The sequence below is a fragment of the Psychrobacter sp. APC 3281 genome (assembly GCF_030407815.1).
GTDB lineage: Bacteria > Pseudomonadota > Gammaproteobacteria > Pseudomonadales > Moraxellaceae > Psychrobacter.
The window spans coordinates 1-461,373 of sequence record NZ_JASDCS010000001.1; the positions used below are offsets into that span (position 1 = coordinate 1).

Sequence of the window (461,373 nt, forward strand, 5' to 3'; positions counted from 1 at the left end):
CTTGTATATTTATGACAAATTATCCAAAAACGTCTTTACATGTTATAAAGTTTGTTGATAATATAATCTAAGAATTGATGTCAAGGTATTGATAAATAATTTTATAAATTATCAAGTTACTTATCTTTTAATTTACCTATCTTCCAATAGATATCATTACTTTAGATCACGCTTACTTATACCGCCTAAGGAAAGTACAACAACAAACAATGGAGCACGTTATGTCAGATTACGAAAACCGCTGGACAACTGTCAAAGTAGAAGTAACAGACAGTATCGCTTGGGTGACTTTCAATCGTCCAGAGCAACGCAATTGCATGAGTCCAACACTCAATCGAGAAATGATAGAAGTGTTAGAGACATTAGAACAAGATGCAGATGCAGGTGTCGTTGTGCTTACTGGTGAGGGAAGTGCATGGACAGCAGGAATGGATCTAAAAGAGTATTTCCGTGAGACGGACGGTCAACCTGAAATTGCCCAAGAAAAGACCCGCCGCGATGCTTGTAGATGGCAATGGCAGCTCCTACGTATGTACAATAAGCCGACCATTGCGATGGTCAACGGCTGGTGTTTCGGTGGTGGCTTTTCACCACTAGTGGCTTGTGATCTTGCCTATTGTGCTGATGAAGCGACTTTTGGATTATCAGAGATTAATTGGGGTATACCGCCTGGCAATCTGGTAAGTAAAGCCATGGCTGATACCGTCGGGCATCGTGAGTCTTTGTATTACATTATGACTGGTGAGCCATTCAAAGGTAAAAAAGCGGAACAGATGGGCTTGGTCAATAAGAGCGTGCCACTTGATGAGTTAAAAGCTGAGGTGGAAAAGGTCGCAAAAGTACTCTTGGAGAAAAACCCAGTGGTACTACGTTATGCAAAAAATGGTTTCAAACGTTGCCGAGAGTTGACTTGGGATCAAAATGAAGATTACCTCTATGCCAAACTTGATCAGTGTCTCATGAGAGATCCAGAAAATGGACGTGCCGAGGGTATGCGTCAATTTCTTGATGAGAAAAGCATTAAACCAGGCTTGCAAACCTATAAGCGGTAAACGATTTACAGCGATAGCTTTATAAAACAAACTATAAAAACGATGATAATGCTCTGTTGTAAAGCCCTTCTAGGAAAGGGCTTTCAATATTTTACTAAATCAAAAACGCATGAAAATTTTAAACAGCCTCTACTCTTATCTGGAAAAGGAACTCCAATATGCATCAAGTCCAAATGATTATTAACGGCAAATCGTGTCCCGCAACCGATAACAGCACCTTTGACCATATTGGTCCCACCACTGGTGAAGTGGTCACCAAAGCCGCTGCTGGAACGGCGAATGATGCAAATAAAGCGATTGAAGCTGCTGCCGCCGCTTTTCCAATTTGGTCAGCACTGCCACCGAGTGAAAAAAGAATACGTCTATTAAAAGCTGCCGACTTACTTGCTTCAAGAGCAGACAAGTTTGTCGATATTGGTATGACTGAAATGGGCTCAAGTGGTGCATGGTATGGCTTTAATGTGCAGGTAGCGGCCAATATGCTACGCGACGCGGCAGGGATGGTCACTCAGATTCAAGGCGATATTATCCCAAGCGATGCAGAAGGCCGTATGGCAATGGCTTGGCGCGTGCCTTGCGGCGTAGTGGTAGGCATGGCACCGTGGAATGCTCCTATCATATTGGCGACGCGAGCGCTTGCCATGCCGTTGGCTTGTGGCAACACAGTGGTACTCAAAGCGTCTGAAAACTGTCCTGCCACTCATGAGCTATTGATCCAAACCCTGAACGATGCAGGATTGGGCGAAGGTGTCGTCAATCTGGTGACGCATAGTAGCGAAGATGCACCCAGTGTAGTAACGGCGCTAATCGCACATCCAGCTGTCAAACGTATCAACTTTACAGGCTCTACGCACGTCGGGAAAATCATTGCCAAACAATGTGCCGAATACTTGAAGCCTGTCATTTTAGAGTTGGGAGGAAAGGCACCCGTTATTGTCTGTGAAGACGCGGATCTCGAAGAAGCGGCCAATGCAATCGCTTTTGGTGCTTTTTTCAATCAAGGTCAAATCTGTATGAGTACAGAGCGAGTTCTGGTCAATGAAAAAGTTTCGGACAAACTGATTGAGTATCTTAAATCAAAGATTGATGGTTTTGTCACTGGTTTGCCAACGGATCAAGTACACATCGCTCATGTGATAAGTCAGCAAGCCGCTGATCGTATAAAAGCTTTGGTGAAAGATGCAGAAAATAAAGGAGCTAAGGCCGTTACTGATTATGCTTTTAATGGTACAGCTGTTAGCCCGATTCTGTTAGAGCATATCTCTCCTGAGATGCAGATTTATACAGAAGAGTCCTTTGGTCCTGTCTGTACTTTAGAACGAGTAGCAGATGATGATGAAGCCATTCTAAAAGCCAATGCCTCAGAGTTTGGGCTATCTGCTGCTATCTTTAGCCAAGATATTGGACGAGCGATGAATCTTGCTAAACGTATCGAAAGCGGCATATGCCACATCAATTCTGCCACTGTAGACGATGAAGCACCTATGCCATTTGGCGGTGTCAAATCTAGTGGTTATGGTCGTTTTGGTAGCAAAGCCTCTATCAGTGAGTTCACTGAACTTCGCTGGGTCACTATGCGTAGTACTCCAAAACACTATCCAATCTGATGTAAGGAACATCGAGGAAGAAAAAGGAAGGAAGCAATTAGAAATAAAGGAATATTTTATGACCCAATTTACCTACCATGATTATCCAGAACGAGCGGTTGCTATTGGTGGACACGATGTCTTAGTCCGTCACAGCAGTGACCAAAAAAATGATGCCATTTATATCACTGCAGTTGAAAAAATACAGGATTATCCAGAGCGCTTGTTTGATAAATTATATGAGTATGCAGAAAAATATCCAAACAGGCTGCTTATTGCACAACGCGAGTTAGATGAAATAACGGGTAAGCGTGGTGATTGGATAGAATTGACCTATGGTGAGGTGTTGCACAAGGCTCGCAATATTGCCCAAGCATTATTGAAATACGATCTGTCGGCCGATCGCCCATTGATGATATTGTCTGAAAACTCATTGGAAGTGTTTCTACTGATGTTCGGTGCCATGCTTGCAAATGCACCGTTTACATTAGTAGCACCTGCTTATTCATTGGTTGCAAACACGCCTGATAAGCTAAAATATGTTATTGAAAAGCTCACACCAGCGCTCTTTTACGCAGGCGATGGCAACGGGTTTTTGCGCCAGCTTGAGGCGTGCGGTCAGTTGGACAAACCTATCATCACGTCGACAGGAAATATCGATGGTCAGTCATGTCTGCACTTTGATGATTTTCTGATGACGGCGGCTACTGACGAGGTCGAGCAAGGACATTATAAAATCACTGCCGATAGTATTGTGAAGTTTCTATTTACTTCAGGATCCACAGGCGATCCTAAAGTGGTGCCTACGACTCATCGTATGCTCTGTAGTAATCAGCAAATGCTCAAGCAAACGCTATGCTTGGATGAAAATAATCCGCCTGTATTAGTCGACTGGCTCAGTTGGCATCATACTTTTGGCGGCAGTCATAATCTAGGCGTAGCTCTATATAACGGCGGTACTTTTTACATTGATGATGGGCGTCCTGTGGCAGGCAAGTTTGACGAAACCATCCGAAACCTGAAAGAGATCTCTCCCAGTCAATATTTTAACGTGCCGATAGGGTGGGCGATGCTGGCAACTGCTTTGAAAAAAGACGATGTATTACGTGATAATTTCTTTAAACATACCAACTTGTTTTTTTTCGGCGGAGCAAGTCTATCGCAAGAGTTATGGCAAGAGCTTGGTGATATCAGCTACCAACACTGCGGTGAAAAGATTCGCATTATGGCAGGATTGGGCATGACTGAAACGTCACCGTCTTGCACCTTTACCACAGGACCATCAAATGCAATGGCCAACTTTGTCGGTTTTCCTGCGCCTGGCGTAGAGGTCAAACTGGTTCGTCTACAGGACAAGTTGGAGTTACGTATTAGAGGGCCGCATGTTATGTCGGGTTACTGGCGACATAATGCTATCGACTCACAAGTTTCTGACAGTTTTGATGAAGAAGGTTTTTACTGTACAGGAGATGGCGTTAAACCATACGAGCCTGATAGCTACGATAAAGGCTTAGTATATGATGGACGCATCTCCGAAGATTTTAAACTGATGACAGGTACTTTTGTCAATGTCGGCGAGCTGCGTAACCGTATCGTATTACAAGGTGAGCTGATTGATGACGTGGTTTTGACCGGTGAAGGCAAGAGTGAAATAGGGGCTTTGATTTTCGTTAAAGAAAAAATAGCGCGTGAGATGACAGGTCTGAGTGATACTGAACTGACCAGAGTGTTAGAACATGATGCTGTACAAACCTATTTTAACGACTTTATAAACAAGATTAACGAGGGCTATGACGCGAGCTCAAAACGTATCGCTCGTATCTATTTGATGGAAAATCCAGCGAGCATCATTGAAGGTGAAAAAACGGATAAAGGAACACTCAATCAACGCAAGTTGCGTAATAATCGAGTACAAGAAGCTACAGCACTATACGGTCATGAAGCAGACAAATTGAGGTTTATAGCGAAATAGATTAAGATAATATCTTATAGCGCTATAATTATTAGTGCTGTCGAGTAAGGAAAACGCATTGAAAGACCTCCAATTAAATAAGCTCATCGACAATGCCACAACCGTCAGTTATAGCATAGGAAAGATAGATAAGCTTATCAGTCAACAGCTCAGCGAAGCACTGCTGGAGGTAGGCGTCAGCTTGCCTCAGTTCACCATGCTATCAAACCTACATTTACATGGAGAAATGGCGAACGCCAAGCTGGCTTCAAGATCTTTTATTAGTCCTCAGGCATCCAATCAAATTGTCAAAACTATGGAAGAGCGAGGGTGGATAAGTAAATCTGACGATCCCAATCATGGGCGTATCCTGCTGATTGCATTGACACCGGAAGGGCAAGAGGTTTACGAAAGATGCAAGATAAAATCCATGGGTTTTGAAAGCAAAATGTTAGCAGGGCTACCTGCCGAAAATGTTCTTATGCTAAAGGCTACCGTTCAACGGTTGATATCGAATTTGAAGTAACGTCCGAGAGAGGTGGGATATTATCCGTTTGAACGAGGGATTACTAATTTTATAAAGCCGTTACTGCCATGCCAAGTAATGAAGCAAAAATACTAAGCAGTAAGGGAAGTGTACTAAGGAAAGTAGCAAAGAAAAAATACGTCGTTATCTATATATTGACTGTGTGTCTTGTTGAGTTTGATGATTGTTATAGCGAATGAGTGATTTGATATGCGAGCATAAAGGTCGTTTATTGGCGTTACTCATTCGCTATTATTTAGTCGTTGTCTCGTGTAGTCATTTAGAATCTATATTGGGCCATGACCTCGACTTCTTGTCCTTGTACTCTCCATGGAAGGGTTGTCTCACTTCTATCTCGCCATTCAATACCGACATCGAGATCTGGTAGATACTTATAAATGAGGTTAGCGCTTTTTATATCGATAGAAGTATCTGCATCGTTATCGACCGTGACTTCACCATAGCGCATGTTACCGCGTAGCTTCGGCGTAAAGTTATGTCGATACCCCACACTAAAGCCAGTCTGGGAAACAAGCTCGCCGTCTTCGGCATCACAATTGACACTGAACCCTGTTAGCGCGCCTGTCGTACATACGCCTGAGTAGACACCCATGCCTTCACCAGTATAAACGCTTCCATGCAAGGATCCATTGCCTAGGGTCAACTTGCCAGCCAACGAAGCACCTATGCCTATGTCTGAGTCCGAACTGTTTTCTATGCCAGTGCCAGCTTCACGGCCAGTCACCGCAAATGTGTAACCCAAATTAGCAATATCATCACTATAGCTTACAACCATATCGGGTACATTGGCGTCATCATATACTGGGTCTTGAGCGGTGACCCGTAGCCCATTATTGGCATAGTGTACGGTTAAATCTGGACGAACATATAGTCCACTCCCAGCAATTGTGCCAAAACCTGTACCCCAAAAGTCAAGCTGCTCAGTCAAACGCGGAGCCACAGCAAAAAACTGGCCGTTCCAAGTCTTACCAACCGTAAATTTGTCATACTGCAAAAAAGCATGGCGCAATCTTAGGTTGGATCCACCAGTGGCATAGTCTCCATAGAAATCTCCTTCAATAAACCCAGTTAATTTCTTGTCATCTATGGTTTTGGTGGTTTTAACGTTGATGCGAGTTTCACGCATGTTTCCTTCAAACTCAGAATCTCCATTGTCTGGAGAAATGAATCTACCTTCTGCTTTGACATAACCACCAATACTTACAGTAGTGTCTCCCTCTGTGATCAGATCTATTGCTTGTACATTCGTACATACGACTAAAGTGGCTACAGCAAAAGACACTTTTTGTAGATTATGCATACCTTGTATACTCCGTGTTTTTTGAGACTAAAAACAACAGTGCTACCTCTAGGGCGCTGCTATGAATTTAGTCTATATAAAATAGTGTAGATAATCCTATCTAGCACTAACCAACTCCCTTTGGTGTTTAAAAGCACAACCTTCCTAGATAAAAAATTCAACATAGAGTGATAATGAGTCACTCTGATGATAGTTATTTGGAAGAAAATACAAGATAGCAATGTAAGCGAATTATTGTCAAGCTTATTGATTAAATTATTTGACATAACGGCAGTTAAGATTCTATTATATGTCTAGTTAATAGGTTTTTTATGATATTTTTCTATATACTGTAATAATTTAAAATAGATTTTTATATAAAGTAACTTTATATTTTATATTTATGATTGGGAAGATGCTTTCTCATTGAAAACAAGTATATGAGTCAGTAACTGTACGTTTTGGTTAACGTTGTCACCTTCAACTCTCAATATTCAATCAAAAGGATTTGATTATGTTTAGCAACTATTCTAGGGTCAAAGCTAGTCTCACTTTACGCAAGCTCCTGCCTACCATTGCCTTATCGTTTGCGCTTCCAATGACGCTAACAGCCTGTGATAGTGGTGCAAAAACGGAAAGTGCTAGCTCAGATGAAGTGGTTGTATTACGTATGTCGCATTTTTTGCCTGCGCCATCAGCGATGAACACCCAAGCACTGGAACCTTGGATCAAAAAAATAGAAGAAGAGTCAGATGGCCGTATTAAGATTGAAAACTTTCCTGGATCAACGCTAAGCGAAGCATCTGAGACTTACGATGCGGCAGTGAATGGAAAAATTGATATTGGTTTGCAGTTGCAGGGGTATAGCAGTGGTCGTTTCCCGCTATCTCAAATTGCAGAATTACCTGGAATGTCAAACTCAGCCTCGCAGATGAGCTGTATTATGCAGAGCTTATATGATGATGGCACTATTTCAAACGAGTATGAGGACTCCCACGTTTTGGCCTTGTACGGCTTAGGCCCTGGTGTCTTACATAGCTCTACAGTTATTGAAAAACCTGAAGATCTGAGAGGGATGCGTATTCGTCGACCATCTGCAGTGGCTGGTGATATCTTAGAGAGTATGGGAGCGGCACCGATAGGAATACCTGCCAACGATATCTACACCTCTTTACAACGCGGTGTTATCGATGGTTTGAGTTTGCAGTGGGACGCGGTTCCGGTGTTTCGTGTGAATGAATTGGTCAACAATCACACCAATATTCCATTGTACTCATCAGGCTTCGTGATGAATATGAACAAAGCCAAATATGACTCGCTTCCTGATGACCTAAAAAAAGTATTGGATGATAACTCTGGTATGGTGTTTGCCAAAATGGTTGGTGAAGTTATTAGTAAAATGGATGTGGAAGCACTGCAAGACGCCAAAGATGCGGGCAGTAATATTATTGATATTCCTGATCCATTGAATGACCCTGCATGGTCAGGCCCGATGGAAAAAGGCACACAAAAATATCTTGCTTCTGTAAGTCAGAGTGGTGTGGATGCCGAATCAATATATCAAAAGGTACGAGAGACCAGTGAAACTTGTAAGGTCTAACATTCAATTCATTATATGTTATATGCCTTGCAACTGAGTTGTTTGAACACTGATTGTTTTTAGATAATCGATTACCAAATAAGCCCAAAAAATGATGGTTTTTTGGACTTATTTTTATTCAGTACAGCTGCTTTTAAAATTCACCGAGAACGATTTCAACCATGCTGCTAGACATAACAGTAAGTAGCTCATCTTCTTTTACCGTTGTAGCTGCTTTAGATGATTATGAAATGAGATATCTTCATCGCCATTCTGTTGCATTCATCAGTCTCAAAGCGGTTAAAATTTTTTTGAGCAACAGACCATGCTAGCTAATATATAGATTACTCTCGATCATATTTTTCATATGTAGTAGGCGAGGGGCAATGTCTTCTTCTAATTTGGTGCGACTAAGGATAAAACTTGGCGCGCCGCAGTTAAAAGTGAGCAATCCTTCTGTCGGGTGCATCAGTGCAATGGCTACCGCATTGACATCCTTTTGCCATTCACTAATTGAAAAACAATAACCGTAGTCTTCATAGTCTTGAAAGGCTTTATCTAATCCTCGTCTAATCTTTAGCCAATCATCTTTATACTTACTACGAATGGCATTAAGGATAAACTCTTGCTCAGCAGGTGGCATACTTGCCAAGCAAGCTCTCCCCATCGAACTTAAATGAATAGGTAGATAAGAGCCGACATTGCGTTGCATAGTCGTCGTCCCTTGGCCTTGCACAACGTTGAGATACACCATCATTAGTCGATCACGAGTAGCCATGGCAACGGCACTATTGGCATAGTCTGCCAGCTCTTCCATATAAGGAGTCGCAAGGTTATTGATAGAGATATTAGTCATCATCGTATAACCAAAACTTAGTACCCCTGTCGAAAGCTGGTACTTACTACTATTGGTCGATTGTTTTAAATATCCCAATTTGACCAACGTATAGGTCAGACGAGTAATGGTGCCTTTAGGAAGTCCTGTCAGCTGACTTAGATCTTGGTTGCCTAGATAAGGCCGCTGCGGGGTAAAACAACGCAGCAGCTCTAACCCTCGAGCCAATGCTGTGACAAACTGTCTGTCGTTTTTATCTCTCATCTCTGCAATGGGTTCTAACAATTCAATATGCATCTCGTTGTTAGCGTCTTCATCGGCAAGGGTATCATTAGTCATATGTCGTCTATTATCCCCAATCAAATTCATACAAGCGTTATAAAATCACAAAACTTTATTATTCATAGCATTCTGTGAGCTAATATCAGCCCACAGTTACCCACTGTTTCTTTAACCGTATTATATCAATTTACTTTCACATTCTCAGCATAGCATAACGAGAAACTATTGTTTCGCTATGCGGTATGAACGGTAGCGTTATACGTTATAAGAGGTATGGTTAGGCTTGTTGTGGATCATATTGCTTTTCTTTAATGAACAAAGTAGGGATAAGACCACATAAGAAGTATGCACCTGCCATAAGTAATAAACCTGCGCCGATAGAGTTATGCATGGCCATATAACCAATGGCAACAGGAGCAATCACAGAGCCAAGCCGTCCGATATTAAATGCACCACCGATCGCAGTACCTCGGATAGCAGTAGGGAAACTTTCGGTTAGATAGGTGGCATTAATGGCATAGGGGATACCATATAAGAAACCAAAGGTGATCATTAACCAACCAATATTTTCTGGAGTGTGCATATATACTAGAATAGGAATAAACAATGCGGTGCCCATCGTACCAAAGGCAAATACTATCTTACGTCCGATTTTATCAGCCATAAATCCAGCCACAACTTTGGCAAACATCATAGTCAGGTACGTTCCCGCCATATACAGTGCCATTTCTTTGAACTTAATACCCAATTCAGTTTCTAGATAAGAAGGTAGCCAGTTACTGACACCAAAATAGCCGAATAACAAAAGTCCTGAGCTCATTGACCATAGGATAAACATGATACGGTGTTTCGGATTTTCCATTATCGCTTTGTATGGGTTCTCTGCTTTTTTGAGTGTGTCTAGTGCTCCGCTCAGTTTTAGTGCTCGAGCGTCTTTCCAAGACTGGGGTTCAGGGACTAAAAAGTACATTGATACTGCCAAAAGTATCGGCAAAAACGTCAGTAGATATAGTGTACGCCAACCATAGCTAGGGATGATCCAAGCGGATACACTGGTGATAACCAATGAGCCTAAAGTAAAACCAGTCATTAATGCAGCAAGTACAGTGGTTCGATGCTTGGTAGGTACCATCTCTGACATAAGCGTATTGGTAGCGATATAAAGACTACCAAGCCCCAAGCAGGCAATAACCCGTAGCGTGACAAACTGCTCATAGCTCTGCACCAATCCACTAAAACCAGACAATATAGAGAACATGCCAGTCGCAAGAACGATGACACGTACTCGGCCAAAGCGATCGCAAGCCCAGCCACCAAAAAACCCACCGATTGCCATCCCAAATAACGACCAACTGCCTAGAGCGCCAGCTTGTACATTGGTCAGTGCAAACTCTAGTTTTAGGCTGGATAAGGTAAAGGCAAGAATACCGATATCAGCCCCATCACATAATAAAACTAAAAAACAAAAAACAAAGGCCAGTTTCCAAGGTTGTTTTTGGGTGGAGCTCATACTTGGATCTGCAGTTATAGCGACACTTTTCACAATTTATATCCTTAACGTTGTGAGAATGAAAAACTAATTTGATGCGTAGTGGTAAAAATAGGGGGGGAACGGTATCAGCATCCTAGCAAATACCGCCGTGCATTTTGGTGGATGAAAAAGTGGTAGGGATTACTCGCTGGCTTCTTTAATCATATTGCGGGCAATGATGACTTGCTGAATTTGTGTGGTACCTTCGTACAAACGATATAGACGTACATCACGATAAAAACGTTCAATACCGTAATCTGCGATATAGCCGGCACCGCCATGGATTTGTACCGCTCTATCAGCAACACGGCCACACATCTCAGTGGCGAACATTTTGGCGCATGAGGATTCGGTAACGACGTCTTTGCCTTCGTCACGCAGACGTGCAGCGTCTAACACCATGGATTTGGCGGCATAGATTTCTGCTTTTGAGTCAGCGAGCATACCTTGGATAAGCTGAAAACTAGCAATCGGTTGACCAAATTGCTTACGCTCGACGGCATAGTTGAGTGCATCATTCAGCATGCGAGTAGCAGCTCCAGTACTGGCTGCTGCGATATGCAAGCGCCCTTTATCAAGAACTTTCATGGCCGTTTTAAAGCCAACCCCCTCAACACCGCCAATAAGCGCATCCGCTGGTACGACGCAATTATCAAAGATCACATCACAGGTATGCGCGCCTTTTTGGCCCATTTTTTTATCAATTTTGCCCAAAGTAATACCAGGCGTGTCGCTTTCAACAATAAATGCTGAAATACCGCCAGAGCGTTTGTTTTGTGGATCGGTGCGTGCCATGACAGTGAATACACCAGCCTGCGGGGCGTTGGTGATATAACGTTTGGTGCCATTGATGATATAAGTATCACCATCCTTAATAGCCGTTGTTTTCAATGAGGCGGCATCTGATCCTGACTCCGGCTCGGTCAAACAGAACGAACCGATGATTTCACCACTGGCCAACCGAGGTAGATATTTCTGTTTTTGTGCTTCAGTGCCATCAATCACTAGGCCAGATGAGCCAATACCATTATTTGTCCCTATTAATGAGCGAAACGCAGGGGAGGTACGTCCTAACTCAAATGCCAGCGTGACTTCTTCTTCCATAGTGACACCAAGTCCGCCGTACTCTTCGGGTATGGTCAGTCCAAAAAGCCCTAATTCTCGCATTTGCTCAATGATTTCTTCTGGAAGGCGGTCATTTTCGGCAACCCAATGTTCCATAGGGATAAGTTGATCGTTAACGAAGTTACGAATAGTTTGAGTGATGTGGTCGAGGGTCTCTTTATCTCTAATCATATGAATCTTCCTTGTTTGATTGATGCCTGATATCAATATCGGCTCTGTGACTGTAGTAAATAATCTGACGTCTTTGGATAAACAGCATAATCGATGAATTATTAAATTACAATAGTTTTGGTTTAAAAAACCGCATAGCGGTATTTATATAATTGAATATGGCTTTTTATTTTAAATTTATTCTAATTTATCAAATTTTTATGCTTCACAAACCAAAATAAACAGTATATATTGATATTAAATACCGCATAGCGATATTTAATATTCAAAATAAATGCTTTGTTAGGGTGTTTATACTTTATGCAGAAATGATGTTTAAGGAGTCGATCATGGAAGAGCCGCTCATTATTTGTGAGAAAAAAGGAGAAGGCGTGAGTGTCGTTAGACTTAATCGCCCCAAAGTGCGCAATGCACTAAACAGCGAGCTACGTCAACAAATGGCAGATCTGTTCATTCAACTAAATGATGACCCACAAACCAAAGCTATCGTTCTTACTGGTGGTGACAAGGTGTTTGCCGCTGGTGCGGATATCAATGATTTTTTGACTACTAGCACAGTGGATATGTACCTGCGTCATAGTGAACGCTATTGGAATGCCATTACTAACTGCCAAAAACCCATTATTGCTGCCGTCAATGGTTACGCTCTGGGCGGTGGCTGCGAGTTGGCCATGCATGCTGACATTATCATCGCAGGCAAGTCTGCCAAATTTGGTCAACCCGAAATCAAGATAGGACTCATGCCAGGTGCTGGCGGGACGCAGCGTTTGTTTCGCGCGATTGGCAAACATAAGGCCATGAAGATGGTACTAACGGGCGATATGATCAGCGCTGATGAGGCGGACACAATGGGGCTGGTATCTGAAGTCGTTGAAGACGAGGTTACTATCACACGTGCCATCGAGATTGCTGAGCAGCTATCACATTACTCTCCCATTGCCTTAGCGCAAATCAAGGAAGTCGCAAATCTAGGCATTGATATGCCTTTAGAAGGTGCGTTGGCTCTCGAGCGTAAGGCTTTCCAGATTTTGTTCAATACTCACGACCAAAAGGAAGGCGCTAAAGCCTTCTTGGAAAAGCGTCCTGCAGAATATAAAGGGCACTAATCCCTAGCCGCGTTAATTCATCAGCACGTGAATTCATAAGCACGTTAATTCAAAGCCACATTGTGATCGCTTTTGAAGCGAGTTATCACCTTTGAACCGAAATTTCATAGCAAACTATGTAGAGAGTTATTATGACTGTGAACACAATTGCCATTATAGGCACTGGTATTATGGGCATGGGTATTGCTCAAATTGCTGCTCAAGCTGGTATCCAAGTACTGTTATATGACGCCAAGTCAGGCGCTGCTGAACAAGGACGACAATCCTTGCAAGGTACCCTCGAAAAACTCACTGCTAAAGGTAAGTTTACCGATGAGCAGTTACAGGACACTTTAAGTAATTTGACCGTACTACAGGAGCTTAGCCAAATTGCGACTGCTGACATAGTAGTTGAAGCCATTATCGAAAATCTAGACATCAAAAAACAGCTTTTTGCCCAGTTAGAAGGTGTGGTCACTGCCGATACTATTTTGGCGACCAATACCTCTTCCTTATCAGTGACCGCAATTGCTGCTGACTGCGATCATCCGGAGCGCGTGGCAGGATTTCACTTCTTTAATCCAGTTCCTTTAATGAAAATTGTAGAGGTCATTCCAGGCCTGTCTACGCAGCAATCAGTGGTTGACGTTCTCTCCGACTTGGCCAAACGTATGGGTCATCTAGGTGTGGTAGCAAAAGACACACCGGGTTTTATCGTCAATCATGGCGGTAGAGCGTACGGTACAGAAGCGTTAAAAATATTGGGTGAAGGGGTAACAACGTTTGAGAATATTGATCAAATTTTGCGTGAAGGCGCAGGATTTCGCATGGGGCCGTTTGAGCTGTTAGACCTCACTGGTATCGATGTGTCGCACCCTGTAATGGAATCTATTTACAATCAGTTCTATCACGAGGCGCGTTACCGCCCGCATCCACTGACCCGTCAAATGCTAGTAGGTAAAAAGCTCGGCCGTAAGGTTGGTGAAGGGTTTTATCACTATGAAAACGGTCAAAAGTTGCCAACGGCCACTACTCAAGATCAGTCGTCCGAAGCACGATTATCTGATGTCACAATTACTTCAGTTTGGATTGGCGCTGATCTGGCAGAAGACAAAACTCAGCTGGTCGATTACCTAAAGTCTCAGGACATCACTATCGACGACAACGACAAGCCAAACCCTGATAGTTTGGTGCTGCTCGCACCCTATGGCGAAGATACGACCAATGCTGCCATTCGTTATCAAGTTAATCCTAAGCAAGCCGTTGCCATTGATATGCTCACTGGACTAGCAAAGCATCGTACTTTGATGCCAAGTCTCGTCACGCAGGAGACATTTATCGCACAAGCTTATGCGTTATTTGGTAAAGGCTTGGAGAGCAGTGAGGCAACCACACAGCCTATGGTCGGTGCCACGCTGATTTCCGAAAGTATCGGCTTTGTGGCGCAGCGTGTGGTCGCTATGGTGGTTAACCTTGGTTGTGACATTGCTATGCAAGGGATTGCTTCACCTGAGGACATCGATAATGCCGTCAAGCTTGGGCTAGGTTATCCATATGGTCCTATCTCTTGGGGCGACCATCTTGGAGCCTCGCGTGTATTGCTCATTTTAGAGCGTATCTACGGGCTGACAGGTGACCCACGTTATCGTCCAAGCCCTTGGTTGCAACGCCGTGCCAAGCTTGACATCTCACTGTTTACCCAGCAAAACACTTACTAATTTGAACGACAAGATATGGTTATTAAACCATAAAACCATTATTTAGAATCAAAAAATACGACAAGGAAACGTTATGTTAGATGCCTATATTTATGATGGATTAAGAAGTCCTTTCGGACGGTATGTTGGCGCATTAGCAACCGTACGTGCTGATGATTTGGTCGCCACCGTAATGAAAGCATTGGTCGAAAAGCACCAATTATCTGCTGATATCTTTGATGAAGTGTTGCTAGGCAGCGCTAACCAAGCAGGCGAGGACTCTCGCAATATCGCTCGCAACGCGGCTCTGTTAGCAGGGTTGGATGTAACTACCCCAGGTCAGACAGTAAACCGTCTATGTGCATCAGGTCTGTCTACTGTTGTCGATGCTGCTCGCAGTATTACGTGCAACGAAGGGGATATTATTTTAGCAGGTGGGGTCGAGTCGATGACGCGTGCGCCGTTTGTATTTGCCAAGACAGAACAGCCTTTTAGCCGTGACTTTAAAGTATTTGATACAACCATTGGTAGCCGTTTCCCCAACCCAAAAATTATTGAGCAGTTCGGCAGTGATACCATGCCACAGACGGGCGATAATGTCGCGCAGAAGTATGGTATTACGCGCGAGGAAGCCGACAAGTTTGCAGCCGCATCGCAAGCCAAGTACCAAGCTGCCAAGCAAGCAGGGTTTTTTGACGATGAAATAACACCTATCACTGTATCCCAAGGTAAGAAATTGCCTGCAAAAGCAGTAGTGGATGATGAGCATCCGCGTGCCAGCTCTAATATTGAAGCACTACAAAAGCTGAAGCCTTTAAACAAAGATGGAATCGTCACCGCAGGTAATGCGTCTGGCATCAATGATGGTGCTGCCGCGCTCATCATTGGCTCAAAGCAAGCAGAGGAAAAGCTAGGCTTTAAACCGATTGCCAAGATCCTATCATCAGGTGCAATGGGTGTTGAACCCAATATCATGGGCGTAGGTCCTGTTGAAGCGATTAAGATTGCACTAAAGCGTGCGGATCTGACCCTTGATGATATGTCTGTCATTGAGATCAATGAAGCTTTTGCCTCACAGGTACTGGGTTGTCTAAAAGGGTTGGACATTGATTTTGATGATAAGCGTGTCAATCCCAATGGTGGTGCCATCGCTGTCGGCCATCCGCTTGGCGCATCAGGTGCAAGAATCGCCTTGAGTACCGCTCGAGAGCTACAGCGTACGGGCGGAAAATATGCCGTGGTTAGCTTGTGTATTGGTATTGGGCAAGGGCTTGCCATGGTGATAGAACGCGTCTAAGACTCAAAAGCATGCTCGCCCCATTATTGATTATAGTTGATTCAGTTTAAAAGAGACACAAGGCAACCGAGCGCAGATGTACATGTGATACTTCAAGTGAAGGTAACGCTGTCACTCTTTTATAGAGGATTGACTATATCAAGGAAAATTTATTATCAAGGAAGATACCATGACAACCATACTCAACGAACACGATAACTACCATCAAGCCAAAGACGCGTATGGGTTCCCGTTAATTATTAAGCAGCTACTCAACCGTGCCAAAATTGCCTCTACCAACCAAACCATTAGCTACGCCGACAAAGTCACTTATACCTATGCTGAGTTTTTTAAGCGTATTAATCGCTTGGCCAATGTATTAAAAAATATGGGCTTGCAGGCAGGTGATGTGGTCGCGGTCATGGATTGGGACAGTCATCGTTACCTTGAGGCATACTTTGCAGTACCAATGTCGGGCATGATTTTGCAAACCGTTAATGTGCGTCTGTCTGAAGAAAAAGTGCTATATACCGTCAATCATGCTGCGCCAAAAGCCTTATTATTGAATGCTGAATTTGCGCCGATGATCAAAGACTATCGTGACGATGCGCCTTCTATTGAGCATGTAATGTGGGCTGATGATGCAGAGGATGACAAAGTAGGTGGTGAGAAAGCTGAGCTGCCAGACTATGTCGATGGCGAATATGAGGCACTATTAGCAGCTGCTAGTGACGAGTTTGACTTCCCAGATTTTGATGAAAACACTATTGCTACTACGTTCTACACCAGTGGTACGACAGGTGATCCAAAAGGGGTTTTCTTTACTCATCGACAGATTGTACTACAGACGATGGCAAGTACCTTGGCGTCAGCCCTCAATGCCGAAGGTCAAGGCGCGCGCTACAACGATGTCTATATGCCAATGACGCCTTTGTTTCATGTACATGCGTGGTGCTGGCCATATGGTGCAACCATGATAGGGCTGAAGCAAGTATATCCAGGAAGATATCTGGCACCAAAATTGGTCGACTTGATCGAGCAGCACAAAGTCACGCTATCACATGGTGTCCCAGCAATATTGCAGATGCTTCTCAAAGAAATGGCAGAACGCGGTCGCAAATTTGAAGATCTTAAACTGTTACTAGGTGGCTCAAAGCTCAATGAGGGCTTAGCCAAAGCAGCTATCGAGTGCGGTATCGAATTTATGTCAGGATTTGGTATGTCAGAGTCTTGCCCTGTATTATCTCGAGCAGTATTCGATGACAAAACAGAGTCGATGACGCTAGAGGATAACCTTAACTATCGTTGCCTATCAGGTTCGCCAATTATGTTAGTGTCGATGGAAATTTGGGATGAAAATGGTAAACCACAACCCATGGATGGCAAATCGACAGGCGAGCTTGTGATACGCGCGCCGTGGTTGACCCAAAGTTATTTCAAAAATCCTGACGCAGGTAATGAGTTATGGAAAGGCGGCTGGATGCATACTCAAGACATCGCCTGCATGACCGCTAATGGCACGCTAAGCATCACAGACAGGCTCAAAGATGTCATTAAATCTGGCGGCGAATGGGTGTCCTCGCTTGAGGTCGAAACCATTTTGTCCTTTCATCCTAGCGTGGCTGATATCGCGGTAATTGGTGTGCCAGATGAGCGATGGGGTGAGCGTCCCTTGGCATTGATCGTGCTAAAACCAGACCATGTCGACACAAAAATGGAAGATATTTTGGCATTGGGTCATCAAGCAGTAGAGAAAGGTCATCTGCCAAAATACGGTGTGCCAAGCGAAGTGAGGTTTTTGCCAGACATGCCAAAAACCAGCGTCGGTAAACTCGATAAAAAACGCATGCGTTCGATGTACTCAGAAAACCTCATCTAATCAAACAATCCGGTCACCATCAAATCGACTTTGACAACAGTGAAAACTTGCATAAACCCTAGTGTTTGACTAAATGCTAGGGATGGGGAAGGTGTGTGAGTCACAAGCACCCTAAGTCACACTCATCCTCTATATAACAAAACCTGTCTAATAAAAAGAGAGAAACTATGGAAGCTGCGCCTACGTTCCCAGAAATACAAGAGATTGTCGCAAGCGATGATAATCACCCATTGCATGACTTTACCGTTATTTATCCTCAGCAAGTGGAGTGGGGTGATATGGACTCCTTTGATCATGTCAATAATGTGGTTTATTACGAATATGCTCAAAACGCTCGTATCTACTACAACAGGCGGCTTGGTCTATTTAACGAACAGACGTCTTCTGTGATGGCAGCCTCATCATGTCGATATCTCAAATCGGTTGCTTATCCTGATGAGTTATGGATTGGCGTCAAGGTCAAAAAAATCGGTAATTCAAGTCTGATTCATGAATATACCTATTACAGTACGGTGCAGAAAACAGTCGTTGCGATAGGTGAGTCAGTATTGGTCTATCTTGATAAGTTGAGCGGACAAAAAAAACCGATCGATGAGACGCGAAAAGACGCGATTGCTGCGTTAGAGAATATTAATCAAGAAGCGTAACACCCAATATATCGGTCAAATTATGATTGGGGTTTTTAATTGAACAGTAGTTATTAAGTAGACGTTAATTTTCATCTAAAAGGATTATTTATTCTTATGGATTAAAGAAAACGTAGTAGCAATTGGATTGATAAGGATATCAACATAAAACAGGGAAGAAATGAATGATGCTTTATATAAAAAGGTTATCTGTAGGTTTCGCTACGGTTGTAACATGCGTATCTGCACAAGCAATCGATCTTGTGACGACAGATGACGCGACTTTGAGTATCGGTGGTTACATCAAAGCAGAAGGTGCTTTTAACTCTCCTGATGAAGGCGAGTCGGAATTTAAGAGTAATTTACGCCAGTCTCGTATCAATGTTAAAACGACCAAATCGGTAGATGATAAAAAAATCACGGGGTTCATTGAAGGTGATTTTTATGGTGACTACGCCAAGGGCGGCTCAAATCTGCGCTTGCGTCATGCTTATGTGCAGGTTGATGATTTAACAGTGGGTAAGACTTGGAACGGTCAGTTTTTGGCAGTGGCGCCTCTTTCTACGGAGCAGCTTGATTTCTGGGGTACTGGTTTGGGCACGGCCTCTGGTGGTGGCTCTTATATTCGTCCAGATTTGACGCTGCACTATACTTATAAGGGGCTGCGTTTTACGGCGCAAGACCCTGTTTATGATAATGCGAGCTTACCTGATATGGTGGTAAGCTATAAAGATAAGATATCTAACTTTGATTATAACGTGGCTGTCACAGCTCGTGATGCTGAGAACGGAGATGGTTCAGATGTGGGTATCGGTGTTTCTTTAGCTGGCAAGCTAACATTGGGTAAAGATTCGCTCCATGCCAGTATATACAATGGTAAAGGCATGGGCGCCTATTCTGCCATCTGTGTTGGAGGACCGCTAATTATGAATGGCGGCGTAGACTGTGATGCCGAGGATGGGAAGCTTATCTCGCAAACTGGCTATAGCGTAGGATATAAGCATCAATTTACCCAAAAGCTGCGCGGCAACTTGCGCTATGGTGAGGTGAATGTAGACGATGCGGCAGATACTTCTGCTAATGTAAAAAGCGCAAATCTTATCTATGAGTATCTACCAGATCTAGATTTGGGTATTGAGTGGAGAAATCAGGACGTAACGACATTCCCATGGATGCCAGCAGGTCAGCAAATTGAAATAATGGCAAAATATGATTTTTAAATTAGATAAGTATGAAGTAGTAGACTTTTATTAAGATAAGGCTTTATCCATGCATAATAGGGGTAAAGCTTTGTCTATAAAAATCGCTAATAATGCTAAAGTAGCAATCAAAAATTTAAATTAACTAAGGTTGCTATGTCTAATACAGAGTCCAATACAGAAAAACCAATATTCAAACAGAGTATCTCGCTATCAGAGAATAGTGAATATATATCTAATGATATAAGCACAGCGCGGTCTGCTTTCTTAACGCTACCAGTCGTTATACAGACTGCCTTGGATCAAGCCAAACGAGTCGTTCTGATTGCAAATAATCCTGCTGTGACCACGACGCAGCTTGAGATGCTATTACAGCCTGATGATGTCTTGGTGTTATTTAATCACTTTATTCACGCTGATTTTCTTGCCAACCATCAGTTAGCTAGTTCGTTACCTAAGCTGCTGTTTTTTAGGCAGATTGGTAACAGTAAGCTGCATTTTGGCCTACCACCTAGAAGCAATCATATATCAGTGATGGAGCAAATGTTAGAGACCGCCCCGCTAGGGATATTAACGAGCAACCAGCCTTATCAGTTTCCAACATTAGCTGATGATCCAAGCCCTAGTGATGATCCTATCACTATCACTGCTCATCGCATCTTAGATATTCCTTCGAGGATGAAAAAACTATTATCAAGCACCATTTATCACAGTGTGTTATCAGAGCATCACAAAGTCGTTGCTGACTATCCATGCTTTACCGATATTCATTCGTCAGCGCCTTCATCCGGTTTTTTATTGTATCGGCTGATGCTGGCAGCTCGAGCATACTTACACCATATTCAAAATACGAAACTACCGTTAGAGATAGTAATGATTGGTTTCAATGACAATGATAAAACTGCTCACTTTTGGCATGGTCATAATTGGGATTTTGAACGTCAGGAAATGAGTCGACCACCTACAGGAGTGACTATTCATCGGTACTAGAATATTGATTAGCTAAGTTTTCGTTAGCTAGAAATTGCTAGAAATAGTTAAACATAAGGAGCTTCGGGACAATGAGCGCGCTTTATCTCATTGTCGTCAGGCTCTCGTCGGACGGCTATCAATGATGACTGTTCTTCTTTCCAATCAATCAGATCCATATCGGAAAATTGGGACAGCCATCCTGTCATGGGCCAACAGTACCATTTTTGATAGAAGCGATTGGCATTGATAATGATACTGTCCAGATGATTAAGAGGTGGCCGGTAGACACTGTGCTGCTGATGATAAGCGATATCAGCAGTAAGGTAAAAATTAATACCTAATCGACGTGCTGTAAAGGCAAAATCGGTATCTTCTGCACCATAACCTGTATATTGGGTGTCAAAACCGCCAATTTTATCAAAAGTCTGTCGCTTGATAGCGAAGCATAGGCTCCAAAATGCACCGTAATCATCAGTTTGTTTGATAGCTGTTTGCTCTGTTTCAGTAGGATATGAGTCAGCTGCATCAAAATTATAACGATAAGGGTTATAGACAGACAGCTCATCTAAAACAGAGAAAGGTAGATGGTTAATTTTTAATAGTGCATTTTCTTGTACTGATAATGGTCGCGTTAGATAGCGCGGTTGACCCATCAAAAGCGCATTAGGATATTGCAGAAGCTTATTATACATTTGCTCAATAAACGTAGGCGCTACGATACAATCAACGTCCAAAAAAATCAGCATATCGTGAGTTGCCTGCAGTGCTCCAAGATTGCGATTATGTCCGATATCAAACTCTGTAGTTTTAATATCGCTACCATCATTCACAGCTGATTTAACCGTAGTCGGTAACTTCACGATATTCAATGAAAATTCAGCTAACCGATTGGGATCAGCGTCGTCGTTGACGATAATGACTTCGGCTGGCTTTACACTACTATTTTCTAAACTGCTCAGTAGGTTGTAGAGATGACGATTACGACCATAGCAAGTCGTAATGACTGTCATCGATACAGTATCAGAAGTCGTGCTCGCGTTACTCGTTGGCTGAAGGGTCATCGCTTGTCTTTACCTCGCTATCAGGTTGCCTGTTACTTTTAATAAGTCAGTATTTAATTGTTAATTCGGGTGTTAAGTCGAGTCGAGGAAGCAACCAGTTTTCAAACCAACGCTTAGTAGTAGGATAATCAGTGGTGCTATGCATAAAAGCTTGAGCAGCTGTTGGCGTAACTATGTTGGTTTCCTTGCTGTCATTTTCCTCACTGTTATTTTCTTCAATGCTATTTTTTTCAATACTATCAACCGAGGTAGTAGGGTGTTGTTTGCTTTGGCCATGAATTGTTTGAGCAATAAATTCAGGTTGACCATCATCGACGCTCATTAAGGTTTTAAACTGCTGCCAATTTAGCGCTTTGTTTTGAGCGACTAACGCTTCAGCCATGACGGCCTGTTCATTATGTGGCCTGTCATCAGGCACCACTATGAGCGGCGTATCGTAATGATACGCTTGCGCGACAGCATTTAGGCCACAGGCCATCATCAGATAATCGCTATGACAAATAAATGGTGTGACGTCATCTACCTCAGCTGAGATATCGACATAACATCGTTTGTCATCGTCTATAGGCCCGAGAGAGACAATCAATGCATTGGGTAGCAGTGAGCGCAACTCCGGTAGTTTTTCGTCAATCGCCTTGTGTCCACCGTAGCCTTTGATAATGGTAACAATAGGTATTGTAGCTTCGGACTTGTCTATTAATTGAGCCTTGATAGATGGTAGGTTTGTAGATTTAAGATCAGAAGTTTCGCCACCTACGCTTAATTTTTCCAAAATATCTATAAAGCTCTCATAAGTGTATGACTCGGTTTTTTGAGAGTAGATAAAGTCAAGATAGAGCGTTTTATCACAGACCCACTCAGATGTCTGGGTAGACTCTAATGCTTTAGGATAAGGTGCTAGTAAGGCAAGCGCGCCAGCAAAAGCACCTATATGTGGCGCATCGTCGCGAATGCCCGGAAGCCTAACGTAAAGGTAAGGAATACTTGCCGCACGGCAGAGCATGGCCACCTCAACGCTGACATCAATAATCATTAGATCAATATTACCTCGAAAGATAGTGTCTAGTATTTGGTGACTGCGTTTTTGAATGTCACCATTGCCTACGGGCGAGTAGTGTAAGCTGGCTGGTTGCCAATATTCTCCTGCACGACCTGCTAAGATATCATCGGGGCGTTCATCTTCTGCATTTAAACGCACGATTTGTTGTTCATCAATAGCGGTAAAACGATAGCTATCTATATCTAAGCTCGTAAATACCGTTAATTGCGCTCTTGCATCATTAGGTAGCAATGCAGCCAGTTTGTCTGCCTGTCGGCAATGTCCTGAGCCGTGATGATGCGCATAATATCCGATACGCATCATTACGACCCCTCGGAAAAGCTAACAAGATTATTATCAGTTTCAACTGGCGCTTGAATGGCTTGATTAAAAAATTGCAGGGAGTCTTTTGTTAACTCAGACAGCTCATAGCTGTTGATACTATTGATATAATTTTCTGAATTGTCTTCTATCAACACCGTTCTATTTTTTAACGCTGCTTTATACAATGCCATATAGCCGTCTACCATGGCTGATACTGAACAAAACTGTAAGGCGCGGTCACGGCAAGCTTGGCGTGATATATTTTTAATCGTAGCAAAGCCATTGATAAAGGCGGCTTTGTCTTTCTTAGGTACGATGACTCCTGTCTCTGGAGTAATAATTTCGGCACTGGCTCCTGCATCGAAACCAATGACTGGCGTGCCACATGCCAAACTCTCAGCCAAGGTCAATCCGTATGGCTCATCCCAAGTACTGGTAAATAGCATGGCAGTTGCTTGGCACAAATAACTATTAATCTCGTCCTTGGTGACATGACCTACGTAACTGAATAGTTTGTCATCGCCATTCTTACTGTCTTTAAATAATAAAGGGGCTACTTTTTGATTGAAGTAATCTTCGTTGCTTTTAGGTCCTGCAATGATAAGTTTCTTCCCAGCTTCCATACAGTACCGCATGGCTAAATGAGTGCCTTTCTCAGGGCAGATACGCCCATACCAAAAATATACCTCGTCATCGCTACCATCAGTATTGCCAAGCGATTCTGTATTGGCAATAAAGGATTCGACATCGATGCCGTTATACACCACTTGTGAAGGGACAAACTCAGCGAATAACTGCTGTTGGTGCTTACTAATTGCTGTAAATTGAGTGGTTGTACCAGCGCGCAGTGTTAAAAGCGCTAAACGTAACTGCGGAAAAATAGGCGTATGAAAAGTGGTAAAAAACCTTTCGCCAAACGCTTGGCCTGTCATCATCGGAATGTGATGCAAACTGTGGTTATGTACGATATCAATTTCACCACGATCATCACGTTCGATAATATCTCGTAAGGCTATCTGATAGGTGAGATATTGATACATCTCTTCACGGCCCATGGCGACCGTTTCATGCTCATTATCATAGACCATCTTGTTAAACTCATGACGAGTCAATAATGGCACCAACGTTGCTTTCGTCTCGCTATCTTTATGAGCGTAAAGCAATACCTCATGACCTTGCGCCACTAGTTCATCACAAATCAATTGGGTAATCATTTCTAGACCACCCGCGTAAGGTTGGGCGATGGGATACAGTGAATGCGCGATAATGGCAATACGTAGTGGTGAATTCGAAGACCTAATCATGTTTTTAAGACCTTTATAGTTATAAGCATCATGGCTATGAGCGTTATGGTTAGTAGAGTGGTGTATAGGGAGCCTAGTATAGAAACGATTAAAGACAATAGAATGACCTTGGTTCAAAACTGGCTTATATAAATCGCAAGTTTTTATGAATCGCTATCTTTATAAGTATTCTTTTTATAAGTACTGACTTTTACGAATCGATGGTTTTTTTATCTTTAAATAAAGACGTCGCATAAGATGTCGTGATAGTCGTCTTCTTTTCATGGGCTACTTTTAAAGTCTGCTTAAGAACCTTACTCATACTTGGCATATCTGCCCGAGCATCAGAGAAATTATCCATTGCGACCTTGGCTGCGCTTAGTTTTAGAATACAGACTGCCACTGCACAGATAAATAGTACTGGTGAGTAGAGCGGTGAAAATGGCGCTACAACTAGGACTGTAATGATATTTAGCACCAATAGCAGTTTTGGTAACGCTGCTATATTCTTAAGGAGTAATGACTGACGACTTTGGATATAGTTCTGTTTCGGCGTACAGACAAAAGGTTTCTCTCGTCCCCACAGCACCGGAAGCCATGACAAGGCACCAATTTCCCAAAAGTTCAAATGCATCAACCATGCACGTATTTTTCTGCTAAAACGTGGCTGATGGCTGTCATCTACTTGTTGATTGAGAGGCGATTGATCACGGCAATATGCCCACAAACGTCTAAAGATAAAAAACGCATAAACCGCATAAACCACATATAAAGGTGCAAGCATCGACATGTCAGCGTTATTTACCAAAAGCATGTCAACCATCACCAGTAATGAGCAGATATGCAAAAGGATAAAGAACCCTGTAAAATTGACCCAAGCACTCAATTGAGACAGATGAGCGCGTATATATGCTAGACGTTCACTCATACTTTTGGATTGCGATACATACTGAACTGGAGAGTGGTACGGGACTGACAGGTAATCCGTGAGTACTTGCATATTGCCGTAGATCCAGCGTCGGCGTTGACATATTAGGTCATCTAGCGTGTTAGGCAGTAAACCCGTGGCAATAACTTCTGGTACAAACTGACTGCGAAAACCTTGTCGATGCATAAGCACGCCCATCTGAGCATCTTCAGTGATAGAAGCGCCTGACCAGCCTCCTATGCTCAAAAGATCCGAGCGTCGAATGACTGCATAAGTACCCGTTGATAAGGCGCGATTGCGATTAAAAGAGCGGTACAGATGATGGTTAAAATAGTGATTCAACTCGCTACGCGCATCGAGCTGTCCTTCATTACGATAAAACTGCGGAAACTGCAGTAGGGTATGCTCAGGATACTGGGCAATAGCCTGTGTAATAGAGGCTCTAGCATGTGGTAATGCTTGGTAATCACTATCGACAACCACAATGTGACTACAGTCTGGACTCATTAACCCAAGTGCCAAGTTTAAAGCGCCCGCTTTGAATCCTTCGACACGATCAATGTGATAAAAATGGACGTTCAATTTAGCGTCTAAGCTTTGGCAAAATGCTGCCAACGGCTCATATAACGATGTCTCTTTATTATTATTATCGATAATCAATATCTCATCGTGTGCTTCTTTTACTGCTAATAACGACTTTATCGTAGCAATCACCAACTCTGGAGGCTCAGCTCGCGTCATTAATTGAAAACTGAGTGCTGCGCTAGTCAAAGCTTCTTGTGTGTTAGCAGTCATGTCTGGTCCTTAAGCAGGTACAACAAGTGAAATTTATATAAAAAGAATGGCTTATAGACAATGTAAGTACTTGTATCTTCAATCTTTTATTGAATACCAATGCATACTAATACAAAATTAAGTAATGATTTAGCCGATAATTGTTTATGATAAATTAACTGTGTAAGTTGTACGTAATGTGACATAAAAACTTAGTATTTTAATCGCGTAAAAATAGGGCGTTTTTTGATTGAGAAGGGGATAGGTAGCTGTACTTTACTTCTGAGTTAGGGTAGTTAGTAAAAAGATAAAACGAGGAAAAAAGATGAGGATAAGAAAGTAGGAAGGTCTGCATCATTATGTTGAAGCACGACTGTAGTAGGATAGAAAAGCACGACTGAAATCTTAGTTAGCTTTACAGGTTAAAAACGTTAATAAGTTTGAGATTAGATTATTTATATTGACGTTTAACTTAATGCTTAGCTAGCCCTGACTAAATCAAGCCAGTGCTAAATGAGTGACACACCAGTTCCAGACAGCGTCGACAGTTGGTGTTGATGACGAACTCTTTTTGCGAACAAGATAATAATCTGGATCGACTGTTAGCGTTGACTCGCTTATCTGTACCAATCTTCCTGCATTCAAATCCGCTTGTACAAACGCCTGACAAGCAATCGCAACGCCTTGACCCGCTAGCGCTGCATCTAAAGCCAATGCGGTCTGGTTAAATACAGCACCGGCTAGCTTACCTGTAGTACCAAAAAATCGTGGCCAATGATGATGTGAGTCATGGAGCAATGGCATCTCTTGTAGCGCTTCAAGTGATATAGGCAGTTCTCTATTGGCCATTAAGTGAGGGCTAGCCACGGCTACGAGCGTTTGTTTGAACAGCAGCTGAGTAACAAATACCGCAGGGAATGGTGGGCGCGTCAGGCGTACCGCGATATCTACCTGATCACGGTCAAAGTCTGCAACGGACTCGGTCGCTACAGTACGCAACTCGACATCAGGGACCGCAGCAGTCAATGCCGATAAGCGCGGCAGTAATAGCTTAGTGGCAAAAGTCGGCGTCACGCTAATAGTGACAGTTTTAGGTTCTCTGAGTAGCTGAGCTGTTGCTTTATCCAAAATCTTAAAAGCGCGAGTAACTTCTGCAAAGTAAACAGAACCTTGGCTGGTGAGCGCCACGCCTCTTGGTAGTCTTTGAAACAAAGCAAAGCCGATATGCTCCTCTAGCATTCTTACCTGCTGAGCGACCGCGCCCTGTGTCACAAACAGCTCATCCGCCGCTGCCCGAAAATTAAGATGACGCCCTGCAGCCTCAAATGCACGTAAGGCATTGAGCGGTGGCAATGTACGATGACTGTTTGTCACTTTATTTTCCTAGACTGTAGATTTTCTACAGTCTAGCATCTTTTATTATGATGTTAGGAATCTGATTTTATTGGTTATGATAAATGAAACGATAACTAATGGAGAAAGACATATGGATAATATTACAACGACAAAAAAAGTGGCGCTTATCACAGCAGGCGGGTCAGGCATGGGTGCTGCCGCTGCTCGTAAACTTGCAGCTGATGGTTATCATGTCGCTATTTTATCTTCCTCTGGTAAAGGTGAGGCTTTAGCAAAAGAGCTTGGCGGCATTGGTGTTACTGGATCCAACCTTATTAATGAAGATGTACAACGTTTGGTTGATTCGGCGATGCAACAGTGGGGACGTATTGATGCGCTTGTAAACTCTGCTGGTCACGGCCCGCGCGCAACTATTTTAGACATCACTGATGAGGATTGGCATAAAGGGCTAGAGGTTTACTTTCTTAGTGCGGTACGTGCAATTCGTTTGGTCACGCCAATCATGGTGGCACAGGGTAGCGGTGCTATCGTCAATATATCTACTTCTTGGGTAACGCAGCCGACTGCGCTTTTTCCTACGTCAACGGCTTTTCGTGCCAGCCTTGGCGCTTTTACCAAGATTTTCTCAGATGATTATGCAGCAAAAGGTGTGCGTATTAATAATGTCTTACCTGGCTGGATTGATAGCTTGCCTGAAGTCGATGAGCGACGCGAGAGTGTACCGATGGGGCGTTATGGCACTTCTGAAGAAATCGCCTCAACGATTGCCTTTTTATTATCCGAAGCTGCTGGATACATCACTGGGCAGAATATACGGGTTGATGGTGGCGTCATTCGCTCTGTGTAACGAGTTAGTCAGTACAAGCCTATTGATACAAGATAGTTAATACCAGACTGTTAATACAAGCAATAAAACACTGTCGACGCTAGCTGTTTGAAAAAAGCAGCTCATCTATTTGTTAAGGCCAATGTTATGTTTCGAGCATATGCTGCACTGGTGCTTCTCGGGGTCATCTGGGGGTCGAATTTTATTTTTATGAAATGGGCGACGGCTCTAATCAGCCCCTCACAAACCGTATTTTTACGCCTGCTATTTGGGTTCTTGCCATTGGTTGCAGTTGCTTGGCACAGCAAAGTAATTACTCGGGCGCAGTTACAGCATTTGCCACACTTTATAGTGATGTCGGTGCTTGCAACTTCATTTTATTATTATGGATTTGTCGCAGGTACGGCGCTATTGCCCAGTAGCATTGCAGGTCTATTAAGTGGCTCAATCCCTATATTTACCTTTTTAGGCGCGGCGCTGTTCTTACCTGAAGAGCGTCCGACCAAGCAAATGGCGATTGGACTTGCGCTAGGATTTGCTGGTATCGCATTAAGTGCGCGACCATGGCAAGGCGCTACTGGTGTCTCTCTCGTTGGCGTTTTGTGGATGTTGGCAGGGTCTTTGAGTGTGGGTGCGTCTTTTGTGTATGCGCGGCGTTATCTGTCTCCTCTGAGATTGCCACCACTGGCGTTAGCCACTTGGCAAGTGGGTTTAGCTGTCATAACGCTTTCGATACTCATCGATTTCGATGGTATAACCCAGCTGTCGACAGATACTAGGGCAATGTGGGGAACAATACTTGGTCTGGGTGCTTTGGGTACTGGCGCTGCTTTTTTGATTTATTATTTTATTATTGAGACGTTAGGTTCAGTGCGGGCTGCTGGTGCTACTTATATTGCTCCAGTCGTTGCTGTCATCATTGGCGCGATAATTGGCGAGGATATCACCAGCTTAGAAATTATAGCGTTGGTACTGATTCTAAGTGGGGTCCTACTGATACAAACGGGTAGACAGACTTCAGGGTAGCGGTAGGAAGGGTAGGCTGTTAAGAATACAATACGCATATTTATGACAAGCTAGTCGATGATTTCATTCAAGCCTGCAACTGCTACTGAATTTTTCGATACGCTTACAGCACTAGCTCCATGACCAGCAATATGCCGACCATCAAATAACATTCGATGGTCGGCATGATTAACTCAACGATCTAATTATCTTACATTTTTCTATGTTCGGATCAGCCTATGTCTAGGCAGTAGCAGTAAAATGTTGGCTTAATTCCTGAATATGCTCAGGGCCAATACCGCAGCAGCCACCGATTAATGAAGCGCCCTGTGCTTGCCACTTTTGTGCCCAGAGCAGATAGGCAGGCGGGGTCAAATCATCACGTACTTCATTAAGCGTATCATTTGCCGCGGCATTTTTTGGTTGCGGCGGAAAGGCATTGGCATAAGCGCCAAGTTCGATATGCTGCGCTTGTTTTGCTTGCAGGACAGTCTGTGCGACATCTAGTGCTTGTTCGATGACATCAGGTTGGCAGCAGTTAAAGAGTATTGCCTCGACATCGAGAGCAGCCATCGTTGCCACGGCTTCCTCGACGGTTTCTCCTGAACGCAGACGTGGTACATCGATATCCATACTGTCTTCTAAGGTAAAAGCGACCCATAGCGGTTTATTGTCCGTATCTAGCGTATTAAGTAGCTCACGAACAGCGATAGACTCGGCGATTAGACTCTGAGTCTCAGCGAGCCAAAAATCGACATACGGATTTAGACCTTTGATCAGTGGGGTGGCGATATCTTCTACGTGGTCAGCATCAAACAAGTCTGCACGGTAGGAGCCAAACAGTGGCGGGATAGAGCCAGCTACTTTGGTTGCTGCGCCTTCCAGCGTCACTGCTGCACGTGCCATTTCACCTGACGCTGCTGCCAAATCTTGTGCTTGCGCCACAAAACGCTCCTCGCCGATATGAAAGGGTACTAGCGCGTAACTGTTTGTCGTAATGACAGCCGCGCCGCTCTTGATATAGGCACGGTGTACATCACGAACGATCTCTGGCGCTTCTATCATTGCCAGTGCTGACCATTCAGGTTGACGAAACGGTGCACCACGCTTCGCCAGTTCTCGTCTCATGCCACCATCAATAATTGTGGTTGTATTTATTGGCATAACGAATCCTTCTTTATTGTGAGTAGACGAACCTGTAGAGGTGCTATTGTTAAAAATAGAATTATTTTAAGGAGCGAAATACTAGGCGTAATAAGCGTCAGATGCAACCACAGGTTGAATAATGTTAACAATTAATCGTGTGGCTGCTTGTCTGTTTAGAGGAGGTATACCTTAGATACTAAGGCTGGGTTCTTTTCTTTTCAATGACTTGAATCAGTTTGCTCTGCACTGACGATGCATCAGCAGGTGGTCTAGCAACGGCTGTGTTTTTTATAAGCAAGGTATATTCATAATCAGGCTCATAATCAAAACCCTCTATACCACTATATCGATACTGCCAATCTACTTGACTATCGACTTGGTCAGCTGGCTTTGTTAAAAGGCAGGATTGTGGCGCAACGCCTACGCAGTCTACTTGATGGTCAGCGACAATGATTTTGCGTAATACATATGGCATGGCATGTACAGTTAGCTGATGCTCACCATCTGGCTTTGATTGCTCGTCTGTTACTTCTATGTCACCTTCGACTTCTATATAGTCACCCATCGCCAATTTTTGCATTTGATAAGCATTCTGCTGACCAAAATTAGCTTTGCTAATAGACGCGGTATAGGACTTTCCATCTTGGGCTACGATAGTGACTTTTTGCTGATTTCTATCTTGCGAAGTAATACCTGTTACTTGACCGATTATCGCTTCAGCGCTGCTTGGTTTTAGGGTGCTTAGGAATGAGTTACTGTCTTCAATCTGGCTAATACTCGTTTTAGCATTCGAGTTGGCTTGGTTGTGACTGCTACACGCAGTTAGAGAGGATGTGGCAATGAGTGCCAAAGTGCAAAATTTAATAAACGACATGACATATCCTTATTATGGTTGATTTATATATTTATTTTTAATGCTCGATGAAACTGCCTAGAGCGATTTTTGTTACTGTTACTGTTACTGTTACTGTTACTGTTATTGTTTTGATGCTGAGGCTAGCAGTTTGTTGATACAAATAATGCCTCGCTGATTCATAGTGAGGCATTATTCATAAATTTAAGATAGAGCTACGTAACAGTCCTTAAGGTGTTTTTGTTTTAGGAACGGCTTTGAAGTGAGCCGTTTGATTGTCATTCTTAATGACTAGCACAGGGTTGTTATCGCTATTTTTACCAAAGCTGTATTTGCCTTGTACTGTTGTGGCAGCAGCACTATCAAACTGTGCTAAGTGTTCAGGGCAGGCCATTCTAGTGCTTCTGATTGCGCTCAGTTCTACCTCGCCATTCGTCACACTGTATCCTGCGCTCATATTGTTGCAGGTATTCATAAGGCTTACCATATTGCGGCCTTCAACAGTCATAAAGTCCAGCGTTAATGGTCTTGATGGATCAAAAAATAACGCTTCAACCAAGTCTCCATTATTAAGCTTGGCATCTATAAGGCGCCAATTGTTCGCCTCTAACGTCTCTACTGTGATTGGCTGTACGGTTGGTTTGGTAACACTAGTCGTTGTTTGGCAGCCAGTAGCAAGTGCACTCATAACAAGCGTGGAGGCCATCATTATTTTCATTGTATTTTTCATAGTCATCTCTCAAAAAGTAGATAGTTTAAAATGTCTAATATTTTTATTTAAAAGTTAGCGTGTCTGGATTTTAATTATCACAAAGAAGTCATATAACTACAAGGACGCTTTGATTTTCAGATAAGGAGTCTACAGAAAGGCGATACTCGAAAAGACAATGTTCACAGAGTCAGTATTTAAAAAGGCTAAGTTACCGCCTTTTACTTACATCATTCAATAACAATTAAGTACAAAAAAAGCAGATACCGTTATTAGTATCTGCTTTTTTTATCAAAAATCAGTCTATGAGGAAGTTGCTATATCTTAAGTTATAACAGCTTTCTAGACATTATTAAGCTTGAGGCTTGATCAAGTACTTCTCTCCAGTCGCCTGTTTGCCATAAGCGGCGATTGATTTTAATTGTAGCGCTTCTTCTAGGGTCACTTCATGCGTATAGCTGCTCGCAAAGGTAGTGGTGATTTCTTCTGCCACGCGTTTGCGCATGGACTGAACCGTTTCACTACCAAGCTTACCAAGTGCATTGAACAATAAGAAACCATTCACACCCCACGCAAAACCAAAGTTACGGTTTAAGGTGATCGGACCACGGTCTAAGGCACCATAAATATAAGCTTGTTTAAAGGTATTTGAGCCATAGACGCTGTATTCTTCTACGTCACGAGTAATAGCTGCCTCTATACAGTTTAGAATATCGCTGGTGAGCTTACCGCCACCGATAGGGTCAAACGAAATCGTAGCGCCTGTTTCAGTAATCGCGGCGGTCAAATCGGCAAGGAACGTCTCGCTGCTTGAGTTCACCACATATTTTGCGCCCATATCGCGCAATAGCTTTTCTTGCGAGTCTTTACGGACGATATTCACCAAATCAACACCGTCTGCCATACAGATACGGTTTAGCATTTGACCAAGGCTAGAAGCAGCTGCTGCATGTACGATGGCTTTGTGACCTTCAGCGCGCATGGTTTCGACCATTGCCAGTGAGGTGAGCGGGTTTACAAAAGACGATGCGGCCTCGGTAGCAGTCGTGCCATCTTGCATCTCTATGCAGCTTTTCACATTCACACAGTGATACTGACGATATGTACCGCCACCAATCACCGCAACCATTTTGCCCATGAGTGCTTGTGCGGCTTCTGATGAGCCTGCTGCGACGACTGTACCAGCGCCTTCGTTACCGACTGGCGTATCTTTATTTACCCGCGTTTTGAGTGATGGCATGAATTTCGCAGGCACATCAGCGGTAATGATCGGGCTGTCATCAGTGCCTGATTGTACAGCGGTTGACATATCAGCGGCGCTGAACATCACACCAAAATCAGAGGGGTTCAATGGCATGGCTTCCATGCGAACGACAACTTCGTCAGCACCGGGCTGTGGCATCTCGATGTCTTTTAAAGACAGGGTTAATTTGTTGTCATCACTGATGGTTGAAACCAGTTGTTTATTTTTATCGGTCATAAGATTTGCTCCTGCAAATAGTTGGATTTTTAGACCAATCCCTTTACGGCATTGGTCGTTCTTTAGATTATCGAGTTTTAGTAATTTTCTTAATGTGGCTCATTTTTAGTGGCCACACTGTCATATGTTATTTAGCGTTTGCGGCTTGGATTTGAGCTTTAACGTGTCGCATAAATTCAGGCATGTTTGCTTGACTGTCTGCCTGAACGCTTTTTGCAATGTCGGTTTCACTCATGGCTTTGTTCCATTCTTTCATGCCGTCCACCTCTGCCAGTACATCCCACTCAAGCTGAGTCGCTCCAAAAGCGTTGACAATAGTGTTGACGTAATGCACATAGATGTCAGCCATGGTGAATTGCTCACCTGCAATCCAAGGCGAAAACTTGCATAAGCGATTCATAGCAATAATACCGCGGCCCAATACTTGACGTACTTCCTCTTTGATTGCGTTAGGTGCTTGCACGCCAGAAAATACATAAGGAATCAGACGACGACTTGGTAGCTCAAAATACAGCTCTGCTATTTTCATAATCTGACGTACAGTCGCGCGTTCTGCTGCATCGGCAGGATATAGCGGCTTTTCTGGATAGGTTTCTTCCAAAAAGTCACAAATCACGTTGGATTCCGACAGATTAAAACCGTCAGGCATGGTGATCGCAGGTACTTTACCCACTGGACTGACGGTTAGTAGATCATCACTACCAGCGTACAAAAGGTCCTCTTGGAACGGAATGCCCTTATATAAAAGAGCGTGTTTTACTATGTTGTAATAGTTGCTTGCAGCAAAGCCGTGCAAAGTAATCATAAGTCATTCTTCCATTGTTGACGTAAAAGTTATTTTTAATCGTGTTTTCATTGCAACGTTTAGGGCGTGTTTGATATTCACAAATAGGCACTGCTGATTGCTAAAACGGTTCCAGACAAGGCGTAAAACGACGGTAATGCTCGTGCCTTAACTAGATTTACAACACAGTATGGGGCAGTTTTAGCATCAGCTCCAATATAAACAGAAGGAGACAGGACTATTTTTTGCCACTTCATTGTTAAAACATAGACGCTTAGAATGACTAAACTTACTATTTTTAACGTCGAACTGTCTAAAAAATAGTCTCTGTCAGTGCCATGGTCGAATATCAAGCACGCCCTAAGTTAAACACATTATTACTGGTTTTAATGTGGTTATATATAAGGAATAACGTGAATCACTATTGCTTTTAAGACAATAATAAAGCGAAAATACTTAAACATTCATCTAAATGGAGAGGTCAGTTGGATCAATTACGTGCCATTAAGTATTTCAGCAAAGTCGTAGAAACGGGCAGTTTTACTAAGGCGGCAAGTGCATTCAATGTACCGCCATCCTCACTATCGAGACGAGTATCTGATTTAGAAAAGAGCTTGGGCGCGACACTGTTAAAGCGCTCGACCCGAATCGTTAAATTGACCGAAGTAGGGCAGGTCTATTACGACGATATGCAGCAAGTATTGGATCAGATCGAGCAAAGTAAAGAAACGGTGCGCAGTTATCAAACCACGCCAATGGGGCGCTTACGCATCAGCTCGATGGTGGGCTTTGGTGAAAGGATACTACTGCCGTTGTTAGATGATCTTGGTAAGTTATACCCAGAGATTGTATTGGATGTCAGTCTCAGCGATGAGCTATCAGCACTAGGACGTGACGATGTCGATATTGCGATTCGCGATGGTTATGCACCAAATGAGCGAGTGCTTGCCATTAGGCTCATGGACAATGGGTTTATTCCGGTTGCGTCGCCCAATTATTTAGAGATGCATGGCGAACCTAGTCATGTGATGGAATTAAAAGAACATAAAGGCCTGTATTTCAAAGCGCCAAACGGGCCAACGCCTTGGCTCTGCTATGTCAACGATCAGTGGCATGATGTCTCAGGACCTGCAGTGGCAATTTCAAACAATGGACCATGGCTAGCCAAAAAAGCTTGTGATGGTGAAGGGATTTTGATGTCCACTCGATGGGCACTATCCTCATATCTTGAGTCAGGCGCATTGCAAGAGATTAAATTTGAGCATCCATTAGCAATCACGCAGCACGCTGATATGGCCGTATATCTGCTGTATCAAAAGCAGCGCTATCTAGTGCCTAAGGTAAAAGCTGCTGTCGATTTTTTGGTTGAGAAAATAAAAGTAGGGAGTGAGCGTTGATGTAAGGGAAGTGTGCTATCTACAACCTCATTACATTCATATTCGTATCAACACCTAAGAGGCTTAAGATACAATCGTTATAGGATATTATGACAGGCTACTCATTATATTCCTGATGGAAAATAACAGATAGCTCGTTGGCTGCCTCTTGCATGACAGGCACATAGCTCAGTAGCTCATCCAAAGATTTTCTGACAGTAGGACTATGAGTAAATACCGTAGCAAATGCAGGCTGGTCACCATTCGGAATCGGGACAGCACAGGCGACCATACCAGGAATAAACTCTTCATTATCTGTCCCTATCTGTGTCTTACGCACTTCAGCAATGGACGTCATGAGTTGTTTTTTGTCAGTCTGAGTATGGGTCGTGAGCGCCTGTAACGATAGTTTTTCTACAATACGCTCGCACTTATTATCTGCCAACTGCGTCAACAATAATTTGCCACTGGCACAGGCCCAGATAGGTATATTGGTTCCGGTAGGTAACTGTATTTGGACAGGCCAGTCAGATATCACACGATCGATATATACCACTTCTAAGTCTTGCAGCACCGCAATCCCTACCGACTCACCAATTTTGGCTGAAAGCTGTTGTAATATCGCCAACCTTTCTGCTTTAAAAGGACTGTTTTTCCACAGGTCTAAAGCTAAGTCATGCGTTCTTTTTCCGCAGGTTACTTTTCCATGCAAATCCAATTGGACAAATTGAAGCGGTTGTAGCTGATTTAACAATCGGTACATACTGGGTACAGGGATGTCCAATGTTTCTGCTAAATCAATAACGCCCATAGGCTTAGAAGATCTAGCCAATACTTCTACGATTTGCAAAACTCGCTCGACGCTTGAGCCCTTTTTTTTGACATTATTCATAGTTCAATTTGCATCCTTAACTGTGCGTTCAAGAAGATTACTCATCATATTCATCACATATTTCTGTATTCATATCTTGTCATATCGAAGGTGTTCTGATAAGTTACATAACGATAATCATAGTTCTCGGTATATGAAATAAAGTTATAAATAGCCATACCAATATAAAACAAATAATAAACTTTTATCTGCTAAAAATAATAAAGCGTAAGAGGTTGTAATCATGTTAGATTTAGCAAATATGACGCCGACAGAGGTCAGAGCGTTAATCAGTAAAAATGAACTTAACAAGCCGACTTCCGGCATGTGTAAAGGTCATATACAAGCAAACTTAGTCATAGTGCCCAAAAATTTGGCCTATGATTTTTTATTGTTTGCACAAAGAAACCCAAAGTCTTGTCCTATTTTAGATGTAACAGATGTCGGTAGCGCAGAGCCACGTCTCATGGCAAAAGGCGCAGACTTGAGATCTGATGTCCCAAAGTATCGGATATACAAATTTGGCGAATTAGTGGCTGAGGTGTCAGATCTAAAAGACTATTGGAGAGAGGATTTGGTCTGCTTTCTTTTAGGATGCAGTTTTTCCTTTGAGTCTGCCATGCTAAATGCGTCTATTCCTATCAGACATATCGAAGACAATCACAATGTGCCAATGTATATCACAAACATAGAGACTGAGCCTGCAGGACAGTTTCATGGGAAAATGGTGGTTAGCATGCGGCCAATACCTTATCCATTAATCACCAAAGCCGTCCAAGCCACCTCTCGATTTCCGCAAGTCCACGGCGCGCCTATTCATATCGGAGACCCTAGTGTCATCGGTATAACCGACATTCATGCGCCTAATTTTGGTGATGCATCCATCATAAAAGAAGGCGAAGTCCCTGTATTCTGGGCTTGCGGTGTGACGCCGCAAAGTATCGCTATGACTAGTAAGCCAGAGCTGATGATAACGCATTCACCAGGACATATGTTTATCTGCGACCCAAGAGATGAAGACTTGGCAGTTCTATAATTTTTGATGACAACAGCACTTTTAATACGCATAGAGATAATTAATTTCAAACTATTATTTTAATAAGCCAATCAATAAATTGTCACATATCGTTCAACAATCACACACTACATACATCACTAGGTACGAATTTTTTATAAAAAATAATTGTTCACTTTCACTCTAACGGAATAGCCAATCATATGAATATCAATTTCACGGATCTGGAAAAACTGATCAAACTTGCAGAATGCGCCGATATAAAATCTTTAGAAGTCACTGATGGTGATGCACGTATTTCTATCGTTTGCCAATCTGACGGCAACCAAAGTAGCGGCAATCATATCGCTAATACTCCCAACCCAACGGCGTCTCATTCAGAGTCTCAAACCGAAACCACTCAAAACAGTACGGATAATAATACCAATGTAGACAGTAATCATAGTGATGAAACTGTGACTACAGAGGTGGAGAAATCCCAAGTAATAGCGCCTATGCTAGGTACGTTTTATCTTCGCTCTGAGCCGACAGCAGAAGTGTTTTTTCAGGTAGGAGATAAGGTAGAAGTAGGGCAGACACTATGCATCATTGAAGCCATGAAAATGATGTACGAGGTCAAAGCAGAAACTGCGTGTACGCTTAAAGAGATTTTGGTCGATGAAGGTGATGTCGTAGAGTATGCCCAGCCCTTATTTATTATAGAGCCAAACAGTTAAAGCCACTCAATAGCCGCTCAATATTGTATAGACGCTGCACAAACACTGTATTTGACACTATATTTTTAAGGGAATAAACATGTTCACAAAAATCTTAATTGCCAATCGAGGCGAGATTGCTCTACGTATTATCCGAGCTTGCAAACAGCTAGGCATCCAATCAGTCATTGTCCATTCTGAATCAGACAAAGACTCGTTACCCGTGCGCCTAGCCGATGAAGCAGTATGCATCGGGCCTGCCAATGCCACACACAGTTATCTTAACCAACGAGCGATTGTGTCTGCTGCAAAGCTTACCAACGCACAAGCTATCCATCCAGGTTATGGCTTTTTGTCTGAAAACTCAGAATTTGCGGCCTTAGTTGAAGATTCGGGTCTCACGTTTATTGGTCCAACGGCTGACAATATCAGAAACATGGGCGACAAAGTTGAAGCCAAAAAGCAAATGACGATGGCTGGCGTGCCTTGTGTACCTGGATCGAATGGCGCATTGCCTGCTGATTCAGAGCAAGTTATCAAGATTGCCAGTGACGTTGGTTATCCAGTCATTATCAAAGCAGCAAGCGGTGGCGGCGGTCGTGGGATGCGCGTGGTCGAAAAAGAAGCCGACTTACTCTCTGCGATTTCTATGACGCAAACAGAAGCCAAAGCCAATTTTGGTAGCGCCATTGTCTATCTTGAAAAATACCTACAAGCACCGCGTCATATCGAAGTGCAAGTCATGTCCGATACCCACGGTAATGCTATTTATTTAGGCGAGCGTGATTGCTCTATGCAGCGTCGTCATCAAAAAGTTATTGAAGAAGCGCCAGCACCTGGTATTACTGAAGAGCAGCGCCAGAAAATCGGACAAGCATGTGTCACAGCTTGCGAGCAAATGCAGTATAGAGGCGCAGGCACGTTTGAGTTTCTATATGAAAATGGCGAATTCTTCTTTATCGAGATGAATACTCGTGTGCAAGTTGAGCACACCATCACTGAGATGGTGACGGGTGTTGATATTGTGCAAGAACAAATCAGAGTGGCTGCCGGACTCACGTTAGCATACAAGCAAAGTGATATCGCCATTACCGGACACGCTTTTGAGTGCCGTATTAATGCTGAAAACGCGCAGACATTTTTGCCAAATGCTGGACGCATAGACTACTGCCACATGCCAGCAGGGTTTGGTATCAGAGTGGATAGCCATGCTGAGTCGAACTACACCGTGCCGCCATCTTATGACAGTTTGATTGCCAAGATATGTGTACAAGATCGTTCAAGAGAAAAAGCGATAGAAAAAATGCGTGCGGCATTATCAGAAGCGCAAATCACCGGTATTGATACCAATATTGGTCTGCATCAGCGACTCTTTGAGGATAAGGTGTTTTGTGAAGGTCAAATGAGCATCCATTATCTAGAACAGTGGATACAAGACAATATATAAATCAGTTCTTGTCTGCAAAAATGAAAACCAAATCTGACATTAGCGTCAGAAGCGTCAGAATCAGAATATAGTCGGTTCAATATAATTTGGATACAAGGAAGGCGAGTGAAAGTACTACAAGTCGTAGACTAAGCGAGCCTGACACCGTATCCAATTTATAGATGATTTGACTGTAGTAGATAAAAATAATGGAGCACGTGCTAATGGAACTACAATGGCAACTATGCAGTGAAACCAATCTCGCGTTGTTTTTCCCTAAACCGATCACCTTAGAAAAACAACAAAAGTGCTGGGCTTTATCAGACAGCATCCAGAAAATGCCAGAAGTCATCGAAGTGGTGATTGGTATGAATACGCTCAGTGTATTCATCGTGCCATTAACTTGGGCTGAGCTTACTACCTTTAAAGATAAGCTGTCAGATTTGCTCAATGACATCCCTTCAAAAACCATCCATGGCAAGCACGTCGAGATACCAGTACATTACGGTGGAAAATATGGCCCTGATCTAGCGGCCATGGCGAATGAGCTAAATCTCTCGGTCGAAGCCGTTGTTGAGCTACATACTAAAGCCACTTATACCGTTTACTTTATCGGTTTTCAGCCAGGATTTCCTTATCTTGGCGGCTTGTCTGAGTCGCTGTATTTCCCAAGACACGCCATCCCTAGAACTCAAGTACCCGCAGGCTCAGTGGGTATAGGCGGCGAGCAGACAGGGGTATACCCTTTTGAGTCTCCAGGCGGTTGGCAGTTACTCGGCCAGACGGATACTGCTTTATTTGATTTAACCAAGTCTTCTCCGACGTTGCTTAACGCAGGCGATACTTTGACATTTAAAGCGATTGATATTCATCAATAAGCGATAAATAAAAAATGCATGAATCAAAAAGACAAAAAAACAGGTGGTATCAATGAAAATTTTAACCGCAAGTGCCCTTGCCAGTATTCAAGATTCGGGACGACTGGGTTACCGAAGCATGGGCGTGGGTAGAAATGGCGTGATGGACAACTGGGCGCTACAAGCTGGCAATGCTTTGATGAAAAACGAAGCCAACGAACCTGCTATTGAAATAGCGCTCGGTGAGCTAACCATAAAGTTTGAAGAAAACGTCAGCTTTTGCTTAACAGGCGCTTTATACGAGGCCTATCTAGACGACAAGCGTGTTCCTTGCTATTGGCGTATCAATGCAACAGTTGGGCAAACGCTCAAACTTTTGCGTCCGCTACAAGGTATGTATACCTATTTATGTGTGCACGGCGGCTTTGATATCGAGCCAGTATTGCAGTCAGCCAGCACCAATCTCAAAGCAGGGTTTGGCGGATTTAAAGGCAGATATTTAAAAGCCGATGACAGCTTAACGGTGAAAACTGAATCCAGCCTACCTGTGATTGGGGTGGCTCGACTTGCACCAACCGAGGTTATTCGAGTGATAAAAAGCAGTGAATATGATTGCTTCACTGAGTCGTCTAAGCAAGCGTTTGAGACCCAGCCATGGAAACTACAAAGCAGTAGCAACCGTATGGGTTACCGTTTGGAGGGAGCTACAGCGCTTGAATTTAGTAAGCCAGTAGAAATGAGCTCACATGGCGTTGATATTGGCATGATTCAGGTGCCACCACAAGGACAACCGATTGTGTTAATGGCAGATGGGCAGACGACGGGTGGCTATCCTAAAATCGCAACCGTGATTCAAGCAGACATAGGGCTGATGGCACAGATTAGATTTGGCAAAGCCTGTCAGTTCGTCATTGTGTCGTTAGAGCAGGCGCTGCGTGAACAACAGAAAAGACAACATTACATCGATCAAATAAAGGAGTATGCCAATGAAAATTGATTTAAATGCTGATGTGGCTGAAGGCTGCGGGCAAGACGATAAGTTATTGACGATAGTCAGCTCAGCGAATGTCTGCTGCGGCTTGCACGCTGGGTCTTATAGCGAAATGCTAGCAACTTTGCAATTGGCAAAAGCAAACAACGTGAGCGTAGGTGCACATCCTGGTCTAAACGATAGAGAAAACTTTGGCCGTATCCATCAGCCATTAAGCGAATCTGAGTATCGTGCTTTATTGGCATATCAGTTGGGCGCAACCAAAGCGCTTTGTGACTTGGTTGGTGTGTCATTAGACTATGTAAAACCGCATGGTGCGTTGTACAACCAAGCCGCTATTGATGAAGATTTATCAGACATTTTGGCCAGTGAAATCAAACGATTTGATCCAAATCTAAAAGTCATGGGTCTGTCTGGTGGTTATTTGGTTAAATCAGCTAAGAAACAGGGTCTAGAAGCAATATCAGAAGTGTTTGCCGATAGAAACTATGAAAAAGACGGCTCATTGGTCTCTCGTAGCAAAGACAATGCGCTAATAACCGATACGGATGATGCGATTAAGCATGTATTGCAGATGATAACTGAAGGGACTGTCACCAGTGTCTGCGGTCAAACCGTACCCGTAGAGGCACAAAGTATCTGCCTACATGGGGATGGTGAACACGCTATTTTGTTTGCGCAAGAAATAAAGAAACAACTAGAGCTCAAAGGTATCACTATCTCTGCCCACTAAATATCCGTTTCCTAATCATTTGATTAAATAATCCCATATAGAACAAGGATGTTTATGAGCACCATAAAAAAAGACAATACCGCCATTTTAGGCGCGGCCTTCCTGATGGCCACATCAGCAGTAGGGCCAGGGTTTTTGACCCAAACGGCCACATTTACCGAAAGCCTAATGGCAAGTTTCGGCTTTGTTATCTTAATCTCTATTGTTATGGACATCGGCGTCCAGCTTAACGTTTGGCGCGTAGTCGCAGTCTCCAAAAAACGCGCGCAGGAAATCGCCAATTTGGTATTTCCTGGTGTCGGTTACTTGCTCGCGTTCTTAATCATTGCGGGTGGCCTAGCTTTCAACATTGGTAATATTGGCGGTGCTGGACTTGGCATGCAGTCCATGTTCAACATGTCGCCTATCACAGGCGCCCTGATCAGTGGTGTGATTGCCGTCGCGATATTTTTAGGCCGAGAAACGGGTCCTATGATGGATAAATTCGCTCAGTTAATGGGCTTTATCCTGATTGTATTGGTCATTTATGTGGTCTTTAAATCTGATCCGCCATTAGCAGAAGCCGTCAGCAAAACCATCATGCCTGACAAAATTGATGCAGTGGCTATCGTGACGCTAGTTGGCGGTACGGTTGGCGGTTATATTACTTTCTCAGGTGCGCATCGCTTATTGGAAGCAGGCGTCAGCGGAGAAGAGAATTTAAAATCAGTAACCAGAAGCTCTGTCTCTGGTATTTTAATTGCCTCTGTGATTCGCGTATTTTTATTCCTTGCCGTATTAGGCGTGGTATCTCAAGGCTTCGCATTGGATCCTGCCAACCCAGCTATGTCGCCGTTTCAGTACATTCTAGGAAACGCAGGTAAAGTTATTTTTGGTATGGTGATTTGGGCGGCGTCTGTGACCTCGGTGATTGGTGCTGCTTATACCTCTGTGTCTTTTATGACCAACTTTCATCCGTTCATTGAGACTTATAAACGCTACTTCATTATTGGTTTCATCGTTATCTCAACGTTGGTGTTTGCCACTATCGGTAAACCGGCTCAAGTATTGGTATTGGTTGGTACGTTAAATGGCTTAGTGCTACCTATCGCCATGGTCATCGTTCTGATTGCCGCCTACAGAAAAAATATCGTTGGCAATTATAAGCATCCGATTTGGATTGCGGCATTTGGTTGGTTAATCGCCATCGTGATGAGTATCCTAAGTGTCATGACCATTGCTAAATATCTGGGCATGAGTTAAAAAATTAAGATAAGGAATGTATTATGGATATAGAGCAAATAACACGTGTGGTCAAACTGGTTGAAAGCAGTCAGCTGCACGAAGTCACGATTGCCGACAATGGGCAATCTATTAGGGTGGTTAATAATCTAGGTGCGCAGAATAATGTTAGCGCTAACCCTATAGAGGCCACGACTACTCATGAGCCTGAACAGCAGGGTAGTGATGTCTTGCAAGTAGGTGCCACCTATGTAGGGCAGGTATACTTAAGTGAAGACGATGCAACAGACAACTTGGTCAAAGAAGGCGACCATATTCAAAAAGGTCAGACCATTTGCTTCATTGATGAGTTAACCCGTTTGCAGCCAGTGATTAGTAATAAAGAAGGTGTGGTCACGGCAGTTTTGGTTGAAAGTGGCCAGAACGTTGAATACGGACAGCCTATTTTTGAGTTAGCTCGTAGTTAAAGACAGTTAACGTAGTTTTGGTTAAATCAAAATATAAACCCTTTAAGCATCATCTGTCGCTTAAAGGGTTTTTTATGTGCTGAGTATTATCATCGCTTAAGCAATTTTTTATCGCTAACTCTGTGAAAACTGAAGTTTTTATGGAAATCGTGGTTTAATAAGGTGTGAAACAAGGGCAAATAACAATTGGTTCTTTTACAAGGAAATGGCGCTTATTTTGGTAAAAAACAAAGAAAATATTTGGAACTTTGACGAAATTTAGCAGTAAGCGAAATAGGTATTGGAGTTGCGATTGCTATAGGTCTTTATTTCCAATGTTAAGTCTCAAGAAGGATGTTATTCTGAGTTAAAAGCTGTCTAGTAAAATCTGGGAAGCTCACAAATTTCAGCTAATTATGAGGTTAGTAACAAATGAGAGATGTCATTAGTGATGATAAGATAAGAGACTTCCGGAATTTAGTAAATTCTAACTCAAGCTTTGTATATCAAATCTATAAAAATAAAGGTGACAAGAACCTTTTTAACCTAGTCTGTTCTTGTTTAGACTGGATTACAGTGTCAGTTCGACATTTGGAGAACGTCACTAATTTTGATAAAAACATAGATACAAAATCTATGCAGGTCTATTCTTTAATATCTTCGATTGACCTTATATTCGAATCAATTAAGCAACTGCACAGAGTATTTATAAATGAAAAAAATATACCATTTTCAGGTGAAAAAAAGTGTTTTAATGAACGCTTGTTTCCTAGTGAAGATGATAACAACTATTTCAAGACTATAAGAGCTTGCTTTGGTGCTCACCCTGTGGATTTAAAGCAATCGAAATCAAAACGCTTTGCTAGTTGGCCTTTTGAGAGTCATGTCAATAGTGGCGATTTAAGTGTCCATTTATACAGTAGAGATGTAGATGCAGAAGATCTACTGTTAAACCTCAACATAAATGAGTTATTGGAATTTCTCATTACTCGATATGACTATCTAGATGTTATTGCAGACAGGATAGAAAGTTTATTCAGCGAGTATCAGAAAAACCTTTCAAACCAAGCGATTGAAACGAAACCTGATCCGCTTGAACAGCTCTATATTCTTAGGAATGAGTCTAAAAAACGCTTAGACAACGATTATTATGATAGTGAAATTAATGATCTAATTATGATTTTCGAAGCAGAAGTTACTGAACCCAAACTTGTGCAAATGGCCGATAATTACAAAGACTCTCTCTTACCTCTAATTGGAGAAATTAAGACTAATCTTCAAGTGATGAACCTCGTTGATTTAGAAAATGACTCTATGGTTAGAGTTCGCTCAGGCCTTGGCGTGCAGTTAAGTTATGAACTGTCAAAGTTCTATAGTTGGGTGTACGGTGATAGATACGATCCACTATTGAACTACTACTTTGAACGATTCAATGAAGTTACAAAAGGTAAGTTTAACTTCACTAGTTGTGATGAAATTAACCTGACATTTCTTAAAGTAAAGTTGATGTTAGCCGAATAAAATACAAATTCAGAAGGGTTTCTTCTTATAACCACAAACAGATCAAATTCATTAGTGAATCTATTGATTCTCTAAACCATAGATTGACTTGTTCTAGAGGTGTATTGGCATAGTAAGTTTGGTCAAACATTGATACTCAAGATTATTACGAGTAATGACTCCAAATAATAACGCGCTATAAATGAGCTAATGCTAGCGTCCGCTTCATTTAGCTTGCCCAAGATCATCCAGAATAGCGCACTCTGCATTATCATCGCCTGCACAATGATCAAAAGAGTTCTGTAGCGAGTCGACCATCTCCTGCAATTGCGCAATTTTTTGATTCAACGTTTCGATATGCTCTTGTGTCAGTTGCTTAACATCTGCACTCTGACGGTTAGCATTTTTGCGCAAATACAGTAACTCTTTCATTTGCTTAGATGAAAACCCCAAGTCACGAGAGTGTTTTAAAAAGCATAAGTCGTCTATATCGTCTTTAGAATACAAGCGATAACCTGAGTTCGACCGATTGACTGTTTCTAGCAAGCCAATCTGTTCATAGTAGCGAATCATTTTGGTAGAGATACCTGATTGCTTTGATGCTTGACCAATATTCATATTTCTCCTCCTAACTTAAAAAGGGACTTAAATGACAAAAGGGTTTAAATAATCTGTGTATTTAAACCCTATATGGATATTCTTTACGATTCTACATTCACTCTGTAGCGGTTTAGTAGTTCGCTGACTATACTTTAAAGTACTTGAGGCGTAACGCATTACCTAATACGAAAACAGAAGATAGCGCCATTGCGCCTGCCGCAAAAATGGGTGAGAGCAGGATACCAAAGGCGGGATACAAGACACCTGCGGCAATCGGAATCAAGGCGACATTATAAATAAATGCCCAAGCCAGATTTTGTCTGATATTACTGATGGTGGCTTTACTCAAGGCAATCGCAGTAGGCACGCCTTGCAGACTACCTGACATTAGCACCACTTCAGCCGCCTCAATCGCCACGTCTGTGCCTGTACCAATGGCCAATCCAACATCTGATTGAGCCAATGCAGGGGCATCATTGATACCGTCACCAACAAATGCCACTCGGCCATATTGTTCTTGCAATTGGCGTACTGCATCTACCTTGCCTTCGGGCAACACTTCTGCCACTACCTGATCAATACTTAATGTTGCAGCAATGGCTTGAGCTGTATGGCGATTATCACCTGTAATCATGGCCACTTTTAAGCCCAACTGATGTAGTGCAGCGATGGCGGCATGAGTCGTCTCTTTAATAGGATCTGCAACGGCGATGATAGCGGCTAACTGCTGGTCAATAGAGACATAGAGTGGGGTTTTACCTTCTTGCCCCAAACGTAGCGCATCTTGTGCAAAAGGCGCGACATCAAGCCCCAATTGTTGCATGTAACGATCAGCGCCAATGTGAATCACTTGTCCTGCCACGTTTGCTTGAATACCCAAACCCGTCATCGCCTCAAAGTCAGTGATAGGCAGCAGTTGAATATTCTGTTGCTCTGCGGCTTGTACAATGGCTAAGGCAATGGGATGCTCAGATTTTGCTTCAACCGATGCCACCACACGTAAGACCTGTTCTTTCTCAAACCCTTGTTGGACTTGGAAATCTGTCAACGTAGGTTTGCCTTCAGTCAATGTGCCTGTTTTATCAACGGCAACCACGCTCACATCCTGAAGCATTTGTAGCGCTTTACCTTTACGGAATAGCACACCCAATTCTGCACCGCGACCTGTACCGACCATAATAGAGGTGGGAGTGGCCAATCCCATTGCACAAGGGCAGGCTACAATGAGGACGGCAACCGCATTGATTAAACCAAAGGTTAAGGCAGGGTCAGGGCCAAAAATCAACCAAACTATAAAGGTCAATGCTGATAAAAACATCACCGCTGGTACAAACCACATGGTGACTTTATCCACCAATGCTTGAAGCGGTAATTTAGAACCTTGGGCTTGTTCTACCATACGAATGATTTGTGCTAATACAGAATCTTCACCGATGGCTGTTGCCCGAATATTCACGGTGCCGTTTTGATTGATAGTACCGCCGACTACTTGATCACCTGCTTGTTTTTTCACAGGAACAGGTTCACCAGTAATCATAGATTCATCAATATAACTGTGACCGTCAACCACCTCGCCATCGATAGGCACACGCTCACCTGGACGGATTTCAACTATCATTTTTGCGGTGACGTCTTCTACAGGGACTTCAATGACTTTGCCATCTTGCTTTACACGGGCGGTCTTTGCCTGCATGCCTACTAAATGCTGAATGGCTTGAGAAGTACGTCCTTTGGCCTTTGCTTCAAAATAACGACCTAATAATATCAAGCTCACAATCATGGCAGCGGCTTCGTAATAGACGTGCACCGTGCCTTCAGGTAGCGCTTGCGGGATAAAGGTCGCTATTAGAGAAAAGCCATATGCTGCGACGGTACCAATCGCCACTAGCGAATTCATATCTGGCGCAAAACGCAATAAGGCTGGCACGCCTTTTTGATAAAAGCGTCGGCCTGGAAAGAGTAGTACCAGTGTGGTCAAAACAAACTGTATCAGCCAACTTTGCTGAGTGCCGAGGTTATTCACTACCCACATATGAAAGGCTGGAATCATATGCGAGCCCATTGCTAGAATGAATACGGGCAGTGACAACAGCGCAGAAAATCCCAAATCTCGTTTAAGCTGATTTTGCTCCGTGGCTTTCTTATCTTGTCGATCACTTTGGTCTTGTTCTACCAGTTTGGCCTCGTAGCCCGCTTTTTTAACGGCCTCAATTAAATCACTCGTTTGTATTTGAGCGTCGCCTTTAATCCAAGCACGCTCAGTCGCAAGGTTTACTGTGGCTTGTTGCACGCCAGCGACTTTGGCCAAGGATTTTTCTACTCGTCCAACGCAAGAGGCACAGCTCATGCCTTCTATAGATAGCTCGATAGGCTTGGTTTCAGTCACCTTATAGCCTGCACGTTCTACCGCTTTGTTTAACTGGGCGACATCTACAGGCTGAGATGAGTAAACAGTCGCCTGTTCAGTGGCAAGATTTACCTCGGCATTTTCAACATGTTCAATATTTTTTAATTGTTTTTCGATACGCCCGACGCAAGAGGCGCAACTCATGCCTTCAATGCTCAGCACTTCATGATAAGTAGGGGCTTTAGTATTTTTTGTTTTCATAACAACCTCTGTCGTTTTTAATCTATAGTGACAGCATATAGGTTGACATCATGGTAAGGTCAAGCGTATTTCTATAATACTTTCAGGCGCATTTATAGTAGCGTCTTATATTCGTTGCTAAGTTCAAAATAGCTCGATTATGGTTTATTGTTGAAGGTATGGCGGCATTAATTCTAAAATAGGGCAGGATAAATGACTGATAATAAGATAAACTGCCCAGCGAGCGCTGATAGGGTTCGATAACTCTCGATAGCTTTCGATCAATTCACTGTATTTGGCTGCTAGCGAATAAAACAACAATAATAAGAAATGCTGCTAGCAATGACAGAGTACACCGTCAACAGCAGGTGACATCAGCACCGTTAACACAAAATATTTATACAAGACCATTGATATTAAGGCACATCACTATGGAAGAAGTACCAAATACGATAGAACAAAGACCCGTATTCATGCCCAAAGTCAACAGTGACAATTTGGTAAAAACGGATATGGTTATGTTTGAGCGGCATGTGGGATTTGCGACCAGACAAAAGAAAAAATCCATCAATGACTTACAGCAAGTCATTCGCAAAAAGTATGGATTTAAGCAAGTATTAGAGCTGTCCAGCAAATCTGGAAATAAGCTGAGTTTTCCATTAAGTCCGTTTAGCTTAAAAATTACCGATGAGCATGATGGTAATCCATATAGTGTCGAAAATGCTTTTCAAGCCAGTATGGTCTTTGAAGATGGTGGTCCTTATACAGATTTGCTAACAGTAGCGCCAAGACAAGCCAGAAAAGATGAGCGATTGATGACCTCGGGCGAGCTCATTGGTTACAACTACTTTGGTATGGAATGGGGCGTAGAGCCGTTAACGACATTTTATGACTGGCTGTACGTGAATGCGCTCAAGCAAAACCCTCAGCTGCATGAAGAAGTGATTCAATATCAAGGATTTACTGATATTACCTTTAATCCTAAAAAGTCTATCCATAGTGCAGCGTATGCGTTGGCGCTGTTTGTGGCACTGCATAAACGAGAGTTGCTCGATAATGTTGAAGACCCAATGGCGTTCTATGACTTATGCAATAATTTTAAAATCAGCAATACTGAGCACCTACTAGAAGAAGGTTGGATCTGATCGTCAAATCAGCTTGCTTAAGTTTGCTTGAGCCGAAAGCCACGATACATTATGTATCGTGGCTTTTTTATGTCTCTATATTTAGAGCTATTAGGGCGTGTCTTCGTTTCAAAAATGGTGATAAAAATGAGATAAATTGCCGTCAAACAAGAAAAATAGCGCAGATAATATCGGGATATTAGCTAGCTATTTGACGATGTTTGGCAAGATTTAGCCATTTTTAGCCCATTGAGATGACTATCGAGTGAATTGAAGACACGCCCTAGTAACTATACTTAAGCTTTACAGCCAGTAGTTCTCTTGGACATAGGCGATACAGAGATCATAAAATGCTTGAGCTGGGGGAGAGATAGATTTATCAGCAAGTTTGAAGATACCGATTTGCCGGTTTAAAGAAGGGTCAACTAAATCTATCCAAACGAGTTCCGGCTCATTCGCAGGGAAGGCAAGTTTGGGTAAAGTAGTGATACCTAGATCATTACGCAATAAAGAAAACAGCGATGTGATGTTTTCTACCGTGTACCTTGCCCTGCGATTGGTCGATTCGGCTGGCGTGTTCTCGAGCAATCTACAAGTACCATTATAAATAAACGGCTGCGCCATGAGTTGCTGCCATGTCACCCCTTGCGCCTGATTTAACTGGTTGTTTAGCTCATTACTTTTCAGACAGACCACGCCAATTGGGTCTGATATGAGTAAAGTGAAATCTATATTCGTTTGATCAATACTGGTGCAATTGCCCAGTGCCAAATCAATTTCTCCGGCTAACAATCGATTGGCCACACCGACAGAATTATCATCTATCAGTACAATATCAATATCAGGATATTTTTTTGAGTATTCGACCAATACGCTAGGTAACAATTTAGTCACTAGCGACGGTACGCTTGCAATCCTAATTTTACCTTTTTCGCCGGATGCAGAGGCTTTTAAGTCATCTTCTAGCGCTTGATAAACGCTAAGAAACTGCTCAATCTTTGGTAAGCAGGTTTCACCGAAAGGCGTGAGTAGAGCTTTGTTTCCTACTTCAAATAATCGCTGTCCTAAGGTTTTTTCTAATTCCTTTATCGAGGCTGACAAAGCAGCTTGCGAGCGATTGGCACGATCAGCCGCCGCACGAAATCCTCCTTCTTCCACGACAAATAAGAAATGACGCAATTGCTGTAGCTTCATATTCAGGCCATCCAAAACTATTCTCTAATAATCTATCTTAAATGATAGGTTAAATCTATCAAAATTCAAATTTAATTAGTTAGATTTATCGTTACTAATTGAGTAGGATAAGTCATGTAGCAATTGGCAGCGATTAAATAAATTTCAAATCACTTACTGCTGAAACCACTTATCAAAGGACATGACAATATGATGACTCACTTAAACAAACAGGCCGTTAAAACCTCGCTTTATGCGTCTAAAGCACCTTTGGAGTGGGCCATCACTAATAACGGAACCTTATACACTGCCCAAATTCCTATCGATGAAAATGGTGATGTGGTTGCAGGCGGTATAGAAGCGCAAACTCGCCAAACGCTAGACAATCTTAAGCACACGCTAGAATGTGCCAATGTTGGCATGGATGCAGTTCTACAAGTAATGATCTACGTAACCGACCGCGACTATCTAAAAACTGTCAATCAAGTTTATGCTGAATATTTTGAAGCACCTTATCCAAATCGGGCAGCACTGGTAATAGCTGGACTGGCTCGTAAAGAGATGCTGGTTGAGCTGGTCGTATATGCCGCTGTGCCTTAAATCTAATCTTAATATTCCATCTTTTAATACTTTATCAAGGAAGCTCTTATGTCAGCCCAAACGACCCAAAAGATATTGCAACAAGACCCAACCAAATCACTTTATATCAATGGTGAATGGCAGGCAGGCGTAAATACCGTTGCCAATATTAACCCATCTGATATCACTGACACTATCGGTGAGTTCGCACAAGCCAGTAGCGATCAAGTCAAAGATGCCATCGCGGCGGCACGCCATGCCCAGCCAAAGTGGGAAGCGACTCCTTTAGAAAAGAAGCAGTCTATCCTACAAGCCATTGGCGATGAAATGATTGCTCGCTGTGATGAGCTAGGTACGCTGTTGTCTCTTGAAGAAGGCAAGCCGTTCGCCGAAGGTCGCGGCGAGATTTATCGCGCAGGTCAATTCTTTCATTACTATGCCGCTGAGGTACTGCGTCAAATTGGTGATAATGCTGATTCAGTGCGTCCTGGTGTCAAGGTCGAAGTTACCCGCGAAGCAGTCGGTGTGGTCGCCATTATCTCACCTTGGAACTTTCCAACTGCCACTGCTGTATGGAAAATCGCGCCAGCTTTGGCCTTTGGTAACACGATCATTTGGAAGCCTGCAAATTTAACGCCAGCTAGCGCGGTCGCATTGGCTGAAATCATTCATCGTCAAGGTCTACCTGAAGGTACGTTTAACCTGCTATTGGGCGGCGGCTCGTCAGTCGGTGATGCGCTTATTAATTCTACAGATATTGATGCGGTGAGCTTTACCGGCTCTGTACCAACAGGTCGCAAAGTCGCTGCTGCTACTGCTCCAAACTTTATCCGTTGTCAGCTTGAGATGGGCAGCAAAAACGCCTTGGTTATCGCTGACGATGCTGATTTGCAAGTTGCTATCGATGCGGCAGTGGCTGGTGCGTTTGGCGGTTCGGGTCAGAAATGTACGGCTTCTTCACGTCTTATTGTGATGGACGGTATTCATGATGCGTTTGTAGACGGTGTGATTGCCAAAATGAAAACCCTAAAAGTTGGCCATGCACTTGAAGACGGCATATTTATGGGGCCTGTCGTCGATGATAAGCAGCTGGCATCAAATATGGACTGGATCGAAAAAGCCAAGCAATCTGGTGCCAATTTAGCCTTTGGCGGTGAGCGTTTAGAGATGCCGCATGACGGCTACTATATGTCGCCGACGTTGTTTACTGAGACGGACAACAGCTGGGATATCAATCAAGAAGAGGTGTTTGCACCGCTAGCGTGTGTCTTACGTGTCAAAAATCTAGAAGAAGCGATTGCGATGACCAATGATACGCGCTTTGGTCTGACGGGCGGCATCATCACTCAGAGCTTGCGTAGCAGTGCGATGTTCAAAGAGCAAGTACAAGCAGGCTGTGTCATGGTCAATCTAGCAACTGCGGGTACGGACTATCATGTACCGTTTGGTGGCCGTAAACAGTCAAGCTTTGGCCCGCGTGAGCAAGGTCAATATGCCAAAGAGTTCTATACCATCGTCAAGACCGCTTATCAAAAAGCGTATCAGAAACCTTATTGATAAGCATGTTAGCCGCTATCGAAGCGACAGGGTGTAAACACGCACTCAATAGCAAATGATAGCGGTCACTTATAAAAGTATTAAAGGGAATTGATATGTACCAAGACCATATCGTCATTGACGGATTACAGTATAGCCATTGGGATCGCGATTATTTTAAGATGCTGCAAGCCAGTGGTATCAATGCGGTACATGCCACCTTGGTCTATCACGAAGACGCTCGCCAAACCATGACTCGCTTTGCTGAATGGCATGCACGCTTTGAGCAAAACTCAGATCTTATCTTGCCCGTGTACTCAGTTGCTGATATCAAGATGGCAAAAGATCAGGGTAAAGTTGGCATCTTCTTTGGTGCGCAGAATTGCTCACCAATCGACGATGAAATTGGTCTGATTAGCGTGATGCGGCGTTTAGGTCTATTGATTATGCAGCTGACTTACAACAACCAGAGCTTACTGGCGACAGGGTGTTATGAGCAGAATGACAGCGGCATTACCCGATTTGGTCAACAGGCCATCGCTGAGATGAACCGTGTCGGTATGATTATTGACATGTCACACAGCGCAGAGCGTTCAACGCTTGAGGCGATAGAGGTATCATCGCGCCCAATATGTATCAGCCATGCCAATCCGACCACGGCTCATGATGCGCTGCGTAATAAGTCGGACACGGTCATCAGTGCCTTGACCCAAGCAGGCGGGTTGTTAGGGTTTAGTTTATATCCATTCCATTTGCCAAACGGTAGTGACTGTACGCTTGATGATTTCTGTACCATGATTGCTAATTGCGCTGATAAGTATGGCGTGGAGCATTTAGCGATTGGCAGTGATTTATGTCTTAATCAACCACAAGCTGTACTTGAGTGGATGCGTAATGGTCGCTGGTCAAAAGCGATGGACTATGGCGAAGGCAATGCCAGTAATTCAGGTTGGCCAGATACTTTGCCATGGTTTGCAGGTAAAGACGGTATGGAAAACATCTATAACGGTCTGCTCAAGCATGGTTTTAACGAAAGCGATGCTGGAAAAGTCATCGGTCAAAACTGGTTTGATTTTTTAGAGCAAGGATTAAAGCCTTTGGCTTAACTAGCTATTTAAAGAGTCATTTTAATCAATGGTTGCTCGAAATCGCTATAAGACGACAGTCGTGTTATAGCGCATATCCATTTGAAGTAGGTAATTTAAATTAGATAGGTATGTATAGTGAGGTCGTTTTATCACACCCTCATTGCTACCACTCTGATCTAAAACGCAACGTTAGCATAGTATATGGAGCCACATCATGGCCGACTTAAAGGGATTTAATCAAAATGAGCAAGGACGCTCAACTCCTGTTAATCAAGGAACAAGTGAGTCCGAAGCCGCCGCTATTTCTACCGACACATTAGGCCTTAAAAATCCTGCGTTTTGGTACAGTGGCGGATTCATTGTAGCCTTTGTTTTGATGGCAATTTTTGCAGAAGCGCGTTTGGCAAAAATAGTCGAAGTGGGCTTCTCGTGGTCCGTCAAAATATTTGGACCTTTTTGGCAAATATTGCTACTAGCGACCTTTGTCATTGCTTTGGCAGTCGGTGCTGGCCGTACAGGTCGCGTGATTTTAGGCAATCTACCCGTACCTGAGATAGACAGTTTCAAATGGATGGCTATTCTTTTCTGCACACTATTGGCTGGGGGCGGGGTTTTTTGGGCTGCCGCCGAGCCAATCGCGCATTTCGTTTCAGCACCTCCTTTATACGGTGAGTCAGCCGATCTACAGCAACGCGCTTTTAACGCATTGTCTCAATCATTTATGCATTGGGGGTTTTTGGCGTGGGCGATTGTAGGTAGTTTAACCGCGATTGTGATTATGCATCTGCATTATGACAAAGGCTTACCGTTGAAGCCTCGTACGCTTCTTTATCCTATGTTTGGTGAGCGTGTACTCACTGGCCAAACGGGCGCAATCATCGATGCTTGCTGTATCGTTGCCGTTGCCGCCGGTACTATCGGCCCCATTGGTTTTTTAGGCTTGCAGACCAGTTATGCGTTGAACACCCTGTTTGGTATCCCTGATACCTTCACTACCCAGCTTATTATCATTGTCTTTGCTATCGCGCTCTATACGTTGTCTGCGATCAGTGGCCTGACGCGCGGTATGCAGCTACTTAGCCGCTTTAACGTTATGTTGGCGTTTGCATTGATGGTCTTTATTTTACTCTTCGGACCGACCAATTTTATTGTCAATGGTTATATCCAAGGTGTGGGTACGATGATTGACAACTTCGTTCCAATGGCGACCTTTCGCGGTGATGAAGGATGGTTGAGCTGGTGGACGGTATTCTTTTGGGGTTGGTTCTTGGGTTATGGCCCTATGATGGCGATATTTATTGCTCGTATTTCACGTGGCCGCACTATTCGTCAATTGATTACCACCGTCTGTATTATTGCGCCGCTCGTGACTTGCTTTTGGTTCACCGTCGTTGGTGGCTCTGGTCTGGCTTTTGAGATTGCCAATCCAGGTAGTGTGAGTAGTGCCTTTGAGGGTTTTAATTTGCCAGGTGCGCTATTAGCCGTCACGCAGCAACTGCCGTTTCCTTTGATTACCTCGATATTGTTCTTAATTTTAACAACAGTATTTATCGTGACCACGGGTGATTCGATGACTTATACCATCAGCGTGGTCATCAGTGGAGAGCGTGAACCAAACGCCATGATTCGTACCTTTTGGGGCATCATGATGGGTGTAACGGCGATTGTTTTAATCTCGCTTGGTTCAGGTGGCGTGACAGCATTGCAGTCCTTTATCGTCATTACGGCAGTGCCAGTTTCTTTTGTCCTGCTGCCTTCGTTATGGAATGGACCACAAATCGCACAAAAAATGGCACGAGAGCAAGACTTGTATCGTCCTAACAAAGTAGAGGTAAGACACAAAATTAGTGAAGAGAAGCTCGCTAAAGTTGCTACAGAAAACAAAATCTCTGCAGAAAAAAGCTTATAAAAAAAGCATGACATAAAAAACTGTGTGCTGTTCTAGGGCGTGTCCTCATTTTAAAAATGGTGATAAAAATGAGATAAATTGCCGTCAAACAAGGAAAATAGTGCAGATAATATCGAGATATTGACCAACTATTTGACGATGTTTGGCAAAATTTAGCTGTTTTTAGCCCATTTAGAGGACACTCGTTTGAATTGAGGACACGCCCTAGATTATTAAACGGTAAATACTAAACTAGCCTCTATCTATACCGCTGATTTCTTATTTACCGATAGATATTGTTATTGACATTGTTAACGAAGCTGCTGGCTCGATATATTAGGTAAGGTAGTGAAATTATGAATATGGTTTATACAAATAATGCGAATAATAAAAGTATCGATGTCAAACCGCCTTCATTGGGTACAGGTTTTCGTACTCGTGATGTGATTATGGATGCCCAAAGATTGGGTGCGATGCATCAAACCCGTATTAGCTTTGTGCGTACATTACTACGCAAGATTGATAAAGAAAAATGGACGCTCAGTACTCATTTGTGGGATTTAGATGAGCACGGTTATGGCAAAGTTATCTATCGTCTACATACGCCAGAGCATCTATATCATCTGGTGGTGTTCTGCAACGAGCTGGCTGATGAAGAGCGTAACGATAGAGTCATTGCCCAAAAATGGGATGTAACATTTGGTCTAGTGTTTGGCGAGATAAGCGAAGAACTGCTGGATAACTTACAAGCCAATGTGCCGTTGCAAGAAGCAGGTCGTAACTCTAATATGTTGATGGTGCTGGCACGCGCAAACAAGAGCGTACGAGTCTTTGATCATATTGTGAGCTCGCTCGCTGCCGGTCAGCAACCAGATTTAGATGTGTTAGCGCAAGTGGGTTATATCTTGCGTACCACGGCGGTCTACGGCAATGGTAAATTTGGTATTTATGATTTTAAGCCGTTAGAACATAGTGAAGACTTTGACCAATCGTTTCGCGCGCAGATGTGTGCTGTGTATCTACTACGTGAGTTTAGCCTAGACTGGGTCGATTATTTGGCGCAGAAAAAGGGCGGTAGTAAAGCGGTTGCGCTGCATCCAGAGATTAAGCGTTATTTGGGGATTGGTAATGCCACTGGTTTGGGTATGGCGCCGTATTTGATTAACCACCCTTGTGTGGTTGATCAATGGCTGACCACCCGTGAGGAAGCACTGCAAGCGACATTAACCTGTCAGATTGAACCCAAAGAAACGGCGCATTTTGCCAGTTTAATCAAACGTGCTATTCAGCATTTTGGCGAGATTGTCACCATCAATGAGCAGCAAATAGAACGCAATGAAACGGTTGTCACAGAATTAATGGTACTACAAAACAATTTGATGACTACTATCAATCACTATGTGACATGGGCGGAGTTCTTGCAAGCGCACCATGATCTGAGTCTTGAGAGCCAAGAGGTCATCATTTCTTGCTTGATGGAGCTGTATCCTGAGCGTGTTGATGCGTTTCAAGAGAAAATAAATGCCGATGAAAGCTTGTCGTTACCGAAGGGCAAGGTGATTCAAGATTTGATTGATATACTGGAGCGACACTATCAGTGGGCGATTAATATTGATTTTAGCCAGCCTGATAATAGTCATTGGTTTTGGTATCGTTCGGTGGATAAAGAAGAGCCACGCCTAGGTGTGCGTGGGCAAGAGGTAGGCGCAGATCGTGAGCTTGCACTAGACATCGCAAGGCAAGCAAACAGACTGTATCTCGCGCTTAAACAAGCCAACGCTCAGCAACTGATATCTGAGTTTATTTTAAACCAACCAAAGTATCGCTCAATCGCGCGCCGTGTTTGGACAATGGGGCATAAACAGTTGGGTGATATTCAGATGAATGTCTTACACAAAGACGCGTTACCTATGCATCTGTTACGGTGTAAATTGTCTATGTTTGGTGCAACCAAGTTTGATCCGAGATCAGATCGCTGGGTCAGAATCACCTTGTTCCAAGGCGCACCTTTATTTGCAGAAGTGCATAATGATGAATGGCTGTTTCCTTTATTACCAGATTTGTCGACAGAGCAGGGAGGTTTGACTCATGATCGTATCGCATAATGAAATCGTAGCAATGGTGTATAAAGCCTTTACTGGGATGCATCGAGAAGTTGGGGAAGCTGATGTAATCGCTACGATGGTTGCTGAATTGCAGATGGCAGGCTTGGATGGCGTCAGACACTTTAACAATGCTAGCCCGTATATTTTAACCGAGAGCGATACGCCAATTGATATCGTCCATCAAGATGCTAAGGCGATGCGTTTAGATTTGCACGGTAGTAGCTTGGCGTGTCATTTGCCGACGATCATCGATTACGCTCTTGAAAAAATGGCTGATTCAGCACACTTTCATATTTACTTGCAGAATTGTCATAACCGCTGGCTGGCTTATAGCGAGCTGGTAGGGCTGGCGGCCAAAGGCTATGCCTGTTTGGCCAAATGGGACAATGGCTCGGTGCCTAAGCATACGTTATTTACATTGAATCAAGGGTTTGTCTATCCTGACCTTTACTTTTTTGACAAGGCACAGTCAAATTACAATACCAATGATATGGTCATCGAGATTGCGACTCAAAACTTCGATATCGAACATGATATCCAGCATTTCGATCGTAAAATATCGACAGACGAGCTCTTTGAAACTCATCAGCGCGCATGGAAAGAGGGTATCTATGTCGATGACGAACAGTGGGCGATACTCAAAAAAACGGCAGCGGCTATACTGGTTGAAAATAGCGAAGCATCTAGTCGCGGCGCGGGTGGAGTATAAAACCAAACCTGTTAATTACGTTAATTATGTCAGTTATGCTACGAAACAGATTTTTGTATGATGAGTAATTAGTCGTTTGGCGCGTGCGCTATATTCTCATCCCAGTACGGCGGCGTACCATAGTAGTTGTTCATAAAGTCGATAAAGCACCTAACTTTGTGAGGTAGTAGTTTTCTATGGGCATAGACAGCATACAACCCTAAAGAGTTAGGTTCATATTCTGGCAATACTACGACCAACTTGCCAGTACTTAACGCTTCGCTAGCAATGAAAGTCGGCTGTAATATCAATCCTCCGCCTGCAATAGCTGCTTCAACGAGTACATCGCCATTATTACTATGGAAAACGCTACGTTCTTTGAATTGTTTGGTCTTTAGGTATTTGTAGATTTGACCCTTAGTATCTACATTCATATAGCTATAATGCAAATAGCGATGCGACTCTAAATCCTCAAGTTGCTTAGGTGTGCCATGAGCTTTGAGGTACTCGGGCGAGGCGCATAATACCACGCGAATCGGAGCAATCTGCTTGGCGATAAGCGATGAACTTTGGAGCTGTCCGATACGCAGGGCAATATCAAACCCTTCTTCAACGATATCTACTTTTCGATCACTCAGCTGCAAATCAACGGTAACTGACGGATAGCGCTCCTGAAAATCAGTGATGAGTTTTGCCATATGCTTTAGGGCAAAGGAGACGGGTGCACTGATTCGCAGGACGCCTTTGGGATGCTGCTGTAAGCCGCCTAACTGCGATGCCATTTCATCAATACTCAATAAAACCTGCTGCGCATGCGTAAAGTATTGACTGCCAGCTTCTGTCAGACTGACTTTGCGCGTAGTGCGGTTGAGCAGGCGAGTATGTAGTTCCTCCTCTAGCTTTGCTACATACTTGCTTACTAGCTGCGGCGAGAGCTGCATCGTAATAGCCGCTTTGCTAAAGCTACCTTCTGTCACTACCGCGACGAAAGCGCGCATGGCATCGATTCTATCCATATCTGTCCCTATAATTCTCTCGATATCAAATCCATTATAAACAGTATGTTGATAATTATTCAATATAAATGAGCTTACTCTTTTATAGCGTTGATAGTAAAGTGTGCCTATATCATTTTCGACACTATTTATTCTAATCATACCTTATGGAGTAAGCATCAATGAAATCATCACTATTAGATACTATTTTGACATCAAAAGCTGGAGTGGCGGCTTTAGTGCTTCGGGTACCCGTTGGCTTAATTTTAGCAGCACATGGCGCTCAGAAGCTATTTGGTTGGTTCGGTGGTAATGGGCTAGCAGGTACGGCTCAATGGTTAAGCAGTATGGGTATGGAGCCTGGCTACTTAATGGCAATACTAGCAGGCGGTGCTGAATTCTTCGGTGGTCTAGCTCTGGTATTAGGTCTGCTAACCAGACCAGCCGCTTTAGCCGCAGCCTTTACCATGTTGGTGGCTATTTTCTCTGTTCATATCAGTAATGGGCTATTTGCTGATAATGGTGGTTATGAATACGCATTAACCTTGATGGTGGCTACACTTGCCCTAGCCATCCAAGGTGGCGGCTCCCTCAGTATGGATAAGGTATTATCAGAAAAATTAGGATAGGTTTTATAGTTGTAAATGGTTTTATTCAATTTTCGTGAATAAAGCTGTTTAATTAGAGCCATTTAATAAAAGCAACAAGGGGAAAGCCATGACCACACTTTTATCTAATGAGCCAGTCAGCCAGCCTGTACTGTTTATACCGCATGGTGCAGGGCCTTGTTTTTTTATGGATTGGCAACCAGCGGATACGTGGCATGAGATGGCAACTTTTTTAAAGGGCATTTCTGCTCGTTTGCCTGAGCGACCAAAGGCTATCTTAATCATTAGTGCCCATTGGCAGAAGACTGAGTTTAGTATCACCGCTGGCAAGCAACCTGATCTCATTTATGATTATTATGGCTTTCCTGAGCATACTTATAATTTGACTTATCCAGCCTCAGGCGCGCCAGCATTGGCGGAGCAAGTCAGTAGTCTACTGATAGAGGCCGGGGTAGGTAATAAACAAGATGCGGAGCGCGGTTTTGATCATGGGGTATTTATACCGCTTAAGCTAATGTTCCCTGAGGCAGATATTCCAGTGGTGCAGCTATCTTTACGTCATGATTTAGACCCACAAGCGCATTTGGCTGCTGGTCAGGCATTGGCGTCATTACGTACAGAGGGTGTGCTAATCGTCGGTAGCGGCATGAGCTTTCATAATATGCGCGGTTATGGCGATACCAGTTTTACTGAACCATCAGAGCGTTTTGATGAATGGCTAACGAATACTGTGGAATTAGCAGATTCGGATAAACGACTTGCGGCATTGGTCAACTGGAAAAATGCTCCTCACGCGCTTGACTCACATCCATTAGGGGCAGAGGAGCATTTGTTACCGCTTATGATAGCGGTGGGTGCAGCAGGATGTGACAAAGGGCACAAGATTTACTCCCAGCAAGTGCTAAAAACGCAAATATCAGCCTTTCAGTTTGGTTGAATATTACTTTTTAACTTCATCTCAAATCGTTAGTCTGATTTTTCTAGTCGTATATGAGCTCACCATAACGTTATAAAACCCTTACGTTTATCTTATAAAAATTTTGATCAGAGGACGGTATTATTCTAAGGAACAGTAAGCTTCAGGTTGGGTATCCAATTTTACCACTCTAATAAGAAAGACAAGTAAACAAAAAAAGGAATCATAATGATGGCTTTGAACCATATGATGAAAAGGTTTTGCAAAGCGACAGTCATAATTTTGAGCTTTAATATGGCGTCTTCATTTGCAGCGAATAACGATATAGAAGGACAACAGATGACGGTTTCTGTTCATCAAGGCGAAGTCCAAGGTAAAGTGAATGCCGACGTTACGTCATTTTATGGTATTCCTTATGCTTATGATCCTTTTACAAAAGCGCTTAGGTTTAAAGCTCCTCAGGCGTATGAAAAGTGGGAAGGAGTCTTGGACGCCACAAAAAAAACAGCGCCAGTTCCGCAGCCAGGCAGAGAGCAGACGGTTGAGCTTGTCGGTGCTGCAGGAGACCTTACCTTAAACATATGGGCGCCAACGGCTGCTCTACAATCAAATAAGCAGCTACCTGTGATGGTTTGGATACCTGGCGGCGCTTTTATTCGGGCAGATGCAGGAGAAGAGGCGTACAACGGTACTAGCTTTGCAAGAAATGACGCGATTGTTGTCACTGTGAATTATCGCGTTGGTGTGGATGGGTTTATGAATTTAGATGGTGCGCCAGATAATAGAGGTATTCTCGATCAAATTGCGGCATTACAATGGGTACAGAAAAACATTGCCAATTTTGGCGGTAATCCAGAGAATGTTACTTTATTCGGTCAATCAGCAGGTGCTGAAAGCGTTGCCATACTTTTGGGCACAGACAAAGCAAAAGGTCTGTTTCAACAAGCAATCATGCAAAGCCCACCAATGCAATTCATGACCATGGAGCAAGCAGATCGAGTTAGCCAAACTTTTGCCAAAGAGCTGGGTGTATCAGCAACGATAAGCGATATCTCTCAAATTCCTCTTGAAACGTTAGTCACTGAAGTTATTGATATTGGTAACACTATAAAGAATCGAGACCAGTGGGGCATGATGTCTTGGGGCGGCACAGCGTTTTTGCCTGTCGCTGATGGAGATGTCATCAAAGAGTCACCTATGAGAGATCTGGCGAACAATACAGATCCAGCCATTCCCGTTATCGTGGGTAGTACGGATCAAGAAGCCAGACTGTATTATGTTCCAGGCGGTGCTATCGACCAAATTCCTGCAACACAAAGATCGCAGTTGTTGAGTGATTTATCTTTGAGTGGTGCATCGCGTGATGTTTACGCGCCAATTAAGAATGAAAAATCTATTGGCGATAGCTTTGCTGACATTCAGTCTGATTATACCTTTCGGATGCCTGCAGTCCATATTGCTGAGCACTTGGTTAACAACGTCAATAAAGTCTGGCATTATAACTTTTCGTGGTTTTCACCAGCCTTTGATGGAAAATTAGGCGCCGCGCATTTTGTGGATGTGCCTTTTACCTTTAACGCTCTTGATAGTGAGCAAGCTAAAAGCTTTATTGGCGATCAACCATCGCAAAAGCTTGCCAATACTATGCATCAGAACTGGATCGAGTTTGCTCGTTCTGGACAAGCACCATGGGATAACTATCGACTAGCAGATCGAGCAACGATGGTATTTGATACTGACTCTAAAATTGTTAACGACCCTGAGCGAGATGTTAGAGTATTGTGGAAAGATTATTCGTTCTAGAACGATGATGCCAAGTATATAGCCTGAAGCATAACTCACGTGCATAAAGATCTATACGCGGCATGGGCTATCATAACAGCCACTTATGATAGCCGTGGGTGCATGAGGATTGACATAAGGCGTAAAGTTTACTTTTAACCAAACTAAAAACGAAGTTGGTCGCTTTTCAGTTTGGCTAAATGTTTTGAAAAGTACAATCCATAGTATTTCAGTGTAGTTGTCAAAAACAAAACATCCTTTGAATCTCAGAATCAAAGGATGTTTTAGGTTAATAGAGCAGTTATTAACAACTTATCAAAATAAGAGATAATGTCTCTTATGATTCATATTTTGCCACTACATTATTTCCGTCAAGTTCAAATTTATAGGTGTTGAGCACAATACACTCATCATCTAAACACTGACCAGTAGCTAGGTTAAAGCGTTGCTTATAGATGGGCGAGGCCACATAAAGCACTTCTTTTGCTGTCCCTGTATCATCTGTAATCGTGGTGCCACCAATCAAACCCCGAGACAATACATTGGCTTGACTGAATGGATCGTAGTTATCAAGAGCAAATAAATCGTTCTGTTTGGTACGAAAGATAGCAATTTGTTTGCCATCTATCAGGGCGCAGACACCGGTTTCAGGAATGATATCGTCAAGTGTACAAATAGTCTGTTGGTTCATGAGGCGGTATCCTTAGTGATGATAATATTGCTCTGTATGAGTGGTAAATCATGAGTGACAAGCTGCAAGTCACGAAAACATGAGTCCAGAAATATAATTCGAAAATCATGAGTCAAAAAACAGCACCTTGCTTGTTGTGATAACAAACAAGGCACTCATCATTGGCTAAGCCAGTTCAACCAGGTTGATGGTTGCTTTTTCCGCATCAGTCGCTGGGCGAATCTGTTCACGATCGGTCACGAAAACGACATTGTCATCGCCTTTCTCACTGTTTACAAAATGACGGAAACGCTTGAGTTTTTCGGTGTCGTTAATCGTTGCTGCCCACTCACACACGTAATTGTCGACCAACAATTGCATTTGTGCTTCGAGCTCATCTGCTATGCCCAAACTGTCTTCAATAATGACGGCTTTTAGATAATCCAGCCCGCCATCTAAACTTTCACGCCACTTTGAGGTACGCTGTAGCTTGTCCGCTGTTTTTATATAGAACATAATGATGCGGTCGATATATTTGACCATGGTTTCGGTATCGAGATCGGTGGCGAACAGCTCGCCATGACGTGGGGTAATACCACCATTACCGCAGACAAATAAATTCCAGCCGTTTTCAGTCGCAATCATGCCAAAGTCTTTACTTTGTGCCTCAGCACATTCGCGCATACAGCCTGACACACCCATCTTGATTTTGTGCGGTGAGCGCACGCCTTTATAACGATCTTCTAACCTCAAGGCGAGGCCAATGCTGTCGTCGACACCGTAGCGGCACCAGTTATTGCCAATACAAGATTTCACGGTACGTAATGATTTACCATAGGCATGGCCAGTCTCAAAGCCTGCTTGCACCAGTTGCGTCCAAATATCAGGCAATTGCTCCATGCGTGCGCCAAACAGATCGACCCGCATCCCACCAGTGATTTTGGTGTACAAATTAAACTGCTTCGCTACTTGACCCAGTACGATGAGCTTGTCTGCAGTAATTTCACCGCCCGGCACACGCGGTACGACGGAATAAGTGCCGTCTTTTTGGATATTACCTAAGTAGTAATCGTTACTGTCTTGTAGTGGTGCCAGTTCGGTTTTGAGTACGTAGTCATTCCAGCACGATGCCAAAATAGAGGCGACCGTTGGTTTACATATCTCACAACCATGACCGCTGCCATGTTCAGTCAATAATTCATCAAAGGTTTTGATACCGTGCACACGAATCAGGCTATATAAATCTTGACGAGAGTACGCAAAGTGCTCACACAAGTCATTGTTTACTTCAAAGCCCATGGCAGTGAGTTGATAGCTGACCGTATCTTTGACCATAGGGGCACAGCCACCACAGCCACTACCGGCACTGGTCATGGTTTTTACATCGCTGACGGAGTATGCGCCGTTTTCGACGGCTGAGCAGATAGCGCCTTTGGTCACGTTATAACAAGAGCAGATCGTGGCGGTGTCTGGTAGATTGTCGATGCCCATCACGGGTTTTTCGACATTGGGTAGTATCAGACTTTCGGGATGTGCAGGTAGGTCAATATCATTTAAATACAATTGCAATAGGTTGTTATAGTCTTCGGTGTCGCCGACCAATACAGCACCAAGCAAGCGCTTGTTATCCGGTGTAGTAACCAGTTTTTTATAGATGCCCTCAGCAGGGTTTTGATACAGATAGCTTAAGCTGCCTTCGCTTGTGCCATGTGCATCGCCAATACTGCCCACATCAACACCCATCAGTTTTAACTTGGTGCTCATGTCAGCACCCGTAAATATCTGCTTGCTATCACCAGCAATTTGCGCGGCACAGATACTGGCCATGTTATAACCGGGAGCCACCAGGCCAAATACTTTGTTGTCCCATACTGCGCATTCGCCTACGGCATAAACATGATCGGCATTGGTGCGACATTCCTCATTGATCAAGATACCACCACGCCCGCCCATTTCAATACCGCATTCGGGGTTGTTTTTAATGAGACCGTCTTGTGGTCTAATACCAGCGCTAAACACAATCATATCGGTCGTTAGAGAGGTGCCATCTGTAAACTGCATGGTTAAATGTTGAGCATCACTGCTGGTGTCATCAGAGTTGGGTGCAGTATTAGACAGAATCTCTTTGGTGTTTTTGCCTGTCAGTACTTTGACACCCAGTGCTTCTATTTTACGCTTTAAGATCTCACCACCAGCGGCATCAAGCTGAACGCCCATCAATTGCGGTGCGAACTCGACCACATAGGTATCCAGCCCTAGCGTCACGAGCGCTTTTGCGGCCTCAAGCCCCAGTAGACCGCCACCAACCACCACGCCTTTTTTGACAGTGGGCAGATCGGCAATGGCTAAAATCTCATCTAAATCTGCAATGGTACGGTATACGTGGCAATGCGGATGCTCGCGGCCTGGGATGGGCGGTACAAAAGGATATGAGCCTGTCGCCAGTACCAACTCAGAGTACTCAATAATATCGCCTGCCTCAGTAGTAATACGCTGACTGGCCGAATCGATATCTACAATGCACTGATTCAAATGCAAATTAACTTTTGATAATTCATAAGCCGTTAAATCTACTAGGTTCAGCTTACTGGCATCTTTATGTTCAAAGTAGCTCGACAAATAAACACGGTCATAAGCAGGGCGGTCTTCTTCAGCAAATACATGAATATCAAATTGCTGGTGCAGTCCTTGCTCAATTGCTCGTTCAATAAAGTGATGACCGACCATACCGTTGCCAATCACCACCAAATTGCCTTTGTTTTCTGTGTTCAATGCAGTGCTAATCATGCGTCTGTCCTTAGTAATGGGGCTGGTTGAATACGGACATCGTTTATTTTTTTATCACGCTATAAACGGCTCCGTCTCTCAACAACAGCTGATAAACAGCATTTAATACCTACTATTACAGAATATTCAATAATCATGCCAGAGCACTTCGATTAGCTAGGTTTTTGCGCGTTGCTATTAGGCATAAAGGTATGCCGTATCGAGACCAGTCGCTTATGTACTAAGGTTTTTATGTCAGCATGATCAGCGTTATGACTTACCAAAAACAGGATGGTCGCCGTTGTCACCGACTGAGATATCAGAAGTTAATGCACCAAAATAGTTACTGCTGTGCCCCAAGTTGGATGTTATTGCTGCTTATAAGGGAGGCTGATGGAGTATTTTAAATCTGCTGTATTAATGCTTTATTAGCATAAGCGTCAGGTGTGGTGATGGTTATAGACCCACCAGTAAAGGCGCTTAGAGCCTCAATAAGCGTTGGTCTTTATATGGATTTGGCAGCGTACACGGATAACTGGCATAACCATTGCACTGCTTGAAACATTGCTACTTATCATATTTGAATACTGCATTTTTTGAACACTTAGTACCTTTAGTACGTTGTCAGAACCCTGAAGTTAATCATTTGAGGAAGTTGCCTATGTCATCATCAGCCCCCGTTGCACCTAGTAAAGACAAGCTTAATGTTTTGTCATTTACGGGTAAAAATAAAATCCTTCATTTAGGTTGGATGGCATTTTTCCTTACCTTTTTTGTATGGTTTAACCATGCACCATTTTTATCAGCGATTGGAGAAACACTCAATCTGAGTAAAGATCAAGTCAAAACGCTACTCATTTTAAACGTGGCATTGACTATTCCTGCCCGCGTGATTATCGGGATGCTGACAGACCGTTTTGGCCCTCGTATTGTTTATACCGCCATTTTAGCCATTGGTGCTATTCCTTGTTTTACCTTTGCGTTCGCGCAGGATTACAACACCTTGGCACTGTCTCGATTTTTACTAGGTTTTGTGGGTGCAGGTTTTGTGGTGGGTATCCGTTTGATGAGTGATTGGTTTCCAACCAATGAATTGGGGACGGCTGAGGGTATTTATGGGGGGTGGGGTAATTTCGGCTCGGCAGCAGCGGCACTGTTATTGCCGACTATCGCGATTGGTGCCGCAGCAGTGTTCGGTGGTGATGAAGGTTGGCGTTATGCAACAGCCACGTCAGGGGTAGTGATGGCGATTTATAGCATCATTTTTTATAAGATGGCGCGTAATACACCCAAAGGAGCTACTTATTTTAAACCCAAAAAATCAGGTGCCATGATGGTGACATCATCAGGTGATTTTTGGTTAATGATGGTTTTTAAACTGCCTATGTATTTGGCATTGGCGCTATTGGCATGGAAACTATCACCTGATGGTGTGAGCTTGCTGAGCCAGTCTAGTGTCACCATGGTCTATATCGGCCTTGCGATACTGTATGTTTACGAGTTCATTAGTAGCTACCGTTTTAATAAAGAGGTTTTCACCACGCCTGTACCAGTGGCGCATCGTTATGATTTTAAGCAAGTAGGTATTTTAAATATTTTGTATTTTGCCACGTTCGGCTCAGAGCTTGCCGTCGTGTCGATGCTTCCTTTGTTTTATCAAGAAACTTTTAGTTTATCGATTGTGATGGCAGGGGTATTGGCATCGAGCTATGCCTTTATGAATCTCATGTCACGCCCAGGTGGCGGTTGGCTCAGTGATAAGTTTGGTCGCAAAATTACTTTGTTGATTTTGACAGCTGGTTTGGCCATCGGGTATCTATTAATGGGCTTCCTTGACTCAACATGGCCACTGGCATTGGCATTGTTAATTACAATGTTTTGCTCATTCTTTGTACAGGCAGGTGAGGGTGCTGTTTTTGCGGTAATTCCTCTGATCAAACGTAGTATGACAGGGCAGTTTGCAGGAATGACAGGTGCGTATGGCAATGTTGGATCAGTGGTGTATTTAACGGTGCTAAGCCTGGTGTCTTATCAAGTGTTTTTCTTTGTAATTGCCGCGACAGCAGTGGTTGGATTCTTTGCCTTGTTTCTCTTAAAAGAGCCAGAAGGCATCATTATTGAAGAGATGCCAGATGGCACATTTGCCGAAATACAAGTGAGTCATAGATAGTATGGGGTGACGACAGATGACGATAACACATGCAGCAAACGCCAATAGAAACAATAGTCAAAATGCGGATGAGATGGCTGCTCATTTCAATAAAGGTAATCCGTCATCTTTGATAGAGTCAAGTCAGTTTGTTGCTATTGATGAGACTAATGAAAGTAAGAGTATTGATGATGGCAGCACTGTATTATGGTGGCTTGATTTTTTTACTATGGCAGGTCGCAAGACTGAAAACCAAGACAGCTTACTTATCACCACCTGCTTGCCCTATCAATGTTCAGGAGAAGAATCATCTAATGCTAATCGCTCAATATCTCAAGCAAGATCTCACCCGTCCTCATCAGCCCCATTATTGGTGCTGATGGCAGATGGGGTCAGCGCTTGTCAGTTTCCAAAACAGGCAAGTCGACTGGTAGTGAATACCATTGCCCACAAAATCACATTAGGGTTGACTGCACTGACACAATCGCAAGATGAGACGTCATCCATCAGTTTTGATGATGATCAAGTCGCCACTATTATCAAAACAGCAGTCAACAAAGCCAACGATATTCTATATTTTCCTCAATCGTATCAACGGGTGCCGCCGTTGTTGTCTACGTTATCAGGCTTGCTCTGTATCGGTGACCGTATTCACCTGTTTCATACAGGCGACTCTCGAATATACCGCGTTGGGGTAGATTGTCTGACAGTATTGAGCAAAGATCACCGCGTGCACCGCGGTCAAGATAAAGGAGCGCTTGCTGCAGCTATCGGCGCAGATAGCCAGATGGAGCTACAACAATCGGTATTTACCCTCCATCAAAACGAGTGTTTGGTCATTATGACGGATGGGGTTTATGAGCATATAGAGCCCACAGAGTTGCAATTTGAGCTGTGCAGCAGTGCGACTGATATACTTCAGTTGATGACCACCACACACGAATTACCGCTAGGACTTAACACCAGTCAAGCCGTATGCGAGCAAGCCTTTAGTGCAGGTAGTCATGACAATCTAAGCATGGTTATGCTGAGTATGAACACACGCTCAGCCCGTTTTACTTCTATCAATGGCTCCAAGGGTATTAGTCATTTAAATGGCATTGACTTTGATAATCTGGATACGGTCATACATGATGTGAATCGCTACCAGCTGCCAACCGATTTACAGATAGGCGATCATATTGACGGCTTTACTGTGATTGGTATCATTGCTCGTACTGCTCGCAGTCACGTGTACTGGGTAAAAGATGAATACAACCATGACTTTGTTTTAAAATCACCCAGTTTAGACTCTGTTGCCGATGGTCACTATCTGCGTGATTTTCTAAAAGAACGTAAAATTGGTTTGAGCCTATCAAAACATCGCCGCGCAGGAGAGTCGGCTTACAATCAAGCTGATCCCAATCGATTGCCTGTCAATCCTGCATCCAACAATAGTGGTCATAACGTGGGCTCTGGGCTCAGTGAGTCGGGGCTGCTGCGTTACTATCCAGTACCAGCAAGTACCACATACTTATATCATTTGACTGAATATATCGCCGGTGAGAGTTTACGGAACTTTATGGATCGTCATGCGCCTTGTGATGTGTGGCAAACCTTTGATTTACTCACCAAAATTGGCATGGCGGTTCGGGTCATGCATCGCAACTATCTGCTGCATCAAGACATCAAACCCGAAAACATTCTTTTAACCAAATCAGGCGCGGTCAAACTGATTGATTTTGGTTCCGCCAGTTCCTCTATTTTAAAAGACAGCACCCGACCACCAAATGGTGATTTGCACTATGCTGCACCAGAATATTACACCGATGCACCAAAAGGCGTGCATTCTGACTTGTTCTCGATTGCAGTGATTGGCTATGAATTGCTGACGGGACAATTGCCATTTAATACCCAGACACTAATGATGCCAAACCAAACACTAATGATGCCCGCGCAGCCGCTACGGCAGCAGAATGTGCCTGACGCCAGCCAACAGGCACTCATGCGTGCGCTGCATGTCAATACTAACGCGCGCTATCAAGCCATTGGTGAGTTTTTACAAGATTTTAACCCTGATAATAAAGCGCACAGCCGTGACCCAGAACCTCTCATTAAGCGTAACCCTCTACTGGTATGGCATGGCATTTGCTTCATAGAGTTTGTCATCATTTTATTATTGTTGGCATACTTTTCATGACACGCTGTTTTGCATTCAATGCTGCTCCGCGCGGCTAAGGACTTTTCTGTTTATGTCACTATCTATGTCGCAAGCCGCAACTACGGTAGATACTCATACCAACACTCACGCCTTAGCAGCAGACCATCAAAAAAACGCTGGCATCGTTATTATCGGGGCGGGCATGGCAGGCAGTCGCTTTGCCATTGAGCTTGCTCGTACGCACTCAAATGATGACACCGCCCGTTTGCCAATTACGTTAATTAGTAAAGAGCCGCACGTGGGCTATAACCGCATTATGCTGTCACCAGTATTGGCTGGCGACACAGCGTTTGAAGATACTTATTTGTACGACGAAGCAGAGTATGAGCAGCTAGGTATCACAGTATTGTCTGGGGTTGCGGTAGAGACAATAGATACCAAGTGCCAGTGTATTGAGCTAGATGATGGGCAAACATTCAACTATGCCAAGTTAGTAATGGCCACAGGGTCAACTGCCCGAGTCATTCCGTTCCCCAATCACACGGCTAATGGCGTGCATGTGTTTCGAGACCTTGCCGATGTGACCGCTCTGATGGACTATGCCCGCCAAGGAAAAACGGGTTTGGTGATTGGCGGTGGCGTACTGGGATTAGAGGCTGCATGCGCGTTGGCGGCACAGGGTGCGAGCATGACGGTCATTCATATGGATGGTCATGTACTCAATCGTCAATTAGACCTGCCAGCTGCCGAGCTTTTGCAAACTGAGCTCGGTCGCCGCGGGGTTGGTCTCGCGGTTTCTGCACATACTGAGGCTATCGAAATGAATGATGTAGGAGAAGTGTGCGGATTGTCTTTAAAAGACGGGCGCACGCTAGTGGCCGATTTTATCGTGATGGCAGTGGGTGTGATACCCAATGCAGCGCTTGCCAAGCAAAGCGGACTCGAGGTTAATCGCGGTATTGTGGTCGATGATTTTATGCACACCAGTTGTCCTAATGTTTATGCGATTGGTGAGTGTATAGAGCGAGAAGGCGAGCTATTTGGAATGGTGGCGCCGGTCAATCAGCAAGTGGATACGTTGGTCACGGTTTTAAAAGAGGCTTTGATAGAAAACGATATAAATGTGATAGACAATAAAGCTGCCGTGCCAGATCACTGGGTTCCTTTTATCAGCAAACCGTTGTCATTAAAATTGAAAGTATCTGGCATGTCGGCATTTTCTGCAGGGCAAATCGCTTTTGATGACGAAGCTGCTAATGCTGTTGAAACCCTCGTATATCGTCAGCCTGACTTAAACCATTATCATTGTCTGTACCTCAAAGAAAACAAACTCATTGGTGCTGTGCTTTATGGGGACACCAGCGATGGCAGCTTTTATAGCCAGTTGATTATGGATAACGTTGATATTACGCCTATCAAAGACACACTCATATTTGGCGAGGCATATTGTCATTTGGATGAAATCACGCTTAACAATTCGCCAACTACGGAAGTAGATATAGAATTTAATGAGACAGACAGGAACGTCGATCATCATAAAGCGGCTGAACTGTTAGAGGATGCATTATGAATGACGCTATTGCCAATCAATCTGCTGCAAGCAAAGTGGTATCAGCTAATAAATCGAACGGCCTACCTAATAGCGTGCAAAAAGCAACAGACCGAGTCATTGAGACACATGACATAAGCGCCACCAAAAATATCAAAAAAGCACCGTTGTCATCTGATGGTGATTTGATTGATAGCTCTATCACTACTATCCGCACGACGTGCCCTTATTGCGGAGTGGGATGCGGTGTTTTAGCGAGCGTAAATGAGACAGAGGTGCTGAGTGTAAAAGGAGATCCTGATCATACTGCTAACTTTGGCAAATTGTGCTCCAAAGGGAGTGCATTGGCGCAAACACTGGGCACTGCGCGCCGCTTGACCGAGCCATATTATCAAAATAAGCAAGCAGTCATGCAACAGCATCAGCCTATGCAATTGGGTAATGATTTCAATGCCAAACGTAAATCTGACAAGCCACTTATAGAGCAGACAGACTGGGATACCGTACTAGAGGACGTTGCCAGTCGTTTAAATGACACTATCGCTAAGCATGGGCGAGACAGCATTATGTTTTATGTCTCAGGCCAGTTGCTGACTGAAGACTATTACGTCGCCAATAAATTTATAAAAGGATTTATTGGTAATAATAACATCGACTCCAACTCTCGGCTGTGTATGTCATCTGCAGTAGCTGGGCACAAACGTGCGTTTGGTGCAGACCTTGTGCCAGGTAATTACGAGGATTTGGAAGCTTGTGATTTATTGGTACTGGTAGGCTCCAATATGGCATGGTGCCATCCTATTTTGTTTGGTCGATTTTTAGCAGCCAAAAAAGCCAATCCCAATAAAAAACTGATTGTAATAGACCCGCGCCGTACGGACTCTTGTGAATTTGCCGATTTGCATTTACCAATTGCTGGGGGCACGGATACACATTTATATAATGGGTTGCTGCATTACCTAGATCAGCAGGGTTGCCATGATGATGAATATATTAACCAAAGCTTGGGCGTTGATGATGCGGTGAATGCGGCCAAAGCATGGAGCATTGATGAAGTCGCCAGTGCTTGTCAAGTGTCTGCGGAAAGTATCCGCCAGTTCTATGAATGCGTTGCCGCCACTGATAAAACAGTCACTGCTTTTAGCATGGGTGTCAATCAGTCAAAAAGTGGGACTGATAAGGTCAATGCCATTATTAATACCCATCTGTTCACAGGGCGTGTAGGCAAAGTAGGGGCCAGTCCGTTTTCACTCACTGGACAGCCTAATGCGATGGGCGGACGAGAAGTAGGCGCTCTTGCTAATCTGTTGGCGGCTCATTTAGAATTAGAAAATGCCGATCATCGTCAGCTTGTGGCAGACTTTTGGCAGTCGCCTCAACCTATCTTCCCAAACGTGGGTGTCAAAGCCTGCGATGCTGCCGCTGCCATATTAGATGGTCGTATCAAGGCCATTTGGATTATGGCCACCAACCCTGTGGTCAGTTTGCCAGATGCGGATAATTTTCGCCAAGCGCTTGCTGCATGTGATTTGGTGATTGTCTCTGATTGCTCGGTAGATAGTGACACGGTGAAGTGTGCTGACATTGTATTGCCTGCTCAAGGGTGGGGTGAAAAATCTGGAACGGTCACCAATTCTGAACGACGTATCTCTCGGCAGCGGACATTAACACCTGCGTTGGGGCTTGCCAAACCAGATTGGTGGATACTGTCTCAAATTGCCACACGCATGGGATTAACGGGATTTGATTACCAACATCCTAGCGAGATATTTAATGAGCATGTGGCATTGACCGCTTATGGTAATACGCATAACAATAACTACAGCACATCTCACTCTACTAAGATCTATCCTCGTTACCTAAATCTTAGCAAAGACTTGTCTGCTTTAATGACAGAAATGACAAATGAGGTACCAGTCAGTCAATCTATTCGCCAGCCTATGAACCAGAACGGCAATCAAATACATAGACCAATCGTACTCAGTCAGCAAGCATACGAAGAGATGTTACCGTTTCAATGGGGTGGCACGCGTATCTCCATGATTGGTACAGTAAAACCTTTAGCAAACGAGGTCATTAATCCCATAGCTACGTTTACTAAGTCACAGTTAATCGCTATTACACCCTCTAATGAAGCGAGCGTAGCCAATGTGCATCGATATCAAAGCAGGCAAAAACCTCAACTGATTGGTGAGCATCGAACACCCTATAAACACGAGTTTGAGCATGATACTCAACCTGAAAACCATGTGGTTCATGTACGCCTGATTACGGGCAGGCTGCGTGATCAATGGCATACCATGACTCGCACTGGCCTTGCACCGCAGTTGAACCAACATCAGCCAGTACCGACACTAACCATACATCCTAATGATGCACAGCAACTGGGTGTTCAAGATAATGACTTTGTGCAACTTCATCGTAGGTTTGAAAACCACGGAAAGTATGAAAGTTATGAGAACGGCGTGACCAGTAACGGCATAGTCAGTGATACCGCGATGAGTACGGCTAAGGATGGCAACGAGTCCACAAGTATCGTACTAGCTCAAGTTGCCATTAGCGATACGTTGCGCGTTGGTGATGCATTTATGCCCATGCATTGGAGCAATGCTTTTGCTAGCTTTGCTCGTGTAGGCCCCCTTATTCCAACAGTCGTCGATCCACATTCAGGGCAGCCAGAGCTCAAAAATTCGGCGATTAGTGTTACACCTGTTCCTATGCAATCGTTTGGCAAGATTTTGGTGCATCCTGAGTGGCAAGACGCCGTTATAGTGCAATTACGTACTATTTTGGCTAATTTTTCTGCCAAAGCGTCAGAGAGAGGATTGTCTGAAACAAAATGCGAGGAACTTTCAAATAATATTGTGCCAGAGGCATTACCTGCACTCACTTGGAGCTTGAGTCATCAAAATAACAGCGTCTTGATCAATCTCGCTAGCCCGATGGTGGAGGCTAGTAGTACCTTAGCGTGCCCCGAGTTTTGGCAGCAGTTTATAGCGTCTATGCAATCATTATCACAGCCAAACTCTCAAGAGGGTGTCACGCATACGGCGTTTACGGTCGATAATGTACAGAATCAATTGCGTTTTATTGTGACGCAATCTGCGCCTGAAACAGACTCAAATAACGCTGCCATAAATAGTGGGTTATCTGATGATGAAAGACCTAGCACACAACTGATTATGGCTATTTATATTGCTCCAACGCAAAAGCAATTACCGAGTGTGCGTTGGCTCGATAGCTGCTTTACGGATACCAGCCAAATACCTGTTAATCAACGATACAAATGGTTGCTAGCGGGGCGGCCTGCCAGTGGTTATGTCGATCCAGGACCCTTGGTATGCTCTTGTATGTCGGTTGGAAAAAACACTATTCTCAACGCTATCACACAGCATGGTTGTACTAGTGCGACGGCAGTGGGTAAGCAGTGCCGAGCAGGTACCAATTGTGGCTCTTGCGTGGGGCAAATTAACGCATTAATCGCAGAATGCGCCCCATTGGCACAAGCTTAAATCATGTTATGGCACGTCGCTTGCAACCTTTTATATGCAATTACTGGTTGAGTGGTGTGTTATGAACAATAAGCCATTTTAGAGTAGGGGTTTATTGACAACTTTGCTTTTGGTTGCCCATTTTGCTGTATTCACGCTGTTATCAGGAGTCACCACCATGACCAATATATCTGCCGTTACCTCAATGCATGAGACCTATCAGCTAATGGATCAACACTGCGCAGAAAACGTGCAAACTTGCACCAAAAGAGGAACTGTGCATCTGATTGGCGCAGGATCTGGTGACCCTGAGCTATTAACCTTAAAAGCGTGGCGAGTAATGCAGCGCGCAGAGGTAGTATTATACGACAGTCTGGTGTCTGAAGATATTTTGGATATGTGCGCGAGCACGGCTGAAAAAATATTCGTTGGTAAGCGCCGCGCCAATCATGCATTACCACAAGAGAGTATTAACGAGCTACTGGTCAAACACGCGCTGGCAGGTAAAATGGTGGTTCGCTTAAAAGGTGGCGACCCTTTTATTTTTGGGCGCGGCGGCGAAGAGCTGCAGGAAGTGGTGCGTCATGGCATTCATTTTGAGTCTATTCCAGGCATTACAGCTGCCAGTGCCGCTGCTAGCCGTGCAGGAATTCCACTAACGCACCGTGACCATGCCCAATCGGTCAAGTTTGTCACTGCTTGCAAAAAAAATGGGGCGCCTAATAATGATTATAGTGAGCTAATGGACAGCAGCCAGACAGTTGTGTTTTACATGGGTTTGCACCGTTTGCATGAGATGACACAAGGGTTGATAGCAGCGGGGCGCGACAGCGAAACTCCTTTTGCTATCATTAGTCATGCCAGTATGCCAACGCAGCAAGTACTTATCGGCACATTAAGTGATATCGCTGATCAGCAAGCTGAAGCAAAACTACCAACCCCTGCACTATTGATTATGGGTGATGTGGTCACTTTATATCATGAGTTTGCAGACTATAATCTTGGCGCCATGGGTAAAGGTGAGTTTATTGATGTTGATAAAGTGATAAGCAGTAATGAGTTAATACCCGATTTGGAGAGTATTGGGTAGGATAACTATGTTTAAAAGACTGTTATTTTAAGAAACTGTTACTAAGGTAATTATGTGAACCTGTCCAGAATTTTGTGTAGGACCATGTTTAGTCTAGATAATACTTACATCAAGTTTAAAAACTTCCGATGTCGTTTCAAAGTTGGCTATAGCTAAGTTAATTATTATAGATTTCGTAATTGCTCGATTAACCAACGATGTATGCCACTGTCAGCAGTACGTGGATGCCATGCTGCGATGACCTTAAAAGTAGGCGGCAATGCTTCAACCTTAAGCTCTTTGACCTTACTGCTCGGCAATAATCGCGAAGGATAAAACGCAATCATGTCAGTCGTGTGCAAAATATCTGGTACAGCCGAAAAGCTAGGAACCGACATCACAATATTTCGTTTTAGACCTTTTTCTGCAAACCATTGATCATGAGAGCCGCGTAAATTAGCACGCGAGGGTGACACTACTAGCTGCGCGTGTGCAGCCACTTGCGCCAGCGTTAATGGCTCTGTGGCAAAGGTGTTTTCACAACCTGTCACGCATAAATGCTGCTCTTCAAATAAAGTCACATACGATAAGTTATCAGGGATAAATTCAGGGAAGGTAATCAACAAATCAAGCTCGCCTGCTGCAATTAGCTGATTGATATTGTCTGAGGCAAAATCGCGTACGATTAACTTCAAATCTGGTGCGTTGCGTCGCGTAATATTAAACAATTGCGGTAATAATGCCTGCGTCGCATAGTCAGTCGCACTAATCGTAAATATGCCTTTATATGTGTGCGGCATAAAAATCTCTGGCTCTAACAAATCCTCCAACTGTTTTAATATCTGGTCAATAGGTTGCTGCATCGATAGCGCTTTTGGCGTTGCTACCATGCTATTGCCTTGACGAATAAACAAGCGATCATCAAATACCTCACGTAACTTGCGTAACTGCTCACTGATGGCTTGTTGGGTCAGCCCCATTTTGCGTGCGACTTGCGACAAGTTTTTTAGATCAAGTAACGCCTGTAATACTCTAAGTTGCTTAATATCGAGCCGATTCATTCCATTCATAATGCGTACCATTAATAGTTGTATCTTAAACAATAAGTGGTTGTTTCTAATTGTACCCTTAAAACGCTATGCTGACCAGCATTGCTTAAGTAGCCACTAAATGAGCTATTAAGCATAAAAACAGGTTCAATACCTTTAATAATAAGCCGTCAGCTGCTTTAAAAGAGACATCTATGACACAAGCCATTCTCAACACAAATACATTATTTTCTTCTGTAGCACTTGGGCCTTATACACTCAACAACCGTATCGTAATGCCACCGTTGACACGCTCTCGTAGCACGCAACCTGACAATATTCCTAATGACTTAATGGCCAGCTATTATGCACAGCGTGCGTCAGCAGGCTTTATGGTGACGGAAGGTACGCAGATTGAGCCAAGAGGTCAAGGTTATGCTTGGACGCCAGGTATCCATTCATCAGCCCAAGTTGAAGGTTGGAAAAAAGTCACGCAAGCAGTACATGACAAAGGCGGTATTATTTTTGCTCAGCTTTGGCATGTAGGCCGTGTGTCGCATACCAGTTTGCAGCCGCAAGGTGCTCAGCCTGTGGGCCCATCAGCGATTTCTGCTGACAATGTAAAAGTCTTTATTGAAACAGGCCCAGGTGCAGGCGCATTGGCTGATCCAAGTGAGCCACGAGCTCTTAGCACTGATGAAGTTGGTGAGTTGGTAACGATGTATGCGGCAGCCGCACGCAATGCATTGGAGGCAGGTTTTGATGGGGTAGAGTTGCATTGTGCTAATGGCTATTTGGTCAATCAGTTTATCTCTGAACATAGCAACACACGTGATGACCAATATGGTGGTTCGTTGACCAATCGTTTGCGCTTCTTAAAAGAAATCGTGGCTGCTGTCAGTGATGTGGTCGGTGCTGATCGTTTAGGTGTGCGTTTTGCGCCTTTGTTTGCGAGTACGGATGAGACACGCGTGTATTTAGGATTGGTAGAGTCAGATCCCCATCATACGTATATTGAAGCGATTAAAGTCCTTGAACAAGCGGGCATCGCCTATTTGTCAATTGCAGAAGCTGATTGGGATAATGCGCCTGATTTACCAGACACTTTTTATCAAGCGGTGAGGGAAGAATTTTCAGGACGTATTATTTATGCTGGCAAGTACACGGTACAAAAAGCCGTAAACATTTTAGAAAAAGGCTACGGTGATTTATTCGCGTTTGGTCGCCCCTTTATTGCCAATCCCGATCTGCCTGAGCGTATTGCTAATAACTGGCCATTGAATGAAGTAGATTCTGCCACGATGTATGGCGGCACTGACGTTGGTTATAGTGATTATCCTCGCTATCGAGAGTAGCGAAGCACTTAAACAATGAATAAGATAAGGCCATTAATGGCCTTATTTCTATTTACAAATTTAACGCTTTTATATAAGCAGAGGCTTAATTATCAGTTGGTATCATACAATGAGTAAAAATTCTAAAGATAGACTTATACGCATATTGATAGGATATGTCGGACTTTATCCAACGCTCCTAATCGTATTGACGTTATTGAAGCCTATAACTCAGGGTTTAAGCCTACCGGTGGTGGTGTTAATTGAAACCATCATACTCGTTCCATTGACACAGTTGGTATCTTTCCCACTAGCAAGCTGGGTCATTGAGCGTCTGAGCAGAAAAGAGTGATCACTTTTCGCAGCGTTCACTGGTACACCATTCTCTTATTCAAGCTCATCAATCAACTGCTTCATCTCAGCGATTTCACGTTTTTGTGCTTTTATAATATCATCAGCAAGTTGCTGCACACGCGGATCTTCAATATCAGCGCGGCTACTGGTGAGAATGGCAATCGAGTGATGCGGTATCATCGCCTGCATCCAATCGACTTGATCGACAGTCGCTTGAGATCTAACGCCCCAGATACCAACTGCAAACATCAATACACTTAGACCATAGATCATCAAATTGACCTTGGTCTTCTTATACATATTGGTCATAAATGCCAACATGACGACTGCCATACCGGCACCCATGTATAGCGCCATATAAGCTCGGGTTTCACTAAAGTAAATGTGATCCCACTGGTAGGTATTGAAGTACATCATGATATACATGATGACAGTCGATGTCAGAATCATTAAGGTAAATTTTACATAAGGGTTCATATTTTTTTGCTTAGCAGCTTCCATGATATGACCTCCATTGTTTTGTTAAATTAAAATGGGTAGACAGTTAAAACCAGAATTTAACCCCCGCAGTCAAACTACTGCTATCAACTGATTCATTTTCTTGACGTCGTTGGCCACGAGCCTTGCCAAGCGCTGTCTCATAACTAACCCCCACATAAGGGGCTAGCTGGCGACTGAATGTCTCGTATGTCAGCCTGACCTCGGTTTCCATCTCATTAAAGCCCTTGGTAATACCATTATCATGGTCATCTTTACTAAAGGCAGTCAGTCCAACCTCCGGTATGACTACCCAATGCTGATCCAAACGCCACTCGTACTCTGCGCCCAGATCAAGACGAAGTTGACCATCGGTATATAAGTAGGCTCTCGCATCCGTTTCTATAAAATAAGGCGCGGTACCGACAATACCTGCCATTACGGCAGCGTTGTCGTTTTCAGTATCGTAAGCGACACCAGCTTCACCGTTCCAGAAAATGCTCAGTGGTTTCCAATAAGCAAGGGAGCTTAAGCTATCGATTTCTTTATCATCTTTAGTCTGAGCACTACCTTCCGTGCGTAGTCTTAAACGATTGCTATCAGTACCATACCAACCCGTCGCTTCGAAGTTGATTTGATCTTCATCAAACTGATAGCCCAAGTCGTCTACTGAGACTCCCCATAATGGCATGCTGCCCATCATCATGGGCTTACCATACTGCCCGTATGGAACCCCATTTGAATAGTCTGGACTGCGAGCATCAGCTGGTGGCTGCCCACCTTGCATGCCCGACATATCCATACTGCCATGATCCATGCCGCTATGATCCATACCAGACATATCCATGCCGCTATGATCCATACCAGACATATCGCCCGACATATCCATGCCACTGTGGTCCATATCAGACATATCACCTGACATGTCCATGCCGCTATGGTCCATATCAGACATATCACCTGACATATCCATGCCACTATGATCCATATCAGACATATCGCCTGACATATCCATGCCGCTGTGATCCATACCAGACATATCGCCTGACATATCCATGCCGCTGTGGTCCATATTGGACATATCACCTGACATATCCATGCCACTATGATCCATATCAGACATCTCAGCAGCTGTTGCAAAAGGTGATGTGAGCAAGACTAGCGATGACAAACCAATGAATGACAGATTTTTCTTAGATGTTTTCATAATAAGCCTCATATTCGAAGGTTTGTTAAACGACGGCAACTTCTCGGAACATACCGGCTTCCATGTGATAAAGCAGATGGCAATGCCACGCCCATCGTCCAACTTCTCCCGTCACATCAAAGCTAATCTTTTGCGCAGGCTGCACCACAATCGTATGTTTACGTACCTGAAAGTCTCCAGATGGCGTGCGCAAGTCGCTCCACATACCATGCAGATGCATAGGATGGTTCATCATCGTGTCATTGACTAAGGTAATACGTACGCGTTCGTTTGGCTTAATATTGACAGGCGTTGCATCCTTAAACATGACACCATCTAAGGCCCAAATATAGCGCTCCATGTTACCAGTCAGATGTAACTCAATCTCTCGGGTAGGCTTGCGCTGCTCCGCAAATATAGCCTCATCCACGGAACGTAATTGGTCATAAGTCAAAACCTTTCTATCAATATCACGCAGGTTGATACCGGGATCATCTAGGTTCATACGTGGACTGTCGACACGCATATCAGATTTAAAGTCATACTCGGTCTTGGCGTGCTTTGCTTTGTAGCCCTTATCACCCATCGCACCCATCATATCTGCCATGGTTAGCCATTCGATCTTGTCCATAGCAGGTATTGCAGCTCGCGCACCTTTTTTAGTTGCAAGCGTGGTCGCGACATAGCCTGAACGATCGATGTTTTGGGCAAATATCGTATGTGCGTCTTGAGTAGGTGTGACGATGACATCATAGGTCTCAGCCACGCCAATGCGGAAATCATCAATCGCAACGGGTGCGACATCAATACCATCTGTTGCTACCACAGTCATCTTGAGACCCGGTATACGTACATCAAAAATGGTTTGCGCTGAAGCATTGATAAAGCGTAATTTAACGGGCTGTCCTGCTTTCACTAGCTGCGTCCAATTGGCTGCTGTGGTCTTACCATTCATAAGATAGGTAAAGGTCTTTTCGCCAGATAAATCAGTAAAATCCGTCGGCATCATACGCATCTGATTCCACATTTTGCGCTTGTCATAAGCGGCTTCTAAATCTGTTGCGGCAATATCAGACAATAGTTTTTTGAAGTCTGGCAAATGATAATTATCAAAGTCAGCGCGCTGTTTGAGCAACTTCAAGAGATTGTGCGGATCGCGGTGCGTCCAATCACTCAGTACGATCACATGGTCTTCTTCGACTGGATGACGCTCACGGCCTTTTGGTTCAATGACGATAGCGCCAAGCATTCCTGTTTGCTCTTGGAATCCACTATGAGAGTGATACCAATAGGTGCCTGATTGTTTAAGTTTGAATTTATAAGTAAAGGTGCTGTTCGCAGGAATGCCATCAAAACTGATACCTGGCACCCCATCCATCTCAAACGGTACGAGCAGACCATGCCAATGGATAGAGGTTGACTCATTCATCTGATTATGGACACGGATAGTTACGGTATCGCCTTCACGCATCTTTAGCGTTGGTGCTGGTAGCGAGTCATTAATCAGCGTCGCCATACTCGACTTGCCATTGACAGTGACGGGCTTGTTGCTGACATACAAATCAAACTCATTCCCAGTTAGGATAGGTACGATATGGTCAGATTTATCACTGTTGACAGCTACATTCTGCTGGCCTTTACCGAGCGCACTATTGGCAATAGACGGTAGGGTAGACAGCATCGATGCCCCTAACAAGGTAGAAGATCCTGTCAAAAAACGCCTGCGATTAAGCATAGTTTTGTTCATAATAATTCACCTGATTTATATCCATAAAGTGAGAGTTGAGTCTGTATTTATCAGCTAAGCCTATGCCGTTGGCCGCTTATTAATAGAGCTGGATAAGCTATTTAAACGACAACCAAGCTAGATTTGCTGCTGCGGTGTGTCAATAGTTGCATAAATAGCTGTTGAGCCATCTTTGTTAAGCTGCATCACTTTATATGGCATAAATTTATCTTGGTATTCCATACCTGGGCTACCGACTGGCATGCTCGGTACAGCAAGTCCGATCGCATCACTTGGCGGGTTTTTTAGGAACTGCGCCATATACTTAGCAGGGACATGACCTTCAAATACGTAGCCATCAGTAGTGACGGTGGTATGGCAAGAGCGCATTTGCTGCGGTACGCTGTATCGCTCTTTAAATAAGGACACGTCTTCGACATTCTGTGCAGTTGCGTTTAGACCATGACCTTCGGCATAACCAACCCATTCTTTGCAACAGCCACAATTGGCATCTTTATAGACGGTGGCTGAGATATTTTTTAGGATAGTTGATTGGGTATCTGAAGGAGCGCTGACTGGCATTATTTCAGCTGTTGGTTGCTCCGTGTGCGTAGTTTGCACGTTTTGCGTAGCAACAGTTGGCTCAGTCGCTGGTGTTGGGTCAGCAGCAGCGGAGTTAGGTTGACTACAAGCGGCAATCGTTAACGATAATGGCAATACCACGATCGCCGAGAGCACACGGCCAGATATCAGATGATGTTCATTAATAAATCTATTAGTATAGCGTCTCATAAAACCACTCCCGAGCGTCTGTCTGACGATTAAATATTATAAAAATTAGAGCCATATCACTGGATAAAATAGCACTGGACAAAATAGTGCTAGCAAAGCTTAAAACTCAAATCGCAAAAAGCAGCACTATTGAGCACTGCATTTTGTACAAAAAATCAATGTTGCATTTCGGATCCATTACCTGACATATCCATCTCACCATCAAATGACATATCCAACATACTATCGTCTAACCGAGTCGTTAGCATGGTGTACTGGTTTTCATTCAAGTCAGGTAACGATCTAATAAAAGCGACCATCGCCCACATCCTATCATCATCGTGAGTAGCGCCCCAAGCGGGCATGCCAGACGCCATAATGCCATGTTTAATCGCCCAAAAGCTTTGTCTGGCACCAGCCTCGTTTTGATAGCGCTTAACGATATCCGCCTGAGTAAAGTTAGGAGGCTTTGGGTACATACCGCTATTTAAATCTGTGCTGTTGACGCCGGGAGACAAATGGCAGCCTGCACACATATCTTTGTAATCTGCACCGCCCGAGCTGATCATTTCCGCCTTCTTTAAATTGGGAACCAAAATATTCTTACTGGCATGTTCAATTGAGCGTGTGCGAGCAGTTTCTAAAAAATCGTAAACCAGCGGACTATGAGCTCGATCAGCACCGATATTTATCATGCCACTAGTCACCGTAATAAAAATACCCGCAATAGCGACAAAGACAGTAAAAAGTATTCCTAACAAGAACTTCATAGGTTTGTCCTAAAAATCCATTTTCTTTAATATCCCATTACTGCTTGATCAGCTTCTCTGACAATATAGTCAAGTCTATATAAATCCGCTACAGCATCATCCTCGCTAAGCATACTAATGTATAACTTGCACTCGGTTTCCTTGTATCGAGATGATATTGAACTGACTATAGTATTGAACTTATAAATTGATATTTAAGAGTCGCTATCGCTGCTCACACAGTGCTTTTGGTACATCGCTTTCATTTTGCTCATGTTAGCCATCATGGCTTTCATAGCAGGATCATTCATATCCATTTTGCTATGATCCATTTTTTGCATCATCTGCATATGCTTTTCCATTTTCTCACAGTTCATTTGGTCTTTTTCAGCATGCATTTTTGGATCGTGTGCCAACGCAGAGGTTGAAACAACTAAAGCTATAGCAGTTGCTACGATTGATTTAGACAGTGGCATTGATTTGAGCAGTGGCATTGATTTGAATAATGACATGGTAAATCCTTATTTGATTTGGTATGTAGTCGAAAAGACTTTAAGATATTAAGTTACTTTAAAGCATACTTTAGTGATTCTGACAGAGAGATGACGGTAAGATTACAATTCTGTCATCTTACTATTTATGGTTTTTAATGTTGTCAGTAATCCTTTAGTATGACATCAGAGCTGATATCACTTATCGCTACCATATTTATTGATAAAGTATTTTTCAGACTGTAGATGTTGATCTTTGTGTTCAATCTCACAAGCCACTCTCGCATCGATATAGCTTTTCATTTGTGAATTTGAGAGCTGAGCATCGTTATGATTCAAGTTTTTTGCAAACTCAGTCACAGCGTCGCAGTTGTTGATGATTGAAGTGCTTAGATCAGTCGTATGCGCATTGGCAGTGGTAGTACCGATAAGTACAGATACCGACAGCAATACTACTTTTTTGAATGAACCATGAATTTTCATATAAAACCTCTTTTGTAAGTTGTTTACATTGATTACCGATAAAAATAATTCATCGTAGCTAAGTATTGAAACGAGCAGCTATGTACCGTTTATATAGATTAGCAAAATAAAACTGACAGTCTGATTACGAGCACATGACATCTTTGTCAGCTACCCATCAATGTTGTCACCTGTGCTGGTTAGAACGTTAAACAATCATGACCGTATTGAGGAATCACAATGAAAGTACTGCTGGTAGAAGATGAATTGAAGCTTGGCGAGTATATAAAAAAAGGCTTAACCGAAGCTGGGTTTATCGTGGATCATCAGCTAACAGGATTAGATGGCTATCATGCATTGATGACGGAAGAGTTTAGCGTGATATTGATGGATGTGATGCTACCTGATGTTAGTGGTTTTGAGCTGGTGCGTAATTACCGAGCGGCAGGCAAGCATACACCTGTGTTATTTCTAACCGCAAAAGATGACTTAAGCGACAAGATAAAAGGGATTGAGATTGGTGGTGATGATTATTTGACCAAACCTTTTGCCTTTGCAGAGTTGATCGTCAGAATGAAAAGCTTATTACGACGTGCCAATCAAGCCGACTATCAAAGTACGATTATGCAAATAGCGGATCTCAAGATGGACATTGGCAAGCGTACGGTGCATAGAGGAGATAAGCCTATTAAGCTCACGGCAAAAGAGTTTTCCTTACTACAGTTTTTATTAGAGCGCCGCGGTGAAGTGCTTCCACGCTCAATCATCGCTTCCCAAGTATGGGATATGAACTTTGAAAATGATACCAATGTGATTGATGTAGCGATAAGGCGTCTTCGTATAAAAATAGACGATGATCATGACGCAAAGCTGATTCATACGGTGCGCGGGATGGGCTATCGGTTAGAGGCTGTCGATACAGCGCTTGATAGCAAACCATCTCACGAAGCTGGCAATGTCTAATATGAAATATAGGTTTGATAATCGGCGCTTGCCACTATTATGGCGTACTGTGTTGCTGCTCACGATATTTGTTGTTATATCACAGGTTATCATTTATATATGGATACAGCGTTCTGTTAAAGGCCATTTCGAGCAAATGGACGCTGAAATTATGACTCATGCGGCTTTTAATCTACGTAAACGAGTGATAGAACCTAGTAGCCCTATAACTGCTCAAACCCTACCTAGCTCTCAAAATCCATTGAATAGTCAACAGCCGCTAAGAGCGGCACCTGACGTAATGCCTATTGGAGATACTTCTACCGCAGCGATATCAGATGAAACTGATCATCAGCATTCTTCTTGGCTAGATTACGATCTAAAAACCATTATCGCTAATAAAGAAGGGCAGATACTGTCTAGTACCCCCAATAACTTTGCTCAAGAGCTAGGAGAAGGGTTTAATCTGTCATCACTGAAACAAGATAATGACAAGCAACAGTTTGTGATGAATATCAACAGCCGATACTATCGAGCAATGGTCATCGAAGATGACAAAAGGCTCGCGCTTATCGCACTGCCTATAGATGTGCATCATCAGTATTTATTACAGTTCAATCGTCAGCTTAGTATGATTTTGTTCGCGATTACATTGTTGCTCGTCTCAGTAGCGGCGTTGGGTGTGTACTGGGGTTTTGCCCCTTTGGCGACCATCGTCCAAAAAATGAAAACAATGAATCCTGAAAGGTTGGATGACAGAGTCACGGTCAGCGATATGCCGTTAGAGCTGCGACCACTAGCAGAATCTTACAATTCGATGATGGCCAAGCTTGAAAGTAACTTTGAATCATTGTCACGGTTTTCGGACAATATTGCCCATGAGCTGCGCACTCCAATAGCGACACTCAGCACGCAAACGCAAGTCATGTTAAATAAACCAAGAGCGGGCGATGAATACATTGAGCAGCTACACCATCAACATGACACGTTAGAGCAGCTGTCGGCCATGATAAATAATATGTTGCTGCTGGCAAAAACTCAAAAAGGATTGAGTGACTCGCAAATCAGTCACGTGGATACGGACCGTTTAATCACCAAGCTCGTTGATTACTACGAAATGATTGCAGAAGACCGAGGTATCGCTATTGAAACCAAAGGTGAGTTTAGCGCTGTTTTAGGAGATAAAAGTTTATTACAAAGGCTCTTTGCTAATCTGATATCGAATGCGATTTATTATGCTGCTCAAGATAGCGTTATAACCATTACTGCAGATAGAATGAACTCAGATAAGATAGTGGGCACAACCATAACCAGTTTTCAGCAATCAAAACAGGCCGTTCTACGAATCACCATCACCAACCAATTAGATGAGCCGTTGACACAAAGTGAGGCAGATAAGTTGTTTGAGCGCTTTTATCGACATCACAAAACAATAGATCGCCATACAGGAACAGGTTTGGGTCTATCCATCGTACAGTCTATCGTTGGGGCGCATAACGGTAACGTCAGTATTACTATAAAGGACGATGATTACTTTCAAGTGAGTGTCGAGTTATTGGTAGACGTTTAATCTTTTAGTAGGGCGTGTCCTCATTTTAAAAATGAGATAAATCGCAGTCAAACAAGGAAAATAGCGCAGATAATATCGAGATATTAGTCAGCTATTTGACACCGTTTGGCAAGATTTAGCCATTTTTAACTCATTTAGATGACTATCGATTGAATTGAGGACACGCCCTAGTCAACGATATATATTCAATCTGAATAGATAGATTTGGCAAGTGATTGCCTTGAAAACGAGCTGGTAATGACCAAGTAAATGTACGTCTAGTGCCCCATATAAAGCTAGAAATTATTAAAAGGCAATAGGTAAAATAGTAAGTCGATAACGAACATAATACTTAAAACACAATCATAAAAACCAATTAGGGAATGACTATGCATATTACGGCTAATTTTGATGCAGGCAACATTGACATTATTAATGCAGATGACAAAAAAGACATTCAATTAGCGATTCGTCCAGATGTTGGTGGCGAGTTTTTTCAATGGTTTAACTTTCGTCTGTCAGGTCAAATAGGTGAGCAGTATGTTCTCAATATTCTGAATGCAGGAGAGGCGTCTTATCTAGAAGGTTGGGAGAACTACCAAGCGGTGGCTTCTTATGATCGTCAGCATTGGTTCCGTCTGCCAACGTCTTACAAAGATGGCAAATTGACCATCGTGGCAGAGTTAGAATGCGAAACCATTCAGATTGCGTACTTTGCGCCTTATAGCTATGAGCGTCATCAAGATTTATTGGCCGCTGTGCAAGTGCATCCGCTAGTGACGTTAGAGCATCTGGGTGAAACGCTTGATAAACGTGACCTTACTTTAGTCAAAATTGGTGATGGAGATGCTAGTAAGCGCAATATATGGATTACTGCTCGTCAGCACCCAGGTGAGACGATGGCTGAATGGCTCATTGAGGGTTTGTTGTATAGCTTGTTAGATAGCGATAATGCGACTGGCAAACAGTTGTTAGACAAGGCAAACTTTTATATTGTCCCTAACATGAACCCTGATGGCAGTGTACGTGGTCACTTGCGTACTAACGCTGCCGGAACCAACTTAAATCGTGAATGGCAAAGCCCAAGCTTAGACAAAAGCCCTGAAGTATTTCATGTGATTAATAAAATGGAAGCGACAGGCGTGGATCTATTTTATGATGTGCATGGTGATGAAGCATTGCCGTACGTATTCCTCGCTGGGTCACAAGGGACGCCAAGCTACGGTGACCGTCTTGCTGGACTACGTGATAAGTTTTCAGACGTATTAAAGTTAGCCAGTGCTGATTTTCAGTCTGAGATTGGCTATGAGATTGATGCACCAGGTGCTGCCAATATGACCGTTGCTACCAATTGGGTAGCAGAGCGTTTTGATTGCCTTGCTAATACGTTAGAGATGCCATTTAAAGACAATGATAATCTGCCTGACGAAGAGATAGGTTGGTCACCCGAGCGTTCTATCAAATTAGGCGAAGCATCACTGATAGCAATGCTAGCTGTCGTGGATGACTTACGATAACTATAGAAAAAAAGCTGAAGAAAATAAAAAGCTGCTAATGATGGCCGAGTGTTTTAGTGGTCATCGTTAGCAGCTTTTTTCATTTTTATCTTCACATTCGCTAATAACAGCCCTGATAAAATCAACATCATGGCCAGCATCTTCCACCACGTCACCACTTCTCCTGTGAGTAGTACTGAGGTCACCATACCGAATACGGGCACCAATAGTGCAAACGGCATAACCTTGGAGGCGGTATTTTGACTGAGTAAGTGTGCCCACAGGCCAAAGCCAATTAAGGTTGAGATATAGACGATAAATCCAAGTGAGAGCCAAGACCTGAGTGATGCTTCAGTAAACGTCGCCATCTGCCATGCATCAGTCTCAAATGTAAGAGAAGATATCGTCAACATCACGCAAGCAATGAGACCGCCCCAGACTACCAGCGCTAGCGCAGACAAAGCAGAGGCTTTATTTTTTCCAGTGCTAGATGTGGCAATAGATCCCCTTGTTCCTTTCGGCATCACTTTTAGAGCCATTTGCTCTGATGTTTTTTCTGAGGCCTGTTTTGATGCTTGCTTGGAGGCAATATTACCAAAGCTCCAACCGATGGCAGCTATCAGGATACAGATGAACCCTGCCAAAGGCATATCACCGCCAAGGTTTAGCGCAATCACGCTGAGTCCTAGTACACCGACCAACATACCAACGATTTGCATACGGCTGACTGCTTCGCCCAATATAAAGTACGCTAGCAAAACCGTGATAAAAATCTGAATTTGTAGCAGTAGTGCCGTCAGCCCTGGGGATGAACCCAAATGCATCGCTGTAAAGACAAAGGCATATTGCATGACAAATGTACCGATGGCATAAATAAACAAGGTACGGTTGAATTTAGGCGGCTTTAGAAACAAAACCAATGGCACAGCAGTAAAGAAAAAACGCAGGGCGGTAAGCATCAATGGTGGAAAGCTCTCAAGACCCCACGCAATAAAGGTAAAATTCACGCCCCAGATAAAGGTAACCAGTACAGCCAATGCAGTATATATAGGGGACATATGAGCTATCCTAGAGAAATAGTATCCGTTGTCGGAAGTGATTAGATTTGATTGTGTTTGGCTGATATTTAGGCTTAGAATTATAGTCGAAAGGTTACTATATAATAAGACGGTACTAGCACTATAAATTTTTGATTGATCAGTCTAACGATTGAGCCAATACCTCGAAAACTTTTGAAAGACTCATCTGTGCCACATTGAACCGCATAAAGTTTTCAGCATTGTCCGATTGGCTAAAAACATTGCCCGGCGCCAACACCACACCCTGTGATAAACAGCGATTGGCCAATTCGGTCGCATTATTATTCTTAGGTAATCGACACCATAGGAACATACCTGCTTGTGGGAGCAGCCATGGTACGATGCCTAATTTAGCCAACCGTGGTAGCGTATGAGTACGCGCGCTTGCCAGCCGAGTATGGATATCATTCATATGCTTACGGTAGCCGCTATCAGTCAACGCTGAGAACACAACGGCCGCTGCTAACTGACTGCCACCAAAGCCAGTCGCTATCTTTAAATCTACCAAACTCTCAACCCATTCTGTAGGCGCTGCAATATAACCACAGCGTAGGGATGCAGATAACGTTTTAGAAAAACTGCCGATATAGAATACGCGTGATAACCCATCCAAAGCCGCCAATCTCGCTGCAGGCTTGACTTCAAAATCTGCAAAAATATCGTCTTCGATAATGTACAAATCAGCCGCTTGAGCCAATTGTAATACACGGTATGCCGTAGCTGGTGATAACGTTGCGCCCGTAGGATTATGAATGGCAGCATTGGTGATGTACAGGCGCGGCTTATGCTCATCTAAAATCGCTGCAAAGGCATCTACATCTGGTCCATTTGGCGTATAAGGAACGCCAACTACTTTGACCCGATGGGCAAGCAGCTGTGCTCGAAAGTTAAAATAACAAGGATCATCGACGACAACCGTATCACCTGGTGTCAGCAAAAATCGAAAAATCAAATCTATCGCCTGAGTGCCTGAATCCGTCAATATAACCTGTGACGGTTCTGCATTGATACTCAATCCTGTCATACGCCGCGTGAGTAATTGGCGCAATGCTAACAGTCCTAGCGGCGTTGCATACTCACTGATAATGGACGCGTCAGCCTTGGCCACATTTCGCAGACCACGGCGAATACCTGCTTCAAACAGCCAGTCCGCTGGTAACCAACCGCAGCCTGGCTTTAGTGCACCATCAGGTGGCTCCAGCGACTGCCGCGATACCCACAATGGATCTACCACTCGATCAATTCTTGGTGCTATATCTGTCAATGATAGCGGCGCTGTCGTCTCTGCTACATAAAACCCTGCACCAGGACGGGAGTAGATGACTCCCTCAGTTTGCAGGCGTTCATAGGCTTCAACCACCGTAGAAGGTGAGAACCCATAATCTTTGGCAGCGGCACGGACGGAGGGTAGTCGCGACTCTGGCATGTAGATGACAGTCGCTATTTTCTCTTTTACGTCAGCCATGACAACTTCGATGCGTGTTAGCTTTTTATTCATATTTTTTACAGTTTTTGGTAAGGCGAATTTTGTGAAGGTTTTATCTCAAGGTTACAGCTATGACGATATATGGGTAGGATATCCGAACTGTATGGGTTTTATAGTCCAAACAGTTCTGTCTAATTGTACTGGATTGTATATAGATAACCTACTGTGCTTTTGTTTTAATCATTGAACGTAAACGATGTGAAGGTAGGCGTGATTTTATAGTGAACTGCACTTACCTCAGTCAATTCAACGATTACTCTTCAAAAAGCAGCGAGATATGACTACAAAAAAATATAATAAATATTTGGCCTTTGCCTTATGTGTGATAACGACAAGCGTCAATATCCAAGGGCCGCTTTATGCCGTTTATGCACACAATGATGGCTATGGCGTACTAGCAACCACGATAGCTTTTTCCTTTTATGTATTAGGCGTCATACCTGTATTGTTGGCTTTTGGTGGGTTGTCTGATCGTATCGGACGGCGCAAGGTGATTTTAATCTCTCTAGTACTATCGATAGCAGCGACGGCTCTTATGTTGTTTTATCCGTACACGCGAGCGCTAGCATTAGCGCGATTCGTACTGGGTGTGGGAACAGCTCTAATGGCTGCTACGGCGACAGCCTATATGATTGAGCTGCTCGGCTCAACAGATACGATGCGTGCGACAGCGTGGGTGACGGCCAGTACTACGATAGGTTTTGGTCTTGGTCCTGTATTGACGACAGTTTCTTTGATATTTTATGAAACCGATCAGCCAGCCAGTTTTTTCTTACTGCTAGCGAGCGGGATATTCGCTATGTTTTTGTTATATCAATTACCAGAGACAGTAACTAAACGCACTAATTTGCCCACCTCTATGCTACGGCTACCTTATTTTAACCGTGAGGTCATCTGGTATGGCAGCGGTATTTTGATTTGTTGGGCGACGACAGGTTTGGTACTGTCAGTTATTCCCTCAGTACTGGCCACGCATGGACTCGCTAAGTATGCAGGGATATCCTCTATGTTAGCCATCAGTTGTGGATTGATCGTTCAGCCAATCGCCCGAAAACTTGATCCTCAGGTTTCAAGCAAGCTTGGTCTTCTAATCTTACTACCAGCTTATGCTTTATTGGCTTGGGGGACGTTGAATGCCAATCTACCAGTGATTCTTTTGGCGGCATTTTTGGCCAGTACTAGTTGCTATGGTTTTGTCTATTTAGGCGGTATGTTAGGAGTCGCAAAATCTGCTGGAAATGAGCAGGCACGTGCAAGTGCAGGCTATTTTCTGATGGCATATATAGGGCTTAGTGTACCCGTCATCTTTACTGGTTTGATTGTGGATCGGTATGGGGCTGCTACTGCGTTCTACGCCTTTGGTGTGTTTTCATTAGTTGGTGTGATTGTCTTATTTTCTAGCCAGCCTATGTTGAGGACTGGACGTCGTTCGAACGCCAATTTGCATAGCGTGTCTTAAAATAAGATTGATAATGCAGTTTTCTATTCATTATTCTTTCACGATTAGATTATTTGTCCTTTTTATTATATGAATTGTTTTAGTTTATTTATTATAACTGGCAGGCATGAGTGGTTCTTTGATGTCATTCGTAAAGCTCATGTATCTGAATATCTACTACTGCCCAATCCATTCCTTCAAAATCTGGATCATCTTTATGTCTAGTACTATCGGTAGGTAGAGGAATGGCTTCGCCATCTTCTATTAATCCTTTTAGATGGAGCATAATCGCTTCTTTAGCATTATTAAAGATATCTGCACGTTCATCGCTGGCTGAATAGCAACCCACTATGTCTGGGATAAGTATGCCGTAAGCTGTTGTTTCATTACTTGGTGTAATTGCTATCGGATACTGCATTTAACATTCCTCATGAAGTTTGAACCTAAGTATAACTGGAAATTGCTTAGATAATGCTCTAAATAACCTCTTAAATATAACTCACTTTCAAAATTATATTGAAAGTGTTTTAGGTGATGGGTACTGTTTGAAGCACAACACTTTCATTACAATGGGCGCTATCACGATGGATAAAATAGAACAGGTATCCAAAACTGAAACAATAATTCAAACAATAAGGGCGGTTTATGACTCTGAATACAACTAAAACAATTTTAATCACTGGCAGCACAGATGGCATTGGCAAATTGGCAGCGCTAAAACTGGCAGAAGCTGGACACCAAGTGTACTTGCATGGCCGCGATGCTGACAAGCTTGCTAGCGTCATTGCAGAAGTTCAAGCAGTCGCGACAGGCGCAGCAGTAGATAATATTGATGGGTTTGTGGCTGATTTTTCTGATTTAACGGATGTGCTAAAGATGGCAGCAGACGTCAATGAAAAACTGCCAAAGCTCGATGTGCTCATAAATAACGCAGGGATTTATACCACGGCATCAGCATTGACTAAAGACGGTTTGGATGTACGTTTCGTAGTCAATTATCTAGCGCCTTATGAGCTGACCAATGCTTTGTTACCTTTGTTCAAGCAGTCTGATAAAACGCGTATCGTGAACTTAAGCTCAGCTGCGCAAGCGTCAATATCTTATCAAGCACTTGCAGGCCAGACCCGCCTCGATGATAAGGATGCTTATGCCCAAAGTAAGCTAGCACTCACGATGTGGAGTATGGCATTAGCTGACACCGTCGCTAGCAACGATATCAATGTCATCGCCGTCAACCCAGGTTCGCTACTGAACACAAAAATGGCTAACGAAGCGTATGGTCAGCATTGGTCATCAGCGGGCAAGGGCGCAAATATCCTAGCTGCATTGGCCATCTCGGATGAGTTCGCTGATGATACTGGTAAATACTTTGATAACGATATAAAAGATGGCGCACATGGCGATGCAAGAGGAGCGTTTGGTCGACCACATGCTGATGCTCTAAACCAAGCAGCCATTGCAGAGCTTGAGCAGCAGACTCAGACAGTATTGCAGTCAATTTTTGCATAAGACTTATATTTAGCAGCATTAATAAATTTCAAACAATTAAACCATTACTAGGGCGTGTCTTCATTTCAAAAATGGTGATAAAAATGAGATAAGCTGCCGTCAAACGAGGAAAATAGTGCAGATAATATCGGGATATTAACCAGCGATTTGACGATGTTTGGCAAAATTTAGCTGTTTTTAGCCCGTTTAGATAGCTATCGAGTGAATTGAAGACACGCCCTAACTACATTCTCAAATTTTATTATTAAAAACTTGCTCATTAAAAACAGGACACAATATTATGCAAACTATCAAAGCCATTGGTTATCAAAACAATCTACCTATCGATAACGAACAATCGCTACAAGATATTACCCTTAATAAACCAGTTGCTTCAGGCCGCGATATTCTCGTGGAAGTGAAAGCCATATCAGTCAATCCAGTAGATTATAAAATCCGTGAAGGGCGACCTGCCGCAGAGGGTGAGTATGCTGTTATTGGTTGGGATGCTGCTGGTACTGTGACGGCTGTCGGTAAAGACGTCAGTTTATTCTCAGTAGGCGACAACGTCTATTATGCTGGAGATTTGACCCGTTCAGGCAGCAATGCTGAATATCAGTTGGTCGATGAGCGTATCGTTGGACACATGCCAGCCTCTTTGTCTTTCGCTGAGGCAGCGGCATTACCACTCACGACGATTACAGCTTGGGAGATGTTATTTGACCGTTTACAAGTGCCTGTCTCTGATAGCAAAGCGAATGTCAGCGGTAGTAGTGAGAATGCTAATAACGTCTCAGTATTGGTCATTGGCGCAGCGGGCGGTGTTGGATCTATCTTAACTCAGTTATTAAAAACAAGAACGTCGGCCACGATTATTGGTACGGCTTCGAGAGATGAGAGCGTGCAGTGGCTCAAGGATTTGGGTGCTGATCATGTCATCAATCACCGCAACCCATTGTCTGATGAACTACAAAAAACAGGTATTGCTGAAGTAGACTACGTGGTAAGTCTCAATAACACTGAAGATCATTATGAAGAAATCATTAAATGCTTAAAGCCGCAGGGTAAGCTTGGACTGATTGATGATCCAAAATCATTAGATGCCAACCCGCTTAAAACCAAAAGCTTAAGTCTGCATTGGGAGTTTATGTTTGCACGCTCAATGTTCAATACGCCAGACATGATTGAACAGCATCATTTATTAAATGCGGTGGCAAAATTGATTGATGCAGGTGAGATCAAAACCACGGTCGCTCACAATCTTGGGGCTATCACCGCTGAACATCTACGTAGTGCGCATCAAATGCTAGAAAAACAGCAAGCGCATGGCAAGATTGTATTAGAAGGCTGGTCTACATAACGCATAACTCCATTTAGATTAATAGGTCCAATGTGACGCTTTTAGCAAACACGTTGGACCTATTTAAGTCAATGATAATAATAAACATAGGATAAATAGATGAGCACGCAAGCAAACAAACCACTTACCATCGTCGCCACTATCAAAGCCAAACCTGAGCACGTTGAACAAGTTAAAACTGAGCTGCTTAAACTGACAGCAGCATCACAAGATGATCAAGGTTGTATCCAATATGACTTGCATCAAGAAAATGCAAATAGTAACGGTTTCGTGGTTTATGAGATTTGGGAAAACAACGAGTGTCTTCAGCAACATGTACAAAGGCCGCATTTCCAAAACTATGTACAAGTAACAGATGGGATGGCCGATGAATTTGTCGTTACTGAAATGACAGTTATCTCATAGGTTTAATCTATATTCTGCTGCTAACAATAAAATGAATGGTTGAAAGTTATGACTGATAAGATTGACTTTTATACTTCAAAATAGTAGCTATTGATTTAGATATAAATGGCTTTGAATAAAATATTCAAAGCCATTTATACGTTATTTATTTGCTATTGAACGATGATTATTCTTGAGCAACGTTCAAAACGATTTTACCGACATGTTTCTTTTCTAAGAAAACCGCTTGAGCAGTATGTATCTCTTTTAATGGAAAGGTACACGCCACGATTGGATTTATTTTACGTTGTTCGATACAGTTAACAAGGTTTTGGAATACTTCAGGCTGTAGTACAGTACAACCGTAAAAGGTTAAGTCTTTTAAATAAAGTGTTCTGATATCTAGCTCAACCAACGCGCCTCCAATCGCCCCAGATACAGCGTATCTGCCTCTTGGTCTTAGCAATTGTAAAAACTCAGGCCACTGTTTTCCTGCGACCAAATCAATCACTACATCAAGGCTGTTGTCGCCTAATATACTGACTAAGTTGTCATCGCGCGATATTACCTGATCTGCTCCTAACTCTAGCAACTGTTGATTTTTACTGGGACTGGTAATGGCGATAACATAAGCGCCGCGCGCTTTCGCTAGTTGGACTGCTGCTGATCCGACCCCGCCTGAAGCACCTGATATTAGTACTTTATCACCTGACGAGACATTGGCTCGAGTAAGCATGTTCTCAGCGGTGGAATAGGAACATGGAAACGAAGCCAACTCGACATCAGAGAGCGTACTATTTACCGCATAGGCGTGTTTGACAGCGACTACCGTATATTCAGCAAATCCGCCATCACATTCTGAGCCATAGTAACCAGCTGAGCTCAGTGATTGACCATTGATTTCATTGATACAAGGTTCAATAAGCACCCGTTCTCCAATACGTTCACTACTAATATTATTACCGACTGCTACTATCGTGCCGCAAACATCCGCACCTTGGATACGAGGGAAGCTCATAGCAGTGCCGGACCAACTGGCATCATCGCTACTGCTATCGCCTTTCGAGTACCATGCCGTTCTGGTATTGATATCAGTGTTATTCACCGCAGCTGCAGCGACGCGGATTAGCACTTCATCTGATGTCGGGGTAGGAACAGCAATATCATCACGGTATTCGAGCATCTCTGGGCCACCATGACCGATAAGCTGGACACCTTTCATCATCTTTGGGATAGGTTGCATCATTTATCTTCCTCTAAAAGTGTTGATAGTGTGCTTTGGGCTGAGGTGATGGCATGTGTCCCTAGTACAGGCCATGAACTGGTAACGCCTTCATGTAACAAAAAGATGGCTGTGGCAAGATCTTCTCTCTGACTCTGTTGTCCCAAAAAGTCTTGAACTTCTTGCTTGTGCTTTTGTACGGAGCTGGCAATCACTGTATCGTCAGGAAAAGCTGCCACGGCATTCATAGACATACAGCCATGTGGCGCGAACGCTTTCATCCATTGTTCGAGTTTGTCAAAAATATGAAGAATAGATGCTATACCGGCGGGAGGGGAATCGTTAAGCAAAAAGTCGAGATATCTTTGATGGCGATAGTCCAAAGCAGCAACGACCATCATCTCTTTAGAGGGATAGTATTTGTAAAGTGTTCGCAGGCTCACGTTACACGCTGTCTTTAGCTGCGCCACACTTGGTTCAGCAAAACCGTATTGGCTAAATGCCTTTTCGAGCTTGATAGCAATGTCTTCTTTGATAACAAAATCCTCATAAGTAGAATGAATGTTCTACTTTAAGGGTAAAGCATTCGTTCTACCTTTGTCAAGGCAACCTGTTGGATGGTGGAAGGGTAGTGCTAGGTGTGGGTTGCTTCTGCTCTAAACCAGTAATGACTGACAGAGTCAGAAGCAAAAAAAGATCTCTAATATGGGTTTTTAAAAGACGTTAGCTGCCAAGTTGTTCTAAACAGCGGATACTACTTATAGCTCCAGTGATTAATAAACCGCTACTATATTAAATACTCACTCCATCATTACCGATCCATTTGGGTCCTATCTCAACCTCAATATCACGTGCAGTAATGGGCTCAGCGCATTTGGAGCATATTGTCACCGGGTGCATAATGTGACCACATGCCTTGTGTCTATGCAACAGCGGCGCCCCGCGTTCATCAGCCATGTATTTATCACCCCAACTGACCAATGCCAGTACGACAGAGTGTAAATCTAATCCACACTCTGTCAGTCTATATTCCTCACGTAGCGGCCGCTGCTGATAGGCGACTTTTTTTAAAATATCGTATTCAACTAGTTTGCGAAGACGGTTAGATAAGACATGGCGTGTAATACCTAAGCGTTGCTCAAATACGTCGAATCGTCTGACTCCCAAAAAACAATCACGTAAAATCATGAGCGTCCAACGATCACCAATGACTGCTAAAGTGCGAGCTACCGAGCAAGACTGTTGGTCCAGTTCATCCCAGCGCATAGGTTATCTCCTTTATCTTTAAGCTATAGGTTAGCTTGACAGGGTTCAAAAATAAAGCTATGTTTTTGTTAGTTCTAAAAAGGAACCTATAAGGAAATAGACATGAACAGAGCACCCGTAGCAGTTGTAATTGGCGCAGGCGATGCCACTGGCAGTGCTGTTGCCAAACGTTTTGCGCGAGAAGGTTTTACTTTGTGCGTGACCAGAAGGACTGTTGAGAAGCTAGAGACATTAGTCAGTGATATCGAAGCGGCTGGAGGAGTGGCCAAGCCATTTGGTTGTGATGCGCGTATCGAGCAAGAGATGGTTGAGCTGTTTGCTCATATTGAAAAAGACATTGGGCCGATTGAGGTAGTAGTGTTTAACATCGGGGCAAACGTTCATTTCTCCATCTTAGATACGACAGAAAGGGTCTATCGAAAAGTGTGGGAGATGGGCACCTTGGCTGGATTTTTGACAGGTAGAGAGGCAGCAAAAGTCATGATTCCACGTGAGAGGGGGACAATTATTTTTACGGGTGCAACAGCGTCTTTACGCGGTAGTAAAGGTTTTTCGGCTTTTGCTAGCGCTAAGTTTGCTCTTCGGGCATTGGCACAAAGCATGGCACGCGAGTTGGGGCCAAAGGGCATACATGTCGCACACCCTATCATTGACGGCGCCATTGATACTGATTTTATTCGTGACAACTTTCCCGAGCGTTATGAGCTAAAAGACCAAGACGGTATCTTAAATCCAGAACATATCGCTGAGCAGTATTGGCAGTTGCACTGTCAGCCAAGAGATAGCTGGACACATGAGCTGGATTTACGCCCATGGATGGAAACTTTTTAATCCTATCTGGTTAGTAATCGTCAAATTTTAATGGATTTTCAATATATTGCAAGGAATGCAAAGATGAGTAAACAAGTAGAGTTTTTCTTTGATGTGGGTAGCCCAGCCAGTTACTTGGCATGGACACAGTTAGCGAGTATCGCGCAGCGTCACAATGCCGAAATTGTTTGGCGACCTATGTTACTTGGCGCAGTGTTCCAAGCCGTTGGTAACACCTCACCAGCTGCCGTACCTGCTAAAGGCGCTTATATGCTCAAAGACCTTAAGCGTTTTTCAGCCATCTATGACGTACCTTTTTGCTTCAATCCATTTTTCCCAGTCAATACGATGCAGCTTATGCGCGGTGTTACCGCTTATTTGGGGACACCCAAATTTGAGAGTTATTTATCAGCTGTCTTTAATGGGCTATGGGCTGAAAAGTTAAATATGGAATCACCAGAAGTCGTGGCTGAAGTTCTGTCGAAAGTAGGCATTGAGGCGACTGATTTTATGGCGCGTATTAGTGAGCCTGAGGTCAAGGCGCGTTTAAAATCTAGTACCGAAGAAGCAGTAGCACGAGGCGTATTTGGGGCACCAAGTTTCTTCGTAAATGGTGAAATGTTCTTTGGTCAAGACCGGTTGAGCTTTGTTGAAGATGCTTTGAGAGACTGAGGTCATCAAAAGTACTGGCGTATGCTGATTGACTAAGCATTCATACGCCAGCACTTTGACACTCGTATTTTGCTAACGGATTTAGCAAAATATAATAATTTTTATCTAATAGTCCGTATTTACCACTTCATTTCACCTGTATTTACTTTACTGCCTATTTGTAAATTAGTATCCCCAGATAACGCAGGATAAGCTGCTTCCATGGTAGAAATGACTTTTTCTGACTGCTTAGAGTCTTGCTTTTTTGCCTCATCCAGTGCTTGCTCAAAGGTTTTTAGATAACTGAGAGTGAAATCAACAGCATAGTCTTTTTTGAGTAGGTTGCCTGAATAATGACCTGGTATCACAAGGTTTGGCTCTAATTGCTTCATTTGTTCCAATGATTGCATCCACTCGCTACGAGCTTCTTTAGTTTGGGTATCCGCAGTCCACACATGCATACCTGATGTTACTGACACACCGCCGAACACAGTTTTTGACTCTGGTACCCACATGTATGCTTGATGGGTTCCCATCTCCTTGATTTCAATTTTGTGACCTTCTAGGGTCAGTGTAGACTGATCAAGTGTTTGCGGTACTGTGATCTTGGTAGGCGCATGTTTACCAAGGATTGGACCCCAATGCTTTAATTTTGCATCTTTAGTCGCTTCAATGTGTTCAATAATAGAAGGGCTAGACATAACCTTCACATTAGGGAAGGCTTTAACTAAAGGCTGAAGACCGAAATAGTAATCTGGATCACCTGCCGTGATATAAATCATTTTTAGGTCTTTATTGCTTTTTTTGATCATATCAACCAATGCTTCACCATCTTTGACACTAAACTGTGCATCGAACAAAATAGCATCTTTCTCGCCACTTGCCAGCACAGAAACCACTGGGAAAATAGCATTTTGATCAGGTTTATATGCTTGTAGTTGTAGATCGGCTGCGTTTGTTTGGGTTGCAAGCAGTAGCACACTGGCCGCCATAGAAGCTGTCATTAATTTTTTCATAATCTACCTGTATTTTCATTTGAGTAAATAGACCGCGTTAATGGCGGTATTCGTTATTAGCAGCTATTATATTAGATTGTATTTCGTTTAAATACGCTATAATTCGGTATTTACTGTTTCAATTTTCGCGCAAATAAGGATGGAGAGATGGATAGACTGACCGCGTTACAGGTATTTGTCACGATCGTTGAACAAGGTAGCTTGAGCCGTGCCGCGGACAATTTAGACATGTCTAGAGCTAAGGTAACGCGCTATCTGACAGAGCTTGAGAGCTGGATGGATATGCGCTTATTACATCGCACGACTCGAAGTCTGAGCCTCACTGCACCTGGTGAGCAGACTCTTGAGGTGGCGTACCAGTTGCTTGGATTGACCGACTCGTTGGATCAGATACGCAATCAAAACACTTTGGAGCTAAAAGGTCAGCTGCGAATCACTGCCAGCTTTTCGCTGATTGATAGCCTTTTGATGGATGTGGTTGGTCGTTTTGTTTCTCACTGGCCGCAAACAGCAATTGATATTCTTACCACTGATGATTCGGTCAATTTAGTTGATGCTCGTATTGACTTGGCGATTCGTATCACCAATGACTTGGAGCCAAATGTCGTTGCCAGACGTATCGGTGAGTGCCACTCTATCGTATGCGCTGCACCTGAGTATGTACAAAGGCGTGGCAGACCTGCAGATGTACAGTCGCTTGTACATCACAACTGTCTATCATTTGCGTATTTTGGACGGTCGGCATGGGTGTTTGATGGGCCAAATGGTCCAGAGTCTGTTCCTATCTCTGGCAATATCAGCGCCAATATCTCTGAAGTCTTGCTCTCTGCCACGTTGCGTGGACACGGGATCAGCTTACAGCCATCTGGCGCAGTCAAGTCTTTGATTGCATCTGGACAACTTATTGAGTTATTGCCTGAATGGAAACCCAAAACTTTAGGTGTTTATGTAGTTTATGCCAATCGAAAGCAGGTGACACCACTACAAAGAAAGTTTATTGATTTTCTTGCCGAAGAAATAAAGCGTTCGCCTTATTGGTAGCAAGAAACTCATAAGCCAATAGGTATTTGTTACTACTATGATTAAGGATTAAAGGCGTAGATTATGCATAGTCTGATTACGCATAAAAGGGGTCATCGCTTCTATATATATGAACTAATACATGGTTTGATGATTAGCAGAATCTTTGGGTATTTGTTGGATAGAATCCCAATGCTCAACAATTTTCCCACTATCATCAAATCGAAAGAAATCCATCGTCACGAATTCATCGATGGTTTTATCTTCGTTATGCCAGACTTGATGGGTATGCAATGAGACTAAGTCATCTTCAGCGATACAACGTACAAACTCAATTGACTTGTTCGGATACTGTGCTTGCATCCGTTCAAAGTATTCAATAAATCCTGATTTACCATTGGCTACGGCGGGATTGTGTTGAATATAATCATCGCCCACATAATCAGCGACGGCTCTTTGTGGATTACCCTCGTAAGCGGTCTGATAGAACGCGATAGCATTCTTTTTATTGTTTGCCAAATTCATCGTCGGCTCCAGTTATTATTTATGTTTATTTTAAAAGCAATACAGTAAATTAATAAGAAATATTATTAAAAAACGTCAGAAAATCTATAGCAGAAACTCAAACGGCCAATAGCAACGCTAAAATTATGCTTATTGACCATTTGATAATGTTTAGACTTCGCTTAGTGATTGCTTAAGCCTTAATAAAAATAGTCTCTTCACTCAAGCGTGATTTAGGTATCTTGGCATTAAAGTCTTCATCGCTGCGGTAGCCAAACGATACCACTGCTACAGCAGAATATCCTTTGCTACGTAAGTCGAACTCTGTATCAAGCGCCTGTAAATCAACGCCTTCCATAGGGACGGTGTCAATACCCAAAAGCGCGCTGCCCAATAGTACCCCGCCCATGTTGAGATATACCTGTTTGGCAAGCCAATGTGGCTCATCTTTGGTATCGAATCGATGCATATCTAAGAACAATTGGCGACCTTGATGCATCTGTGCTTTGAATTCTGGCTGAGCGTAGCGACCATCTTGATCTTCTTTTTCTAACACCGCCTGCATGTATTCATCGTCGGCATGGATACGAGTACAGAAAACCACCACGTGTGAGGCATCTAGGACTTTAGGTGTATTAAAATGAAAGGCACCTTGCGTGCTTTTGGCAATGCGTGCTTTGCCTGCGTCATCATCTGCAATGACAAAGCTCCATGGTTGAATATTGGTGCTTGATGGACTCATTTGTAGCATGTCTTTGATCTGCTCAAAATCTTCAGCAGATATCTTTTTATTGGCATCAAATACTTTGGTGCTGTAACGCCAGTTTAGTGCTTCATTAATGGTTTTCATGATTGTCCTTAAGTAAAGTAAGTTTCAGTTTTTTAGTAAGCTGGTAATACAAACGGATTAACAAATGGTGCCACTCAACCCTTATTCGTGCATAGATAAGTTGAATGATTGGCCCGTCCTAGTGATGACCCATAATAGTAAAGTTCATACATTAGAACCACTAGCTACAAGAGAAAACACTTTCAATATTATTTTGAGAATATGGCGTTTCTAATCTGTCTAAAGGTCATTTATTAGCTATATTAGGACGTATAATGAAGGTGCTTTATCAATTGATAAATCCATTAAACGCATAAGCTCATCTTAAAACGGCGCGAAATTATCAGGCTGACTATGCGTAGCAGTCCAACGTTGAGTGGCATCAATACGACTATTAAGCCCAACTCCTCGTGGTACTTGCATATTATCGCCATATAGCCAAAGCACCATATTGGTACGTTTGCCACTGGTGATTGGATGTGCGGCGTGCGGCACCGAGCCTCTATGAATAATCGCCATGCCAGGTTTAAAGATGGCACGTTTGGTTTGCCCTAAATGGCGATCGACAAAGTCAACTTCTGATCCAGTAAAGTCTTCGCTTGGCAGATTTAGGTTAATATTCATAGTCACCGCTGAAGCATCAGTATGAAGTTGTAGCGACGTGTCGCCTGTAGGCTGGTATTGAATAGAGAACCCAAAAGTCTGAGTGTCATAGCCATAAACATTGGCAAATAATAGCCGAGCGATAGGGCGCATATATTGATTCATGACTCTATGATAAAACGCCTGAAAATTAGGGGTGGCCAGATAGCCTAGCGAGCGTGCATCTAGCATGGCCCCATTACTGTTCAATGCAATACCATAAGGAGGACGTATGGGAATGTTAGCGTCTGCGATTGCTTGCAAATAACGGCGCAGTGTTGATAGTTGTGCTGGGTCAAAGAGTTGCCCCTGATATACGTCAGGTAGTATCTCTTGCCATAAATTTTTAACAGCCGTCTCCGTAGAAGGAGTGCGCCATGCTTGCGTCACTGCATCACGTAGAGTTGGATCAAATAATGAGTCATCAAGTACAGGCAAGTCATGCTCAGTGGTTTCCCACTCTGCCCATGCTTGCTCTAGTAACTGGCTGTTTTGATGCCAGAAACGCTCTACCGATGGTGCACGTCTAAGCATGTCTGATTTTGAAGGTAGTGGTAAGTTGCGTGCTTGCTGTAGTGCGCTCTGTTGATTATCTCCATCATGGTGGCTATGGTGTTGAGTATCCTGTGTGCTCGTAGGCCGTATTATAGTATCCATCGTGTCTCTCCAAATGTGTGAGTAAACCTTATAGGTGCATGCTACTATAATTAATGATTTTGATAATCAGCAGGTTTAGAGAAACAGTTTCAATAATTTTTATATAATGATGAGGCTAGCAGCAGCAAGCGATGGTGGTTGCTAAGTTAGACGCTAATTGAACGAAGGCATGACGATGAAAAATTTGCAGGATCTACGTATTTTTATTGAGACCGCTCGCTTGGGTAGCCTATCTGCCTGTGCTCGGCACTTAGATCTATCGCCTGCCGTTGTGAGTGCAGCGGTCAAGCGATTAGAAGCGGAAATTGAGACGGTGTTGTTTGTTCGCTCTACTCGTAGGCTGCGTTTAACTAGCAAGGGTGAACAATATTTAAAGCATTGCCGAGATGCGGTGGCTATCTTAGACAATGCTTATGCAGGACTACATGACAATGATGCTGAGCTGACGGGTACAATTCGGCTGTCGGCATCATCAGATTTGGGTCGAAACCTAATTTTGCCTTGGTTGGACGATTTTATAGACATTCACCCAAAAGTGACGGTGCAGCTACATATGTCTGACAGCTATGTGGACTTGTACGGTCAGCAGATTGATTTGGCACTACGTTACGGCGCACCCAAAGATTCGTCACTGGTCGCATTACCCATAGTGTTGAATAATCGTCCTATATTGTGTGCGTCAAAGGAGTATTTGAGCAAAATTGATAAGGATATTGGTATCCCAAAAATGCCGGAAGATTTATCGCAGCATAATTGCTTACGTTTGGGTCATGATGAAAAGTATTTGAGCGAGTGGACTTTTGAGAAAGCGGGAAAGACTAAACGTGTGGCCGTGGATGGCAATCGCAGAAGTAAAGACGGTGACGTTGTACGCCGCTGGGCAGTGGCGGGTAAAGGCATCGCATTAAAGTCTCAGTTAGATATCGCCGGCGATTTAAAGGCAGGGAGACTGGTTGAGGTGGAGTTGGACGGCTGGCAAGTGGCCAACTATCCACTATATTTGATTTGTCCAGAACGGCGCTTAATCGATCCATTGTTTAATGCGGTCAAAGAATACTTGATTGAACGGGTAGAGCAGGTATTAAGGTAAAACGAAAACTAATGATGACCCTATTTAATCAGTTTTAAGATAGTTAACATTTAAATTCTCTACATGAGGTATGTTTAATCAGACGAGCAAGACAGTAGTCCCTAGACAGTAATTGCTTGATTATTATGATTATTGCCATACCTTATCAAGCACCGTAAACCAGTTTTTTGACGTCACCTTTTCAATAAGTTGGTTTGAGAAGTGACGTTGTTGCATTCGCTCAATCAGCATAGAGATTTGACTGATATCAGATAACTCATCAGGTAGTAGACAACCATCAAAATCAGATCCAAAACCAACGTGATCTTCGCCTAGATGGTCGATCAAATAATCAAGATGGTCGACAATCACATCAAGCGAGGTTTGCGTATTACGTTGTCCATCTGCACGAAGAAACGCCACATCGAAATTCATTCCAACCATACCATCGCTTTGTTTAATAGCAGCCAGCTGCTGATCAGTTAAGTTCCGTGCTTGCTGACATAAAGCGTGAGCATTTGAATGTGTCGCGACAATGGGCTGATTGGCAATCTCTAGCGTATCCCAAAAAGCACGCTCATTCATATGTGACACATCGATCAGCATCTGCTTGTCACGACATGCCAAAATAAGATCTTTGCCTTGCGTGGTCAAACCAGATCCTGTATCTGGAGAGTGCGGAAAGGATGCATTTAAGCCATCACCGAAGAGGCTCTTTCTATTCCACAGTGGTCCAATACTTCTGAGTCCTGCCTCATAAAATACATCCAGTAGGTCAGGCTGTATGGCTAAAAACTCAGCACCTTCCAAATGCAATACAATGCCCAGTTGCTTATTCTGCTGACAGGCCTGAATTTGTTCTAACGAGGTGCAAATCTGAATCTGACCGTCAGATCTTGCCTCTAGTTGCTGAGCCAGTTTCAATTGCTCACAGCAGATATCGACGATTTCTTGCGGAGTAAAATCTGAATGTGATGGGTCGGCTAATTTGTCAGGATGGTTGTTTTTCACATAAGCGTAGGGCGGCAAGAAAATAGAAAATAATCCGCCCATCCAATTCGCGTCTTTGCAGCGTTGTAAATCCAAATGTCCCGGTAACGTACCATAAATGAAATCATGTACCGGATCGGCAGCTGAACTTAGCCAAAGGCGAGTCAATAGATCGTTATGTCCATCAAATATCACAGGCTTAGTATTAGCATTCATATTTCACCTGTCACCATACGAGTAGGAATCAGTTTGTCTTTATTCAGCTGTTTATTGCTCAGTGACTTAGAATTTTTTGGATTGCGAAAGCGCAGTTCTTCAAAAGGTACAGGCGTCTCGCTGTTGATACGTGCCTCCTCAATCAGGTAGTGATAAGGCGATTTGCCACAGACAGGATCGGCGTTTTTGGCATCCCCAGTTAGCATAAACGCTTGGCAACGGCAGCCGCCATAATCGCGCTCTTTATCTGGGCAGCTTTGGCAGATATCGGGCATCCAATCGTCACCGCGAAACTGATTGAAGCTCGCAGATTCATACCAAATATCCGACAGTGGTGTATGTCGTACATTGGGAAACTGTATTGGCATCTGTCTGGCAGCATGGCAAGGCAGGGCTGTACCGTCTGGTGCCACTGTTAAGAAAATCTTGCCCCAGCCATCCATACAGGGCTTTGGACGTTCTTCATAATAATCAGGCACCACAAAAATAAGTTTGCATTTGATACCACGTTCTTCAATCTGCTTACGGTATTCATTGGTAATGCGTTCAGCTCGGACCACTTGCGCTTTGGTTGGTAGCAAACCCTCGATGTTCTCAAACGCCCAACCATAAAACTGACAAATAGCCAGCTCGACCGTGTCGGCTTCAAGCTCTAAGCAGAGGTCAATAATCTGGTCAATCTGATCGATGTTTTGCCGATGAATGACAAAGTTAAGTACCATCGGGTAATCGTACTGTTTGACCAGACGTGACATCTCATACTTTTGCTCAAAGGCATGTTTTGAACCTGCCAAGGCATTGTTGACCGTTGGATCACTGGCTTGAAAGCTAATTTGAATATGCTGAAGACCTGCTTCTTTTAAACGCGCAATCCGAGCTTCAGTCAATCCCATACCCGACGTGATTAAGTTAGTATAAAAACCTTGATTATGCGCATAAGCGACCAGTTCTTCTAGGTCTTGACGAACCAGTGGTTCACCGCCAGAAAAACCAAGCTGCACCGCGCCCATTTGCCGCGCCTGATCAAATACATCAAACCATTCTTGCGTCGTTAGCTCCTCTTTATACTGAGCATAATCAATGGGGTTTGAGCAATAAGGGCATTGTAAGGGGCAGCGATAGGTCAGCTCAGCAAGCAGCCATAGCGGTAGCCCGACTGGCGCAGTCATACTAAATCAATCCAATGTTCACGCTGGGCGACCAGCATATATTCAATGATGTCTTGTTCGATTTCGGGAATATCACCAAACATAGCTTGTACCTTTTGGATAATATCAGCAATGGACGCTTGACCATCAATATGTTGCCCAATGATGCTCGCACTGTCATTGAGCTTAATCATACCTTCAGGGTACAGTAAGACATAGGCGTTTTGTGCTGGCTCAAATTGAAAACGATAACCGTGACGCCATACCGGTACGATGGATTGATCCAGCTCAGGTAAACTAGCAGGTATACTCATTTAAACAATCCTTTATGCCAGACATTGTCAGTGGTAACGCTTTGATAAGGGGCTTGATTATGCACATAGGCCAAGCTCAAGGCATCCAAGATCGTCCACAAAATATCGAGTTTAAATTGTAATATCTCAAGCATGCGTTCTTGCTGCTCGGCTGTTTTGAACGAGTCTAAGGTGATGGTCAGACCATGCTCAACATCACGGCGAGCTTGACTCAAGCGCGAGCGGAAGTAAGTGTACCCTTCTTCCTTAATCCAAGGGTAATGCTTGGGCCACGACTCTAAACGTGACTGGTGAATTTGCGGGGCAAACAGCTCGGTCAGTGAGCTACTAGCGGCTTCTCGCCATGAGCTACGCCGCGCAAAGTTCACATAAGCATCCACGGCAAAACGCACACCCGGTAGCACCAGCTCTTCAGAAATCACCTGCTCACGGGTCAAACCAACTGCTTCTGCCAGACCTAACCATGCTTCACGACCACCGCCGTCAGGATATACGCCATCTTGATCAATCATGCGTTGAATCCATTCTTGACGTACGCGCTGATCAGGACAGTTTGCCATAATGGCCGCATCTTTTAGTGGAATGTTGATTTGATAATAAAAACGGTTGGCGACCCACGCTTGGATTTGCTGCTGGGTCGCTTTGCCTTCATGCATCATGATATGAAAAGGATGGTGGATATGATAATACTGACCTTTTGCCATAATCGCTTGTTCAAACGCTTCTGGGCTTAGCGCTGTGTTTTCTTCTTGCATTGTTCTCACCTTACGATTGCTATCTTTGCCTTACCGTTTGTCTTAAAGCTCAATCTGCATACCATCAAATGCTACTTCAACACCATGTTGTTTTAATGTCGCAGCATGTTCAGACTGTTCATTCAATATCGGATTGGTATTATTGATATGGATCAGCACCTTATGAGCGTTATCGAGCTGGTCTAGATAATGCAGCGAGCCATCTTCACCACTAATATGTAAATGCCCCATGTCTTGGCCGGTTTTCGTACCGACACCGCACTCTTGCATTTCATTGTCCGTCCATAGCGTACCGTCAATCATTACGCAATCAGAGCTTTTCATGATCTGCATCACTTGATCGTCAATTTTACCGAGACCTGGCGCATAAAAGAGTTGTTTTTGTGTTTTCAAGTCTTTTACAATCAGGGCAATATTGTCGCCATCATGAGGGTCATTGCGATGCGGAGAGTAGGGCGGTGCAGAGCTTCTAATCACTAAAGGCGTCAATTCTAAATTGTCAAATCCTTCAATCTTAAACGTCTTTTCTGGATCAATTTGATTATATTGCAAGCCGCCATTCCAGTGCTTCAACATGTTAAAGAGAGGAAATCCTGTCGTTAGATCTTGATAGACCATGTCAGTACACCAAACAGGAATTGGACAACCTTCACGCAGGGTCAATAGCCCCGTCGTATGGTCAAGCTGACTGTCCATCAAGACCACATTGGTGATGCCGGTATCTCTCAATTGACGTGCTGGCTGTGCTGCCTTGAACTCAAATAATTGTTGGCGGATATCAGGGGACGCGTTGAATAAGATCCAATCCACACCATTTTCTGATATGGCTATCGAAGATTGGGTACGGGTCTTTGCCTGAATCGTGCCTTGACGCACACCGTGGCAATTATCGCAGTTACAGTTCCACTGCGGGAAACCACCACCAGCAGCTGAGCCTAAAACGTGAATATACATAAATCAATATTTCCAAAAAAATAAAAGCCCTAATCATCTAGGGCTTTTAATGGATTGAGTGCTAATAAGTTTTAGCGTGCTTCGAAATACATAGTCACTTCGAAACCGATACGAATGTCTTGAAAAGCTGGTTTGGTCCACTGCATGGGATTACTCCGGAACGATCTTACTATTTAAGAAGTAAGATTAATAAAGTGAATGAGTGATAAAGGGTAGTATAAGCTGCCCCCCGCTGTCAATTTCTTAGATGTTAGTAAAGCGTTAACGAGCATCGATTAAGCAGTCTTTTATAGCACAAATGAAAGCCTATTTATCATACCGAAAAGACAGTATATCGAGCATAAGATTAAAAATATCTTTGAATAGTTTGAGTATAAATTATAACTATAAAAAATCTGCTCGAAGTGAGTTAAGCGTATTTCGAGAACTTATGAGTTATACAGATATATTGCAAAAACCGAATTTATCTATAAAGTAATAGATTAACTTGATAGATACTGGAGCCTGAAGATGATTGCTGAATTACAAGGCAGTGAGTTAACCAAAGCAATCTTGGAAAATGTCAGCAACTATGTATGGTGCGCTGTCAGCAACGTTAGCGATGATTATGCTATAGCAACCATAGATAATGGTTACTACGAATTATTGGTTCCTATTGTAGCCTTTAATAATGACCAGTTCGTTTGTGATAAAGGTGATCTATGGGAGTACGCTGTCTCAGTAAAGAGAGTGGCACTTACTCATGATGATGTAGGGCTATAACTCATTATCAATATAATGACTGTTACGTTCTACATACAGATTAGTTTTACAGCCTATGCATGAAAATCTACCATCTGTCTACAACTTCTGTACTATCTATTTATAAGCTCATCTGTCTAACCACCAATATTTTGCAACGATAGATAAAACAGGTTCGAAGATGCTCAAGCGATTGCTGTTACAAAACCGCTTGTTTAGCTTACTAATCATTGTCATTGAATAGGAGTAACAACATGGATACGGTAATTGTTGGAAGCGAACTAACTCGTTCAATGCTTGAGGATGGTCATCAAAGTATATGGTGTGCTGTCAGTGACGAGAGTGATGAGAACGCTATAGAAGATCAGGTAGGTAATGACTTCACATCTCGCATTGTGGCTTTTGAAGATGGCCAGTTCTATTGTACGGGCGGTATGCCTTGGAAATATGCAGTGCCAATTGGGATCGTTGCATTGACGCGATATGACTTTTCTTTTTAGTGAACAACATAACTTAGATAGGTTTGGATAGTTATCGCCGAAAGCAAACCCTAATATTAAGATATTTAGTTAGATAAAATGCGCGACTGACAAGGCCATTCAAGCGATGTAATATACAGCTTGAATGGCCTTTTGTGTTTTAGAGCCAGTTTGAAAGCTATTTATTATTTCAAAAAATCAGGCTGCATAAAGGCTGGGTTTGGATAAGTGTAGAAACCTTCACCAGTCGCGAATCCTAATTTGTTTTGATCGATTAATTGCTCTTTTAAATATTGAGCAGCCTTGAACCTCACAGGATTTTGAGTTTTTTCAGCAGATAGTTTTGTGATGTTGTAGGCAGTGTTGATACCGATAGTGTCCAATATGGCAAAGGGGCCTGACGGCGCGCCAGTTACTATCATCCACGTTTTATCTATCGTATGTGGATCGGCAACTTCTTTTGCAACCAATTGCAAAGCTGCATCTATAAAAGGCGCCAACAAACTGTTCATGATATAGCCGGGTTGCTCCTTATCCAGCGGCATTGCCACCATACCGATGGCAGTAGCAAAAGCAACAACCTCATCAAATACTTTAGGATCTGTCCCAGGATGTCCCATGATTTCGGCGACATTATGCATCCAAATTTTATTGGCAAAGTGTAGCGCTAAAAACTTCGCAGGTCGTCCCGTTGATTCTGCAAACTGGCTAGGAAGTAAGGTTGAGGTATTGGTCGCAAAGATGGTTTTCTCTGGCGCTAGTTTGGCAAGTTTTTCATAAAATTCGATTTTAATTTCAGGAATTTCGGGTATGGCCTCAATCATTAGGTCAGCATCTTTGACCGCTTCTGCTAAATCTGAGGTGTAGCTGAGATTATCAAAAGCCTTATCCAGCTGCTCTTGAGTTGCTCTCAAATCCTTTCTAAAGGCCTTGCACATCAATTGAAATTTTGACTTTGCTTTTTCTAAAACCTCATCATTGATGTCATAGACACTGACATTAAAACCATGAAATGCGGCTTGAAAAGCAATCTGATAGCCTAGGATGCCGCTTCCCGCGACAGTTACATTTTTATACGTCATTGTATTTATTTCCTAATAGTAGTGGATATAAGTTGCTAGATAAATGTCTAGAACTTATAGACCTATTATTAGATTGTTTTACCCTATTATTCAACCTTCATTTTTATAAAAACATTTAAGAGAACCTAAAAATATCGCTATGCAAGTATCAGATAAGTTTATACTACTTGACTTCTTATATTGTTAAATAATTCAATAACTTAATAATAATATTACTAGCTTCACACCTAATGATTTTACGATAACTGAAGGCTAGTTTAATATCATATTGACATTTTTAATGACTGTTGATGTCAAAATATTGTCGACGAGGTTGTAAAGGAGGACGTAAGCAGTGATGTACGATGAAAATCGCATTTAACGTATTCAACATATAATGAAGGCTATTATCACTATTATTATTCTTACGTATAAATCCGTTGCCACATTCGAAGGTTTACACCTGTATCACGCGCCATTTTCCAACTGTGCCATGCGCGTAAGGATTGCATTAGCGGAGAAGTAGCTAGAGTGGACAAGCCTATTGACCTGTCTAAAGGTTATTAGCAGTAGTAAGCCTGTTTTTGATGTAATGATTCTCGCAAATGCGATACAAGCAGTTTCAACTTTTGGTCCGGTTGCCGCGCCTTGGGGTAAACCGCATACATACCCATTTTCTTTCGTGTAAAGCGCTGCAAAATCTGAGTGAGCGTGTTTTGCTGCATTTCTTCATAAACAAGTGCTTGTGGTAAAAAGGCGATACCTAGGTCGCTGAGAGTCGCTTGTTTAATCGCATTAAGATGATTGCTATGAAACTGCCCCTGTACAGGAAGCAATTGCTCCGTGCCATCTATGTATAGCGGCCATATACCATTCGCCGTATGATCAAACCTATAGACCAAACACTCATGACTCCGTAATTGTTCAGGGGTTTGAGGTGTACCGTGTCGCTCTAAATAGTCTGGTGTCGCACATATGACCCACTGGCTATCTATAAGGCGTCTTGCAATGAGTGATGAGTCTTCAAGCTCTGCTGTCCTTATCGCCAGATCAAATCCTTCTTCTATCAAATCAACCAATCGATTGGTAATCTGTAAATCTACTGATATTTCTGGGTGTTGTTTACAGAATTCGGCAATAGATTTGCTTAATATTAGATTTGCAGAGACCGCTGGCATGGTTATACGTATGTTACCTTTCATGTCCTCACCATAGCCTGTAACGGCATTTTCAGCTTCCTGAAAGGCAAATTTAGCGATTTTAGCTTTGTTATAAAGCGTCCTTCCTGCATCGGTTAAGCTTAACTTTCTGGTTGTCCTATACAGTAGCTGTGCATTTAAGCTTTCTTCTAATCTTGCAATACGTTTGCTTACCACTGAATTCGTTAATGACAGCTTTTCAGCGACCCGAGAAAATGACCCTTCATCAACCACTTGGACGAATAAAACCATATCGTCAGCTTTGCCCATACTTGTTCCCCAATTGGTGTAATACGTTTTGGATTATAGCAAAAAGAGAAAATAACATTGTCCTTTGATGCAATATATAAATGTATCGACAAGGCGTAGAATATTTTAGGGAATTTTGAATATTTAATCGATACACTGATGAGCAATTACTGTGCATGGCGGCTTGAAAGGTTCTAATCACTATTTTACCTACCATCTATTATGTGTTGTTCTGCGGGATCATCGTCATGGCTGCCATTTATATCTTTGGTTTTCAAGGGCCTTTAGCGTCATGAGTGACACACAATCACCAAATAAAGAGCGTCATATGCCATCATCAAATAGAACCTCATCAAACCTTTTCTCATTAAATATAGCACATCAAGACCAAGACACACTTCATCCTGAGCAAGTGTTAGACAAGCTAACCCATTTACTGGGAGCCGGCAATGTACAGACCGATCCAGAAAAAAACGAACACTATAGAATGGGGTGGCGCTCTGGTGGCGGCAATGCTTTGGCTGTTTTGTTTCCGCAAACACTGCTGGAGATTTGGCGTAGCTTAGAGATATGTGTGGAAGGCGACTGTATTATTATCATGCAAGCAGCAAAAACGGGACTGACTGAAGGCTCAACCCCGAGCGGTAATGACTACGATAGACCAGTGGTTGTGATTAATACCCTTGCAATGAATCAGTTGTATTTGGTGAATGATAACGAGCAAGTGATTAGCTTACCTGGCGCCACGTTGCACCAGTTGCAAAGTCAGCTTAAAGCCGTAAATAGAGCACCTCACTCGGTCATCGGTTCATCGACGTTAGGTGCATCTATCATTGGCGGTGTCTCTAATAATTCAGGTGGGGCACTGGTTAAAAGAGGTCCTGCTTATACCGAGCTGGCATTGTTTGCCCAAATAGACAAGCACGGTCAGCTAGTATTGGTTAATCACCTAGATGTAGAGTTGGGAGATACTCCAGAAGAAATACTCACTAACTTACAAACAGGTAATTTTGATAAAAGAGCATTACCTGATACTGGTAAGATGGCATCTGACAAAGAATATATCGCCAGAGTCAAAGACGTTAATGCAAGTACGCCAAGTCGTTTCAATGCGGATAAGCGAAGACTGTATGAAGCAAGCGGCTGCGCTGGCAAGCTGGCGGTATTTGCAGTGCGTCTTGATACCTATCCAACCGCTGTAAAAGAGAAAACCTTTTATATAGGCACCAACAGTGTGAGTGAGCTTGCACAGCTCAGAAGGAAAATATTATCGAGCTTCGATAATATCCCTGAAGTGTGTGAGTACATGCATCGTGATATATTTGATGTATCTGCTAAATACGGAAAAGACACGTTCCTGAGTATTAAGCATCTCGGTACCAACGCCTTACCTAGATTGTTTTCTATCAAAGGCGCTATGGATGCAAAATTCCATAAATGGTCATGGATGCCAAAGCATTTCACTGACAAAGTCATGCAGTTCATCGCCAATATATTTCCAAAGCATTTACCGAAGCGAATGCTAGAGTATCGCGACCAATATGAGCATCATCTCATCTTAAAAATGAGTGATGACGGCATAGCAGAAGCACAGGATTTTCTGAAGGTGTTTTTCGACGCTTCAAATACGGGTAACTATTTTGAATGTAGTCAAGAAGAATCAGAAAGCGCCTTTTTACATCGCTTTGCCGCTGCAGGTGCTGCATTACGTTATGAAGTGATACATGAAAAAGACGTCGGCGATATATTGGCATTGGATATTGCTATACCACGTAACGAATTAGAATGGCTCGAAACGTTACCTGAAGACATTGAACAACACTTAGAAAAGAAGCTGTATTACGGACACTTCTTTTGTTATGTATTTCATCAAGACTATATTCTGAAGAAGGGTAGTGATGCACATCTTGTTAAAAAGATGATGTTAGAGCTACTGAGCGCACGCGGAGCCAAATATCCTGCTGAGCATAATGTCGGACATCTATACGAAGCAGAACCTGATTTGCAGAACTTTTATAAAAGCTTGGACCCAACCAATACCTTTAATCCGGGTATTGGTAAAATGTCGAAAACCAAACGCAATTGCTCGTGTTGTTTATAACTGAACTCTATAACTGATATTTAAAACTGGCCGTGGGCTGATTATTTATCAGTAGCTAAGTTGCTGAATAGTTCAGTGTTTGTCTATTATAAATTGTTCAATACATCCTCAGAAGCACTGCCGATTGGTAGTGCTTTTTTATTATTTCTCGGTAAATGTATCAGCAGCCTCGAGTTCAGAAGCACATTTATTCAAAATGATTTTGTTATCTATTGTTAAATACCAGTCGATGCTATGTATAATGCAGCACTAGCATAGCTTTCACTCAGTATGGCTTTCACTCATATGCCTTTAATAAGAAGATTACATTATGTCAAACAAGCGTCCTTTATATATTCCTGTTGCTGGACCCGCTCTCTTAGAGACACCTTTACTGAATAAAGGTAGTGCTTTTTCATCAGAAGAACGTAGTAGCTTTAATTTAACTGGATTATTACCTCACAATATTGAAACGATTGAGGAGCAATCATTACGTGCTTATCATCAACTAAGCTCATTCACTGATGCGATGGATAAGCATATTTACTTGCGTAACATCCAAGATACCAATGAAACCTTATTTCATCATCTAATTGAGCAGCATATCGAAGAAGTCATGCCGCTCATTTATACCCCAACCGTTGGTCAGGCGTGTGAAAAATTCTCGCAAATTTATCGTCGTAAACGTGGTTTGTTTATCTCATATCCTGAGCGTCACAAAATTGACGACATGCTACAAAATGCCACCAAACAAAACGTCAAAGTGATCGTTGTTACTGACGGTGAACGTATCTTGGGCCTAGGGGATCAGGGTATTGGCGGTATGGGTATTCCAATCGGTAAGTTGTCTTTATACACGGCTTGTGGTGGTATTAGCCCAGCTTACTGTCTACCTATTTTGCTGGATGTCGGCACCAATAACCAACAGTTGCTTGATGATCCTATGTATATGGGCTGGAGAAATCCGCGCATCTCTGGCGATGAATATAATGAATTTGTGGACTTATTTATTCAAGCCGTTAAGCGCCGTTGGCCAGAAGTGTTATTGCAATTTGAAGATTTTGCTCAGGAAAACGCGACCCCTTTATTGAATAAATATCGTGATCAGCTATGCTGCTTTAATGATGATATTCAAGGGACTGCTGCGGTATCGGTTGGTACTCTGATTGCAGCGTGTCTAAATAAAGGTCAAAAACTTAGCCAACAGAATATCGCATTTTTAGGCGCAGGGTCTGCAGGTTGCGGTATTGCTGAGCATATTATTCGCCAAATGCAGCGTGAAGGATTGACTGAAGAGCAAGCTCGTAGTCAAGTGTTCATGGTTGACCGTTATGGCTTGCTAACAGATGGCATGACAGAGCTGCAAAAATTCCAAGAACCGTTAGTACAAAAAGAATCAGCTATTGCCAGCTGGGATAAAAGTAAAAAACTCGGCTTAGCGCAAGTGGTTAAACAAGCAAAAATCACCGTATTATTTGGTGTTAGCGGACAAAAAGGTCTGTTCACCCAAGAAGTGATCGAATCGCTATGTGCTAATACTGAGCACCCAATTGTACTACCACTTTCAAATCCAACGTCTCGTGTGGAGGCAACACCGCAAGAAGTCATGAATTGGAGTAAAGGTAAGGCCATTGTTGCGACGGGTAGTCCGTTTCCTCATACCACTTATAACGGTCAGTCTTTTGAGGTTTCTCAGTGTAATAACAGCTATATTTTCCCTGGTATTGGTCTAGGTGTTTTAGCAGCACGTGCGACAGGTATCAGCGATAATATGCTAACGGCAGCAAGCCAAGCCCTTGCAGATATATCAATGGAATACGAAAAAGCACCTGGTGCCATCCTACCGCCGATCAAAGTTATCAGAGAGATCAGTGAAAAAATAGCATATGCAGTGGCATTGCAAGCGGCTCAAGATAAGCTAGCACTACCTATCACATCGGAAAATTTACAACGCCGATTAAAAGCGAACTTTTGGTTACCTGAATATCGTAACTATCGCCGGACTTCTTTCTAGGTTAGAGATTAGATAGTTAGCTATTATCAATATTGCAAACACCATAAAAAATCACCTTAACTTGAAAAGTTAGGGTGATTTTTTTATCTATGTAGTTATATAAAACTATAAGATCTGTATGGTCGCTTAGCTTGTTTTAGTTATGTGTAAGTCCATGATTTTGACGGTATCTTATTTGGCGGTATTGGTCGATACCGTCAAAAGTAACCAAGATATACCCTTGTTATTCCTTACTAGCCCTGCCTATTTCTTCTTAAACGTAAAAAAACCCTTGTAGCGTAAGGCTTACAAGGGTTTAATCGGTATTACTCATATCTTAATTGGTGCGCCCACCACGCAACGACTAAATTAGCGTAATCCTTTAATATTAAGGGATAATATTGTTAGGTATTTATTTTTAACAACAAATTTAACAACTTCTTAAGGTCTATTGATTTGCCATTCGATTGATATTGGCTTTCATATCATGAATGACCTGATTGGATAAATTTTCCTCAATAGTATAACTACTAATAGTCAAAAAATCTTCAGCCACTGATGCTACCTGATCAATAAAAGCTTGTGCCTTGTTTTGCTTAATATTAGCCAGTTTAGCTGGTTTGATTCTCTAGATTTTTCAGCATAGGTCAACTATCTTGCCAGTTATACCATCTATTTGATAGTTTTAATATCTCATGTGATAACTAAAATACAGAGCTAATTATCTACATCATCAAACCCCAATATTGACAATATGACCTAAGTAAGATGCCGAATTAAAAAAGGTTACCGAGGCTATATTTAGTATATCGTTGGAAACCTCTTTTTAAGCTTTTAATATTTACAGATAAGTATGTATATTCATTATAATCAGATTTACAGTATCTCGATGGCGGAGTCATCATCACCTAAGCAATAACAACTGAGAAAACTGGATTTCATGCCTCAGCCTTCTACGCTATACAGATAATAGCATGTATGGATTTTTTGACTCATCCCAGTAAAATAAATCCATGACATATGGGAATGTGACCTGATATTTGAGTGCCATAGCATCAGTCTGTGCTATCTAATAAGTTATAGCTTGATTTAAGGTAAGGTGTCAGAAAGTATGCTGAGGCAATAAAGGAGGGTAATAGACAAAGTAAGATAATATATTTGAGGTTATAAAAACACTAATAGACATTAATTGTACTAAGTGTCACAGTTGTAGTTTAAGGAAAAATAGCTCAAAAGCTATGGCAAACAGAAATATCAGCGTAAAGACTGTTGCAGATAATTTATTGGCGACCATTCTCTGAACTACTAAAAATAAACCTTTAAAACGCAAGCTAAATTCAAACTCTTACCCTCAAGCCAGTTTGTTCATTTTAGGCTTAGATCTGCTGGTTGAGGGCTTGCGTTTGGTATTTATCAATTACGATACTTCAGTATTTCAACAGTTAACCAGCTTTTCAACCGTTAAAGGTGAGGTGGGGCTGATTTTTTGTCGCATGCTGAGAAAATTTTTATACTATTTATATGGTGACATTTTCCACTATCTCTCTAAATTTATTTAGAGAGATAGATCAACGCCTTGTGGGTCTTTTTTAATCGTGTAAAGTGTGAATAGTGAAATTAATGAGACGATAGTAATGTACAAACCAATCATCCATGACTGTTGATAAGTTGCCATAATCCATTGCGCAATCATCGGAGCGAACGCACCACCAATAATGGAACCTAATGCATAGCTGATGGATACCCCTGAAAAACGTACTTTTGCAGGGAACATTTCAGCAAATAGGGCTGATAATGGACCATAAGTAAAACCTAGGGGAATAGCCCAAACCACTAATGCTAGCATAAATAAAATGGGAGATTTGGTATCAATCAAAAACCACATTGGAATCGACCATAACGACAATAAGATATAGCCTAATTTAAAAATCTTTAGACGACCAATCTTATCACCTAACATGCCGCCCCAAAGGGTTGATACTAACCAAGAGAAAGCAGCCGCAACTACGATTAGCATGGTTAAAGTAGGGCTAAGTCCTAAGGCTTTTTGACCGTAACCCACCATAAAAGCGATGAGAATATAACCACCTGCATTCACTCCCATAAAGATTAAAGCCGCTTTAAGAACTGTTGGCGTGTGATCTTTGAATAACAATGACAATGGTGCAGAGGCTTCTGCTTTACGACGATGCATGGCTTCAAACACTGGTGATTCTTTAACCGAACGACGGATAAAGGTGCCCACGATGATTAATGCAATCGATAATATAAATGGAATGCGCCAACCCCACTCGAGGTAGGCTTCTTTACCCAAAATTAAATTTAAGAGCAGCAGGACACCAGTCGCTAAAATCATACCGATGGGCACGCCAATCTGTGGGTAAGCCCCAAATAGTGAGCGTTTATCAAACCCCAATTTTGGCAAACTCACCTGAGTAAATTTCCGAATCCAAAAAGGGTGCTAACAATATGCCATATATAGCGTTAGCACCCTTTTTTTACTAGCTATATTTAATCATTGTCGATATTTATTCATCAAACTAATAATCTTAAACCCTCATTAATAAGGCTATAAGCATCTAAGAAATTATTACTTAATCCATAAAATAATTTTATTAAAAGTATAATTGTCAGTGAGCTTTAGCACTAGCCAGCTGTTTAAAGACTAATAAACAAGATGATAAATACTAAAAGGGCTGCTAATGCGCCGAAGCGACCTAGTGCAAGGTCATCATGATTAAACCCGTCAGTATGAATTTATATCTCAGATTATCGATTACGATAACAAGGATATAGAGAAGCTAAGTCTTTATGCTCGCTATTTGCAACCTATGCTACGTGAGAGGCTCGATGATGATAAGGTTTGTTTCAGTAATATTATCATGAGTCACTACCGCCTTTCTGAGCTACGTCAACAGGACTCAAAGCTGCAATAAGGTAGTTTCTATCCGCTGAATACTGGTAGCAGTGGAGCTGGCAATACTAAGGATAAATAAGAGAACTGGCTATCCAGAATAGTCGCAATGTTAAATGGGCAATTCGATACTGAAAATCTGACCGATAGATACTTAAATAATTACTCGCAAACTACCTGGGATAAAGTCAACTAAAACCAAATCGTCATGAATACGAATAGAGTTAGTGTTTTAAGTGAGAGGGGGTTGATTATGTCAGATAAAAACATCAGTTTTTTAGCTGAAAGTAGATTTGATTATTTATTTGCTAATAAAGTCACTTCTCCACATAGCATGCTCACATACTGCACAAAACCAATTCTCTTTTGCCCGCATATAGGCGATATCAGCAGGTACTTCAATTGGACAGGCACTACCACAATATTCACAGCAAACATCATCTAAGCAAGCATAGCATTGGCTTATAGTTTCAAATAATGTTTGCGAGCTAATATTGTATTTTTGACAGAGCATACGCACATAATCTACATAGCTAGTTTTATGATTATAGGCCCAGTAATCCTCACAGACCCGCTTATCCCAAGAATTTTGTATCATGCTCCATTCAACCTCTACCATGTCAAGGTAGCTCGACCAAAGTACATATTATGATAATATCTTACACATATTGATATTTATAGCCTGTAGGTATTATATGATCGAATAATCGCGATGTAAATTATAATATAATAAAATTTAACTCGTATTTGGGCACTGTATTTCTATAGTGTTTTTACCTCTACTCAAACTCTTCTTAGGATAGGAAACTATGTGTGTTCGTTGAGAATCTATTCTTATTACGTCTACTATTGTCGTTTTTGAACTTATACATATTGTTTCTATTGCTTATTCTCTGCATGATATAAGGAGATTAATGTTCTAATCTCTGCATATCTCTGGGGAACATACGAAGCGTATTACTTATATTGATTAGCATTCAAATTGAACTGAATGGCAATGGTCGGACAAAAGCTATCGTTGCCATTTATCAGTCGTGTGCGGATATTACAAAGAAGTTTACTAGGAAAGCTGCTAATACTAGGATTCGATCTGAAAGTTGAGGCACAGTTAGATGCGGTGACCTTAGAGATTATTAAAAATTCTGAGATAGAAGGTGAGACGCTAAATGGTGAACAAATGCGCTCCTTAGTTGCGCGGTATTTAGGGTTAGATAGTGCCAGCATGCCAACCACTACTCGTGAAATTGATGCGGTGGTAGAGATGATACTAAGTGCCACCTATTATTACCAACAGCCTGTTGTAAGATGATTTACTTGGATGGCATCGAGCATTATTTCCAGATGGATATAGTGGTCTCTATCGTATTCAAGCAGGTAGTATTCGTACGGCACTACGAGATATTAATGATTTAGTAGAAAAGGGTATGATACAAAAATCTGTAGCATCAGGGCGTAGTACAAGCTATGAGCTTGTTTGATAAAGGTAGCCCTTAATTACTTACTTTAATCGAGTTACAACGTTAAGATTTTGGTTTAAAAGGTTTTGAGAACTGTAGGATTAAAAAACCAACTATTGATAATATAATAGCAATCTCATAACGGCTATAAGCCACTGATATCCCAATTGCGGCTGTATTCCATAATCCAGCGGCTGTAGCCGTTCCTTTCGCGCCATTCTCATCTTTAAAGATTGCACCGCCGCCGATAAAACCCATACCAGTAATTATGCCATACATAATTCTAGCTTCTGCATCAGACCCTTGATAAATATCCATCCCTACTAGCATAAAAGCACATGAAGCAATGGTAACTAAGGGAAAGGTTCTGAGACCAGCTCCATTATCTTCAAGCTCGCGATTGAGAGCAATAGGTAGAGACAGTATAAAGGCAATACTGAGTTGAAGAGAGTGATATATAAAAATCTTTAAACTAATATCAAAGTTAAACATAATGGCTACTCAAAATATATTTAAGGCTAGAGCTATTCTCAGGATAAAACATAGTGTACCTAAAAAATTGTATTTAATATAATGTAATAAAATGTATATTTTTTTAAGAGAGTTAATTAAATATAAATTAAAGGTGATAGCTATATTTGTAGTAAAAATAAAATTGCTCACATTAATTAGACATAAGAATAAATTTAGTTAGAATATTAATAATATTATATAAACAAAAACACTCTTCATACAGAAAATATTGGATAATATGTATTATATTATTCTTATCGGTCAGGATAGCTATGGCTGATGCAAAGTCTCTAATAAAAGGATAATTGTAATGGATAATCCAAATACTAATGAGCAAAGTATGGATGCACAGTATAAAAACAACCAAAAAATGGAAGGTGAAGATATGAATAACCAAACTTTAAAAGGTGAGTGGAATCAGCTCAAAGGTACAGTAAAACAAAAATGGGCTGAGTTAACAGATGATGACCTAACTCATATCGAAGGTGATCGTGACAAACTAGTCGGCCGTGTCCAAGAACGTTATGGTCATTCAAGAGAAGATGCAGAGCGTGATGTAGATAATTGGCGTCGCGAAAACCAATATTAAATATTGCGTTAGTCTACTAACTTGGTAGTTGATACTAAAACTACAAAGAGGTCATATAATGTTTATGTGGCCTCTTTTTTTATAAGAAAAATCATAAGAATACGGAGCTACTCTTATTCTAATCATGAAAGGAGGGTGTTATGTCAGATAGTTGTGTCAAATTATTGGCGGATAAGAACTTAACGATCGTTTTTATTGAAAGTGCAACCGCTGGCTACCTTGCCCATCGTTTCTCTGTCAGTCCTTATTCAGGCGATGTACTGATGGGAGGATTGGTATGTTATGACGTAATGATTAAGAAGAATGTGTTAAACATATCGAGTCAGCTGATTGACAAATATACGCCCGAATCCTTGGAAGTGACCCAAGAGCTCGTCAAACAGTCTCCAGAAAAGTTCGAGGCAGATTTACACGTGGCATGTACTGGGCTATTAAAGCCTGGAGGCTCTGAGACTGAAGAGAAGCCAGTTGGGACGTTTTTTTATTGCATTGGCTATAAGGATGAGGTATATAGTTTTCGCAGCTTATGTAATGGGCCATCCCAGCAAAAATTACGGAGTATCTATAGTCTGATTTGTAAAGGGATTATTGATGTGGTGAGTAGGCATTGATGGTTAGTTCACAATCTTATTATTGAGGGCTTTTGCCCAGCCCACAGTATTATGATGACAACGTTCGCAGATTTTGTTTAGATCTGAGATATATTCGACTTGACCGCAATGCATACAAGCATAGGGTTGTCCCTGTTCTATAAATTGGGCTGGCTGAAACTCTTTAGGGAAAATGGGTAAGCCGTATTGAGTCTCATCATCTGGAAACAATAATACGCTAAATTCCCCATCGGTTTCTAATAGTCCCATATGTACTTGCCCTAAATGACGTACGCCTTGTTTACGCATTTCAGTAAAAAAATCATCATGAGACATCCTGCCTTTTTCGATATCTTCCAACACAAGCAATCCGTTTTCGACAATGTAAGTAGGCTTGCCCTCTAGTAGTAGCTCAAATGCTTTATGTTTGGAGGCAAACCAAGTACATAGTCTATAAAGCAACAGCACGATACTCATGATAAGTGCGGCTTGGATCAGCGGTAAGTCTTCAGTGAACATAGGGTCACCAGCGATAGAGCCGAGTGATAAGATAATAGTTAGCTCAAAAATAGTTAGTTGCCGAACACCGCGCTTACCTGTCAACCGCAGTAATAAAATCACTAGACTGAACATGATAACAGTACGTATGACTATTTCTACGGCAAAGGACCACGTCGTATCGTAAATAAAGATACTGAACCAGTTCATCTTATTCTCCTATTATTATTTTTTCACCGCTTATATTTATAGTAGTCATAATTTTACAGCACTGCAGATTAGGTTGGATAAAATCAATTTCATAAATACTCATAGTTTTGATAGGTTGCAAAAATATAAGCTATTAAATATATATTACTAATAATAAATATAAAGAATAATTATGATGTAGTTATATAAATCCTCATTGGTTACTAATATTTTTTTATAATTAAAAATAATATGTAATTATTATAGATAAGAAAGAAAATTAATAGTAATATTTTAATAGAGTATTCAAATTAATATCTTATATAATAATATTGGGACTGGTCTATTATGTTGATAAGCGCACTCGATTCAAACATAAAAAACTTGTGTGTTTTTTTACTTTTAGGTGTTTGCATCTTAATGTTGTTAGCGCCATTATTTTCATGGAAATACCAACCTTCTAAGTCACTAACTAAAAGATTATTAATAACACTCTTTCTTATTCCATTTTTTTTATATTTTTTATTTGATATGTTTCATACAAATGATATTCAAAAAAATAATATTTTGCTCTTAAACTTTGACAAGTCTACGGAGAGTATCTTGCTTAGCGATAGTGACAATACAGAAATATCGAATGAGTATCCATTTGCTTCTGATCTCATACATGACGAGAATAATAACAAGAGAAAGATAATAGAAGAGAGAGGCAACAGTAATACCTATAGTGCAATACCTGTTACAGAGAGTGTAGATAAGCCTGATGAAAGAGATGTTTTTTAATTTCAGCTTTTAATAGCTTTGAACTATGATGGGTTTAATATGACTATGACCAGCTGACTTTTTCAAGGTTTGCTAAAAATGCACCAAAACCTTCTTTTGCTCTTGCTTGTAAACGGCTACTAGTCGATACACGGACGCGATTGCTCCAAGTAATCGTATAGCATTGAGCTTCAAACCTATTTACTAGATCTACATCTTCATGACAAGCTAGTGCCGCAAAACCTCCAATAGCTAGGTATGCCTCTTTGCTAAAACTTAAATTTGCCCCATGAACATGACGATGCCCCATCTTGTCTTGATAATGTGTAATATAAGCTTGTTGTGTTTGTGATGACAAATGGCCCCAGTTATCGATAGACACCACGCCGCAAATCATATCGGTCTTCTGCTGGTCAAGATGTTCCATTTGCTGCACTAACCAATCCATAGGTACTGTTGAGTCAGCATCAGTACAGGCAAGCCATGTTGCACCATTAGCGATTGCGTAGCGAATGCCCATATCCCTAACTTGTCCCACGCACTGATAATAACAGCATAAATAATCGACCCCTGCCGCTTGGACAATTCTCAATGTGTCATCAGTACAGCTATCTAGTACTACCAGTACAGAAGCAGTGAAAGTTGAAGGTAACTGATCGATTGCAATCTGTACAGACGCCAGGCACTGGGCGATAGCCTCTGCTTCGTTATGTGCAGGAATTATAATACTAATTTTCATAATATCTACCAATCCCGATATAATTTACGATTATTTCTGGTTTTCTATATTAGGTTTTCTTGCATAGCAACTGACGTGGAAGAACGTTGCCAAATATCTAGTAAAAAATCGCTATCTATCATTTGGCTCTGACGATTGAAAGCGTGATGATTTTTTTCGTTTGCAACGCTAAAGGCTTGATGCAAACGTTGATGTACAACCTCACCTGTCATTGCAAAACCATCAATAGCATAGCGCCAGTGGCAGCACAGCAGAGTACCATTTAGGGCAAGATTGTGTAGTGCCCAGTTGATGACTGCATCGACATCTTTGGATGATAAATAGTATAAAATCTCACTAATAACGATTAAATCAAAGGGCGGTTGATTGATAGAATTATCTTCTGATGACAAACTTTTCTGTCCCACTAGTTCCTTTAAAGAAAATAGTTTCTCGGGAACAATGCCCTGTATGACTTTAGCATGAGGTAGCGCTGCTAAACGCTCTTTAGCAAGTTCTACTGCCCGATAGTTGCCATCAATACTGATTAAAGCCTGAGAGCGATGCGCCAATAACTCGCTTAATACGCCATTACCGCAGCCTAATTCAATCGCACATTTATAATGTGGTTGGGGTAGTAGAGCCAAGCAAGTATTACGTTTTCGTTCTTCGTACCAACGAGTTTGATATTGCCATGGGTCGGTATTGTCATTATATAATTCGTCAAAATATGAATCCGAATAGGCGCTATACTGACTTGAATTAGCCAAGCTGTCTTTAGAGGTATGGTTCATATATATAAACTTCCCAAGGTTGGCTGATTCGAGTAATCGTTTGCTTAGTTAGGATAGGCGAGTTGCCTGTACTTACATCTTCAGTGGTTTGGCTTTTAAAGCAATGGATAGCTTTGATTTTTTTCTCTAATTGCTCAGGCGTTAAATCCATTCTCACGGCATATTGCCAAGGGATACGACTGTCATCAGGCGTTGCCCAATGCCATGCCCATATCAGTACTTGATAGCAGGGCAGGCGATTTTGTTTGGCAAATGAGGTGACCACGCGCCCTGTGGCTTCGTGGTCAGGATGCCCGTCTCGTGCGAAGGTGGTGACTAAAATATCGTTAGGCTGGAGGATAGTCACTAATTTCTGACAAAAGAGAGCTTGTTGCGCGAATACATCCCCATCTGTTAAATCTAAAGCAAGTGTCGTAACCTGATGGCTCACATCCAACGTTTTTAGAGCTTCAACACTTTCTTTTGGACGGAGGGTGTTAAGCTGTTCTGGAGAATAAATCTTCGAGTCGGGATGACTTTGGGTACCATTAGTTACGTGGATGAGAACTATGGGATTGCCGTTATCTGCTAGTTGCTGCAATAATCCACCACAGCCTAATATCTCATCATCAGGATGCGGTGCAAAGATACAGACGCGTTGATGGGAGTTGAAGCTTGTCTGAATATTTAATTGAGGCAGTTTTTGTAATCCTGCCCAGTTTTGCCATGTGTCTGAGCTAGTACCAGCACCTTCAATAATACGGTCTCCTACGATTGGATGGGGATATCGAAGCAGGGTAGTAGACTTAGCGTTATTATCTTTGAAGATAAGCTGTATGTTCCTATTTAATTCTATAGTTGCCATACGTTTGCCTGTCCATGAGTCGAATTACTGTGTAAAAGGTTGGTCAACTCACCAATTTTTTGTAAGTCGAAAGCACCATGACTTTGGCGAATAAACACGGGAAGATCTGCTGATAGTCTTGCAAAATGAGCATTACGGCAAAATGGTGCGGCTCCCAATGCTTGACCCACTATCTCTACTGTGTGGCGCGCGACTTTTTCAATTTGGGCTCTCAATTGACGTATAGCAAGCTCATGGCAAAATGACGGCTCTGTGTCTATCAGATCGGCGGCGTAATAGAGATATTGTTGAGTAATTGCCAATGCAGTACCAATTTCACCTAAATACATGGCCTTGTAGTCATTCGGTTTTTGCTGATAAGCAGTGGTCAAATAGCTTGCTAGGTAAGCTGATGCGCCATACCAACACGCAGCAACCCCTGCAGCCCCGTGCCAAAACCCCGCACGATCTAGATAGGCATTCTCTTTTCCAACCAAACTCGCTGATACGCCACAAAACTTCACAGTAGCTGTATCTGTGGCTTGCATTCCTACTGCCTGCCATTCACTATTGTTAATTTCAATACCTGCCTGATGCATGTCTATAATCATTAGTTGTGATTGATTATTGCTATTGCGATAAGTAACAAGGGCGTAATCTACCATGCCAGCTCCTGAACACCATGCTTTGTGACCAATGGCCTTTCCTTGCTCATAACGTAGGGGGTCGGGATGGCCTTCTGCTGCCCAAACGGCCCATAAACCTTTGGCTACCTTACCATACCCAATTTCATTCAAAATACTTAAAGCGTCTAAATGCGACTCAAACCATTTAGCAATCGTTAAATCAATACTTGCAACATACGCCAAAACTTGCCAACGTATTAAAGTGTTTGAAAGTCTACTATGCTCAGTCATACCGCTTGCTGGATGAGGGATATCTTCGCTATAAGACACTAATATATTTAAAATTTTACGGCGTAATGCAGCGGTCAGATTAAGCGTACTCATTGCTTGATTGTCAGTAACTATTATTTTATTGACAGCGACTTTAATATCTTTTAATAAATCGTTTTTTATATTTGTCGATCGCATCAGAGTCTCCTAGTTATACTTATGAGTCAGACATTTGAACATTGGCGGGCTCCATGCTACTTATTTGACTGCTGCTTTCATTGTATAAATCATCCAAAAAACTCTGCTGCCAAATATGCAAATTGTCTTTCTGTAGTCCTTGCAATAATGACCGATAACGAGACTGACGCTCTTCCAACGGCATCGTTAAGGCCGTTTTTAAGCCCTCTATCATGCTTTGCGGCTGATGGGGATCTATGATGACGGCAGCCTGCATTTGTTCAGCGGCTCCAGCATAACGGGACAGTAATAAAACACCAGGATTATCAGGATTTTGGGCAGCGATATACTCTTTGGCCACCAGGTTCATACCGTCTTTAAGCGAGTTCACCCAACCGACGTTACTTTGCCAAAACATCGTCATCAATTTCTCATGGCTCAATGCGGTTTCGCTATAGTTAATGGCTTGCCAATTGCTATTCTCAGACAGATATTGCTGATTGATGTCATAAACCTCCTTTTTGACCTCATCGTAGAGACTTTGATACGTCGGCAAATCTAAACGACTAGGGCAGGCAACTTGTAATAGCTGCAGGTGGCTTTGATACGATGGGTTTTGCGCCAAAAAATCACGATATGCTGCAAAGCGTCTTAACAGTCCTTTTGAATAATCAATCCTATCGACTGCGATAACCTGTTGAAATGTATGCTCTCTATTTTGATTAGAGTTTGTAGAACCCAACGAGGACTCTAAAGGTAAGTGGCTAACTTGCTCCTGAATTTGTGTCACATTAACGCCTATTGGATAAGCATCAACCATTAAAGTATGCTGAGGTTTTAGCGCTAAATCGAGCGTCATTTTAGCTCTAGCATAAGTATAAGGCTGAGCAAAGTTTCGCTTCATGTCTAACACATTTATCGGTGCGCTTGCTACAAGCTGGTCGTGTATAAAATGGTCTTTTAAGTAATACTGCAAGACATTCAAGCAATGAGTCCTGTCTTGCTGAGTCTGCGTACCCAACAAATCATAATGGGCCAAATGATGAATAACCTCAGAACTTTGTGAAAGCGATTGCCAAAAACGTAATGAGGCAAATGGAATATGTAAGAAAAATCCGATACGATTGGTGATACCTAGCTGTCTACAATGATATGCCACGCTTAAAAAGTGATAATCATGAACCCAAATCACATCGTCAGGCTTAATGATTTTCTTTAATTGTTTGGCAAAAAGCTGGTTTACGTCTTGATAGCCTGCGTAATCTTGGGATTTTTGACTGATTAAGTCGATTCGTTCGTGCAATAGTGGCCATAAGACATTGTTAGCGAAACCACAGTAAAATTGATTATATTGCTCAGTGGTAAGAGCTGTGGTCATATAAGTAATACAAGTGCCTTCACCTGTCAAACTGGCTGGCTGGCTAGTAAATGAGCCAGTAGAACCGTTAGCATTATCACCGCTCTTTACGACTTTACCGTTCCAACCCATCCAAACCACTGAGTTCCCTATCAATACGTTTTGTAGAGCTATTGCCAGTCCGCCAGCCATCGGTTTGTTGTCGAGCACCTTAACCCGATTTGATAAGACAATTAAACGACTCATAAAATTGACCTCAACTTTTCCTTAATAGTGAGAATTGACTTTTATTACTCCAGATAGTGACCTATCACGTGTTTGGCAAAAACTTAGAAGGTTACGGAGTAAGTTTGTTACTTCCTTAATATCGTTGACATAATAATGAGCACAGGTCGACTCCCTTCCTACTTTAATGCCTAGCCCTTTTGGTGGTTGTTCTAAGCCTTCTACTATCTTTTTTGAATCTTGTATGGCTCTGAAACCGGCTTCATCAGTAATATCATCACCAATAAAAATTGCACAAGTATCATTGCTAGCTTTGTTCATTATTTTGCCTAGTAGGTATAGAATGGCAGTCCCTTTATTTACACCTTTTGGTACCGCTTCCCAAACATATTTTCCAGGTTTTAACACCCAATCAGGATAGGGTTTTAATACTTCCTTCATCAGGCGATAAGCCTCATCAGCCAAAACGGGATTCTTTCTGAAGTGTAAAGCGACGGAATAAGGTTTACTTTCTACGAAGAAGTCGTCATAGAGGGCACAAGAGCGGAGGATATCTTGCTTTATTTTATCTAGTTCTAAGGTATCAATAAAAAGCGTATTTACCTCATTCAGATCTTCGTCTTCGAATTTACTAAAACTACTATTTAATGCTATTTCTAGACCGTGAGTTGCTGCAATCGGTAACTCTATAGGTGCCAGTAAACTTCTAGCTTCAACAAGACTGCGACCCGTTACAATAGCGACTACAATGCCATGTTTTTGTAGTTCCCGTAATATACTTAAAGTTGAATATGGTACGATGCTATCTTTAGGGTTTAGTGTAAAATCTGAAAGCGTACCGTCTATATCTAAAAATAAATAGCAATTTTTCTGATGTTTTAGATAATCTACTAGTAAATTCGGTTGCATATATATAGGGTGACTTTCCATACTAAAAATAGTTCCTGAAGTAATACTTCCTTATATGTTTTTTAGCTTATAGATTCCAAACGCTTATAGATAAAAATTGATAATCAGTAAGTTTTTTAATAATATAGTCATAAAAAAAGCCAAACATTGTCAGCTTTTATAGTAAAATTACTAGACTTTTGTAATTAATTAAATTTATTACACAGTTTTATTTTTAAGTTAAGGCCTATTTAAAATACTGTAATAAATTTTATTTTAATAGCCTGATATAACTATATTACTTAAAAAAGCTATTAAAATTTAACAAAAACATCTTAGTCGGCATATGTATTAATATTGGAATTCATTTAAAGTAATAGTTAAGTAAAAATATTCAATACCATAATTAATGGTTTATCTTAACTTTATTAAGGATATTAAAATGAAGACAACAATCTCTAGCCATTCACTTCAAAGTAAACTATGGATGGCATTACTGGTCAGCGTTGTAGGACTTAGTGCTTGTAGTAATGAAGTGGAAGAGACGCCAGATAGTACGATGGACACGACTGAAGCTACTGCTGCTGAAGTAGGGACGGACTCTACTATGGGTGAAACAACCACGGATATGGACATGGCCGATACAAACAGTCCTATGGATCCAGCTGGTACAGCCACTACCGACACAATGATGGATAGTACCACTACCGATGAAATGATGGATGGCTCAGTCACTAGTGATACAACAATGGTAGACGAAGACAATACGAGTTTCAATCAAGACCCAGTAGAAAGTGCTCAATAAATCGTAGATGTCAGAGTAGAATCGACCTATATTTGGATTAAACTTAAAGTAGGGATAACAACTTATCTTAAGACCATAAAAATTAATAAGTTGTGTGCTGAATACTTAGCAATACCGACGGCTTTACTATAATAAGAAAAGTAATTTTCTTATTATAGTAAAGCTGTCTTTTTATTGAGAGTTAGGTTCAAATAGCTTTGATAATTGAAGAGCATGACTTACTCATTAACTTTTTATAGAGATATCAAAAAGTTCTGATGAGTATTAAAAAGTCTATCCGATAAAAAGCGTAATATATCAGGGTAAGCTCAATCTTTTACAATGTGCTAAAAGAAACTATCAAACTCAACTATAGCTATAGGCTATTGATAGAAAAAAGCATAGCGACTAGTCTCATAGTTCAAAAGTCTGTTATAGATGGTTCCATTATATCAGTCTGTTTTAAGTAGTCTGTTAATAGGTTTTTGGGGTGAAATAGCTGGTTCTGCTGGGGTATGACTTAATAAAAGTAAATAGCAGATCAGATTTTTTTAAAATGGTAATCTCCCAAGTTAATGTCTACGGGATTGATGGCAGGGGTCAAAGAGTTTCTTGACTATGATTCCAAAGCAATATACGGAGTTAAATAGTATGTCTGTTATGGGTATGATTGATACACATATAAACTCATCTGAAGAGAGGTTTTCTTTCCCGATATCCTTTGAGAGAGTTTATAGAGATTATTGGTATAAATTTGCTGAAGAGAAAGAGTTGTATTGGTTAAAATTTTTTTTATATGGTATAGAGTTGGAGATAAGTGATTTCGATGAAGTTAGATTAGAGTTGAAATTATTTAAGAATTTTTTATTAAAAGAAGATGATATCTATTATTTACCTGAAAGAAGTTATATTGTAAGCATCCGACCATCCCCTATTGCGATGGCATCCAGAGATGAGGTAACAACTCATCTAGATCATCTTGAATAGGCAGGCGTCTTAGCACGTCTGTCAAATAGGCAGACACATCCAAGCCGTTTAAGCGAGCCGACTGGATAATCGACATAATATTCGCAGCACGCTGCCCACTTCGTAGCGAACCGGCAAACAACCAGTTTTTACGCCCAAGCGCCCACGGGCGCATCTGATTCTCCGCCCAATTATTATCAATCGGCAACCTCCCATCATCCAAATAACAAGTCAGCGCCTGCCAACGTTTCAGGCAATAATCAATCGCCTTAGTAATACTGGCATTCTTAGTGGTTAACTGTCTTTTTTCTTGTAACCATTGGTGCAGCTTATCCGCAATCGGTTTGGCTTTTTCTTGCCTGATTTGCCGAACTACTTGGGGGTCTCTTGGTATTGGAGGTGTGTTTTTTTCAAATCGCGCATCAATCTCACGTTCAATAGCATACAACTGCCTAAATAACGCTAATGCGTCAAACCCCAATATCATTCAGGCTACCTAAGAATTTTGTAAAACTGACGAAACCCTGCTGAGCGTTTACTATTATAGCCTAGCAGGGTTTTTTTCTGCTAAATCGCACTAGGCGCATATCACTCTACTCTATGAATACTGATCATGCGATACCCTAAAAAAGAACAAGATCATCACCTGATGAGTAAGAGGAAATTAAACATCACCTTTATAAGTTGTCAGTCACTCGTGATCAATATCGACTCAAAATATCGCATAACCTAGAAAAACAATTACTAGGCAGTCTACTATACTTGTCTTAATGATAATAAATAATAAGCGAATGAATATGACAGCGACTTTGAGTGATGAGTATGAACCTCTTGCTGAAACAATAGCTCACGCCTGCGCCATTACTTTTCAAGGTAATGCCAGCAATAACCTCCAACAAGACGCATTTTTCTTTTTAGACCATTGGTATCAAGAGGATTTAGGGGTGATGGCAGTGACATCAGTACAAGCGCCATTTTGTCTTGCCGTATCGGATGGCGTTGCCAGCTCTAACCAGTCACAGCACTGCTCAAAGGCAGTGGTCAAAGCAATTAAAAAGCTATGGGATAGCAATCAAGAGAGTACTAGTGCTATCACCTCAGATCATATCTATACGCAACTGAGTCAAACCAAACACCCAAAAAAACGTTATGGTGCCGCAGCAACTCTCGCGATGATCACCGGCACGCTAAACGATGATAAGTCGATAAATATAGATATAACTCATGTCGGCGATAGCCGTGTATATTTGCTTGGCAAAGATATGAATGAATGGCAGTGCTTAACTCGTGATCATAATTTGCTAAACGAGCTGGTAGATGAGCAAGCGAAAGATGAAGATCGCCAAGTAGAGTTTACGGAGTACAATCGCACAGGTATGGCAGGCAGCTTATATAGCATTACTGAATGCTTTGCGCTAGCAGTAGATAGTGATGATCCGAGCAGCGAGCCACCTAAAAGTATAAGGCAAAACATCACGGTACAATCAGGCAATAGTCTCGTCATCTGTAGCGATGGTATTCATGATTTAGTACCCAGTAGTGAATGGGCTCTTATTAAGAGCCAAACAGATTTGCAGGGTTGGCTACAGATGCTTTGGCATCAAGTGTATGACTCAGATGGCAATGCTTATGACAATGGTACTGCGATTGTGGTACGGTTTGATTAACCTTTTTACGATAGTTCACTTTTAAAATGACAGTTTGATAGATTCGATAGCCTATAGAGCAGCCAACATGCCTACACACCCAATCGCAACCTACAACAAATCCACCCGTTTGTTTGCGCTCTATCAGCGCTTGCCACGTCATAAAGACAAGGCAATATCACTCACAGAGCTAATGAACGTTTATGGTGATAACCTTGACCATTACGCAAACGAGCGTAAAAATTTAGAAAACGACCTAACAAGTCTCAATCAAATATTCAATGACGTCTTTCACAGTGACGCTTTAATGCGTCTGCCAGCTTGGGGGCAGAATATCAGCGGACAAACGGCACGGTTTTATATTGAGCCAAGTTTTAGTATCGATGTCATTAATGAGCAAACGGTATTTTTTTGGCAGATGCTCGCTAACTATACGGCGAACTACTTGCCAGCACCTTTTAAACAAAGCATTAGTGAAAAGTTGACCCAATTAGGTCGCCAAGATAGACACAGCTTCAATCAAAGCAAGCTAGGACAGTGGCAAGATTATCTTATTACCCTGTCTAGTATCGTACAAGCACCAAAGCTTGATAGCGGCGTGCTGACTAGCATCCATCAGGCACTATTACACAACAAGCAGCTTCAAATCAGCTATCAAAACAAATGGCGTAACAATCCTACCGTCAGAGTGATCTACCCTAGAGGACTTATTTTTATCGACAACATGATCTATCTTACTGGGTTTAATCCAACGAATGATCATATCGATGATAATGTCTTATTAATGGCACATCGTAATTTTGCGGTTAATCGTATTGAAGCAGCTGAAGTAACAGAGCAGTCGGTACCGGACTGGGTAGAGCGCAATGCTTTCACTCTTGAGAATCTACGTAAGCTAGGAAAGCTTGAGTTGAATAATGGTTTAAAAATCGGACTGGTTCTAAAGGTGCAAAAATATGCCTGCCAGCATCTCTATGAGCGGCCGTTATCATCTACTCAAACGATTACGGTTATCGATGACACTTGGAACGAGGTGCGTGCAACAGTTGCCAATACGCAGCGCTTGCAAGATTGGCTGGTCAGTATGTCGCAGTTAGCAGTAGTGATTGAACCGGTAGAGTTAAAAGCGGCTATTTTAGAGCGCTTAGAAAGCGGGATAAAATTATATACAAAATAGTTGTTCAAGAATTTTACTAAAGTAATAAAAGACAAATACATTTTTTAAATGTCATCAAGGAGCTAGAATGACCACACCTAACTTATTTAAATTTGCCACCTCTGAGTTATCACAAGACGCTTTTATCTGTTGGCTTCTGTCGTGGGCAGACCAAGACTATCAGACAGGAAGCGATAAACATAAAGCGCTCAATAAGATAGCAACCAGTGTATTGACGTTATTCTTTAAAAAAGCGGGTAACTCGCTACCGAGTCGTATTGATAAAATAGTAGTGAAGCGTCAAGTGAATAACATTGATGTCCTTTGTATCATAAACGACACTTACTGTGTATTAATCGAAGATAAAGTAGGCAGTTTGCAGCACTCCGATCAGTTGGTTCGATACAAGCATTTTATGCTTAATGGACACGCTCAAACCTTTACAGAAGATAAAATTATTCCTATTTATTTACAAACGCATGATCAAAGCAACTACAAAGCTGTGCTAAAGGATGGCTTTTATCCAGTAACTAGACGAGATTTATTAGACCTCTTTAATAGTGAACAAAATGCGGCACTGCAAGAGAGTGATATATATGGCGATTATCTTAACCATCTGCAGTCTATTGAAGAAGCAGTGCAAAGCTTTAAATCAAAACCTGTTAACGAGTGGAAAAAACGGACTTGGATTGTCTTTTTTCAATATTTACAGTCTTACCTAGGAGAAGGTAACTGGGGTTATGTCGCTAATCCTTCGGGCGGCTTTATGGGCTTTTGGGGATTGGGTCATAAAGTAGAAAATAATATAGATATTTATTTACAAATCGAGCAAGAGAAAATCTGCTTTAAAGTATCTGTTCCTAATAAAGAAAGTCGTAGCAAGGTTAGGAATGAGCTTTATAAATTGTTTAAGACAGAAGCTGCTGATTTTGATTTAAAAGTGACTAAGCCAAAGCGCTTTGGTTCAGGTCGGCATATGACCTTTGCTATACTAGACACAGATATCTTTGAGAGTGAAAACTCAATAGATCTACGGCAAGTTGATAAGCTAATGGATGAAGTGCAAAAATTCATTAATCATGTAGTAAATCAGTATAAAAATAAAAACGATTGGTAATTGTAATGTCATAACACCTAGAGTAACAGAAGGTCTAATCATGAAATATCAGCTCGACAAATCGCAAATAAATGATTTACCTTGTGCAGCCTTATACCGACCAAACATAGACTATTTTCCGCCAGCGATTATTGCTTGTTTTATCATTAGTGATGGTTGGGATGTGCAGGCACTGCTAGAGCTAAAAGGGAAAGCAGGGGCTGATATTTTAGTAGGCTTACAAACAGATGACCATAAGTATGAACGCTTAGATATTATAGAGGGGATTGTTAGATGTCAGCCTGATGAAGTAAATGATGTCATTGCACTGCTAGATGTAAAGTCTGCAAGTACTATCATCGGTATAGATGTAGCAGACGTTATAAGCTTGTTTGAGTGTGGTTATTCATTTCAGTTTGTTCAAGCAAGTGCCACAGGCGAGCATGAATTCGATATGATAAAAACAGCCACATATAATCTGATCGGTCTACTTACTAACGCTCGTAATACTAAAGGGGTGCTTATTGGGACGCAGAGCGTGCAAAGTCTGCCACTGGAAGCCTTTGCTTATATATCAGATGCTATTGAGGGGTTATTGTCTAATGATAATGCATTTACTTATCTAAGCTCAAGTATGACTGATGAACCTGATTGCTTTCGTTTAAAGGCGGTTTATGCTGAAGAAAATTAAAGCCACATGTAATAAACATATGGCTTTGGCTGCTACTATCAATTGAAGCTAGTTATATTTGCTAATAGAGTATCCGCGCCACATAGCATGCTCACATACTACGCAAAACCAACTCTCTTTTGCCCGCATATAAGCGATATCAGCAGGTACTTCAATTGGACAGGCACTACCACAATATTCACAGCAAACATCATCTAAGCAAGCATAGCATTGGCTTACAGTTTCAAATAATGTTTGCGAGCTAATATCGTATTTTTGACAGAGCATACGCACATAATCTACATAGCTGATTTTATGATTATAGGCCCAATAATCTTCACAGACCCGTTTGTCCCAAGCATTTTGTGTCATACTCCATTCAATCCTGATGCCCACAATATACTCCTTTTTAATGGCAGAATGACTATGATTAGTGTCACATTTTTATAGTGACTATATCTATTTAACAAGTCGAGCTCATCATAGTTAGCCAGTTATTGAGCAGCAAGATGAGTCTATGACATAATAGAGCGTTAGTCAGCATAAAATAGTTTTTGACGGAAACTTAGTTATTGCCAACGAGTATTATTTTAACAGAAAAGTAGTCACTGGCAAGTATTTTTTACTTACCAATAAGGATTTTATTGTGATTTCATGTAATCTACCAGTGCTTTTAGCGGAAAGAAGATTGCGAGTTGCAGATTTAGTAAGGATGACGGATATCAGCAAGTCAACGCTTCATAGAATTTATAACGATGAGACAACTCGCATAGAATTCGATACCCTGAGTAAGTTGTGCCAAGTATTAAAAGTCACCCCAGGGGATATTTTGAAGTATGTTCCCGATGAGAATGAAGAAAACTAAGCTTGATAGGAAGGTCTACTGATATAGGACGTTAACCTCCTCACCTAACTAAAACTGAAATTTTAAAATACTCTTTAGCCTTTATTTGTCATGGGTTAGGGAGTATTTTTTTGTTTAAAAAATGGTTATGAATCAGTATTTGAGTTATCCGAAGATAAAAATATAGCAGCAATCTTAAAGGCTTTACAATGGATAGGTTATAACATATCATAATTAGTATAATTCACTATCAATGATAATAAAATGAATAATATTCATCTAAAACCTACTCAGAAATTTATAACTTTCAGTAAATATAATCTGGTTGTTCATCAAGATGCGCAAAAGGCATTGCTGATATGGCATCAATTTAGGCCAAGAATAGCTAGTATAAATATAGGTGGCTTGGATGATTATTACCGCCCACCGCTACGATTGGTGATTGGTAAAGATTCGACTTATTATTTTTTTAATGAGTTTAGAAGGTTTGATGAAATTCTAATAGAAGAGACTAGTTCACGTCAGCCTTGCTTAGTTGCTGCTGAAAGCCTGAGAGATATTAAGCGCTTAGCTTGGAGTGAGGTGATCGAGCTAGCCTTCTCAAGGGGAATTAATCATCCTGAGTTCCTAAAGGCTTTAAGCTCCAATGCACCAAAAAGTATTATTTGCGAGCTCATGAATATTGAGCGCTTGACGGTAGACAATTATTGTAGGTTCGCTGGTATCAGCCAAAGTGCTTATGAGTATCAGCAGTGTAAGGTAGCCAATGATGAGGCGATGCTGGGGTTGCCTAGAAACCTGAATTGGATGGACGCCTCTTATGGGTCACACTAAATTATTTAATGATGTGACCGACAGGCGAGTGTTTGATAAGCTTATCCCAATAGGTTCACCACATCACATACAAATGTCTCAGCTTATGATTGATGTGATAAGTTTAGTGCCAGATGATGATATTGGTTTGTTGTATTCAAAACCACGTGAGAATTTTGCAGATTTTACTGGGATAGACTGTAAAGATGTGATTAAACAAATTATTCGGCAAGGTAAAACAGTAGAGTGGGCGGTTACCTATATGCTGATTGTCTTTTATCAGGCCTATGGTGCGATAGACGTTAATAGTAATGCTTGGCGGTTTATGAGCGGCTACTTAAAAGTGATATTCATGATCACAGTACGCAACGACAAGCACTTTGCTAAAATTGATAAGCTTGGCGTGCGTATTCGTATGGCACTAAGACCTACTGATCCGCAGTGTGAGATTCTCGACCAGTTAATCAGTATTCACGATCAGTGCGATAGCTTGTCCTCATGCTTATCTTATATCAGACAATATGAAGCAAGCGTTAAACAGAAAGAGGCAACAGGTAAAACAGCGAACCAATATCTTGGTAGTAAAATAGGTCAAATCAGGCTGGCTTATGAGGTGGTAATTAATAATAAAACCTTTGTTGGCAAAACTTATACTGAGAGTACTAAACGCGTAAAGTCGGCTCAAACCGTCATCAAGACATTAGTGGATACTGACAATGAGCCACTACAAAGTATAGTGTTTGGTACGAAACAATCAAAAAAGCACAGTAACGTGGCAATCGCTGAAAATATTGCTGATGACAACGAAGTACCTTTGCTAGACAATAACTTTAAGCCCGTCACACAAATTGCTAAATCCTCTGAGCTGCAGCAATGGCGATTGAAAAATAACCATCAACATGCCCGCCGTAATCAATTTCATTTCCCAACCAATCATCGTCAGCTAAGCATTACCGGATACCAAATGTTATTTGCCACGCTTTGGCAGCGCTTTATGAGTGTTGATAAAGAAAGTGGCATTGGGTATGTCGTCTTACTACTGTCACTATTAAGTGGACTTAGTATCGATAACATCATTGCTGATTGGCAATGTAGTCACAGTCAACGGCAGTATTTGGTCTATGACCGTGTCCGTAAAGTTAGTAGCATTGCCATCATGATTGATGTGACGACCAATACTCGAAGTCATCTGCTTGCCCACAGACAAAGCTATGGCAGTACCTTTTATCGTGCAATTCCTGAAGCTTTACAGATTATGCTTGAGGATAAAATTACCGTTTCATCCGATACTGTTAAAGATGCTATCTCTTATGCTAAAGATCTGCTTAACCTGCCAACACTGAGTCCGCAATATATTGAAGCAGGCCTGTTTATATTGATCAAAAACGAGCTTAATAAGCCATTATATGCTGACCTGATCACAGGTGTTGATGTACGGCATAGCTCTGCGCTGTATTACCTTAGCACTAAAACGGTAGAGTTAGAGCAAACTTATATAAAAACGGTAGAGCTGATAACTGAATATTGTAATGATGAGCAAAAAGCACTTTTAATAGATGAGTGTAGCGTACCGATGAACGGGCATAGAAGCCACATTGGTAGTGATATGGCACTAAAGACCACAATGTGCCAGCAGTTCTTTAATCAACTGGCTGTCAGTGCCGAGAGCTTTAATGGCAAGCTAAAGTCCCACATGGATCGCTATATTGCGCAGTTTAATAGCTATAGTATTTGGTTGTGGCATATTGTCATGATCCAAACCGGTATTCGCCCAGTCAAGCATGCACCAGGCTTGCTACACCAGTTTGACCTTCAGCGGCGTATACTATGGGTATCTGACAAAGAAGAGCGTCATGCGCAGTCTGATGGTAGGCTCATTCCTCTTAGCAAATTTTTGATAACGGCTATTCAAAACTACATTATTTATATTAAGCAATTTGCCGCTATCTATAATTCATTATGTCCAACAGCACCTTATCCCATCAATGACATCTTGCAATCAGAACAACCCCTCATTCAAATTTACCAAAAAAATCCAAAAGGCTTTGCCAGTATTACGCCAAGCCGAGTCCGCTATCAGTTGCAGGACTTTTTTAGTCATCAGGATAATTGGCTACGTCATCAGCTGAGATCCATGCTCACAGGGCGCGTGCCTGACTATCTGATTTGCGCCCTTTATGGTCATGAGCATGCTGATCAAGAATTCATGCACCCGATGTCATCAAGCTTCATAAATCAACTGCATACGCTCAGTCCCCATTTAGATGCGATTGCTACAGACCTTCACTTAAAACAAATTGAGGTTCGTCTATATGGATAATATTAGCGCTCATAAACTGCGACAGCTTAATAGAGAAGAATCCAAAAAAAGTATTAAGCGTGATGCTAAAAAATTAATCGAAGAATATATCAATCAAAATTCTATGCAGCCGCCTTGTGAGCTGCAGCATCATTATGAAGCGATTAACCAGTTGCTAGAAGGGACGTTCGACACCGCTCAAAACTTCCAATTGGCTCGGCGTGGGTTTTTAGAGTTTGTTCGTGATTATAATAAAACTCATCAGATATATCTTAATGAGCCTGTAGTACCGATACTGGCAACTCGTGAGCGCTTGACCATTAACTATGATTGGTTTGTGAATGGACGTGCTGTGGCAGACAGTAGTGCGACAATGATAAAGGTTTGGCAACGAAAACGGCGTTTCTCAGTAAACGACTTGGTTGAAGGGGTGCTGTATTGCAGTATCATGTATGGCGGTATGAACGATATTGAGGTGTTGAAAGCATTGTATGACTGGCTATTTGGTGAACGTCAGATTTATCAAATTAGCATGCCAGCAACTGATGAAAAAAGTAGGGCAGAGTATTTGGCTGTGATATCGCTCAAAGTATGTGATGATAATTATGGCTGCGTGGCTGATGAGAGTGAAAGCTTGCACCGTTTTGTTGATTATGTTCCCGATGATATGAGTCTGTGTTTTTTATATGCTCTAAAGGATAAAGAGTTAAACACTACCAAGATAAAGTCATTTAATACCATAATCAACGATATCTCAAAAACGCTTAAACTTACCAATAAAGATATCGATCGCCCGCAGCACTCACTGCTCATCAAATATGCCAACTACCACTGGCGGCAAATAGAAGGTAGCCTGATTGATGGTGCGCTCACCGTGGTAAAACAAGGTGATCTCAAAACCACGGGGCTGCCGACTGAGAAGCTTATTCATTATAACCGAGAGCTCATAAAGCCAAGTCCTGAGCCACTTGAGTGGTCTGAGCTGTTTGATGCCAGTTATCAAACGGCAGGAAAGTCACAAGACAAGAGAAATGCCACAGCTTATCCAAGCTTTAGCAAAAATCTGATCAAAGAGCTGCAAGATGCGCTCAAACTGACCAGAGTTGCTGCTATCTCTACTATCACAACACTAAAGACAGACGCTAGCCAGCCTAATGCGCAGCGCTTGCTTAGTTGGACTTTGTCGTTGCTCGGTGATAATAGCATTCGGCTTAATACCATCAGTAAATATGCTGGCTGCATTGGTCGCGACTGGCTGATGCTGACGATGGATGAGGATATGGATCAATGGGAGGGTAATGACTTTGAGGAAGTTTATGAGCAAATTATTCAGAGTAAGGTAAAAGATGGCCGCAGGACATCTGTGCTGAGCAAGTCATCAGAGTTTGATGATACGTCTAGTGGTATAGATAATGATAACAATACTACTGGTCAAGCGCTGTCTCATCTTGACCGACTAAAAGACAGCCAGAAATTTACTTATGGGCGTCTGAAAGCATTTCACGATTATCAGCGTGCACACTTTGATGCTCCCTATGTTTATTTCCCATGGGGGAATAACCGTCAAGTGATTAAAGCAAACATAGTATCACCTCGTATCTATCATGCTATGAAAGATTATCTCAAGTCATCAACTTTAGATTCTGATCAGAAACGACTGTGCTTAGTCGTCTTGAGTTTGGCATATCGTACAGGTATGCGTATAAACGAATTAATTGGTATAAAAGTCTCAGATGTGACCGATATCTATACTGACAACCTCGATCAAAAAGTTGAATTTCCTCAAATATTACTGAGACCCAATCGTTATCGACGGCTAAAAAGCAGCAGTGCCAAGCGAATGATACCAATAGACTGTCTACTGAAACCAGAAGAATTAGAGCAGCTCCTTAGTTTATATCACTATCAGACCAGACTAAAACAAAGCTACTTGTTTTCGCAAGGATCAGGCGATCAGCCGTTGCCTCATATATTCTTTAGTAACCTGATGAAGGTTATGTGGGATCGATTGCTTGGTGATCATGATTTTACTTTTCATAGTCTGCGGCACACGGCAATTAGCCATTTAGCGGTTGTGCTCAATCAGTCACCATTGGCACAGTTATTAACAGATTACGATGCTATGCATTGCACGGCCATATCCAAAGGGGTTCTGGCATATAATCAAGATCAGGGAGTATGGTTTGGGCTGGCTAGCTTTGCTGGGCATCTAACACCTGATACGACATTTGAGCATTATATTCATACAGCGCACCTATTGGCGGGTTGGCAAATGAGTGAAGCAAAACTAACCCTACCATTAATGGTTCTAGAGGCAGTCACAAAGATAAACTACCAGGCAGTAAATAGAGAGGATGGTAGTGCCTACGACGCTAAAACTAAGCTAGTCGCCTTAAGTAAGCTACGTCCGTATCTTATAAAGAAGTTAGTTGGTCATAAAACATCTTTGTTTGTTGAAAGTGTAGAACAAAAGAAAGGTTCTGAATCTAGCCAGCAAGCAACTGAAAATGCTACAGACACAGAGAAACCAGAAGTAAAATCTATTTTAATTAATCCAAAGTATCATGATGTGATTGCATTTTTAGAAGAAATACAGGAACTAAAAGTTGAAAAAAGACAAGAAAATCTAGCAGAAGTTGCTATAAGGCATGGTATCAGTATAACGGAAGCAAAATGTATCTATCACAAGGCAGAGCAAGTATTTACAAATGATAAATTGCTGCTAGGTGCACCGAGAGGACGTAAGAATCAAGAGCTACTTATTAAAGCGCTTGATAGGGTTTACCAGATGTCTATTGAAGAGCCTGAACAGTTAACAGAATTCGTAGAAATATTCTCTAATAAACATAATATGAAGACATCCTCTCTGCATTTTGGGGTAAAAGAATCACAATTAATAATGCTAGAACAGTTCGTAAGTATAGGAACTAGACTTGTTGATAGCTTATATTGGCAGATTCGTTCTGATAGCGAAAAGGCGGTTAGTCATCTTAAAAAGGAGCTAAAGCTGGACAGCAATATACGTACTGGAACTCGTGAAAACTACAAAGGTTATGAAGTCAGAGTAGTACAGAGAAAACGTAGACATTCTGATAAAAACTTGACTAAGGCGGATAGCTACTATGCTTCTTCAGGACTTCTGAAATACGTAGGGTACTTACTTATGATATTAATTAAATATTAAGGCAAAGATTTATGCTGTAGTGGTATATAAAATCTGGTTTCAGTCTTTTTATACAGCGTTATGTTGTTATGCTTTAATAACGTGACTTGAGTAAGGCATGAAAATAATATAAGTTGAAAAGCTTTCACATAATTTGCTTCAATCTGTAGTATGAGCTGACCAATTGATGTAGGCTATGCTCGTCAATTAGTGCTCTGATAAAAGAAAGACACAAGCACTTATTTGGGACTTACCTACGTGAGTTTTTTTGTTATCTAAAAGTTGAAACTGTCAGGTTCGACTGTACTACCAATCGCGAGTAACTAGAATATGAATGTAAAAGATTACGTTGGTGATCTAATCGGAGCAAGTTTGCTGATTACTGAGTCGCGAATCATTGCAGGTTATCTATTAAAGGATTTATCTGATGATGAATGGAAATCACTTGTTATCGAGCAAAACATCCTTCAAAAGAGATCAGCACAGACAGCAAGCCGCTATACGAAAACGATTCGCCATCGTGTTGGAGGGCTTGGTGACGACTTTATAGCATCATTGCTTGAGTCTACTGAGCGTGCCTATATTCAGCTATTAATGGCAGCATTGCTGATTGACTCTCCGATAGTAGCTGACTTTATGCGATTAAGTCTTGCTGAAGCGCGCAGAACCTACAAGCCTACATTGGCGTCTGATGCTTGGACTGAGTTTTATGACACACAGATACGTGTATATCCAGAGCTAAATAAATTCTTTGAGTCCACTATTAATAAAATGGGCAATAATGCGATTAAGTCATTAGTAGATAGTGGCTATCTAAGTACTAGTCGTAAACGTCAGATCCAACCTGTTTACCTGCTACCAGAAGTAAAAGAATGTCTTATAAGCATCAATAGGGAAGACTTGATCGATGTTATGGAGTGCACGATATGAATGCGCTTAAGAGACGGCTGGATTTAATTCTTGAACGTATAGAGAGCCCAAAATTCTTAAAAAACGATGGTTTGGGTAACGAGATTGGTTTTTGGATCTTCGATTATCCAGCAAAGTATGAATTGGTGGTACGAGACCACCTTGAGCATATTACTGAAAAGTTAGATAAGCGTGATTATCGTTTTGTTCATCTAAATATATTTACAGTGCTTATTGATATGCTTGAAGATCGCGGCTTATTTGAACGTGCCTGCTTACGTGAACAGCAAGTGGGTGTTGATAGTTTACGTAAAACGCTAGCAGGGCCACTTAGCCAAGATAAGGTGGCTAAATTCATTGCCAATAAATATCAACCCTCTGAGCTGGATTTTGTATTGTTATCAGGCTTAGGAAGCGCATGGCCTTTGGTTAGAGGTCATGAGCTGCTTAGCGCATTACAAGATATCATGGGTAGTACCCCATTGGTTTTGTTTTATCCTGGTGAATACAGCGGAAGAGATTTATATCCTTTTGGCATGATTGAATCCAAAAACTACTATCGCGCTTTTAAATTAGTGTCTGAAAGTGGCAAATAAAATTTATCAATGATAAGAAATAAAATAGAGAGCCTACTAGATGAATATTGAACAGATTTTTTCAAAACAGCTGACTCGTGATATCAATGGCGTTGTCAAAGCTGAGCAAAAAGATAACGACAGTATCTATGTTGAGCTAGATGAGTACGTCATAACGCAAGAGCTTAATAGGCATTTTCGAGCGTTTTTTTCCGCTTATGCGCCTTCTGTAGATCATAGTGGTTCTGCTATGTCTGGAAAAGTTGGGGTTTGGATTTCTGGGTTCTTTGGCTCTGGTAAGTCACATTTTCTAAAAATATTGTCATACTTATTAGAAAATAAGTCAGTAGAGAAAGATGGTGAAGGCCGGCAAGCCTTTGATTTTTTTAAGGACAAGATTACAGATACTGCTTTATTAGCAGATATTAAAAAGTCTGTTAGCAAAGATACCGATGTTATCTTGTTCAATATTGATTCAAGAGCGAACACCGAAGATCGTGAGAATGCTATTCTTAAAGTATTCTTAAAAGTATTCAACGAGCGTGTGGGTTACTGTGCTGACTTTCCTCATATTGCACATCTAGAACGCGAGCTTGATAAGCGTGACCAATACGATTCATTTAAGGCCAAGTTCGCTGAGTTAACCTTATCTACGTGGGAAGAAGAGCGTGATGCTTATGACTTTTACCGCGATGAGCTATCAGAAGCTTTGGCTCATGCCAGCGATCAGTCCAAAGAGTCTGCTAAACACTGGGTACAGCAAATAGAGAATAACTTCCCACTCGATATCCAAAATTTTTGCAAATGGGTAAATGACTACCTAGATAGTAGTGGCGACCGCAATTTATTATTTATGGTCGATGAAGTGGGGCAGTTTATTGGTAAAAACACCCAAATGATGCTTAAGCTGCAGACTATTACTGAAGACTTAGGGACGTACTGTGGTGGTCGTGCTTGGGTAGTTGTTACATCACAGGCAGATATTGACGCTGCTATTGGCGGGATGAGCAAAGGTGATGGTCAAGACTTCTCTAAGATTCAAGGTCGCTTTAATACTCGTCTGCAGTTGTCTAGTTCGAACACCTCTGAGGTTATCCAAAAGCGTCTGTTATCTAAAACAGATAAGGCTCATGAGCAGCTCACAGATATATTCGCTGAAAAAGGCGATATCCTACGCAATCAGTTAACTTTCGATAAGACAACCACAGCTGATCTAAAAGGCTATACCGATAGCTTATCCTTTGTAGATAACTATCCCTTTGTCCCTTATCACTATAATTTGGTTCAAAAGGTCTTTGAATCTATTAGGGTTAAAGGGGCAAGTGGTAAGAATCTGGCCATGGGTGAACGCTCTTTACTAGATGCGTTTCAATCTGCAGCAAAGCAGATGAAGAATAATGAGCTTGATGTGCTCGTTCCTTTTCATAGTTTCTATGCACCTATTGAGAGCTTTTTAGAGCCAGCAATCAAGCGTACTATTGATCAAGCCTGTGAGTCAGAGTCACTGACTAAGTTTGATCAAAATATCTTAAAAACTTTATTTTTGATTCGTTATGTCGATGTGGTCAAAAGCACTTTAGATAACCTAGTGACCCTATCAATTGATCGTATCGATGCTGATAAAATTAAGTTACGTAAGCAAATTGAAGATAGCTTAAATCGGTTAGAAAAACAGCTGCTAATCGCACGCAATAATGATGTATTTATATTTTTGACTAATGAAGAAAAAGAGATTGAAAACGAGATCCGTCAAACAGATTTTGAGATGTCTGAGGTATCGAATAAACTTTCGACTATTGTATTTAATGACATTCTTAAGAATAACCGAACCTACCGTTATCCTATAAATAAACAAGACTTTATGGTTAGCCGATTTTGTAATGGTCATCCTAAAGATGGTACAACCCTTGAAGATTTAGTCATCAAAGTCGTATCGCCACTAGATAGCCATTACGACAGCTTCTCTCATGAGCAGGCATGTATTGAGCATAGTCTGAAAGATAATGGCTCTGTACTAATCAAGTTAGATGAAGACCAGCGTCTATGGGATGATCTGACGGTATTTATAAAGACGGATCGCTTCTTAAAACAAAATTCAGGACAGCGGCCAGAGCAAGAGCACCTACTGCGTGAAAAGCAAATGGAGAACATGGCACGTGAAAAACGCTTAAAGGTGGGTTTTGAAGCATTATTTGCAGAAGCTAGTGTCTATGCTATCGGTACTAAGATGCCAAAAAAATCAGTGACACCAAGCGTTATCGTTGAAGAGTCCTATAAGTACATCGTTGAAAACACCTTTGCTAAACTAAACTTACTAAATGTGACACCAGGTGAGGTGTTGCCTGAGCTACAGAAAGTATTAGTAGCAGATAATGTCGCCCAGCTAGGACTTGACCTTCAAGCAGATGAGTCCAACCCAGACGCCACTCGCGAAGTAGAGCAGTATGTTTCGTTCAGAATAGAGCGCAATGAGCCAGTTTATTTAAGTGATATCGTGACTCACTTTGGTAAACGTCCTTATGGCTGGCCTGTCAATGAGATACTACTGTTAGTCGCACGGCTTGGATTGGCAGGTAAGCTTGCGTTTAGTCTGCAAGGTAGCGATTTGGCACTTAATAGAGCATATGAGCCGTTTAATAGCGTACGTAAGCGTGGTGATATACGAGTTAATAAAATTCGTCAGGTTAATGATAGTCAGGTTAAAAAAGCCTCTAAATTGGTAAAAGATCTATTTTCCAAGACCTTTATTGGCTCTGGTGAAAAAGAGCTGTATGAACTTATAAAACAAGCATTGGAAAACTGGAATGAAGCGTTAAAATCTTTTCGCACAAAATCACAAACGGGACACTTTCCTGGTAAGCCACAGATTAATGATGGGTTGGTATTGGTAGCGGGTATACTAGAAAAAAAATCGAGCTTTGAATTCATTGAACGATTTTTGCAAGATGGCGATGCATTAGAATCATTTGTTGAAAAGTTTGAAGACCTCGATGATTTTTATAATAGTCAGTTTCAAATATGGCAGTCCCTCTCTACTGCATTGAATGAGCGCTTTAAGGCGAACTTGCACGCACTTGAAAAAGACCCGCAAGCATCAAAGGCTCTACAAGAGCTCAAGAGCATTTATGACATGCCAGCGCCTTATGGTCAAATGCGCCGTATCAGCCCACTCATTGAGCAGGTTAATAAGATTAACTTGGCTTTGGTAGAAGACAAGCGCGCTCACGCTCTTATTAGAGTGGATGAACGCATTGAGCGTATCAACCAAGCGCTAGCAGAAGCATCGGCACCTGCGGATATTAGTAATAAAGCGCTGCGTCCCCTGCAATTATGTCGAGAGCGCATAGAGAAGACTAACTCTATTCCGCAAATTTTCAGTGAACAGATGGAAGCTGGAGATCATGAGGAAAGCGCGAATGAGTTATTAAATGACTTTATCGAACAGCAGCGTAAGCAGGTCGAAAATGAGGAGCGTCAGCGTGCTCTTGAGTATGAAAGACAACAGGCAGAAGCCGCAAAAGCAGGTAAAGCTGTACCGCAGTCTGTACCTAAGCCCGTTATCCCTGTTCCAGTCGCTAAACGCACCGTTACGATTGATCCTAAAAATGTCATGAAGCACTCAATATCAGGCGACTTTATCGAAAGTACTGCCGAAGTAGATGATTATCTATACGCGTTAAGAGAGCAGCTAATAGCTGCGGTAAAAGCTGGTGATAGAGTGCGGATTAAATAATAGTTCATAATATAGATTGAGAATAGCTATGTATCAAGCTGGTGGAACGATAAGAAAGCTACTAGATAAAGTTGCTGACGGGGAGTATTTATTACCTGCCATTCAACGTGAGTTTGTATGGCAGCCTGAGCAGATTTGTATGCTTTTCGATAGCTTGTTGCAAGAGTACCCGTTTGGAACTTTCCTATTTTGGAAGATAAAGTCTGAGAATCGTGGTAAGTATCAGTTTTATAAGTTTATGCAGTACTATCATGAACGAGATAATCCGCATTGTGAAAGTATCACAAACTTACCAGAAAGAGAGTTTGTCGCTGTATTAGATGGGCAACAGCGAATCACTGCATTGAATATCGGGCTTCGAGGCTCTTATGCTTGGAAGCTTAATGGCAAGTGGTGGAGTAATGATGATGCTTTTCCAGTGCGCAAGCTGTATCTGAATCTACTAGCAGAGCCAAAAATTGAAACTGAATCCAAGTATGACTTTCAGTTTCTCACTGAGGATAAGGCTAGTCAAGAACAGCAAGAAGATTATTGGTTTAGGGTAGGTCGTATCATGGAGGAGGAAGAAGATTCGCTAATTGATGAAGTCGCGGATGATACTTCACTATCTCCTGAACAAAAGAAACAAGCTCGCTCAACACTGCGGCATCTATATCGGACTATTCATGATAAGGATAAAATTTCTTTTTATGAAGAAAGCGATCAAAGTCTGGAGCGCGTACTGAATATTTTTATCAGAATGAACAGCGGTGGTACTACACTGTCTTATTCTGACTTACTGCTTTCAATTGCTGTAGCACAGTGGGGCACTTTGAACGCTCGCGATGAAATCCATTTCTTAGTAGATGAGATGAAGCGTATAGGCGATGGCTTCAATGTATCTAAGGACTTAGTATTGAAAGCAGGGTTGATGCTATCAGATATAGGTAGTGTTGGATTCAAAGTTGAGAACTTTATCAAAGACAACATGGCTATCCTAGAGCAGAATTGGAAGTCAATACGTGAAGCTCTATTGCTAACAATGCAGCTACTGGCAAGTTTTGGCTTCAATGGACAAAATCTAAGAGCAACTAGTGCTATATTGCCGATAGCGTATTACTTGTATCATCGTAATTTAACGATGTCTTATCTTACGCGTTCTGAATATGCGGAAGATAGAGAGAATATTCGCAACTGGCTGATCCGCTCACTGCTTAAAGCTTCCGGCATTTGGGGAAGCGGATTAGACACATTGCTTACGGCAATTCGATCTGATATTAAACAATTTGGTAATGACGGATTCCCTTTAGAAAAAATTGAAGTAACTATGATGCAGAGGGGTAAGTCCCTACGGTTTGATCCTGAAGAGATCAGCGAGATTGCTCAGCTTGATTATGGCAATCCTAGAACCTTTGCCTTGCTAACTCTACTTTTCCCGGGCTTTGATTTTTCACGACATTTTCATGTCGATCACATCTATCCTAAGGGATTATTTACCAAAAACAAACTCAGTAAGGCAGGCGTGCCAGCTGAACTACAAGAAGAACTTATTGAGGCGTCCAATAAGCTACCAAATCTACAGCTGCTTGAAGGCTCAATGAATAATCAGAAACGACAGAAAATGCCACATGAGTGGTATGCCCAGCAATGGCCAGATACTCATGCTAGGACTGCTCATTTGCAATCTCAAGCAATCTCATCATTGCCGGAAGAGCTCATGGAGTTTATGACATTCTACAATGAGCGCCATCAAACGCTACTAGCACGTATCAAAATAGCACTAAGCTCGACTCAGAGCATGACAGATAGCACTATCAATATTGAAGTATAAGAAGCTGAGGCACAAGAGTCACTATGAATACCAGTAATATAAAGAAATATGCGCCAAAAGCCCGCCGTGAGTTTATGGAGGCAGTCGCCAAACGTCTAAATAGCTTTGGTATCTCGCAAACCGAAGCAAAAGGCAGTACAGCAGGCGAGCTAAACATCGCAGAAGCCATTGTGCAAGGCTCTGTGCTACAAATTAGTGGCAATAACTTCGACATTGCTTTAGCTGAGCCTAGACGACGCTTGGTGGCACTCAGCGAGCAGATGGGCTTTGAGCAACTGGTAGAGCAAGGCGCTTATACTTGGTTTAACCGCTTATGCGCGATTCGCTATATGGAGATTCATGATTATCTTGGTCATGGCTTTCGCGTATTGTCGCATCCAGACAATCCTACAGGCTTTGAGATTATTGATCATGCCGTGGATGCGGCTGACGAGTTAGCGTTAGACCGTGACTATATTATTGAGTTAAAGCTGGCAGGTAATAAAGACGAGACGTTATATCGGCGGCTTTTGCTAAAGCAGTGTCACAAGCTGCACGAAGCTATGCCGTTTTTGTTTGAAGCCTTAAATGATGCAACTGAGCTGCTATTACCAGATAATCTTACTCGTACCGATTCGATACTGCGAGGCTTGGTCGATGATATTCCTGAAGAGGACTGGGATCAGGTTGAGGTGATTGGTTGGCTGTATCAGTTCTATATCTCTGAGAAGAAAGACGAGGTCATGGGCAAGGTTGTCCAAAGCGAAGATATTCCAGCAGCTACTCAGCTATTCACGCCTAATTGGATTGTGAAGTACTTGGTACAAAACTCTGTCGGTCGTCAGTGGCTACAGACTTATCCTGAGTCAGCGATCAAAGCCCAGATGGAGTACTATATCGAGCCAGCCGAGCAATCGTCTGAGGTTAATGAGCAACTGCAAGCGATGACTCCTGATAGTATCGATCCTGAGAGTATCAAGGTACTCGATCCAGCGGTAGGGTCGGGCCATATATTGATCGAAGCTTATAACGTGTTAAAGGCAATCTATGAAGAGCGCGGCTTTCGCTCTCGTGAGATACCACAGAAGATACTAGAGAATAATCTATATGGCCTAGATATCGATGATCGTGCGGCTCAGCTGTCAGGCTTTGCACTGATGATGCTGGCACGTGCTGATGATAAACGTATCTTTACTCGTAATGTCAGTCTCAATGTGCTGGCACTACAAGAAGGCAATCATATCAACTTGCCAGCGCTGTGGCGTGAGCTGAATTTATCTGGTGGCTGGGATAATGGCACATCCCAAGACATGTTCGCGGATGAGACGCAAGATCTTAGCTCGTTTGAGGCGGATAATCGCTATCAGCTATTACAGCGTACGCTAGTGCGTTTTAGTCAGGCGAAGACTTTTGGTTCTCTGATTGAGGTGCCAGCGGATGAGTATGATGATTTAAAAGAGATGCATGAGACTTTAGTCGAGTTGGCGGAGTCTGGTGACTCATTTCAACGACCTGCCGCTAAGCAGTTGATTGATATGGTCCAGCAGGCGCTTATCTTGTCCATTCGTTATGATGCTGTGATTGCTAACCCACCGTATATGGGTAGTAAGTATCAAACAGTAGAAGTTAGAAAATACCTTAAAGATAACTTTAAGGATTATGAAAAAGACCTTTTCTCAGCCTATATAATTCGTAATTTGCAATTGGCAAAAGATAATGGGCAGCTTGGCTTTATGACACCATTTGTATGGATGTTTATATCAAGCTATGAACAGCTACGAAATAAACTAATTGATGAGGAAACCCTAAATACTCTCATTCAATTAGAGTATTCAGGGTTTGACGGCGCAACCGTTCCAATTTGCACCTTCACTTTGACAAAAGGTCATTTGTCAGGGTATACAGGTTCTTATATTAAGCTTTCTGATTTCCGTGGAGCAGCAAATCAAGCACCTAAAACTTTAGAGGCAATCAATGATACAGATTGCGGTTGGTTTTATGAGGCTAAACCAGATGATTTTAATAAAATACCTGGAAGCCCGATTGCTTATTGGGTCAGTAAAGCACTCGTTAGTATCTATGAAGACAATCCTAAAGCAGCGCAAAGCTCACAAGCTGCTGTTGGACTACAAACAGGCGACAACGATCAGTTTATGCGGTTTTGGTATGAAATAGACAGTTTGAAATTTTCAGATACTATTAAAAGTACGGATGAAACTGTAGGTAGTAAGATAAAATGGGTACCATACAACAAAGGTGGTTCCTATAGGAAGTGGTACGGAAATCGTGAGTATGTTGTGAATTGGGAAAATGATGGTAAAGAAATAAGAAACTTTAAAGATGATGATGGCAAACTTAGATCTCGACCACAAAATACACAGTTCTATTTTAAAGAAGGGATAACTTGGTCGGAAATAACTTCTGCTTGGAAGTCTTTTAGATATAACGAATACGGTTCTATATCTGATGTAAAAGGTCAGTCTGCATATTTTAGTTCGAAAAATGAGCTAGTATCTGCACTATGCTGGTTGAATTCGAATGTGGTTGAAAAATTGACGAAGATTCAGAACCCAACTCTTAGCTTCCAATCAGGAGATTATAAAAACCTTCCTTTACCAATATTGGAAAAGGAAATGATTCCGCTAGGGGAGGAAGCAATATCACTTTCTCAGAAAGATTGGGATGCCTTTGAGACCTCAAATAGGTTTAAGAAATCCCCTCTAGTGTCAAAGTTATTAAGAGTTCAAGATTCGTATGATAATTTTTGCGCTAGCTCCAAAAATGATACTTCTCGGCTCAAAGAATTAGAAGAGAAAATTAATAGTTATATAGTTTCTAATTTCAATTTACATGAAGATGTTGATGTTAACGTATTGAAAGAGCAAGTTACTTTAAAAGTAAATCCGATATATCGATATGATGCAATTGAAGAAGCAAATATACGCTTTCAATCAGATACGATTGGTGAGCTAATTAGTTACTCTTTAGGCTGCATGCTAGGTCGCTACTCACTAGATCGTGAAGGTTTAGTCTATGCAAGTTCGGGTAATGACGGTTTTGATGAGCTAGTCAGTGAAGGCGCGTACAAAAGCTTCTCAGCTGATGAAGATGGCATCATTCCATTGACTGATCAAGAGTGGTTTAAAGACGATGCCACTGACCGTTTGCGTGAGTTTGTACAAGTGGTATGGGGTAATGAGCATCTGCAAGAGAACTTAGACTTTATCGCGGAATCGCTATGCTTACACGCCATCAAACCGCTCACTAAAAAAGGGCAGTCAGAATCCGCGCTTGAGACCATACGCCGCTACCTATCGACCCAATTCTACAAAGACCACCTAAAGACTTATAAAAAGCGCCCGATATACTGGCTATTTAGCTCAGGTAAAAACAAAGCTTTTGAGTGTCTGGTATATTTGCACCGTTACAACGAAGGCACGTTATCACGTATGCGTACAGAGTATGTCACGCCGCTACTGGGTAAGTATGACGCCTATGCCGAACAGTTGGATAAGCAAATAGACAATGCCGACTCTACCAGTGATGCCAACCGCTTCAAAAAAGAGCTTGCTACTTTAGTAAAGCAACAGGTCGAATTACGTGAGTTCGATGACAAGCTCAAGCACTATGCAGACATGCGTATCTCCTTAGACTTAGATGATGGCGTAAAAGTAAACTATGGCAAGTTTGGTGATCTGCTCTCTGATGTGAAGTCCATCACTGGATCAGCACCGGAGGTCATCTGATGCAGGCAAGTGAACTCATTCAAGGTATCGTTGCCAAGTTCAAAGACAATAGAATCGTATTTTGGCACGATCCTGACCAAAGCTTTATAGAAGAGCTGGAGAGACTCGGTGAGCCTTTGACCGCTGCCATTAATGCTAATGCTGATAACGTTGATAGTGACGAGGGCTTCTCAACCGAGGTAACGGTTCTAAATATGGCTGATGAATCCGTATTGGCCACCAAAAAGCGTATTGAAATCGATGAGCCTAAAAGACGGTTTTTGCTTTATTTTCCAGAAGTGGAATCTGAGCCTGAGCGTGATTGGCTGCTTGATATACGCCTCTATAGTGAGCAGTTTTTTGCAGATCATAGCTCGATGTTACTCAATGAGCTTGGCATTACTAACATGGCGCTACGCTCATATATTCAAAACCGCCAAAAGTTCTTTGCCAATAAACAGCGCTTAGCAGGATTGAAAAAACGAGTAGCAGACGATGACGATACTCTGACTCTTGATCGTAAGATGATCGCTGTGGTCGTTAAGTCTGACTCAAGCCATCTGTCTGATATTTTATTTAGCTTGTTAAAAGAGTATGCAAGCCACTTAGAAAACGATGCAAATGGATTGTCCTTATGGGAGCAATTAACCAAGTTTGATTTGGTCGATGCATTCTGGATAGAACTCGATAAAAATTATGGCTACGTCACAGAACAGCCGTCATTTTCAGACTTTGTATTGAAGTTATTTTGCACGGATTTCTGGACTCAGACAGAAGGTATCGAGCGTGACTGGCTCTCTAATAATGTCTTAAAAGGCAATGCAGGTCGCGCCACAGCATTGGCATTTATGGTCAGCTGGCGTGATAGTCGTACGTATTGCCCGCATTATGAGGTTGTATCTCATCAATTGGGCCAGCAGCTTGATATCAGTGCTAAAAGCAGCCAGTATCGTCCTATTGAGCTGGTTCGATGCGAAACCTTTAAGACGGTTGAGCAAAATATCATTCGCGGCTTGGTAGAGACGCTACTAGACAGCAGCATAACACTCGATAGAGTTGAGTTTGACAGTATTGTCTCAGCTAGACTGGCAAGCCATTGGAGCCTCTCTAATTCTGCTTATACTAGCTCTTATCAAGCGTTACGTAGTGCAGAAATGCTAATTTATCTTCGTAACACGTATGTTGATGGTTTTCATTTTGATAGTGCCAAATCGATGTATGATGCCTATGTCAGTGATATTTACCAGTTTGATCAAGCCTATCGCTTATTCAATGAGCATGTGCTTATCTCGCTAAGCATTGGTTCCGATATGCTCAGACAGCTAGATGAGGAGATCGAGAGTATATATACCAACTGGTATCTCTATGAGTTAGGACTGGCTTGGGATTATCATTTAGGTCATGAGCAACTATTAGATAAATGGCAGATAACAGACGTCCCAAATCAGTACAACTTTTATAATAATGAAGTGCAAGCACGATTGAACACCACTCAGCTACAACGAGCCTTTGTCATCATCTCTGATGCTTTGCGTTATGAGGTGGCATCTGAATTATGGTCAATTATTAATAATGAAAAACGTTTCAAGGCCAGTATCTCAACACAGTTAGGTGTATTACCGAGCTATACTCAGCTAGGTATGGCGGCGCTATTGCCTCATGACTCTCTGAGCTATCAGCCCGAAAGGGGTAAATCTGTCTATGTTGATGGCGTCTTATCAGCAGGTTTAGATAATCGAAATAAAATCTTGAACAAAGTAGAGGGTATGGCAGTAAGTGCCAAAGAGCTTATGAGCTGGAGTAATCAAGAAGGTCGCGATAAAATCCGTGCTGCAAGAGTCGTTTATATTTATCACGACACGATTGATGCTATCGGCGATAGCGCGTCAACTGAAGAAAAGACCTTTGAAGCTTGCCGCAGTGCTATTGACGAGCTAAAAAACTTAGTAGGTCGCATTATCAATCGTCTGAATGGTAGCCACGTCGTAGTAACTGCTGACCATGGATTTCTCTTTCAACAAAAAGAGCTGGTTGCCGATAACAAGACCAAGCTAACCACAAAACCTAGTGGCGTCATGGAAGCCAAAAAGCGTTATGTGATTGGTGATGACTTGCCATCAGACGAGGCTTATTGGAAAGGATCTATCAGCAATACAGCCAACGGCTTAATTGATTCGTCGAACCAGACCGAGTTTTTAATACCCAAAGCCAGCCAGCGTTTCCATTTTGTTAGCGGTGCTAAGTTTGTTCATGGTGGCGCAATGCTGCAAGAGATATGTGTCCCTATTATCCATATTCGAGAGCTAGATAAAGAGCAGGCGACTAAGTTTGAGAATCAGCCAGTGGGTGTCGTTGTGGCAAACCAGCCAATTAAACTAGTCAGTAATATCGATAAAATTAAATTTATTCAAACGGATGCGGTAGGCGAGCAATTTATCTCTCGTCAGATTAATGTGTTCATTGTAGATAGTAACGGTAAAGAAATCTCTAGTAGAGAGACGATAAATTTTGACAGTAATAGCAAGATTATGGATGAGCGTACTCGCGAAGCTAGGCTTAGCTTAATCGGATCACAGTTTGACCGCAATGCGCAATATACCCTGATATTAGAAGATGCTAAAACACAGATTAACTATAGTCAGTATAGTGTGACAATTGACTTGGCTCATTTGGATGATTTTTTCTGAGGATGATTAGTCCTGAGTTAAATTGTTGTGTCCCATTCGTCCCAAGGGTTTTTGATAGTCGGGACAAGTATCAGCTCTTATGCTGTATAAGTTGTACTAATAGTCCCATCTGTCCCAAGGTTTGTATTGAGTTGTTTTTTTGTGGATGAATAAAGTTGTTTAAATTTATACTTTATTTATAAAATGCATCTTACGTATAATCACATAAAGGAGTTATGATGAAATTTTCAAGAGGATTGTTAACTTGCTTGGCAATAACAGCTGTATCTTTAAGTTCGGCAAACGCTAAAATTAATAATGGTAATGATTTTTTTAAGAACCAGCAGGTAGAGGTATTTAATCAACCTCTGGGTGATGGCGTTAAGTCAACGACTTGGTATGCTAAACCATTAAGAATACAATCACCTGAAAACAATGCTTTGAAGCCTGAAGTGATGTGGCTTCAGGTGTATTCAACCGGATATACAGGTGCCTTCAATCAGTATGTTGAAATAAACTGTAAGGAGCCAGTCAAGTCGCATATTATGACAGCTGATGGGGATAAGATTAGCTTTAAAGCGTCAATGGCTTATCCAGATGATCCTTGGGATGACAACTTTATCAATCATATAGACAGAGACGCGGTCGGAGGTATCTTCTCGTACTATTGTTCTTAAAGTATATAACTAAATATTCTATTTAAAAAGCTCTCTTATTCACTAAATAAGAGAGCTTTTATTTTCCCATTATCAAATTACTATGTGCAAATCATCCGAGCTTTTAGTCTAGCTACCTTTTTAGCAAGGGACGATTGGGACAGTGGGACAGTAGCTGTGTTTAAAGGGTTCGCAACTGTCCTAGTATTATTTAGAAGATGGGACATTAGGGACATCTTCATTAACACTTTTATTTATTTCGTAACTTAATACATTGCCTTTTATAGCATACATACGCAGTCGATTTTTTGTATTTGGCAAAGTGACCTTCAACATTTTTCTGTCTTGTTCGTTTTTATTGAGCAATCCCGCCTCATCCAATACCTTAATCACTTTTTTTAAGCTATAGGGTGAGCAAACCTCCTTTTCAAACATATTGGGGTAGAAGTAGTACTCATCAGTATCTTGCCTTCGAAAACCTACTCGGTTATTAGTTTTTTGCTCGATAGTAATTTGATCTTCATCATGCATAGGCTCACTCCATATTTGAAATCGACTAGCTCCATGCTGCTCAATAAACGCTTGAACATGCTTAATGATTTGACGTTCTTCATGCTCGCCATCACGGCCATAGTTATCAAGCCAGTTGTTAAAACACACCTTGACTGCTGCTGTAGCTTGCCCAGTTTGCCAACCAGTAATACCAGCCTGGGTTGCCATCTCCCCTGCGGCAGCTACAAGCGCAAATCTTTTAGCGACCCTGTGCGCCTGTGATGATAGATCATCGTATTGCAGCATAAAGCCTTTAATTAAACTTTTAGCTTTAGCTGTAGTTTCTGCTTTATCAATAGTAATATGTTCAAGCCAAGCAATTCCTGCTGTGCCGTGGTATTTAGAGGCGAGTTCTTTAATTTTATCTGCCTGCGCTGCACCAGAGTCTGCCATTACAAGGCTATCAAAAATTCCATTGCCTGTACTAGCATCAGCTTCGATATGAGCAATACGTACCTCGACTCCTGCAGTAACTCCTTTGGACTCATACGCAACATGTTGTTTGATTGATTGCTCACCATTAGATAGGATTATGAGGCGCCAAGTATGCGGTTTTTGATTGGTTCCAGAGACAGAACTTCGTGATTTGCTACTTCCATTAGCTAGCATGTAAGCAGTTTTGACAGCGATGCTAGGTTCGAGCTGTCCTATTTCATCTAATAGCAAAACACTATCGTTATGCTCTCTGGCTGTGCCCTCGAGTGCATTGTCCGTTTGTCTCCACGTTCTAACTATTACAGTAGGTTTTCCCCATACACTGGCGGCTAGGCACATTGTAATAGATTTACCTATACTTGATGAGCCTAGCATGTGAAATCCACCTCCATCATAGCCTAACGGCTCTAATAGTTGTCCTGCGAATGCACAGCATATTGAGAATACAAGACGGCTCTGTTCAGCAGTTAGTTTGCATATCTCATCACGCCATTGAACTAACGTACCTCTCTCAGATAGTACGTTACTAATTACATTATTAGATTGGTAGACAATAATTTCATCATCCTTGCCACCTAATGAGCGATTATGTAGTACGTATCGATCATTATGCCAGCCTAGTTTATCAACGCATAACCCCCTAATTTTAATAGGATGCTGCTGTAGATAAATATCCAAATACTGACGATGTTTAGTATTAGATGTGATAATTAAACCCTGACTGGCCAAATATTTACGATATTCGCGTGTATCGCCATGAAATGAATCCATAGCTATAGAGTGTTGATGCATTACTCCATCAGCGTCAAACCATCTAATTAATATACCCCATGCAGTGCTGTGAACATCTCGCGTTCTGGCAATAACCTCTATGGGTGAGCAAATAAAAACGGCATGCTGTCTAGGAGGTTTGGAAGAGTTTTTATCATTGAGGTGTACATAATACAAACCATCAGAACGTACTTCAAAGAATCCATTTTCGTAAATGAATCGTTCATTAAGTTCGGTTTCTGCTATAATTTCAGATGATGGCTCGTCAATGTCATCTGTATTAGTTTCTAAAAGCTGAGCATCTGGCAGGATGCTTGGCTTTTTTATTAAGTCAGCTGATTGCTCATCGACTAACTTATTAAGAGAAATCTGATCATTCTTACTCATGATTATCTCTCCCCATCATTAGAGGACGCAGAATGTTTCTCTATCCATGCGTTTATATCAGATAGACGCCAAAGGCTCGCTCGACCTATCTTTATAGGAGTTGGAAACTGACCGTTATTTATAAGGAAGTAAAGGTGTTTAGCAGAAAACCCAGTGATTCCGCGTGAGGCGGGTCTGGCCATAACTGTACGTTGCTGACCTGATTCAGTGGTGTAGGTGCGAGCTGGACGCTCAGGTTGGTTGGCAAGATCTGCCATTCTTAGATATTGATCGTTTAGCATCATTGTGGTTCACCTCGTAGCTGTTAAAGTAATGGGCGGTAATGCCCTGCTATGAAGTGAATATTAATGGGTATGGTTGTTTAGGTCATTGCAAATGCAATCTGTAATTTGCAAATGCAATTTTTTCAGTTGCAAATGTAATTTGCAATTAGTGCTACTAAAAATTTTATCTTTTGTTCGCATTTTTTAACATCTTATTAGCTTTAGCGAATAAGCCATCTATAGTTCTAGTTTTTAAGTCTTTAATACCGACGCTTTCAATGTGTTGTGTAAGTGCTGACTGTGTAGGTTCTTTCTTACCTTTATCGTTATCAGTTTGGAAGATAAAGCCAGTGATCTCTATATCTAATAATAAGTTTTTCATGACTGCTATCAAAAAGTAGGCACTGTTCCTTAGGTTCGTATCTTCGTCATCAGCTGGCTTGTCTGCTTGTTGCTTTAGCGTATTAAATTTAGAGTTCACTTGTTCTAGTTGCTTAATTTTAGCATTAGCGACTGCCAACTCTTCAATAAGCTGCTCATAGGTTATTAACAACTTTTGGTTTTCATCCAAATCGTTAATTAGATGACTTATCTTTGAAAGTTTTGAATTTTCAGTAGATAATTGCTCAGTAATCGGACTTATTTCACTTTTTTCTAAGTTTGAATTAATGAGATTTTCAACTTCTAAATATTCAAAGTAAAAATTCTTGAATAATTCGCGATCTGATGTTACCGTACCTGTTTGTTCGTCATCAAGAACACTGTAAAAGTGTCGTAGTAGGTCATCAGTATTTTTATATTTTAAGTTGTCAGTTTGGGAAACCAATGAGTAATTTAGGTTTTTTAATCTATATAGCTTAACTCTACTTAACGAAGTATTTTCAAATAGGTACTTAAGAGTAAACTTCAAAGGCTTTCCTGAGCCAATATTTTTATACAAATCATTTACATATTTAGCTACAGATATGTATTTTCTGTGCTCCTTTTCAATATAGCTTTCAATTGAATTCTCAGCATTCTTATCCGAAAAGTGCAGTATCTTACCCTCAAATGAAGAGGTGAGTATTTTTAACTCTGATTTCTTAAAGAACTGTTGTACAAACAGCCCCATATGAGATAATAACTTTTTCTTTGTGCCTTCTGATAGCTTATCTAAGCTTGAATAGTCGTGATACACCCAGTCTTCATCAACAAAAGATAGCAGAACCCTAATGACATTTAGAAACTCATATATGCACTTTTCATTTTCGAATTTATCTTCAGTAATCTTGTAATCCATGCTAATAGCATAAGAACTTACTTTTTGATGAAAGTCGTGATGCAGTAAGCAAGTGACAACGGCATATAGCGGCTCATTGTTAAGACCTGATAGATGAGCCATCAAGTCCGCAAAATTAATATAATCCTTTGTTGGCTCTAAAAGCTCATTGATTAAACTCATGACACAACCTCATACACACCTTTAAAACTAAAAAAATGCAAGGCGGTGCCAGCCTGAGGGTGTGTAAATGGCTGGCGTTTGGGTAATTAATCCTAGCCTTGCGATCCGTATCGATAACGATTAACGCTACAAATTTTGGTTTGTCAGTCCAGTACTGATAATAGTTGTTAAAGCTGCTCTGCAAGCTTCATTAGAACTTCTTGCGATACGCCCTGCGCTCGTAAACTTTTAATTAAAGTATCTTTATCATGCAAAGCTATATCAGTAGCTTGCTCATTACGGCTATCCATTTGTTTTTTGATTTCATCTGGTGTGAGTAAATCGAAGCTAACAGCCTTGCCAGCCCGCAAGTCATCTAGATGATTTGCCCATTGGTTCATCATCATCTGCCGTTCCGCTAAGTGAGCTGATAAATCATAACGCTTTTTAACGCTGGACTGTTCAAGATGAGCTAATTGTATTTCTATAAGATTTTGACTAAATTGCAACTCATATAGTCCTGTGCTTGCAAGTTGTCTGAATCCGTGACCAGTCATTTTAGGGTAGGGATCACCTGTATAGCCCATACGTTTTAATGCCTGATTGAACCAGACATCGCTATAAGGCTTACTACGCTCAAAGTTATAAAATACGTAACCCGTTTTTTCTGTCAAAGATCGCATACGCTCGATAATTGCTATCGCTTGTGGTGATAATGGAATAATATGATCTTGACGCATTTTCATCTTATGAGCGGGTATACGCCACACGTTTTTATGATAATCAATCTCCGACCATTCAAAAAACCTTAGCTCTTTCGTTCTAACAAAGCAAAGCGTCATCAGTTGCATGCCAGCAATAGTCTGTTGATGCGCATTTGGGTTGTCTGCACCGTATTGATCAATATTGCGTAGTAGCTCAGGGAATTGATGTTGCTCGATCGCTTTCATACGCTCAGGCTTATGAGGTCGTAATGCTTTGCTGCGACCATAAGCGATGTTAATAATATCGTAGCCTAATGTATTGATAGCATACTCAAAAACTGAGCTAATGAGGGCGACACATTTGTGCGACGTATCGGTCGTCCATTTGCCTCGTTCTTCAAAGTAAGTTTGGATTGCTAATCCAGTTTTTATAACGTCCTGTGCAGTTATAGAGGCAATAGGGTAGTCACCGATATGCGGTGTAATATGCTTATCTAGATAGTTGTGGAGTTTTTGAATATTCTTAGGCGTAGTGCTAGATCTTTCGTTAATATAACTCTTAGCGATAACTTTGAATAAATCTTTTTGCTCAAAGTTATTCTTTTCATGGTTTTTATGTTCAGTTGGATCAACGCCATCACTAAGAAGTGCCTGAGCCTTATCACGTGCCAGTCTTGCTTCTTTTAGCGACACCTCTGGTTTAAAGGTAGAATCAATAGCTTGTTTGGCTGGCTTATAGATTCCTATTTGATAAGTTTTTTGCTTTGGTTTAAGATCTTTGTCAGATTGATAGCGGTAGGTCATCTGCCAAAACAATGAGCCATTTGGATGTTGTATCAGATATAGGTTGTTGCCATCACCATGGCGCGTGACTTTAGTAGGTGTGGATTGTTTGGCGATTGCTTTCACGCCAGCGTCAGTTAATCGGTAGTCCGTTTTTCTCGTCATGGCTTATACCTCAAGGTGTCGAGAGGTTTAACAACAACCTCACTGCATAATTAACAACAAAAAATGGCGTTGTATATTATTTAACAACTCATTTAACAACATTGTAGAGGTGCTAGTAGGTAATGACAAGTGTTTAATAAAGACTAACAACTAGGTATGATAGGTGTTTAAAGGGCTTGAGGTAATGCAAGGTTATGTCTAAATACAATGATTGGTGCGCCCACCAAGACTCGAACTCGGATCGATCGCTTAGGAGGCAACTGCTCTATCCTGTTGAGCTATAGGCGCATTATGGAGTGACATTGTAGAAAAAAGCAGTCATAAAAGCAATCAACAAAAGATAAATAAAGACAATTTATCCTTACTCACCATTGCTAAGCGCGTCAGTGACATCTACAGCATGATCACCTGATGCATTTTTTGCCTGTGAGGTTGGTTTAAATAAGTCATTTACACTGTTCTTATAACCACTAATATTCTCATAATCATATTTTTTTAGTATATCTTGACCTGTGCTCGATAGTAAAAAATTACGGAAGCTAATAGCAGTTGTATCGTCTGTCAGGATGACGCCTTCAAGCGCTTGTTCATCTTTTAGCGCATAGTTAAAGGGGTTTAGAGTGCGTATCTTTTTATCTTTATCATGCGTACTATTATCGCTATTTTTATCAGAAGCGTCATTTATACCAGAACCCTCAGTACTCTTCTGACTTTGACCATTTCTATCTTGTGCCTGTTGCAATTCTGACTGTAGGAGTGATACCCGTTCTGTAGATAGGCTATCGTCATTGGTAATAATCATATCTGTATCAAAGACAAAGTCAGAGAGTTTGTCTTTGGTAGAACCACTACTTGGTACTGTGAGAAGGTCGTTAGAGGAGACATAGCTCGCTAGCACTTGCACATGCGGATAACGAGATTCAAAACTCACAATGATATCGTCCAAAGGTATCTGTAACTTTTCCTCTGCCCGAATGTATAAAACACTGTCAGCAATCTCTCTTGATTTATCATCTTTCATACTAGAATCTGCTTCACTTTCACTTGCCATGATTGGCAATGGGTCTGTGTTTTTGCGATTACTGGTCCACAACCAAATGAAGACCGCGATAAAGATTGTGAGCAGTAGCAAGATTAGCCCAGCCAGCAGTAGTTTGTAGTCTTTCATATATTACTGCTCTTTTATTATTAGTTGATTCATAGCAACGTTTATATACAGGGTGGTATCTAGCTTTTAAAGCTTTTGTTCTAGTACTTCATCGGTTAATTCAGCCAACATGTCTGCAAAGATGTCTGTATCTGCAGAAGGGGTGGATACTTGTTCTTCATTAACTTTACCACTTTCATCAGTATGACCACTGGTTTGGCGATTTATTAGAGAATCAGGTTGGTCGTTCAATACCTTGGCAACAGGTGTAGTATTTTGATGCGCTGCCAACGGCGATTCACCGGTTAACAATCTGTCTTTTAACCATCTAAACCCATGTGCCTCCCACCATGCTTCGAAACGTGGCAACGTGCTACCACGTACCGCTACAGGTAGATCTAACGTTCTCAATTTCTGCGCAAGTACAGGGTCGCTGATAGCTTGATGAATGCTCAAATACAGTGAGCGGCTATCATCTGTATAGGGTCGTCTGTTTTGCCATGATCTGTCATCGATTTTCATACGTGGCAGTTGCCACAACTCACCGCGATAATACACGACGTATAAGCGTTGTTTTGGATGGACAAAAATGGCATCAATGGGACGCAATGGCATAATATTAAGTAATCCCGTCAATAGAAAGTATTATTTAGATACAGGTTGTAAAGGCCAATTTAAAAACCTCAATGAAATTACTTCATAGTAAATATGAATGATAGTATAAAACGACACTAAATGTCGCAAGCTTATTATAATATCGGCATCTACACTAGTAAACGATAACCATCAATGGCACACTGATAGCAAATTTGGCAAGTCAACATTATCACTGGATATGTAGAATTTGCTACTATGATTGTTTTTATTTATGGCCCTCATGCTAGCAGAAATGCATCATAGTAACGACCATCAAACATGGATTGATGAGTATCGATTTTTGTTTTGTCTGAACGTTTTATAGCGTTTTTGACATTGGATACAGACATCTCATCTATAAGTGAAGCCTTTTTTATTAATCCTAATACCTCACCTTTATTGTAATCAGATTATTGTCTATGTTCACTATTATTCAGTCGCACCGTACCGAAAACCTCGTTGATCAATTGCTTGTACAATACCAGTCCAAGAATCAGCCGGTTTTTGAACCCTTTATTGTCATTGTGCCATCAATGGTATTGGGCGATTGGTTGGATAAAACTATTGCTAGCCGTGCTGGTATTAGTACCTTGGTGCGTACTAAATTTTGGGGTCAGTATCAATGGACGCTGATGCAAGATGTATTAACCCGCCATAATGCATACTTACTGGCGCAAAGCCCTGAAGCGACAACTCTAAATGTACCCGAAGTGGCGGTGTTATCACCGACAGTAATGCAGTGGCGATTGTTTGGATATTTGACTTATTATCAAGAGTCGATCGTTGCAGATGAAAAGCATCCAGTTCATCCGTTGTTAGCGTCTTTGATTGATGACCCACAGGCAAGCGCTCAACAAGACAGCTTACAACAGGATAAGGCGCAACAAGATGCTCGTATTTGGCAGCTGGCAAGCGATTTAGCTAGGGTGTTTAACCGTTATTTGACTCACCGTGAGGATTGGTTGGCATTATGGTCGCACAACGAGCCGTTGAACGTAAGTGAGTTGATAGCGGATAAAGACGCCTTATCCCTACGCTTTGATAAGTATGCGCGCGGCACGCCTGAGTGGTTGGTCGACCATTATGTTGAGTTAGAAATCGCCCAACGATTCTTGTGGTCGCATTTGTTTGCCGATGTCCATCTACACCGTGTAGCACTAGAGCGTGCGTTCTGGTCAGCTTTAAAAGGCAACAAGGCGAATGAGCGTGATCAGTTACCCAAAGTATTGCGTATATTTACTATTCAGCAACTGCCACAGACCGAGCTCGACTCTCTACAGAGTCTGTCGCAATACATGAATATCACGCTATTGCATTACAATCCATCAAAGCTGTTTTGGGCAGATATCGTTGATAAATCATGGTTACAACGCCAGCAGATTATCAACCCTGAGAGTGTGTTTTTGCGTGATTATGGTCACAGCTTGCTATCGCGTTTGGGCAAGCAGTCGCGCGATGCGTTTGCGATGCTTGCCAACTTGTCAGGTAATGAGCAATACGACGATGCGTTAGTCGAATGGCAAGATAACTTTGATAATGTGCTCGGTCATTACGATTATGAAAGTATAGATGCTGCTGATGACGCTGTCAGTACTCAAGATACGCAAGGTAACCTAAGCTTATTAAAACGTTTGCAAAATGACGTATTGATGCTTGATGAGCAATCTACTCAGCAAGCAACGGCTGCTACAGTCTCACAAGCAGTAAGCAAGCAACTAGAGCCGAGCTTTGATGAAGATAAGCCAGAAACGGCTTGGTATGAAGATGAAGCGTTAGAGAACAAGCGTTTTGAGAAAGACCGTTTTTGGGCAATCTCTTCCCAAGATAATAGCCTAAGCATTCATTCGTGTCATAGTTTGCAACGCCAGCTTGAAGTGTTGCGTATTATGATTGGCCGTTGGTTGAATGAACCTATCAAACTAGGTGAAAAGAAACGCCATATCTCCGACATTGTTGTGCTACTACCTGATGTTGAACGTCATCATGCACTGATTGGCTCTATCTTCGTCAATGGTAAGGGTCAAGACGGTTTGACTTTGCCTGCTAAAGTGACTGGTGTTGTTGACGCCGATATTCGCCAGTTGTGGGAAGCGATTATCGGTTTTTACAAACTATTGGGTAGCCATAGTGCCCGTTTTGAAGCAGCTGAAGTCTTAGACTGGTTGATGTTACCGCCCTTGTTTGAAAGCTTTGGACTGACTCATGAGCAAATGAGCCGTGGCTGTGATTTATTGGTAGAGGCGGGCTTTATTCGCGGTTTTGACGAGCTGCATCTTAAGCAAACTTTAGACAGTAATGACTACGACTATCGCTTCAGCTTTGCACAGGCACTAGACAGATTAACTTTAGGTCTGGTCATGCCAGAGGCTGAGTTGAGCGACTGCTTATATGATCTAAATGACGATGAATGGCCAAGTACAGCTTTACCAGAAATGACCTTGCCGTTACCACAAGTGAGCCTAAATGATGCGTTGATTGTTGAAGCGCTTTGCCGAATTTATACTGGTTTGGTTGCACGACGTGATGATCATACACAAAAAATGAAAGCGGAAGACTGGCTCGATCAGATTGAGACACAAGTTATCCATTGCTACTTTGGTGATGTGGATCAAACGCGTACCATGCGCGCCATCTACAACGCGATGAATGGCTTTAAATCAAGTCTGCGAGCCAATCGTCACTATAGGCAGTACGCTAGTGGTGATATCGATAACAGAGAAGTAGAGCAGAGGCTGGCAGGTGTGGAGCAATTGCCACTCAAGCTGAGCTTTATGCTAGACAGTATCGAAAACGAGCTTGAAAGTCAGCAAGTCAGTGCGGAGCCGACGGGGGTGATTACCTTTGGTCGATTCGGTGCACTAAGAAACGTGCCGTTTGAGCTGGTGGTGATGCTCAATATGGATCTCTCTGAGTTTCCGGGGCGTGACCGAGATAACCGCTATGATTTGATGAAAGCGACCAATGCACGCCGCGGTGACAGAGTTAGTGAAGATGATGACAACGGTGCATTTTTAGATGCGCTACTGTGCGCGCGCAGTGCATGCTGGATGTTCTACAACGGCCAAAGCTTGATGGATACCCATGAGCATTTGCCAGCCAACCCAGTGAGCGAGCTATTGCAGTTTTTGCAAGGCGAGGTGCAATGGCAGGTAAACTCGCTTGAGACATTACCTAAGGATATTGATCCCACCACCGAAAGCCTCAAGCGTTACTTACCTAAATTGATTAAGCAGTGGTTGGTGACTGAGCATCCTGCATTGCCTTTCCATGAGAGTCTATTTGAGACAGAAATTGAAGGCACTGATGTTTCTGAGCAAGCGTCTCCTGATATTGTTGACAATGCTAATGCCAACATTAATATCAATGCTCAAGATACCAGTCCTGTCGATATGATTGATGAGCTGGATACTTTATTAAATACAGCCATGCGCAAAACCAAGCTGGCTCAGAAAAAGCAATTTCCGCCTGCGCCGCTTTGGCAAGCGGTGTTTGACACATTAAAAGGTCGAGTATCTAGTGAGCATAAAGAGTTGGTGGGCTTACCCACGAAGGCGCAGTATGAGTCAATCGCTCAGGTGTTGGGTCAAGGCTTAGGTCAGCTAGGTCAAGTAGACAATCAAACCTTGTCTGCATTGGTCAAACTATTGGCGCTAGATACAGCTGTTGATGCTACTAGCGATGTCAGTAGCATGACAGAGGTGATCATCCAAAATTTATCTGATAGCGTATTTAACATCGGAGAGATAGATATTGAAGGGGCATTGGCTTACCAAGTGCGCCATCCTGCCAAAGCATTCTTACGGTCTCAAAAGGTGCATGTAGTACAAGGTGAAGAAGCATTGTCGCAACAAGAGCCGCTCTTCTTAGACAGTCTGACTACTTATCAAATCAAAGATCATTTGATTAAACAGTTGGTTACTGATGAGAATAAGAAGACTGATAATGATGCAGCGGCTGAAACTACCACTCCAATTCTGATGTATCAAAAAATTATGCCTGCTGGTGTCGCTCGCCAGACCACGCTACCCAATCAACAAAAGAAATTACAACAGCAATGTTTAGAGTTTAAAGAGCAGTTGACTGCTAATGGCTTTGACGAAAGCAGTATTCTCAACGAGAGTAAGGCAGATAGCAGCAGTGTATTACAGCTACTGACGCCAACTGCCGAGCATCCCGTTCAGATAGAGCTAAAAAATATACTGAATAACACTGATAATGATTCAAAAGACCAGACAGATATAGAGGGTATAGAAACACTGCTTAAGCTGCTGCCGAAAATCATTAAGATCAAAGGTTCAGTACCAATATTAGCACCCATATCAATTATTCAGGCGGGCGTGCCTTATGCTCAGCAATCACCCAAGCAGTGGTTAAACATATTGCCCAATTCTGCCAGTCCTAGGCATTTACTTAAGTTTTGGTTGTCACATTTGTATTGGCAAGTGGCTAGACGTACCACTGCCGAGCAAGTAGCCTCAAATAATGGCGTGAGTATTTGGCGTTTTAATAAGCCTAGCTCACAAGTCAAAAAGTATGACAAAGTGATCGCATTTAAATTAAGCCCGATCGTGTATGAAGATGCAGTCATTGAACTGATAAAATGGGCTGTTTTTGGCAAATTAACGGGTCAAGTGCCTATTACATTACTGCCAGAATATGCACTGAATTACCTTGATAAGTATCTAACCGCTGAAGAAGGTGACAGCAACCGCTACTGGCCAAAACGAGCCGACTTCTCAGACTGGTTAAGACCCAACTACAACTCAGACACGGTATACGATACTTGCTCGCAGCATGCTATTTGGCAGTACGTGCTACGTGACCAAGATGCGTTTAAGGCGTTATCATCAGCGTTGACTACATTAGCCCAGCCATTATACGCGCCGATGTTTAGTGCGTTAACTAACTTAGATGGCTAATCATTTAGAATAGTTTCTTTTTGCTATTTTGTTCTAATAAATAATAATTAAAAGTATGCGCCCATATGACAGACCTTAGCGATCCAACCAATACCATTGACTTGTCTACACAACCGAATTTATTTGATGAATATTCAGATGAGCTGCCTTCGTCTGCTGTGTCTGAACGTGAAAATGATGTCATACCGGCAGTTGATGTTGATCTAACGGGTAAACACCTGATTGAAGCCTCAGCGGGCACGGGTAAGACTTGGACGTTGACCGGTATTGTACTACGCCTACTGATCGAAGCGCGACGTGCGCCAGAGCAGATCATTGCCACGACTTTTACTCGAGCTGCCGCTGCCGAAATGCGTCAGCGTATCCATGATCGTTTGGTAGATTTTTATCAGTTATTACAATGGGTCAATAGCCTAAGTGCTGATACTAGCAATAAAGAGAGTCTCTATCCCAACATACTGCAAGTTATGCCTGAGGGTAATAAAGACGCACAAGCAGGCAGTAATTCAGACGTAGACGCAAACGTTGAGACAGGCATTGACGATTTAAATCAAGACCTTGCTGCTGATAAGCAAGTGGCGGCTGAGCAACGTAAACAAGCAAAGAAAGACCGCGAAGATTGGTTGGTTAATCAGGCCAAATATGTGCGTTTAGATGGCATCATGCAAGATCCTATTAACTTGCATCTTGTCGGTTATTTGCTCGATCACGTGTACAGTTACCCAATGGCAGAAGCTATTAGACGTACCGCATTGGTACTAACTACCCTAGACAAGCTATTTGTAGGTACGCTCGATAGCTTGGCGCAAAAATGGCTGACGGAGTACAGTAGCGAGACTGGTCACCAGCAGGGCATGGGCATTATTGAAGACAGCAGTATTGAACAAGTTACCGATAGCATTGTTCATGATGAGCTGCGTCAGTTTCAGAGCCGTTTGTATTATGAGCAGCCCAAACTTTACGCGCTAATGGATCAGCAAGGTAAGCTGACTGCAGTTGGCGATCATAAGAAATATGTGACTCGATCGCTTAATTTTATCTCTGCGCCAATTGATGAGATAAGGCATGAGAAAAGCTTTGATTTTGATGCATACGAAAAGCTAATCAATGAGTTTTCTCAGTTAGATTTAGCAGATATCCAGCCTTATTTAAATCCTGATTATAGAAAGTCTCAAGGGTTTCGTGGTGGTTCTAATTTAACCAAACAGTTTGATGCCATTATTGATGTGCATCAAAAGATATCAGAATATCAGCTGACATTTAATAGCTATTTAAATGAGAGCGAGAATAAGATTTTAACATCATTGCAAGACGCCAGATATCCAGATGAAGATGGCAAAATCAAGAACTTTAATAAGAATAAAGAAAAAGAGCATCAGACGCTTTTTGAGCTAGAGACCATTAGCAAGTTAATGGCTCTCTTAGACATGCTAGACAGTTTAAATCAGCATATTTTGTTGGTATTGGCCAATCTTAACCGTCATATTGTGCTAGCTGTGCGTAATAGACTACCAGTAATTTTAGAAGAGCGCGGCGAGACGACCTTTAGTTTGCAGATGGTACGCCTAAACCAAGCGCTAACTGGTCGCCAAGGAGATAAGCTGGCGCGTTATATTCGTCATCATTATCCAGTGGCATTGATTGACGAGTCGCAAGATATCAATGGAGAGCAAGCCATTATGATTGAAAGCATTTATTTACCAAAGAATAAGCGTAAACAGTCGGACAATGATAAGCAATCAACCAATAAGAAAACCAATCATGAGTTTCTGCTATTGGTTGGTGATCCCAAACAGGCTATTTATGGGTTTCGCGGTGGCGATGTGGCCAACTACAACTATATGAAAGCCCAGTTTGACAAGAGTACGCTTTGGACACTTGATATCAATCGCCGTTCAAATGCCGGTGTGATTAACGCATTGAACTGCTGGTTTGGCATGGCTGATGCAGCAACTGCTGAGAATAAGCTGTCGCAGTTAGGTACTGGGATTCATTACCAATATATCAAAGCAGCAAAACCGGAATATGAGCTGTCTTGGTTTAATGCGTCAGATAGTCTGGATGATGTGCTGGTGACAGAGGTGCTTTCTGCTCAGCCAGTGAGCTTATTGCACCTGCCTTATGACAAGGACAAAGAGTTTGATTATGATGAACATGAAATAACAGCTCGCCATATAGCCACTTTGCTTAATAGTGGTCAGACACTTAAAGGTAAGCCAATTCAGCCGGGTGATATTGGGGTGCTGGCACGTGCCAAAAAAGATCTGAAAAGGGTTGAAGATGAGTTAGTAAAACTTAATGTGCCGACCTTGACCACCAGTGATGTCAGTATCTTTGAGACTATCATGGCAGAAGATGTGGCAGCATTACTGAGTGCCATGCTATATCCATATCGTCATGACATGATTAATCGGGTATTGACCAGTCACCTATATGGGCTGAGTATTAAAAACATCAAAGCCATGATGACGGACCATGAGTCAGGCGTTACTGAGGGCAGCAGTACACCAAGCGCCCATTCAAATAAGTCTAATTCGAAAGACCACCCAGCCAATGAAGCTACTGATATTAAAAAGAGCTATCAAGACTTTATTACCTATCTAAAAGAAGGGGCACAGCGTTGGCAGCACTTTGGCATCTTATCGGCGCTACATTATTTATTAGATAAAAGCCCTGTGCAGCCGCAAGGCGTTTGGCAAGCCCTAGCTGCTCATCCAGAAGGCGATCGCCATATCATGGACTTGCGTCATGTGATGGATATCTTGGCGCAGTATGGTTTAGGAATGGGTGAGTATGAGTTGTTGGCGTGGTTCAGACAGCAGATAGATACAGCACCCAACAGTGATTGGGCTAAGCAATATCCGCTACCGACAGAATCTGGCGTGCAACTGATGACCATTCATAAGTCAAAAGGGCTTGAGTTCCCTATTGTCTATGTATTGGGAATGGGTGATGCCAGTAGGAAGTCTGGCAATAAGGAAGACTATGGGCTGTATTTATATAACGCACAACAAGCGCCTTCAGCGCTAGTGCGGCAGCCGATAGAAGTACAGCAGTCGACAGATAATCAATCGGGTAATCAGCGCCGCTTCTCACCATTGCAAGGCTCTGCCACGGATGAGGGTTACTATACGGATATCGAGACACAAGAAGGTTTTGATGAGATAAGACGGCTTGGCTATGTGGCATTTACTCGAGCCAGTGAGCAGCTTTATGTGGTGCTGCGAGATCCGAGTAACAAGACAGGATTTGAGCTAAAGCCAGTGTTCTATTGGTTTGAATCGCCAGAAGCAAAATTTGAGCTGCCGGATAGGCTCAAAGGTATCGTAGGCATGCTTAGAGGTCATAAGGTTAATGAGTTCTATGACAATAATTACGCAAGCAATGATGCTAACTCAGCAGGTATAAATGATAATGTTCAGATGACTGCTACCAAGTCAAATGCTCATAAGCCTACGACAGAGGCTATTGAATACGCACCCTTTGCCGAGGTTATGAAAACCAATTATTTTTATGGCTGGGCCAAGACCAGTTTTACCGCCTTAGCGCGTCAGCTAGATGAATCTACACAAGCAATGGCGATAGTGGATGAGCGTATTGATGATGCGATAGATATTGATATGACAGAGTCTTCTGTTTCAGACCTTTCTTCACTGAATAGCAAAGAGTCTCTCGAACAAGACAGTGAACTAAGCCTCAAGGTAGAAGATGATATCCGCTTTACCTTTGTAAAAGGTGCCAATGCCGGTACGTTTTTGCATGAGATATTTGAACAAATAGACTTTAACAATAAAGCCCAGTGGCCTCAGGTTATTGATAGAGCGATTAGTAGCTATCAGTTGCCGCTGATATATAGCAGTGCGGAACAGCAGAGCCGCAGATCACAAGGCAAAAAACAAAGAAATAGTGATGGGTTTGATCTTGAGTCAATAGATACAACCAAGCATGAGGCATTAGTTAATTGGATTGAAGAGGTGCTGCATGCGCCACTGTTGGCTTCCAATCAACCCTTGATTACTCTTGATAAAGGTAAGCGATTTGCCGAGTTAGAGTTCAACATGGGATTGTCAGAGAATTTTAAAGCACAGGATATTAGTAAGCTTTTTCAACGGTATTTACCTGACGAGACAGATAAACACGTTACTCTAGTGCCACAAAATAAAGCACATCTATATCGTTATTTGCGTGGTGAGATTGACTTGGTGTATGAGCATGCTGGCAAGTATTATGTGGTCGATTATAAGAGTAACTTTCTAGGAAATAGCCTAAGCGATTACAATGAAGATACCCTCAAGAAAGCAATGTCTAAAGCGGGGTACTGGCTACAAGCAGCAATCTATCAGGTAGCATTGCATCGGTTCCTTGCTATGAGAATCAGTGATTATACGGGTAACGAAGATAAGTACTTAGGCGCTGTAGAGTACGTGTTTTTACGCGGTGTGTATGATCCTAGTGCTCAGACAGTTACTACATCTGTGTCGCAAGATAAGGTTCAGTCTAAGCAAGATAGCTTGAGCGATAAAAGTTGCTATGGACTGGTTACTTGGGATATTCCCATCGACTTTATTAAAGGTTTAGATGCCTTGTTTGGCCTGCCGGATTAATAAACTTTGTATAGCAATTAGATAGATAAAAATTGTTATAGCAGTTAATCAGATTAATAAGAGATAAATATACGATGAGTAATAATAACAATAAAAGTAAGTCAGCTATCAGCTTACAAGAGAGCTGGGCCAGTAACATCAGCGATTATATTTTGCTGCGTCGTCAACAAACGCAGGTAGCGTATGACGCAATAGGTGCAAAAACAAACGATGAAAATAGAAGAATCGGTAAGTCAGAAGATAGCGATTTATTTACGGCTCTATTCGTTATTTTAGCGGCTCATTTGGAAGAAGGGCATACTGTATTAACCATTGATGCAGCCGATCATGAAACGCCGCTACAAGGGCAAATTAATGGTGAGTTGGTCAAACTATATTCATGGCAGCAGAACTTACTAGAGATACTGGCAACACCAATTTTTGCGCTGATTGATACTCAGATAAAAACGCAAATAGACACGCAATCAAACACGCAACTAGACGATGACACTACAACGGAGACATCGATATTTGTATTACTAGATACTTTGTTTGGTCAGCGAGATTACCTGTGGGCGCAACTAGCACTTAGTAATCATGAAAAAGAGACGTTGATCAAACGTTTTGATGCGATAACTACGTTATATCATCGCTTGAAAAATAGCGACTTAAATACTTTCGTTCATTCAATCCATGAGCATGCTTTATTTGCTAATGTTAATGTGAACACTGATTGTAATAACTATCAAAATAGCCTAAGTAAAGATAATCAACCAATTATCTATAACAACACTAAGAATAAAGAGACCCAAGGTTCAAAAATCACATTTTGGCTACACCGCACATGGCAAGCAGAATTTAACTTAGCGCAGCATATCAATCATATTTTGAATCAGCAGATAGTGCCTTTAGACATTACCATGCCTGAGAACTTAAATGACCAACAGATATCGGCTATCAATGTGGCGAACAATAATGCATTTAGTATCATTACTGGTGGCCCAGGGACAGGTAAAACCTACACCGTTGCTCAATTGGTTATCGCGTTACAACAGGCGACAGAGAGTAGGGGAGATGAGTCTGAACATATTAGGTTTAGTACAGACAGTGCTAGTCTAGCATTAGCAGCGCCGACGGGTAAGGCTGCCCAACGTATGCAAGAGTCTCTGCAGGCGGCCTTAGATGACGCAAATGTAGAACTACAGCTGCAAGAGGCAAAAACCATCCATCGTCTACTAGGCATCGGTCGAACGGGTAGACCGCGCTACGATGCCAACAACTCACTCGGTGAAGATATTATCATCGTTGATGAGGCATCTATGCTTGGGGTAGAGTTGGCCAATTATCTTGTGAGCGCGGTAAAGCCAGGTGCTAGGCTGATATTATTAGGCGATGCTAATCAGTTAGCAGCCGTCGATGCAGGAGCAGTATTGGCTGATCTCTGTCGCATTCCGCTATTGCAACCTATACATGCAGAGCTAACAGAGAGCCGCCGATTTAGCGCCGAGTCAGGTATCGGTAAACTGGCCACTCAAATCAATAAAGCAGAGACAGATCTTCAAGCTATTTGGCAATTATTAAGGCAAGACGCTGCTTTGAGTTTCAAATATGTTAATACGTTACAAGCAGAGTCCCTATCAAATAACAAGATAGAAAATAGCCTAAGCAAAGAAAAAATTATTTCAAAAATCTCCAGTAATTACCAATCATACGTAAATAAAGTTAGAAATTTACTGAAAAATCCAATAGAAAAATCCGTGCCAGAATCAGTTAAAAATACTACCACTTCGTTAATGGAAGTATTTAATCAATTTAGAATCCTCACTGCTGGCCATAATGGTGAATGGGGCGACCGCTATATCAATAACTACCTTACTCAATGGTATCTTGCTGAGTTAAAGTTACCATTGGGTCAAAATATATGGTTCCATGGACGTCCTGTTATGGTGCTACAAAATAATTATGAGCTTGGGCTATTTAATGGGGATATTGGTTTCTGCTTACAAACATCAGATGAAAGGAGTCAATTAGAGGTATTCTTTGAAAATAAGACACAAGGGATAGCTGTTAATTTGCTAAATGAAGAGGTGATAGCCACCGCGTATGCAATGACTATTCATAAGTCACAAGGATCCGAATTTGATCATGTTGCTATTACTTTTGATAATAGTCATGCACGATTACTGAGCAAAGAGCTTATCTATACAGCAGTGACTCGTGCTAAGAAGCAGGTAACGATATATAGTACCAAGCACGCCTTAGAAAAAGCAGTTCAAACACCAACTGAGCGGCATACTGGTTTGGCATTACAGTTTTAACGATTCATTCAAGTTGTTGTCGGCGCAATAAAAAAGCATCCAAATTGGATGCTTTTTTAGGACTTAACTATTTTAATCAATTAAGTCTAGAATTAAACTTTGTCTTCTTTGATTGCATAGATACCTGGCAGGTGACGCAAGTAACCATGGAAATCCATACCACAACCGTAAACATAGCGGTCTGCAACATCAATACCCACAAAATCCACATCAAAATCTGCAACTTTGCGATCATGTTGCTTGTTAAGCAAGACACAAGACTCAAGTGATAGAGGCTTTTCTTTACTTAGTTCTTCAACAACTGCTTTTAGGGTAATACCTTCGTCAAAGATGTCGTCAATTAACAATACGTGCTCACCTTCGATACTAACATCAGGCTTGAATTTCCAATCAAGCTCATTAGTACCTTCGTTGTCACGATAACGAGTCGCATGGATATAATGCATGCGATGGTAGAACGTAAGATGAGTCAGTAGTTGACCAGCTGGGATCAAGCCGCCGTTCATCACGACCATAACAATTGGATTTAGACCAGCATAATGTAGATTGAGCTGAGCGGCCAAACGCTCATAAGCAGCAGCTACTTCGATACTGCTAATAAGGCACTCTGAGTTGCGTAAGGTTTTTTCAATTTCTTGGTTACTGATTTGGGTCATCGGGTGCGCCTTTGGTAAAAAGTGCCGCTTATTTTAGCAAATTTTAGTGAATTTGCCCAACGTCATATGACTTTTGGGACAAAATTAATCCAACTTTTTGGGTTATTCTGGCTTTTCTATAATAAATGGACGGTAATAATTGGCCAATCTATTCAATGAGTCATTTGGTAGGTCAGGTAATAGCTTATTAAGTGCCATACTCATGCCTTTATCAATTGCCGATTTGGCAACTGGAACTGACTTACGTTTGATCATGCCTAGCTTTAATGTCTCGGCATAACGACTGATAAAATGGGTTAATGTTTCTTCGTTCATGGTTTCGAGTGCTGTTTTAAATTTGGCTCTATCTACATGCTCAGGCGTGATAGCAGCAAACCCTTCAGTGATGGTATTGGCATCTTTTTCTGATAGTTTAAAGCCGACACGTTTAACACCTTCATTATCAATAAAGGTTGCATGATCTCTTAGAAAATGAAAACTTGGTAACACGTCTTTGTTGTTTTCTTTACCCAGTAAGATATTGAGCAAAGTATCTGTCGCGCGTTCAATCGTTCCAACAATTTTACGCATAGAGGCTTGGCGCTCAGGGTTAGGAATAATATCTACCAAACCAACCAATAAATTATCAGTAAGATCACGCGCTGTCTGATGCGTAAGAGCATCGCGATAAGGGTAGTACTCTACATTCTCATTTGAAGCAACGACTTGTTCGGCCTCACTGATTAAAGCTTTTAGTTTATCTGAGGGTACGAATCCAAAATAATGTGCCATTGCACTTCCTTTATTTGTTGTTTTTTATGTCTTACTTGCGTTACATTGATCACCAAATCGGTTATTATTTAAACAAAGTTTTAGTCTCAGGCTCATCATACCAAATGCTGATTAGTGACATGCCCTAGTTATAAGATAAATGACTTTGTTGATTGGTAATAATTTTACAAATTGCTAGAATTTACCTAAACGATAGATGAGCTGAGTCACTCATCGCACACTAATTTAGCATATTTTTCATATTTTAATTCAAAAAGCTTGAACTTATAAGGCTATTGACTACTTGTCTAGGGAGAGATGAGATGAATAGTGCTATCGTACTACTATTCGCCGTTGCCGCTATGCTCTGCGGCTACGTGTTTTATTCAAAATTTATCGCCACCAAAATTTTAGCATTGGACAACAGCCGTCCTACACCCGCACATACGATGAAAGATGGGATCGATTATGTTCCCACCAATAAGTATGTATTGTGGGGACATCACTTTACGTCAGTGGCAGGGGCTGCACCAATTATCGGTCCTGCCATTGCAGTCATTTGGGGCTGGGTGCCTGCCATTATTTGGGTAGTAGTAGGTACTATCTTTATGGCTGGCGTACATGATATGTCTGCTATTTGGGCAAGTATGCGTAATAGAGGTCAGTCGATTGGCTCTATCGCTGGTACTGTCATGGGCACACGTGTCCGCAGCTTGATGATGGTTGTTATCTTCTTATTACTACTGATGGTCAATGCTGTATTTGGCGTAGCTATTGCCAATATGATGATCAAGACGCCATCTGCGGTATTGCCAGTTTGGGGTGCCTTGGTGGTTGCCTTTATCATCGGGCAGTGTATCTATCGCTACAATATGAATCTGGTCTGGGTGTCCATTATCGGGGTAACTGCGTTATACGGACTTATCTATCTTGGTCCTATGTTCCCGATTGTGTTACCTGAAACCGTCATGGGTTTGCCTGATAACGCAGTATGGATATTGATCTTGTTTGCCTATGCGGCGATTGCGTCGTTGTTGCCTGTATGGATGCTACTTCAACCTCGCGATTATATTAATGGCTTACAATTATTTGTCGGTTTGATTCTACTATATGCTGCTATTTTCATTGGCACGCCTAATATTGTCGCGCCAGCCGTTAACACTGCATTACCAGCCGATACACCGTCACTGCTGCCATTATTGTTTGTGACAATTGCTTGTGGTGCCATATCAGGATTCCATGGTTTGGTCGCCACAGGGACTACTTCTAAGCAAATTGATAAAGAAGAAGACGTTCGTTTCGTTGGTTACTTCGGTGCATTGGGTGAGGGTATGCTAGCGCTTGGGGCAATCCTTGCAGCAACCGCAGGTTTTGCGACTCTTGGTGATTGGCAAGCGGTCTACCAAAAGTTCGGTGATGGCTCTATCGGTGCGTTTATCGACGGCGGTGCGACCATCTTGAATGCCGGTGTTGGTATCGACATGGTGCTATCACAGACGATGCTTACGGTAATGGCCGCATTGTTTGCTGGTACGACGATGGATACTGGCGTACGTTTACAACGTTATATCTTCCAAGAATTTGGTGAATTTTATAATTTACCCGTATTGAATAAGAGTGTCGTTGCAACGTTACTTGCTGTCGGAAGCTGTTTGTTATTAGCGTTCGGTGCTGGTGGTATCGATGGCGCGGGTGGTATGATTATTTGGCCGCTATTTGGTACAACCAACCAGTTAATGGCTGCTTTAACCTTGATGATCGTTACCATTATCTTGTTACGTAAGGGCAAGCCAGTTTGGTACACCTTGGCACCATTGTCGTTCTTGTTGGTTATGACCGTCTTTGCACTATTGATTCAGCTCAAAACCTTCTTTACTGATGGTAATTGGCTACTTATTATTATGGATATTATTATCTTAATCGCGACCATTTTGGTAACGTTTGAGAGTTTGTCTGTACTACGAAAAGAATGGTCACTACATAAAGGTAAAAGCGGTGAAGTTTAAACATTAAACCATATTGAGTATCTGTTTAATAAAAAACGCTAGCAGCAATTGCTGGCGTTTTTTGTATCATATAGGCATGATAGGTCATAAGAATTAAGTAAAATACGAGTACATTATGGAAAATGAAAACACATCGAATGATATAGAAAACGTTCAACCATTAGAGGATACTCAACCATGGTGGCAACGGTTTAAGAGTGGATTAAATGAGTTTTATCATGCGCCTTATCGTCAGACGATGGCACGCGCCGCACGTGATGAAGAAGATTTTTTTATGTTGCTTATGTTTGCTGAGAGCTTGGGGATTGATAACCCCGCCAGCTTTTATACACTAGAGCTACAGCCATTATTTTTAGAAAACTTTCATGAATGGCATACACGTATGGGAATGGATAGATGTCCATTTGACCACGTTGGGTGCTGCTAACCGTAGTGGATTGACTATATAAAAAAGTAGCTAAACATTTATTAGATAATGAGTCAAAATACGAGATAACAATATGGCATTACACCCTTTACATGGATTGGTAGAGCAGTTAGAGACACAACCGATTATATTTATCGGCGGCAAAGGTGGTGTAGGGAAGACCACCACAGCAGCATCTCTAGCCAGCTACTATGCAAGCCAGCAGCAAAAGACCTTAATTGTCTCAACCGATCCGGCACATAGTTTGGGCGATGTATTGAATGTACGACTCAATAATGAGAAAACGGTGATATCACCTTATCTAGATGCGATTGAGTTAAATCCTGATGTGATTGTCGATGAACATTTTGCTCAAGTTGAACGTACAATTAAGGCTTATGCCAACCCAGATATGATGCCAAAAATTCGTGAGCATCTAAGGCTATCTAAGTCAGCACCTGGCGCCCAAGAAGCCGCGATGCTCGAATCTATGTGTCATCATTTAGTCGAAGCGGCAGATGCTGGGTATGAACACATAATCTTTGATACCGCACCGACAGGTCATACTTTGCGATTATTGGTATTACCAGAAATGATGGGAGCATGGACGGATGGGCTGCTTGCACAGCAGCGACGACAGGCCAAACTACGTTCGGTGGCGACGCATTTGGACAGTCACAATAAAAAAGACAGTCAAAAGAACGATGTAGCCAATCCCTTTGCCGCAAAGAAATCAGATCGCTGGGAACAAGCTGTCTCCGTATTAGAAAAGCGCAAGCAATTGTTCCGCCAAGCAGGGTTGCTACTACATGACCGTACACAAACAGCGATTGTGTTAGTAATGACCGCTGATGTTTTACCATTGGCTGAGACCAAGCGCGCTATCGAGCAATTAGAAGACAGTAAGCTCATGCCAGCAGCAATCGTCATTAATCAGCTAATATCAACCAACCAGTCGGATGAGTTTTGGCGCCGCCGCGCTGAGCGTCAGCAGCATCTGCTACAGGATATCGAACAAAGCTTTACCAAGTACCCGCTGTATCCGATTTACCTGCAACAGACAGATGTACGCGGCACAGATGCATTGAGTGCGTTGTTAAGTGTATAAAGTGCATAGATAGTTCGCTGGTAATTTATGACTCACGCTTGTACGACTGTAGTTTACCTGACAGAGACCATGCCATGTCTGTGCGTAGTAATTGTGCTTGTTCGGATTTACCGCTACTAAGCGACGACCATTGCGGTTTACCACGCGCTTTTTTGAGCTCACTTGGTAGTTTGTGTGCTGGCCATACAGTAATTGGATTATTGTCTTCATCTGCATGGTCACTATCGTCAGTTAACGACGTTCCAAGACTGCTATTTTCGCCTTTATATAATAACTGAGTGGCATCTGTAGCAGCATGACCACGATGGCGTAAGGCCGTAAGTAAGTCTAATGCTCGCGTTGCTAATAGCGTCAACGTAGCAGGATCGATATATAAGCGTTTTACCCCAGTAATCCTATCGGCAATACTGCTGGTATTCGATAGCAACCCGCCTGCGATCCCACCTATTGCGGCACCCAATCCCAGTGTCGTACCTAAGGCTGCTGCATCGATACCTAGTCCTAGAAGCGCGCCAGCTGCTGCACCAGAAGTGGTACGAATACCGTAGCTCTTGAGAAGTTCGGGGTCGAAAGGATCTTGTTGATAGGCTTGTAGTTCAAGCGGTGTTGCTGCAACCGCATTGTCATAAAACTTATAAAGGTTAAGTAAGTTATGCTGCATCGCACGCTCACTTTGCCTAACCGCTTCTTGCATTTGCTGTAACACAGGAAGTGGGTCGTCATCTTCGTTGATCTCGCGTACAAAGGCAGCAACATTCAATAAAAAATCAGCGATGATGATATTGGCCTCATCATACAGCTGCGCCCAATCCTCAGTCCGTCGTTGCATCAGCTGCTCAAGCATCTCAGAGTGGGTGAGCATAGTGGCTAGGTTTTTCCATAGACGCATCTCATCTTCAAACTCAAACGCGACCGAATCGAAACGCGTTGAAATATGCAGATTGCGTCTTGCCAGCATCGTCTGCCAGTCGTCGATATTGGCATTCTGGCTGTCTGTAAAATTAAAAATAGGCATCACGGGAATCGCAGCCCAAGACAAAATCGCTAGCTCATCTTTGTATTTACCCAATACAGGCTCACGAGCATCTACTACGTAGATGGCCATATCACTTGTCAGCAGCTGACGAATTACTTTGGCTTCTTGGCTATAATCATAGGGCAAGTCATAACTGTCTGAACCTTGAGCAATATCCGCCGCCAAAAACTGCTGCAATCGTTCGATACCATCACGGCGACTGGCGGTATTGTCCTCTAGCCAATCCATAAGCCCTGAAGCATCTTCCAGACCAGGTGTATCGTATAGTGCAACTAAGACTTCGCCAGTTTGGCTATCTGTCAATTGAGCCTGCTCGACATGCCGTGTGGTCGCAGCTTCGTTTTTGACTTCACCAAAATATACGTCACGCAGTAATGTGCGCAGTATAGAGGTTTTGCCCGTATTGGTATGACCGACGACCGCCAATTTAAGCGGTTCACCACTGGCAATCGTTTTCTTTGTTACCCTTGACGCTGGTGCTGTCGTTGCTGATGCTTCGGTTGATACAGGTTGATTATCCTGAGTAGCTATTGACTGAGCTACTGTGGATTTTGAGGTGTTGTCTGAAGGAGTGCTTGAGACATCAGGGGTTGGCTCATAAGCCTTGTCTGCAAAGAGACCTGCAGGCTTATTATTCTCATGATTATTGTTATTGTCATTATTCATAGTAACGTCTTATATTTATTGATGGCAAAAACACATAGTAGCCATTTATTGTAAAACAAATCTGACTGGGTATCGGTTATGAATGCGTATAATCCATATCATAAATCGTAGTCCACGCATTTATAATCATGCTCTAGTCGGTTCAATATAGTTTGAATACAAGGAAGACGAGTGAAAGCACTACAAGTAGTAGGCTAAGCGAGACTGACACCGTATCCAATTTATAGAGGATTGACTATATTAGACAGCACTAGGTGGACGCAGCAGTACCTTTAGCTTTTTCTTAAGCCCTTTGGCACGAAAGAACCGCTGCCACATACGGTAAAAGACCCCAAATATCAGGCTGACGATATTGTCATGACTGGTTTCACCAACGGCACCGTATTGGACGGGGTTGTTGGCGGTATCTTCTTCTACATAAGTGCCAAACCAACGATCAAAAATAATGAGTACGCCGCCATAATTTTGATCAATGTATTCGTCGTTGGTGCCATGATGGGCACGGTGATTGGATGGAGTGTCAAAGACATACTCCACCCATTTTGGAAACTTCCCCACGGTTTCGGTATGGATAAAGAATTGATAAATCAAATCTAACGCATAAAAGAAGAATACCCAGACAGGATGTACGCCCAACATCATCAGTGGGACAAAGAATAACCACCAGCCCGTCACCGAGTACAGCAAGCTTTGACGCATGGCGGTGGACAGATTCATATGGTCATCTGTATGGTGCACGACATGCGCTGACCAAAACCAGTTCATACGGTGTGACGCACGATGGAACCAGTAGTAGCTAAATTCAACCGCGACGAATATGGGTATGGCGGTGAGCCATGTCACCTCAATAGTAAATAAGCGATATTGATATAACCATAAGCAGATAGGTATGACGATAAGCGCTTGGACAATCAATTCAAACCCTAAATAAGAGCCGCCCAAGCTAAAATTGGTCATCGCACGTCGCCAGCTAAAGTTTTTACCATTGCCACGCTTGGACTGATACAGCCATTCTGCTAAAAATAATAAGAAAAACGGTCCACCTGCCAGCGGTAATAGCCACTCTTGCCAATACGCAGGTAGAATGCTTGCCAGCATTGGCTGCCATGACTCTGGCGCAGCCGTTAAGATACTTTGGTTTAACGCCTCTCGGTAACCATCCAATAGTTGACCATACTGACCTAGAGTCATAAGGGGGCTGTCTAAAGAGATATCTACTGCCATCTTGGGCTCCTAGCCACTATAAAACATCCTTGTCGTCTTGATATGACGTCACAGCTATTAAAACGTATCTTAACAACTGTTATATCAATAAGTCTTTAGACCTGCTTAAGGTGATAGACCTATAATATTTATTTATTGTATATCATGCGAGTCATAATGATAAGTTCATACTTGAGTAACAGGTTAAAAATTAGAATGTATTAAGCATCTATATCAACCAAGCCAATTTTTCGTGCAGAGAGCGCTGTTTGCCACTGCTGATAGCGAACGGCTTGTTTGTCTAATGGCTCATCATCCGTACGTGCATCAGTCAAGCCTGTAGAAACGCTGTTATCACCTAGCAGTTGTACGATAAGCCCATCTTTGGCGTGAGTAGCGATTTGATCGAGTTTGCGTAGCGTACCGCGGTCGGGCAGTGCTTTGCTATGAATGCCAAGCAAGACCTGTACAGGATGGTTATCTAGATAGTTTTTAAGCCGTGCCATATCATCACGGTCATCAACGATACCAAAATCCTCAACCTCACTTAATTTTTCAAGACTATGGCTACTGCCATCAAGCCCTGACTGCCACCATTTGTCCTGATCTGCAGGGTATTCAAGTAGAGCAACTAATTTCTTGCCCGCACTGACCGTCGCTTTTGGGGCGATAGGGGCTAGTGCTTCTGTAAAGTCATCAGCATCCACCACGTGCCGCTGCCAAAAGTTTAGGATTTTTTGATAATACGGCTGTTTGATATCCAAACGCATTTTTTTGCGGCGGAACATCATTGCACAAAACGCCCATGCTATCGCTCGCGGGACAATGCCGTACATCAGCAAGCTACCAACCAACAATCCTGCCCACTGGCGTGCAACAGACAGCGGCATCGCCTCGGTGACAAGCCTGCTCTGTGCGATTGCCGTACTGTCTGGTACACCAAATCCCACCATACTAGGTAGCCAGCCTAATACCTGAGTCAAGCTCACCAACGCTTGATCAGAGAGTAGGGTTGACTCCCAGCTAAAGCTATACTGACGTACAACCAGCAAAAATATAATCGCAAGCAGCATCCCCGTCAATGTCGCGAGCCACAACTGATGGCTAAATCTGCCCAAATACCAGCGCATGCCGCTATGCTGCAACTGGCGCTCATACAGATCGACGGCCGCCTTGGTCACATCATCCTTACCACGTATGAGATAACTCGGACTGACAAAGCTCGCAAACCAACTGGGCGATTGCTGATCTCGATTGATAAGGGTCATGACGAGCCACCCACCAAGCATAATGGTATGAAAACCAAGTAGGCAGACCAACACATAAAAGAAATTCACAACATTAGACTGCAATAGCGTGAACAGTCCCAAAAATCCGGAGATACACCACACCACGCTCATAACAATCATAATGCCCTTTATACGGCCGTCAATCTTACCCAGTACACGCGCAAGCGCCCCGTTGCTGTCTATACGTGACGCTCGTCGATGCAGCTTTTGGATAGGCGTACCGTCCTCGCCCTGTAGCTTTTCCGTGATTAATAACGGGTCAGTGGCAAAGACGTGCTGATCGGTCTCTAAGGCTCGTACCAGCTCGGTCAGTTGATCTTGGGGTGATAGCATAATGCGATAATATCCGTATGAAGGCGTCAATATAATAAATAGCAATCTAAAAACAGTCGCTTTAATCGTTATAGATTATTGTAGCGTATATAGAATGAGGATGACTTGTATTATTTTTATCATAGTAAACGCTTATAAAGTCAGCCAAAATGAATAAATGAGACCCAATCGTGTCAAAAAACGTATCAAAAAAAGGAAAATGCCATATGAATAACGAAATGAATAATAAAACCTATCTTATCATCGGTGGAACAGGCGGCATTGGTCAAGCCATGGTACAGCAGCTAATACAAAAAACGACTACTAATCAAACGGACAATCAATCTAATCAAAGCCATCGCACACAAGTATTTGCTACTTATCATCGAAATAAGCCGAATATTGAAACGGAAAACCTGCACTGGCTACCGATGAATGTCAGCGATGAGGATAGTATCAAAAAAGCTGCCGATACCATTAAGCAGACAGTCGGTCATGTGGATTGGGTAATCAACTGTGTGGGATTACTACATACGGAGACAGCGCAGCCGGAAAAGGCCTTGCGACAGATGGAAACGGAGTTCTTTTTACAAAATATGCAAATCAATGCGCTAGCCAGTTTGCTGATAGCCAAACACATCAAACCGTTGCTCGCAAAGGCTAATCGCAGCGCCAATCATCCTGCTATTTTTGCGACCGTATCAGCCCGCGTCGGTAGCATCACTGACAATCAGCTAGGCGGCTGGTATAGCTATAGAATGAGCAAGGCCGCTCTTAACATGGGGATGAAAAACCTGAGTATCGAATGGGGCAGATCACTTAAAGATGTATGCGTGGTGGTTATGCAACCAGGTACTGTCAACACTCAGCTGTCCGCACCATTCCAAGGCAATGTCGCTGAAGGGCATCTGTTCTCGCCAGCGTATAGCGCGGAGTGCTTATTGGAAGTGCTCTCAGGGATGACGGCAGCCCAATCAGGTAGTTTTGTCGATTGGGCTGGAGGGTCAATACCTTGGTAGCCGTTAAACTGACGCTAGCGTACTAGTAAGCCATAAATTTAATACGCTTCAAACAGCGCCATAAACTCATTAACGGGTGTTTGTTCTAGTCTTTCTTGATCGTCGCATAGCTCAATAATCTGCTGACAGCGACTTTCGATAAAACGCGTGGCCAGACTGGCGTGGAACTTGGCTTCCAGTACAGGGATGCCCTCAGCGCGGCGGCGTTTGTGGCCGATAGGATATTCAACAGCTACTTTTTCTGTACTGCTGCCATCGTTGAAAAATACTTGAATGGCATTAGCAATAGAGCGCTTACTGGGATCATGATAGTCTTTTGAATACTGCGCGTTTTCTTCTACGACCATCTTGCTGCGTAGCTCATCGATTGACAAATGCTGTTCGTGATAGTCATCCTCGTAGTTCTCTGCCATCAGATCGCCTGTCAACAACGGCACAGCCACCATATACTGCAAGCAGTGATCTCGATCTGCTGGATTGGCAAGCGCGCCTTCTTTTGAGATGATGCGAATCGCTGAGTCATGGGTAGTCAGGACGATTTTGTCGATATCGTCAATTCTGTCTTTTACGTGTGGGTGCAAAATGACCGCGGCTTCACAAGCGGTCTGAGCATGAAACTCAGCAGGAAAGCTTATTTTAAATAAGATATTTTCCATCACATAACTACCAAAATTTCGCTGGAATTTAAAGCGACGATCGCCTTCAGGCTTGGTGGCTAGATCCTTGTTGGTATGGCTGAATAGCACATCATAAAATCCCCACTGCGGTGCGGTTAATGCGCCAGGGATACCCATCTCGCCACGCGCTGTGATATCTACCAGACGTACCGCACGACTGGTTGCATCGCCTGCTGCCCATGATTTTCGGCTGCCAGCATTGGGTGCATGACGATAGATGCGCAGTGCCTGACCATCGACGATGGCTTGTGAGATCGCTGCCATGATGCGCTCACGTGGTAGCTGATAAAGTTTTGCAACGACGGCGGTTGATGCCAACTTGACCAAAAAAACATGATCGAGCCCCACACGGTTGAATGAGTTTTCGAGTGCCAATACGCCTTGAATCTCATGCGCCATGATCATAGCTTCAATCACTGCTCTCATGGTTAATGGTGCTTGTCCTTGGCTGATATTTTTCTGACTAATATAGTCGGCGACCGCCAAGATACCACCCAGATTATCAGAAGGATGGCCCCATTCGGCAGCAAGCCACGTATCGTTATAGTCAAGCCAGCGCACCATACAGCCAATATCAAAAGCGGCCTTGATGGGGTCTAGTCTATAGGAGGTGCCAGGGACGCGAGCGCCATGCGGCGTTATTTGATCGGGGCAATCAGGCCCCAAGTGCTTGGTACACTCGGGGAAGCGCAGCGCCAATAGACCGCAGCCAAGCGTATCCATCAGACAGTGGCGCGCGGTATTCCACGCGTCAATAGGGTTTGGGGACTGCTCGTCTATTGAATAGTTGAGAACGTAATCGGCAATTTTTTGAATTTCATCGTCGTATGCTGGACGGACATTACTCTCTACCGTCGCATCGTTTGTATTTGAATGGTTATCTAAGCGATTATTTGACATGGTTAGTTCCTCATCCTGAGTGTGCTACTTCCTTGACTGATTATCTCAGCCATCCTTTTAAAGGAATCATTATTTAAAAGTAGCACACTCAATATGGAACAACCAATTTGAATTATGTTAAGAATTAAGACGTTAGCAGCGGTCTAAATCATTAAGTACAACAGACCTAAAACAAACAAAGCGGCCATGATAAACAGCAGGAAACTTAACACTTTGGTTGTGGTTGACGCAGTGTCCGTGCTCTCCTTTTTGATTTTATTTTTCTTAGCAACGTATAGCACCATTTTTACATGCTCGATATTGTCCTCGAGGTAGTGCTCGCCTTCAGGCACAAAACCTAGCGACTCGTAAAAGCTAAGTAAGTAAACCTGTGCCGAGATGATAATCGGACGCTTTTTACCGTACTTTTTGCGGCACTGTGCAATAGCCTGATTCATCATCTGCCGTGCTAGACCATCACCTCTATGCTCTGATAGCACAAGTACTCTACCGATAGCAGGCATTGCAGTGTGGTTGGTCTTAATGGCAGGATCGGCTACTGATAAGTTGGATTTTAACTTGTTGAACTCAGGTGGGATAATACGGCAATAGCCCACCAATGCTGCATTTTGATGAGCGATTAGGTGCAAGCAATCAAAATCAACTTCATCCATATCTTGATAGGCACAGTTTTGTTCGACGACAAACACTTGCGAGCGCGCTTTTAAAATATGATAAAGATCAACTGAGGTCAGCTCGTCAAAGGTTTTTAAAGAAAATTCACAAGTCATAGTGGGCTAGCTTCTGGCAATAGGCAGTAAAAGATTGGCATTATAACGATTTAGGCAAGCATTAACCATTCCTAACCGTTTAGGGTCTGGCTGATTTTGTCTAAGTTTAGGCTATCAGACATAGCGCTAAAGATTTCAAAGTATTTGCCGCGTTGGGCATAAAGTACCTCGTGGGTACCTGTCTCGACGACTTCGCCATTTTCTATCACCACGAGATCGTCGGCATCGATGATTTGAGCGATATTGTGCGAGACCATAATGACGGTACGGTCTTTTTTAATCAGATCTAGGCTTTTTTTGACCTGCTGACTGGCGATGGCGTCTAGACTGGCTGTCGGCTCGTCCAAAAACACAATAGGTGGGTCTTTTAAAAACATCCTTGCCAGCGCGATACGCTGCTGTTGACCACCTGATAATGACTTAGCAGTGCTCTCATAGCCATCAGCTAACCCTATGATTTGCTCGTGGATAGAGGCTTTTTTTGCAGCCACGATAATGTCATCTTCGCTAGCATTCATATTACCATAGCGGATGTTTTCACTGATCGTACCCGAAAAAATATGATTACTCTGTAGGACTAGGCCGATGCGCTGACGCAACTCATGGGTATCACAGTCAGCCAAATCATGCCCATCTAGGCAAATCGTGCCAGCGTCTGGGGCATAGAACTTGACCAATAGATTGATAATCGTGCTCTTTCCTGCGCCAGAAAGGCCAACCAACGCAGTGATACGATTAGGCTTGATGGTAAAGCTGACGTTTTTTAGCGCTTGCGTGCCATTAGGATAGGTAAAATCAACGTTTTTAAGCTCGATATGACCTTTGAGGTTTTCGCTACTGATGCCATCGATGTTTTCGACTTGTTTATCGTCTTCTAAAATATCGAAAAAACCTTCGGCATAGGTCAATGCATTATTAATCTGGTCGTAGATGCGGTGTAATTGACGGATAGGGGCGGCGACGTTCTGAAACAACATGACATGAAATAAAATCATGCCAATGGTCATCTCACCTTGTAGGACAAAATAAGCGGTGAGAAGGATGATAACCACCACACCAATCTGCTCGATAAAGGTTTTGATGGCATCATAAATAAAGCCAATACTACGAATACGCAGTTGATTGTCCGTCATTTCCTTTTGAATGGCTAAGTGCTTTTCAGCCTCGATAGATTCACGGACAAAGGATTTCACCACGCTGATCGAATTAATCAAAGAGATCACCAAACCGCTTTTTGCTTCTCGAAACCCACGCATCTGCCGACGAAACCCTTGCAAACGGCGTGCTTGCTTTTGGCTGATAAAAAAGTAAATAGGTATGATAATAAGACCGACCATACCAACCCAAAAATTGGTCGAAAACATGATGATAAGTGCCACAATTGCATTGGCAAATAGCGGTAGCATATCGATAAAGAAGTTTTGCACGAGGCTGGTTAAACTGCTAACCCCATAATCGATACGGGTTTGCAATTTACCACTGTCATTTTCACTACTGGTATAAAACGCCATCCGGTAAGTAAGGATGCGCTCAATGATTTTTTGAGACAGGTCACGAGATAAGTTAATACGAATCTTTTCACCAAAAAAACGCTGACCAAAAGAGATAAATATCGACAGGATCTCTTTGGTCAGGAGGACCGCACTAATAATCCCTAGCATGCGCAGACCTGCCTGCCATGGCTCGGCAAGCGTGGCAATTTCGGTCAACGTATCAACGGTATAACGTAGTACAAATGCATTGACCTGTGCGGTAAAGGAGCCTAAGGCCGTCAGTGCTAAGGTGGCGATAATAAGCAAGCGATAAGGTTTAGCAAATACCGCCAGTTTTTTTAGAATACCCCACAGCAGTGCCCGCCGTTCTTTCTTTTCGACTGGAGCTTTCTTGTCTAACTGTACACGGCGGGGTTGGGGAGATGTTGGCATAAAACTCTATCGCAAATTGAAATAAGCCATGGCTACGCTTAAAATGCATCCGCTGGCACAAAAACTTCACCAACCATGATACGCCTTGCTGAGCGGCTCATCGACACTTTTTTGGCTTGCCAGCGACCGTCGACCAGTTCAGTCTTACCACCGACGAGCAATGTACCTGATGGATGGCCAAAACGCACCTCTGTCAGCTCGCCATCGCCAGCAGCCTTGTTGACAAGTGTGCCTTGTGTGGTTGCTGCGGCGGCAATAGCGACGGCTGCTGTACCCATCATGGCATGATGCAATTGACCCATACTCATGGCACGTACCACTAAATCAATCTCACCTGCATCGACCGACTTACCACTAGAGGCCGTATAGCTCTGCGCTGCACCTACCCAAGCGAGTTTGGGAATGTGTTGACTGGTCTGTGCCTCGCTCACGTCTTTAAATAACCCCATCGCAACACCGCCTGTAGCACGGATTTTCTCAAGTTTGGCAAGTAGCTCACCATCGCTATTGATTTCACCTTGTAGTTCAGTGCCAGTAAAGCCTAAATCTTCTGCTTTCATAAAGATGGTTGGGATGCCTGCGCTAATAAAGGTCGCTTTGACGCTATCGGCATTTAAACCGCAGCCAGTTACATCGAAGTCATCGACCAACTTGCCAGTAGGGAACATGTCGCTGGTCGCATCTACAGGATCGATAAACTCAATTTTGACTTCAGCCGCTGGGAAGGTGACACCATCTAATTCAAAGTCGCCCGTTTCTTGAACCTGTACTTTATCATTTACCTCTTTATAGACTGGCACATGGGCAATAATCGTTTTACCGATATTTTCTTGCCAGATACGCACTTCACAAATACCGCTTTCAGCATTGTCATCGATGCTGTTAGTAATCTTGTCAGCATCAACTAGACCCATATTAATGGCGCAGGCACCGACGGCGGCGGTTAAGTTGCCACAGTTACCTGCCCAATCAATCATAGGCTTGGCGATATTGACTTGTCCGAACAAGTAGTTTACATCATGGTCTGGTCTGTCAGAGGCCGATAAAATAACCGTTTTTGACGTGCTAGAGCTGCCATTGCCCAAGCCATCAATTTGCTTGCCGTAAGGATCTGGGCTGCCGATGACACGTAATAGGAAATTATCCCGCGCAGAGCCTGCGACTTGGCAACGCTCAGGTAAATCAGATAATTTAAAGAAAGTGCCTTTTGAGGTACCACCGCGCATATAGGTAGCAGGAACGGATAGTTGCGGGGCAAAAGAGGGTTTTGATTTAGGATTGATTTTAGAATTAGTTTGGGCCACTGTATTAAGTCCTTTTTATATTGTTATAAGATTGGGTATGCTGCCATCAGCAAGTAAACATGTACGACTAAGAACGCTCGTTAATAATGATAGCGACAAGAGATAATCGTCAGATAATTATCATCGACGGCATATACCAATCGATTGGCGTCATCGATGCGTCTTGACCAAAATCCAGATAGGTTTTCTTTTAGGGGTTCAGGCTTGCCAATGCCTTCAATCGGATTACGCTTACATTCGGTGATGAGTTTGTTAATACGTTTGAGTGTTTTTTTGTCTTGCGTTTGCCAGTACAAGTAGTCTTTCCACGCAGCGTCTGTCCATGCTAGTTGCTCACTCATTATTAGACCCTTTGGATGGATTACAGTCTTTGAGTTCAAGCACTTTCAATATCGCTATCCGTATGCTCATTATTATCGCTGCTACCATCACCTTTATCACTATCTTCTGCCGTATCAATTAGCTCACGTGTAACAGTCTTGCCAGCTTTATATTGGGCAATAGAGTCCGCTAAGTGCGCCGCATTGGCAGGAGATTTTAATAGATAAACGGTTTCCATCAGGCTATTGTAATAATCAAGTGACATCACAACAGCATCATCAGCGTCACGGCGGGTCACGATAGTGGCGTTGGCATCATCATTTACCGTATCTAGGACAGACTTTAAGTGCTTTCTGGCTTCTGAAAAACTAACGACTCTCATGGCTTACTCCCTTCATGATATTTTGCATAACTTGTACAATATATAGTACATATTACGCCATTAATTAAGTAAACTCAATATTTAGCTACTATCTAGTACTTAGGAGTAAGTAACAAAACTCAGTGTATAGAACGCAAAAGCAAATAAAAGCCGATGTCATATAAGGTTATACAACATCGGCAACTTTTATACTTAATTGCTTATCACGCTAAAACCTAAAGGATAGCCTTAGACGATATCAAGCGTACCTTCGATAAACTCTTTAGCAAAGCGTTGTAGCATACCACCTGCGTTGTACATTTTGACTTCATCAGCCGTATCTAAGCGGCAGATAATAGGCGTCTCAGTGGTACTACCATCGGCACGATGAATCACTAGAGTCATCAACCCGCCAGCAGAGACTTCACCTGTGACATCAAAGGTTTCTGTACCATCGATATCTAACGTATGGCGAGTCGTGCCTTCTTCAAACTGTAAAGGCAGCGCGCCCATACCAACTAAGTTTTGACGATGAATACGCTCAAAGTCTTCAGCAACGACGGCTTCTACACCAGCGAGACGCACGCCTTTGGCAGCCCAATCTCGGCTTGAGCCTTGACCATAGCCATCACCTGCGATGATGATAAGCGGCTGCTCACGGTTCATGTAGGTTTCAATCGCTTCCCACATGCGCATGACTTGACCTTCTGGTTCGACGCGCGCCAATGAGCCTTGGATAACTTCGCCATCTTTATCGCGTACCATTTCGTTTAATAGCTTAGGGTTGGCAAAGGTGGCACGTTGCGCGGTTAAATGGTCGCCGCGATGGGTTGCGTATGAGTTATAGTCCTCAGCAGGCAAGCCCATGGTATCGAGGTACTCGCCAGCTGCTGATGAGCCAAGAATGGCGTTTGATGGTGACATATGATCGGTCGTGATGTTATCACCAAGGACTGCAAGCGGACGTAGACCTGTCAGTTTATTTTTCTTGGCCATTTTGCCTTCCCAATACGGCGGACGGCGAATATAAGTAGTCATTTCACGCCAGTCATATAATGGACTTAATGCCTTACCTGTGTCTTTTTTGGCTTCATCAAACATTGGGATATATACGGCATTAAATTGTTCAGGCTTAACAGCCGCAGCAACAATGGCATCAACCTCTTCATCATCAAACCAGATGTCTTTTAGATAGACGTCATTGCCGTTTTGGTCTTTGCCCAATGAGTCTTTTTCGATATCAAAGCGGATGTTACCAGCGATGGCATACGCGATAACCAATGGCGGCGATGCCAAAAATGCTTGCTTGGCGTATGGGTGGATACGACCGTCGAAGTTACGATTACCAGATAGCACTGCTGTGGTAAATAAATCATTATCGATGATTTCTTTTTCGATATCAGGGTCTAGCGCACCGCTCATACCGTTACACGTCGTACAAGCGAAGCCGACTACATCAAAGCCAATTTCTTGCAATTCTGGCATCAGCCCTGCTTCTTCTAGATACATTTTAACGGTTTTTGAGCCTGGTGCTAATGATGACTTCACCCAAGGTTTACGTAATAAGCCTTTGGCATTGGCGTTACGAGCGACAAGGCCTGCGGCCACCATGTTGCGTGGGTTTGAAGTATTGGTACAGCTGGTAATAGCAGCGATAATCACCGCGCCATCTGGCATCAAACCATCTTTTGGTTCAGGCAGTTTTTCGTCAGCGCCATGAGCGATACCTTTGGCTACCAAATCCGTAGTTGATACACGGGCATGTGGACGCGACGGACCTGCCATATTACGTACCACTGATGACAAATCAAACTCAAGGACGCGTGCGTATTCGGCTTTTTCCATGCCGTCAGCCCATAGGCCCGTTTGCTTGGCGTATTGCTCAACCAGTTTAATCTGCTCTTCAGAGCGACCAGTCAAACGTAGATAGTCAGTGGTTTGCTCATCGATATAGAACATCGCGGCAGTGGCACCATATTCAGGCGTCATGTTGGAGATAGAAGCGCGGTCACCGACACTTAGCTGGCGTGCACCGTCACCAAAGAACTCGATATAGGTAGAGACCACACCTGCGTCGCGTAAGAACTCAGTCATTGCCAGTACGAGATCCGTACCAGTGATGCCTTTTTGCAATTTGCCCGTTAATTTGACACCCACGTAATCAGGCAGGCGCATATATGACGGGTTACCTAGCATGACGCTTTCAGCCTCAAGCCCGCCGACACCGATTGAGATAACGCCTAGTGCATCGACCATAGGTGTGTGGCTATCAGTACCGACTAATGTATCGGCAAATGCAACTTCTTCACCCGCTTTATTGTGCACAACCTGTACGACAGGCGACATTTTTTCTAGGTTGATCTGATGCATGATGCCGTTACCCGGTGGCACGACGTTCACATTGTCAAAAGCGTACTGACACCAGTTGATAAAGTGAAAACGGTCATCGTTGCGGCGCTCTTCAATCGCACGGTTTTTCTCAAACGCATCGTCTTCAAAGCCTGCGTGCTCAACGGCCAATGAATGGTCAACGATAAGCTGAGTGGGTACGATAGGGTTTACTTTGGACGGATCACCGCCTTGCTCAGCGATGGCATCACGCAATCCTGCCAAATCAACAAACGCGGTCTGACCCAAGATATCATGACAAACGACGCGGGCAGGGTACCAAGGAAAGTCTAGATCTTGCTTGCCTTCGATATGCTGCTTTAGCGCATCGGTTAGCTCTTCTGGTGGGCAACGGCGTACTAGGTTTTCACACAATACTTTTGAGCAGAACGGCAGCTTGTCGTACGCGCCAGCTTCGATACTCTCGACGGCTTCTCGAGTATCAAAATAATACAAATCAGTACCGGGAAGTGGCTTTTTGAATTCATCGTTCATTGGTTGTACTAGGGCGTTGTCCATAAGTCACCTTTGGCTGTTGGCTAATTATAATAAGTAGTTAAGCGTTGATACTGGGTAAAAATTCATTCCTTTAGCAAAATCATCGTTTGCTTTTGTAGGCTTTGCTAAAGAAGCGATATTGAAAATTAAAATGGCGTGGTCTATAAAAAAGATAGTGTATGACGATTAAACCTAAAAAACTCATAGCAAGGCTCAATCATCATACCTTTATCAGCTAGCACTGCCGCTAGCTGATAAGATTACTTAGCAAAAATCATCTTAATAATTGCTAAATAACAGCCGTTTAACGAGCACTCATATCTGGAACTGGACGCAGCTCTTCACCAGTATATTCTGCACTTGGGCGAATGATACGGTTGTTAGCACGTTGCTCAAACACGTGAGCGGCCCAACCTGTCAAGCGTGAACAGACAAAGATAGGTGTGAATAGCTTGGTTGGAATACCCATAAAGTGATAGGCAGAGGCGTGGAAAAAGTCAGCATTACAGAATAGCTTCTTCTCACGCCACATGACTTCTTCACAGCGTACTGATACTGGGTATAGCACTTCATCACCAACGTCCGCAGCGAGCTTTTCAGCCCAGCCCTTAATCACCACGTTACGCGGATCTGACTCGCTATAGATCGCATGACCAAAGCCCATGATTTTGTCCTTACGAGCCAGCATACCCATCATTTCTTCTTCGGCTTCATCAGGTGAGCTAAAGCCTTCAATCATATCCATCGCCGCTTCATTCGCTCCACCATGCAATGGACCGCGTAGTGAACCGATTGCACCAGTAATACAAGAATGAATGTCAGATAAGGTAGATGCACACACACGAGCGGTAAAGGTCGACGCGTTAAACTCATGCTCTGCATAAAGGATAAGCGAGACGTTCATTACTTTTTCGTGTAGCTCGTTTGGTTTTTCGCCTTTGAGCAAATGTAAGAAATGACCGCCAATGGTGGCATCATCTGTATCGGTCTCGATACGTACATTGTCATGGGTAAAGCGATACCAATAGTTGATAATCGACGGGAAGGCAGCCAGCATACGGTCAGTTTGATCGTTTTGCTGAGCAAAATCAGTTTCGGTCTCAAGGTTGCCAAGCATAGAGCAGCCAGTACGTAGCACGTCCATTGGATGTGCGTCGGCTGGGATACGTTCAAGCACGTCTTTTAATGCTTGTGGTAGGCCGCGCAGGCTTTTGAGCTTAGCTTGATAGGCATCAAGCTCGCTTTGAGAAGGCAAGTTGCCGTATAACAGCAAATACGCCACTTCTTCAAAAATACATTTATCTGCCAGCTCTGATACATCGTAACCGCGATAGGTCAGACCAGAGCCTGATTTGCCAACGGTAGATAGAGAGGTTTTACCAGCGACTTGTCCACGTAGACCTGCGCCTGAAAGTTCTTTCTGTGCTGCCATGTTTACATTCCTTTTGTTGGTAGCTTTTTTGAGTGAAAAAGGTGTTTCTGATAATAAATTTATTGGTTAATGACTATAGCGCCAGTTTAGCGTTATGCAGGCTGTTCAGGCTGTTCAGGCTGTGGACCGTCTAAATCGACGTTACAGCGCTCAAATTCAGCTTCGATAGGGCCATTTAAGACTTCCATCGCGCTGCCTTCGCCTTCTGCATTGTTGATCTTCATATACTTGGCACCCAGTGGTGACTGCATAAATGTCTGAATTTCAGTCATTTCTTCTGGGGTAGGATCAGCCATTGGCGTTGCCTCTTCTTCGCCATTCATGACGCGCAATTGCTCATTGCCAAAAGCAAGTAATTTTTTACCCACGTCCGACGTATAAAAGTCATCTAACTCTTTTAACTCTGCATCGGTAAACTGACTCTTATAAAAACGATCGACTTCGGTTTTACCCAAATTTTTGTCGCGTGACTCAAGGCAGCTGACTTGCTCTTCACTGAGCGCACCGCTATTTATGATTGGTGCAAACAATAGGCTGTTGACGGTATCTAGCGTAATCGTCGTCATGATCAAGTCATTTTGAGCATCAGTCTCTGATGGCGCAGTTTCGCTTTCGCTAACCACAGTTTCGCTCGTATCACTGGCAGTATCGTCGACGGTTTCTGGTGTTTTATCACAGCCTGTCATGAATAACAGCGCCGCAAGCGTGCTACTAAGTAGTGACGTTTTAACAACAGTATTAGACGTAAAAAATGGCATAAATAACCTAAAGGTAAATAAAGACGGATTTTGAAACGATAAAGTCCACAAAGGTGGTTTATCGTTTCGGCGTTGCTACTTGGCAATTATTAGTTATTAACTACTTATTATCAGCAAATAGTTTGTCTAGTGTCTGCTCAAACTCATGATAGTTCAAGAAATCATAGAGCTCCATACGGGTCTGCATGGTATCGACGACTTTGTCTTGCGTGCCATCATCTAATAAGTGCTGATAAACGTTCAATGCCGCTTTGTTCATAGCGCGGAAAGCGGATAGTGGATATAGCACCATCTCGACACCCACACTATACAACTGATCGGTGGTATATAGATCTGTCTGACCAAACTCTGTCATGTTTGCTAGTACCGGAATATCCAACACATCAGTGAACTTACGATACATCTCGATATCAGTTAGCGCTTCTGCAAAGATCATGTCTGCGCCAGCTTCTTGAAATGCGACGGCACGTTCAACAGCAGCGTCCAAACCTTCTACTGATAAGGCGTCTGTACGAGCCATCACTACAAAGTCAGGGTCAGTTTTTGCATCCAATGCCGCTTTTAGACGATCAACCATCTCTGAGATACTAACGATTTCTTTGTTAGGGCGATGACCACAACGTTTTTGTGCCACTTGGTCTTCGATATGTACTGCCGCGACGCCTGCTTTTTCCATTTTTCTAATGGTTTGGGCGATGTTAAACGCGCCACCAAAGCCCGTATCGATATCGACAAGCAGCGGGGTATCAACGGCATCGGTGATACGGCGAGCATCTTCTAGTACGTTATCAAGGCTGGTCATACCTAGATCAGGTAAGCCAAATGACGCATTGGCCACGCCAGCACCAGAGAGATACAACGCTTGATGACCAACTTGGGTCGCCATCATCGCTGTATAGGCATTGATAGCGCCTGCAATCTGTAATGGCTGGTTGTTATCATTTTTTTGAGTGAGAGCACTGCGAAAGCGCGCGCCTGCTGAAGATGAAGTCATATGATTGTCCTTACATGGAGGGAATATATTCTAATTGTTGTAGCTGATTATACTTAATTATTCATGTCTGAAAAGTTTGGTTTTTTAATCAATAGTTAAAAATAATAATAAATAAATGTAGTATTTTTAATAGTATTCATAATTCAAATAGCATTATGCAGTTATTGGTAATTTCTCACAATAAATATTCATATTGCTTAAAATCACAGCTTTTAGAAGGTTATATTTTTTACATTTAGTTACAATTACTAAGTTCGCTACTTCATGGTTACTGTCTCATTAATTTAACGACACTCATCGAAAAGCCCCAATAGCTGAGCTATTAGGGCTTATGTTTTGCTTAAATAAGATTGTTAAGTGCTGAGTCTTATATTAAGCAAAAGCTTAAGCAAATAAACCTGCCATATTGGCCAAGAACAATAACGCGAAACCTGCTAAGAATATCAAGCCTGTGATAGACAGGGCGTTCATACCTGCTGACAGTTTCTTATGCTTTTTAACCAATGAGTAGTTTAACCAACCAAAGATAGGCGCAGAGACGAACGCCGATATCATGGCAAACTTAAGCATAGCGCCTAGTTGTCCTGTGAAGAAAGTGATAATTACTAGACCACCACCGATAGCATAGGTCGTCCAAAAAGCGATCTGCTTTTTATTGATTTCGCTTTCACCTTTTAGCAGACGCCAGCATTCAGCATTAGCACGTCCATAGCCATCAGCACAGGTGATGGTCGTGCCAAACATACACATAAAGGCGACGAAAGCGACCAGCAATCTCGACCACTCACCAATGGTTGCGGTATACATATTGATCAACTGGTTGATATAAGCACCGCCAACCAACTCAATCTCTTGTCCTGATCCATACTGGACAAACACACCTAATGATAAGAAGAACAACGCCAATATCGCTGAAACTGCATAGCCAACGTTAAAATCTAACAAGCCTTGGCTATGCGTGGTGTGATCTGCTTTGACTTTGGCAGAGGTCCACATAGAGGTAATTGCAGCAAACTCAAGCGGTGCAGGCATCCAGCCCATGAGTGCTACGATGAAGCCCAACGTGGCTAGGTTCCAAGGAGAGGCCGCCACAAAATCTACTGCCATAACGGTTGGCTTGCCAGCTGCAATAATGACCGCAGCGACGGTGGCCGTGGTAAGCGCAATCATAATCCACTTAGTCACACCATCGAGCAATTTATAATGCCCTGCAATCAAAAAGAACCAAGAGACCGCGACGATAATGAGAGATAACGCCATTGTCGACAGACCAAGTGAGGCTGGCAACATAAAGCCCAAAATTACGGCCGCAATAAGTGAGACCGCACCCGTACTAATAACCGCTGACAAGATAGAAAGAATAAAATATACCCAAAGATATAACTTTGAGCGTTTGGCATAGCCTGCAATCAAACTCTCGCCAGTATCGTAGACGTAGTCAGTTGCGAAGCGAAAAAACGGATACTTAAACACGTTAGCCAATACAATCATAATGGCCAATTGCCAGCCATAGATAGCGCCGGCCTGTGTTGACGAAATCAAATGCGAACCACCAATAGCAGCAGTCGCCATCAAAATGCCTGGGCCAAAGATGCGCCAGCTAAAGCCCTCTTGTTGCGAGGCAACGCTATCGTCAGTGGTACTTGGGTTGTTGAGTTGTTGTGTGGACATGAATACCTCGAAATGGTTAAAACAGCAAATTATCACTTACCTGTGTCAGCTTGCCAATGATCATGAAAGAACGTTCTATAAATCGTCTAAATATAAAACGATTTATATCGTATCGACTTTATCACACCAACACTGTCTAGGAGAATGATTATTCTAGTTATTATTACTATTTGTTTGCATTACTATTCTTGTTAGTTAGCATACTTATAAAATAATATCAATATCTAAAATGAATTATTTTTGGCGGTTCTTTATAACACAATATTCATCGGATATCTGCCCATTTAGGCCTGTGACACAAATTTTTGCTGCCGATAAGTGATGCCGCGCTGTTCGTAGACGTGATAAATGGCTGTGAGCAAGTCAGGTATTTTTGGGTGTACGAAGTCTTTGAGGGTGTGTAAATAAATAGGGGAGGTAACATTTTCATGAACCAAACGTTGGTAGCTGATCTGTTCCGTACGTACGGTTTGCAAACTGGCAGGCACCAATGTAATGCCTTCTCCTGCCGCGACCAGTCCCAATGCTACCTGCAAATCGCTGACTGTCGTGGTCATGAAAGGTGAGATGCCATACTGGGCAAAAAGATGTAGTAAAGGCTCAGTAATAGGCTCGCTAGATGCTGCTTCGTGAGTAGCAGCACGGTTGACTCTATTTGTAGATAACTTGTCGTTTGCTTGGGTCCTTGTCTCTGTCGTCACCGTGGACGATACTGGCAAATGTGTTTGGTGGTATAAAATTAAGCGATTGTTCGCTAGATCTATCAAGCGCTGCTTACGTACATTGGCAAGCGGATGTGATTTTGGCAATGCCACCACATAGCGTTCATGACGTAGCAGGATTTGCTGAATCCATGGATCTTGATGCGCGAATCGGCCAAAACCAACATCAATCTCACCAGACTTGAGGGCATCCATTTGTTGATATGAGCTAATATCTTTTAAATTAACGTCGATATCAGGGCTAAACTGTTTAAGCGTGGCAATGATTTCAGGCAACAGGCCGTATAGCACTGAGGGCACAAAACCTATATTTAAAACGCTGCTGGGTGCTGATAGGCGCTGAGTCATACTGGTCACCGTATCAATCTCGGTCAGTATGGTGCTTATTTTATCGTAGAAAAAACTGCCCGCTTCAGTCAGATGTAGTGGCCTGTGGTAGCGATCAATAAGCACGACGCCCATGTCAGTCTCTAACTGTTTTAGCAAGCGACTCAGGCTCGGCTGTGACAGTCCTGTTTTGGTGGCGGCAGCGCTAAAGCTGCGCAAGTCGGCAACCGCGATAAATGCATTAAGCTGTTTTAAATCCATACTATTGAGCCTGTCATAGTCTATGCTATCTCTACATAGATTAGTTCTTAAGGTTGATTTATCATATTATTTAGAATAGTTCTTATCAATATTAGCGCTATTCCATAAATTGTGCTTGAAGATAATAGGTCGAGCAACTATATTGTTGGCTAATAACACTGTTACACTATAGTAAGAAAATTCATTCTAGCAATCATTTAACACCAGTAGAAAAACTGGTTTGGTATTATTCTATGAGCGACGAAAAAAAAGACGCTGGCACCGATTTTGATGAAAAATTGGCTAGAATTATTGACCAAAAATCGCGTAAGCGTAATAACAATGACATCTACGAACGCTTTATTAATCGAGTTCATGGTTCTGAAGAGAACGATCAGGCTGAATTTGAAACACTAGAGAGTGCAAAGAACCTTGCCGCTTTCGAACCTTTGAGCACAGAAGAGTTGCAGCTGTTTGAAGATCAAAGCAGTGAGCAAGAATTATTGCTAGAAACAGAAAATGCTACAGCAGCAAACACTACCTCTGAAGCTTCAGATACAAATGTAGTATTTGAAAATATATCTGAAAATAATGTGCTGAATATCGCTAACGATAGCGACAGCATTAGTATCGATGTCAATGATGTCAGTTCAGATACAGAAGCCTCAGAATATATAGATCGCAACAATATGGATAGTAGCAATCAAACAGAGTCATCCTCTACGATTGACTATAGTGAATCTAACATAAATGAGATATCGGTTGATGATTCTTTAGACATCTCTTTAAACATAGAGAATGTGCCTGAATCAGTTATCGAAGAGCCAGTCATAGACAATAAAGTGATCAAAAGCAAGAAACCATTCATAACAGTTGTGGCGATTGGTTTAATCGTATTGATTGCTATTGCATTAATGCTTGTATTTTCAGGAGTCTTATCTACTTCTACGGTTGATAGTATAGACAACAGCACTGATGGTAATGTAGAGATAGACAGTACACCAGCTGTTAGTGCTGATCCAGCACTGTCTACTGATAGTCAAACAACTACGGATAGCGTTGACCCTGTAAGTACGCAACCAGCCACTACTCAGCAAGATGCTTTGGACAACAATAGACAGGACCTGCCAGCTGCTAATGAGCGAGAGTCAACTTCTGAAGCTCCTACACCAGAAAATGATGCCACTGTTATAGCTACTGAGGAAGCTGCCATAACTTATGAGGACTTTAGGCAAGAGTCACAGACCACCTTATACCGCGAAACCAACGATTAAAGGGGTTATGTTTTATACCATTTCAGAAAGTTAAATAACCGTCTATCAATTTATTCGAGACGTTCGTACTAGAAATTGTTGCAACACAATATAAAATTCGTATCATTATGTAAAAGGCGCGGTTATGTGCCATTGATGATATGAATTATACGGTACGCAACTATGAATGAATCAGAAAACGTGAATAATGATATCGAGCCAAAAAGCATCAGACCACGTAGTCTTGTTTTTGCTATTATCAGTGTAATCTGTATTGTTCTAATATCTGCCTTCTATATGTCTAACCGTATTTCTTCCACGCTATCTCAAGCGTCGCCTACTAATAACGGTTTAACAGTCAGCAATATTACTAAAGAGGCTAATCCTAATCAGACTGTACAACAGCATTCGAATAGCCAAAACCAGCCTAGCAAACCTATAGTTATTGACGGTCATGAAGATGACACTGCCATCAGCTATCATGACTTCAAGCAAGAAGCGCAAAATGTGCTATTTCGTGAGGAAGAACAGATCATACAAGCTAAGTACAGTACACATGGTATGACGCCTGCTGTCAGCGCTGCAGACTTTAGGATAGAAGCACATAAAACCTTATATCGTGAATCCAGTTATTAGAGCTGCTATTAGCACTATAAGATTATGATAACTATAAGTCAGTAAGTGAATAATATTAAGCCCCATTTCTCTTCTCTCATGTTTAGAGAGGAGAGAAATGGGGCTTTTTTTGTGGGCTCAGTGCTCCATGCTTTAGCTAGCTTGCGGATCATTTTAAGCCAGTTGCTTTTTGAGCGTTCGTAAACGGCTTTTAAACTCTGAGCGGTCAACATAACAGCCTTTAAGACGACGCTCACCGACATCAACCACCATTTGACCCGATGCTAGTTTTAACTCAATCTTATAGCGACTGTCTTTTAATCGAGCCATCAGCTCTCGATAAGCAAGGTAGTAGTCATGCATTACGTCACTTGGTAAATCAAAAACATCTGCAAGATGCGCGTTGTATTTGATTTCGACGATATTGCCAAAGTTGTCTAAATTGATGACGGAGTGGTACTCACGGATATCATGGGCAGTGTCATGAAAACGAAAGGGGATGGCATATTCGGCAAGCAAGTGAAAATACTCAGGCTGCTCTTCTCGTAACCCTTCTAACACCTTTAATCCGTCTACGAAAGTAGATTCGCCGCCTATGCTTTCATTACTCAAAAAATGCAAAAATTGATAGCCCGGAGGTAACTCCTGATTTGGCAAGTCGGTATGCAACGGTAATGATAGCGAGGTATAAGCTAAATTAATCGGCGACTTCTCTGATATGACATCAAAGGTCATACCAAAATTGGTCTGCCGCAGATAATCGACTCGCATGGCGGTCTGTACACCAGCGTCAGCGTCATCTGGCATATTATCAATGATGGTCAGCCCATATTTATCCAGCGCACTCATCCACTCATATAAAGCGCTGTCACTGGTCATGATGCTCTCGTTAGCGTTGTATCATCAAAAGAGACAGAGAGTGGATGGATATCTTTTGAGACACTCAGTAAATCAAAGCTACGCTCGCCAGTGTGCGGATGGAAAGCAGATGGGCAGTTATCACGCAGCCAAATATAGTGATACGTACTGTCAATACCATCATTCCAGCGTATTTGAATGGCGCGATCAATGAGCGCAACGGATTCTATTTGATAGTCAGTTGCTACGGCGATGTCTAGAGATGATGCTGATTGAGGCGTTTCCATTGGAGCAGACCCTACATATACATGAAGTAAAAATATATTTTACGGTATCTTGTTCGGATCGGTTATTCAAACAATGAATTACGAATCACCTAATAGGCAATATCAATCAACGTAGTACTAAACTGCGATTGATATCTGGTGAGATATTTTTTGAAGGGTTTTGAATAATATTAAGGCTTCGCGAACGAAGCCTTAATATTTAGCGACAATTGATATAAGCGTTCTGTTTATCCGAAAGCTAATTATTGAAAAGCTACCTTAACCAGTATTTCGTAACCCTGCAGCTAGCGCATTGATACTACGGATTAATGGATCTTCTACATTAAGGTCGCCATGTGCCAAATCGTTCGGGGTGTCCTGTTGTCTAGCACGTTTCAACAGCTCAATCTGGATATAGTTAATAGGATCTAGATAAGCGTCTCGCCACTGCAGGGATGAAGCAAGATTCTGCTGATTGGACAATAAAGAGTCTTGCTCAAGCAGAGAGTTGAGACCCGAATTGGTCAGCGTGTGTTCATCGGTGACCGCTGTCATAATTTTTTCGCGTAACGGCTCATCATCACACAGTTGACTATAGGCCTCGGCAATATTCATATTGGCTTTGGTAAAAGCCATCTCGATATTACTGATAAACACGCTAAAGAAAGGCCAATGCTGATTCATCTCTTTCATCAATGCTTCGTCTTTTTTGACGCTATCTAGCGCACTACCAACGCCATACCAAGCAGGTAGGGTAAAGCGTGCCAATGACCAGCCAAATACCCAAGGAATCGCTCGCAAAGTGGTCTTACTTGGTAGGCCTTTTTTGCGATGGGCTGGACGTGAGCCAATGTTTAATAAAGAGATTTCTTGTACTGGGGTGACCTCGGAGTAGAACTTATAAAACCCTTCGGTATGATCGGTCAGCTCGCGATAACGCTGCTCGCCAGCATCTGCCAGCTGTGCAAACAGCGCTTCATACTCTGGCAACTCAGTCGGTTGTACCACAAACCTTGTTGAGCAGGCTTTGAGTGTACCGGTGATCGCCATGGTCAGCTCAAACACAGCGGTATCTGTATTGGCATACTTGGCATAGAGCACTTCGCCTTGCTCAGTTACCTTAATCTGCCCATGCAGCGTGCCTGCTGGCTGTGCCGCAATGGCTTTGTGCGTTGATCCACCACCACGGCTCACAGAACCGCCTCGACCATGGAACAAGCGTGTTTTTATACCATATTGCTCAGCAATGTTATTGATGGTTTGCTGTGCACTATAAAGCTGCCATGCAGAGGTGATAATACCGCCGTCTTTTGATGAGTCTGAATAACCCAGCATAATCTCTTGCATGTTGTCCGTGTTCCGTAGCAGTCCACGATACAGTGGATTATCTAATACGGCAGGCAAGATTTTATCGATATTTTTGAGATCTTCGATGGTCTCAAATAATGGTGCGACAGGTAAGTCAGCAGACAACTGACCTTCGTCATCAATTCTGCATAAGCCTGAAAACCGCATGAGCAGCAATACTTCTAGTAGCTGGCTAGCATTATTGGTCATCGAGATCACATAGCTACCAAAAGTAGCCTGACCCACCAGTTTACGTAGAGTAGCAATCGAATTCATCAGTGACAATTGCTCACGCGTTTTGTCTGTCAGGTTGTCAGTATAGATAAGCGGTGTGCCTGGTTTTTCTAGCAATCGTGTGAGCCATTCTTGACGTTCGGTTTCGCTTAGCGTTTGATAATCAGGCAGGTTGGAGGCACTAGCAAAGATATCTGCAATTACTTCGCCATGGTATGACGACTCTTGACGGATATCGAGCGATGCTAAATGGAAGCCGCAAGTCTTTACTAGGCGAATGATATCTAGCAATAAGCCATCGCTATGTGCTGTATCATGTGTACTGACACTTTGACGGATAATGCGCAGGTCTTCTAGTAATTCTTCTGGATTGGCATAGGCATCTTTTTCAGCTTCGATATCCGTGCCTTTGCTTTGGATGCGGCGATTGGTTGCTTTGACTTTAGTCAGAATGATAGAGAGTAGGCGACGATATGGCTCATTGCCATAGTCATCGAGGTTATAGTCAAACACACGCTGATCGAGCTCATCATAACTTTTGATTTTGGCATATACGTCAGGTGAGACGGTGACAATGGTGTCACTATGAATCAGCTGTCGGCGCAGTTTTTTGAGTAGCACTTGATAGTGACGCAGCACGGTATCAGCATGCATCAATACAGCAAGTTCTGTGGTCTCAAAAGTCACAAAAGGATTGCCATCTCTATCACCACCAATCCATGAACCAAAGCTCATAAAGGCAGGCAGTGGATAGTCTGTAAGCTCCGGATAGATATCGACAATGGCTTTTTTGATATTACGATACACTTTAGGAATGGCATTGAACAAACTGGCATTAAAGTAATGCAAGCCATTGTTAATCTCATCATATACCAATGGCTTGCGCGTGCGTACTTCATCAGACGACCATAATAGATCAATCGTTTGCGCCGTTTGCTCTTTGGCTTGCTCGTAGGCGAAGCTGTTTTCAGACACGTTGTTTAAAGCATCGCTATGCGTGAATAGACTTTGTAAGATATTCATCGTGGTACGGCGACGCGCTTCGGTAGGATGCGCCGTAAATACAGGTGTAAACTTTAGCTGATCAATCAGCTCTTGCATTTGAGCAGGCTCGATATTGCGTTCACGACACTCAAGTAAGGTACGACGAAATGATCCTTCCCAGCTTTGCTCAGACTGCATACGCTGCGCATGACGCTGCTCACGCAAGTAATTCTCTTCGCTTAGATTGGCTAGGAAAAAATAGATAGAAAAGCCGCGTATAACGTTTTTTAAGGTTTGATTATCCAAAGAAGCAATAAAATCGATAAGCTGCTGTTTATGTGCCTCATTTGGCTCACGACGCTGTTGAATAAAGCCTTTGCGCAGCGTCTCAATCGTCTCAATCGTCTGCTCACCAGATTGGCGAGAAATAGCATCACCTAATAATGAACCCAACAAGCTGGTGCGTTTACGTAGTACGTTGTTATCTAGTGTCATCTTCAACCTTCCTATCAAATGAGTGGATACAATACTATGGTTATCTTATACGTAATATCCTTATGGTTTTTTGCAATTTAACATAAATAGGTGAGGCCTGCTTGATGTTGATAGTCAATTGTTTGGTTTATTGACCTTTATTATGCTATTGCTCATGTCTGGCTTAGTTTATTTTTAATTTTCTTTGTATATTTAAGAGATCTTAGTACAAGCTTTTCATGTTTACGCTTTAGCTTTAGAATGGTCTTATAGTTTACTTATCTCGCAGCTCATCTATATAATCCGCCCAATCTTGCATCATCTGTACCCTAGTGTCGATTTCATCAAGTCTGTTGTAAGCCCCGCCATGTGTGTCTTTTATCCTGTGACCTAGCTGTAACTCTGTGACGATGTCAGAATAGCGTAGCTCAGGCTGTTCCATAAGCAAGGTTTTAGCGGATGCTCGAAATCCATGCGCACACTGCACATCTTTGTATCCAAGCCGGTGGAATATCTGTACCAACGTCGCTTTACTAATATAAGCATTGCTTGAACCGCGCATCGAGGCAAATACATATTCCTTATGCCCAGTAATTGACTGAATGTTTCGTAATCGCGTAATCACTTGCGTGGCTAAGGGAACAACTAAGTGCGAGACCATATCGTCACGACCTTCGCCTTTGGTCGGGGAGAATGCCCATGTGTTATTGTCCCAATCGATGTCATCCCAACGCATCGAGCGCAGATCGATACTACGTACAAACACATAAGGTAATAAATTCATAGCCTCTAGTGTGATCTTGCTTGCACCTCTAAAATCAGACATATCTTTTAGAAGCGTCGCAAATTGATCTGGTTTGGTGATGGCTGGCAAGTGATTGCCTGAATTGGCAGGTGCAAGCTCACCACGGGTATCAATTGCCACATTTCTATCGCACAACCCTCGAGCAACAGCAAATGAAAACACTTTTTCAGTATATAGACGAGTGCTTGCACCAACGAAAGTTGCTTGATTTTCATTGTTTTGAATCGACTCGCACACACTCAGTATCATCTCACTGGTGATATCGTCCATTCTTAAATCACCAATTTCTTGGCACATATATCCTAGACATAAATCCCAAAACTTAAGGGTTGACTCACTGTATGACGGTTTTTTAGATTTACTTTGATTGCGACCTGCTGTTTTGTGTTCTCGCCATGCTTGAGCAACGTCAGAAAATGGTGCGTTTTTTAGGTGAGTATATTTGTTGGTTTGCTCTTTTTGCTGGATAGCTTTTGGGTCAGAGCCTTTTGCGACCATATCAAGAATGGTGTCTGCTTTATATTTAACCTCATGTAGACTAATATCCTCAATCTTGCCCAACATCATCCTAGGGCGTTTGCCCTCGATATGCGGATGGGAATAACGTAAGTAGTATTCCTTTTTGCCATTTGGATAAATACGAAGACTTAAGCCAGCCACACCTGAGACACTGACAGAATAATCTTTGTCTCGGCATTCGAGCTTGTTGATATCGTTTGCAGTGTCGATAGCCATAATGTATATCCGTCATATGATAATTAAAGTTAATGATAGGTTTATGATTGATGACTTATAAAAAATCTCTTCTGTAGAAAAATATAGAAATATTGGACACTCTCATGGACACTGGTATTCGCTAATATTATTAGTAAAACCTTATATAATAATAGTTTTAACACTTAATTATCCCCAAGGTTCACTTGGGGATAATTATAGCATAGTGGCCAAATAGTGAGTAGGCCATACGCTGAATGGGTTACACGGCATTTCTACCAGTTATTTCGATACATAGTTAAATGCGATTATCGTTTCCATGATTGATTCGGCAAGGAGTTGAGCATATTCTCTACAAAACACATGCTCCTGTACTCGCACAGAATATAAAAATCAGGGTCATAGTACTGTTCTGTGCAAATTTAGAATGCACCAATTTTGAGGGGTTTATAGAAAATATATAACGAAAGGCTGAATATATTAAAAAATATCAATAGATAGCTCATTCATCTTAAAAATAGCTTGGTAACAATAAATAGAGGGCTACTGTTTATAGGTAGATAAAATTCATCACTCTGCAAGAATAAATAGCGTCAGTTCTAATGATTTAACAGTCTGTCTATGATTTAAATTTAAAAGGTTATACGTGATGACTTGGGTATAGCGTTTGAAGGCTAGATAAGATTAGAAATATTCGAAGGAGTTATATCGTTTGGCTGAGTTTTTGCAATTTAATCTATTTTGGCAAAATTAGAAGATATCTAACCATACAAATGATGGTTATCAAAAATAGGCTATTAGCATATCTATATTAAAGACTTAGCCGGTGGACACGGATAATAAATAAGCTATCGCAGACGAATAGCCATGATCATATCGAAGAAAAAGCTAATGATGGGTTTGGATGTAGCCATTCGTATTATCGCAAATCATAAAATATTAATAACCAGTCATACAGAGCATTCAAACCTTAACGTCTAATAAAACGTTAAATGATTGACGTAATAATATACCTGTCAGAGATGTTTAGAAGTAAAACTGATCAAGCGTGAACTATCATCCAAAAGATTCGGTTGAATTAACAGGACAGAGTTAGTCGGTGAGAGCTAAATAGTTTGGTAGGATGTTTATACCTAGCAGTATCAGAAATGTATGATCGTCATGATTCTATAGTTAGTAAGGCTTAAACCTACGACCTAATAGACCTTATTTAACATAATATACATTATGCGAAAACAAACCAACGGTTTTAGTAGTTAGGCGAAAAACCATTTACACCATGTCATTCTGATACCTTAACTCGGATTTGATATTAGTTATAGACTTTTACTAACGACAAGTTTCAAGCAAATGCTGACGTAACGTTTTGTCATCCTGATCTAAAACCACATCTGCAACTTGGCAATTTTTATCATTATCGTCACATGACAGCTCATAATAAATATCGCTACCTTGTGCCAAGCTAACCTGAACCAATCCTTGATCAGTTATTGAAAACTTTTTGTCTTGCTTATAGTCAGGATCTTGCGAGTTCCAAAGTACATCGTAATCTATATTGCAGGACGTCTGAGTTTTATCAAAATATGCTTGCTCAAGTTGCATCGCTGCTTGCAAGTCAGCATCAGCATATTGCTGCAGCACTACAGGATTACTCATACCTTGGTCATCAATATCTTGTTGGTACATTTTCGTGATGGTCGCAATCTTTATATCAGCCATGGCATTTTGTTTCTGATCTACTTTTGATACATCCGTTATAGCGTGACCGACAGGCATCAGTCCTATGGTCAATAGTAATGTCAGCGATTTATATGTTGGCATCTTATTCTCTGCGAGCTTTTATCCTATAAGTGTTACCGACTATTACATCATACCTATATTCGGACTCTGCTGTATTATCGTATCATTCAGGTTTACTTACTAAAATATCGATTACATAACGCTTTTATGGTATTTTTTACCAGTTCCCATGACAATTTATAGTGATGTTTCTTTCGCTAATAACTGTGCTAAGGATAATTTTATGATGACATTACCTGCTTTTTTTAAGGAAAAATCTGCAACATTAGTCTCTAGCGGCCTTCTGTTATTCACGCTAGCTGCTACGGGTTGTCAGTCTGCTTCTGAGTCCAGTGAAGCCATTGTATCTCAGCCAACCAGTAGCTCATCAACACCTAGTAATGCTGATATCAGCCAGCAAACCCTTAGGCAACAAGCGTTACGTATACAGCGCGCACTGGCAAATAAGGACTTTTCTAGAATCACTAATGATATCCATCCAACACGTGGCGTTCGTTTTTCGATGTACGCTTATGTACGGCCTGAGTCAGATAAAGTCTTTAGCCGCGGGCAATTTGCACAGTATTTACAGCAGCCTAACATTCAATTTACTTGGGGCGAAAAAGACGGTACTGGCGATCTATTGGTCACGCCGTTGCCTGCTTATCTGGATACTTGGGTGGATGGCAAAAAGTTCAATAATGCTAGTATCAATGTCAATGAATTCAAAAATAATGGTAATTCTATCAATAATTTAAAAGAAATATACCAAACATCAGATGTTATAGAATTTTATTATAAAGGCACGGATGAGTATGATGGTATGGACTGGCGGGTACTACGCTTGGTATTTGATGAGTATCAAGGCAAGCGTTACCTAGTGGCTATCATTAATGACCAATGGACGGTTTAAGGTGTAAAGAAAGATTGCCCGACAACTTTTATAAGGCTTGTTTAAAGTGACAGCTTACTCTATCTGGATATAAATGCTATATATATTCAATTAAAGATATATAGCGGATTGTGCTACATGGTTTTTGGTATAGTTTTTAATGACAAGCTTTGTTACTAGCCCTCTAACGACAACATATTCATAATCAATTTGATCAAAGTTTCTTTTTGGTTGGGGTCAGACTCAGCGACCAGTAAGATTAAAGCTGCAAGCCCAGTATTATTGATGACCATGTCGCCTTTATTATTCAGCAGTCGGTGGTTACGGCGTAAAAAATCCACGAACAAAAAAGCGCCGCTGCAGTGCTCAACGTCTAAATTGCACGCCTTGAGGAGATTTGATGCGATAACCGACTGATATAACCACGTCTAAGTCATAAAAAGTCACCGGACGGTCTGAATTTGCAATATGCTTATGCTGTCTTAAATACAGCTTACTATCACCATCCCTATAAATATCACTTATAACGGCGTCTGACGAAAAAATTTCACCATAATCTCATAAATATCCGGATAAGCATCAACTAGCTTTTGTGGGGTCTCAAAAAACACTTCACTGAGAACGGCAAAAAATTCTGCAGGATTGGTTGCGCCATACCGATCAAGCCCTGACTTGCGATGTGTTTGAAAATCTTCAAAATCGCGACTCATAATCTGAGTCCAGTTTGCAGGATCCATATCAGGTTGCATCGGTGGAAAACCATTGGCGCGGCCGTTCATCATATCGAGCTTATGTACAAATTCATGAATGACAACGTTGTGTCCGTCACGTTCGCCTGAGTACTTAGCGTCCTTCCATGAGAGAATGACAGGCCCTCGCAGCCATGCTTCTCCGCTACGGTGCTGAGTGCCCTCATGGACGATACCAAACTCATCCACCGTGGTGCTAGCACTCTTGTACGAGCCAGGATAAATGATGATGGATGACCAACCAGCATACCAATCAAGGCCTAAGTTTAAGATCGGCAAACATGCTTGCAGTGCAATCGACTGTCTGACAGCATTCGTAATTTCAAAGCCTTGTGCGCCTGTGATGGACTTATCAGCCAAAAACAATGTCGCGAGCTCGAATAAATGCATCATCTCGTTAACACTTAATCTGTCGAGTATCACGATACGCTCAGCCGCTTGTATCCAATCGGCATGGGTAAACTCGCTATTATCTAGTATGCGCTGCTCACGCCAATCTTTTATGATGCCAAACATATACGCCACCCCTATTCTTTTAATATTTCACATACATTGGCATTACTGAATCTGAAGATTATATCGGTAATCAACAATATGCCCTTATAAGTAATATATTGACATGTATAAGCAAAAAACGCTGCTCATAAATGAATTATTGAGCAGCGCAGTCTGACATTCATACATTAAGCTTTAAAATTGATATTGCAAGCCTAGTTGTACTGAGCTGTCTTTATCATCACGTGCAAAGGTGGTATCGCCATTCAGATACGCATAAACGTTCTTATGAACTTTGTTACTCACACTCAGCTCAAAACGTCCATAGTCGTCATCTTTATCTGTTTGGGTGATGCTAACCTCTCTTGTTTGATCATCAGCTAAAGACGTTGTCGATAAACTGTCTGTTAAACCATCGTCGATAACATGCACGTAAGCGATTTTTCCTTGAAGTTTGGCAGGCGTGCCCATCAAATCAAAACCATACTGCAACTGGTAACCAAGCTCTGAATCCCATGCCTCTCTAGACGTGCTATCAACCTTTAGTGCAGTGCGAGAGTTTGCATTGCCACTGGTATAACCATCTATGTCTGTATCACTGTAATTCAGACCCAAAAAGGCACCATGCGCGACGTTTTTCTTGATAAGAAAATTGTAGCCAAGCTCATTGTATGCGCTAAACACATCGGCATCCGCATCACCACGTTCGCTATTGTTGATAATATTGATACCATCATTGCCATCCAGTTTTACCGTTCTATTAACGTCCAAATCATGTTTAGATAAGCTCAGAGATGTGGTGTTCCACCAAGCCGTGTCTTTACCGCCCAGTAACGAATAGGCTTGAATGCCATAGCTCGTATCTTTTTTAATGCCGTTTTCTACGGTGTTATTGTTTTGATTGGCGGCTTGCACACCTGCGCCAACACGCCAGCTCGGCAGTACAGTATATTCGCCATACAGACCAATATTGGCGCGAGTGCCCTCTTGTACCTCATTAGCATCCACGTAGCTTTGGGAGCCATCTACCCAAACCTGAGTACGCGACTCAGAATCCAAAGGCTCCGCATCATCGAGAGTATGCAATGCCAAAGCATTGGCGCGCTCAAGCACCGCTGAGTGCGAGTCGGTAGCATTGTCTTGTAAAGCTAAGCCCATCGTATTTTGCAGATTAATAGCGCTCTTGGTTGAGGCGATGATATCAGCATTGGTTTGTTCAACAATCAATCTGCTGATGATACGAGAGTAGTCACGCATTCTTTGCGCTATGCGCTCTTCACCAAAGGCCGCAGTAAGCACTTCTTCGTTATCTAATGCAGGGTTATGCCACGTATAGCCACCTGGAATATCCGGGTTTTCAGTTTGTGTGTAACCATCATAATCAGGCCCAAGGCCCCAGTTAGTTGCCTCAAATCCGACGACCTGCATGACACTATCAAAAGATTCCTGATCGCTGCAGCAGCCAACGCCATAAGGCTCGTATGGCTCTGTCTCACCTGGTGCAATAATGGCTGTATTGACTTCTAGTGTAATACCAAGCTCTTTTGCGATGCGCAGTGCGTTTTCACGCAAACTTACATTGGCAGCCACTTCATTACCGTCATTGTCATAAGCGTTTCGCCCTGCGTTGGCGTACATTTTGTCGCCTGTAATCAGACTGTCTAGGTTAATCATGCCCAACGCTGTTGATTTTTCTGCGTCCGTTAGTTGATCAACAAACGCCTTTGAACCATTGAGACCGCCCTCCTCTGCACCAAATGCCACGAACTGAATGTCATGCTCTGTCTCAATGCCAGTCAGGTTTTTTGTCAACTCAGTTAAGACGCCGGATCCAGAAGCATTATCGTCCAATGCTTCTAGATTTGCATAGTTTGGATAGGCTACTGCAGAATCATAATGTGCACCGACAAATAGCGTTCTGTTGGTATCAGCACTGCCTTTTTGGGTCACGACAACGTTATTACTCGTTAATGTTTGACCTCTGAATAAACCACGAGGCGCTACGAAATCAAAAGTTTGACGATTGACCTGGTTGTTACTGCCATCGATGGTCATACGCTGCTGCATATAATCAGCAGCTTGGACTTCTTTATCGGAACCTGTATAACGACCAGCATAGTCACGGGCAAGCGTCAGCGCCGTTTCTGTACCATAATCTCCATACTTGGCCTCTGCAAATACTTGCGAGCTTGTAAGCAGTGTCAGCGCCGCAACCACTGAAATCTTAAGCGGTGATAAATTAGTATCCAAACTGCTTCTCCTTGGTTAAAAAACGGTAATCAACAGTGAAAAATAACCTAAAATAATGCTGTTTACAAGATAAAAGACATATGTCTATTTATTTACTTTTTAAGCAGAATGGTGGCTCATCAAAACGCTATGTACCTATGTAGTTGCTTATCCGTGATCAGTACTTACGAATCGCTGTTTAATATTCATTGTCACCTTCATACTGCTGATTTATTGGGTCGTTTAGGAAGGCTTTATTGATGCTTAGCTTTAGTTAGGTCAATGGCATCCAACTGTACTCCAACCACACGAAGTGCCATCGTCTTCCAATCTAGCTCCAGTTCATCGGCGAACACTACATGGTGACTAATACTGACGTACCCATGCACGATTGCCCAGATATCTAACGCTATTTGCCGACGTTCCGTCATGCTAGCATCTTCTGATAAATAAGAACCTGCCACCCGAACCAACTTCGAAAACGCACTATCTCTTGCTGCAATGGCCTCGATTGAGGGCTGATATCCTGCATCAGATTCCCCAAAAATCAGCCGATAGTGCGCCTCATATTTCTCGCCCACATTGAGATACCCTAGGCACGCCTCTAGCACTTGCTCTTTGTTTGCTCTACCCTCTGGAATGACATCCATGGCTTCACGAACGAGATTAAACCCTTCTATGTACAGCGCATCTAGTATGCCTTGCTTACCTTGGAAGTGACTGTATATACCGATGGTGGACAGTCCTGCCCGCTTGGATATGGCGCGTACACTCAAGGCTTCCCCACCCCCTTCTAAGAAAAGCTCAGATGCAGCGTTTAGTATTTTGGTTCTGGCATCCATTAGATTCTCACTATGTCTTGACAATTATAACAGTGTTATTCTGGTATATAACACTGTTATGCACAAACAATTATGAATTGATTGTGTTGATAGAAGCTCAACTTAGAGTAAGGACACTATGAGTATTCAACAGCTAGAAACGGATTATCTAATCATTGGTAGTGGCGCGGTGGGCATGGCTTTTGCCGATGTGCTGCTCACAGAAACAGATGCTAATATTATTATCGTCGATAAACATCATAAGCCAGGCGGTCATTGGAACGATGCCTATTCGTTTGTCACCTTACATCAGCCGTCGTCTTTTTATGGCGTTAGCTCACGTGAGCTTTGCGGCGGTATGATTGATAAAATTGGTTTAAATAAAGGCTTGTCCGAGCTGGCGTCAGGCGCAGAAGTCATGGCGTACTTTGATAAAGTCATGAAGCACACGTTTTTACCAAGTGGCCGCGTGAAATACTTCCCGATGTGTGAGTACAAAGGCGACGGCAAGTTTTCATCGTTGCTGTCTGATACTAGCTATGAGGTTAAGGTCAATAAGAAAATCATTGACGGTACTTACTTCAAAACCTCAGTACCAGCGACCCATACCCCAAACTTTGAGATTGCTGATGGTGTTAAGTTTGGCCCATTAAATGATTTGCCGAGTCTAACCAAACCTCGTGACGGTTACGTGATTATCGGCGGCGGAAAAACAGGTATTGATGCGGTTTTATGGCTACTAGAGAATCAAATTGATCCAGACTATATTACATGGATTATGCCAAGAGATGCTTGGCTGATCGATCGTAAAAATACCCAACCCTCTCGTGATTTTTTCACCCATACTATTGGAGCACAGGCTACTCAGGCAGAAGCGATTGCTGAGGCAGAAAACATCGAAAACCTGTTTGATCGTTTAGAAAAAGGCGGCGTATTAATGCGTATTGATCCAAATGTACGCCCGCAAATGTTCCATGGCGCTACCATTAGCAGTGAAGAGCTCAAGCAGTTACGCCGTGTTAAAAACATTGTACGTAAAGGTCGCGTGACCCGCTTAGATACTGACAAGATTTATTTTGGTGAGGACAGCATTTCTACCACCCCCAACACCATGCATATCGACTGCTCTGCACGGGCAGTACCAGTGACAGAGACGTACGATGTATTCAAAGGTGATACCGTGGTGGTGCAAACCGTACGTACCTATCAACCTGTATTTAGTGCCGCATTTATCGCCCACATTGAAGCCAGTTATGATGATGAAACTATCAAAAACGAGTTGTGCCAAGTGGTGCCAATTCCAAATCATGATACGGACTTTTTGGTTGGCCTGGTTAAACAAATGCAGAATCAGATGCGTTGGTCAAAGGAGCCTGTGCTACGTGAATGGATGATCAACAATCGCTTAGATGGCTTCACCAAATTGGTACGAGCCAGCGAAGACATGCCACCTGAAGAGCTTGCTATTCTTAAGCTTCTAAAAGAAGCAGGACCAAAAGCCGCTGCAAACATGCCCAAACTCATGGGTGAAATCATGCAGATTACGGCAGGGCGTCAAGCCAAAACTGCTAATGCTTAATTCGATAACTATAAAATAAAAAAGGAAATAACCATGCAAGAATTTCAGACCAATAAAGCAAACCTAACTCAAGCTCGCCTGCAAGAGACGCCTGCACATACCCTAGGCAATGGCGAAGTACGTGTCAAAGTCGACCGCTTTGCCTTTACCGCCAACAACATTACTTATGCAGTCATGGGTGACCAATTACGCTATTGGCAGTTTTTTCCGCCAAATGGTGACGAGCCTGAAAAATGGGGTATTATTCCAGTATGGGGTTTTGGCGATGTTGTTGAGTCCAATAGTGATGCACTACCTATCGGTGAGCGCTTATTCGGTTACTTCCCGCCCGCCAATGAGTTAATCATAACACCCAAGCGAGTCACCCAAACCAGTTTACTTGATGATAGTGTCCATCGTGCCGAGCTACCACCCGGTTATAACCTATATCAGCGTGTCAATCATGAACCTGGTTATGACCGTGCCAATGACGATCAGCGCATGCTGTTGTTCGTATTGCATTTGACCTCATTTTGCTTACATGATCTATTGAAGAGTAATGACTGGTTTGGTGCAGAGCAAGTGGTGATTATCAGTGCCTCTAGTAAGACCAGTACTGGCTTAGCATACGGCTTGGTTGATGATAAAGACGCACCGCACGTTATTGGCCTCACATCAAACCGTCATATAGATTTTGTTAAGTCAATTGACGCTTATAACAGTGTGCTTAGCTATGACACGCTTGAGCAGATTGACGCCAGCAAACCAACGGTCATTGTCGATATGTCGGCCAATACTGACGTGCTTAGTCGTCTACATAGGCACTTAGGCGATAACATGCGTTACACCAGCAATGTTGGCCTCACGCACTGGGACGAACCACGTCATACCGAAGGTATCATTCAAGCACGTAGCCAGCAGTTTTTTGCGCCCAGTCATGTACAGCAACGTATGAAAGAATGGGGCCCTGAAGAGTTCAATAAACGCTCTATGCACTACATCATGAATAGCACTGCAAAAACTAGTGCGTGGTTAAAGATTCAGGAGCTTGATGGAGTCAGTGACTTACTAGAGGTTTATAAAGATATCTGCGAAGGTAAGATAGCCGCTGACGAAGGTTTGGTAGTCGTCATGGGTGACAATGAAAGAAACTAGGCTATAAAAGTCTGACTATAAAATTTATCGACTATTTGTCATTAACAAAATAAAAATTAAAAAGCAGAGAGCCTATTCAGTAAGCTCTCTGCTTTTTTTGTACGTTATACACTGACTACAGACAGACACCTTACTCATAACTTTTAAACTTAAAAACTGTAGTTTACATTGCGGTCTAGCGTACCCACCCTTCGTCTTTTAGATAATCATGCAACCCTTCAGCGAACTGTCTATAGCCTGCAGCATTGGCATGAATTTTATCAGACTTTAGAGCCTCATCTGATAGTACAGTGGACCAACCATCAGAATACAGAGGTATGCCTTCAGCTTCCGCAATATCTTCATACAATGGATTATCACTTGCCTTTCCAAATAATGCACTGGTACTAAGATGCGGCTCAGCGATTAGGACAACATCAATATTGTTGGATTGTAAGGTGTCTATAGTCGCGATGATATTAGCCCGCGTCGTATCAGGCGCAATGCGCTGCAATACATCATTACCTCCCACACCCAGTAAAACCAAATCAGGGTTTTGCTTAGTGATCTCATTCACTCGAGTAAGCACATCTGCAGAAGTATCACCATTGACGCCTGCATTAACGACGTTCCATTTGCTTAGCTCTGCTAGCACCGTAGGATACGCTGTTTCATCATTTGCGCCGTAACCATAGGTTAGAGAGTCGCCAAGTGCGACCACAGTACTACCAGCGGGTAAGGCCGTCTGTGTCGGCTCGCTACCACAGCCAGTCACACTGATAGTTGCTGACAACCCTATACCTGCCAGCATGAAGAACCTTCCACGTAGCTTCACGTCTTCTCTCCTCCTGTTTCTATTGAGTTAAACTTATTGGAATTAGGTTCAAGTTTTTAAAAATCTATTATTTAACTCTTGTTGTATATTGCTCAGTAACCGTTGTATAGTCCATACAGGAGATAGACTACCTGTTGGGCGCAGTACAAGTGCTACTCTACTTAGCATAGACAGTGTATTCATCATAAAGTATAACTTTACCAAGGATACGTGAGGTATTTATGAATAAAACAGCATCTCAAAGTCAGTCTAAGGATGGAAACCCAGACAAAGAAAAAACTGCAAATCAAAATCAGAGTCAATCCATCAAAGTGCCCAATGACAATACTAAAAGTCCCGCGTCCACACCGACCGAAGATACCTTAACAAAAGACACTTCAGAAAAACCTGAGCAAAAATCACAAAGTTTCGATGAATTGCAGATCAGTAAGGGTAAGTATCGCCCAGTGGCACAAGCTGTTGGCCATTGGCTTGATAACATCAACATGGATGCCCTCAATTATCTAAACGAACAAGCAGAAAATATCTTTTACCGTAAAGGCGTCACCTTTACCGTCTATAGCGATGCCAAAAACATCGAGCGTATGATTCCGTTTGATATCATTCCACGCATTATTGCAGCGAGCGAATGGAAACAAATAGAAGCAGGCTGTAAACAGCGTATCACCGCTCTCAATGCATTCTTACATGATATCTACCATGACCAAGCCATCATGAAAGCGGATATTGTCCCTGCCAGCTACGTCTATGCCAGTGGCTGCTATGAGCCGTGGATGATGGGTATTGAGCTCGACAAACCTATCTATTCGCATATTAGCGGTATTGATTTGATTCGAGACGAGACAGGTAGGTTTTGTGTGTTAGAGGATAACTTGCGTACCCCATCAGGCGTCTCATATATGCTTGAGAGTCGCAATATATCAGAAACGCTCTTGGCTGATATATTTACTGAAACGCCTATTATGGGTATTAGTGATTACCCTAGCCGTCTTAAAGCCTGTCTAGCCAGCTCAACATCCAAATATGATCCACAAGTCGTCATTCTAACGCCAGGTCGTTTTAACAGTGCCTATTATGAGCATGCTTTCTTAGCGCATGAGATGAATGTACCACTTGTCCATGGTTATGATTTGGTCGTTGAGGACAGCAAAGTCTATATGCAAGGCATTCGCGGCAAGGTACAAGTCGATGTGATCTACCGCCGCATTGATGATCCCTATATTGACCCGTTAGCCTTTAAATCTGACTCCATATTGGGTGTATCAGGGCTAATGAGTGCTTATCGCGCTGGCAACGTGGTAATTGTTAACGCCCCAGGTACGGGTGTGGCCGATGATAAGAGTTTATATCCTTTTGTGCCAGATATGATCAAATTCTACTTAAATGAAGAGCCTATCCTACCTAATATCGAGACATACCAGTGCCGTAAGCCCGACGATCTCAAATATGTACTCGATAATCTAGACAAGCTGGTGGTAAAAGAAACGCAGGGCTCAGGCGGCTACGGGATGCTTATTGGTCCAACATCAACCAAAAAAGAAGTCGAAGAATATCGCCTGCGTCTGCTTGAAAACCCAGCCGGCTTTATTGCCCAGCCGACTATCTCACTATCTACCAACCCTACTGCCGTAAGCGACGGTATCGCACCGCGTCATATTGACCTGCGCCCCTTTATCCTCAGTCATGGTGATGGCACAGTAGATATTGTACCCGGTGGTCTGACACGAGTGGCCATGGTTGAAGGCTCTTTGGTCGTCAATTCATCACAAGGCGGCGGCATCAAAGACACTTGGATTATTGATGACAGTGATTTAGACAGCCAGCAAACCGACAAGTGCTCGCCTTTATCATCAATAGGTGTCAATGCTTCAGGGCACGCAAACTACTATGATCGCGTCCAACCCTTAGAAACAGGTTACGAGAGTTTAGATGATGCGCCCATGATACTGCTACTCTCTACCGCCAGTCACTTAATATGGCTAGGCCGATATAGTGAGCGTCTGTATTACTACGACGATGTTATGAAACAACTCATCAAAGGCGATCTTAAAAAATCACAGATTAGGCATTTAATCAGTCACTTAGGGTTTGCCGTTGATGGTGAAGTGTCACTGACCACCATGAAGGCACAAATGATGGCTGATTTGGAACAAAACATCATACCCAATATCGTGCAATCGATTGAGGATAATGTCCAAGAGGCCAAAGGTGTTATTGGTAAAGATACTGCTGAATTATACAACTTGATCAAGCGTTTATCGAGTGCTGGCACGTATCGAGCGGCGACTTTGCAGCTACACGCGTGTAACGCTGCGATGAAACAAGAAAATCCGACAGTGACTTGTTTTTGGCAATTAGGGCGTCACTTTGAGCAGCTTGAGCGTGCCGTCTTGTTGGGAGAGGATTCAACAGAGATCAGTTTTGAATTCAGACATTGGATTAATGAATTGCCGGAAAATACGCGCTGGCGTGAACTTATCCGCTTGACCAATCAGATGATTAGGTCAAAGAAATTTAGTGATTTTGCGCTGATTAGCAAGGAATTCAATCTCATATTGCGTCAAGGTGTATAGAAGGTGTCTAGCCAAAAACCAATAACAACAGCTTATGAGACATATGGAATAAACAGAAAATAGAAAGACGCTATAAGGAAAATGCCATGAAACTTCAAATCAGTCATCAAACCAACTATTATTACGATGAGCTGGCGCAGCGCAGTGTACAGTATATACGCATGACCCCCATGCAAATGCCGCACCAAACCATTCATAAATGGGATGTCATGCTCCCTAAAGTGGCGACCAATCAAAAGGACGGCTTTGGTAATGCATGGCTCACGCTCAGTCGTAACGAAGCACATAACAACTTACAAATGCAGGCGTCGGGTATTGTTGAGATCAATACCGAAACCGAACGACTAGAAGATATGGATCATGTCCCCTACCTATTATTTACCGTACAAACCCCGTTGACCAAATGCTCACAAGAGATGCGAGAATTTGCAGCGCCATATCTAAAAACCCCTACTCATGACAGCTTAAAGGCAATGGCAAATGCCCTTATTGTGAAAATGCCTTTTGTTAAAGACGTCACGCATGTGGGCACGACCGCTGCTGAGGCGTTTGCGACAAGTGCTGGGGTGTGCCAAGACCATACGCATGTATTTTTAAGTATATTGCGCGATCAACAGATTCCAGCGCGTTATGTGTCTGGTTATCTATATGACGACACCGAAAATCACATGGCCAGTCACGCATGGGCTGAGGTTTGGTTAGATGGTTACTGGTATACTTTTGATATCTCAAATCAGGCATTTACTCCAAGCTCACATGTGTATGTGGCTATTGGGCGAGATTATCTAGATACCGCGCCTGTTCGCGGCGTGCGTATGGGCGGCGGTTACGAAAATCTTTACAGTTTGGTATTAGTCAAAAAGCTATCATAGCGTTTGCTATTTTTTATTACGTTTATTCATCAAGGGTATCTTATGACTTATTGTGCTGCCATTCGTCTAAAAGACGGTATGGTCTTTGCCAGTGACACGCGCACGAATGCCGGTGTTGATCACATATCGACATTCAGAAAGTTGTATCAATACGGTGTTGAGGGCGAGCGCTTTATGGTGTTACAGACAGCTGGCAGCTTAGCGACATCGCAGGCAGTGTTCAATAAACTACAAAGCGACATTGACCAGCGTGCTGAGAGTAACCTTAATACAGTAGCGACGTTGTTTGATGCCGCGCAAATGGTTGGTGAATGTATGCGTGATGTTATGAACCATGCAAAAGCAGTCGCTAACTCTACTCGCGATGGTGCATTTACCAGCTCGTTTATGCTTGGTGGTCAAATAAAAGAACAGCCACCTGAGCTATACCTGATTTATCCTGAAGGCAATTGCATCAAAGCCACTGAAGATACGCCCTTCTTTCAGTTAGGTGAAAGCAAATATGGCAAACCTATTTTGGATCGTTCTGTCAGCTACAACACGGATGTAAGGCACGCGGCACGTGCGTTGATGCTGTCATTTGATTCCACGATTCACTCAAACCTATCAGTCGGTATGCCGATAGATTTTGTACTTTATAACAATGACAGCCTAGCTCTGCCAAACGGCCGACGTATTGATGAGCGTGATGAATATTTTAATACCATCCGTCATCAATGGTCAGATGCGTTACGTCGCACGTTAGTTGAATTGCCTAAATGTCCTGATGGTTATTGGGGATAGTCCTTCCACCTTCGAACCCAATTTGAAGACTTGTCGTCACTTCAATAAAATCATACCGATAAGAAAGGTGCAGTACGGCTGTCTTTTGATTGGGCAACGTCATATGGCGTACCTTGTGCGACAATCATCCCGCCCGCATCCCCTGCCCCTGGCCCAATATCAATGATCCAGTCGCTATTGCTTGCCACCTGCATATCATGTTCAACCATGATGACAGTATTGCCCGCGTCGACAAGACCGTTCAGCTGCGTCATCAGCATAGACACGTCAGCAGGGTGTAGGCCAGTGGTTGGCTCATCCAATATGTATAGCGTGTCGCCTCGCTGCGTGCGTTGCAGCTCGGTAGCAAGTTTAATACGCTGTGCTTCGCCGCCTGATAATTCGGTGGCAGGCTGACCCAGACGTAAGTAACCAAGTCCAACTTGTAGCAATGCCTCTAATGCACGCAAAATAGGTGCTTCATCAACAAAAAACTCATAAGCCGCTTCAACCGTTAAGTTCAATACTTCAGCGATGTTTTTGTCTCGATAAGTGATTGCTAGTGTTTCCTCATCATAACGTTGACCATGACAAACCTGACAAGGTGCATAGACGCTTGGTAAGAATAATAATTCAACACTGACAAACCCTAAACCTTCGCAATTTGGGCAGCGGCCTTTAGTCGTATTAAATGAGAACCTGCCAGCATCATAGCCTTGCGCTTTTGCTTGCTTGGTCGCTGCAAACAGCTTGCGTACATCGTCAAACAAGCCCGTATAGGTTGCCAAGTTAGATCGCGGTGTACGACCAATTGCTTTTTGATTTATATTAATGAGACGACGGACGTGCTCCATGCCAGCGACGATCTCACCGCCAGTTACTGACTCAAGCTCCTGCTCAAGTAAATCTGCTTCACCAACAGGCGCTTCTGTAACTGTCTTCTGCCCCAACGCTTCACTGACAAGCTCTACCAATGCTTGGCTGACGAGACTTGATTTGCCTGAGCCTGAGACCCCTGTGACGCTGGTCATCACCCCAAGCGGAAACTCAACATCTAATCCTGTAATATTATTTCGCTCAATGTTGGCAAGCTTAAGCCAGGCTGCCGGCTGCCTTGTGTTAGATTTTGACTGTGCGTTAGACGTAGCATTGGCAAATAGATATTGACCAGTATGCGACTGCGTAACTTTACGAAGTCCATCTACAGGGCCACTATAGACAATCTCGCCACCATGCGTGCCTGCCTTTGGCCCGACATCGACTACCCAGTCGGCATGTCTGATGACACTCACATCATGCTCAACGACAAACACCGAATTACCAGTGGTAATCAGCTCATCCAACGCACCTAGCAATGCTTGAGTATCAGCAGGATGAAGACCTGCCGATGGCTCATCAAGGACATATACCACGCCAAACAACTGCGAGCGAATCTGGGTTGCCAGCCGTAGTCGCTGTAGCTCACCAGGAGAGAGAGTCGGTGTGGTACGCTCAAGCGAGAGATAGCCTAACCCTAACCTTGTCAGCGCTTCAACACGAGAGAGAATATCACTGGCGATACGCTGGGCGACGATGGCTTTTTCGCGGTTTGGTGTGTTATCGCCTACCTTAGTACGAGCGGTTGCTTCTAATTTTTCCGCCATTTCAGTCAGTGTTAACTGTGATAGCTCACCGATATCGAGTCCTGCAAACTTAACCGATAGCGATTCTTTCTTTAGTTTCTTGCCATGACATTCAGGGCACTCAGATATCTGCATAAACTGCGAGACGCGTTTTTTGGTACGCGGGCTCTGAGTGGTAGCAAAAGAGTGCAAAATGAAGTTTTTGGCACTGGTAAAAGTACCCATATAGTTTGGCTTTTCGCCCTTCTCAATCGCATCGCGTGTTTGTTCGATGTTGTATTCAGGATAGACAGGTACCGTCGGTGTATCATCTGTAAACAAAATCCAATCACGTGTTTTTTTCGGCAGTGTGTGCCATGGTTTATCGATATCATAGCCTAATGTGGTCAATATACGACTGAGGTTTTGTCCTTGCCACGCTGGTGGCCAAGCCGCAATTGCCCGCTCGCGTATACTCTTAGTGTTATCTGGCACCAACAGCTCTTCAGTGACCTCAAATACGCGGCCGATACCTGAGCAAGTCGGACAAGCGCCATCTGGCGTATTGGGAGAGAATGCATCGGCATATAGTATTCCTTGACCCGCCGGATACTCTCCTGCGCGTGAGTAGAGCATACGCAGACCATTGGATATCGTCGTTACACTACCCACAGATGAGCGCACTGAAGGCGTACCCCGCTTCTGCTGCAAAGCAACGGCTGGTGGCAACCCCTCTATAGAATCAACATCTGGCTCATCGACCTGATCAATGAGCCGTCTTGCATAAGGGGATACCGAATCAAGATAGCGGCGTTGTGACTCGGCAAACAACGTACCAAATGCTAATGACGACTTTCCTGAGCCTGAGATACCGGTAAAGACCACCAAAGCATTGCGAGGTAAATCAACATCAACGTTCTTCAAATTGTGTACACGCGCGCCTCTGACCTGAATATTGTCTTGATCAGGGTTATAAAGGGCATTTTTTACTGTGTTTGTTTTACTTGTTTTTTCTTCTAATTTTTTTGGGTTCGCCATAGCGTTATTGTTCCTATGAATCGTTGTTTATTCCTAATTAGCAGAAAGGTTAACACGTACTTATGCAAGGCTGTGGCTAGGCTTACGTATCAATAGCATAGATAGACAAAACGATAACTCAAGTCATCCAATCATTAATAATAAAAAACCCGCATCAAGGCGGGTTTTGTTTAGCAAGAACTGAAAATTTAGACATTAAGACACAACCAAGCGCATCAATTGGGTGCTGATATAACCACCAAATGTCCCTACTGCGTAACCTAAAATACCCAAGAACACGCCAACAGGCGCTAGCGATGGATGAAAAGCTGTGGCGACAATCGGTGCAGAAGAAGCACCGCCCGTATTGGCATTAGAGCCAACTGCCAAAAAGAAGAACGGTGCTCGAATGATTCTAGCAACGGCAAATATGATAACGACATGGATGCTCATCCATAGTAAACCGATAAGCAATAGTCGCCACTGTGAGACGATTCCAGCCAGATTGATTTGCATACCAATCGCGGCGATTAATACAAAGATAAATACCGTGCCGATTTTTGATGCGCCAACATGATCTAACCTACGTATCTTAGTAAACGAAAATATAACACCTATTACCGTAATAATTACCACCATCCAAAAGAACGAGCTGGCAAAGCTATATTGAACGGCCCAACTATAAGGGGCAAAGAAATCTGCAATCTGGCCACCGACAAAGTGCGCCACTCCGACCATCGCAAAGCATAAGCCAAACATCACCATCAAATCATTGATAGTGGCTGGGCGGGCATGATCACGCTCATAGCTCTCGACTGCTTTGACGACTTTATCAATACTACTCGTATCAGCTCGCAAAAAGCGGTCTATCTTATCGCTATGTTTTGCCATTACTAAGATAGCTAACAGCCACAGCGAGGCATTGGTGGTATCGACCAAAATCATCATACCAAACAAATCATCACTGACCCCAAACAGCTCCTTCATCGCTGCTTGGTTGGCCGCGCCGCCAATCCAACTACCTGCTACAGCAGAAAACCCACGCCATAAAGTATCATCGGTAAACATGGCAGGCGATACCCATTTAGCCACGCCTAAACTGATTGGACCACTGATGACGATGGCGATACTGGCAGCAAAAAACATAGCGATCGCTTTCCAGCCTAAGCCCAGTATTTTAGGCACATCCATGGATAAGGTCATCAATAGCAAACTTGCTGGCAGTAAGTAAGTGGCAGTAAAGCCATATATCTGCGAACCAACACCATCGGCAAACACGCCCAAACTGTTTAAAGTGGCTGGTATAAAGCAGCAAAGCACAATACCAGGTAGTACGGCATAAAACCGACGCCAAAACTTACCCGGCAAGCCTTGGGTATAAAAAACCAGACCAATAATGGCCATGATAATGCCAAAGGCTAATGGCAAATTATCAATTGCTAAATTTGAGGTGGCAGGCATCAAGGCGCTCCAAGAGTTACAACGGGCAAAAGTAAATCAGTATAGACAAGGCAAAAAACTCCTGCAAGCAGCCATCAAATATTAGCTAGGATTTGCCGAGTAGTATTTGACAGGATAAATGGCAAGGTGACGGCTAGACACGTAACGTCATACGCCCGTTATTGAGCAATATAAAACAGGTAAACGCAAAAAAAACCAGATAACAAGTATCTGGCCTTTTTAGTGCTATCTTTAGACGATTAATGAATCAACGATTTTAATCGTCAAATATAGCTGTATTACGAGTTGTTACCACGGTTGCCGCCGTTTGGACGACCTTGGCCACGGCTGTCAGAACGACCAGCTGGACGACCTTGGCTACCGCTTGGACGACCGCGACCAGTTGCAGCGCGCTCACCACGTGGAACGCCATTGCTATCACCGCGGCTTGGGCCACCAGTGCGCTTGCCTTGATACGGCTTGCCACCTGAACGCTCATTCGGTTTGCCTGACGTGTCACGTGGCTTACCTTGATAACCGCTGTCATTGCTAGCGCGTTGACCAGTGTTGCTATCGCTTGAACGACCACGACCTTGACCACCACCGCTAGATTTACCAGCATAGCCACCGCCTGAACGACCACGGCCTTGACCGCCACCGCCGTTAGAACGACCACGACCACGGCCACGACCATTACCTTTGTTTTCGCTAGGTACGTAAGTTTTCTTAGGCTCCATACCTTCGATAACACATACTTCCATTTTGCGATCTAAATAACGGTTGATAGCGTTAAGCTGTGGACGATCATCCATGCTACATAGGCTGATAGCAACACCAGTACGACCAGCACGACCACAACGACCGATACGATGGACGTAATCTTCAGTCTGACGCGGCAAGTCATAGTTGATAACGTGCGAGATAGCTGGGATATCTAGACCACGAGCAGCAACGTCAGTCGCTACTAGGATTTTTACTTTACCATTACGCAAGTCTTGAACGATACGGTTACGCTTGCTCTGTGGCAAATCACCATGTAGGAAGCTTGCTTTATGGCCCGCTTCTTGTAGCTGCTTAGCCAGTTTTTCAGTGCTACGTTTGGTAGCAGCAAAGATAATGATCTGTTCCATATCTTGCTGGCAAACGATTTTGTCAAGTAAACGGTTTTTGTGATCAAAATCATCACAGTAGTACACTTTTTCTTCGATGTGTGCAGATTCTACTTTGATTGATACGCGCTCAGGGTTCTTAGTGAAGCTAGCAGCGATTTTACCTACTGGGCCATCCCAAGTTGCTGAACACATGATCGTTTGACGATCGATTGGCGCTGCACGAAGAATATCACTGATATCATCAGCAAAACCCATGTCTAGCATACGGTCCGCTTCGTCAAGTACCAATACTTCTAGGTTTGACAAATCAACGCGACCTGCATTGATATGGTCAAGTAGACGACCAGGAGTTGCAACGATTACTTGAACGCCCTTTTTCAAAGCAGTGATCTGACCGTTGTATGGTGCGCCGCCAACTAATGGCACACAAAATAGACCGCGCATGTCTTTAGAATAAGTGCGAACGCTGTCATGTACTTGCTGAGCAAGTTCACGCGTTGGCGTTAGGATAAGTGCTTTGGTTAGTTTGTCAAAGCTAGTGGCACGGCTCAAACGATCAAGTACAGGGATAACGAAAGCCGCTGTTTTACCACTACCCGTTTGCGCTGACAATAAAAGGTCACGACCTGCTAGAGCAAAAGGAATAGCTTGTTCTTGAATAGGTGTTGGATTGGTATAGCCACTGCGATCAAGCGCAGTAAGAATTGGCTTAGCAATGCCAAGATCAGTAAAAGTGATTTTGTTTTCTTCAGTGGCGTCAGTAGCAGCCGCTTGAGTATTGTTATCAGTATTTGGAGTGTCAGTGCTTTCGATGATGCCGTTTTCAGCGGCGATTGCAGATAAGATGTCAGTCATAAGAATCCTTGGTAAGTATAAGTTGCTGTAAATTCAGCAAACTTGATGCATACCACTGATAACCGTTCACCACGCTGCTCTTATTAGCATTACCGAGCAACATAAAATTGTCGATAATTAGAAACCAAGCCAATAGAGCTTAGCGTCTTTATAATAAATGCGTTCGTGCTGTCTGACGTATTTTGGTGGTAGTGCCGAGTGTCTTATCCTTGCTTGATATACGCTCATTATCAATGCTTTGTCCAAAGCAGATAAAGGCAAACAGCAACCAATCTAGACCCTAGTTATAGGCCAGTAGATAAGATATGAGTCAAAAATAACGGATATTTTTAAAGGTTATTTAAGTACACAAAATCATCGGCAACAATTACTTATGGTCATCCTAGACCCAAAATCGCAGGCGATGTTATCAATCTCATAATTCACGAAAGCCTAAGCTAACGTGGCGACGCAGTATAGCACAATAAAAAAAAATATGTACCTATTTCTTCAATTACTGAGTAAATAAGCACTAACAGTGTTGATAATAAACAAATTTAGGTAGTTTATTTAATGACTACAGCAAAATTGAATAACTAAAGTAAATGAACTATTAGCGATTTATCTATCGTACTACTTTGACTTCTGTGACATAGGTAGGTAGCTGCCATGCCCCGCCTGCCTCGATTAAGCGGCATAGTCCAGTAGTGCTTTCATGACTTTTTTCAAATGCACGGCCCGTCCATAGCCAATCGGTTTTGCTCACGCAATCACCGATGCCTCGCCCTTTTTGTACAGAGGTAAGCTTACCTTTATCGTAGCCAGTAGCATTGGTCGTCACCAACGTTGGCGTATAAGGTTTACTGTCGTTGATTACCCAAACCCCTGCTCCAGCGTTATAAGCGCCTGTCCAACACTCATGCTGTGCCAACAGTTGCGAGCCATTTAGACGACTGATACGCCAAGGTGATTTGTCTGAAAGATTGGGACAAACGCTGTCTGCATCTTTCATTGTGCCTTTTACCAACGCTGCCAACTGAGAGGACCTCATTACAAACTTTTTGTCATTACCATCGTCCGCTTTGGCGCTTGGAACGATGAACTGCAGTACTGGCGCGGCTTTGGGAGGTAATATACCGCCACTAGATTTAACAGCATCATCATTTTTAATAAAAGCACTGGATGTACCAACGCGACCTTGGAACTCATCGGCTTTTAGCATAGCAGCACTGGCACCTTTGTCAGAGAGCTGCCAACGTGAATTGCGCAAGGCCAACGTAATCTTACTAGATTTAGTCAAAGCCTCTAATAATGCAGTTACCTGCGCTTGAGTAAGCTCAGCGTTACCTGCAGCGGCTGAATATGGCTTCGTTTCGCCATAATCCTTGTCGTTAATAAACAACGAGATGCGATGACGATTACCGAGCTGCATTAAGGCTTTAGACGAGCTATCCTTTGCCCCGCCAAGCTTTACTTTACCATCCACGCCAGCATTCGCACCTGCACGGCGTACGAGCAATATAGAAACCGGAAACTCGCTGTTATTCTCTGCTTGATAGCCTGCTAGCCGGCACGTACGCGTATTATCACAAGCGACTTGCCAGTCTTGACTGGTAAACTCAGTCGATGTACTGGCCATACTGGTAGTACTGAATAAAGCTGTGCTAAGCGCTGCAAGTACAGGCAGTAATATTTTATTTTTTATCATATAGGTGGGTTGTTCTTTTATTTTTTTAGGTATGTTTTCTGAATAATGCTCTACAGTGAGGTTTTTGGGATTTTTATTAGACTGGGCACTATCTTTATAGCTATTGTCATCATACTTATTATCGTCATAGGTAATGCCTGACCTACTAACACCAGTTAAATCAGCGCCTCTTGATAGCGACATATCATTTATATAATTATTGTCTTTCATAATCATCACCTTTCAGTAGAAGAAGTATAAACACCTGTCTATTGTAATGGTGCCCGGCTATCTTAACGCACTAGTGTTTCTATCTGTTGTACTAATGTATCATTATGTAAAGACAAAAGAAAGACCTAGCATACATTATATTCATTTTTATGAATATAAGTAAAAAGGCTGATAAGCTATTTGCTTATCAGCCTTGCTGCTGTGTTTAAGGTTTATTTATGCTTAAAATGTACTGTTAGATCTAAACTGTATTGAGTACTTAGTTTAGTCGATTGGTTTTAGCTCTAGCGCTACTGCACGTTTAACCGCAGGACGTTCAGCGATTTTCTTAGCCCAACGCTGCAAGTGTTTATAGTCTTCTACTTGTAAAAATTCTGCCGCGTCATAGAGCTTACCTAGTGCCAACTGACCATACCAAGACCAGACAATCATATCCGCAATGTTGTAATCAGATTCATCATTGCCGCACAGGTACTCATTATCTTTTAAATGCGTATCTAATACATCGAGCTGACGCTTGGTTTCCATCGTATAGCGGTTGATTGGGTACTCTAGAGGTTCAGGCGCATACGCATAAAAGTGTCCAAAGCCGCCACCTAAGAAAGGCGCGCTACCCATTTGCCACATAATCCAAGACAAACAATCTGCTCGCGCTTTGCCAGTAGCCAGTGGTAGGAACTTATCAAACTTTTCTGCTAGATACATTAAGATAGCACCCGACTCAAAGAGTGCTATCGGCCCCTCTGCTGTATCAGTAGAATGATCGACCAAGGCTGGAATCTTTGAATTAGGGTTTATCTCTACGAACCCTGAGCCAAACTGCTCACCTTTAGAAATATCGATTTTATAGGCATCATATGCTGCTCCGTCAATGCCAAGCTCTGCCAGCTCTTCTAATAGTATGTTTACCTTGACACCATTTGGCGTATTTAACGAGTACAGCTGTAACGGAGCATTGCCAACAGGCAGCTCTTTATCATAGCGAGCTCCAGACGTTGGACTATTAATACTAGCAAACTTGCCGCCGTTGTCTTTATCTTGTGTCCAAACTTTTGGTGGTACGTATTTATTATTATCTTGACTCATAATTTATCCTCGGTTTGTATTTATGACTGCCGTGAAGGTTTACTATAACGAGAACTCGTAACGATATTAAAGTCCTCTCTTGTAATCAATGTTGTGTTTCTACTGCTAAAGTAAAAAGAGACGAGCTATTAGCACGCATCGAATTTCTTGTCTTGTTTCGCCTCTTTTCCTTTTTAGCAATCCTTCGCATCGTTGCTCTTATATAAGTTATCTTATATCAGTTACTTTGAGTCACTTTTATTATGAGTTAAGCTTTCTTATACTACTCAGCTTGCATAGTGATCTGTTCGCAAATCCGCTATTTTCTTACTTCATAACGAGACGTTCAATGGGACTCACATGGTAACGCTCACCCCGACTCAAGATAAATACTTACCCTATGTGCTAGCGGTAGCGCTATTTATGCAGATTTTAGACGCTACTATTTTGAATACCTCGTTGCCACAAATGGCGCAAGCACTGGGTGAGTCACCATTGAAGATGCAATGGGCCGTCATCAGCTATGCATTAACCTTGGCGATTTTTATCCCTATCAGTGGTTTTTTAGCGGATAAATATGGCACACGCCGCGTATTTCTATCCGCGGTCATCATTTTTTGTATTGGCTCATTACTGTGTGCTACATCGCAAACGCTAGATTTTTTGGTTGCCTCACGTGTGGTACAGGGTATCGGCGGTGCGATGATGACGCCTGTCGCTCGTTTGATATTGGTTAAGTCTTATCCGCGCAATAAACTGCTCACTGTGATGAATTTCGCTGTGATACCTGCATTGGTTGCACCATTAGTCGGTCCAGTATTGGGCGGCTATATCGTGCAATATGCCAGCTGGCATTGGATATTTTTGATCAATATACCGATGGGCGTGGCAGGTTTTATTATGGGCAAAAAACTGGTGCCAGCGCTATATGAAGATACTAAGCGTCTTGATTGGACAGGGTTTGTATTGTTTGCTGCCGCTGCTTGCGGGTTTACACTGGCTGTCGAGTTTGGTTCACAGACAGGTCGCGGGGTTTATGGGCTATTACTCGGGTTGGGCGCAAGTCTATTGATAGGCGCGTATGTCTGGCATGCCAAACGGCGAGCAGCTCCCCTGTTTCCACTCAGCTTGTTTGATATTCGCACCTTTCGAATTGGTATTACAGGCAATTTGTTTACGCGGCTTGGTATCAGTGCCGTGCCCTTTTTGCTGCCCTTATTACTACAAGTGGTGTTTGAGTACTCACCTTCGCAGGCAGGTTGGCTGCTTGCTCCGATTGCGGTGGGTGCTATAGGTATCAAACCTTGGGTTAGCAAAATTATTCAGCGGTTTAGCTATCGTAAAGTACTGGTCTACAATACCTTGTTTATGGGCTCACTTATCATTGTACTAGCGCAGTTTAATGATGCCTCGCAGTGGCTATGGTTTATACCTATCCTGACCATCATGGGTGCCTGCAACTCTATGCAGTTTAGTGCGATGAACACGATTACGATTGGCGATTTACAGGGCACACAAACTAGTAGCGGTAATAGCTTAATGGCGGTCAATCAGCAATTAGCGATTAGCTTCGGTATTGCGTTCGGTGCTGCTGTGTTGAATCTATTACGTGAGCGTCTACAGATGGATACGTTAGTAGCGTTCCAAACCACTTATTGGATATTGGGCATTTTGACCATTCTCTCAGGGCTGTATTTTTTACGTCTGAAACCTGAAGATGGCCGCGGTTTATACTAGGGCGTGTCTTCAATCGAGACAAGCTTTCTATTGAGTGAGACTTTACGTACAACACGTCTCTATTCTGTATAGTCGAAATATTAGAAATGTCTTATCTGTAAACAGAAAAAAGCCAGTATGCGATTGGATTATCAATCTTATACTGGCTTTTTTTATAAGGATTTACATTAATAATTAATACTATTATGCGTCATCATCATTCATTTGCGATTGGATGTAGCGCTCTACACCAATGCTCTCAATCAAGTCCTGCTGCGTCTCTAACCAGTCTTCATACTCTTCATTGCCATCTTTTAGCGTGACTAATAGCTGGCGAGAGACATAGTCAGACTTTGTCTCACATAAGGTAACGGCATCAGTAATAATATCGAACTTTTGTCTCTCAAGACGTAAGTTGCACTCGATAATTTCTGGTACATCTTCGCCAACCAATACTTTGCCCAGTTCTTGCAAGTTTGGCAAACCACCTAGCAATAAAATACGAGCAATCAAGTCATCTGACCATTTCATCTCAGCAATAGATTGCTTATATAATGAGTCATTAAGCGCCTCTAGCCCCCAATGACGTGCAATACGTGCATGCAAAAAATACTGGTTGATGGCAATCAGTGACTGCCCAAGTACCTTATTTAACGCGCGAATAACTTCTTTATCCCCTGTCATTACCTTTCTCCCTTAACTTCTGTTATTTATGCTAAATACTACGTATGCTATTCATACGTAGGATGATATCAGACAATATTAGGAGTGACTTCAGCCACTTGGCTTTGTAGGTAATTCGGTAGACCAATCATGTCGATGAGACGGAGCTGCTGCTCAAGCCAATGCGCATGGTCTTCTTCGGTGTCTTTCAATTGCTCGACCAACATCTCACGCGTGACATAGTCATGCTCTGCTTCGCAAAGTGCGATACCTTCTTTTAGATGCTTTTGTACTTGATACTCTAAATCTAGGTCAAACTGCAACATCTCAGGGACAGTCGCACCGATATGGATAGCATCGACCGACATCTTTGGCGTGCCACTCAACATCAAGATACGGCGAATGATGTTCTGTGCGTGTAGCGTTTCGTCTTCCATTTCATGATGGATACGGTCGTATAACTTGCCATAGTGCCACTCAGCATACATCTCTGAATGGATAAAATATTGGTCACGAGCGGCAAGCTCACCACCTAGTAAGAAATTCAAATAATCAATGACTTTCTGGCTACCTATCATAACGCGTACTCCCCTATTTATTTTTACCGATCACCATACATCCACAATTTATTATATAAGGATAGCATAATTGGCGAACTGATCAGTAAAAATCAAAATCAATAAAATGGCTTCTAATCTCAGGTAAATATAGTAGCATACAGGCGCAGTATAGGGTGTAACGTTATGAACTAAGAATAAGATGCTAATTGAGAATCATAATTAGCTACAACTGGCATGAGCCTATTTAATATAGTTCGTGTTGGTGTATGAATGAGGTTATACGGACGCTTGCACCCTACTCCTTATGTATAATAAATAGAGTTAGATGCAAAATACTGAATACAATTTATCGTGTTAGGTCTTATTGCACTAGATAATGAGAATGTGTGATTAACAGTGTTTAAACGGCGTACGCTAGATTATCGAGTTTTGCATGATGTTCGTCTAGGTAGTCATTGACCATCGGCTCACAGCAGCCACAGCACGTTGCTACGTCGAGCGTATCTTTTAGACCATCGAGCGTATCGACACCTGCAGCAATAGCTGCTTTGATTTGCTTTTCTTTTACGTTGTTACAGATACATACGTACATGGATTGGCTCCTCGGAATACCACTATTCGATAATGACGGCATACGACACTTATATAAAAACCTTTGTGATAAGTGCCATTGATAAACGGATAATTTACTGTTTTTTAGCAATGAAAACTTAGTCGTTGAAATCACGTTTATCGCTTGCAGTATAATAACGATAATTATTATCATTTTCAATCACATTCGATATATTTATTCGTTGAGACAGTATCCTTGTATTACAGGCAGTTCATTTATGTAAGTGGATATAAGTGTGCGTGTAACCGAATATTGTCAAAGGTAGTAAATTAACGATGAACTGTAAATTTGCTTATTTTTTAATCGATTTTGTAGATAACTGCTGTTATATTGAACCCCTATTAACGAAGCCCATTGGAATTCTCCTATGTCTGATAATAATTTTACGATACGACCTATCGATTTATTCAAAGTCCTATCTGATCCGACACGTCTAAAAATATTTCAAATTCTTTTTAAGAAAGAAGCACGTTGCGTGGGTGATTTGGTAGATATGCTTGACCAGCCACAACCAACGATATCACGCCACCTAAACCATTTGAAAAAATTGGGTATTTTGAGCTGTGTGCGTGACGGTACTTGGATGTGGTATGAGGTCGCTAATGATTTACCAGATTGGTGTCAAGATATCTTAGACATCACCTACGAGCAAATCACTCCTAGAGGCACTAGTAGAGATGTATCGGATCTTGCTTAGATACTATTCTATTGTCCGCTTGGACTTTTGGCTCATTGACTGCGCTTTGTAAAAAGCATTTGAGCCAATAGATCCGCAGCAATGCGCAGACCAAAAAAGACCTACTCTCGTAGGTCTTTTTTTGGCTTAAATGTTGATGATTTGACTTAAATTGCGCTAGATCAAATGCTTATACAAGATCTAAGAAATCGCTGATAAAGGCGTTGGCTGGCTGGTGTATCAGCTCCTCTGACGTGCCCACCTGCTCTACTCGGCCCTGATTCATCACGACGATCTCATCTGATACCGCACGTGCTTCTTCTTGATCATGCGTTACCATGATACTGGTGATACCAAGCTCGTGGTGGATGTTTTTTAGCCATGTGCGCAGCTCTTTACGAACTTTGGCATCTAGTGCACCAAACGGCTCATCTAACAGCAACAGCTTCGGTTTGACAGCAAGTGCACGTGCTAATGCTATACGCTGACGCTGACCACCTGATAGCTGATGCGGATAAGCATTGGCAACCTGTGGTAGCTGTACGAGGTCTAAGAGCTCTGCCACACGCTTATTGATATCAGCTTTGCTCGGACGCTCGTTTTTTGGCAACAAGGTCAGACCAAACGCCACATTATCCGCGATGTTCTTATGGCGAAACAGTGCATAATGCTGAAACATAAAGCCAATATGGCGTTTTTGGACTGGGGTATTGGTCACATCCAGCTCATCGAACAATACCTGCCCAGAGTCAGCATACTCTAGACCTGCGATAATACGTAGCAAAGTGGTCTTACCGCAGCCTGACGGACCTAGTAACGTCGTCAGTTTGCCAGTCGGCACCGTGATATTGATATTATCTAAAGCGGTAAAATTGCCGAATTTTTTATTAACGTTGCGAATCTCAATGCTCATAATCGTATCTCTTATTATATCTTTTGTCGTATCGTGGCAAGTAGCTGAGTAGCGACTGCATCCGTAGTATTAACATCATTTATCAGATAATGGCAGTTATACCTTGCCAGTACTGTCCGCACTCGTCGATTCAGTGGCGACAGTGGCGTTAGCACTTACTGGCAGCTCAGGTGCACTGGCAAGCCGCTCAGACTTGGCAAATTTACGCTCTTGTATCTTGGTCATGACTTGCTGAATCAGTAGTGTCACTAAGGCTAATGCAGCCAATATGCTTGATAAGGCAAACGCAGCGGTAAAGTTATAATCGTTATAGGCAATCTCAACCAATAGCGGCATGGTGTTGGTCTCGCCGCGAATGTGACCGGAAACCACGCTGACCGCACCAAACTCACCCATCGCACGGGCATTGGTCAGAATCAAACCGTATAGCAGCGCCCATTTTATATTAGGCAATGTCACATGCCAAAATGTTTGCCAGCCAGTCGCACCTAGTGTTAGCGCTGCTTGCTCTTCAGAGTCGCCTTGAGTCTGCATCAATGGTATCAGCTCACGCGCAACAAAAGGAAAGGTCACAAACAACGTCGCCAAAATGATACCAGGCACCGCATATATTACTTGGAAACCCATACTCTCAAGCCAACCGCCGATAGTAGAGTTCAGTCCAAACAGCAGCACAAACATCAAGCCTGCAACCACTGGCGATACCGAAAATGGCAAATCTAGCAAAGTGGTGACCAGCTGCTTACCTTTAAACTGGTAACGCGTGACCAACCACGCAATTGCAATTCCCATTACCATATTAATCGGTAAGACAATGCCTGCCGTGATGAGCGTCAGCTTGATGGCTTGCAAGGCTTCAGGGTCTACTAATGAAGCAATATACAACTGCCAACCATTTTTAAAGGCTTCGTAAAACACAGCCAGTAATGGAATAACCAACATGACAATCATGAATAACACCGCAATGGCAATAAAGGTACGGCGTATCCATGGCGTATCTTTAGTCGCAGCGTTGCTTTGGTAGTCGTAGCTATTAGATATTTGCATATTAGCGAGCTCCTACACGGCGCGACAGTTTCCACTGCATGATATTGATGGTCAACAAGATGACAAATGATATGAGTAGCATAAATAATGCAACCGCAGAAGCACCTTGAATATCAAATTGCTCAAGCTTACTGATGATGATGAGCGGCAAAATCTCAGACTGCATCGGAATATTGCCCGCGATAAAGATAACTGAGCCATACTCGCCAGTGGCACGAGCAAACATCATACCTGCGCCCATTAACAAGGCTGGCAATAGCTCTGGTAAAATTACTTTGCGAAAAGTCGTTAATCGATTGGCGCCCAATACCGCAGCCGCTTCTTCAAACTCAACCGATAGCTCAGCGAGTACTGGCTGCACCGCGCGAACAATAAAGGGGAAGCTCACCACAACCAGTGCGAGCCAAATACCTATTGGCGTAAAAGCGACCTGAATATCGAACTTGGCAAACCATTGACCAATCAAGCCATTAGGCGCATATAAAGTGGCAAGCGAGATACCTGTAACGGCCGTTGGTAGTGCAAATGGCAAATCCACCAAGGCATTAATCAGTGACTTGCCCCAAAACTCATAGCGCACAAGCACCCATGCAACCAGTGTGCCAAATACCATATTGGTCAGCATCGCCAAAAACGACATCCATAAGCTCAGCTTGATAGCGGCAGTGACTTGCGGCTGGGTAATAGTTTCCCAAAAGCCAGTCCAACCCATCTGCGTTGTGGTATAAGCCATCATGGCAAACGGTAGTACCACCAATAACGACAAGCTAAAGACAGTAATACCCATGCTCAGACCGAACCCGGGTAGCACATTGCGCTGACGCAAACGGGTCAGCCAACCTTTTTTATTGCCGGGCTTACTGGCAGAAGAAGATGTTGCACTCATAGTGGTGTCCTATTGCCTAACTGATGGTACTTAGCGAGGGTGCTCACTGTAAGACCATTATTACCATTGTTATCAAAATTATTATTGGTCGGCTTATGATATAAAGGACATAGTGCGTACGACCATGTCCTTTATGGGGTGCTTCATGACTGACTGTACGATTAATTGAGTTAATCCGTTTCAGTGTTTAGCGCAGTAGCTGCTCTAAGTACTCAGCTCGCGATTACTGAGGCGCGTTAATTGCCAATTGGTCAAACACACCGCCATCACTGAAGTAAGTGCTCATGATCTCATCCCATGTGCCAAAGGTATCGTTCGGACGGAAAGTCTCAACTGGCGGTAATTTGTCACCGTTTTTGTCAAGCACGCTCTTAACGCTAGGACGTAGATATAGATTGGCCGCTAGCTGCTGAGCAGGCTCACTCCATAAGTAATCAAGATACGCTTTGGCAGCGTCTGTAGTGCCTTTTTTATCTGTTACCGTCTTCACAACTGCCACAGGGCTTTCTGATTTGATCGAGTATTTTGGATAAACGATGTCTACTTGACCCGCGCCAAAATCAGTCGCTGCAAGGTTGGCTTCGTTTTCAAAAGTAACCAACACATCACCAATACCGCGCTGTACGAAAGTCGTTGTCGCGGCACGTCCGCCGTTCTCATAAACTTTGACATTTTTTAGCATGTCTTTTACGTAGCCTTTAGCTTTTGTTTCATCTTGATTAAAAGCATGTAGACCATAACCGTAGGCGCCTAAGAATGCATAACGACCGTTACCTGTGACCTTTGGATTGGCCATGACAATCTCAACACCGTCTTTGGTCAAATCTTCCCAGTCTTTGATATTTTTTGGATTGTCTTTACGTACCAAAAATACGATCGTACTGGTAAACGGCACTGCGTTGTCAGGGAATTTGCTTTCCCAATCTGACTCAACCAAGCCTTTTTTCTCAAGTAGCTCGATATCAGAGCCTTGGTTCATGGTGGCAACATCGGCTTGTAGACCATTAGCCACAGACAATGCCTGTTTGCTTGAGCCGCCATGTGACTGCTTGATTAGAATCTTGCTGTCTGGATGCTCAGCTTTATAATGCTCAACAAACAAAGGGTTGTAGTCTTTATAGAAGTCACGTGCCACATCGTATGAGACATTGAGTAGTTCAATATTCTGCCCTTCTGTCGTCGCTGAACCGTCAGCTGCCGCCTCAGTAGTCTCACTGTTGCTACAGCCAGCTAGACCCAATGTCAGAGCAACGCCAGCAATGCTCAAGGCACTAAGGGTTTTACTCTTTTGTTGATAACGAGCTACGTCTGTCATAAATACCTCAAAGATGTCTGTTGTGTAATGCAAGTATGCTAACAGCGCCATCTTATTATGTTTAATGATGAATATGCGTATGTTATTGCCAAAAGGGAATAACAAGCAGGTAAAGCCAATCATATCAATAATTTATGAAAAATTATATACGCATAACCAACTGTTTTCTGATTTTAACATTGGATACGTCTTGTCTATCTTGTCCGTGTTTCACTGATAACGGCCAAGACAGATCATTCTACAAGCCAGAAATTAACGACTACTTAGTACTTGCCAGCTGATCGAAACGACCACCGTCTACAAAGAAAGTATCCATAATCTCTGCCCATGGGCCAAAGACGGCGACAGGCTCAAACGTTTCAATATCAGGTAATGTGTCCTTGTGGGCGACAAGTATTTGCTCATCACTCGGACGCATATACATTTTTGCCATCAGCTCTTGTGCAGGCTTGTCCCATAATCCTTTTAGATAGGCACTTGCCGCTTCGGTCTTGCCCACTTTATCAGTCACTGCCGTGACGACTGCTACTGGGTTGGCAATCGTAATCGAGTAACTGGGATAGACAATATCGACCTGACCCATGGCAAATTGCTGAGCGGCCAAATTCGCCTCATTTTCGGTGGTGATGAGTACATCACCTAGGCCGCGCTGGGTAAAACTGGTCGTCGCAGCACGTGCGCCATTGTCATAAGTGACCACGTTTGCCAACAGCTTTTTGATAAAGTCATTGGTTTTAACAGGGTTGTCGCTACTGTTTTCTTTGAATTGGTGCAAGCCATAGCCGTAAGCCCCCAAAAAGGCATAACGCGCTGTACCACTGGTCTTGGGATTGGGCGTGACCACATCGATATCGTTACGTGCTAAATCTGACCAATCCTGAATGTTTTTTGGATTGCCAGCACGAACCAGTAGCACCATGGTACTGGTGTACGGCACAGCATTATTGGGTAGTGCCTGCTGCCAATCAGAAGCGACCAGACCTTTCTCAACCAACAGGTTCATATCGCTCTCTTGGTTAAAGGTCACCACATCCGCTTGCAAACCGTTGGCAACAGAAAGCGCCTGTTTACTAGAGCCGCCATGCGACTGATTGATATTTACTTTGCTATTTGGATGAGTCTTCTGATAGTCGGTACTGAATAAAGTGTTGTAGTCTTTGTAAAAGTCGCGAGACACATCATAGGAGACGTTGAGTAGATTAATATCCTGTGTCCCACCACTGGCACTATTTGCCGCGTCATCTTGCGTCGCTTCGGTTGGACTGCAGCCTGTCATTATCATCGCTGCTGCGAGCATGCCGCTGGTAGCAAGTACACGCGCTTTTACAGGCTTATTATTAGTTGATTGAATGCTAGCAATGCTGATTTGTTGGAATTTTTTTTGCATGATGCTCTCGATAAAAGTATTAGAAGCGTTTTGTCAAAATCTTGACCATCATCACAGGGCCTACAATCTTTTGAGTTCGGTTGTCGGGATGATGCAAGCTATGCTAGCAGCATAAATAGCAAACGCTTAGTGACGAATTAGCTTATCGACTAGTGAAGTTGGCATAAGTGATAAGAGCAATCGTTTTGCATTCGTTTTGCATTATTAAGAACAAAATGGGTTGAGTAGTTGCTGACAGGTTTATTAAGTAGACTATGACTTGGGTAGGCTGTACCATTATTTGTACGTCATAAAGCTTATTGTATCAATAATCCTTTTATCATCTCGCTACTATGCAAACCTTACCCTCCTACTTGACCAAAGGCCCTTATATGAATACTCCATACCGTCAATTTCGTTCTATTGTAGGGCTAATAATAATGACCTCTACCCTAGCTGCTTTAACAGGCTGTAATAGTATGTCGCCTACGGTGAATAGTGATAGCCACAGCGCTGTTAAAATAGTCACTAGTGAAACACTAGCCATGCCAGTGAGTAACAACAATATTCTTGGAGACAAGGTTTCAGCGGATTACGCTACTGCCGACTACGACAAACGAGCACAAGGCTATGATTGGGTTGGCGTGATGGTACGAGCAGATGGTGATCGACAGATTGACATTAAAGTTCGCTCACGCAGCGATATCAAAAAACCTACTTGTTACTTCGATGGTAAGGCGACATTGATGGGCCAAGATACTGCTCACGGTACGATTTTTCAGGCAAAAGTAAATGACAGTACGGCTTTTTTTCAATTTAAGGATGACACCCTCATCATCGACAGCCCAGACAAGTATGCACTGAACTATTTTTGCTCAGGTGGTGGCTCACTTGCTGGAGAATATAAAAAGCTGGCAGTAGGTTTGGAGATTTAATAGTCATCGCTAGCATGTGTTAGGACGTGTTTTTCATTTTAAAATAATGATAAAAACAGAAAGGTGCCAGACCATAAGTCTGACACCTTTTTTACGACTGGCTTAGTACAAGTTTTTTATACTGATGATCAGTTTTTATACGGCAGATGCACCCGTTAATTTAACCTCAGCACGCTCTTCTTTTGCGATGCCAGCATAGTAGTCACGCAAAATCTGTAACACTTCTGGACGGCTAAAGTTATCTGGTACATCTTCGTCTTCTGATAGTGCTTTACGCAGCTTAGTACCTGACACTTTAACGTGCTCAGACGCGTCATGTGGGCAAGTCTTGTCAGAAGCCATCGCATTACAAGCATTACACCAGAACGTCCAGCCAATTTTTAGCGGCTGGGTGATGAGATCGTCTTTGCCAACCTGTTCAAAAATGGTTTGCGCATCAAACGCGCCATAGTAATCGCCCACACCAGCATGATCGCGACCAACGATCAGATGACTACAGCCATAGTTTTGGCGGAATAACGCATGTAATAAGGCTTCACGTGGACCAGCATAGCGCATATCTAATGGATAACCTGCTTGAATGACCGTGTCTTGTTTGAAGTAATTATCAATCAAGGTTTTGATGGCTTCTTGACGAACTTCTGCTGGGATGTCGCCAGGTTTCAATGCCCCTAATAATGAATGAATCAACACACCATCACAGATCTCAATCGCAATCTTGGCCAAATACTCATGTGAGCGGTGCATTGGATTACGCGTTTGGAATGCAGCCACTGTTTTCCAGCCTTTAGCATCTAAAATTGCGCGCGTTTCTGCTGGCGTTTTGTAGATTTCTGGATATAACGTTGGGAACTCACCTTCGCTCAACACTTCAACGCTACCGGCAATATTGATGGCTTCTTGGCTCAATACTTGTTGTACGCCTGGATGCTCTGAATCCGTGGTCGTAAATACTTGCTGACACTCGTGCTCTTTATCGATGGTATAGGTTTCTTCTACTGTCAAGATACCCATGACTTCGCCATCTTGAGCGACCAAGGCTACTTTGTCGCCTTGACTCAAATTATCCGCAGTTTCTTTTGGCGCAGACAAAGTGATAGGAATCGGCCAAAACAAGCCTACGTTTTCGCCGCTTTGCAAGCGCATGTTGTCTACCACGCCCTGCCAGTCCGCTTGATTCATAAAACCATTTAACGGAGTAAAACCACCAATACCGAACATGATTAAATCACCACGCTCACGTGAGCTTAGAGTGATGGTCGGCAATGTGCTGGCAAGTTCTAATGCTTGCTCACGTGCTGCACCGTTTAATAATAGTGGCTTAAGCTCTGCACTACCATGTGGTGGAACCAGCTTTGATTTGAATTGTGATTGGGTTTGGCTTTGAGTTTGAGACATATAGTTATTAAAACCTCTTATAAAAAGAATGGTTGGAAGAGATGAGCAAAAATGCAAAAGCGATTAAATGTACAAAACTGAGAAGAAAGCCGTCGCTAGATAATAAGTAGCGTACTAGCGACTGGGCATTAAATTTGATACGCATAGGCTACCTAACTTTCGTTATGAAAATTTATGCTGTGTTTGGATATGGATATGTCTGAAAGGAATTTATGTTTCTGGCTACAAGCTTATATGATGTATAGCTGAATTATTTACATTGCGAACGGCAATAAAACCTATTACACACGCAAATCATTTTCGTCGCTGATTTTAAGATTAAAAACAAAACTGAGATTACGTCATGTACCAATATAATTATGCTAACCAAACCTTGGTAGAAGAACGAGTCGCCCAATTTCGCGACCAAACCGAACGGTTTTTGGCAGGCGAGCTGCCAGAAGAGCAATTTTTGCCGCTGCGTTTGCAGAACGGTCTTTATATCCAGCGTTATGCGCCTATGCTCCGTATCGCCATTCCTTACGGCTTGCTTGCCAGCTATCAGCTACGCAAATTGGCTGAGATTACCCGTAAGTATGATAAAGGCTATGGGCACATGACCACCCGTACCAATATGCAGCTGAACTGGCCAAAACTTGAAGAAGTGCCAGATATTTTGGCGGAGCTGGCATCGGTACAGATGCATGCCATCCAAACCTCAGGTAACTGTATCCGTAATACGACAACGGATCCTTACGCCGGTATTCATAAAGAAGAGATTGCCGATCCACGTCCTTATTGTGAGATTATTCGCCAGTGGTCAACCTTTCATCCTGAGTTTGCCTTTTTACCGCGCAAATTTAAGATTGCCGTCATTGGTACCGCCAATGATCGGGCAGCGACGCAGGTGCATGATATCGGACTGCATTTAAAAACCAATGAAGAAGGCGAGCTTGGATTTGAGGTGATTGTTGGTGGCGGGCTTGGACGTACGCCAGTGATTGGCAAAACCATTAATAAATTTTTACCACGCCATCATTTACTCAGCTATTTAGATGCGATTTTGCGCGTCTATAATCTGCATGGTCGCCGCGATAATAAATTCAAAGCGCGTATCAAAATATTAGTCGAGAGCATGGGCGGTCCTGCCTTTGCTAAACTGGTCGACGCTGAATGGGAAGCACACACCAAAGATGGCTCATTAACTCTAACCGATGCCAACTTTGACAAAGCCAGTAGTTATTTTACCGAACCTGATTATCTAAGCTTTGATGCGCTCCAAGTACAGTCGGACTTGCAGCAGCAATTAAACGCTGATAAAGACTTTGCCAATTGGTATAACCAAAATACGGTCGCCCATAAAATCGCAGGTTATCGCGCCGTGGTGATTTCGTTAAAAGCAGGGTTGGTCAATGGTAAGTACGTGCCTTCAGGTGATATCAGTGAGTCGCAAATGGACGCCCTCGCCGACCTCGCTGATGAACATAGCTTTGGTGAATTGCGTGGTACCTATCAGCAAAATCTGGTTTTCGCTGATGTACAAACCAACCGCTTATACGAGCTATGGCAACAGTTGGTTGCGCTACATTTGGCCCGTCCAAATATCAATACCCTCACCGATATGATCGTCTGCCCAGGCTGGGACTTTTGCTCGCTCGCCAATGCCACAACCCACAATATCGCTGAACAAATCGAAAAGCAATTTGATGATCTCGACTATCTTTATGATTTGGGTGAAATCCGCCTCAATATGTCTGGCTGTATGAATGCCTGTGCGCATCATCATACCGGCGATATCGGTATCCTTGGTGTCGATAAAAAAGGCGAATACTGGTATCAAATCAGCCTCGGCGGAAACTCTAGTAACGACGCCAAAATCGGCAAGATATTGGGTAAAGCGGTGCCATCTGATGATGTCGCGACGACGATACAAAAGATAGTAGATGTCTATCTAGAGCAACGCGTGGCTAATGAGAATGAGGTAGAAGGCTTTGGTGAGCTGATCAATCGTATTGGCCTTGCACCCTTTAAGGAGAAGGTCTATGGGTAATCATCATGTGCTTGATAGCCATGGCGCAGACATCAGTGGCAAAGATACTTGGCAAGCGCTAGCGACAGCGCAGCTGCCTGACGGTATCGCGTTATCAAACCTGACCTTACTTGAGCTGTTACACAAACAAGAAAAAGTTGATGTACTTGTCCCACTAGCAGATTTATTAAATGCTGATGGCAAACTGGCAAACGGTTTGCTCGCGCAAGTATTGGATATCCTCAAGCAGCACAGCAGCCGATTGGGTGTGTGGATCACATCCAACACCGATGCTGATGATCTGCCTGATGTAAAAGACTTTTTATTGACGCAAGACTTGATCGTCATTCATGTCCCAAGTTTTGTAGACGGTCGCGGTTTTAGTTTTGCACAGACCCTGCGTCAGCTTGGTTATGAAGGTGATATTCGCATGGCAGGCGCGTTTGGTCGTGATCAAATCGCTTATTTGCTGCGCGCTGGTGCGACCAGCTTTGTACTCAATGAGCATGATGCTAAATCTGATATTAGCCAAGCCTTCACTGCCCTAGCCAGTAGCTATGATGGTCGAGACGCTTCAGCATTACCGATGTTCTCAAAAAACTGATTTTATTATTCACTATCAAATCGCTATTTTTATATTAACAATTATTAAGGAATGTATTATGAGCCAATTACACCCAAACCTAGATATCGACCAAGCAAACCAAGATTTGCAAGGTAAATCACCTGAGCAAATCGTTGAGTGGGCATTGACGCAAGCCAAAAACCCAATCATCACCACCAACTTCCGTCCTTATGAGTCAGCGATCTTGCATTTGGTTGCCAAGCAGCGCCCTGACATCACGGTATTGTGGGTAGATTCAGGCTATAACACCGATGCGACCTATCAGTTTGCCAACAAATTGATTCGTGATCTTGATCTCAACGTCGTGACGTATATTCCAAAACAAACCGCTGCCCATCGTGACGCCACCATGAATGGCATCCCAGGCATTGACAACCCGCAACATGGCGAGTTCACTGAACAAGTGAAACTTGAGCCATTCCGCCGCGCCCTTTCTGAGCTAAAACCAGATGTGTGGTTCAATGCTATTCGTAAAGACCAAACTGAGTTCCGCCAAGGTCTTGATGTACTTAGCTTATCAAAAGACGGCGTACTAAAGGTAGCGCCATTGTTTGAAAAAACAGATGCTGATCTAGACGTGTACTTAGATGAGCACAACTTGCCAAACGAGCATGACTACTTTGATCCAACGAAAGTAGAAGAAAGCCGTGAGTGTGGCTTGCATACTCAGCTGTAATTTCAGCTGTTTATGAATTTGAAAAGCCCTTTCTTTTATTTAAGAAAGGGCTTTTTTCAGTTTTTCATTGGACTTAAAACTTTTTTTCTACACGTTTACCTTGTCTATTAATGTAGAACCATTCACCATCTTTAAAAGGATCAATAAATGGAATGTCATCATAGTCTAATTCAATTGCTACATCACCATTTTTGTCAATAAATCCATGCTTACCGTTATCATAGACAAGTGCTAATCCGTTAATGAAGGGGAAGACCATTGCATAGTCTAGCTCTTTGACTACTTGATTCGACCTATTAATGATCATAAACTTATCATCATTATTAACGACGGCTAAACCACCTGAAAACCAAGTCACACTATAATATTCAATGGGTATCACGATATTATTTAGCCTATCTATAAATCCGAACTTTTCATTTTTTTCAACCGCTGCTAGGCCTTCTGTAAAGGAAATAGTAGAATCATATTCATAAGGAATAACTAACTTATTATTAATATCAATGTATCCATACTTCCCTTCGTTCTCAACTGCAGATAAACCCTCATTAAAACCCATCAAATCATCGTACATTATCGGAATAATTATCTGTCCCTGTTTGTCAATGACTCCTCTTCTATTATCTACCACAACCACAGCTAAACCATCTTCAAATGGATAAGTAAGGCTGTATTTGAGAGGTATAACAACTTCACCCTGCATATTAATGTATCCGGATAAGTTGTCCTTATGAACACTTGCTAGACCTTCTACAAAAGCAATTGGAAAGTCATACTGTGTTGGTATTTTTATCACACCTTGCTTATCGATGAATCCATACTTACTTACTACCTTTTATTACGGGCGCGAGTTCACCATCAAACTCACAGTGTTCATCAAATACAACCCCATTTGGTAACTTATAACCTTCAGCCAACGCGCATTCTGCTAGTACATCTGAACTAACTAGCAACCCTAAAATAAGTCCGAAAAAGACAGTACTTGATTTTTTTAGTCTATTAAACGTATTGTTTTGACTCATTATGATGCCTTCATAATTGTTCTGAATTAAAAAATATAAAATTATGCCCTTCTAAACCTCTAGTACGCCTATCATATCTCATAAAATCTATTCCCTTTCTCACAAAAAACCATCATTAACATGACAAAAACGAATATGCTAATGCCAATTCACTAGGTGAGAGTATGCCTGTGATACCTCATAATGGCGGCATTCCTTATATCTTTTCTACCTTTTATAATAAACAATTAAATATATGGTGACATTATGAACACCTTCCCGCTATTTTTTAAATTAGAAGACCGTAAAGTGCTTATCGTGGGCGGCGGCGAAGTGGCACTGCGTAAAGCGGACTTGCTCAGCCGTGCAGGCGCCTGTATCACTATACTTGCACCCGATATCAGCCACGAGCTACAAGCCTTACTCACTGACAGCAAACATGAATTTATCTATGAGAACTATAATAAAACCTATATGTCAGGCGCACGGGTAATCATTGCCGCGACTGACGATGAGACGCTGAACCACCAAATTCATGCAGATGCGACTGAGCTAAACATTCCAGTCAATGTGGTCGATACCCCGCATTTATGTGACTTTATCTTTCCAGCCATTATCGATCGCAATCCCATTGTGATTGGTATCTCATCAAATGGTAAAGCGCCAGTATTGGCACGGCTATTACGGGCACGCCTTGAGACATTAATCCCGCAAGGCTATGGAAAATTAGCCAAGCTGGCAGGTGAATTCCGCAGTGAGGTAAAAGCCAAGATACCAACGCTTACTGGCCGTCGTCAGTTTTGGGAGCGCGCATTTGAAGGCCAAGTCAGTCAGCTAATGTTCGCCGGTAATGAAACTGAAGCGACTGCACAACTGCAAGCTGATTTGGATAGTACTGCCGCTGCTATCAGTAAGAAAAGCGACGATACAGACTCGGTTAGAGAGTCAGATGCCATCAAGAACGTCGCACCGGATGAGTCAGAAAAAAGCTTACCAGCCGTTGGTGAAGTCTACATTGTGGGCGCAGGCCCTGGTGATCCAGAGCTTTTGACCTTCAAAGCCTTGCGTCTAATGCAGCAAGCAGATGTGGTGTTTTATGATGCACTGGTCTCACCGCAGGTGTTGGACTTATGTCGCCGTGATGCTGATAAAGTGTTTGTCGGTAAAAAGCGCAGCAATCATACAGTTGCGCAGTTGGGCATCAATGAACTGCTCGTCAATCATGCCAAACAAGGTCGCCGTGTGGTGCGCTTAAAAGGTGGCGATCCATTTATCTTTGGACGTGGCGGCGAAGAGATAGAGAGCCTACGAGCACATAATGTACCTTATCAAGTCGTACCAGGCATCACCGCTGCCAATGCTGCTGCTAGCTATGCAGGCATTCCGCTCACTCACCGTGACCATTCACAATCAGTGCGTTTTGTGACGGGATTTTTGAAGGCTGGCGCACCCAACAGTAACTTTAAAAGCTTCTTAAATACTGATGAGACGGTCGTATTTTATATGGGTCTGCACTCGCTGGCACGTTTGACTGAAGGCTTGGTTGACGCTGGTCGTAGTAGCGAGACGCCGATTGCTATCGTCTCTAATGCGAGTATGTCCAATCAGCAAGTATTGACAGGTACGCTTGCAACGATTGTTGCCAAACAAGAACAAGCACAATTGCCAACGCCTGCCCTTCTCATCATGGGCGACGTGGTCAGCTTGCATCATGATTTGGCTTGGTATAATTTACAAAATCAGCAGCACAGTCAAAACAGCGATGATATAGCTAAAAATTGGTTGCGTGAAGGCTCAAGAGGTGAAGCAGTCAAACAACCGATAGACCAACAAGCACATGCCCTATCGATGGTCGCAAATCTTGCAACACAGCAAGGAGATGGTCTGGAGCAATTGATTGTTGACTAGCGCTTACTGCTAACCTGTAAAATGATGAGTCTTAAATAAAAAGAAAGCCCTACCAGTATATTATTGGTAGGGTTTTCTTTTGGCAACAGCGCAAAATGCAACGATTCTTGCTAGAATGAAGACTTTCTACTGCTCATACTTATAGTCTACTTATGCCCATATCTGATGCTAGCTTGCCTTCTTCTTTAACCACGCAAATGAAACCTTTGACCATATTGCATACCTCAGACTGGCACTTGGGGCGACGTCTGTATGGGCGTCTTCGTTATGAAGAGTTTGAGTCCTTCCTGCATTGGCTACAAGACACCATCAGCGCGCAAAAAGTAGATATATTGATTGTTGCGGGTGATATCTTCGACACCATGACCCCAAGCAATAAAGCCCAAGCGTTGTATTATGAGTTTTTGGGTAAGGTCTCGCGCTCCTGCTGTCAGCATGTGGTTATTGTCGCAGGCAATCACGATTCACCAACATTTTTAGACGCGCCAAGCAATGTGCTTAAATTTTTGAACGTACATGTAATTGGCACGGCTTGTGATGATTTGAATGATGAAGTATTAGTCTTGGGTGATGACGACAACAACCCCCATTGTATTATTGCCGCTGTGCCCTATCTGCGCGATCGGGATGTGCGTAGCAGTAGCGCTGGCGAGTCCGCGGATAGCAAAGACGCCAATGTTATCGCTGGTATTTGCGCGCATTATGACAATGTCGCAGACATTGCGAAGACTAAGCAAGCTGACTTAAAAAAAACGCATCAGCGATATATTCCTATCATCGCCACAGGGCATCTATTCGCGTCTGGTGGCAAAACAACTGAGGATGACGGTGTACGCGAGCTCTATGTCGGCTCACTAGGTAAAATATCTGCCGATATGTTCAATGATGGCTTTGATTATGTCGCTCTTGGGCATTTGCACGTACCGCAGCGCGTTGGCGGTCGTGAGAGTATTCGCTATTCAGGCTCACCCATCGCGATGGGTTTCGGAGAGGCCAAACAGCAAAAGCAAGTATTGCTGGTACAGTTTGGTGCCGCAGAGCATTTTGATAACGACATTTTAGGGTTAAACGTCGCACCTGATAGTATTACTCCTCATGCTATCGATACAGCTGCTGACATTGAAGTCGCCCAAGTGAAAAAATCAGTAGATAAATTAGCAGAAAAAACCGCTGAAAAAGTGGCGACTCAGGCACTGCCTTTCATGGATGACTTGTTTGGCTTTGATGAGCCATTAGAAGATGAGGAAGTTAAAAAATCTACTGTCGTAGAAAATACTCCTATTCAGCCTGAGCAATATAAAAGCATTCGAGAAACTTCTACTGACGCCGTGAATAGCAATAAAATTCTACATCGCGATGACGCTAATCAGATGCAAGTAGTATCCCTACCCATTCCAAAGTTCCAACAATTGGCGCAAATATCTGGTGACCTAACCACAATTGAACAAACCATTCAAGCGCTTACACAATCGGACTCTATTTGGCTAGAGATTGTCTATACAGGTGACGAAATCGTCAGTGATTTGCGTGAACAAGTGCAAGCAATGGTAGAAGGGTTGCCATGTGAAGTGCTTAAGATAAAAAACACTCGTACTTATAATAAAGTCCTCAATCAGCAGCAAACCTCTGAGAACTTGCAAGACTTAAATGAGATGGAAGTGTTTGAGCGCTGCTTGACGATAAATGATGTGGCTGATTCGCAAAAAGACTCGTTGCGTGATGCCTATGGTCAGATACTTTATCACTTACATCATGAGGACAAACAGGCAGAATAATATAAGTGGTAAATCATTATCACACTTCTTTCTATCTTTCTAAATTTTTGCAATTGCTGCTATCACTAATAATAAGATATATCCATGCGCCTAATCGAACTCAGACTCAAAAACCTCAATTCTCTCAAAGGTGAATGGCATATTGATTTTGCTGACACCGCTTTTACCAATGAAGGCATCTTTGCCATCACAGGGCAAACAGGTGCTGGCAAGACCACCATATTGGATGCCATTTGCTTAGCGCTATATGGTGAGACGCCAAGGATTAATAGTATCAGTAAGAGCAGCAATGAAGTGATGACGCGGCAAACGGCAGAATGTTTCGCTGAAGTAGTGATTGACTTGAATGGCGAGCAATATCGCTGCCGCTGGGGACAGCGCCGTGCTTACAACAAAGCAGATGGCAATCTGCAAGATGCGACTCATGAAATCGCTAAGATAAACGTTGATGACTCGTCAAAAGAGGATGAGCTGTTAGAGAGCACCTTAAAGCATACCAAAAATAAAATCATTGAACTGACTCGGATGGATTTTCAGCAATTTACTCGCTCTATATTGCTGGCTCAGGGTAGCTTTTCAGCATTTCTAAAGGCAAAGGCTGATGAACGCGCAGATATTTTAGAAAAAATCACGGGCACTGATATTTACGCGACTATCTCAACACAGGTTCATGATAAGAAACGTACCGAGGAAGAAATTCTCAGCAAGCTACAATACGGTTTAGATGGCTTGATGCTCTTAAATACCGTTGAAGAAAATCAGTTAAAAGCCGATTTACAGTCGTATCAAAGTGCCCAAAGTGAACAGCAGCAGACCATTCAAGATTTGGCCGAAAAAATAAAGTGGCTAGATAGCGTCACAGAATTAAAAGAAAAACTGAATACTTATCAAAATGATCTAGATCAGGCTCAGCAGGCTCAGCAAGACTTTATCCCTTATGCCAAACGCTTAACCGCTGCTAATAAGGCATTGGAGATTGATAGTCAATTCAGCCAACTTGTCCATAGTCGAGATAATCTAAAACATTTACACGAAGAACAGCAGCAAATCAGCAGCATCCTACCGCAAAAACAAAATGATCTAGAGCAAGCAACCATACATCTAGAGACAGCAAAAACTCATGCGCAAGCTACCCATGAAACTTTGCAAACGGCTCTACCCAATATTGCGCTGGCGCGTAGACTAGATATAGACATTACGCAGAATAAGCATGTCCTAAAAGATATTGAGCAAAGACAGCAAACTCTAACGGGCAGCACTCAACATCTAAATAAAGAGATAGACAACCATAAACAACAGGCTGCACAAAATAAAACCCAGCTCGCAAGTGTCGAAAGCTATCTTAATGACGCCCATGAATTAAACACTATCGATAGTGATATAGCGAATTTTAAGAGTCATTGCGGCCGACTAAAAGCCCTATTGCAAGAGAATACCGCCCTATCAGATGATAAAACAAGCCAGCAGCAACAGATCCACCAGTATCGCGCCAATCTTGACGTCTTAAATCAACAGAAAAAGACAAAAGACACCACCATGTTGTCTATACAGGATAAATTAGCCGCTTTACAACAAGAGCAAGCAGCATTAACCCAAGTGCAGTCATTGGCTGATATGCGAGATGAGCAAGAGCAGATTGATGATATCAACCGTCAACTTGACCAAGTGAGCGTTAAGGCAAAACAGCAAGATGAGCTTAGCGTACAAGTAGAGAAAATAGTTGCGACCTTGCCAGTAATGAGTAACGACCTCACAAAGCTGGCAGGCTTAATCGCTGATAATGAATCGGCTATCAGCGCTGCCAAAGAAAAGCGTCAAGACAAACAAGCCCAGCTGCATTTACTACAAAAAGTCGCCAAGTTAGAAGACTATATCGCTGACCTAAAAGATGGTCATCCCTGCCCGCTTTGTGGATCGCTAGAGCATCCTTATAGTGCAGACCACCCACATTTGATACAAGAAACGGAAGCAACGCAAACTCAGCGGCAAATAGCAGAGCTGGATACGACTATATCCAACTTAGAAGATACTTTATCTAAACGTCGTATTACTCAGGCAACTGTAAGGCAGCAGTTCTCGCAAGCGGAAGAGCAACAAACCCTGCTAAATCACCAAATACAAAAGTTAAAGACAGATATCGACCAGTTGGTCAGTTCAGTACTAAATAAAGGCTATTCTCAATTTGTTGCTGAAACATTAAAACCATTGATGCAGATTGAGACGCATGTAGATGCGCTGTCATTATTAGACAGTAGCAAAATCGAGCTAGGTAAGCGTAGAGAATCTCTTAAAAATACGTTAACTCAATATGAAACGCTTAGCGAGTCGCTCTCTACGATGCGTAATGACATCGAAGCGTTAGACAAGGAGCAGCGTGAGCTAACCAGCACTATTAACGAGATTGAGAGCAATAGTGAAAAAATAGCATGGGCTATAGAAAACTTAGACAAGAAATCTGCTGATAATTTTTCTGAATTGACTGTGCTCAAAACCGATATATTAGCTCCGTTAAATAAATATTCCGCTGACAAACATCAGTCAGATGCAAAAATGGCGATACGTTCTTCACTGCAATCATTACAACCGTTGATAACCAGTATTGAAGGCCAAGCCATACTAAGTGAAACGGAATATCAGTCGCATATCAACACCCTGCGCCAATGTCACAGTGCCTTTTTACAAATCAAGAAACAGTTCAACGACTATAAAGAGGATCAACAAAACCTAAAAACATCACTCAGTCGTCTAGAAACACAAATCGAGACTAAGCAGTCTCAGCTCGACAAAGAAAAAAATGAGCTTGGTAAACTGGTTCAACTCGTGGCAGAAAGAACTGAGGCGATTGAGAAATTACAAACAGATAGAAAGTATGTTTTTGCTAATAAAGATCCTGAAACAGAAGAAAAGCGTTTACGTGATGCGTTAGATCAGGCTAAAACCACGCAGACCTCTACGCAAAGACAGTTAGACAATGCTGAGCACATACTTAGTCAATTGCTGGATAAGCAACGTCAGGTGACTGAGAAAATGACTACTGTAAGGATTACACTTAGCAGCCAAGAAGATACCTTTAAGTCAGCGCTTGCCGCCTCTGATTTCACTAATGAAATAGATTTTACTAATGCACGCCTGCCCATAGATGAGCGTAATGCACTTAGGCAGCAGCAGCAGCATATCGATTACGCGCTAAAACAAGCGCAGTCTTTATTAGAAGACACCCAAAAGACACTTGAGGCTAAGCAGGCTAATCCACTTACAACAGACGATAGAGAAACGCTTACCCAACAGCAATCACAAGCCCAAGATGAATTTAACAAACGGATTGAGTCAATCGGTGCAATCAGTCAGCGTTTAAAAGACAACGAAGATAAGAAAACCACCCAACAAGCGCAGCTTGATGCTATTAACGCCCAAAAAGGTGAGTTACAAGTTTGGCAGCAACTGCACAAATTGATTGGCTCATCTGATGGCAAAAAGTTTCGTACTTTTGCTCAAGGACTTACCTTTGACATTATGATCAGTCATGCAAATACTCAGCTACAAAAGATGAGCAATCGCTACCTGCTGGTTCGTGATGATGGCAACCCCCTTGAGCTCAACGTCATGGATGACTATCAAGGTGGTGAAATTCGTAGCACTAAAAACCTCTCAGGTGGCGAAGGTTTTATTATTAGCCTAGCATTAGCACTAGGGCTATCACAGATGGCCAGTCAAAATATACGCGTGGACTCGCTATTTTTGGATGAAGGGTTTGGTACATTGGATGAGGAATCTTTAGACATTGCGCTTGATACGCTGACCAATCTACAGCAAGAAGGTAAATTAATCGGGGTGATATCCCATGTTCAGGCGCTAAAAGATCGCATTTTAACCCAGATTAAAGTCGAAAAGCTCTCGGGTGGATTTAGCCGAATTAGTGGCCAAGGGTGTCATAAAGTCGTCAGTGAAAAAGCATCATAAGTTAGGTTAATCACTTTACTACTTAATACTTTCGACTAAACCCTTTCTTTTAGGCAATAAAAAACCACCGAACATTAAGGACGGTGGTTTTTTGAGACAGTTTGGGAGTGATATTACTTCATTACTTAGTAACTAAACCACTAAGCTCACTCATCAATACGGACAACGTTGAAAGACCGATTTGACCTTCTTCATCGTTGCTGTGCAGCTCATCCAACTTATTCATCTCTGTAGTGACTGCAGCAAGCTGATCGACGTGTCTTGCTCTCCATTCACTAAATGCTTGCTTAGCATCTGGTTTTGAGAGTACCGCATCCATCAATAAGCGCAAGCTGCGTGACAGCTCGTTCACTAACGCATGACGTGCACGACGATCCCAATAATCTTGTTGTGGTAGGCTGGCAATATTTTCCATCATCCAGTCTAATTGCAATACTTGATAAGCTTCAAAGTATAAAGTTGCAATCTCATCAACAGGACGCTCGTATTGCTCAGCAAGCAATGCAGCATCAAGCGCATCGACATGATACGGTAGCATCGCAAATAGCGTAGCGTCATTATCAGACAGATCCTTTTGCATCAAGCGCTTGGTGTCTTCTTGCAGATATTGTGCAAATTGCTGCTCGATAAAGCCACTTGGCTTGGTCAGTTTTTCTACACTTTCACTAAAGCGGCTAATCATATCAGCGACTTGCAGATTTTGACCGAAGGCATTGATGAACCAGACCACACCGCGCTCAAGTGAATCACGTAGACGTAGCTCAAGGTTCAGCAATAATGTCGCCTCAACTTGATTGTCTAGAGCTTCAAGGGCTTTCCAAGCACGCGATACGTTGAATACATCACGGCTAATCGCATAACCACGTACGATAGTGGCTAGTGATTGATCGGTTTCCTCAAAGAGACGGAATAGCGCTTCAATACCTAAGCGGTTGACCACACTGTTGGTCAAGTAAGTACTGATAATCTCGCGATGCAAACGGTGTTCAGTCATCTCATCGAAGAAGCGTGACGCAAGCTCATCTGGGAAGTACTTACGTAGCTCATTGATAAAGTACGGATCATCTGGTAAATCAGATAGTAGTAGATTGTCATAAACCCACATCTTGCCATAAGCCAAGACCACTGCTAGCTCAGGATTGGTCAGACCAGTATCCGCTTTTTGACGCTTCGCAATCTCTTCATCTGATGGCAGATACTCAATCGCACGATCCAGACGCCCTTCACTCTCTAGCATCTGAATAAAGCGCTGATGATCGCTCAAATTAGCTGCTGCACGGATATGGCTCAGCTCAATCGCTTGTGGTTGCAAGTAGTTTTGACGCAGTACCAATTCTGCTACGGTGTCAGTCATACTCTCAAGCAGCTCATTACGTTGCTTCAGCGTCATATCGCCTTGCTCGACCACTTTGCCAAGTAGAATTTTGATATTGACTTCATGATCCGAGCAGTTAACACCGCCTGAGTTGTCGATTGCATCTGTATAGATACGTCCGCCCGTTTGAGCGTACTCGATACGACCTTGCTGGGTTAGACCTAAGTTACCACCTTCACCAACGACGGCTGCACGTAGCTCATTACCATCAATACGCAGCGAATCATTCGCACGGTCGCCCACGTCAGCGTGCGTTTCGTTTGCACTTTTGACATAAGTACCGATACCACCATTCCAGATAAGATCGACAGGTGCTCGTAGTAACGCACTGATCAAATCATTCGGTGCAAGGCTATCTTCACTGATATCAAAGAGCGACTTCATCTCAGGACTGATAGCGATGGTTTTGTCTTGGCGCGAGAATATCCCACCACCTTGACTGATCAATGATGCTTCATAATCTGCCCATGATGAGCGTGGTAATTCAAACAAGCGTGCGCGCTCAGCGTATGAGGCCGCCGTATCTGGATTAGGATCAATAAAGATATGCAAATGGTTAAAGGCAGCAACGAGCTTAGTATGCGTTGAGAGCAACATGCCATTACCGAATACATCACCACTCATGTCACCAATACCGACAACGGTGAAGTCATCACGGTTTTGGATGTCCATACCGCGCATACGGAAGTGACGTTTGACCGACTCCCAACCACCGCGAGCGGTGATACCCATTGCTTTATGGTCATAACCTACTGACCCACCTGATGCAAAGGCATCATCTAGCCAGAAGTTGTACTCTGCTGCTAGCGCGTTGGCTATATCAGAGAAAGTAGCTGTACCTTTGTCTGCTGCGACAACCAAGTACGGGTCGTCTTCATCATGGCGTACCGTGTTGGCTGGCGGGACGATGTTGCCATCTACAATATTGTCTGTGACATCAAGCATGCCGCGTAAGAATGTCTGATAGCAAGCGATACCTTCTGCTTGGAACGCCTCACGACCATCAGCCATGCTCTTGGTTTTTACAATAAATCCGCCTTTAGAGCCTACAGGGACGATTACTGCGTTTTTGACCATCTGTGCTTTGACAAGGCCAAGTACTTCAGTACGGAAATCTTCCATACGATCTGACCAGCGCAGACCACCACGAGCGACTTTGCCGCCACGTAAATGTACAGCTTCGACGCGTGGTGAATACACAAATATCTCAAACATTGGCTTTGGTTTAGGCAAGTTTGGAATGTCTGCTGCCAAGAACTTAAATGACAGACGATCTTTGCGCTGACCATCACTATCAACTTGATAGAAGTTGGTACGTACCATCGCATTAATCAAATCTAAGTACCAGCGCAAGATACGATCTTCGTCTAGACTATCTACATCTGCTAGCGCAGCAGTAATTTCCTCTTGAATAGTAGCGGCTTTTTGTTGACGATCTTCTTCGCTATACTTAGGATTCATACGTGCGTCAAACAAACTACCTAACGCGACACTGATATCACTGTTTTTGACCACGGTTTGCTGAATATAAGCACTAGAGAATGGGGCACGTGCTTGCAGCATATAGCGAGACAATGCACGCAATACGACGACATCATAAGTATCGAGCTTGGTCGTTAGTACCAATTCATTAAACGAATCGCTTTCAACGCGACCTGCCCAGATTTGCTTAAGACTGTCTTCGAACTGACCACGCACGACTTGCATATTGACCGTATCGACATGCTCTAGGGTCAACTCATACTCTTGCATCCAGATAGGTTGCTCTGGCAAGTCAAACTCATAAGTCTGTGCTGAGATAACTGACACACCAAAGTTTTCAAGTATTGGTAATACTTTCGACAAGATAACCGGCTGTTCGCGACCGTACAGTTTTAGATGGAGCTGGTTACGTGCATCGCCTGTTGACTGGTATAAGTGCCAAAGCATTGGTTGCTCTGCGGTCAGTCCCGCCAAACGCTTGGTATCTTCAACTGCAGTACGAGCATCAAAACGCTCTTGGTAGGCAGCAGGGATATAGTTTAAGAAACGACGATTTAAAGCATTGGCTTGTTGCTCACCCACATTGTCGAGGAGCATCTTTTGATAATTATCATCCCATGATTGCATGAGTGCTGATAATTTGGCTTCAAGTGTGGCGATATTGACGTCATTTACTTGACCAGGCACGGTACGTACGTGAACGTGTACACGAGCATGCGCAGATTCATTGAATTCAGTAGTAAACCCTGAAGACATACCGTTATAGGCGTCTTTTAAGACGTTTTGTACTTTGATACGTAGCTCGGTGTTGAACTTATCACGCGGGATATAGACCAAGCACGAAACAAAACGCTGATAATGGTCAATACGGCTAAATAGACGTAAGCTTTTCTTGTCTTGTAGTTGAGTAATGCCCGAAACAATTGGGTATAGCTCTTCGACGCTGGCTTGGAACAAATCATCACGTGGCAAAGTATTAATCACATGCATCATCTTGTGATGGGCATGACCGTCACGTGGCAAGTCTGCCATTGCCATAATCTTATTGGCTTTTTCGCGCAATAGCGGTATTTGCTGTACAGTGAGCTGATAGGCTTGTGAGGTAAGCAAACCGATAAAGCGGTATTCACCAATTAGGTTACCGTTATCATCGAACTTATGAATGCCCAAAAAGTCCATATATACTGAACGATGCACAGGTGACACACGGCTTGATTTAGACAGCATTAACACGCGTGGCTCAGTCAACAATTGCTTTAATCCTCTAGGCAACTGGCTAAAGCTTTCTGATAGCTTATCTTTCTCAGAACCACGTAATAGACCTAGACCACTGTTACCAATCGCAAATAAATCCAAATCGGTCGGCTCAGAAGTCACTTCGATAGACTGACCGCCTTCTAAGCGGTATTCACGATAACCTAAGAATATGAAGTGATCGTCTAAGATCCAATCTAAAAATGCTTGGATTTCTTGTTGTGAGTAGAACACTTCTGGTAGCGGCTTAGTAGAAAGCTCAGTTTTGATGTCGTTTAACTGCGCACGCATCTGTTTCCAGTCGCCAACGACCGTATCAAGCGTGTCAATTTTCGACATGAGCATTTTTTGCAGTGCTTCCAAGTCTTCGTTGTCTTGGTAAGCAATTTCGCAATGAATCAATGACATATGTGAAGTGGCACTTTCATGTGCGCCTTCGATATGGGTGATATCACCATTTTCATCACGCTCAACACTGATGATGATGTTGTAAGTACGATGAACATCGATACCTTCAGCTTCTAGGCTCATCAAAATCGTATCAACTAAGAATGGTCTATCATAAGCTGCGATTTGAATGACAGTGTGCGAGCTGTGAAAGTGCTGCTCTTCTGCTGCTGGGTTTAGTACTGTCAGCTGCGGCTTGCTGCCGTCGTAAGCTTTGAGTAGTGTAAAGTGATGTAGCGCCATGCCCGCCAAGTCAGCATTACTAATCGCCTCTGCAGTTTCTTGATGCAGCGGCTGATAATAGCTATGAATAAAATGATCAAATAGCGATTTGTCTTTTTGTACATAACTGGTAGCAATATCGCTTATCTGGCTAATGCGCTCTTTTGCGATACTGAGGGAGTTTGGCATTTCCTGCGTCCTTTTTTTATAGATTTGGTTTAACATTTATTTATTTAAGTTTATCGATTTAGATTGACTACTGTTACTGCATATTCATCATTGGTGCAACGGTGCAGTATTTCCATTCACGCGACTTATTTTATTTTTATAACAGTTAGAAATTTTCTCCTTTTTTGCTCTTATTTTTTATTAATATGTAGCCATCAGAATTTAATACTACCAATATAGTGAAGTGTAACGCACATAAGGCGCGAGCTAAAGTGTACAACATCATTTCATGAATCAGCGATGTGTCGATAACCTTTACTAATGAGACAACGCGGTTTTAGACATCGATATGGATGATTCGGTGCTGGCAGGCGGATACTCATGGTAATTGAAGGCGTTTTTTTGTTAGAATATGCCAACATATTTAAGAGCGTACGACTCGCTCACTATTAACTTTAATGCTAAGGGCAAAAGGTATGATGAATATTTTGGTGGTTGGCTCAGGTGGTCGCGAACACGCATTGGCATGGCAATGTGCAAAAGATGACAATGTAAAAAATATCTACATCGCTCCTGGCAATGCTGGCACCGCCCTTGAGCCTAAATGCCAAAACGTTACGCTAGAGTCTACCGACGCTAACGCAGGCGAGCATAGTGCTGTTATCGCCTTTTGTCAAAATAATGATATCGACATGGTAATTGTTGGTCCAGAAGCGCCTTTGGTCACGGGTATTGTTGATGCTTGTCGCGATGCAGGTATCAAAGCATGGGGCCCAACAGCCTACTGTGCACAGTTAGAAGGCTCAAAAACTTTTGCTAAAAAGTTCATGGAGCAAAACAATATTCCAACCGCTGCTTATCAAGGTTTTACCGACGCAGTCGCTGCAAAAGCCTATGTCGATGAGCAAGGCGCGCCTATCGTTATCAAAGCAGACGGTCTTGCTGCAGGTAAAGGCGTCATCGTCGCTGAAACGATCGAACAAGCACATGAAGCTATCGACGATATGCTAGCGGATAATAAGTTTGGTGATGCTGGCAGCCGCGTGGTTATCGAGCAGTTCTTACAGGGTGAAGAAGCCAGCTTTATCTGTATGATTGATGGTGACAACATCTTGCCAATGGCAACCAGCCAAGATCACAAACGTGCTTTTGAAGGTGATACCGGTCCAAACACTGGCGGTATGGGTGCCTACTCTCCTGCTCCAGTTGTTACCAGCGATGTTCATAACAAAGTCATGCAGCAAGTGATTCAACCAGTGGTCGATGCCATGAAAAACGCAGGCCATCCTTATACTGGCTTCTTATACGCAGGTCTTATGATTGATAAGGCAGGCGACCCTTATGTCATCGAGTTTAATTGCCGCTTTGGTGATCCAGAGACGCAGCCTATCTTGATGCGCTTGCAGTCATCAATGGTAGACTTGGTCGCCCAAGGATTAGACGGTCAATTGCCTAGCGAAGCCAAATGGGACAACCGCCCTGCCTTAGGTATCGTTGTCGCATCAAAAGGCTACCCTGAAACTTCATCTAAAGGTGATGTGATTGCTGGCTTGCCAGAACTAGATCCTAACAACGACGAAGCTGTGAAAGTTTTTCATGCTGGCACGGCATTTTCTAACGATAATGATAAAGAAATCGTCACAAACGGCGGGCGCGTCTTATGTGTAACTGCGTTAGCAGATAGTATTTCTGATGCTCAGCAAGCCGCATTAGCAGTAACCGCTGCTATTAGCTTCGATGGTGCGCAGTACCGCCGTGATATTGGTCACCACGCCATCACTCGCGAAAACGCTTAGCAGCTAATGCATATCAAAAGACATATTGAGTAGCGTCTTGGGCAATATTTTAGAGAATGCGAAGGTTTCGCTCAATGTGTTTGATTAATAATATTTCTGTATTTTATAGCTCTACATCATTATTTGACCTAGCATCATGCTAGGTCTTATTTTTTAGTATCTTTTTAATACTAATCTATTGGTTATAAATAGATTTTTCTAAATTTTAATAGTCAGTTAACTTGCTAGAAAAATCTAGGTATTTATAAATCATACTTAAATTAGTAATCGCCTATTTATCAATAGTTACCACTAGATATTGGCTTACAAAGTAACTATCAATGGCCAGCTCAGGCTCATAAAACCAACGCGCTTTATATGATACAATTTTGTACCTGTGCATCACGTCTCCCTTGTATTGTAGGTTTCGAACCCGCAAATCAATACCAATTGGATGAATGATTATACTTATGGCAAATGATACGTCTAAACCTTTTAGCAACAAGCAATCAATCGATAGCCTAAAAACCTCAGGGTTTGATCGTCGTATGTCGATTGCAAAAACTTCTTTGAATATTGGTCGTCGTTGGGCGGGTAATAGCGTGTCTGGTATGTTCTTAAATAAAGAAGCTCGTACTGCACGTAATCAGGCATTTATGGAAACTCAAGCAAATTATCTGGCATCAGAGCTAGGTAAATTGAAAGGTTCGGTCGTCAAGATTGGTCAAATGCTAGCGATTTATGGTGAGCATATACTGCCGCCAGAGATCACACGCGCTTTGCAAACCCTTAATGATGACACGGCGACATTGACTTGGCCGACGATTGAGCAAACATTACGCCAGTTACTGGGCAACAAACTAAACGAGCTAGACATTGATCCTGTCCCCATCGGAACTGCTTCTCTTGCTCAAGTTCACCGTGCGACCGTACTCGCCACTGGCGAACAAGTTGTGTTAAAAATTCAGTATCCGGGTGTGGCAGACGCTATCAACTCTGACCTTGCCTTGTTCAAAAGATTGTTAAAAGTAAGTAATATCGTTCCCCAAACACGCGCACTCGACGCTTGGTTTGAGGAAATACGTGACCTACTCCATCACGAAGTCGATTATGAAGCGGAAGCGGCTACGACGGAGCGTTTTTATGAGCGTTTAATTGATGATCCGCGCTATATCGTGCCTAAGATCAATCGCACTTATTCTAAAAAGCGTCTGCTATGTATGTCATACGAGCCAGGTATCACTGTGGTCTCGGAAGCATTGCAATTACTACCTCATGAACGCCGAAATGCCATTGGTCAAGCGGCCATAGAAATCATGATGCAAGAGATTTTTGTATGGGGTGAAATGCAGACGGACCCTAATTTTGGTAACTATTTAGTTCGAGTTAGTGAAAGTACAGACGATATTGATAAACTTGTTTTGCTAGATTTTGGTGCAATTCGTCAATTTGATAGTAATTTGCTTACGATTGCCCGTGGACTATTGAGGGCAGGATATCACCACAACCATCAGGCGATGACTCTAGCGATGACGGGTTATGATTTCTTCGATAGTATGAGTGATAAAGTACGCTCTGATATTGCCTCATTGTTCCTATTGGCTACCGAGCCATTCAGTGATCCTGAGAAAAACGATGACATCCCCATGGACTGTTTGGATGAGCAAAATCGCTATATTTGGGCCAATAGCAAATTGCATTCACGCTTATCCACTAAAGCTACTCGTGCGATGCAATCTTTTGAATTTAACCTTCCTCCAAAAGAATTCATGTTTATTAGCCGCAAATTTATTGGTGCATATACTTTTTTAACAGTGCTTGACGCACATACCAACCCTAGTACCTTGGTCAAACCTTATTTATAGTTTTTAATAGTGCGAAATTTTGGCCGTCCTTTAGTGACGGCTTTTTTTGATTTATGTTTTTCCACTTAGGCTATTTTATATTTAATCTTCGTATTATATTGTAATGACACACTTTTAACTATATTTTTTATTACTTAGGCTATTTTTCGTCTATTATTAAGCTTGCCAATTATCAAACCTTGTTTTATACCATTTTGGCTTACGGATGCTTAACTCCCAGCATACCTCTTGCCGCGCTAGGTACTTCACTTCAAAATGCGTACGCTGGCTGTCGACAGGTACTCGAGAACGTGTTGATGGTAGACACCACACTTTAGTTGCTTGGTATTCTGCATTGTCCATATAGGATTCGATATTAGTCACTAATATCACTTCTCCGCCCACCTGCAAGCGTGATAATAAAAACTCAAAAAAAGGCATATTCAGCCATTGCTGATTTGGATTGTGCTGTTCAGGATTGGGATAAAGAATGAAGATTTTAGCCAAGCTATTCGGTTTAATGGCATGCACTGTCCATGCAATCGCATCCGCATGAATCGCATCTAGGTTTGATAGATTTTGTAAAGTGGCTAATTTTGAGAATGCTTCAAATTTATTACGCGTGCGTTCAATGGCTATCAGATGCTTGTCAGGATTTTGTGCGGCAAAGCTAAGTGCATGCTTACCCTTCCCTGCCCCAATCTCTAGCATTAACGGTTTTTCATTTTTATTGTCATTAATAATATTTGGAATAATAAAGTCACGCGGTGCTGACAGTTTTTGTGGTTGAAAGGCACGCTCTTGCTGATGCGTGAGATCAATATTGTCGGTCATCTACTATCCTTAAAGCATTTGTCTTTTGTCATTATTCGGCCCCATGCTATTATATAGTCAATCCAATTGAATAGTAATACAGCGATAGCAAGTACGCCTCGTTTAGTCGTAATTTAAATGACGGATGCGTTTTATGCTTATGCCATATGCAACCAATACTAATAACATTTAGGACATTGCTCTTTTCTTATGACTGACTCTACTGCAAACACGCCCCCAAAGACCTACCCTTGCCCACGTTGCGGTACTCAGACGGCCTGGCAAGACAATAAATATAAGCCGTTTTGTAGCAGTCGCTGCAAGTTGATCGACTTAGGTGCTTGGGCAAACGAAGATTACACCTTACCTGCAGAAACCACGCCTTTTTCTGACGAGCTATAATCCACACTTTTACTCAATTATTATACCAAGGATGTTTTACATGTCTGCTACTTACCTGATGCCCACTTATAATCGTCAACCAATCAGCTTTACACGCGGTGCAGGCAGTTGGCTCTATACCAAAGATGACACGCCTTACTTAGATGCCTTAACTGGTATCGCGGTATGCGGCTTAGGACACTGTCATCCACAAGTCACTGACGCGATTCAGCAACAAGCAGGTACGTTAATTCATACGAGCAACTTGTTTGGCATTGATTGGCAAGAGCGTGCTGGAGAGATACTATGTACCGCCGCCCAAATGGACAGCGTGTTTTTTGCCAATAGCGGCGCCGAAGCCAATGAAGCTGCATTAAAACTGGCACGTTTATACGCGTACAAACAAGGTTTTAAACGTCCAAAAGTTATCGTAATGGAGCAATCGTTCCATGGTCGTACGTTATTATCTTTGTCAGCTACTGCAAATCCAAAAGCACGTGAAGGATTTTATACGCTAGATGAGGACTTTATTCGTGTGCCATTTGGCGATATCGCTGCCGTCAAACAAGCTGCTCAAGAACATGATGATATCTGCGCTATCTTTGTAGAGCCGATCCAAGGCGAAGGTGGCCTAAACACTGCAGCTAATGGCTTTACTTATCTTGAAAAGCTGCAAGCGGAATGTGACGCTCATAACTGGCTATTTATGCTGGATGAAGTGCAAACAGGTAATGGCCGTACGGGTAGATATTTTGCTTATCAACATAGCAATGCTCGCCCTGATGTGTTGACGACAGCCAAAGGTCTAGGTAATGGTTTCCCAGTTGGTGCGTGCATGGTACGTGGCCGTGCCAATGGTCTGTTTGGCGCTGGTAGCCACGGCTCTACTTATGGTGGTACACCATTGGCCAGCCGTGTGGTACATAGCGTATATGACGTGCTAGCAAATAGCAATATCATGGAAAACGCAGTGACTGAGGGTTTATACATTAGAGAAAGTATCGTTGATACATTTGGTCAACATGGCGTTAGCAGTCGCGGTGCAGGTATGATGATTGGTATCGCGCTACCTGAAGATATGGATTGTAACCAACTGGTAGATCGTGCCCGTGATGAGCAAAAGCTGATCATTAATGTGACGGGTGGTCATGTTGTACGTTTGCTGCCACCACTTAACATGAGCCGTGATGAAAGCACACAAGTTATTGAGCGTTTAATTAATTTATTAAAGCCATCATTTTAAAGCATGCTTCAACGTTAATAATAGACAACAAAAAAGCCTATAGATGATTCATTATCTATAGGCTTTTTGCTAACTGCTAACTGCTAACTGCTAACTGCTAACTGCTAACTGCTAACTGCTTACTGCTTACTAAAAACGTTTCGTGCGTAGTGAGAACAACACTTAATTCGCATGGAAGTATTTCTTCAGTACTTCTAGGCAACGAGTGATTTTAGCTGGCTGTTGGTCGCGATTTAAAGTGACCGCATATAGCACAAAGCTTGGTAACTGATAGCCAGTCAACACTTCTACCAGCTCTCCACTCTCAAGCTCTTTTTTGACGTCCATCTCTAGCATTCTAACCAAACCGTGACCTTCTTTAGCCAACGTCGTTGCCATAAACACGTTATTGGTATAGATACGCGAGTTCATTTTGACACGCGTTTTTTTGCCAGTTTCAGTCTGAATCATATCTATCTGATTGGCATCTTTCATGATCTCAATACAGATTAATTGATGCTCAGCCAAGTCTTTAGGCGTATTTAGCTTACTGTGCTGACGCAAATACTGAGGTGAAGCAACCAATAATTGGCGCACATCGGTCAATGGATGACTGCTCAGACTAGAATCATTAATCGATGGGCTCATGCGAATAGCAATATCAATACGCTCATCAATCATATCAATATAATGATTGTCAGCTAGATAAGTGACACTTAGATCATCATGTGCCGCCATCCAAGTAGAGAGTGCTGGCAGTATATGATTAACACCAAGCTCAGGAGTGGTCGATACACGCAAGCTACCTGCTAGCTCATCACGCAATTGATTAACTTTGATACGTCCTTGCTCCGCTGCACTGACGACATCTTTTGCCGCTTCGTAAAAGCTCTCACCAGCTTCTGTTAAGCTTAGCTTACGAGTTGAGCGATGTAGCAATACCACGCCAAGCTCGTTCTCTAACGAACGAATTTGCTGACTGACTGCACTGGTTGTAATACCTAGCTCACGTGCTGAGCCACTAAAAGAGCCATGTCCGACCACACTGGCGAACACAGCCATACCGCGTAAATTATCCAACATATTCTCACCTAAACGTCATTTCAGTTTTTAATATAACTTAACCATTATAACGACTTTACATTCATCTTATCGTTATCAAATGGTTCTCTCTTGTTTGATAAATATATTTTGACCCGTAATAAAAACAAAAATATCAAGGTGATATATTGCTATCACCTTGATATTTAATATAAAACTACGTTCAATATATAAATATACTTTTAGACATTTTGAGCAATTAATGCTCCAAATCTCAATACAGCTGTACTTTACCCATTTTACCCTCACCACGTTCAGTTAAATACTGCATTACTGGTGTTTTTAGTAATTTCGTTTCAGCAACGGTTTTCGCTTGCTCTAAACGTTTTTTCTGTCGGCGCTCTGGGGTTTTATTTTCGGTCTGCATAATACTACTATCAATTTTCAAGTCAATGTCAGCTTGCGTAAATTGCTGTTGTAGCTTAGCTGCCAATTGCTGAAAAGTGACCTGCAAATGCTTACTATCAACACTGGTCAAAAACGTGGCTCTACCATTACATTGACCAGTCATTGTACCTTGTCGTGCCAATGCTAACTCATCTTGTGCCAATACCTCGCCTTCACGAGCAGTTTGTAACCAGTAGTCCCACTTTTCTGGGTTCCACTCGCCTGTCAGTTCTTGAGGTGGACAACGCAGCAACGTACGTGGATCTTCATCAGAGTGTGCTGTTAACTGAGAATCATTTGCGCTAGGCTCAACAACTGGTTCAGGCTCAACAACTGGTTCAGGCTCAACAACTGGTTCAGGCATAGCACTAGCCATTGACTGTGCTAAATTGTCATTATCATAGATACCGCTTTGCAGCTCATCGTGACTTGAAGTCTGATAGTCAACACTATAAAGCTCTGGCGGCGGTGCTGACGCCTCATGTGCAATAGCATCTGAAGCTGATGCCGAAGAAACTGGTTCTATAGCTGGTACTTTGGTAGCAGACCCGTTGCTATCATAAGTATTGCTCAAGACTTCATCGACTGGTAATGGACGAAACGCCAGCAATCGCAAGATGCACATCTCAAGCGCTTGCATCGGTGTACTTGCGAGCTTGACACCTTCACGGGCTTGCACAACAATTTCATAATACAGCTGCAAGACATCAGGGCTGATATGCTGAGCTAGCGTATAAATATCTTTTGCTTGCGCCTCATTGACATTAAGAGCGACCTCAGGCAACAGCTGAGTCAATGCCAACTGATGTAGCAGCTCAGCGAGCCCATCAAACATACTGGTCGCATCGACCATTTGCGCACGCATTTGCTCAATATGAGCAGCGACCGCGGACTTATCATGATTATAAATATCTGTGATTAGACGTACTAAGTCAGCAGCATCAATAAGACCAAGCATTGCATTAACAGTCGCATCATCCAGTGCGCCTTGACCAAAAGCAATGGCTTGATCGGTCAATGATAGAGCATCACGTACAGAACCTTTGGCTGCACTTGCCAACTGCCAAATGGCTGGCTGAGTATAGCCTACCTGCTCTTTGGTCAAGATATTTGCCAAGTGCTCGCTAAGTAACGTTTGTGGTAATGGGCGTAGTACAAATTGCAAACAGCGCGAAATAATCGTAATCGGTAGCTTTTGTGGATCAGTCGTCGCTAATAAAAACTTCACATGCTCCGGTGGCTCTTCTAGCGTTTTAAGTAGCGCGTTAAAGCTGTGCGTAGACAGCATATGTACTTCATCAATCAGATAGACCTTATAACGTCCTTGGCTTGGCGCATAAGGCACGTTGTCTAATAATTCACGCGTGTCTTCAACCTTGGTACGAGAAGCGGCATCAATCTCAATAAGATCAATGAAACGTCCCTGATCAATAGCAACACAGTTATCACATACGCCGCAAGGGGTACTGGTAATACCTGTATCACAGTTCAAGCATTTAGATAAAATACGCGCAATCGTCGTTTTACCCACACCGCGTGTACCTGTAAACAGATAAGCATGATGCAGACGATTATAATCAATCGCATTAATCAGCGCTTGAGACACATGCGTCTGCCCAATCAACTCGTGAAAGTTTTTTGGTCGGTATTTGCGAGCTAAAACTTGATATTGCTGCGTCATAAGAAATGCCAATGTAAATAATACAAATATAAAGGAAGCGTCGGGTTAGTGAATCGTACTATGTTTAGGTTATAACTGAGCTTGAAGTTGGGCAAGTCGATCATATAAGCGTTGAGTGCTTTCATCAATCAATGAGCCTGCTTGATGAAAAATATCCAGATAAACCTCAGTATTTACACTGTCTTCGCATGGCCGAAACTCTACGCCCAGTAAAAACAAATCATCCATTACAGGCTCTTGTAACTGAACACTAATATCTGACAATAAATCTTTATAAGAGAGCCTAACATTCTCTGCGCTCAGCGAACTGCTATCGTCTTGCGCATAAAACACCATGAGATAATGGCGTCCAAATACATGATAAGAATGCTCATGGCGAACATACCCATTCCAGCGCGAGTCTTGATCCATGGTTCTATAAGCTAGGATTTTTTCTACTAGACATGCATAGGTATACATTGACTCATCTACCAAAATATCAACCTGCTCATTTGGTAAAGGTCTACCCGCTTCATAATAACGCTCAAGAACACTGTTAAACAGCTTGAACCACATCCGAGTATTTTTTTGCATCTCAGCCATTAAGGCATCGGCATACACGTTCTGATTCGGCTCTACTGCTTTAAGTAAGCGTAGTTCAACTTGCTCAATTAACTCACTATCAATTAGCTGTTCTTGTATCCTAATCGCTCTTTGGTGAAAGTCCGGTGATTGTAGAAACTGTTTAAGCAATGTCGATTCGTTTTGAAATGATACAAAGCTAGATAGCTGACGACGATGGAAGTCTAAAAAGGTTGTTAAATCACTTGGCGTCACTAACTGGTTGAGGATATCAACGAAGTTTTGATGACTAAAGACTTGTAAGATATTTTGCTCATCATCTAAGTCTAAAACACAATCCTCTGCAAAAAACCGACTGCCATATTCGTAGCCAACTGCATAAGATGAATGGCCCGACTGATCGTCTTGATGATTAATAGACAATGACGTCAAGCCAATAAAATAAACTGCTTTATCAGTTGTCGCGGCACTTCTATCTACAACTAGGCTATCATTTTTTTGATAAATCTGAGCGTGGCGTTTGATAAGTTGGTTAACAACTTCTTTTCTCCACTCACGAGCTTTAGCATTATCCACTTCTTGCTTAGTTGCCTGCATCACGACGGTATTGACGAGCAAATAAATAGTAGCGCCGGAAAACTCAAAAACAAAATCATAACCCTGAAAATGATCAGAGTCAGTGATTTTGTCATCAGGCAACTCATACAATGATAAAAAACATTGCTGAATCATTTTTTGCCAAAGCGTATGAGATGCTTGCTGAGTATCCATAATACCTCTATAGACGATATTTCACAAAAAAGCTGATACCCATTCTGTGAAAATGAGCAAAAGCTTTTTATGCTGAGTTAAGTATCAGTTTGGATTTATAGCAAGCAAACCCATCTTAGCTATCTTGTTTGCGGCGCATATGCGGGAACAAGATCACATCACGGATACTAGCAGAGTCGGTAAATAGCATTACTAAACGGTCAATACCAATACCCTCACCAGCTGTCGGTGGCAAACCATAAGACAATGCTTCGATATACTCTTCATCGAAATGCATGGCTTCATCATCGCCCGCGTCTTTTTCAGCAACCTGACCACGGAAACGCTCGGCTTGGTCTGCTGGATCATTAAGCTCACTAAAACCATTGGCCAACTCACGACCACCAACGAACAGCTCAAAGCGATCGGTAATCTCAGGATTGTCATCACTACGGCGCGCTAGAGGCGAGGTCTCAGCTGGGTACTCAGTAATGAACGTTGGCTGACGTAATTGATGCTCAGCCGTTTCTTCAAAGATAATCGTCTGTAGTTTACCCACACCAAACACATCTTTGACTTGCTGCTTAAGTGTCGTAGATGCATATTCTGCTAGGTATTCACGATCATTGATACGTGTCATATCAAAGTTTTCAGCATATTTTGCAATCGCATCAGACATTGACAGACGAGCAAATGGTGCTTTTAGGCTAATGGCTTCTTCTTGATACGTAAGCTCTGTTGTGCCCAACACATCTATTGCTAACTGATTAAACAGACGCTCAGTCAAATCCATTAAGTCATGATAATCAGCGTATGCTTGATAGAACTCAATCATGGTAAATTCAGGGTTATGACGGGTTGAAACCCCTTCATTACGGAAACTACGGTTAATCTCAAATACGCGCTCGAACCCGCCAACGACTAGACGCTTAAGATAAAGCTCAGGCGCGATACGTAGATATAAAGGCATGTCTAATGCATTATGATGCGTCTCAAACGGACGGGCTACTGCACCGCCTGGTATCGGATGCATCATTGGCGTTTCAACTTCCATAAAACGCTCATTGAGCATAAATTGACGGATACCACTAACGATCTGACTACGAACCATAAAGGTATTGCGAGTCGTCTCATTGGTCATCAAATCAAGATGACGATTACGATAGCGCGCTTCCACATCAGCCAAACCATGGAACTTGTTTGGCATTGGACGTAGTGATTTGGTCAGTAGCGTAATTTCTTCAATATGCACATACAGATCACCTTTACCTGAGCGACCGATATAGCCAGATACCCCAACTATATCACCTAAATCTAGTGATTTAATGCTCGCACGCGTTTCCTCATCAAGCTCTTTACGTGCTACATATAGCTGAATACGGCCTGTCATATCTTGGATCACGATGAACGAACCACGGTTGAGCATGACTCGACCTGCCACGTTGACCTGTGTTTTTTCACCATTCGCTGCTTTTTCTTCAATTTCCTGCTTTGAGACACCATCAAAAGCCGTCTGTAAGTCTTGCGCATAATCAGTGCGTTTGAACGTATTAGGATACGGCTGTTTACCTGAAGCACTGATATCATCTAGCTTGGCTTGCAGTTGTGCGATTAGCTCGTTAGCATCTTCTACGACTGGGGTTTGATCTTGGTTCTGATTATTGTGCTTTGACATAACACTCTCAATATTTTTAGGTAATTAAATGGATAAACGAAAACAGAAAAATTAAATCAATACTTATTATTATAAGAACAGACATGGTGATAAAAACGATAAAACTGTTATTAGTACTCTTAAAGACTAACTACTAGTCATTGCCACCGATACTGGCCATCAAATCGGCCTGATGCTCACGTAGTAGTGCATCAAGAATCTCGTCCAAGTCGCCTTCCATAATAGAGTCGAGCTTGTATAAGGTAAGGTTGATACGATGATCGGTCATGCGGCCTTGTGGAAAATTATAGGTACGAATACGCTCTGAGCGATCGCCACTACCGACCAAGTCACGACGTATAGAGTCCGCCACATCGACCTGTGCTTGCACTTTGGCTTGTTGAATTTTAGAGACCAGCATTTTCATAGCATGCGCACGGTTTTTGTGTTGGCTACGCTCTTGCTGACACTCTACCACGGTACCCGTTGGAATATGTGTCAAACGTACGGCAGAGTCAGTCGTGTTCACGTGCTGACCACCCGCACCACTTGAGCGGAAAGTATCCATTTTGATATCAGCAGGATTGATATCAACGGTATCATCAATCTCAACTTCCGGCATGACCGCAACCGTACAAGCTGACGTGTGCACACGACCTTGGCTCTCAGTTTCAGGAACACGCTGTACGCGGTGAGCGCCTGATTCAAACTTTAGGCGACCATATACACTATTGCCAGATACGCGAGTGATGATTTCTTTATAACCACCATGCTCACCTTCATTTGCAGAGAGCACTTCTAGTGTCCAGCCTTGGCTCTGCGCGTATTTTTGGTACATGCGGAACAAGTCACCAGAGAAAATTGCTGCTTCATCACCGCCTGTCCCAGCACGAATCTCTAAAAATGCTGGTACTTTATCGTTAGGGTCTTTGGGTAGCATCATCAGATTAAGCGCTTCTTCCATCTCTACGATGGTATCACGCGCACTCTCAATCTCATCGATCATCATCTCTTTCATGTCAGGATCTGTTGCATCGGCTAGCATCGCTTCTGCATCGGCCTGATCCGTTTCTGCACCCACGTAGTTTTGCCACAGCGTCGTGATCTCCATCAAGTCGCTGTGCTCAACAGACAATTCACGGAACTTGTTATTATCACTGATGACACTAGGATCTGATAATAAAGCGGTGACCTCTTCATAACGGTCTACCATCTGGTCTAAACGCAGGCGTAAGGATTCTTTCATAAAAGGACTTTTAATTGGATAAGAGGAATAAGCCCGTGATTATAGCAAATTTTTTAGGGTAAATTAAAACCTCTAATCATTCTTGTTGATATTGTCGGTAATCTTGATGTTATCTTCTCAAACATCTCTGTTTATATTTAGATGTCACGACTTAATTTCAATAGCAAAAACGACAGACAAAAAAATAGCTAAGAATATTCTTAGCTATTTTTATCAGGACAGGTAGTCAAAGTATTAGACCTTGCGAACTAAGACCGATCCAATAGAGTAACCTGCACCAAATGAGCAAATAACGCCCAGATCGCCTGATACTAAGTCATCTTTGTGGCGATGGAATACAATCATAGGACTCGCTGAGCTAGTATTGGCAAATTCAGCAATAACACTCGGAGCAATCGATTTATCGGCATCTTTACCAACCACGGTACGTAGAATCAAATCCAACATATTGGCATTGGCTTGATGCAACCACATCATCTTAACATCAGATGTTGGGATGTCGTTTTCTTGCAAGTGCTCAGTGATAATCTCTGACACTTTCGGACAGACTTCACGGAATACTTTACGACCGTTTTGCAAAAACAGCTTGTCAGTGACCGGTGCTTTGATATCTGGATACATTTCAGTCTGCGCCGCTAGATACTCTGAGCGATCCATAAAGCCATATTCGTTTTTGATGTTGGTCGAAAACTGAGTAAATAGCTTAGAGTTTAGAATCTCGTAACCTTTTGGCGTATCTAATTCTTCAACGATAGAAGCGGTCGCTACATCACCAAAGATAAAGTGGCTGTCACGGTTGCGCCAGTTTAGATGCGCTGAGGTGATCTCTACGTTGACCACAGCAATACGTTTGGCCAAACCAGAGATGATAGAACCGTGTGCTTGTGACAGACCAAACGTCGCCGCACTACACGCAACGTTCATATCATAAGCAAAGCCGCCAATCATACCAATTTCGTTTTGGATTTCGATGGCAACCGCAGGATAAGTACGTTGGAAGTTTGAGCAAGCAAGGATGATACCGTCTAAGTCATTGGCCTCAAGTCCAGCATCAGCCAAAGCGTCTCTAAGTGCTGCTGCGCCCATTTCGGCCATGACTGACAACTCTTCGCCCAAGTTGCGGTAAGGGATAACTGGCGCCATGATTTCAGTATTTAAGATACCTTCTTTTTCCATCACATAACGTGATTTGATACCAGATACTTTTTCGATAAAAGCAGCTGAAGAAGGCTCAAGTGCCGTCACTGTCTCTGCAGCTATCTCTTCAGCATGTTCGGTATTATAGTTTTCAACATACTGGTTAAATGACTCAACTAGCTCTTCGTTACTAATGCTGTAAGGTGGGATATAAAGACCAGTGCCTGTGATACAAGTCGTCATGATAAGCTTCCTTGTCTACTACTGTGGTGCTTGGAATAAGCATAAAAGTGGAAAAATAATAGCCATTCAAATTCAGTGAATAACTGTAAACTTAAAATCAGTGTGTTTATTATGCCTGAATATTATAATTTTTCTAATACTTTGTTACAAATAATCTGTTTCTTGCCATAAATTAGCAAAGACTGCCGTCCTTTTGCGATAGCTACGTTATAATTGGTATCATTTTGGTCTGTACTATTCATCGAACTATCTTGATTATTCAGAATATTGATACGCGCTCATATTTAGGAATACTAATGGCAGAACTTCTCAACTGGTTATTTGGTCAATACGCTGACTACTCTACAATATTCATCATTCTTGAACTGATTGCCGTTGTCTTCGGCGTAGCAAGTGTCTTACTCGCCAGCAAAACCAATATTTTAGTCTTCCCTATCGGTCTGGTCAGCACTGCTATATTTGTGTACCTACTGTGGAAGTGGCAGCTGTTTGGCGATATGTTCATCAATGCTTACTATACCGTGATGAGCTTGTATGGCTGGATTAACTGGTCAAAGAATAAGAAAAACCAGTCTGTTGAGCACAAGCAGTCAAATGCCAATAATGTCCGTATTGAGCATTTGACTGCAGGTGACATCCCTATACTTTCTGCTTTGGCAGCAGGAACGATAGCTTTTGTAGGATTGGTTTATTATTTCCGCCCAGTGATTAATAATGGCTTTAGTTTCGATGGTGCGGTACTTGGACTCCATTTATTTACTTGGGTCGATTATACTGACATGCTCACTACTGCTTTATTTTTGATGGCAATGTGGCTCATGGCACGGCGCAAAATCGAGCATTGGATACTCTGGATCATCGCTGATGCGATATCGGTACCACTATACTTCTATAAAGGTTTTACTTTTACCGCGCTACAATATGTAGTCTTCACTCTTATCGCAATCTGGGCATACTATGAATGGCAACGACGCTACCGTGTACAACCTCGAGCAGCATACGCCTAAATCTGTCATCAACGTCGCGGTTTTAGGGGCAGAAAGTACGGGTAAGACGACCTTATGTCGTGATTTGGCCGAGCATTTTGATACTCCTTGGGTGTCAGAATACATGCGCACCTACTTACAGGCAAAGTGGGACGACGAGCAGCTGACTTGTACGTGGGAAGATCTGATCCCTATCGCACAGGGACAGGTTACACTAGAGAATACCTTGGCCAAACAAGTCGCTCAGTCGTCTAATGCCAGTCATTATTTGTTTTGCGATACCAGTTTGTTTGAGCTGATGGTTTATTCTTATTGGTATTATGGCGACTGCCCAACGGATCTTGAGCAAGCAGCGTTGGCGCATCACTATGATTTGATATTATTGACTGAGGTTGATACGCCATGGGTGGCTGATGACCTGCGAGACAGTCCACACCAACGCGATGAGATAAGCGACTATTTCGCCAGTCAATTAAGCAAGCATCAAAAACCATTTCAACGCATTAGTGGCGATAGAAAAGCGCGCGTTCAGCAAGTAGTAGCGCAGCTCGCTAATATAGACAAAATCTCATATGACTAAAACTAAATAGCTATGGTCATAAACTTACCCATATTTATGTCTTTAAGACTTTCTTGTCTTTAACACTTTTTTGTATTTGAAACCTAAGAGATACCCATGCTAAAGAAGTTTGAGCTTTATTTAGAAAAAACCATATTTAATAGCCGCTGGATACTAGCACCTTTTTATCTAGGGCTGGTGTTAGGCATTATTTTATTATTTATTAAGTTTGTCCAAAAACTATGGAACATGTTTGCTGACATTCTGACGGCCTCTGAAGCCAGTGTGATTGTAGATATATTGGTATTGGTTGATATCTCTCTAGTTGCCAGTTTACTGCTTATCATTATATTCAGCGGCTATGAGATCTTTGTCTCGAAAATCGATACTGGCACTCATGATGATCGTCCTAGCTGGATGGGAAAAGTAGACTTTTCTGGTCTGAAGCTCAAAGTCATCGGAGCAATTGTTGCTATCTCGGCGATTGATCTATTAAAGTCCTTTATGGATATATCTAGCGGAATGAGTGAACTTGATGCTGACAAACTCATGTGGAAGGTTATTATTCATATGACCTTTGTGTTGTCTGGCTTGTTATTCGCTATCATGGATAAAGTCGTTGGCGATACGAAAAAGCATTAAGCACATTAATAATCGAAAAATAATTATCTGAGAATATCAACTCTCACCCTTTCACAGTTATTCCATATTTCCTGCACATCTTCTCGTTATGTCCTCTCTATGATGTCTTTTAAAGCCATGGTCTGCTATCTCGGCAGCTGTGGATTAAAGATACTTAGGAGGCGACCACATGCAAAAAACATTATTGACTAAGTTATCCATCATTATAGGACTGTGTATCGTTTTTTCGATTGGTCTCACCATGATTGGCGATATCATATATGAGAGGCAATACTACGCAGAGTCAGTGATAAAAGAAATCAGCGAGCAGCATGTCAATCCACAAGAAATCATTAACCCATTTATCGCCATCCCTACGACAATCACACCTGCATGTCAGTCAGATGCAACAGATACATCAAATATAAAGGGCAAATGCGAACCTTCATACTCGAAAACTGAGACGATATTTGCCACTCAGACGCAAGCTGCACAAACCCTAAAAGTAAACACAGACATTTATAAACGCGGTATCTATAGCGCGACTAGCTATGATGGTCAGCTGACATTCGATCAGAGTTATACGTTTGTAGAGTCTTTAGAAAACTTAGATCAGATTGGAACTACAATTGACAATGATGCAGATAAGACACAACTAGCCAAAACCATTACCCACTGGAATAAAGCAAAACTTATCATTCCTGTATCTGATTTGCGCGGTGTCGCTACCCTGCCTACTGTCACAATTAATCAAAAAACGATTGCAGCAAACTATCCGCAGATACCAATGATAGAGAACTTAACCTATGTCGAAGTAGATATTCCTAAAGACGTATTGGAGCAATTAAAAAATCCTACTAGCCAACATAATAAAGATAGCTTGGCTACCACAGGCTCAATAAATAAAAATCTAGATAAATCAGAAGTAAATAGCCAGTTATCTAATCCTAAAGACAATCAAGCGCTCAATATTGTGATCGACTTGCCATTAGCTGGCATTAGTAATTTAACGACTGTCCCAACTGGGCAGAACTTTACTCTGTCTATGCACAGTGACTGGCAGACACCAAACTTCATCGGTAAAGCATTACCAAATACCAAGAGCATTACCGCTAAAGGATTCAATGCCAGTTGGCAAAATCAGTATCTAACCGTCGCCAACAATCAATACCTCTCTCAATGTCTCAGCGCACCTAACCAGCAATGTACTGTCATAAGTGAATCAACGCTCAATACCGATAGTCATTCGTACAATCCTGATTCGTTTGAGTCATCAAGAGGTTTGACGGCAGACAGTATGGCAGTAGCTGGCAGCAATCAAAGTATTCTGCTAAACAGCTTTGGCGTTAGTTTTGCGAGCCCTAACGATGTCTATCTACAAACTGAAAGAGCCATGAAGTACGCCTTGCTATTAATTTTGGTATCTTTTGGCACTTTCTTTTTATTTGAAGTGCTCAAATCAAGTCGTATCCACCCTATTCAGTATCTGCTCGTCGGCTGCGCACTATTTGTCTTTTATGTCTTATTACTACCACTTGCAGAACAAATCGCATTTTGGCAAGCCTATATGGTAGCGGCCAGTGCTTGTGTTGGGCTTATTGGCTGGTATAGCTATTATGTATTTGGCGGTTTAAAACGGGCAGTAATCTTTACCGCGACACTTGCTGGGCTATATGCTGCGTTTTTCGGTATTTTAAGTACAGAAGATCTCAATCTATTACTGGGTGCGATATTCTGCTTTGTGATACTTGCCTGCGTGATGGTGATGACTCGCAAACTTGACTGGTATAAAGTGACATAAATGATGAGAGCCATGCGCTGTATAAAGCAAGTCAGACAAACTGTCAGTAAATGAGAGGTTTTTATCTGATAATTTGAAAAAAATTGGCTGCCTTAGCTTATTAACTGAGCTAAGGCAGCCAAGTAGTAATATTATTTGACGATATGATTGTTTAACGCCTTAGCCCAGTTATTGCAATTATCCTCACAGCGTGGGCAACAATGATTGGGGTCAGAGATTTCATCGACGTAACCGCAATACATACAAGCATAATAAACCCCTGCTTCTACTTGCTCGACCGGTCGGTATTGCTTAGGGAAAAGCGGCATACCGTAATCTGTCTTTTCAGAGGTATGCAATAAAATACTAAAATTGCCATCAGTCTCGAGCAAACCAGTACGCACTTGACCTAAATGCTCAACCCCTTGTTGGCGCATTTCAGCAAAAAACTCATCATGTGACATTTCACCTTTTTTGATTTTATCAAGCACCAGCATGCCATCTTCTACAATATAAAGTGACTTGCCTTCTAACAGGTCTTCAAAAGGCTGAAATTTCATCATCGCCCAAGTACAAAGCCTATAGAGCGAAATGACGGTACCCATGATTAATACCGCTTGAATGATGGGCAGGTCTTCGGTGAACATGGGATCACCTGCGATAGAGCCTAACGATAAAATGATGGTTAACTCAAAAATAGAAAGCTGACGAACGCCGCGCTTACCAGTGAATCGCAAAAATGTGATAATTAATACAAACATTACAGTGACACGTATTAAAATTTCTACGGCAAACCACCAAGTTGTGTCATAAATAAAAATACTTGCCCAATTCATACTATCTTTCCTATTTATTTATCTAATTATTGTGTTTCATGAGTGTTGTTCTAATAGTTCATTTGACGCGAAGCACATCATCCCTATTTTTAGACCTTATCGTCAATACAACTATCGTTATTCTGATTTAAAAGAGACTTTTTGCCATAAGTACGACAAAATATCCTGTCTTGTGAAACGGCTATAGATTAGATTAATCAGTTATAAATCTATTATCTTTGCTAAGAATAAACGTTCGTTATAACAGCGTATCTTAAGACCTAAAACTAAAATCCTATGTTTGCCTGTTTTGTGCCATTTATTCATTGTAGGAATTACTTTTGAAAGCCACGATTTATACTATTATTGCGTTAATCGCCTTTGCTGCAAATTCTCTGTTTTGCCGAATGGCATTGGCGGAAGGCTACATCGATGCTTGGAGCTTTACCATCATCAGGCTAGTGAGTGCGACGGCCTGTCTAGGTATTATCATGGCTATACATGCTTACAGACTGCGACGCCAAACGTCTAATCATGACGAATCTACTGTCCACGCTATATTAAATGACAAAGGCAGTTGGTTAAGTAGTCTCAGCTTGGTGATTTATGCGCTGTGCTTTTCAATTGCGTATGTAGAGCTGGATACTGGCACTGGGGCATTGATTTTGTTTTCAGCGGTTCAGCTGACGATGATTGGCTGGGGTATCTATAAAAAAGAACAGCTCAGCGCGCTACAATGGTTAGCGTTTGTCGTTGCAGTGGCGGGGTTTGTATATCTGATGTTGCCATCCGCTGCCATACCGTCACCATTGGCTGCAGCGTTAATGGCTATGAGCGGCATAGCTTGGGGAGTATATAGTATACGCGGCAAATCATGTGTCTCACCGCTGCGAGCGACAGGGTTTAATTTTGTGCGTAGTTTAGTCGCTGTGCCTATACTACTACTGGTAGGTATGACGTATCTAGATGACTTAGGTTTGAAAAATATCAATTTGGATGGTATTACCATTGAAGGTGTACTACTCGCCTGTGCATCCGGAGCGATCGCCTCAGGGTTGGGCTATAGTATCTGGTATACAGCGATGCCACTATTGAAAAACACACAAGCCGCTATCGTTCAGCTATGTGTCCCTGTGATTGCTGCGTTGCTAGGTGTGATATTTTTATCTGAGCAGTTAACTATGCCCTTTATTATCGCAAGTACGGTCATTTTGGGCGCGGTCTTGGTGTTTACCTTAAATAAAAAAGTACCGGTATAAAATAATGCTATTAACAACCTATCATTAGCTAAACTGCTCAGAAAAAGTTCCAGCTTATGATTCTACCAGACAACATAAAACGCCCCGACTCTTATAAATCGAGGCGTTTTATATTCGAGTTATTATTTTAATATTGCTAGTCTACGGTCAACAGTCGTTGAACAACAGCATTTAAGCAACAGTAACTTCTAGACGAGTATCGACATTGCCGCGAGTAGCATTAGAATACGGGCACACCTGATGCGTAGCTTCGATCAACTGCTGCGCCTGCGCTTCATCAATACCTGATACTTCTACAGACAGCTCTATCTCTAGGTTGTAGCTACCGTCAGCTTTCATACCGATACCTACTTGCGCAGAGGTTTTTGAAGCGGTAACAGGCAATTTCATGTGCTGTGCTGTCATGCTCAAAGCGCTATCAAAACAAGCCGCGTAACCCATGGCAAAAAGCTGTTCTGGGTTCACGCCTTCTTTATCTTGCTCTTGAAAAGATACCAAGTCAAATCCTAACGACCCATCGTCTAATCCAGTATGGCCAGAACGTCCACCAGTAGCGGTTGCGCGTGTTTTATAAAATATTTTCATGAGTAATTATTCCTTGTTTCATATTATTAGAGGTCGTACTTACGCTGTTGCGATGAAATTATTATAGATTCCTCTGCACTTATACGTTAGAACAAACCTCTATAACTCTTGCCTAATCCTACAAATATTTATACTATCAGGCAATCCTATAAAATAAGCACTCGTGATGAATCAAACGACTATTGCCCAACTTCTTACCGTACTACCTAGAAATAAAACCATTGAATCTGCCGTTTCAGGTTTGTTCTTTTACTGCGCGGACAAACCAAGCAAAGCCGTAAGCTATATTCAAGAGCCAAGTATTTGTATTGTATTGCAGGGAGAACGCGAGATTTATTTGGGTGCTGACTGTCAAAGGTTTGACAATAGTAACTTGATGTTCTGTCCAGTTAATATACCGCTAAGTATGCATATTAAACATGCTTCGATAAAAAACCCTGTCATTGTTTTATCAATGAAATTAGATTTAGCCATGATTAGAGATGTATTAGCGCAGCTACCGACCACACAACCAATGGCAGGCAGCCATTTAGGGATAAAGTGGCACCTAGATGACACCATAATGGACGCGTTTGAGCGATTGATACGCTTGCTTAATTATCCAAACGATATTGATTTTCTGTCTTCTCTAATTCAACAAGAAATATACTATCGCCTACTCTTGGCTGAGCAAGGCAACAAACTTAAACAATTGGTCGTTATCGGTAGCCATACACGCCGCATTGCCCAAGCGACTGACTGGATAAAGGCACATCTAGATGAACCTATCATGGTTGAGAGCTTGGCTAGTAGATGCGGCATGAGTGTCTCAGGGTTTCATCAGCACTTTAAAGAAATAACCCAGCTGAGTCCACTACAGTATCAGAAAAACTTACGTTTAATGGAAGCTAGGCGCTTAATTAAGATGCATGGTACGCAAATATCACAAATAGCGATGCAAGTAGGCTACGAAAGCCCTAGCCAGTTTAGCCGAGAATATAAGCGATTTTTTGGTCTAAGCCCAAGTAACGAGTTGTAGTTATAATTTTATTTTTTAATAAAAAAAATTTTTTGCTTAGGCTATTTACTATTATATTTACGAAAGCATTCCTTAAAAAATATCATTTTTAAGTTGAATAATTTGCGGAGTATTTTAAATAAATAGAAAAATTGGTTGACGTGACTATATATTCGTATTATAACATATTATGTATATTTAAAATAATGAATGTATAGGAGCAGCTTTACTCTGCGTACGATCGATGTAAAGCAATCAATAGAAAGCTTAGGGAGGAGATAACATGATTCGTTTAAGCTACACTCTCAAATGCTGGGCACTTGGCATTACTTTTTTTACAGTGTTCTACTTTATGGTAGTCATGAGTGACCCTGGATTTAGTAAGTACATTTATATGTTAGCTTTTAGCACCTTGCTATTCCCTATTGCTAAGCGTGCAGTCGATGTCATGACCGATTTTTTCGCACCAGATATTGAATTGTTCAATGGATTGCTACCATCACTTTTAATCAATATTGTGATTTGGATGCTTACTCCATTTATCGTCGCATTAACCGTGATTGCCTATGTACTTTATAGCATGGGTGTACTGACAGAAAAGATTAGCCATTAGATATTATACAAATAGAAAGGCTAGATTAGTGCTTGCTAACTTAAACTTTCTATTTGTGCATTAAAGTTCTAAACAAATACCTGATAAGATCTTTTATATCACGTCTCAATCCGCTCACTATATGTAATATGGATTTTTAAATGCTTACTTACTAACTTCATTTCCTCATATATTTCCCGTGTATGAGACTTTCTCTGTAATGTGTCTGAAGAATTTTTTATAACGAGATAAGAAATCAAATTCAAACTACGGCAACCTTCAATAAGATTTGATTCGCTTGGCATTCTCAATATTTTTGCAAAAACACTATAAAGTAAAATAGCTTGTTTCTTTGCCAAAATCATTGAAGATAATCTTATAACTTCATTTTGTACATCCTTATTGACATTATCATTTATAAAGCCCGATTGTTCTCGAAGAAATAGAGATGAAACTTCTCCAAGTGTTTCTTTTAACCCTACTATGGGCTCTAAAATCAACTTTAAAATAAACTGACCTATGACAAAAATTGTGACACCTGCAATTATAGTTAGAAACATTTTATAAACCTCACAATTAAAGAGAATTATATACAACCTTCTAACTCACCTTATCCCACATCTTGCTTAGACGCTTGGGCGATACTGCCATACGAGTTTTCATAGGCTGGGCAAACAGTTGAATACGGTATTCCTCCACCATCCAGCGATACTCACTGATGGCTTCTTTGTCCGCACGTCCTGCTAGCCGTTCCATATGCAAGTCAAGAGCATAAACACCATCGAGGTCGGCGTCGAGATTGTGCTCCAGACGCTCTAGTCGAATCTGTAGCGCTTCAAGATAGCGTGGGTACTGTTGCCAGTGGCTGTAATCCATCCGATAAACAAAATCAGCCAAATGTAAATCTTCTAACTGATCTTCGATATCATCGATAGACTCACCAAATATTTCACGATCTAACATCAGCAACCCTTGGCGAATACGTTGCCAACGAGTATAGACATTCTTAAGCGTTTTGATAACGCTTTGACCAGTTAATAAGAAATTACTCACTACCACTTCGAGAGTCTGAGTATACTCCTCAGAGGTAAACGGTAGCTCCTCGCTCAATCCGACTGCAATATCATCGGCGCTTTCTGGTAAATTTTCAGAATGATCAAATAAGATATAGTGCTCTTCGAGAGCCGCGTCTAACGCAGCATCTATAACGATCGTTTTGAGTTTATCCATATCGCCAAGTGGTGCAAATGCCAGTTTAAATATACTATCGATTTGGCTCGTTAGCTGCTTTTTCTTTGCACCAAGTTTGCCTTTGATTAAAGTCAGCACCCCGATACGATGTGCTTGAAGTGCTGCATTGACATCAGTGTATTGATGAATCGATACAGCTTCTCCCGCTTCATCAGCGACAAGCGCTGCAAACTGTTTCATCACCACACCTGCACTATGATGGTTTTTGCTAAAAGCAAAATGCTCAGGGAACTCAGTATGCACGCCTTGCTGCTCATTTACCGCTTGACTGGTTTCAGATGCATGACGAATCTGTAGGGTTTGTAGATCACGGCCTTTTTCGATGATACGGTTTTTCTCATCGACCACGCAGATTTGTGGCTGCAAATAACGATCAATCGTAGATGGATTGAAGTTCTCTGGCGTCACCGACATGATACCGCGACGATGTAATGCCTGACACAGCTGCTTCAGTAACCCTTGTCCACCCTTTGGTTGCAACTCATCAAACAAACTGTCTGCAGTATTGGGTATCGGTACGATTTGACGACGTATCTCTTTTGGTAGCGACTTGAGCAGCTGCAACACCAATTCATAGCGCCAACCGGGCACACCCCACAGTAGCTCAATCGCGTCGAGCTGCGGTAATGCGGCAAGCGGTACACGTATGGTCACACCATCATCATCGCTGGCCGGATCAAAGATATAGCGGAGCGGCAGTTTTAAATCGCCCAGCTTCCACACTTCTGGAAAGTCCCCTGTGGTCGGCGCTTGGCTATTAAGCACATCTTCATCGGTGAAGAATAGATGCTTGGCATCATGCTTTTCGACTTCTGCACGCCAATCCTCAAACGCTTTGCGACTGGCAACGTGCTCAGGGATTTTCTTATCATAGAACTGATAGAGAGTCTCTTCATCCACCAATAAATCACGGCGACGCAGCTTGTCCTCGATACGCTCAACATGAGCAATCTTATCCATGTTATGTTGCAAAAATGGTGCATTGCGACCAAAGTTACCCGTCACCAAGCCATCACGAATAAATATCTCTCGTGACTCGACCAGATTGACTTGCTCATAGTTGGTCAGCTGCTTACTAATAATAATCAGTCCAAACAGACTAATCTGTGCGTAGGCTTTGACGCGTCCTGTTTTCTTGGACCAATGTGGTTCGAAGTAATGATATTTCAGCAAATCACCTGCCGCTGAGATAATCCATTCTGGTTCGATTTTGGCAACAGTACGCATAAAGACTTGTGAAGTCTCCACCATTTCAAACGCCATTACCCAAGGTGGTATTTGTTTAAACACCGTACTGGCTGGAAATATCTTGGCCTTTTGCTGACGCGCAGCCAAATACTCACCGCGGCTTTCAGTCTTATGCGCGATGATAGACAATAAACCCGTCAATAACGCTCTATGCAGATTGGCATATTTGACCGCTTTTAGCTCTTCGTCTTCGATCGCTGTTGGATCATTAACAGCCATATTTTTATCAAAAGCTTTTGACTCATTGACATTAGTTAACTTCAGTTCAGTGACCATCTGCACCAATTGACGGTGTGTCTGATGCCATTCACGTACACGCGGGAAGCTCAGATAGTTTTTCTTAGCAAACTGCTTACGCTGATTGCCAGACAGTTTATTGCCGTCTTCATCTTTTTCAAACAGCGCCTTCCACAGACTTAAATAAAACAAAAAGTCAGAGTCGTCTTGACGGAAGACCGCATGCTTCTGATCCGCTTGCGTACGTTTATTGGCAGGACGCTCGCGTGGATCCTGTACAGCAAGCGCTGCCACAACGATTAGCATTTCACGAATACAATCAAAGTCGGAACCAGCCACCAGCATACGTGCCAGCCTTGGATCGATTGGCATACGCGCCATTTTCTGACCAGTTGCTGTCAAGCGCAGGTGATCAAGCCCTTTTCTCGCTTTTGGCTTGTTGGTTTTGTCCTGAGCAGCGGTATCTTTCTTGGAAGTAATAGCGCCCAACTCATTTAGCAATTTATGACCATCAGTGACCAATCGGCTATCAGGCGGCTCAATGAACTCAAAGTCATCCACACTACCTAGACGTAGATTGGCCATTTGCAGGATTACTGATGCTAAGTTAGTACGTAAAATCTCAGGCTCAGTAAATTCAGGACGACCACTAAAATCTTCTTCGCTATAAAGACGAATACAAACACCTGGAGCAACACGGCCACAGCGACCTTTACGCTGATTGGCCGCTGCTTGCGAAATTGCTTCAATCGGTAAACGCTGTACGCGCGAGCGATACGAGTAACGCGAAATCCGCGCAAAACCCAAGTCAATCACATAGCGAATACCTGGTACGGTCAATGCAGTCTCAGCAACGTTGGTCGCGATAACAATACGTCGACCTCGACCCGATGGTTGAAAGATACGCTGCTGCTCTTCATAAGTCTGCCGTGCAAACAATGGCAGTACTTCTGTATGGCGAGGGCCATGACGCTCAAGCACTTCCTGCGTCTCACGAATCTCAGCTTCAGTTGCAGCAAATATCAAAATATCAGCCTGATCGGCGTGACCTTTACTCTGCGCGTCGCTAAAGCACTCTTCGACCGCAGCAACCACAGCGCGCGGCAGGTTCTCTTCAAAATCATCGTAACTGTCATCTTCTGAGCTATTCACTGGCTCATCTGTCAACGGACGATAACGGACTTCTACTGGAAAACTACGCCCTTCTACATTAAAAATAGGCGCAGGAACTTGCCGTTTGAGCTTATTGTCATAACGGCTGAAGTATTCACTAAAGCGCTTAGTATCGAGGGTAGCTGACGTAATAATGACTTTTAAATCTGGGCGCTTGGGCAGCATCTTTTTGAGATAACCCATAATAAAATCGATATTTAAGCTACGCTCATGCGCCTCATCGATAATAATCGTATCGTACTTACTCAAAAACCGATCATGACCCAACTCAGCGAGCAGAATACCGTCCGTCATGAGCTTTACAATAGATTGCGCTGTCCCTTGCTCATTAAAGCGAATCTTAAAACTGACCGTATTACCTAATGGCTCACCCAGCTCTTCTGCGATACGGTTTGCCACACTACGAGCAGCCAATCGTCTCGGCTGTGTATGCCCTATCTGCCCTGTAATACCGCGCCCTGCTAGCATTGCAAGCTTAGGCAACTGCGTCGTTTTACCAGAACCCGTCTCACCAGCAACGATAATAACTTGATTATCGATAATCGCTTGTACTAAGTCTTCTGCGCGTTGGCTAACAGGCAGATCCAGATTTAGCTTGGCAGGTAAATCACTTGGAATACTATTGATACGTGCCTGCACAGCTTCTTGAGAACGCATTTTTATTTTCTCGTACTGAGCACGTTTTTTAGCGAGTACATCATCTAGCTTCTTTTCTTGCTCAGAATCATGATTAGATTTTTTATTCTTAGGCACAGCAGCACGTGCCAGCTCACGTTCAAGACGGCTTAAGTAATAGCTATCCTTGGCAAGTACTGGTAGATCCGCCAGTGGTACTGCTGGCTTCTTAGTATCTTGAGTTTCATTTACAGTAGATGTATCTGAATCGCTGTTTTCAGGAATATTGGGCTTAGAAGTATTGGGCATATTTGCTTAGGCTATTTATTATGTAGAATTGGTTAGATTATGGGGGTAATTGGGGTATGATTCAAGTTAGTCGAGTCCTGATTGCTCTCGTAAGCTGTCCATTAGGTTTATTTAATCAAGCGTGTATTGAGTTACTTTTATGAAATTTAGATAAATCTATTATAGCGCCAATTTCTTTAAATTCTTGATGCTTAGATAGCCGACGTACTCTTTGTCTTCTTTAGCATTCAGCTCATCTGTATCACTAATAGGCTCAATCGAAAGCTGAACATTGGAGATAAGATCATTTACGTTATATATGTCATCTATATCTACTGCAAACTTATCATCAATATGAGAAGCTGCATTGAAAGGTGACGTTTTATCTTTAAAAGTAGATTGCTTATAAAAATCACTTTTTTTTGCTTGTTTGATCGCGTCAGCTTGGTTAGGTGCAACGATGAGTAGCTTATAATGGAATTCTTCAAAACTGTCCTGCTGATAGCCACCTAGATTGATAAAGAATAACTTTAAGTCAGCAGCAGCCTTTAATTGCTGACTTGGTTCAATTAACTTAATGGCATAACTACCCACTTTGGCAATCGCTCGATACGAATCAATATGCCATTTATTTTTTACCTCAGGCCAATGTTCATTGATATCTCCTATCAAGTCACTCACTTGACTGGCTGCACCAAAGAAAATATCGTGTTGCTCAATCAGACGGCCTTTAGGACGGCCGCCCAATTGAACCATATATAGTGTTAGCATTTTACGTAATCTCTATTAAATAAAAACCCATAGTTAATCTAAAGGTAATGCTGTCATTGCTAGGATAGAACGTTTTTAAGTACTGTCATACTGGAATCACTCTACCCGTCTTCAATGCAAATGCCCAATCTTCACGTCCGTTTCTTAGAGCCATATTTGCTGCTGCGTCATGGTCATAAGCGACCCTGACATGCTCAGTTTGCCAATGTTTACCTTGTTGAGTCTCAATACATTTGATAAGAGCATAATTAGCATGAGGCGAATAAGTTTGCATCTTATGAATAATAGGCAAATCGTCTTCGTAAGCTGGATAGCCAACGCTACCACTATTCACAATAGTTTGTCCTGACGACAGTACTACTGTACGCGGGATGTGTGTATGACCACATAAGATAACATCATTATCAATACCATCAAGTAACGCCAATATAGTCGCATCATTACGCACTATTGGTTGACCCGTTTCGATATCCTCTAGTAAATATATCATGTCATCGGTCGGCGAACCATGGCAGAGGTATACATCCTCACTGACATGAAAATAAAATGGCAAAGACCGCATCCATTCAATCGCTTTTTTAGAGAGATCTTTGATAATAAAACCCATGGTTGGATTATTAGCAATTTCTGCCATAGTAGCTTCATAAATCTGCCTATCCTGATTACCTCTAATGGTAATAATATCATCTCGATTTGCCATTAATAGCTCATAGGTAGCATGAGGCGCTATTGGTCCGTATAAAATATCACCAAGATTGACAATCTGATCAACATCTCGATATCTTATATCGGCAAGCACAGCTTCAAGGGCGTAGACATTACTATGAATATCTGAAATCGCAGCGATGGTTGTTATCTGTTTCTTTTCTAAGTTATCCATTTTCTGACTCACTAATCAAAAACTGCTTTACAACGTCAACGGTTGCTAACGGATCTTCTTCGTGCGGTACATGACCTAAGTCATCAAATACCTTAAGCTGACTATTACGTATATCTCTATGAAATAACGCGGCGTTTTCTACAGGAATAAGATCATCTTTTGCACCCCATAAGATCAAAGTTGGTATATCCAGCTGCTTTATTTGAGCTTGATCACTGTCATCATCAGTCTCATTTAGGCGACAACTTAATGCTTGACGATTACCTTGGCGCAAGGTCAATTCATAGTATCTGTTAATCAACTCCTCATCGACTTTGCTGTCATCGGCATACACGCTTAAAACGCTTTTTTCGACGACACTTCTGGGTAGGATACGATTTAAAATTGGTGACATCATTGGATATTTAGCAAGTTTAAAACCAATAGGAATATGTTTGGGCGTTGCTGGATAACCAACTGAATCTACCAATATCAATCGATTGACACGCTCAGGATACAAAGCTGCAGTACGCCACGCTACCTTGCCTCCCAATGAATTACCGGCTAGCGTGACACGGTCCAGCTTCAAATGATTAAGTACTTCAATGACAAACGCCGCATAATTTTCGCTGCTATATTGTGTACTCTCGTCCACATAAGGACCTGTCAAACCAAACCCTGGCAAATCCATGCTCACGACACAGTATTGATCAGACAGCGCCTTGGTCCAGCCCTCCCATGTATGCAAACTTGCCGATGTACCATGCAATAAAACGATTGTTTCGGGTCGGTTTTTTTCGGCTGCATCGCCACGGTGTGTATGACAATTAGCTGACTGCACTACATGCGCCTGCATACCTTGTATGTCTATAAATTCGCTGTTGGGTAGTTGCCATTGTTTTAACTCAGCGATGGTACGATCAGGTGCCCAATATTTTGCTATAAATGCCATTAACACGGCAATTGCGCCTAGTAATATCAGAACAGTTGCTTTTAATAAGTACTGTGTCATGTGATCAAATCCATTTAATAAGATGACGTTAATAATAAACATTCTATACCGTTAGCTTATATGATAAGCCATAAAAAACCCCAACGTTCAATTTGTCTTGAACATCGGGGTTTCACTTATACTAAGCAGATATGACTAGGATTGTAATGACTACTTGATTATATCAAGAAAAAGTACGCCCATAGCCCGATAACGATAGTAGCAATGATATTTAATATGATACCTGTACGAATCATTTCTGTTTGCTTGATCAAACCTGTACCAAACACAATAGCATTTGGCGGTGTGGCAACTGGCAACATAAAAGCACACGATGCACCAATACCGATGACCAATACGAGCACCTCATGTGGCAAACCCATCTGCTCTGCAATAGCGGCAAATACAGGCACTAACAATGCTGCCGAGGCAGTATTGGAAGCAAATTCTGTCAAGAAAATAATAAATGCTGAGACTGCCATCATCACAATGATAAGTGGTGCAGAAGACAGCGCAGTTGCTACGGTTTCCCCTAGTACCAAAGACGCCCCAGATACTTTCAAAATTGTCGATAGCGCAATACCACCACCAAACAACATGAGCACACCCCAATCCGTATTGTCTGATACTTGCTTCCAAGATACCAATCCTAAGCTTACTACCGCTGCTGCTGCTGATAGTGCAACGATAGCATCAGTGTCCGTAATATCTAAAGCTGCACCAATCTTTTTGGAAAATATCCAGCTCAATGCCGTAACGATAAAGACGATGATAGTGACGATACGTGGCTTGTTCCAAGCAATCGGTGCATCATCAACTAGGACAATGGTACGATTTAGGTTCGGCTTTAGGAACACATACATCGCACCCAACAATAATGGTAACAGTACCAACATCATCGGAATACCAAACTTCATCCAGTCTACAAAGGCAATATCGAGCGCCTTTGCGGCAATAGCATTGGGCGGCGAACCAACAATCGTACCTAGACCACCAAGGCTGGCTGAATAAGCAATACCTAATAGTACAAAGACAAAAGTACCGCGATCTTCTTTACTATCAACTTGCGTTAAAATACCGAGTGCCAATGGGAGCATCATTGCCGTTGTCGCTGTATTCGATATCCACATGGACAAGAATGCCGTCACACCAAATATCAAAAATACTGCTGTACTGAGCTTGCCGCCCGACAACGATAGAATTTTTAGCGCAATCTTTCTATCAAGCTTTTGTACATGTAACGCGGCCGCCAAGGCAAAACCACCAAAGAAGAGATAAATAATGGGACTAGCAAAGCTTTGCAGACCGACTTCAGCATTAAAATCAGGAATGCCAATTAATGTCCCAACCACAACCACCAAGATCGCAGTGATTGTGACGTGTATCGCCTCAGTGAGCCATAGCACGCCGATAAAAAACAGCATTGCTAGCCCTTTGTTAGCACTGACCTCAAATGGCAATACACTATAAATAATAAAACTAATGATTGCCGCAATGGCGACCACGATCAATCCTTTTCCCGTTCCCTTTGGGAATGTATCCGTAAATAAATACTCGTTACCATCATCAGGAATATGGCTATCCAGCTTTTTCTCTGACATAAATTATCCTTATCGCATCCAAAGTGAGTATGAAGTCAAAATTATTGCAACACACACTTATTATAAGACATCATGATATTCATATAGCGAACATTACGCGCGAAAATATCATATCAGAATAACTTATATATGAATACATTTTGATTAATTTTGTTTTTTTAGGATATCTGTTTGATTCGTTAATGATAATCACCTCTCGACTTTGTGAGATTTTTCAATAGTAGCTCTCTCACTACTTTGTTCTCACTGCTTTGAATGGACGCCTTGGTTGATAAAAATTACATAAAGCATTCAAACATTCATCATTTGGGGCTATACAAGTAAAAACCGATACCACATAATTTTAGGGTTAGATAGATAATCATCAATAAAAACAAGAGGAATGACACTATGACAGATGCAAATAAAACCGATGCAACCACAAAAATGGCGCCAAAAGACATCAATCAAGATAGTCTGGCCAAAGAAGATCAACAGCGTACTGACGACTCAGCGCTAGATATGATGCAAGGTATGCATGAGCATGAAGATCATCAAGAAGAAGGCGCAAAATAAAAGATGGCAGAACGGCAGATAAAGCCAGTTATCTAGTATTAACAGCAAAAATAAGAAGCGCTTGTCATGATGATGAGCGCTTTTTTAGTTTTGTTTCTCTCACCTCTGGCAGATGATCTGAGACATAGTTATATATAAATGCTGCTGTTAGAACGATTGCGATGGGTACAAGCAGCGCATCATAGCTAACTTTGGCAAACAAAAAAGCCCCCACTGTACTGCCACCGCAGAAGCAATACCAAATAATGGCTTGAAAGCCCAATGTCGGCTTACTAATAGAACGACCAGCAAGCCAATTACCAATTGCCGCCCCCATGTCTGAGGTCAGCCCTGTCAAGTGGGTGGTCCGAATGACCGCCCCACTATAAGTTGCCACCATCGCATTTTGCAGTCCACATGCCATTGCTGCTGCCAATTGTCCGAGATAGTCATGCTGCTGATACAACCAATAGCTAACCAACAGTAGTGCTGCTTCTAGATATAGCGCTCGTCCATAACGACGACCGAGTTTCAATGATGTCTGTCCAATGACAAAGCCGCTTAGTATAGCCCCTGCCAAAAAGGACAGCAACAAGGTACCAATATATAAAATACTACGCGCGTCTGAATGAGCGATTGCCGCTGCAAACAAGCTCACATTGCCCGTGACGTGCGACACTGATAAGTTGGCAAACCCCATTAACGCCGTCGTATTCACGCAACCAGCACTAAAGGCCAATACCGCCCCGCCCCATAGTATCCACTTTGGTAACTTGGTTATCATATCCCTCGTCCAAAGGCACGCAGCCAAAAAGCACGTAGCCAAAAAGACTCATAGTATAACTAGAAAAGACAGCCATTTGGCTGTCTTTTCTATTATCAAACGAATCATCTATAACAATTACTGTGCTGGTTCATCAAGCATCATCAACTGCTCGCTGATAGCAACTGTATTGAAACCCGCATCAACGAACATAATCTCACCTGTGATACCAGATGCCCACGGCGACAATAGGAACAATGCGGCGTTACCTACTTCTGTCTGTGTGATATTGCGTTGTAATGGCGCAATTTTTTCGCTGATATCGAGCATTTTACGGAAAGATTTGATACCACTAGCCGCTAGCGTGCGGATAGGACCTGCAGATATCGCATTAACACGGATACCTTCACCGCCCATAGACGTTGCTAAATAACGAACACTGGCTTCTAAACTGGCTTTTGCCATACCCATGACATTATAGTTTGGCAATACTGAAATGCTACCTTCATAAGTCAGTGTCAACATAGAACCATGGCGCATCGCTAGTAATTCACGAGCCGCTTTAGCCAATGCAACGAAGCTATAGCTAGAGATATCATGCGCGATGTGACTGCCTTCACGAGTCGTTGCGCTAACAAAATCCCCATCCAACTGATCCATAGGTGCAAAACCAATGGCATGTACCACACCATCAATACCGTCGCCCCAATGAGCAGTCACTTGCTTAAAGCACGCAGCAATTGACTCATCAGAAGCTACGTCACATTCTAGAACCAAATCTGCTTCAAATTTTTCAGCGGCCATATCGACGCGTTTTTTGATTTTGTCATTCGGGTAAGTCAGAATTAGTGATGCCCCTTCGCGGTGCAGCGCTTCTGCGATAGCCCAAGCGATAGAGAGTTTACTTGCGATGCCAGTTACGACAAATCGTTGTCCTTGCAATAGCATAAGATTTCCTTTTGAATCAATCGAGATGATTTAGAATAAGAATTTATTTAGAGTAATTAGAAGATTGAGACTACTAAATAGTACAAATGAAAAGATGAGTTATTATACACGAATTAATTTAAGTAAACAGTCGTAAACTGTATTTGGTTCTTGTTATTAGATCGACTGATACAAACAACTAATAACGTCAAAATGACTAATAGCAACTTATCACTTGAAGTAGTATCGACAATGAGAGTTTTTCGTGAGTTATTAGATTGCATTTTAGCATCAACGCTTCAAGATAAAATACTCAGGCTATAGTAGTTTGCTTATTTTATGAAAAAATCGCACTTCGAATATTAACACTACAACCGTTTCGATTAAGCACCAAACGCTCCTTTATTGATTAAAGACTCAACTGCTAGCCACAGCAGTATGAAGTTCAGCAGATTTCGAGTATAATCACAGCCCTTCCCAGCTTGCACAATTTTATAAGAATCCTGACATGATAGGATTCAACGTTAAGCTACACCCACATTTTGGATGGCTGCCAAACTTATGAGTAACACCCCAATAATAACCCCAGATTATAAAGAAAGTACCGAATCCTATCGCCAACTGATTGGTTCGACTGGCGAAGACTTAGATCGTCCTGGTTTGTTAGATACGCCTGTACGTGCTGCAAAAGCATTTGCTCATCTAACCAAAGGCTATCATCAAAGCATTGAAGAGGTGGTCAATGACGCTGTCTTTCCATCAGCCAATCGTGAGCTAGTACTGGTACAGAACATTGAGTTTTATTCATTGTGCGAGCATCATATGCTACCGTTCCATGGTGTCGCTCATATCGGCTACCTGCCTGATGGCCAAGTACTGGGGCTGTCGAAGTTTGCCCGTATCGTCGATATGTTTGCTCGTCGTCTTCAAATCCAAGAAAACTTGAGTGAACAGATCGCACAAACCATCATGGATGTCACGGGCTGTCGCGGTGTGGCAGTGGTTATGGATGCATCGCATATGTGCATGATGATGCGCGGTGTTAGCAAACAGCATTCAACCACACGAAGTACCGCGATGCTTGGTGAATATACACACAACAATCAAGCTCGTAACGAGTTTTTGGGTGCCGTCCCTAAGCGTCAACCAGCATTTTAAATGCGGGTCAAACGCTTTAAAGTAATCACTAAAAAAAGGACGCCGATGCGTCCTTTTTTTATCTCAGTCATATACAGTAAGGGTATTAATTATAGTGAGTCGATACTAGCTAATTGGAGTAACCTCATCTATCCAGTTCCCGTAGCCCGCAGCTTCCATCTGTGCAAGTGGAATAAAGCGCAGTGCTGCTGAGTTCATACAGTAACGCTTACCTGTCGGTGCTGGACCATCATCGAATACATGACCCACGTGTGAGTCAGCGTAGCGACTACGAATCTCAGTACGCGTCCCAAAGATACCGCGATCTGCTTTTTCGACCACCATATTCGTGTTCAATGGACGAGTGAAGCTAGGCCAGCCTGTGCCAGACTTGTATTGATCACGAGAAGAAAATAATGGCTCACCAGATACAACGTCTACATACAATCCAGGCGCTTTATTATCCCAATACTCATTTTTAAAAGCGCGCTCAGTTCCCTCTTGTTGCGTGACTTTATACTGAATGTCACTGAGCGATTTTTTCAGCGTATCTTGTGATGGTTTTACAAAGGTCTCTGGATTGAACCCTGTACTTGCTTGGTCGTTTGGCATTTGGCTAGACGTTACTGTCTGTACACTGGCTGCCGTAGGCTTGAACTGAGTAAAATCAAGTTCATAATCCTTACCATAGACGCTTTCGATAAACTGATAGCGTCCTGAATTGAACGTATAAGCCTTATAACGTATTGGGTTCTTTTTATAATAGTCTTGATGATACTCTTCAGCAGGATAAAAATTGCCAGCAGGAACAATTTCAATCACGACTGGTTTGTCGTATACGCCAGACGCTTGCAGCGATTGCTTAGCCGCTTCTGCTATTTGCTTTTCTTGCGCATTATTATAAAAAATCGCTGGACGATACTGTGTACCACGATCAACATATTGGCCTTGATCGTCAGTGGGATCAGCGATTCTCCATAACGCTTGTACGATACCATTATAAGTGATTTTCGTAGGATCATAGTACACTTGCGCCGCTTCGGTATGACCAGTGCCACCAGCAGATACCTCTTTATACGTTGGATTTTCGGTATCACCACCGGTATAACCAGAGACCACCTCTACGACGCCAGGGATTTTCTCATAACCTGCTTCAACACACCAGAAACATCCGCCCGCTACTGTGGCTACTGCCAATCCTGGCGTAGTCGGTGCATATGGGTTAGCGGCAGTTGTGTTCTTTACAGTAGAGCTGTTTTCAGTTGATGCGCAGCCTGCGTAAATCGCACTACTCGCTATGATAACTAACCCTATAATTCTAGATGGTAATATTCGATTCATAAAAATCTCCTAAGCGTAATGTCCTTTAGATATCCTAACGCTTTTGTATCACTGAAACATTCCTATACTGTAATATATTTACAGTTTATTAAGATATTTTTTATCAACTGAGTATAATCACAAGATAAATTAAACGATTATTTGATAACGACCATATATTTTATTATGACTTAACTGTGGAAATAAGACAGAAGCTTTATTAGCTCAATGCATTAAAAAAGCCTATCCTCCAAAGAGTAATAGACTTTTTTATTTTAATATCATTAGCCCTATCAAAAACTATGACGCTGTTTCATTATTACTATCAGCACGTTCATCACTTACCTGCTTAATTTTCGTTAGAATTTCTTTGATTTCAGCTGCTGACAGATAGGTTGGCACGGCATAAGTATCGCTGACCTCTTTTGCAGCTGCCTTTGCGATATTATCAAAGTCGCTGGTTTGCATACCATTGACAGTTGGATCAATATTTAGATCTGCAATCAAGTCTCTAACTTGGGTGATAAGGTGATCTGCTATCTCACTATCGCCATTAGCTGCTTGACCATTCTGTACCATACCAGTTCTTTTCGCCAATGCAGCCAGTCTTTTTTTGCTCGCTTTACGATTGACGTCAAGTACATAAGGCAACACGATGGCATTGGCACGACCATGCGGAATACTATAGTAAGCGCCTAACTGATGTGCGATAGCATGCACATAGCCCAGACCTGCTTTATTAAAGGCAATCCCGCCGTAATGAGCGGCGATACCCATCTCTTCTCTTGCTTTTAGATTGCTACCGTCTGTATAAGCTAGTGGTAGATAATGCATAACAGATTTTACGGCAGAGGCTGCATAGTAATCTGTCTCTACGCTGGCATTGGCACTCATCCATGCTTCTAAGGCATGGGTCAATACATCAATACCAGTATCTGCTGTAATATGGGCTGGCATGCCTTTCATGATAACTGGGTCAATTGCTGCGGCTAATGGTACCATTCTTGGATCAATAGACAATGCTTTTTGATGCGTTTTATCATCCGATACTACTGCACCAAGTGTCGCCTCTGAACCCGTGCCAGCTGTCGTTGGTACGCAGTATAACGGCGTCGCGGGCTTTCTTGCTTTAAGAATACCGATTAGCTGCTTTGGCTTGCACTTGTTGCCTTGAGACATAGCTATCATTTTGGCCGCATCGATCACTGAGCCGCCGCCAATGGCTACGATAGAGTCACAATTGGCCTCTATAGATTGACGGAGCCCTTCTTCAACTACTTTAAAAGTAGGATCTGGCGTAATACCATCATAGATGTGATAACTGATATTTTTCGCATCTAGATAATCGGTAACTTTTGCTGGTATGCCCAGTTTGTTGAGCACTGCATCCGTGACAATAAACACATTGGTATTGCCTTCATTGATAAGCATATCGCATAGCTCGTCACAGGCAGTCTCGCCAACGAATAACATCGGTCTTCTGATAGGTATCACATAAGACACTGCTTTTAACACCTTGGCCCGAGTTTTAGCGACAACCAAATAACCAGCATGCTGCAAGCTGTTGTTCTTTACCAATTTAGTAATACTATTTTGTGTTTTCATGAGCACAAAAATCCTTTTTAATGATGGTTTTAACTGCAATAAAGACCGTTAAAGACCGTTTTTGCCAGCCAGTTAAATATTACTAATTTACGAGCGCCAGAATGTATAAAGATACGCATCACAGCATTATAAAATGGGCAGCTCTCTAAAATTATTGTACCACTGCTTTTTTCGTTATGTCGCTATTATTATGAACTGTGATGTGTCAATTTTATACCAAGCCGCTTATTTTAGTCGCTTAGTTTGATTGATCAATCTAAGTGGCTACAGTAAGTCGTTTAAACTAGTCAGTACTTGCCCTTAATAATTGCTGAGTGTAAGTATGTTGTGGATGATTGAAAAGATCTTCGGTACGTCCAGATTCTACGCAAGTGCCTTGTTTTAACACCATGATATGCTGACACAGTGCACGTACTACCTTGAGATCATGACTAATAAAGACATAACTGATTTCTAGTCTTTCTTGTATTTCACGTAATAAACTAACTACTGTGACCTGTGTGGTACTGTCGAGCGCAGAGGTCGGCTCATCTAATATAAGTAAGCTTGGTTTTATAATGAGGGCACGCGCCAGTGCCACGCGTTGACGCTGACCACCTGACAGCTCATGCGGATAACGCTGCGCAAATGCTAAAGGCAAATGTACCGTAGCAAGACTATCTAGCACCGCTTGCTGACGGGCGATTTTTTCCACGCCTTGTACCAGCAATCCCTCTTCCACGATTTGCATGACCGTCATACGCGGATTAATACTAGCAAATGGATCCTGAAATACCATCTGTATCTGCGCGCGGAAGTTACGTAGCGCTTTTTTGGACAATGCTGAGATATCTTGATCATTGACCACTATCTGCCCATTCACACCTGCTTGGTTGCTCAGTAGTTGACTAAGCGCCAGTGCAATGGTGGTTTTGCCAGAGCCAGACTCACCGACGATACCCAATGCTTGGCCTTTTTGTAGCGTCATATCGACATCTTTGACCGCATCGAACCAGCGCTTGGTACCTCCAAGCAGACCTTTTTCAATTGGGAACTGTACGTTAAGACGCGTCACTTCTAATACGATTGATTGTTTATCTGCGTTATCGTCTTCTATGGTTAATGCTTGCCCAAAGTCTTGCTTGATAAGTGTGCGGGTATAATCAGCTTTAGGCTGATCAAATACCGCTGACGTTTGACCCTGTTCGATGGTTTGACCTTGGCGCATAACGATGACCTCATCACTATAGCGCCTGACCAAATTGAGATCATGACTGATTAATATCATCGCCATATTGTGCTTGCTTTTGAGATCATCTAGTAGCGCTAAAATCTCATGTTGCAAGGTAACATCGAGCGCAGTCGTTGGCTCATCAGCAATTAAAATATCAGGCTGCTGAGCCAATGCCATCGCAATCATTACTCGCTGACGCTGACCACCTGATAACTCATGTGGGTAACGGCTCAACTTGTTAGAAGGATCTGCAATATTGACATCATTTAGCAAAGCAATGCTGGTGTCTCGCCATTGCTTCTTAGGCACGCCAACTAGACGCAACGATTCAGCGATTTGTTTGGCGACCGTATGTAACGGATTTAATGCGGTCATTGGCTCTTGAAATACCATACCGATACGCTGTCCACGAATAGACCGCAGTGCAGCATTACGCGCCTTATCATTCGCTATAGGCAAGGTCGACATGCCTGCCGTATTTGCAAGCTGTACCACACCAGTGATGGTCAAACTATCTGGTAACAGCCCTAGTAGCGCAAGACTGGCAATTGACTTGCCAGAGCCTGACTCACCAACGATGGCCAAGGTTTGCCCTTGTCTTAACTCATAAGACAGCGCATCGACCAACTGGGTGCCTGTAGTCGTCGTGATAGTTAATCTATCTACAGTTAGCATGAGCTTATCTTGTGCACGATGAAGACTTTCATTTGGCGCATTGCTGTGCTTAGTGGCGACAATATTTTTAGTCATATTAAGAACGCCTCGGATCAAATGCATCACGCAGCGCTTCGCCGACGAAGATGAGCAATGACAAAATAAAGGTCAAGCTAAAGAATCCTGACAAGGCAAGCCAAGGTGCATCAAGGTTGTTCTTCCCTTGTACCATTAGCTCACCAAGAGACGGCGAGCCAGGTGGCAATCCATATCCCAAGAAATCCAGCGCAGTCAAAGCGATAATATTGGCCGTTAGAATAAATGGCAACTGCGACAAACTAGAAGCTAACGCATTGGGTAAGATATGTCTAAGCATGATTTGGCTGTCCGAAACACCTAAATTGCGTGCAGCTCGCACATAGTCAAAGTTGCGGGCTCGTAAGAACTCTGCCCGTACCAAACCGACCAAACCCATCCAACCGAACAGTAGCATCATGGCGAACAGCATAATAATGCTGGGACTAAACAGACTGACCAAAATAATAATCATAAACAGCTGAGGCATACCGCCCCATACTTCCATAAATCGCTGCCCTGCCAGATCTACCCAGCCGCCATAATAACCTTGTACCGCACCGACGATAATCCCAATCAGTGCACCCGCAAGCGTCAAGGCCAGACCAAACAGTAACGACACTCGCATACCATAAAGTATCCGTGCCAGCACATCACGTCCCATATCATCAGTACCAAGCCAGTTCTGAGCATTGGGTGCTGCTGGATAAGGCAGACCAAGCTCGACGTTGGGCGTCTGGTCGGCAAACGGAATAGGCGGCATTATATAAAACCCTTGCTCATCAATCAGCGACTGCACTGCAGGGTCTTTATAATTGGTTTCGGTCTCAAATACACCGCCAAACGTCGTTTCAGGATAGGCCTTTAATACCGGAAAGTAATAATCGCCTTGATATTGAACCAGTAAAGGTTTGTCATTGGCAATGACGTTAGCTGCCATACAAATAACAAATATCACTGCGAAAACAAACAGCGATATCACCCCAAGTCTATTTTGACGAAAGCGATTGAGTCGTGCTTGCCAGATAGGGTTCAAGCGTTGCTTTTTTGTGGCAGATAGCTGCTCAGGCATTGGCGCTTTATCTGGTTCGCTATTAATAGTACTGCGATTTGGTGAAGGTTGATTATTTGACATTAGCGCCCCTCAAAGTCAATACGAGGATCGATTAAGTGATAGCTCAAATCACTGATTAATTGCAGTAGCAACCCCATTAAGGTAAAGATAAATAGTGTGCCAAATATCACTGGATAATCACGTTGTTGAATGGCTTCAAACCCTAACAAGCCCAAGCCATCTAGTTTAAAGATAATCTCAATCAAAAAGTTACCCGCAAAGAAGATACCAACAATAGCGGCTGGAATACCTGCGATAATAATCAACATCGCATTGCGAAACACATGGCCATATAGCACCTGACGCTCACCTAAGCCTTTAGCACGTGCGGTCAGTACATACTGCTTGCCCAGTTCCTCTAAAAAGCTGAATTTGGTCAAATAGGTCAAGCCCGCGAAACCGCCTACGGTACTTGCCAGCAGCGGTAATGCCAAATGCCAAAAATAATCTTTTACTTTACCAAGCGCGCTTAGCTGATCAAAATTTTCGGACGTCAATCCCTGTAATGGAAAGATATTCCAATAGCTGCCACCTGCAAAGAAAACCAGTAAAATCACTGCAAAGACAAATACAGGTATCGCATGTCCGATCGCTAGCAGCATAGCAGTGGCTTTATCAATGCCTGAGCCATGATGCATCGCTTTATACACTCCCAATGGAATAGCTATCATATAGATGAGCAGCGTACTCCATAGTCCAAGCGATATCGAGACTGGCAGCTTCTCTATAATAAGGTCGGTCACCGACTGCCCTTTAAAAAACGACTCACCAAAATCTAACTGAGCGTAGTTCTTTAACATAAGCCAAAATCGCTCTGGAGCAGATTTATCAAAGCCATATTGAGCGTTGATTGCGGCGACCATCTCCTCAGAGAGACCACGCGTGCCTTGATAAGTGCTGTCGTTGCCACCTGCACTGCCCGCACCAATATTACCGCCAAGCGCATTGTCTTTTGCGCCCTGTTCGATAAGTGCCAGCTGCTGCTCAACAGGCCCGCCTGGTGCCGCCTGTACGATCACAAAGTTGGCAAGCAAGATCAAAAATAGTGTCGGCAATATCAGTAGTAGTCTTTTTAAGATATAACGACCCATAATGGCGACTTCCTAAATAAAGAGAGAGGGCAATGACGTTCAGCAGCGAATTGCGTTGTGTTAAAGAGATGCTTGAAAGCAAGCTACTTGTTAAAAACTTACTTTAAAAGTTGTTTTTCAGCTCACGTAACGCTGCAAATACCGTTAACGACTTCTCATCATCGATAGGCATTTTGGATTTAACTCCTGCGATTACACTCGGCTCTTGTGTACGTAAAAACACATTTACCGTGCGCTCATGCTCTAGTGTCACTGGTAGCGTTGCCATGCCTTGTTCAGTTTGTACCTCTGCTCGTGCTAAGGCTTGCTGCATCGATTCATTGTCAGGTTCAATAGATAGACCAAAACGTAGGTTACTGGCCGTATATTCATGCGCCGGATACAGTAGCGCCTCATGAGGCAAGCCGTTCAAACGCTTAAAGCTCTCATGCAGTTGCTCAATCGTACCAGTAAACACACGTCCACAACCTGCACTAAACAACGTATCACCGCAGAAGCAGTGCTTTTGCCCATCGATATCCAAAATATAGGCCATATGGCTAGCGGTATGCCCTGATACATCCCAGACTTGCGCAGAGCAGCCCCATGCGCTCACCGTGCTACCGTCTTTGATAGTTTGATCTTCATCGACGCCATGCTCACTATGCGCAACCAGATGAGTCATCGGATACGATTCCTGCAACTCTGCGACGCCGCCGATATGATCATGATGATGGTGAGTCGTCCAAATCGATGTTAGTTCGAGCTCATGCGTCTCTAGATAATCAATGACCGGCTGGGCTTGACCTGGATCAATGACAATCGCCTGCTTATTATTTTCATTAATCAATGTCCAGATATAGTTATCGCTAAATGCTTTGATTGGGTGAATACGAATACTCATATTAAATCCTTACCGGTAGTTATTTTTGTTACGTGTTATTTTGAGTTATCTAGGGCGTGTCCTCAATTCAAACGAGTGTCCTCTAAATGGGCTAAAAACAGCTAAATTTTGCCAAACATCGTCAAATAGTTGGTCAATATCTCGATATTATCTGCACTATTTTCCTCGTTTGACGGCAATTTATCTCATTTTTATCACCATTTTTAAAATGAGGACACGCCCTAATCTAACTGTTATTTGATAGCAACAGCATATATTTAATAAAACAGCATATATGCTCAGCTGTCCGTTGTTATCGGGTCAAACTTTATAGTAAATACTGTTTATTGTTTTAAATATTTATTGATACGCCCTTCTGCCTCTTTATCCACCCACCAGTAATCGATACCAACAGCATTGGTCGGTAGTTTTTCAGTATGGCGATACTGATCCCAATAGGCGACATTGGTGCCAGATTTGCCGTATAGCGGTACGACATAATGCCCTGCGCGTAACAACCGATCTAGCACCTGCGTATACAGTACGATCTCGTCACGATTTTTAGCATTACCAAGGGCAGCAACGACCTTATCGACGGCTGCATTCTTGATACCAGCACTGTTATGATTACCCGGCTCGTCAGCAGCAGCGCTACCCCAAAATGCCGCTTGCTCAGCACCAGGAGATAGACTTTGGGCAAACACGTCCACGACCATGTCATAGTCAAAACGGCGCATTCGCTCATAATATTGCGGCCCATCGACTTGGCGCAAAGTAGCATCAAATCCCAAGCGTTTTAGATTGCGAATATAAGGCAACAAGACACGGCCCATGGTCTCGCCTGTCATCAAAATCTCAATCTGAGCAAGCGATCCATCAGGTTGATATAGTTTCATATCCTCATAATAAAACCCAGCCTCTAACAATAGCTTACGCGCTTCTAATAACCCTTGACGATTAAAACCATTACCGTCGCTGGTGGGTAGCTGCCATTCTGCTAATGTTGCTTGGCGCTGAATTGGTTCAAGCTCAGACAATAAAGGCGTCAATACCTGCACCTCTGCATCAGATGGCGTACCCGTTGCGGCGAGCTCTGAGCCATGAAAAAAGCTTTGCAAGCGTTCATACTGCCCGTGGAATAGGGTTTTATTCATCCATTCAAAATCATAGGCAGCTGTCAGCGCTTGGCGAACTTTGATATCTTGAAAGATTGGACGGCGCAAATTCATCACCAATGCTTGCATCGGTACTGGATTTTGACTGGTTATCGTCTCTTTTTGGATAAGCCCTGCTTTCACTGCCGGGAAATTATACCCAGTTACCCAGTTAGATGCTTTATTTTCGGGACGAAAGCGGTATTGACCAGATTTAAAACCTTCAAAGGCAATTTCATCACTTTGATAATAAACAAACTTGATCATATCAAAATTGTAGCGGCCACGATTGACCATCAAATCACGCCCCCAATAATTGGGATCACGTATATAACTTACCGAACGCCCCGCATCAACTCGACCCAATTTATAAGGACCACTACCCATTAATGGTGACAGACTGATTTTCTCAAAATCGATGTCAATGGAAGACTTGGCAAAAATAGGAAACTGCCCAACGGTCAGTAAAATCTCTTTGTTTTCAGCAGATGCAAAGACAAACTTTACTTGTTGATCATTAATGATTTGAATGTCTTTGATATCGCTAAGATAACTGCGAATATACATGGGGCCTTTGTTCAATATCGCCTCAAAAGTCGCTTTTACATCACGGCTGGTCACACCCGACCCATCCCAAAAACGAGCATCAGGGTTGAGATGATAGATAATCCAGCTCGTATCATCTGGATCATATGTCACTTTACTTGCCAGCTGCGGATACATGGTAAATGCTTCATTTAATGAACCAGTCATCAAAGTATCATACAGATAGTCTGTGCCAATCATCGCGACGCCCGTGGTCATCCATTTGTTGGCGCTATTAAACGTACCGCGAGCATCTAGAGAGAGCGTGCCCCCTGATGGCGCTTTTGGATTGGCATAGGGCATGTATGGCGCGCTGATATACTCAGTAGAGCTATTGTGACCAAGCGCTGTCGTCGTGATGGGTGCAGCGATACTGCTCGGTATCCAGCTGACGGTAATGGTTAGCAACATGGCTTTTAACAGGGCGTTTTTTATTATCATGACGTTATAACAAACCTCTATGCTAAACAATATAAATATCAAAACGTAAAGCCTGACAGCAAAACAGCGTTATAGCAAAATTTTATCATAACAAACTTAGGTTTTTTAACCTAATGGTTTGCCGTGGATATCGTTTAATGGTGATAGCATTGCTCTATTATTACTACGCGCTAGCATAACCAAACTGTCTCTTTATAAATATAAAAAAGGCGCAACCATGACTAGTTACGCCCTTCTTGATGTGCAGTTTATATATGAAAATTTTATACGCTAGCGGTTACTCTTTTGCTTAGGCGTGCTTTTTTTCAAAAGCAATCATAAAGTCAACCAGCTGCTGTACCCACTCAATTGGTACGGCATTGTAGATGCTGGCTCGCATACCGCCTACGTCACGATGACCTTTTAGATTTAACAAGCCAGCTTTTTCTGACTCTTCTAAGAATACTTTATCAAGGCTGCTGTCTGCTAAAGTAAATGGCACGTTCATGATAGAACGATACTTAGAGTCTACTGGATTATTATAAAAACTGCTGTCATCGATTGTCTTATAAAGTAAGTCAGCTTTTTGCTGATTGATTTTACCGATAGCAGCCACACCGCCCTGCTCTTCCAACCAATCAAACACCAGCCCTGCTAAGTACCAAGAATACGTCGCTGGCGTGTTAGACATAGACTCTTTGTCAGCTTGATGCTCATAGTTCAGCAGCATAGGACACCATTCACTTGCTTGCCCCATCAAATCATCACGGATAATGACAATGACTAGACCTGCAGGACCGATGTTTTTCTGTGCGCCCGCGTAGATCATGCCAAATTTAGACACATCTATCGGCTGTGACAAGATACAAGATGACATATCAGCAATGATTGGCGCATCTACTTGTGGCGGCTCAAATATCTGTAGGCCATGAATTGTTTCATTAGCACAGTAATGAAAATAAGCGGCGTCTTTACTGATATTCCAATCGCTTTGCGCTGGTACGTCAGTAAAGTTATTCTCTTTGCCAGTTGCAACTAGGTTAATTTCGCCCAGACCCAACGCTTCATAGCGCTTGGCTTCTTTGATCGCTTTACCTGACCATGCACCAGTCGTCAAATAGTCACCGCGTCCACCATTTAACAGATTCAATGGAATCGCAGAAAACTGCAAACTTGCGCCGCCTTGCAAAAACAGCACTTTATAGTTATCTGGTATTTCCATAAGCGTGCGTAGCTTAGCTTCCGCTTTGTCAGTAATGGCCATATACTCTTTGCTACGATGGCTGACTTCCATGACCGACAGGCCGCGACCTTGCCAATCAAGCAGTTCGCTCTGTGCGCGCTCTAATACGGCTGTTGGCATGGTAGCAGGGCCAGCACAAAAATTTGGCAGGCGATGCGGGGTGGCAGTTGCTGTAGACGTTGGGGTTGTAGGCATAATCACAGTCCTAGGTATGATGAAATAAAAGGATGTTTTTTATTTCAGTTTGTTGATAAAGGCATTGGTATCGATGTTAGTTTTTATACAACTCAATGAGATATCTGCTCCCACAGCTGACGTTTAGCATCACTGTCTGCGAGCATTTCTTCTAATGTCGGCACAGTGGTCAGATTGGGATGTTGAAGGCCATCAGGCAGCGCGGTCAGTGCAGCAACTTGTATTTCTTCGCTTCGGCCAATTCGAAAAATATATCCTGCAAGACTGGCATTGGCAAGCTCAGCAGTATCCATACCATCACAAATCGGGAATGAGGTGGTCTCACAGGTGATTGATAGCGCTTGGGTGATGTTTTGCCATAGTTTTTGACTGTCACTATTTAGCGCTTTGATATCAACCAATATCACCCAGTCACCATAGCGGCCACCTTGCAGGTCAAATGGTGCTACTTTTTTTAAGCTATCATCATTTATGCTGTCATCACTAGTACTCTGTGGAAAACTACTTTGCGGAAAATTACTCTGCGCAGATTGAGGTTGCTCAATAGGTGCATTCGTAGAGGTTACAGCAGTTTGGTTCGATGTAGTACTTGGGATGTCATGATAGATAGACCCAGTACTTGAACTAACCGTAGTTGAATCAACGGAATCAAAACTATAAATAACAGGGCTTTGCTCGCTAGCCGTCTGCTCAGCGGTAGCTTGCAAATCAGGATCATACTCATCGGCAACATAGCCCTTAGCATTGTAATCATTGATATCATAACCATCAGTCGATCGATCAACTGTGCCTAAAATTCCAACGCTCACTACTTCATTGTTACTAGACTCAATATCAGTGGAAACAATATTTGACTGCTCAACCGAAGCTGTCGCAATGTCAGCCATATTGATGGTTTCTGACTCAGGTTGTACCCACTGATTGATACCTATCATCGCTAGAATTTGGCGTTGCTGCACACGGCGCTGTAATACAGTTAGCGGGTCTTGGGTATCACTCATTCGACTCTACTATCCTACTCATTTTGTTTATATCATTTATAGATGTTTTTATGGTTTTGGCAGCTCTCATTAAGCATGCGCTATACTATCAATTAAGTAATAAATACATGCCCATCAAAACAGCTGTCGAATACCGAGCCAACGCTCTGATATTGCCAACAAACAATCGTATTCATCTTGGCTGATTATCGTATCGTGTAACATCACCGTATGCAACGTACTTAGCCATTGGCGATACTCATTATGAGTAGGCTGGCTCATTTCACTTTCATTATAATCTATTTGACTACCATCCTGTTGCTTCTCTCGATAATTATCAGCATTCGGATCACCTACCAAGCGCTTGATAAAGTGATTGGCAGAGACAGGAACCGCAGAAATAATCGCCAATAACTGAATGCTATTCAAGTGCTGTGCGGTCAATAATAGCCACTGTAAATTAACATCGCTTACTGTCATAAGATCAATATCAATCAAGCGCGCATGCCGTCTCAAATCTACAATATAATGCGCCACACTGTCAGTACCCTCACTCAATAGCGGTTGGTCATGCAGTGAGATCATCTGGCCTTTGGCATCTTTTGATAGTCGATAAGCCAATAAGACAACAACTGATACTTCTGATTTACTAAGTCCTGTAAACACCTGACTTGAAGGATCTAGTTGCGCCCTTACGTCTTCCATACCAGTCTTCAGTATTTGCGGCCATAGAGACTGCGCGTCTGTATCTTGTAAAACTTTAGACAATATCGGTAGTAACTGCTGCAAATATAGCGCTTGCCATAATGATAATATTGGCGATTTTTGATTTGCTAAAGCTAATGGGTTATTCAGAGCCATAGCATTGGAGTTATCACTAGATATATTTTGATCTGACGAATCAGAAGCTAAGCTTTTGGTTAAGTCAGATGTCAGCTGTTGGTTAAATAACTCAAATATGCCCTGCTGATAACGCAACAACATCGTACGGCATTTCTCTTGTTTTTTATAGTACTGATGACTGTCGTGACTATGATCGTCTTTACTTTTGAGCTTCAGATCTTCGATACATAGTTCAGATAAATTCTTTTGATGCAATTGATTTAAGGCGAGCTCAATCAAAGCGCTGTCTAAACGCCTGTCCAAACTGGCTACTACTGTCATCAGCTTAGCATCTACCGTATGTGACAATACTTGCTCATAGGAAGTCGAGTCAGTCGCAACAGGGAAGCCATCATTCCAAATATCATTCAAACTATACATGACAGTCGTTGATAATGGTTGATGCTGATGACAAAGCAAGACAGCTTCGACTAATGCTAGCGCACCTAAAGGATGATGACTATGATTGAGTATATACTGAGGTAGTGATACCTTTTTAATATCATTAAATCCAATTAATGTGTTTTCTGGTAGGTCAGCGTCAGGTTTGGACTGCCACGGTTTTAATAGCTGGTGAACGCCAACGTCTTTGGCCTGTACTTGAAGCCTCCCATCGACCACGACATCAGCTTCTACGGCAAACTCTAAACCGTCATCAATCTCTGATTCGCCATTATCTTTATTACGATTTTCGCTTATAGACTCAGCAAGAACTTTTCCATCACTTATCTGTTTAGTGTCACCTGTATTAATCGTTGCAGCTGTTTGAGATCCAAGTAACGACGACTGCTGCAAGTTTTTGTCTGGTAAATCTTCACTTAGGCTATTTTCTTTTTTTGCTCCCCAATCACCTAAGCGTCGTTGCCTATATATTTCTTTGACCTTTTGCTGATTTATTCGCTTTTCTTTGGCGACTTGTACTGCGAATTGATGATAAGCATCCGCATTAATAGCGCTCATACGCTCAGTCAAGCTTGGATGGGTGGCAAACCACGATACATCACCCAAGTCTGCACCACTACTAGCAAAGAAAAAATGGCTGAGTCCATTGATATCGGCGATACCAGACAAACGCGAGCCGAGCGAGTCTTGATGAATGGCTTTTAAGGTTTCGATAATCGCAGGTGTACGTGTCAATTGAACACTGGTGGCATCAGCAAGTAGCTCACGCTCACGATTAAAACTGTGCTTAATCAACTGTGCGCTTGCCATACTAGAGAAGCTTAAACCATGCAGTAGCAATGTCCAGACACTACGCGGGGCTTGACGATCTATTGTAGGTGGCGTTTGTACCCATTTAGACTGACGCTTGGCTGAGGATTGCTGTTGTTGTGATTGCTGCTGCCAGTAGGCGACCCATTCACTATGAGTGGTGAAATTGGCCGTTTGCGCTTCTGTATTGCGTGCTAGCATATCAACCTGTCTCTGTGATAGAGACTTTTGGGAGATACTATCGCTATCAAAGTGACTATAATTAGAGAGACGATTAGAGATATGATTGGATATTGGGTCACTCCAGTCATATAGTATCTGTAAGCCTGCTAATACCACCATTAGCTGTAGATTGAACGTAGCATCGCCGTGCAATATATGACCATATTCATGACCGATGAGTCCGTATAGCGCCTCATCAGACAGTTTATCTAGCGCACCTTGGGTAACGACGAGTACCATATCTGAGCTATGGCGACCAGCGACGAAACCATTGATACCCTGCTCGTCAGGTAGCACGTACAAAATAGGGGTTTGCAAACCTGAAGCAATGGCCAGTTGTTGAGCGATTTCATAGTAGCGACGATAAACGGGCGGAAAATCGCGCTCGTCACGTACTGCTATATGACGTGAACTATAGCGAACCTTTTCTTCAGCTTCGTGTTGATGAGCGACTCCTTGACTGTGCTCCCATGCTTCTTGGCTGTTATCAATGAATAGCCTAACCGCCCCTACTCGCTGAGCAATAGCGCGGCCACCTGCTCGCAGGCGTCGATACTCTAAAAAACTACCACCAACGAAACTGCCTAACGTCAAGACAATGACCAGAACCAATACCCAGTAGTATATACCGCCTGTAAATACTGTCAGCAGTATAGACATGACAGCCAGTCCCACTGCCATATGAGCAAGTACAATCAGGAAAAACAGTCCATAAAGTAATAGACTGCGCCGCGTACGTATCCGCTGTTCACCAAAAAAATCCATCAGATTAGGCTGCCTAGAGTTCGCCAAAATTGTCTAAACCTTAGCCCATGTTTACAATCGGTGCCTGAGCAATCGCCTCTCTATCTTCGAATACCAACTGACTGAGTGGACGAAAGCCAAAAGTCGTACTAACGAGGTTATTCGGGAATACTTCGCGATCATTATTATAAAACATTACGCTGTCATTATAATGCTGACGGGCAAATCCGATGCGATTTTCCGTATTGGTTAGTTCGTCCATGAGTTCCTTGATCATACTATCGGCTTTGAGCTCTGGGTAGGCTTCGACGACAGCGGAAAATTGACCCAACGCTTTAGACAGCATACCTTCTGCTTTTGCAAACAGTGCCATATGCTCTAGCGAGTCTGGCTGATGCTTATTAGAGTCTTGTAGATCTTGAGCATGATTACGCGCGCTAATGACGCGAGTGAGTGTTTCTTCTTCATGACTCAAATAACGCTTGGCAGTTTCGACCAAGTTTGGAATCAGATCATGACGACGCTTTAGTTGCACATCTATTTGAGCAAAGCCGTTCTTTGCTTGGTTACGTGCGCGTACCAATCTATTAAAAATAGATACCCCAAACACAACTACCAACACCAAAAATGCAATGAATAGCCAAACAAACATCTTCATAATCAAACTCCAAGGTGTCTAGAATGTTAATAAAAAGTTAATACATTGTATTTTAACTCATATTAATCAATAAAACCTTAGAACTAGATCGGAACTATAAAGGAAATCGAACAGGAAATTAAATTGAAAACTACATAAGCAATTAGCTAACCATCAGACAAAAATTTGACCCAAAAAAAGCCCTTTACAATGAAGGGCTTAATACATTACAAATATGTCTTTGATACTTTATAAATATAATTATCAAATTTTAGGCAAAAAAAAGCGACTCCATCAGCACATCCTCGGCACACACTATAACTATTACCGTTGCTACCTTCCGGTCCTGGCGGGATTCATAGAACAATGTTGCGAGGCTACCAATGGAGCCACCAGTCGCAAATTATACAAGAAATTTTTAATTTTACAACCCCTATCTTAAAACTGTTTGCTTTAGGCCCTAAATAGCACTGTCATTTAGTTCATTAGCTCAGGTCCGCAATGTATGAGCACAAATTATATCAGTAACTTAGGTCACAAAATTCTCACAGCAACTTATATGAATTTTGCTATTTTAGTGAATGAAGTTGCACCCATGTCGATTTCTAGAGAACAATAGGGACAACTTTTCATGTATGAATGAGCGTTGATAATTGTCATTTATATATTATTAGAATCAACTTAGGAGATAATAATGAAAAATACTTTATTGAATAAAGCAGCACTAGCTTCTGGTACGGTTTGTCTCATGACAGCGATGATGGGTAGCGCCCATGCAGAGCCAACAGGCTATGATCAACTGACATTTCAGACAGAAATAAAAGAAGAGATTCAGAACGATGAAGTACGAGCCAGCTTGTACAAGAAAGCACAAGCAACTGACTCTAAGACTTTAGCTACAATGCTTAACACCTCAATCAACAATGCCATGAAAATCGCCAAGCGCTACCCTAGCGTGACCGTGAGCACAGGGCAACAGCGTACCTATCCACGCTACGACAAGAACGATAAAATCATTGGCTGGACAGGTCAAGCAAACATAGACTTAAAAAGCACAGACTTTTCAGCGACTAGCCAACTAATTGCTGATTTGCAAGAAACCTTGGTGATGGACAATCTTAATTTTGGTGTATCAGATACCAAAAAAGATGCTCTAGAGCAAAAATTAATGACCGAAGCTTCTCGCGCTTTTCAGCAGCAAGCTAAGAGCCTTACCCGCGCGTGGGATGCTCGTGGCTATCGCGTCGTCAATGTTAACCTAAACACAGGTAGCAACTATCCACGTCCAATGTATAGCGCTATGAGCATGAAATCAGGAATGGCAGACGAGTCAGTACCAAGCCAAAGCTTTGAGTCTGGCAACAGTACTATTTCGGTGACTGCTAACGGTACCATCGAGCTAACTAAATAAGACAGCTTATAGTTCAAATAAAATAAGTGATTCACATTAAAAAAGGCAAGCATCGTTAACGGTGCTTGCCTTTTTATTTTGCTAGCGATGTCTATTCATTATATTCAATCATTATTGAGACCATCATTGTGACTGAGCAACTTCCTGTTGACGCAGCTTTAGCATCAATTTTTGATACCAAGCTAGCTTTTGGTAAGCCAATAGCTGCGCAGCCTTTCTTTTGTTGTCTTGCAATGTGGTTGTATTTTGAATCACATATACAGTACGTGTGATTTGCTCAAGTGTTTGGCCAGTTTCGCTTTGTATAATGGCCTTAATTGTATGAGTACCTGGCAAAACATCAACAGTAGCAATAGACGCGCTCAAACCTTGTGCAACCTCTTTATCATCAAAATAAATACGGGCATTATCACCTGCCTGTAACGCAGGCTTAATCTGCACATTGACATCGATATTCTGTACGGGACGACGATAGGCTCTCTCTTCGCTAGGTTCAGTAATGGCTAACTGATAGTTTACTGGCGTGGTCACCTTAGTATTTATCGCAGGCGACTCAGTAGCAGTCACTGTCTGCGACGCATTTGATGATTGGCGACTTGTATTAGGATTGGTTGTCGTATTCAGACTAGTTGATCTGCTCGTCTCATTACCCGTCGTAATAGCCATTTGACTGACTTGTTTGCCAACTTGCTGCTCATAATCCTGTGGACGGTCGGTAAAGGTGACTTGACCGGTTTGCTCATCGACCACTTTGTAAATAGGTGCAGCATTCGTGAGAGATGTACAAAGACTAGCGAGAGCAACCGTAGTCCATAACCCAACTCTAATCCTACTCTTCAAGAAACTCGGTTTTGCTAATAAAGTCATAATCCATCAACCTAGATAGTGTCTACTATTAATATAATTTTATAAAACTATTATGCGTGAGTTTTGACATGAAATCAGTAGCGATTTCAAAGAAAATTCAGCAATTGGACTGATACACTTTATTAATACGCATAAAAAAACCAGCCAAGTTAACCTTAGCTGGTTTTGTGACTCAAAATAAATGAGTGTTTTAGCGACTAATTAGCAGCTGTAGTACATGTCAAATTCGACAGGGTGTACAGTTACGTTCAAACGTTGTACTTCTTCTTCTTTCAAAGCAATAAACGCTTCTAGCATGTCTTCAGTGAAGACATCACCTTTTAATAAGAAGTCATGATCGTCACGCAATGCTTGTAGTGCAACGTCTAAGCTCTCTGCAACCGTTGGGATTTGTGCTTCTTCTTCTGGTGGCAAGTCATACAAGTTTTTGTCCGCAGCTTCGCCTGGATGCATTTTGTTTTGGATACCGTCAAGGCCGGCCATCAACAATGCAGCAAACGCTAGGTATGGGTTAGCCGTTGGATCAGGGAAACGTGCTTCTACACGTACCGCTTTCGGACTGCTTACGTGTGGAATACGGATAGATGCTGAACGGTTAGATGCTGAATAAGCAAGTTTGATAGGCGCTTCATAATGTGGTACTAGGCGCTTATAGCTGTTCGTTGATGGGTTAGTAATCGCGTTCAACGCACGAGCATGCTTGATAATACCGCCAATGAAATACAATGCTGTTTCAGACAGACCAGCATACTCATCACCAGAGAATGTGTTTACACCGTCTTTTGAGATTGACATATGTACGTGCATACCTGAACCGTTATCACCAACGATTGGCTTAGGCATAAAGGTCGCTGTTTTGCCAAACTGATGCGCAACGTTATGAACAACATATTTCAATTGCTGAACTTCATCCGCTTTACGTACCATCGTGTTGAATGCAACACCGATTTCAGACTGGCAAGAAGCCACTTCATGGTGATGAACTTCAACCGAACCTTCACCAACGATTTCTTCGATACGTTCACACATAACAGCACGCATATCATGTGAGCTATCGATTGGTGGTACTGGGAAATAGCCGCCTTTCACACGTGGGCGATGCGCCATGTTGCCCCACTCGTAAGTCTCGTTAGTCGACCATGCTGCTTCTTCAGCCGTGATTTTATGACTAACGCCAGACATATCAACTGACCATTTAACATCATCAAATACAAAGAACTCAGGCTCTGGACCGAAGTAAGCAGTATCACCGATACCAGTAGACTTTAAATACTCTTCAGCGCGGCGTGCGATAGAGCGTGGGTCACGGTCATAACCTTGTAGCGTTGATGGCTCGATGATATCGCAAGTCACGACCACAGTCACCGCGTCAAAGAACGGGTCAACAAAAGCAGTTTCTGGATCAGGACGCAAGATCATATCTGACGCTTCGATACCTTTCCAACCAGCGATTGATGAGCCATCAAACATTTTGCCATCTTCCATAACATCTTCATCAACGGTATGCGCTGGAAAGCTGATGTGCTGCTCTTTGCCGCGTGTATCAGTAAAGCGAAAATCAACCCATTTAGCATTAGAGGATTGGATAAGATCTAATAGTTTATTCGACATGAATAGTCTCCGTTGTGTTGATCACGTAATTGCGATTTAAAATTATTAATATGATGTTCTTGTCCAAGAATGTCAGATGTGCTCTCAATACTAAAATAGCGCATTCGATATTATGCTTATTATCAGCACTATTTTGCGTATTAGTCAAGATGCTCATCTAAAGCGTTTACTCAATCAGACCAATATTTGTGCACATGGTCTAACATACGCCAATTCAATCCTAACGACATTCTAGCAATATACAACTCATAATGCTGAACTCTTCGGGCTCTTGTTAATAATTATTTTTAGACCAATTTCTTGGCTTTAAAAATAATCATAACAGCAATAATGCAAAGGCTATGCCAATGTATTGCCACTCTGATAACAGATATAGTTATAGATAGATTTAATTATCAATATTTACAGTGATTTATACGATTAATATCGTTATATATTCATTAATTCCCATCAAATTAATTTTTAGAATAGCACTTAATTAGAGCACCAGTTGAGAACCAAAGGCACTTAATTGGTGCAAATACAAATATATTTATTATTGAAATGCTATTTTATAGTGCAATGTTAATAGCTGAATTTATAACATTGTCTCTGACTACATTATTTTATGCGTCAAAAAAATAATAAAAAATATGTTTTTACTTGGTGCTTACTTAGATAGCCCGTACCCTACATTTGATAGAAAACAAAATAGTGGTAAGATAACCGCGCGCAATAACCTCCTCTGTTATAGTCAGAGCTGCTTGTGTTCGGCAATCAAGTGACTCGATAACAGTGAGAACAAATTTCATGTTAAAAATATAATAAAACTGATAAGTTGAAGACTTAATGATTTTGATGATCGATAATTACGATAGCTTTACGTACAATATCGTACAGTACTTCGGCGAGCTAAAGCAGGACATCACTGTCTGGCGTAATGATCAGGTCAGCATTGAGCAGATTAAAACCCTCGCACCTGATGTCATTGTGATTGGCCCAGGTCCGTGCGATCCTGACCGTGCGGGTATTTCGCTGCAAGCCATTGAGGCATTTAAAGGGATTATTCCTATACTGGGTATTTGTTTGGGTCATCAAGCGATCGGTCAAGCCTTTGGCGGTCAAGTGGTCAAAGCCGGCGAAGTCATGCATGGCCGCTTATCAGCTATCTATCACAACGAGCAAGGTGTGTTTGCTGGATTACCTAACCCGTCACAAGTTACGCGCTATCATTCACTCGTCATTGACAAGACAAGCCTACCAGACTGCCTTGAACTCACCGCATGGACACAAAATGCCGATGGTAGTATTGAGGAAATCATGGGTATTCGCCATAAGGCGTTTACTGTAGAAGGTGTTCAGTTTCATCCTGAGTCGATATTGAGCGAAGCAGGTTACCAATTGCTCAATAACTTTTTACAGACTCATGGCTTGGCTACCCTGACATCCGATGAGCTACCGCAAGTTGGTTAAACTTGACTAAAAACACCTTGGTAAAAAATACTGCTTTCATAAGCCCATGCCAAATTTCATACAGATTCACATAAAAAATAATAGTAAGTGAGACTACAATGAGTACAACAAAAATAGAAGAAACGCACACGCCAGAGAGTATTGCAAAATTGTCTGACGAGCAAACGCATCAATTGCTAACCACAGCTTTGGGTAGAATATTTCAACACATTGACTTAACCTTTGATGAGATGTATCAAGTGATGCTGATTATCATGCAAGGTAGATGTAGCGACGCTATGATGGGCGCTATCTTGACGGGATTACGTATGAAGGGCGAATCCATTGATGAGATTACTGCATCTGCCAGTGCCATGCGTGCACTAGCCGCCAATATTGAACCAAAGAACTGTGATTACTTGGTAGATATCGTTGGTACTGGCGGTGATGGTGCTAACTTGTTTAATGTCTCGACTGCATCGGCATTGGTTGTTGCGGCAGCTGGTGCACAAGTTGCTAAGCACGGCAATCGCGGCGTCTCGACCAAATCGGGTAGCTCAGACTTACTTGAGCAAGCAGGTATCAGTCTTGCATTAACTCCAGATCAGGCAAAAGACTGTATCGAAAACCAAGGTATCGGGTTTTTATTTGCACCCAATCATCACAGCGCCATGCGTTATGCCAACCCTGTACGCCGTGAATTAAAAGCACGTACCATCTTTAATATTTTGGGCCCATTGACCAACCCTGCTGGCACGCCAAACTTAGTCATCGGTGTATTTACCGCGCAGTTATGTGAGCCGATTGCTAAGGTGATGAAAAACTTAGGCGCACGTCATGTCATGGTAGTAGGCGCAAAAGATGGTCTTGATGAAATCAGTCTTGCGACTTCGACCACAGTCGCTGAGCTAAAAGATGGCGAGATATCAGTCTATGATATGATGCCAGAAGATGCGGGTATCGAGTCCCAAACTCTTATCGGCCTAGATGTCGACTCTCCAGCACAAAGTTTAGATCTGATTCGTGCTGCGCTATCTGGAGCCGACACTCATGACCGTGCTGTACTTAAAGCACGTGACATGATTGCGCTAAATGCAGGTGCCGCGATATACACCGCAGGGCTTGCCAGCAACTACCCTAACGGTGTTAGCCGAGCACAAAAAATCATTCAAAATGGCGATGCTTTACTCAAACTTGAGTCTTTAGCCAACTATACCCAACAGCTAGTCGCTCAAGGTTAATCTATACGCATTTATATACTGTCTATAGTCAAAGAAATTTAAAAAAAATAACAGGCAGCCGACCGCAGATTGTACAAGTCGTACATCTAAGAAGGACAACGTCGTAGCCATTTAGTAGTTATTAACAGCTTGCTGACTATATTTACATTTAACGATATTCGGATACCAGTATGACCACAACTCATTCAGACATACCATCAGTGCTACAGCGCATTGTCGCCACCAAAGTAGAAGAAGTAAAAGCCGCTCGCGAAGCATTGTCTCTAGAGGACTTGAAAGCACAGGTCGCAGCTGATGATAAACCGCGTCGAGGTTTTGCCGCGGCATTACGTGCTGCTGGCACTAAAGAAAATGGTATCGGTATCATTGCTGAGATTAAAAAAGCCTCGCCGTCTAAAGGCATTATCAATCATAACTTTACCCCTGCTCTATTTGCGCAGCAGTATGAGCAAGCGGGCGCTGGTTGTCTGTCTGTATTGACCGATCGTGATTACTTTCAGGGCGATGACATCTATCTTGTTCAGGCGGCTAATACCTCAAGCTTACCGATATTACGTAAAGACTTTATGATTGATGTCTATCAAATCTATCAATCTTACCTAATGGGCGCTGACTGCATCCTCCTCATTATGGCTTGCCTAGATGATGCGCAAGTACAAGAGCTACATGCACTCAGTATTGAGCTTGGTATGGACGTATTGATAGAAGTGCATACCCAATCTGAGCTTGAGCGTGCGCTACAATTGCCACGTTCAGTACACAATATCTACGGTATCAATAACCGTGATTTGAATACCTTCGATGTTGACCTGCAAACCACGCTTGATCTCAAGAAAATTTTAAACGATGCCCTCGCTGCTGATAGCGCTGAACAAAAACCACTTATCGTGACCGAGAGTGGTATTCATAGCAGTGATGATATTCGTCTTATGCTAAATAACGAGATTCAGCACTTTTTGATCGGTGAGCAATTTATGAAAACTGATCATCCAGGGCAAGCGTTACAATCATTACTTGCGGGCGTCGTAGCAGACGGGTAAAGTAACTCAATAATTTATGCTTAAATATATGCTAATAGCTTCAACAATGTCTATGCTATATACATAGTTCAATCAACCATTCATCAATCAACGATACGTTAACTTTTATGTCAAACTCTCTGTTTTCAAAAGAAATGCAAGACCAGCTCAAAGAACTCAAAGGCCAGCTGAGCAAGGGCCGTGATACCAATTCACCTGAAGGTGAGAATCAAAAGCCGACTGAGCCAGTGTCGCTACCGACTCAAAAGCAAGTAAAAAAGACAGTCAAGCAGCTAGATAGTGAACATATCGATGACGATAAAGTTCTGTTTATGCAAGCCATGCATGGTGTCAATCAGCTAGAAGACAAAAATGTCCGCTCACCTGCCAGCGCAACTAAAGCAGGTAAGCCTGATGCAGCGACACTATCAAAACGTGCTGCGGCTCAAGGTAGTGAAGCCAGGGATCTAGGTGCAGGCTTGTCAGATATGCAAGCACTACTGAACCCTGTTGCTGCTGAAGCTTATTTGTCTTATAAGCAACCAACACTGCAAAATAAAATCTTTGATCAGCTCAAAAAAGGCAAGCTGCGTTGGTATGACGCGGTAGATATCCATGGCTGTACGATAGAAGAAGCTCGCGAAGCGATGACTCAACTGTTGAGCCAAGCCAAGCAGAAAAACGAAACTATGGTAAAAATCGTCCATGGTAAAGGTAGCGAAGCGATTCTAAAAACCTGTATCAATGGCTGGTTACGTCAATTGCCAGAAGTACTAGCGTTTTGTTCTGCACCACCAAAAGATGGTGGTAACGGTGCTGTACTAGTACTACTTAAAAAACCTAAAGCAGATGGCGAATAGGTCTATTGTTAGTGATACGGTACTACATAAAAAGGACTGCTTATTTGCAGTCCTTTTTCTATCAATCATTTATGGTCTAGACGTAGACTGCAACGATGTTTCCTTCAATGAACGCTCTCTTTAATGTACATTCCATTTAATGTTAGCTTCTCATTCTGCATTAATATCTTGACTTGAGCTCCTTCTAATTAGCAAAGCGAAATCACTATGAATATACAGACTATTGAAAATACCAACGAGCTAGAACAGCAAATTGCTGCACTGATTACCATTGAACCAAGGTTTGCTCCTGTCCATAAGCAGGTCGGTACACCTAATCTTAGGCATAATGCAGGTGGGTTTGAGCAGTTGATGAGAGCGATGGTTGGTCAGCAGTTATCAGTTGCCGCCGCTGCCAGCATTTGGAAACGGTTGGTTGATGCAGAATTAATCACTCCGCAAGCGATACGCGAAGCGACAGATGATACTTTGAAGACACAAGGATTGTCTAAGCAAAAAACTCGTTATGTACGCTCTTTAGTGGATCATAATATAGACTTTGCAGCCTTAGAAACTTTACCAAATGAAGATGTCATAACAACCTTGACAGCTGTGACAGGCATTGGGCGCTGGACAGCTGAGATGTATTTACTATTTTCGCTAAAACGTGCAGACATACTCGCTGTCGATGATTTGGCCATTAAAGTTGCAGCCATGGAGTTATTAGGCTTAGCAGAGCGCCCAACACCCAAGCAGCTAAAGGACTTAACTCTGCACTGGTCACCTTATCGCAGCGCTGCCAGTCTATTGCTTTGGTCGTACTACGGCTCATTACGTGATAAAACTGCAGTACCTTTATAACTAATAGAGCAAAAAACATAGCTAGTGTTATTCACTACCATTCGTGAGCAAAGAGTCTCTTTTAAGGCTGGTTCCATATAGAAAAGCCAGACTTGTTTTTAGTGTGCTTAAACTTACTTTTTCTTAGCATATGACTTTTATGCTTTAGTGCCTTAAGCGCACCACTTCTGCAGACGGTCGCCATAGAGAATTTGTGGTGACTTGCAACATCATTTTTAGCCTTGTCGCTATCTTTACGAATATTAACGCCATCGTCGTTGTAATCTTTCCTGTATACGCTTGTGTTTACTTCCTTGTTATCAGACACTTCATTATTAGCAGAGTTACTACTGTTATCTGATTCATTTCCTTCTGCTGATTCATCAGTGCTACTTCCCACATGATGTTCAAGCTCCGTTTGATTAACAATCAACTGCTGAGTCGGCAATGCATGTTCTACTTTATATTTCGCGACTTTCTTTAATATATCGACAAACAAAGCGTTTTGTTTGTCATAGAACTCAATGATACCAATAGCATTCACATAAGCTTGCAACTGAATAACATAGCAATCTTGGCGCAGCTCCAAAATATTGACCTGATTCCATTCTTGATTGGTCAAATCATGCTCTTTTATAAATTCATCCAAGTCATTAACCATTTTGAATATTACGTCAAGATCAGCGGTACGCTTAATATATAAGTAATGGAAAAAACGAAACATATCGCGAGAGGTAAAGTTTTCGATTTGCATCGATGAAAAATCACCATTTGGTACCGTAACAATCGTCCGCGACAAGGTCCGTACACGCGATGAGCGAATACCAATGTCGATAACTGTGCCTTCATAAGTACCGAATTTACAGTAGTCACCGATACGCACAGGTGAATCTGCCACCACTACAACACTACCAACTAGGTTTTCGATCGTCTTTTGCGCACCAAGAGCTAACGCCAAACCACCCACACCCAGTGCCGCAATACCAGTGGTCAAATCAAAACCCAAATTGCCAAAAATAACAATCACTGCAAATATCAGTAATAGCGCTTTGACAACCTTGCGCAGCAGTCCCAAAATTGAGACACGCTCAGTATAGTTTTTCTTGTAGCTTAGATTTACCGCTCGAGTAAATATCGCATCGATCACTCGTAATAGTAGCCAAGTCAGCGCCAACCAAGAGGCTATATCCGTAAAGCGATTGACTGGCTCACGTAGTGTCACCGATACGCCTGCATAAACCATCACTTCTGATAGTATCAATGCCATAATGACCACAGAGAGTGGCAATATTACTTTGTTAGGTAACGGCAATGGCGTACCACGCAAATACGGATAAACAATCCTTAATAAGTGGTATAGCAACCATACCGCGACATAAGTAAGTACAAAGCTAGTCACAATCATGGTGAGCGCGGCAACCAAATCAGCTAGCTGATAGCCGAAAAGCTTTTTACCATCTAAAGAATCAACCGTATAGCGCGATACTAAGGTCGGCTCAGTATTTTCTATCACTTCTGGTACTGAGGTCAGCGTATCGCTAGAGAACTGCCAATATTGTTCGTTTTGTTTTGAGACCACTCTTTCTAGCAATAGCGGAACACTTCGCTCGCCGATATTAATCACACCGACATTTTCTTGGCTAGGTGGCAGCTGGTCAGTTAGATTACCCTCAGGTGAGTTACTAATCTGTAGATCCGGCTGAAAACGCCCACCTGCATCTAGTGCCTGTTTAAACTGTCGCACAACGGTCGTTGGGTTATCGGACTTTGATAAGTTGAGATAATTACTTGCCAGCAAATAATCATTTTCACCCAGCGCACTGATAAACCCTTGTACCGTATGACGCGGCGTATCTCGGCCAAACGAATCAGGCAATGGCGTACTTACTGTCTCTCCACTACTGTCATTACCTACTCCCAAAGCGCCAGCCTCAACAGCGTAGGCATTATTTGGCAATGCAATACTCAACAGCATAGTCAGTAATAGCATCGCGACTATAAATGGCATCTTAGTAATAGCAGAGAATAAATTAGGCGAAGGACTGGGAGTCAGATTATGCTTGATAGACAAAACAAACCTCTTAGTTTAAAAATGGCATGATAAATGACAGGTGATGTCCATACTATAGTAACAATTATTTATAACAGCAGTGCTTTTGATTACGCAATTTTGTAGCTAACTGTATTGGTATTTGGTTTCTTACTCTATGTGCACTTCTAATAGTAGGTGTTTTTAAGGATAGGCTTATCTTATAAAATTCAATAAGTTCTCATAGAATATCTAAGTAAAGTAATTTTTAATAGACTATTTAGCAAGCTAACCTGAATAACATTCAGCCTACCCTGAATAAACATTAGGTTAAAGTAGTTTATAAAGCAGGTTAATTTGTAGATAATGAGCACAGTTTTGCTTATATACTGTTTTTTGTAACTTTTGACCCCTTTTACGTCATAATAGTTACCTCTCATTTCTGCATTTTTAACTTGATTACTTTGGAATCGACTATGTCTGTATCACGTGCATCTTCACGTACCTATCTTCGTTTAAGTATTTTGAGCGCGCTTGGCTTACTTGCAGTAAATACCGCAATGGCAGCCACTTCTGAAAACACTTCCATCAACGATAGCAATTTGCCACAAGTTGAACTTGATGAGATCGTCGTAACAGCGACTCGCACACCTACTAAGACAAGTAATGTAATTGCGCAAACACGAGTAATCGATAAAGAAGAGTTACAACGTTATCAAGGTCAAACCGTTTTGGACGTACTCAAACGTCAGCCAGGCATTGCTTTTAAACAAAACGGTGGTCTTGGCGCTTCTTCAAACTTTTATATGCGCGGCTACGATAGCAAACAAGTCCTCGTATTGATTGATGGTATACGTTATAGCTCAGTCAGTGCTGGAGGCGCCGCGTTAAACTTGCTACCTGCTGATCAAATTGATCGAATTGAAGTTCTCTATGGTGCATCAGGTTCTAGCATCTATGGTGCGGATGCGATGGGTGGTGTGATTCAAGTATTCACTAAAGGCAGCAATATAGATCGAAGTAGCATGTCAGTTGCCGCAGGTATCGGCTCAAACGATCATTATGTATACGGTGCAAGCGCACAACTTGCCAATACTAATGGTACTACATTAAGCCTTTCAGCCAGTCACAACGAAACAGATGGTATCAATGCGACCCGTCCAGATCCCAGTAATCAAAATGACCCTTATAATAAAGACGATGATGGTTTTGAGAGCGACAGTGTAAGCTTAGCAGTCAATCAGCGTTTTAGCGACACGTTACTGACAGGTGCTAGCATCTTGTATAGTAAATCCACTACTGAATATGACGATGGTACTTTTGAAGACGCTCATGCTGATCAAGAAAACGGCGCAGCACAAGCTTATGTCGACTGGCAATATATGCCTGATGCCTCTGTTAAGCTCCAATATGGTCACTCTATTGATAAAAGCGAGTCTTATGCTAAGTATCCAAATGTATTCGATGGTACTCAAGACCAGATTAGCTTAGTTGGTAAAAACAAGCTGCTAGCTGGTGAAGGTGTTTATGGTCTCGAATACCTCACTCAAGACTTAGACAGCACGGCTTACAGTATTGATGACCGTAATGTCAAAAGTGCCTTTGCTGGCTATGTCATCGCCAATGACCGCTTTGATGCACAAGCCAACCTACGCTACGATGATGACTCACGCTATGGTGATGAAACCACCTATAATTTGGGCGGTGCAATGCATCTTAGTCCTGATTTCCGCGTTGGTGCGAGCTATGCTAAAGGCTTCCGCGCACCTGTTTTTAATGATTTAAGCCCTGTATATAGTGGTAACCCCGATCTAAAGCCTGAAACTAGCGACAACTACGAAGCTTTTGCTGAATACAACACTCTGCTACAGTCTACACGTCTCACTGGCTATTATAATGATGTTGAAAATTTAATCAGTTACGTCGCAAGCCCTACGCCTAGCAATCCTTATGCAGGAGCTAGTCAAAATATCAATGAAGCTAAAATCAAAGGTATCTCATTAACTTCTGACTGGGAAATGAACGACTATCTGTTTGGCGGCAGCTATGATTACCAGAAGGCAGAAGACAGTAGTGGCGGAAGTGATGATGGCAACTCTCTTCCCTACCGTCCTGAACACAAGGGCTTGGTATATGTCGGATACCGTCTGCCAAGTTTAGATATACGCGCTGAATATCAGTATGTAGGGGACTATTACAGCAGAATTACCAATACTGACTCTCAATTTGTAGACAACTATGGATTGCTGAACATCAGTGGTAACTACAAACTTACTGATAATTTATCTATGACTGCACGTCTAAATAACATCACTAACGAAGAGTATATAACAGATATTGGCTATAATACTGACGGTATTAACTACTTTACCTCTCTAACCTACAACTGGTACTAATTTTGGCTGAGTAGTATCAAAAAACATTAAAACAAAAAAGGTCATCAGTCGATGGCCTTTTTTATGGCTATAGATTCCTGTTTGAGGTTTTGTTTGTCTAAGGCGTCAGCTATTTATCTCAGTCAATAGGTGACAATTAACCACTCATCTATTACAATAACGACCTCCGAGAGGTGTTGCGCCATAATAGTGATTTACTGCATTAACATTCTATAGTTATGCAATCAAAGGTTATGTTAGGCTCGGTTAACTGTCGAGAGTCCATATTTTTGGTCGCTCACAGCGCAAACAACGGCACCTGCGTTTTTATTCTTTTTATCATTCGTTAACCACTGATAGGAGCATATTATGGACGCAGTGTCTACTACACCATCTGCCCATACGATCGATCCCTCTTTCACTGACTACAAAGTCGCTGACATCAGCCTTGCTGATTACGGCCGCCGTGAAATTACCCTTGCTGAAGCCGAAATGCCTGCCCTAATGGGTTTGCGTCGTCGCTACGAAGCAGACCAGCCGCTTAAAGGCGCGAAAATCGCTGGCTGTATCCACATGACCATCCAAACGGCTGTCCTTATCGAGACACTCGTCGCGCTTGGTGCTGAAGTACGCTGGACATCATGTAATATCTTCTCAACTCAAGACCATGCTGCTGCTGCAATTGCTGCTGCTGGTATCTCTGTTTATGCTTGGAAAGGCGAAACAGAAGAAGAGTATGAATGGTGCCTACGTCAGCAAGTCCATGTTGGCGGCGAAGCATCAGGCCAACTTTGGGATGCTAACTTAATCTTGGATGATGGCGGTGATTTGACTGCTTTGATTCACAATGATTATGCAGAGCTTCTTGATAACATCCACGGTATTTCAGAAGAGACCACCACTGGCGTTCATCGCTTGGTTGAGATGCTTGGTAAAGGTACACTTAAAGTACCAGCCATCAACGTCAACGATGCAGTTACCAAGTCTAAAAACGACAACAAATACGGCTGCCGTCATAGCTTAAACGATGCTATCAAACGCGCTACCGATATGTTCCTTGCTGGTCGCCGCGCTTTGGTTATCGGTTATGGCGATGTAGGTAAAGGCTCTACACAAAGCTTACGCCAAGAAGGCATGATCGTACGTGTTTCAGAAGTTGACCCTATTTGTGCTATGCAGGCATGTATGGACGGCTTTGAAGTCTTATCACCATACATTGACGGTGACAACACGGGCGGCGCAGCCAGCATCAACAAGCGCTTGCTTGAAGACACTGACATGATCGTCACCACGACTGGTAACTATCACGTTTGTGACCGTCATATGCTAGCAGCCCTTAAGCCTGGTGCTGTGGTGTGTAACATCGGTCACTTTGATACAGAAATCGACACACAGTTTATGCGTGATAACTGGCGCTGGGTTGAGATCAAGCCACAAGTTCATCAAATCTTCCGCTCAGACGATGAGAACGATTATCTAATCTTGCTTGCTGAAGGTCGCCTAGTAAACCTAGGTAACGCAACTGGTCACCCATCACGCGTGATGGACGGCTCATTTGCCAACCAAGTATTGGCTCAAATGTATCTGTTCGAAGAAAAATTCGCTGACTTGCCAGCTGACCAACGTACTGACAACCTATACGTAAAAGTATTGCCTAAGAAGTTAGACGAAGAAGTGGCCGCTGCGATGGTTGCAGGCTTTAATGGTACGCTAACCAAGCTGACCCAAAAGCAAGCTGAGTATTTGGGTGTGCCAGTTGAAGGTCCATTCAAGCCTGACGCTTATAAATACTAAAAGGAGCCTGACTGTGAGTAAGCCTGCTTTCTCCTTTGAGTTCTTTCCTGCAAAGACCGAGCAAGGTCACGAAAAGCTTCTCAGCACTTATGATGAGCTTAATAAGTTGTCACCAGCTTATTTTTCGGTAACTTATGGTGCGGGCGGTTCAACTCGTAGCCGCACCTTAGATATCGTACAGGCACTAAGTGCGCGTGGTACCACTGAAATCGCGCCGCACATGTCTTGTATTGGCGATGACAAGAGTGAAATCGCTGAATTGCTCGAGTATTATAAGACTTTAGGTATTAGACGCTTAGTAGCGCTACGCGGCGACTTGCCATCAGGTCAGGTGGGCATGGGTGAACTACCATTTGCGGTAGATTTGGTAAAATACATTCGTGAGCATTCAGGTGATCACTTCCATATCGAAGTGGCTTCCTATCCTGAAATGCACCCACAAGCGCGGAGCTTTGAGTTTGACATTGATAACTTGGTGAATAAATACCAAGCTGGTGCCAATGCGTCGATTACTCAGTTTTTCTACAACGCTGACAGCTATCTGTACTTGCGTGATAAGTTAGAGAAACGCGGTATTGACACGGTAGCTCAGCCTTTGGTCGCTGGTATCATGCCAATTACCAATTCAAGCAATCTCTTGCGTTTTGCTGATAGCTGTGGTGCTGATATTCCGCGCTATGTACGTAAGCAGTTGACGGATTTTGGCGATGATCGTAAAGCTATTCGCGAGTTTGGCTTTGATGTGGTTTGTCGCTTGTGTGAACGCTTGATTGCCGAGGGCGTACCTGCCATGCATTTTTATAGCATGAACAAAGTTGAGCCAAACAAACGCTTGGTAGAAGCATTGGGATTGACTGCTTAAACTTGTAAGCATTCTAGAATATCCTTTAATCATTCCTGAAGACATTATTAATGACTGGCGCTTTTAGGAGCGCCAGTTTTTTATTGTCAAAATTTTGACCAATAGCCCTTTACCGTTTTATTCATACACTTTATCTTATTTGATTTTTAAAAATTTCTTCACTGTGTAATAATGCTGCTCTAAAAATAATTATCTTTATTAAGAAAAATTCTCATAAAACAAATGTCATTAATTGTCTCAAGTGATATTCTATAGATCTAATAATAACTATACTCAATCAAATAATAGGAATAAGACCACGTGCGACGTTTTTTTTATGCCGTTAACAACGACAATGCTGATGCCTCATCACTACCTAAATTGGGTGAGTTACCGATAGGTAGCAATGTCGAATTACCCGATAGTATTGTCCATCACTGGTGCCGTGTACTACGAGCCAATATTGGTGATCAAGGGATTTTGTTCGATGGATTTGGCGGCGAATATACAGTAGAGCTACAGGCAATCAGTAAAAAAAATGCCACTGCTACTTTGCTTACACATATAGACGACGATCGTACGGCATCTACTATCACTCAGATTGGTTTGGTAATGAGCCGCGGTGAGCGTATGGATTATGCTATTCAAAAAGCAACTGAGCTTGGAGTGACTGCCGTTCAGTTACTCAGCAGCCACCATGGCGAAGTCACATTGAAACCTGCTCAAGTTGAAAAGAAACTGGCGCACTGGCAACAAGTAGCGATCGCCGCTTGTGAACAATGCGGTCTTAATCGTCCACCTCTTATTCTTGCGCCACAATCTATCAATGAATGGCTAAGCAATACCAATTCTGACGCTAAGGCTACTGAAGCTACGAAGGCGCAAATGGCCGTCAGTTCTATCGTTTCTGTGCTTAGTCATGATCCTTACTACCAAGTATTAGCAAACGCTGCAGACCTGTGTATGCAGATGAGCGTACCAGCAGCAGGACAGCCTGCTATGCCTAACGCTTTACCCGATATTCTTAAACAACAGACCCCTTATATCAAACTGTTGATCGGGCCTGAGGGTGGTCTGAGTCAAGATGAATGTCAGCAAGCGGAGAGTATTGGCTTTAAGCCTTGGCAAATCGGCACAAGAGTCTTGCGTACCGAGACTGCACCAGTGGTAGCGTTAGCTACTCTACATGCCTTAAGCCCCTAGTAAAAACTGATAAGTATTAGTATGACTATCGTAGTTTTTATCTTTTATGCTTATAGTCCAGAATAATGTCTATTCTGTATCGTGCATAGTAAAACGCGATGCCAACTCAATGTTAATAAATTGATAATGCAGTTCTTATTTTTATAAGCCTTTATCTTTTGTGAGCCACTATTATGAGCAATTTTGACACTATTCCAGTATCAATCAAGCAGCAGTTGATGAGTACGCTATGTGAACAGCTTGAAGACGCCATTTTTATACTAGACGAAAATCTACGTTATTTATCTGTCAATCCTAGCTATGAGCTTTTGATTGGCTACAAAGAAGAGTTTTTAATCGGTCGTCCACTTGGTATATATGCTGCTGAATTTTTATCAGAAGCAGAGCAAGTAATTCTAAAAGATATCAAGAAAAACTTAAACGAACATGGTTTTTATGAACTTGATTTTTCGATGGCCAACCGTTATGGACAGAATATTGACTGTCATATTACTTATCGCAAGATTTATGTCGAACAGACAGCCTACCATGTAGGTATGTTGCGTGATATGTCTGCAGTTATTAAAGATCAAAAACAGGTCGCCCATTTACTCAACTATGATCAGCTCACAGGTCTCCCTAACCGCAAGGTATTTTTGAGTCAGACAAGTGACATGCTATTGGATAGTTACCAAGAGGTTGTCCTTGTACGCTTAAACATTGACCGTTATCGCAATCTTGCCAGCCTATTAGGGCCTGATGGTGCCAATGATTTAATAAAAAACTTTGCAGAAGGAGTCGAAAAGCTCAAACTGCATAATTTACGCTCCTTTTCTCACTTTGGGGGTGATGATTTTGCGCTATTATTTGAAGTTAAAGATGCCAATATGGTACGTCATCAGCTAGACACACTCATGCAAATGTGTGAGCGTCCCTTCTCTACTGACAAGAGCCATGCGACAGATGCAAATATCTATTACCATATTTCTGTGGGTGTGAGCTGTTTTCCAAAAGACGATAACGAAGTAACGGGTTTATTGACCAAAGCAGAAAAAGCATTGGACTATGTCAAGCAGCATGGAGGCGATGATATACGTTGGTACGATGAGGCCATTGAAAGCGCTACCGCTGGCAGTTTAGAGTTAGAATCTGAGCTTAGGACTGCTACCATTGAAGGTCAATTCGTTCCTTATTATCAGCCAAAGTTCTCATTAGAGACTGGTGCTATCACAGGTTTTGAAGCATTGGTACGTTGGCAACACCCTACTCGCGGATTGCTCAAGCCCGTTCATTTTATCAATGCCATTATCGCGCACAAGCTCTCCTTTGATTTGTTTTCGCAACTGGCCATTAAAATCGTCAAACAATTAGCCATTTGGCAACAGCAAGGGTTTCATCAACACGTCTGTATCAACGCTGATGCTGCTGAGTTTAGCCACCCTGACTTCTTTGATATGGTCAGCACACTACTTACAGAGAATGACGTTGCTGCCCATCAGTTGCATATCGAAGTGACCGAGTCGTCTTTGATTCAGCGTCATGACAATGTAAAAAAACAGCTTAACTCGCTTAGAGAGCTTGGCGTACGTCTAGCGCTCGATGATTTCGGTACTGGTTATGCATCATTGAGCTACTTGCAAGAATACCCATTTGATTTTATCAAGATCGATAAGAGCTTTATCTCTAATATTGAAACCGATCGTACCCAGCACGCGATTGTAAAAGCCATTTTAGACTTAGCAGTCGCTTTAGATATGCAAGTCGTTGCTGAAGGTATCGAAACTGAGCAGCAGCGCGATGTGTTGTTAGATATGGGTTGCAAAATTGGTCAGGGCTATTGGTTTAGCAAACCCGTGGCTGCTGATGTCGCCACGGCGATGTTGATTAAACAAAACGGTTCTGAGTAAACAAAACGGTTCTGAGTAAACGCTAAGCTATTCGCTATACGTTATTAATCATAAACTACTATGTTAAGACTCCTAGCATACGAGCATGTTTAATGTTTATCACGTTTATATCTGTGAAATAACTTACATGCTCGGTTCTACCAAATAATGTTGTCATTTGTACTGATGCGTTTGTCTTTATGGCGAACGCTATTTTTTTGGCTGTCGTTTTTTCACGTTAATACTAATCATATAAAGGACTATCTGTCTTAGTAACGTTAGGGTTTTCATATGCTTAATGCTGCTGTTTCCTAGCGCCTAACGTCGATTGCATAACCGATGCAAGATAGGTTCATGACTTATCAGTCCTGTCACCAAACTTGTATAATCACCTATGAAAGCCTATCTTTTATAGTGAATTTGTTAGAGCACATTTAATCTCTCATTGACTCTGACAATCACCACTCTTTTTAACACTATTTTATGTAATCGATAGCATGGTTGACCTGCTTTACTGTTTATCCTTTATTTAGATTTCCAGACTGGCTAGGTAAGAATAACGCACTAGAGGATAGTGCGACCATATGCTCATTATTGGCTATGATCGGTTACATTCCAAAAAGGACAGGAAGTTATGCAATACAAAGCGCCCTTACGTGATATCCAATTCGTTATGCATGAACTACTCGATAGTGAAAGCCACTACAAAACTTTGCCTGCGTTCCAAGAAGCTGACCGCGAGCTAATGGACAGCCTATTTGAAATGGCTGCAAGCTTTGCTGAAAACGAACTGTCACCATTGAACCAAAGCGGTGATGCTGAAGGCTGTAAGTTTGACAATGGTAAGGTCACCACGCCAAAAGGCTTTAAAGAAGCTTATGACGCGTATTGTGAGCTTGGCTTCCCTGCTTTATCTGCTGAAGAAGATTTTGGCGGTCAAAACATGCCGTTCTCATTGTCTACTGTCATCAATGAAATGGTTGGTACGGCTAACTGGTCATTCTCTATGTACCCTGGCCTATCACATGGTGCTATTCAAACCATCGAGCATCATGGTACTGACGAGCAAAAACAAACTTATTTAGAAAAAATGGTCACGGGCGAATGGTCAGGCACCATGTGTCTTACTGAAGCGCATGCGGGTTCTGACTTGGGTATCATCCGTACCAAAGCCGAGCCTAAAGAAGATGGTAGCTATAGCATCACGGGTCAAAAGATTTTCATCTCTGCAGGTGAGCATGACCTAACCGGTAATATCATCCACATTGTCTTGGCTCGTCTACCAGGCGCACCTGCTGGCACCAAGGGTATCTCACTATTTATCGTTCCAAAAATGACGGTTAACGCAGATGGTAGCGTTGGCGAAAGCAACAATGTCGTTTGTGGCTCTATCGAACACAAAATGGGTATCAAAGCCTCTGCAACTTGTGTCATGAACTTCGATGGCGCAACAGGTTACTTGATTGGACCTGAAAACCGTGGCCTACAGTGTATGTTCACCTTTATGAACGTGGCACGCATCGGTACTGCTGTGCAAGGTTTGACTGCAGCAGAGTATGCATTCCAAGGTTCATTGACTTATGCAAAAGACCGCTTAGCGATGCGTTCACTATCAGGTACGAAAGCACCAGAAAAAGCAGCTGATCCTATCATCGTACATCCAGCGGTTCGTAACATGCTATTGACTGAAAAAGCCTTTGCTGAAGGTGGTCGTGCGCTAGTGTATTACCTCTCACATTTTGCAGATACCGTTGCAAAAGGCGAAGGCGAAGAGTTGAAGTTTGCTGACCAAATGTTGTCACTACTGACACCAATCGCTAAAGCGTTCTTGACTGAAACAGGTCTGGAAGCTGCCAACCACGGTATCCAGGTTTATGGCGGTCATGGTTTCGTTAGCGAATGGGGTATGGAGCAGAACGTACGTGATACGCGCATTTCTTGCTTATACGAAGGTACCACAGAGATTCAAGCACTTGACTTGTTAGGTCGTAAAGTCTTGGGTTCACAAGGTAAGCTACTTGCGAACTTTGTAAACGTTATCCAAGAATTCTGTGAAGAAAACAAAGAAAACGACGAAATGGGTCAGTTCATTCGCCCACTTGCCAAGCATCTTAAAGAATGGGGCGATTTGACTGCACGCATCGGTATGCAAGCAACTGAAACGCCAGATGCTGTCGGCGGCGCTGCAGTAGACTATATGTATTTCAGTGGTTATGTGACCCTAGCCTACTTATGGGCGCGCATGGCACTGGTTGCTCAAACTGCTATCGCAAACGGTACTGGCGAAAAAGCATTCTATGACGCTAAAGTTAAAACAGCTCAGTTCTACTTTGCTAAGTTATTGCCACGTACTACTACGCACGTACAGCGTATTAGCACTGGTGTAGAGCCATACATGAGCATGGACGTTGATCAGTTTGCCTTTTAATTAAAGCGCTAAACTTCGCAATCGTATAATCTGAGCGGCAATATACTTCGGTATGTTGCCGCTTTGTTTTGCGCGTGCTTATGACAACTATCAACATAGTTTTAACAGTAGCAATTGTATTAAAGCACCAACCTATCTACCTTCTCACATCATAGTTCTCGGCAAGGTGTCTATAAGTACTTCAATAGCCGCTGCTAACTTTTGGTGTACGCACAATTCACGAAGAAATACACTCGCTCACAAGCTTATTTGTTAAACTTTGATTATTAATCGCTAAGGTTATACCAAGAGAACAGTTGATAATCTTAACAACTTCGATTTTAATTATTTGAACCAAAGGAATGTTTATGGCTGTTTATAATGCCCCTCTTAATGACATGCGCTTTATCTTAAATGACGTATTCAAAGCGCCAGAGTTTTGGCAAAACAACGAAAACTTGGCTCATGTCGACATGGAAACTGTCGATATGATTTTAGAAGAAATGGGAAAACTGTCAAAAAACATTCTACTTCCTATTAACCGTAGCGGTGATGAAGAAGGCGCAACTTTTGAAGGTGATGGCGTCGTCACGACTCCGACAGGATTCAAAGAAGCCTATAAGCAATATGCTGAGTCAGGCTGGGTTGGTTTAAGCGGTAATGCTGAATACGGCGGTCAAGGCTTCCCTAAAATGGTTACCATGCTCACCGAAGAGATGGTTTTCACTGCCAACCAATCATTTGCCCTATATCCAAACCTAACAGTTGGTGCGACGCTTTGTTTAAATGCGGCTGGCTCTGAAGAGCAAAAGCAAACTTATCTAGAAAAAATGTACAACGGCGAATGGGCGGGCACTATGTGCTTGACAGAGCCGCATGCTGGTACTGATTTGGGTATTATCAAAACCAAAGCCGTGCCTAATGATGATGGTAGCTATGATATCTCTGGTACCAAAATCTTTATCACTGGTGGTGAGCATGACCTTACTGACAACATCATTCATTTGGTATTGGCAAAAACACCTAATGCACCAGAAGGCTCAAAAGGCATTTCACTATTTGTCGTACCGAAATTCTTGGTCAATGCAGATGGTAGTTTAGGCGAGCGCAATACGTTAGCGGTAGGCTCTATCGAACACAAAATGGGTATCAAAGCCTCTGCGACTTGTGTCATGAACTTTGATAATGCTAAAGGCTGGATGGTTGGCGCGGAAAACACTGGTCTATCATCAATGTTCATCATGATGAACTACGAGCGTGTCACTATGGGCTTGCAAGGCCTTGGTGGCTCTGAGCTTGCTTATCAAAATGCGGCTCTATATGCCAATGACCGCGGTCAAGGCCGTAGCGATACCCAGCTACAAAGTCCAGAAAAACCTGCTGATGCTATTATCCATCATGCTGACGTCCGTCGTATGCTATTGAACGCCAAAGTAAACACTGAAGCGTCGCGCTGTTTTGCGATGTACGTTGCCAAAAACCTTGATGAAGAGAAGTTTAGTACCGATCCTGAGTCAGCCAAAGCGGCTGCAGCTCGTGTTGCCCTACTGACACCAGTTGCTAAAGCGTTCCTGACTGATAAAGCACTGGAAGCCACTGTTGATTGTCAGCAAGTATTTGGTGGTCATGGCTATATCCGCGAATGGGGTATGGAGCAGATCGTTCGTGATACCCGTATTGCACAGATTTATGAAGGCACCAACGGTATTCAGGCGCTTGACTTACTAGGTCGTAAAGTTGCGCGTAACAACGGCAAGTACGTCACTCATTTCTTGGGTGAGATTCGTGACTTTGTTAGCAACATGCAAGCAGACCACGCTATCAAACAAGCTACGTTGAATGCAGCAGCTACCATCGAAGAGCTAACCACAACTGTGCTTAACAACATCGGTGAACGCAAAAACGAAATCAATGGCTGTGCGGTTGACTACATGCATGCGTTTGGCTACCTTGCTTACTCATACATGTTTGCATTGATGGTAGAAGCTGCTAATGGCAAAGAAGGTGAGTTTTATACCAATAAAGCTAAGCTTGCTGACTATTTTGTCGGTCGTGTCCTACCACGTATCGATGCTCATGCACAAATGGTCAAAGCTGGTAGTGACCCAATGATGAACTTTGATCTTGCCTATTTCGACGTTCCTGCAAGCTAAGCTAGCTTTAAAACTAACTTAAAATACCTTGATTAAAAGGACAGTCGTGTTACTGTCCTTTTTTTTGTCAAAATAACTGCTAACAAAATAATTCAATATCAATTGGCAGTTCCGATTAAAATAACGCAAGACAAGATGTCGCTCGACTACGATTGAACGATTGGCAAACATTACTCAACCACTTATACCGACTTAAATAATAAAAACGATTGAAACAACCATGATAAAGGGTGCGACGTGTCAGAATTAAAACGCATTTTACAACAGATTACCGCTTTGAGCGACGTGCCAGATCCTGCGGTACTCAAACGCTTGATTGATGAGCTACGAGTCAGTGATAAAGAACCTGCATTGGCCAACGAAAAAATTCAATCCCTTATTGATATCATACATCAGCATCCAGAATATGGAGATGGGCTGTCTAGTTTTGTACTAAAACTGATTATCCAATATCGACAAATTGCGCTATATACCGACACTGGTATTATGTCAGACCAAGGATTCTTCAACAGTTTACGCCGTTTGATTGGCCATCGGTTTTTACCATTATTACCACAAGATGACTCTGTCGTTGAACTGGCGGGCTACTTATTTAATAAACGCTCTGATGAACGTTGGCTGGCCAATATTGAAAAGGAAAAATGGGACAAACTGGTTGAGCTGGTTCGCGTAGAAGAGAAACATTTAAATCTAGTAGCTACCGCAAAAAATAGTATTTTAAACGCCATTATCATTTTGTCTTATCGCATCAGCGGTATTGGCTTGCATCCTGATTTGATGGAGTCCTATCCACAAATACTGAACTATTCCGCATCTTTCGTTGCACAAAATCAAGAAGCCGTACTCTTCGTCAATCAATATCGTCAAGCACATGAGCTTGATACCTTGACAGATATCACGCCCGAGCAAGCAGTCGATCCCGCGCCATTATTGGTCATGCTAGAGCAGTGCGAAGATATCGTCGCTACCGTACGCAAGCGGATTTATAAAACTGGTATCTCTATCCGTTTGACTAATATGATGCTGCGTTTAGATCAAAGCTTGCAGCGTATGCGAATTTTGACTGAGCTGGTCACAGACGATAACCAAAAGCGAGATCGTGCTGTTATTGAACTGATACAGGCGCTCATCACTACGGCCAATCAGCGCTATAGTATCGGTTATTTGATTGATAACAATACCAAACTACTCTCTCGCAAAGTCACAGAAAATGCCAGTCGCGTCGGTGAGCATTATATTAGTACCGATAAAGCTGGCTACCAGAAGATGCTCAAAAAAGCCTCTATTGGTGGCTTTATCATCGCATTTATGGCAACCATAAAAATACTGGCGTATCACTTAGCGCTCGCACCCATGGGTCGCGCGTTCATCAACAGTATGATCTATGGTTTGGGCTTCGTATTTATTCATGTTATCCGTGGTACAGTCGCGACCAAGCAGCCAGCCATGACTGCTGCTGCAATCGCTTCTACCATATCTGAAGGCTCTGGCAAAAAATCGCATCAGTTGACCAAGCTATCAGAATTGGTCGTCGATATCTTGCGTACCCAGTTTATCGCTATCATGGGTAACGTCATGTTAGCCGTACCCGTCGCTTTGATTATCTCTTTTGCATGGTTGCAATATACTGGCGCGCCAATGATTGACACTGAGAAAGCAGGACACCTGCTACATGATCTCAACCCGTTCCACTCATTAGCGCTGCCCCATGCTGCCATTGCTGGGGTTTATCTGTTCTTATCTGGTTTGATTGCCGGCTACTACGATAACTTGGCAGTTTATAACAACGTAGGCGCGCGCATACAACGTCACAAATTACTGAAATACATATTGCCTAGTTCATGGCTTCAGCGTTTAGGCGGCTTTATAGAAGCCAACTTGGGCGCTATCATGGGCAACTTCTTATTCGGGGTGTTCTTAGGTAGTACCGCGACTATTGGCTATATCTTTGGCCTACCAATTGATATCCGTCACATTGCCTTTGCTTCAGCAAACTTGGCACACGGGCTATTCAATATATCTGCTGATGACATCAGTTGGAGCCTCATCCTGATTTCTATACTTGGTGTGGCACTTATTGGTCTGGTCAACTTGATCGTTAGCTTTTCACTGGCACTGTTTGTCGCCTTACGTTCTAAAGAAGTTCGCTTTTTCGAATGGAGTCGCCTCACAAAACTGGTATTTGGCCATATTATTAGTCATCCGTCTGACTTTTTCTGGCCACGTGATAAGCCAATGAAATATGCGCGTATTGATAGTCAGGGTCACATGATATTTGATGATACCTCCGCACAAAAAAATGGCAAATCTATACCAAGCAATTATGTGGTAAGGCGTTTGTCTGATGTCAGAATCCTGCCTGAATCTAAACATGCTGATGCTCAACATTCCCAGACCAACACCGACATCAACTATGAAAAGCAGCCGACAGATGAGCATACGCAGCCGTATAGCTCTCCTGAAAAGGTAATGGATTTGGACGATGGTTTAATCGATGACGAACTAAACAGTGTTCCTTATACCGATGATATTCAATACGATAAGGCCACCAAAACGATAAGTGCGATTGATAGCGATGTTGTTAGTGATGAGCCACACCACACTGACTCTGATGATAAGCAGACTGGTGATGCAAAAACACCTTTACCAAAACCTAAAAAACCACCAAAGCTACCTAGTTAAATAGGTAGTTGCGGTGGGTTTTTGCTCGATCGACTGTTGTTACTAAAATTATTTGTCATAACGTCTGTTATCAGAGTATGTTCGATGCGCTATAAAGGTAGCGAAGCATTGGCTAGATAATTAGCATTCTTTTGTCTATCATCCTAAATTGTACTAAATTAATTGACCACAGACTTTGATCATAGGAAAGAAAATGTCGTTCTTTTATCCTAAAGATGTAGATTTTATGGAGATGTTTGGATGCGAGAGTCATATAGATAATGATGGTTTGCTAGAATCCACATTCATTGATACACAAAATAAAAAATGGTTTTTTCTATCAGTGATATTCAGAACTCAATATCTGCTTATATATATCAAGATGAAGCATTAATATTTAAGATATATGAAGAAGGAGCGATGAGGGTCATGATATATGAAAATCAGATCATTATAGAATATCTGAATTATCAGGATTTATACGCTAAAAGACTTACTATTATTGATGTGTATCCAATATTTAAAATTGACCACTCTACTCTGATAGACAAGGATATGAACCAGCTAAACTAAATACTTTAAAGGTATTATCATATTAAGATGTACCTACAGCGAACCAATCAGGTGCTTTCACTGGTTCGGTACCCTAGTGAGGACTTGAATATTAAGCTGTCGGCTAATGGTATCAACGTTTTAACTCGCTAAAACAGTCACAGTGTACTTCGTGGTGTACTTACCATACATATTCTATCTGTGATCGATGCGCTATACAGGCATCAATGTGGTAGGTATATGAGACACCTCGGAATTTTAATACTCTCTAAGATTGTTGGATATCAAACAATCCCAGCGTGGTTCAGCATATGTATCAAAAAAACATTTTTTATTAGGAAAGGCCATGCTGCTTAGTTTTATTGCGCGCCATAGCACATTAATTATGCCAGTTTGTGCAATTATGGGCTTTGTTTTTCCAAACTTATCCAATGCAGTATTGGTATATTTACCCCAAATATTGTTCTTCTTGATGTTTTTTACTTTACTAGGCATTGACCAATATGCACTTTTAAAGCGTATAGCGACAAGCTATGTATGGGTTTTTGCCTTGTTACAAAGCGGGGGCATGAGTCTAGCTTTAATAGTAATTGCTTATGCACTCGGTGTACGTGGCGATTGGCTATTGGCGATTGCAGGTCTTGGTGCCACTGCCCCATTATTCGGTAGTGGTGCGTTGGTCAATGCGGTGGGATTTGATGCACAACTGGCGACGGCAAAAACTATCGCTGCTACGCTCGTTATGCCCTGTACATTATTAGGCGTATTATGGCTATTAGGCGATGAAAGTTCGAATTTAGACGTTGGTCTTTATGTCAAACGCTTGTTAGTTTATATTTTCATGCCAATGGTGCTAGCTGTGGGAGTGCGTCGGTTTGTTCCACCTGCTATTTTGTCACGTTATTATCCCAAAATTGGGCAGTTTAATATTTTACTGCTGATGTTGTTTCCACTGGGACTGATGGCAGGATTTCGTACTACGTTTGACCATAATCCCTGGCAAGCGTTGTTATTACTAGTGCTAAGTTCGGTATTGGCATTGGTGTTTTATTTTACCGCTTATATAATATATCGGCGTTTTGGCTATGAGAATGCTATTGTCGCGGCGCTGGTATGTGGCGGACGCAATGTATTACTTTCTTACACCATAACTGTACCCTTTATGGGTGCGGTGTTTCTACCGTTACTGGGTGCTTTTCAATTACCAATGTTTTGCTTACCCTTACTGGGCAAATATATGGCAAAACGCCATACAACTAGGCCTATGGATTTAAAATCAAGTTTTTGAACAGCCAGACTGTTAATAGATGATTTATCGTTTAAAGGATTTATTTTTTGAGTATACCCCAACGAAACCAGTTATTTCACTCTTCAAATCTATTAACAGACCATCTAAAACAGACTGCTATAATGGAACCACTTATAACAGACTGTTTATTTAGCCTTGTATATTAAGACGCTTATAACCCTCTTTATGGACTCGGGCACTGTGCGCTTGAGGTTATTACCTTGCCGTCACCCAATCTATAAGCCAATAGATAATTACCCCACACGCAGCCACCGTCGAGTGCACGCGTATGTGGCAAATCAATCTCGCCTTTTAGCGCAGCCCAATGTCCAAATAGTATCTTACGAGTGCGCGGTACTTGCCACTCAAACCAAGGTAAAAAGTCCTTTGGCATAGTCTCATCTAAGCCTGCTGAAAAGCTAAACTCAAGCGATCCATCCTGCTTACACAAGCGCATACGCGTGAAGTAATTAGCAATCGCCCGCATCTTGGTAAATCCTTCGATACCTGCATGCCATTCATCCGCTTCTTTGCTATATAGATTCGGCAGCAATTGATCGAGCTGATTCAAATTACTTTGCATCTGAGCTTCCAATTGTTGTGCATATCCTGCAGCGGCTTCAATACTCCAATGCGGTGGAATACCCGCATGCACCAACACCGTTTGTTCATCAGGATAGGCTAATATCGGCTGCCTACGTAACCATTCGAGCAACTCATCACAGTCAGCCGCAGCAAAGATAGGTGCGGTTTTGTCTTTATTTTTAAGCTTGGCGGCCCCGCGCCAGACTGCTATCAAATTAAGATCATGATTGCCCAATACTGTTGCCGCTGCGCCCTGCTCACACAACGCTTTGACATGGCGCAGCGTGTTCAATGAGTCCTCGCCGCGTGCTACCAGATCACCAGCAAACCATAATTTGTCTTGGGCAGGATCGAAATCCAGTGTTTTTAGCAATTGTAGATACGCAGCATAGCAACCTTGTAAGTCACCGATAACATACTGATGGCGAAAACTCATAATACCTCAACGATTTAAACACGATAGTTAAAGACAGCTCGATAAGAAATAAATACTTAAGTACTAGTCATAAAAATAAAGCATAAAAAACCGCCATTATAATTGACGGTTAGTAGCATGCTTTTATGTATCAAAAATACATTATACGTCTAGCTGTTGTGAATGATTGCTTAGGTTCACAAAGTCTGTGACGCTTAATGTCTCAGGTCGTGCCTGCGGATCAATACCACAAGCCTCAAAATCGTCTTCGCTCAATGTCGGTAGCAACGTTGATTTTTTGAAGATAGCACGTAGCGTCTTGCGACGATGGTTGAAAGTCTCACGCACGACAATAGCAAAGTGCTCTTCATCATTTGCGACTACTGGTTTGTTGATATGCGGCGTCAGGCGAAACACAGCACTGGTCACCTTGGGTGGTGGATTAAACGCACCGCGAGGAACGGTCAGCAAGTAATCTGTATCACAGTGGTATTGCATAATGACCGATAAGCGGCCATAAGTCTTGCTACCTACGTCGGCTGTGATACGCTCGACCACTTCTTTTTGCAACATAAAATGCATGTCTTGAATCACATCGGCATAGCTAAGCAGATGAAATAAGATAGGCGTTGAGATGTTATACGGTAGGTTACCCACCACGCGCAGCTTACCGCGCTCTTCACTATATAGCTCACGGTAATCCACATGCATCGCGTTGTCTTTAATAATCTCAAAGTTTGGATGGCTATTGGCACCGATACGAATACGCAAGCTATCTGCCAAATCGCGATCTAGCTCCACCACTGTCATCGCATCTACTTCTGCCAATAACGGCTCGGTCAATGCGCCCATACCAGGCCCAATCTCGATCAAATTGTCATCGCGCTCTAGACGAATACTTTCGACGATTTCGCGAATGACGCTAGTATCATGCAAGAAATTTTGGCCAAAGCGCTTACGCGGCTGATGTTTGGCAGCACGTAAGCTGTTAGAAATAGTTTGAGCATCAAATGAAGTTTTGGACATAAAAGAGTCTTAATGTATAAAAGATAAATGGGCGATGATAATGTAATGGCAGCGATATACTGACTTTATAATGGTGAATTATACCACAGCTCATAATTAGGCTGTGTTTTTGAATAATTATTATCGATAGACGAGCCATGCTTTCGAGTAACCGGCCCGGTAACTTTTTACCTCTACATTCATATAATATAAACTCTGACTATGCTAAATAGTAGCGTCAAATCAAGTGCTAGCAGACAGAAACAGGTCCAAAGATGGCGACATCATAACGATTGCGGCGTAAAACTAAATCGATAATTAAACGATTTTTAACGCTTCTTGGGTTTAATAAAGCCCCACTGCATAACGCAATTGGTTATGTTTCACCTTTTGAGTTTGAAAAGCGCTATTATGATAATTTAACCCTGTCAGGCATTGCTGTCTGACTCCAGTAAAGTAAGCCAGTCTCTGATATAGTCGAGGCGGTTCAGCCCTACGCGATCGTCAGCCCGCCAGATAAATACCCTTAGGGAATTCACATATGATCCTGAAACTTAACGTCACCCTCCATTATCGACTCTCAGAGCCAATGGATCTTTTGCTTCAGATCGAAGCTGCTGATCTTGCGGATCAACGGGTACGGTCAGCCGAGATTTGGACATCAGACGTTGCGCATTTTTCACGGGTTACCGCCGATGATGGCATAGGAGAGCGGATTTGGATTCACGCTGAAGGGGATTTTAGCTGCACTTATCTCGCAGAAATCGCCGTTGACCGTCCTGCCTTGGACATATCGGTACTGTCCCAAACGCCCCTGCATCTTTTGCCCGGAGAGACGATCAGGCATTTAATGCCGTCTCACTATTGCCCGTCAGAACAGTTCCATGCCTTCGTGGACGCCGAGTTTGGCGATCTCGCTGGCGGCGCACGGATTGCCGCGATGCGTGACTGGATCGAGTCGGCATTTAGCTACGTACCCGGATCAAGTCATGCTCAAACCACCGCGCTTGACAGCTTTGCTCAACGTCAGGGCGTATGCCGCGACTTTGCGCATGTTCTCGTAACACTAGCGCGCGCGTCGTCAATACCAGCTAGGTTTGTGAGCGTTTATGCGCCCGATGTGACACCACAAGACTTTCATGCCGTGGCCGAGGTCTATCTTGAAGGGAGCTGGCACCTCATTGATCCCACTGGCATGGCAGGTGCCGACACAATGGCCCGCATCGGTGTTGGGTCCGATGCGTCCAGCGTCGCGTTCTTAACCTCGTTCGGATCCATGGAGCTCATCAACCAATCGGTATCCGTAACCAGACAAGCTTAGGGTCCTGATCCTAGGCTTTCGAGCCTGTGTTTAAGACAGATGCTGCCTGTCATACACGATAAAAACTTTACTAAATCGTCTTAAGCGGCTGCCTTTTTAGGTAGGCATTACTGATAATAAAATTATTAAGTACTATGTGAAAAATATCTATAAGCACTGACTTATACAGCAGGTACATCGATAAGTGACTTATCCGCCATCTCATTAGCCATATTTAGTGCTTGATATAAACTGGTCGCACTCGCACCGCCGCTTCCTGCCAAGTCTAACGCCGTACCATGATCGACAGAGGTACGAATATAAGGCAAGCCCAAGGTTAGATTTACCGTATCGCCAAAACCGTGCGATTTTAATACTGGCAATCCTTGGTCGTGATACATGGCAATGACCGCATCACAGTTTGCTAAATGTCTGGTGGTAAATAACGTATCGGCAGGCATCGCCTCTGATATATTGACACCTGCATCGATGAACTCTTGCAACACGGGATTGATAATCTCAATCTCCTCACTTCCCAAGTGCCCGCCCTCGCCTGCATGTGGATTGAGGCCGCAAACCAAAATACGAGGCTGCGTGAGACCAAACTTCTCTCGCATATCATCAATCACAATTTGTACCGTTTGGCGTACATTATCGGCAGTAATCGCAGCAGGGATGTCCTTTAATGGTAAATGCGTAGTGACAAGCGCGACTTTCATCGCTTGATTGGCCAGCATCATGACGACTTTCTCACAGCCACTTTGCTGCATAAAAAACTCAGTGTGACCGCTAAACATAGTGCCATCTAACAGCTTGATACCAGCATCTATCAGCGCTGATTTTTGTAAGGGACCTGTGACGATAGCGGCAACTGTTCCATTTACTGCTAACTGATGAGCAATGTCTAATTGCTGAGCCACCATCGCTGAGTTGGCAATATTGATTTGTCCGCCAATAACTCGTTCTGCACAAGGGACATTAAGCAAAATGAAAGGACTATCAGCGTTGATCTTTTGCTTTGATATCTGCTCTACCAAGTTAACATCGAAGTTACCGGCATTTACATCTGTATTGATAGTATGCCAACTAGGTATGCTTTTGAGCACGCCAGCCGCGACCAACTCCTCTGCACGGACTTGCATCGTGCTCGCATCAGCGGTTACCCAAATGGGACGGTCAAAATCTTGCAGCTTGCCCTCTGCCGCCAGATTCAATACGACATCCATGCCAATGCCCGCAGGCTCACCTGTCGTGATTAATAATGGACGTTTTTTTTCTGTCATAGCAATAGCCTTATTTTATTTAAATTTTTGATTTTATTATATTTATCGTCAATATTTTCAGTTGTTACGTTTAGACAATGGATGCGGTCTCTTATTTTATGCATAACAACCACTGTAGATTTAGTTGCTTACCCAGCCTAAAAAATCACATAATGTGTTAAACTTTCGCTTCTGATTGTAGCATTTGCAGGCAAATCTAAAACCACGTTTTGGTACATCTACCGTAGAGATGTACCATATCTGTTTTGCGCTACCATCGACATCCTTTTTTATACCCATTTTGACACATTAGGCACTCATGGCAGAAAACGACAAAACCGACGACTTACTCAATCAGACACCGCCGCACAATATCGATATTGAAAAGGCATTGCTCGCGTCTTTGATGAGTATCGAAGAGGCGTACGACAAGATTGCCGATATCGTCACCAAAGATGACTTTTATGCTGGGCGACATCAATATATTTTTGATGCGATTGCTCACCTTGCAGCCGTTAACGAGCCTTATGATACGGTCATGGTACACGACTGGTTAGAGGCGCAAAAGTTACTCAAAGGTGCAGGTGGGGACAGCTACTTAGCCGATATTTTGAGCCAAAGTCCGGCGACCTTGTTTAACCTGACCGCTTACGCTCAGCGCGTACGTGAGCTCTCAACGCTGCGTCAGCTCATTACCACGGGTAATGACATGCTGACGCTTGCCTATAATCCAAAAGACCAAAGCGTTAGCGACATTCTAGACAATGTCGAGGGTAAGATATTTAGTATCAATGAGCAGCATAACAAACGCGCAGAACAGCGCGGACCTGTCGGTATTACTTCGGTCTTAACCAATGTTATCGATAAGATTCAAGAGCTAAAATCTAATCCCGACGGCATGATTGGTTTGCAGACACCATTTGCCGAGCTGAATAACAAAACCCAAGGCCTACAAGCGGGTGATCTGATTATTGTCGCTGCGCGTCCTTCGATGGGTAAAACCACTTTTGCGATGAACTTGGCAGAAGGGATTTTGTTTAATGAAGATTTGCCCGTCGTGGTGTTTTCGATGGAGATGCCCGCTGAATCTATCGTCATGCGTTTGCTGTCCTCATGGGGCGCGATTAACCAGACGCACCTGCGTTCTGGGCAAATGAATGAAGATGAATGGGCAAAGATGATGAATGCCATTCAACATCTGCAATCGAAGCATTTATATATTGATGACAGTACCGCCCTACCGCCGTCTGAGATGCGTTCTCGCTGCCGCCGTATTGCCAAAAACCATGACGGTCGCTTGGGTGCTATCGTAGTCGATTATCTTCAGCTGATGAAAGTACCCAGCTTAGATGGTAACCGTGTTGGCGAGATTTCTGAGATTTCTCGTAGTCTAAAGGCACTAGCGCGTGAGCTTGAATGTCCAGTGATTGCGTTATCACAGCTTAACCGTAGTCTAGAAAACCGTCCAAATAAACGCCCTATCATGTCGGATCTACGTGAGTCTGGTGCGATTGAGCAGGATGCCGATTTGATTATGTTCATCTATCGTGATGAGGTTTATAATGAAAACTCGGACCATAAAGGCGTGGCGGAAATCATTATTGGTAAACAGCGTAACGGTCCTATCGGTACTATTCGTCTAGGCTTTGAAGGTCAATTTACCCGCTTTATCAATCTAACGCCAGAGTACTATCAAGGCGTGAGTTTTGAGAATGATGAGTAATTAACCTTATAAATTTAACCCTGATCAATACTAAGCCTCAAAATTAGGTCTAATCATAGGTCAATAAATAATTTTACATAACCAGTTTTAATACAATAGCCAGTACCGCATCAACTCAATCGATGCAGTACTGGCTTTATAATTTCATAATTCTACTCATACAGAAGGCGATTATGCGCACTATCACCATAAAACCAAAAGCCCTTACTCATAATCTAAATCAAGTCAAACAACGAGCACCCCAATCTAAAGTATTGGCTATGGTCAAATCCAATGCTTATGGACACGGCGTGGCGGCAGTCTTGCCAGCCCTGCAGCAAGCAGATGGTATCGGTGTCGCTACGTTGACTGAAGCGCTAGAAGCTAGACAGTTAGGTTGGGAGAAAACCATCGGTCTAGTAGAAGGTGCATTTACCGCTGATGAGTGGCAGCAAGCGATTGATCATGAGATTAGCTGCGTGATTCACCACGGACCACAGCTAGAATGGGCACTACAAAACATCCCGCCAGCTGGCAGTGCAACCAGAGTGGCTTGGATCAAATACAATACAGGTATGAACCGTTTGGGTTTTAACGCTGAGGGAGTGCTATCAGCAGCAAAACGCCTACATGAAGCGGGTTATCAGCTGATCCTAGCCACGCACTTCGCCAATGCCGATGACCACGATCATCCATTAAATGCGATGCAGATTGAGCGCTTCTCAAGCGTACTAGCGACTTTGAAAGATACCATTGGCCCAGATATCCAAGGCTCATTATGCAACTCTGCTGGTATCGTCAACTTCCCAGAACATCATTATGATTGGGTACGTCCAGGCATTATCTTATACGGTAGCTCTCCTGTCGTTGATAAGAGCGCACAAGAACTAGACTTGCAGCCCGCGATGGAGTTTAGTGCTCAAATCATTGCTCTACAAACCGTTAGCGCAAATGATGCAATCGGCTATGGTAGCCGCTGGCGTGCGCAGCAAGATACCAGAACCGCTTTGGTCAGCGTGGGATATGGCGATGGCTATCCACGTGTGGTCACTGATGATGCGTATGTTACTGTCATGGATGCTAACGACAGCCAAAGCTACCGCTGCCCAGTTATTGGGCGAGTAGCTATGGATATGATTGTCATTGATATCAGTAATGCACCTGAGAGTCTTGCTATAGATAGCAAGGTCATGCTCTGGGGCGATGCGCCTCGTGTCGACGAAGTAGCAGGTCATGCTGGGACAATTAGCTATGAGCTGTTATGTCGCCTTAGCATACGTCCAAACCGTACACAGGCATAATCATTAGCGGCACAGTCATTAGCATATAAGATATTGCGGCTTGCTAAGGAGATTTTGGTCTATTTGGCAAGCCATTTAATCTTGATAAAAATGAACGTTTACATTGAAAGTAAATACGCTATACTAAAAGTTTGTTGTCAACCCAGTATACGCACTGACGCGATGCTATTGAAGACTGATAACGTTTCACTGACTGCGATCGACTGCTAGGATTACTATGAGTTTGCGCCATTTTTTAACCTTATCTGATTTAACCAAACAAGAACTAGAAAACTTAATCAAACGCGCAAGCGAATTGCGTAAGATGCAACACGCAGGCGAGATATACCAGCCTTTTGTTGGTCGTACGCTTGGCATGATATTTGAAAAATCTTCAACGCGTACCCGTATCTCATTTGAGACGGGCATGGGTCAATTTGGTGGTAACGCCATATTTTTATCACCAAACGATACGCAGCTCGGTCGCGGCGAGCCACTAGAAGATTCAGCACGCGTGATTTCTAGCATGGTTGATATCATCATGATTCGTACCTTTGGGCACGAAAAAGTTGAAACCTTTGCTGAATACTCAAGTGTGCCTATTATCAATGCATTGACCGATGACTATCATCCATGCCAGTTGCTCGCTGATATGCAGACCTATTACGAGCATCGCGGTAGTATCGAAAATAAGATTGTGACTTGGGTTGGTGATGGCAACAATATGTGCTCGTCATTTATGCAAGCTGCCAATCAGTTTGGTTTTGAATTACGCGTGGCAGCACCTTATGGGTTTGAGCCTGATCCGAAACTTATGGAACGCTTCTCACATTGCGTCAGTCTGGTAGAAAACGTACAAGACGCGGCAAAAGATTCTAACTTAATTGTCACTGATGTGTGGGCAAGTATGGGTCAAGAATCAGAGCAAAACACACGTGCACGTCGTTTTGCGCCTTATCAAGTGACACCGTCTCTATTAGACAAGGCTGATCCTGAAGTGGTGTTTATGCATTGCTTGCCCGCCCATCGCGGCGAGGAAATCTCTCATGACATGCTTAATGACCCACGTTCTGTCGTTTGGGACGAAGCTGAAAACCGCCTACATGCACAAAAAGCATTGATGGAGTTTTTACTTAAAGACAAAATCAAGTTGCCTGCATAACTTAGGTTATTTTATAAAAAGACAGTGAGATAAATAGTACAATAACTTGCTAACAAACTCCTAAATAAGTTCCCAAATAAAAAAGCCATCCAGATCTGGACGGCTTTTTTGTTTATACAAATGATTTGATCATAGATTAACGCGTGAGCGTTGTCACGCCATTTGCACCTGCTTTTAGCAGAACGTCTGCTTGGTTTGCTGCAAAGATACCATTACAGACCACACCTACGATATTATTCAACTCTTTTTCTAGCGCGATTGGATTACTCACATCCAAATCATAAGTATCTAGAATGACATTACCATAATCAGTGACAAAGTCTTCACGATATACTGGCTCGCCGCCCAATTTGGCCAATTGGCGAGCCACATACGAGCGGGCTTGTGGTAATACTTCAATCGGTACTGGAAACGCGCGACCTAATATATCAACGCTTTTGCTATCATCGACCATACAGACGAACTTGTTTGAAGCTGCAGCCACAATCTTTTCGCGAGTCAATGCACCGCCGCCGCCTTTGATAAGTTGCAAGTGCTCATTGACTTCATCAGCACCATCGATATAAACATCTAACGTGCCAGCAAAGTTCAAATCGACTATTTCGATACCAAGCGCACGAAGTTTGTCTTCTGTCACCTGTGAGCTAGCGACGGCGCCAGCAAGCTTCAATTGTGGCAACAACTCAATCAAACAGTTGACCGTACTACCTGTCCCTACCCCAAGTATCATATCGTCTTCGATATAGCTTAGAGCAGCTTTGGCCGCGGCTTGCTTTTGTGCTTGCTGATCACTCATCATAAATCCTTGGAAAATAAACGTATGGTCTTAAAAAAAGTAAAAGGCTAAAACAGATAAAATGCGCGGCTATTATAACCGATGATATTAATGGATGTTAGCGCATCATGACGCTAATTTGTGAGTCCTATCGTGCCTAGCTAAGACTTAACTTAGGTAAATACCTGCACTTCATGTAATTTCAAGCACGAAATCCCAAGAAAACTGCAATTGAGTCTTGCAAGATACTAAAAATCGGCATAGGCTAATCTATTTCGTTTTTATATTCATCTACACTTTTTATATTCATTCTGTTTAGGGATTACTATGCTGTCACACTGGGTACGAGCCATCTTACAAGCCACCGTCTATGACGTTGCTATTCAAACACCACTTGAAACGGCGCCCAAGCTGACCCAACGTTTTGCCAATGACATTAGATTTAAGCGTGAAGACTTACAACCAGTCAAATCATTTAAATTGCGCGGTGCCTATAACCGTATCAGTCAGTTGAGCGACGAGCAAAAAGCACGCGGCGTCATTTGTGCTTCCGCAGGTAATCATGCGCAAGGCGTGGCGTACTCTGCGCGCAAATTATCACTAAATAACATCATCGTCATGCCAACCACGACTCCTGATATCAAAGTGGATGCGGTAAGAGCACTTGGTGGCAATGTAGATCTGCACGGTGATAGCTTTGATCAAGCAAACCGCTATGCGATTGACCGCGCTGAACGTGAAGGCCTTACTTTTATTCCGCCTTATGACGATGAACTGGTCATCGCAGGACAAGGTACCATCGGTCTTGAGCTGACCCAGCAGTGGCGTAATATGGACTATGTATTCGTTGCCGTGGGTGGTGGTGGCCTAATATCTGGTGTGGCCGCATTCTTAGGCGAAGTGGCACCACATGTTAAAGTGATTGCGGTAGAAGCTGAGCAGTCAGCTTGTCTAAAAGCCGCGCTTGAAACAGGTGAGCGTGTCAAGCTCGAGCAAGTAGGATTGTTCGTGGATGGCGTGGCAGTCGCACAGATTGGCGAATTGCCTTTTGACGTTGTCCGTACACAAAAAAGCGATAACTCAGGTCCTATCGTTGAGACTGAAGTGATCACTTGTACCAATGATGAAGTGTGTGCGGCTGTCAAAGATATCTTTGAAGAAAACCGCAGCATCGTTGAGCCTGCTGGTGCGTTGTCAGTCGCTGGTATGAAAAAATATATCGAAGCCAACAATATCCAAGACAAAAACTGCGTCGGCATCATTTGCGGTGCCAATATGAATTTTGACCGCCTGCGTTATATCGCTGAGCGTACTGAAATTGGTGAGAAAAAAGAAGCAATCTTTGGGGTTACCATCCCTGAACAAACAGGCGCTTTCTTAAATTTCTGTCGCAGCCTACACGGCCGTAATATCACTGAGTTTAACTACCGTGCTGACAGCAAAAAATCACCAGATTCTATGGAGCCTGCCTCAATCTTCGTAGGTATCGCGTTAAAAGAAGGTGAAAAAGAGCGTCAAACCATCAGTAACCAATTGTCTGACGATGGCTACACTGCTCACGATCTGACCGACGATGATATCGCCAAGTCACATATCCGTCATTTGATTGGTGGTCACGCCAAGGTCGAAAACGAGCAGTTACTACAAGTGGTATTTCCAGAGCGTCCGGGCGCACTGCTGACTTTCTTAGAAAAATTGGGCGATGACTTTAATATCACTTTATTCCATTACCGTAATCATGGTGCCGCTGAAGGTCGGGTGTTAGTGGGTTTACAAGCCTCTGACAGTAACTCGCGCCAGCTACAAGATGCCTTACTAGATATCGGCTACGACTGTACCATGGTGAATGACAATATTGGCTATCAGTTGTTTTTAAGATAACCTCCTAAGAGTATGTTCCTAAGATGAATAACAAAAGCGGCTTCTCTTATGATTAGCCGCTTTTTGCATCATATAACCCGATACTAGGGAATGTCCCTATTTTAAAAATGGTGATAAACGTTTGAACTGGGAACACGTCCTAAGCACTACAATCACAAAAATACATTTGCAAATAGTAAAGTTGCCCTAATATTGTTTATATAAAACTATGATTTAATATAAAAACGAAGGCAGAGTGATTCTTATGAAGAAAAGTGCTGATGATAACCAAGGTTTGGTGAAAATCCGTCTCGATAAATGGCTTTGGGCAGCTAGGTTTTATCGTACACGCACCCTAGCCAAACAAGCGATTGAAAGTGGACGCGTGCACTATGCTGGTAGCCGGGTAAAAACCAGTAAAGAGATTTCAGTCGGAGATGAGCTAACCATTCGTCAAGGCTCAGCGACCGCTATGACTGAAAAGACTGTCGTTGTTGAGGCGCTATCTGCACAGCGTGGCAATGCGATTGCCGCTGAGGTACTATATTCAGAGACAAAAGAGAGCGAGACGCGCCGTGCTTACTATGCCGAACAGCGCAAACTGGCCAATCTTGCTCGTCCTGACAACAAGCCCAACAAAAAAGAGCGACGCGATCTACAGCGTTTTAAAAGTAATCAAGATTAAAACCGTTTCACTATCTCACCTTTTGGCCATGCATCATATGGCCAAAGCTTCATTGTTAAATGACGCTATTGTTTAGTCTCTATCCTTGCCATTCCAAGCATTAAGCGTTAAGCTAGCAGCTGATTCAATCGATTGCATGCTAATAAAAGCCGCATTAACAATGCTGGTCTCTTATAGCATGTTTTTTTTGTTATAGAAGGTCATATTATGCTGATGAAAGCCTGTACTCCCTCGTCTGTATTATTGGTATGTTTAGGAAATATCTGCCGCTCCCCTACTGCTGAAGAAGTTTTTCGTCAGCAAGCAGCGATTGCTGGACTATCTATAAAAGTAGACTCAGCAGGCACCAGTGATTGGCACGTTGGCAGTGCGCCTGATACTCGCTCACAACGTCATGCTAAGTCACACGGCTATAAAATTAATAAGCTGGTCGCTCGTCAAGTCAGTGCCAATGATTTTCGTGATTTTGATTTAATCTTAGCCATGGATTCACAGAATCTAGCTGATCTACAAGCTATCAAAGATGGCATTATAGAGTCAGAAGATAATTTGGCAACACTAGCGCTATTCAGTGAAGAAGACCCTACCTACTGCGGCAGCGATGTGCCAGATCCATATAAGTGCGATAACGATGATTTTGAAGAAGTGATCGAGCGTATCGAATCAAGCGCCCAAGCTTGGATAGAAAGCTGGAAAGCCTGCTAGCCATACTGTCTATATTTCTGCTACTCTTGCATCCGGTATCCTCTATAATATAGTTAATCCTCTATAAAAGAGCTACAGCGTTAACCTCGCTTGAAGTATCACAGTTACGTCTGCACTCAGTTGCCTTGTATCTCTTTTAAATTGAATCAACTATAGCTACCTTATCATTTATTATCCTTTTGCCACATAGGCTATGTTATGACCCAAGCTTCACGCCTTGACCACAGTACTCAGTCTACCATCAGCTCTGATGTTTCGAATGCTTCATCGACTGCCGTAGTCAATGATTCAATCGACTTGTCACATGATAATACTATGGCATTGGCCTGTGTTGCTGACTCTGTCGTGACATTAGAGAATGAGGCGCAGCTTGATGACTTTATGGCAGCTTATATAGAGGATACAGCAGACAAATTGCCACTGTTTGTACTGTCTGGCGGTAGTAATGTCTTATTACCTGCCGCTTTGAAAGCCATAGTATTACAGCCAAAGATGCGTGGTATTCATCTGACCAATCAAACCGACGATTATGTCGATATCGAAGTAATGGCTGGCGAAAACTGGCATGATTTGGTCGTACATACGGTCAATCAAGGTTGGTATGGGTTAGAAAACCTTGCACTAATACCGGGCCTGACGGGCGCAGCACCCATACAAAATATCGGTGCATACGGCGTACAATTAGAAGACCGCTTACAGTATGTACGCGCCTATCATTTGCCGACACAAACTTGGCACCATTTGTCAGCTGCTGATTGCCAATTTGGCTATCGTGACAGTATTTTTAAGCGTACACCAAACACTTGGCTTATTAGCCGTGTAGGTTTCAGATTACATACTGATCCTGCCAATATTTTAGCCAGTTATGGTGATGTACAGACTGTGGCGCAGCGCTATGCAGAGCAACAAGGGCGCGAGCAAGCAATGCCTGCTGAGGTTATGCAAGCCATTATAGATATTAGACAACAAAAGCTGCCAGATCCAAAACAGCTACCTAATTGTGGCAGTTTTTTTCAAAACCCTATTATCGCTCAGGAGCAGTTCACAGCGCTGCAAGCAATTTATCCAGCTATCGTTGGTTATGCGATGCCTGATGCAATGGTAAAGGTGGCTGCAGGGTGGCTCATTGAACAAGCAGGGTTAAAAGGCGGCGGCATTGCACCTATTTTTACGCATAAACAGCAAGCACTCGTACTGACCAACCATACACCTCAGCAAGCCACGCAAGAAGATGTAGCCATAGCGCAGAAACATATCGCTGCTACTGTCTATGAAAAATTTGCCATTCAATTGTCACGTGAGCCAGTCTGGGTAAATGCTGATGGCTCAATTGGATATGCTGAGCATGTGGCCTAAAAAATCATGGTCTAAGCGGCTATTATCTAAACGATTATGGCGATATTACTTGCGGTTTTCTGAACGCATGGTGACACTATTTCGCATTATCAATATTACTTTCATACTAGGCTCCACGTCTGTTATTTTAGTAATTATTAGCCTATTTACCCCGCTGTTTTCGCAAGCAATCGTTTATATCTTTTCTCTACTGCCGCTACCTGATATGCCTTCTGCTGCCATGAGCTCCCCGCCTACCGCTTATGTAGTCTTAGGCGGCGGTCTGACCAATGACCACAACAACCAAATTATCCTAAATCGTTATAGTCTTAATCGCGCTCGTACCGCTGCGGGCGCTTACCATGACTTACCCCTACCGATCGTACTGAGTGGCGCCGAAGCTCCATGGCTCGGTCAATGGTTGATGGAACACGGTATCGACGGACTGATCAGTGAAAATGCCAGCATGAATACATGTGAAAACGCCCGTTTTACAGCCAAACGCATTCCGTTACGCCATGTATATCTGATTACTGATAGCTATCATATGGCGCGTGCACGCAGACAGTTTGCCTTAAATGGTATCAATAGCACACCACTCCCTGCGCCACTGCCAGTAAGACGCGACTGGATGAAACCTGCGCACAACTTAAGCCACTCACGGCGCGCTGTCTATGAGGTCGCAGCCTACCTGCGAGATGTGATACGTCCACAGATGGACTGTCGCCATGCCAATGATGTGACTTCACAGCAGCTATTGACTCCAAGAGGCAATGCCGCAAAAGACTCTGACGAATAAACGTTAAAGATGTATACGATACCATTGAGAAACTCATTCTAAATGCTACCGATCATCCACTACATTTGTGATGGGTGTATAATAATAAGAGACACTGCTATTTAAGAGATTTGCCATGCTCAGTATATTTTTATTAATTCCATTAAGTCTCATGCTGTTTGTGGTTGCTATTTGGGCAGTGCGTTATGCGGTCAAGTCAAATCAATTCGAAGATCTGGACAATGCATCACAGCGTATTATATTGGATGACCGTCAAGAACGCCGCCAAACCATGCAGGCTCATGAACGCTCAGCATCTACCCAGCAAAAAGATAAAACAGCGGCAACTGATGGAAATAACGATAATTCTGAGATAGATAAAGATTCAAAAATCTAATTTATCTACCTTATAAATGCGTAATTTATTAGTGCCGTTTTATTAAATAATTCAGCACTAGCAAGTTCGCCCTTTACCATTCTTAGGAGACGCATTCATGACCATCGCTTTACTTGTGGCGGCATTACTAATGGGATTCTTTGGTTCACCGCATTGTTTAGGCATGTGTGGCGGTCTTGTGACCGCGTTTGGTCTGTCTATGAAAGATGTCAGCCCCGCCAAACGCCGTGCTTTGGTGGCTACTTACCATCTGGGGCGTTTAACGAGTTACGCATTATTGGGTTTGATTGCAGGGCTTATCGGTATTACCGTATTAAAGCCATTGATGATGGGTAATAGTACACCGCGTATTTTATTAGGATTGGTACTGGTATTCGTCGGTGTAACGATGCTTGGTGCACCGTTTTTGACTAAGCTCGAACGTTTTGGTATGCGCTTTTGGCAGTATCTTAGCCCATTGCGTCAAAAGGTATTTCCACTCAATACTTTTCCGCGCGCACTGACAGCAGGTTTGCTTTGGGGCTTTTTGCCTTGTGGTTTGGTATATGGCGCTCTACTAATTGCAGTCGTTGCTCATAATCCATTAAGCGGTGCTGCGTTGATGTTTGTCTTTGGTCTAGGGACCATACCGATGTTGGTTGCGACGCATGAGACGGTCGGTTGGCTACGTGATAAGATCGGACGTTTTCGCTTAAGACAGCTAAACGGTGCAGTTATGGTCATATCAGGTTTTGCAGTAGCGGTCGTGCCGATGGTCATGGCAAATATGCATGGCAGTCATGGTGAGATGAACCATAGTAGCCACGCTGCTATGATGTCTGATATGGACTCTCATGATATGAGCCAAATGAATCACGATATGGATATGGCAGAAGATATGGATCATAATATGCAAAATATGGACAACCATATGGATCATAGTATGCATGACATGAGTGATGAATCAGTGGACATGAATCACCATGAGCATACTGAAATGATGGAACACGCTCAATAAATTTATCGGTACAGATACTATTAACACTTCGCATATAAAAAAGCCCTCAATACCATTTGCGATATTGAGGGCTTTTGCTTGTTAAGTAGTGCTCAGTTTATAGCAATTATTCCTGCCATTGCTCAAGCGTAAATTTGGTTTCCAAGTGCTTCTCTAATGCCGGTATATTAAAGGCATCATCCTCACTCACAAAGCTGATACTAATGCCTGTCTGGCCCGCACGGCCCGTACGACCAATGCGATGCACATAATCATCTGGCTGATCAGGCAAAGTAAAGTTAACCACATGGCTGATATCATCGACATGGATACCGCGCCCTGCTACATCTGTCGCCACCAAGATAGACGCGTGACCATCTTTAAAGCGCTGTAAGTATTTCTCACGTTTTTGCTGAATGACATCGCCCGAGAGCATCACAATATTATGCGCTTGACGCAGTTTGTGATACAGACGCTTTACTTGGTCTTTACGATTGGCAAAGACGATAACCTTCTCTACTGCTTCATCACTGATAATACGCTGCAAGGCGTCTAGCTTTTGATCTTCTGTCAGCAAATAAAAATGCTGATCTACTAACTCGCTGGTCTTGTGTTCAGGCTCAATTTCAACAAACTGAGGCTCATGTAACCAGCGGTAAGCTAAATTCATCACATCTTGGTTAAAGGTTGCAGAAAACAACAAGCTTTGACGATCGGTATTGGCAGGCATTCGACCAACTAAGCGCTTGATATCAGGAATGAATCCCATATCTAGCATACGATCGGCTTCATCAAGTACCAGTACTTCTACTCTATCTAGATACACCATGCCTTTATTAGCAAGGTCAATTAGACGGCCAGGCGTCGCTACCAAGATATCAACGTATTGACGTTCAAGCTCGTGCTGCTGAGTTTCATAATTAGTACCTCCCATAATACAGACGCTATGTAGCGAGGTATATTTGGTTAATGCAATGCAGTCATCAAATATTTGCTGAGCCAGTTCGCGAGTTGGTGCCATGACCACAGCGCGCGGCTCACCAAGATAGCGCTCTTCGTCGTTGGTAAATGGACGCTTAAGCAAGGCTTCCATAATAGTCAGTAGAAAAGTCGCTGTTTTCCCTGTGCCCGTTTGTGCTTGTCCGATAGCATCTTGATGTGCCAATGTATGCGGTAGTATCTTTGCTTGAATGGGCGTCAATTCAGTAAAACCTAGATCACTTACTGCACGCAGGGTCGCTGTTGAAAGTGGCAAATCAGTAAACGTTGTAAAATTGCTCAAAAAAATATCCTTTTAAATGAATTGCTCGTATTTTATTAATTATAAATAGGCTCACAATGAACCTTTATAGTGTCAAATGTAGCGTTTAAATCGTAATCAGTAAGAGTAGCTTTATTAATTCTGCGGAGAACCACCAGACATATAGGCATAAAAAAAGCCAAGCCCGAATCCAACCCTACCAAATATGCTGCAGTTCACTCAACATAGGTAAGATAAGATGGGCTTGACTCAGTAGTATATCAGTAGTTTGTACAGACATTATAACTAAACCGCTTTAATGTCTGGGTAAATTACTCTTCTATCTTTCTGACTTCTTCAGCTTGCAGACCTTTGTCACCTTCTACTACGCTGAACTCAACTTTTTCGCCATCTTTTAGAGAACGATAGCCATCACCCTGAATCGCGCGGAAATGGACAAAAATATCTTCTCCGCTGTCACGTTGAATGAAACCAAAGCCTTTTGAGTCATTAAACCACTTAACGATACCTTGCTCACGAGCTGACATAATATTACTTCCTAAAAAAGTCCGCTTAGCCCTAGCTTCCTTTGCGACATTGCATATAAACAGGGTCTAAGATTATGAAATCAAAAATTAAGAGTATTACTACTCTACTTACCATCGTCTATGTAGTACTTCAATTACCTATATAGTGTGTCCATAACGAATTCGCTAAACGCGCTTATTGTCATGAAATTTGATGATAGCAACAAACTTGCAATATTTATTGCATAAAAAATATCATAGCACGGGTTTTTAGCAACATAAAGACTTTTAATATGCTTTTTGATATCTAGATAATTTTTTTAGACAAATTTTTATAACCCAGCTGACAAGCTGTTATGATAAAGAGCAAAATGCGTTGAAGCCAATTTAGCTTGGCAGCTCGCGCCTTAAATTATTCATATATTATTATAAATTATTAACATCGCTCAATAGTTACCGAGACCATTATGACCTCCTCTACTCCATCAAAAACAGCCAAACAATCGACTAACGAAAATTCAAATCAAATACTGACTTATAAATTACTACTGGTAAACGGCGTAAACTTGAATTTACTAGGCAAGCGGGAACCGCACATTTATGGTCATACGACACTTGCCGATATAGAAAAGCAACTAGTTGAGCACGCCGCTCGCCACGGCGTAGAGTTAATCTGTATACAGTCCAACCATGAAGGTAAGCTAGTAGACGACATTCAGCATCATGGATTATTGGCGGATAAATCTGCGCAAGTTGATGCTATCATCATCAATCCAGCTGCATTTACGCATACTTCAGTGGCTCTGCGCGATGCGCTATTGGCCACCCAAAAACCATTTATAGAAGTACATTTATCCAATGTTCATGCCCGTGAGCCTTTCCGTCATCATTCATATCTAAGTGACGTTGCGGTCGGAGTCATTTGCGGCTTAGGACAATTGGGTTATCAAATGGCGCTTGATTACTGGTTGAGCAATATGTATGCAGTTGACACAAACAAATGATATGACTGCGCTTACTTTTTTGTAAATGATTACTCGCGTCTTCACACATTAGTCAAACAGTAATCTTGCAATTAAAATAATAGAATTACGACTGAGCAAACAACCCATTATACGGTGACATGAATGGCAAAATCGTCCGGAAAACGCTTTATGAAACTCGCTGGTATGACAGCAAGTATTGCTGGCAAAGCCGCTAAAAACTCATTTAAGCATCTCTCAAGTGACGAAGAAAAACGTCTGCAAGCTCGCTCAGATCTGATGCAAGACGTGGGCGTTCAAATTGCCGAAACGTTGGGTGAGATGAAAGGCGCAGTGATGAAGGTCGGACAGATTGCTTCACAATATAAGGATGTGTTCCCGCCTGAGGTTGCATCAGCGCTCGAAAAGCTACAGAAAGATGCGCCGCCAATGCCGTATGCGCAGATACGAGCTCAAGTTGAACGCGAACTGAAAGCGCCAATCTTAGAATTATTCAGCGAGTTTGAAGAGACACCCTTTGCCGCAGCATCTATTGGACAAGTGCACAAAGCGACGTTGCCATCGGGTCAAAAAGTGGTAGTTAAAGTCCAGTATCCTGATGTCGATGAAAACTGCGATAGCGATCTCAAACAAGTGCGTATGGCATTAAAAATCGCTGGCGTGCTCAATATGAGTAAGCAACTACAAGAGCAGCTTTTCAATGAGATTCGCCAGAGTCTGCACGATGAATTGGACTATGTTAAAGAAGCTCATAACTTACGCGTATTCGGCGCTTTTCATGCAGAAGATGAAGGCCTTATTATTCCAAAAGTGATTAGCAGCCATTCTTCTAGACGGATTTTAACGTTGACCGAAGAGATGGGAGAGACATTGACTGTCGCTGCGACATGGGACAATGACGTCAAACAAAAAATAGCAGAGCGTCTGTTTCATTTTACCGCAGGGCAGCTGTTTGGGTTGTACCGTATGCACTGCGACCCTCATCCAGGTAACTTTGCGTTCCGTCATGACGGCAGTGTCGTGGCATATGATTTTGGGGGTATCCGCAGTTATAGTGATAGCGAAGTGCAGCTATTCAAACGCTTTGTCAAACATGCGCTAAGAGGTGACGTCACTGCACTTGAACAGGATTTGATTGCCCTAGATATTCGCCGCGAAGATGATAAGAACATCCCTGGTGAGTTTTATGAAAAGTGGCTATCGATTGGTCTAAAACCTTTATCTATTAGCCCGTATCAAGAAGGTTCATTTGATTTTGGCAGTAGCCAAGTCCATCACGAGGCAATTGCACAGATGCGTACGTCTTTAAAGTACTTTGGTCAGTTTCAACCCTCAGCCACCACTATGATGCTAGATCGTACTGTATCAGGACAATACTGGAATCTGGTCAATCTAGGCGTCGAGATCGACCTGTCTCCACTGGTTGATGAATACATCGATGCGTAATATATTCATGTACTTTCACGATTAAATCTATCTTTAGATATGTAGCGCGTGTCCACAACGATCGCAAAAGTCTGCCCCTACTGCATGGCCGAACTTACCACAGTTTGGACAAGTCACTGGGTTAAGTTGTGGACGCATGTTACGTGCTAGCTCTGATGTGAAAATACCTGTTGGTACCGCAATAATCGAATAACCCGTGATCATGACCATGGTTGCAATTGCTTGGCCGAGCGGTGTTTTGGGTGACATATCACCATAGCCAACCGTCGTCATGGTGACAACTGCCCAGTAGATAGACAATGGAATACTGGTAAATCCATTTTCCGGCCCTTCTACCACATAAATAATTGAACCAAAGATGGTTACCAATAATACAAGCGATAAGAAAAAGACCGTAATTTTCTGCTGACTGGTTTTTAATGCAGACGCTAAAAACCCAGCCTGTTGCATATAGGCTTTGAGCTTAAGAACGCGGAACACACGTAAAATACGTAATACCCGTATCACGAGTAGATACTGCACGCCCACAAACATTAAGCTCAAATAACTTGGTAATACAGATAGTAAGTCTACTATCCCAAAGAAGCTAAAAGCATAGCGTAAGCGGTTGGGTGCTGAGAACAGTCTTAACGCATACTCAATGGTAAACAAAATGGTAAAAAACCACTCTGCATAAAGGAACAACGTGCCATACTGCAAACGCATATATAGCACACTATCAAGCATGACGACGGCCACACTGGCTAAAATTGCAATCAGCAATACAATATCAAAGAGCTTACCCAGACGAGTATCTGTGCCTTCAATAATGATATGCGTACGGTTACGCAAGTGTGTAAGAGCTTCGGCGGTTGGTTGCTTCATAGAATCAGTACTTTATAAAATCAATGGCTTGATAGCACGCAATGACTTAAAATGTGATGGATAAGGGCAAGTTGGTCAAAATAGCTAAAACTGGTTTATAATATCGCTCACCTATCACAGTGAATACAATCTATAAGTTGCCACAGTGTAGCAAAAAAGCACTCTCAACAACATACAAATCGTTAACGTGCCAGTAGCGCTACTACCTCAAATAGACAAAGTAATGATAGTATAAAATTAGGCAATCAGATATCGAAGGTTGTTGTTGATCACTTTTTTTACCCATAAAAATAGTACGTAGAACTTAAGGATGTTATATGGCAGGCCATTCAAAATGGGCAAATATTAAACACCGCAAAGCCCGTCAGGATGCAGTAAGGGGTAAGATATTTACCAAGATTATTCGCGAAATCGTTTCAGCTGCCAAACAAGGCGATCCCGATCCTGACAAAAACCCACGCTTACGTGCCGTTATCGAAAAAGCCCTATCAGTCAATATGACGCGCGACACGATTAATCGTGCTGTCGATCGTGGTACAGGTGGCGGCGATAATGAGAATATGGAAGAAGTCAGTTACGAGGGTTATGGTGTTGGTGGTGTGGCTGTACTGGTCGAAACCATGACGGATAACCTTAATCGTACGGTCAGCGAAGTACGTCATGCTTTTACCAAGAATGATGGTAATCTTGGCACATCAGGCTCAGTGGCGTACCTATTCACTAAACGTGGCGAAATCACTTTTAACGATGTCAGCTTAGAAGATGAGGTCATGCTCGTTGCACTAGATGCGGGCGCCATTGATATCGAAAATGATGGTGAAAGCTTACTCGTTATCACTGAATGGGAAAGTTTCGGTCAAGTCCAAGATGCTCTTAATGCGGCTGGTCTTGTTTCTGACAACGCCGAGGTTACTATGTCACCATCTACCACGGCTGAGATCGACAATGTCGATGATGCTGAAAAGATCATGAAGATGATTGATATGCTAGAAGATGCTGATGATGTGCAAGAGGTTTATACTAACGTGAGCTTCTCTGCTGACGTCATGGCTCAGCTTGAAGCATAAGCGTATTAATTGTTCAGTAAAAAGTGCCAGATACTAAAAGTATTTGGCCCTTTTTTATTAAAATAGCTCCAGACTCAGTTTTACGTCCAACTTCCTTCTAATGATAGTAAATACTCTTTTTTATCTAGCCCGCCTGTATAACCACCGAGCTTACCGTCGCTGGCAATCACTCGATGACAAGGAACAATAATGCTAAAAGGGTTTTTGCCATTGGCCTGCGCAACCGCACGGAATCCCTTTGGACTGTTGACACGCTGCGCGAGTGTGGCATAGCTGATGGTTTCGCCATACTCGATACCTTGTAGTGCCTGCCATACTCTTTTCTGGAACTCAGTACCCATAGAGAGGTCTAAAGGCAAATCCAATGTCTTACGTTTACCATCAGCATAGTCTTTAAGTTGAAAAATCGTTTCTATTAATAATGCTTGAGCAGGTTCATTCATGCTTAGGCTATTTTTATCTATAAAGGTAAAGTCTTCGTCTGTCAGGCCATAGTACTTTTTAAGTTTGGGTACAGATTTTGAGCTATGCCATGAGTTACCTGCCAGCAGCCAGTTGGCTTCAACGAGCATAGGCTGACCATGCCCATTGACACGAGCAATCAGTGTTAATCGATGTGACCCAAAGGCTGCTGTGGTAACTATCATAGCGTCTACTTCCAAATTATCTCAAAAATGATTTACCAATTAAAACTGGCTCTCTTATTCTTTATCGTCGGTCTCGAACAAAGCGGCGACAAATTGTTTCGGACTAAAAGAACGCAAGTCATCAATCGACTCACCCACACCGATATAGCGGATAGGCACATCTGTCGTTTCGGCAATATTAAATACCACACCACCTTTAGCAGTACCGTCTAGCTTAGTAATAGTAATACCTGTCAGTGGCACAACTTTATTAAACAGTTCGACTTGGTTGATAGCATTTTGACCCGTGCCAGCATCTAGCACAATCATACCTTCATGCGGGGCACTTGGATCCGCTTTACGCATGACACGTACGACTTTCTCCAACTCTGCCATTAAATGTGTCTTGTTTTGCAGACGTCCCGCAGTATCGGCGATAAGCACATCGATATTTTTTGCTTTGGCTGACTGCATTGCATCAAAAATGACAGAAGCGCTGTCAGAACCATGACCTTGAGCTACCACTGGAATATGATTGCGCTCGCCCCAAATCTGTAGCTGCTCAGTAGCTGCCGCACGGAACGTATCGCCCGCTGCCAGCATGACTGATTTGCCTTCACCTTGTAGGCGCTTGGCAAGCTTACCAATCGTTGTGGTTTTCCCTACGCCATTGACCCCTACTACCAATATAACAAACGGCTTTTTGCTAGTATCAATCACCAATGGCTCAACTTTTGGTGTAAGGATATCAACCAACTCACTTTGCAATGCTTTATATAGAGAGTGTGCATAGATCAAGTCACCACGATCTGTCTGCTCGGTGAGGCTCTTGATGATACGGTTCGTCGCGTTGACGCCAATATCGGCTACCAATAGCTGATCTTCAACTTCTTCTAATAGCTCGTCATCAATCTCTTTACCACCGATTAAGATACTGACCATGCCTTCGGCTAAGTTTTTGCGTGACTTACTGAGGCCCGTTTTCATACGGTTGAACCAGCTGCCTTTCTTCTTATTTTCTTCAGTCTCTTGTGACTCTGTAGCAGGCTCTTTTGCAGTATCTGCCTGTACGTCGCTGTTAGCCACTGGGTTTACGCTTGGCGTATCACCTAACTGTTCTTGCAGCGGCATAGCGGGAATAGTTGACGCAGCATTTGATTGACCTGTAGCGCCTGTCTCTGTAGCGCTTGAAAAGCTTTCAGAATTACCTTTAGGGACATTATGCTCTTCTGTCATAACAATTGGCGTCGCTAAAGCAATATTGTCCGCAGCATCATTACTAGAGACGTCTTGGTTTACCATACTGTCCTTTTGCGGAGCAATATTTTCTATTTCATCAATAATGGGCACAGATTGCACCGGTAGACTGGGTAAGGTAATATCATCGTCATCTAAGTCGTCAAGACCAGCATCAAGGTTAATGACTACGCGGTTGCTATTGTTTGGGTTGTTCATAAATTTGCCCTAAAAGTTATCACGATCAATTATTTGTTTATTGTTAATGGATTCATAGGTTGTCATCTGGCTACGAGCGACATGACATCTAATTTTGACCTATTTTAGCATAATTCAAGTCATGCTCAGCCCTTACCCTATTAGACTATCGTCAAAATTTATCTGTTTAAAAAATCACTCGATGATTTGAGAAAGTTTTGCTTAAGGTTTAGACACAAAATTCTGACCTGTTACTTGTCAGACTTCGCCTACTCTACCAAGACTTATTCGATAAAAACTTATTAGGAATCCGTTATGTCATTACTCTCTAAGCACTATAAGAAAATCAGCAGCATCAGTGTGGCTGTTTTATTAACGACGACTATATTGGTGACCGGTTGCACCACGACGCAAGAGTTCAGACCAACTGCTAGTGTTATGGTTGGTGCCCAGACCTCTTTATAATGTTTTCTATCGCTATGATTAGTATCTAATTCTTCTATTATTATTTTATATAAGTAGACCATACCATGCCATTGTCTTTACCTCTAGCAGCTGCACCATTACGCATGGCTTGTGCCTTAGCAGTAGCAGCGTCACTTACTGCGTGTCAAACCAACACGATGCCTACTAATTCTGCAACCGCGACAAGCTCAATCACAACAGATAGCTTGGCTCAAAACATATCAGATGAGAATAAAACAAGCAAAGACACAAAGCCGTCTGAGTTGACAATGGACATGTCAGGTCGACATGAATACCAATTAGAAAATGGTCTAAAAGTCGTCATAAAAGAAGACCACCGTGCCCCAGTCGCTATGACACAAATCTGGTACCAAGTGGGCTCGGCAGATGAGCCTCTTGATAAAGGTGGTATCTCTCATTTACTCGAGCACATGATGTTTAAGGGCACGACCAATGTCTCTAGTGATGATTATGAGCGGCTAATTGCTAAGTTTGGCGGCGTCAACAATGCCTTTACCAGTTATGACTATACAGGATACTACGAGCTATTCCCTGCCAATCGTATGCCGTTAGCGCTGGAGCTTGAAGCAGATCGCATGAAAAACCTTATATTCGATGGCAAAGAATTTGCCAAAGAGCATCAAGTGGTCATGGAAGAGCGCCGCCAACGTACTGATGACAATCCGCTTGCCAAAGCGTATGAGTCATTTCGTCTGCTGGCCTTACCTGATAGCCCAAAGGGTGAGTCTGTTATTGGGCCTATGAACGAGCTAGAATCGATCAAACTTTCAGATCTAAAAAACTGGTATAAGACATGGTATGCACCAAATAATGCAACGTTAGTCATCGTCGGCGACGTGCAACCACAAGAAGTACTTACTCAAGTCAAACGTTACTTTGGTGATTTAGAAAAAAGCAACCTACCCAAACGTACCTCTGTGACTCAAAAAGGCTTCCGTGGTTATCAAAAGGTAGACTCTGAGCAAGCCGTTCAAGTGCCCGTTCTACTGATGGGTTACAACGTGCCAAGCCTTGCCACGGCAGGCACCAACAATGAAAAACAAGCTTATGCCCTTTCACTTGCGCAAGATGTGCTCGATGGCGGCTTATCTGCACGCTTAGAGAGTCGACTGATACGTGAGCAAGGTATATTGACGACGGTTGGTACTTCTTACGACTTGCTAGATCGCGGTGATGGGCTGTTTTTGATTCAAGCAACACCGCGTGAAGGCGTCAGCTTAGAGCAAGCACAACAAGCTATAACTTCGGAAATAGAAAAGCTAAAAACCGATCCTATTGCCGATGACGAGATCAGTCGCGCCAAGACCAATACGGTTACTGGTTTGATTTATGCGCAAGACAGCATGGAAGGACAGGCACGTATGATTGGCTCGTTACAATCTATCGGTCTAGATGACAGACTGCTTGCTAAGTTACCAGCTAAGCTCGACGGTATCAGTGTGGCTGACATTCAGGCTGCCAGCAAAAAATATTTGGTCAAAGACAACTTGACGGTGATGCATGTCGTGCCACCTAAAGACAGTAAAACCCCAGCGAAATAGTCGCTGCCTATTATCAAACGTCTCATAAAAATGGCCATAGCACCGTATTCTTAATAAGAAGAAACTCATGATTCAGAATAAATACGACTCTAAAGCAAAACCAAAATCTTTTAAAACTGCTTCAGCCTCTATAAGAAGCACTATCGCATCTAAAAAGGGATCTTATCTCAGTGCTAGCGTAATTTTTGCTTTTGGTATCTTGGCTACTACTGCTCAAGCTGATACAACAGCTGCTGAAGATTACCGCTCACCTGCTGCAGTCGATGCAAGTGCGCCAATTGCTGCTCTATCTAAACTGACCAGCTTAGCCGATGACAAACCTTTAAAAGTCACCGTACCGACCATTCAACAGTTTAAGACCAAGTCTGGCGTACCTGTTATGTTTGTACAAACGACCACCTTGCCAATTGTCGATGTTGATTTGCGTTTTAATGCTGGTAGCGCGCGTGATGGTAGTATCAAAAAGGATGGTTTTGGTATTGCGAATATGACAGCGACGATGCTCGAACAGGGCTCAAAAAGCCTAGATGAAAACGCATTTACGCGTGCAGTGGAAACGTTGGGCATCAATCTAAGCAGTAGCGCCTATAAGGACATGTTCATCGTTTCACTGCGTAGCCTATCTGATGATAAGCATCTCCTGCCAGCCATTGACTTAATGACACAGATGGTGAGTGAACCTACCTTTGACGAGCAAGTTCTAGCTCGCAATAAAGCAAGACTGTTGGTAGGCCTGCAGCAACAAAAACAAGATCCTAATAGCTTAGCAAGTATCGCTTTCAACGAGGCTCTATATGGTACTCACCCTTACGCGCATCCATCAGTCGGCACACTAGAAAGCGTTCCTACGATTGAGAAGCAACAACTGATAGACTTTAAAAACAAATATCTAGTGGCAGCAAACGCATCTGTCGCTATGACCGGTAACCTGACATTAGCACAAGCCAAAAAACTGGCAGAAGACATCACTGCTAAATTGCCTACTGGCCAAGCTGCCACTGATTTACTTGAGCCGAAACCGCTTACCAAAGCGCAGCACGTTCATATTCCATTTCCAAGCACTCAAACCACTGTACTCATGGGACAGCTGGGTAGTAAACGAGCTACCGACCCAATAGCACAGCAGCAGCAGACCAACTTTGCTGTTGGAAACGAAGTTATGGCAGGCAGTGACTTTAATGCGCGACTAATGACGGAGGTAAGACAGAACCTTGGCTATACTTATGGTATCTCGGGGTCGATGAACCCAATGCTCTCTCGAGGTCCCTATCAGATTGGTTTTTCGACACGTAATGACAAGGCGCGTGCGGCTATTGATGCAAGTTTAGCGGTTATCAACGAAACGCTTGACAAAGGTATCACTAATGAGGAGATGCGCTTAACTACAGATAATTTGAAAAACAGCTTTCCGATGGGATTTGCAAGCAATGCAGGTATTAATGGCTTACTTGGAATGATGAATTTTTACCAATTGCCGAATAATTACTTAGCTGACTATACCAATCGCATTGATCAAGTCACACTTTCAGAGGTCAATCAAACCATGCGAGATACGCTAAAACCTGATAACTTTTTGATAGTTACGGTTGGGCAAGAAGATCCGTGGAAAGAAAATAAAGCGGCAAAAAAAACCAGTAAGAAATAAATTGCTAGGAAGCGGTTTAAAGAAGATAAGGCCTATTAATTTTGTGAACGTATTATGAGTGGTAAAAAATACTTCTCATAATGCGTCTATTTAAGTATTTTAATTACTATGATTTCTAAATAAAAAGCAGAACATTCTTAATGCTTATTGTTAGGAATGCTTGGCATCAGAAATTTTTAGCGCAACATCATAGACAAAATGCTCAGGCTTATGGGTAGCCCCGTTATAGCTTAAACGGATAACATGCTTATCATAAGACGTTACTTTATAATTACCATTGGCAAAGTTATGTAGCGTTGGCACAATTAATAGCGCTTCTATCTGACGGTTATCTACTTTAACATTGAGGCGCTGACCCTCTCGCGGATATAAAAAATAATCACAGTAGTCATTTACCATGACCTCTGATATACGTTCGATAACCTGATTACCTGTTTCTTCTTGAATTAATTTTGGACAGACATCAGAGCGCTTAGAGGCTAAACGAGCGTAAGAATTCTTGATACTATCTTCTATCTCTTTAGAGCTTTGTATATGTCTATCAGCCTTATCCGTCACTATCATATTGTTTTCAGAGGACATCTCTGTACTACACGCATTAATCAATAATACCGACATAAGTACAGAAGTAAACAAAGCGCCATACTTATAGTTCGAGTGCAAAAGACCTTGCTTCTCGTTATTTAATTTATGATAGCTTTTCATTGTCGAGCGCTGATTTTTCATAGTTTTCGCTTAAAGTAAATTTGGTGGTTTTCTTTATAAGCCATGAAAATATAAAGGCGATTGATAACACATATTATTAAAGCATAGTTTTTAAATACCAAACAAATTTTTAATGGACTCATGCGTCTAACCTATAAATCCTACCAAATAATTACAAAATTATTATTTTTAGTAAACACTAGAATAGTATATATAAAAATGAATATATATCTAGCGTTATCTCGGCTAACTTTATATTCATTTGAATTCTCAATTCTTGATAAGTCAATTAATAGCGGCAAGAAGAGGAACTACTAGCGTGATTGAACCCCCACTTACGATAACCATCCGTATCTAAATGGATAGCCCCTGTCGCATATAATCCTAAGCCAAAGTTATAAGGCTGTCCTTGATACTGCCAAAACTGGCATAAGCCATCATGCATGGTACTCAAGCGCCATAAATTGTCTTCGTACTCAGGTACCCAGATATCCATAGCACTTGCATTCATATGCTTACTACCGTCTGCCCCGCCTGCACAATCATTCAAACCTGGGTTACGATATACCGAACGTATCTCACTACTAAGTGGTAAAATACCTTGGTTTTTCAACTCACTATAAAGGCGTAATGTTGGTACAATGTTAGACCATAGTTCTTGAGGTGGCAGTTGATAAGGCTCATATCCGCATTTACTCCAACTACGGGCAGTCGTCAGCAGTTGCGACAGTGGCGGTACATTCTGCGACCCGACTCGTGCGCTGAGATAGCGTTCATACTCTGCTACTTGTCTGGCACGATAGCTATTGCTATTTAACCATGCGTTAAAGTCCATACTCATAGAATCGTTATAAGCACCATTATAGGTGTTGTTTGCTGTACTATAAGTAGTACCACGTCTCACTACATTCACACGTTTGTTTTCTTCAATGGACAACCTAGCATCAATCTCGAAATCACGCTGCTTTTGCACAATCAAGTTTTGCATACTGTCGCCATTTGATGCACTCGCACCACTCAACATAGTGACACCAGGACGCTGATTTGAACTGTTGGCAGATGGCGTTATATAAGCATTACTGTTATTGCTTGTACTGCTACTTTGACGTATTTGAATACGGCGTTCACTATCGTCACTGATAATAACGGCATGAGCACTGATACTGCCAGCACACAGAATAAGAGTAATAATAGGTTGGCAAATTTGCCTATACGCATGGATTTTTGATTTTATCATTGCAAGAAACTACCGCTAAAAACGTTTTATCGATACTATCAAATTTTCAACAAGCAGGCTAAACTATCGCTTCTAATTTGAAGTCCAATATTGATAATTAACACTTATCCTTACAACTTTTATAATTGAGTGACTTTATTATTATTTGTGAATGATATAGCCATTGCTTGCTCGCATACTTTTATTAAAGTTAGTACTTTTTAGTACGATTCTCATTATTATTTATAATGAGTTAATTTAGTTAGTACTTCCCTCCTACACCAATTGTTAGCCAAATTCTGCCTATGTCTTCTAACCCGCAATATCGTTTTTCACGTCAGAGCCATCATTTGGGTCAAGGTCATGCACCGACACTATGGCAACGTATTCATATCGACCCATGGTTAACTTTACTGTTATTGACGGTTTGTTGTATTGGTCTGACGATTCTATACAGCGCCGCCAGCCAAGATATTGGTATGGTTATTCGCCAAATGGTCAGTTATGGAGTGGCATTCGCGGTAATGTTTACCATGGCGCAGATACCGCCCAGTCTCTATCGTACTTTTACGCCCATATTTTATGTCTTAGGACTTATATTATTGGTATTGGTAGATATTATCGGTGAAGTACGTATGGGTGCTCAGCGCTGGATCAATTTGCCTGGGTTCGGTAGTGTGCAGCCTTCAGAGTTTATGAAGCTTGGTATGCCAATGATGTGTGCTTGGTTTTTGTCTAAGCGTGATTTGCCACCGTCAGCATCTAGCATTGCTATTACCTTGGCATTAATCATTGTACCGGTGCTATTAATTGCTAAAGAGCCTGATCTTGGTACGTCGTTACTGGTCGCTGCTAGCGGCATATTTGTGCTTTTCTTAGCAGGCCTCTCGTGGCGATTGATTTCTGCTGCTGTAATTTTAGCTGTGCCGTTTATTGCTTTTGCTTGGAACTTTTTACTTCATGACTATCAGCGTACGCGGGTATTGACACTCCTTAATCCTGAAGCAGATGTACAAGGCGCTGGGTGGAACATCATTCAATCGAAGACAGCCATTGGTTCTGGTGGCCTCACTGGAAAAGGTTATCTAGAAGGCACGCAATCACACCTACATTTCCTACCAGAAGGCCATACTGACTTTATTATTGCCGCCTTCTCCGAGGAGTTTGGTTTACTCGGTGTGATGCTACTGATGTTCATTTATTTCTGCCTTTTATCACGCGCCTTATATATCGCTTTCACTCATCCTGATGTTTATAGTAGATTGTTGGCGGGTGCTATCGCTATGTCTTTCTTTGTTTATATATTCGTCAATGTCGGTATGGTTGGCGGCATTTTGCCTGTCGTAGGTGTTCCACTACCATTCATTAGTTATGGTGGTACGGCTATCGTGACTCTGATGGCAGGATTTGGCTTGCTCATGTCTATCCATACACATAAATCTGGCTAACTGGAATAAGGTACTTTCTGTATAATTCGTCTTTCGAGTAAGTCGTTGTAATAATTATGGTATTACCATTAAAATAAATTATTTTGTACTACAAATGATTTGATAAAAGACAATGAGCCATAGCGCGAAGAAGAGTTTTATTCTTAGCGCTATGGCTTTTTTATTTTGATGGTCTTCATATAATTTATGTTCGTATCAATCACTATAATAGTTACAAATCCGAAATAATCATTCGTTTTAGCGCCTCTTATTTTTAGTAGTAAATAGACACAATTTCCGATATCAGTTAATTGCCTATGAGTCTAGAAAGATTTTATTCCTTGTTTTTTACAAAAAATTGCGTTAACCTCGTTTTACTGTACTCTGATACATAACCCGTACATAGCTACTAATAAACTTTGCATTTAAATATATTTAGGTTGTAGCGTAGCCGTATAGTTAGCATCTTGTAGATTCCAGACTTTCAAATACACTACTTAATTAACGGTTTGATAACAAAGCGATACGCGATGTCCTCTGAACCTTTTATTAACGTAGCATTCTATAGAAGTTTGTATATCGCACATCATGTAAATACGACATATAGTGACATTGTCACTTAGTCCTGATTTTGGACTTTGTATTCAATGCTTATCGCTAACTATCATTTGAGCGTATCATCAGTCACTCTATCTATTAGATGTACTGAATACTGATGATAATGAAATGAAAAATTACCATATATTAATATCTATAAGAGCCGCTCATTAATCAATATGAAAATAATAGATTAATACCATGCTCAATCTAAAATATTTAGAGTTAGGTTTTGATGTATAAGTTATAGAGGTATTTATGAACAAGCGTTTATCTGGTTTACTTACAATGTCAGCAATGCTATTTGCTGGCTCTGCAGTCGCTACCAATGCAAATGCTGTAGAAGCAAAGACCACACTTGCTATGATTTCGCAAGATAACGCCTCCCACATCGACCGTGTACTTGGTGAACTAAGCCGTCAACATGATGGTGCATCAAGTTTGGTAAAGTCAGCCCGTCAACCGACCTCATTGGCACTTAGCAGCTCATTGTTAGCCAATGATACGACACAAGTTACCAATGATGAAGACGTACTAGAGCGCCTAACAGCTGTTGCCTCTAACTCTGTCAGTAAGTTCAAGCAGACTGGTCTTGCGTCTTGGTATGGTCGTAAGTTTCATGGTCGCAAGACTGCCAGTGGCGAAACTTTTGACATGAACGGTTTAACTGCAGCGCATCGCTCATTACCATTGAACTGCTATGTCAAAGTCACTAACAAGACCAATGGCAAAAGTGTCGTGGTAAAAGTGAACGATCGTGGCCCATTCCATGGTAATCGTGTGTTAGATTTATCTTATGGTGCTGCCAAAAAACTCGGTATTACGAGCAAAGGCGTGGGTAACGTTGCTATCGAGCGCGTTGCAGGACCTTAATTTCAGGTATCGGTTTTAGAGACCAATAATATTGCTAGCCTATATAGCAAAAAAAGCCTAACTAATGATTAGTTAGGCTTTTTTTATGGTCTATATTTATCGCTCTAGGCTAATAGTAGCGACTGAACTACTCAAAATAAAGTACTATTAATTCTATATACCTTATAACTCAAATGCGCTTTCGATAGCATCGTCAAGACGTTCAACAGCAATCACATTGATACCTTTGAACTGAGGCGCATCCTTAGCAGGTGCATTGGCCTTTGGAATGATGGCATGCTTAAACCCATGTTTCATCGCTTCCTTCAGGCGCTCTTGTCCGTTGGGTACTGGGCGTATCTCGCCCGATAGACCAACTTCGCCGAATACTGCTAATGAAGATGGTAACGCTCTCTCTTTAATACTTGAAGCACAGGCCAACAGTACGGCCAAATCAGATCCTGTCTCTATGACTTTGACGCCACCAACGACGTTGACGTAGACATCTTGTCCACTGGTATGTATCCCGCCGTGGCGATGCATCACTGCTAGTAGCATGGATAAACGCTGGAAGTCTAAACCTAGCGCCATTCTTCTAGGTGAGCCTTGTGAATCGTCTACCAAGGCTTGCACTTCTACTAACAATGGTCTTGTTCCTTCACGACTGACCATCACCACAGAACCTGCAACAGGTTTGTCATAACGACTTAAAAATATCGCTGATGGATTGGCGACTTCTTTGAGCCCCATATCGGTCATACCAAAGATGCCCAGTTCATTAACCGCACCAAAGCGATTTTTGACCGCACGAATCATACGAAAACGCGAGTCAGACTGGCCTTCAAAATAAAGGACGGTATCAACCATATGCTCTAATACTCGCGGACCTGCTAACGTACCTTCTTTAGTTACATGTCCTACTAAAAATAGTGCCGTTCCCGTTTGTTTAGCATAGCGCGTCAAAATTGCAGCAGACTCTCTAATCTGACTGACACCACCTGGTGCAGAGTTGATAGCGTCCGTATAAATCGTCTGAATAGAATCAATAATCGCGATGGCTGGCTGCTCTTGCGTTAATGCAGCACAGATAGTTTCTACGTTAGTTTCGGCCAGTACACGCAGTCTATCAGCAGGTAAGTCTAAACGTTTGGCTCGCATAGCCACCTGTGCAAGTGACTCTTCACCCGTCACATATAGTGCACTACCTGCTAGTGAATCCGCCCGTGCCATATTGGTCGCCGTTTGCAGCAAGATCGTTGATTTACCAATACCTGGATCACCGCCGATTAACACTACGGAACCCGCCACTAACCCACCACCCAGTACGCGATCGAACTCACTGATACCAGTTGGTAGGCGTGTGTCGAGCGTCACACTTACTGCATTAAGCGGCATGACAGCACTGTGAGTACCAGAGTAGTTACCAGCTGGCGCACTGGTACCACGAGTAGCAGCTCGTGCGTTATTAGGCTTCGCGGTGCTCTTATTGTGATGAGGCATGCTGACATTTGGGGCTTCGACCAAGCTATTCCATTCCCCGCAATCCGTACACTGCCCGGCCCATTTACCAAAATGCGCACCGCAATGCTGACAGACATAGCTGCTTTTATTTTTTGCCATAGCTTATAAGCCTTATTCAGAGGGTCAATCGAGAATAATGAAGAAAGTATTGTCACGCTTTATAAGCGCTGATTCAAAAATATTTGTTATGATAAGTCAGCTATTGGTTTTGGAAGCTGTACTTGAAAGAGAATGGTGTTAATTGTAGATATAAGTAGTAACTGGCTTATAAGCTCTATATAAAATAGTTTTAGCCAGCTCTTATTAGTTAATCAGGAAAAACAAAGTTATTGGTGTAGTTTTACGCAGCGTTTGTAAAGCAAAATGCATAGGAAGTAAGGAAAATCTATAACAGCATAACTCTACTTTAACGGCACCTTTTTGTTTTGAGCGCACTATATAAAATAGAGTATGAGATAAGGGATTTAACGCTCTCACTTATACTTGAAAGTCTTTACCTAGATAAACAGATTTTACTAAATCATTTTCTAACACTTCAGCCGAAGTACCTTCTGCAATGATAGCGCCTTCTGATACAATATAAGCCTTTTCACAAATAGCCAGTGTATCTCGAACATTATGATCGGTGATTAAAACGCCAATGCCACGATTTTTTAACGTCAAAATAACGTCTTTAATATCACCGACAGAGATAGGATCTACCCCTGCAAAAGGTTCATCCAATAAGATAAACTTAGGATCAGCGGCCAATGCTCGCGCAATCTCACAGCGTCGACGCTCACCGCCTGATACGCTCATACCCTGAGACTTGCGCACATGTTCTAAATGGAACTCGCCAATCAACTTTTCAAGTTCTTGCTGTTGTTCAGCTTTACTTAGTTCTGTGCGAGTCTGTAGGATAGCTAAGATATTGTCTTCAATAGACAATTTACGAAAGATTGATGCCTCTTGTGGTAAATAACCAATACCTGCACGCGCTCTCTCGTGCATTGCATATTTAGATAAATCCATTTTACCTAGCGTAACGCGGCCCTTATCCATATTGACCAGTCCCACCACCATATAGAAGCTAGTCGTTTTACCAGCACCATTAGGCCCCAACAGTCCGACAACTTGTCCTTGCTCGACAGAAAATGAAACGTCTTTGACCACCCAACGCTTTCCGTAGCGCTTGCCTAGATTTTGCATAGTCAATCGAGCGACAGGCGCCGTATTGGTGTTTGATGCCGATAGGTCTAGATTTTTATCATCGCTCATAACTTACTCTTACTTTCACAAAATTTAAGCATTGCTAAAGGCAGACTTATTTACTCATAGCCTGTTTATTTGGATTAACGTACGCCACTTTGGTTTGTACCATTGTTAGGTGGGAATACCAGTTCAACGCGCTGATTGCCGCCAGCAGTCGCTTCAACATCACCTGCTTTTAGGCTATAACGGATAACATTACCAGCGAAGCTTGCACCATTCTGAACCAGTTTTGCATTGCCAGTTAGCGTAATAATCCCAGACACTGCGTTGTAGTCAATCTTGTTAGCCTGCCCTTTTGCCAAGCCTTTTTCTTGTGTGACTACTTGCTGCATAGTCGCTGGACGGCCAGTTGCTACCGCTGAGTTAATGCTACGCTGCTGAGATAGATTGACCGTGATATTGTCGGCCGTCATCTTAAACGTACCTTGAGTAATAATGACATTACCTGCATAACTGGTCACGCCGGTACGCTCACTATAAGTGGCTTTATCCGCTAGCAATTTGATCTGCTGATTAGAATCTGATGGCAATGCATGACTATATAGCGGTAGCGCCAATAACATCACCATTGGCAGTGCGCGCAATTTGTGCAAGCAGAGTGATGATGCGCGTAAAGTAGGCAAAAATTTAAGTTTCATATAAATAACTCATTTCATAATAGGTGGTAGGATTTGCAAACTTTATGCTAGCTGCTATTTTTTGATACGGTAAATAGAAAGACTTTGACTAAAATAATGCTTTATCTTGGCGTTCAGATGGAGAAAAGGCAACAGCCACTTGGCCAAATTCATACTCACCCGTCTCAAGATTGGCAGTCATACTAGAGGCTTCAAATCGATTCATGCCTTGTTCGATTTTCACAGGCGCGTCACTGTATACTTTGCCTGATTTCGTATTACCTTTTAGCGTACTACCAGTTACTTTTATTGGTTCGATATCAGGAGTACTCTTATTGCCTTCGCTCACCAGTGTAAATCCACCTGATAAACTAAGCTCCCCTGTCTGTTGACTAATAGCTGCACTGCCCGCTTGAATACGATAGCGTTGCTCTGCAGATGGTTCCCAATTCATGGTAATACCTGACATTTCATCCTGATTGGTCTCAGGATTATGCGTCAAAGACTCAGCGGTAAGCTCGTATTCGGTTTCACCTTGTTCATTGGTCTGCACGGCTTTGATATCAGTGGCTTCATAATCGACATCTGTTGTTTCAATATTGACTGGCGGCGTTACGTTGCCTTGCTGCTGAAAAAACCAACCTGCGATACCAGCAATAATTAAGGCTAATACAATTAAGACACGTGTATTCACGACTGGTTATCCTGAGTTTGCGCCTCATCAAGCGTGTAATGCGCGATAAAGTCTTGATAATGTCCATGACCTTTTAAAATAAGGTCACATATCTCGCGCACTGCACCAGTACCGCCAGCATGAGTCGTTACCATGTCACTGCGCTTGATAACTTCAGCATGCGCGTTAGGTACGGTTGCCGCGAATCCTACTGTTTGCATTGCTTTGATATCCGGTAAATCATCGCCCATATAGGCACAGTCGGCAGCAGTGATATTCAGGGCAGGATCTAAAGACGATAGCAGCTCGTTTAATGCGATTAATTTATCATCACGGCCTTGAACCACATGGTTGACGCCCATTTCTGCTGCGCGCTTATTCACCATTGCACTACTACGACCGGTAATAATGGCTGTCAAAATACCGTAACGCGCTAACGACTTAACACCCACACCATCCTGTACGGAGAATGCTTTGGTCTCAACACCATTGGCATCATAGATAATTTGACCATTGGATAAAATTCCATCGACATCCATGACCAATAGTTTTACTTGTCCGGCTTTCTGTATCAAGTCCTGCATTATTTATCTCTTTTTAATATTTATTTTCGAAGCGTTATTCTATGTAGCTTAACTATTTCAACGGCAACTCACAAACCTTATTTGACACCAGCTTGCAGCAAATCATGCACGGTAATAATAGCTTCTAGACGATCTTCATCATCAATAATCAATAACTGGCTAATACCACTCTCATTCATGACACTAAGCGCATCTGACGCACGCATCGTTTTACTGATATGGCGTGGATTGCTGACCATTACTTCTTGCATTGGCGTTTGTAGATCGATACCTTTTTCTAACCCTCGGCGCAAGTCACCGTCTGTGAACACGCCGACGACCTTATTAGCATTATCAGTCACCACTGTCATACCCAAGCGACCAGCAGACATGGTAAACAAAGCTTGTTGCAATGGGGCCTGCTGATGAATCAAAGGCAAGTCTTCTGACTTGGTATGCATTAAATCTTCGACACGCGTCAATAGCTGACGACCCAGGGCACCAGCAGGATGCGATAGTGCAAAATCTTCAGACGTGAAATTACGTGCGTGTACTAAAGCAACCGCCAATGCATCTCCGAGCGCTAAAGTAGCTGTCGTACTGGAGGTAGGCGCTAGATTAAGCGGACAAGCCTCTTGCGACTGACCAAGTGTCAATACAATGTCAGCTGCTCGTGGCAACATACCGCGTTTATCACGACTGATACTAATGAGAGGAATATTTAGATGCTTAACAACTGGCAGTAGCATCTTGATTTCATCTGACTCACCTGAGTTTGAAATAGCAAGCAGCACATCACCTTTTACAAGCATCCCCAAATCACCATGCCCTGCTTCACCAGGATGCATAAAAAAAGCAGGCGTACCAGTTGAGGCAAAAGTCGCTGCTATCTTGCGTCCAATTAATCCTGATTTGCCCATGCCCGTGACCACCACTCGACCCTTGCAAGTCAGAATGATGTCACATGCTTGTGCAAATCTGTCGTCAATCTGCTCTGTTAGTAGTGCTAACGCAGATATCTCTGTGTTAATGGCCTCGATAGCAGTGGTAATAAATTGCTCATGGGTTAAGTTGTTTTTGGTATCACTCATGAATCCGCTCTGTTTTTATAATGAATCAATACGCTATTTTACTACACTATGTTTCATATTAGTAATGGTCTACAAAATCTACACTAATATAGTGCTTTGTACCAAATAAAGAGCATGCTGCTATTTATACAAAAAAACCCACTATTATCAGCAGGTTTTAAACGAATAAATCATGTCTTAATATTTTTTTAGACAACATGCTCGACTATGGCAATGAGTTAGCTGTTGCTATCATTAGAACCATCGTTTGGCTTATCTTCGAAGCCTGTATTATCTGCCGTGGCATCAAAGCCACGATCTTGACCAAAACCACCACGCTCAAAACCGCGCTCTTGACCTTGACCAAAGCTACCGCGTTCAAAGCCGCGATCCTGACCTTGGCTAAAACCACCGCGATTAAATCCACTGCGACTCGATGCAAAACCACGTTCTTCAAAGCCACTAGCAGCAGGGTTACTACCACGTTCAAAGCCACCGCCTTGATATCCAGTCGGTGCTGCACTCTGAGGCTGAGCACTTGTACCTGTCGTCGTACTACTACGCGGGTTACGTGCTGGCACGACTGTTGAGATAGCATGCTTGTATACCATTTGGCTCACTGTGTTTTTTAGGAGAACGACATATTGATCAAATGATTCAATTTGGCCTTGTAATTTAATACCATTTACCAAAAAAATAGAGACAGGAATGCGATCTTTGCGCAGCGAGTTCAAGAACGGATCTTGTAAAGTTTGTCCTTTTGACATGAAATCTCTCCTAAATATTATATAGTTATGTTTTGAGTGCCAATTATTTTAAGTGTTAATTTAATTATAATGGCTAAAAGGTAGATACAATAAGGTGTTTTCTTTATAAAACGTATCTAAATAAATATTCGTTGCTCTTAAGTGATTCCACTTTATCGCGAATACGTTATTATTGTAAATAATTAAGTAACTAGTTGTTTCGTTAATACTTTCTGTCTACAAAACTTCATAACCTAGACATCATAACAATGCTCAACGTACTGAGCCAAATTATAACAGCTATCTATGCCAATTTTTGAAACTAATTGTGTTAGCTATTATTGAACCTTAAGACAAATACTCTCGTGCTTCGGCCATGGTTTTAAACGTTTGCAATATCATACGACTGCTAGCATCAGCCTTGCTCTCAGATTCTGCTATCCCATTTGATGGTGCACTGGGCAATTGCATTACTTTTCTCAGCCATGTGTACTGACGTTTTGCTAGCTGTCTTGTAGCATATAATGCCTTATTTTGCATTTCCTGACAAGCAAGCGCCTCGGTCTCTTGGTTAGCCATGTTTGGTTGAGCAGCTGACTGAGCAACATTAGCTGGGATTTCTTCTCCGTTGACAGCTGTATGCTTGCCAAAAGCTTCATAAAATTGAGTTTTATCCAGATGAGTATCATCAAATATCGGATGCTCAATATGCACCAAGTATTCTAGTGCTTGCCTGTAACCCACACAGCGCATCGAAGGCATATTAGGCGTGAGCGGATACTTTTTTAGTAAGTCTATGACTTCAGCCACTAGCCCTTCATTCCACATGATATCTAGACGTTGTTCGATACGATTATGTAGCCATGGACGATCTGGCATTACCGATAGCGCATGCCATTGCTGATTCGGATTATGTGCCAATGCTTGCTTTGGCTTGCGCTGCCAGTCACTTATTGGAATATGTGTTTGTAGATAGACTTCAATTGCTCGCGTGATACGCTGAGTATCAGTAGCATTCAAGCGCTCATGACTTATAGGGTCTATACTCCCCAAATAATCATATAGAGCGCTAATACCTTCCTCTTGACGCCACTGCTCTACGCGCGCCCGTACGCTGTCATCGCTATCAGGCACAGGAGACAATCCATCGAGTAGCGCCATGTAATACATCATGGTGCCACCTACTAATAATGGTATCTTGCCATTTCTGTGACACTCGTCAATAAGACGAGCAACGTCACTGACAAACTCCGCCACGCTATAGCTTTGCGTAGGATCGATGATATCGACCAAATGATGTGGATAACGCGCCAGCTCAGCCGCTGTTGGCTTGGCTGTGCCAATGTTCATGTCACGATATATCAGCGCTGAGTCCACAGAAATTAATTCAAAACGACCTGTATCGTATAGCTCGTATGCCAGTGATGTCTTGCCGCTAGCAGTTGGTGCCATAAGACAAACTACGCTATTATCCGCCAGCTTGTGAGGTAGGCTATCAGACGAATGTTGCATAAAGTGGCCTTTCATAATATATGGATAACTCAGATATCGATTGGTTTAATTGCTTTAAGATGTTGTAATTATTTTCAGATATTCAGGATAGCATTAGCTTTACTAAGAGGTGACTGTCTATCGCTTTAATAGCATTGTTCATGATTATTTCAGTAAGATCATTTGCAAAAACTATTGAATCTTGCGCAGACATTTGCGTATTGACACTAATAAGTTGCTGATTAATCTCAGTAGCACTGCTTGGCAATCTATCTTTTTTGAATACTTGATGACTAGAGGTAAGTGATTCGAACAACTGGCTTACTTTAAACTGCCAGTCTTTAGCACTTATCAGTGCACACTGCCCTTGGTGATAAAATAATAACCAAGGTAGCTTTTTATCATCTGTGTTTAAGTCCATGTCAACAGCTTCTACATCGTTAATGATATCTAAGCAAATTGGTAAAGATGCAGAGGTAGCTGCTCCATCAGAATAATGTGAAGTGCTGTGGTTACTATTGTTACTTTGGTCTGATCGTTCATTGATATAAGATCGCGCTGACTCTTGCAATGAAGGATTATATGAAAGTGATTGGTTTGCAGTAGACTGATAAGACTGTCTAGTAGATTCTACTCGATTATTCTGCCTTTGGTTATTGCTAGACTGACTACTTGAGATGGGCATTTCAGACGAACGACTTTCAGAAGCATCTACGTTTGATAATTCCGCAGATATATATTGGCTATCAGCGTCTGTCATCGCTACGGACGCAGATGCAGACTCAGATCCAAACTTAGCTACATCAATCGTTTTCAACTGCGTACGAACTGTATGGCCTAAGTGCGCCATAATATTATTCAATGGACTTATTTTGATACGTTGTTTAGATGGATGTACATTGATATTTAACCATTGAGTTGGTAAATCAAAATACAGTGCATACCCCATACCTGCTAGCTGCGCACCTTGTGCCAGTTGACGTATTTGATTGCTAATCAATGCTTCTTTTACCAGTCTGCCATTTACATAAATCAGCTTGGGTACATCAGTTTTTTCATGATGTAGCGGCCATAACCAACCACTAATCGCTGCCTGATTAACATTGTTATCATCGTATTCTACAGACGAATGCACCAGACTCGATAAGTCTATCGATATTGCTAATGCATTATCTGTCAACGCCATACCAGTCGCTTGTTCCAACCGCGGCAGTGGCAAGCGACTGGTATTATTGTCATTATTACCACTAATACTCGTAGCACTTGCAGATAATGATAGACGCTGTTTATTGTCATGAAAAAGTGTCAAAGCAACATCGGCACGCGCCAGTGCGACTTCACGGACAATGGTTTCGATATGACCGAATTCAGTAGCAATAGATTTTAGGTTGCCACGGCGGGCAGGCACGTTAAAATACAAATCTTTTACGACAATCGTGGTACCACGGTTATGGACAACTGGTAACAGTTTCGGTGTGTCATCTAATACGCCAGCGACCTGTAATTGACGGCCAATGCCACTATCATCATGACTACTGATTAAGGTCAAACGCGAGACAGCAGCCATCGCCGCTAACGCTTCACCGCGAAAACCCAACGTCGTAATACCATGCAGATTAGCAACGTCAGCAACCTTACTGGTCGCATGACGAGTGATGGCCATAACCATGTCATCAGGATGAATGCCGACCCCATTATCCACTACCTCAATCAGACCCATACCACCTTGAGTGATGCGCACCTCAATATTGGTCGCACCAGCATCGATGGCATTTTCCAGCAACTCCTTGACCACCGCTGCTGGACGGGTCACCACCTCACCTGCTGCTAATTGATTGATTAGCAACGGCGATAGTTTTTTAATACGGGTATTAGGATGATTATCTGGCATTTATAGATGTCATATTTTTGGAAAGTAGCGTTTGGTATAATTTAGATATTCATTTAGATGATAAGTTGTGATAAATCCAAACCCTGCGCTTGACCTGCCTTTGACACTCTCAACTGCACTTGGCGTGCTTCAGTGTCGTTATCACCGCTTACACTTTGGGTCATATCGATGAATAACGTAGGCGGTGGCAAATAGCTATCCGCGCGGCTAGCCCATTCGATGATGACTAGCGCTTCAGGCTCATCGAGATACTCATCAAACCCAATAAAAGACAGCTCTTCTGGATCTTGCAGACGATATAAGTCTGCATGATAAACTGGTTTGATGGAACCATCTTTTCGCTGAATACTGTAGGGCTCAACCAAGGTATAGGTTGGGCTTTTCACCGCACCTGTATGACCAAGCGCTTGTAACCAATAACGCGTTAGTGTCGTTTTACCAGCGCCCAAGTCACCTGCCAGCCACACGCTACCTGTCAGTGACAAGGTCGCTAATTGCTCAGCCAATGCTTGAGTATCTTGCTCAGAGTTTAATATCAGAGTCTTTAGGTATTTGCTATTTTCTATAGATTGACCATCACACATCAGACTGAACCTGCTTGTACTTGCTCTGTCTGAACCTGCATGGTCACGGTTGGATTGGTAAAGCTTTCACCGCGAATCAGCTTGGCATACAGCTCAGAGTCAGTCCACTCAGCACGAACCTGCTCACTGAATTCAAAATCTTCTAGAACTAGTTTACCCATTTGATCGTTTGCAACATCATCAGCAAAACACTGCGCATACCCTGTCGCCGTCTCATGGGCAATCACTGAGTACACGCTGACATCTGCTTCACCATTTTGCATTTGTGTCTGACGTAGTATTTCTTGTGCCCAAAAGAATATCACTCGTGAAAACTGCTCTGCCGATGGCGAAACTGGTAGGCTGATCCAACGTGCGCTAAATTTCTTACACGCTGCGACATACTCAGGATCATCTTTGTTCCAAAAGCAAATGGCATGATCAAAGCTATCGATAATGTCTTTGATAGAAGATTTTAGTAGGCCAAAGTCATAAACCATTTGCCCATGGTCTAAACGAGTGGCCTCAAGGATCAGCTCAATCTGATAGCTGTGACCATGAATCGAATGCTTACAACGCTCAGAACTACAATTACGAACGATGTGAGCATTTTCAAATTTGAACAGTTTACGAATACGCATAATAATTTGACCAAAACAGTAAGCACTATGGTGCTAAATGTTAATAAATAAGAGTTTGCCGCGTTTATGAATCGGTTTATGGCTCATTATAGCAAATCGCCATGTATCCGTAAGTAAGCACTTATTAATACAATGATTGATTGAACGAATCAATTGATGAACTAGGACTAACCGTATTGGGGTTGCTCGTCATTCTGCGCAGAGAACACTTAGCGAAAACCATAAACGATTTGAATGATACTTGAATCGTAGACGAATTGTGCGAGCGCTATCTATTACTAAAGCTTAAGCCTATACTCTACTCGGTAAACAGCTATATTAGCTGTATTCACACTGTCTTGAATTCGCTTAACTTGGCGTAATGAGTAGTGTGCCGTAAAAAAGGAAACGATGATGAGCAAAGGTCAAGATAGTAAGAAGAACGTTAAGAAAAAGCCCCTTTTGACTGCTAAAGAGAAGAAAGCTGCCAAACAAGCCAAGAAAGACGACAATGGTAGTATTTTAGGTAAACATTAATAATCAATACATCAATATGCCAATCTGACCTAACCGTTTGATCGGTATTTTTTGATTCGTCATTGGCCTTTAGCTAAGCACTGTCTTTAATTGAGCTTAGGTTTTTATTAAGCTCCGCGCGGCGCAAACATAATAATCGCCATTCCTAATAGCGCAACTATCGAACCCACTATGTCCCACATGGTTGGTCGTATACCATTGACCGTCCACAACCATAAAATCGCCATGCATATATAAACACCACCATATGCAGCATAGACCCTGCCCGCAGCAGTTGGGTGTAATGACAGCAGCCAAACAAACGCGACCAAACTCAGCCCACCAGGTATCAGTAGCCAGATTGACTTGCCTTCTCGCAGCCAAAGATAAGGCAGATAACATCCTGCAATCTCAGCCAATGCAGTAAGCGCAAATAGCCCAACCGTCTTTAATTCTGTCAAAACTCACTACTCCTCATCTACTACTTTTCTAACCTGATAAAACCAGTCAGGTATTGTACGGCATTCCCCAAAATAATCACCCTATCTCTGTCACCACTTATAAAAAGCTATTTTTTCTGACATGACAGTTAAAATCACAGTAAAATCTATCATAACAAACAAACCTCTTGGATAACCATCTATCGAGGCCATACCGACATTGTAAATAGGAAGTTAGCATCATGATGCGTATTGGATTATTTTTATTAACCAACTTGGCAGTGATTGTGGTATTTAGCATTGTGTTTGGTATTTTATCGAGGTTTTTTGGAATCTGTGGTGTGCACAGCGCAGGTGGTCTCAACTACATTAGCCTTGCCGTTATGTGTGGTATCTACGGTATGGTCGGCTCGATGGTGTCGCTATTTATATCGAAGTGGATGGCTAAAAGATCCACTGGTACGGTAGTCATAGAATCGCCACGCACCGCTACTGAGCAATGGCTAGTCGATACAGTCGCCAAACAAGCACGAGCCGTAAATATCGGTATGCCTGAGGTTGGTATTTTTAATAATTCGCAGCCAAATGCCTTTGCGACTGGTTGGAATAAAAATAAAGCACTGGTAGCGGTTTCGTCTGGTCTACTACAAAATATGAATCAAGATGAAGTCGAAGCGGTACTGGCGCATGAGATTGGCCATGTGGCTAACGGTGATATGGTAACCCTTGCCCTCATTCAAGGGGTCGTAAATGCCTTTGTAATGTTCTTTGCACGTATTGTAGGCAGTTTCGTTGATCGTACTGTGTTTAAAAATACCAGTGACCGCCCAGGTATTGGTTACTTTATTACGAGTATCGTAATGGATATCTTACTTGGATTTTTGGCATCTGCCATCGTGATGTGGTTCTCACGCTTACGTGAATTCCGTGCGGATCAAATGGGCGCAAAATTGGCCAGCCGCGAAAAAATGATTAGAGCGCTTGATGCGCTTCGTCCTTCTGCACAGCGACCAGATCAAATGCCTGAGAGTATGAAAGCATTTGCGATCTCATCAGGACAAACGCAAGGCTTTAGTATTGCCAACCTATTCCGTTCACACCCAACGCTTGATGACCGTATTGCGGCGTTGAGAGAATATAATCCTAATTAATGACAATCGATTTAAAACCAACTTGCTACTTGTTAGCAGGTTGGTTTTAAAAAAATACTTTATATAGAAAATTAGAAGTTAGAGTATGAATACTCAGTCACTATCATTTTATTTAGTAGTAAAAGGCTAAACATTAGCGCTAGTTTAAATAAAAGAGATATTACTTCTTTTCCTTAGACGGAAAAAGCGATACCAAACCATCTCCTATGATTCCTCGCCAAGCAAAGTAATCATGTCCTGCAGCATACTCTTGATAATGTGTATCGTACCTTTTTGCCAATAAAACGTCTCGCAGATGACGATTGGTTCCCAATATACCGTTGCTACCACTTTTACCACGAGCCGTTTCAAACACGCCTGCGCTCAAAAAGAAACGAACGGGTGCCTTATCCATTTTTATTACCTCAGACGCTACGAAGTGTTTATCTTCTGCTGTCTGATCTTTTGGATGCCACCAGTAAGACCCAGACATAGAGATAACATTGCCAAATATGTCGGGGTGACGTAGTGCGATAGTCGTCGCTGCTAAACCGCCATAACTTGACCCTGCAATGACCGTTCTATCCGTTGGTATCGCTACTGGCAATCGTTTATTTATTTGTGGTACTAACTCATTGGCCAATACATCTGCAAACATTGGGTTGGCAGGTAATTCACGTGCACGGGCATCATTGTCAGGATTGCTAATAAACACCGCTGTCACTAGTGGAACCTTACCTTCTGCAATCAAATTATCTAAAATCGTGGGCAATCCAACCGTATCAATATAGGCTTCAGCATCAAAGATATATAACAGCACCGCATCATCTTTACTATTCTCCTTGTTGTTATTAACAGTTGGGGAGTAAATGGTGATATCGCGAGTATTATCCAATGTACTACTAGTAAATTTAAAGGTAGACAACGCTCCTTTGGGAACCTCTGCCTGTCTTTTTATCCAACGCCTATTTGGTGCGTCTTTTAACGTAATAGTAGATTTGGTTGTGTACTTATCAATGGCTGAACGTGGCCATGAATGGTGATTATAAGGATCAACTTGAGCCACGGCTTTTATGGCGACTCTACGAGCAAACTCAGACAGAGGTGGCTCAGGGATATTAGGGGCAATTTGATAGGATAAGTGCGTGTTGTTTGGCACAATAAAACTTTTGTACCATGTATCAGAGTCTACCAATCGTTGCAATGCATCATGATTGGTGGACGGGCCACCCATTAACTTGACATTGCGATAGTCTCCTCGCGCTAAAAACGTCATCACAGTGCCCAAAGCTGTGTCTTCAATCAGCGGTGTACCTAATACTTCCACTTCCGCCCAAAAGCGATCTGTACTCTGCCCTTTCTGCAATGACTCAAGTAATGCCGATACTCTGGGGCTGAGTAACGTGTCAGAACTGTCTAGAGAATTTCCTAAAGAACCTTTTAAATCTTGCTCTGCTAAACTAACACGTTGTTCGAGCACTATCTGATAAGCACCTGAGCCAGACAGTCGCCAGGTCTCTGCACAGTTTTCGGCTACTGAATAGAAGTGTTGTTTGCCACTTTTATTATCAATCAAACGGCGCGATACTTTTCCTGTGGCATCGATAACATCTAGCGTCATCATACTTCTATCACTCTCAACATATCCGGTTAGATAATCGCCTGTATCGCAAGGAACGCTAAAATCTAATGACTTATGCTGTGGCTGTGGCTGTGGCTTGATATCAGCGTTTTCCCTGTTGGAATGATTTAAATCGCCTTTTAAGGGACTTTCAATCGTTAGCATCGTTGCCTCCGAACCAAATGCAGGGAATGACGCCGAATATAATAAAAAGGTAAAGCCTGCTATGGCCCATTTCTTCTTAGGAAGAAATCGTATGTATCTCATTCACTACTCCCTCTTTTATTCACTGACAAACATCTAATTTCTACCTTTACAGAATGTCTAGCGAATGATACAAAAGTGAAATACTACCTTATTTTTAATATAGATGGTATTGAAAATCATTATCATTTGATAGTTTATTCTTTATAATTAAATAAACAATGATAATTTATTTTTCCTTTATAAAATAAAAAGCCCACCTGACTCAATTAAAGTCAGATGGGCTTTTAGAATAGATATGATGACTAACTAAATATCAAACTCAAGCGCTCTATCACCTTCGCTATCTTTGATACGCGTTGGCAGACCAATCTTGTTGAGCAGATTAATAAATGGCTTAGCATCTAGCTCTTCGACGTTGACCATCTTGCCTGCATCCCATTCACCAGTCGCGACCAGTATCGCAGCAGCAACAGGTGGCACGCCTGCGGTATACGAGATACCTTGGCTACCCACTTCGTTATAAGCGTCTTTATGATCTGAGACATTGTAGATAAACACTTCTGTCTCAACGCCATTGATTTTGCCTTTGACTTTATCACCAATGCAGGTCTTGCCTGTATATTCTGGTGCAAGCGAGCTTGGATCTGGTAGCACCGCCTTCACGACTTTTAGCGGCACCACTTCTTGGCCTTCAGCAGTCATCACTGGCTGCTCAGATAGCAATCCTAAGCTCTGTAGGACAGTGAAGACATTGATGTAATGCTCACCAAAGCCCATCCAAAAGCGAATGTTTGGCACATCTAGATTGGCTGACAATGAATGAACTTCATCATGACCGCTTAGATAGCTGTTTTGTACACCCACAACTGGCAAATCGTCCGTACGTTTGACTTCAAACATTTTGTTAGACTGCCACTTGCTGTCTTGCCACGAGTAAACCGTACCGGTGAACTCACGGAAGTTGATCTCTGGGTCAAAGTTGGTCGCAAAGTACTTGCCATGGCTGCCCGCATTGATATCAATGATATCGATATCCGTCACAGATCCTGCATCCATCATGTCATAGCCCAGACGCGCGTAGGCGTTGACCATACCAGGATCAAACCCTGCACCTAAAATGGCAGTGACATTGTTGTCTGCACAGCGCTCTTTACGTTGCCATTCATAGTTGTTGTACCACGGCGGTGTCTCACAAATCTTACGCGGGTCTTCATGAATAGCCGTATCTATGTATGCAGTACCTGTCTCAATGCAGGCTTCTAGTACGGTCATATTGATAAATGCCGAACCAACATTGATGACTATTTGTATTCCAGTGTCTTGTATCAGCTGCACGAGTGCTTGGCTGTCCATCGCATCAACTTGATGCGTATGCAAGACCGCAGCCTGCTTAAAGCTGTCTTTTTCTTTTACACTTTGGGCGATGGCATCGCATTTGTCTTTTGTACGTGAGGCGATATGAATCTCACCAAGTACATCATTGTGCATCGCGCATTTATGCGCGACCACTTGAGCGACACCGCCTGCTCCGATGATCAGTACGTCTTTTTTGTTGGGCTTAGCTTGTTGGTTTGTGTTCAATGAACAATCCTCCTTTGTGTCCCTGTCGATACCATTGATAGCGGCTATGCAAAACAGAAACGAGTGAATGATATGCGTGAATTAAAAAGGAAGACCGAGGAAAACCCACGCACCCGTCGGGCAAATAATACTCCATTATTTGCCCGACGCGATTATAACAATTTTTATTCCCTTATCGGTAAAAAATAATGTATCAATAGCAGATACCTTAAAATTACCCATTATTAAGACTAAGCCTTTGTTTTCTAATGTAGAAAAGTCTTGAAAGCATCCCGTTAAGACAAGCTGGCTTTATAATCTTGATAATCAAACTCACGCTGGATATCGATACTGCCATCCAAACGGTGGATGACTATCGCTGGCATGTTGACACCGTTGAACCAGTTTTTCTTGACCATCGTATAGCCGGCAGCATTGCCAAAGGCAATCTTATCGCCTATCTGAAGATTACTCGGTAATGCATACTCACCAAAGATATCACCTGCCAAGCAAGAACGACCATAGATAATGGTATGGTCTGCTGACTCAGCATCAGCTTCAGACGGTGCAGCTTCTGCAGGATTGCCAATAGGCGCAATATCGGCAGCTGTATGGTTAATCGCAGCAATCGGTGCGGACTCACGATAAATCAATAGATCAAGCATATGCGCTTCAATAGAAGCATCAACGACTGCTAGATTTTTTTCATTATGCATGGTATCCAATACAGTAGTTACCAACGTACCTGCACCATGGATACTTGCTTCACCTGGCTCAAGATAGACTTGCACGCCATAGGTTTCGCTAAAAGCTTTCAAACGTGCAGCCAACTTTTCTAATGGATAATCAGGCGCGATAAAGTGGATACCGCCGCCCAAACTCACCCACTCAAGCTGCGCTAAGATATCACCAAATCTATCTTCGATATCTGCCAAGCTTTCACTAAAGGCTTCAAAGCTGTCATTCTCGCAATTGTTATGAATCATGACGCCAGTGATATCGCCAAGTACTGCTGCGATTTTATCTTTATCATGCTCACCAAGACGGCTAAATGGACGCGCAGGATCAGCAATCAAAAAAGATGAGTTGCTGGTCTTTGGATTGAGTCGTAGACCTACGGGTATATTTTGCGCGGCGGCTTGCGCTTTAAAAGCGTTGAGCTGTGAGATTGAGTTAAAAATGATTTTATCCGCATAGTTCAGTACTTCAGGGATTTCGTCTGCACTATAGGCGACGCTATAAGCGTGCGTTTCTTTTTTATCGCTGCTACTGGCATCATCGTTATTGCCAAAGGTCTCATAGCCCAATCTGACTTCGTTAAGTGAAGATGAAGTCGTGCCATGCAGATAAGGCTGCATCACATCAAAAACACCCCATGTGGCAAAGCATTTTAGTGCCAATAATGCTTTTGCACCAGACAGCTCACATAGCCTCGCGATGATTTTCATATTGGCAACGATGGCCGCTTCATCAAGCACATAGTAAGGCGTTGGTGGCAATGTCGTGTTGATAGAATTCTCTAGATTTTTTGCATTCATAATAGATTACCTAATAGACACTCTGCTGTTGGTATCTTGACAGACAGATATAAATATTTGCGCTATAGTAGACTAAATTCATCATAATTAGAATATCTTATGGCACTCTCAACCGATTATTCCACCTCAGCCAGTCGATCCCATTCATCACAATTGGATCCGAAAAACATAGATTTGACTTATCTAGATCCTGATGCGCGTGCCGTGTTGGATTTTTGGTTTGATAAAAACAATGAAGCTTACTGGTTTGAACAAAACGATCGTTTTGATAAGCAGATACAGGATAAGTTTGGCGATATTTGGCACGCAGCAAAACAAGGCGAATGTGTCACTTGGCGTATCGCAGAGTCTTCATTGGATGGTAATAGCTCGATAACGGCATTGGCAGGACGCTTGGCAGAAATTATTGTGCTAGATCAGTTTTCACACAATTTATGTCGCGGACAAGCAAGTGCATTTGCGCAAGACGGTATGGCATTAGCACTCGCCCAAGAAGCCATTCAACAGCCTTATTTTGATACTCTACCGATGCAATGGCGTAGATTTATTATCATGCCGTTTATGCACTCTGAGTCGGCCATGATTCATAAGCGTTATCTACTGCTATTTGAACAATTAGATGATGCAAACACATTAGACTTTGAATATCGTCACAAACAAATTATCGATCAATTCGGGCGATATCCACATCGCAACGAGGTACTAAATCGCGACTCAACCGAAGATGAAAAGAATTTTTTAAAACAGCCTAATTCATCGTTTTAGGCCACATTCCTAGTATTGTACGAAGATAATTAAAGTTATTACACAAAAAATTATTACATAAAAAGAAGGTCTGAATCATATCACTGATTCAGACCTTCTTTTTTACGATAAATATTTAGAGATTATTAGATACTTATCAGTAATTTACCTTACCAGTAGTAAACGTAAATGACTGCTGTTCTAATGTTTTATCGTTAACCAAAATATCAAAGCTGCCCCCATCATATCTTTAAAACGAGATAATGCATGTTAGAAATCAGCTTTCTATCTACTTCTTTTATAGCTACTGTATTTCTAGCGCTTTTCTTACTGGTGCAAAACTACGTCTATGCGTTGGCAAGACACCATGTTTTTCGATCGCCTCCATGTGCGCACGCGTTGGATAGCCTTTGTGTTTGGCAATACCATATTCCGGATACTGAGTATCCAGTGCATACATCGTCTCATCACGACTTACTTTTGCCAATATACTGGCCGCTGCAATACTAGTATGACGCGCATCGCCTTTTACCCATGCTTGACAATCAACTGCAAATGGCGCTACCTCTAACTTTTTAAAACTATCATAGTTCAAGTCAGGGCAACGGTTCCCATCAAACAGTACTTCGACTTTAAATTGATCGAGCGACGTGCTTTTATCATTTCTAGTGGTCGAGAATTTTTTAAAAATCACTTCTAGCAATGATTCAGTACATAAGCGCATGCCAAGCATCGTTGCTTGCAAGATATTCACCTGGTCGATCACTGCTGCTGGTATATCAGCGATGATATAACCGATAGCATGCTGCTGAACCAATGGATAAAGGATATCGCGCTTTTTTTCACTCAGTTGTTTGGAGTCTGTCAGTATCGACAACGGCGTGTCTTTAAGCGGTTGTTCCTCAATCAAACCTGACCAAGTCGCAGGTAATATTGCCGCCGCCACATTGACACTGCCTAGTAATGGCCCACGTCCTGCTTCATCAACGCCGATTTGTAGCATTGATTGCGCTGCATCTTGGTTATCATTAGACAAATATTGAGTGAGCAGTTCAGCGGTATTCATTTTCCCATATAAGTGTATGGGCGCTGCTAACTGAATATATTTTCCTTTGACATCAATATGCTCGATATTAATATCAATTATTTGAACTGAGCTTTCTGTATGTTGGTTGATATGCATAATATTAGGAGGTCTTTCTCGTTTAATTAGGATTGACGGTATCGGTATTTTGGATAAACCACTGTTCAATCACGCTGTTTGAAGGCTCATGGTTACTTTGCTGTTGTAGCGACTGCTTTGTCACTAGTAAGTCGTGTAATTGCTCGGCATAAGCGCGTGGTTGCAGCAATCGCATCACGGTACGGCATATATTGTCACCGCTTGCTTGCTCTTGAATCAGCTCAGGTACAATCGGTGCATTAGCCAATATATTAGGCAATGCCACATATGGTACTTTTACCAGACGCTTGGCTATTTGGTAAGTTAGCTGATTTAATTGGTATACCACTACCATTGGCCGTTCAAGCAGCATTGCCTCTAGCGTTGCTGTTCCAGATGCTAGCATCACGATATCTGATGCCGCCATGGCATGTTGGCTAAATTCTGGCTGGGTATCATCGTAGACCACCACAATTGCTGCACGTAGCTGCTCTGAGCGTTGGTCGATTACCTCTTGCACGATATATTGATGGTTTTGATCGACCGTTGGAATAATAAAGCACAGCTTAGGATCTAACAGGATTAACTTTTGGATACCATCAAGCATCAATGGCAAAATGGCTGTAATTTCACCGCGCCTAGAGCCTGGCATCACACAAATAAGCTGACTCACATCATCGAAGCGTTCAATAAAAAACTGCTGCAACCCATCATTGTCCCAAACGAGCTCACTGCGACGTTGATTGATTGGTGTATCGATTAGGTTCTGATCAATGGTTCGTAGCAATGGATGACCCACACAGATCGCTGGATGGTTATGTCGCTCATAAACTGGCAACTCAAACGGGAATAGACATAGCACCAAATTGGTCGCCGCTTTAATATTATGGATACGCGACTCGCGCCATGCCCAAATAGAAGGGCTGACGTACTGCACACAAAACACGCCTTGGGGCTTTAGTTTTTTGGACACGCGTAAATTGAAATCAGGTGCATCAATACCAACGAACCAATCAATATTAGCAGCCTTAAATGCGCTCAATAGCTCGCGACGTGCTTTGAGCAAATCCGGTAGCTGCGACATGACCTCAACCAGACCCATCACTGCCAAGCGCTCTAACGGAAAAATACTCTGTAGCCCTTGTGCTTGCATCTTTGTACCGCCCACGCCTACCCAGACAATATCATCACGTAGATTATTCATTTGCCGCATAAAATCTGCGCCTAAGCTGTCACCAGATACCTCACCTGCGACGATGCCTATCACTAGCGGCGTAGCATTTATATTTGCTACTTGAGAATCCGTCTCGGCTTGATGAATGAGGTCAGTATGGTGATGAGACGTAGCAGAATCTGTCATGACAAGCTCTCGATATTAGAAATACACAAAATAAAATAAACCGTTATTATAAAATATAACGCAATAAATCAGCGATACGACCTCATGAATAATATGCGCACTCATCCGTACTGTTTTAATACCACAGTTTGGGCCACCCATCGCTAATGTTGCTATCATACTTGACGATGGTACAAATAGCGAAATTCATACATAAAATCTGAGCGTTATGCATCAAAAACTCAACCAACTCTTATTAATAGATAGAAAAACCAAATGCTAAACGTGCATTTAGAACGTCAAATATCACGCTAAGTCTTTATAAGTATAACTAAGTTTTAGTTTCCTCATTCCAGTTATCAGTCAATTAACTGCTCGACTACCCTTGTCAACCAACACTTTTGTCCGCATAATGATTATTCCTATAAATCAGCTAGACGATATATAACCATGACAACATCAGTTACCCATAATGCAGATATTGACGACGTGAATATTGAAAAATTTATTCCTTTGATTACCCCCGCCGAGCTAAAAGCCGAGCTGCCTCTGTCAGACGACGCGTATAACACCGTACTAAAAGGTCGTAATACTATTCAAGATATCTTGGATGGTAAAGACAAGCGTTTGTTTGTGGTCATTGGCCCTTGCTCTATTCACGATATCAAAGCCGCTCACGAATATGCCGATCGTTTAGCCGTATTGGCAAAAGAAATTGAAGACAGTGTATTTGTGGTCATGCGTGTTTATTTTGAAAAACCTCGTACGACGGTTGGCTGGAAAGGCATGATCAACGACCCTGACATGAATGACAGCTTTGATATAGAAAAAGGCTTGCGCACGGCTCGTAAATTGCTACTTGATTTGAATGAAAAAGGTCTACCTTGCGCGACCGAAGCACTTGATCCAAATACACCGCAGTACATACAGGATCTAATCAGCTGGTCAGCCATTGGTGCACGTACCACTGAAAGCCAAACGCATCGCGAAATGAGCTCTGGCTTATCATGCCCAGTTGGCTTCAAAAATGGTACTGATGGCGGTATGACGGTAGCTGTAAATGCCATGCAAGCGGTTAAAGAAGGTCATAGTTTCTTAGGTCTATCGTCAGATGGTAAAGTCTCTATCATCAAATCTAAAGGTAATCCTTACGCGCACGTGGTACTTCGTGGTGGTAACGGTAAACCTAACTATGATGAAACTGCGGTAGCTCAAGTTGAAAATGAGCTGGCAAAAGGCAAAACCAATAGCAAGATTATGATTGACTCTAGCCATGCTAACTCAGGTAAAGACCCTTACCTACAACCGATGGTTATCAAAAACGTCGCCGAACAAATCCAAAACGGCAATAAATCAATTATCGGTATGATGATTGAGAGTCACTTGAAAGGCGGCAATCAAAAATTGACTGCTGATTTAAGTCAGCTTGAGTACGGCAAATCTATCACCGATGGTTGCCTAGATTGGGAGAGCACTGTCACAGCATTACGTGACTTACGTGATATGGTGAAAGATGTGCTTCCAAATCGCAGATAGCTAATAGCTAATAGCTATTAGCTATCTGCGATAATTTATCGTCGAGCAAACAATAAAAAGCCCTTTTCGCACTGATGCGAAAAGGGCTTTTTATTTATGAACGTTTTATAAGAAATACTGTATTCTCAAACTTGGTTAGCAATGACCAACAACGATACATGTTTCATTAATTGGTCAAAGCTAACCAAGTTTTCAATTAACTATTTGCAGCACCTAACACACTCTCTAAGCTTTCGAGCACATGCTTAGATGAGACATTCTTTTGTAAATCTATCAGCTGCTCGTGCGCCATTTGACGACGAGGCTCAGCCAACGTATTCCAGCGGGCGAGTACTTGCAGTAAGCGTGAGGCTAACACAGGATTGGCATCATCTAATTTTTGAATCACGCCTGTATACATCTCTAGACCTTCTGCCGTCCAGAGTACCGTCGGTTGTGAGCTAAAAGCACTGATAACTGAACGGACACGGTTAGGGGTATTCCAATCAAAGTCCGTATGCGTCAGTAGCGACTTAACCATATCAGGCGTCACATCGTCAGCGGCAGCTTGTACACTGAACCACAAATCGATAACCAGATCATTTGCTTGGAAACGATCATAGAAGTCTGCTAAGTACTTATCTGCACCTGTCAATTGATGATTGACCATGGTCTTCAATGCACCAAAGCGCTCAGTCATACAGCTCGCATTGTCATACTGCTGCTGTGCCCAGTCTGCTGCATCATCCACATTGGCAGTCAATGCCATATCAAGTACGACATTACGCAGCGCGCGAACGCCTCGAGCTTCAGCGCTATCCTCATAAGACTGCATTGGCAGGTTGTTGTACAGCTCAGCCCATTGATCTTTTAACTTATCAGCAACTTGCTTGTATAGCCCATCGCGCTGCTCTTTAACCAGCGCTGGATCGTAGTCTTTAGAAATAGCAGAAGCCAACTCTTGCGCTGATGGAATATCAAGCAACCGTGCCGCTAGCATCGCATCGTCAGCCGCTAAGACAGGCAGCGTCTGTGCCAATGCTTCCAAATACACATCAGGGCTACTCTTCGCACCTTGTCCTTGCAGCAAAATACGATTTACCAGCATTTGAGTGACCTGCCAGCGGTTAAATCCATTGGTTTCATGCTTAAGCAAAAATGCTAAATCTGCATCTTGGTAGTCATAGTTGAGCTGTACTGGCGCGCTAAAGTCACGTAGTAATGACACGACAGGCTCACTCGCGACATTCTCAAAGACAAAGGTTTGCGTCGCCTCGTCAAGCAACAACATACGCTCAGCAACGATAGCGCCTGAGTCTTTATCAAATAAGGCGGTTGCTACAGGTATTGGCAATGGTTTTGGTGCATCAAAGCCTTTAACATGGCGTGTTTGCTGATTCAAAGTGATGGTCAGCGTCTGTGCGTTGCTATCATAGGTTTGAGAACCCGATACCACTGGCGTACCAGGCTGACGATACCAATCAATAAAATTCTCGATTTTGTCATCAGTGATACTCAGCGCTGATAAAAAGTCCTCGACCGTTACCGCTTGTCCATCATAGCGACGGAAATACTCATCTGTTCCTTTGCGGAAATCATCTGGCCCTAACGTATTGGCAATCATGCGTACAATTTCAGCGCCTTTCTCATAGACAGTCGTCGTATAAAAATTATTAATCTCAACGAAGCTCTCTGGACGTACTGGATGCGCTAATGGGCCTGCATCTTCGCTAAATTGATGGGCACGCAGGGTCGCCACGTCATCGATACGCTGCACTGCACCTGACTGCTGATCTGCTGAAAATGACTGATCACGGTAAACGGTAAAGCCTTCTTTCAAACAAAGTTGAAACCAATCACGGCAGGTAATACGGTTACCTGTCCAGTTATGAAAATACTCATGAGCAATAATGGCTTTTACGCTAAAACTACGGGCATCAGTGGTCGTCTCAGGGCTAGATAACACGCAAGCAGTATTAAAAATATTCAAGCCCTTATTTTCCATCGCCCCCATATTAAACTGGCTGACCGCCACAATCATGTAGCGATCTAGATCGTAGGCTCGACCGTAATTGACCTCATCCCATTTCATCGCATCTTTTAGGGCTTGCATACCGACATCGCATTTATCGATATCAGCAGACTTGGCGTACAACTCAAGCAATACTTCTCGACCTTCGCTGGTCGTATAAGAGTCTGTCAATACATCTAAATCGGCTACCACACAGGCAAATAGATAGCTTGGCTTATTGGTTGGATCGTGCCAGATGGCATAATGGCGGTCTGGTGCATCGGCCACTTCGCCTGCTTCGACTAAGTTACCATTGGCCAATAACGTCGGATAGCGCTTATCTGCTTCAAGTCGCGTGGTAAATATCGCTAGCACATCAGGGCGATCCGGATAAAAAGTAATCTTACGGAAACCTTCTGGCTCGCACTGAGTCACAAACATCGTGTCGTCACCGCTACCGGCCATATATAAGCCTTCAAGCGCCGTATTGGTCTGTGGGCAGATACGCACTTGAATATCTAAAGTAGCTCGCTCAGGAGCATTATGAATCGTCAGCTTACCCGCCGCTTCCTGCTGATAATCCTCAGTGCTCAGTGCCTTACCATTCATCGTAATCGTTAGCAGCTCTAATGACTCACCAAATAAGACAATATCCCCTGCCGTTTGGCGTACCATCTCAAGCGTACTGTCTACCTGCGCATAGTCTTCGAACAGCTTAATATCTAAATGTACTGTCTCGACATCAAAACTTGGTTTGGTATAGTCTTTTAGATTAATCTTACTTGGCGCATGGGGCGGCACATCTGGCATTTCAGGATTGATGATTTGTGCATCAGTTTCAGCAGTAGACATATGGTGTCCTATTATTATCGGTGATTTGGTTATAAGGTAGTTTTACTAGGGATGAGCAATATAATAATGATTAATATCATTTCGCTATTTGCAGAAGGCTCTAGTGCGAATAAAGGCTTAGTCTTTAGGCTAACTAATCAGCTAAGCACTTAGTAAACTAAGCACATAGACAAAGCTTTGCAATGATTAAGCTAATTTTTATTACTAATTTGGTTTTCTCATCAAGCTTATAGCTAGATTGACCTAAATCGCCAAATTTCAAGTATGTAAAGTAAGATATCGTCGGTTCAATATGATTTAAATATGAAACATACGTTATCAATTGGATAATGTCGTTGAAAATGATTTAATAGTCGTACTGATGACCAATCATTTAACTAACGGCCTATTATATGACAAAAAATACGGTGAAACGCGCAGACATTACCCTACCTTTGCTTATAGAGTATGTTGACGCGCTACTACCCTCATTGACGACTCAGACAGAACTGTCACCTGAGCATAAAAAAGATAATAGTGAAGCATTATGGGTAACACATAACCATGCCAACTTATTAGCACTACAAGCACAACTTGACGATACTACATCTACTAATGAGAACACTGAAGCAAGGCTGAACGCACGACACTTATCAACGCTATCAGATCTTGCCAAACAGCATGTACCTGATCGTTATGAGCTTGCTTGCTTTTGGCTACCTACTTTGTCAGAAGAGCTGACTCAACACTATGTACCGCTACTCATGCGCTATCGCGACCTGTATGCCGCGCATTTACTTATTGCATTGGACAGCTCGATAGATTTGAAACCTTATGGCTTTACGCCATTTGATATATTGAATGAACCATCTCTAAATATTGATGACATTCAATCTATTACCTCGTCAACCGTTACTGCGACGCTTTGGCAATTTAATCTATATGACTACAAACAACTGCCAAATTGGCTCAATGCTGATTACTGGGCTAACCCTGAAAAATGGGACAAGCACCGCTGGTAATACGCTCGATTTTATCTATCGTAATTTACAGTAAAAATACTTACATAAATTAACATTTAGTATATTATAGATAGAGATTGCCTAAGTTTTATCGGAAGCAGTTTAAAAAAACAAATTTAATTAAAATTTTAGGAGCTCGTCATGTCAATCAGTTTTTCTAAGATCGCTGTTCTTGCTGTACTATCAAGCGCTGTTGCATTAACCACCGGTTGTGCTACCAAGCGTTCTACCTCAGAAGTTGTCGTTGCCCCACTAGGTATTCCAGGTGGACAAGTTGGCTACAATGGTGCGGTTATCGTTGATAACTCAAACGCTGTCATTACTGGCGCTGAGAATATTCAAGCAGTGGTCTACTTTGCCTTTGATAGCAGTGAAATTACTGCTCAATCAGCGAGCGTCCTTAACCAACACGTAAGCCTGCTAAATTCAAACCCAGCAGCGACGGTAGTTATCGCAGGTCACACTGATGAGCGCGGTAGCCGTGAATACAACATGGCACTAGGTGAGCGACGCGCACAAGCTGCACGTAACTACCTTGCTGCTCAAGGTGTCACTGCAAACAACATCCGTGTCATTAGCTATGGTGAAGAACGCCCTGCAGCAGCTGGCAACACTGAAGACGCGTATGCACAAAACCGTCGTGCTGAGCTGTCTTACTAAATTGTGATTTAGCGTTATTTATAGCGTTCGATAGTTTAACAAAAGCCCAGCAAGAGTGTATTGCTGGGCTTTTTGGATTTTTAGTAGGTTAATTAGATATCAATTATTTAAATATAGCTATTGTATGATCACCTATGTATCAAATACATAGCGTTTAGACTTACACAATTTTATATACTCAATTCCAAAATAATCTTTCTTGATGACTATTAATATATGCCGACTTCCAACCTTACCCAGATACAGTACACGCAACTCGACACCACGACATGGTGCGTGACTGCCCAAGTGAGCGAGTCAATCAGTCATTTAGTCACTGGAAGCTTGTGGAACAAGTCATTATGGTTGTCATCATGTAATACGTCGTATGAAGACATCATCAAGTTTAATAGCCTAAATTGGCAATATCAGATGGCGACAGCAGTGCCTAAACACTCAGTACCTACTCTAGCGCGTAAACAACGTCAGCAGCAGCGGCAAGGCGTCAGGCAACTATTGCAAGAGCTGCTCAAAAAATTAGAAATAGATGACACCTTGGATGAGTCAAGCTTTCCCTATCGGCTCGTCAACAGTCAGCATTACGTATGCTTTAGCCATACAGGAGCTGGTAGTTCAAAGCAAACCACAGAATCGAATCAGACAAATTTTACGTATTTACACAGTAAAATAGCGGTTGTTATCAGTCGTCAACGCCCTGCTGGTATCGATATAGAAATCAATAACATTGCGTGGCATGTAGTCAAGCGTTTCTACTCAGAGAGTGAGTTGACTATTTTACAGGAGCTATCTACAGATCAGCGAGAACGCACTGCCAAACTGTTATGGCAAATAAAAGAAAGCTTTATCAAAGTGAACCAATATACGTTAGCTCAAGGCTTAGGTATGGATTACTCTCACCTTATTCCTAGCTTGATTGAAAATAATAAAGAGGTTAACGCTTCTTCCCTACTCAGTAATGTTGAGGATACGAAGCGCCAATCTGTTTACCGTATTGCCACGTTACAATCTCAGCAGACTGTCATCGTTTTCTGAGCAGAGTTTTCTGAGTAAAGTTCAAACCTGATTTTTAGAATATCTTTTAATACTTTATTTTAAGCATAAAAAAACGACCCTAAAAAGGATCGTTTTTTTATTTTCTACTAATGACAGTCTTTAAACTGTGATTAGATTAGAAACGGTAAGTTGCACCAACTTTAACAATTGGGAACCACTCTAACCAATCTTTATCTTCTAAGTCTGCTTCTGCCTTACGAGCTGCGTCCTGTGCCGCGACAGTGTTACCTTCCTCACCAGTGTAACGTACTGTTGCATCTACTTTACCCAAATAAGCTGCACCAACTTCACCAAATACACCAAAGTTATTGGTAATGTTAGGACGGAAACCTACCGTTAGATAAGGAGCAAGTTTATTACGATGTTCTAGAGAACCTTCTAAATTGCCAACATTTTGGCCACCAAAATCATCAGCAAGTGCTTGTTCAACTTCTGCTGTGCCAGCATAATATTTTTGGCCATCAATACTATAGTAGCCTTCACCTTCAGCATTTGCACGCACATCAATATCGTTGTCAGGAACGATGATACCAGCACCCATCGTAAACCAGTTACCAGTAGGACGCAATTGCACACCTAAGTAAGGATTGCTAAAATCACTATCAACATCATAATTGATGTCATTTGCGTCAAAATCACCGCCGAAAAGGTCAGCTACATCGCCACCTGCCCAACCAGCTTGCAGTTCAACTTTTTCGTTTAGTGACCAACCAATGTTAGCACCATATCCCAAAGAACCAACTTCAGCACTAACTGACGCTGGGTTCACTACTTTATTAAAAAAACCTTTAGTGCCACCAACAACAGCGCCAGTAGTGTTGCTTACTACACCAGCGTCAGCATTGTATGCATAAGAAGTAGGTTCTGCTTCATAGGCTACAGCAACTGGCTCAGCTTCATATGCGACTGCAGCATTGTTATCAACAACGATAACTGGCTCAGCAGCTAATGCAGCAGTTGATGCTAGAACAGCAGCAGAGATTGCCGTCAATTTAATCAATTTCATAATTATTCTCCTAAAGTGTGAAATAAACCCGCCCATAAAAAACGATGATTGTGCTTTTTTTAAACCATCATTTTGTTGAGGTGATTAAAACAATTCTGACTTAAAAAGTCACCCCTACTGATGCTGTTTTTATTTACCATTATGTAAAGATTGCATAGGTACTGTAATAATTGCTACACCAATCTGCAAAAATTCGCTTTTATGTTACATAACGTCCTTAAAGTAACCAAACAGCGTAAATATGAGACTTCGCTTGCTTAATGTTTATGTAAGGGTATTGCAAAATATGTCTACATAATTTCCTATAACGCCTTTTGACTCAATGACAGTTATATAGCTTAACCTTACCGAATAGTGTGCCTTGTGAGTTAACGTATCTATTGTTACTTATATAAGAAAATCTACACCGATAAATAAAACGATATAAATGATCTCATATAACGCGACTAACGCTTGCCTCAAGCGAATATTATGCTAAATTAGTTGTTATAACAGATTTGTTATAGAACGTCAGTATTGTCACTATTTGTCTTAGTTATGAAAACCTTGTGACGCTGTTTGCTCTATTTCTTTACTCCTACTGAGTCATATATATGCCTAAAGTATCTTCGATTACCCGTGTACTAGAAATCATCGAAGCAGTGTCCTATGCTTCAAAACCGCTTTCTCCACTCGAGCTTTCACAAGAGCTAGATATTCCTAAACCGACCATTCATAGATTGATTCAAAACTTGGTTGATGATGGTTTTTTGACTGTTGATATTGGTGGCAGTATTATCCCTGGTAAGCGAGTACGTAACCTAAGCGTTGAGCTCTGGCAACAGCGTCTGTTTTTTAATGAGCGACAGATGATTTTGCAAAAACTCGTTGATGAGCTCAAAGAAACTTGTGGTATCGGTATTCCTTATCATATGAATATGATCTACACCAACCGTGCTCAGACGACCTTGCCACTACAAATATATCTTCCTGTAGGTGCAAAATCTCCGATGTGGTGTACCGCGACAGGTAAGCTTTATTTGAGCCAATTGTCTAAGAGCAGCCGTATGAAAATACTGCAGGGTTTGCCATTAGATAAGTTCACCAAAAACACCATCACTGATATCGATGCATTGAATGCCGAGCTTGATCGCATTGCTGATACTGGTATCGGTATTGATAATGAGGAATTTATATCTGAGATGGTGGCAGTCGCTGTGCCTATCTTGGATAAAAAGCAACGCTATCTGGCCTCACTCTACTTACATGCGCCCACCATACGTGTCTCATTAGATGATTTGCTTACGCACGTACCAAGACTGCAAGAAGCAGCACAAGATGTTCAGAGTCTCGTCTACGATCTGCAAAGCTAATACTATCTATTAGTTACTAAAAAAGGTCTACGCTAAAATCATAGCGTAGACCTTTTTCTTTTTAGCAAATGCATTCTCTTAATTAATGCCACCTACTAATGATACGAAAAATTCTTAATATTAGTATCTTTAAGAATTGGTATTCCTAAAAATTGATATGTCTAAGAAGGTTACATTCAAAAGAGAAGCAGTCAAGAGAGTCATGTTTAAGACAATAATGAGACATCATGACGTCCGATAATACTAGAAAAATCTTTATCACCATTCTCTACAGTATGTGAGGCATATAACTCTGTTGCTTTGGCACCCATTGGCGTTTCTACTTCAGTGTCTTGAGCAGTCTGCATCGCAAGGTTCAGATCTTTTTGCATCAATTTGCTCATAAAGCCGCCTTGATAGCCATTGCTAGAGGGCACATTTTCCATGACTTGTGGATAAGGGTTATAAACTTCTAGTGTCCAGTTACGCCCTGAGCTCTGTAGCATGATGTCTGATAGCACTTTGGGATCTAAACCATTCTTGACGCCTAGATTAATCGCCTCTGCCGTTCCTGCCATTAGAATGCCTAGCAGCATGTTGTTGCAAATTTTTGCCACTTGTCCTGCGCCGTGCTCGCCAGCATGAAAGATGTTTTTTCCCATCACGGCAAGTATTGGCTCAGCCTTAGCAAAAGCGGCATCATCACCACCGACGATAAAGGTCAAACTACCAGCAACTGCCCCGCCTGTACCACCGGAAACTGGTGCATCCAAGAAGTCTATACCAAGCTTATCTGCCGCCTCTGCTACTGTCCTTGCATCAGCCGCCGCAATCGTACTACTGTCAATCACAAGCGTGCCTTCTGGCAACTCTGCTAGCAGACCATCAGAGCCACTATCACCCAAGTACACCGAATGTACATGCTGGCCTGCAGGTAACATACTAATCACAACTTGAGCATTACTGGCAGCATCTTTAGGACTTTTTGCGACACTAGCCCCTGCTTGTGCTAAGCGCTGGGTTGCAACCTCAGACAAATCAAAAACAGATAGCGCGTAACCTGCCTTTAATAAGTTCTCTGCCATTGGCGCACCCATGTTACCAAGCCCAATAAAGGCAATATGTGGTTTAGTGGTGTTATTCATTGTACTTATATCCTTTGTACCCATCTCATCACTCCTTGATGATTTATAATGTAGCCATGACTACATTCTGTCTTACATTGTTTATTAGTGAATATTACTTATTATAAATGTCGTTCTTTCACGCCCTAGCATACTTCTTTAAAATTTTATAAAACGGCTAACCGTCCTACTTAATAGAGTGCTTTTAGGCAGTTAGCGGACACTTTGACTACCCAAAGCGTCACTACCTAACCAATCACTCAAAGGATGCTCACCTTTTGGATAAGGATTGACAAAATGCTGATCGATATACGCCTGCCCTTCTACACTGATACAATCTGCTAATGAACGCGACCATTTAGGATTTTTATCTTTATCAATCAATAATGCCCGCACGCCTTCTTTAAAATCAGGATTGGCTGCACAGTGCACTGCGACGTTGGTCTCTAAATACAGTACTTGTTCGATCGATAGGTCAGCGACTTTGTGATACAGCGCATAGGTCAATGCAGATGTTACTGGGCAGCCATGACGATAAGTGGCGACTGCTCGCTGCGTCCAGCTGTCTGCTGCAAAATCTTGGTTTAGCTGTGCGAGTGCTGCATCGCTTTGTAGCAGCGTATCGATATCAGCCAAACCGCCACTATTCATCAGTTGCTGGATAGGTTGCCAATATGTTGCCAGCTTACTATCTGGCAGTTCGGCTACGGGCAGTTCAGCAAGCGCACGACTAACAATACTATGTGCGCTATTGTCATGGCACTTATCTGCACTGCTAGTGTTATCGACTGCCTGCCAGTTGCTCTGTTTGAGACATTGGATAACAGCATCATAGTCATAGCTAGCAACAGCATACTCTGCCAGATTGGCCAATAGCGCGTCACTGCCATTACACATCGCGCCAGTTAGACCTAAAAACAAACCCGTCTTAGCAGGCATACGCTGCAAAAACCAACTACCAGATGCATCGGGAAACAGTCCAATTGTGACTTCAGGCATGGCAAAACGCGTACGCTCAGTGACCAAACGATGACTACATCCTGCCATCAGTCCCATACCGCCGCCCATGATGATACCGTCACCCCAAAGTATTAATGGTTTCGGATAAAAGTGCATTTGACGATAGAGACGGTACTCGTGACTAAAAAATTCAGTAGCATATGGGTTTGGCATTGGTGCACTGGTAGACATGCTGTCATAGAGCTTACGAATATCGCCGCCCGCACAGAACGCTTTATCCCCTGCACCTTTTAATACAAGCGCAACCACTTGATCATCGGCTTGCCATTGCTCTAACTGCGCTGAGAGCAATTGACACATATCAACGCTGAGTGCATTAAGTGATTTTGGGGTGTTAAGTGTCATGACTCCAATCAAGTGCCCGCAATCTGTCGGTTCAGTACTGAACAGTACAGGCGCTTCTTGTGCTGCATTATTGACTGAAATTTGGGAGTTAATATCATTCGTCGCTGCTGTCATAAAAGTGACCTACAAAAATTAAATAATAAAAATGGCTCAAGCGTTTTGATCGCTGCTTATTTGTTTTGCCAATTGGGTTGACGCTTTTCTAAAAAGGCTTGCACCCCTTCGCGCTGATCGTTGGTATCAAACAACTTCACGAACGTTTCACGCTCATGGATAAGATTTTGTGCAGGCGGGGTATTTCTCGCCGCTTGGATAAGCGATTTAGAATAGCTGACAGCAACAGGAGACTGTTTAGCAACTTTTTGCGCTAATGCTTGCGCCACTTTTAACCCTTCTCCTTTGGCAGCAACTTCTTCGACCAGACCAATACGCAACGCTGTTTCTGCATCGACCCGCTCACCGCACAGTATCATGCGCTTAGCCCAACCTTCCCCTACTAACATAGGTAGGTTCTGTGTGCCGCCAGCACATGGCAATAATCCCACGCCCGTCTCTGGCAATGCCATCTGTGCGTGCGCTTCTGCGATACGGATATCACATGCGAGCGCACACTCTAGTCCGCCGCCCATCGCATAGCCATTGATGACAGCGATACTAACACCGCGATAGGCAGACAATGCTTCAAACGCCTCACCAAATGCAATTGCCATACTTATTGCACGGCCTTTATCACCGTCTGAGAAGTTGTTTAAATCCGCACCTGCTGAGAAGAACTTTTCGCCATCACCATGCACGATTAATGCGTAAACATCATCGTTGGCATTGAGGTCGTTGATGAGCTGCTTAAGCGCATGCAAACTGTCCATCGTCCATGTATGTGCCGGTGGGTTATTCAACGTCAATGTTGCGGTATGGCCATCAATTGATAGCTGTAGATTTGTATACTCTGTCATAAAACATCCTTGTTTCAGTAAAACGAGATAAATTAGCGTAGCTGGCTTAACCCTTCATCTTGCAAGACCTGACGTGAAATAATCACTCGCATGATCTCATTGGTGCCTTCCAAGATTTGATGCACACGTAAGTCTCGTACATGGCGCTCAAGTGGATATTCATTTAGATAACCATAGCCACCGTGCAATTGTAGAGCTTCATTGGCAACATCAAAACAAAGATCCGTAGACAGACGTTTTGCCATTGCGCAGTAGGTAGACGCTTGCCCATCATTATTGTCAACTTTATCAGCTGCTAGATACAGCATTTGCCGTGCGGCAATGGTCTGAGTCAACATATCAGCAAGTTTAAACTGTACCGATTGTAAGCTAGCAATCGGACTACCAAATTGACTGCGCTCTTGCACGTAACTGGTTGCGGTCTCTAACGCCGCTTGTGCCGTTCCTACTGCACAAATACCGATATTAATACGACCACCATCTAGTCCTTTCATCGCGATACGAAAACCTTGGCCTTCCTCGCCTATTAAGTTCTCTACTGGGACTTTAACGTCTTTAAAACTAATCGTGCGTGTTGGCTGTGCTTTCCAGCCCATTTTGTGCTCGTTTTTGCCATATTCGATACCAGCACTATTGGCGTCTACGACGAACGCTGACACACCTTTTGGCCCAGCATCACCAGTACGTGCCATCACCACCAATACATCGGTTGAGCCTGCGCCAGAAATAAAGGTTTTTTCGCCATTCAGTACGTAATGTTCGCCTTGCTTATCCGCTTTGGTACGTAATGAAGCTGCGTCCGAGCCTGCATTTGGTTCTGTTAAGCAGTAGCTACCCAACCACTCACCGCTGACCATATTGGGCAGATATTTTTTGCATAGCGTATCGCTGCCATATTCACCAATCATCCATGCGGCCATGTTATGAATACTCATATACGCTGCTACAGCCGTGTCGCCCCATGCAAGCTCTTCGAATACCATCGCTGAGTCCAGTCTTGGCAGGCCCAAGCCATCATACTCTGGATTGGTGTATAGCCCCAAAAATCCAAGCTCACCAGATTTTTTGATCACATCTATTGGGAAATGCGAGTTACGATCCCATTCAGCAGCATTTGGCTTTAGCTCTTTTTGCGCAAACTGACGGGCGGTTTGGCGAAAGGCGACTTGGTCATCGGTCAATGAAAAATCCATAGGGTCATCCTTGTTCTTATAGATCAAATATAGGGCTTAAATCTCAGATAAACGTTAATAAAAGCTCTAATGAAAATGTTGGTCAGAGATTTTATAAGACATTAGCGCGACATGATAGCGGCATAACGATAATAAAAGTGCGTTTAATAGTACCGCAAGTCGCATGATCGTCATACCGAAAACACAAAATGTCATACTGAAAAGACAATGAGCTGACGATTAAATTGAAATCGTTGTATTGACGCCGCGGCTTGCCTCATCATCAAACCATCGCGCAGTGACAGTCTTGGTCTGAGTATAGAACTGTACGGCTTGCTTACCATAAGGACCGAGATCACCAAGTTTGCTGCCACGTGACCCTGAGAATGAGAACATTGGGAGTGGCACAGGGATTGGCAAGTTAATACCGATTTGACCGACTTGAATGTCTTGCTGGAATTTATGTGCAGCTGCCCCTGACTGAGTAAATATCGCCGTACCATTGCCATGTGGATTGGCGTTCAGTAGGGCAATCGCTTCGTCCAAGCTGTTAGCACGCATGATACATAGTACTGGACCAAAGATTTCTTGTTGATAAATTTGCATATCACTTGTGACGTTATCAAAGATAGTTGGGCCAACGAAGTTACCTTTTTCGAACCCTTCAACGGTAATTCCACGACCATCTAGTATCAAGCTTGCGCCCTCTTCCACCCCAGTTCCAATCAAATGCTCGACACGGGCCTTTGCAGCAGGCGAAATCAATGGTCCCAAATCCTTGTCATTTTTGCCAGCTGAGACGACCAAGCTTTCTGCTTTTGCTTTAATCTCATCAATCCACTCACCAGCTGCGCCTACTAGTACGACGACTGACAGCGCCATACAGCGTTGACCAGCTGCACCAAATGCTGCGCCTGCTAATTGATTGAGCGTCTGTTCTTTATTAGCATCTGGCAGGATAACGCCATGGTTTTTGGCACCCATCATGCACTGGGCACGCTTACCTGATTGACTGGCACGCTCATAGACGTGTTTGCCTACATGAGTAGAACCGACGAAAGAAACCGCTTTGATATCTGGATGGTCACAGATAGCATCGACGGTTGCTTTACCACCATGCACCACGTTCAGCACGCCTTCTGGTACGCCCGCTTCAATCGCTAGCTCTACCAAACGCATAGTCACCATTGGATCTTGTTCAGACGGTTTTAGGATGAATGTGTTGCCCGTGGCAATTGCCATTGGGAACATCCATAGCGGAATCATCGCTGGGAAGTTAAATGGTGTGATACCAGCGCAAACGCCGAGTGGCTGCCAAATACTATAAGTATCGACACCTGACGCAACGTTTTCTACGAAGTCGCCGATTTGCAGGTTAGCAATACCAGCGGCATGCTCTACTACTTCTAAACCGCGGAACACATCACCGCGTGCATCAGCAATCGTCTTTCCTTGCTCTGCGGTCAAGATTTCTGCCAGCTCATCCATATGATCACGAATCAAAGATTGATACTTTAAAAAGATACGCGCACGCGTGGTAATTGGCGTTTTGCGCCATGTCTCAAACGCAGTCTGTGCGGATGCAACCGCTTGGTTAATCTCATCATTGGTAGTTTGTGGCACTTTGGCGATGACTTCTTGCGTCGCAGGATCGGTGATATCGATCCATTCATCGGTGTTTGATTGTACGAACTGACCATTGATGAGCTGTTGAACGTGGTGCATAAGATATCCTTATCTTTTTTGCGAGACTACCGTGTGACGGCACCTATATATTTATTAGAAAAATAAAAGCGATGAGTATTTGTCTGTAAAGCATTATTAAAAACTGAATTTTAAAATGATTTATTTTGTATCGTTATTGACTATAACAATAAATCATTTTTACGGTCAAGCGCTTTATCGAAATTTTATCTAAGTTTGTTTTGATGGCACGTGTTTTTATAAAAATTGTTTAAATAACAAAAACAAAAAAAGCCCATGATGACTCATGAGCTTTTTGAAGTTAACCTGACTTTGATACGCAATGAACAACATCACTATTTTTGTATGAGGCTAATTTATACCAATCAATAATCCTTCATCGCTTGCTTGATCGCATCGATTGCTGTTGGATTGTCAAGCGTTGACATGTCTCCTGTTGGCTGGTCTTCCGCTAACGCACGAATTGAGCGACGTAGGATTTTACCCGAGCGAGTCTTTGGTAATGCCTGCGGGAAATAAATAGCAGCGGGTCGAGCAATACCGCCCAAAGATTTGACGACAGCACCTATCACTTGTTGCTCGATACGGAAACGGTTTTCGGTAGTTTCAATTTGCGTCTGATCTTTTAGGACACAGAATGCAATAGGTAGCTCACCTTTTAGCTCGTCTTGGATGCCTACCACAGCGCATTCTGCCATCTCTGGATGCGTACTGATTGCCTCTTCAATCTCTTGCGTGCCTATACGATGTCCTGCAACGTTTATCACGTCATCGGTACGTCCTAAGATGTAGAAATATCCTTCTTCATCTGTCACTGCATAGTCCGAGGTTGAGTACTGCTGACCATCAAACAAACCAAAGTAGCTGCTAATAAAACGCTCGTCGTTACGCCATACCGTGGTGAGACAACCAGGCGGTAATGGTGCTTTAATTGCAAGCAATCCTTTTTCGCCAGCCTGACAAGGATCGCCCGTTTCCTCGTTGATGACATGTGCCTCATAGCCATACATCGGGTAACCAGGTGACCCCTGCTTGTGCGGCTTATGATTGAATTTTGGCGTATGGCTCAAGATTGGCCAACCAGATTCTGTTTGCCAATAGTGATCTAAAATTGGCACGCCTAGGTGCTGAGTCAACCAACTAGCTGTCGATTCATCAAGCGGTTCACCTGCCAAAAAGAACGACTTCACACTGGAAACGTCGTAGCGCGTCATCCAGCTTTCATCTTGTTTTTTGAGCATACGCACGCCTGTGGGTGCGGTGAATAAAATATTAACTTTGTTAGCTTCAACGATACGCCACCAGATACCAGGGTTTGGCATATGCGGCAAGCCCTCATACATAATACTAGTCATACCCGCCAGTAACGGCGCATAGATCGTATAAGAGTGTCCTACAGCCCAACCAATATCAGATATCGCCCAGAACGTCTCGCCAGCCTTACCATCATAGACATAGTCTATCGACGTCGTCAGCGCGACGGCATGACCACCCGTATCACGCTGCACCCCTTTTGGTGTACCGGTCGTACCAGAAGTATAAAGCAAATAGGACGGGGTATTTGACTCAAGCCAAACTGGCTCTACGACTGCATTGGCCTCACAGCTATGACGACGCTCGGCCGCATAATCAACATCGATCGCTTTGGTTTCAAATGGCAATATACCGCGATTAATCACTAGCACATGCTCTGGTTTGACAGTCGCTTGCTCGACGCCTTGATTGACTAGGTTTTTATAATTGACGACCTTACCGCCACGTAGCCCTGCATCTACGGTAATGACCATTTTGGCCTCGGCATCATCCATACGGATAGCCAAGTTATAAGCAGCAAATCCACCAAACACGACTGAATGGACAGCACCAATACGCGCACAAGCCAGCATGGCATAAGCCGCTTCTAATATCATTGGCATATAGATAATGACACGGTCACCCTTGCCAATACCGTGACGCTGTAGCACATCGGCAAAGTAATTAACTTCTTTATACAAGTCATTATAAGTCAGGCGGCGCTTAGTATAGTCTGTATAAAACTCGACGTTATTGCCCAAATCTTTAAACGAATCAACGACCGCTGGAAAGGTTTCTATCAATTCTTGATTAATCTCTGATGACACCCACACAAAAGCATCTTGCTCTGCACGGTCTGCTAGATGACGATCGACACAGTTATAACAAAGATTGGTCTCACCGCCGACAAACCATCTGGCAAATGGCAGATTACTGTCATCTAGAATTTGATTAGGCTCTTTATGCCAATAGATACGCTTCGCCTGCTCAGCCCAAAACTGCTCTCGATCCGTAATAGACTCATGATAAATATCAGCGAATTTTGGCGTGTCTGTCGTTTGGGTAGAAACTGGGGGTTGGAAATGGTCGCTCATAGTAGCTGTCCTTAGCATAAACGAGAAATGAGGCAATAGTATTTTATAGTTAAGGCACTCAATAAGTTATAACGGTATTCACCTCGCACGGCGCACTGTCTGCGTGCAACTGTTTGCGTGCAACTGACTGATACCAACTCTAAAATGCTTCAACTATAAAAAACCATGTCTTAGTAAATACTGGTCATCCTTGCCAGAATTAAAAAACCGATATGATATGTATCGGTTTAAAATGTAGCAGAGCCTATCGGAAAGGTCAACTATTAAGCGTGTAATACGCACTACATTTTGACGAATACAAATATTTGAAAATCTAACTAATACTAATTATATCTCAGTTTGATTGGCATACATCTCACGCATGACTTTTTTGTCATGTTTACCAACGGAAGTTTTTGGTAGCTCATCAACGAACTTAAACTGGCTTGGCACGCCATACTTAGGAATGATACCGCGCTCTACCGCTTTTTCTGCAATCGCTTTGATATCATCAGCACTGGTATCCTTAGCATCGGGCTTTAGCACCACCAAAGCTAATGGACGCTCGCCCCATTGCTTATCACGCACCCCAATCACAGACACATCAGCCACTGACGGATGCAATGATAAAATGGTCTCAATCTCTAGTGATGAAATCCATTCACCACCTGATTTAATCACATCCTTTAAGCGATCGGTGATTTTGATATAACCATCAGGACGTATGTACGCAATATCTTGGGTATGCATATAGCCATTTTCCCACAGCTCTTTGCCAGCGTCGTCGTTTTTAAGATAGCTTTGGGTCAACCAAGGCGCACGTAATACCAGCTCACCTGTATTTTCTGGCCCAGTTCCCACTGACTTGTTGCCTTCGCCCCATACCTGAGCATCAACCATGAGTACAGGTTTACCTGTCATACAACGACGGGCAATATCCTCTTCTTCAGTCATTTCAGGCTCATCGAGACTAAAACCCGTTAAGCTAATAAGCGGGGCGGTCTCTGACATCCCATAGCCTGTGTAAACTTCAATACCTTGAGCCATCGCCGTTTTTGCTAGACCTTCGGTCAATCTTGAACCACCAATAATCATTTTTAGACCATTAAAGCTGGCATCGCGATCTTGTGCTTCTTTGAGTACCATTTGCAAAATCGTTGGTACACAATGGGTGATACTGACCTTTTCATTGACAATTAAGTCCATCAACGTATCAGGTGCATAGCGACCTGGATAGACTTGCTTTAGACCAACCATCGTTGCTGTAAACGGAAAACCCCATGCATGTACATGGAACATTGGCGTCATAGGCATATAAACATCACCATAGCTCACGCCTTGCTTATCAGGCAGCATACCCAAAGTTGCCGCTTCTGCTAGTGTATGTAGGACTAGCTGACGATGACTAAAGAAGACCCCTTTTGGATCACCTGTCGTGCCTGAGGTATAAAAAGTCGTTGCGATGGTGTTTTCATCAAAATCTGGGAAATCAAATTCGCTATTGGCAGCTTCTAATAGCGCTTCATACTCGCCTGTGACACGGCTTTGATTGCTACCAAAGATACCTTCAGCAGTGACACCGTTGTCATCAAGCCAGATAATATGCTCAATGCTTGAGTTCTCAAACTGATAGTCTTTAACCAATGGCGCAAACTCAGAATTGAGCATGAGTACTTTGGGCTTGGCATGGTTGATGGTGTAGAGGATTTTTTCAGGTGATAAACGGATATTGACGGTCTGTAAAACGTACTCTGACATTGGCACGGCAAAATAAGACTCAAGATAGCGATGACTGTCCCAATCCATCACGGCAACCACATCACCTGCATCTAGCTTTAAGTCTGCCAATACATTGGCCAAGCGATTGATACGCTCAAACAATTCTTTATAAGTCAGGCGCTTTTTGTCCGCATACACAATCTCTTGATCTTGCGATACCGTTTTTGCACGGCTTAATAATTGCTTGACCAGTAATGGATAATCGTAGGCAGATGGTGCACTGTGGTAAATATTTGACATAGATTTGACTTCCTTGTTTGTCGTACTTATAAGGGATAAATAACAATCAAGTTAATAGCAGCATAAAATCTACTGCGCTAACCATTTTAATTTTTATAATGTAATAGGGTCTGTTAAACATTCAAATGTGGTGCTGGCAGTCACTATTTTTTTAGACAATATGCAGTGCAATTTTTGACGCCTAGTCATCCTAGGTTAGACAATTTCTCCACATATTGGCAAAAAATAGTACTGCCCTGAAAGGCTGATGCTAAAATCACCCCAAACGTTGTTGCAAACCTAGCTAAGGTCTCGACATTATCGTCGGCTTGCGCCTCTTTTGGTGCACCTTTATCAATCAGCAGCCCTAATATTTGAATGTTCAAAAGACCCTAACATCGTTATTGATAGTAAGAAAAAAGCGGCGCTGTGTAAAGCGGTCTTACATTAAGTATCACAAGATGGCCGACCAGACCTATGCTACATAAGACAGCCAATCACTTTGCCCGTACTGTGGTTTTAATCATTCCAAAACTGGCTATTAATAACGCCAGTACCTGCACAAATAATAACAACCATACGGTAAGAGACCACTGCCCTCGCGCATAAGCTATGCCACCCAGCCATGCTCCTAGCGTACCGCCTGTATAGTAGCCCATATAATATAGACCCGATGCTAATGAGCGGCCTTTTTTCACATTGACCGCGATATAGCTGATGGTCGCTGACTGTGTGATAAATACACCTGAAGACATAATAGCCAGTCCTATAATCACCCCCCATAATGGCGTGACCAGAGTCAATAACACCCCAACCATAGATACGACGATAGCCACCCGTACTGTACGCGCCGATCCAAATCGGCGTAGCAATGTCGTAGATAATGGCGTGATAATAACACCAAGCAAATATACTGCAAAAATATTGGCGAGCGCACCAGTACCAAGCTCATAAGGCTTATCTGCCAAATGTAAATTGATAAAAGTGAAGCAGCCTACAAGGGAGAACAGCACACAAGCGCCAAGCAGACAAGCTGTCACCACATAGCGATTGGTGACATGCTCACCTAGCGTCTGTATCGCTGAACGAAAATTAGGATTGGCCACAAAGTGACGAGACGATGGTAGCATCTTGCCGACCCATATCGCGCCTAGCAGGGTCATTGCCGTCATCACATAGTAACCATGACGCCAGCCTATCAGCTCATGCAAATGCCCCAGCAAGAACCGACCCATAAAGCCACCAAGCACGCATCCTGACACATAAAAGGACATCAGCTCAGTCATTGCCCGTCCCTCAAACTCCTCACCGATATAGGCAATTGTCACCACCGTAATGCCCGGTACAGACAGTCCTTGCATAAAACGCCAAATGCCGACCCATTCAATGCTCGAGCTCTGGGCGATGAGCGCTGTTGGTATCGCTAAAAACAATAAAGCGCCAACGATAAACGACTTGCGCCCGACTGCATCTGAGAGCATGCCCAAAAATGGTGACATAATGGCAATGGCTAATACAGTGGCACCAACGATCATGCCAGCCTGTACTTCGGTCGCTGAAAAGTCCACCATCATGACCGGTAGCACCGCTTGGATAGAGTACACTTGCAAAAAAGCAAACATACCTATTAGGCCAATTGTGAGCTTCAATATCCACGACGTTGAATGATTGGAAGGAGCTGGTGGCACAGCTGTTATATCTCGGATCTGATCTTTAGAATTATTCACAGGGGATCTGACTATATTGGTTATACCATGACTGCAAATAATAACCGTCACTGGCGTGGATGATAGAGAGGAATAACGGTGATTTTGCTTATGCTAAATTTATAAGCAAAATCACCGTTATTAAACGATAAATGCTCATCATAATGACAAGCAAATTATGGTAGCACATTCACTAATATACTCAGGTTTAAAAGTGTTATTTCCTCTTGATAGATTTTTTATTTGAGCTAGAGATTATCGTAGAAAAACTTGACTAGGAATCACATTTCGACTTGAGACGGTGAAGACAGTTTTCGACTCACGAGGTCAAGATCAATGTTACGTTTATTGCATATACAGGATAGTATGGTTAGATGCTATTGACTCACTTGTTAAGTACTTAACTTCTTTAACGATTGATAACAATGACAGTTCACAATCATTACCTGCGTCTATCTTTTCTAACGTAGAGACGTGCACGACTACACAACCTTTGAGAATACGATTTACGATGACAAAAAATATGGTGCTTTTAAAACTTATTATTGCGGTGAGTACATTGGTTTTCTCTACGATGGCTGTAGCAGAAATAACTGTGTCCGAAACTAGCGTTAAAAGTCTCAGTCCAGTTGGATCAACGCTCGAAGCTACAAACTCACTAGCGGCAGTAGACTGTATAAAGGATGACGTTATCACTGCTACTGAGCTCACTAAAACACGCGATAACGGTCCGTTTTCTATCAGTACCAAGCACGTGAGTCGCCAATCTGCCAATGGCTTTGGTGGCGGTACCATACACTATCCAACGGATGCTGCTAGCTGTGGTCTGCTAGGTGGTATCGCGGTGGTGCCAGGTTACGTGTCGTATGAGTCTTCTATCAAATGGTGGGGACCGCGTTTGGCCTCTTGGGGATTTGTCGTTATTACTATCAATACTAGCTCCATTTACGATAACCCAGATAGCCGTGCTGAGCAATTGAGCGCGGCTCTCGATCATCTCATCGCGGATGAAACAGTGAGTCATATAATCGATCCAAATCGTTTGGGCGCGATTGGTTGGTCAATGGGCGGCGGCGGTGCGCTACGATTGGCAACTGAGCGCAGTACGGTGCAAGCCATCATTGCACAAACGCCTTATCACGATACGAGCTATGGCGCGATGGATACGCCTGCTCTATTCATCGCTTGTGAAAACGACCGTATCGCCCCGAATAAAAAATATACCAATACTTTTTATCAAAAAGCTGACGGTCCAAAAATGAAGGTCGAGATTAACAACGGCAGTCATTTCTGTGCCAGCCATCGTTTTAACGAGAAACTATTAAGCAAGCCTGCTATCGCATGGATGCAACGTTATATTAACGGTGATACCCGTTTCGATAAATTCTTATGTGGCAATGAAAGCTACAAAGATGATCCTCGTATATCAGCCTATGATTACAAAGACTGTTTATAAGCTATCTTTTAACCCACTTAATAAAAGGAAGGAAAGACAGCTTTCACTGCTGATGATGACATTTGAATAACAACTCTTTTTTATTTTTACACATTTACATTGCTTCTATCTTTTTTCTTACAGACTTTACTCCCATAAAAATTAATAATCATATAGTCAATCCTCTATAAATTGGATACGATGTCAGGCCCGATTAGTCTACAACTGGTAGTACTTTCACTCGCCTTCCTTGTATCCAAATTATATTGAACCGACTGTAGGCTGCTACAAACAAGTAAGATGATTGAATAAATGAAAGATTAAGGAGCAATATTGATGACTGATGAGATGTATGATTTGGGTGCAGGGTTTTGGAGTATTCGAGGCTCATTTATTAAAAATGGCATACTTGATATCGGTGTCCAATGTACGCTCATAAGACTATCATCAGAGCGATTTATCTTTATAGATAGCTATACATTAACTGGCGATGTGCGTCAGCAAGTCATGGCATTGACCAATGATGGTCAAAATGTCGAAGCTGTCCTCAATGTTCATCCGTTTCATACAGTACACTGTGTTCAAATGGCCAAAGACTTTCCGCAAGCCACATTCTATGGCAGTAGCCGACATCCGAAACAAGTACCTGAAGTTAATTGGGCAGACGACTTGGTCGAAAGCGATGCCGTTGCTGCGCGCTACCCTGAACTCAAATTTTCTATCCCTCAAGGCATCCATTATATCTCACCGGATGAAACGGTTCATGCCAGCTCATTATTGGTCTATCATCCTGCTAGCCAGAGCATTTATGTCGATGATACCTTTGAGATACCCCCTTCCAAGTTAATAAATGCCGTGCAGCCTAATCTGGGCTTACACCCTACTACCAAAAAAGCGCTCAAAGATGAGCCAAATGCAGCTAAACACTATTGTGATTGGGCAGTAGAGCTGGCAAGTGAGTGGCGTGATGGTCGTCATTTTTGCGGCGCACATTCAGGCTTAGTGGTATTTAAGGAAGGTCAATTTGAGACAGCACTTATATCAGCGATTGATTTGGCTTGCACTGAGCTTGAGAAAGTATAAAAGCGTGAACCTTTAGAAAACATATTATTAAAACAGCTCGAAAGATGAAGTTTACAGTGAAAAAGTAGCTTGGTTTTGTTTACATATTTTATTTCATTTACTAGACGAGGAAATTTATAAATGACTGATCACATTCATGATTTAGGCGCAGGATTTTGGAACATACGCGGAACATTCCGTCTCGGTGGCGTGCTAAATATCGGCACTCAATGCTCGTTGGTCAAGCTGCCATCAGGGAAATTTATCTTTTTGGACAGTTACGCTCTAACGGGTGATGTTCGAGATGAGATTATGGCACTCACTAACAATGGTCAAGATGTCGAAGCGGTGCTGAACGTACATCCGTTTCATACAGTCAGCTGTGCTCAAATGGCCAAAGACTTCCCGCAAGCGACGTTTTATGGCAGTAGCCGTCATCATAAAAAAGTACCAAAAATCAATTGGGCAGATGATTTGGTAGAAAGTGACGCAGTCGCTGCACGCTATCCTGAGCTTAAGTTTTCAATGTCAGAGGGCATTTACTATATATCGCCCAATGAGATGATTCATGCAGGTTCTTTATTGGCTTATCATCCTGCCAGTCAAAGCTTGCACGTAGATGATACTTTTATGAGTCCGCCAACCAAGTTATTAGAAGCTGTATTGCCTGAGCTGATACTACATCCTACGACCAAAAAAGCTTTGAAAAACGAGCCAAACGCTGGCACGCAATATTGCGACTGGGCGACCAATTTGGCTCATGAATGGCGTGACGTTCGCAATTTCTGTGCTGCACATTCTTATCTTGTTCAGTTCAAAGAAGGTGGGTTTGAGAAAGCATTGTTAAAAGCAATTAAGAAAGCTCGTCCAAAACTAGAAAATGCCTAATTTCTCACACCTTAGACATATATTTTTGATAAATATAAAAACGGGTCGCTATTACTGTATTTACTAGTGTAGCGACCCATTTTTGTGAGCTGGTTATAATCGTATCGAAGCTATTACCGAAACTTATTATCGAAACAGCAAAGTAGCTAACTCATCTTCATTGTTCAGAATATCTGCTAATGTATAACGCTCAAGCACATTGATAAATGCGGTGAGTGCTTCAAAAAACACGCTTTTTAGCTGGCAGGCTGGACTAATCACACAGCCTAGTGATTTATTGTGTTTTTCTTCAATGAATGTCACTGGTAAATCCGTCTGATGATCGCCCTGCTCACTATCATTATGAGACACTGGTACGGCAAAGCACTCAACCAAATTAAAATCAGGCTCTATCTGTTTGATCAATACGCCCAAATTTATATCTTTAGGTGCACGTGCCAATCGTATGCCACCGTTTTTGCCGCGCACACTTTCTATATAACCCAGCTGACCCAGCTGATGAATAATCTTGGTCAAATGACTTTTAGAAATGCCATAGCTGTCAGCAATATCGCTAATATTAGCCAATAGTGATGGATCTGGTCTCACAGCCAAATAAATCAATGAGCGTAGCGCGTAGTCACTATAATTGGTCAGTCGCATTCATTTGCGCTCCTATTTTTATAAATTTTATATATTAAGCTAGGGCGTGTCATCAATTAGATTATGAGCATTAAAATAAGATAAATTGATGCTAAATAAGGAAAAGTTTGCAGTGAATATGAACATATTGACAAGAACTTTGACACAGTTTAGCGAAAATTTAGCCATTTTAAGGCCATAAATTGCATCAATGTGCTAATTGATGACACGCCCTAGACAAAGTAAGTCGCATTTTTGGTAATAACGTTTAGACATAGCATTTGTAAACAGTATCGTTAGCCCGCTTTAACCAAATAAACCATCAAGCCGAGGACGTACCAGCATGGGCAGATAACTGATGCAAAATAGCACAAAACAAGCAATCCAAGCACTTTGCGCCATCATAATCCACATTAGGTAATGATTCATATCTACTAGCGGTAATAGTACGCGGCTAATAAATACTAAGACCATCAAACCGTACATAACGCTTACCGTTTTTGGCGGTTGATGAATACTGCGACCCGTGTGTCCCAGAGATACTCTAGTCATCATTGCTAACGTCATCATACCAACACCAGAAATCGCCAGTCCATGCATAGCGATGCTGTGCGGATAACCGAGCCAAGGCTGTAATGCGTATAATAAAAAACTCAAACACAAGCCTAAAAATGCAATATACAACGACCAAAGTAATGGCTTTTGCCAAATACCTTGATGATACCATCCTATCAGACGAACGATATTAATCACTGCTACACCGAGCGCGGTCACCGTCAGCAAATATTTATTTGGATAAAATACATCACTAATAAAAAAGGCCAAGAAAAACACTAAGCTTGCTATATCTTGTACCTTACTATTACGTAACTTAATGGGTTCTGACGTTTCCACACCTATACTCATACTAAGACCACGTTCGATAAAAAATGGCACTACGCGGCGGCCAATAGTCAGCACCAAACCGATGATCAAGTAGAACCCAAGATAAATACCTATCTTAGTTGTATTCATATCAGCATTAATAATGCCCCAATAGCAGAGTCCGTTGCCAAAGGTCAGCAGTGCCAGTTTTGCCAAGATACCCATTTGCTTGTACTGCTTAACTTGCCATACTGCTCGACATATCACATATGCCATCGAGGCGACAAATACTACATCAAAAATGGCTGCTATATATAGCCACGAGATACTATCACCTATGAGCGTTATGCCAAGCCCAAAACCCAACCAGCTCAGACGAGCCAGCAACCAACAGACAAAGATACCTAGCAATTTATAACCATGCGGCATCATCACCCCTGTCCATGTCTGGACCGCGGTTAGCAAAAACCCGGCTGCCACTGCCAAGGCATAACCATACACCATTTCATGGCCATGCCAGTATAACGGGTTCAAAACCTGTGCATCGATATCCGTGTGACCAGTAAACATAAACACCCATAGCAGCATCGTTACTACGGAAAATAGCGCAGCAGCACTAAAAAATATGCGAAAGCTCAAATTAAGGATAGGATGCGGAGATCTTGGTGGTTTGCTAGGTAACTTGATAGAGTGCATAGCCATCTTCTTAAAGAATATAGATGGCTTTAATTATAACATTCATTTTAAATGAACTTTATAAATCTTTAGTCTGATTATTGAAATATTCTATCCATTAAAGTGCAGCGCCTACGGAAATCTCTAGAAGCAAAATCTCAAGTATAGTTGAATTCAAATAATTTCGATACAAGGAAACCGAGCGCAAGTTATACATTAGTATGCTTAGCGAGGATGACGATGTAGCGGATTTATATGGATTTGACTATATAAAAATAGAGAAAGCAATCTGGCTGTTCTTTAGCTATTATTTAGCCATGACTTAGTTAATTTCACTTATAACTGTAATGCCGCAACAACTAACGATACGACGACTATCGCCGTTACATATTGTCTAATTTTAAAATATACATCGCTAATAATCTGCGCGCGATGCAGACTATAATCAATAACCAATAGACTTATAAAACCGACAACCAGTAGCCAAATAAAGCTACTGGCTGATAAGATTAAAAACCCAAGCCAAAGGCCAAGCGCAATGACATTGCTATACAGTGGAAGCCTAACTGCCCACTTATTGTCATCAGCTAAATCTAAATGATTGCCCCAATGTGCGCCTGCCATAAATGATGCAATCACTAGCCCATAAGCACTTAATACATCGATTACTGAACCAAGCATAGGCACGGTAAAAACGTCTACTATCAATAAAAATGCACAGGCGACAAACGGAATAGCACCTGCAAAAATGAGATAAGGACTGGGCTTTTTCATTGTTTAAACCTATCTTATAATTAGTCTAATAATAGTTGTCACCTGTTAGGTGGGAGTTTTCAACATAAATTAGTCGATCTTTTGAGCGTTGCCTTGCCACTGACGGATAAACTCACCATTTGGATCGTATTGCTGAGTTTGCTTGTCGAGATTAAACTGCCTGCACCCTCTTGGGTCAGCGCCGACGCCTGCCAGATATTGCCAATTACCCCAATTACTGCCTACATCATAATCAACAAGATGTTGCTCAAAGTAAGCTGCCCCGTAACGCCAATCAAGCCCTAGCTCATGAATAAAGCAACTAGCAACCAGTTGTCGTCCGCGATTCGACATATAACCTGTCGCATTCAATTGGTTCATGCATGCGTTGACGATAGGATACGGTGTCGTACCATTCTTCCATTGTGCTAACAGATTTTCGTCCAATTGATTTGAAGGCGCGTGCTGAGCGATGCCCTTAAACCAAAACAACTTTTGCCGATGGGTGACAGCATACCAATAAAAATACTCACGCCACAGCAGCTCGAACCATATCCAGTAGGTAGAGTCATTTGCGATAATATCGCGCTCATAACGGCGCAAACGATTTAATACTGTGTTTACAGACAGCGAGCCGTTTGCAAGCCAAGCGGAGAACTTTGTGGAATGCGACCACTCATCAAGCGCGTTTCGGGTAGTTTTATAAGTGCTGGGCGCATCGGAACAGAAATAAGCATCTAAGTGCTTAAGACCATTTGACTCACCACCTGTAAAGTTAGATGCTTGCTTTAATGTCTTATTAATCTCTGCCTCATTAGATAATTGAGATTCAAAAAAGTACTCGTCCCTACTCTGCATATTTTCAGGTAATGGAGCAAGTGATTCTAGCGTTGGGGAAATGGCTATATCTTTTCCTGCATGCAGCAAATCACAATCGGCTTCTACTTGTTTACGAAATTGAGTAAAGCTTTTGGGTAAGCTCTCTAACGGTAACCCATCAAACAAAGTCGCCGTTGTATGTATATGCCACTGTATCCCTGGATGCTTCGCCTGTAGAAGGTCATATACTTTATTTTGATTATAATCTGCCGTCTGGCTGACGCAGATATCTGTCACTTGTTGCTGCGCTATTAGACCACTCAACTGAGTAAAGACGTCCAATGCTTCATCGTCTTTCTGTAAATACAGCAACCTATTACCCCGTTGCCTCAATGACGCATTTAAATCAGCTAGGCTCTCATGCAAAAACTGCTGACGAGCTTGCCCCATACTGTCGTAATGATAGGCTTCGTAATGGTCTTTATCATCTAATATGTCTGTCAACGATGACGCATAAACCAGTAGTAGCTTTCCATAAGTGGAGATTTCAGATGTTTTTAGCAAAGTGGCATTGTCCGCTACCCGCAAGTCATTATGAAATAGCACCAATGTGACATTTCTGTTCGCTGAGTTGTTCGCTGCTTGATTTAGCATACCCTATCCTTCTGGCTGTTTAGCGCTTATCTATTATTTTTAATCTTTAGTCTTTAATCTTGAAATATCATATACGATGTAAAACATACTTAGCATTCAACTATGATGCAAGCCTAACACTTGTAAGGCAATGCGTTCAGCCCCAGAAACCACTTATAAGCATTGACTCTCATATGTCTGACTGCTTAAATGGCTTACCTCTAGGAGAACACCATGACTCAAAATAATACTACGACTGAAGAAAATAAATCAGATGAAAAGCGTAAACTTATCAATCGATTTTTGATGAGGTTGACAAAAGAGCAGCCTCAAATGTATTACGCAACGACCTCTGAGATATCGCGAAGTATTCATACAATGATAAAAGAACACACCAATCGCCTGTCAGTAGAAGAGCAAGCACTGGTAAGACGGATAACTATGGAAGAAATTGAAGGATTACTTGGCTTTCATGCCAGATAAATTATTGACTAGCTTTCAAATATATCGCTCTCAGTAAAACATTGAATGTCTCACAAAAAAAGACCGCTATCAAAGCGGTCTTTTTTATTAGCTATCAACTAGATTCTAATTTAAGGCAATTAGAACGGATATTCACGTGGCTCATTTTGCATTGAGATCCAATGTGTTCTGGTGAATTCTTCTAGTACCCACTCACCGTTGAAACGGCCAATACCTGAATTTTTCTCACCACCAAAAGCCACGTTACTTTCATCGTTTACTGGAATATCATTTATATGGGTCATACCTGCTCGGATACCACGAGCGAAACGTAAACCTTTTTGCATGTCTGCGGTAAACACCGCACTAGATAAGCCATACATAGAATCATTAGCTATCGACAAAGCATCCTCTTCATTTTTGGCTCGAATAATGCCTATCAATGGTCCAAATATTTCATTATAGGCAATATCCATCTCTCTAGTAACTTCGGTAAAGACATGGGGTGGGACTAATTGACCATTGATTTCACCGCTCAAGAGCATTTTTGCGCCTTCTTTCTGTGCCTCATCAATCTTATCTCTAAGTGACTGAACTTGTTTCTCATTGATGATTGGGCCAATAGCAGTACCTTGATCGTTAGGATCACCTACCTGTAACGTTTTAACATGAGACAAGAAACGCTCTACAAACTCATCGTACACTTCATTTTCAACAATAATTCGGTTAATAGCCATACAAATCTGGCCTTGATGCAAGAACTTACCGAACACGGCTGCTTTTACTGCCTGATCAATATCTGCATCCTTGAGTACAACAAATGGACTGTTTCCACCTAACTCAAGTGCCACTTGTTTGATATGCTCACCACCATTAGCTAGCTCACCGATGTGTTTACCCACTGAAGTTGATCCTGTGAATGACACAAAACTTGACGCTTTGTGTTCAACGATTGCATCGCCTATCTCACTACCTGAGCCGACCACGACGTTTAATAGACCTTTTGGTAGACCCGCTTCTTCAAATACTTTGGCCAATAGCAAGCCACCTGTCACTGGCGTATCACTAGCAGGCTTGAGTACCACGGCATTACCAAGCGCTAGGGCTGGTGCAATAGAACGCTGCGTTAAATGTAGTGGGAAGTTCCATGGGCTAATGACCGCGACTACACCGATAGGCTCGCGGTAGATGAAGTTCTCTTTACCAGGGGTATTCGATGGGCGAATCTCACCATGGACACGATTAGGGAATGTCGCTGCTTCAAGGGTAATCGCGCGCGTCGCACCGAACTCGACCATGGCTTTGATACGGGTACTGCCCGACTCTTTGATTAGCCAATCAACGATTTCTTCTTGGCGCTGATCAAGTATGTTTACGACTTTATACAACACTGCAGCACGCGCTGCTGGTGTTTGCTTGGCCCACGCTTCTTGAGCTTGGGTCGCCGCATCATAGGCTTCGTTCAACTGATCCTTGGTCGCTTGCTGGATCTCTACCAGCGTATCACCGTTATATGGGTTGGTATTGGTGTTGGTACTATCGTCTTTACCGGTTTGCCATTCACCAGCGATGAACTGTAAATGGAAATCACTATATGTACTCGTAGTATTGGTTGACATAATCATCCTTATTTTTAATTTATTATGTTAAGTATTGGTTTTCGATTATTAAAATAAAATTATTAAGTCGGCGATATCTTAATGAGAAAATATCTGGCAAGTAGTAAGTCTAAAATCGTTACCGATCTATAGTCATCACACTATAAAAGTATTACAGCGTTAACCTTGCTTGAGGTATCAAATATACATCTGCACTCGGTTGCCTTGTACTACTCTTAAATTGCATCGACTAGATCAATTAACAGTTATCAATTAAAAAAGCTCTAATGAAAGATGTTCTTTAGCAATAAACACTAACGGTAACGGATAACAACAAAACCTATCTTGCTAGACGACCGGTCTAATGCTACCATAGCTATTAATAAAACAAGACTACTTTGTCAGTGAATATTGTTGATAAAACGTAACATATATAACTATATCCTATTACAATACGCCATCAACGTGACGTTCAAATGAACGTTAACTGTTTTAACTGACTATCTAATACATACGCTAATATAAGCAACTACTAAGGGAGACAATCCTGTTTATGTCTAATACAGACGCAACTACCCCAGATACCAAAGCTCATTTACTTGCTACTGGCTACCAATTAATTGCTAAGAAAGGTTTTACCGCTGTTGGTCTAAAGCAAATTTTAGATACAGCAGGTGTGCCAAAGGGTTCTTTTTACCATTATTTCGCTTCTAAAGAAGCCTTTGGTGAAGCAATTATTAATCATTATTTTAGTTTATATAAGACTCGGTTGGATGTCATCGATGCACAAGATGTCAGTGCACAGCAAAAACTATATGATTATTTTCAAAACTGGTATGACACCCAGCAGAACGGCTGTGACCATGAGAAATGCTTGGTAGTGAAGCTCAGCGCAGAGGTGGCCGATATGTCAGAAACCATGCGTAAGGCACTCGATACTGGCTATCAGCAGACGACCATGTGGCTTGCTAAGCAGATCAAAGCTGGCTGGCTCGATGAGTCTGTCCCTCGTCACGATAACATCTCGGCTGAGAGTATGGCCAAGCGTTGGTATTTTGCATGGCTTGGCGCAAGCTTGATTGCAAAGATTAGCCAAACCAATACGCCTTTAGCAGAAATTTGGCAGATGACCACGACCCAAATGGGACGCTAATCGTCAACTGTTCGGATTTCTAGCGACTGCACTTCTAACGTAACCATTAAGGCACATTGAATATTCATAACGCTCATAGATAGTAGCTGTCAGTACTATGCTTGAGTGTTCAGTATGCTTCATTGCCTTCTCTTTTTTAAACAAATTTCTGAAAGACATCTGCATACGGCTTAGACAGTTATACGAGAGTTTTGTAAATATCACTAGACGACTGGTCTAATTGATGTACAATGCGCACAAATATTAAGAATGAATGTCTATACGAGCATTGCTTATCATTCATTGATTGATATCAGACAATATCTCATGTCAAAACCATTTAATTGAACCGTTTTTATTAAAAACTTTTTATTACTAATTAGGAATCTTATGAATAATTTCCAATATTACAACCCAGTCCGTATCGTTTTTGGTGAAGGTCAAATCGAGCAATTATCAGATCTAGTCCCTACTGATGCGCGTGTCCTCATTACTTATGGTGGTGGTTCAGCACAGCGCACTGGTACATTAGATGAAGTAAAAACAGCATTAGCGGCAAGCGGTAACCGTACTGTATTTGAATTCGGTGGCATTGAAGCCAACCCAGAATTCACTACGTTATTAAAAGCCGCTGATATGGTTAATGAGCACAACATCGACTTCTTATTAGCAGTTGGCGGTGGTTCTGTGATTGACGGCAGCAAATTTGTCGCACTCGTTTCTTCGTTGACTGAAGAAGACGGCACTGTCTCACGTGACCAAGCTTGGGATGCCTTAACTGGTTATTGCAAAAACATCGACTCTGCTGTCGATTTGGGCGCGGTATTGACCATCCCAGCCACAGGTTCTGAGATGAACTCAGGCGGCGTGATCAACTATAGTGAACGTCAAGCAAAACTACCATTTGGTAACCCACTTGCCTTCCCTAAATTCTCAATTCTAGATCCAATCAAAACACTTACCTTGCCTGAGCGTCAGGTTATGAATGGTGTGGCTGATGCATTTGTTCATGTAATGGAACAATATCTGACTTACCCAGTAAACGCGAAAGTACAAGATGCCTTTGCTGAAAGCTTGCTTAAAATCCTTATCGATGAAGGTCTAGTTGTTAAGCAAGATCCAGAAAACCTAGAAACACGTAAGAACATTATGTGGACGGCGACCATGGCATTGAATGGTCTGATCGGTACTGGTGTACCACAAGATTGGACAACTCATATGGTTGGTCATGAGCTAACATCACTACACGCTATCGATCATGCACGTACGCTAACCATCGTATTGCCATCAGTGATGCGTGAGCTAAAAGAAAGCAAAAAAGAAAAATTGCTTCAGTATGCACGTAACGTATGGAACATTACCGATACTGACCTAGACGACGATGCGATCATTGAAACTGCTATTGTCTATACTGAAAACTTCTTCCGCGAGCTTGGCTTGCCAGTTAGCCTAGAAGATGTTGACTTGACGGAGTCAGCGATTGATCCAATCATCAAGCAGCTTGAAGTACATAACATGGTTAAGCTTGGTGAACATGGTACCAACGACTTAGAAGTATCACGTCGTATTTTGCAGCGCGCTGTAACTAGCAAAGCGTCTTAATAGGCGCTTTAGCAAGAACCGTCAGAACAATTATAAGAAAAATCGCGACAGTAACAATAAGTACATATCGTTATGCTATTTATAATAGTAGCTATTCCATGCTGAGTAGCTACTACACTTAATACCACTATAATAATGACAATTAATAAATATAAAGGAGTCCTACAATGAGCTTCGACAAACAACAGAATCAACAAACAAACCGTCAAATCAAATTGGCTAGCCGTCCTAATGGCGTACCTACTGCTGACAATTTTGACATGGCGACTAGCGATATTCCTACGCCAAAAGATAACGAGATGCTACTACGCACTGTATATCTATCACTAGATCCATATATGCGTGGACGTATGAGTGATGCCAAGAGCTATGCAGACCCGTTAGAGGTCGGTGACGTCATCATGGGTGGTACCGTAGCGCAAGTGGTCGAGTCGAATATCGATAACTTTGCGGTAGGCGATTTAGTCGTATCAAACTCAGGCTGGCAGGACTACAGTGTCAGTGATGGCGAAGGCGTCCTGAAACTGGACAAAAACATGGCAAACCCTTCTTATGGTTTAGGTGTGTTAGGTATGCCCGGCTTCACTGGTTACATGGGTCTGACTGATATCGGCAAACCACAGAAAGGCGAAACGTTAGTTGTCGCTGCAGCCACTGGACCTGTCGGTGCTACGGTCGGTCAAGTGGGTAATCAATATGGTCTTCGCACTGTTGGTGTGGCAGGCGGTAAAGAGAAATGCGATTTCGCAGTCAATGAGCTTGGCTTTGATATCTGTATCGATCACAAAGCTGACGACTTCGCTGAGCAATTAAAAGCAGTATGTCCAGATGGTATCGACATCTACTATGAAAACGTTGGCGGTAAAGTATTTGATGCGGTAATGCCGTTACTTAACGACCACGCACGTATTCCAGTATGTGGTCTGGTATCGCAGTACAACGCCACTGATTTACCGGATGGCAAAGATCGCCTAGGTATGTTGATGGGTCTTATCTTAAGTCAACGCCTAACTGTCAGAGGTTTCATTATCTTTGAAGAGTACGGCGACCACTTTCCAGAGTTCTTAGAAACTATGAGCAAATGGGTAGAGTCAGGCGAAGTAAAAACCAAAGAGCACATTACTGACGGTCTAGATAATGCCCCAGATGCATTTGTCAGTATGTTAAACGGTGATAACTTTGGTAAAACCGTAATCAAAGTATCTGACGTTAAATAGTTATTGGTTAAACATTGACTAGTTAAGCAGCTGCTGACAGTTAGCAATCGTTATGAATAACTACTTAACAACATAAATTTCTAATATTACTACTGAAAGTTGCTCACAAAGCAGGAATAATGCTAACAGTCATTATTTGCATCTAGGCTAATTAAGTAAAAACGGCTAATGATGCAACGTAAAACTTATGACTGTTGGCTATATAGTTACTAACACATAAATAATAAACAAGGATAATTATGAACATTTTAATGGTACTAACTTCTCATGACCGTTTAGGCGATACTGGCAAGAAAACTGGCTTTTGGCTAGAAGAATTTGCAGCTCCTTACTATGCGTTTCTCGATGCGGGTGCCAATGTTACTCTAGCGTCTCCTGCAGGTGGTCAGCCACCACTAGATCCTAGTAGCGATACTGAAGATACACAAACCAAAGATACCAAGCGTTTTAAAGACGACAAAGAGGCGCAAGAGCACTTGGCCAATACCAAGAAACTTGCTGACATGAAAGTAGAAGATTTTGATTCAGTCTTTTATCCAGGTGGTCACGGTCCATTGTGGGACTTGGCAGTAGATAAGAACTCTATCGAATTGATCGAGAATTTCGTCAAGCAAGACAAGCCTGTTGCCTTTGTTTGTCATGCACCTGGCGCGCTTAAAAGCGTCAAAGTTGATGGCGAGTACTTAGTAAAAGGTAAAACCGTTACTGGCTTTACCAACTCAGAAGAAGAAGCGGCTGGCCTAACAGACGTGGTGCCTTTCTTAGTAGAAGATGTCTTGAAAGCCAACGGTGGTAACTATGAAAAAGCCGCTGATTGGGAAGAGTTTGTGGTCGAAGATGGTTTATTGATCACAGGTCAAAACCCAGCCTCATCAGAAGAAGCGGCTAAGCGTTTGATCAACAAGCTCAAAGGTTAATATCATGATTCGCTTACATCACCTTAATCAGTCACGTTCGTTGCGTACGCTTTGGCTCTTAGAAGAGCTAGGCGTGCCTTATGAAGTGGTCAGTCATCAGCGCGATGCCAAAACTCATTTGGCACCAGATTCTCTGAAGGCAGTTCACCCACTCGGTAAATCTCCGGTTATCGAGATGGACGGCCAAATTTATGCTGAATCAGGGGCCATTACGGAGTTATTGATTGAACGATTTGCGCCAGAGCGTCTGCGTCCTGCTACAGATAGTTCAGATTATGGATATTATCTGCAGTGGATTGACTTTGCAGAAAGCTCGCTGATGTTGCCATTAATGCTTGAGCTATTTACCAAAAAAGCAGGCATTGATGAAAATGAGTTTTTGAGTGGCTATATCGATACAGAAAAAACCAGACTGTTTAAATATCTGGATACCTCAGTTGAAGGTAAGTCGTTTATTGTGGGTGATAAGCTAAGCGGTGCCGACTTTATGCTGTCATTCGATTTGATTATTCTTGCTAAGCGTCAGAAACTTGACGCCTATCCGCATATCAAACAGTATGCTGAAAAACTGGCTGGTCTTGATAGCTATCAGCGTGCAATGCAGCTAGAAGCAAAATATGATGAATCGATTTAGTACTTAGTATTATTAATACTTAGTATTCATTGATACCTCGGTATTAGCCACAATACTATTTACTGACTGAACAATTTTTCGATACAAAAAAAACAGCTCTGTATAGAGCTGTTTTTTATGCGTGCTTTATTTTATGATTGCATGAGTAACCATCGAATTATAGTCATCAATGTCATATGAGAGCATTAAGCTACAGAGCAACCAAACAAATTGCTCAGCACCATCCATGAATTACGTGTCGATGACAAAAGCACGATAAAAGTTATGATAAAATCCTTTCTGAATTTTTTGGGTTATCTTTCAGATACCATCAGTGAGTTGACTGGCTTTTCACGCTATAAATACCAATTACAGTGACCTGACTCCCCGTCTGGCATCTGTCCTATATCACTCTATTTCCTTATACAGATTGTGGTACGCCCATGAGTAACGAATACCAGTTTAAGCCCCACGAACAGCCAATAATGGTGGGATCTCCAGCCAATCCTGACCATCCAGCACGCCGTAAAGTATTTTATTTGCTTATTGGGATTTTTGTGGGTCTCACAGCCAGCTTCCAAAATGGTCTGCTCGTCGCAAATCTTACTCAAATTCAAGGTCAACTGGGCTTAACGCCAGCCGAAGGTGGTTGGATATCTGTTAGCTATAATATGACCAACGCCTGTATCACCGTTCTGCTGTACAAAATTCGCCAACAATTTGGTATGTCACTGTTTAGTAAAATCACTCTGTTCTTTTTGTTGGCTGCCACGAGTTTACAGTGGCTAATCAGTAGTCATCTACTAGATACGCCTAATATTGGAATTGAGCCTTATTATCTAGAGATTGTAGCCAGAGGACTTAGCGGTATGGTCGCAAGTGGCATGACCATCTTAGGGTTATTCTATTGTTTGCAAGGTATGCCAACCGTCAAGCGTACCAGTGGCTTGATATTGGGTTTTGGCTTGGTACAGTTTGGTATTCCATTATCACGAATCATCTCGCCCTATCTCGCCATCGACGGTCAGCTTGAAAACTTATTTTTATTTCAATTTGGTTTGGCACTGATTTGTTTTGGGCTGATTAATATATTGGAGTTACCACCAGGCAATACAGAAAAAGTATTTGAAAAACTCGATTTTTTAAGCTTTGCTTTTTTTGCGAGCGGTCTAGCTGCACTGGCTGTTATTTTGGTGCAAGGTAGGATTTTATGGTGGACGACGCCTTGGCTCGTCTATCCCCTAATGATTGCTATCGTTGGAATTGGCGTCGCTCTATGGATTGAAACGCATCGCAAAAACCCGATGCTACAAGTTCGCTGGATGCGTAGCCGCAATATTATTGCTTTTATGATTACCGGCGCGGTCATGCGAATTTTGCTATCTGAGCAAAATGTTGGTGCTGCAGGGTTACTTGCCAATTTGGGCTATGGTAACGATCAGCTGGTTACTTTTTATGCTGTCATAATAGCTGCCAGTGTATTGGCTTTGGTGATTAGTATTTTTAGTACCAATCCGATGGACTTGCGCCGTCCCGTTATTTTTGCAGTGGCATTGATTGCCTTGGGCTCTTGGATGGACGTTGGGGTCTCTATTAATTCTGCTCCTTATATGTTTTATATTAGCCAGTTTTTGATTGCATTTGCTGCGGTATATTTCATGGGGCCTTTGGTTTTTGAAGGATTCCTGCGTGCTATTGCTAGTGGTCCTGCTTATATTATTAGTTTTTCGGTTATCTTTGGTATTTCCCAAACGGTTGGCGGATTGGCAGGTGCAGCGGCTATTCAGGCATTTACGACCATTCGTACGCAAGTACATTATGCGGATATGGTCAGCTCACTGAATTTTGGTGATCCTACGTTTAGCGCTCAAATTGCTGGTACTCGTAGTGTATTGTCAAACCAAACGACGGACGCAGCACAAGCGAATGTGGCCGCGATGAGCCAAGTGTTGCAAGGGATTCAGCGCCAAGCAACTGTCTCCGCTTATAGCGATTTGTTCTTTTTGATGGCCAGTTTTGCTACTTTCGTTACAGCCATTTTATTGATCAACTATTTTTATAATCGTTACCACAAGCGTAATCCACTTGCTAAAGAGCTTGCCGTTATTGCAAAAATGCGTGAGTCAAAATAACTCAGCTTATTATATTGATAATGTCTCACCCCATTCATTTATAGCCAGTCTATTTTGATATTTATTAAAAATTTAGGAGCACGTCATGAGCCAAGAAAAACCAAATGAGCTTAATCAAACACCTCAGACGTCCACTGGCGCTCCAGCAACAGACACACCTCTAGCGTCCGATATAAGTAAAAAAGAGTCTGCTACAACTTCTTCGCCATCAGTAACTGAGACAGCAGAAGGTGATGTAGAAAACAGTTCAGATAGCAATGAACCGCCGATGCCGCCAAAAGAGCCGATACCCGATACTACTGGTTGGTCGCCCAAGAAAAAGTCCTATCTAAACTTAGGCTTATTAATTTTATTGATTGTCATTGGCGTAGCATTGATCTTGTATGCATGGAAGCTCCCACCGTTCACCCCAACGGTACAGCAAACCAATAATGCTTTCGTCAAAGGTCAGACGACTATTATTAGTCCGCAAGTTTCTGGCTATGTCACTAAGGTAGCAGTGCAAGACTTCGCCAACGTAAAAGCGGGCGACTTACTCATAAAGATTGACGATCGAACCTTTCAGCAGCAGCTCGAACAAGCACAAGCGAATACCGAAGTAGCTCTTACTAACCGCTCTACTAATGAGCAAGATACGCAAACCAGCCAAGCACAAATTGAAGCACGTAGAGCTGATTTATATAGTGCCAAAATCAATGTGGAGAGTGCACGTGAAGATGTTAACCGTTATCAAGGTTTAGATGCTATTGGTGCGGTATCTAAAGCAGAAGTTGCTCATATCAAGGCGCAATTGGCTCAAGCGCAGGCAGGTGTACAGCAAGCAGAAGCCAATTTACAGGCCGCTCAAGAAAACCGTGAAAAGACTAGCGGTAGTCGCTCATCGCTAGATGCAAATATCAAAAATGCTGAGGCAGGCGTCAAGCAAGCGCAAATCAATCTAGACAATACTATTATCACTGCGCCTGAATCTGGCCAGCTAAGCCAAGTCAGTGTCAAAGAAGGCCAATACGTCAGCGCTGGTACGCAGCTTATGTATATCGTGCCAAAAGGCATTTGGATCATTGCAAACTTTAAAGAAACTCAAATAGCCAATATGGCAATCGGTGAGCCTGCGACCATTCATGTCGATGCGCTTGGCGGTGCCAAATTTAATGGTCACATCAGTAATATCTCGCCAGCAACGGGCAGTGAGTTTAGTGCAGGTGCAGCCAACCCTGCGACTGGTAACTACATAAAAATCGCTCAACGTATCCCTGTACGCATCGACTTAGACCAAGATCAGCCTGAACTGGCACGCTTACGTCCTGGTATGTCAGTCTCAGTGGATGTCGATACCAATATTAAATGAAAGGTTAAATAAAAATTTAATTAAAAAATAATGCCAAATAAGGTAAATAGTTAACGTAAAAAAGCCACCCTAGATACCAAAGAAATTGGATTTAGAGTGGCTTTTTTAGTTTTATATAATCTATAGCTTCAAACTATAACAACTATGGTAATAAGCGTTTGGTTGTCCAGCTTGTACTGCCTTCACTGTCGTCACCGCTACTCTGCGTATACACAATGCGGTCATGCATTCGATTGGCGCGACCTTGCCAAAACTCAACATTTTCAATCGTAATCTCATACCCGCCCCAAAATTCTGGCGTTGGTACGGTAGTATTATCAGGATGTGCTGCTTGCAGCTGTTCAAACGTTTGCTCCATGACTTCACGATTGGCCACTTCACCACTTTGCGGTTGACTGACCCAAGCACCTACTTGGCTATCGTGAGGACGCTTTTGGAAGTAAGCAGCCGATTTATCAGCAGCAATTTTAGCGATACTACCGCTGATACGGACTTGACGCTCCAGCTCATGCCAGAAGAATAATGCTTCGGCATTAGGGTTTTCTGCAATATCTTGCCCCTTCGCGCTTTCATAATTGGTATAGAAAACAATACCTGTCTCAGTAATTTCGCGTAGTAACACAATACGGACGCTAGGCTTATTGTCTGCGCCACATGTTGCCAAACTCATTGCATAAGGCTCTTGCACCTTTTGTGCTAACGCTTCATTCATCCAAGCTTTAAAGAGCTCAAATGGTGACGTTGGTACTGACTGTTGGTCAAGCTCGCCTTTCTCGTATGAGAGGCGTTGGTCGGTAAAGTCCATGCCCATAGCAGTTCCTTATTTGAAAACTATAATGTTGTTGTCTTAAATACCAGTTATTGTCTTAAATACTATTAGCCTAGTACTGATTTTATAAGATCAGCTAAGTCATTCGCCATTACATCGCATTCAATTTCATCATCTGACTCTACCATCACGCGAATCATAGGCTCTGTACCTGACTGACGTATCAATAGACGACCTCGACCCTCTAGCGTTGCCTGTGCTTTATCAAAAGCAGCAACCAACTCTTCATGTTTGAATGGGTCTTGCATTTGAGATAAGCGTACATTGACTAACTTTTGCGGCAACACTTCAAAACCTTCAACAAGTTCACTTAGCGCACGCTCTCTGGCTTGCATGACTGCCAGTACTTGCAAACCAGCAATGATAGCGTCTCCTGTGCGACTTTTGTCCAAGCATAAGATATGACCAGATGGCTCACCGCCCAATATCCAACTATTAGCTTCTAAGTCCTGCATCACATAGCGATCACCCACTTTTGCGCGAGTAAATTGAATATTTGCATGTTTTAATGCCAGCTCTAGCCCCATGTTACTCATGAGCGTGCCCACTACGCCTTCAGCTTTGGTTTTACCTTGGGTAGCAAGCACATATAAGATACCGTCGCCGTCGACTAGCTTACCCGTCTCATCAACCATTACGATACGGTCACCATCACCATCAAGCGCAATACCGACATCTGCGTCATGCTCAAGCACAGCCTTTTGTAAGCTTTCAGGATGAGTAGAGCCACATTCAGCATTGATATTGATGCCATCTGGCGTATTATTAATGGCAATCACGTTGGCCCCCAATTCGCGCATTACTCTAGGTGCTACGCTATAGCCCGCACCATTGGCACAATCCACTACTACCGTCAGATGACTAAGGTCGTATTGATAAGGAAAGCTGCCTTTGCAAAATTCAATATATCGACCTTTTGCATCATTAATACGATTGTTCTTACCTAAATTTGCAGGATCAAGAATAGGCATCATAGCAACGTCACTATTAACGTCATTCATAATTGCCGTCAATTTATCATTAATTGCAGTTTGCATCTCATCAGTAAGTTTTTTGCCGTCGCCTGAGAAAAACTTGATGCCATTATCATAATAAGGGTTGTGCGAGGCTGAAATAACCACGCCAGCATCTGCATTAAAACTACGGGTCAAATGCGCAATCGCTGGAGTCGGCAATGGACCAAGCATATAAACATCAACACCAGCCGCATTAAAACCTGATTGTAGTGCTCCTTCTATCACATATCCTGAAAGACGCGTATCTTTACCAATCACCACACTTGGCTTACGCGCAGGATTTTCATTTTTTTCTATGAGAACAAGCCCAGTGACGTAGCCCAATTTTAAAATAAAATCAGGTGTAATAGGCAATTCACCAAACTTTCCACGAATACCATCGGTGCCAAAATAGCTCATTATGTGTTCCTCAAGTCAAAAAAATAAAAGGCCAAACGTATATGCAGGCAATACTATTGTTGTAATAATCTGTTTCTGTATTTTACAAAAAAAACAGCCAACAATAACATAGCATTGTTGGCTGTTTGTATCTTAAGCTCGCTGCAGCCTTACGTCTCAGCTAACATTAATACGATTTAAAACTATAAAAGAGAAGTATTTCACGGAACGATCTAGTTTACTCGATAGTTCGGTGCTTCTTTAGTGATTTGCACATCATGCACATGCGACTCTTTCATACCCGCTGAGGTTACTTTGATAAACTGCGGATTGGTACGCATATCTTCAATCGTGGCAGAACCCGTATAACCCATTGATGAACGTAAGCCACCAACCAACTGATTAACGATACCCGCAACTGGTCCTTTATAAGGAACACGGCCTTCGATACCTTCTGGTACTAGCTTCTCTACGCCGTCTTTTGCATCTTGGAAGTAGCGATCTGAAGAACCGTTTGATCCTGACATCGCACCCAAACTACCCATACCGCGATACGCTTTATAGTAGCGACCTTGGAACAGCTCAACTTCACCTGGCGCTTCTTCAGTACCAGCCATGAGTGAACCAACCATGATGCATGATGCACCAGCAGCGATTGCTTTTGCCATATCACCTGAATAACGAATACCACCGTCAGCAATCAATGGAATGCTGTCTTTTAAAGCACTAGCAACATTATCAATGGCTGATATTTGTGGCACACCGATACCTGCAATAATACGTGTGGTACAGATAGAACCAGGGCCGATACCTACTTTTACTGCATCAGCACCTGCGTCACGTAAAGCGATTGCAGCTTCACCTGTTGCGATGTTGCCACCGATTACTTGCACATGCGGGTAGTTTTTCTTAATCCAAGATACTTTATCGATCACGCCTTTTGAGTGACCGTGCGCAGTATCAACGACGATAACGTCGACATCAGCGGCGATTAATGCTTCAACGCGTGCTTGCGTATCTGCACCTGTACCAACAGCTGCGCCAACACGCAGGCGACCTTGCTCGTCTTTACACGCATTTGGATTGTTTTCAGCTTTGGCAAAATCATTAACAGTAATCAAACCACGCAGGCGGAAATTATCGTCAATAACGATGACTTTTTCGATGCGATGCTCATGCAACAATCTTTTGATATTTTCGTTGCTTTCACCTTCATGCACAGTTACTAGCTGCTCTTTAGGCGTCATAATCTGACTAACTGGCAATGACAAATTGGTCTCAAAACGCCAATCTCTATGAGTAACAATACCCACAACGTTATCCGTGCCTTTTTCGACCACAGGCACACCTGAGATATTATTATCTTGAGTCAAACGCAGCAATTCACCGATGGTCATCTCTGGATGCACAGTGATAGGGTCAACGACGGTACCCGCTTCAAATTTTTTGACACGGCGTACTTGTGTGGCCTGCTTTTCGATGTCCATGCTCTTGTGCAAAATACCCATGCCACCAAGCTGTGCCATAGTGATAGCCATTTCAGACTCAGTCACAGTATCCATTGCCGCAGAGATTAGCGGAAGATTAAGTGTGATGTTTTTGGTCAAACGAGTAGACAGATCAGCAGTTTTTGGCAGAACTTCAGAATAGGCTGGTAATAATAAAACGTCATCAAAGGTTAAGGCTTCATCGACAATTCGCAACATACAGACCCCTAGTGGTGGTTATTTTGATGGGTAGGAGCTCAGGGTTAAGCGTATCAATCATTGCAGCTGCAAGCACAGTGCCGACTCATCGCTAACCACTCAGTTATCCTATAAAAATAACGCCACATTATAACAAATAAGCGCCTCGCTGACACACTATATTTGTCAGATTATTTTACACAAGTGCGTCTTTATCGATGGTAGTTGTGCTTCAAACCATTAATAACTGGCTTTTAAAGCTAATTAAATTCGCAAGGCTCATCGCTATTCCCAATTTCTAGTCGCCTTTTGTTAACGTAAAGCGCTCTGTAGGTAGATATTGGTTCTGTTGTGCATGCAGGTAACCAAGCATTTGCTCCCGTATCTCACAGGCTAGCGTCCATGCCTCTATAGGCCCTACCGATGAAACAGCGCCGCGCAGTTGAATGGTATTTTCGGTCACATCAACCACATACATCTCAGGTTCTGTTTTATTATCCCAAAGCTTATTGTCCTTGACCATCGATATAAACGTCTCTCGGATAGCGTCAATATCTGCACCATAGTCGATATACAAAAACACAGGACAGGTCTGATGAACCTCCGTATGCGACCAGTTTTCCACTCGTTCAGTGATTAGCTCACGCATTGGCACGATCAAGCGACGCTCATCCCATGTTTTTAACACGGCATACGTGTAACGCAGGTCTTCAACAGTACTAAAATTGCCATCCATTATCACACTATCGCCGATTCGCACTGGCTGCGTCACTGCTACCTGTACACCAGCGATGATATTCCCTAATATTGGCTGTGCCGCAATACCGATAACCACACCTGCAATACCCGCTGAAGTCAATAAAGTTTTGCCAAGGCCTTCCATATTTGCAAATTCACTAAGACCTATCCAGAAGCTTCCCAAAATCATCGCGAAAATAAACACACGGCGAAATATTGATACATAAGTACGGCGGCGACGTTCTTTATCGAAATGCTCTGCAGCCAAATTTTCAATCTGCATGTCTTGATAGCGATTGGCAAAAAAGTTAATGATACGAATACCCAACCACATGGTACTAAATACCAGACCAATCCAAATCAATGGACGAGTGGATGAGGCGACTGCATCTAAATAAGGAAAACCACCAGAAACCAAGGTAAAAACCAGTGAAAAACTGATGGTAAAGGTTAATGGTACTGTTAGCTTGCTAACCAAATCTGCGACGCCGTTGGTACTGCCAACATACATGCTGTATTTTTCTTCATCGATATAATGATTGATGATTTTTGCAGTACCTTTACTCAGTAGCCAACCCATACCCATGGTTAATAAAAAGAACAATATGAGCGCTGAGAATTCCCATAACGCAATTCCAAAAAACTTTAGCTTTAACCAAGTAGGCAAATAACGTTCGAACTCGGCTGGATGATACTGCTCATAGAGATTATCAATATTGCCTACTGTCTGCGCCGAAAACACCCAAACAGGGGCTTTATCCCCTACTCGTACTCGCTGCAAATAGATAGGAACGCGGCGCTCGCGATAATCAATATAGCCAAGCTGAATAGAACGTCTGGCAATACCCATGACACTGCTATTATTACCAAGTGGTGGTTCAATTAAGCCATCGGGACGATCTGGCATATCGTCGAATACATAGAGCTCTTTTTCAGACAATAAGAAATCCAGTCGCTTTGTGAGATCAAGCGCACGGCTACGTTGGCTTTTCTCATCAATCAAATTCATGTTTAGTGCGTAAGCGGCCAAATCATACTGCTGCTTCATTAACGCTGATTGAAAAAACTCTAAGGCTGCAAGCGGTGTTTCTAAATTAGCTGGCTCAGATAACGGTGGCAACCCTGCATTTAGTTTATCGAGAATATAGTAGCTCTCACTATATTCTCCGGTCAGTGCCGTATCCCCTTGTAGCCTGCCTGCCTGCTCTACTGCGTTACGTTCAGTAGGATCAAAGATTTCTTCAGTAATACCAGAAATACTAACACTTTCATCTTTAAGCGCATTGACTTGCTGAGCGGCATATTCAGAAAAACTATCAGGCTTACTAGGCGTTTGTTTTTCCGGCTCGCTCGCACTCTGTGCATTTTCACTATTTGCTGCATAAACGGGTGAATAGATGACATTTATAGCGACAATCAAAAAGCCCAACAGTACTTGCAGCACATGGCTTTTAAAACGACTTTTCTCTACATCTACTTGATGATTATCATCTGAGCGCAAAACGGCACAATGATGGTCCATAGGATTGTCTTTAAGTGTATTCATGTTTTCAAAGCCATCAGTCTACAAAAAGAAAGTATAAAAAATATATCGCTGCTGCTTTAACCTAATTCAGTAAGCAAAAAAAAGCCAGCCTAAAGCTGACTTAATTTATTACGAGATTTGTAGCTATTTACCCTATAAACGGCAAGAGTTGTTTTAAGCGCGGCGCCATGTGGTGCCAGCACGGCTATCTTCGAGCTCAATACCCGCCTCTTTTAGTTGCTCACGTATCTCATCAGCACGGGCAAAGTTTTTGTTGGCTTTAGACTCTGCACGTTCGATGATTAAATTATCAATAACCGCATCCGTTAGACCATCTTCTGCCTGATCACCAATCACTGCTTGCAAAAACTGCTGCACTGGCTGCTGTAAAATATTTAATACCTGAGCCAATGCTTTTAGTTGCTGGGCTAATTGCCATGCGGTATCGACGTCTTCCGCTTTAATGGCTTTATTGATATCACGAGCCAATCCGAATAAGACGCTGATGGCGGTCGAGCTATTAAAGTCGTCATTCATCGCCTTGATGAAGTCTTGTCCAACCGCGCTATTATAAGCTTCAGCCACCAAATCTTCATTGATTACGATTGACTGTCCTTTTTGCTGCTCAGCCAATTTTAGTGCATTGTACAACCTACTTAGGCTATTATGCGCTTCATCTAAGGCACTATCAGAGAAGTTAACTTGGCTGCGGTAATGGCTCGATAATAAGAAAAAACGCACCGTTTCGGGTAAGTACTTTGCCATGACATCACGAATGGTAAAAAAGTTGCCCAGTGATTTAGACATTTTTTCACCATCGACATTGATAAAACCAACATGCATCCAGTTGCGTGCATACTCACAACCAGTTGCCGCCTCAGACTGCGCAATTTCGTTCTCATGATGCGGGAACTGTAAGTCATGACCACCGCCATGAATATCAAAGGTATTACCTAGGCACTTAGTCGACATCGCTGAGCATTCAATATGCCAGCCTGGACGCCCTTGACCCCATGGTGATGCCCACTGCGGCTCGTCAGGTTTTGCCGCTTTCCATAGTACAAAGTCAAATGGATTACGTTTATCGCTTTCAACTTCGACTCGCGAACCTGCTTGCATATCGTCCAGATTACGCTTAGATAATTTACCATAACCGTCAAAGCTATCAACAGCATAGTAGACATCACCGTTGTCGCCTACATACGCATAGTTGCCAGTGACTAACGTCTCAATCATATCCTGCATGTCATCGATATGATCGGTCGCACGTGGCTCAGCATTTGGCATCTCACAACCAAGGGCTGTCGCGTCTTCATGCATCGCTTCAATGAAACGCTGCGTCAATGTACCAATATCTTCACCGTTTTCAGCGGCACGAGCAATGATTTTATCATCGATATCAGTGATATTACGTACGTAATTCACGTCGTAACCCAAACGTGCCAACCAACGAACGGCCATATCAAAACCGACCATCACTCGCGCATGACCAATATGACAATAGTCATAAACGGTCATGCCGCATACATACATACCAACCTGCCCTGCTTTTAGTGGTACAAACTGACGCTTGCTGCCAGTCAATGAATCGTAAATGGCAAGTTGGGACATCGCATCTGCAAGTGGTGTGCTCATAGTAAAAAAGCCTTGTAACGTAAATAAAATAGAGAAATGGGAAATCTCAGCCGCCGTGTATGAATAAGCCATACCAACGACTGTAACTATAAATCAAGAAAATAAAAAATTCAGACCAAAAATGTCGTGATATAAAACGTAACCCATTATCTTAGCGAAAACAGGCGTAAAATACTACAATGAGCGTGCAACTAACGCTATTCAATCATAAAAACCGTTAAGGATGTAAAGATGGGCAATCGCTTAAGCAAAATATACACACGTACTGGAGATGATGGCAGCACTGGTATGGCTGATGGCAGCCGCCTTAGTAAAGCGGACGATCTATTTAGCGTCATGGGTGACATCGACGAGCTCAACTCGCATATCGGCTTGGTACGTGCGCAACTAAAGCACAATAAAGGGCAATCTATAGAGAAAGAGTTCTCTGAAGCCTTGGTCATCATTCAGCACCTGTTATTCAATATAGGCGGCGAGCTTGCTATGCCAGAGTATGAAGGGGTTAATGCTACTCATATTGAATGGTTAGAGCAGCAAATCGATATGATGAATGCCACATTGCCACCGCTAAAAGACTTTATTCTGCCGACAGGTTCTATATTGGTCAGTCAATTACACGTGGCCCGTAGTGTATGTCGCCGTGCTGAACGTCAAGCTGTGATATTGCAGCAGCAGCGCCCACAAGCGATTCGAAGTACTGCTGTCAGCTTTATCAATCGCTTATCCGATTGGCTGTTTGTCGCTGCACGCTTTTGTACAGATCCAGAAAAAGTCTCTGAGGTGTTGTGGGACAGTCAAGCATTGAAAACGTTCACTGACAGTCAATAATACAAACTAAGTATTTAACAATAAAGAGCTTAAACCCAAAAAAACCCCGCGACATAATTGTTGCGGGGTTTTTATTATTCAGCGATAGCAATTCGCTCTACTGGATATCGCTATCTCTTATTACAATGACCAATTAATAAGTCGCGCTGTTGTCTTCAATGATCACCATATCGATGGTTTCATCTTTAGGTACGGCTTTTGGCGTGGCGGGCTTACTAGGCTCGGCAGCATCTGCTTGAGTGTTTGCAGTCGAACTGTTCTGACTTTCAGCAGGTTTATTGATGGTTGGCGGCGGCGTAGGTTCAGTTGGACGAATTGGCTCAACTGGCGTTACGGTTCTTGGCTGACGGATTGGCGCTGTTTGAGCCGTATCGTTGTTCTGTGTTGCACGGCGCTCAGCAGCACGTTGGGCACGTTGCTCATCCATTGCAGTTTTAAATACAGAACCTGCCATCACATCTGCAACGACAGTAATCAAAGCAGGCTGACCTGCAATACGCGTACGCACTTGACCGCCTTGAGTACCGACGATGTAAGTAAACGCGTCATCAACGAGCATATTGTTATTGATACGGATATTGTCTTGCGCTAAACGCGATTGTAGACTTGGCTGATTATTGGCCGCTTGTACCTGACTGGCTTGATACAAGTCTTCACTTGGTATCGTCATGCTGACACTTGCTTGGCAAGTGGTCATACCGTTTTCATTGGCTTGTTGCAAGATGGCAGCGTTTTGAACGTCAATGACAACGCCATTGGTTTTTTCGCTAACCACACCGTTTGCTAAACTGATTTCAGCATCATTTGCATAATTGGCAGCCAATGACTGTGCTTGTTGATTGAGCGTATTTTTCAGAGCTGACTTAAGGCGATCTTGCACCATAGGATCATCACAACTGATCGCAGGCGCAACGCTATTTTCAGCATCGACCGTCTCTTGTTCTGTTAGCTCTGCCTGCTCAGTAGTGTCTTCTTTATCTGAGCGATCACAGCCTGCAAGCGCCAAACCACATACCAATCCAATCCCAGCAACTTTATGCCACTTGCTCAAACTTATATTTGCTACGCTCATACTAACTCTACTCCCAATTTACAGGTTCGTACCGCCACTGACTGACAGTGTTCAACATTCAAATCGCAACGCTAGCTGCTACAGATATGAAAACCACATTATTATACGGTGTTTAAATCAAATGGTCATTAGTGTAGCCCATGGATATACAAATAGTGCCCCTTATTATGGGAAAAACCTGCGTTTGGTTGCAAAAACATAACAAACATTGTCAAGTTTAGTCCCTAAGAAGTCATATTTATAAAACTACGGATTGCATCACAGTTTTTGTTAGACGTCATTGATATGACGCTATATGATTGGGCATAAAATCATCGATAATTGGTGCATATGATAAATTTTAGAGATACATTATTACTAGGTCATCGAGGCGCACGCGGTGAGGCGTTAGAAAATACCTTTTCAGGCTTTCAATACTCTCAAAATCTTAAGTCAAGAGGCTTAGCAGGCGTAGAATTTGATATACAACTAAACGCTGACGGTCACTTAATTGTATTCCATGACGATGATTTAGAGCGTATGTGCGGTCGGCAATCACGTATTGATCAGTTAAAACTGACTGAGATTCAGTGCCAATTGCAGTTTGGCCAACCTATTATCACATTGGCGAGCATAGCGCCTGCACTTAGTGGATTTAACGTTATTGAGCTGGAAATTAAGACGCATAGCCGTACCAACTATGCAGTATTGATTGCAGCGCTTCGGCAGGCATTTATTGATACACCTCTTGCCAGCTTACCAGTTGTATTGACGAGCTTCGATGTCGAGTTACACAACCGTTTACAACGTCACAAACTATTATCTCATATGCCTCGCGGCTTGCTTATTCGTACGCCAGAAGCGTTGGCAAGCGCGACCAATACCGCATTGCAACTCGGCTGTATTCAACTGGGCATTCATTATCCGCTTTTGACCCAAGCCGTCATCAAGCATAGCCACCGTTATGGATTGCCCGTAAGTGCTTGGACGGTTAATGATATTCCCACCATTGAGCAGCTCATCAAATGGGAGACTGATGTCATCATTACGGATTTTCCAAGTCATTTGCTGTTGCCTTGACCGAGTTATCCGTACTTTTTTGATATTTAATCATTTTTTCGAGAAACGCATTCTTTCCTACATATCTACCCTTCTTGTTACACTTCTCCTTCATGTCTGATAAGTCACTCGTATTTTTGATCAATACATTCTATAATCCATACAAGTTATTGTTATTTAGCAATATTTTTATAGTGTATAAGTGTTCACTTTACACGCTTTTTAAGGTACTATGGTGGCTTAAATTAATACCGTTAGGGATATTATATGATTGCAAAAAAAGCACTTGGCTTACCGCTTAAAGGCTTACGTTTCGCTATCAAATCTGGTGATACGCTTGTAAAGACCGCCAGCACTCAAGTAACGCGTTTTAAAACTCGTTTCGATGAGAAAAAAGCGCAAATGGCGCTTGATGAGCAGCCTGTTGCAAAACGCAATTATGCGAAAGCTTCTGAGCAAGCGGATCTTTCTGCGCAAGAGCAAAGCATTGATATGCGTGAGTTTGAATTTACCAAAGCACCAATTAACTGGATTCCAGCGGCTATTTTAGTAGCGACGCCAATTGCTGCTGCTGTGATTACGCCATGGTATCTATGGACTCATGAAGTTAGCGCTCCTGTTTGGGGTGTGTTTGGTGCCTTTATGGTATGGACAGGTATCAGTATCACGGCGGGTTACCATCGTCTGCTATCGCACCGTGCTTACAAAGCGCACCCTATTGTCAAAAACTTTTTATTGTTAGGTTCAACCTTAGCCGTACAAGGCTCAGCGTTTGATTGGGTTTCTGGACATCGTACTCACCATCGTCATGTAGATGATCGTTTGGACGATCCATATTCAGCACAGCGTGGTTTTTGGTTCAGCCATATTGGTTGGATGCTACGCAACTACCCTAGCGGTAAATTTGATTATAAAAACATTCCTGATTTGACCAAAGACAGAGTCTTACAGATTCAGCATAAATATTATGGTTTGTGGGTAGTTGCCATGAATGTTGGTATGGTTGCTGCTATTGGTTGGCTCATTGGTGATGTTTGGGGTACTTTACTGATCGCTGGTTTGCTGCGCTTGGTATTAACTCATCACTTCACCTTCTTCATCAATTCGCTATGTCATATGTTTGGTACACGTCCTTATACGGATACTAATAGTGCTCGTGATAACTTTATTTTAGCGATATTTACGTGGGGTGAGGGTTATCATAACTATCATCATTTCTTCCAGTATGATTATCGTAATGGCGTGAAATGGTGGCAATATGATCCAACAAAATGGTTGATTGCTGGTTTATCAAAAATCGGTTTAACGACGGATTTGCGTACTGTTGATGATACGACTATTAAGCATGCCGAAGTGCAAATGCAGTTCAAAGCAGCACAACAGCAGATCGATACAGCCACAAGCACTGGGCTTGATCTTCCTCATGCGATGAAGAGCTTCCAAGACCGCATTAAGTTTGAATACGATGCATTTAAACAAACTGTCGAAGAATGGCAATCACTGAAAGCTCAAACTATTGAAATGAAAAAAATAGAATGTGCTGATCGCTTACGTGAAGTTGATGATAAGCTAAAGCATGATTATGCGAAAATTGAACAGAAAATCCTTGAGCATAACAGCAATCTAAAAACTGCTTTCCGCTCTATTGGCGCGAACGAAAAAGCGGCTTAATTAATCTCTGATTAGTTTTATAATTTTGAAGCTTCTCCATCCCCCTATCCGTCCTAGATAGGGGGATTTTTTTGCTTATACTTTATCGATTATGTCATTACAGCTACTTCTAATGATTTTATTATCATAATAAATAATAAAATACATTGGCTGAACCATTGCTTTCTCTAATCCAAAAACAATAACCATCTCATCCATCATATTCAGTTAATTAAAGACCGAAAAATTTATTTTTTGTCCAGATATTACAAGAGACGGACAGAGTGCAACGATGCCATATGAGAGCTATGCTATAGTGACATTCTCACTTTTATATTTTAATGGAAACGGCCTGTATGCGTTATCAAAACACTTACGTCAACCTAGACACGCGCCTTTATCATGAGCAGCCACCGACGCCACTAGACAATCCTCGTGTCGGTCACTTCAACACTCAAGTTGCACAGCAGTTAGGTTGGGCAAACGACGAGGACCTGATGACCAATTGGGTTGAGATATTGGGCGGTCAATACGTGCCAGCTAACTTTAAACCATTATCGATGGCCTATGCTGGTCACCAGTTTGGACAGTGGGCTGGGCAATTGGGCGACGGACGCGGTTTGCTCATGGCACAGGTACTCGATAATGATGGACAGCCACAAGACTTGCACCTCAAAGGCGCTGGCTTGACGCCCTACTCACGCATGGGTGATGGACGAGCAGTCTTACGTAGTACTATTCGCGAATACCTGTGCGGTCATGCATTGACCCAGCTTGGCATCCCCTCATCTAACGCATTGGGGTTTGTGGTATCTGATACGAGAGTGCGCCGTGAGCGTATCGAAGCAGGTGCAGCGTTGATGCGTGTGGCTGATAGTCATATTCGTCTCGGTCATGTCGAGTGGATTGCCAGCTTCGCCCCTGATGTACTGGGTGAGTTCACCGACTATATGATTGACACTTATTATCCAGAGTGCCGTGATAGCGAAGCGCCTGTCTTAGCTTTTTTGACCGCAGTGGTCGAGCGTACGGCCCGTATGATTGCTGATTGGCAATTGATTGGCTTTGCTCATGGTGTGATGAATACAGATAACTTATCTATCACGGGCAGTACTTTGGACTTCGGGCCGTTTGGCTTTATGGAGCGCTTCAATCCTGCATGGATTAATAATCATTCTGACCATACGGGTCGTTACGCTTATCAGAATCAGCCTGCTATTGGGCATTGGAATCTAAACGTTTGGCTGCCACACTTTATGCGCCTAGAAGGCGTTACTCGTGAGACGCTTGCTGATTGCCTAGCGCCTTACGAAGCAACCTTTATGCAGCACTATCAGCAAGGTCTGTGCCGTAAGCTTGGCCTACCGCATCAAAGAGAAAGTCTCAGCTTGGCCTTTGAATGGTTGACGCTATTAGAAGACAACTTGCTCGACTACACCAATAGCTTCCGCGCACTACTCGGTTTGGTCGCACCAGCAGATCATCCTTATGAGCAAAAGCTACTGGATACCATGACCACTGAATTAAGCGGTGATGCGCAGCAAGTATGGCAAGACTGGTCAGCACGTTATCTGGCACAGATCGAGCAGCTGCTACTTGAGCAGGCAGTTAACGACATGACAACCAACAATCCTGTTTATGTTCTTCGTAATAGCATGGCGCAGCGTGCAATTACTGCCGCAGAGCAAGGTCAGTTTGAAGAGGTTGATCGAGTGTTTCGTTTATTAGCCAATCCTTATAGCGTGCAAGATATCGCTAATGATCTAGATAGTAATGCGCCTGCGCCTGATACACCGCAGATGCCCATTAGTTGCTCGTCTTAGTAGTTGCTCGTCCTAGCACCTTTCAATTCTGTAATATTTTGAAATTAAGGTTGATATTTAGACGCATTTCTTGGCATTATCAACGAGATAAATAACGAATATCATTTTATTATATTATTCGCACAATTCACTGTTGTTGACTAGGCAGTGAATTGGCAATAATGCTAGAATGAATATTTTAGCTAGTTTGCTTTTTTGACCTGATCTTTGATCGTCGACCATGATTCTGATGGTCGTGAGTCGTTTAACGTCTTTGTACCTTTCAATTATTATCATTCAATGACTTTTGGAGGGTTAGACGTTGTTTTTTATCACCATTTAATTTATTCCAATTTATTCCAACCATGGCAATTATTATGAATGACGATACCACTTCGAATACGGATAACCTCAGTACAGAAAAAGAACAGTTTGAACAAGCTGCCTTACATTACCATGAGTTTCCACGCCCAGGTAAAATTTCGGTAACCCCTACTAAGCAGCTAGCCAACCAACGTGATTTAGCACTCGCTTACTCTCCAGGCGTTGCTGTACCTTGTCTTGAGATCCAAAGAGATCCAAAACTTGCGTCTAAATACACGGCACGTAATAACCTAGTTGGTGTTATCACTAACGGTACTGCTGTACTTGGTCTGGGTAATATCGGTCCATTGGCATCGAAGCCAGTTATGGAAGGTAAAGGCGTTCTATTTAAGAAGTTCGCAGGTATCGACGTTTTTGATATTGAAATTGCTCAAAACGATCCAGATAAGTTCATTGAAGCGGTTGCCTCGCTTGAGCCTACCTTTGGTGGTATCAACCTAGAAGACATCAAAGCACCAGAATGTTTCAAAATCGAGCGCGTACTACGTGAGCGCATGAACATTCCTGTGTTCCATGATGATCAACATGGGACGTCAATCATCGTTGCCGCAGCCATGCTAAATGCTTTGTTGATTACTGGCAAAAAGATTGAAGATATTAAAATTGTTTGTTCAGGCGCAGGCGCAGCAGCCATTTCTTGCCTAGATATCATTTGCGCACTTGGTGTTAATAAGAACAACATCATTGTTTCAGATTCACGCGGTATCATCACCACTAGCCGTGAAAACCTTGACGAAACCAAACAACGCTATGCTCGTGATGTTACGGCTACTTCTATCGAAGAAGTCATGGACGATGTCGATATGTTCTTAGGCTTATCTATGCCTGGTACATTGTCTGAAGACATGGTTCGCCGTATGGCAAAAGACCCTATCGTCTTTGCACTTGCCAACCCAACACCTGAAATCATGCCAGAATTGGCACATGCCGTACGTCCAGACGTCATCATGGCAACTGGTCGTTCAGACTATCCAAACCAAGTAAACAACGCGCTATGCTTCCCATACATCTTCCGTGGTGCATTGGATGTTGGTGCGACCACCGTTAACGAAGAGATGAAAGTCGCCTGCGTAAAAGCAATCGCTGCGATGGCACACGTTGAAGCCACTCCAACTACCAGCGCTAGAAACATCGAAAAGATGCAGAGCTTTGGTCGTGACTACTTAATCCCAGGCCCTCTAGAGCCAAATCTAATCATTGAAATCGCATCTGCTGTTGCCAAAGCAGCGATGGATTCAGGCGTTGCCACGTTACCGATCGATGACATGCAAGCCTATCGTCAGCGTCTGTCTGAGTTTGTTTATAACTCAGCGTTTGTCATGAAGCCAATCTTTGCTCGTGCTAAAGCCGATCCAAAACGTATCGTGTACTGTGAAGGTGAAGACAACAATATCTTACTTGCTGTGCAAGTCGTCGTTGATGAGAAGTTAGCACAACCTATCTTGGTTGGTCGCCCTTCAGTTATCGAAGCCAATATCAAAAAGCTAGGCCTACGTCTAAAAGCTGGCGAGAACATTACCATCGTCAACGTTGATGACGATCCTCGCTACAAAGACTACTGGCAGGGCTACTACGAGAAGAACAAACGCCGCGGTGTAAGCATTGAGCTTGCTCGTCGTGATGTTCGCCGTAAGACGACTTTGATTGGTTCTTTGCTGGTTGAAAATGGTGCAGCAGATGGCATGGTATGTGGTACATTTGGCCATTACCAATTGCATCTAAAATACGTTGAAAGCGTCATTGGCAAAAAACAAGGTATGAACGACTTCTATGCGATGAATGCGGTACTCATGCAAGATCGTAATATCTTTATCGCTGATACTTATGTCCATGAAGACCCAACAGCTGAGCAATTGGCTGAAATGACTGTCTTGGCAACGGATCAGCTACGTCGCTTTGGTATTACGCCACGCGTCGCGCTAGTGTCTCATTCTAACTTTGGTGCTTCAGATCGTGCCAGCGCTGTCAAAATGCGCAAGGTTCATGAACTATTAACAAATATGAATGTCGACTTTGAGTTTGAAGGCGAAATGCAAGGTGATGCCGCGCTTAACGAAAATATTCGTCTAAACGATATGCCATCAAGCCCATTGAAAGGTGCAGCGAACTTGCTTATCTTGCCAACCCTTGATGCCTCAAACATCGCTTTCAACCTGCTTAAAACAGCGACTGGCAGTGCTTCTATTGGCCCTATCCTATTAGGTACTAATAAGCCGGTACACATTTTGACGCCATCAGCGACAGCACGTGGTATCGTCAACATGACTGCACTGACCGTTACTGAAGCGCAAGACCTAGAAAACGAAAAATAATCATATATCATACCCATTATGAATGCATTATAGTCAGTTCAATATAATTTGGATACAAGGAAGCTGAGTGAAAGTACTACAAATAGTAGACTGAGCGAGGCTGGCACCATACTCAATTTATAGAGGATTGACTATATTAAGAAGGGCTCTGTCATCCATTGACAGAGCCCTTCTGATATACTAAAACCAGTCAATGCGACTTATAGAGCATTGGCTGTTTTTTTGATTCATAAAAATTGGGCTAGTGATATAAAGCTCAATAATAAGAAGAGGCTTTTATGCAAATTTACCTTGTGGGCGGTGCTGTACGCGATCGACTGCTTAAGCGTCCTATCAAGGACAAGGACTTTGTCGTCGTTGGCGCTACTGTGGCAGAGATGATTGATGCAGGGTTTCAACAAGTGGGCGCTGACTTCCCTGTGTTTTTGCATCCGACCAGTCATGAAGAGTATGCGTTGGCACGTACAGAGCGCAAGCAAGGCTCAGGCTACAAAGGTTTTAGCGTACATGCCAGTCCCGATGTCAGTCTAGAGGATGATTTGCGCCGTCGTGATTTAACCATCAACGCGATGGCAATCGAAGTTACCAGCTTAACCGATGATACCCCGATTAACGGACAAGTCATCGACTACTATGGCGGACTACAAGACTTAAAAAGTAAGACATTGCGTCATGTGTCCAGTGCTTTTAATGAAGACCCATTACGTGTACTTCGAACAGTACGCTTCTATAGCCGTTACTACGATTTGGGCTTTACCATCGCGGATGACACTTTAACGCTGATGCGTCAATTGGTTGATACAGGAGAGCTGGCTCACTTGAGCGCCGAGCGTATCTGGCAAGAATCAAGCCGTGCGACTATGCAACTATCACCGCAAGTCTATTGGCAAAAACTGTTTGAAATTGGTGCACTCACAGAGTATTTCGCGCCTTTGCATCATGCTTGGGACAATGTCCAAATAAGAGAAACAGCGCAGACAGCATTATATTTCGCAGGACAGATGCATTTAAATTTATCACAGCGTTGGGCGCTATTAATGACTAGCCTGTCTTCATCATTATTTAATAGCGAAAACTCTGAGTCTACCTCTAACGTATCAACCGCTATAAAAAATATTAACGCTATCGGCAATAAAGCCAAAGTCCCCAAAGCACATACTCAGTTCGCAATTTTATTCGCTCAGCAAGCTGAAAAACTAAGCACAATAAACAGTCTAAATGCGGCTGAAAAAATCGATCTAATCCAAGCCTGCGGTGCGCATAAGGAGCCTGACAAGCTCTCTCAACTGCTAGTGTGCAGTCATGTGTTACAGCTAGCAACACAGCATCGCCAAATGATGCTAGCACTAAATAGCTTTCACACCATCGGTATGACCGACATTGCGCCAGACCTTAAAGGCCCCGCTATTGGTGCGGCCTTACGCCAAAGCAGGATTGAACACTTGCAAGCGCAAGAATGATATAGACAAGCACCTTAGAGAAAAAAGTAGTATTGCTATGAATCAAGAAGCTAATGCCTACCAAGCAGAAAATATGAATAACCAAGCGCCAGTGATGCTGGTCACAGGTAGTGCTAGGCGTATTGGGGCGGCTATTGTTAAAGCGGCTCATAGGCAAGGTTACCGCGTCATCATTCATTGTCACCGTAGTGAACAAGACGCTAATGATTTAGCTGACCATCTGAACGACATCCGTGCTAATAGTGCAAAAGTTATCGTTGCTGATTTAACGATAGTTAATGATGGTATGGCTTTAGACAGCTTTGTTGGAAGTATTATAGAGGCGTTTGGACAGCTTGATGTACTGGTGCATAATGCCTCGCGGTTTTATCCTAGCCCACTTGGTAGTATCAATCATGCACAGTGGGATGAGTTGCTTTTGACCAATGCCAAAGCCCCTTTATTACTAAGCCAAGCCCTACTACCTTATCTTAAGCAACAACAAGGCTGTATTATCAGTTTATTGGACATACACGCGCATGATAGACCATTTAACAACTATACCGTTTACAATATGGCGAAGGCTGCGCATCGAATGATGGTACAGTCGCTAGCGTTAGAGATGGCGCCAGAAGTGCGGGTCAATGGGGTTGCTCCTGGAGTCAACATTTTGCCTGAGACTGATAGCGATCAAGCGCTTGAGCCTACGCTGCAGCATAGTATCGTTGACTCCATACCTCTACAGCGAATCGGTAAACCTGAAGACATTGCTCACAGCGTACTATATTTAATACAAGCCAGCTATGTCACCGGACAGATTATCGACGTTGATGGTGGACGCGGTCTCACCCTAGCAGGTGGTAAGTATTAAAATTTAGTAAATAGTTATAATTGTGCTTATCTTTTACTTGAAAAATTAGAGAAATCAGGTATCATTGTGCGTCTAACGTTAGGGCCCATAGCTCAGTTGGTTAGAGCAGAGGACTCATAATCCTTTGGTCGTAGGTTCAAGTCCTACTGGGCCCACCATATTCAAACCCTTACAGTCATTGACTTGTAAGGGTTTTTTATTGTCTAAAATTTATGCGAACGCATGGACTTAGTTGGTTTTTTGATACTATCTTGATACTTTGACCCTTATAGTAATTAAAGTATGATACTACTAACACTATGGTTATATACTGCTGCATGGGTGATATATGAAGGTTAAACTTACCAAAAAATTTATAGATTCAGTAGACTATACCGCTAAAGGTACTGAAATCTATATGGACGATGTGTTAACTGGTTTTGCGCTACGTGTGGGCAAACAATCCAAACGTTATACATTACATAAGCGTATTAACGGAAAGCTATATAGAGATGAAGTGGAAGAAACGCACTTGATTACGCTAACCGAAGCACGTGAAAAAGCCAGCATAATGATGGCTAATATAAAAAAAGGTCTGCATGTTTATGACGGGCTTCATGAGGTCTTGGAAGAGCCGAAAGATAAGACCAATAATGTACCAACACTGAGAGATGCATATACCTACTTTAAATCAGCAAAGACTAGCTTAGCTAAAGGCACTATTGACACTTATGATGGTCAAATACTAAACAAGCTAGATGATTGGCTAGATATATCTTTAAATGATATATCTAAGTCAATGATAAGTGATAAGCATAAAGAGATAAGCAAGCATAGTAAAGCTCAGGCTAACGCAACTATGAGAGCTCTAAGGTCAGTTTGGAATTATTGTCGTGATAGCTTTTTAGATGATAACGAAGACTTTTTAATTAAAGAGCAACCAGTACGCATACTTAACGCCAAGAAAGATTGGAATATAATTAAGCCGCGTACTAAACATGTTGAAGAAGAATATTTAGGTATGTATCTCAAAACACTTTTAAATTATGTTGATAGAAGCTCACACCTGCAAGCGCCCCATAGCAATAATGCACGAGATATCATGCTACTTTTTATGTTCACTGGTGTGCGTTTAAATGAAGCGCAGCCCTTAAAGTGGTCTGACGTCGACCTTATAGCTGGCAGGATAGTATTCAAAGCTACAAAAAATGGCTCTAACTATCATATGCCTACTAGTGATATTCTACAGGCTATACTTAAGGAAAGGTGGAGATTGAGTTCAGGCAAGCAATGGGTATTCCCGAGCAACTTGAAAGCTAGCGATGACCATATAAAAGATTTAAGCCGTAGTTATAAGGCCATAAGTAATCAAACAAACTTGTATATTACACCACATGATTTGCGCCGCACTTTTGGAACGGTAGCTAATAACTCAAGCATCAGCTATCCAGTCCTTAAACGCTTGCTCAATCACCGTGAAGCTAAATCAACCGATGATGTTACCCTACAATATATCCAAGTGTCACAGCGGCAACTAAGAGACGCTTTAAACTCAATAGAAGCTTTTTATTGTAAGCATGCTGGCTTGACACAAGCTGAAATAATCAGCAAATATTACTAACCTACTAAAATCCCAAAAAGAGTTCTTTAAAATGTCGTCAACTGATTTAGTCAGAACAAGCCGTGATGGTGACCAGTTTCACTATTTATGGGCATCAAGAAGAGCTTTATTACTGCTACAGTCCGATTCCAAATTAAAGCTAATAACGATAGAAGGAGTCTCTTCTGTTGAGCTAGGTGACCAGCATGTTTCTGATGGAGAATATGTGGTTGACGTCGCTGAATATTATGGCGGAGAAAGTTTTGCGACAGCTGATAGCATAAAATATTATCAGCTAAAGCATACGACGAAAAGTAAGGAAACTCCTTTTGACCCAAGTAAACTAAGAAATACGATAAAAGGTTTCAGCGACCGCTACAAAGCTCTTATTGAGGTTATTGGTAAAGAATCAGCCCAAGCTAAGCTCAAGTTTATATTCGTATCGAACAGATCTATCAATGAAGGCTTTCATGAGAGTATCAAACAAGTAGCTTTAGGGCACTCTACTAATCTGACTAATCAGAGAAAGCTTGAGCTATATACAGGCTTAAACGGTCACAACCTCTCTGACTTTTGTAAATTAATAACTTTTGATATCACTGCTGACGATTACTGGGAACAACGTAATATTCTTACCTCAGAAACCGCAACTTATCTCGCTGGTTCTGACGCACACTCCCCTATTAGTTTAAAAGAGCTAATCACGAGAAAGGCGTTAAGCGAAAGTCAAAATAGCAGCTCTATTAATAAAATCGACGTTTTAAGAGCGCTTAATACGAATGAAGACGCTCTATTTCCAGTGAAAAATCTAATTAAGATAGTTGAGAACCCTATTCAACGTAAGCAAGAGCAACAACTTACTAGCCAGATTATTGATGATAATTTCAATGTTTTTATAATTCAAGCAGAAGGTGGTGTTGGCAAAACTATCTTTGCTTCTCACATTCATGAATACCTACCTGAAGATTCAATCTCTATTGTTTACGATTGTTTTGGGGATGGATCTTATAGAAACACCTCAACTTTAAGACATACTCACAGGACAGCTTTGGTTCAAATAGCTAATGAACTAGCTGCGCGAGGGCTATGTTACCCTTTAATTCCAACTTCTTCTGCTACAAACTCTGACTATATCAAAGCATTCTTATCACGGGTTGATCAAGCGTCACAAAAGATTAAACATGTTAATTCTAATGCAATAATTTCAATTGTCGTTGATGCTGCCGATAACGCCCAAATGGCAGCTGAAGAGTTTGGGGAAGCAAGGTCTTTCATTAAAGACTTAATCAAAGAGTCTTTTCCTGATAATGTTAAGTTAATTAGTTTCTGTAGACCCTACAGATTAACCTTACTTGATGCACCTTCAGCAGTTAGAATT

General features: G+C 42.6%; 364 protein-coding genes, 2 tRNA genes, 1 other RNA gene and 4 pseudogenes (1 of these 371 only partly in view). 177 read left to right on the top strand and 194 right to left on the bottom strand.

Annotated features, from left to right (window positions below):
* Positions 1-209 precede the first annotated feature (209 nt).
* The 4 genes from QL886_RS00005 to QL886_RS00020 all read left to right on the top strand — a co-directional run bounded on the left by QL886_RS00005 (position 210) and on the right by QL886_RS00020 (position 5,115).
* Positions 210-1,052 carry a p-hydroxycinnamoyl CoA hydratase/lyase gene (locus QL886_RS00005; protein WP_290177201.1) on the top strand — a complete coding sequence of 281 codons (843 nt, stop codon included), beginning with the start codon at positions 210-212 and terminating at the stop codon, positions 1,050-1,052.
* Between the two features lie 158 nt (positions 1,053-1,210).
* Positions 1,211-2,659: an aldehyde dehydrogenase gene (locus QL886_RS00010; RefSeq protein WP_290177202.1), complete on the top strand. Its 1,449-nt coding sequence runs from the start codon at positions 1,211-1,213 to the stop codon at positions 2,657-2,659.
* Positions 2,660-2,717: 58 nt separating this feature from the next.
* Complete coding sequence (locus QL886_RS00015) at positions 2,718-4,610, top strand: feruloyl-CoA synthase (protein ID WP_290177203.1); 1,893 nt, start codon at positions 2,718-2,720, stop codon at positions 4,608-4,610.
* A 58-nt stretch (positions 4,611-4,668) separates the two neighbouring features.
* On the top strand, positions 4,669-5,115 hold the full coding sequence (locus QL886_RS00020; protein ID WP_290177204.1) for a MarR family transcriptional regulator: 447 nt from the start codon (positions 4,669-4,671) through the stop codon (positions 5,113-5,115).
* Between the two features lie 280 nt (positions 5,116-5,395).
* Here the strand turns inward: QL886_RS00020 and QL886_RS00025 are convergent, their stop codons facing one another.
* Positions 5,396-6,436 (bottom strand): hypothetical protein, encoded by a 1,041-nt coding sequence (locus tag QL886_RS00025; protein WP_290177205.1) that lies wholly within the window; start codon positions 6,434-6,436, stop codon positions 5,396-5,398.
* Between the two features lie 493 nt (positions 6,437-6,929).
* Between QL886_RS00025 and QL886_RS00030 the strand changes: the two genes are divergently transcribed.
* Complete coding sequence (locus QL886_RS00030) at positions 6,930-8,015, top strand: TRAP transporter substrate-binding protein (RefSeq protein WP_290177206.1); 1,086 nt, start codon at positions 6,930-6,932, stop codon at positions 8,013-8,015.
* A gap of 307 nt (positions 8,016-8,322) precedes the next feature.
* Here QL886_RS00030 and QL886_RS00035 read toward each other — a convergent pair whose 3' ends face one another.
* The 3 genes from QL886_RS00035 to QL886_RS00045 form a co-directional block, all read right to left on the bottom strand.
* A complete protein-coding gene (locus QL886_RS00035) occupies positions 8,323-9,168 on the bottom strand; it encodes an IclR family transcriptional regulator (protein ID WP_102090618.1) in 846 nt (281 codons plus the stop codon).
* Positions 9,169-9,388: 220 nt separating this feature from the next.
* Entirely contained in the window at positions 9,389-10,621 is a 1,233-nt protein-coding gene (locus QL886_RS00040; protein ID WP_220455972.1) for an MFS transporter, read from the bottom strand.
* Between the two features lie 162 nt (positions 10,622-10,783).
* Positions 10,784-11,938 (bottom strand): acyl-CoA dehydrogenase family protein, encoded by a 1,155-nt coding sequence (locus tag QL886_RS00045; protein WP_101204502.1) that lies wholly within the window; start codon positions 11,936-11,938, stop codon positions 10,784-10,786.
* A gap of 329 nt (positions 11,939-12,267) precedes the next feature.
* On the opposite strand from QL886_RS00045, the gene QL886_RS00050 reads away from it, so the two are divergent.
* The 7 genes from QL886_RS00050 (at position 12,268) to QL886_RS00080 (ending at position 20,690) form a co-directional block, all read left to right on the top strand.
* Positions 12,268-13,044, top strand: coding sequence for an enoyl-CoA hydratase (locus tag QL886_RS00050; RefSeq protein WP_290177207.1), 777 nt, complete (start codon positions 12,268-12,270; stop codon positions 13,042-13,044).
* A 131-nt stretch (positions 13,045-13,175) separates the two neighbouring features.
* Entirely contained in the window at positions 13,176-14,741 is a 1,566-nt protein-coding gene (locus QL886_RS00055; protein WP_290177208.1) for a 3-hydroxyacyl-CoA dehydrogenase, read from the top strand.
* A 73-nt stretch (positions 14,742-14,814) separates the two neighbouring features.
* A complete protein-coding gene (locus QL886_RS00060; RefSeq protein ID WP_290177209.1) occupies positions 14,815-16,017 on the top strand; it encodes a 3-oxoadipyl-CoA thiolase in 1,203 nt (400 codons plus the stop codon).
* Positions 16,018-16,186: 169 nt separating this feature from the next.
* Positions 16,187-17,875: a fatty acid--CoA ligase gene (locus tag QL886_RS00065; RefSeq protein WP_290177210.1), complete on the top strand. Its 1,689-nt coding sequence runs from the start codon at positions 16,187-16,189 to the stop codon at positions 17,873-17,875.
* Between the two features lie 167 nt (positions 17,876-18,042).
* Positions 18,043-18,522, top strand: coding sequence for a thioesterase family protein (locus QL886_RS00070; RefSeq protein ID WP_290177211.1), 480 nt, complete (start codon positions 18,043-18,045; stop codon positions 18,520-18,522).
* Between the two features lie 242 nt (positions 18,523-18,764).
* A complete protein-coding gene (locus tag QL886_RS00075) occupies positions 18,765-19,721 on the top strand; it encodes a hypothetical protein (protein ID WP_290177212.1) in 957 nt (318 codons plus the stop codon).
* A gap of 135 nt (positions 19,722-19,856) precedes the next feature.
* Complete coding sequence (locus QL886_RS00080) at positions 19,857-20,690, top strand: hypothetical protein (RefSeq protein WP_290177213.1); 834 nt, start codon at positions 19,857-19,859, stop codon at positions 20,688-20,690.
* Between the two features lie 47 nt (positions 20,691-20,737).
* Here the strand turns inward: QL886_RS00080 and QL886_RS00085 are convergent, their stop codons facing one another.
* The 5 genes from QL886_RS00085 to QL886_RS00105 all read right to left on the bottom strand — a co-directional run bounded on the left by QL886_RS00085 (position 20,738) and on the right by QL886_RS00105 (position 27,455).
* The gene (locus QL886_RS00085) at positions 20,738-21,733 is read right to left on the bottom strand and encodes a glycosyltransferase (protein WP_290177214.1); all 996 of its coding nucleotides are present in this window, start codon (positions 21,731-21,733) and stop codon (positions 20,738-20,740) included.
* 46 nt (positions 21,734-21,779) lie between these two features.
* Positions 21,780-23,096 carry a hypothetical protein gene (locus QL886_RS00090; protein WP_290177215.1) on the bottom strand — a complete coding sequence of 439 codons (1,317 nt, stop codon included), beginning with the start codon at positions 23,094-23,096 and terminating at the stop codon, positions 21,780-21,782.
* Positions 23,096-24,400, bottom strand: a complete 1,305-nt coding sequence (locus tag QL886_RS00095) for a glycosyltransferase (RefSeq protein WP_290177216.1) — start codon at positions 24,398-24,400, stop codon at positions 23,096-23,098. Before QL886_RS00095 ends, QL886_RS00090 begins: the two co-directional genes overlap by 1 nt.
* A 190-nt stretch (positions 24,401-24,590) precedes the next feature.
* Complete coding sequence (locus QL886_RS00100; protein ID WP_290177217.1) at positions 24,591-26,102, bottom strand: glycosyltransferase family 2 protein; 1,512 nt, start codon at positions 26,100-26,102, stop codon at positions 24,591-24,593.
* 477 nt (positions 26,103-26,579) lie between these two features.
* On the bottom strand, positions 26,580-27,455 hold the full coding sequence (locus QL886_RS00105; protein WP_290177218.1) for a LysR substrate-binding domain-containing protein: 876 nt from the start codon (positions 27,453-27,455) through the stop codon (positions 26,580-26,582).
* Positions 27,456-27,567: 112 nt separating this feature from the next.
* Here QL886_RS00105 and QL886_RS00110 point away from each other — a divergent pair, with 112 nt between their 5' ends.
* Positions 27,568-28,284, top strand: a complete 717-nt coding sequence (locus QL886_RS00110) for an SDR family oxidoreductase (RefSeq protein WP_290177219.1) — start codon at positions 27,568-27,570, stop codon at positions 28,282-28,284.
* 126 nt (positions 28,285-28,410) lie between these two features.
* Positions 28,411-29,289 carry a DMT family transporter gene (locus tag QL886_RS00115; RefSeq protein WP_290177220.1) on the top strand — a complete coding sequence of 293 codons (879 nt, stop codon included), beginning with the start codon at positions 28,411-28,413 and terminating at the stop codon, positions 29,287-29,289.
* Between the two features lie 222 nt (positions 29,290-29,511).
* Here QL886_RS00115 and QL886_RS00120 read toward each other — a convergent pair whose 3' ends face one another.
* From QL886_RS00120 to QL886_RS00140, 5 genes are all read right to left on the bottom strand, one after another.
* The gene (locus QL886_RS00120) at positions 29,512-30,432 is read right to left on the bottom strand and encodes a homocysteine S-methyltransferase family protein (RefSeq protein WP_290177221.1); all 921 of its coding nucleotides are present in this window, start codon (positions 30,430-30,432) and stop codon (positions 29,512-29,514) included.
* 178 nt (positions 30,433-30,610) lie between these two features.
* On the bottom strand, positions 30,611-31,288 hold the full coding sequence (locus QL886_RS00125) for a DUF4377 domain-containing protein (RefSeq protein ID WP_290177222.1): 678 nt from the start codon (positions 31,286-31,288) through the stop codon (positions 30,611-30,613).
* A 208-nt stretch (positions 31,289-31,496) separates the two neighbouring features.
* Positions 31,497-31,955, bottom strand: a complete 459-nt coding sequence (locus QL886_RS00130) for an META domain-containing protein (protein WP_290177223.1) — start codon at positions 31,953-31,955, stop codon at positions 31,497-31,499.
* 373 nt (positions 31,956-32,328) lie between these two features.
* Positions 32,329-33,456, bottom strand: a complete 1,128-nt coding sequence (locus QL886_RS00135) for a zinc-binding dehydrogenase (RefSeq protein ID WP_290177224.1) — start codon at positions 33,454-33,456, stop codon at positions 32,329-32,331.
* Between the two features lie 127 nt (positions 33,457-33,583).
* A complete protein-coding gene (locus QL886_RS00140) occupies positions 33,584-34,261 on the bottom strand; it encodes a glutathione S-transferase family protein (RefSeq protein ID WP_290177225.1) in 678 nt (225 codons plus the stop codon).
* Positions 34,262-34,725: 464 nt separating this feature from the next.
* Here QL886_RS00140 and QL886_RS00145 point away from each other — a divergent pair, with 464 nt between their 5' ends.
* Positions 34,726-35,637, top strand: a complete 912-nt coding sequence (locus QL886_RS00145) for a LysR family transcriptional regulator (RefSeq protein ID WP_290177226.1) — start codon at positions 34,726-34,728, stop codon at positions 35,635-35,637.
* Positions 35,638-35,734: 97 nt separating this feature from the next.
* On the opposite strand, the gene QL886_RS00150 is transcribed toward QL886_RS00145, so the two are convergent.
* Positions 35,735-36,508, bottom strand: coding sequence for an IclR family transcriptional regulator (locus QL886_RS00150; RefSeq protein ID WP_290177227.1), 774 nt, complete (start codon positions 36,506-36,508; stop codon positions 35,735-35,737).
* 223 nt (positions 36,509-36,731) lie between these two features.
* Here QL886_RS00150 and QL886_RS00155 point away from each other — a divergent pair, with 223 nt between their 5' ends.
* The 9 genes from QL886_RS00155 (at position 36,732) to QL886_RS00195 (ending at position 45,392) form a co-directional block, all read left to right on the top strand.
* Positions 36,732-37,523 carry a putative hydro-lyase gene (locus tag QL886_RS00155; protein WP_290177228.1) on the top strand — a complete coding sequence of 264 codons (792 nt, stop codon included), beginning with the start codon at positions 36,732-36,734 and terminating at the stop codon, positions 37,521-37,523.
* A 182-nt stretch (positions 37,524-37,705) separates the two neighbouring features.
* Positions 37,706-38,218, top strand: coding sequence for an acetyl-CoA carboxylase biotin carboxyl carrier protein (gene accB / locus QL886_RS00160; protein WP_290177229.1), 513 nt, complete (start codon positions 37,706-37,708; stop codon positions 38,216-38,218).
* A 79-nt stretch (positions 38,219-38,297) separates the two neighbouring features.
* On the top strand, positions 38,298-39,644 hold the full coding sequence (gene accC / locus QL886_RS00165; RefSeq protein ID WP_290177230.1) for an acetyl-CoA carboxylase biotin carboxylase subunit: 1,347 nt from the start codon (positions 38,298-38,300) through the stop codon (positions 39,642-39,644).
* Between the two features lie 188 nt (positions 39,645-39,832).
* On the top strand, positions 39,833-40,501 hold the full coding sequence (gene pxpB / locus QL886_RS00170; RefSeq protein ID WP_290177231.1) for a 5-oxoprolinase subunit PxpB: 669 nt from the start codon (positions 39,833-39,835) through the stop codon (positions 40,499-40,501).
* A 52-nt stretch (positions 40,502-40,553) separates the two neighbouring features.
* Positions 40,554-41,477 (top strand): biotin-dependent carboxyltransferase family protein, encoded by a 924-nt coding sequence (locus QL886_RS00175; protein ID WP_290177232.1) that lies wholly within the window; start codon positions 40,554-40,556, stop codon positions 41,475-41,477.
* Entirely contained in the window at positions 41,467-42,204 is a 738-nt protein-coding gene (gene pxpA / locus QL886_RS00180; RefSeq protein WP_290177233.1) for a 5-oxoprolinase subunit PxpA, read from the top strand. Before QL886_RS00175 ends, pxpA begins: the two co-directional genes overlap by 11 nt.
* Before the next feature lie 54 nt (positions 42,205-42,258).
* Positions 42,259-43,446 (top strand): NRAMP family divalent metal transporter, encoded by a 1,188-nt coding sequence (locus QL886_RS00185; protein ID WP_290177234.1) that lies wholly within the window; start codon positions 42,259-42,261, stop codon positions 43,444-43,446.
* A 23-nt stretch (positions 43,447-43,469) separates the two neighbouring features.
* Positions 43,470-43,892 (top strand): acetyl-CoA carboxylase biotin carboxyl carrier protein subunit, encoded by a 423-nt coding sequence (locus QL886_RS00190; RefSeq protein WP_290177235.1) that lies wholly within the window; start codon positions 43,470-43,472, stop codon positions 43,890-43,892.
* Positions 43,893-44,303: 411 nt separating this feature from the next.
* Positions 44,304-45,392 carry a hypothetical protein gene (locus QL886_RS00195; RefSeq protein WP_290177236.1) on the top strand — a complete coding sequence of 363 codons (1,089 nt, stop codon included), beginning with the start codon at positions 44,304-44,306 and terminating at the stop codon, positions 45,390-45,392.
* A 204-nt stretch (positions 45,393-45,596) separates the two neighbouring features.
* Here QL886_RS00195 and cueR read toward each other — a convergent pair whose 3' ends face one another.
* Both cueR and QL886_RS00205 read right to left on the bottom strand, forming a co-directional pair.
* Entirely contained in the window at positions 45,597-45,989 is a 393-nt protein-coding gene (cueR, locus tag QL886_RS00200; protein ID WP_290177237.1) for a Cu(I)-responsive transcriptional regulator, read from the bottom strand.
* A 127-nt stretch (positions 45,990-46,116) separates the two neighbouring features.
* Positions 46,117-48,579: a heavy metal translocating P-type ATPase gene (locus QL886_RS00205; RefSeq protein ID WP_290177238.1), complete on the bottom strand. Its 2,463-nt coding sequence runs from the start codon at positions 48,577-48,579 to the stop codon at positions 46,117-46,119.
* Positions 48,580-48,989: 410 nt separating this feature from the next.
* Between QL886_RS00205 and QL886_RS00210 the strand changes: the two genes are divergently transcribed.
* Positions 48,990-49,703 (top strand): hypothetical protein, encoded by a 714-nt coding sequence (locus QL886_RS00210; RefSeq protein WP_102090645.1) that lies wholly within the window; start codon positions 48,990-48,992, stop codon positions 49,701-49,703.
* Between the two features lie 282 nt (positions 49,704-49,985).
* Here the strand turns inward: QL886_RS00210 and QL886_RS00215 are convergent, their stop codons facing one another.
* Positions 49,986-50,876, bottom strand: a complete 891-nt coding sequence (locus QL886_RS00215; RefSeq protein WP_290177239.1) for a LysR family transcriptional regulator — start codon at positions 50,874-50,876, stop codon at positions 49,986-49,988.
* A gap of 189 nt (positions 50,877-51,065) precedes the next feature.
* Between QL886_RS00215 and QL886_RS00220 the strand changes: the two genes are divergently transcribed.
* The 6 genes from QL886_RS00220 (at position 51,066) to QL886_RS00245 (ending at position 58,760) form a co-directional block, all read left to right on the top strand.
* On the top strand, positions 51,066-51,455 hold the full coding sequence (locus QL886_RS00220; protein ID WP_290177240.1) for a RidA family protein: 390 nt from the start codon (positions 51,066-51,068) through the stop codon (positions 51,453-51,455).
* Between the two features lie 48 nt (positions 51,456-51,503).
* Positions 51,504-52,991 (top strand): aldehyde dehydrogenase family protein, encoded by a 1,488-nt coding sequence (locus QL886_RS00225; RefSeq protein ID WP_290177241.1) that lies wholly within the window; start codon positions 51,504-51,506, stop codon positions 52,989-52,991.
* Positions 52,992-53,086: 95 nt separating this feature from the next.
* Positions 53,087-54,076, top strand: coding sequence for a membrane dipeptidase (locus QL886_RS00230; protein ID WP_290177242.1), 990 nt, complete (start codon positions 53,087-53,089; stop codon positions 54,074-54,076).
* A 196-nt stretch (positions 54,077-54,272) separates the two neighbouring features.
* Positions 54,273-55,967 carry a BCCT family transporter gene (locus QL886_RS00235; protein WP_290177243.1) on the top strand — a complete coding sequence of 565 codons (1,695 nt, stop codon included), beginning with the start codon at positions 54,273-54,275 and terminating at the stop codon, positions 55,965-55,967.
* Positions 55,968-56,302: 335 nt separating this feature from the next.
* A complete protein-coding gene (locus tag QL886_RS00240; protein WP_290177244.1) occupies positions 56,303-58,051 on the top strand; it encodes a hypothetical protein in 1,749 nt (582 codons plus the stop codon).
* Positions 58,035-58,760, top strand: a complete 726-nt coding sequence (locus tag QL886_RS00245) for a DUF3726 domain-containing protein (protein ID WP_290177245.1) — start codon at positions 58,035-58,037, stop codon at positions 58,758-58,760. Before QL886_RS00240 ends, QL886_RS00245 begins: the two co-directional genes overlap by 17 nt.
* Before the next feature lie 68 nt (positions 58,761-58,828).
* Here the strand turns inward: QL886_RS00245 and QL886_RS00250 are convergent, their stop codons facing one another.
* The gene (locus tag QL886_RS00250) at positions 58,829-59,755 is read right to left on the bottom strand and encodes a LysR family transcriptional regulator (RefSeq protein ID WP_290177246.1); all 927 of its coding nucleotides are present in this window, start codon (positions 59,753-59,755) and stop codon (positions 58,829-58,831) included.
* 161 nt (positions 59,756-59,916) lie between these two features.
* Here QL886_RS00250 and QL886_RS00255 point away from each other — a divergent pair, with 161 nt between their 5' ends.
* The 3 genes from QL886_RS00255 (at position 59,917) to QL886_RS00265 (ending at position 63,061) form a co-directional block, all read left to right on the top strand.
* Positions 59,917-60,363 carry a DoxX family protein gene (locus QL886_RS00255; protein WP_238069902.1) on the top strand — a complete coding sequence of 149 codons (447 nt, stop codon included), beginning with the start codon at positions 59,917-59,919 and terminating at the stop codon, positions 60,361-60,363.
* Positions 60,364-60,451: 88 nt separating this feature from the next.
* A complete protein-coding gene (locus tag QL886_RS00260) occupies positions 60,452-61,279 on the top strand; it encodes a class III extradiol ring-cleavage dioxygenase (RefSeq protein WP_290177247.1) in 828 nt (275 codons plus the stop codon).
* 273 nt (positions 61,280-61,552) lie between these two features.
* Positions 61,553-63,061: a carboxylesterase family protein gene (locus QL886_RS00265; RefSeq protein WP_290177248.1), complete on the top strand. Its 1,509-nt coding sequence runs from the start codon at positions 61,553-61,555 to the stop codon at positions 63,059-63,061.
* Positions 63,062-63,377: 316 nt separating this feature from the next.
* Here the strand turns inward: QL886_RS00265 and nirD are convergent, their stop codons facing one another.
* Complete coding sequence (gene nirD / locus QL886_RS00270; RefSeq protein ID WP_290177249.1) at positions 63,378-63,731, bottom strand: nitrite reductase small subunit NirD; 354 nt, start codon at positions 63,729-63,731, stop codon at positions 63,378-63,380.
* 165 nt (positions 63,732-63,896) lie between these two features.
* Entirely contained in the window at positions 63,897-66,497 is a 2,601-nt protein-coding gene (gene nirB, locus QL886_RS00275; protein ID WP_290177250.1) for a nitrite reductase large subunit NirB, read from the bottom strand.
* Between the two features lie 640 nt (positions 66,498-67,137).
* On the opposite strand from nirB, the gene QL886_RS00280 reads away from it, so the two are divergent.
* The 5 genes from QL886_RS00280 (at position 67,138) to cobA (ending at position 76,895) form a co-directional block, all read left to right on the top strand.
* Positions 67,138-68,646 carry a NarK family nitrate/nitrite MFS transporter gene (locus QL886_RS00280; RefSeq protein ID WP_290177251.1) on the top strand — a complete coding sequence of 503 codons (1,509 nt, stop codon included), beginning with the start codon at positions 67,138-67,140 and terminating at the stop codon, positions 68,644-68,646.
* A gap of 16 nt (positions 68,647-68,662) precedes the next feature.
* Positions 68,663-70,804 (top strand): protein kinase, encoded by a 2,142-nt coding sequence (locus tag QL886_RS00285; RefSeq protein WP_356625497.1) that lies wholly within the window; start codon positions 68,663-68,665, stop codon positions 70,802-70,804.
* A gap of 52 nt (positions 70,805-70,856) precedes the next feature.
* Positions 70,857-72,335 (top strand): FAD-dependent oxidoreductase, encoded by a 1,479-nt coding sequence (locus tag QL886_RS00290; protein WP_290177252.1) that lies wholly within the window; start codon positions 70,857-70,859, stop codon positions 72,333-72,335.
* The gene (locus QL886_RS00295) at positions 72,332-75,826 is read left to right on the top strand and encodes a nitrate reductase (protein ID WP_290177253.1); all 3,495 of its coding nucleotides are present in this window, start codon (positions 72,332-72,334) and stop codon (positions 75,824-75,826) included. The genes QL886_RS00290 and QL886_RS00295 overlap by 4 nt, the downstream gene beginning before the upstream one ends.
* 205 nt (positions 75,827-76,031) lie before the next feature.
* Complete coding sequence (cobA, locus tag QL886_RS00300) at positions 76,032-76,895, top strand: uroporphyrinogen-III C-methyltransferase (protein ID WP_290177457.1); 864 nt, start codon at positions 76,032-76,034, stop codon at positions 76,893-76,895.
* 164 nt (positions 76,896-77,059) lie between these two features.
* On the opposite strand, the gene QL886_RS00305 is transcribed toward cobA, so the two are convergent.
* Positions 77,060-77,944 carry a LysR family transcriptional regulator gene (locus QL886_RS00305; protein ID WP_290177254.1) on the bottom strand — a complete coding sequence of 295 codons (885 nt, stop codon included), beginning with the start codon at positions 77,942-77,944 and terminating at the stop codon, positions 77,060-77,062.
* A 173-nt stretch (positions 77,945-78,117) separates the two neighbouring features.
* On the opposite strand from QL886_RS00305, the gene QL886_RS00310 reads away from it, so the two are divergent.
* Positions 78,118-79,257 (top strand): alkene reductase, encoded by a 1,140-nt coding sequence (locus QL886_RS00310; protein ID WP_290177255.1) that lies wholly within the window; start codon positions 78,118-78,120, stop codon positions 79,255-79,257.
* A gap of 109 nt (positions 79,258-79,366) precedes the next feature.
* Positions 79,367-79,588: a hypothetical protein gene (locus QL886_RS00315; protein ID WP_290177256.1), complete on the top strand. Its 222-nt coding sequence runs from the start codon at positions 79,367-79,369 to the stop codon at positions 79,586-79,588.
* 35 nt (positions 79,589-79,623) lie between these two features.
* On the opposite strand, the gene QL886_RS00320 is transcribed toward QL886_RS00315, so the two are convergent.
* From QL886_RS00320 to QL886_RS00350, 7 genes are all read right to left on the bottom strand, one after another.
* Complete coding sequence (locus QL886_RS00320; protein ID WP_227679181.1) at positions 79,624-80,091, bottom strand: DUF305 domain-containing protein; 468 nt, start codon at positions 80,089-80,091, stop codon at positions 79,624-79,626.
* A gap of 43 nt (positions 80,092-80,134) precedes the next feature.
* Positions 80,135-81,274 (bottom strand): copper resistance protein B, encoded by a 1,140-nt coding sequence (locus tag QL886_RS00325; protein ID WP_290177257.1) that lies wholly within the window; start codon positions 81,272-81,274, stop codon positions 80,135-80,137.
* A gap of 25 nt (positions 81,275-81,299) precedes the next feature.
* Complete coding sequence (locus QL886_RS00330) at positions 81,300-83,000, bottom strand: copper resistance system multicopper oxidase (RefSeq protein WP_290177258.1); 1,701 nt, start codon at positions 82,998-83,000, stop codon at positions 81,300-81,302.
* 117 nt (positions 83,001-83,117) lie between these two features.
* Positions 83,118-83,771 carry a DUF411 domain-containing protein gene (locus QL886_RS00335; protein WP_290177259.1) on the bottom strand — a complete coding sequence of 218 codons (654 nt, stop codon included), beginning with the start codon at positions 83,769-83,771 and terminating at the stop codon, positions 83,118-83,120.
* A 155-nt stretch (positions 83,772-83,926) separates the two neighbouring features.
* Positions 83,927-84,520 carry a cytochrome c gene (locus QL886_RS00340; protein WP_290177260.1) on the bottom strand — a complete coding sequence of 198 codons (594 nt, stop codon included), beginning with the start codon at positions 84,518-84,520 and terminating at the stop codon, positions 83,927-83,929.
* Between the two features lie 194 nt (positions 84,521-84,714).
* Entirely contained in the window at positions 84,715-85,011 is a 297-nt protein-coding gene (locus QL886_RS00345) for a hypothetical protein (RefSeq protein WP_228707015.1), read from the bottom strand.
* Between the two features lie 177 nt (positions 85,012-85,188).
* Complete coding sequence (locus tag QL886_RS00350) at positions 85,189-85,473, bottom strand: hypothetical protein (protein ID WP_290177261.1); 285 nt, start codon at positions 85,471-85,473, stop codon at positions 85,189-85,191.
* A gap of 219 nt (positions 85,474-85,692) precedes the next feature.
* Here QL886_RS00350 and QL886_RS00355 point away from each other — a divergent pair, with 219 nt between their 5' ends.
* The 3 genes from QL886_RS00355 (at position 85,693) to QL886_RS00365 (ending at position 89,460) form a co-directional block, all read left to right on the top strand.
* On the top strand, positions 85,693-86,415 hold the full coding sequence (locus QL886_RS00355; RefSeq protein ID WP_057760064.1) for a heavy metal response regulator transcription factor: 723 nt from the start codon (positions 85,693-85,695) through the stop codon (positions 86,413-86,415).
* Positions 86,408-87,964 (top strand): ATP-binding protein, encoded by a 1,557-nt coding sequence (locus tag QL886_RS00360; protein WP_290177262.1) that lies wholly within the window; start codon positions 86,408-86,410, stop codon positions 87,962-87,964. Before QL886_RS00355 ends, QL886_RS00360 begins: the two co-directional genes overlap by 8 nt.
* Positions 87,965-88,332: 368 nt before the next feature.
* Positions 88,333-89,460, top strand: a complete 1,128-nt coding sequence (locus QL886_RS00365; protein WP_290177263.1) for a M14-type cytosolic carboxypeptidase — start codon at positions 88,333-88,335, stop codon at positions 89,458-89,460.
* A gap of 53 nt (positions 89,461-89,513) precedes the next feature.
* On the opposite strand, the gene QL886_RS00370 is transcribed toward QL886_RS00365, so the two are convergent.
* Together QL886_RS00370 and QL886_RS00375 are read right to left on the bottom strand one after the other, a co-directional pair.
* Complete coding sequence (locus QL886_RS00370) at positions 89,514-90,497, bottom strand: EamA family transporter (protein WP_290177264.1); 984 nt, start codon at positions 90,495-90,497, stop codon at positions 89,514-89,516.
* A 139-nt stretch (positions 90,498-90,636) separates the two neighbouring features.
* On the bottom strand, positions 90,637-92,016 hold the full coding sequence (locus tag QL886_RS00375; RefSeq protein WP_290177265.1) for a PLP-dependent aminotransferase family protein: 1,380 nt from the start codon (positions 92,014-92,016) through the stop codon (positions 90,637-90,639).
* 265 nt (positions 92,017-92,281) lie between these two features.
* Between QL886_RS00375 and QL886_RS00380 the strand changes: the two genes are divergently transcribed.
* The gene (locus QL886_RS00380; protein ID WP_290177266.1) at positions 92,282-93,463 is read left to right on the top strand and encodes an MFS transporter; all 1,182 of its coding nucleotides are present in this window, start codon (positions 92,282-92,284) and stop codon (positions 93,461-93,463) included.
* Positions 93,464-93,587: 124 nt separating this feature from the next.
* On the opposite strand, the gene QL886_RS00385 is transcribed toward QL886_RS00380, so the two are convergent.
* A complete protein-coding gene (locus tag QL886_RS00385) occupies positions 93,588-93,860 on the bottom strand; it encodes a type II toxin-antitoxin system HicB family antitoxin (RefSeq protein WP_290177267.1) in 273 nt (90 codons plus the stop codon).
* Positions 93,861-94,087: 227 nt separating this feature from the next.
* On the opposite strand from QL886_RS00385, the gene QL886_RS00390 reads away from it, so the two are divergent.
* From QL886_RS00390 to QL886_RS00400, 3 genes are all read left to right on the top strand, one after another.
* Positions 94,088-94,951, top strand: coding sequence for an SDR family NAD(P)-dependent oxidoreductase (locus QL886_RS00390; RefSeq protein ID WP_290177268.1), 864 nt, complete (start codon positions 94,088-94,090; stop codon positions 94,949-94,951).
* A gap of 289 nt (positions 94,952-95,240) precedes the next feature.
* On the top strand, positions 95,241-96,290 hold the full coding sequence (locus QL886_RS00395) for a zinc-binding alcohol dehydrogenase family protein (protein ID WP_290177458.1): 1,050 nt from the start codon (positions 95,241-95,243) through the stop codon (positions 96,288-96,290).
* A 99-nt stretch (positions 96,291-96,389) separates the two neighbouring features.
* Complete coding sequence (locus tag QL886_RS00400) at positions 96,390-96,695, top strand: putative quinol monooxygenase (protein ID WP_290177269.1); 306 nt, start codon at positions 96,390-96,392, stop codon at positions 96,693-96,695.
* Positions 96,696-96,861: 166 nt separating this feature from the next.
* On the opposite strand, the gene QL886_RS00405 is transcribed toward QL886_RS00400, so the two are convergent.
* The 4 genes and pseudogenes from QL886_RS00405 to QL886_RS00415 all read right to left on the bottom strand — a co-directional run bounded on the left by QL886_RS00405 (position 96,862) and on the right by QL886_RS00415 (position 99,162).
* The gene (locus QL886_RS00405) at positions 96,862-97,920 is read right to left on the bottom strand and encodes an alcohol dehydrogenase family protein (protein ID WP_290177270.1); all 1,059 of its coding nucleotides are present in this window, start codon (positions 97,918-97,920) and stop codon (positions 96,862-96,864) included.
* Positions 97,917-98,177, bottom strand: a complete 261-nt coding sequence (locus tag QL886_RS00410) for a hypothetical protein (protein ID WP_290177271.1) — start codon at positions 98,175-98,177, stop codon at positions 97,917-97,919. The genes QL886_RS00405 and QL886_RS00410 overlap by 4 nt, the downstream gene beginning before the upstream one ends.
* A gap of 117 nt (positions 98,178-98,294) precedes the next feature.
* Positions 98,295-98,459, bottom strand: a pseudogene (locus QL886_RS12995) (TetR/AcrR family transcriptional regulator); the annotation flags it as partial.
* Between the two features lie 229 nt (positions 98,460-98,688).
* The gene (locus tag QL886_RS00415; RefSeq protein ID WP_290177272.1) at positions 98,689-99,162 is read right to left on the bottom strand and encodes a helix-turn-helix domain-containing protein; all 474 of its coding nucleotides are present in this window, start codon (positions 99,160-99,162) and stop codon (positions 98,689-98,691) included.
* A gap of 102 nt (positions 99,163-99,264) precedes the next feature.
* Here QL886_RS00415 and QL886_RS00420 point away from each other — a divergent pair, with 102 nt between their 5' ends.
* Entirely contained in the window at positions 99,265-99,993 is a 729-nt protein-coding gene (locus tag QL886_RS00420; protein WP_290177273.1) for an SDR family oxidoreductase, read from the top strand.
* A gap of 63 nt (positions 99,994-100,056) precedes the next feature.
* Positions 100,057-100,644, top strand: a complete 588-nt coding sequence (locus QL886_RS00425) for a 2-hydroxychromene-2-carboxylate isomerase (RefSeq protein ID WP_290177274.1) — start codon at positions 100,057-100,059, stop codon at positions 100,642-100,644.
* 119 nt (positions 100,645-100,763) lie between these two features.
* On the opposite strand, the gene QL886_RS00430 is transcribed toward QL886_RS00425, so the two are convergent.
* Positions 100,764-101,639, bottom strand: a complete 876-nt coding sequence (locus QL886_RS00430; protein ID WP_290177275.1) for an MBL fold metallo-hydrolase — start codon at positions 101,637-101,639, stop codon at positions 100,764-100,766.
* 147 nt (positions 101,640-101,786) lie between these two features.
* On the opposite strand from QL886_RS00430, the gene QL886_RS00435 reads away from it, so the two are divergent.
* A complete protein-coding gene (locus QL886_RS00435) occupies positions 101,787-102,680 on the top strand; it encodes a LysR family transcriptional regulator (RefSeq protein WP_290177276.1) in 894 nt (297 codons plus the stop codon).
* Between the two features lie 114 nt (positions 102,681-102,794).
* On the opposite strand, the gene QL886_RS00440 is transcribed toward QL886_RS00435, so the two are convergent.
* From QL886_RS00440 to QL886_RS00450, 3 genes are all read right to left on the bottom strand, one after another.
* Positions 102,795-103,184 (bottom strand): ester cyclase, encoded by a 390-nt coding sequence (locus QL886_RS00440; protein ID WP_290177277.1) that lies wholly within the window; start codon positions 103,182-103,184, stop codon positions 102,795-102,797.
* 172 nt (positions 103,185-103,356) lie between these two features.
* Positions 103,357-104,013, bottom strand: a complete 657-nt coding sequence (gene nfsB / locus QL886_RS00445) for an oxygen-insensitive NAD(P)H nitroreductase (protein ID WP_194365297.1) — start codon at positions 104,011-104,013, stop codon at positions 103,357-103,359.
* A 303-nt stretch (positions 104,014-104,316) separates the two neighbouring features.
* Positions 104,317-105,291, bottom strand: a complete 975-nt coding sequence (locus QL886_RS00450) for a hypothetical protein (RefSeq protein ID WP_290177278.1) — start codon at positions 105,289-105,291, stop codon at positions 104,317-104,319.
* A gap of 175 nt (positions 105,292-105,466) precedes the next feature.
* Here QL886_RS00450 and QL886_RS00455 point away from each other — a divergent pair, with 175 nt between their 5' ends.
* Positions 105,467-106,381, top strand: a complete 915-nt coding sequence (locus QL886_RS00455; protein WP_238070080.1) for a LysR family transcriptional regulator — start codon at positions 105,467-105,469, stop codon at positions 106,379-106,381.
* Positions 106,382-106,510: 129 nt separating this feature from the next.
* Here QL886_RS00455 and QL886_RS00460 read toward each other — a convergent pair whose 3' ends face one another.
* The 6 genes from QL886_RS00460 to pqqA all read right to left on the bottom strand — a co-directional run bounded on the left by QL886_RS00460 (position 106,511) and on the right by pqqA (position 110,883).
* On the bottom strand, positions 106,511-107,566 hold the full coding sequence (locus QL886_RS00460; RefSeq protein WP_290177279.1) for a dipeptidase: 1,056 nt from the start codon (positions 107,564-107,566) through the stop codon (positions 106,511-106,513).
* The gene (gene pqqE, locus QL886_RS00465) at positions 107,563-108,735 is read right to left on the bottom strand and encodes a pyrroloquinoline quinone biosynthesis protein PqqE (protein WP_290177280.1); all 1,173 of its coding nucleotides are present in this window, start codon (positions 108,733-108,735) and stop codon (positions 107,563-107,565) included. The genes QL886_RS00460 and pqqE overlap by 4 nt, the downstream gene beginning before the upstream one ends.
* Positions 108,732-109,028: a pyrroloquinoline quinone biosynthesis peptide chaperone PqqD gene (gene pqqD / locus QL886_RS00470; protein ID WP_057760106.1), complete on the bottom strand. Its 297-nt coding sequence runs from the start codon at positions 109,026-109,028 to the stop codon at positions 108,732-108,734. Before pqqD ends, pqqE begins: the two co-directional genes overlap by 4 nt.
* Complete coding sequence (gene pqqC, locus QL886_RS00475) at positions 109,025-109,783, bottom strand: pyrroloquinoline-quinone synthase PqqC (protein ID WP_290177281.1); 759 nt, start codon at positions 109,781-109,783, stop codon at positions 109,025-109,027. The genes pqqD and pqqC overlap by 4 nt, the downstream gene beginning before the upstream one ends.
* Positions 109,784-109,825: 42 nt before the next feature.
* Positions 109,826-110,737, bottom strand: coding sequence for a pyrroloquinoline quinone biosynthesis protein PqqB (gene pqqB, locus QL886_RS00480; RefSeq protein ID WP_290177282.1), 912 nt, complete (start codon positions 110,735-110,737; stop codon positions 109,826-109,828).
* Positions 110,738-110,808: 71 nt separating this feature from the next.
* On the bottom strand, positions 110,809-110,883 hold the full coding sequence (gene pqqA / locus QL886_RS00485; protein WP_082894360.1) for a pyrroloquinoline quinone precursor peptide PqqA: 75 nt from the start codon (positions 110,881-110,883) through the stop codon (positions 110,809-110,811).
* A 364-nt stretch (positions 110,884-111,247) separates the two neighbouring features.
* On the opposite strand from pqqA, the gene QL886_RS00490 reads away from it, so the two are divergent.
* Both QL886_RS00490 and QL886_RS00495 read left to right on the top strand, forming a co-directional pair.
* Positions 111,248-111,499, top strand: a complete 252-nt coding sequence (locus tag QL886_RS00490) for a hypothetical protein (protein ID WP_191115314.1) — start codon at positions 111,248-111,250, stop codon at positions 111,497-111,499.
* A 233-nt stretch (positions 111,500-111,732) separates the two neighbouring features.
* Positions 111,733-111,978, top strand: a complete 246-nt coding sequence (locus QL886_RS00495) for a hypothetical protein (RefSeq protein ID WP_290177283.1) — start codon at positions 111,733-111,735, stop codon at positions 111,976-111,978.
* Between the two features lie 164 nt (positions 111,979-112,142).
* Here QL886_RS00495 and QL886_RS00500 read toward each other — a convergent pair whose 3' ends face one another.
* On the bottom strand, positions 112,143-113,039 hold the full coding sequence (locus QL886_RS00500) for a 3-hydroxyacyl-CoA dehydrogenase (RefSeq protein WP_290177284.1): 897 nt from the start codon (positions 113,037-113,039) through the stop codon (positions 112,143-112,145).
* Between the two features lie 542 nt (positions 113,040-113,581).
* On the bottom strand, positions 113,582-114,487 hold the full coding sequence (locus tag QL886_RS00505) for a LysR family transcriptional regulator (RefSeq protein WP_290177285.1): 906 nt from the start codon (positions 114,485-114,487) through the stop codon (positions 113,582-113,584).
* A gap of 271 nt (positions 114,488-114,758) precedes the next feature.
* Between QL886_RS00505 and dld the strand changes: the two genes are divergently transcribed.
* Positions 114,759-116,567: a D-lactate dehydrogenase gene (gene dld, locus QL886_RS00510; RefSeq protein ID WP_290177286.1), complete on the top strand. Its 1,809-nt coding sequence runs from the start codon at positions 114,759-114,761 to the stop codon at positions 116,565-116,567.
* A gap of 310 nt (positions 116,568-116,877) precedes the next feature.
* Positions 116,878-118,560 (top strand): NAD-dependent malic enzyme, encoded by a 1,683-nt coding sequence (locus QL886_RS00515; protein ID WP_101205849.1) that lies wholly within the window; start codon positions 116,878-116,880, stop codon positions 118,558-118,560.
* A 1,534-nt stretch (positions 118,561-120,094) separates the two neighbouring features.
* Here QL886_RS00515 and QL886_RS00520 read toward each other — a convergent pair.
* Together QL886_RS00520 and QL886_RS00525 are read right to left on the bottom strand one after the other, a co-directional pair.
* Positions 120,095-120,970 (bottom strand): MFS transporter, encoded by an 876-nt coding sequence (locus tag QL886_RS00520; RefSeq protein ID WP_290177287.1) that lies wholly within the window; start codon positions 120,968-120,970, stop codon positions 120,095-120,097.
* 784 nt (positions 120,971-121,754) lie between these two features.
* On the bottom strand, positions 121,755-122,072 hold the full coding sequence (locus QL886_RS00525; RefSeq protein ID WP_290177288.1) for a hypothetical protein: 318 nt from the start codon (positions 122,070-122,072) through the stop codon (positions 121,755-121,757).
* 372 nt (positions 122,073-122,444) lie between these two features.
* Here QL886_RS00525 and QL886_RS00530 point away from each other — a divergent pair, with 372 nt between their 5' ends.
* Positions 122,445-122,762: a DUF4172 domain-containing protein gene (locus tag QL886_RS00530; protein ID WP_290177289.1), complete on the top strand. Its 318-nt coding sequence runs from the start codon at positions 122,445-122,447 to the stop codon at positions 122,760-122,762.
* A 211-nt stretch (positions 122,763-122,973) separates the two neighbouring features.
* On the opposite strand, the gene QL886_RS00535 is transcribed toward QL886_RS00530, so the two are convergent.
* Positions 122,974-123,402 (bottom strand): MgtC/SapB family protein, encoded by a 429-nt coding sequence (locus QL886_RS00535; protein ID WP_290177290.1) that lies wholly within the window; start codon positions 123,400-123,402, stop codon positions 122,974-122,976.
* 406 nt (positions 123,403-123,808) lie between these two features.
* Between QL886_RS00535 and QL886_RS00540 the strand changes: the two genes are divergently transcribed.
* Together QL886_RS00540 and QL886_RS00545 are read left to right on the top strand one after the other, a co-directional pair.
* Entirely contained in the window at positions 123,809-124,012 is a 204-nt protein-coding gene (locus QL886_RS00540; protein ID WP_290177459.1) for a CsbD family protein, read from the top strand.
* Between the two features lie 140 nt (positions 124,013-124,152).
* Entirely contained in the window at positions 124,153-124,623 is a 471-nt protein-coding gene (locus QL886_RS00545; RefSeq protein WP_290177291.1) for a CinA family protein, read from the top strand.
* Between the two features lie 3 nt (positions 124,624-124,626).
* Here the strand turns inward: QL886_RS00545 and QL886_RS00550 are convergent, their stop codons facing one another.
* Positions 124,627-125,310 carry a DUF421 domain-containing protein gene (locus QL886_RS00550; RefSeq protein WP_290177292.1) on the bottom strand — a complete coding sequence of 228 codons (684 nt, stop codon included), beginning with the start codon at positions 125,308-125,310 and terminating at the stop codon, positions 124,627-124,629.
* A gap of 399 nt (positions 125,311-125,709) precedes the next feature.
* Here QL886_RS00550 and QL886_RS00555 point away from each other — a divergent pair, with 399 nt between their 5' ends.
* The gene (locus QL886_RS00555) at positions 125,710-126,072 is read left to right on the top strand and encodes a hypothetical protein (protein ID WP_290177293.1); all 363 of its coding nucleotides are present in this window, start codon (positions 125,710-125,712) and stop codon (positions 126,070-126,072) included.
* 43 nt (positions 126,073-126,115) lie between these two features.
* Here the strand turns inward: QL886_RS00555 and QL886_RS00560 are convergent, their stop codons facing one another.
* Genes QL886_RS00560 through otsB form a run of 6 tightly spaced genes read right to left on the bottom strand, consistent with a single transcriptional unit; the run spans position 126,116 to position 131,971 of the window.
* A complete protein-coding gene (locus QL886_RS00560; protein WP_290177294.1) occupies positions 126,116-126,790 on the bottom strand; it encodes a glycosyltransferase in 675 nt (224 codons plus the stop codon).
* A 44-nt stretch (positions 126,791-126,834) separates the two neighbouring features.
* Entirely contained in the window at positions 126,835-127,563 is a 729-nt protein-coding gene (locus QL886_RS00565) for a class I SAM-dependent methyltransferase (RefSeq protein ID WP_290177295.1), read from the bottom strand.
* The gene (locus QL886_RS00570; protein ID WP_290177296.1) at positions 127,547-128,407 is read right to left on the bottom strand and encodes a PIG-L deacetylase family protein; all 861 of its coding nucleotides are present in this window, start codon (positions 128,405-128,407) and stop codon (positions 127,547-127,549) included. The genes QL886_RS00565 and QL886_RS00570 overlap by 17 nt, the downstream gene beginning before the upstream one ends.
* On the bottom strand, positions 128,395-129,480 hold the full coding sequence (locus QL886_RS00575) for an acyl-CoA dehydrogenase family protein (RefSeq protein ID WP_290177297.1): 1,086 nt from the start codon (positions 129,478-129,480) through the stop codon (positions 128,395-128,397). The genes QL886_RS00570 and QL886_RS00575 overlap by 13 nt, the downstream gene beginning before the upstream one ends.
* Before the next feature lie 19 nt (positions 129,481-129,499).
* The gene (locus tag QL886_RS00580) at positions 129,500-131,062 is read right to left on the bottom strand and encodes a trehalose-6-phosphate synthase (RefSeq protein ID WP_290177298.1); all 1,563 of its coding nucleotides are present in this window, start codon (positions 131,060-131,062) and stop codon (positions 129,500-129,502) included.
* Positions 131,063-131,083: 21 nt separating this feature from the next.
* Positions 131,084-131,971 carry a trehalose-phosphatase gene (gene otsB / locus QL886_RS00585; protein ID WP_290177299.1) on the bottom strand — a complete coding sequence of 296 codons (888 nt, stop codon included), beginning with the start codon at positions 131,969-131,971 and terminating at the stop codon, positions 131,084-131,086.
* 400 nt (positions 131,972-132,371) lie between these two features.
* Between otsB and QL886_RS00590 the strand changes: the two genes are divergently transcribed.
* The gene (locus QL886_RS00590) at positions 132,372-132,734 is read left to right on the top strand and encodes a hypothetical protein (protein WP_075107616.1); all 363 of its coding nucleotides are present in this window, start codon (positions 132,372-132,374) and stop codon (positions 132,732-132,734) included.
* A 597-nt stretch (positions 132,735-133,331) separates the two neighbouring features.
* Positions 133,332-133,700: a hypothetical protein gene (locus tag QL886_RS00595; protein WP_290177300.1), complete on the top strand. Its 369-nt coding sequence runs from the start codon at positions 133,332-133,334 to the stop codon at positions 133,698-133,700.
* Here the strand turns inward: QL886_RS00595 and QL886_RS00600 are convergent.
* Positions 133,645-134,148, bottom strand: a pseudogene (locus tag QL886_RS00600) (transposase); the annotation flags it as partial. The gene QL886_RS00595 and the pseudogene QL886_RS00600 sit on opposite strands and share 56 nt — an antisense overlap.
* Before the next feature lie 328 nt (positions 134,149-134,476).
* Here QL886_RS00600 and QL886_RS00605 point away from each other — a divergent pair.
* The 4 genes from QL886_RS00605 (at position 134,477) to QL886_RS00620 (ending at position 138,268) form a co-directional block, all read left to right on the top strand.
* Positions 134,477-135,346 carry a protein phosphatase 2C domain-containing protein gene (locus QL886_RS00605; RefSeq protein ID WP_290177301.1) on the top strand — a complete coding sequence of 290 codons (870 nt, stop codon included), beginning with the start codon at positions 134,477-134,479 and terminating at the stop codon, positions 135,344-135,346.
* 67 nt (positions 135,347-135,413) lie between these two features.
* On the top strand, positions 135,414-136,502 hold the full coding sequence (locus tag QL886_RS00610) for a WYL domain-containing protein (protein WP_201539741.1): 1,089 nt from the start codon (positions 135,414-135,416) through the stop codon (positions 136,500-136,502).
* 67 nt (positions 136,503-136,569) lie between these two features.
* The gene (locus tag QL886_RS00615; RefSeq protein WP_290177302.1) at positions 136,570-137,598 is read left to right on the top strand and encodes a PD-(D/E)XK nuclease family protein; all 1,029 of its coding nucleotides are present in this window, start codon (positions 136,570-136,572) and stop codon (positions 137,596-137,598) included.
* A gap of 40 nt (positions 137,599-137,638) precedes the next feature.
* On the top strand, positions 137,639-138,268 hold the full coding sequence (locus QL886_RS00620) for a hypothetical protein (protein WP_290177303.1): 630 nt from the start codon (positions 137,639-137,641) through the stop codon (positions 138,266-138,268).
* Positions 138,269-138,316: 48 nt separating this feature from the next.
* On the opposite strand, the gene QL886_RS00625 is transcribed toward QL886_RS00620, so the two are convergent.
* Positions 138,317-138,643 (bottom strand): hypothetical protein, encoded by a 327-nt coding sequence (locus QL886_RS00625; RefSeq protein ID WP_290177304.1) that lies wholly within the window; start codon positions 138,641-138,643, stop codon positions 138,317-138,319.
* A 271-nt stretch (positions 138,644-138,914) separates the two neighbouring features.
* Between QL886_RS00625 and QL886_RS00630 the strand changes: the two genes are divergently transcribed.
* The 11 genes from QL886_RS00630 (at position 138,915) to QL886_RS00680 (ending at position 159,440) form a co-directional block, all read left to right on the top strand.
* Entirely contained in the window at positions 138,915-139,112 is a 198-nt protein-coding gene (locus QL886_RS00630) for a helix-turn-helix transcriptional regulator (protein ID WP_346015389.1), read from the top strand.
* 243 nt (positions 139,113-139,355) lie between these two features.
* Positions 139,356-139,925, top strand: coding sequence for a hypothetical protein (locus QL886_RS00635; protein ID WP_290177305.1), 570 nt, complete (start codon positions 139,356-139,358; stop codon positions 139,923-139,925).
* Positions 139,912-142,224: a hypothetical protein gene (locus QL886_RS00640; protein ID WP_290177306.1), complete on the top strand. Its 2,313-nt coding sequence runs from the start codon at positions 139,912-139,914 to the stop codon at positions 142,222-142,224. Before QL886_RS00635 ends, QL886_RS00640 begins: the two co-directional genes overlap by 14 nt.
* Positions 142,217-145,387 carry a site-specific integrase gene (locus QL886_RS00645; protein ID WP_290177307.1) on the top strand — a complete coding sequence of 1,057 codons (3,171 nt, stop codon included), beginning with the start codon at positions 142,217-142,219 and terminating at the stop codon, positions 145,385-145,387. Before QL886_RS00640 ends, QL886_RS00645 begins: the two co-directional genes overlap by 8 nt.
* A gap of 309 nt (positions 145,388-145,696) precedes the next feature.
* The gene (locus tag QL886_RS00650) at positions 145,697-146,296 is read left to right on the top strand and encodes a DUF1819 family protein (RefSeq protein WP_290177308.1); all 600 of its coding nucleotides are present in this window, start codon (positions 145,697-145,699) and stop codon (positions 146,294-146,296) included.
* Positions 146,293-146,871 carry a DUF1788 domain-containing protein gene (locus tag QL886_RS00655; RefSeq protein WP_290177309.1) on the top strand — a complete coding sequence of 193 codons (579 nt, stop codon included), beginning with the start codon at positions 146,293-146,295 and terminating at the stop codon, positions 146,869-146,871. Before QL886_RS00650 ends, QL886_RS00655 begins: the two co-directional genes overlap by 4 nt.
* A 40-nt stretch (positions 146,872-146,911) precedes the next feature.
* Positions 146,912-150,583 (top strand): BREX system P-loop protein BrxC, encoded by a 3,672-nt coding sequence (brxC, locus tag QL886_RS00660; protein ID WP_290177310.1) that lies wholly within the window; start codon positions 146,912-146,914, stop codon positions 150,581-150,583.
* Between the two features lie 28 nt (positions 150,584-150,611).
* The gene (locus QL886_RS00665; RefSeq protein ID WP_290177311.1) at positions 150,612-152,393 is read left to right on the top strand and encodes a DUF262 domain-containing protein; all 1,782 of its coding nucleotides are present in this window, start codon (positions 150,612-150,614) and stop codon (positions 152,391-152,393) included.
* A 23-nt stretch (positions 152,394-152,416) separates the two neighbouring features.
* Complete coding sequence (gene pglX / locus QL886_RS00670) at positions 152,417-156,118, top strand: BREX-1 system adenine-specific DNA-methyltransferase PglX (protein ID WP_290177312.1); 3,702 nt, start codon at positions 152,417-152,419, stop codon at positions 156,116-156,118.
* On the top strand, positions 156,118-158,784 hold the full coding sequence (gene pglZ / locus QL886_RS00675) for a BREX-1 system phosphatase PglZ type A (RefSeq protein ID WP_290177313.1): 2,667 nt from the start codon (positions 156,118-156,120) through the stop codon (positions 158,782-158,784). The genes pglX and pglZ overlap by 1 nt, the downstream gene beginning before the upstream one ends.
* A 215-nt stretch (positions 158,785-158,999) precedes the next feature.
* Positions 159,000-159,440, top strand: coding sequence for a hypothetical protein (locus QL886_RS00680; protein WP_290177314.1), 441 nt, complete (start codon positions 159,000-159,002; stop codon positions 159,438-159,440).
* 186 nt (positions 159,441-159,626) lie between these two features.
* Here the strand turns inward: QL886_RS00680 and QL886_RS00685 are convergent, their stop codons facing one another.
* From QL886_RS00685 to QL886_RS00715, 7 genes are all read right to left on the bottom strand, one after another.
* Positions 159,627-161,564 (bottom strand): DUF927 domain-containing protein, encoded by a 1,938-nt coding sequence (locus QL886_RS00685; protein WP_290177315.1) that lies wholly within the window; start codon positions 161,562-161,564, stop codon positions 159,627-159,629.
* Positions 161,565-161,566: 2 nt separating this feature from the next.
* The gene (locus QL886_RS00690; protein ID WP_290177316.1) at positions 161,567-161,848 is read right to left on the bottom strand and encodes an AlpA family phage regulatory protein; all 282 of its coding nucleotides are present in this window, start codon (positions 161,846-161,848) and stop codon (positions 161,567-161,569) included.
* Between the two features lie 163 nt (positions 161,849-162,011).
* Entirely contained in the window at positions 162,012-163,268 is a 1,257-nt protein-coding gene (locus tag QL886_RS00695; RefSeq protein WP_290177317.1) for a hypothetical protein, read from the bottom strand.
* 167 nt (positions 163,269-163,435) lie between these two features.
* Complete coding sequence (locus QL886_RS00700) at positions 163,436-164,899, bottom strand: tyrosine-type recombinase/integrase (RefSeq protein WP_290177318.1); 1,464 nt, start codon at positions 164,897-164,899, stop codon at positions 163,436-163,438.
* A gap of 212 nt (positions 164,900-165,111) precedes the next feature.
* A tRNA-Arg gene (locus QL886_RS00705) sits at positions 165,112-165,187 on the bottom strand.
* 73 nt (positions 165,188-165,260) lie between these two features.
* On the bottom strand, positions 165,261-166,067 hold the full coding sequence (locus QL886_RS00710) for a hypothetical protein (protein WP_290177319.1): 807 nt from the start codon (positions 166,065-166,067) through the stop codon (positions 165,261-165,263).
* Positions 166,068-166,133: 66 nt separating this feature from the next.
* Positions 166,134-166,661, bottom strand: a complete 528-nt coding sequence (locus tag QL886_RS00715) for a hypothetical protein (RefSeq protein ID WP_290177320.1) — start codon at positions 166,659-166,661, stop codon at positions 166,134-166,136.
* A gap of 440 nt (positions 166,662-167,101) precedes the next feature.
* Here QL886_RS00715 and QL886_RS00720 point away from each other — a divergent pair, with 440 nt between their 5' ends.
* The 3 genes from QL886_RS00720 to recD all read left to right on the top strand — a co-directional run bounded on the left by QL886_RS00720 (position 167,102) and on the right by recD (position 178,502).
* Positions 167,102-171,601 carry an exodeoxyribonuclease V subunit gamma gene (locus QL886_RS00720; RefSeq protein ID WP_290177321.1) on the top strand — a complete coding sequence of 1,500 codons (4,500 nt, stop codon included), beginning with the start codon at positions 167,102-167,104 and terminating at the stop codon, positions 171,599-171,601.
* Positions 171,602-171,666: 65 nt separating this feature from the next.
* Complete coding sequence (locus QL886_RS00725; RefSeq protein ID WP_290177322.1) at positions 171,667-176,205, top strand: UvrD-helicase domain-containing protein; 4,539 nt, start codon at positions 171,667-171,669, stop codon at positions 176,203-176,205.
* A gap of 74 nt (positions 176,206-176,279) precedes the next feature.
* Positions 176,280-178,502 (top strand): exodeoxyribonuclease V subunit alpha, encoded by a 2,223-nt coding sequence (gene recD, locus QL886_RS00730; protein WP_290177323.1) that lies wholly within the window; start codon positions 176,280-176,282, stop codon positions 178,500-178,502.
* Positions 178,503-178,594: 92 nt separating this feature from the next.
* On the opposite strand, the gene QL886_RS00735 is transcribed toward recD, so the two are convergent.
* Both QL886_RS00735 and QL886_RS00740 read right to left on the bottom strand, forming a co-directional pair.
* Positions 178,595-179,158, bottom strand: coding sequence for a hypoxanthine-guanine phosphoribosyltransferase (locus QL886_RS00735; protein ID WP_057760160.1), 564 nt, complete (start codon positions 179,156-179,158; stop codon positions 178,595-178,597).
* A 102-nt stretch (positions 179,159-179,260) separates the two neighbouring features.
* Entirely contained in the window at positions 179,261-179,929 is a 669-nt protein-coding gene (locus tag QL886_RS00740) for a hypothetical protein (protein ID WP_238069025.1), read from the bottom strand.
* A gap of 302 nt (positions 179,930-180,231) precedes the next feature.
* Between QL886_RS00740 and QL886_RS00745 the strand changes: the two genes are divergently transcribed.
* The 3 genes from QL886_RS00745 (at position 180,232) to QL886_RS00755 (ending at position 183,428) form a co-directional block, all read left to right on the top strand.
* Positions 180,232-181,914 (top strand): carbon starvation protein A, encoded by a 1,683-nt coding sequence (locus tag QL886_RS00745; RefSeq protein ID WP_057760164.1) that lies wholly within the window; start codon positions 180,232-180,234, stop codon positions 181,912-181,914.
* 115 nt (positions 181,915-182,029) lie between these two features.
* Entirely contained in the window at positions 182,030-182,341 is a 312-nt protein-coding gene (locus QL886_RS00750; protein WP_290177324.1) for a cory-CC-star protein, read from the top strand.
* Positions 182,342-182,414: 73 nt separating this feature from the next.
* On the top strand, positions 182,415-183,428 hold the full coding sequence (locus QL886_RS00755; RefSeq protein ID WP_290177325.1) for an ArsA family ATPase: 1,014 nt from the start codon (positions 182,415-182,417) through the stop codon (positions 183,426-183,428).
* A 25-nt stretch (positions 183,429-183,453) separates the two neighbouring features.
* On the opposite strand, the gene QL886_RS00760 is transcribed toward QL886_RS00755, so the two are convergent.
* From QL886_RS00760 to QL886_RS00770, 3 genes are all read right to left on the bottom strand, one after another.
* The gene (locus QL886_RS00760; RefSeq protein ID WP_290177326.1) at positions 183,454-185,130 is read right to left on the bottom strand and encodes a DUF3482 domain-containing protein; all 1,677 of its coding nucleotides are present in this window, start codon (positions 185,128-185,130) and stop codon (positions 183,454-183,456) included.
* 240 nt (positions 185,131-185,370) lie between these two features.
* Positions 185,371-186,354, bottom strand: a complete 984-nt coding sequence (locus QL886_RS00765; protein WP_290177327.1) for a sterol desaturase family protein — start codon at positions 186,352-186,354, stop codon at positions 185,371-185,373.
* Between the two features lie 200 nt (positions 186,355-186,554).
* Complete coding sequence (locus tag QL886_RS00770) at positions 186,555-187,955, bottom strand: DUF2868 domain-containing protein (RefSeq protein WP_290177328.1); 1,401 nt, start codon at positions 187,953-187,955, stop codon at positions 186,555-186,557.
* A 206-nt stretch (positions 187,956-188,161) separates the two neighbouring features.
* Here QL886_RS00770 and QL886_RS00775 point away from each other — a divergent pair, with 206 nt between their 5' ends.
* Positions 188,162-188,953 carry an SDR family oxidoreductase gene (locus QL886_RS00775; RefSeq protein WP_290177329.1) on the top strand — a complete coding sequence of 264 codons (792 nt, stop codon included), beginning with the start codon at positions 188,162-188,164 and terminating at the stop codon, positions 188,951-188,953.
* 38 nt (positions 188,954-188,991) lie between these two features.
* Here QL886_RS00775 and QL886_RS00780 read toward each other — a convergent pair whose 3' ends face one another.
* The 12 genes and pseudogenes from QL886_RS00780 to QL886_RS00835 form a co-directional block, all read right to left on the bottom strand.
* On the bottom strand, positions 188,992-190,530 hold the full coding sequence (locus QL886_RS00780; RefSeq protein WP_290177330.1) for a bifunctional 2-methylcitrate dehydratase/aconitate hydratase: 1,539 nt from the start codon (positions 190,528-190,530) through the stop codon (positions 188,992-188,994).
* 143 nt (positions 190,531-190,673) lie between these two features.
* Positions 190,674-191,300 carry a GNAT family N-acetyltransferase gene (locus QL886_RS00785; RefSeq protein WP_057760177.1) on the bottom strand — a complete coding sequence of 209 codons (627 nt, stop codon included), beginning with the start codon at positions 191,298-191,300 and terminating at the stop codon, positions 190,674-190,676.
* 71 nt (positions 191,301-191,371) lie between these two features.
* Positions 191,372-193,225, bottom strand: a complete 1,854-nt coding sequence (locus tag QL886_RS00790; RefSeq protein ID WP_290177331.1) for an ABC transporter ATP-binding protein — start codon at positions 193,223-193,225, stop codon at positions 191,372-191,374.
* Between the two features lie 38 nt (positions 193,226-193,263).
* Positions 193,264-194,529 carry a 2-methylaconitate cis-trans isomerase PrpF gene (gene prpF / locus QL886_RS00795; protein WP_290177332.1) on the bottom strand — a complete coding sequence of 422 codons (1,266 nt, stop codon included), beginning with the start codon at positions 194,527-194,529 and terminating at the stop codon, positions 193,264-193,266.
* An 80-nt stretch (positions 194,530-194,609) separates the two neighbouring features.
* A complete protein-coding gene (locus QL886_RS00800) occupies positions 194,610-194,873 on the bottom strand; it encodes a Txe/YoeB family addiction module toxin (protein ID WP_356625634.1) in 264 nt (87 codons plus the stop codon).
* 110 nt (positions 194,874-194,983) lie between these two features.
* Positions 194,984-195,232 (bottom strand): annotated as a pseudogene (locus tag QL886_RS00805) (type II toxin-antitoxin system prevent-host-death family antitoxin); the annotation flags it as partial.
* A 228-nt stretch (positions 195,233-195,460) separates the two neighbouring features.
* A complete protein-coding gene (gene acnD, locus QL886_RS00810) occupies positions 195,461-198,094 on the bottom strand; it encodes a Fe/S-dependent 2-methylisocitrate dehydratase AcnD (protein WP_290177460.1) in 2,634 nt (877 codons plus the stop codon).
* A 307-nt stretch (positions 198,095-198,401) separates the two neighbouring features.
* Positions 198,402-199,529 carry a 2-methylcitrate synthase gene (gene prpC, locus QL886_RS00815; protein ID WP_290177334.1) on the bottom strand — a complete coding sequence of 376 codons (1,128 nt, stop codon included), beginning with the start codon at positions 199,527-199,529 and terminating at the stop codon, positions 198,402-198,404.
* Between the two features lie 92 nt (positions 199,530-199,621).
* Positions 199,622-200,287, bottom strand: coding sequence for a DUF2059 domain-containing protein (locus tag QL886_RS00820; protein WP_290177335.1), 666 nt, complete (start codon positions 200,285-200,287; stop codon positions 199,622-199,624).
* A 100-nt stretch (positions 200,288-200,387) separates the two neighbouring features.
* A complete protein-coding gene (prpB, locus tag QL886_RS00825) occupies positions 200,388-201,281 on the bottom strand; it encodes a methylisocitrate lyase (protein ID WP_114700000.1) in 894 nt (297 codons plus the stop codon).
* A 384-nt stretch (positions 201,282-201,665) separates the two neighbouring features.
* A complete protein-coding gene (locus QL886_RS00830) occupies positions 201,666-202,853 on the bottom strand; it encodes a divalent metal cation transporter (RefSeq protein ID WP_290177461.1) in 1,188 nt (395 codons plus the stop codon).
* A 383-nt stretch (positions 202,854-203,236) separates the two neighbouring features.
* On the bottom strand, positions 203,237-204,262 hold the full coding sequence (locus QL886_RS00835) for a LysR family transcriptional regulator (RefSeq protein ID WP_290177336.1): 1,026 nt from the start codon (positions 204,260-204,262) through the stop codon (positions 203,237-203,239).
* Positions 204,263-204,495: 233 nt separating this feature from the next.
* On the opposite strand from QL886_RS00835, the gene QL886_RS00840 reads away from it, so the two are divergent.
* Together QL886_RS00840 and QL886_RS00845 are read left to right on the top strand one after the other, a co-directional pair.
* A complete protein-coding gene (locus tag QL886_RS00840; protein WP_290177337.1) occupies positions 204,496-205,515 on the top strand; it encodes a hypothetical protein in 1,020 nt (339 codons plus the stop codon).
* A gap of 162 nt (positions 205,516-205,677) precedes the next feature.
* On the top strand, positions 205,678-206,130 hold the full coding sequence (locus QL886_RS00845) for a hypothetical protein (RefSeq protein ID WP_290177338.1): 453 nt from the start codon (positions 205,678-205,680) through the stop codon (positions 206,128-206,130).
* Between the two features lie 153 nt (positions 206,131-206,283).
* Here QL886_RS00845 and QL886_RS00850 read toward each other — a convergent pair whose 3' ends face one another.
* From QL886_RS00850 to QL886_RS00870, 5 genes are all read right to left on the bottom strand, one after another.
* Complete coding sequence (locus QL886_RS00850) at positions 206,284-206,988, bottom strand: TauD/TfdA family dioxygenase (protein WP_290177339.1); 705 nt, start codon at positions 206,986-206,988, stop codon at positions 206,284-206,286.
* Positions 206,985-207,254 (bottom strand): gamma-butyrobetaine hydroxylase-like domain-containing protein, encoded by a 270-nt coding sequence (locus QL886_RS00855; RefSeq protein ID WP_290177340.1) that lies wholly within the window; start codon positions 207,252-207,254, stop codon positions 206,985-206,987. The genes QL886_RS00850 and QL886_RS00855 overlap by 4 nt, the downstream gene beginning before the upstream one ends.
* A 258-nt stretch (positions 207,255-207,512) precedes the next feature.
* Positions 207,513-210,293 (bottom strand): phosphoenolpyruvate carboxylase, encoded by a 2,781-nt coding sequence (gene ppc, locus QL886_RS00860; protein ID WP_290177341.1) that lies wholly within the window; start codon positions 210,291-210,293, stop codon positions 207,513-207,515.
* Positions 210,294-210,546: 253 nt separating this feature from the next.
* Positions 210,547-211,812: an integrase arm-type DNA-binding domain-containing protein gene (locus tag QL886_RS00865; RefSeq protein WP_290177342.1), complete on the bottom strand. Its 1,266-nt coding sequence runs from the start codon at positions 211,810-211,812 to the stop codon at positions 210,547-210,549.
* Between the two features lie 1,308 nt (positions 211,813-213,120).
* A complete protein-coding gene (locus QL886_RS00870; RefSeq protein ID WP_228707021.1) occupies positions 213,121-213,612 on the bottom strand; it encodes a hypothetical protein in 492 nt (163 codons plus the stop codon).
* Positions 213,613-213,814: 202 nt separating this feature from the next.
* Here QL886_RS00870 and QL886_RS00875 point away from each other — a divergent pair, with 202 nt between their 5' ends.
* Complete coding sequence (locus QL886_RS00875; protein ID WP_102090718.1) at positions 213,815-214,483, top strand: hypothetical protein; 669 nt, start codon at positions 213,815-213,817, stop codon at positions 214,481-214,483.
* A 155-nt stretch (positions 214,484-214,638) separates the two neighbouring features.
* On the opposite strand, the gene QL886_RS00880 is transcribed toward QL886_RS00875, so the two are convergent.
* From QL886_RS00880 to QL886_RS00895, 5 genes are all read right to left on the bottom strand, one after another.
* On the bottom strand, positions 214,639-214,803 hold the full coding sequence (locus QL886_RS00880; RefSeq protein ID WP_257020034.1) for a hypothetical protein: 165 nt from the start codon (positions 214,801-214,803) through the stop codon (positions 214,639-214,641).
* Between the two features lie 25 nt (positions 214,804-214,828).
* The gene (gene rhuM, locus QL886_RS13000; RefSeq protein WP_356625636.1) at positions 214,829-214,909 is read right to left on the bottom strand and encodes a RhuM family protein; all 81 of its coding nucleotides are present in this window, start codon (positions 214,907-214,909) and stop codon (positions 214,829-214,831) included.
* 74 nt (positions 214,910-214,983) lie between these two features.
* Positions 214,984-215,727 carry a M90 family metallopeptidase gene (locus tag QL886_RS00885; RefSeq protein ID WP_102090720.1) on the bottom strand — a complete coding sequence of 248 codons (744 nt, stop codon included), beginning with the start codon at positions 215,725-215,727 and terminating at the stop codon, positions 214,984-214,986.
* Between the two features lie 174 nt (positions 215,728-215,901).
* Positions 215,902-217,956: an autotransporter domain-containing protein gene (locus QL886_RS00890; RefSeq protein ID WP_102090721.1), complete on the bottom strand. Its 2,055-nt coding sequence runs from the start codon at positions 217,954-217,956 to the stop codon at positions 215,902-215,904.
* Between the two features lie 233 nt (positions 217,957-218,189).
* Entirely contained in the window at positions 218,190-218,777 is a 588-nt protein-coding gene (locus QL886_RS00895) for a TetR/AcrR family transcriptional regulator (RefSeq protein ID WP_102090722.1), read from the bottom strand.
* A gap of 118 nt (positions 218,778-218,895) precedes the next feature.
* On the opposite strand from QL886_RS00895, the gene QL886_RS00900 reads away from it, so the two are divergent.
* Together QL886_RS00900 and QL886_RS00905 are read left to right on the top strand one after the other, a co-directional pair.
* Complete coding sequence (locus tag QL886_RS00900) at positions 218,896-220,335, top strand: FAD/NAD(P)-binding protein (RefSeq protein ID WP_102090723.1); 1,440 nt, start codon at positions 218,896-218,898, stop codon at positions 220,333-220,335.
* A 33-nt stretch (positions 220,336-220,368) separates the two neighbouring features.
* A complete protein-coding gene (locus QL886_RS00905) occupies positions 220,369-221,469 on the top strand; it encodes a DUF2855 family protein (RefSeq protein WP_102090724.1) in 1,101 nt (366 codons plus the stop codon).
* Positions 221,470-221,644: 175 nt separating this feature from the next.
* On the opposite strand, the gene QL886_RS00910 is transcribed toward QL886_RS00905, so the two are convergent.
* The gene (locus QL886_RS00910) at positions 221,645-222,283 is read right to left on the bottom strand and encodes a GDSL-type esterase/lipase family protein (protein ID WP_228707023.1); all 639 of its coding nucleotides are present in this window, start codon (positions 222,281-222,283) and stop codon (positions 221,645-221,647) included.
* Positions 222,284-222,504: 221 nt separating this feature from the next.
* Between QL886_RS00910 and QL886_RS00915 the strand changes: the two are divergent.
* The 3 genes and pseudogenes from QL886_RS00915 to QL886_RS00925 form a co-directional block, all read left to right on the top strand.
* A pseudogene (locus QL886_RS00915) lies at positions 222,505-224,088 on the top strand (circularly permuted type 2 ATP-grasp protein); the annotation flags it as partial.
* Between the two features lie 854 nt (positions 224,089-224,942).
* Positions 224,943-225,728: a transglutaminase family protein gene (locus tag QL886_RS00920; protein WP_102090727.1), complete on the top strand. Its 786-nt coding sequence runs from the start codon at positions 224,943-224,945 to the stop codon at positions 225,726-225,728.
* 42 nt (positions 225,729-225,770) lie between these two features.
* Positions 225,771-226,511, top strand: coding sequence for a peptidase (locus tag QL886_RS00925; protein WP_102090728.1), 741 nt, complete (start codon positions 225,771-225,773; stop codon positions 226,509-226,511).
* A gap of 50 nt (positions 226,512-226,561) precedes the next feature.
* Here the strand turns inward: QL886_RS00925 and uvrA are convergent, their stop codons facing one another.
* The 5 genes from uvrA to yghU form a co-directional block, all read right to left on the bottom strand.
* On the bottom strand, positions 226,562-229,129 hold the full coding sequence (gene uvrA, locus QL886_RS00930; protein WP_102090729.1) for an excinuclease ABC subunit UvrA: 2,568 nt from the start codon (positions 229,127-229,129) through the stop codon (positions 226,562-226,564).
* Between the two features lie 195 nt (positions 229,130-229,324).
* Positions 229,325-230,569, bottom strand: a complete 1,245-nt coding sequence (locus tag QL886_RS00935; protein WP_102090730.1) for a DUF819 family protein — start codon at positions 230,567-230,569, stop codon at positions 229,325-229,327.
* Positions 230,570-230,847: 278 nt separating this feature from the next.
* Complete coding sequence (locus QL886_RS00940) at positions 230,848-232,515, bottom strand: DEAD/DEAH box helicase (protein WP_101205896.1); 1,668 nt, start codon at positions 232,513-232,515, stop codon at positions 230,848-230,850.
* 604 nt (positions 232,516-233,119) lie between these two features.
* Positions 233,120-234,412 (bottom strand): DUF1176 domain-containing protein, encoded by a 1,293-nt coding sequence (locus QL886_RS00945; RefSeq protein ID WP_290177343.1) that lies wholly within the window; start codon positions 234,410-234,412, stop codon positions 233,120-233,122.
* A 264-nt stretch (positions 234,413-234,676) separates the two neighbouring features.
* On the bottom strand, positions 234,677-235,498 hold the full coding sequence (yghU, locus tag QL886_RS00950; protein ID WP_102093580.1) for a glutathione-dependent disulfide-bond oxidoreductase: 822 nt from the start codon (positions 235,496-235,498) through the stop codon (positions 234,677-234,679).
* A gap of 339 nt (positions 235,499-235,837) precedes the next feature.
* Between yghU and QL886_RS00955 the strand changes: the two genes are divergently transcribed.
* Positions 235,838-237,214: a DHA2 family efflux MFS transporter permease subunit gene (locus QL886_RS00955; RefSeq protein ID WP_290177344.1), complete on the top strand. Its 1,377-nt coding sequence runs from the start codon at positions 235,838-235,840 to the stop codon at positions 237,212-237,214.
* 183 nt (positions 237,215-237,397) lie between these two features.
* On the opposite strand, the gene bfr (QL886_RS00960) is transcribed toward QL886_RS00955, so the two are convergent.
* The 3 genes from bfr (QL886_RS00960) to QL886_RS00970 all read right to left on the bottom strand — a co-directional run bounded on the left by bfr (QL886_RS00960) (position 237,398) and on the right by QL886_RS00970 (position 239,008).
* Positions 237,398-237,877 carry a bacterioferritin gene (gene bfr / locus QL886_RS00960; RefSeq protein WP_101205899.1) on the bottom strand — a complete coding sequence of 160 codons (480 nt, stop codon included), beginning with the start codon at positions 237,875-237,877 and terminating at the stop codon, positions 237,398-237,400.
* Between the two features lie 68 nt (positions 237,878-237,945).
* Complete coding sequence (bfr, locus tag QL886_RS00965; RefSeq protein WP_201607172.1) at positions 237,946-238,434, bottom strand: bacterioferritin; 489 nt, start codon at positions 238,432-238,434, stop codon at positions 237,946-237,948.
* 382 nt (positions 238,435-238,816) lie between these two features.
* Positions 238,817-239,008: a (2Fe-2S)-binding protein gene (locus QL886_RS00970; protein ID WP_101205900.1), complete on the bottom strand. Its 192-nt coding sequence runs from the start codon at positions 239,006-239,008 to the stop codon at positions 238,817-238,819.
* A 388-nt stretch (positions 239,009-239,396) separates the two neighbouring features.
* Here QL886_RS00970 and QL886_RS00975 point away from each other — a divergent pair, with 388 nt between their 5' ends.
* Positions 239,397-239,726 (top strand): metalloregulator ArsR/SmtB family transcription factor, encoded by a 330-nt coding sequence (locus QL886_RS00975; protein ID WP_290177345.1) that lies wholly within the window; start codon positions 239,397-239,399, stop codon positions 239,724-239,726.
* A 169-nt stretch (positions 239,727-239,895) separates the two neighbouring features.
* Here the strand turns inward: QL886_RS00975 and cysA are convergent, their stop codons facing one another.
* The 5 genes from cysA to QL886_RS01000 form a co-directional block, all read right to left on the bottom strand.
* Complete coding sequence (gene cysA, locus QL886_RS00980; protein WP_082624600.1) at positions 239,896-240,618, bottom strand: sulfate ABC transporter ATP-binding protein; 723 nt, start codon at positions 240,616-240,618, stop codon at positions 239,896-239,898.
* Between the two features lie 96 nt (positions 240,619-240,714).
* The gene (gene cysW, locus QL886_RS00985) at positions 240,715-241,665 is read right to left on the bottom strand and encodes a sulfate ABC transporter permease subunit CysW (protein WP_160021719.1); all 951 of its coding nucleotides are present in this window, start codon (positions 241,663-241,665) and stop codon (positions 240,715-240,717) included.
* Position 241,666: 1 nt separating this feature from the next.
* Complete coding sequence (cysT, locus tag QL886_RS00990) at positions 241,667-242,551, bottom strand: sulfate ABC transporter permease subunit CysT (protein ID WP_057760265.1); 885 nt, start codon at positions 242,549-242,551, stop codon at positions 241,667-241,669.
* Positions 242,552-242,774: 223 nt separating this feature from the next.
* Entirely contained in the window at positions 242,775-243,866 is a 1,092-nt protein-coding gene (locus QL886_RS00995; RefSeq protein ID WP_290177346.1) for a sulfate ABC transporter substrate-binding protein, read from the bottom strand.
* Between the two features lie 259 nt (positions 243,867-244,125).
* Positions 244,126-245,253, bottom strand: coding sequence for a sulfate ABC transporter substrate-binding protein (locus QL886_RS01000; RefSeq protein ID WP_290177347.1), 1,128 nt, complete (start codon positions 245,251-245,253; stop codon positions 244,126-244,128).
* A 419-nt stretch (positions 245,254-245,672) separates the two neighbouring features.
* Between QL886_RS01000 and QL886_RS01005 the strand changes: the two genes are divergently transcribed.
* A complete protein-coding gene (locus QL886_RS01005; protein ID WP_290177348.1) occupies positions 245,673-246,167 on the top strand; it encodes a hypothetical protein in 495 nt (164 codons plus the stop codon).
* Between the two features lie 135 nt (positions 246,168-246,302).
* On the opposite strand, the gene sat is transcribed toward QL886_RS01005, so the two are convergent.
* Complete coding sequence (gene sat / locus QL886_RS01010) at positions 246,303-247,565, bottom strand: sulfate adenylyltransferase (RefSeq protein ID WP_290177349.1); 1,263 nt, start codon at positions 247,563-247,565, stop codon at positions 246,303-246,305.
* Positions 247,566-247,908: 343 nt separating this feature from the next.
* Between sat and QL886_RS01015 the strand changes: the two genes are divergently transcribed.
* The 3 genes from QL886_RS01015 to QL886_RS01025 are packed head-to-tail and all read left to right on the top strand — an operon-like array spanning position 247,909 to position 250,874.
* Positions 247,909-249,594 (top strand): nitrite/sulfite reductase, encoded by a 1,686-nt coding sequence (locus QL886_RS01015; protein ID WP_102090738.1) that lies wholly within the window; start codon positions 247,909-247,911, stop codon positions 249,592-249,594.
* The gene (locus QL886_RS01020; RefSeq protein WP_290177350.1) at positions 249,587-250,177 is read left to right on the top strand and encodes a DUF934 domain-containing protein; all 591 of its coding nucleotides are present in this window, start codon (positions 249,587-249,589) and stop codon (positions 250,175-250,177) included. Before QL886_RS01015 ends, QL886_RS01020 begins: the two co-directional genes overlap by 8 nt.
* A gap of 58 nt (positions 250,178-250,235) precedes the next feature.
* Positions 250,236-250,874, top strand: a complete 639-nt coding sequence (locus QL886_RS01025) for a phosphoadenosine phosphosulfate reductase family protein (RefSeq protein WP_290177351.1) — start codon at positions 250,236-250,238, stop codon at positions 250,872-250,874.
* Positions 250,875-250,947: 73 nt separating this feature from the next.
* Here the strand turns inward: QL886_RS01025 and QL886_RS01030 are convergent, their stop codons facing one another.
* Together QL886_RS01030 and QL886_RS01035 are read right to left on the bottom strand one after the other, a co-directional pair.
* Positions 250,948-251,685, bottom strand: a complete 738-nt coding sequence (locus tag QL886_RS01030) for a WG repeat-containing protein (RefSeq protein ID WP_290177462.1) — start codon at positions 251,683-251,685, stop codon at positions 250,948-250,950.
* A gap of 10 nt (positions 251,686-251,695) precedes the next feature.
* Complete coding sequence (locus QL886_RS01035; protein WP_290177352.1) at positions 251,696-251,896, bottom strand: hypothetical protein; 201 nt, start codon at positions 251,894-251,896, stop codon at positions 251,696-251,698.
* Positions 251,897-252,142: 246 nt separating this feature from the next.
* On the opposite strand from QL886_RS01035, the gene cysG reads away from it, so the two are divergent.
* The 3 genes from cysG to QL886_RS01050 all read left to right on the top strand — a co-directional run bounded on the left by cysG (position 252,143) and on the right by QL886_RS01050 (position 259,518).
* On the top strand, positions 252,143-253,783 hold the full coding sequence (gene cysG / locus QL886_RS01040) for a siroheme synthase CysG (protein ID WP_201607186.1): 1,641 nt from the start codon (positions 252,143-252,145) through the stop codon (positions 253,781-253,783).
* A gap of 152 nt (positions 253,784-253,935) precedes the next feature.
* Positions 253,936-255,558, top strand: coding sequence for an exonuclease SbcCD subunit D C-terminal domain-containing protein (locus tag QL886_RS01045; RefSeq protein ID WP_290177353.1), 1,623 nt, complete (start codon positions 253,936-253,938; stop codon positions 255,556-255,558).
* An 84-nt stretch (positions 255,559-255,642) separates the two neighbouring features.
* A complete protein-coding gene (locus tag QL886_RS01050; protein WP_290177354.1) occupies positions 255,643-259,518 on the top strand; it encodes an AAA family ATPase in 3,876 nt (1,291 codons plus the stop codon).
* 121 nt (positions 259,519-259,639) lie between these two features.
* Here the strand turns inward: QL886_RS01050 and QL886_RS01055 are convergent, their stop codons facing one another.
* Positions 259,640-264,487: an NAD-glutamate dehydrogenase gene (locus tag QL886_RS01055; RefSeq protein ID WP_290177355.1), complete on the bottom strand. Its 4,848-nt coding sequence runs from the start codon at positions 264,485-264,487 to the stop codon at positions 259,640-259,642.
* Positions 264,488-264,945: 458 nt separating this feature from the next.
* On the opposite strand from QL886_RS01055, the gene purD reads away from it, so the two are divergent.
* Positions 264,946-266,262: a phosphoribosylamine--glycine ligase gene (purD, locus tag QL886_RS01060; protein ID WP_290177463.1), complete on the top strand. Its 1,317-nt coding sequence runs from the start codon at positions 264,946-264,948 to the stop codon at positions 266,260-266,262.
* A gap of 449 nt (positions 266,263-266,711) precedes the next feature.
* The gene (locus tag QL886_RS01065) at positions 266,712-268,106 is read left to right on the top strand and encodes an AarF/ABC1/UbiB kinase family protein (RefSeq protein ID WP_290177356.1); all 1,395 of its coding nucleotides are present in this window, start codon (positions 266,712-266,714) and stop codon (positions 268,104-268,106) included.
* 156 nt (positions 268,107-268,262) lie between these two features.
* Here QL886_RS01065 and QL886_RS01070 read toward each other — a convergent pair whose 3' ends face one another.
* Positions 268,263-268,919 carry a DUF938 domain-containing protein gene (locus QL886_RS01070; RefSeq protein WP_290177357.1) on the bottom strand — a complete coding sequence of 219 codons (657 nt, stop codon included), beginning with the start codon at positions 268,917-268,919 and terminating at the stop codon, positions 268,263-268,265.
* A 189-nt stretch (positions 268,920-269,108) separates the two neighbouring features.
* Between QL886_RS01070 and QL886_RS01075 the strand changes: the two genes are divergently transcribed.
* Together QL886_RS01075 and QL886_RS01080 are read left to right on the top strand one after the other, a co-directional pair.
* The gene (locus tag QL886_RS01075) at positions 269,109-269,300 is read left to right on the top strand and encodes a DNA gyrase inhibitor YacG (protein ID WP_057760289.1); all 192 of its coding nucleotides are present in this window, start codon (positions 269,109-269,111) and stop codon (positions 269,298-269,300) included.
* A gap of 40 nt (positions 269,301-269,340) precedes the next feature.
* A complete protein-coding gene (locus tag QL886_RS01080) occupies positions 269,341-270,522 on the top strand; it encodes an aspartate aminotransferase family protein (RefSeq protein WP_290177358.1) in 1,182 nt (393 codons plus the stop codon).
* Between the two features lie 162 nt (positions 270,523-270,684).
* Here QL886_RS01080 and QL886_RS01085 read toward each other — a convergent pair whose 3' ends face one another.
* The 6 genes from QL886_RS01085 to QL886_RS01110 form a co-directional block, all read right to left on the bottom strand.
* Positions 270,685-271,584 (bottom strand): LysR family transcriptional regulator, encoded by a 900-nt coding sequence (locus QL886_RS01085; protein WP_057760292.1) that lies wholly within the window; start codon positions 271,582-271,584, stop codon positions 270,685-270,687.
* Between the two features lie 232 nt (positions 271,585-271,816).
* Positions 271,817-273,670, bottom strand: coding sequence for a DNA polymerase III subunit gamma/tau (dnaX, locus tag QL886_RS01090; protein WP_290177359.1), 1,854 nt, complete (start codon positions 273,668-273,670; stop codon positions 271,817-271,819).
* A gap of 69 nt (positions 273,671-273,739) precedes the next feature.
* On the bottom strand, positions 273,740-275,002 hold the full coding sequence (locus QL886_RS01095) for a hypothetical protein (RefSeq protein ID WP_102090342.1): 1,263 nt from the start codon (positions 275,000-275,002) through the stop codon (positions 273,740-273,742).
* Between the two features lie 115 nt (positions 275,003-275,117).
* On the bottom strand, positions 275,118-276,656 hold the full coding sequence (gene lysS / locus QL886_RS01100; protein ID WP_102090341.1) for a lysine--tRNA ligase: 1,539 nt from the start codon (positions 276,654-276,656) through the stop codon (positions 275,118-275,120).
* Positions 276,657-276,789: 133 nt separating this feature from the next.
* Positions 276,790-277,881: a peptide chain release factor 1 gene (gene prfA, locus QL886_RS01105; protein WP_057760300.1), complete on the bottom strand. Its 1,092-nt coding sequence runs from the start codon at positions 277,879-277,881 to the stop codon at positions 276,790-276,792.
* 234 nt (positions 277,882-278,115) lie between these two features.
* Positions 278,116-279,261 carry a beta-ketoacyl-ACP synthase III gene (locus QL886_RS01110; protein ID WP_057760302.1) on the bottom strand — a complete coding sequence of 382 codons (1,146 nt, stop codon included), beginning with the start codon at positions 279,259-279,261 and terminating at the stop codon, positions 278,116-278,118.
* A gap of 296 nt (positions 279,262-279,557) precedes the next feature.
* Here QL886_RS01110 and pnuC point away from each other — a divergent pair, with 296 nt between their 5' ends.
* The 4 genes from pnuC (at position 279,558) to creD (ending at position 283,228) form a co-directional block, all read left to right on the top strand.
* Positions 279,558-280,268, top strand: coding sequence for a nicotinamide riboside transporter PnuC (gene pnuC / locus QL886_RS01115; RefSeq protein WP_290177360.1), 711 nt, complete (start codon positions 279,558-279,560; stop codon positions 280,266-280,268).
* Complete coding sequence (locus QL886_RS01120) at positions 280,240-280,827, top strand: ATP-binding protein (protein WP_290177361.1); 588 nt, start codon at positions 280,240-280,242, stop codon at positions 280,825-280,827. The genes pnuC and QL886_RS01120 overlap by 29 nt, the downstream gene beginning before the upstream one ends.
* Before the next feature lie 96 nt (positions 280,828-280,923).
* Entirely contained in the window at positions 280,924-281,448 is a 525-nt protein-coding gene (locus QL886_RS01125) for a TIGR00645 family protein (RefSeq protein WP_102090338.1), read from the top strand.
* A 169-nt stretch (positions 281,449-281,617) separates the two neighbouring features.
* Positions 281,618-283,228: a cell envelope integrity protein CreD gene (gene creD, locus QL886_RS01130; protein ID WP_102091709.1), complete on the top strand. Its 1,611-nt coding sequence runs from the start codon at positions 281,618-281,620 to the stop codon at positions 283,226-283,228.
* Between the two features lie 131 nt (positions 283,229-283,359).
* Here creD and QL886_RS01135 read toward each other — a convergent pair whose 3' ends face one another.
* The gene (locus QL886_RS01135; protein ID WP_102091710.1) at positions 283,360-284,043 is read right to left on the bottom strand and encodes a YetF domain-containing protein; all 684 of its coding nucleotides are present in this window, start codon (positions 284,041-284,043) and stop codon (positions 283,360-283,362) included.
* 320 nt (positions 284,044-284,363) lie between these two features.
* Here QL886_RS01135 and QL886_RS01140 point away from each other — a divergent pair, with 320 nt between their 5' ends.
* Entirely contained in the window at positions 284,364-285,281 is a 918-nt protein-coding gene (locus QL886_RS01140) for an EamA family transporter (protein WP_102091711.1), read from the top strand.
* Positions 285,282-285,452: 171 nt separating this feature from the next.
* Here the strand turns inward: QL886_RS01140 and QL886_RS01145 are convergent, their stop codons facing one another.
* Positions 285,453-285,866, bottom strand: a complete 414-nt coding sequence (locus QL886_RS01145) for an organic hydroperoxide resistance protein (RefSeq protein WP_101204365.1) — start codon at positions 285,864-285,866, stop codon at positions 285,453-285,455.
* A 166-nt stretch (positions 285,867-286,032) separates the two neighbouring features.
* Between QL886_RS01145 and QL886_RS01150 the strand changes: the two genes are divergently transcribed.
* Complete coding sequence (locus QL886_RS01150; protein WP_102091712.1) at positions 286,033-286,884, top strand: AraC family transcriptional regulator; 852 nt, start codon at positions 286,033-286,035, stop codon at positions 286,882-286,884.
* 262 nt (positions 286,885-287,146) lie between these two features.
* The gene (locus QL886_RS01155; protein WP_102091713.1) at positions 287,147-287,476 is read left to right on the top strand and encodes a hypothetical protein; all 330 of its coding nucleotides are present in this window, start codon (positions 287,147-287,149) and stop codon (positions 287,474-287,476) included.
* A gap of 98 nt (positions 287,477-287,574) precedes the next feature.
* On the opposite strand, the gene QL886_RS01160 is transcribed toward QL886_RS01155, so the two are convergent.
* The 6 genes from QL886_RS01160 to QL886_RS01185 all read right to left on the bottom strand — a co-directional run bounded on the left by QL886_RS01160 (position 287,575) and on the right by QL886_RS01185 (position 296,489).
* Positions 287,575-288,015: a hypothetical protein gene (locus tag QL886_RS01160; protein WP_057760321.1), complete on the bottom strand. Its 441-nt coding sequence runs from the start codon at positions 288,013-288,015 to the stop codon at positions 287,575-287,577.
* A gap of 40 nt (positions 288,016-288,055) precedes the next feature.
* The gene (gene hrpA, locus QL886_RS01165; protein ID WP_290177362.1) at positions 288,056-292,288 is read right to left on the bottom strand and encodes an ATP-dependent RNA helicase HrpA; all 4,233 of its coding nucleotides are present in this window, start codon (positions 292,286-292,288) and stop codon (positions 288,056-288,058) included.
* Between the two features lie 159 nt (positions 292,289-292,447).
* Positions 292,448-293,038 carry a DUF1543 domain-containing protein gene (locus tag QL886_RS01170; protein WP_102091714.1) on the bottom strand — a complete coding sequence of 197 codons (591 nt, stop codon included), beginning with the start codon at positions 293,036-293,038 and terminating at the stop codon, positions 292,448-292,450.
* Between the two features lie 85 nt (positions 293,039-293,123).
* Complete coding sequence (locus QL886_RS01175; RefSeq protein WP_102091715.1) at positions 293,124-293,918, bottom strand: metallophosphoesterase family protein; 795 nt, start codon at positions 293,916-293,918, stop codon at positions 293,124-293,126.
* Positions 293,911-294,909 carry an alpha/beta hydrolase gene (locus QL886_RS01180; RefSeq protein ID WP_102091737.1) on the bottom strand — a complete coding sequence of 333 codons (999 nt, stop codon included), beginning with the start codon at positions 294,907-294,909 and terminating at the stop codon, positions 293,911-293,913. The genes QL886_RS01175 and QL886_RS01180 overlap by 8 nt, the downstream gene beginning before the upstream one ends.
* A 158-nt stretch (positions 294,910-295,067) precedes the next feature.
* Positions 295,068-296,489 carry a DASS family sodium-coupled anion symporter gene (locus QL886_RS01185; protein WP_102091716.1) on the bottom strand — a complete coding sequence of 474 codons (1,422 nt, stop codon included), beginning with the start codon at positions 296,487-296,489 and terminating at the stop codon, positions 295,068-295,070.
* A gap of 390 nt (positions 296,490-296,879) precedes the next feature.
* Between QL886_RS01185 and QL886_RS01190 the strand changes: the two genes are divergently transcribed.
* Positions 296,880-297,044: a hypothetical protein gene (locus tag QL886_RS01190; RefSeq protein ID WP_167669405.1), complete on the top strand. Its 165-nt coding sequence runs from the start codon at positions 296,880-296,882 to the stop codon at positions 297,042-297,044.
* Positions 297,045-297,108: 64 nt separating this feature from the next.
* Here QL886_RS01190 and QL886_RS01195 read toward each other — a convergent pair whose 3' ends face one another.
* Both QL886_RS01195 and QL886_RS01200 read right to left on the bottom strand, forming a co-directional pair.
* Positions 297,109-297,807, bottom strand: coding sequence for a YoaK family protein (locus QL886_RS01195; protein ID WP_290177363.1), 699 nt, complete (start codon positions 297,805-297,807; stop codon positions 297,109-297,111).
* A 117-nt stretch (positions 297,808-297,924) separates the two neighbouring features.
* Positions 297,925-298,734 carry an enoyl-ACP reductase gene (locus tag QL886_RS01200; protein WP_201607220.1) on the bottom strand — a complete coding sequence of 270 codons (810 nt, stop codon included), beginning with the start codon at positions 298,732-298,734 and terminating at the stop codon, positions 297,925-297,927.
* Between the two features lie 540 nt (positions 298,735-299,274).
* Between QL886_RS01200 and folE the strand changes: the two genes are divergently transcribed.
* Positions 299,275-299,871: a GTP cyclohydrolase I FolE gene (folE, locus tag QL886_RS01205; protein ID WP_290177364.1), complete on the top strand. Its 597-nt coding sequence runs from the start codon at positions 299,275-299,277 to the stop codon at positions 299,869-299,871.
* 105 nt (positions 299,872-299,976) lie between these two features.
* On the opposite strand, the gene msrB is transcribed toward folE, so the two are convergent.
* The 12 genes from msrB to ffs form a co-directional block, all read right to left on the bottom strand.
* A complete protein-coding gene (gene msrB, locus QL886_RS01210) occupies positions 299,977-301,191 on the bottom strand; it encodes a peptide-methionine (R)-S-oxide reductase MsrB (protein WP_290177365.1) in 1,215 nt (404 codons plus the stop codon).
* A gap of 279 nt (positions 301,192-301,470) precedes the next feature.
* The gene (locus QL886_RS01215; protein ID WP_290177366.1) at positions 301,471-302,775 is read right to left on the bottom strand and encodes an iron-containing alcohol dehydrogenase; all 1,305 of its coding nucleotides are present in this window, start codon (positions 302,773-302,775) and stop codon (positions 301,471-301,473) included.
* Positions 302,776-303,058: 283 nt separating this feature from the next.
* Positions 303,059-304,663 carry a dipeptide ABC transporter ATP-binding protein gene (locus QL886_RS01220; RefSeq protein ID WP_290177464.1) on the bottom strand — a complete coding sequence of 535 codons (1,605 nt, stop codon included), beginning with the start codon at positions 304,661-304,663 and terminating at the stop codon, positions 303,059-303,061.
* Between the two features lie 76 nt (positions 304,664-304,739).
* On the bottom strand, positions 304,740-305,753 hold the full coding sequence (locus tag QL886_RS01225) for an ABC transporter permease (RefSeq protein WP_197707688.1): 1,014 nt from the start codon (positions 305,751-305,753) through the stop codon (positions 304,740-304,742).
* A 98-nt stretch (positions 305,754-305,851) separates the two neighbouring features.
* A complete protein-coding gene (gene yejB / locus QL886_RS01230) occupies positions 305,852-306,922 on the bottom strand; it encodes a microcin C ABC transporter permease YejB (RefSeq protein WP_102091723.1) in 1,071 nt (356 codons plus the stop codon).
* Between the two features lie 103 nt (positions 306,923-307,025).
* Positions 307,026-307,805 (bottom strand): hydroxyacylglutathione hydrolase, encoded by a 780-nt coding sequence (gloB, locus tag QL886_RS01235; RefSeq protein WP_057760343.1) that lies wholly within the window; start codon positions 307,803-307,805, stop codon positions 307,026-307,028.
* A 323-nt stretch (positions 307,806-308,128) separates the two neighbouring features.
* Positions 308,129-309,961: an extracellular solute-binding protein gene (locus QL886_RS01240; RefSeq protein WP_102091739.1), complete on the bottom strand. Its 1,833-nt coding sequence runs from the start codon at positions 309,959-309,961 to the stop codon at positions 308,129-308,131.
* Positions 309,962-310,253: 292 nt separating this feature from the next.
* Complete coding sequence (gene serC / locus QL886_RS01245) at positions 310,254-311,381, bottom strand: 3-phosphoserine/phosphohydroxythreonine transaminase (protein ID WP_102091724.1); 1,128 nt, start codon at positions 311,379-311,381, stop codon at positions 310,254-310,256.
* Positions 311,382-311,473: 92 nt separating this feature from the next.
* Positions 311,474-312,382 carry a DNA polymerase III subunit psi gene (locus tag QL886_RS01250; protein WP_102091725.1) on the bottom strand — a complete coding sequence of 303 codons (909 nt, stop codon included), beginning with the start codon at positions 312,380-312,382 and terminating at the stop codon, positions 311,474-311,476.
* A 114-nt stretch (positions 312,383-312,496) separates the two neighbouring features.
* Complete coding sequence (locus QL886_RS01255; protein WP_228707095.1) at positions 312,497-315,469, bottom strand: M48 family metalloprotease; 2,973 nt, start codon at positions 315,467-315,469, stop codon at positions 312,497-312,499.
* Between the two features lie 13 nt (positions 315,470-315,482).
* Positions 315,483-316,079, bottom strand: coding sequence for a LemA family protein (locus QL886_RS01260; RefSeq protein ID WP_102091727.1), 597 nt, complete (start codon positions 316,077-316,079; stop codon positions 315,483-315,485).
* Positions 316,080-316,347: 268 nt separating this feature from the next.
* Positions 316,348-316,444, bottom strand: an RNA gene (ffs, locus tag QL886_RS01265) — signal recognition particle sRNA small type.
* Positions 316,445-316,752: 308 nt separating this feature from the next.
* On the opposite strand from ffs, the gene QL886_RS01270 reads away from it, so the two are divergent.
* On the top strand, positions 316,753-317,469 hold the full coding sequence (locus QL886_RS01270) for an SIMPL domain-containing protein (RefSeq protein ID WP_102091728.1): 717 nt from the start codon (positions 316,753-316,755) through the stop codon (positions 317,467-317,469).
* Positions 317,470-317,592: 123 nt separating this feature from the next.
* Here QL886_RS01270 and QL886_RS01275 read toward each other — a convergent pair whose 3' ends face one another.
* Positions 317,593-318,336, bottom strand: a complete 744-nt coding sequence (locus QL886_RS01275; protein WP_102091729.1) for a DUF4124 domain-containing protein — start codon at positions 318,334-318,336, stop codon at positions 317,593-317,595.
* 201 nt (positions 318,337-318,537) lie between these two features.
* Positions 318,538-319,947: a type I glutamate--ammonia ligase gene (gene glnA / locus QL886_RS01280; protein ID WP_057760355.1), complete on the bottom strand. Its 1,410-nt coding sequence runs from the start codon at positions 319,945-319,947 to the stop codon at positions 318,538-318,540.
* Between the two features lie 828 nt (positions 319,948-320,775).
* Between glnA and QL886_RS01285 the strand changes: the two genes are divergently transcribed.
* The 5 genes from QL886_RS01285 (at position 320,776) to QL886_RS01305 (ending at position 325,338) form a co-directional block, all read left to right on the top strand.
* The gene (locus tag QL886_RS01285) at positions 320,776-321,399 is read left to right on the top strand and encodes an aminodeoxychorismate/anthranilate synthase component II (protein ID WP_102091730.1); all 624 of its coding nucleotides are present in this window, start codon (positions 320,776-320,778) and stop codon (positions 321,397-321,399) included.
* A gap of 98 nt (positions 321,400-321,497) precedes the next feature.
* Positions 321,498-322,619 (top strand): anthranilate phosphoribosyltransferase, encoded by a 1,122-nt coding sequence (gene trpD / locus QL886_RS01290; RefSeq protein ID WP_102091731.1) that lies wholly within the window; start codon positions 321,498-321,500, stop codon positions 322,617-322,619.
* Positions 322,620-322,789: 170 nt separating this feature from the next.
* Entirely contained in the window at positions 322,790-323,659 is an 870-nt protein-coding gene (trpC, locus tag QL886_RS01295) for an indole-3-glycerol phosphate synthase TrpC (protein WP_102091732.1), read from the top strand.
* A gap of 107 nt (positions 323,660-323,766) precedes the next feature.
* Positions 323,767-324,498, top strand: a complete 732-nt coding sequence (locus QL886_RS01300; RefSeq protein WP_102091733.1) for a Smr/MutS family protein — start codon at positions 323,767-323,769, stop codon at positions 324,496-324,498.
* Between the two features lie 207 nt (positions 324,499-324,705).
* Positions 324,706-325,338 (top strand): DNA-3-methyladenine glycosylase, encoded by a 633-nt coding sequence (locus QL886_RS01305; RefSeq protein WP_102091734.1) that lies wholly within the window; start codon positions 324,706-324,708, stop codon positions 325,336-325,338.
* A gap of 61 nt (positions 325,339-325,399) precedes the next feature.
* Here the strand turns inward: QL886_RS01305 and QL886_RS01310 are convergent, their stop codons facing one another.
* Positions 325,400-327,388 carry a mechanosensitive ion channel family protein gene (locus tag QL886_RS01310; RefSeq protein WP_102091735.1) on the bottom strand — a complete coding sequence of 663 codons (1,989 nt, stop codon included), beginning with the start codon at positions 327,386-327,388 and terminating at the stop codon, positions 325,400-325,402.
* 434 nt (positions 327,389-327,822) lie between these two features.
* On the opposite strand from QL886_RS01310, the gene QL886_RS01315 reads away from it, so the two are divergent.
* The 9 genes from QL886_RS01315 to QL886_RS01355 all read left to right on the top strand — a co-directional run bounded on the left by QL886_RS01315 (position 327,823) and on the right by QL886_RS01355 (position 344,485).
* A complete protein-coding gene (locus tag QL886_RS01315; RefSeq protein WP_290177367.1) occupies positions 327,823-329,742 on the top strand; it encodes a TonB-dependent receptor in 1,920 nt (639 codons plus the stop codon).
* A 348-nt stretch (positions 329,743-330,090) separates the two neighbouring features.
* Positions 330,091-331,515: an adenosylhomocysteinase gene (ahcY, locus tag QL886_RS01320; protein ID WP_101204984.1), complete on the top strand. Its 1,425-nt coding sequence runs from the start codon at positions 330,091-330,093 to the stop codon at positions 331,513-331,515.
* A gap of 13 nt (positions 331,516-331,528) precedes the next feature.
* Entirely contained in the window at positions 331,529-332,377 is an 849-nt protein-coding gene (gene metF / locus QL886_RS01325) for a methylenetetrahydrofolate reductase [NAD(P)H] (protein WP_290177368.1), read from the top strand.
* A 300-nt stretch (positions 332,378-332,677) separates the two neighbouring features.
* Positions 332,678-333,559, top strand: a complete 882-nt coding sequence (locus QL886_RS01330; protein ID WP_290177369.1) for a 16S rRNA (uracil(1498)-N(3))-methyltransferase — start codon at positions 332,678-332,680, stop codon at positions 333,557-333,559.
* 173 nt (positions 333,560-333,732) lie between these two features.
* Complete coding sequence (locus QL886_RS01335; protein WP_290177370.1) at positions 333,733-335,445, top strand: GGDEF domain-containing phosphodiesterase; 1,713 nt, start codon at positions 333,733-333,735, stop codon at positions 335,443-335,445.
* A 613-nt stretch (positions 335,446-336,058) separates the two neighbouring features.
* On the top strand, positions 336,059-337,852 hold the full coding sequence (locus tag QL886_RS01340; protein ID WP_101204980.1) for an acyl-CoA dehydrogenase C-terminal domain-containing protein: 1,794 nt from the start codon (positions 336,059-336,061) through the stop codon (positions 337,850-337,852).
* Between the two features lie 347 nt (positions 337,853-338,199).
* Positions 338,200-339,984, top strand: a complete 1,785-nt coding sequence (locus QL886_RS01345; RefSeq protein WP_290177371.1) for an acyl-CoA dehydrogenase C-terminal domain-containing protein — start codon at positions 338,200-338,202, stop codon at positions 339,982-339,984.
* A 237-nt stretch (positions 339,985-340,221) separates the two neighbouring features.
* Entirely contained in the window at positions 340,222-342,666 is a 2,445-nt protein-coding gene (locus QL886_RS01350) for a site-specific recombinase (RefSeq protein WP_290177372.1), read from the top strand.
* 880 nt (positions 342,667-343,546) lie between these two features.
* Entirely contained in the window at positions 343,547-344,485 is a 939-nt protein-coding gene (locus QL886_RS01355; RefSeq protein ID WP_102093031.1) for a lantibiotic ABC transporter permease, read from the top strand.
* 184 nt (positions 344,486-344,669) lie between these two features.
* Here the strand turns inward: QL886_RS01355 and QL886_RS01360 are convergent, their stop codons facing one another.
* On the bottom strand, positions 344,670-345,506 hold the full coding sequence (locus QL886_RS01360) for a symmetrical bis(5'-nucleosyl)-tetraphosphatase (protein ID WP_290177373.1): 837 nt from the start codon (positions 345,504-345,506) through the stop codon (positions 344,670-344,672).
* A 141-nt stretch (positions 345,507-345,647) separates the two neighbouring features.
* Positions 345,648-346,511 carry a 16S rRNA (adenine(1518)-N(6)/adenine(1519)-N(6))-dimethyltransferase RsmA gene (gene rsmA / locus QL886_RS01365; protein WP_102091795.1) on the bottom strand — a complete coding sequence of 288 codons (864 nt, stop codon included), beginning with the start codon at positions 346,509-346,511 and terminating at the stop codon, positions 345,648-345,650.
* 520 nt (positions 346,512-347,031) lie between these two features.
* On the opposite strand from rsmA, the gene QL886_RS01370 reads away from it, so the two are divergent.
* Entirely contained in the window at positions 347,032-347,811 is a 780-nt protein-coding gene (locus QL886_RS01370) for a transglutaminase family protein (RefSeq protein ID WP_290177374.1), read from the top strand.
* A gap of 161 nt (positions 347,812-347,972) precedes the next feature.
* On the opposite strand, the gene pdxA is transcribed toward QL886_RS01370, so the two are convergent.
* A complete protein-coding gene (pdxA, locus tag QL886_RS01375) occupies positions 347,973-349,073 on the bottom strand; it encodes a 4-hydroxythreonine-4-phosphate dehydrogenase PdxA (RefSeq protein WP_290177375.1) in 1,101 nt (366 codons plus the stop codon).
* A 298-nt stretch (positions 349,074-349,371) separates the two neighbouring features.
* On the opposite strand from pdxA, the gene dnaB reads away from it, so the two are divergent.
* The 3 genes from dnaB to argF all read left to right on the top strand — a co-directional run bounded on the left by dnaB (position 349,372) and on the right by argF (position 353,196).
* Entirely contained in the window at positions 349,372-350,775 is a 1,404-nt protein-coding gene (gene dnaB, locus QL886_RS01380; protein ID WP_057760393.1) for a replicative DNA helicase, read from the top strand.
* 173 nt (positions 350,776-350,948) lie between these two features.
* A complete protein-coding gene (gene alr, locus QL886_RS01385; RefSeq protein WP_290177376.1) occupies positions 350,949-352,055 on the top strand; it encodes an alanine racemase in 1,107 nt (368 codons plus the stop codon).
* Between the two features lie 217 nt (positions 352,056-352,272).
* Positions 352,273-353,196 carry an ornithine carbamoyltransferase gene (gene argF, locus QL886_RS01390; RefSeq protein ID WP_057760398.1) on the top strand — a complete coding sequence of 308 codons (924 nt, stop codon included), beginning with the start codon at positions 352,273-352,275 and terminating at the stop codon, positions 353,194-353,196.
* A gap of 136 nt (positions 353,197-353,332) precedes the next feature.
* Here the strand turns inward: argF and rpiA are convergent, their stop codons facing one another.
* Complete coding sequence (rpiA, locus tag QL886_RS01395) at positions 353,333-353,992, bottom strand: ribose-5-phosphate isomerase RpiA (protein WP_057760400.1); 660 nt, start codon at positions 353,990-353,992, stop codon at positions 353,333-353,335.
* A 306-nt stretch (positions 353,993-354,298) separates the two neighbouring features.
* Here rpiA and ilvA point away from each other — a divergent pair, with 306 nt between their 5' ends.
* The 7 genes from ilvA (at position 354,299) to QL886_RS01430 (ending at position 360,728) form a co-directional block, all read left to right on the top strand.
* Positions 354,299-355,852 carry a threonine ammonia-lyase, biosynthetic gene (ilvA, locus tag QL886_RS01400; protein ID WP_290177377.1) on the top strand — a complete coding sequence of 518 codons (1,554 nt, stop codon included), beginning with the start codon at positions 354,299-354,301 and terminating at the stop codon, positions 355,850-355,852.
* A gap of 244 nt (positions 355,853-356,096) precedes the next feature.
* Positions 356,097-356,516 (top strand): S4 domain-containing protein, encoded by a 420-nt coding sequence (locus QL886_RS01405; RefSeq protein WP_201579447.1) that lies wholly within the window; start codon positions 356,097-356,099, stop codon positions 356,514-356,516.
* A 207-nt stretch (positions 356,517-356,723) separates the two neighbouring features.
* The gene (locus QL886_RS01410) at positions 356,724-357,221 is read left to right on the top strand and encodes a low molecular weight protein-tyrosine-phosphatase (protein ID WP_290177378.1); all 498 of its coding nucleotides are present in this window, start codon (positions 356,724-356,726) and stop codon (positions 357,219-357,221) included.
* A 315-nt stretch (positions 357,222-357,536) separates the two neighbouring features.
* Complete coding sequence (gene murB / locus QL886_RS01415; protein ID WP_290177465.1) at positions 357,537-358,577, top strand: UDP-N-acetylmuramate dehydrogenase; 1,041 nt, start codon at positions 357,537-357,539, stop codon at positions 358,575-358,577.
* Between the two features lie 49 nt (positions 358,578-358,626).
* Positions 358,627-359,355, top strand: a complete 729-nt coding sequence (locus QL886_RS01420) for a YdcF family protein (protein ID WP_228707098.1) — start codon at positions 358,627-358,629, stop codon at positions 359,353-359,355.
* A gap of 115 nt (positions 359,356-359,470) precedes the next feature.
* Positions 359,471-359,731: a cbb3-type cytochrome oxidase assembly protein CcoS gene (ccoS, locus tag QL886_RS01425; RefSeq protein ID WP_290177379.1), complete on the top strand. Its 261-nt coding sequence runs from the start codon at positions 359,471-359,473 to the stop codon at positions 359,729-359,731.
* A gap of 97 nt (positions 359,732-359,828) precedes the next feature.
* Positions 359,829-360,728: a sulfite exporter TauE/SafE family protein gene (locus tag QL886_RS01430; RefSeq protein WP_290177380.1), complete on the top strand. Its 900-nt coding sequence runs from the start codon at positions 359,829-359,831 to the stop codon at positions 360,726-360,728.
* Between the two features lie 106 nt (positions 360,729-360,834).
* Here QL886_RS01430 and QL886_RS01435 read toward each other — a convergent pair whose 3' ends face one another.
* Together QL886_RS01435 and QL886_RS01440 are read right to left on the bottom strand one after the other, a co-directional pair.
* Complete coding sequence (locus QL886_RS01435; RefSeq protein WP_102091784.1) at positions 360,835-361,989, bottom strand: DEAD/DEAH box helicase; 1,155 nt, start codon at positions 361,987-361,989, stop codon at positions 360,835-360,837.
* A gap of 290 nt (positions 361,990-362,279) precedes the next feature.
* Entirely contained in the window at positions 362,280-362,495 is a 216-nt protein-coding gene (locus QL886_RS01440) for a cold-shock protein (RefSeq protein WP_057760416.1), read from the bottom strand.
* A gap of 446 nt (positions 362,496-362,941) precedes the next feature.
* Between QL886_RS01440 and aroQ the strand changes: the two genes are divergently transcribed.
* Positions 362,942-363,478 (top strand): type II 3-dehydroquinate dehydratase, encoded by a 537-nt coding sequence (gene aroQ, locus QL886_RS01445; RefSeq protein ID WP_102093403.1) that lies wholly within the window; start codon positions 362,942-362,944, stop codon positions 363,476-363,478.
* A 123-nt stretch (positions 363,479-363,601) separates the two neighbouring features.
* On the top strand, positions 363,602-364,903 hold the full coding sequence (locus QL886_RS01450) for an AarF/ABC1/UbiB kinase family protein (protein WP_238068042.1): 1,302 nt from the start codon (positions 363,602-363,604) through the stop codon (positions 364,901-364,903).
* Between the two features lie 33 nt (positions 364,904-364,936).
* Here QL886_RS01450 and QL886_RS01455 read toward each other — a convergent pair whose 3' ends face one another.
* A complete protein-coding gene (locus tag QL886_RS01455; protein ID WP_290177381.1) occupies positions 364,937-365,767 on the bottom strand; it encodes an ion transporter in 831 nt (276 codons plus the stop codon).
* 317 nt (positions 365,768-366,084) lie between these two features.
* Here QL886_RS01455 and QL886_RS01460 point away from each other — a divergent pair, with 317 nt between their 5' ends.
* Entirely contained in the window at positions 366,085-366,834 is a 750-nt protein-coding gene (locus tag QL886_RS01460; protein ID WP_290177382.1) for a YebC/PmpR family DNA-binding transcriptional regulator, read from the top strand.
* Between the two features lie 80 nt (positions 366,835-366,914).
* Here QL886_RS01460 and QL886_RS01465 read toward each other — a convergent pair whose 3' ends face one another.
* Positions 366,915-367,481 (bottom strand): methylated-DNA--[protein]-cysteine S-methyltransferase, encoded by a 567-nt coding sequence (locus tag QL886_RS01465; protein WP_290177383.1) that lies wholly within the window; start codon positions 367,479-367,481, stop codon positions 366,915-366,917.
* 54 nt (positions 367,482-367,535) lie between these two features.
* On the bottom strand, positions 367,536-368,447 hold the full coding sequence (ftsY, locus tag QL886_RS01470; protein ID WP_227526712.1) for a signal recognition particle-docking protein FtsY: 912 nt from the start codon (positions 368,445-368,447) through the stop codon (positions 367,536-367,538).
* A 762-nt stretch (positions 368,448-369,209) separates the two neighbouring features.
* Between ftsY and QL886_RS01475 the strand changes: the two genes are divergently transcribed.
* From QL886_RS01475 to QL886_RS01485, 3 genes are all read left to right on the top strand, one after another.
* Complete coding sequence (locus tag QL886_RS01475) at positions 369,210-369,359, top strand: hypothetical protein (protein ID WP_165598598.1); 150 nt, start codon at positions 369,210-369,212, stop codon at positions 369,357-369,359.
* Between the two features lie 65 nt (positions 369,360-369,424).
* Complete coding sequence (locus QL886_RS01480) at positions 369,425-370,921, top strand: pitrilysin family protein (RefSeq protein WP_290177384.1); 1,497 nt, start codon at positions 369,425-369,427, stop codon at positions 370,919-370,921.
* A gap of 67 nt (positions 370,922-370,988) precedes the next feature.
* On the top strand, positions 370,989-372,566 hold the full coding sequence (locus tag QL886_RS01485) for a pitrilysin family protein (RefSeq protein WP_290177385.1): 1,578 nt from the start codon (positions 370,989-370,991) through the stop codon (positions 372,564-372,566).
* A 150-nt stretch (positions 372,567-372,716) separates the two neighbouring features.
* Here the strand turns inward: QL886_RS01485 and QL886_RS01490 are convergent, their stop codons facing one another.
* Together QL886_RS01490 and QL886_RS01495 are read right to left on the bottom strand one after the other, a co-directional pair.
* On the bottom strand, positions 372,717-373,292 hold the full coding sequence (locus QL886_RS01490; protein WP_290177386.1) for a hypothetical protein: 576 nt from the start codon (positions 373,290-373,292) through the stop codon (positions 372,717-372,719).
* A gap of 268 nt (positions 373,293-373,560) precedes the next feature.
* Entirely contained in the window at positions 373,561-374,508 is a 948-nt protein-coding gene (locus QL886_RS01495) for a D-Ala-D-Ala carboxypeptidase family metallohydrolase (RefSeq protein WP_290177387.1), read from the bottom strand.
* Between the two features lie 284 nt (positions 374,509-374,792).
* On the opposite strand from QL886_RS01495, the gene rodA reads away from it, so the two are divergent.
* Together rodA and QL886_RS01505 are read left to right on the top strand one after the other, a co-directional pair.
* Entirely contained in the window at positions 374,793-375,935 is a 1,143-nt protein-coding gene (rodA, locus tag QL886_RS01500; RefSeq protein WP_057760433.1) for a rod shape-determining protein RodA, read from the top strand.
* A gap of 834 nt (positions 375,936-376,769) precedes the next feature.
* A complete protein-coding gene (locus QL886_RS01505) occupies positions 376,770-377,384 on the top strand; it encodes a septal ring lytic transglycosylase RlpA family protein (RefSeq protein ID WP_101205034.1) in 615 nt (204 codons plus the stop codon).
* A 162-nt stretch (positions 377,385-377,546) separates the two neighbouring features.
* Here the strand turns inward: QL886_RS01505 and radA are convergent, their stop codons facing one another.
* From radA to QL886_RS01560, 11 genes are all read right to left on the bottom strand, one after another.
* A complete protein-coding gene (gene radA / locus QL886_RS01510) occupies positions 377,547-378,983 on the bottom strand; it encodes a DNA repair protein RadA (RefSeq protein WP_102094543.1) in 1,437 nt (478 codons plus the stop codon).
* Positions 378,984-379,361: 378 nt separating this feature from the next.
* Positions 379,362-380,141, bottom strand: a complete 780-nt coding sequence (gene lptB / locus QL886_RS01515; RefSeq protein WP_101205036.1) for an LPS export ABC transporter ATP-binding protein — start codon at positions 380,139-380,141, stop codon at positions 379,362-379,364.
* Positions 380,142-380,215: 74 nt separating this feature from the next.
* The gene (lptA, locus tag QL886_RS01520; RefSeq protein WP_179799007.1) at positions 380,216-380,704 is read right to left on the bottom strand and encodes a lipopolysaccharide transport periplasmic protein LptA; all 489 of its coding nucleotides are present in this window, start codon (positions 380,702-380,704) and stop codon (positions 380,216-380,218) included.
* Positions 380,705-380,861: 157 nt separating this feature from the next.
* Positions 380,862-381,446 (bottom strand): LPS export ABC transporter periplasmic protein LptC, encoded by a 585-nt coding sequence (gene lptC / locus QL886_RS01525; protein WP_290177388.1) that lies wholly within the window; start codon positions 381,444-381,446, stop codon positions 380,862-380,864.
* Positions 381,443-382,009: an HAD hydrolase family protein gene (locus QL886_RS01530; protein ID WP_290177389.1), complete on the bottom strand. Its 567-nt coding sequence runs from the start codon at positions 382,007-382,009 to the stop codon at positions 381,443-381,445. Before QL886_RS01530 ends, lptC begins: the two co-directional genes overlap by 4 nt.
* Before the next feature lie 77 nt (positions 382,010-382,086).
* Positions 382,087-383,079 carry a KpsF/GutQ family sugar-phosphate isomerase gene (locus tag QL886_RS01535; protein ID WP_290177390.1) on the bottom strand — a complete coding sequence of 331 codons (993 nt, stop codon included), beginning with the start codon at positions 383,077-383,079 and terminating at the stop codon, positions 382,087-382,089.
* A gap of 218 nt (positions 383,080-383,297) precedes the next feature.
* Entirely contained in the window at positions 383,298-383,825 is a 528-nt protein-coding gene (gene hfq / locus QL886_RS01540) for an RNA chaperone Hfq (protein ID WP_290177391.1), read from the bottom strand.
* A 327-nt stretch (positions 383,826-384,152) separates the two neighbouring features.
* On the bottom strand, positions 384,153-385,316 hold the full coding sequence (miaA, locus tag QL886_RS01545) for a tRNA (adenosine(37)-N6)-dimethylallyltransferase MiaA (RefSeq protein WP_290177392.1): 1,164 nt from the start codon (positions 385,314-385,316) through the stop codon (positions 384,153-384,155).
* Positions 385,317-385,398: 82 nt separating this feature from the next.
* The gene (gene mutL, locus QL886_RS01550) at positions 385,399-387,186 is read right to left on the bottom strand and encodes a DNA mismatch repair endonuclease MutL (RefSeq protein WP_290177393.1); all 1,788 of its coding nucleotides are present in this window, start codon (positions 387,184-387,186) and stop codon (positions 385,399-385,401) included.
* Between the two features lie 53 nt (positions 387,187-387,239).
* Entirely contained in the window at positions 387,240-387,770 is a 531-nt protein-coding gene (gene tsaE / locus QL886_RS01555; protein WP_102094534.1) for a tRNA (adenosine(37)-N6)-threonylcarbamoyltransferase complex ATPase subunit type 1 TsaE, read from the bottom strand.
* Complete coding sequence (locus QL886_RS01560) at positions 387,770-388,390, bottom strand: 6-carboxytetrahydropterin synthase (protein ID WP_102091507.1); 621 nt, start codon at positions 388,388-388,390, stop codon at positions 387,770-387,772. Before QL886_RS01560 ends, tsaE begins: the two co-directional genes overlap by 1 nt.
* A 393-nt stretch (positions 388,391-388,783) precedes the next feature.
* Here QL886_RS01560 and QL886_RS01565 point away from each other — a divergent pair, with 393 nt between their 5' ends.
* Positions 388,784-388,906, top strand: a complete 123-nt coding sequence (locus tag QL886_RS01565; RefSeq protein ID WP_021815223.1) for a hypothetical protein — start codon at positions 388,784-388,786, stop codon at positions 388,904-388,906.
* 107 nt (positions 388,907-389,013) lie between these two features.
* On the opposite strand, the gene QL886_RS01570 is transcribed toward QL886_RS01565, so the two are convergent.
* Positions 389,014-389,346, bottom strand: a complete 333-nt coding sequence (locus QL886_RS01570) for a YnfA family protein (protein ID WP_201607313.1) — start codon at positions 389,344-389,346, stop codon at positions 389,014-389,016.
* A 221-nt stretch (positions 389,347-389,567) separates the two neighbouring features.
* Here QL886_RS01570 and htpX point away from each other — a divergent pair, with 221 nt between their 5' ends.
* Entirely contained in the window at positions 389,568-390,476 is a 909-nt protein-coding gene (gene htpX / locus QL886_RS01575; protein WP_290177394.1) for a protease HtpX, read from the top strand.
* A gap of 160 nt (positions 390,477-390,636) precedes the next feature.
* On the opposite strand, the gene QL886_RS01580 is transcribed toward htpX, so the two are convergent.
* The 3 genes from QL886_RS01580 to QL886_RS01590 form a co-directional block, all read right to left on the bottom strand.
* Positions 390,637-392,343 (bottom strand): alpha/beta hydrolase-fold protein, encoded by a 1,707-nt coding sequence (locus QL886_RS01580; protein ID WP_290177395.1) that lies wholly within the window; start codon positions 392,341-392,343, stop codon positions 390,637-390,639.
* A 246-nt stretch (positions 392,344-392,589) separates the two neighbouring features.
* The gene (locus QL886_RS01585) at positions 392,590-393,864 is read right to left on the bottom strand and encodes a saccharopine dehydrogenase family protein (protein WP_290177396.1); all 1,275 of its coding nucleotides are present in this window, start codon (positions 393,862-393,864) and stop codon (positions 392,590-392,592) included.
* A gap of 275 nt (positions 393,865-394,139) precedes the next feature.
* Positions 394,140-395,381 (bottom strand): carboxynorspermidine decarboxylase, encoded by a 1,242-nt coding sequence (locus QL886_RS01590; RefSeq protein WP_290177397.1) that lies wholly within the window; start codon positions 395,379-395,381, stop codon positions 394,140-394,142.
* A 99-nt stretch (positions 395,382-395,480) separates the two neighbouring features.
* Between QL886_RS01590 and QL886_RS01595 the strand changes: the two genes are divergently transcribed.
* Positions 395,481-396,146, top strand: a complete 666-nt coding sequence (locus tag QL886_RS01595) for a DUF924 family protein (protein ID WP_290177398.1) — start codon at positions 395,481-395,483, stop codon at positions 396,144-396,146.
* Between the two features lie 283 nt (positions 396,147-396,429).
* Here QL886_RS01595 and QL886_RS01600 read toward each other — a convergent pair whose 3' ends face one another.
* Positions 396,430-397,308, bottom strand: a complete 879-nt coding sequence (locus tag QL886_RS01600; RefSeq protein WP_290177399.1) for a ribonuclease HII — start codon at positions 397,306-397,308, stop codon at positions 396,430-396,432.
* A gap of 22 nt (positions 397,309-397,330) precedes the next feature.
* A complete protein-coding gene (gene lpxB, locus QL886_RS01605; RefSeq protein ID WP_290177400.1) occupies positions 397,331-398,647 on the bottom strand; it encodes a lipid-A-disaccharide synthase in 1,317 nt (438 codons plus the stop codon).
* Between the two features lie 429 nt (positions 398,648-399,076).
* On the opposite strand from lpxB, the gene QL886_RS01610 reads away from it, so the two are divergent.
* On the top strand, positions 399,077-400,162 hold the full coding sequence (locus tag QL886_RS01610) for a 3-deoxy-7-phosphoheptulonate synthase (protein WP_290177401.1): 1,086 nt from the start codon (positions 399,077-399,079) through the stop codon (positions 400,160-400,162).
* A gap of 196 nt (positions 400,163-400,358) precedes the next feature.
* On the opposite strand, the gene pepN is transcribed toward QL886_RS01610, so the two are convergent.
* Positions 400,359-402,962 (bottom strand): aminopeptidase N, encoded by a 2,604-nt coding sequence (gene pepN / locus QL886_RS01615; protein ID WP_290177466.1) that lies wholly within the window; start codon positions 402,960-402,962, stop codon positions 400,359-400,361.
* Between the two features lie 434 nt (positions 402,963-403,396).
* On the opposite strand from pepN, the gene QL886_RS01620 reads away from it, so the two are divergent.
* From QL886_RS01620 to QL886_RS01630, 3 genes are all read left to right on the top strand, one after another.
* Positions 403,397-404,005 carry a DUF6231 family protein gene (locus QL886_RS01620; RefSeq protein WP_290177402.1) on the top strand — a complete coding sequence of 203 codons (609 nt, stop codon included), beginning with the start codon at positions 403,397-403,399 and terminating at the stop codon, positions 404,003-404,005.
* Positions 404,006-404,146: 141 nt separating this feature from the next.
* Positions 404,147-404,665 (top strand): peptidoglycan-associated lipoprotein Pal, encoded by a 519-nt coding sequence (gene pal / locus QL886_RS01625; protein WP_057760480.1) that lies wholly within the window; start codon positions 404,147-404,149, stop codon positions 404,663-404,665.
* A gap of 216 nt (positions 404,666-404,881) precedes the next feature.
* A complete protein-coding gene (locus QL886_RS01630) occupies positions 404,882-405,697 on the top strand; it encodes a 4'-phosphopantetheinyl transferase superfamily protein (protein ID WP_290177403.1) in 816 nt (271 codons plus the stop codon).
* Positions 405,698-405,833: 136 nt separating this feature from the next.
* Here QL886_RS01630 and QL886_RS01635 read toward each other — a convergent pair whose 3' ends face one another.
* Positions 405,834-406,724: a hypothetical protein gene (locus QL886_RS01635; RefSeq protein WP_290177404.1), complete on the bottom strand. Its 891-nt coding sequence runs from the start codon at positions 406,722-406,724 to the stop codon at positions 405,834-405,836.
* A gap of 593 nt (positions 406,725-407,317) precedes the next feature.
* Between QL886_RS01635 and QL886_RS01640 the strand changes: the two genes are divergently transcribed.
* Positions 407,318-408,076 (top strand): IclR family transcriptional regulator, encoded by a 759-nt coding sequence (locus QL886_RS01640; protein ID WP_290177405.1) that lies wholly within the window; start codon positions 407,318-407,320, stop codon positions 408,074-408,076.
* 206 nt (positions 408,077-408,282) lie between these two features.
* On the opposite strand, the gene mmsB is transcribed toward QL886_RS01640, so the two are convergent.
* From mmsB to QL886_RS01685, 9 genes are all read right to left on the bottom strand, one after another.
* Positions 408,283-409,200 (bottom strand): 3-hydroxyisobutyrate dehydrogenase, encoded by a 918-nt coding sequence (gene mmsB / locus QL886_RS01645; RefSeq protein WP_290177406.1) that lies wholly within the window; start codon positions 409,198-409,200, stop codon positions 408,283-408,285.
* A gap of 192 nt (positions 409,201-409,392) precedes the next feature.
* Complete coding sequence (locus QL886_RS01650) at positions 409,393-410,658, bottom strand: enoyl-CoA hydratase/isomerase family protein (protein WP_290177407.1); 1,266 nt, start codon at positions 410,656-410,658, stop codon at positions 409,393-409,395.
* Positions 410,659-410,714: 56 nt separating this feature from the next.
* Complete coding sequence (locus QL886_RS01655) at positions 410,715-411,497, bottom strand: enoyl-CoA hydratase (protein WP_290177408.1); 783 nt, start codon at positions 411,495-411,497, stop codon at positions 410,715-410,717.
* Positions 411,498-411,529: 32 nt separating this feature from the next.
* A complete protein-coding gene (locus tag QL886_RS01660) occupies positions 411,530-412,690 on the bottom strand; it encodes an acyl-CoA dehydrogenase family protein (protein WP_290177409.1) in 1,161 nt (386 codons plus the stop codon).
* A gap of 219 nt (positions 412,691-412,909) precedes the next feature.
* Entirely contained in the window at positions 412,910-414,394 is a 1,485-nt protein-coding gene (locus QL886_RS01665; RefSeq protein WP_238052223.1) for a CoA-acylating methylmalonate-semialdehyde dehydrogenase, read from the bottom strand.
* 344 nt (positions 414,395-414,738) lie between these two features.
* Positions 414,739-416,760 carry a propionate--CoA ligase gene (locus tag QL886_RS01670; protein ID WP_290177410.1) on the bottom strand — a complete coding sequence of 674 codons (2,022 nt, stop codon included), beginning with the start codon at positions 416,758-416,760 and terminating at the stop codon, positions 414,739-414,741.
* A 327-nt stretch (positions 416,761-417,087) separates the two neighbouring features.
* Positions 417,088-418,758, bottom strand: a complete 1,671-nt coding sequence (locus tag QL886_RS01675; protein WP_290177411.1) for a fatty acid--CoA ligase — start codon at positions 418,756-418,758, stop codon at positions 417,088-417,090.
* Between the two features lie 185 nt (positions 418,759-418,943).
* The gene (locus QL886_RS01680; protein ID WP_290177412.1) at positions 418,944-419,123 is read right to left on the bottom strand and encodes a hypothetical protein; all 180 of its coding nucleotides are present in this window, start codon (positions 419,121-419,123) and stop codon (positions 418,944-418,946) included.
* Between the two features lie 111 nt (positions 419,124-419,234).
* Entirely contained in the window at positions 419,235-420,389 is a 1,155-nt protein-coding gene (locus QL886_RS01685) for an MFS transporter (protein ID WP_290177467.1), read from the bottom strand.
* A 577-nt stretch (positions 420,390-420,966) separates the two neighbouring features.
* Between QL886_RS01685 and QL886_RS01690 the strand changes: the two genes are divergently transcribed.
* From QL886_RS01690 to QL886_RS01700, 3 genes are all read left to right on the top strand, one after another.
* A complete protein-coding gene (locus tag QL886_RS01690; RefSeq protein WP_290177413.1) occupies positions 420,967-421,899 on the top strand; it encodes a prolyl oligopeptidase family serine peptidase in 933 nt (310 codons plus the stop codon).
* Positions 421,900-422,214: 315 nt separating this feature from the next.
* A complete protein-coding gene (locus QL886_RS01695; RefSeq protein ID WP_290177414.1) occupies positions 422,215-422,961 on the top strand; it encodes a hypothetical protein in 747 nt (248 codons plus the stop codon).
* Positions 422,962-423,081: 120 nt separating this feature from the next.
* Positions 423,082-423,828 carry a hypothetical protein gene (locus QL886_RS01700; RefSeq protein ID WP_290177415.1) on the top strand — a complete coding sequence of 249 codons (747 nt, stop codon included), beginning with the start codon at positions 423,082-423,084 and terminating at the stop codon, positions 423,826-423,828.
* A 126-nt stretch (positions 423,829-423,954) separates the two neighbouring features.
* On the opposite strand, the gene QL886_RS01705 is transcribed toward QL886_RS01700, so the two are convergent.
* From QL886_RS01705 to QL886_RS01720, 4 genes are all read right to left on the bottom strand, one after another.
* On the bottom strand, positions 423,955-424,470 hold the full coding sequence (locus QL886_RS01705) for an Rrf2 family transcriptional regulator (RefSeq protein WP_290177416.1): 516 nt from the start codon (positions 424,468-424,470) through the stop codon (positions 423,955-423,957).
* Positions 424,471-424,755: 285 nt separating this feature from the next.
* Positions 424,756-426,009: an NnrS family protein gene (locus QL886_RS01710; RefSeq protein ID WP_290177417.1), complete on the bottom strand. Its 1,254-nt coding sequence runs from the start codon at positions 426,007-426,009 to the stop codon at positions 424,756-424,758.
* A 315-nt stretch (positions 426,010-426,324) separates the two neighbouring features.
* Positions 426,325-426,762, bottom strand: a complete 438-nt coding sequence (locus QL886_RS01715; RefSeq protein ID WP_290177418.1) for a DUF3429 domain-containing protein — start codon at positions 426,760-426,762, stop codon at positions 426,325-426,327.
* 69 nt (positions 426,763-426,831) lie between these two features.
* The gene (locus QL886_RS01720; RefSeq protein ID WP_290177419.1) at positions 426,832-428,214 is read right to left on the bottom strand and encodes a DASH family cryptochrome; all 1,383 of its coding nucleotides are present in this window, start codon (positions 428,212-428,214) and stop codon (positions 426,832-426,834) included.
* Between the two features lie 213 nt (positions 428,215-428,427).
* On the opposite strand from QL886_RS01720, the gene QL886_RS01725 reads away from it, so the two are divergent.
* Positions 428,428-428,676, top strand: coding sequence for a hypothetical protein (locus QL886_RS01725; RefSeq protein WP_290177420.1), 249 nt, complete (start codon positions 428,428-428,430; stop codon positions 428,674-428,676).
* Between the two features lie 119 nt (positions 428,677-428,795).
* Here the strand turns inward: QL886_RS01725 and QL886_RS01730 are convergent, their stop codons facing one another.
* A complete protein-coding gene (locus QL886_RS01730; RefSeq protein ID WP_290177421.1) occupies positions 428,796-430,274 on the bottom strand; it encodes an aldehyde dehydrogenase family protein in 1,479 nt (492 codons plus the stop codon).
* A 532-nt stretch (positions 430,275-430,806) separates the two neighbouring features.
* Here QL886_RS01730 and QL886_RS01735 point away from each other — a divergent pair.
* The 7 genes from QL886_RS01735 (at position 430,807) to QL886_RS01765 (ending at position 439,214) form a co-directional block, all read left to right on the top strand.
* Complete coding sequence (locus QL886_RS01735; protein ID WP_057760518.1) at positions 430,807-431,406, top strand: TetR/AcrR family transcriptional regulator; 600 nt, start codon at positions 430,807-430,809, stop codon at positions 431,404-431,406.
* Positions 431,407-431,775: 369 nt separating this feature from the next.
* A complete protein-coding gene (locus QL886_RS01740) occupies positions 431,776-432,987 on the top strand; it encodes an iron-containing alcohol dehydrogenase (RefSeq protein WP_101205076.1) in 1,212 nt (403 codons plus the stop codon).
* 167 nt (positions 432,988-433,154) lie between these two features.
* A complete protein-coding gene (locus tag QL886_RS01745) occupies positions 433,155-434,204 on the top strand; it encodes an NADP-dependent oxidoreductase (protein WP_290177422.1) in 1,050 nt (349 codons plus the stop codon).
* Between the two features lie 239 nt (positions 434,205-434,443).
* Positions 434,444-435,121, top strand: a complete 678-nt coding sequence (locus QL886_RS01750) for a type 1 glutamine amidotransferase domain-containing protein (RefSeq protein ID WP_290177423.1) — start codon at positions 434,444-434,446, stop codon at positions 435,119-435,121.
* Positions 435,122-435,125: 4 nt separating this feature from the next.
* The gene (locus tag QL886_RS01755) at positions 435,126-435,755 is read left to right on the top strand and encodes a glutathione S-transferase (protein WP_290177424.1); all 630 of its coding nucleotides are present in this window, start codon (positions 435,126-435,128) and stop codon (positions 435,753-435,755) included.
* A 422-nt stretch (positions 435,756-436,177) separates the two neighbouring features.
* Positions 436,178-437,866, top strand: a complete 1,689-nt coding sequence (locus QL886_RS01760; RefSeq protein WP_290177425.1) for an MFS transporter — start codon at positions 436,178-436,180, stop codon at positions 437,864-437,866.
* 85 nt (positions 437,867-437,951) lie between these two features.
* The gene (locus tag QL886_RS01765) at positions 437,952-439,214 is read left to right on the top strand and encodes an HlyD family secretion protein (protein ID WP_290177426.1); all 1,263 of its coding nucleotides are present in this window, start codon (positions 437,952-437,954) and stop codon (positions 439,212-439,214) included.
* 142 nt (positions 439,215-439,356) lie between these two features.
* Here the strand turns inward: QL886_RS01765 and pdxH are convergent, their stop codons facing one another.
* The 5 genes from pdxH to cysS form a co-directional block, all read right to left on the bottom strand.
* On the bottom strand, positions 439,357-440,019 hold the full coding sequence (gene pdxH, locus QL886_RS01770; protein WP_290177468.1) for a pyridoxamine 5'-phosphate oxidase: 663 nt from the start codon (positions 440,017-440,019) through the stop codon (positions 439,357-439,359).
* A gap of 71 nt (positions 440,020-440,090) precedes the next feature.
* On the bottom strand, positions 440,091-441,458 hold the full coding sequence (gene glmM, locus QL886_RS01775) for a phosphoglucosamine mutase (protein WP_290177427.1): 1,368 nt from the start codon (positions 441,456-441,458) through the stop codon (positions 440,091-440,093).
* Positions 441,459-441,670: 212 nt separating this feature from the next.
* Entirely contained in the window at positions 441,671-443,143 is a 1,473-nt protein-coding gene (guaB, locus tag QL886_RS01780) for an IMP dehydrogenase (RefSeq protein ID WP_057760534.1), read from the bottom strand.
* Positions 443,144-443,420: 277 nt separating this feature from the next.
* Positions 443,421-445,406, bottom strand: a complete 1,986-nt coding sequence (locus QL886_RS01785; protein ID WP_290177428.1) for a mechanosensitive ion channel family protein — start codon at positions 445,404-445,406, stop codon at positions 443,421-443,423.
* A 153-nt stretch (positions 445,407-445,559) separates the two neighbouring features.
* Positions 445,560-447,020, bottom strand: coding sequence for a cysteine--tRNA ligase (gene cysS, locus QL886_RS01790; RefSeq protein WP_290177469.1), 1,461 nt, complete (start codon positions 447,018-447,020; stop codon positions 445,560-445,562).
* Between the two features lie 231 nt (positions 447,021-447,251).
* Here cysS and QL886_RS01795 point away from each other — a divergent pair, with 231 nt between their 5' ends.
* Positions 447,252-447,848, top strand: a complete 597-nt coding sequence (locus QL886_RS01795; RefSeq protein WP_057760540.1) for a cob(I)yrinic acid a,c-diamide adenosyltransferase — start codon at positions 447,252-447,254, stop codon at positions 447,846-447,848.
* A gap of 133 nt (positions 447,849-447,981) precedes the next feature.
* On the opposite strand, the gene QL886_RS01800 is transcribed toward QL886_RS01795, so the two are convergent.
* Positions 447,982-448,920 carry a hypothetical protein gene (locus tag QL886_RS01800; protein ID WP_290177429.1) on the bottom strand — a complete coding sequence of 313 codons (939 nt, stop codon included), beginning with the start codon at positions 448,918-448,920 and terminating at the stop codon, positions 447,982-447,984.
* 330 nt (positions 448,921-449,250) lie between these two features.
* On the opposite strand from QL886_RS01800, the gene QL886_RS01805 reads away from it, so the two are divergent.
* The 9 genes from QL886_RS01805 to QL886_RS01845 form a co-directional block, all read left to right on the top strand.
* Positions 449,251-449,979: a glycerophosphodiester phosphodiesterase gene (locus QL886_RS01805; RefSeq protein ID WP_290177430.1), complete on the top strand. Its 729-nt coding sequence runs from the start codon at positions 449,251-449,253 to the stop codon at positions 449,977-449,979.
* A gap of 471 nt (positions 449,980-450,450) precedes the next feature.
* On the top strand, positions 450,451-451,629 hold the full coding sequence (locus tag QL886_RS01810; RefSeq protein ID WP_290177470.1) for a fatty acid desaturase: 1,179 nt from the start codon (positions 450,451-450,453) through the stop codon (positions 451,627-451,629).
* Between the two features lie 335 nt (positions 451,630-451,964).
* Positions 451,965-453,431, top strand: a complete 1,467-nt coding sequence (locus QL886_RS01815) for a protein adenylyltransferase SelO family protein (RefSeq protein WP_290177431.1) — start codon at positions 451,965-451,967, stop codon at positions 453,429-453,431.
* A gap of 356 nt (positions 453,432-453,787) precedes the next feature.
* The gene (locus tag QL886_RS01820) at positions 453,788-456,106 is read left to right on the top strand and encodes an NADP-dependent malic enzyme (RefSeq protein WP_290177432.1); all 2,319 of its coding nucleotides are present in this window, start codon (positions 453,788-453,790) and stop codon (positions 456,104-456,106) included.
* 278 nt (positions 456,107-456,384) lie between these two features.
* On the top strand, positions 456,385-457,566 hold the full coding sequence (locus QL886_RS01825; RefSeq protein WP_290177433.1) for a tRNA nucleotidyltransferase: 1,182 nt from the start codon (positions 456,385-456,387) through the stop codon (positions 457,564-457,566).
* 37 nt (positions 457,567-457,603) lie between these two features.
* Complete coding sequence (locus QL886_RS01830; RefSeq protein WP_290177434.1) at positions 457,604-458,416, top strand: pteridine reductase; 813 nt, start codon at positions 457,604-457,606, stop codon at positions 458,414-458,416.
* Positions 458,417-458,497: 81 nt separating this feature from the next.
* Positions 458,498-458,574 (top strand) — tRNA-Ile (locus QL886_RS01835).
* Between the two features lie 170 nt (positions 458,575-458,744).
* Positions 458,745-460,016 (top strand): tyrosine-type recombinase/integrase, encoded by a 1,272-nt coding sequence (locus tag QL886_RS01840; RefSeq protein ID WP_290177435.1) that lies wholly within the window; start codon positions 458,745-458,747, stop codon positions 460,014-460,016.
* 31 nt (positions 460,017-460,047) lie between these two features.
* Positions 460,048-461,373: the beginning of a hypothetical protein gene (locus QL886_RS01845; RefSeq protein WP_290177436.1), read on the top strand. The gene runs 4,911 nt beyond the window's last position; 1,326 of the gene's 6,237 nt are visible here — the first part of the coding sequence; the start codon lies at positions 460,048-460,050; its stop codon lies off the right edge, out of view.

Excerpts from the sequence above, each read along its gene's own strand:
- QL886_RS00005 (WP_290177201.1), top strand. The coding sequence starts at position 210 with ATGGAGCACGTTATGTCAGATTACGAAAACCGCTGGACAACTGTCAAA.
- QL886_RS00010 (WP_290177202.1), top strand. The coding sequence starts at position 1,211 with ATGCATCAAGTCCAAATGATTATTAACGGCAAATCGTGTCCCGCAACC.
- QL886_RS00015 (WP_290177203.1), top strand. The coding sequence starts at position 2,718 with ATGACCCAATTTACCTACCATGATTATCCAGAACGAGCGGTTGCTATT.
- QL886_RS00025 (WP_290177205.1), bottom strand. The coding sequence starts at position 6,436 with ATGCATAATCTACAAAAAGTGTCTTTTGCTGTAGCCACTTTAGTCGTA.
- QL886_RS00030 (WP_290177206.1), top strand. The coding sequence starts at position 6,930 with ATGTTTAGCAACTATTCTAGGGTCAAAGCTAGTCTCACTTTACGCAAG.
- QL886_RS00035 (WP_102090618.1), bottom strand. The coding sequence starts at position 9,168 with ATGACTAATGATACCCTTGCCGATGAAGACGCTAACAACGAGATGCAT.
- QL886_RS00040 (WP_220455972.1), bottom strand. The coding sequence starts at position 10,621 with ATGAGCTCCACCCAAAAACAACCTTGGAAACTGGCCTTTGTTTTTTGT.
- QL886_RS00045 (WP_101204502.1), bottom strand. The coding sequence starts at position 11,938 with ATGATTAGAGATAAAGAGACCCTCGACCACATCACTCAAACTATTCGT.
- QL886_RS00050 (WP_290177207.1), top strand. The coding sequence starts at position 12,268 with ATGGAAGAGCCGCTCATTATTTGTGAGAAAAAAGGAGAAGGCGTGAGT.
- QL886_RS00055 (WP_290177208.1), top strand. The coding sequence starts at position 13,176 with ATGACTGTGAACACAATTGCCATTATAGGCACTGGTATTATGGGCATG.
- QL886_RS00060 (WP_290177209.1), top strand. The coding sequence starts at position 14,815 with ATGTTAGATGCCTATATTTATGATGGATTAAGAAGTCCTTTCGGACGG.
- QL886_RS00065 (WP_290177210.1), top strand. The coding sequence starts at position 16,187 with ATGACAACCATACTCAACGAACACGATAACTACCATCAAGCCAAAGAC.
- QL886_RS00070 (WP_290177211.1), top strand. The coding sequence starts at position 18,043 with ATGGAAGCTGCGCCTACGTTCCCAGAAATACAAGAGATTGTCGCAAGC.
- QL886_RS00080 (WP_290177213.1), top strand. The coding sequence starts at position 19,857 with ATGTCTAATACAGAGTCCAATACAGAAAAACCAATATTCAAACAGAGT.
- QL886_RS00085 (WP_290177214.1), bottom strand. The coding sequence starts at position 21,733 with ATGACCCTTCAGCCAACGAGTAACGCGAGCACGACTTCTGATACTGTA.
- QL886_RS00090 (WP_290177215.1), bottom strand. The coding sequence starts at position 23,096 with ATGATGCGTATCGGATATTATGCGCATCATCACGGCTCAGGACATTGC.
- QL886_RS00095 (WP_290177216.1), bottom strand. The coding sequence starts at position 24,400 with ATGATTAGGTCTTCGAATTCACCACTACGTATTGCCATTATCGCGCAT.
- QL886_RS00100 (WP_290177217.1), bottom strand. The coding sequence starts at position 26,102 with ATGACTGCTAACACACAAGAAGCTTTGACTAGCGCAGCACTCAGTTTT.
- QL886_RS00110 (WP_290177219.1), top strand. The coding sequence starts at position 27,568 with ATGGATAATATTACAACGACAAAAAAAGTGGCGCTTATCACAGCAGGC.
- QL886_RS00115 (WP_290177220.1), top strand. The coding sequence starts at position 28,411 with ATGTTTCGAGCATATGCTGCACTGGTGCTTCTCGGGGTCATCTGGGGG.
- QL886_RS00120 (WP_290177221.1), bottom strand. The coding sequence starts at position 30,432 with ATGCCAATAAATACAACCACAATTATTGATGGTGGCATGAGACGAGAA.
- QL886_RS00125 (WP_290177222.1), bottom strand. The coding sequence starts at position 31,288 with ATGTCGTTTATTAAATTTTGCACTTTGGCACTCATTGCCACATCCTCT.
- QL886_RS00130 (WP_290177223.1), bottom strand. The coding sequence starts at position 31,955 with ATGAGTGCACTTGCTACTGGCTGCCAAACAACGACTAGTGTTACCAAA.
- QL886_RS00135 (WP_290177224.1), bottom strand. The coding sequence starts at position 33,456 with ATGACCGATAAAAATAAACAACTGGTTTCAACCATCAGTGATGACAAC.
- QL886_RS00140 (WP_290177225.1), bottom strand. The coding sequence starts at position 34,261 with ATGATTACTTTGCACGGCTTTGCTGCAAGCAACTATTACAACATAGTA.
- QL886_RS00150 (WP_290177227.1), bottom strand. The coding sequence starts at position 36,508 with ATGAATAATGTCAAAAAAAAGGGCTCAAGCGTCGAGCGAGTTTTGCAA.
- QL886_RS00155 (WP_290177228.1), top strand. The coding sequence starts at position 36,732 with ATGTTAGATTTAGCAAATATGACGCCGACAGAGGTCAGAGCGTTAATC.
- accB (WP_290177229.1), top strand. The coding sequence starts at position 37,706 with ATGAATATCAATTTCACGGATCTGGAAAAACTGATCAAACTTGCAGAA.
- accC (WP_290177230.1), top strand. The coding sequence starts at position 38,298 with ATGTTCACAAAAATCTTAATTGCCAATCGAGGCGAGATTGCTCTACGT.
- pxpB (WP_290177231.1), top strand. The coding sequence starts at position 39,833 with ATGGAGCACGTGCTAATGGAACTACAATGGCAACTATGCAGTGAAACC.
- QL886_RS00175 (WP_290177232.1), top strand. The coding sequence starts at position 40,554 with ATGAAAATTTTAACCGCAAGTGCCCTTGCCAGTATTCAAGATTCGGGA.
- pxpA (WP_290177233.1), top strand. The coding sequence starts at position 41,467 with ATGAAAATTGATTTAAATGCTGATGTGGCTGAAGGCTGCGGGCAAGAC.
- QL886_RS00185 (WP_290177234.1), top strand. The coding sequence starts at position 42,259 with ATGAGCACCATAAAAAAAGACAATACCGCCATTTTAGGCGCGGCCTTC.
- QL886_RS00190 (WP_290177235.1), top strand. The coding sequence starts at position 43,470 with ATGGATATAGAGCAAATAACACGTGTGGTCAAACTGGTTGAAAGCAGT.
- QL886_RS00195 (WP_290177236.1), top strand. The coding sequence starts at position 44,304 with ATGAGAGATGTCATTAGTGATGATAAGATAAGAGACTTCCGGAATTTA.
- cueR (WP_290177237.1), bottom strand. The coding sequence starts at position 45,989 with ATGAATATTGGTCAAGCATCAAAGCAATCAGGTATCTCTACCAAAATG.
- QL886_RS00205 (WP_290177238.1), bottom strand. The coding sequence starts at position 48,579 with ATGAAAACAAAAAATACTAAAGCCCCTACTTATCATGAAGTGCTGAGC.
- QL886_RS00210 (WP_102090645.1), top strand. The coding sequence starts at position 48,990 with ATGGAAGAAGTACCAAATACGATAGAACAAAGACCCGTATTCATGCCC.
- QL886_RS00215 (WP_290177239.1), bottom strand. The coding sequence starts at position 50,876 with ATGAAGCTACAGCAATTGCGTCATTTCTTATTTGTCGTGGAAGAAGGA.
- QL886_RS00220 (WP_290177240.1), top strand. The coding sequence starts at position 51,066 with ATGATGACTCACTTAAACAAACAGGCCGTTAAAACCTCGCTTTATGCG.
- QL886_RS00225 (WP_290177241.1), top strand. The coding sequence starts at position 51,504 with ATGTCAGCCCAAACGACCCAAAAGATATTGCAACAAGACCCAACCAAA.
- QL886_RS00230 (WP_290177242.1), top strand. The coding sequence starts at position 53,087 with ATGTACCAAGACCATATCGTCATTGACGGATTACAGTATAGCCATTGG.
- QL886_RS00235 (WP_290177243.1), top strand. The coding sequence starts at position 54,273 with ATGGCCGACTTAAAGGGATTTAATCAAAATGAGCAAGGACGCTCAACT.
- QL886_RS00240 (WP_290177244.1), top strand. The coding sequence starts at position 56,303 with ATGAATATGGTTTATACAAATAATGCGAATAATAAAAGTATCGATGTC.
- QL886_RS00245 (WP_290177245.1), top strand. The coding sequence starts at position 58,035 with ATGATCGTATCGCATAATGAAATCGTAGCAATGGTGTATAAAGCCTTT.
- QL886_RS00250 (WP_290177246.1), bottom strand. The coding sequence starts at position 59,755 with ATGGATAGAATCGATGCCATGCGCGCTTTCGTCGCGGTAGTGACAGAA.
- QL886_RS00255 (WP_238069902.1), top strand. The coding sequence starts at position 59,917 with ATGAAATCATCACTATTAGATACTATTTTGACATCAAAAGCTGGAGTG.
- QL886_RS00260 (WP_290177247.1), top strand. The coding sequence starts at position 60,452 with ATGACCACACTTTTATCTAATGAGCCAGTCAGCCAGCCTGTACTGTTT.
- QL886_RS00265 (WP_290177248.1), top strand. The coding sequence starts at position 61,553 with ATGGCGTCTTCATTTGCAGCGAATAACGATATAGAAGGACAACAGATG.
- nirD (WP_290177249.1), bottom strand. The coding sequence starts at position 63,731 with ATGAACCAACAGACTATTTGTACACTTGACGATATCATTCCTGAAACC.
- nirB (WP_290177250.1), bottom strand. The coding sequence starts at position 66,497 with ATGATTAGCACTGCATTGAACACAGAAAACAAAGGCAATTTGGTGGTG.
- QL886_RS00280 (WP_290177251.1), top strand. The coding sequence starts at position 67,138 with ATGTCATCATCAGCCCCCGTTGCACCTAGTAAAGACAAGCTTAATGTT.
- QL886_RS00285 (WP_356625497.1), top strand. The coding sequence starts at position 68,663 with ATGACGATAACACATGCAGCAAACGCCAATAGAAACAATAGTCAAAAT.
- QL886_RS00290 (WP_290177252.1), top strand. The coding sequence starts at position 70,857 with ATGTCACTATCTATGTCGCAAGCCGCAACTACGGTAGATACTCATACC.
- QL886_RS00295 (WP_290177253.1), top strand. The coding sequence starts at position 72,332 with ATGAATGACGCTATTGCCAATCAATCTGCTGCAAGCAAAGTGGTATCA.
- cobA (WP_290177457.1), top strand. The coding sequence starts at position 76,032 with ATGGATCAACACTGCGCAGAAAACGTGCAAACTTGCACCAAAAGAGGA.
- QL886_RS00305 (WP_290177254.1), bottom strand. The coding sequence starts at position 77,944 with ATGAATGGAATGAATCGGCTCGATATTAAGCAACTTAGAGTATTACAG.
- QL886_RS00310 (WP_290177255.1), top strand. The coding sequence starts at position 78,118 with ATGACACAAGCCATTCTCAACACAAATACATTATTTTCTTCTGTAGCA.
- QL886_RS00315 (WP_290177256.1), top strand. The coding sequence starts at position 79,367 with ATGAGTAAAAATTCTAAAGATAGACTTATACGCATATTGATAGGATAT.
- QL886_RS00320 (WP_227679181.1), bottom strand. The coding sequence starts at position 80,091 with ATGGAAGCTGCTAAGCAAAAAAATATGAACCCTTATGTAAAATTTACC.
- QL886_RS00325 (WP_290177257.1), bottom strand. The coding sequence starts at position 81,274 with ATGAAAACATCTAAGAAAAATCTGTCATTCATTGGTTTGTCATCGCTA.
- QL886_RS00330 (WP_290177258.1), bottom strand. The coding sequence starts at position 83,000 with ATGAACAAAACTATGCTTAATCGCAGGCGTTTTTTGACAGGATCTTCT.
- QL886_RS00335 (WP_290177259.1), bottom strand. The coding sequence starts at position 83,771 with ATGAGACGCTATACTAATAGATTTATTAATGAACATCATCTGATATCT.
- QL886_RS00340 (WP_290177260.1), bottom strand. The coding sequence starts at position 84,520 with ATGAAGTTCTTGTTAGGAATACTTTTTACTGTCTTTGTCGCTATTGCG.
- QL886_RS00345 (WP_228707015.1), bottom strand. The coding sequence starts at position 85,011 with ATGTCATTATTCAAATCAATGCCACTGCTCAAATCAATGCCACTGTCT.
- QL886_RS00350 (WP_290177261.1), bottom strand. The coding sequence starts at position 85,473 with ATGAAAATTCATGGTTCATTCAAAAAAGTAGTATTGCTGTCGGTATCT.
- QL886_RS00355 (WP_057760064.1), top strand. The coding sequence starts at position 85,693 with ATGAAAGTACTGCTGGTAGAAGATGAATTGAAGCTTGGCGAGTATATA.
- QL886_RS00360 (WP_290177262.1), top strand. The coding sequence starts at position 86,408 with ATGTCTAATATGAAATATAGGTTTGATAATCGGCGCTTGCCACTATTA.
- QL886_RS00365 (WP_290177263.1), top strand. The coding sequence starts at position 88,333 with ATGCATATTACGGCTAATTTTGATGCAGGCAACATTGACATTATTAAT.
- QL886_RS00370 (WP_290177264.1), bottom strand. The coding sequence starts at position 90,497 with ATGTCCCCTATATATACTGCATTGGCTGTACTGGTTACCTTTATCTGG.
- QL886_RS00375 (WP_290177265.1), bottom strand. The coding sequence starts at position 92,016 with ATGAATAAAAAGCTAACACGCATCGAAGTTGTCATGGCTGACGTAAAA.
- QL886_RS00380 (WP_290177266.1), top strand. The coding sequence starts at position 92,282 with ATGACTACAAAAAAATATAATAAATATTTGGCCTTTGCCTTATGTGTG.
- QL886_RS00385 (WP_290177267.1), bottom strand. The coding sequence starts at position 93,860 with ATGCAGTATCCGATAGCAATTACACCAAGTAATGAAACAACAGCTTAC.
- QL886_RS00390 (WP_290177268.1), top strand. The coding sequence starts at position 94,088 with ATGACTCTGAATACAACTAAAACAATTTTAATCACTGGCAGCACAGAT.
- QL886_RS00400 (WP_290177269.1), top strand. The coding sequence starts at position 96,390 with ATGAGCACGCAAGCAAACAAACCACTTACCATCGTCGCCACTATCAAA.
- QL886_RS00405 (WP_290177270.1), bottom strand. The coding sequence starts at position 97,920 with ATGATGCAACCTATCCCAAAGATGATGAAAGGTGTCCAGCTTATCGGT.
- QL886_RS00410 (WP_290177271.1), bottom strand. The coding sequence starts at position 98,177 with ATGAAAGCGTTCGCGCCACATGGCTGTATGTCTATGAATGCCGTGGCA.
- QL886_RS00415 (WP_290177272.1), bottom strand. The coding sequence starts at position 99,162 with ATGCGCTGGGATGAACTGGACCAACAGTCTTGCTCGGTAGCTCGCACT.
- QL886_RS00420 (WP_290177273.1), top strand. The coding sequence starts at position 99,265 with ATGAACAGAGCACCCGTAGCAGTTGTAATTGGCGCAGGCGATGCCACT.
- QL886_RS00425 (WP_290177274.1), top strand. The coding sequence starts at position 100,057 with ATGAGTAAACAAGTAGAGTTTTTCTTTGATGTGGGTAGCCCAGCCAGT.
- QL886_RS00430 (WP_290177275.1), bottom strand. The coding sequence starts at position 101,639 with ATGAAAAAATTAATGACAGCTTCTATGGCGGCCAGTGTGCTACTGCTT.
- QL886_RS00435 (WP_290177276.1), top strand. The coding sequence starts at position 101,787 with ATGGATAGACTGACCGCGTTACAGGTATTTGTCACGATCGTTGAACAA.
- QL886_RS00440 (WP_290177277.1), bottom strand. The coding sequence starts at position 103,184 with ATGAATTTGGCAAACAATAAAAAGAATGCTATCGCGTTCTATCAGACC.
- nfsB (WP_194365297.1), bottom strand. The coding sequence starts at position 104,013 with ATGAAAACCATTAATGAAGCACTAAACTGGCGTTACAGCACCAAAGTA.
- QL886_RS00450 (WP_290177278.1), bottom strand. The coding sequence starts at position 105,291 with ATGGATACTATAATACGGCCTACGAGCACACAGGATACTCAACACCAT.
- QL886_RS00455 (WP_238070080.1), top strand. The coding sequence starts at position 105,467 with ATGAAAAATTTGCAGGATCTACGTATTTTTATTGAGACCGCTCGCTTG.
- QL886_RS00460 (WP_290177279.1), bottom strand. The coding sequence starts at position 107,566 with ATGAATGCTAATACTAAGCCTGTGATATTTGATGGACATAACGATCTA.
- pqqE (WP_290177280.1), bottom strand. The coding sequence starts at position 108,735 with ATGACTGCGCCAGTCGGGCTACCGCTATGGCTGCTTGCTGAGCTGACC.
- pqqD (WP_057760106.1), bottom strand. The coding sequence starts at position 109,028 with ATGAGTATACCTGCTAGTTTACCTGAGCTGGATCAATCCATCGTACCG.
- pqqC (WP_290177281.1), bottom strand. The coding sequence starts at position 109,783 with ATGCAAGAAGAAAACACAGCGCTAAGCCCAGAAGCGTTTGAACAAGCG.
- pqqB (WP_290177282.1), bottom strand. The coding sequence starts at position 110,737 with ATGTATATTCACGTTTTAGGCTCAGCTGCTGGTGGTGGTTTCCCGCAG.
- QL886_RS00490 (WP_191115314.1), top strand. The coding sequence starts at position 111,248 with ATGATTGCTGAATTACAAGGCAGTGAGTTAACCAAAGCAATCTTGGAA.
- QL886_RS00495 (WP_290177283.1), top strand. The coding sequence starts at position 111,733 with ATGGATACGGTAATTGTTGGAAGCGAACTAACTCGTTCAATGCTTGAG.
- QL886_RS00500 (WP_290177284.1), bottom strand. The coding sequence starts at position 113,039 with ATGACGTATAAAAATGTAACTGTCGCGGGAAGCGGCATCCTAGGCTAT.
- QL886_RS00505 (WP_290177285.1), bottom strand. The coding sequence starts at position 114,487 with ATGGGCAAAGCTGACGATATGGTTTTATTCGTCCAAGTGGTTGATGAA.
- dld (WP_290177286.1), top strand. The coding sequence starts at position 114,759 with ATGAGTGACACACAATCACCAAATAAAGAGCGTCATATGCCATCATCA.
- QL886_RS00515 (WP_101205849.1), top strand. The coding sequence starts at position 116,878 with ATGTCAAACAAGCGTCCTTTATATATTCCTGTTGCTGGACCCGCTCTC.
- QL886_RS00525 (WP_290177288.1), bottom strand. The coding sequence starts at position 122,072 with ATGGTAGAGGTTGAATGGAGCATGATACAAAATTCTTGGGATAAGCGG.
- QL886_RS00530 (WP_290177289.1), top strand. The coding sequence starts at position 122,445 with ATGGCAATGGTCGGACAAAAGCTATCGTTGCCATTTATCAGTCGTGTG.
- QL886_RS00535 (WP_290177290.1), bottom strand. The coding sequence starts at position 123,402 with ATGTTTAACTTTGATATTAGTTTAAAGATTTTTATATATCACTCTCTT.
- QL886_RS00540 (WP_290177459.1), top strand. The coding sequence starts at position 123,809 with ATGAATAACCAAACTTTAAAAGGTGAGTGGAATCAGCTCAAAGGTACA.
- QL886_RS00545 (WP_290177291.1), top strand. The coding sequence starts at position 124,153 with ATGTCAGATAGTTGTGTCAAATTATTGGCGGATAAGAACTTAACGATC.
- QL886_RS00550 (WP_290177292.1), bottom strand. The coding sequence starts at position 125,310 with ATGAACTGGTTCAGTATCTTTATTTACGATACGACGTGGTCCTTTGCC.
- QL886_RS00555 (WP_290177293.1), top strand. The coding sequence starts at position 125,710 with ATGTTGTTAGCGCCATTATTTTCATGGAAATACCAACCTTCTAAGTCA.
- QL886_RS00560 (WP_290177294.1), bottom strand. The coding sequence starts at position 126,790 with ATGAAAATTAGTATTATAATTCCTGCACATAACGAAGCAGAGGCTATC.
- QL886_RS00565 (WP_290177295.1), bottom strand. The coding sequence starts at position 127,563 with ATGAACCATACCTCTAAAGACAGCTTGGCTAATTCAAGTCAGTATAGC.
- QL886_RS00570 (WP_290177296.1), bottom strand. The coding sequence starts at position 128,407 with ATGGCAACTATAGAATTAAATAGGAACATACAGCTTATCTTCAAAGAT.
- QL886_RS00575 (WP_290177297.1), bottom strand. The coding sequence starts at position 129,480 with ATGCGATCGACAAATATAAAAAACGATTTATTAAAAGATATTAAAGTC.
- QL886_RS00580 (WP_290177298.1), bottom strand. The coding sequence starts at position 131,062 with ATGAGTCGTTTAATTGTCTTATCAAATCGGGTTAAGGTGCTCGACAAC.
- otsB (WP_290177299.1), bottom strand. The coding sequence starts at position 131,971 with ATGGAAAGTCACCCTATATATATGCAACCGAATTTACTAGTAGATTAT.
- QL886_RS00590 (WP_075107616.1), top strand. The coding sequence starts at position 132,372 with ATGAAGACAACAATCTCTAGCCATTCACTTCAAAGTAAACTATGGATG.
- QL886_RS00595 (WP_290177300.1), top strand. The coding sequence starts at position 133,332 with ATGATTCCAAAGCAATATACGGAGTTAAATAGTATGTCTGTTATGGGT.
- QL886_RS00605 (WP_290177301.1), top strand. The coding sequence starts at position 134,477 with ATGACAGCGACTTTGAGTGATGAGTATGAACCTCTTGCTGAAACAATA.
- QL886_RS00610 (WP_201539741.1), top strand. The coding sequence starts at position 135,414 with ATGCCTACACACCCAATCGCAACCTACAACAAATCCACCCGTTTGTTT.
- QL886_RS00615 (WP_290177302.1), top strand. The coding sequence starts at position 136,570 with ATGACCACACCTAACTTATTTAAATTTGCCACCTCTGAGTTATCACAA.
- QL886_RS00620 (WP_290177303.1), top strand. The coding sequence starts at position 137,639 with ATGAAATATCAGCTCGACAAATCGCAAATAAATGATTTACCTTGTGCA.
- QL886_RS00635 (WP_290177305.1), top strand. The coding sequence starts at position 139,356 with ATGAATAATATTCATCTAAAACCTACTCAGAAATTTATAACTTTCAGT.
- QL886_RS00640 (WP_290177306.1), top strand. The coding sequence starts at position 139,912 with ATGGGTCACACTAAATTATTTAATGATGTGACCGACAGGCGAGTGTTT.
- QL886_RS00645 (WP_290177307.1), top strand. The coding sequence starts at position 142,217 with ATGGATAATATTAGCGCTCATAAACTGCGACAGCTTAATAGAGAAGAA.
- QL886_RS00650 (WP_290177308.1), top strand. The coding sequence starts at position 145,697 with ATGAATGTAAAAGATTACGTTGGTGATCTAATCGGAGCAAGTTTGCTG.
- QL886_RS00655 (WP_290177309.1), top strand. The coding sequence starts at position 146,293 with ATGAATGCGCTTAAGAGACGGCTGGATTTAATTCTTGAACGTATAGAG.
- brxC (WP_290177310.1), top strand. The coding sequence starts at position 146,912 with ATGAATATTGAACAGATTTTTTCAAAACAGCTGACTCGTGATATCAAT.
- QL886_RS00665 (WP_290177311.1), top strand. The coding sequence starts at position 150,612 with ATGTATCAAGCTGGTGGAACGATAAGAAAGCTACTAGATAAAGTTGCT.
- pglX (WP_290177312.1), top strand. The coding sequence starts at position 152,417 with ATGAATACCAGTAATATAAAGAAATATGCGCCAAAAGCCCGCCGTGAG.
- pglZ (WP_290177313.1), top strand. The coding sequence starts at position 156,118 with ATGCAGGCAAGTGAACTCATTCAAGGTATCGTTGCCAAGTTCAAAGAC.
- QL886_RS00680 (WP_290177314.1), top strand. The coding sequence starts at position 159,000 with ATGATGAAATTTTCAAGAGGATTGTTAACTTGCTTGGCAATAACAGCT.
- QL886_RS00685 (WP_290177315.1), bottom strand. The coding sequence starts at position 161,564 with ATGAGTAAGAATGATCAGATTTCTCTTAATAAGTTAGTCGATGAGCAA.
- QL886_RS00690 (WP_290177316.1), bottom strand. The coding sequence starts at position 161,848 with ATGATGCTAAACGATCAATATCTAAGAATGGCAGATCTTGCCAACCAA.
- QL886_RS00695 (WP_290177317.1), bottom strand. The coding sequence starts at position 163,268 with ATGAGTTTAATCAATGAGCTTTTAGAGCCAACAAAGGATTATATTAAT.
- QL886_RS00700 (WP_290177318.1), bottom strand. The coding sequence starts at position 164,899 with ATGACGAGAAAAACGGACTACCGATTAACTGACGCTGGCGTGAAAGCA.
- QL886_RS00710 (WP_290177319.1), bottom strand. The coding sequence starts at position 166,067 with ATGAAAGACTACAAACTACTGCTGGCTGGGCTAATCTTGCTACTGCTC.
- QL886_RS00715 (WP_290177320.1), bottom strand. The coding sequence starts at position 166,661 with ATGCCATTGCGTCCCATTGATGCCATTTTTGTCCATCCAAAACAACGC.
- QL886_RS00720 (WP_290177321.1), top strand. The coding sequence starts at position 167,102 with ATGTTCACTATTATTCAGTCGCACCGTACCGAAAACCTCGTTGATCAA.
- QL886_RS00725 (WP_290177322.1), top strand. The coding sequence starts at position 171,667 with ATGACAGACCTTAGCGATCCAACCAATACCATTGACTTGTCTACACAA.
- recD (WP_290177323.1), top strand. The coding sequence starts at position 176,280 with ATGAGTAATAATAACAATAAAAGTAAGTCAGCTATCAGCTTACAAGAG.
- QL886_RS00735 (WP_057760160.1), bottom strand. The coding sequence starts at position 179,158 with ATGACCCAAATCAGTAACCAAGAAATTGAAAAAACCTTACGCAACTCA.
- QL886_RS00740 (WP_238069025.1), bottom strand. The coding sequence starts at position 179,929 with ATGGCACATTATTTTGGATTCGTACCCTCAGATAAACTAAAAGCTTTA.
- QL886_RS00745 (WP_057760164.1), top strand. The coding sequence starts at position 180,232 with ATGAATAGTGCTATCGTACTACTATTCGCCGTTGCCGCTATGCTCTGC.
- QL886_RS00750 (WP_290177324.1), top strand. The coding sequence starts at position 182,030 with ATGGAAAATGAAAACACATCGAATGATATAGAAAACGTTCAACCATTA.
- QL886_RS00755 (WP_290177325.1), top strand. The coding sequence starts at position 182,415 with ATGGCATTACACCCTTTACATGGATTGGTAGAGCAGTTAGAGACACAA.
- QL886_RS00760 (WP_290177326.1), bottom strand. The coding sequence starts at position 185,130 with ATGAATAATGACAATAACAATAATCATGAGAATAATAAGCCTGCAGGT.
- QL886_RS00765 (WP_290177327.1), bottom strand. The coding sequence starts at position 186,354 with ATGGCAGTAGATATCTCTTTAGACAGCCCCCTTATGACTCTAGGTCAG.
- QL886_RS00770 (WP_290177328.1), bottom strand. The coding sequence starts at position 187,955 with ATGCTATCACCCCAAGATCAACTGACCGAGCTGGTACGAGCCTTAGAG.
- QL886_RS00775 (WP_290177329.1), top strand. The coding sequence starts at position 188,162 with ATGAATAACGAAATGAATAATAAAACCTATCTTATCATCGGTGGAACA.
- QL886_RS00780 (WP_290177330.1), bottom strand. The coding sequence starts at position 190,530 with ATGTCAAATAATCGCTTAGATAACCATTCAAATACAAACGATGCGACG.
- QL886_RS00785 (WP_057760177.1), bottom strand. The coding sequence starts at position 191,300 with ATGACTTGTGAATTTTCTTTAAAAACCTTTGACGAGCTGACCTCAGTT.
- QL886_RS00790 (WP_290177331.1), bottom strand. The coding sequence starts at position 193,225 with ATGCCAACATCTCCCCAACCCCGCCGTGTACAGTTAGACAAGAAAGCT.
- acnD (WP_290177460.1), bottom strand. The coding sequence starts at position 198,094 with ATGAACGATGAATTCAAAAAGCCACTTCCCGGTACTGATTTGTATTAT.
- prpC (WP_290177334.1), bottom strand. The coding sequence starts at position 199,529 with ATGGCAGCACAGAAAGAACTTTCAGGCGCAGGTCTACGTGGACAAGTC.
- QL886_RS00820 (WP_290177335.1), bottom strand. The coding sequence starts at position 200,287 with ATGCCATTTTTTACGTCTAATACTGTTGTTAAAACGTCACTACTTAGT.
- prpB (WP_114700000.1), bottom strand. The coding sequence starts at position 201,281 with ATGACTTCATCTTCAGCAGGCGCGCGCTTTCGCAGTGCTCTCACTCAA.
- QL886_RS00830 (WP_290177461.1), bottom strand. The coding sequence starts at position 202,853 with ATGGCGACTGCTGCTATTGGTGGTTCGCATTTGATTTCGTCAACACAG.
- QL886_RS00835 (WP_290177336.1), bottom strand. The coding sequence starts at position 204,262 with ATGGATTTAAAACAGCTTAATGCATTTATCGCGGTTGCCGACTTGCGC.
- QL886_RS00840 (WP_290177337.1), top strand. The coding sequence starts at position 204,496 with ATGAGCGACGAAAAAAAAGACGCTGGCACCGATTTTGATGAAAAATTG.
- QL886_RS00845 (WP_290177338.1), top strand. The coding sequence starts at position 205,678 with ATGAATGAATCAGAAAACGTGAATAATGATATCGAGCCAAAAAGCATC.
- QL886_RS00850 (WP_290177339.1), bottom strand. The coding sequence starts at position 206,988 with ATGACCAGTGACAGCGCTTTATATGAGTGGATGAGTGCGCTGGATAAA.
- QL886_RS00855 (WP_290177340.1), bottom strand. The coding sequence starts at position 207,254 with ATGGAAACGCCTCAATCAGCATCATCTCTAGACATCGCCGTAGCAACT.
- ppc (WP_290177341.1), bottom strand. The coding sequence starts at position 210,293 with ATGACACTAGATAACAACGTACTACGTAAACGCACCAGCTTGTTGGGT.
- QL886_RS00865 (WP_290177342.1), bottom strand. The coding sequence starts at position 211,812 with ATGGCTATCGACACTGCAAACGATATCAACAAGCTCGAATGCCGAGAC.
- QL886_RS00870 (WP_228707021.1), bottom strand. The coding sequence starts at position 213,612 with ATGCCAACATATAAATCGCTGACATTACTATTGACCATAGGACTGATG.
- QL886_RS00875 (WP_102090718.1), top strand. The coding sequence starts at position 213,815 with ATGATGACATTACCTGCTTTTTTTAAGGAAAAATCTGCAACATTAGTC.
- QL886_RS00885 (WP_102090720.1), bottom strand. The coding sequence starts at position 215,727 with ATGTTTGGCATCATAAAAGATTGGCGTGAGCAGCGCATACTAGATAAT.
- QL886_RS00895 (WP_102090722.1), bottom strand. The coding sequence starts at position 218,777 with ATGGATGCCAGAACCAAAATACTAAACGCTGCATCTGAGCTTTTCTTA.
- QL886_RS00900 (WP_102090723.1), top strand. The coding sequence starts at position 218,896 with ATGAGTATTCAACAGCTAGAAACGGATTATCTAATCATTGGTAGTGGC.
- QL886_RS00905 (WP_102090724.1), top strand. The coding sequence starts at position 220,369 with ATGCAAGAATTTCAGACCAATAAAGCAAACCTAACTCAAGCTCGCCTG.
- QL886_RS00920 (WP_102090727.1), top strand. The coding sequence starts at position 224,943 with ATGAAACTTCAAATCAGTCATCAAACCAACTATTATTACGATGAGCTG.
- QL886_RS00925 (WP_102090728.1), top strand. The coding sequence starts at position 225,771 with ATGACTTATTGTGCTGCCATTCGTCTAAAAGACGGTATGGTCTTTGCC.
- uvrA (WP_102090729.1), bottom strand. The coding sequence starts at position 229,129 with ATGGCGAACCCAAAAAAATTAGAAGAAAAAACAAGTAAAACAAACACA.
- QL886_RS00935 (WP_102090730.1), bottom strand. The coding sequence starts at position 230,569 with ATGCCTGCCACCTCAAATTTAGCAATTGATAATTTGCCATTAGCCTTT.
- QL886_RS00940 (WP_101205896.1), bottom strand. The coding sequence starts at position 232,515 with ATGACTGACATCTTATCTGCAATCGCCGCTGAAAACGGCATCATCGAA.
- QL886_RS00945 (WP_290177343.1), bottom strand. The coding sequence starts at position 234,412 with ATGAAAGACAATAATTATATAAATGATATGTCGCTATCAAGAGGCGCT.
- yghU (WP_102093580.1), bottom strand. The coding sequence starts at position 235,498 with ATGAGTCAAGATAATAATAAATACGTACCACCAAAAGTTTGGACACAA.
- QL886_RS00955 (WP_290177344.1), top strand. The coding sequence starts at position 235,838 with ATGGTAACGCTCACCCCGACTCAAGATAAATACTTACCCTATGTGCTA.
- bfr (WP_101205899.1), bottom strand. The coding sequence starts at position 237,877 with ATGACAGGGGATAAAGAAGTTATTCGCGCGTTAAATAAGGTACTTGGG.
- bfr (WP_201607172.1), bottom strand. The coding sequence starts at position 238,434 with ATGATAGGTAGCCAGAAAGTCATTGATTATTTGAATTTCTTACTAGGT.
- QL886_RS00970 (WP_101205900.1), bottom strand. The coding sequence starts at position 239,008 with ATGTACGTATGTATCTGTAACAACGTAAAAGAAAAGCAAATCAAAGCA.
- QL886_RS00975 (WP_290177345.1), top strand. The coding sequence starts at position 239,397 with ATGTCTGATAATAATTTTACGATACGACCTATCGATTTATTCAAAGTC.
- cysA (WP_082624600.1), bottom strand. The coding sequence starts at position 240,618 with ATGAGCATTGAGATTCGCAACGTTAATAAAAAATTCGGCAATTTTACC.
- cysW (WP_160021719.1), bottom strand. The coding sequence starts at position 241,665 with ATGCAAATATCTAATAGCTACGACTACCAAAGCAACGCTGCGACTAAA.
- cysT (WP_057760265.1), bottom strand. The coding sequence starts at position 242,551 with ATGAGTGCAACATCTTCTTCTGCCAGTAAGCCCGGCAATAAAAAAGGT.
- QL886_RS00995 (WP_290177346.1), bottom strand. The coding sequence starts at position 243,866 with ATGACAGACGTAGCTCGTTATCAACAAAAGAGTAAAACCCTTAGTGCC.
- QL886_RS01000 (WP_290177347.1), bottom strand. The coding sequence starts at position 245,253 with ATGCAAAAAAAATTCCAACAAATCAGCATTGCTAGCATTCAATCAACT.
- QL886_RS01005 (WP_290177348.1), top strand. The coding sequence starts at position 245,673 with ATGACCTCTACCCTAGCTGCTTTAACAGGCTGTAATAGTATGTCGCCT.
- sat (WP_290177349.1), bottom strand. The coding sequence starts at position 247,565 with ATGTCTCAAACTCAAAGCCAAACCCAATCACAATTCAAATCAAAGCTG.
- QL886_RS01015 (WP_102090738.1), top strand. The coding sequence starts at position 247,909 with ATGTACCAATATAATTATGCTAACCAAACCTTGGTAGAAGAACGAGTC.
- QL886_RS01020 (WP_290177350.1), top strand. The coding sequence starts at position 249,587 with ATGGGTAATCATCATGTGCTTGATAGCCATGGCGCAGACATCAGTGGC.
- QL886_RS01025 (WP_290177351.1), top strand. The coding sequence starts at position 250,236 with ATGAGCCAATTACACCCAAACCTAGATATCGACCAAGCAAACCAAGAT.
- QL886_RS01035 (WP_290177352.1), bottom strand. The coding sequence starts at position 251,896 with ATGAGTCAAAACAATACGTTTAATAGACTAAAAAAATCAAGTACTGTC.
- cysG (WP_201607186.1), top strand. The coding sequence starts at position 252,143 with ATGAACACCTTCCCGCTATTTTTTAAATTAGAAGACCGTAAAGTGCTT.
- QL886_RS01045 (WP_290177353.1), top strand. The coding sequence starts at position 253,936 with ATGCCCATATCTGATGCTAGCTTGCCTTCTTCTTTAACCACGCAAATG.
- QL886_RS01050 (WP_290177354.1), top strand. The coding sequence starts at position 255,643 with ATGCGCCTAATCGAACTCAGACTCAAAAACCTCAATTCTCTCAAAGGT.
- QL886_RS01055 (WP_290177355.1), bottom strand. The coding sequence starts at position 264,487 with ATGCCAAACTCCCTCAGTATCGCAAAAGAGCGCATTAGCCAGATAAGC.
- purD (WP_290177463.1), top strand. The coding sequence starts at position 264,946 with ATGAATATTTTGGTGGTTGGCTCAGGTGGTCGCGAACACGCATTGGCA.
- QL886_RS01065 (WP_290177356.1), top strand. The coding sequence starts at position 266,712 with ATGGCAAATGATACGTCTAAACCTTTTAGCAACAAGCAATCAATCGAT.
- QL886_RS01070 (WP_290177357.1), bottom strand. The coding sequence starts at position 268,919 with ATGACCGACAATATTGATCTCACGCATCAGCAAGAGCGTGCCTTTCAA.
- QL886_RS01075 (WP_057760289.1), top strand. The coding sequence starts at position 269,109 with ATGACTGACTCTACTGCAAACACGCCCCCAAAGACCTACCCTTGCCCA.
- QL886_RS01080 (WP_290177358.1), top strand. The coding sequence starts at position 269,341 with ATGTCTGCTACTTACCTGATGCCCACTTATAATCGTCAACCAATCAGC.
- QL886_RS01085 (WP_057760292.1), bottom strand. The coding sequence starts at position 271,584 with ATGTTGGATAATTTACGCGGTATGGCTGTGTTCGCCAGTGTGGTCGGA.
- dnaX (WP_290177359.1), bottom strand. The coding sequence starts at position 273,670 with ATGACGCAGCAATATCAAGTTTTAGCTCGCAAATACCGACCAAAAAAC.
- QL886_RS01095 (WP_102090342.1), bottom strand. The coding sequence starts at position 275,002 with ATGGATACTCAGCAAGCATCTCATACGCTTTGGCAAAAAATGATTCAG.
- lysS (WP_102090341.1), bottom strand. The coding sequence starts at position 276,656 with ATGTCAAAGCACAATAATCAGAACCAAGATCAAACCCCAGTCGTAGAA.
- prfA (WP_057760300.1), bottom strand. The coding sequence starts at position 277,881 with ATGAAAGAATCCTTACGCCTGCGTTTAGACCAGATGGTAGACCGTTAT.
- QL886_RS01110 (WP_057760302.1), bottom strand. The coding sequence starts at position 279,261 with ATGACGACTTGTATCACAGGCACTGGTCTTTATATCCCACCTTACAGC.
- pnuC (WP_290177360.1), top strand. The coding sequence starts at position 279,558 with ATGGCAGAACTTCTCAACTGGTTATTTGGTCAATACGCTGACTACTCT.
- QL886_RS01125 (WP_102090338.1), top strand. The coding sequence starts at position 280,924 with ATGCTAAAGAAGTTTGAGCTTTATTTAGAAAAAACCATATTTAATAGC.
- creD (WP_102091709.1), top strand. The coding sequence starts at position 281,618 with ATGCAAAAAACATTATTGACTAAGTTATCCATCATTATAGGACTGTGT.
- QL886_RS01135 (WP_102091710.1), bottom strand. The coding sequence starts at position 284,043 with ATGAATTGGGCAAGTATTTTTATTTATGACACAACTTGGTGGTTTGCC.
- QL886_RS01145 (WP_101204365.1), bottom strand. The coding sequence starts at position 285,866 with ATGAAAATATTTTATAAAACACGCGCAACCGCTACTGGTGGACGTTCT.
- QL886_RS01150 (WP_102091712.1), top strand. The coding sequence starts at position 286,033 with ATGAATCAAACGACTATTGCCCAACTTCTTACCGTACTACCTAGAAAT.
- QL886_RS01155 (WP_102091713.1), top strand. The coding sequence starts at position 287,147 with ATGATTCGTTTAAGCTACACTCTCAAATGCTGGGCACTTGGCATTACT.
- QL886_RS01160 (WP_057760321.1), bottom strand. The coding sequence starts at position 288,015 with ATGTTTCTAACTATAATTGCAGGTGTCACAATTTTTGTCATAGGTCAG.
- hrpA (WP_290177362.1), bottom strand. The coding sequence starts at position 292,288 with ATGCCCAATACTTCTAAGCCCAATATTCCTGAAAACAGCGATTCAGAT.
- QL886_RS01170 (WP_102091714.1), bottom strand. The coding sequence starts at position 293,038 with ATGCTAACACTATATATGGTTCAATTGGGCGGCCGTCCTAAAGGCCGT.
- QL886_RS01175 (WP_102091715.1), bottom strand. The coding sequence starts at position 293,918 with ATGGATAACTTAGAAAAGAAACAGATAACAACCATCGCTGCGATTTCA.
- QL886_RS01180 (WP_102091737.1), bottom strand. The coding sequence starts at position 294,909 with ATGACACAGTACTTATTAAAAGCAACTGTTCTGATATTACTAGGCGCA.
- QL886_RS01185 (WP_102091716.1), bottom strand. The coding sequence starts at position 296,489 with ATGTCAGAGAAAAAGCTGGATAGCCATATTCCTGATGATGGTAACGAG.
- QL886_RS01190 (WP_167669405.1), top strand. The coding sequence starts at position 296,880 with ATGACAGATGCAAATAAAACCGATGCAACCACAAAAATGGCGCCAAAA.
- QL886_RS01195 (WP_290177363.1), bottom strand. The coding sequence starts at position 297,807 with ATGATAACCAAGTTACCAAAGTGGATACTATGGGGCGGGGCGGTATTG.
- QL886_RS01200 (WP_201607220.1), bottom strand. The coding sequence starts at position 298,734 with ATGCTATTGCAAGGACAACGATTTGTCGTAACTGGCATCGCAAGTAAA.
- folE (WP_290177364.1), top strand. The coding sequence starts at position 299,275 with ATGAGTAACACCCCAATAATAACCCCAGATTATAAAGAAAGTACCGAA.
- msrB (WP_290177365.1), bottom strand. The coding sequence starts at position 301,191 with ATGAATCGAATATTACCATCTAGAATTATAGGGTTAGTTATCATAGCG.
- QL886_RS01215 (WP_290177366.1), bottom strand. The coding sequence starts at position 302,775 with ATGAAAACACAAAATAGTATTACTAAATTGGTAAAGAACAACAGCTTG.
- QL886_RS01220 (WP_290177464.1), bottom strand. The coding sequence starts at position 304,663 with ATGCTAACTGTAGATAGATTAACTATCACGACGACTACAGGCACCCAG.
- yejB (WP_102091723.1), bottom strand. The coding sequence starts at position 306,922 with ATGGGTCGTTATATCTTAAAAAGACTACTACTGATATTGCCGACACTA.
- gloB (WP_057760343.1), bottom strand. The coding sequence starts at position 307,805 with ATGAGTATTCGTATTCACCCAATCAAAGCATTTAGCGATAACTATATC.
- serC (WP_102091724.1), bottom strand. The coding sequence starts at position 311,381 with ATGCCTACAACCCCAACGTCTACAGCAACTGCCACCCCGCATCGCCTG.
- QL886_RS01250 (WP_102091725.1), bottom strand. The coding sequence starts at position 312,382 with ATGAGTGATACCCAAGACCCGCTAACTGTATTACAGCGCCGTGTGCAG.
- QL886_RS01260 (WP_102091727.1), bottom strand. The coding sequence starts at position 316,079 with ATGAAGATGTTTGTTTGGCTATTCATTGCATTTTTGGTGTTGGTAGTT.
- QL886_RS01270 (WP_102091728.1), top strand. The coding sequence starts at position 316,753 with ATGAAAAATACTTTATTGAATAAAGCAGCACTAGCTTCTGGTACGGTT.
- QL886_RS01275 (WP_102091729.1), bottom strand. The coding sequence starts at position 318,336 with ATGACTTTATTAGCAAAACCGAGTTTCTTGAAGAGTAGGATTAGAGTT.
- glnA (WP_057760355.1), bottom strand. The coding sequence starts at position 319,947 with ATGTCGAATAAACTATTAGATCTTATCCAATCCTCTAATGCTAAATGG.
- QL886_RS01285 (WP_102091730.1), top strand. The coding sequence starts at position 320,776 with ATGATTTTGATGATCGATAATTACGATAGCTTTACGTACAATATCGTA.
- trpD (WP_102091731.1), top strand. The coding sequence starts at position 321,498 with ATGAGTACAACAAAAATAGAAGAAACGCACACGCCAGAGAGTATTGCA.
- trpC (WP_102091732.1), top strand. The coding sequence starts at position 322,790 with ATGACCACAACTCATTCAGACATACCATCAGTGCTACAGCGCATTGTC.
- QL886_RS01300 (WP_102091733.1), top strand. The coding sequence starts at position 323,767 with ATGTCAAACTCTCTGTTTTCAAAAGAAATGCAAGACCAGCTCAAAGAA.
- QL886_RS01305 (WP_102091734.1), top strand. The coding sequence starts at position 324,706 with ATGAATATACAGACTATTGAAAATACCAACGAGCTAGAACAGCAAATT.
- QL886_RS01315 (WP_290177367.1), top strand. The coding sequence starts at position 327,823 with ATGTCTGTATCACGTGCATCTTCACGTACCTATCTTCGTTTAAGTATT.
- ahcY (WP_101204984.1), top strand. The coding sequence starts at position 330,091 with ATGGACGCAGTGTCTACTACACCATCTGCCCATACGATCGATCCCTCT.
- QL886_RS01335 (WP_290177370.1), top strand. The coding sequence starts at position 333,733 with ATGAGCAATTTTGACACTATTCCAGTATCAATCAAGCAGCAGTTGATG.
- QL886_RS01340 (WP_101204980.1), top strand. The coding sequence starts at position 336,059 with ATGCAATACAAAGCGCCCTTACGTGATATCCAATTCGTTATGCATGAA.
- QL886_RS01345 (WP_290177371.1), top strand. The coding sequence starts at position 338,200 with ATGGCTGTTTATAATGCCCCTCTTAATGACATGCGCTTTATCTTAAAT.
- QL886_RS01360 (WP_290177373.1), bottom strand. The coding sequence starts at position 345,506 with ATGAGTTTTCGCCATCAGTATGTTATCGGTGACTTACAAGGTTGCTAT.
- rsmA (WP_102091795.1), bottom strand. The coding sequence starts at position 346,511 with ATGTCCAAAACTTCATTTGATGCTCAAACTATTTCTAACAGCTTACGT.
- QL886_RS01370 (WP_290177374.1), top strand. The coding sequence starts at position 347,032 with ATGATCCTGAAACTTAACGTCACCCTCCATTATCGACTCTCAGAGCCA.
- pdxA (WP_290177375.1), bottom strand. The coding sequence starts at position 349,073 with ATGACAGAAAAAAAACGTCCATTATTAATCACGACAGGTGAGCCTGCG.
- dnaB (WP_057760393.1), top strand. The coding sequence starts at position 349,372 with ATGGCAGAAAACGACAAAACCGACGACTTACTCAATCAGACACCGCCG.
- alr (WP_290177376.1), top strand. The coding sequence starts at position 350,949 with ATGCGCACTATCACCATAAAACCAAAAGCCCTTACTCATAATCTAAAT.
- argF (WP_057760398.1), top strand. The coding sequence starts at position 352,273 with ATGAGTTTGCGCCATTTTTTAACCTTATCTGATTTAACCAAACAAGAA.
- rpiA (WP_057760400.1), bottom strand. The coding sequence starts at position 353,992 with ATGAGTGATCAGCAAGCACAAAAGCAAGCCGCGGCCAAAGCTGCTCTA.
- ilvA (WP_290177377.1), top strand. The coding sequence starts at position 354,299 with ATGCTGTCACACTGGGTACGAGCCATCTTACAAGCCACCGTCTATGAC.
- QL886_RS01405 (WP_201579447.1), top strand. The coding sequence starts at position 356,097 with ATGAAGAAAAGTGCTGATGATAACCAAGGTTTGGTGAAAATCCGTCTC.
- QL886_RS01410 (WP_290177378.1), top strand. The coding sequence starts at position 356,724 with ATGCTGATGAAAGCCTGTACTCCCTCGTCTGTATTATTGGTATGTTTA.
- murB (WP_290177465.1), top strand. The coding sequence starts at position 357,537 with ATGGCATTGGCCTGTGTTGCTGACTCTGTCGTGACATTAGAGAATGAG.
- ccoS (WP_290177379.1), top strand. The coding sequence starts at position 359,471 with ATGCTCAGTATATTTTTATTAATTCCATTAAGTCTCATGCTGTTTGTG.
- QL886_RS01430 (WP_290177380.1), top strand. The coding sequence starts at position 359,829 with ATGACCATCGCTTTACTTGTGGCGGCATTACTAATGGGATTCTTTGGT.
- QL886_RS01440 (WP_057760416.1), bottom strand. The coding sequence starts at position 362,495 with ATGTCAGCTCGTGAGCAAGGTATCGTTAAGTGGTTTAATGACTCAAAA.
- aroQ (WP_102093403.1), top strand. The coding sequence starts at position 362,942 with ATGACCTCCTCTACTCCATCAAAAACAGCCAAACAATCGACTAACGAA.
- QL886_RS01450 (WP_238068042.1), top strand. The coding sequence starts at position 363,602 with ATGGCAAAATCGTCCGGAAAACGCTTTATGAAACTCGCTGGTATGACA.
- QL886_RS01455 (WP_290177381.1), bottom strand. The coding sequence starts at position 365,767 with ATGAAGCAACCAACCGCCGAAGCTCTTACACACTTGCGTAACCGTACG.
- QL886_RS01460 (WP_290177382.1), top strand. The coding sequence starts at position 366,085 with ATGGCAGGCCATTCAAAATGGGCAAATATTAAACACCGCAAAGCCCGT.
- QL886_RS01465 (WP_290177383.1), bottom strand. The coding sequence starts at position 367,481 with ATGATAGTTACCACAGCAGCCTTTGGGTCACATCGATTAACACTGATT.
- ftsY (WP_227526712.1), bottom strand. The coding sequence starts at position 368,447 with ATGAAAACGGGCCTCAGTAAGTCACGCAAAAACTTAGCCGAAGGCATG.
- QL886_RS01475 (WP_165598598.1), top strand. The coding sequence starts at position 369,210 with ATGTCATTACTCTCTAAGCACTATAAGAAAATCAGCAGCATCAGTGTG.
- QL886_RS01480 (WP_290177384.1), top strand. The coding sequence starts at position 369,425 with ATGCCATTGTCTTTACCTCTAGCAGCTGCACCATTACGCATGGCTTGT.
- QL886_RS01485 (WP_290177385.1), top strand. The coding sequence starts at position 370,989 with ATGATTCAGAATAAATACGACTCTAAAGCAAAACCAAAATCTTTTAAA.
- QL886_RS01490 (WP_290177386.1), bottom strand. The coding sequence starts at position 373,292 with ATGAAAAATCAGCGCTCGACAATGAAAAGCTATCATAAATTAAATAAC.
- QL886_RS01495 (WP_290177387.1), bottom strand. The coding sequence starts at position 374,508 with ATGATAAAATCAAAAATCCATGCGTATAGGCAAATTTGCCAACCTATT.
- rodA (WP_057760433.1), top strand. The coding sequence starts at position 374,793 with ATGTCTTCTAACCCGCAATATCGTTTTTCACGTCAGAGCCATCATTTG.
- QL886_RS01505 (WP_101205034.1), top strand. The coding sequence starts at position 376,770 with ATGAACAAGCGTTTATCTGGTTTACTTACAATGTCAGCAATGCTATTT.
- radA (WP_102094543.1), bottom strand. The coding sequence starts at position 378,983 with ATGGCAAAAAATAAAAGCAGCTATGTCTGTCAGCATTGCGGTGCGCAT.
- lptB (WP_101205036.1), bottom strand. The coding sequence starts at position 380,141 with ATGAGCGATGATAAAAATCTAGACCTATCGGCATCAAACACCAATACG.
- lptA (WP_179799007.1), bottom strand. The coding sequence starts at position 380,704 with ATGGTGATGTTATTGGCGCTACCGCTATATAGTCATGCATTGCCATCA.
- QL886_RS01530 (WP_290177389.1), bottom strand. The coding sequence starts at position 382,009 with ATGCAGGACTTGATACAGAAAGCCGGACAAGTAAAACTATTGGTCATG.
- QL886_RS01535 (WP_290177390.1), bottom strand. The coding sequence starts at position 383,079 with ATGAGTGATACCAAAAACAACTTAACCCATGAGCAATTTATTACCACT.
- hfq (WP_290177391.1), bottom strand. The coding sequence starts at position 383,825 with ATGTCAAAAGGACAAACTTTACAAGATCCGTTCTTGAACTCGCTGCGC.
- miaA (WP_290177392.1), bottom strand. The coding sequence starts at position 385,316 with ATGCAACATTCGTCTGATAGCCTACCTCACAAGCTGGCGGATAATAGC.
- mutL (WP_290177393.1), bottom strand. The coding sequence starts at position 387,186 with ATGCCAGATAATCATCCTAATACCCGTATTAAAAAACTATCGCCGTTG.
- tsaE (WP_102094534.1), bottom strand. The coding sequence starts at position 387,770 with ATGTGTGATGGTCAATCTATAGAAAATAGCAAATACCTAAAGACTCTG.
- QL886_RS01560 (WP_102091507.1), bottom strand. The coding sequence starts at position 388,390 with ATGCGTATTCGTAAACTGTTCAAATTTGAAAATGCTCACATCGTTCGT.
- QL886_RS01565 (WP_021815223.1), top strand. The coding sequence starts at position 388,784 with ATGAGCAAAGGTCAAGATAGTAAGAAGAACGTTAAGAAAAAGCCCCTT.
- htpX (WP_290177394.1), top strand. The coding sequence starts at position 389,568 with ATGATGCGTATTGGATTATTTTTATTAACCAACTTGGCAGTGATTGTG.
- QL886_RS01580 (WP_290177395.1), bottom strand. The coding sequence starts at position 392,343 with ATGAGATACATACGATTTCTTCCTAAGAAGAAATGGGCCATAGCAGGC.
- QL886_RS01590 (WP_290177397.1), bottom strand. The coding sequence starts at position 395,381 with ATGAATGCAAAAAATCTAGAGAATTCTATCAACACGACATTGCCACCA.
- QL886_RS01595 (WP_290177398.1), top strand. The coding sequence starts at position 395,481 with ATGGCACTCTCAACCGATTATTCCACCTCAGCCAGTCGATCCCATTCA.
- QL886_RS01600 (WP_290177399.1), bottom strand. The coding sequence starts at position 397,308 with ATGCATATCAACCAACATACAGAAAGCTCAGTTCAAATAATTGATATT.
- lpxB (WP_290177400.1), bottom strand. The coding sequence starts at position 398,647 with ATGACAGATTCTGCTACGTCTCATCACCATACTGACCTCATTCATCAA.
- QL886_RS01610 (WP_290177401.1), top strand. The coding sequence starts at position 399,077 with ATGACAACATCAGTTACCCATAATGCAGATATTGACGACGTGAATATT.
- pepN (WP_290177466.1), bottom strand. The coding sequence starts at position 402,962 with ATGCCAGATGTGCCGCCCCATGCGCCAAGTAAGATTAATCTAAAAGAC.
- QL886_RS01620 (WP_290177402.1), top strand. The coding sequence starts at position 403,397 with ATGACAAAAAATACGGTGAAACGCGCAGACATTACCCTACCTTTGCTT.
- pal (WP_057760480.1), top strand. The coding sequence starts at position 404,147 with ATGTCAATCAGTTTTTCTAAGATCGCTGTTCTTGCTGTACTATCAAGC.
- QL886_RS01630 (WP_290177403.1), top strand. The coding sequence starts at position 404,882 with ATGCCGACTTCCAACCTTACCCAGATACAGTACACGCAACTCGACACC.
- QL886_RS01635 (WP_290177404.1), bottom strand. The coding sequence starts at position 406,724 with ATGAAATTGATTAAATTGACGGCAATCTCTGCTGCTGTTCTAGCATCA.
- QL886_RS01640 (WP_290177405.1), top strand. The coding sequence starts at position 407,318 with ATGCCTAAAGTATCTTCGATTACCCGTGTACTAGAAATCATCGAAGCA.
- mmsB (WP_290177406.1), bottom strand. The coding sequence starts at position 409,200 with ATGAATAACACCACTAAACCACATATTGCCTTTATTGGGCTTGGTAAC.
- QL886_RS01650 (WP_290177407.1), bottom strand. The coding sequence starts at position 410,658 with ATGACAGCAGCGACGAATGATATTAACTCCCAAATTTCAGTCAATAAT.
- QL886_RS01655 (WP_290177408.1), bottom strand. The coding sequence starts at position 411,497 with ATGACAGAGTATACAAATCTACAGCTATCAATTGATGGCCATACCGCA.
- QL886_RS01660 (WP_290177409.1), bottom strand. The coding sequence starts at position 412,690 with ATGGATTTTTCATTGACCGATGACCAAGTCGCCTTTCGCCAAACCGCC.
- QL886_RS01665 (WP_238052223.1), bottom strand. The coding sequence starts at position 414,394 with ATGCACCACGTTCAACAGCTCATCAATGGTCAGTTCGTACAATCAAAC.
- QL886_RS01670 (WP_290177410.1), bottom strand. The coding sequence starts at position 416,760 with ATGAGCGACCATTTCCAACCCCCAGTTTCTACCCAAACGACAGACACG.
- QL886_RS01675 (WP_290177411.1), bottom strand. The coding sequence starts at position 418,758 with ATGTCAAATATTTACCACAGTGCACCATCTGCCTACGATTATCCATTA.
- QL886_RS01690 (WP_290177413.1), top strand. The coding sequence starts at position 420,967 with ATGGTGCTTTTAAAACTTATTATTGCGGTGAGTACATTGGTTTTCTCT.
- QL886_RS01695 (WP_290177414.1), top strand. The coding sequence starts at position 422,215 with ATGACTGATGAGATGTATGATTTGGGTGCAGGGTTTTGGAGTATTCGA.
- QL886_RS01700 (WP_290177415.1), top strand. The coding sequence starts at position 423,082 with ATGACTGATCACATTCATGATTTAGGCGCAGGATTTTGGAACATACGC.
- QL886_RS01705 (WP_290177416.1), bottom strand. The coding sequence starts at position 424,470 with ATGCGACTGACCAATTATAGTGACTACGCGCTACGCTCATTGATTTAT.
- QL886_RS01710 (WP_290177417.1), bottom strand. The coding sequence starts at position 426,009 with ATGCACTCTATCAAGTTACCTAGCAAACCACCAAGATCTCCGCATCCT.
- QL886_RS01715 (WP_290177418.1), bottom strand. The coding sequence starts at position 426,762 with ATGAAAAAGCCCAGTCCTTATCTCATTTTTGCAGGTGCTATTCCGTTT.
- QL886_RS01720 (WP_290177419.1), bottom strand. The coding sequence starts at position 428,214 with ATGCTAAATCAAGCAGCGAACAACTCAGCGAACAGAAATGTCACATTG.
- QL886_RS01725 (WP_290177420.1), top strand. The coding sequence starts at position 428,428 with ATGACTCAAAATAATACTACGACTGAAGAAAATAAATCAGATGAAAAG.
- QL886_RS01730 (WP_290177421.1), bottom strand. The coding sequence starts at position 430,274 with ATGTCAACCAATACTACGAGTACATATAGTGATTTCCATTTACAGTTC.
- QL886_RS01735 (WP_057760518.1), top strand. The coding sequence starts at position 430,807 with ATGTCTAATACAGACGCAACTACCCCAGATACCAAAGCTCATTTACTT.
- QL886_RS01740 (WP_101205076.1), top strand. The coding sequence starts at position 431,776 with ATGAATAATTTCCAATATTACAACCCAGTCCGTATCGTTTTTGGTGAA.
- QL886_RS01745 (WP_290177422.1), top strand. The coding sequence starts at position 433,155 with ATGAGCTTCGACAAACAACAGAATCAACAAACAAACCGTCAAATCAAA.
- QL886_RS01750 (WP_290177423.1), top strand. The coding sequence starts at position 434,444 with ATGAACATTTTAATGGTACTAACTTCTCATGACCGTTTAGGCGATACT.
- QL886_RS01755 (WP_290177424.1), top strand. The coding sequence starts at position 435,126 with ATGATTCGCTTACATCACCTTAATCAGTCACGTTCGTTGCGTACGCTT.
- QL886_RS01760 (WP_290177425.1), top strand. The coding sequence starts at position 436,178 with ATGAGTAACGAATACCAGTTTAAGCCCCACGAACAGCCAATAATGGTG.
- QL886_RS01765 (WP_290177426.1), top strand. The coding sequence starts at position 437,952 with ATGAGCCAAGAAAAACCAAATGAGCTTAATCAAACACCTCAGACGTCC.
- pdxH (WP_290177468.1), bottom strand. The coding sequence starts at position 440,019 with ATGGACTTTACCGACCAACGCCTCTCATACGAGAAAGGCGAGCTTGAC.
- glmM (WP_290177427.1), bottom strand. The coding sequence starts at position 441,458 with ATGAGCTATTTTGGCACCGATGGTATTCGTGGAAAGTTTGGTGAATTG.
- guaB (WP_057760534.1), bottom strand. The coding sequence starts at position 443,143 with ATGTTGCGAATTGTCGATGAAGCCTTAACCTTTGATGACGTTTTATTA.
- QL886_RS01785 (WP_290177428.1), bottom strand. The coding sequence starts at position 445,406 with ATGAATACACTTAAAGACAATCCTATGGACCATCATTGTGCCGTTTTG.
- cysS (WP_290177469.1), bottom strand. The coding sequence starts at position 447,020 with ATGAGCACACCACTTGCAGATGCGATGTCCCAACTTGCCATTTACGAT.
- QL886_RS01795 (WP_057760540.1), top strand. The coding sequence starts at position 447,252 with ATGGGCAATCGCTTAAGCAAAATATACACACGTACTGGAGATGATGGC.
- QL886_RS01800 (WP_290177429.1), bottom strand. The coding sequence starts at position 448,920 with ATGAGCGTAGCAAATATAAGTTTGAGCAAGTGGCATAAAGTTGCTGGG.
- QL886_RS01805 (WP_290177430.1), top strand. The coding sequence starts at position 449,251 with ATGATAAATTTTAGAGATACATTATTACTAGGTCATCGAGGCGCACGC.
- QL886_RS01810 (WP_290177470.1), top strand. The coding sequence starts at position 450,451 with ATGCGTGAGTTTGAATTTACCAAAGCACCAATTAACTGGATTCCAGCG.
- QL886_RS01815 (WP_290177431.1), top strand. The coding sequence starts at position 451,965 with ATGCGTTATCAAAACACTTACGTCAACCTAGACACGCGCCTTTATCAT.
- QL886_RS01820 (WP_290177432.1), top strand. The coding sequence starts at position 453,788 with ATGAATGACGATACCACTTCGAATACGGATAACCTCAGTACAGAAAAA.
- QL886_RS01825 (WP_290177433.1), top strand. The coding sequence starts at position 456,385 with ATGCAAATTTACCTTGTGGGCGGTGCTGTACGCGATCGACTGCTTAAG.
- QL886_RS01830 (WP_290177434.1), top strand. The coding sequence starts at position 457,604 with ATGAATCAAGAAGCTAATGCCTACCAAGCAGAAAATATGAATAACCAA.
- QL886_RS01840 (WP_290177435.1), top strand. The coding sequence starts at position 458,745 with ATGAAGGTTAAACTTACCAAAAAATTTATAGATTCAGTAGACTATACC.